The sequence below is a fragment of the Sphingomonas cavernae genome (assembly GCF_003590775.1).
Lineage (GTDB): Bacteria > Pseudomonadota > Alphaproteobacteria > Sphingomonadales > Sphingomonadaceae > Sphingobium_A > Sphingobium_A cavernae.
The window spans coordinates 1-454299 of the sequence record NZ_QYUM01000002.1 but is presented as its reverse complement, the minus strand read 5'-3'; the positions used below and the strand labels follow the sequence as shown (position 1 = coordinate 454299).

The window sequence follows — 454299 nt, the reverse complement described above, 5'->3', positions numbered from 1 at the left end:
CATCGCGTCGTCGGCGGCCGCGTCGAGCGACATGCCGTCCTGCGCCTTCTGCAACGCCTGGGTGAAGTCGATGTCGCGCGCCTTGTAATTTGGCGTCGCGGCGTTCGCGATGTTGGAGGCGAGCAGGGTGAGGCGCTGGCTGCGCAGCCGAAGCGCGTCGCCATGCACACCGAAAATATCCTGCGTCGTCGTCATTGGCGGCCCCCCGCTTAATCTGCCGCTCGCCCTGCCGTTATGAGTGGCAGGACCAGCCGCGCCTAACGGTCGCAAGTGCCGTGCCAGAAATGGTAAACACGCGCATTTTCGCGGGGCTGGCTGGGGCGGCAAGGGCCTTGCGGCAGGGTATTGCCGGGGGCGGCAAATTTTTGCCGGTCATTGCCGGCAAGGGGTGGATATGGCGATTTTCGAAAGGCTTGCGCTCTATTTCGACCCTCTCGCCTTCCTTCTCGTTATAGGCGGTTCGCTGCTGCTCGCGGTGTTTCGTGCGCAAAAAAAAGATATCGCACGCGCCTTCGCGGCGTTGGGTCCGCTGCTGCGCGCCAATCCCGCGGCGGACAGCGACGCCGCGATGCGCGCGGTCCGCGCGATGGAGCGCATCGCCGAGACGCGCAGCATCAGTTGCGCCGACCGGGTACAGACCGCCGAGCGTTTCCTGACCGCCGCGGCGCGTCGGCTCGCCGACGCATCCAGCGCCGAGGAATTCACGCGCTGGGCGGCGGAGGAGATCGAGGATCGCGAGCGCCGCCATCGCGGCGCGATCGATTTCTGGAATGCCGTCGCTGACAGCGCCCCCGGCATGGGCATGGTCGGCACGATCATCGGCCTCGTCGGGATGTTTGCCGCGATGAACGACGCAGATCGCATCGGACCTGCGATGGCGCTGGCGATGCTGACCACGCTTTACGGCATCATGCTCTCCTATCTCGTCGCGGGTCCGATCGCGCGTCGGCTTGAGCGGCTGTCCGCGCTGGAGTGCGACTGGCAGCGCCGCGCGCTCGATCATCTCGGACATCTCGCGCGGAATGAGCTCGATGAACCCGTGAGGGGGCGCGCACCACGCCGCGCCCGCGCCGCATGATGCGGGCGTCGGACCAGACGCGCTGGCTGCTCAGCTTCGCCGACCTCATCCTGCTGCTGCTCGCCTTCTTCGTCCTGCTCCACGCGCAGAGCATCAACCCGGATGCGGTGGTGGAGAGCATCGGCGATGCCTTTTCGGCCGAAGCGCGCCCGGCGACGGTCGAACGTCGCCTCGTCGCCGACGAAATCTTCAATCCAGGTGAAGCGGTGCTCCGCCCCGAGGCGCGCGCCACCTTCGTTCGCTTCGCGCGCGACTGGGCAAGGCGGCGCGGCACCGTGTCGATCACCAGCATCGGCCGCGCGGGTGACTCCGCGCGCTTCGACGGCTGGGAGCTCGCCGCTGCACGCGCCGCCGCGCTCGGCCGCCTGATCCGCGATGCCGGCATGGATCCGCGCGCGATCGAGATCGTGATGCCCCCCAGCCGCGGGCGAGAGGGGCTTGGCGGGCAGCGGCTCGTGCTGCGTTTCACGCCGGCGCGCTAGCTCTCTTTGGTGCGTCCAAATCCGCTCATCCTGAGGAGAGGCTGAGCTTGGCGAAGCCTCGTCTCGAAGGCTGGCGCGATGTCCTTCGAGACGCCGTTTCGCCAAGCTCAACGGCTCCTCAGGATGAGCGGAGCAGGAGGCCTCTCCATTTGGCGCGGTCCTTGCTTCGCGTGGTTTCGAAAAGGGCCACGCATGATGACGACGACGGTTTTCCGACACCTGTTGCTGACCACGGCGCTTGCCGCGACTTCGGCCGGGCACGCGCAGGCGTTCCAGAACATCGATCAGCTCGAGACCGTGCTCGTTTCCGCGCTCGGCGCGGGCGTTGGCGAGCCCGGCGGGCCCACGGCGCCGATCGATCGGCGGCTGAAGCTCGCGCAATGCCCGCAGGCGCCCGTTTTCGACGCACCCGTGCTGGGCGCGGTCGCGGTGCGCTGCGCTTCTCTGGGCTGGCGGATCCGCGTGCCGCTGTCGCGCAGCCTGACCGTCACAGCGGTTCGCGAGGAAACCGTGATCCGCAAGGGCGATCCCGTCGAGCTGATCGCCGGCGGCCGTTTCTTCGAAGTGAGCACGCAGGCGGTTGCCGAGCAGGACGGCGCGCCGGGTGCGCGCATCCGCGTGCGATCGACGCCGAAGGCCGCTCCCGTCTTCGCCGAGGTCGTGCGTGCGGGACTTGTGCGCATTCCCGATTAAAGTAATTCCGTTAATTGCCGTTAAGAGCTTCAAGAGGGCGAAAGCCCGCTGAAAAGCGAAGGATATGACGATGATCAAAGGCGTCGGGCTTGGCCCCACAAGCAGGATCGAACCGGTCCGGACCAAGGCTGCCGAACAGGGTGGCACAGCCGCCGCTGGTGTCGAGACCAAGCCGGGTGCGCGCGAGGCTGCAGGAACCGCGGTGTCGCAAATGCTTGCCGACGGACCGCCCGTCGACAGCGATCGTGTGGCTGAACTGCGCGCGAAGATCGCCGATGGCAGTTACACGCTAGATCCGCGCGCGATCGCCGAAAAGATGATCGCGCTCGACCTCGGCCCCAAGGGCGACGCGTGACCGCCGAACTCGAAGATATGGTCGACGGGATCGAGCGGCTGATTTCGGCGCTAGACGGCCGCGATCCGCAGGCGATCGAACTCGCGAACACCGCGCTGACGCTCGCCGTCGGTCGGCTGCGCGGGCTGGGCGGCTGGCGCGACGACAGCGCCGAACTCGCCATGCTGGATCACGCGCTCGGGCTCGCCGAGGCGGCGCGCGTACGCGTCAACCTGCTCGGCGACATGGCGGAGCGCAAGCTCGACCTGCTCCAGCAGGCGCGCGCCGAGGCGCAGAATGCCGCGGTTTATGGCCGCAAGGGTCGTCGTAGCAGCACGGCACGCTAAGCGTCCTCTATGTCGCTCCAGCGCAAGCTGGGGCCCAAGCAATGTTCGTGCAACACTCCATAGTCTGGGCCATCGCCTTCGGTATCGTCTGGGCCCCAGCTTTCGCTGGGGCGACGGCTAAATGAAATTGCCGGTGGACGCGAGCAGCGCATCCACCCCAAATGGCACGTTAATTGCTGAACACCTCGCGTACCACGTGGAGGTGTCATGTTTCCGACAGTTGCCCCAGTCGCCGAAATCGCCCGGATTTTCCGGAAATGAATCCGGTGAACCTGAAGATCTGGGGCGACGCCGGGCGCGGTGCCATCTTCCCGCTCGCGACATTGCTGATCGTCGGCCTGATGGTCGTCCCGATCCCGGCCGTCATCCTCGACATCGGCTTCATCACCAATATCGTGATCTCGCTTGCGGTGCTGATGGTGGCGTTGAATGCCGCCAAGCCGCTCGATTTTTCGGCCTTTCCGACGGTGTTGCTGTTTGCCACGCTGCTCCGCCTCTCGCTCAATGTCGCTTCGACGCGTGTCGTGCTCGTCAGCGGGCATGAGGGGCCGGATGCAGCAGGCCACGTCATCGAGGCATTCGGCAGCTTCCTGATCGGCGGCGATTATGCCGTCGGCATCTTCGTCTTCGCGATCCTGATGATCATCAACCTGGTCGTGATCACCAAGGGCGCGGGCCGCGTTTCCGAGGTTTCGGCGCGCTTCACGCTCGATGCGCTGCCCGGCAAGCAGATGGCGATCGACGCCGATTTGAACGCCGGCCTGCTCACCCCCGACGAAGCCAAGGCGCGCCGTCAGGAAGTCGCGACCGAGGCCGATTTCTACGGCTCGATGGACGGTGCCTCCAAGTTCGTGAAGGGCGACGCCGTTGCCGGCGTTCTCATTCTCGTCATCAACATCCTCGGCGGGCTCGTGCTCGGCGTGGTCAGCCATGGTCTTTCGGTTGGCCAGGCTGCCGAAACCTATATTTTGCTCGCGATCGGTGACGCGCTGGTGGCGCAGGTGCCAGCACTTCTGCTCTCGATCGCGGCCGCCGCGATCGTCACGCGCGTTTCCTCGCCTTTCGACCTGTCGGGGCAGATCACCAGCCAGTTCGGTGACCGCCGGGCATGGGTGCCCGTCGCCGCGATCCTCGCGTTGCTCGGCGTTGTGCCCGGAATGCCGCATTTCATGATGCTCTCGGCAGCGGCGATCTGCGGCTTCATCGCATGGCGATTGAAGGGCAAGGCCGAGTCCGGGGGAGAGGCGGTGCAGGTCCAGGAAATGCTCGCCAGTCCGCAGCCCGCCGCGATCGAATGGGACGAGGTCAGCGACGTCGCGCCGCTCGGGCTCGAAATCGGCTATGGCCTCGTCAGTCTGGTCGATGAACGCAAGGGCGCGCCGCTGATGGGGCGGATCACGGGCATCCGCAGGCAGCTTTCGCGCGAACTGGGCTTCGTCGTGCCGCTGGTCCGCGTGCGCGACAATCTTTCGCTCGCACCCAACAGCTACCGTATCACGGTGGCGGGCGCGGTGATGGGCGAGGACGAGATCTGGCCCGAGGATCTGCTCGCGCTCGACGGCGGCGACGTCGAATTCCATGTCGATGGCCGCCCGGTCAAGGACCCGACCTTCGGGCTCGACGCGCTCTGGATCGGCGCCGAGCAGCGCAACGATGCGATCGTCGCGGGCTACACCGTGGTTGATCCCGCGACGGTCATCGCCACGCATCTCAACCAGCTTGTGCTCAGCCACGCCGCCGACCTGTTCGGGCTCGACGAGGCCGAAAAGCTGCTCGCCGCGCTCAAGGAAAGCGCGCCGCAGCTCGTCGGCGGGCTCACGCCGCAGCCTCTTTCGCTCGCCGACATATCGGCTCTGTGCCGGTCGCTCCTCTCCGAGGGTGTTTCGCTCAAGGACTTCCGGCGCATCGCCGAGGCAATGGTCGACGCCATGCGCGAGAATCCCGACATGGCGATGCTCGAGGAGAATGTCCGCAGTCGCATCGGCCCGATCATCATACAGGGCATCGTGCCCATCAAGATGCCGCTGCCCGTCATCACGCTCGACGCGGAGCTTGAGGGGCTGCTCGCGCAGGCGATCCGTTCGGGGCCGAACGCCTCGCATCCCTTCGATCCTGCGTTGTCGACGCGGATCATCGAATCGGTCACCCAGGCGGCGGCGCCGCTGGTGGGAGCGGCGCGCTCGTTCGCGATCGTCACCTCGCCGCTCGCCCGGCGCGCGCTGTCGCGGCTGCTGCGTTCGCATTTGCCCGACACGCCGGTGATCTCCTTCCTCGAAATTCCCGACGGCAAGCCCGTCGAGGTCGTCGCGGTCATCGGCCGCGATGCGCGTCCCGTCGCAATCGGCGAGGCGGTTCAATGATGCTTGTGCATCCAATGGAGGCGCTCCATGTCGTCCGCTAGCCTTGCGGTTTCTTCTCCCGTCTACGGGCGCAGGCCCGCGCAGAAGGATGCGCAGGCGCTGATCCGCGCGCATATGCCGCTGGTCCGCAAGATCGCATGGCACGTCCATGGCCGTGTCGCCTCGGCGATCGACGTCGAGGATCTCGCGCAGATCGGCATGGTCGCGCTGGTCGAGGCCGCCAATGCCTTCGAGGATCGCGGCTATGCCTTTGCGACCTACGCCTCGATGCGCATCCGCGGCGCGATGATCGACAAGCTGCGTTCGCAGGCCAGCATCTGCCGGTCGGCGATGGGCCGTAGGCGCGAACTCGCGGCTGTCCGTGCCAGGCTGGAGAACCAGCTTGGCCGCCGGGCCGACGAGGCGGAGATGGCGCAGGCCATGGGCCTCGACGCCGGCGCCTATCGCGCGGTGGTCGACGGTTCCGAAGCGACGATCCATGAATCGTTGGACGATATCTATTCGGACCATGCGATGTGGTTCGCGGATGTCGAGGAACGCGCCGACGATGCGCTCGAGCGCGAGGCGCTGCGCGATGCGATCGAGCAGGGCATCAAGGACTTGCCCGAACGTGAGGCGATGATCCTCCAGCTCTATTTCGTCGAGGAACTGAACCTTGAAGAGATCGCGCAGGTGCTCGGCGTGTCAGGCGCGCGCGTCTGCCAGATCAAGAAGGCCGCGCTCGACAAGCTGCGCGGCCACCTCGCCGACTGGAGCTGAGCGGGGCAAAGGATTTCGGATAAATCCGCTCACCCTGAGGAGCCGTTGAGCTTGTCGAAACGGCGTCTCGAAGGGCGCTCGGAACCGGTCCTTCGAGACGAGGCTTCGCCAGGCTCAGCCTCTCCTCAGGATGAGCGGACTAATTGGAACATCGTCGGGTCGAAGAGCCGTGGGCGGCAAAGAAAAAGGCCCCGCCAACCGGCGGGGCCTTTTTGCGTCGGGACAAATGAAAACCCCCGGCGCCATGTGGGGTAGGCGCCGGGGGTAGGGTGCTGCGCGGGAGGGACCATTCTCCCGCGAAGCTATCGGGTTGCGCTTAGCGCAGCAGGCTCATCACGTTCTGCGACGACTGGTTCGCCTGGGCGAGCATCGCGGTCGCGGCCTGCGAGAGGATCTGCGACTTGGCGAGGTTCGTGGTTTCGACCGAGAAGTCGGTGTCTTCGATCCGCGAACGCGAGTCTTCCAGGTTGGTCGAACGGCTGGTCAGGTTGTTGACCGTCGCGTCGAGGCGGTTCTGCACCGCACCCAGCGTTGCGCGGGCCGTCGTCACCGTGTCGATCGCGGCGTCGATCGCGGTCATCGCCGCATCTGCGTCACCGGTCGAGCCGATATCTTCGGCGTCAACCGCCAGCGTCGTGGCGGTGAGATCCGCCAGCGTGATGTCGAGCGTCTCGCCGGCCTTGGTGCCGGTCTGGATCGCAACGGTGGTGTTCGTGCCGTCGGCCAGCGCGACGCCGTTGAAGGTCGTGCGGTTCGCGACGTCGTCGATCTGGGCGATCAGCTCGGCGAACTCGGCCTGGAGGTTGTCCTTGTCGCCGTCGCTCAGCGTGCCGTTGGCCGACTGGACCGACAGTTCCTTCATGCGGTGGAGCATGTTGGAGACTTCGCCCATCGCGCCTTCCGCGGTCTGCGCCAGCGAGATGCCGTCATTGGCGTTGCGGATCGCGGCGCCGATGCCCTTGAGTTCGGCGGTCATGCGCGATGCGACTGCGAGGCCGGCGGCGTCGTCCTTGGCGGAGTTGATGCGCTTGCCGGTCGACAGGCGCTCCATCGCCGTGCTGAGGTTCTTGTCGGCGACACGCGAGCTGTTGTGGGCACGCAGTGCAGCGCTGTTGCTGTTGATGACAGTCATTGGATAATTCCTTTCCCGCTTCTTCTAAACCCGGCGGCCAGCGGAGAAGCGTGGCAGCCACGTGTCGATTAACGGCGCTGCCCGAATCTCTTTAAGCCGATAAAATTTCGTCGGCTTTCCGACGGCCCATGCGTCGGCTTTCCGTCAGCAGGACTCCCGCGGGGACGCGCGCGATCCTTTGAATGCGTGGCTTTCCATCTGGCATGGTTATTGCAGCGTTACGCCTGGAAGATGGTCGGGGGACCATCGCGTTCGGGGGTATTTGTTCATGGCCATCGCGATAAGCGACCGCGCCGCAGAAGCAAGTCCGACGCTCGCTGCCTGGATGACGGCGGCGGGGCTGCCCTGTGCTGTGGCCGCAATCAACTTCCCCGATCGCAAGCAGGGCCCACGCGTCCTCCACGCCAGCGAGATAGCCAAGGCGACAGTACAGGACGTGCTGATCGAATTCGAGGACGGCGCGCCCGTCTTCACCCCTTCCGCCAACGGGCACCCGGCACGGCTGCGCTTCGGCTTTGCCGACATGGTGTTCGGCCACGCGCTCGCGACCGAACTCGTCCGCCCGGCATATCGCCCCGCGACGGGCGAACCCGAATCCGCCCGCTTCCTCGAACTCGCCGCGCGCGTTGCCGCAAGCGACGCGACCGTCCTCGTGCTCGGGGAAACGGGCACGGGCAAGGAAGGGCTGTCGCGCTTCATCCACGCACGTTCGCGGCGCGCCGACGCGCCCTTCGTTGCCGTCAACTGCGCGGCGCTGCCCGACACCATGTTGGAAGCGATGCTCTTCGGTCACCAGAAGGGCGCCTTCACGGGCGCAGCAGGCGCGAATGACGGTCTGTTCCGCGCGGCCGATGGCGGCACATTGTTGCTCGACGAGATCGCCGAGCTGCCGCTCAACCTTCAGGCCAAACTGCTCCGCGTCCTTCAGGAAGGCGAGGTGCTCCCCGTCGGTGCGACGCAGACCGTGCCCGTCAATGTCCGCGTCATCGCCGCCGCCAACCGCGATCTTACGGTAGAGGTGGCCGAGGGCCGTTTCCGCCCTGATCTCTACTGGCGCCTCAACGTCGTTCCAATGGCGCTCAAGCCGCTTCATGCGCGCCGCCTCGACATCCGCGCGATCACGGCCGCGCTGTTTGTCCGCCATGCGCCGCGGGACAAGGCCTTTCCCTGGCCCACCGCCGCTGCGCTCGACCGGCTGATGGCGCATGGCTGGCCGGGCAATGTCCGCGAGCTCGAAAACGTCATCCAGCGCGCGATCCTGCTGCATGACGGCGAGCGGATCGAGGCGGGCGACCTTTCGATCGAGCGCTCGCCCTTTGGCGGGAGCGTGCCGACGCTCGTACCCGCCGCCGAGGAGCCCGCACTGCCAGCGGCCGGCCAGATGGTCGATATCACGCGCAGGATCCAGCAGCGCGCCGTCCGCGAGGCGCTGGACGCAACCGGCGGCCATCGCGGCCGCGCCGCCGAAAGACTCGGCATCAGTGAACGCACCCTTCGCTACCGCCTCGCTGAAATGCGGGCGGTGGCCTGACGTGGAGACGATGGAATGACCAAGGTGGATGCAGCCAGCGTGCTCGCCATGCGAAACGCGATCGTCCAGCAGAACGCCTCGCTGCAAAAGGCCGCGGGGCTTGCGCCCGGCGGTGCGGCCAAGAGCGATTTCGCAGGCGCGCTCAAGGGCGCGCTCAATGAGGTCAACGAGCTCCAGGCCAAATCCTCGGCTGCGACCGACGCCTATGAGCGCGGCGACACCGCGGACATTGCGAGTGTGATGCTCGCGCGCGAAAAGGCGTCGCTTGGCTTTCAAGCGACGCTTCAGGTCCGCAACAAGCTGCTGTCCGCGTACAAGGACATCATGAGCATGCCGGTCTGACATGAGCGAGCTCATCCCCATGCCCGAAACCGGCACCGTCCCCGCTCGCTCGATGGCCGCCCCGCGCGGTACGGGCGGCAGCCCCTTTGGCCCCGTGCTCACGCGCCTGCGCGAGTTCACCGCGCAGCCCGCGGTGCAGAAGGCGATGCCGGGCATCATCATCGCAGCCGTGATCGGCCTTGCCGCGCTCGTCTGGATGGCGATCGCGCAGCCGCCGCAGCGCGATCTGTTCAGCGGGCTTGCCGACACCGAGAAGGCCGCAGTCGTCGAGGCGCTCAAATCTTCGGGCATCGCGTACGATATCGACAACGCCACCGGCGCGCTCACCGTGTCGGAAGGCGATTATCATCAGGCCAAGATGCTGCTCGCATCGCAGGGGTTGCCCAAGAGCGCGCCCGATGGCGATGCGATGATCTCTTCGCTGCCCATGGGCGCGAGCCGCGCGGTCGAGGATCAGCGGCTGCGTGCGGCGCGCGAGGTCGATCTTGCGCGCACGATTGAAGCGATCGATGCGGTGCAGACCGCGCGTATCCATCTGGCGGTCGAGCAGCCCAGCGTGTTCCTGCGCGATCGCGCACAGCCCGCCGCTTCGGTCATGCTTCAGTTGAAGCCCGGCCGTGCGCTCGCCGAAGGCCAAGTCCGCGCGATCACGCATCTCGTCGGTTCGTCGGTGCCCGGCCTTGCGCCCGAGGGTGTTGCGGTGATCGACCAGAATGGCCGACTGCTCTCCAAGGCCGGCGGCGATCCGGCGTCGGAAGCCTCGGATCGCCAGATCGACATCCAGCAGCGCATCGAGGGGCGCTATGTTGAGGCGCTGACGACGCTGCTGACGCCGCTCGTCGGCGCGGGCAACTTCACGACCGAAGTTCATGCCGATGTCGATTTCGCCGAGGTGCAGGCGACGCGCGAAAGTTTCCCTCGCGAAATCGCAGCCGTCCGCGAGGAGCGCGGGAGTTGGACCAAGGAAGGCGCGCCCGAAGGCGCATCGGGTATTCCCGGTGCGCTTGCCAACACACCGCCGCCCGCATCGCAGGTCCAGGCCGCGCCCGGCGGCGCGATCGCGGCGCCCGTTGCCGCAGGTGTCGCACCCGCGCCGGGACCCGATCGCACCACCGAGAATTACAACCGCACCTTCGAGCTGGGGCGTGAGATTTCGGTCACCAAGCAGCCGGTCGGAAACGTCCGTCGCCTCTCCATCGCGGTGGCGCTCAAGAATCCCGAAGGCGCCAAGCCACGCTCGAAAACCGAGGTCGCCGCAATAGAGCAGCTCGTGAAGGGCGCTGTCGGTTTCGATCAGGCGCGCGGCGACCAGATCGCGATCAATGCGCGGAGCTTTGCACCCGTCGAGCTCCCGACGCCGAGCTGGTACGAGGCGAGCTGGGTCGGGACGACAGCGCGTAACCTCACCGCGCTGCTGGTTGCTGCGCTGCTCATCTTCGGGCTTGGCCGTCCTCTGCTCAAGCGGCGCGCCGAAGCCGCCGCCGAGCGCGCAAAGCTGGCCGAGGTCAACAAGCAGGCGATCAAGGGCGAGCTCGCATCCGCTCTGGCCACGCACGCGGCGGGCGATCCCTCGGCGCAGGTGACGCTCGACATGATCGAGGCCGCGCCCGGCTACGCCGCCCGCGCCGAACTGATCCGAAGCTTTGTCCGTCAGGATCCGGCGCGTGCAGCGCTTGTGGTGCGCGACCTTATTCGCGCCGACATGCCGCAGGCGGAGACACGCAATGCCTGAAGAAACGATGATCGAAACAGCCGAGATCCAGGGTTCGGAGGCTGCCGCCATCCTGTTGATGCTGCTCGACGAGGCAGAGGCCGCCGAGGTGCTCGGCAGGCTCGAGCCCGAAGAGGTCAAGCAGCTTGGCGGCGCGATGTTCGGCGTCGCTGACGTGACCGAGGGGCAGGTCAACGGTGTGCTCGACCAGTTCGTTCGCCGTGCGCGCGAGCGGACGACGATTGGCTTTGGCGCCGATCAGCAAATCCGCTCGATGATGGAACGCGCGCTTGGGCCCGACCGCGCCGACAAGGTGCTTGCGCGGATCACACCGCCGCAGCGCTCTGCGACGCTTGACGCGCTCAAATGGATGGACGCCTCGACGATCGCGGCGCTGGTCGAGAACGAGCATCCACAGATTGCAGCGCTCGCGATCGCGCATCTCGATCCCACGGTGGCGGCCGAAGTCTTGCAACTCCTGGACGAGGAAAGACAGGCCGATGTCGTCTACCGCGTCGCGACGCTGCGTCCCGTTACAGCAGAAGCGCTCGAGGAACTCGAGCGCATCCTGCTCCGCCAGGTGACCACCCCGGGGCAGGGCGTCACCACGCGCCGCGGCGGCACGAGCGAAGCGGCAAAGGTGCTCAACAACACCAAATCCGGGGCGGATCAGCGCATCATCCGCACGCTCACCAAGGTGGACAAGACGCTGGCGCGCGCGATCGAGGACGAGATGTTCGTCTTCGACAATCTGATGGGGGTCGAGGAGAAGAGCCTCGGCACGCTGCTCCGCTCCATCGAAAGCGAAACGCTGGTGCTCGCGCTCAAGGGAGCCGACGAAAAGCTGCGCGCGAAGATGCTCGGATGCATGTCGAGCCGCGCGGCGCAGACGATTCAGGACGAGATCGCCGATCGCGGACCGACGCGCCTGACCGAGGTGCAGGAAGCGCAGCGCGAGGTGCTGACTGTCGCCCGCCGCCTCGCCGAAGCCGGCACGATCATGCTCGCCGGAAAGGGCGACGACTATGTCTGACATCACCTCGGATCTGTGGGATTCGGTCGAACGTCGCGGCACCGGCTTTTCTCCGGCTGAGTTCGCACCATCAGTTCAGCCGCGCTTCGTGCCCTGGCACGACAAATATGCCGAACCCGCCGCCGCGCCCAATGCGCCTGCACAGGCCGAGGAAACGGGTCTGGTCGATACCGTGCAGCTCCAGGCCGACGCGTTCAGCGAAGGTTTCAACGAGGGGCGGCGCACGGTCGAGATGGAGGTCGCGGCCGAGCGTCAGGCGATCGCGCGCCTCGTCGAGACGCTGGAGCAATATCGCCCCGAGCCGCCGCAGATGCTCGCCGAGATGCTCGCTGAAACGGTCGACCGGCTTGTGCGTCAGATTGTCGGAGAGGTCGTGATCGACCGCGCCATGCTCGAGATGCGCGTCGACCATGTCGCGGGCATCATCGCCGAGGCCGCCGCGCCCGCGCGTATGCGATTGCACCCCGATGATCTCGAGCGATTGGGCAATGTCCGGCTCGAACTCGACCTGGTCGCCGATCCCGCGCTCATGCCCGGCAGCGTCATCGTAGAGACTGCAAGCGGATGGATCGAGGACGGCCCCGAAGTCGGCATTGAGAAACTGCGTCAGGCGCTCGAAAGGATGAGTGTGCCCCAATGACCGGCGCGCTTGCCCTCCAGGCCAGACGGCTGCTCGACGGGATCGACGTCGCCTCGCTCGGTCCGCGTCGCGTAGGCCGGCTCGTCGCGTTCGACGGGTTGATGCTCGAGGCAACGGGATTCGGCCAGCCGATCGGCTCGGCAGCGCGGATCATCGACGCCGATGGTGAGCCCGTACGTGCCGAGGTCGTCGGCTTTCGCGGTGACCGCGCGTTGCTGATGGCGCTCGACAGCGATCGTTCGCACGTTTGCGGTGCGCGCGTTGAGCCCGACGGGCTGGGCGGATCGGCGCAGGTGGGCGAGGCATTGCTTGGCCGGGTGATCGATGCCTTTGGTGATCCGCTCGACGGGCAGGGTCCGATCGGGGCGACGCACCGCTGGCCGCTTGGCGGAAAGCTCGGCAATCCGCTCAATCGCGCGCGCGTCACTGAGCCCTTCGACATGGGCGTGCGCAGCATCAACGCGCTGCTGACCGCGGGCGTCGGGCAGCGGATTGCGTTGATCGCTGGCTCTGGCGTCGGCAAGTCGGTGCTGATGGGGCAGATGATCGTGGGTGCCGAGGCCGATGTGGTCGTGGTCGGGCTGGTCGGAGAACGCAGCCGCGAGGTCACCGATTTTCTGGAGACCAAGCTTTCGGGCGCGATCAGGCAGAAGAGCGTGGTCGTAGCAGTGCCCGCCGATCATCCGCCGGTGCTGCGACTGCGCGCCGCAATGCGCGCGACCGCGATCGCCGAATATTTCCGCGCTCAGGGCCTCAGGGTACTGCTGATGATCGACAGCCTGACGCGCGTCGCGCATGCGCAGCGCGAAATCGGCCTGTCGCTGGGCGAACCGCCGACGATGAAGGGGTATCCGCCGTCAGCGCTGGCGCTGATCCCGCGGCTCGTCGAGCGTGCCGGCGTCGATGCGCGCACCGGGGGCTCGATCACCTCGGTCTACACCGTGCTCGCCGATGGCGACGATCTCGACGATCCGATCGTCGACACCGCGCGCGCCATTGTTGACGGGCATTTCGTGCTGTCGCGCTCGCTCGCCGAGCAGGGGGTCTTTCCCGCGCTCGACATTGGACGGTCGCTCAGCCGCGTCATGGCGGACATCGTGACCGACGAACACCGGGCCGCGGCGTCAGCGTTTCGCCGGCTGTGGTCGGTTTTTGAGGAGAATCGCGATCTCGTGCTGATGGGCGCGTACAAGGAAGGCAGCGATCCCGCGATCGACGAGGCAATCATGCGCCGCCGCGAGATTCTCGACTTCCTTAAGCAGGGTCAGAAGGAGCGCGTCGACTTCATCACCGCCGAGGCCGATCTGGTTGAAGGGTTCGCGCCATGAAGCAGGTCGTCAAACGTCGCGCGCGCATCGCACGCGTCCGCCGGGCTCAGCACCTTCAGGCCTCAGCGCATGCGCAGATGGCGGAAAACCGCGTGATGACGCTGGAAAGCCAGGCGGGGCACCTGATCCGCCTTGCCAGCGACCTCGATGCAACGCCGGGCGACGCTACCGGGGCGGCGCTCGCCAATGCGGGTGAACTGGCCCAGCGGTTGCGCGCTGCGCGCGACGGGCTGACCGACGCGATCGTTGGCGCCCGGGCGACCGCGCTGGAGCGTGCGGCGCGGCGGATGGAAGCGCGGATAAAGCAGGAAAGCGCCGAAAGGCTCGATCAGCGCGCTCGCACAGCGCTCGCGGAATATCTTGAACGCAAGGGCAATGTCCCGGTGCGGCGTCGTCCGCGCCTCGACGGGGGAGACGCATGATGTTGGCTGCCGGCGGATTGAATCTGGAAGCGGGGCTGACGCTCCGGTCGGGAATCGTGACGGGGCAAGATGCTGCGTCCGATACCGGCTTCACCCGGATTCTCGCGGCGCTCGATGCGGGGGCGGTTGCAATCGCTGCGCCACTCGATCCCGCCGTGCTCATGCCCGCGCCTGCGGAGTTGATTGTGGCACCAGAGGGGGGTTCAACGAACAACCCACCGATGGGCGCCGATGAGGTCGAGGATGCGACCCATGAGGCCGACAAGTCGGCCGACGCTGCCACGGTAGCGCCCTTCGTTGCACCGCCGATTCCGATTGGCGTTTCGAACGCCCGCCCGATCGTCGTCGATCAAACATTCGTCGCGCCGCGCAGCGACGCTGTGTGCGAGAAGATCACGACCGGCGCGCTCGCGGCCGCGATCCTGACCGATGCTGCGGCAGATACCGTCGCCGCTGACAAGCCTCCCGCACATCCGGACGCGCTTGTCGCTGCGCTCGCAAAATTGGAGGCTACGGCGCCGCGCTTCACGCTGCCGATCACGCCACAGCCGGTTGTTGAAGGCAAGGCCAGCCCGCCGGTTGCCATTCCAGTCGATAGCGCACAGACCATGGTGTCGGCCGCGGATCCGCTGGTGGTCGCAGCGCAACCTGACGCCCCGGCTGCGCCCGTATTGAGCACCGTCACGGCACCCGTTGCCGCCGATCCAACACGCCTCGGCGAGGCAGCGCCCGATACGGCGCGTCAGCTTGGCGAGCAGGCGGTTTCGGTGCGCCTCGACGTCGCCAATGAGGCCGAGATGATCGACCGGCTGGCGCGCGACCTCGCCCAGCTCTCGGGCGCCGAGGGGCGGTTGAAGTTCCAGCTCAATCCCGAACATCTGGGGTCGCTCCATGTCGAGGTCGAGCAGCGCGCCGAAGGCGTCTTGCTGCGTTTCGGTACCGAAACGGAAGGCGCGCGCCAGGTGATCGCCGATGCGCAGCACCGGCTCGTCAACGAGGCGCGTGCGCAGGGCATGCGGATCGCCGAAACGCATGTCGACCTCAGCAGCCAGAACCAGCAGGGCTCAGCCCGCGACAATCGCGCGCAACAGCCCGTCGTCATCACTCGGGGCGAGACCGCCGACGCCAGCATGGAGGCCGGTCCGGCCCGCCGCGCCGGTGCCGAGCGCTTCGCCTGAAAGGAAGCAGGACCATGAGCAAGGATAACGCCGCGGCGGCCCCCGGGAAGAAGGGCGGAATGAAGAAGCCGCTGATTATCGCCCTTGGCGCGATCATACTCGTCGGCGGAGGTGCGGGTGGTGCGATCTACGCCTCGCAGAGCGGTCTGATCGGCGGAGCCAAGCCAGACGATCCGTACGCCGACAAGCCGAAGCTCGTCATCCGCGCCGATGGCGGCCGTGAGGCGACCTATTTCGAGATCGAGAAGAGCTTTACCTCGAACCTCGCGGACGCCGACGGTTTCATGCAGCTCTCGCTGGGCGTCGCGACCTATTATGACAGCCGCGTGCTCGACAATATCAAGCGCCACGAGGTGCCGATCCGATCGGCGGTGCTGATGACGCTCGCGGATCAGTCGGTCGACGTGATCGCCACGCCCGAGGGCAAGAAGCAGCTTCAAAAAGCATTGAAGGACACGGTCAACCGCGTCCTGCAGGAAAAGGAAGGTTTTGGCGGGGTCGACGACGTCTATTTCACGAGCTTCGTCATCCAATGAGCAAGGCAAGAAAACCCGCCGCCGAAGCGGCCGTGATCGATGTGCCCGAGGTCGGGGGGGAAGCGACGACGTCGCACGCCTTCGGCGCGAGCGATGATCGTTCGACCGCGTGGCTGGGCGGGCTCGAGCGGATCGGCGAGCGGCTGGCGCGGCGCATCCGCACGCTGGTCGAGCCGCTGACTCAGAGCCGCACCCAGGTGACGGCCGCACCCGTCGAGATGCGCAATTTCGAGGAATGGCAAGCGACACTCCCCGACTTTCTTAGCGTCAGCCTCTACCGGCTGCGCCCGCTCAAAGGGACGATGCTCGTCATCCTCGAGCCCGATTTCGTCGCGCGTGCCGTCGATATTTTCTATGGTGGTTCGGGCGATCTCCGTCCCGGCCGCGCGCGCGAGTTCACCCAGTCCGAGGAGCGGTTGATCGCGCGTTTCGCCGATGGCGTCATCGAACGGCTGGGCGAGGCATGGACCGAGGTCGCGAACCTCGCGCCGACGCTCGCCTCGCGCGAGACCAATATCGGCTACGCCAACATCTTCCGCCCCGGCGAGAGCGTCGCGGTGCAGCGCTTCGTGCTGACGCCGGTGCAGGGCAAGCCCACGACGATCAGCATCGTCTATCCCGTCGCGGCGCTCAGGATGGTCGATTCGCAGCTCACCGCGCGCGTCCATGACGATGCGGGTCCCGCCGACGAGGTGTGGCGCATGCGCATGGCCTATGCGCTGCAGCAGGTGCGTCTGCCCGTCCGTTCCGTTCTCGCGCGCCCCGAACTCACGCTTGCCGAGGTACTCGAGATGAAACCCGGCGACATCATTCCCGTGGTGCTCCCGCCACGCGTTCCCCTCATCGTAGCGCGCAAGCGTCTGGCGATGGGCACCATCGGCGAAAAGGACGGCCATGCCGCGCTGATGATCGACCATATCGAGAAAGGTGCATTTGAATGAGCGACATGACCGAAGCCCCCGTGCAGGTTGAAGGCCAGATCGGGCCGACCAGCGCCAATTTCCGCCTGCTGGCCGATGTGCCGCTGCGCCTTTCGGTCGAAGTGGGAAGCACCTCGCTTCCCCTCGCTGAACTGCTCGAGCTCGCCGAAGGCAGCGTCGTGGAACTCAATCGTCAGTCCAACGAACTGCTCGACATCATGGTCAACGGCACGCTGATCGCCAAGGGCGAGGTCGTGCAAGTCAATGGCCGTTTCGGCATCCGCGTCGTCGATGTCGTCGCGCGCGATGCACGCATGGCGGGGATCGAGCGCCGCACATGATGACCGCCTATATTTTGCGCTTGCTCATCCTGCTCCCGCTCGTCGCTGGGCTCGCCTATGGCGCGCTGTGGTTGTGGCGCCGTGTCGGTCCCGACATGGCGATCGGCAAACGCGAAAAGCTGGTGAAGCTCGTCGACGTGCTGCCGATGGGCGCGACGGGGCGGCTCGCGGTCGTGGAATTCGCCGACCGTCACCTGCTCATCTCGGTCGCGCGCGGCCGGATCGAACTGCTCGCAGACAGCAAGGCGCCGGAGCCGACGGATGCGGGTTGAGGCATGCCCCACACCGTTCGCCCTGAGCTTGTCGAAGGGCCTTCCTTTTTTCAGCAGCGGCGCAGACGAAAGGCAGGGCTTCGACAGGCTCAGCCCGAACGGATTTAGGCATCTCCGCATCGGCGCCCTGACGCTGGCCGCGTTGGCGGCTCTCTTCTTTGCCGCGCCCGCCTTCGCGCAACCCGGTGCGCTCGACCGCGCGGTAACGACCATCGCGGGCGACGGACGCCCGCTGTCGCTGTCGCTCCAGATCCTCGTCCTGATGAGCCTGTTGACGGTGCTGCCGTCGCTCATCCTGATGATGACGAGCTTCACGCGCATTATCATCGTGCTGTCGATCCTGCGGCAGGCCCTGGGACTCCAGCAGACCCCGCCCAATCAGGTTCTCGTCGGGCTCGCGCTGTTTCTCTCGATTTTCGTGATGCGTCCCGCGATCGACCAGATCAACGCGACCGCCTACACCCCCTATGGCGACGGCCAGATCAGCATCGAGGAAGCGGTCAAGCGCTCTGGAACGGTGCTCCACGGTTTCATGATCAAGCAGACGCGCGAGACCGATCTGAAGCTGTTTGCCGACCTTGCCGAGGCACCCAAATTCGCGACGCCGGCCGACGTGCCTTTCACGATCCTGCTTCCGGCCTTCGTCACGAGTGAACTCAAGACGGCGTTCCAGATCGGCTTTCTGATCTTCCTGCCCTTCCTCATCATAGACCTTGTCGTTGCAAGCACGCTGATGGCGCTCGGCATGATGATGCTTTCACCGACGATCATCTCGATGCCCTTCAAGCTTCTGCTGTTCGTGCTCGTCGATGGCTGGGCGCTGACCATGGGCTCGCTCGCCGGCTCGTTCGCGGGGGGATAGGCATGCGCGCACCCCCATCCCTCAACGTCATTCCCGCGAAAGCGGGAATCCATGAACACCGGCTTTTCCGAACCATTCTGCGTTCCTGGATTCCCGCTTTCGCGGGAATGACGGGGAAGGGACATGCCGAAAGACGCGCCCATGGCCGACGCTGACTATTTCATCGGTGTCGCGCAACAGGCGCTCTGGGTCCTTGCGCTTGCGAGCGCGCCGATCCTGATCCCCGCGCTCGTGGCGGGTCTGATTCTCGGCATGATCCAGGCTGCGACCTCGATCAACGAGGCGACGCTAAGCTTCGTGCCCAAGCTGATCATCGTTGCCGTCGCGCTTGCGATTTTCGGCGGGTCTATCCTGTTGCTGCTCGCCGATTTCACGCGCGAGATCTTCGCGCGCATCCCGGATCTCGTGCGCTGATGCCTCAGGGGTTCGCGGGTCTCGAGGCGCAGCTCTGGGTCTGGCTTGTCGCGATGATCCGCCCGGGCGCGGCGTTCCTTGTCGCCCCCGTCTTTGGCGCGCCCTATGTGCCTATCCAGCTTCGCATGGTCGTCTCGCTCGCGCTCGGCATGGCCGCGCTCCAGGCCAATCCGGTGATCCTTCCCGAGGGTGGGCTGGTGACGATCGCGGGTTTCATGCTCGTGCTGGGGGAGGTGCTTGTGGGTCTAGCGCTCGGCTTCGCGGTCCAGATCGGCTTTGCCGCCGCGATGCTCGCGGGCGAAACGATCGGCAACGTCATGGGACTGGGCTTTGCGGGCATGGTCGATCCCGCGAGCGGCCAGTCCTCGCCCGCGATCGGCCAGTTCCTGTCGCTGCTCACCACCTTCCTCTTTCTCGCGATCGGCGGGCATCTGATGCTCGCGACGATCATCGTCGAAAGCTATCGCGCGTTGCCACCGGGCGACGCCTTTATGTCGGCCGAGAGCATCAACGGACTGGTGCTGTTCGGCGGCGAGCTGTTCGCGGCGGGGCTCGCGGTGGCGCTGCCGGTGGGTTTCGCGCTCGTGATCGTCCAGCTCGTCATGGCGATGCTTGCGCGCTCGGCGCCCTCGCTCAATCTGTTCGCGGTCGGTCTGCCCGCTGCATTGCTGGCCGGGCTGGTGCTGATGGCGATGGCGGTACCCGTGATGGGCGAGGCGATCACGCTGTCGCTCCAGAACGGGCTTGCGATGGCGCGGCAGATGGCCGGGCGCTGACCGATGGCCGAAACCCCCGACAACGACCAGAAGACCGAAGATCCGACGCCAAAACGCCGCAAGGACGCGGCGGAGAAGGGTGACGTCCTTCAGTCGCGTGAACTCGGTACCGCACTCGTCATCTGGGCGGGAGCGGCGTGGATCGTGCTCGCGGGGCCCTGGATCATGGAGGCGCTTGGCGAGATGCTCGCTGCCTCGCTGCGCTTCGACCATGGCGATGTCCGCAATTTCGATCCCTGGTCGCGCTTCGTCGAGCTGATCGCGATCGTGCTGCTGCCGCTGGGCGCATTGATGGGGATTGCTTTCCTCGCGACGATCGTTGCGCCCGCGCTTCTCGGCTCGCTGGGCTTTCGCGCGAGCGCCTTCGGCTTCAAGGGGGAAAAGCTCAACCCCATAAGCGGCATCAAGCGGATCTTCGGAATCAACGGCCTGATCGAGCTCATCAAGTCGCTCGCCAAGGTCATCCTGCTCGGCTGGGCGGGGTGGTGGCTGATCACCAGCTATGCGGGGCAAATGGTGGCGCTGGGTAGCCAGGATGTTCGTGCCGCGATCGGCGATCTTGGCGGCACCTTCATCATCGCTGTAGTGGTGATGGCGGGCATGCTCGCGTTGATCGCGCTGGTCGACGTGCCCGCGCAGGTCTTTCAGCGGATGCAGCGCCTGCGCATGACCAAGCAGGAGGTCAAGGACGAGCACAAGCAGACTGAGGGTTCGCCCGAACTCAAGGCCGCGATCCGCCGCAAGCAGCATGAGGTGCTGCGCGGATCGGCGCGCAAGGCGGTGGCCGAGGCAACGGTAGTACTCACAAATCCTACGCATTTCGCGGTCGCGCTGCGCTATCGCCCGGGCTATGATGCGGCGCCCGTGGTGGTCGCGCGCGGGCGTGGCGCAACGGCCGCGGCGATCCGCGAACTGGCGGGTGAAAGCAAGATTCCCGTCCTGTCGTACCCGCAACTGACGCGCGCCATCTATTATACGGTTCAGACCGGACATACCGTCCGCGAGGATCTTTATATTGCGGTTGCCACCGTTCTTGCCTTTGTCTTCAATCTCGACGCCGCGATGGCGCAAGGCATCGTGCAACCCGATGTCGACGTGCCGGAAAACGCGCGTTTCGACGAAAACGGACGCGCGCAGACTTAAGCGCGAGCGGTACGCGCCGTTTCTCCTGATCGGGCCGATGCCCGTTGGGAGAAGCTATGGCTGAACGACCGCGTTCCGCGCGATTGAGTGAGATTTGCGCGCCGTGGCTCGTCCCCGGCCTCGCGCTGTCGGCTGCAAGCGCCGTGCCGCTGTCGTCTCCGACCGGGACCGTCAGCGACGGACGCGCGCGCACCACCGCCAAGGCGAGCGTGGAGATACGCGAGGCCGCGCGCATCACCGTTCCGCGGCCGGGAGACGGGCGGGCGGACGAACGTCGCGATATGCCCGCAATGATACAGCGACCCTGTCGGCCGGGCGATGCGCCCGAAGCTACGGCCTGCACACTCCATATTATCGACTTGCCCTGACTTAAGCGAAAGCGGGCGCTGCCGTTATTCCTGATGAGCAACAGGATAGCGCCATGGTCACCTCAATCACTTCAAGCATGGGTCTCGGTGCAGGTTTCGACACCGCGCAGTTGATCGAGGACCTGGCGACCGCGCAACGCGAGCCGCAGGAAAACCGGATCAAGGCGCGTGAAACCGCCAATGCGGCGCAGATCTCGACGATCGGCAACCTCGCGGGCGCGATCGACAGCTTTGCGAGTTCGCTCAAGACACTGATCAATGGCGGATCGTTGTTCACCCAACCGACGACGTCGGACGCCAGCATCGTCGGCGTGACGGCGAAGCCCGGCTATTCGCTCGAGGGGCTGTCGGCGCAGATCGAAGTCGTCCAGGTCGCCACTGCGCAGTCGCTCGCCTCGGCGCATGTGACGGATGCCGCAGCCCCGGTGGGGCAGGGCACGCTGACGCTGACCACCGGCAAGGGCAGCTTCAACGTCAAGATCGATTCGACCAATGACAGTCTCAACGGGCTGGCGGCCGCGATCAATGGGGCCAAGGCGGGCGTGATCGCATCGGTGGTCAAGGATAGTCTGGGTTCGCGGCTGGTCATTCGCGGCGGCAATGGCGCGGCCAATGCCTTCACGCTGGTGCCGCAATCAGGCGCCGATCCTGCACTGTCAGCCTATAGCTGGGACGGCGCGGCGGGCGGGATGACGCGCGCGCAGCAGGCGCGCGACGCGATCGTGAAGCTCGACGGGGTCGAGATCCGGCGCGACACCAACAGCTTTTCCGATGTGCTCGATGGCGTGAAGATCGACCTCAAAAAGGCGGCAGCCGGCCAGATCGTCACGATCGGCACCGAGCGTCCCGTCGGCGATCTGCGTCAGGCCGTGCTCGATTTCGCCGCCGCCTATAACGAGCTCGAGACGATGCTCGACGACGCCAGCGCTGGCGGTCTTGAAGGCGCCGCGGCAGGGCCGCTGCGCGGCAGCTCGGCCGTGCGCGACATGCGCCGCCAGCTTGCCGCCATCATTTCTACCGATCTGCGGAGCGGCGACGCCCCGACGACGCTTGCGGAGATCGGCGTGGTCACGCTGCGCGACGGATCACTGAAGGTTGATACGACAGCGCTCGACGCCGCGCTGCTCGCGCATCCCGATGCGATCGAACAGTTTTTCAATCCGTCCACGGCATCGGGAAGCACTGACAAGGGGCTCGGTGGCGTACTTCAGGACGTGCGCGACAAGCTGCGCGACAGCGATGGCGGCCTGGCCTCAGCGGCAGACCGTCTGAAGGCCGAAGCCCGGGATATCCGGGAAGATCGGGAGACCATGGAAATGCGCGCCGACGCCTATCGCGAGCGCCTGGTTCGCAATTTCACGGCAATGGACACGCGCGTCGCCTCCTACAAGGCGACGCAGTCCTATCTGGAGCAGCAGATCAAGATGTGGACCAACGGCAACGACTGAGCGCCGGACGGTACAGAGGAAGGACCAGAGGATGTTTCGAGCGGCTGCACGGCCAAGCGGCGCTTCAGCGCAATATGGACAGATCGACCTCAATGCGCGGATCGCGAGCGCCTCGCCGCACGGGCTGGTCTCGATCCTGTTCGAGGAGCTGCAACGCGCGATGGGGATGATGCGCAAGAGCGTGCATCCACATCGCCGTTCGGAGGCGCTGTCGCGTGCGCTGTCCATTCTTCAATCGCTCAACGATACGCTGAATTTCGACGCAGGCGGCCAGATCGCCGAAAGCCTCTCGGCGATCTATGGCGAGGCGCGCCGGCTCCTGCTCAAGGGATCGCGCGAACAGGACGTTGCGGCCGTAGCCGAAGCCGAGGCGATCATTGCCGAGATCGCGCAGTCGTGGACCGCGATGGGCGAGGGTGCCGCGGTCAGCTCGTGACGCGGCTGACGCCGTATTTCTGCATCTTCTCGATGAGCGTCGTACGCTGGAGCGAAAGCAGTCGCGCGGCGTCGGCGACCACACCACGCGACGCCTGGAGCGCCTCGACGATGTGGCGATATTCGAATTCGGCGACCAGCGACTTGAGGTCGACGGGGCGACCCGGGGCGATCACCGCGGGTGCGAGCGGCAATTCGCCCTGCACCAATGCGGGCTCCGCCACTGGCTCGTCGACTTTCGCCTTTTCGCGGTCCACCACGCGCCGGCGCGGTTGGCCGCGGGTCAGCAGCATGTCGACCTCCTCGGCCGAAAGCTCCTTGCCTGGAAAGACGATTGACGCGCGTTCGACGAAATTGCGGAGCTCGCGAACGTTGCCGGGCCAGCGATAGGCCTGGAGCCGCATCATCGCGGCGTGCGACAGCGTGAGTGGCCTTCGCCGCTCGGTCGAAAGCGCGACGAAGTGCGCGATCAGCGGCGCGATGTCCTCGGGACGTTCGTTCAGTGCAGGCAGGTGGATCGGAAAGACTGCGAGCCGGTAGAACAGATCCTCGCGAAAACTGTCATTGTCGATCGCGGCCTCGATATTGCGATGCGTGGCCGAGATGATGCGCGTATCGATCGGGATCGGCGTACGGCCGCCGATGCGCGTGATCGCGCGTTCCTCGATCACACGAAGCAGCTTGACCTGCATGTTCGCCGGCATGTCGCCGATCTCGTCGAGGAAAAGCGATCCTCCATTGGCGTCCTCGAAGCGCCCGCGCATCTGCGTCACCGCGCCAGTGAACGATCCGCGCTCATGCCCGAACAGTTCGGATTCCAGCAGCTCGCTCGGGATCGCGCCGCAATTGACCGCGACCAGGTCGCCCGCGGTGCGGCGACTTTCGACATGGATTGCGCGCGCCACCATTTCCTTGCCGCTGCCCGATGGGCCGGTGATCAGGACCGAGGCATTGGTTGGTGCGACCTGACGGACGAGTTCACGGATCGAATGAATGGCGTCGCTGGCGCCAATCAGAAGCGTATCGACCGATCCCCCCACGCCCTGTTGGGGTTGCCAAGCGACCGTCATCGACGACCGATGTCAGATTGGACGATATTTTCCGGATAATGTCCGGACACGCAATGCCGACCCATACTCCGCCCCCCAGCGTTCCTGCTATCGATAGCCGCAGGATTTGAAGCGCGAAATTCCAATCGCTACCGTTTTGACAGGTTTATCGATTCATTTCGTCAGTGTTTCGTTAACCTTTTCGGATCGCGGCGGGCGATTTGCGTAAGTGGCCGATGACAATTCGTTAACGCTCATATCAACGACGGCAGAAATCGGTGCCGATGTGGGAATGACCCACTTTTTTGCGGCGCTACGGTATGCGAAGCGTCAGACCCCGCTCCAGCGGCCGAGCAAGCCTGACAAGGCGCTATGACCCTCAGGGGTGACCGCCAATATGGTGCGGCGGGCATCGATCGCATCGCGTGTCCTGACCGCAAAGCCGTCGCGGACGAGGATTGCGATCCATCGCAGCGCCGTGGACGTTGGGGTGTTTGAGGCGATGCACGCGTCGTTGACATAGACGGTACGCCCTTCGGCGTCGGCGACATACAGGTCTAGCAGGATGTTGAGCGCTGGCTCATCAAAATAGCTGGCGGGCAGATATTTACGCTGGATCTCGCGCATCCGGATCGCGGTCTTCGCGACGCGCAGGAGTTGATCCGCGTCGGGCCCTACCTCCATGTCATCGTTGTCAGGCGGGATCGGCGGCTGCGCCCCCGCTTCGATCCGGCGCAAGATCGTCAGCATCTCATCCAGCGTTGATTCGAGCGGCATGGTCGAACGCGAGTCCTTGAATTGCACTACAATATTCCCAGCCCGGCAATCGAACCGTGTGACCAATATCGTCCCGACGCGACGGTTTCAAATCTCGAAACCGATATATGCGACAAATTGATCCTCGACACCCTCACCACTGCCGCCGGCCCGACCGCGCACGTCGTTTCGAAACGGTTACGGTCGCGGCGCTGCGTAGGAGCTGCCACGTTGTCAAAAGGTTACCAGGGAAGGTGAATCGACGGTTGCCTGCGGAGCGACGGGCAAAAGGCCGGCGATCCGGCCGGGTCAGGAAGAACCGGCCCCGGCGTTCACAGCCACGGTCGCGGCAGCATCAGCAGCGCACCGAGCGTCGCCGGTATCCAAAGCGCGATCGCGCCGTGCCGCCACCGCGACATCAGCAGCACCAGTGTGATGCCTGCAAGCGAGAGCAGGCCGATCCAGGCAACAGGACCTTGATAAGGGCCAAGGCGCAGGATTGCGAGGCATGCGGACAGGGCCATCAAAGCGATGTCAGCCTCGCGATCAACGCCGCCAACCTGTTTGGCAAGCGGCACGTCACCACCTGCCCGTTCCAGAATAGCTGCTATTTCGGCGCATCGCGAACGGTGATGGGGTCGCTGCGCTACAACTGGTAGCAGGTTGCCATGGGCGCCCGTTCCCACTGGATTTGGAAACGGGCGCCCAGTCCCCTAATTTGCCGTACGTTCGATCAACGTCTTGAGCGCCAGCAAGTCGCGATTGATCCATTTGATGTCGGCCGCGAACTTCTCGTCATCCATTCCCGGCTGCCGGAACAGCGTGAGCATGACCTCCGCGCCATCATCATTCTGAATGACGCGAAGCGGAATATGGACGGTGCTGCCACCCCCGACATCGACCCAATGATCCATGACGCCATGCGCATTGTGCGGCGTGAACCGGATGCGAATGGGGCCCTCGGGGCCGTCCGCCAGCCATTGGTCGCCCTCTTCATGCAGCTCGGAATCGGACAGACCTGACGCCCATTCAGGGAAAAATTCGGGCCGGTAGATGCGCTCGTAAAGCGCGCGCCAGTCGCAGGCGATCGACACGCTGTAGGTCCGTGCTGGCAGCATCACCTTCTCCACCCGCTGTTCGCGCGAACTTGCGCCGAATGCCGATACTAGAAGCGCATCGATAGCTCCAGTCCGTAGGTGCGGGGTTCACCGACGGCCGCGGCATTGCGGCTCATGTTTTTATCCTCCCCTGCGGCCGAACAGTCAGGTTGACCCCGACCCTTCGATCCTGCGCGAGGCACGCTATGGCAGGACGCGCGAACGGCAGTGACTGGGGTGGCAAGCCAAAAAGTCCACGCAGGAGACGGTCAAGGGCCATCGGATAAACGGCCCACGGTTTTGGATGCAGTCGAAAACGATCCTAAAATGAGGGGCGAGCGTGGGACAATTCGCTTGTCGCTGTGAGGAAGCCTTAGGCCATGCGTATCCTGTCTGAGCCCAAACGGTCTCGCGGCGCCACGATCATTGCCGCTATTTCCGCGGTCAGTTTTGTCGGGATGGCGGGCGTCTGGAGCGCTGGCGTATCGATGAACAGATTTGCGCGCGACAACCAGTCGCGCCTTATCGCGAACCTGATCACGCGCAGCGTGCACGGGAATATCGAGCAACTTCGCCTCTCAAGCTCGAAGAGAGAGCTTCCTGAAAAGATTCAGAGCATTGAGACGCCTCAGGCGCTTGAATGGCTCGACCGCGAAATTGGTGCCGTTCACGCGGAGGACTATGATCAGCGCTCGGTCGGGATCATCGGGCCCAAGGGCGCTATCTATACTTTCGAGCCTTTCGGACGTCATTCGCTCGATGGACTCAACCAGCTTGAAGCCCAGACGGAGCTGGTTGTCGGGCTTCTGCGCAGCGGCACGGCCCATGATCTCGTCGAACACGATGCAAGCTATCCTGAGATCGAAGCGAAATATGACGATACGAACGGACGCAAGCTTTCACGATGGGACATCCATATCGTGGAGGTCAATCGATCACCGGCGATTGTGGGAGCGGCCCGAATAGGCGATGCGGGCACAGGAAATATTCTCGTCACCGTCACGCCAATCAGCCCCTTTCGCATCGAAATGATCGGGCGCACTTTGATGCTGGAGGATCTCAAGGGTATCGACGTCCTGTCTCCGACACCCGGTGGCTATGCCGAATTTGTCATCCACGCGGATGACGGCAAGCCGATCAGCAAGCTCGTCTGGCGGCCCCAGACGCCGGGCAACGCGTTGCTTTACGGCATATTGCCGGCAATGTTCGCGATGGTTGTCATATTCATCGCCCTCTTCGCGATTGCCGTGCGGCGGCTCCATGTTCTGAACGAGCATGCCGTCAAGAACAGTCGTAAGGCGCTCTATCTGGCGAATTTCGATCCCTTGTCGGGGCTCGCGAACCGGCGCAATTTTGGCGAGTATCTCGACAAGCTCGTAGGCCGCCGCCCATGCCAGATCGCATTCGTCGATCTCGATGATTTCAAGCTGATAAACGACACCATGGGGCACTCTGCCGGTGACGAGATCGTCAAGACTATCGCCGATCGCCTGACCGCGACCTTTTCCGGCGACGACTATCGTGTAGCCCGATTGGGCGGCGACGAATTCGCGATCGTCGACAGCTCGCCCGAGCGCGATGCCGATCGCTTCGGAGAGAGGATCATGCAACTGATCTGCGAGAAGGTGCAGGTCGACAAAATCGCGCTATCAATGAGCCTCTCGGCTGGGATCGCGCAGTCCCCCGAGTTCGGTACCACGGTGTCCGAACTGATGCGCAACGCAGACATCGCGCTTTATGCGGCAAAGGCCGAAGGCAAGGGGGCCTATGCAATCTATTCTCACAAGCTGGGGCATTTGGTGGAGCAACGGAGAGAGCGCGAGGAGCTGCTCGCTGGCGCCATCGAAAACGGTGCGTTCGAGCTGCATTACCAACCCATTGTTTGCCTCGCCACCGATCTGCCGACCAGCATTGAGGCGCTGGTCAGGCTGAAGCGCAACCCCAATCTCACGCCCGACGTTTTCATTCCCATAGTCGAGAATATGGGCCTTATGCCGCGGCTCGGCGAATGGATTATCAAGGCTGCCTTCGAGGACTCGCTGAAATGGCCCGGCGTGCACACATCGATAAATCTGTCGCCATTACAAATTCAAAGCGCGGATCTGCTGGGCATTGTTGATGGCTACAAAGCCGAGTTCGACATTGACCCGGCAACGATCATCTTCGAGATAACCGAAGGCGTTCTGCTGGATAAAACCCAGCATGTTCGCAGCGTGCTCGATGGCCTCAAGGGCCGCGGGTACAAGCTCGCGCTGGATGACTTCGGAACCGGCTATTCATCGCTGAGCTATCTTGGCGATATGAACATCGATCGCCTGAAGCTCGACCAGAGCTTTGTGCGGGGAGGGCGGATCAGGGAAGCCCGAAACGCGACTCTGGTAAAGGCCGTGATCGACATCGGGCGCAATCTGGGTATCGAAGTGGTCGCCGAAGGCGTCGAAGACCTCGCTGAAGTCGAGGCGCTTCGACTCTGGGGCTGCAGTCACGTCCAGGGCTATCTCCTCTCGAAGGCCGTTCCCGCAACCGCTGCGGTCAAGCGCCTTCGCGACCTCATGGACAAGGCGCGGAACTCCGAACTGCCTCGCGATCGTACGCGTAAGCTAACGGTCATCTGAAACGTCATCCGATGCAGCAAGTACTCCCTATAGGTCTGTTTCAGCTATCCTGGCCCTGCGGCGGAAAGGCGGCTTCTGCGCAGCAGGCGACACGATCGTCTACAATAGCCTTGTGAACCACGCGATGACCAAAGCGCACGCACCCGATGCGGATCAAGAGTCTGGCCTTGATCAGATTCTTTCGTTCTTGAGACGTTACGGTCTCGACATGCGCCCGGAACACTATGAGCTTGGCTATCGCGTGGTCGTGGATCGCGATCCCTTCATCATTGCCGCGGTCCAGCGCGCGATCGAAACGGGGCACCCGGTTGCTCCTGCCGATATCAGAGCCGCAATGCAGCATGCGGGAGGGGTGGTGCAGCGCGCCCAGGAATTGACCGTCGAGGTCGATCGCAATGCCGCGTCGCTGCAGGACATCATCAAGCGAAGCCAGTCCGCGGCGCGAGAATATAGCGACGCGCTGCAAGGGAGTGTGCACGATCTGGCCGCGGCTGCCCGTGGCGAATCCATTTCGAACCTGGTCGACATCGCGGGCACCATGTTGGCGCGCGCTACCCAGGCGGAAGCCGAGCTGGCCGAAGCGCGGTCGGAAGTCGACGGATTACGCGAACATCTGGCCGAGGCGCGCAATGTCGCGCGTCAGGATCCGCTGACCCGACTGCCCAATCGCCGTGCATTCGAGGAGCGGTGCCTGGCCGAATTGAGCGCGGGCAACAGCCTCACCATCGCAATTTGCGATATCGACCGGTTCAAATATATCAACGATACGCATGGCCACAACATAGGCGACCGCGTCTTGCAATTCGTGGCGCGCTGTCTGGAAAAATCGTGCGAGGGCCACTTCGTAGCACGCATGGGCGGTGAGGAATTTGTGATCCTGATGTCGGCTACCAATATGATGACAGCCCATCGCATCATCGACGCGGCCCGCCGGGACGTGAATGCGCACGATCTCAAGATCCGCGAAAGCGGCGTGTATATCGGTGCAATTTCATTCTCCGCGGGGCTGGCGATCGGCGTGAAGGACGAGCCTCATCCCAACATTTTGAAACGCGCGGACGAAAACCTGTACCAGGCAAAGAATTCGGGGCGAAACAAGGTCGTGTTCTAAAGCGTCAGCAGATATGCAATTGGCGAAGCGCGTGCCATTTGGCATGGTGCGACCACGGACTGGACGGCGGCGGCAAAAAACGCCGTGAATACATCCACATAGGCTCCGCCAACGACATCATGTCTGCGGCGGGCTTGCACCCGCTCCCGGAGCCCGGCTGCCAATTCGTTGCGAGTAGCTATGCAATTCAATCATTTTGACATCGACGTTTTCCTTCGCGATTTTTGGCAAAAGAAACCGCTGCTGATCAGGAACCCCTGGAAGTCCTGGCACAATCCGCTCGACCCCGATGAGCTCGCAGGTCTCGCCTGCGAAAGCGAAGTCGAATCGCGTCTGGTCACGCAAGTGCGCGAGACATGGCAGCTCGAGCACGGCCCCTTCGCCGAAGCGCGTTTTGGTCAGCTTGGCAACAAGGCCTGGACGCTGCTGGTACAGGCCGTCGATCACCATGTGCCAGATGTCGCCGCACTCATCGAACCGTTTCGCTTCGTGCCGAACTGGCGCATCGACGATGTGATGGTGAGCTATGCCACCGATCAAGGCGGCGTGGGCCCGCATTTTGACCAGTATGACGTGTTTCTCGTTCAAGGCCTGGGCCAACGCCGCTGGCAGGTTGGCGCGCATTGCGATCAGGCGACGGTGTTGTTGCCCAACGAGGATTTGCGCCTGTTGGCAAAGTTTGAAGCCACCGACGAATGGGTGCTCGATCCCGGCGACATACTCTACGTGCCGCCGGGCGTTGCGCATAACGGCGTCGCGGTTGGCGACAACTGCATGACCTATTCGATCGGCTTCCGCGCACCGTCGCGTGGCGAGCTGATCGCGGATTGGTGTGATGACCTCGTTGCGGACATGCAGGATGATGATCGGTACACCGATCCGGATTTGCGGATGCAAGACAATCCGGGCGAAATTTCCGCGACGGCCATCACGCAACTGCATGCGATGATCACCAAGAAAATGCTCGACCGCGACGCGTTTGCGCGCTGGTTCGGGCAATATAACAGCACGCCCAAATATCCCGACGCGGATTGGCGGCCCGAAGAGCCAATTCAGATCGAGGCAGTGTGCGAATTCATCGCCGGCAATCTGCCACTGTGCCGCAATCCGGCCAGCCGCTTTTCGTTTATCCGCCAGCACGCAAATGCGGTGCTGTTGTTCGTCGACGGTCAGTGCTTCGAGTGCCGCGGGGAAACCATCGCCTTCGCTGAACAACTATGTTCGCGAGATCGCATCGAGATCGGGTTGAAGCTTGGAAAATCGGATTTTGCGGTGGCCCTGATCGCGACGCTCTTCAATCAGGGCAGCGTGGCTTTCGTGTCTGAGGATTGAGAGCGATGGCGCGCCTGATCCTGTTCAACAAACCCTATGGCGTGCTGCCGCAATTCACCGATCGCGGCACCACATCACCTCGCCCGACGCTGTCGGATTTCATCGACGTGCCAGGCGTCTACCCGGCGGGGCGGCTCGACCTCGACAGCGAGGGCCTGCTCCTTCTCACCGACGACGGCAGGCTGCAGGCGCGGATTGCTGATCCAAGGTTCAAAATGGCGAAGACCTATCTGGTGCAGGTCGAGGGCGACGTGGCCGAGGCAGGCCTCGTGTCGTTGCGGCAAGGCGTCCGTCTGAAAGACGGTTTGACCCGGCCGGCCGAGGTCGAACGCATCTCCGCTCCCGACCTGTGGCTCCGCGATCCACCGATCCGTTTTCGCAAGACCGTCCCCGACTGCTGGATCAGGCTGACCATCCGGGAAGGACGAAACCGGCAGGTGCGCAGGATGACCGCGGCCATCGGCCATCCGACGCTGAGGCTTGTGCGATGGAGCATCGGCGACTGGACGGTGGAAGGCATGCAGCCCGGAGAATGGCGAGCCACTCTGGCGGGACCTTCAAGCTAGCCCGCGCATTCGCAATTCGTTCCAACGAGCTCGTGTCGCTAAGGGAGTAAAGCCCTAAATCATTTGTTCCGCCCTTCGCCAGGCAAAGGGCTGAGAATCGCGTTTATGGGGGCTGACCCCAGGTGATCGTCCCAATCGCTGTCTGATGTAACAAAGTGTTTCTGTGTGCGTTCACGCACTGGATAGTTGGCGGGCCGTCATTATCTCCATGAGTAGATGGCCTTGCCGGTGGCCTTTCCGGTCATACATCACCAGACGCTCCATGAACTGACACGCGCTCCACTCTGCAATGACTGCTCCCACAATCCTGCTCGTAGAAGACGATCCCGCGCTGCGCACCCTGACGGCACGCGCGTTGCAGCAAAACGGATACCAGGTTCGGCCCGCTGCTTCAGCGCCGGAAATGTGGACCGCGCTCGACATCGGCGCGGTGGACCTCGTGCTGCTCGACATCATGCTGCCGGGAACCAATGGTCTCGATCTGTGCCGCCAGCTTCGCCAGCTCAGCGACGTGCCGATCATCTTCATAAGCGCCAAGGGCAGCGAGACCGACCGGGTGGTCGGTCTGGAGCTGGGCGCCGACGATTATCTGGCCAAGCCGTTCAGCACCCGCGAACTGATCGCGCGCGTACGGGCGGTGTTGCGCCGGGGGCGGCTCGATCGTCAGCATGGCGAGGGTGGCCAAGGCGTGGCCCGCTTCGCCGGCTGGACCGTCAACTTTCCGCGCCGCGAACTGCTTTCACCGACGGGCGGGGTCGTCGACCTGACTGGCGCCGAATTCGATCTGCTGTCGAGCTTCCTGGAGAACGCGCAGCGCGTGATCGCGCGCGAACGACTGATCGAGCTTTCGCGCACGCGGCTTGGCGATGCATCGGATCGCAGTGTTGACGTGCTGGTCAGCCGATTGCGGCGCAAGCTGTCGCACAAGGATTCGAGCGCGCCGATCGTGACCGTACGTGGCGTGGGGTATATGTTCAGCGCGGAAGTTTCGCGCCAGTGACCGAAGCCATGCGGCCGTCCATCGGGCTTTTGGGCAGGGTTTTCGCCATCCTGTTGCTGACGATCGCGATCGAGTTCGCCGTCAGCACGTTGCTGTACGAGCGCGCGGGGCAGTTGCGCGTGCGCGAGGACGAGGCACATCGCGTTGCCGAGCATCTGGCGGTGGCAAGCCGGCTCATGAACGCGAATCCTGCTGATGAGCGACCGGAGCTGGCCGCTCGACTGTCGAGTGAGACCTTCATCGTCAAATGGCACCCGACCAGGGTGCCGCCCGTGCCGATGGCGGCGGCGCTCGAAGAGATGCGCGCGCAGATCGTTGGCTGGGAACCGGCGCTGGCGCATGCGAAGTTGCGGCTGCATCTGAAGGAGCCGGGGCGTAATGGCAAGGTGATGGGGCAGTTGTCGCTCGACGACGGAAGCTGGCTCGAATTCAAGTCGACGCAGCTCGTTGGTCCTTCGGCGTTACGGATCAATCGCTTCCTGCTGGCCCTGATTCCAGCGGTCGCGCTGATCCTGATCGGCGGATTGCTGATACGACGCGTCCTGGCTCCGATGCGGATGCTGGCGCGCGCGGCTGCGCGCATCGGCGAGGGAGAGCGCGTCGTACTACCCGAAATGGGCGTGTCGGAAATCCGGCGTGTGGTCCGCGCGTTCAACGAAATGCAGACGCGCATCCATCAACTCATCAACGATCGCACCGAAGCACTCGCTTCGGTTGGTCACGATCTGCGCACGCCGCTTGCTCGCATGCAATTGCGTACCGAGGCGATCAGCGATGCTTCGGTGCGTCGCGCGATCGAGAAGGATGTTGGCGAGATGGAGGCGATGGTTGCCTCACTCCTCGCATATTACGGCGGTGACAGTGATCCCGAAAAGCCGGTTCAGACCGATATCGCGGTACTCGCGGCAACGATCGTCGACGACGCCTCGGATATGGGCGATCCGGCGAGCTATGCCGGGCCCGACCATTTCGAAGTCGTCGTGCGCCCGCTCGCGTTGAAACGGGCCTTGTCCAATCTCGTGGAGAACGCGATCAAATATGCGGACGGAGCGCAGGTGAGTCTGCGATCCGAAAACGGGAGGGTCGTGCTGTGCGTCGAGGACAACGGGCCCGGGATACCCGAAAGCGAACTTGAGCATGTGCTCGAGCCGTTTGTCCGGCTCGATCTGGCGCGGAGCCGTGACACCCACGGGCTGGGCCTCGGAATCCCGATCGCGCATCGGGTTGCACGCCGCGAGGGCGGGATGCTCCGGCTGTCCAACCGGCCAACGGGCGGATTGCGTGCGGAAATAGATCTGCCCCGGCGCTGAGCCGCCGGAAACACTTCCTTACAGCGCGAAACATTTCCTTACGTGCTTGCTGCGTCGCAGCAAAGTTCGACGGCTAACCTTGCCTCGCGCCGCCTCCTCGGCGCCAGTCAAGGAGTATCCCGGTGAACGAACTGATCGGTCGCGTCTTCTCTTTCGAGAAACAGGTATTTCCCAACCAAAGTACGCTCTACGCGCGTCTCGCCAGCGATGGCCAACGTCCCAAAGCGCTGATGATCTCATGTGCGGACTCGCGCATCGTACCCGAACACATCATGCAGGCTGAGCCCGGCGATCTGTTCGTGTGCCGAAATGCGGGCAATATCGTGCCCCCTTTCGCTACGCAGAATGGCGGCGTGTCCTCGACCGTCGAATATGCGGTGGCGGCCCTCGGGGTGCGCGACATCATCGTGTGCGGGCATTCGGATTGCGGTGCGATGAAAGCGCTGGCGATCAATCAGGATCTGGGCGGCATGCCCAATGTCGCCGCCTGGCTGCGCCATTCGCACGCCGCGCACAAGGTCGTCGTCGAGAGCTATCCGCAGATGGACGATGCCCAGCGTATCCGCACGGTCTCGCTCGAGAATGTGGTCATCCAGCTTGCGCATCTTCGCACGCATCCCTCGGTCGCAGCCGGAATCGCACGCGGCGAGATCGCGCTGCATGGCTGGTTCGTCGACATTCATGCGGGCTGCGTGCTCGGCCTGGACGGCAAAACGGGGCGCTTCGTGCCGCTGCGCGAGGGCGAACCCTTGCCCGTCGCCTTGCCGCACGAGACGCGCCGCGCCGCGGATTTCGTCGAGGCGGCGGAATGACGGGCGCGCTGACCAAAACCTTCTCGCGCGATTTGACGGCGTCGATCGTCGTCTTTCTCGTCGCCATGCCGCTGTGCATGGGGATCGCGATCGCTTCGGGCGTGCCGCCCGAAAAAGGCCTGATCACGGGGATTATCGGGGGTATCGTCGTCGGGGCACTGGCCGGGTCGCCGCTTCAGGTGAGCGGACCCGCGGCGGGTCTCGCCGTCCTCGTCTTCGAAATCGTGCGCGATCAGGGGCTTTCGGCACTCGGCCCAATCCTTGTGCTTGCCGGGCTGATCCAGGTCGCAGCCGGCGTATTTCGGCTGGGCGGCTGGTTTCGCGCGATCTCGCCCGCGGTCGTCCACGGGATGCTTGCGGGCATCGGCCTCCTGATCGTGCTCGGCCAGTTCCATGTGCTCTTCGACGCGAAGCCGCTGCCCGGCGGGATCGACAACCTCATTGCCATGCCCGCCCGAATTCTCGGGCTTGCACCAGGCGGGGACGGTGGCGCGCTGGCGGCTTTCGCGATCGGCATCCTCACGATCGCGGCGATGCTCGGCTGGGAGCGACTGCGTCCGGATCGCCTGCGCCTTGTGCCTGGAGCGCTCATCGGCGTCGTCGTCGCCACCGCCGTTGCCTATGGCCTGGGGCTCGATGTCATCCGGGTGAGCGTGCCGGAATCGATTGTCGGCGCGATTGCGCTGCCAGATGCAAGCATGTTGCAGCGTCTTGCTGAGCCCTCGCTGATCGGGACCGCTATTGCCATTGCGTTCATCGCAAGTGCTGAGACGCTGCTCTCGGCCGCGGCGGTCGACCGGATGCACAATGGCGTGCGGACCAACTACAACAAGGAGTTGCGCGCGCAGGGCGTGGGTAATCTTCTCTGCGGCGTTGCGGGCGCCCTCCCGATGACGGGAGTGATCGTGCGCAGCTCGGCCAATGTGCAGGCGGGCGGTGCTACGCGGATGTCCACGATCCTGCATGGCGTCTGGATCCTTGGTTTCGTAGCGTTGTTGCCCTGGTTGTTGCGTGAAATCCCGATGGCAGCGCTCGCAGGGGTGCTCGTTGTAACCGGCGCCAAGCTTGTGAGTCTGGATCACGTAAAGCATCTGTTCGATCGCTATGGCCCGCTTCCCGCGCTGATCTGGGCGGGGACCTTTCTGATGGTCGTCACGACCGATCTGCTCACCGGCGTGCTTGTGGGCCTTGCGCTCTCGTTGCTCGAACTTGCGCCGCACGTCCGCAGGCTCCGGCTACGCACCGATCAGCGGCAGGAGGGCGAAACGCGCGAGATCGTGCTGGATGGCGCAGCGACCTTCGTTGCGCTGCCCAAGTTGACGGCACTGCTGGACGATATCCCGGCGGTGGGCCGGCTGCGACTGAATGTCGAACGGCTGAGGCATATCGACCATACCTGCGCCGAGATGCTTGACGAATGGATCAGGCGTCGGCGCGATGCGGGGCTTGCCGTCGAGCTGGAAGGAGCGAGAGGGCGGCTCGAGCGGCTGGTGACTGCGGCATGACGGCCGTTGCGCGCGCGGCCGCCGCCACCCCGCTGGCGCCTACCGCCGGGTGGATAGCGTGCGGAGACGGGGAGGATACGCTCCTGACCCTTCCGGCTCGTATCCACGGGATTGCGGCGCATGCGGTTCTCGACAGTGGCGCCACGCGCGCGGTGCTCGATGCCGGATTTGCCGCACGCCATGGATTGTCGGGGGTGCGCGAGCACCGTGTCACGGCGCTCACGGGTGAGATTCCGGCCAGTCTGACCCAGCCACTGGATATCCAGGTTGGTGGGATGGGCTTGCCCGAGACGCCCGCGCTGATTCTGGATTTACGGCCGATTGCCCGCGCCACGCGGGCTCCGATCGATCTGGTGCTGGGGCACGAATTCTTTCTTCGCAGCGCAATCGACATCGATCCCGATCGCGGCGCGCTGCGGTTCCTCGACAATGGCAGCGAAAACATAAAACACTGGCTGCCGGTGGTGCAGATGTCCGACGGGCATTTCTGCACCACCATTGCATTGAAGGATGGGTTGCAGACCGATGCGATAATCGATCTGGGCTCGCTAGCGCCGCTCTACATCAGCCCGGATCTTGCCATAGAGTATGATCTGTTCAAAGGCATCAGGCGTGGATCTAACGCGAGCACCGGGGTGGAAGGCGTTGCGATAAGCCAGCTCGGCCGGTTGCCAAAATTGCAGTTGGCCGATGCAGTGTTTCATGACGTCCCCTTTGCGGTTCCGCCGGTCTGGTGCTTCGCTGCGCCCGTTGTGCTGGGGCTCCCGCTGCTGATGCGCTTTCGCTGCTACCTCGATTTCGGGCGCCGACGAATGCAAATGATACCTGCGAGCGGGCTGGAAAGGCCGTTCGGGCGCGATCGATCGGGATTGAGCGTGATCCACGTGGGCGAGCAGCTTCGGGTGGTTCACGTGGCCAGAGACAGCCCGGCGGCAAGAGCTGGCCTCAACGTCGGTGACGGCATCATCGCGATCAATGATGAAACCATCAATTTGAGCAGCGCCAACCGTCGCAATCTCGGCAAGCAACCCCCGGGGACACGGTACGTCCTTTCGATACTGGGCAAGGGCGATCGAGAACTCGTTCTCGAGGAGTATTATTGAGTTTGTCGAGGTTTAGGATCGCAACGACAGAAGCGGCAAACACGCGCGCGCCTAGATGATCGCGGTCGGCGCATCCGAGAAAGTGCTTCGTGGGAACTTTTCGGCTATGCGTGGGGAACTTTCAGCAGCCCCCAACAAAAAGTACCATAAATCAATATGGTGACCCCTACGGCCACCCGGTTTCCGTAGCAAGACATTGATTTTACGTCAATATTTTCTTCAGACCGGGCCGCCGTACCATTAGAAGTGCCATCTGTTTACTAGGATCATTTGGGCAGGATTGACATTGCGCGACCAATAGGCCGACTTATTGGCGGCCGACCGCAACATCGGTGTTCCCGGGTTCCCGGGAGCACCGATGTTATAGCTCATTGGAGATGGCAATCTGAGCCTGCGACATGCAGGTTCGTTCGATTCCCGTAGGTGGGTCACCAGTCAATGGATTTATTGCCTTGATTTTGTATCATAAATTTCCAACTTCAGGAAGTTACGACCACATTTGTTTCCACATTTGTCGTGGGCTTTGATGCGCTTTCTTCGGTCGTTCCGGGAGGACTCGCATTCCGCCTCCGAGCTTCGTCGCTGGCGCGCTGCTCCGCGATCCGGCTTATGACATCCGTGCTCCCAAACTGCGACAAGGGTGACATCGTCCGCTTCACCCCGCGACTATGCCGACAGCCGCGCCACCAATCTGATCGATCCGAAATTCTTCTATGTTGGCGTATCGCGCACGAAGCTATCGGTCGCAGTCTACACCAATGACCGCGCAAAGCTGGTCGCCGCCATCGGCGAGCGTGCGGGCCAGGTGCGGACCGCAATGGCACAGGCAGCCGTGCCAATGCCCAGCGCCGGCAAGGCGATGGGCGCCGGGTTGGCATAACCACGACCGCCGCGGCGCAAATCAGGGCTCGATGAAAATCCCATGGCAGGTCAGGCGGAACAACGATGAGACGCCAGCACAGCCCTATCTGGGCCCTCCTTCAATGAATAATCAATTTAGCGAACGATCGTGGCCTTCCAAAGACTGCCTTCCGGGGCAAATTCGAACCGAAGGAAAAAGCTATCGAGTTCAAATTTCATCCATCGATGAACATAACCGATCAAGGCGTCTGGCTTACCTCCTCCACTCTTCACCGGAGGCCTCAGCAGTTCTGTGGCTAACTGTTCATTCCACCCAGAGGCTTCATACGGGCCGATCAGTCCCTTATAGGGCTGATACCCCTCGTGGCTCGTCGCATAAAAATGAACATGATTAACGACACCGGCCCTTACGCCGATTTCGACACCACTCAGCAGAAACTTATAAAATACTGTGTGTCCTTGCGGATCATTGTACTCCACCGGTGTTTCAGAGATGGACGGCGTTTCTTCGCAGCTTCTCAAGAAGGACTTGAACTCAAAAGATTCCTCTCGTTTGGAGAGTATCTTGAGCATATCCGGCCAGCTTATCATCAATCAATTATCCAAAGCGCTTGGTTTCTGGATTTAATTTTGGCGACTGTGTCATCAACCAACCGCTTCCGGCTATGGCAGTGTGTCTGGAACAGGATATCCTTCACAAACATAGACATCATCGACGCTACACTCCGGGTATACCCATTTCTTCCAATTTTCCTTCAGCCATTTTGCCGAAATCGATCGTCTTATCTCAGATTCTTTCGGAAGAATAACGGATATTAGCCCACCCTTGTATCCCGACGAAACTATGAGCCCCATACCCGTGTCGCACTCCAATGGATCAAACACCATGAAGTCGACGATATCTTCATAGGGCCACTTTGCTGGAAAACGAATTACAGAGCCCCTAACAATTACATCTGATTCAAATTTTATAAGCCGCATCCATTCTGATTGAGTCATAGAAAAATCCCAGTTTTATGTCATGCTTTCCAGATATATCTTTTTTATCTTCATAAATTGATCCATCTATATTCATTTCACCTTGATGGTTGCCTCTTTTGTCCAAAATCTCATAGCGACCATGCTGACTATCAACCGCATAATAATTGCCAGTTTTTGGATCACGATAGATGTCTCGGCCGTTTATACGGGACAGCTTGCTATCCTTCATCCATCCGTTACCCGTCGCCACGTCGGCCAGTTTCGTGCGAACCGTTGCTACGCGCTCGCCGGGAGATAAGCCCACCAAACTCTTCTCAAACTCGCCGGCCGAAGTAGGCTTGTTTGGTAGATCGACCTTGTCCTTGTGCCCTGGCAGGAGGATGGAGGCGGCGGAGCTGGCGCCGCCTGTGGTGATGGCCTTGACGATGTCGAGCACGAGCGGGCCGGCGGCCTCGCCCTGTTGCGCGCGGCCCTCGAACTGCTGGTCGGCATTGCCTGTCGCCTTACCCTGCGCGGCCGTCTCGCCACCCCGGACGTACTGGTCGACCATTGCCTTCTTGTCGCGCACATAGTCGGCAGCGAACGCGGCCGGGTCGGTAAGTGCCTGCTTGCCCTTGTCGATGAACGCCCCCGCGACACCCTCGACCACATCGTCGGCATTGGAGAACACCGCGCCGTCGGTCATCTTGTTGATCGGATAGGCGGCCGCGTTGCCGAGCAGCTCGGCCTGGGTCTTGATGTCGCCAAGCAGCGCATCGCCCGTGCCGACAACCACCCCCGAGGCCTCGGGCGCGTTCTGCTTGAACGCCGATCCCGCCTCCTTGACCAGCTTGCCCATCGCGCGCGCCAACAGGTCGGCGTCGGTGGGATTGCCGTCGACAACGATCGCCCCCTCGGGCGCGCCATTGGCGACCGCATTGCGCTCGGACGCTGCGCCAAGTGCCCTCACCAGCGCCTTGTCGGCGTCGCTCAACGGCTTGCCTGCAAGCCCGTCGAGCGTGTTGCCGTTGAGGATCAGCGCGATTGACCGGTCGCCTTCGGGCGTGTCCGGTATCCCAGAATTCGGGAACGCTGCGCGATAGGCGGCCACCTTCTCCGCATTGGCCGCCTCGATGATCGCAGCGACCTGGTCCGGATCGGCATTCGGACCGAGCGCCAGCACGGCTTGTGTCGTCTTCTCGTCGATCGCATCTTGTGCCTGGCGCGCGGCCGGAACCTTCAGCGCATTGCCGATCGCGAGCAGATCGTCCGCGAGCGCCGAGCGCGTGGCGTCGTTGCCGTCAAAGTCCTTCGCTAGGTCCTTGGCGCTTTTCAGGATCGCGCTGTTGGCGACATCGCCCTTCCCCAGCGCGGCCAGTTCGCGCGCCGCCGGTTCGCTCGCATAGACGGTGAAGGCGCTCTGCGTGTCCTTCGTCACCACCTGCGACTGCGCCACGTCGCGATTGATCTCGGTGAGCGGCGTGCCGCCCGCCGGATCGCCGACCGTGACAGTGCCCTGGCCGACCGTGCCGCGCGTCTCCTGGGCGAAGGTCGAGCTTGCATAGCTGCCGTCGACCACCGGACTGTTCGCGCCGGGGAGCCCGGCCTTGAACGGATCGTTGACACTGGCCGACACGCCGACCGACACGTCGCGCGACCTCGCGCTGTCGGCGATGTCGCTGACCTGAAGCGCGCCCATCTCAAGGCTCAGCCGACCCGTATCATTGCCCGCCTCGTCGACCGCGGCGATCACGCCGCCGATGATGTTGGTCGTGCCAGAGACATCGGCTTTCAGATCGCCGCCGCGCGCGATCAGCGCCGATTGATCCCGGACCACCGCCGAGTCCGCGCTGCTCTTCGACGCCGAAACGCTCGCGCCAAACCCGGCGGGCCCAGTGACCGGAGTTCCGGCCTGTCCGCCCAGCGCGGCATCAACCTTGCCGAGGCTGCCTACGCCAAGCTTTTTGGCCAGCCCCGCACCATTGGTGCTTGGGCCAGTGATTGACGCGCCAAAACTCGATGTATTGCCGTGACTGCTCGCGGTGTCCTCCACACTCTCGACGGTGAGATCGCCGCCCACATCAGCGACCACATCGTGACCCTCGGCGACCGCGCCCTTAAGCGTGGTATCACCGTGCGAGCGGATGGTGAGGGTGTTGTCCGCGGTGACATGCGTATTGACCTGCTCAACCGAGGCGGACGTGCTGCTGCCCCTCGAGCTCGAGAAGAACGCGTTGGGGGCCGCCGTGATCCCGCCCGCGCCGACCCCGACCGTCGCGCCGATGCCGGCGCCCGAACTCTTGTTCTTGGAGCTGCTCTCGAAGCTGTTCTCGGCCGATTGCAGCAGGATCTCGTTCGCATCGAGCAGCATGTCGTCGGTCGCGGTGATATCCGAGCCGGTGACCGTTAGGGTCCCCGCGGACGCGCCCGACCCCGCGGGCGCTCCAGCGGCGGACCCGTTGGCAACAATGTTCACCTCGCGCGCCGCGACCGTCGAGCCTGAGACAAGCTCTGCATGGCTCTCACTCGTCGATTTGCTCTTCGAGAAGCCGAGATTGGCAGAGATGCCCGCGGCGTTGGTGACCGCGCCCAGCACGCTGTCGACCGTGCGCAGCGTCTCGGAGACCGCGGTCACGCCGGTCTGCGCCGCACCGCCCGCGGCGCGATCATCAATCCGTCCGGGCAGCCCCGTCACGCTCTTCACCGCACCCGAGACATTCTCATAGGGCTTGATCGACAGTCCGAACGAGGATGACGTGTTCAAGGACGTGGTATCCACGGTATCGGTGGCATGCTCGATGATCACATTCTCGCCGCCCAACGTGACGCCGCCCTCGGGCGCGACCACGTCGCTGCCGGTCACCCGCACCGTCCCCCGGGGGGCCGCGAGCGTGACGTCGCCGGTCGCCGAGCCGATCAGCGATCCGACATGGTTTGTGCTGTCGGCGGTCTCGTCCTGGCGCGTCCTGGCAACCCCCGCGAACAGTCCGCCGCCGCTCATGCTGACCCCCGACTGCTTGACCTTGACGCTCGAGGCCTGGTGATCATGCTCGGCGAGCGCGCCGATGGTGACATCGCCCTGGTCGCTCGCGACCCGCACATCGTCCGTGCCCACCACATTGCCGCTGAGCACGCGCACGCCGTCGCGGCCGTGCAGGGCGACGGTGTCTCCCGACAGGGTGGATGCGACCACCGTCTCGTCGCTTGCCTCGTAATGCGTCGTGGTCTTCTTCGAGGAGAGCAGTCCCGAAGTCTTCCTGAGCGTGTCGACCGTGACCGATGCCTTGTCGGTCACGCCCTCGAGCGCGATGCTGCCCGCGTCGGCGTTGAGCGCGCCCCGGGCATCGATCTCGGCGCCCTTGACCGAGAATGCCCCCGGCGTTGTAAAGCTGGCATCGCCGCCGACGGTGATGGTGGACAGGCGGTTGGTTGTGCTCGACGCGCTCTCGCTGAAGCGCGTCTTGCCGTCGCGCCCTTCGCGTGTGCTGCTCGCGCTGTCGATGGCGGAGGCTATGCTGATGCCGTCCTCACCCCGGGCGGCCAGATTGCCGCCGACATCGATATCGGTGCCGGTGACGGCAAGCCTGCGGCCAGCGGACATCGACAAATCGCCGGTCGTCGTCACATGCCCCGCGATGCTGGTGACACTGGTCTCGGTCGCGCTGCCGTAATGCCTGCGGTCGTCGCGCCAGGCGGTCGCGGTGCGTGTCGTCTGGGTCGCGTTCTCGAGCCTCAGGTCGCGGTCCGCCGACAGCGTGAGATTGCCGCCGGTGATCGTGCCGCCGCGATTGACGAGATCGTTGGTCGCATGGACGCTGCCAACGCCGCCCAGCTCGAGGCGCCCGGTATTGAGGATGTCGCCGCCGGTGATGTCGCTTGCTTGCGTAGCGCGGATGAACCCTGAATTGACGAGCGCGTCGGGCGCGCGCAGCGCGACATTGGTGCCAGAGATCACCGCGCCGCCCGAGGTCAGGTCGCGCGTGCCGACGCTCGCCAGATAGAGCCTGGGCGCCAGCAGTTTTTGCGGACCCGATGGCGTCTGGACGGTCACCTCGACCAGCAGCACGATATCGCTGGTCAAGGTCGCCATCTGCTCCGCGCTCAGGCCGATACCGGGCGCGAGGTTGAACCTCCTGGCGTAGAGCACGCCATTGTCCATCAGCGCGCGGTACTGCTCTTCATTATTGGCATAGCCGGCGAGCCGCCCGATGCCGGCCTGGGCGACGAGCTGGTCGGTGATGAGCTTCTGCTCGTAGAGCGCGTCGCCCAGCCGCTTCTGCGTGCGCCTGGGATCATAGCCGAGCGCGTTGAGGAAATAGTCGCTCGACAGGAAGCTGCCATAATTGGTGAAGCGGGGATCGGTCTCGACCAGATAGGAGGCCTGTGGATCGGCGAAACGGAACAGACCCGACAGATCGAGGAACAGCACCGGCGCGCCGCCAATGATCTCGGCCTTGAGCCCGGCGAGCGTGCCCGGGCCCGTGACCGCGCCTGCCAGCGCGAACTGGCCGCCGGTGACGGTGAGCGCGGCGCCCGAAAGATCGACGCCCGCGACCCCGGTCACCGTATCGGTCGCCAGACCGCCCGAGACGGTGCCTGCATCTCCACCCGCAACCGCTTGCGCGCCGGCGCCTGTCCCGACCGCGCCCGTCGCCGCGCCCGAGACGCTGCGCGCATAGCCATTGGCATCGCCGCCGCTGCCCGTCACGACATTGGCGATGGTGGGGGCGGTGATCGACACCGTGCCGCCCGCCGAGACCACGCCCGGGGCGACCACGATGGTCTCGGTGGTGGTGACGGGGCCGTCTTCGAACGAGCTCGTGTCGCACGCCCCTGAACCGCCGAGGCCACAGGACTTGACCTCGCCCTTGATCGTGGTCACCGAGGTGCGCGTACCCGTGAGTGCCTCGTTGGTGAAGCCACCGGCCGCGCCGCTCGCCTGCGTGCTCGCAATCGAACCGCCGTTGAACACGAAATTGCCGCCCGCGGCGATTGTCGAGTAGCGGTTGGCAAGGCTGTTGCCGACAGCCACGATATCGCCGCCTGCAATGATCCGCGCCTCGCCGCTATCCTCGATGAGCGCGGTCTCGGTGATGTCGGCGACGCCACGCACGCCCATCAAGGTCGAGCCCGGCGCGACATCGATCTTGCTCCTGTCGACGGGCACGCGCACGTCTTCCTGGGTGACCGTGCCGAATGCAAAGCGGGTGCGCTCGTTGACGATGGTGTCGGCGGCGAGACTGATCGAACCCTGCGCCTCGATCGTCGAAGAGCCGTTGGTGAGCGATGCAGCGCGCGCACCGCTGGCGCCGCCGATGCTGATATCGCCAAGGCTGTAGAGGAGCGCGCGGTCGAGATTGGCGATCGTGCCATCGGATCTGAGATCGAGCAGGTCGCCGCGCGCCGCGATCACCGCCTGCGCGCCGCTGTTGAGGATGCCGCTCCTGCCCGTGACCGAGACCGTGTCGCCGAAGATCGCCGCGCGGTTCTCGATACGATCGGCGGCGAGCGTCACCTCGCCGCCGTTGATCAGCCCGAGATTGACGATGGCATTGCCCGCGGCGAGATCGACGACACCGCCCTCGATCGCGCCGGTGGCGGCGTTGGTGAGATCGCCGCCCGCGCTGATGCTGACCCCGCGCCCGCCCTCGAGCCGGCCCTGATTGAGGGCGTTTCCGCCGATGTCGAGGCTGAGCGTGCCCGCAGCCGACAGGCTCTCGCCTTCGCCAAGGCTCCAGTCTCCGCCAAGCGCAAAGCCGAGATCGCCGCCCGAGACCAGCTTGCCCAGCCGCGCGGTGCCGACATCGAGGTGCAGGCTGGTTCCCGCCGCGATCGTGCCGGCATCTGCTCCAGCACCGTTGTCGAGGTCGGTGGCGACGATCGACAGCGCATGGGCAGCACCAAGGCTGCCGCGATTGGTCAGCGTCTCGCCAAGCGTGAGCCTGCCGTCGCGCGCGGCCCAGAGCGTGCCTGAGGCGGCGTTGGTGAGGGTTTGCGCGTCGATGGTCAGGTCGCTGCCCGACGCGATCGTGCCGCTGTTGGCGATGCCGAAGGCGGTGAGCGCAACCGTGCCCGCAGCCCCCAGCTCGCCTTGATTGGCGAGCGTCTCGGTCACGAGTGCAAGTCCATCGACGCCCGCTGCGATCTTGCCGTTATTGGCGATCGTCTGGCCGGCCTCGATCGAAAGCGCGTCGCCTTCGATCGCGCCGTTATTGGCGATGCGCACCGCGGCCAGCAGATCGAGCGTGCGGCCCGAGAGGCTGCCGCCATTGGAGATCTGGCCGGCGTCGATGCTCAGCGCGTCGGCAAACAGCGCGCCCTGATTGTCGAGGATCTGCGTGGCGAGGGTGAAGGCGCCCGAAGACGCGATCGTCCCGCCTGCCGCATTGGTCAGCCCGAGCGTCGCGCTGAGGTCAAGCCCGGAACCAGCGGGCGCACTGGCGCCCGCGCGCGACACTATCGTGCCCGCGCCATTGTCGAGAATGCCCGAGACGGTGACGTCAAGGCCCGCGAGACTGTCGATCGTCCCTGCATCATTGAACAGCCTGGCGGCGGTGAGCGCGAGAGCGCCATTGGACAGCAGCGCGCCGCTGCGATTGTCGAAATCCTCGATCAGGCCGAGCGTGCCACCGCCCAGCGTCTCGATGCGCCCCCCCGCATTGACCAGGGACCCCGCCGCAAGATCGAGCGCGCCATTGCTCGCAAGCACGCCGGCGCTGTTGTCGAGAGTACCCGCAGGCACACCCATACCCATGGGTGCACCTGCGGGCACTTCAGCAAGGTTGAGAGCAAACACCCCAGTGCCAGCCGAGCCGATTGTCCCCCGTGCATTGACGAGGCTGGCCGCGGCGATGGTGAGGCTGTCAGCGCGGATGTCGCCGCCGCTATTGTCGATCGTGCCGGTGAAGGCGAATGTCGCTGTGCCCGGGGTTTCGATCGTGCCGCCCGCATTGATCAGCGAACCGCCCACAAGATCGAGGCTCGCGCCCTGGAGCACGCCCCCCGACAGATCGATCGCCGGCGCCTTGAGGCTGATCGCGCCGGGGGACGCGATCAGCCCGCCGCTTCCGGTACGCAGCGAACCGGAAGCAGCATTCAGGGACATCGAGGACGCATCGAGCACGCCGCCCCCCAGCACGATATCGCCCGCGGTCGCGGTCGCGGCCAGATGGCCGCCCGCGGTCAGCCGGCCGCCGGGCGCGAGGCTGATAGAGGCGGCGGACAGGGTTGCGGTGCCGGAAGAGCCCAACACGTCCACCGCCTCTATCGCCCCTTGCGCGGTAAGGCTGAGGCTGATCCCCTCATGCGCCACCGCCAAAAGACTGCCGCCCATAAGGCTCGCGACATCGAGCGTCATGTCGCCCGCGCTTTCGATCCGGCCCGAAGCGTTCGAGACGGCGCCGGCGCGCAGTGTCAGCGCGTCGCCGCTCGCCAGAAGGCCGGTGTCGTTGCTCAGGGCATGTGCGATGGCGACGTGCGCGGCGCCCGCCGCGGTGATTTCTCCACCGGCATTGATGAGCCGCTCGGCGGCCAGCGCCAGCGATCCGTTGGTGCCGATGACGCCGGCGCTGTTGTCGAGGAGCCCCGCGGCCGCGATATCGAGCCGCCCGGTCCCGCCGTGGAGGATCGCGCCGCCCAGATTGAGGATCTCGGCGGCATGGAGCGTGAAACTGGCGCCCGCGGCGTAGATCTCGCCCCCCGAATAGTCGACGCTGCCGCTGCTGGTCAGCACAAAGTCCTGAGTGCCCGTCTGCCTCAACCTGGCGCGTCTGAGCGACAATGTGCCGGCGTTCAGTGCAAAGGCGTCGGCCTGGAGCAGCCCGCCGTCGAGCACGAAGCGGTCGGCGGCGATCGCAGCAAGGGCATCGGTCCGGAGGCTCGCCTCGCTCGCATCGATCGTGCCCGTCGCCGCCAGCGACAGGTTGCCCGACGAAGCCGCCAGCGTGTCGGGACCCGCCAGGCGGAGGTCGCCTGCGGTCGCTACAATGTCGAGCGTGCCGAGCGCCGTGGTCGTCGCATTGGACAGATCGACGCTCGCGCCCGTGATCTTGACCGCGCCATTGCCGCCGATGACGCCACCGGCACCGTTTATGACGGCCCCTCCTGAGCTTGTCGAAGGGCCGGTAGCGGCGAGCGTGAGTGTATCGGTCCCGGTGGCAAGGATCGAACCCGAATTGACAATATCGCTCGCGCGCAGGTCAAGTGCTGCGGCGGCCTCGATCGTCCCGGCATTGGTGAGTTGCGCCGCCGCGAGCGACAGTCCGTTGCCGCTCGCGATGAGGCCCGTGCTGGACACCGAGCCCGACACCGTAAAGCGCGCATCGCCCGCCGCGCTGATGTCACCGGCATTGGCAAGCCCGCTTGCGGTGACAGCGAGCGCGCCATTGCCCGCGATCTTGGCACCAACGGTGTTGGCGAGGCTGTCCGCGTCAACCGTCAGCGCGCCGCTGCCGGCATGCGCGATGGTGCCCGCGTTGCTCAGCGTTCCCGCCGACAGGTCGAACGCGGCACTGTCGACGACGATCTCGCCGCGGTTGTCGATCGTTCGCGTTACCGCGAGTACTGATGCGCCATCAGCGCCAAACGCGGCCAGCAGTCCGTCATTGACGAGCTCGCCCGTCGCCACCGCGAACGTGGCGCCCTTGATGCTGCCCGCAGCGCCGATGACCAGCGTGTCCGCATCGAGCGCGAGTGCCCCCGCGGTCTCGACGACACCGCCCTCCACCGAGACCGATGCGCCGCTCAAACTTAGTCCCGAACTGCCCGCGATCCGCGCGCCGCCTGCAACGCTCAGCGTATCCACCGCAGCGACGCCGAGCGGTCCGGCCGCGGTCAATTGGCCATCGGCGCCGCTCAGCAGCAAGGATCCCGCGCGCAGGCCGAGCGCTCCGTTGGATCCTATAACCGTATCGGCGGCGCTGACCGCGCCGCTTGTGTCGATCTCAAAGCCATCAGAACCAAGGGCGAGGATCGCGCCGCCGATGCTTGCCACTCCGGCAGCCGCGATCCTCGCCGCACCGTGCGACTGGATCACGCTGTCCCGAAGGCTGATCCAGTCACCCGACAGGTCGAGCGTCGCGCGCGCATCGACCGTGCCTCCAATGTTCTCAAAACGCCCGAAACGCAGCCCCACATTGCCACCCGACAGGATTCCGCGGTTGACGAGCGTCGCAGCGTCCGCCTCGAGCGCGCCTGCCGCGACCACCCGGCCCGCCGCGGCGATATCGAGCGCATCGACCGCAGCCAGACGTACATCGCTGCCCTGGACCAGCCCGGCAAGCGCGATCTCGCGACCCGAGATCCCGACCGCGCCGGTGGCGAGCGCCTGGCCCGACAGCATCATGCTGTCGGTCGCGCGGATCGCCAGATTGCCCGTGCGCGTCAGCGTGCCGTCGCGCGCGAGCCCGGCCGCAAGCGCGCCAGCATGGTCGATCGTGCCCGCGCTCACCGCAAGATTGCTCCCGCTCGCGATGATGCCGTCGCCGGTGAGAGCACCGCGCACTGCAAGCCCCAGCGGTCCGTCGGCATAGGCGGCCCCCGTGACCTCGGCCTCTTGCGCCTTGATGTCGATCGTGCCCCCGCTCGTGATCCGGCCCGACAGCGTCAGCTTGCCGTTCACATCGAGGCTGAAGCCGCGCTCGAGCGACGCCAGATCGCCCGCGACATTGACCCCGAGCCCCGCCTCGGTGCCGATCAACTGGATCGCACCCGCGTACATGCCGCCGAGCGCCGCCACATCGAGCGCGAAGCACGGCGCTGGCTGGGCTGGCGTTCCAGGCGCGGTCACGATGATGCTACCATCCGCCGTCGCCAGCTCGGCGGCGCCCGCGGCGACATGGATCGCATCCGCCCAGACGCCCGCATTGACCGCAATCGCGCGCGCGAACAGGTCGAGCCGCGCGCCCGAGGCATCAAGGCCCTGGCCGCCAATGTCGATCGCCCCGTCCGCGATGCTGAAGCCGCCCAGGCCACCCGCGCCATCCATCCGGGGACGCCCCGCTGCCAGGGTGACGACCGGAGAATTCAGGAATCCGCAACCAGACAGCTAATCCCGTATGGATTGGCGATCACCAGCTGCGCCGGCGCACCTGCTATCTCGATATATCCGGCAAGGCTGGATGGATTGGCGCCGACAACCTCGTTCAGGATCAGCGTGGCGGGGCCGGTGGCCTTGAGGCTCTTGTTGCCGTCGATCCAGCCACCCAGCCGGGTCTGTGTGATCTTGTCGCTGTTGTTGAGGATGAGGTTGCGGTCGTCGACGTTGAAGTCCGTATAGCGATTGTGGCTCACCCCCCTGGCCGAGGGCGTCGCGATCCTCACGATCGGCGTGCCATTGCCCGCGACATCCATCCGCGGCGCATTGGGACCGGCCTCGGGTACAATGCGCACAGCGGCCCCGTGGGGCGGGGCCGATTGAGCGGATTGCTGTGCACTGACGGGCACCGCAACGAGCGCCAGCGCCAAAGCGCTGCGGCTTACCGGCGACAGGGCGAGCGTCGCTCCACGCCGTGCCTCAGCCGCCCGATCCACTCTGCCTGCAAGCACACGCCACCTCGATCCGCCCATCGGTGCGACCGGGATGGCCGAATGCCACCAAACCGCCGCAATGCGCCAAAAGTCGCTATCACAGGGTGCGGCGAACCCAGCGTAAACAATGGTAATTTCGAGCTGCACGCGCTTGCGCCGGCAGTCGTCGACCACCAGAAAGACCCGCAGTCCTCTCCGAAACCGGAGTGCTTTTCAACGCAATACAGGGGAACGGGGCCGCCGTCCCAGACGGACCCGGTCTTCTTGTGTTGCTTCAATTGTATCGAGGTGCGCCCGTCCGCTCAGCTCTTGCCATGGGGTGGGGGGCGGCCGCTTGGCGACCCAATGCGCCATCATGACAGCGTCGGAACCGGGCCGGACCATGCATCGGGCGGTGGCTGCTTCAGTATTTTGACGACCATCGCGTAGCTGATCCCATGCGCCGCGGCCATGGCGGCATAGGTCTCACCCGCCCGGCGTCGGGCGTGGACGTCGGCGAGCACCGCATCGGGAACATGTTGCGCTTGCCGCCCCGGCGGACGACGCGGCGCCACCGCCTCGCCGCGCGCAGCCGCACGGTGATGGCGTACCACCGCGCTCACCGTCGCCTCGCTCACCCCCAGCGCGCGCGCGATCTCACGATAGCTCTCGCCGGTGTTGGCGCGCGCCACCATCTCACCTTCGAGTGGGCCGATGCGTTTACGGCGCGGGCGCGCCTCGGCCGCGCGACGCTTGCCGCGACCGTACAGCCTGGCCGGATAGCTCCGCACCGCGTCCGCGTCTTCGGGTATCAGCACGAACGCCTGACAGCCCGTGCAACGCAACTGGCGCCGGTCATGATCATCGGCTCTGCGCCTGCGTCCAAAGCCATGATGGACCAGCGTGCCCACCTCCCCGCAGGCCGGACAGCCAAGCGCGTCAAGCGGTGGTGCGATGCCAAGGCGGACCCTGGCCTCCCACTGCCCCGAAGGGTCGAGTTCAAGCAGCCACGCCCTGAAGCGCATGGTCCAGCGTCTGACAAGCTGGATATCCGCACCCAGCTCATCGGCGGCCTGGGCATAGGGCTTTTGCTGCGACAGCAGCCCGATAAAACCGGCGAGCAGATCCTTGCGCGCGAGCCCGGCCAACGGCGTGCCCGTGCCGCGCTTGAAATATCTACGGCACGCAGAGCAGCGAAAGCCCGGCATTCCGTCAGCCATGACGCGCGCCCGATGGATGACGCGCGTACGCGCATGGCCGCAATGCGGGCAGGCCGGCGGCGTCTCGTCATCCGACAATATCGCCTCGACCAAAGGCAGAAGGAAGCCAGTCAGGCCCAGGTCCTCGGTGTCAGGAATCGGCCGCCCGCAGCGCACGCGCGGGATCATCGGATCGAAGGTGCGGCGGGGGGACAATGGATCTGTCATCGCGTCATCATGGTGCGTGGTGATCGGCGCGATGCATAGTCGTGATCAGGAGCACATCGAGATCAAAATCAATAGGCCCATTTTTCTGTCGCGATGCTCCAAGGGGCCGGTCCGCGGGCGCACCTCAACCTATTCCGGCTTGTGGCGCGACCCCAGGAGCCGGACGAGGTTGCACTAGCACGGTCCGGGCGAACTCGATGTAAACAATAGCCAACCAGGCATGTAGGCGCCTGGCGAGACACGGTCAGGCCCAGGCAGGTCCGGTATTCCACCTGAGCACTGTCATCATACAGGATAACGCGCTGTCCTTTCAGCTGGCCCCGTTCTTTGGGGGCGCCAGGCATTTTGATATCCGAGATAGCGCAAAGGTGGCTGCGATGCTGCGCATCGAGCCCGCAAATTTGAGACACACCCTACGCACGCGTGCATGTCCGTTATCCGCCACTTTCCGAGGGTGCGATCCGCGTGCGCATCTGCCGTCGCGTTCAAAAATGACGCAATTGCGCGACGCCTCAAGGCTGCGCTGCGCTGTCGCGGGACAGCGTCACCCTGACATCGCGGCTCCTCACATTCCGATGCCCGGCCCCCGGCTCCTGCCCCACCCGATCATATCGGCAAGGCTTTGGCCGAGGCTGCGCTCAGGGATGTTGGAGAGCCCGAGCTGGTGTCGGCGCCCGCGCAGCAGCGATTCGAGTTGCGGATCGCGCTCGAGGCTTTTGGCCATTTCCGCCATGGTCTGGGTGACCCTGCTCGCGGCGCGCTCCTCATAACGCCCAAGCAGCCGCTGGCGCTTCTGGTCGAGCACCTGCCAGCGATTGATGAACATATCGGCGCGCAGCCTGGGATCGGTGCGCAGCTCGGCTTCGAGCTGCATCGCGCGGATCGCCCTTTGGGTTTGTCCCCCCGCAGCGTCGCGGATCAGCCCCCGGTCCGCGGCAAAGGCCGCCTCCAGGTCGTGCGCACCGTGGGGAGCGAGCCTGTCGATCTCAGCGCGGCTCGCCTGAAGCTCAGCGCGCTGCTCGGGCGATGCCGGATCGCCGACGCTCTGTGCGAACAGGATCGCCGAGACGATCCGGCCATGCCGCGCGACCGTGCGGTGGGGGTCGGGCCCTGGCGCGAGCGCACCGCGCTTCGGCTGCGGCGCGGGCGCGCGCTGTCGTGCCCGAAGATTGTCCACCATCTGACGCGCCCTATGAGGCGCCGTGCGGACAAGTTCAGCGATCCGCGCGGCGATGCCACGGCGTTCGGCAAAGGCGCGCACAGGATCGGTGCGATCATAGTCGCCCGCCATGTCCTTGGAGCGCTCGCGCGACAGCGTGCGCAAGAGCGCTCGCTCATCGGTAAAATCGTCACGGCCATAGTGAAGTTCAACGCCGTCGCGGTGCCGCGACAGTGCGACATAGCTCGCATGGCGATCGAGCCCAGGGGTGGCGAGCACATGCACCCGGTCCACCGTCAACCCTTGAGCCTTGTGGATGGTCGCGGCATAGCCATGGTCGAGATCGGCATAATCCTTGATGTCGAAGGCGACACTGCGCCCATCGTCGAGCAGCACGCTCATCCGCAGCGCATCGACGCGCGCGATCCGGCCGAGCGACCCGTTTTTGACCCCCAGGCTGCGTTCGTTCCTCAGGAACATGATCCGGTCGCCGCGCGCGAACGAACGCTCGCCGCGTGCCGTCTCGATTTCGACCTCATCGCGCAGCTGACGTGCCGCGCGCAGCCGCGCGCGCGCCGCCTCGTTGAGCAGGCGCACCTCGTCATTGGTGTGGGTGAGGATGATCCGGCTCGCCTGCGGCCGGGCGCTGCGCTCCCTGTCCCAGCACTCGATCAGCCTGGCGCGCGCTGTCTCGCGCGTGGCTGCGGCATGAACGGCCCCGTGCTCGCGATAGGCATCAAGGGCTTCGCCGACACGCCCGGTCGCCAATGCACGCGTCGCGTCGCGCTGCCAGCCCTGGTGCTGGCGGCGAATCTCGGTGATCTCGACCCCGCCTTGGGCGGAATGGATCGCGCGAAACGCCGCCCCCGCCTCGATCGCCTGGAGCTGCTGCGGGTCGCCCACCAGCACCAGTTTCGCGCCGCGCTTTTCGACCTCACTGATCACCCGTTCCATCTGGCGTGCGCCGATCATTCCCGCCTCGTCGATCACGAGCACGTCGCGCGGAGTGAGCAGATCGCGATCCTGCCGCCATTGATGTTCCAGGCTCGCGATCGTGCGCGCGGGGATAGCCGAGCCGCTTTCGAGATTCTCGGCGGCGATCCCCGACAATGCTGCCCCGCGGACGCGGTAGCCCGCGAACTCCCATGCTTCGCGCGCGACGCCCAGCATCGTCGACTTGCCGGTGCCCGCATAGCCGATCACCAGCGACAGATCGGCGCCTTCTGTGATATGGATGAGGGCGCGACGCTGCTCGGCACCGAGCGACACGCCGCGCGTCCCGGCTGACGCTTCGCCCCTTTCGACGTCCGATGCCGGGACGCGATGGCGCATGCGTGCGGCGAGGGTCTGCGCGGCCTGCTCGAGGCTGTGTTCGGTTGCGATCATCGCGCGCGAGGTGAACCGGTCCTCGCCGCGGCCGTCCTTGCCCAGGGCGACGAGATCGGGCGCGCCGCGCACCGCGTGCATGCACTGGTCGAACTGGTCCTTGCCGTCGCTATGTCGGTGGATGAACACCGCAAGGTCGCGTTTGGTGAAGGTCGCTTGTGTGTGCGTGATCGCATCGAGCGCGATGCCCGGATCGGCGATGATACGCATCCCGTTGCGGCGCGCGATCGCGCAATGCTCTTCGAGCCGCTCGCTTGTCCGCCCTTGCGCGACCATGCGCAAGGCCGCCGGCCCGATCTTGTGCTGGGGCTCAAGGTCGATCCCCTGGGCTTCGAGCGAGCGATGATCTACCGCCGCATCGATATCGAGTTCGGCTAGGCGACGATTGACATGGCTCGCCCAGGCTTCGCGCCAGTGCTGCAGCAGCTCTGCCCGGTTCCAGTCGCGCACCTTGGCGCCGAAGCCGTTCTCGTCTACCGAACGCATGGTCAGCATCACATGCGCGTGCGGCTTCGCCAGCCCGTCGGCACCGACATCCCAATGCACGTTGAGGTCGGCGATCATGCCGCGGTCGACGAACTCGGCAGCCACAAAATCGCGCGCGAGCACGATGCCCTGTTCCTCGGTCATCTCGCGTGGAATCGCGAACTCGATCTCGCGCGCCAGTTGCGCGTCGATACGCTTCTCGGCCGCCTCGACCGCGTTCCAGAGCGTGTCGCGATCCGCAAATGCGTCGGGCGCACCACCCGGCAGCAGTATTTCGCTGTGGACGACGCCCGCCTTGTTGGAGAAGTCGTGGGTGCGCTCGAGCCGCTGGTCGTGGATGCGCGACGCCGATCGATAGGCCGCGCACGCTACCGCGCTGCGCCCGGTCGCGCGCGAAATCACCTTGGCCGAGAAATGGTAGATCGCCATCGCGACCATACCAACTACACCTGAAAGCGCACGTCGGCACGACGTATAAGCGCGCCCTCAAAAGATTTCATCTTTCTCGCGACCGCGTAATCTCAGGAGATTTCACGATATTTACGCTGATCGAGCGCGTGAATTAGGGTGGGTGCATCCACAACACGCAACGGATTTGGCTATGCGGCGGCCACGCGATTTCGACTCAGAACTCAAGGCACTGGCCGACAAGACGCGCGCGCTGAAGGAGCGCCGCGTACGTGAGCTGGGTGCGTTGGTGATGGCGTGCGGTGCTGACGTGCTCGACATCGATCTGCTGGCGGGCGCCCTGCTCGATGCCGCCAACTGCGACGACATGATCAGGCGCGAGGAGTGGCGTCGCAGCGGCGCCGGCTTCTTTCAACGCACGCGCGGCAATGCGCGCGGCGCTCGTCGCGGGCCACAGGGCAGCGAAGCGGGCACAGGCGATGCGATATCGCCTGCAGGCCGGACGGGCGCGGCGTGACGTTCGCGATTGGCAAGTGAAGCGCCGCGAGCGCACGCGCCGCCTCATCGAGCTCGGCGGTCTCGTCGTGAAGGCCGGGCTCGTCGATCTCACCGACGACGATCGCACCGTCCTTTACGGCGCTTTTCTCGGCATGGCCGCGCGGCTGCGCGGCGACGATCGCGCGCAGGCGCTGCTGCTGTGGCGCAGGCGCGGCAAACGCGCGTTCGAAAACGAGGCGCCAGCGCCGCGCGAGCCGTGACCGCGACGTCGAGTATTGCCGACTACAGTATATCCTCCAGCGCATGGCATAGCCGCAGCAGCGCCTTGGCTATGTGACGCTCGACATCCGCGATACTCAGGTCGAGCCGATGCGCGATGCGGTCGTAGCCGAGATTCTCGAAGCGGTGCATCATGAAGACCTCACGCGTTTGTGGCGGAAGGCTGACAATGGCATCTTCGATGCGCCGCACCCTCTCGCTTTCGGGATCGCGCACAAGGCGGGGCAGGGGCCAGCGATCGATGCTCTGCAGGCGCGCAATGCGCGCACGCATCCTGACGAGGGACGTAAGCATGGGCTATCTCCCGCATCTGGGTTCGCGTGCATGGAGGGGGGCATCGCGCGAGGCGCGGTAGAGCGTGATGCCGGCCTCGATCCTGTCGAGGATGAAGCAATCGCGCTCGGCGCGCGCGGCCCCAATATCGGCAGTGCACAGCACATTGAGATCGACTGCGCAGCGGTTGCCCATTTCGCGCTGGACGATGTTGCGTGCGCGCTGCCAGCAGCGCTCATCGGTGTGGAGCGGATGGTCGACGATTGCCCAGAACTCATAGTCGGAGAATTCGAGCGTATGTCGGTCCTCGTACCAGCTCCGTCTGGCATAGGGACCGATCAGGATGATGCGGCCGATACGCCCGGGCTCGGGCGCAAGCACCTGTTCGGGATCGAAGCAGCCGCGCAGGATACGCGTGATGCGTTCGATCTCCTTCTGCTTGCGCCGGATGAGATGGCCCACGCGCGCCATCACGACTTCGCGCGCATAGATGTCGTTGGATGTTTCGAATGTCATGGTTTTGCCTTGCACGCCGGCAGCTGCACTCAGCGGTGCGGTTGGTGCAAGCGGTGCCCACTGCTTTTGCAGCGGCCGTCCGGCCATGACGGGCGGACGTGTTTATGCCTGGCAGGGTGATCCTCGGAACGGCTGCCAGCATTTCCGTTCCGTGCCAAGAATATGCCTCAGAATGGCGCAGCAGGCAATCGGGGGCACCGATGGGCCGTCGACCGTCGGTCGCTTGCAGATACCGAGGAGGCTCAAGCTGACATTCACAGCTCCCGGGCGTTTCCACTCGTTAACGCTATCCGTTTTCATGGGAGGCGTGAGTTGTTGAACTCCATCCGCAGCATCTGACGATCCTCAAGATTGCGCCAGGCGTCCGCGCTTGGCAGACTCCTCTGCACTATGACGAAATCCGGAAGCATGGAGCAGAAGCTCGTTGAGATCGTTCACTTCTGCCGCGAGAAGGCAAAGGAGTTACGCGCAACCGATCCGAACGACATTCCGATGCGGACCCGAATGGCACACTTTGCTCACATCCAGGACAGATCGGGGGAAACCTATGTCCAAGTGGGTATGGACGCTCGCCTGCGGATCCAAGAATGGTGCTTCGAATATCTCAAACGCCGCGGGTGGACCCACCTTATCAGCGTGTCGCACTGCGCGGAGCGAATCGAGGAGGCAATCGCCTTCCGATTCTTCAAGACCTGCCGTCCGGTCGATACTGGGACGATATCCAAAATGGTCAATGGGCTCGACAAGTCGATCCAAAATGACGTGAGGCCGCACCGTTATCTTTGGCCTTGCCACATTTGCTATGGTGACAGCCCATCCGAATTTTTGATTGGCACTGTTCGATTTCGGCCGACGATCAATTGCCGCGACGAGATCGACACTGCGATCGCATCTTGGGGATCGGAACTCGACAAGAGTTTTCGTACGCGCATCGAGGAGCACTATTCCTCCTTCGGCTGGATCGCAGACGTGACGGTCGAAACGTCTGATAAGGCGGCCGCCAAGCGGATGTCGCTTCTTGCAGTCCAGATCGCTCTCACAGCTATTAAGCTCCTTCTCTCTCACGGCGGGACGGAGAGCCGGATTCGAATGTCGGAGCAGCAGAACTACCTGTTGGAGCGCGCGGAACTGCACTTCATCCGAGACGAGCCTCATCTGACTTGGCACCAGACTGCGGGTCAGGCCCCGTTCGCTAAGTCATGGTGGGAGGACCTTAACCGAGGCGACAACGCCGAAAGGCTGCGCGCGCTCGACCGGGTTGTGCGCGCCGTGATTCAGCCCACTGAGCAGACATTCCTGAAGTTGAAATATCTGAACGCTCTACGATGGTTTAATGACGCCTCGATCGACACGCATGCCGCCTCAAGGATCACAAAATTCGTGACGGTCCTCGAAACGCTAACCGGCTGCAACGAACGCGACGACCTTGCAGAGGCTGTTGGCGAGCGCGTGGCGTATTTTCTGGGCGGCTGGCCAGAAGAGGGGATGCCCGAGGAGGTTAAGGCAAAGGTAAAGCGCATCTACGCGGTGCGCTCGGAACTAGTGCACGGCGTGCGCGATCCCATAGACCTCGAACTCGGACGCATCGCCACCAGCGTCGCCCATCTTGCGCACATGACGCTGGTCGCGTTCCTTGATCTCTTGATATTCATCGGCATCGACCGGAACGATTACGACCATGCGAAGCTTCGCAGGGACTTCGCCGTTATAAAGAACAACGACCAGCGGATGCGTGCTGCAGGGGCGGTCTGCCGCCCCCCGACGAATGGCGGGTTTCGATTGAGCTAACAATCCCACGACGTCAATTGCACGCGCTGCGACCCCTACGGTTTGGCTTGATCGCCCCGCGATAATCGTTCTACCAAGGCACTCTCCAGCTTGGCGCAACACTGATACAGCTTTCGGATCTGTTCCCGCCTTGCGTCAAACATACCCTCGTGCGCCATGTCCAGATCATGGACGAGAGCTTGGAGACGGCCGAACCATCGTCCGCTTGCCTCGTCCACCTGTGTCGCTGCTTCGAGAAACATATTTTCGAATGCCCCGAAACCGAGAACCGAGAAATGGCGGGCGGCCGTCTTATCCTCCAGCAGCATGAGATCCCCAATGGCGGCCTGCCAGTCCCTGTAAATATAAGCCTCCTTGATCCCAAAGATCACTGCTGCCTCACCGGCCGTTGCCTTTACGAGCGCCTTGGGGATATCAACGCTTGCTTTCTGCCGGACGATAGCAGCGCAGCGTTCGGCAAGTTCGACCTGATCGGCATCCGTCAAATCTCGGGCACCCAACACGCCCTTTCCCGCTAGATATTCCGCGCGTTCACCATCAACGAGATTGGCCGCGACGCTTTTTACCGCCTCGTCCATAGAGTGCACGCGCCACAGGCCAAGCAGCTCTTCGAGCCGTTGAAGCTCGACATGCGTTCCATCCGCCAGAGCGCCCTCGAGTTCGGCGATTGCCTGCATCTCGCTTGACGCAGAAGCTTGGTCCGGATCGAGATAGCTTCGCTCCCGCCGGATGGCGCGGATCCAGCCAAGAAGGGCAGCAATTCTGTAGAGCGTGCTGATGCGCTTATATTCAAGGAACGGGATGTTCGGTGCATCTGAGCGAAGATACCGAGACTGCTTCTTTTCGACGATTTCATGCAGTCGGTGCTTCAAGCTCGTGACCGCATCTTTTAATGGATCGGCATAGAGACGCACCAAATCTTTGTGTGCCCGCTTGTCCGCCTCCTTCTTGTCAGCAACCTCGTCCGCTCTCTTTCTGCTGGCGAGATAGATTGCCATGACAATGTCGCGGGCGACTAAACCAACCAAAACTCCAGAAAGTGCAATGAAAGCGGCAACAATATGCGGTGAGGCAAGCACTGTTCCATGGGAGACTGTACTATCGATGGATGCGTTCAAGTTGTTAATCGTCGAATTCATGCCGCCCCCAAGATTATGTCTTTTGTTTCGATGAAGCATGCCGGCAACATTTCTGCAAGCACGGCAACGATGCCGTCGCACCGGCATCGTGGAAGAATTTGAGCCAGTATCTCGCTGTGATGATAGGGGCGGTGCTCAGGGAGGCTTCTGCAACCTGACCGCAGCGGGAGTATCGTCCGTCTCACGTGAGCGATCGGCGGTCGTGCTGAGCCATAGACGACCGAGACGCAATCTGGTGACTGGAATTGAATACAGCGCTGGCAGTGCGCTGGTGGCCCTAAACGGACTTCTCCAACTCAGCCATGCGTTCGGAGCAAATCTGGTGAATGACTTGGCCGAGCGCTTCGACGCGTTCGCCAAGCCAAGCTAGCTCTTCTTCGCTTATACGATAGTGCTTCGAATAACGCGCTTTAACGTACGCCTCTTTGAGCTTCTGAAACATTGCGCGTTCCTGGCGCGCGGTCTCTGGCCAAATATCGAGGAGTCGGCGGTCGAGCCGTTCGGCCTGCGAGCGGAGGAACGCGATGTTATGGTTATAGGGCGTGTAGAAGGTCATGGTGAGCAGCAGCGTGTGATAAAGCTGCTCAGCCGCCTGATGCAGCTGGAATGCTGCATTCTTGTAGAAGCCGTCTTCAAGAGCATGCTTGAAGCTTCGGAAGAAGGCGAGTGCACTCGGCATGCCCTCGTCGAAATACTCCTTAGCCGCCACCAACGCCTGTTCTGGCGTTTTGGGCTTGGGGTGGTGCAACTCGCTCTCATCGGCCTCGTAAAGCGCGATGCCTTCCTTCGCGACCTCCATGAAGAACACACGGCCATGCGCGAGCCCGTCATTCACCTCGCGGAGCGAATGGACAATGAAGTTGACCGGGGTCTTGAGCGATTTCTCGATCGTGTAGGCGCGTATCAGCCGTTCCTCGGCCTTGGCCCAGTATGCTGCCCTGTCCGCTAGCTCCTTCTGGCTGACGATGACGAGCAGGTCATAATCGGACTTGTACTGATTGGCTGAAAGCGGCGCATCGACCCAGTCGTTTCGCGCATAGGAGCCGAACAGAATGATCTTGAGGATGCGCCCCGCCTTGCGCTTGCCGGTCGCATGCTCGGTCGCTTCGCGAAACTCCTCGAACAGGATTTCCACGACGCGCTCAAGCTCGCGCTGCTTTGCTGGAGGAAGGTGATCGATCCCGGTCCGCATCAACAGGATTCTTCCGGCAATCCCCGGCACTTGGCAAGGGCAATCACAGGAACCTGCCTGAGGGTTCTCGGATCGGCGGGCAACGGAAGCCCAGCCCGGTCCCGCAAAAGCGCTGCACCGCACCCCCCGGGGTCCCCATTGCGCTTGCGCAATGGGGTGGGCTCGCTGGGCCGGAACGGAGTGGAGGAGCCGCGCGCAGCGCGGCTTGCGGTGCGGCGCTGCGGGACCAGGATGTGCGACGCCCGCCGAGCCGTTGCAGAGTACGGCGAATCGCCGTTGTGGACGTTGCGCCTGCCCTGAATTGCCGATCCTGCGATCGGAAATGGCCCCACGGACAATGTGGGTCGCCGCAGTCGAAATTTTTTTCTCGACGCATTTGAACGACAGGGGACGCCATTGGACGACAGCGAACGACATTCGCGGCAGGCACTGTTTTTGGCACTCTTGCGCCTTTTCAAGAGCTTTGTCTCAATATGCCGCAGGGGAGCACGACAACGCACGTAGCTCAAAAGGATGTCATGATGACCGACGCCCCTGACCGTATCCTTCGTCTCAATACCGTGCTTGACCGCACCGGCCTGTCGCGATCCACGCTCTACCGCAAGATCCAGTGCGGGAGCTTTCCCAGACAGATCGCGATCAGCACGCGCTGCGCGGGCTGGCGCGAGTCCGCAGTCAACGAATGGATGAAGAACCCGATGTTCTACCAGGTCGATGATCGCAGCCATGTTTGACTTGCTGCATCGTTCAACTTGCGCTTGAAGAATATCGTCCGCTTTTTCCAAAGGGGACGCCCGGCTCTCGCCCGCTCCAACGACCCGGGGCCCGGGCGAGGGCCGGGCGATACGCTCCGGCACATTCATCAGCTCTGCACCTTCGGAAATTTCCCTTCGATTATCGTCGCTCCGCCGCGCAGGAAATCGAGGTGATCCGACCAGTGTTGCATCATGCGGACGCGCTCGTCCCAATATTCGCCGCGCGCATAGGCGCGGCGCACCGCATTGTTGTCACAGTGCGCCAACTGGCGCTCGATCGCGTCGGAATGCCAAAGCCCCATCTCGTTGAGCAGCGTCGCCGCCATCGCGCGAAAGCCGTGCCCTGTCATTTCGTCCTGCGCATAGCCCATGCGCCTGAGCGCCGCGTTGATCGTGTTCTCCGACATGGGGCGCTCGATCGAGCGCAGTGAAGGGAACAGGAAGCGGCTGTAATCCGCATCATGCTCGATCGATCCGATGACCGCGAGTGCCTGAGAGGAAAGGGGGATGCTATGGGGACGCCGCATCTTGGTCTTGTGCGCGGGGACAGTCCAGATCGCCTTGTCCAGGTCGAAATCGGTCCATTCGGCAAACCGCAGTTCCCCCGGCCGCACGAAGACATGGGCGAGCAACTGCAGCGCGGCCCTCGTGTTGGCGTAGCCCTCGAACCCCTCGATTGCCCTGAGCAGCGCGCCCACCTTCCCCGGCTGCGTGATCGACGGTCGATGAACAGGCTTGGGCGCGATCAGCGCGCCACGCAGATCGGCGGCGACGTCACGTTCGGCGCGCGCGGTGGCGATCGCATAGCGGAATATCTGCGAGCAGGTACTACGCAGCCGCTTGGCGGTCTCGTACCGCTCCTTGCCCTCCATCTTGCGGAGCATGATCAGCAGCTCCTGTGCCGAGATCGAGGCGATGGGGCGCTTGCCGATCGATGTGTTGATGTACTCAAGCAGCCAGCGCAGCTTCTTCATTGTCGCGGCTGAACGACCTTCGCGCTCGACCTTGCCCAGCCATTCATCGGCAACCGCCTTGAAGCTGTTGGAGGCAGCGACTGAAGCGGCAATGCGCTCGAGCTTGATTCGTTCGGCCGGATCGTCGCCGCGCGCCAGCACCTTGCGAGCCGCGTCGCACTGCTCGCGCGCCTCGGCGAGACCGGTATCGGGCCAGACTCCGAAGGCCAAGGTCTTCTGCTTTCCGAAATGGCGATAGTTCATCCGCCAATAGCGCCCACCCGAGGGCGTCACCAACAGATAGAGGCCATCACGATCGGTGAGCTTGTAGGGCTTGTCGCGCCCCTTCGCCGCCCTGATCGCGACGACTGATAATCCTGACCTGGGCCTAGTCGTGGAAACCATGATGGTATCTCCGATCGGATGATCGGCGCGCTGCCATCAAAAATACCATCATCATGCTGGTATGTGGTGGTATCTGGTCAGTCCGATCGGAACGATCATACCACATAAAAGGCGCGGAAAACAGCCGCTTATGACATGTCATGGCACCCTCTGGGAGAGGGTGGTGGTGACCCCTACGGGAATCGAACCCGTGTTTCAGCCGTGAGAGGGCCGCGTCCTGACCGCTAGACGAAGGGGCCTGTACGCCGACCTTGGGCGGCGCGAAGGCGGCTCATCTATGGCGTACGCGCGACGGCGTCAAGGGGGCGGGCGGGGATTCACACGATCAGTTCCCTGCAGCGCCGGTCGCGCGGTGGTGATGCGCGGATTACCTTTGCACTTCGGTAACCATTCACCGCGTAAAACGCGGCTGATCGAGGATTTACCAATGCGCCGTTCACGGATCCGCCGCAACTCACAAGCGTCCGGCAGCAAGCGAAAGCTGCTGGGCTGGCTTGTGCTGTTGTCGCTGCTGTTCGGCCTGGTAGAGTTCGGCCAGCCGTTCGATCTGGCGCTGCGCAACCTGCGGGACAAGGCGCGCGCTCAACCCACGAGCGGAAAGGTCGTGGTTGTCGGCATCGACGACAAGGCGCTTGCGCAGGTCGGACCATGGCAATGGAATCGGCGCGAGCTGGCGTCGTTGACCGAAGGGCTCTTCGCGGCCGGAGCCGATCGCGTGTTTTTCGACCTCTACTTCAAACCGATGGAGCGTGGGGGGGACCGCAAATTCGTGGAAGCCGTCGCGCGGCATCCCGGACGAGTCTTCGTCGCGAGCGGACTGGACAACTATTCCAGACCCGGCCAGTCGGTGCCCATCCTGCCGATGCCCGAAATAGCCGGGAAAGCGGAAACGGTCAGCGTGATGCGGTGGATCCACTACTGGAACGGCGCGACAACCGTATCCTATCGGAGGCAATTCGGCAGTCACGATGTCCGTTCGATGGAAGCCGCAATTGCTGGTGTGGATGGCAATCGCGGTGAAGAGTTTCCCATCGACTATTCCTATCGCATTTCCTCTGTCCCCTATATCAGCGCCGCCGATATTCTGTCGGGGAAGGTTCAGGCCAACGCGCTCAAGGGCAAGGCCGTTATCGTTGGCGTGAACTCGGCATTGCTGGAGGACATCTTTGTCGCGCCTGGGCAAGGGCGTGTGGCGGGCGTCTTCGTTATCGCCATTGGCGCCGAGACTCTGCTGAAGCAACCGCCCATAGGACTGGGCTGGATACCACCGTGGTTGTTCGCGGTCGGTACAACGGCCTGGTTCGTCTTTGGAAGGCGACGGCGGATCGCGACGGCAATTGGCGCGGCGGGCATTGCCGCGCTTCTGGCCTTTCCGCTTCTGCTCGAGCATTTCAGCATCTTCGTCGATGTCGCGCCCGCGCTGTTCCTCGCGATCGTGACGATGATCATCGTCGGCTGGCAGCGCTTCGGTGCGGCGAAGCAAAGTCAGGGTGCGATAAATCCGGTTTCGGGTCTCAAGACCGTGAATGCGCTGCTCCGCGAAGGGCTGTCGGATCCGAATATTCTGGTCGCGGTACGCTTGCGGCGTTTTGCCGATATCGTGAGCACGCTGCCCCCCGATGGTGAGCGCGACCTGCTGGGCCAGATCGTGTCGCGCCTCGCAATGGGCGCGGGCCAGGCGCAACTGCTGCACGGCGATGACGGCAATTTCTTCTGGCTGATGCCCGAAGCCGAACTGGCTTCGGTGGTCGATCGATTCAAGGCGCTGCAACTCATCTTCCGCAATCCGATCCGCGTTTCGGAGAAGAGCTTCGATGTGGAAGTGTTCTTCGGCGTCGATCGCGAAATCCATATGCCGCTTTCGCATCGGCTGGCGAGCGCGCTCGCGGCGGCGCACGCGGCAAGCGAGGAAGGGGGATGCTGGAAGATCCACGATCCGTCCGCCACGGGCGCGCGCGAATGGGCATTGTCGCTGCTCGGTGAGCTCGACCAGGCGATAGACGCCGGCCATATCTGGGTTGCCTATCAGCCCAAGATGGAACTGGCGACGGGCGCGATCGTGGGCGCCGAGGCGCTCGTGCGCTGGACGCACGCGACGCGCGGGCCGATCGATCCTGCGGAGTTTGTCGAGATGGCCGAACGCCACGGCCGGATCGACCGGCTGACCGCCTTCGTGCTCAACGACGCCGCGCGCGCCGCGGCCGCGGCGGTCGCATATGATCCGGGCTTTGCGATCTCGGTCAACATATCGCCGCAATTGCTCGCGACCCGCGAGGTGGTCGACATGGTCCGGCGCGTATTGCGCAAGCACCGGCTGCCCGCATCGGCGCTGGTGCTCGAGATCACCGAGACCGCGGCGATGGTCGAAGGGCAGACCGCGCTCAAGCTGCTCGAGGAACTGCGTGCAATGGGCGTCGAATTGTCGATCGACGACTATGGCACGGGCATGTCGACGCTCGCCTATCTGCGCCGCATTCCCGCCAACGAACTCAAGGTCGACAAGCGATTCGCTGCGTCGCTCCTCTCCAGTCCCGAAGATCAGGCGGTGATGCGCTCGACGATAGAGCTGGCGCACACGCTGGGCATGCATGTCGTGGCCGAGGGCGTCGAGACCGCCGAAACGCTCCAGATGCTCCGCGCCATGGGGTGCGAGATCGGCCAGGGCTACCATATCGGCCGCCCGATGGAGTGGCTCAGCTTCATGGATATCTTCAGTCCCAGGCCCAGTCGCGCTGCCGATGGTTAATATCTTGTAAACCATTTCTATTTGTCATAATGTGCCCCTGGCCGCGCGTGCGGCTGAACCCATTTCAGGGGGCCAAGATGAAGAAGATCTATCCTCGCGAGCGCCGTCAGCCGGTCGGCTCGCCGCGTCAGCAGCAATCCGCGCGCTGGTCATTCTGGGAATGGCTGATGGGCGGCGGCGACGACGGCATGGGCCGCGGCTGAGCCGTTCCAGCTTACTGAATCGACTTTGAAAAGCCCCGGTTTCGGGGCTTTTCTCTTTTCCGCTACACGTCGTCGGATGCAGCGGGGGTAGGACCGTCCCGGCGCGCTTATGTTCACAGTTTTCCCTTGAATCGTGAAATAAAGTTGCGCGTGCGAGCATGTCAGAGCCCGCGGATCGAGGGCGCGCGGTGCACGCCCATGGACGCGGCGGATGGCGGGTCGGGAGCGTGGCCGGATTCGGACGCCGACGCCGGATCGGGCCAGATCGCCGGACCACCCAGCAGCGCATCGGCTTCGGCGACCTGCGCACGGTAGAGCATCCGGCTCTCATGCGGCAGGCGGATGCCGACCTTCTGCGCGCGATATGCCGAGAGCGCGGCGATCGCGAGATAGTCGTTCTGCTCGACACGCCAGCCGATGATCCTGCCGCGGCGGATCACGGGCACGCATGGCGGATCGTGGTAATGCTCGATCGCGGTGTCTCGCAGCGCCTCCAGCCCCAGCGCGATCGCCTGATCCCAGGCCGCGGCGAAACCCTCCGCGCCCCGTCGCCCGCGAAGCGCATAGGCGCCGCGCGGCGTCCGCCCCACGCTCCGCGCCGCCGTCGCTACGACCCCCGAACGCGACATGGCGGAGATGAAGGCGATCTGCACATCGGCCGACCACCCGCGCGCATGGCGACGCGCGAGGGGGACGGGGGTGAAGAGGAGGAGGTTTTCATCGTCTGGTTCGGTCATGGTAGTCAGTGTAACCGATTTGGTTATGAATAGGACAGAGGCGTTATGTCTGGCCGACGCCAATGCCGGTCGTTCAAAATAAAGTTATGTTGCTAGCCGGCTACAATGCCTGGTCTTTAAATAGAAAAGAACAATCTCAGAATTAAGGGTGCGCGGTTACGCAGATAGCGATGGAACTTTCATGATGAATTGGCCGTTTTTGATGCATGTATAGGCCTCTAGCCCGAATTGGGACGGGATTGGCCGTGGGAGCGGCCCTAATGGCCGTGAGTCCGCTATTTGCCGCACAGGACGCTCCCCCACCGGTTTCGCAAACCGAGCCCGCATCACCCGCCAGCAAGAACCCGCTCGCGCCATTCGCTTTCGCGTTAGTAGAGCCGACTGCTCCCTCGCCCTGGCAATTTGAAACCACTCCGCAACACGGTATCCGAGCGCTTCGGCCGGTGACGACGCGCAAGAGTGCCGAATTCTATTACCGTATCCCCCTATCCGAGGGGGTCACCTTGAAGCCCGGAATCTCGCATTTCCGGGAACCGCGCGACATATTCGGCACAACGTCGGGTCGGACGGTCATCGGTCTGGCGGCTAGCGTCAGGTTCCGTCACTAGTGACGAAAATCAGACGTTGAGCCCTCTGCTTCGTGCCTGCTCGCAGGATGGCGACAGAGAGCCGGCCACGCTCCCGCTTGCAGCAGCGGGTTTATCATGACCGATGATTTCGAATACCAACATCATTTGAAACCGGAGCTTCAGGAGCGCGCCATTGCGTGACGGGAAAGGGCGCGCGATCAATCTGCGATAGAGCGCGCGCGACTGTCGTCTGCCGCCTGAGCCTCGCGCCGTGCTGCATCGGCGTGCGCCTTTTCAGCGCTCGCGACACGGTCGGTGCGGATCTGCTCGGCGTTCATTCTTGTCATCGCGCGCGCGATCCGCGCTTCCTCGATGGCGGTCGATGGTGGCGCTCGGTTGCAGCCCGCAAAGGCCGCAAGGCAAACAAGCAGGGCTCCCGCGCGGCGCACCTTAGTCACTTTGCGCCGCCAGGAGCGGCCCTTTCGCATAGCTCCTTGAGATGGTGGCCGATCGTGGGGCCGCGCAGATGGGCCTCGACGGCTTCATGATGTTCGCGGATCAACTGCTGGCGAATGTCCTGAACACTTGCGCACGAGCCGGATCGCGCCAACTGATAGGCTCGCTCGATGGTTTTGGGTCGATGCATGTCGTCACCTCATCACAGGCGGAATGGATGTCGAGACGGCGGCCACCGGCCGCCGTCTCTTCTTGCTTCGCTTGCTTGTCGACGAAGAGTTAGCGGCAGCGGACATTGCTGCGCTCGATCTCGCGACCGACAAGGGCTCCGCCCGCGGCGCCGACGACGGTGCCGAGCGTCTTGCTGTCGCCGCGCACGATCGTATTGCCGATCAGGCCGCCCGCAGCGCCACCGATGATGAGGCCGGTGGTCCCGTCCGAACGGCGGCAATAATAACGCCCGTTCTGGCCGCGATAGACGCGATCGTCATAGGCGAGCGTGCGGGTCTGGTAATAGTTGCCGCTGCGATAATAGCGGTCGGCGTCATAGCTATTTCTGCCGGGCTCGTAGCGATCCCAGTCGTAATTGGTATACCGGTGCCAGCCGCGCGCGTTGCGATTGGCCTCGCGCAGGTTGCGGTCGTAATCGCGCCGCGCCTCGCGGGCTTCGCGCGGATTGTCGGCGTCGCGCATGTCCTCGGCATATTCCCTTTCGGCCCAGCTCACGTCCTTGCGAAATTCCTTTTCGGTGTGATTGGCCCGCGCCAGCGCGGGCGCAGCGGGAATGGCGACGGCCAGCACAGTGGCGGCCAAAATCATCTTCCTCATTCTTTTTACTCCTGATCCTTAATAGGATCACGTGAAGAACGCTGGCTAGTAAAATAAAGTTGCGTTTAATAAAAATAAAGTTTCGTTCAAGAAACATACAGAATAATGTGTGAATTTCACATAGTTTTCGTTTCCATGACTATTATCGTAAATTTTGAAAAATATGCAAATTACGGAACGATTTGTGCTATGCTCGCCAAGCGATCACCGACGGTGCCGATTCGAAGGCCGCGTGATCTCGCCGCTATCTCTGCCGGGTATGGCTTTCGCTCCGCGAGCCTCCGGTCCCGAGGGTCCAGTCATGGATATCCGAACGCCCGTTCATCCCGAAGCCGCGAACAGCCTGATGCTGGCCGTGATCGCGTCCTCCAACGCGCCTATCCTGCTTCTCGATGGCGATCTGACCGTCATTGCGGCCAGCACATCGTTCTTGCGTGCATTTCAGATCGAGCCGGCCAGCGTGCCAGGCCGTCCGCTGGCGGGGTTGGGAGCGGGCGAATGGGACGTGCCCCAGCTCGGGTCGCTGCTCAGAGCCACCGTCTCGGGGCATGCCGAAATCGACGCCTATGAGATGGACCTCCGGCGCGCGGGTCAGGAGGTTCGCCATCTGGTGCTCAGCGCCCAGAAGCTTGACTATTTCGACGCGGACACGGTGCGGCTGCTTCTGACCATATCCGATGTCACCGACGCGCGCCTCCGCGAGAAGCTCAAGGACGACTTGTTGCGGGAAAAGGCGATCCTGCTTCAGGAGCTCCAGCACCGCGTCGCCAACAGTCTTCAGATCATCGCCAGCGTGCTGATGCAAAGCGCGCGCAGGGTGAAGTCAGAGGAGACGCGTGGCCACCTTCACGACGCGCACAACCGGGTCATGTCGGTCGCCGCGGTTCAACGGCAACTCGCGACTTCCAGGCTGGGCGATGTGCACCTGCGCGCCTATTTCACCGAATTGTGCGAGAGCATAGGAGCGTCGATGATCCGGGACCACAATCAGCTTTCGCTGGAGGTGAGCGCTGACGAAAGCGTCACGGGCGCGGATGTCTCGGTGAGCCTTGGTCTGGTCGTCACCGAGCTGGTGATCAACGCCTTAAAACACGCTTTTCCGGGGCATCGTCACGGCAAGATCAGCGTCGACTACCAGTCTTGCGGAGCCGAATGGACGCTATCGGTCAGCGACGATGGCATCGGGATGCCTGTGGATCCCGGGAGCGGCAGGCCCGGACTGGGCACGAGCATCGTCGAGGCTATCGCGAAGCAACTGGACGCCCGCGTCCGGATCGCCGATGCAAATCCGGGAACCGCGGTCTCGATCGTCCACGCACGGGCGCCCCGCGAATTTGATGCCCGAAATGCGGCGTAGCTGTGCTATACTGCGATATCACCCGATTTCAGCCGCAAGCCTTCCCGTGACAGAGAGACCAGGTGCTCCCGCTTGCCAGACGGGAGCATCTCAATGGCTCTAAACATCAAGCCTGTGCCGCGGAAACGCGATGGGGCTGGCGATCAGGGCACGTTCGCTACGCTGATGGCATTCGCCTGGACGAGACGAGACTATGGCGTGCTCGGCGGTCGGTTTCGTCGCACCAGGGCGCGGCGCGGAGCGGTAGCCAGCCTTCTGCGCGATTCTCAGAAGCGCGCGATCAGGCAGCGCGAACTTGAGCACGCCATCGATCGTTGGGACAATGAAGGCGGTGCCGATGATCAAAGTCGAAGTCTTGGGGCGTACGCTTCCAAACCTTTCTTGCCGGCGCGCCCGCAATTTTTCAACGAGATCGGCGTGGGCAGGATAAGGATTGGCGTAGCTGAATTCGACTGCATCGGCGCGCTGCCGCCTCACGATCATCCGCACATATATCTGAATATGACGGGCGAGGGCGTCGTTCCATGTCCCTATTGCGCGACGACGTTCATTCTCGACGAAAATTTGCAACAGAATGAAACCGAGCCCGCGGGCTGTTTCGTTGACGCCGGGTCTGCTGCGCCGAAGAAGCGGACGAACGGGAAAGGCCCGTGACGCTCCACAGCCTGTTCGGCCGACATGTTGCCGATCTAAAGACCAGTCATTGGGACCGGGGCCGTTTCGTCAGCCGCTGCACCATATGTGGTTCGGAAATGATCAAGCTGCCTGGCATAGCCTGGCGAGTCAGCAATGACCGCGCCTGACGGAGCCTGAGATCGCGCGCAGGATCGGCGTGCCTGGCCCCGTCCTGCGCCGGGGAAGGCTTCGGATCCTCTCCCCGGAGGGGCGAGGATGCTACGCCGCCGCTTTCCTTCTTTCCGCCAGCTCCTGATTGAGCATTTCCGCGAGCAGGAACGCCAGTTCGAGCGACTGGCTCGCGTTGAGGCGGGGGTCGCAGTGGGTGTGGTAGCGGTCGGCGAGGCTCTGTTCGGTTACGTCGACCGCGCCGCCCGTGCATTCGGTGACGTTCTGGCCGGTCATTTCGGCGTGGATGCCGCCCGCGAAGCTGCCCTCCGCCCTGTGCACCGCGAAGAAGCCGCGGACTTCGGCGAGGATGCGCTCGAAGGGGCGCGTCTTGTAGCCGTTCTGCGCCTTGATGACGTTGCCGTGCATTGGGTCGCAGCTCCAGACCACAGGATGGCCTTCGCGCAGCACCGCGCGGACGAGTTTAGGCAGGCCCGCCTCGATCTTATCGTGGCCGTAGCGCGTGATGAGCGTGATGCGGCCGGGCTCGCGCGCGGGATTGAGCGTGTCGAGCAGGCGGAGGAGCGCGTCGGGCTCGAGGCTGGGGCCGCACTTCATGCCGATCGGGTTGCCGATACCGCGCAGGAACTCGACATGCGACGAGCCCTCGAAACGCGTGCGATCGCCGATCCAGAGCATGTGCGCGCTGGTGTCGTACCAGTCGCCGGTCAGGCTGTCCTGCCGCGTCAGCGCCTGCTCATAGGGGAGCAGCAGCGCCTCATGGCTGGTGTAGAACTGCGTGCCCGAAAGCTGGGGAACGGTATCGGGGTTGATCCCGCACGCCGCCATGAAGTCGAGCGCCTCGCCGATGCGGTCGGCGGTTTCGGCGTACTTCTTGGCCCAGGGGCTGCGGCCCATGAAATCGTGGGTCCAGCGGTGGACCTGATGGAGATTGGCATAGCCGCCGCTCGCGAAGGCGCGGAGCAGGTTGAGCGTCGCGGCCGACTGGCTGTACGCTTTTACCATGCGCTGCGGATCGGGAATGCGGCCCGCTTCATCGAAGACGATGTCGTTGATGATGTCGCCGCGGTAGCTGGGCAGCGAGACGCCGCCGATATCCTCCATGTCCGCCGAACGGGGCTTGGCGAACTGGCCCGCCATGCGGCCGACCTTCACGGTCGGGAGCTTGGAGGCATAGGTGAGGACGACCGCCATCTGGAGGATGACGCGGAAGGTGTCGCGGATGTTGTTGGGGTGGAATTCCGCGAAGGACTCGGCGCAATCGCCGCCCTGGAGCAGAAAGGCCTTGCCCTCCGACACGCGCGCGAGATCGGCCTTGAGGTTGCGCGCCTCGCCCGCAAACACCAGCGGCGGATAGGAGCCGAGCGTGGTGGTCGCCTCGGCAAGCGCCGCGGCGTCGGGATAGGTCGGCAACTGCCGTGCCTCGTGCTTCGTCCAGCTATCGGGGGCCCATTTCGCGGCCATTTTCGTTCGTCCAACAGGTTGTGAGAGGGAATTTCCTTGCGGGAGAGCAGGGCCAAAAGCAATGGCTAATGGCTTTCGTGCGGACAAGCTGGGGTTTTTAGGGATGGAACGAGAGGGAGTACCCCGGCGAAGGCCGGGGTCCAGTCCTGGGCGGACGACTCTGGACCCCGGCCCCTTCGACTGCCTGCAAGGCAGGCGCTCAGGACATGCTTCGCCGGGGTACTCGGTGGATCAGGCGCCGGGGACGCCGAGTTCCTTAGCTGCAGCGAGCAGGCGATCCCTTTCGGCAGGCGCATTGCCGAAGGTCTTGAGCGCGGTGTCGAGCGCGACCTTTGCCTGCGCGGTTTCGCCCAGCACCATCCGGCTGCGCATCAGGCGAATCCAGCCATCGGCGTCGCGCGGATTCTGCGCAAGGCGCGCGGCAAGCCCATCGACCATGCCGCGGACCATCGCCTCCTGCTGTCCGGGCGGGAGCTTGGTGGCGGCGGACATCTGCTCGCGGCTGGGGCCGGGAATGGCGGCGGTCGCGACCTCGGGCGTGCCGGGTGTGGCGGGGGCAGATGTAACAGCGGCGAGGCGCGCCTTGACGTCGATCTTCTCGCGCTCGGCGACCTGTTCGATCGTGCGTTTAAGGTCGGCCTCCCACGGGGCGCCCGCGGGGGTGGCCTTCAAGAGCGCGAACCAGTCCTCGATCGCGCCCTTGTGGTCGCCATTCAGATCCTTGTTGACCGCCAGGAAATAGCGCGCACGCGGATCCTGCGCATTCTTCGCGATCGCGGTCTCGAACGCCTTGACGGCGTCCGCGGGCATCGGCTTGTCGGGGCCGGCCATGACGAGCGCCTCTCCGAGCGCCGACCACAGCTCGCCGTTGTTCGGGCTCAAGGCGACGGCCCTGCGATAGGCGGTCGCCGCCTCGGCATAGCGGTTCGTCTCGAAGAAGGACCAGCCGAGCATCTGCCAGCCCTCGACGTCGTCGGGCTTGTCCTTCAGCCGCGCCTCAAGCTGCGCGATCGCCTGTTCGGCTGTGGTGGCGGGTGCGGCGGGGGTTGCGGTTTCGGCGGGCGAATCGAGCAGGCCGGTCGAACGTGCGACCGCGAATCCGATAGCGACCGCGGCGATGATCGCAGCCAAAATCAGCGCGATACGACCGATATTTGTACCGTTTTCTCTGGAACTGCCCGCTCCGGCCATGAATATACCCCCGATTTTCGTCAAAAACTGTGGCGCGGGACTCTAGCGCACCGCGCTCAGGATGATAGAGTGAACACGGGTTCGCACCTGTTGGATACGCAAACGAAAAGACATACGTAGCGTGTCCGTTTGAAGGGGGATGGGGCAAGCTCGTGAGCGACGGTTTTCGCATCGCGATCATCGGTTCCGGGCCGGCCGGGCTGAGCGCCGCAGCACGCGCTGCGGAGCTGGGGCTGAGTCATGTGCTGCTCGAAAAGACCGATCATCTCTCCGACACGATCTACAAATACCAGAAAGGCAAGCACGTCATGGCCACGCCGAGCCAGCTCGTGCTGCGCTCGGACATGGATTTCGAGGCGGGCAAGCGCGAGAAAGTGCTCGGCACCTGGGACGAGCAGGCCGCGGGGCGCAAGGTCAATGTGAAGCTCAATGCCGAGGTGAAGGCGATCACGGGCGCTGCAGGCGCGTTCGTGCTGACGACGACCAGGGGCGAGACGATCAACGCCGAGACGGTGATCCTCGCGATCGGGACGCAGGGCAATCCCAATCTCGTGCGCTGCCCGGTGGGCGAGGGCGCGGTGGTCCAGTATCAACTCGACGATCCCGGCGAATATATCGACGAGCATATCGTCGTGATCGGCGCGGGCGATGCGGGGATCGAGAATGCGCTGGGGCTCGCGGCCGACCCTGAGCAGCGCAACACGGTCTCGATCGTCAACCGCTCGGCCGAATTCTCAACCGCCAAGGACGCCAATATCAAGGCGCTGCTCGCCGCTGAGGCGGCGGGGCGCGTCACGATCCTGCGCGAGACGACGTCCTCGGCGATCGACAAGGGCTGGATCACCTTCGACACGCGCGACGGCGAATTGAAGGCGCGCTGCGACCGTGTGATCGCGCGCATGGGCTCGGCGCCGCCGCGCGGCTTCGTCGAGGGCTGCTGCGCGAGCTTCGAGGAAAAGGACGGCAAGAAGGCGATCGCGGCGGGGACGGGTGTGCAGTTCTCGAGCGCGGACCGGGTCTCCTATCCCAAGCTGTCGCCGACCTTCGAATCGACGGTGCCCGGCATCTTCGTGATCGGCGCGCTGGCGGGCTATCCGCTCATCAAGCACTGCATGAACCAGGGCTATGACGTCGTCGAGTTCATCAACGGCAATACCGCGCTGAAGCCGGCAGACGAGCCGATCCTCGAGGCAAAATTCGCGGGATTGCCGGGACGCAAGAGCGTCAATGAGTGGCTCGAATTCCTGCGCTCGAATGTCGGCATATTGAACGGCGTCTCGCCGCTGCAGATGCGCGAGTTCATGCTCGATTCGGAAGTGCGCTTCTCCCGCGCAGGGGAGATGATCTTCGAGCGGCTTGAGACAGGATCGTCGTTGTTTGCGATCGCGAGCGGATCGGTGCTGGTTCAGGTCGACAAGGACGATCCGTCGATCACGGTGCCGATCGAAACGGGATCGATTTTCGGCGAGGTCGGGCTGATTTCAGGGCGGCGGCGCGGCGCGACGATCCGCGCGGGCGAGGATGCGATCCTTGTCGAGATATCGCGCTCGGCCGCGCTCAAGCTGCAGAGCCAGGTGCCCGCGGCCAAGGCGGCGATCACGCGCATCTCGACCGAGCGACAATTGCTCCAGATGCTCGGATCGGGGCTGAAGTCCGAGGATCTTCAGGATGTTCTGGACGGCGCCGAGATCCTGACGGTGAAGGCGGGGCAGCCGATCATTACCGAGGGCGAGGAGGGGAACGACATCTATGTCATCCGCTCGGGCTCGATGGTGGTGGAGAAGACCGTGGGCGGAAAGCCCGTCTTCCTCTCCTATCTGCCCGCGGGTTCCTATGTCGGCGAGATGACGCTGATCGCGGGCGGCAGACGCACCGCGACCGTCCGCGCCGCGATCAAGTCCGAGGTGATCAGGCTGCAGGGCGCGGCGTTCGCCAAGTTGCTCGATGCCAATCCGCGGCTGAAGCAGAACACGCAGCAGCTCATGGCGAGCCGGCAGGACGTCAACGCCTTTATCGAGGCAAAGAAGGACAGCTTCTCGGGCGTCGTCGACATGTATTCCAATGTCGCCAATTTCCTTGTCGATCAAGGCATCGGCGAGGCGACCGACGTGCTGCTGATCGACGAAAATCTGTGCGTCGGCTGCGACAATTGCGAAAAGGCGTGCGCCGACAGCCATGACGGGCTGTCGCGGCTCGATCGCGAGGCGGGGCGGACCTATGCGCACCTTCACGTGCCGACATCGTGCCGTCACTGCGAGCACCCGCACTGCATGGCCGATTGCCCACCCAACGCGATCCACCGCGGTCCTGACGGAGAGGTGTTCATCGACGAGACCTGCATCGGCTGCGGTAACTGCCAGCGGAACTGCCCTTACGGCGTGATCCGCATGGACAGCGTGCCGCCCAAAAAGCCGTCGCTGCTGTCGTGGCTGTTCCTGGGACTTGGGCCGGGACCGGGCGAGCCGAGCAAAAAATGGTCCTATGCGCATTCGGAGCCCGGCGTCGAAAAGCCCAAAAAGGCGATCAAGTGCGACATGTGCGCGGGGATTGAGGGCGGTCCGGCGTGCGTGCGCGCATGCCCCACCGGCGCCGCAATTCGGGTCGCGCCCGAGGATTTCCTGACCGTTGCGCGGCTCGAGCGGGAGGAGAGCTGATGGAGAAAGGCCGCGCACACACCCGCTCATCCCGAGTAGCCATTGAGCGTGGCGAAATGGCGTATCGAGGGACGCACAATCCGTGCTTCGATACGGGCCCTCGACAAGCTCGGTCCCTACTCAGCATGAGCGGGTTTGAGGTGGCGGTCGGCAGTCATCTGGAGGCTCCATGATGGCCACGCGCGCCGCAACCCCAGGCCGCGTGAAGGGCGAGGTGCTGCACGACGGCTTCCTGCGCCACAAGCATTTCAAATGGCTCAAGATCTCCGGCGCGCTCTCGCTGATCGTGATCGTCGGCTATTTCCTTATCGACGTCACCCCGCGCCATAATGGCGGGAGCTGGTACGGCTATGTCCTCGGCACGATCGGTGCGCTGCAGATCCTGTGGCTGACGCTGCTGGGCCTGCGCAAGCGCGCGATGACGCGCGGGCGCTGGTCATTGAAGGCGTGGACCTCGGCGCATGTCTATCTGGGATTGAGCCTGATCGTCATTGCGACGCTGCACACGGGTTTCCAGTTCGGCTGGAACGTCCATACGCTCGCCTATACGCTGATGATGCTGGTGATCCTGTCGGGTATCTTCGGGATCGTCGCCTATGCCAATATTCCAACCGCGCTCAGCAACAATCGCGAGGAGATGACGCAGCCGCAGATGATCGATTCGCTGCGTTCGATCGACCGGCAGTTGCACGACGCCGCGCAGCCGCTCGACCAGCATCTCGCCGCGCTGGTGCAATCCTCATTGGAGCAGGATCCGTTCGGCTGCGGGCTGATCGAGCGGCTTTCGGGGCGCTACCCCGACTGTGCGACGCGCGCGGCGCAGGCCGCGATACGGCGCGAGACCGCGTACAAGCCCAATCTGGGCGAGGACCCGCTCGAGAAGGTCGATGCGCTGCTCGTCCGCAAGGAGGCGATCCTTGCGCGGGTGCGGCGGCATTTGCGGCTGAAGGCGTTGCTCGAGGTGTGGCTCTACGTCCATGTGCCGATGACTTTTGCGCTGATCGCGGCGCTTTCCGCGCACATCATCTCCGTCTTTTTCTACTGGTGAGGGACATGCGTGTTTTTCTCTCTTCCCTCGTCATCCCCGCTTTCGCGGGGATGACGCGTGAGGTGATCCGGGCCGAACGATGAGTTTCCTGATCCGCCAGATTTCGCGCACCGCGGACGGCCGGGAGATCATCCGGCCGCAGGAGATCGACCGCACGATGATCAGCATCGGGCGGTTGGCCGAAAACGACATCCATCTGCAGGACCTCGCGGTTGCACCGCGGCATGCGCAGATCGAGCGGCTCGACCAGCGACGGATCATCGTCAAGTCGGTGAGCGGTCTCGATTTCGATGTCGATGGCCGCCCGGTCCAAGAGGTCGAGATCGACAGCGCGAAGGGCGCCGAGCTGCGCTTTGGCGGGCACCGGCTGACGATCGGGCATGAGGGCGCCAACGTCACCATCGCGGTCGAGCGCGTGGAAGCGCTGTCTGACGCGTCGGAATACAAGGATGAGGCCAGGGTTTTTTCGCTGCGCGGGCTGCTGCCGGGCAAGCGGCTGAGCGCCTGGGGCTTTGCGGCGCTGATCCTGCTCTGCTTCCTCGCCTTTCCGATCTGGAGCTGGGCGACCTATAGCGAGGTCAAGACACGCCCCGTCGGCTTCCATGCCGACCAGAGCTGGTCGAGCGGCAAGCTGTCGCTCGCGCACAAGAGCCTCGAGAACAACTGCCAAGCCTGTCACGTAAAGCCCTTCGAGGCGGTGCGCGATACGTCCTGCACTTCATGCCATACGCAGGTGCACGACCATGCCGATCCGAAGCGGCTGGCGGAGGCAAAGGCGACGCCCGGGCTGGGCGGCCGCGTGCAACTGATGTTCGCAAGCGCGTTCAACGTGCCGCAGGGACGCTGCGTCGAATGCCATACCGAGCATGAGGGCGCGGGCAAGATGCAGCCCACCGCACAGCAATTCTGTTCGGATTGCCATGCCGATCTGAAGACGCGACTGACCGATACCAGGCTGCTCGACGCAGGGGATTTCGGGACTGCGCACCCTGAGTTCCGCCCCGCGGTGATCGTGCGGCCGGGCGGCGCGCATCCAGTGACTCAGCGCATCTCGTTCGACAAGAAGCCGATCGAGGACAATGGCCTGAAATTCCCGCACGAGCTGCACCTGTCCAAAGCGGGCGGGGTGGCGCGGATGGCGCAGACGCTCTCGGGCGACAAGGGCTATGGCAACGCGCTCGCGTGCAAGGATTGCCACCGCCCAGACAGCAGCGGCACGCGTTTTCAGCCCGTCGACATGGAGCAGGATTGCAGCGGCTGTCACAGCCTTGCCTTCGACGAGATCGGCGGAACCGTCCGCACGCTGAGACACGGCGATCCTGCGCAAGTGATGGCCGATATCCGCGCCTTCTACCGTGGCACCGGCCCCGCGCGCCCCGCAAATCTCGGCGGCATGGCGCGCCGGCGGCCGGGCCTCTATGCCGAGGGGCAGGTCTATAGCGCCTATTTTGGCGCAGTCGGGGCGCGGCCGGGGCAGGCCGAGTCCGCGATCCGCGCGGTCTTCTCGCCGGGCGGTGCGTGCTTCGATTGCCACCGGATCGACCCGCCGGGCGCGGGCGGAACCTGGCGCGTCCAGCCGGTCAGCCAGAATGCGCGCTATTTCCGCAAGGGCTGGTTCGACCATGACGCGCACAAGACCGAAGACTGCGAGAGTTGCCACGCCGCGCCGACATCGAAGGCCGCGACCGACCTGCTGATCCCCGATCTGGCCTCCTGCCGGACCTGCCATGTCGGGGAGGCCGGGGCGTCGCTTCAGACCGTGGCGAAGCCGGTGCCCTCCGGCTGTGCGCTGTGTCACAGCTACCATATGGATGACGGCGCACCATGGTCGACGCGGCAGCGAGTCGCGGATAACAAGGGTGGCACCAATGCCGCGAAACCAACGGGCGCGCGCTAAGAGCCTTTCCCGGCAATGCGGAATCGCATTGCCGGACAAGAAAGGCTCTCGATTCAAATATCTGGAGCACTTCCTGACCGAAAAAACCGGTTCCCACTTTTTCGGGAAGTGCTCTAGTGACGGCAGGGTGAGGGGAAGCCTATGCTGATAGGGCAGATCACCGACATCCATCTGGGGTTCGATCCCGACAATCCGGCCGAGTTCAATCGCAAACGGCTGGACGTGGTGTTGCGTCATCTGTGCGAGCCGCACAACCGGCCCGACCTGCTGCTCGTAACGGGCGATCTGGTCGATCGTGGGGATGCCGAAAGCTACCGGCGGCTGCGAAATGCGCTCAGCGCGTGCCCCTTTCCGGTCTGGCCGTGCCTTGGCAATCACGACATGCGCGCGAATTTCATCGCGCAGTTCCCCGATATACCCGTGGCCGAAGGTTTCGTGCAGTATGAGATCGATACCGGCCCGCTCCGCTTCCTGATCCTCGACACGCTGGAGGAAGGGCGTCACGGCGGCAGCTTCTGCGAGACGCGCGCGGCGTGGCTGGCGGCGCGGCTGACCGAGAAGACCGACATATCGACGGTGATCGTCATGCACCACCCGCCCGTTGAGGTCGGCATAGACTGGATGAACACGCATCCCGAGGAAGAGTGGGTGCTACGCTTCGCCAGGACCATCGCGGGCAAGCCGCAGGTGAAAGGTGTGATCTGTGGTCACCTCCACCGGCCGATCGTCGCTGCGTGGAACGGCACGACGGTGACGATCTGTCCTTCGACCGCGCCGCAGGTGGCGCTCGATCTCGCGCCGATCGACCCTGACAAGCCCGACAATCGGCCGATGATTGTCGCGGATCCGCCCGCCTATGCGCTCCACCGCTGGAATGGGCGCGAACTGGTCAGCCATTTCGACACCGCCGACGAACATGTGATGCTCGCCAAATATGATGCGTCAATGCAGCCGTTGGTACGGGCACTGATGGCAGAGCGGCCAGACTGAACGGATCAATTGTCCGCGTGAGTCCGCCGTCCCGCCCTTCAAACATCAGTCCATTTCATTTTCAACCGCGTTGCTGGCGGACTGAATATCGTCGCCGGCGCCCGAAACGGTGTTGCACGCCGCGATCGTAAGCGCGCCCAGCAGTGCGAGCGCAAAGGCAAAGTTCTTCATTGCGACCTCCTTCAGTTGTTGCAGGGATTCAACGAAGTTCGGATCACATGTTTCCGCAGATGCAATCGACCTGCCGCGACGATCGTGAGGCCGGACGCAAAGCGGTGATGGCTGCCATGCGTTGCAGGATGGCGGAGAATTTACGCAACAATTTGTATTAAAAGATAAATACTCAGAAAGGGTCTAGCAATTCGATCCGCGCGTCGGGAGGCAAGGGATCAGTTGAGACTTTTCGATGATTTGCCGGTCAGAGGCGCGCCGCTCGTCCCATTGCGCGCGCGTCAGGCAATAGCGCCGTTTGGCAAGGCGGCTGCCGAGCACGGGTTCGGACCGGCAGATTATCTCGCCCGGGTCACTTTTCGGCCTGGCATCGGTCTCGGCCGCCACCCCGGTCGGCGGAGAGCCGACCAGCGCGATCACAACGGCCAGATGGCAGCCATATCTCATCACGGTTCCCTAGATGCGACGTCGGACATATTCCGTCGTGGCAGGCTTTCTAGGCAAGGGCTTTTCGATAAACAGCAGCAGCGGACGTTTAGCGGGTGGGCGACGATTCCAAGTCTCGCGCCGCCATCAGCGCGGGAATCCAGTCTTCCATCGTGACCTCGTCGCGCACTTTGTACGGAATTCCGCGGCGGTTCAGGAACAGCTTCTCCATCTCGCTGCGCGTGAAGGGGCGGCTGCCGAGGCGACCGAAGACCGCGATCTGGCCGCCCGTCTCGTCAACCGCGCGGTCGCGGTCAAGGCCCTTGGAGAGCGCGAGAGCGGGGCTGGGCGTCCGCGCCCAGGCGATCAGCTCGGGCACGGGCGCTGGGGAGAAGCCGTAGAAATTGGGCTGGCTGTCGGGCGAGGTGAGCTGGATGACCTTGAGACCGTTCCGTCCGTCGGCGACATAGGCGAAGAGCGAGGCGTTGGTCGTGCCGACGATCACGTCCTCGGCATCGTTCATCGCGCCGCCGAAGCTTTCCTTTCGGTAGATCTTCGGCGCCTCGGGATTGGTGATGTTGACGATGACGAGCCCATCCTGCTTGGCCGCGACATAGGCATAGGTGCGCGCGAGATAGAGGCGGCGTGCATTGGCGAGCGCGATCGTGCCCGCGGGAACGGGAACGGGATTGCCGAGCCGGGTGACATCGAACAGCTTAACGCCCTCGGCATCGGTGACCCAGAGATAGCGGAACTGGATCGCGGAGGCGCGTGCGTCGGTGAGCGGGAGCGTCGTGACGTAGCGCGGCTTCAGCGGATCGTTAAGGTCGACGACGACGAGCCCGGCGGTTGCGGCGATATAGGCGTAATGGCCCGCGAGCGTGATGTGGCGCGCGCCCGCAAGCACATCGTTCTCGTTCCAGGTGGCTGCACGCTTCAGGAAGTTGTTGCGGAATTCGCCGTCGGCGAGCGTGTTGATGTCGACGAGGATCAGGCCTTCCACGCTGTCGGTGACGACGGCGTAGTTGTAGATCGGGTGGAAGGGCTGTTCCTCGTTCATCTCGCGCATTTCGGGGGTGTTGCGCAGCGGGCTGATCGGCTGGTTGGTCGCGATCGCCATGCAGGTGGCGTTGGGGCTCTTCACCTGCATGTCCTGCCCGAGCGGCGAGAAGGGCGCAGTCACGATGCGTTCGGAGAAGCCCTTGTTGCCGATCGAGGCGACGTCATAGACGCGGAAGCCGCCGCGCCCCTCGGCGACGAACATATATTCGCCGCGGAGCTGCAGGCAGCCGACCGCGCCCGCGGTGCCCTGCGTCACATTGCGGAATTCCTCAAGCGCCTGGGTCTCGCCCGAGCCGCGCTTGTCGAAGGTCTTGCCGCGGGTCCAGTTGATCAGTTCGCGCTTGTTCTGGTCGACATGCAGTTTCCAGTAATCGGGATAGGCATAGCGCTGGAGATAGGAACCGATCACCGCCTGCGGTTCGTCCCATTCGGTGACGCGGACGGCCTCGAAGCCGTTCTCCAACCCAGTCCATGCATGGAGGCCGACGAAGTTCACGAAATTGGTGCCGAGCAGCAGGAGTTGCGACATGATCGCATTGTTGTCGTTGGCGGCGCTCAGATGGCAGTCGCTGCAGGTCTTCGTCTCGGTCTTGCGCACGGTGTGCGGGAAGTGCGGCGCGAAGGCCTGGGACGAGAAGCCGATCGACGAAATGGGCGGCTGCTGCACATAGATGCGCTCGCGGTTGATGTTGGTCGAGGAGAGCACGAGCGCGGAGGTCGAGCGGACCGGCGCGACGATATTGCCCTTGGTGGTCTGGTGGCGGCCCAATTGGAACATCTCGTCGCGCGCCACTTGCGGATTGTAGGTCGCAAAATTGCGGCTCTCTATGCCGTCGTACTTGTGGCTCTTGGTCTTCCAGTTGGCCTCGATCGGCAGGTGGCAGCCGCCGCACGATGTCGTCCATGAAAGGTGGCAGGTAAAGCATGCCATATTGTCGTCAGTATGCGCGCGCTCCGATTTGGGCACGCCGGGGCCGAAGCCGTATTCGCCGGTCTCGGTGCCGGTCCGGCCCATCAGCTTGGCGCGCGCGGCCTTGGCGTTGAAATGCGGATTATTGCGGTCGACGCTGTCCTTGACCAGCGACAAGCGCCATTCGAGCTTGGGATCGACGATCGAACGCTGGATGAGCACGCGGTTGCCGCTCGCGTCAAAATACCATTCGAAGCGGCGCTGCCCGTCGGCATTGCGCAACAGTGCGAGGTTGTTGCCCTGCGGACGCGCGGCAGGGCCCGAGGTCAGCAGGGTGGGGTACGCGTCCGCGGTGCCGTGGCAGTCCTTGCAGCCGATCTCGACCGCGTTGGCCACCTCGCCATAGATCAGGCCGTTGCCGTGATTGTCCTGCGCAAAATGGCAGTCGGCGCACTGCATCCCCTTTTCGGCATGGATGTCCATCATATGGACCGCCTTGCCCTTCTGTTCACCGGGCTCGACGAACTCGGCGGCGTCCTTCTTGCGGAATTTCTCGGGATCGTCGGACGAGACGATCTTGCCGTCGGCGTCGAGCAGATTCCCCTCGCGATCGCGCTTGTAGATCGCGCGGAAGTTCCAGCCATGGCCGTGATAGTCGGCGAACTGCGTGTCCTTGGCCTTCGGATTCACATCGTCATAGACGCGGCGGAGGAAGTCGAGATCGGCCCATTTGCCCTTGGGCGAGGCCGCCTCGGGGTTGCGTTCGAGCACCTTGTGGACCTCGGCGGCGGTCGGATATTTCTGCTTTTCGGGCCACATCAATGGCGCGTCGGACTCATAGTCCCACATGGTGTAGCCGAGATACGAATTCAGGAAGATGTTGGGCTGGTGCATGTGGCAGTTCATGCACTGCGCGGTGGGTATCTGCCGCGTGAAGACGTGCTGTAGCGGGTGGCCCTTTTCCTTCGTACCCCGGCGAACGCCGGGGTCCAGGTGGTCGGGCGCCGGCGCGCGTGATTCCTGGGCTCCGGCCTTCGCCGGAGCACGAAGAGCACCATGCCCGTCGTCATGTTCCTCCGGTTCGAGCTTGTTCGCGATCGTCGGATCGACGGTGATGCTCTGCCCGTCGCGGCCGTGTTTCGCGTAGATCAGGCTGTGCCGCGGTTCGCGGTCGTTCGCATAGATGACGTGGCATGAGGCGCAGCCCGAATGGCGATAGTCGCCGGGCTGATCGTTGGTCCCCATGAACCAGGTGAAGGGATCGTTGAGCCGCGTCTTGTGGATGTTGAGGATCGGAATCGCGACGCGCAGGCCCGTGGCGGGGCCGCGGTTCGACTGCTTCAGGTCGGGTCGGCCGGGCTCCTCGAGACGCTGAATGATGCCGCCGGTGTTGGGCAGGCCGATCTCCGGGAACTGCGTGTTGATGTTGCGCCCCCCGCGCTCGAAGACGCGGAAGATGTCGCCCGGCGGAACGACGTGCCAGGTGGGGAGTGGATAGAGCTCGGCGAGCGCGCCGCGCTTCTTTTGCTCGGGAGTGACCGTGCCGTGCGGCTCGCCCGGCGAGACGATCTTCGCGGGCTGGCCGTCGCGCGTATAGGCCTCGCCAAAAGCGTAGTTCTTGTAGGGGATGATGCCGTTGTTGTAGGCCGCACCACCCCAGAGCATGGCGCCCGAAGCCATAAGCGAGCGTTCGGATGCTTCGATCACCTCCATATGGCACGCGCCGCAGCTTTCACGCGCGACGCGGTAGTCGGAGGGGTTGACGAAGCGGATGAACTCGGGCGCCTCGCGATTGAGCAGCGTGTAGCTCGTCTTGGGATTGGCCGAGCTGGGCCAGCGCCAGCTCTTGGGGTAGCGCGGCAGCACATGCGCTTTGTCGCGCGCGGCGACATAGGCTGGCGCATTGTGCGGCAGTTCGGAATTGCCGCGCACGGCGGGATCGCCGCCGTGACAATCGGTGCAGCCCAGTTGTACCGCGGGCGCGGTATGCATTGTCGGCGCATCCGACGCCGTGTGGCAGGTGAGGCAGCCCTCGGATTTGCGCGCGGCTTCGGCGGGTTCCTGCGTCTGTGGCGCGGGTGCGGTAAAGGCATAGATGCGCTTGACCGCCTTTTCCTTTTCCGCGGCGATCGACACGGTCGAGGGGATGAGGAGGAGAAGGATTAGCAGCAGTTGTACCCCGGCGAAGGCCGGGGTCCAGAGTCGCTTGCTCGGGACTGGACCCCGGCCTTCGCCGGGGTACTCGGAGTGGGGGGCGAGCAGGGTGCGCATCAGAAAGCCAGAATCGCGTTGAAGAGAACGGAGTAATAGCGGTCGTCACGCCGCGCATTGGTGAAGAGATCGCGGAAGCCCTTGCCGGGATCGAGCACCGCCCCCGACAGGCGCAGCACGATGTTCTGCGTCGCCTTGGGGCGCCAGATCGCGGCCGCCGAAAGGTCCCAGCCGATATCGTTGGGGATCGAGCCTTCGTTCCTGAGCGCCTGCAGCACCTCGGTCTTGTGGAACCAGAGATGGTTGACGTTGCCCGACAGGCGAAATTCGGGAGTTAGGTCGAAATCCGCGCCCGCACCCACAAGCATAGTGCCCGGATTGTTGAAGTTGGACTGTCCCTGTTCCTTGGACGAGCGCAGCGAATTGAGGATGCCGTTGCGCCCCTGGATGCTGATGACGCGCCCGCCGCCTGCAAAGGGGATGGTCTGGCGGATCCAGTAGCTTGTGTCGGCGCCCGCGAATATCGGGTTTTCGAAGATCGCGTCGAAACCGCGCTCGGTGTTGTCGTAAGGATCGCCGTCGCCGCTCGCGAACAGGCCTGAGACGCGGAAGCGCGCCCAGTTGACGTCATAGCTCGCCTCGGCGGCGGCGAAATAGGCGCGGACCTCCGCCTGTTTGCCGGTGAAGATGCTGTTCCGGTCCTCGCCCAGCGCCGCATAGAGCGAATGGGTGAGGTTTATGCGCCCGATGCGGCCGTCGCCCGAATAGCCGATATAGCCGATGTCGTAGTCGCGCCCGCGCAGGTCGCCGAGCAGCGCGGGGCGAACGGGAAAGCCGTTGTCGTCGATCTCTATATCATCTGCCTCGCGGTTGATGTTGAGCGTCGCCGAAAGCTGGCTGGTGAAGCCGGGAAAGGGGAAGTCCTGCCGGAAGACGTTGGCGAACAGCGTCCAGTCGTCGCGCGGGCTCTGCGTGACGTCGTTGAGTCCCGAATTTGTGTCCTTTTCCAGCCGCCAGATCGCGCCCAGATTGAACTGGAAGCGGTTATTGTCGCGATTGCCGAACAGGCGGATGCCGAGCTGGTTGTCCTGAAAAAGGAAACCGCGGAAATCCATGTTGAAGGGCTGGATGCCGACGCGGATCGAACGGAAGTCATAGCGGTCCGAAGTGTTCGCGAGGTGATAGTCGATAAACGCTTCCTGCACGCCGAGAAAGTCGTCGGTGCGGTGCGTCGGCTTCGAGGGCTCGACGAACAGCACGCGGCGTTCGGGAACGTCGACATGATTGACCTGATAGGCGAGCGTCAGCCGATATTCGACATCGGGCGGCTTGTACGCGGTCGAACCCTTGATCAGCGCCGCGCCGACGATGAAGGTCTGCGCGAGCACGAGGCTGTTGGTGCGCCCGAAGACGTCGTTGCTGCCCGGACGGTCGGTGGTCTGGACGCCCACGGGGATCGGGAAGCTGCGCGGTTCGACCACGGTGTCCGATACCGCGTTCAATGCGAAGAACCAGTCGTCCTCCTTGATGGGCAGCCACTTCACCTTTTCGCGGTTGATCGGGCGGTCGCCCTTCAGCGTGTTCTGGTGATAGGGATCGAACCAGCGTTCCTTCACCAGCCCCAGCGATTCGATGAGCCTCCAGCGATCGGGGATCGGGAAACTGTCGGCGGGGAACGCCTCGGGCGGCGGCGGGCGGACCGCACCCGGATTTTCCTGCGTGACCTTGTCGGGCAGCGTCGGAGGCTGGCCCGGACGCTTGCGGCCCTCGATGAGCGCGTCATCGGCCTCGATCTCGGGTTCGGCGGGTGCGGTTTGCTGGCCCTGTGCCGGCGGAGTTTCCTGCTCGCCCGCGAAGCTGGCAGCCAGCCGCGTCTCGATAAGGTCCGCGCTCAGTCCTTCGGTTTCCACGACGGCGGCATTGCCCGACATGGTGGCCAGCAGCGGAATGAAGGAGGCGGCGACGGGCATCTCTACAGATCCCCACCTGTCATTCCCGCGAAAGCGGGAATCCAGAGGAAGCTGGTGCCAGTCTCAGAAATCGTCTGGATCCCCGCTTTCGCGGGGATGACAGCGAGCGGGAGGTAGGGGTACATCCTCACAGCCCCTGACAGACATTCTGCTGGGCGGTGTCCAGAAAGGGCGCGAAGGGGCAGCTTATGTAACGCAGCCGCACATTCTGGCTGCCGACCGCGACGGTAATCTGGTCGGAGCGGATAGCGGGCGCGGCATTGCCGATGCCGCCGACGCGCAGGCCCGCATTGTGCAGGCCGAGGAAGCTGATCATGTCGTCCTGATCGATGCCGTCGCCCGAAACGCCGATGCCGCCGACGAGCTGGCTGCCGCGATAGATCGGCACCGAGCCGGGGAAGATCTGGATGCCGTTCTGCAGCCGATTCTGGCCCGCGACCACGTCGGGCGTCGCGGTGCAGCGTTGTGGCGTGTCCGTTCCGGCGCCAAGGATGAAGCCGACATGCTGGAGGATGTTGTCCTTGACCAGTGCCGACTGGAGCCCCGTCGAGAAGGGATTGAAGCTGGCAATGGGACGCGAGAAGGGGCCATTGGGGCGGCCGACCTCGCCATCGGGGAAGTAGGGGCGTGAGACATTGCCGATGGCGCGATCGGCAAAGGCGAAGCGTCCGCTAAGGGCGTTGGGATCGCCAAAGAAGGTCCGTGCGTTGCTGACAAAGCCTTGCACGTCGGTGCTGGGATTGCCGAGCAGTTGCGCACCCGCTTGCGCGTTCGAGAAGAACATCCCCGTCCGCGCCTTTTGCAACGAGACGTCGGTGCCGAAGATCGGCGCGTCCGGCGAGCGGACGATGCCCAGCACCGCGCCGTGCGTGTCGACGAGCGAGATCGTCACCTGTGCGCGGCTGTCGAGCGGCTGGCGGATCTGAGCGCGGGCGCGAGACATGACCGCAAAGGCTTCCTCGAGGATCGCGCGCGCCTCGGTTGCGCTGAGAGGGGCGGATACGGTGCCCGCATCGGTGCCTGCGCGGATCGGATAGCGGTTTGCACCCGCGCCGTTGGTGAGGATGAAGGCGTCGGTGTTCGAGAACTCCGCTGCGGTCGCGCGGCGAATGCCCGAAGCTTCGGTGCCGTAAGCGGTGCCCGCGAGCACGCCGCCCGCCGCATTGTAATAGCCGTTGACGCTGGTGAGCGCGCCCTGTGCGCCGTTGATAGCGGCGAAGCCGGGAGCGGTGGCGGGATTGCTCTTCAGACCCGCGGGTGTCGCGTCGGCATAGCGCAGCGAGGTCCCGTCGACGGTGATGCGGTTGGCGCGGATCGTATCGGGCGCGGCGAAAGTGGCCGTGCCGGCAACCGCGATGAATTCCTCGTCATCGCTGTCGGTGTCGAGGATATTGGGATCGAAGCTGTAGACGCCGTCGGCCATCACGCCGATGCCGCCCACCACCACGCCGTTCTTGTAGAGCGGAATGCCGCCCGCATCCGCGGAAAGGCCGAGCGGCGAGCGCTTGGGGCCGATCAGCGCCGACGCGCCGCCGCCCGCCATGAAGCGCGCCGATAGATCGGAGCAGGGGAGCTGGCTGAACTGCACGCCAAACAATGGGCCCGATTCCAGCCCCACCGTGCTCGGTGCGGGCGGGAAATGCTCCTGCACGATCTGGCTGGCGGCGCGCGTGGTGAAGGCGTTGCCGCCCGACGAGAGATAGGCTCCCGTGATTGCCTTCGCGATTGCACCCGCTACTGCGCCGGGGACATTCACGCCCTGAAGATCGAAGCTGCTGCCATCGGCTGGCCTGGGCACGGCAAGATTGGGGTTGGCGCCGTTCATCACGAAAACGCCGAGGACGTTGCCGACGCGGTCGACGACCGCGATGCTTGCGGGTTTGCTGCGGGCCTGCGCTTCGGCGACGGCCTGCGCGATGATCTGCTGCACCTCGGCGGAGGTCAGCGCCTCCTGCGCGGGTGCGGTGTAGAGGCCGCCGGGCGAGGGGGTAGGGGTGGGCGTTGGCGTGGGGGTAGGCGTGCTGCCGCCATCGCTCCCGCCGCAGGAACTCAGGATCAGGGCCGCGCCCACGAGCAGGGCCGGGAAACGGCTACGCATCACTTCAACGTCCTGATCGTCCGGACCGCGCTGCCCAGCGACCGGCGAAATTCGATCGGCTTGTAGGCGTTGGGATCCTTGACCGCGGCATAGGCGGCGTTGATGTCGGGACGGATCGCGCCTGCTGCGCCGTTCGATACCGCGCCCGAATTGACCAGCGCGTTGAGCAGCGTGTCGACTGCCATCACCGCCTGCACGCTGCCTTCATAATCGGTGTAGCGCGGGTTGATCGCTTCGCCCGCGATCGTCTCGATAATCTGGAAGGTCTGCGCGCGGCCGAAGCCTGCCCCCGAAAAGGCATCGGCAAGCGCATTGGCGCTTGCGCGCAGCTTGCCCGCGGCGGCGACGGCCGCGCCGCGGTTCTGCGCGAGCGCGGCATGGAAGGCACGGCTGTCGGCGTCGAAGCGTTGTGCGAGCCCGGGTGCAGCGACGCGCGCGGCGGCGGAGAGCATGATCATGTTCTCGTCGTTGAAGGCGGGCATGCCCTCGGGGATCGGCCGCGCGGGATTGCGCACGCCCGTCTTCACCGCAGCCTCGCCGTCATATATGCGGCGGTGACAGGTGTGGCAGTCGAAGAAGTAGAATTCGGGAAACACGCCTTCCTGACCAAGGCCGGGATTGGCATAGAGGCCGAGCGCGCGATCAAGCGCCATCGCCTGACCGACCGCCCAGAAGCGGACATTGTTGCTGCGTCCCTTGCGCTGGGCATAATCCGCATCCTCGTCATGATGCTGCTGCAGCGTCGAGAAAAGATCGAGTTCGAACGAGATGCGCGGATGGCCTGCGGCCATGATGCGGTGATTGACGAACTGGCCCTCGTCGGCGCTGCCGAAATGGCAGTCGAGGCAGACCGAGGCGCGCGCACGCGGATTTTCGAGCGGAACCATGCCCAGCGAGACGTTCCGCCTGTGGCTAGCCCCGACCGAGTAATGCGCGGCGATCCATCCCGACGCCCCGCCATGGCAACTTTCGCAGCCGACGCCGTCGCCCGTCTGGAAGCGCGGACCCCGCTGGCTCGCGGGTGCCGAGTGGCAGCCAAGGCACATCGGCGCGGAGGTTGCCGCACCGATGCCGAGGCGCGAGGCGATCTGCTGGCTGCGGGCATTGGACAGGATGCTGAAGGCGCGGCTGTGCGCGCCGCCGGGGGTGGACGGTTCCTGCCAGCGCATCAGTTCGTCCTGACGGACGATCTTGCCGTCGGCTTCCTGACGGCCGTGGCAGGTCGACCCGCTGCACGAGGCAACGCCGAGATGGACGCCCTTTGCGGGGGCTTGCGCGTCGGCGGGCGGGGTGGAGGGAGACAGGCCTATGCCGAGCGCGACCAAGGCCATCGCCGCGATGACCGCGAGCAATGCAAAACCCAGCATGCGATCGGCAATCGTGCCCCCAGCACCCATCCGCAACGTGTCCCCGTTTCCGGCCCCTGAAGCCGGCTTTATCTCATTATGCGGTGCGACCCATTTTCGGACAGTCTATGTCCGTTTGCCGGTTTATTGGCAAGCGGTTAGCGGCAAGAAAAGCACCATCGGCCGGGCGTTTTCATTTTGTAAACTCCGTATGTTGTGGCCTATTCCTCCACGCCTGAGCGATCGAAACCGGGGAAGGCTCGAAATGTCTCTGTCGGGAGATCTGATCCGCGGCGCGGCGTGGCTGTTGCTCATCGCCGCGGCGCTGATGCCGACGATAACGGCAATGCGGATCGCGCTTCTCGCGGCGGGCATCGCATGGTTGCTTCACGCGCTCTTCGTGACGGCAAGCCTCGTCGAGACCGTCGGGGCAGCGCTGCTGATCTTGGTGACGGGATCCATGCTCGCTCGCCTCGTCGCCGCCGAATATCGCGTGTCCTTCAGCCCGGAGGAACAGGATCTGCTCAAGGCGATGTTCCCCCGGCTTCGACGCACGTCCGCACGCCACCTGCTCGATCAGGGCTATTGGCTTTCCGCGCGTGCGGGCGACGCTCTGACCCGTGCTGGCGAGCCGCTCACGCATCTCTATTACCTGGCAAGCGGCTGGGCGAGAATCCTGAGCGACGGCAAGGCGATCGCCGAATGCCCGCCCGGAACCTTCATCGGCGAAATGACCGTTCTGACGGGTGAGCCCGCGACGGTGTCGGTCGAGCTCGGCGCGCCGTCGCGGCTCTGGTGCATCCCTGCGGGAACGCTGCGGCGCTATCTCGACGAGCACCCCGATGTGCGCAGCGCATTCGAGACGGCGTTCCGCCAGGCGCTTGCCGACAAGCTGGTCGCATCCAACCAGCGCGCAGCCGCCGCGAATTAGAGCAGACTCCGATCCGATTGCATCGGCTCGGCTGCTCTAGTCTTTTGATTAAACGCGTTTTCCGAGTCAGCAGGTGATTCCACCTGCTTCGAAAACGCTCTAACCGTCCACCTCAGGTCCGGCGGATGACGAGATTGCGGATCTCGGTCATGTCCTCCATCGCGAACCGGATGCCTTCGCGGCCGAGCCCCGAATCCTTGACGCCGCCATAAGGCATGTTGTCGACGCGATAGCTGGGCACATCGTTGATGACGACGCCGCCAACGTCGAGACGGTCCCAGGCGTCGAACATCTGGAACAGATCGCGCGTGAAGACGCCCGCCTGAAGCCCGAACTTGCTGTCGTTGACGATGTCGAGCGCGGCGTTGAAATCGTCGAACCTGATCAGGAACGCGACGGGCCCGAAAGCTTCCTCGATATTGAGCTTGGTGTTCCGATCGACATTTTCGAGCAGCGTCGCTTCAAGCATCGCGCCTTCACGTTTGCCGCCGCAGAGCAGCTTCGCGCCGGCAGCCACTGCTTCCTGGATCCAGCCGTCGAGCCGCTTCGCCTCGCCTTCGGAGATCATCGGGCCGATGAAGACATTGCGGTCTTTGGGATCGCCCGCGACCAGCGTTTTCATCTTCGCGACGAGCATGTCGCGGAAGCGGTCATAGACATCTGCGTGAATCAGGATGCGCTGGACTCCGATGCAGCTCTGGCCCGACTGGTAGAAGGCGCCGAAGATGACGCGTTCGAGCGCGTCGTCGAGGTTCGCGTCCCTATCGACGATCACCGCAGCATTGCCGCCCAGTTCGAGCACGACCTTCTTCTTGCCCGCCTTGGCCTTCAGATCCCAACCAACGCCGGGTGAGCCGGTGAAACTGAGCAGCTTGAGCCGATCATCCTCGGTGAAGAGATCGGCGCCTTCGCGGTGCGCGGGGAGGATCGAGAAGGCACCCTTGGGCAGGTCGGTCTCGGCGAGCACCTCGCCCATGATTATTGCGCCCAGCGGCGTGCGGCTGGCAGGCTTCATCACGAAGGGGCAGCCGACCGCGATCGCGGGCGCGATCTTGTGAGCAGCGAGGTTGAGGGGGAAGTTGAAGGGCGAAATGAACGAGCAGGGGCCGATCGGCACGCGCTTCCATATGCCCTGATAGCCTTTTGCACGCGGGGATATGTCGAGCGGCTGGACCTCGCCCGTCATGCGCACCGATTCCTCGGCGGCGATCCGGAAGGTGTCGATCAGTCGGCTGACCTCGCCCTCCGAATCCTTGATCGGCTTGCCCGCCTCGACGCAGAGCGCATAGGCCAACTCATCGAACCGTTCCTTGAAGCGATCGACGCAGTGCTGGAGGACTGCCTGCCGCTCATAGCTCGCCATGCGCGCCATTGGCTCGGCCGCCTCGACCGCACCCTGGATGCCCGCGTCGATCGTCTTCGCATCCGCCTGCGCGCAACGGAACGCAACCTCGCCAGTAAACTTGTCGGTGACCTCGAGATCGGTGTTGAGCTGCTCTGCCTTGTTGTTGAGGTAGAGGGGGTAGACGGGTTTGAGTTGGGTCATTGTCTTCTCCTCAACCCCTCCCTTGGAAGGGAGGGGCTTATAATTTGGCGCTCAGTTCCTTGATCTCGTTGTTGAGTATCCGGTCATTGTCCGAATAATCGACGGGGCAGTCGATCAGGTGGACGCCGGGCGTGTCGAGGCACTCCCTGATCAGCCTGGGCAGATGCTCGGCGCTTTCGACGCGGTGGCCGTGCGCGCCGTACGCCTCGGCGTATTTCACGAAATCGGGATTGCCATAGGTCAGGCCGAAGTCCTTGAAGCCCATATTGGCCTGTTTCCAGCGGATCATGCCATAGCTGCCATCATTCAGGATCAGTACGGTGATGTTGAGCCCCAGACGGACCGCGGTCTCCATCTCCTGACTGTTCATCATGAAACCGCCATCGCCGCAGATCGCCATGACCTTGCGGTCGGGATAGACCATCGCCGACGCCATCGCCGAAGGCAGGCCCGCGCCCATCGTCGCGAGCGCATTGTCGAGCAACACCGTGTTCTGCTTGCTCGCGGCATAGTTGCGCGCGAACCAGATCTTGTAGACGCCATTGTCGAGCGCGATGATCCCGTCGGCGGGCATAGCCTCGCGGATCTTGCGGACCAGATAGGGCGGGAAGATCGGGAAGCGCTCGTCCTTTTCGAGCCCGGCGGTGTGCGCGACTTCGGCCTTGCGCGCCGCGAGCATCTTTTCGCAGCCCCAGCCCTGCGGGACGATATCCTCCTTCATCTGCCAGATGGCGTTGGCGATGTCGCCGATCACCTCCACCTGCGGGAAATAGACGGGGTCGACCTCGGCGGTGCGCGTCGAGATGTGGATCACCTTGGTGCCGCCGTTCTTCATGAAGAAGGGCGGCTTCTCGATCACATCATGGCCGATATTGATGATCAGGTCCGACGCCTCGATGGCCTTGTGGACGAAATCGCCGGCCGAGAGCGCCGCGCAGCCGAGGAATTTGGGGTGGGTCTCGTCGATCACGCCCTTGCCGAGCTGGGTGGTGAGGAAGGGGATGCCCGTCTTTTCGACGAACTGAAGCAGCATCCGGCCGGTCATCTTGCGGTTGGCGCCCGCGCCGATGACGAGCACTGGCGCCTTGGCCTGCTCGATCAGCTTTACCGCGGCGCGCACCGCCTTTTCCTCGGCCGAGGGGCGACGTGCGAGGCTGGGGGTGAGGGGGCGGCTGTCGGTCTTTTCTTCGGCGACGTCCTCGGGGAATTCGAGATGCGTCGCGCCGGGCTTCTCTTCCTCGGCAAGGCGGAACGCCTCGCGAATGCGACTTGGAATATTGTCGGCGCTGGCGAGCTGGTGCGTGTATTTGGTGATCGGACCCATCATCGCGACGACGTCGAGGATCTGGAAGCGGCCCTGCTTGGATTTCTTGATCGGCTTCTGGCCCGTCACCAGCAGCATCGGCATCCCGCCGAGCGTGCCATAGGCGGCGGCGGTCACGAGGTTGGTGGCGCCCGGGCCGAGCGTTGCGAGGCAGACGCCGGTCTTGCCCGTGTGGCGGCCATAGGTCGCGGCCATGAAGCCCGCGCCCTGCTCGTGCCGCGTGAGGATCAGTTTCACCTTGTCCGACCGCGAGAGGCTGTCGAGAAAGTCGAGATTCTCCTCGCCGGGCACGCCGAAGACATATTCGACGCCTTCTTCCTCGAGGCACTGGATGAACAGATCGGACGCCTTGGTCATGCCGCTTTCTCCCCCGTCGCGGTCCAGCGATATTGCATTCAGCACCGCGATCCTGCGATGTCAGGCGACGCCGCCGTGACGCCGGATTTCATCGCCGGAAGAAGGGTCTAACGCGCTTCGCCGAAAGAGTCACACACCGAAAAGGCAAGCAGATGCGATGTGCCGCCAAGCGGTTCTGATGATGGCGAAGGTGCGTTCAGCCGGCGCTCTTTTCCGACATGAGCATCTCGATTGCCTCGCGAGACGTGCGTCCGCTCATGCCCGAGAGCACGGCGCTCACCGCCTTCAGGTCTTCATCCACCCCGCCTTCCCATTCGCGCTTCGAGAGCTCGCCGAGCATCGACTGCGCGCGCGCGATGTCATCTTCCGATGCAGTCGCGCGTTCGTCTTCGACGAGTGCGCCCGCGCGCTCCAGCAACGTCACCGCCTCCCTGAGGAGACGGTCGTCCGCCAGCACCGCTGCCAGCAACTGGTGCTGCACGCGTTCGAACCGCTCGATCCAGCCGCGGCCGGCATCTGTGGTAGCAAGAAGGTCGTCGCGTACGGTCCGCAGCGCCGACACTTCGCGTTCGCGCGCCAGGAACTTCAGGCCGATCAATTCGATCGCGCAGACACATTGCTGCGCCAGCGTCAGCATCCCGGCCTTCGCGTCGCGCTTGATCAGGGTCGGATCGGCGGGGTGAAACGATTCCCGCACGTCTGGCGTCGAGGGTCCCGTTTCAAAGGTATAGCCGTAAGTCTTGTGCAACTTCGGGTTGGCGATGTGCCTGCTATAGGCGTAGTCGCCCGCCGTGCCCGTTGTAGGATAGAGCCCGATGCTCGACTGGCTCTTGTAGACCCGGCCTCGCACGGCCTTGATCGAATCGACAATTCGCTGGCCCACAGTTTTGAAGCGCTGCAGGTCGCGAGGGGCCATATATTCCTGGTACCCCGCCTGGCTGATCGGCGCGCATGTGCCCGTCGGCAAGGTGGTGAATCGCTTTGTCGGATCGGTGGTCTGGGTCGGCGCGTGGCCCCAGGGATAGAGGATGAGTTCGGAGAACGAATGCACGTCTGCGAAGCAGCAGATGCGGTGTTCGTCCAGCAGGACCTTGACGTTCCGCGTTTCGGGTTCGCTGAACGCCGACGGCCCGCAAAAGACCTCGCTGCAGGGCGAGCACGATGTCTGCCCCTGCGTCACGCCCCACACCAGATCGTAATTGCGGTTGAGGTCGACCCCGTCGCACACCGTGTTGGGGTTGTCGCGCCGGTTCTTTCGCCAGAGGTCGTCGACCGTCATGACGTGCTCGCGGCCGTCCGGGTTCAGGCATGGCAGCAGCCACAGGTCCTGCGCCTCCAGAATGATCTTCACGTCGTTCGCGGTGAACCTGCGCCCGCCATAGACGATGTCAGTGCCGTTCGCATGGCTCAGAAGCAGGTCGATCGCGAGCTCGATGATCGCGTCGGGATTCATGAGTTCGCGCGCATGGGTGCCGCCGACCAGCAGAACACCCCGGCGTTCGCCACCGCCACCGGCACGCATACGAAGCGCGGAGATCGGCCGACCAAGGACCGACGCATTCGGCAGCGGGATCCTCGTGAAATATTGCGGGAACCAGGCCGAGAGAATGCTGATCGCGGACTCGATCTGCGCCGCCGTGCGGTACATCACGGTTTCTCCTGACGGGTGATGCCCTTGGTCTGGGTCTCCAGCCAGGACTCAGCGGACTTGTCGTCCATGATCAGCGACGGATCGATCGGCTGGACGGGGTGGGCATGTGTCAACCGCACCTCGCAACCCTCGCCGAGAAGGCGCGCCAGCTCGTCGGCGGTAACGAGAACGCGCACCGCGCCCTCCGCATCAGGCATCCGGTCGATGTCGAGCCTCGCAACCGCGTCGCGCGCTGTTTCCATGTCCTTTGCGTGGACCGTGGCTTCGAAGCGCATCTGCGGGTGGCTCGGAGGGTCTTCTTGCATATCGGCCTCCTCCGCGGCTTTGTACGCGCCTTCACGGACCGGCGCGAGCGGTAGGAATAACCAGTGAAAAAATGCCATCGCGGCTGAGACCAGGAGTTGCTTCGACGCTCGTCAGAACGTGATCGTTCGGTCCGAAGCGGCGGGCCCCTAATATCCCAGCGTCAGATCGACCTGATTCTCGAGAGGCTGGCCGCTGCGATAGCGCTGCAGATTGGCGAGGAATCGTTCGGCCGAGCGCTTGAACATCAGCGACTGCGCGCGGCCGGAGAGGTGCATGCTGATATGCGCGGTTTCGACGCCCCATAGCGGGTGGCCCGGCGGGAGCGGTTCGGGGGTGGTAACGTCCAGAAAGGCGCCGCCGATCCGTTTCGCCGAAAGCGCTTCGATCAACGCGTTCTGGTCCACGACGGTGCCGCGCGCGATATTGACGAGCACCGCGTCGGACTTCATCGCCGCGAGTTCGGCCGCGCCGATCATGCGTTCAGTTTCGGCGGTTGCGGGCACGGCGAGAATAACCCAGTCGAATTCACCGAGGCGATCGCGCCACTGGTCGGGCGTCAGCGTGTTGGGACCCGGCGTGCGGCGGACGATGGTGACTTCGACCGCAAAAGCCTTCAGCCGCTCCTCCACCAGCTTGCCGATCGCGCCATAGCCGAGCAGCAGCGCCTTCGATCCATAGAGCTCGACCTTGCCGGGCGAATCGATCAGCCATTCGTGGCGCATCTGCGCGCGGACGACGTCGCGATAGCCTTTGGCGATGGTCAGCATGCCCATCAGTACATATTCGGCGATGGTGATCGCGTTAATGCCGGCGCCGTTGGTGAAAGTCACGCCGCGCTCGCCCAGCAGGTCCAGCGGCATGCCGTCGACGCCGGCATAGATCGAGTTGAGCCATTTCATACTGGTTGCGCGCGTGATCGCCTCGGCCACGTCCTTCTTGTCATACATGTCGAACCAGCCGATCTCGGCCCTGGGCGCCAGCGCGAAGGCGTCGTCCTTCGTCATGAACCAGTGCGGTTCAACATCGTCGGGCAGGTGGGGCTCGATCAGCGGGCGGATGAGACCCGCGATGACTGCGTTGATCCTGGGCATGGCACCTCACAGCAGTTCCTCCCCAAGCTTGTCTTGGGGAGGGGGACCGGACGAAGTCCGGTGGAGGGGCAACGCTCGGAGCCAACCCCTCCACCATGCTTCGCATGGTCCCCCTCCCCGAGACAAGCTCGGGGAGGAACTAGGCGGCGTGGACGAATTGGTTGACGTGGACGGTGTGGGTTGATTCAAGGCTGCCTTTTGGAGGCAGGTTTGAGCCGGGGCGATCTGAGCGAAGCAGAATGGCGCGTTCTGAAGGGTCTGCTGCCGATCGAGCCAGAGAACCGAGGGCGCGGCCGCAGGCCTGAGCAGAATCTCTCGATAGTCAACGGCATACTCTGGCGGCTGCGCTGTGGGACTGCTTGGCGCGATGTCCCGCCAAAATACGGCAATTGGAACACGATCTACCGGCGGTTCCGTCGTTGGAGCGAGGCCGGGGTCTGGGAGGCCGTGTCGGTGACGCTTGCCGAGATCATGGCCGACACCGGACACTACAGCATCGACAGCACCACCCTTCGCGCCCATGTCTCGGCAGCGGGCGGAAAAGGGGGACTTGTCGACGCGCTCTTGGCCGCTCGCGGGGCGGGTTCACCAGTAAGCTTCACTGTCTGGCTGATGCCCGAGGACGCCCCGTCGCCTTCCACCTGACTGGTGGTGAAGCCGCCGACTGCACGGCCTATGACACGCTGATCCGCCTGCCGGACCGCGCTCCGGCGGCTCTGCTGGCCGACAAAGGCTACGACACCAACGCCATTCGCGCCGATCTCGCGAGCCGCAGCATACAGGCTGTCATCCCGGCGCGCTCCAATCGCCGAGAAAGGATCGAGCACGATCGGCAGCTCTACAGGCAGCGAAACGGCATTGAGCGAATGTTCGGCAAGCTGAAAATCAATCGTGCCGTCGCCACCCGCTACGATCAAACGCCCTCAAGTTTCCTCGGCATGGTCCATCTCGCTGCCATCCGGCTTTGGATCAAATTCGTCCACGCCGCCTAGTCGAGAGTTACCGCCCAGTCCCAGCCGAGCGGATCGCCGTCCATTACCTCGACGCCCTTGGCGATCAGCGCATCGCGGATCGCATCGGACGCGGCGAAGTTCTTGTTGGCGCGCGCTTCTGTTCGGAGTGAAAGCTGTTCCGCGATCTCGGTCTCTGTGATCTGGGCGTCGGCGGGGTGCACGCGTAGGTCAGCGCGGTCGAGCGCAAGCAGATTGAGGCCGAGAACCTTATCCATCGCTGCAACTGCTGTAAGTCTTTCATTTGGATCGACTTTGAGCGTCAATACCTCCTCAAGCACCGTTAGGGCAACTGGAGTGTTGAGGTCGTCTGAAATCGCCGAGTCAAAACGCTCAATGTGCGGCTGCAACTTGGCGCTTGGCTCCCATCCCGAAGATTCGCCGCCAAAAAGCGATGCAAAGGCTGATCCCGGCTCTATTCCCGCCTGAGCCTTAAGGCGATCTCGGGCGATAAATAGCCGCTTCAGCCGCGTCAGCGCCGCCGCCAGATTTTCGAGCGAGAATTCCAGCTCGCTGCGGTAATGCGCCTGGAGGCACATCAGGCGAAAGGCGAGGGGGTGGAAGCCCCGGTCGACGAGTACCTGCAATCGCAGGAATTCGCCAGACGACTTGGACATCTTGCTGCCGCGGTCGATCAGGAAGTTGTTGTGCATCCATATGCGCGCGCCGCTGTCGGCGTTGCAGCTATGCGCCTGGTTCTGCGCAATCTCGTTGGGGTGGTGGATCTCGCGGTGGTCGATGCCGCCGGTGTGAATGTCGAAGGGGTGACCCAGCAGCGCCTCCGACATCACCGAGCATTCGAGGTGCCAGCCGGGCGCGCCGCGGCCCCATGGGCTGTCCCATTCCATCTGGCGCGTCTCGCCAGTCGGGGTCTTGCGCCAGATCGCGAAGTCTTGCGGCTGGCGTTTGCCCTCGACTGCCTCGATGCGGCCTTCGCCCTCATCGTTCACGCTTCGTGCAAGGCGGCCATAATCGGGCACCGTCGCAGTGTCGAAATAGAGGCCGCCGTCGAGCTCGTAGCAATGCTTGTCCGCGATCTCTTTCGCGAATTCGATCATCGCGGGCACATATTCGGTCGCGATCGACCATTTGGCGGGCTGGCGGATGTTGAGCCGGTCGATGTCGGCCCAATAGGCCTGGGTGTAGAATTTGGCGATGTCCCAGGCGGACTTGCCCGCCGCAGCCGCGGCCTTTTCCATCTTGTCCGCGCCCTCGTCGGCATCGGAGGTCAGGTGCCCGACATCGGTGATGTTGATGATGTGCGTGAGCTTGTAGCCCTTATGGCTCAGGGCGCGGCCCAGCGTGTCGGCGAAGACATAGGCGCGCATATTGCCGATATGCTGGAAGTTGTAGACCGTTGGTCCGCACGTATAGAGCCGCGCCTCGCCGGGATGGATCGGCGCGAAGGGCTCGGCCGAACGGGTGAGACTGTTGTAGAGGACGAGCGGCGCTTCTGTGGTCATGGGCCAGCCCAATCCCCTCAAAAACGCCGTGCGTCAACTCACTGCTGCGGTGGCGCCGCGCACTGTTCGATCGACGGATCGCATCCGGGAAGCCAAAGGTCATCGTTGCCCGCGCCGGTGACGGGCTCGTCGATCAGCGGTTCGAAGCCGAAGGGTTCGAACTCCTTCAACTCGATCAGCGTCAGCGGGAAGAGCTGCTGCAGCGCCTCGTCCGCGCTTTCAGGATCGACGGGGGACTCGAAGACTTCGCGGCTGAGCAGCGCGTCGGGTACGACGAAGCCCGAGCATATGGGGTTGGCGATCAGGCAGCCGTTGATCGTCGACCGGCGGTCGATGCCAGTGACGGCAAGGCCGGTCTGGCCGTTGATGTTGACCAGATCGATCATGTCGGCGCCCGCGACGAAATCACCCGCACCATCGCTTTGCTGACCGTTGATCACGATCCGCGTTGCGGCGCTCCCGGTCGTGATGTCGATTCCGCCCGTGCCCACGGTAAAGCCGCGTCGATCCGCGAAATCGTCGCTCGCGCCCGAATTCTGGACATAGAAGCCACCCAGCACGTTCACCTCGATCCGGTTGGCGCTGAGATAGCCATCGTCGCTGACGGCGCCGTCGTTGCGGCCGAGCCGGTCGTCGATCGCGTCGGTCGTGCTCGCCGCGCCGACATCCGCGATCGCCTGAAGCGATGCGGCGATGATGTCGTCGGAAGTGAGTTGGAGCACGCCGCCAAGCCCGTTTGACGCATCGCGAAGGTTGATCATGCCCGTCGCCGCATCGATCTCGAGCGCATCGGTGGCGTTGATCTCAAAGCGGTTGGTGGTGGTGAGGCCGGTAAGCTGGACGGCGCCGTTGACGCGCAGCTTGCCCGGCGTGATGATGCGGAGCGCACCCGACCCCAGATTGCCGCTCGTGCCGCCCGCGCGGCCGGTGAGGGTGAAGGCCCCGACGATGACATCGGGCGCGCGTGACGAGCCGACGGAAGTGGGCGAGAGCGTCGCCACGCGTGGCGCGGTGACGCCGATCGAATCCCCGAAGATCCTACCGATTTCGATCGCCGACAGGCTGTAACCGGCGCTGGTGTCCGCGCCGCCGATATGGGTCTGCCGGGCCGCGCTGCTGTTGGTAAGGCTGACCGTGGCGGTCCTTCCGATCACGCCGAGCTGCCCGCCCGCGCCGATGCCGATATCGTTCGAGCTGACGGTGACGCTATTGGCCGCGACGATGCCCGTGAAATCGGTGCGTCCCTGCGCCGTTGCGGTGAAGTTTCCTCCGGCATCGGCGCCGCCGACCGCGAGGTTCGTTCCTGCGCCAAGTGCAATGCTGCCCGACGCGCGCGTGACGATCGCGTTCAGCGCGCCGCCTGCGTTGAAAGACAGGTTGCCTGCGCTTGCCTGACCATCCGCAACGGTGAGGTCACCAAGCGCGGAGAGCGAGAGCGACGTTCCCGTCACGCGGATCGCGCCGGGCGAGGTAATGTCCGTGCTGACGACCACCGCGCCGCCCGACTGGATCGTGATCCCGTTCGCGGCGCCCAGCGTCGCGAAGCTCGTGCCGCCGCCGGCATTGACGGTGAGCGCGCCGCCTGCGTCGATATCGGTGCCGTTGACCGCGCCGGTGGCGTTCAGCGTCACGTCGCCCGATGCCGCCAGCGCGCCAAGGGCAACGGTGCCGCCGCTCAGAGCAATATTAGCCGGATTGCCCAGCCCGGGCTGGCCCGCTGCCCCGAGACGGACGGTGCCGCTGGTCGTTGTGAATGCGATGTCGCTGCCATCGCCGACGAGCGCGTTCGCGACGTCGATGCCGCTACCCGCATCAAGCCGCGCGTCGCCACCGCGCACGGCGAACTGATTGGCGATCGCGATCGATCCCGCGACGGTCAGGCCATCGGGGCGCGTGACGGCGCCATCGGCGTCGATCTGCCGGAGCAGTCCGCCCGTGTCGATCGTGCCGAGCGACAGATTGCCGCCCGCGAACAGCCCCAGATCGCCCGCAGCCGCGATCGATCCTTGCGGTGCGACGATGTTTCCGCCTGCATAGACGTTGACGATGTCGTCGCCCGATAGCGTAAAGCCGCCGCTGCCGGTGAGGTCGCCGTTGAGAACGGCGACGAACAGCCGATCGGTTGCGTTGATCGCGGCAGGGCCGTTGAAAGCGATGCCGTCACGTGCGCGGATGACGATGTCGCCTCCGGCGATATTGCCCGCCAGAGAAATCCGGTTCGGCACGTCGACGCTGCCGCTTTCAGGGCCGATGCGCACGATGTTGCTCGCGCCCAGCGCGCCGAGGCAGATATTGCCCGCCACGCAATCGGCGCGGAGCTGGCCGCCGTCATTGTCGGCCGGCGAGCCGGTGGCCGGCACGCCGAGGAGACTGGCGTAGAAGTTCTTCGAACTGATCGCGTTGGCGTCCGCCTGGATCGCGCCCGCTGTGAGGGTTACCGCGCGGTCGGGCGCGCCGATCGTGCCGTCGACGATGATCGCCGCGACATTGCCCGGAACGGTTGGCGTCACTGCGATCGCGCCCGCGTTGAAGTCGAGCAACGCGGGTTCGTCGAGCGGGCCCGACACGCCATAGCCGGATTCGGGAAGCGGATTGGCAGCCGCACGCACCAGGGCGCCCGCGCGGACGAGGATGTCGTCGCCCGAGCGGAAGGTGATGCGGTTGTCCGAAATCACGTTCGCGCCGCTTGCAACGACGATGTCGCCGCCCGCCTGCGCCGAGATGTGCCCGGTGGCGGAGATATTGCCGGTGAGTGTCAGATTCGCGGGCACAAATCCGTTCGAGCCATAGCCCGCAAGCAGATCGATCACGCCGTTGGTGGGCGCGCCGCCAAAGGGCGGGGACACGACTGCGGTAACGCCGGCATTGCCCAGCGAGAGGTTTCCGCCGGCATATGCGGAGATCCGGTTGAGCGCGAAAAGGTTGCCCGCGGAAATATTGCCATTTGCGCTGATCAGGATCGACGATGTGCTGCGCAGCACGCTTCCGGCATCGGCGTTGAAGTTGCCTGGGGTCGAGAAGCGGAGCGACGCAGCGCTGATGGAGTCGACAGGTGTTGCCGGTTGGCCGCTATGCGTGATCGAAATATCGCCTCGCGCGGTCGTCAGCAGCGTCCCGCCCACCGACAGGCGGCCATTGCCGGAAAAGCTGAAGGCCACCGAGCCGTCGGTGTCGATGCTGGCGCCGTTGGTGACGGTCAGCGCGCCACCCGAAGACGTCACGGAAACCCCCGAACCCGCGGAAACGATCCCGTTGTTGGAAATGTCGAGGCTGGCGAGGTTGATCGATCCGCTGGCGGAACTGGGCGCGTTGGCGATTTCGACGCGGCCCGCGAAGCCCTGGCCACTCGCGGCCCCTCCGGCAAGACCGCCATTGCCGCCTGACCCGAGCACCACATCGCCCACGTTACGCGGTGTGACGGGGGCGACGCCGTTGTCCGCGTTGGCGAACCTGGCGATTCCACCAAAACCGTCGCCGCCGTTGCCCGCTGCGACCCCGTTTCCACCGACCCCGCCATTGCCGCCGGTTCCGACGGCATCGACCGTCATCGCGCTCGGGCTCAGGGATAGGTCGGCGTTATTGGCCGTAAAGCTCGCATTGCCGGCGCGCGCAGTGCCGCCGTTGCCGCCTGTCCCGCCAGAATTACCCGGGTCGCTGCCGTCGCCGCCATTGCCGCCCGCGCCGCCGGTCGCGGCAGCGCTGACGGTCCAGGCAGGCGGTGCGATCGCGTCGACGATACCGCCGTCGATGGTGACCAGCGCGGTCCCGCCAAATGCATCGCCCCCGGCGCCGCCGATGCCGCCGGTTGTTCCGAAAGCGCCCAGAGCGCCGTCGGCGGCGATCCCCTCCGCCGATATCTGCATCACCCCGGCCGCTCGCAAACGTGCGCCGTTCAGGACATCGAAACTGACGGTGCCGCCCGTGCCGTTGCCGCCGTCGCCGCCGGCTGCTCCGGGGCCTGAAGCGGTGTTGCCGTAATTGGCGGCGCCGCCGACGCCGTTGGCCGTGAAGCGGAACTCGGGCGCAACCGAACTCACCAGATCCGAAGCTGTGAAAAAGGCTTGGCTGCTATCGACGCGGACGCGCGTGTCTCCGCCGGTGCCGCTGCCGCCGTCGCCGCCGCGCCCGTCGAAACTGAAGCCGCCCGCGCCGCCCGCGCCGTTCGACAGGACGTCGACGGTGGCGACCGCGAGCGTGCCGAAACTGTGGTCAAGATTGGCGCCGCCGCCATTGGTGCTGATGCCGCCATAACCGTCGCCGCCTGCGCCGCCGATCTGGGCGAAACCGCCATCGCCGCCAAAGCCGCTTGCGTCGATGACCAGCGAACCGAGTGTGAGCCCGGCGGCGAGATCAAGAAACGCGCCGCCGCCGAATCCGTCGCCGCCATCGGCGCCCTGGCCCGCGCCATAGCCGAATTCACCGCCTCTGCCGCCGCGGCCGCGTGCCCAGATTTCGGCGTTATCGGCGATCAGAAAACCGAAATTGGTGAACGAGAAACGCGCCGTTCCGCCAAGGCCGACGCCGCCATTGGCCGGCGTTCCCGCGACAAGGGTCGATCCGCCATTGCCGCCATTGCCGTCCGCGTCGATCCGGATCGCTCCCATCGGCATCGTGATGTCAGTGGGCCGTAACTGCCCACCGGACACGATCAATTCTGCGATGCCGCCAACGCCCGCGCCGCCCACCGCTCCGGCGCCCTCAAAGGAAGAACCGCCGCGACCGCCGGAAGCGCTTGCGGCGATAGTCACCGAGTCGGTGATCACGGCGCCGCCGGTGATCGAAAGGCGCGCCGTCCCTCCGAGCGCCGCGCCGCCGGCCGAAGCCGTGTTCGCATCGGAAAAGGCGCCAAATCCGCCGATACCTTCTGCCTCCAGGTCGATGGAACCGGTACGTAGCGTGCCGCCGATGCTGTTGACGCGCGCTATTCCGCCGGTGCCGGTTCCGGCGACGCCTCCGCCGCCGGGAGGCGCCATTTCGTGGTCGCCGCCGTTACCATTGGCCGATGCCCGAAGAGAGGCCGCGGTGAACGTGCCGCCGCTCTGTACGATTTCGGCCAGGCCGCCCGTTCCCGCGCCCGTGCCAAACATGATCGCACTGCCGCGGGCGTCGGCGCTGAGGGTCAGGTCGCCGAGATTGACCGAACCGCCGGTTACAGCCACCCGCGCCGTGCCGCCGATAGCGTCATTGTCGGTGGGGCCGGTAAATGCATCGGCTTCAACAAATGTCGACAGGCCGACGCTGGCGCTGCCCGCGTCGATCAGGAATTCGGCAGTCCCAGCGGTGATGGAACTGCTTCCGCCGAGACCGAAGACGCTCGCGTCGATCTCGAGATCGTTCGCCACGCTGAAAGCACCCGTGCTGGCTCCATCGCTGCCAACCGCGACGCGCGCGATACCGCCCAGCCCGGCATTGTTGCCGACAACGCTCAACCCGCCCGCAATCGTCATCAGGGCGTTGGCGGTGACAATGGCGTTGCGGTCGGCCAGCAGCGTGACGTTGCCGGTCGAGACGGCGGTGCCGCTGCTGTTGGCGACAAGGCTCACGTCGCGTGAGGCGCGTGCGGTCAGATCTGATGAAAGATCGATGCCGCCGCTCATGACGATGTCGGACGCAAAGCCGCCGTTGTCGGCGGTGGGTGAGGACCCGTCGGGAAGGTCGTAGCCCGCATAGAGCTCAACCGTGCCGTTGATGATGCCCGCGCCGGCTGCGCCATAGCCCAGATCGCCGCCGACCAGCATCGTAATCGCACTGTTCTTGGGCACCGCCATCAACGTGACGGTGTGGGTATCGCCGCCACCCAGCGAGCCTGGTCCTGTGGTTGTGCCCGTATGGACGATGCCGTTGGCATCGGTTGTGCCAGTTGTGATGTCGATCGCGAACAGGCCGCCTGCCATGTTGATCGTCGTCTGCTCGGCTGCAACATAGGTGGCGGTTCCGTTGACGTTGACGTTCCCACCCTGCACGACGCGCGGCGCAATCATCGCGACATAGCTGTTCTCGTTGAGCGCGTTGATTGTCGCGCCCGATGCAATGGTGACGGCCGACGTGCCGATGATCGTGGCGGGATCGAAACCGAAGTTATAGTTGTTGTCGTTGGCGTCGAGGAAATCGGCGTCGGCGACATCGAGCGTGGAGAGCAGCAGGCTGCCGACATCGAAGGTGGCGTTGGCGCCGATCGCGATGCCGCCGGGGCTGTAGAACCAGACATTGCCGCCGGTCGTTATCGGGCCGGAACCGAACTGGATTTCGCTGACGACGCGGCCGTTGAGCGCGATTGCGCGGCCGGCGTCGGGACCAGTCGGCAGGATGCGGTTGAGGATCGTGAAATCGCCCGAACCCCTGAAATAGGCACCATCGGTGGGAACCGCGGGTCTCGCTGCCGCCTGGAACTCGATCGGCCCCGGACCCGGGGTTGGAGTGGGTGCCCAGTCGATCACCGCGCGCGAAGCGGTCACCTGAATGTCGGTTCGGCCCGCCGTTGCGGTGGTGACGTTGGCGCCGGTCTGGTTGATCACAGTGCCGTTGAAGGCCTGCGCATGTGCCTGGGGCGCGCGTGCAAGAGCAACGAGCGCAAGCCCAATGGCGCAGCTTGCGAGCAGCGGGTGTTCGAGGCGGCGGGTGTGTGGCCGGGTGGTGGTTTGGGGCTGGAGCATGGCGTTACCCTTCGGGGTGTTCTGGATGCGCATCAGCGGTTCCACGGCAGGAATTTGACGGTAAGCGAGATTAGCAGGCGCGGATCGGGCTTTTCGATCTGAAGCCCTGTGCGTCTGAGCGGAACGCCCACGGTTGCGTCCAGCCGGGCGTGGTTGCCCCACGCTGCGCGCAGACCGCCCCCCGCCGAATAGAGCCGGGTGCGGCCGATGACGGGGAGGGTGAAATCCTCGTTCCAGACCTTGGCCGCATCGAAAAAGAGATAGGGCTGGAGCGCAATACTGCCTGCACCCCGCGCGAGGATACTGCCATAGCGGAGCTCGGCCTGCACGCCGATGCCGCTGTCGCCGATGATCGAACCCGGATCATAGCCGCGGCCGACGGTGTAGTTGCCCGCGGAGAATTCCTCATAGCTCAATAGCGGATCGGGCGCCCATTGTGCGCTCGGCGACAGGCTGATCGCCAGCAACGGCGTGGGGCGGAATTCGGCATAGCCCGATGCGCGCGCGACAAAGGCCGTCGTGTCGGCGTCGATCCTGCTGAGCGGCGTGTTGGGGAAGGTGCAGTTGACGAAGTTGGCGCCGCACGGCTTGCTGGCGCCGAAAATGTCGAGCCCCTGGCGCAGCTCGATCGAAGCTCCGGTGCGCCAGCGCGGTTCGGCGGTGGAATAACCGCGCGTGCTCGCCAGGCTGGCCGGATCGATCGTGTCGTAATCGAGTCGCAGAAAGGCGACGCGCAGCTTGTCCTCGCTGATCGACGTCGGCGGATCGCTGCGGAACTCGACCTGCTGGTCGACATAATCGAGGCCGCCCGCGACGAAGAGATTGGCGCTCTGGCCGCGAAGGATCGGGTAGCTGAGCGCGAGGTTGGCGACCAGCGTCTCGGACTTCAGCTCGAGCCCGCCGCCAATGTCGGGGTCCGTCCATGCATAGGTGAAGTCGCCCGAAAGCGTCAGTCCGTCGCTGCCAAGGCGGAAGGCATGGCCTGCCTGGAGTACGAGTTGCTCCTCGAAATCGGCGGTGGAAAAGACGCTGAAGGTCGTCTGGTCGCCAAGTCCCGTCAGCCCGTTGAACTGGACGCGTGCCACGCCGCCGAAACGGCCGACGTCTTTTGATCCGTAATTCTGGATATTGGCGTCGAGTTCGATGGGCGTGTGGAGCACCGCGACCTCGCCAATCACCTCGCCCGGGACGGTGCCCGCAGGCCGCAGCGTCAGGCGCACATCATAGCCCGGCAGGTCGCGCGCGAGCAGCAGATAGCGCTCGGCGTCGTGAATGTTGAATACGTCCTGTTCGCGTATCTTTTCGAGATAGCCCGCGATCTGTCGTTCCGACCGCCCCGCGTCACCGCGCACCTGAATGCCGACGAGCCTGGCCATCAGAACGTCGAACTGGACGACGCCGTCCTCGATCTTCTGCGGAGGCACCTGAACCGCGGCGAGGTAGCCCATGCGGCGCAGGATCGTCGCTGCCTCGTCGCGGATCTCGCAGACCGTGGCGATCGGCACCGATTGGCCCTGATGCCGTGCCCATGCGGCGCGCAGCGCCTCGGGCGGAACAGCGGCCAGTTTGTTGAAGCGCACTTCGGAGATGGTAACGCGGATATCGGCGAAGCGCGGATCAGCGAGCGGGCAGGGTGCGCGCTCGATCCCGCCCTCGACGCTGAGCCGGGCGCCCGTCCGCGCTTCCGGCGTCAGCACACGCTCGCGCTGGATTTCCTCGCGGGTCGGCGCGATCTGCGCCTGGAGGGTGGCGGGCAGCGCGGTGCTTGCGAAAAGCAGAATCGAAAAAGCACTACCCGAACGCGTAAACCGCATGGCAAATCCCCAATCGCCGCGTACCGGCGCGGCGCCCTCCAAATATGTGTCACGCGCTCCGACGGGGAGCGTTTACCCAAGAGGAGGGGATAGCCTGTCCGGCCCGCGCCCCACCCGAAGCCCCGGCGTCCCTCGAGGCATGATTTGCCTGCGGTTGAGTGCAGGTCGTCGATGATCCAAGGAGTTAGCTGCCAACCGCCCGAGAGGCAAGGCTGGTCGCCCTCTCAAGCGGAATTTTCGCCTTGATTCTCACTGATCTGGCTAGATCTCCTCAGAGTGCGCCACCTTGCGCTTCGAGCGCGGCGACGAGCAGATCATATTGCGCGCTGCACCCCTTTGCGAGCAGCGCCGAGGCGGTGTTGGCCGGGTCCTGCACGTCGCCCGCAAAGCGCGCAAAGGCGATCTTTACCGGCGTTGCCTGAGCGGCGCGGGTCAGCGTGTAGCGCGTGCCTTCGGCCACGGGCATGTCCGCGGGCCAGCCCGCTTCCTGCGTGCCGCTGCGGAACGTGACCCTGGTCGACTTGCCGCTGGCGTCATTGGTCAGCGTCAGGACGGCATCGCCTTCCTTGTCCGAGCGCCAGAGCCGCAGCCCCGCGGTCTCGGCGACGCACATGGTCGTGCTGCGGCCGGTATCAACGTCCCAAAGGTTGCTGGGCCGCGCCGTCCGATCGGTGCCGCGCACCGCCCCCGTGCGTGCCCGGCGTTTGTTCTGCGTCGAAACGAGCCGGCTGAAGCTGGTGTTGGACTGCGCGCCCGCCGACGCTTCGGCGCTGTAGGTGCCCGGGCCGCGCAGCGTGCGCGTGCCCTTGCTGTCGAGCACGGTGAGAGAATCGCCCGCGACCAGCGTGATTTTGGCATTGGCGGGCAGCGTCTTGCCCGCGGGATAGCTGCGCGCCGAAGGACCGCCCGCGCGCACCACCAGCGTATCGGCGAGCGCGACGCCGCCAAGTCCCGTGAGGCAGGCGATCGCGATCGCGCCGCGCATCAGGATCCGGTCAGTCGAGAACATAGCTTCCTCCAGATTCCATATTTTTCAAACGATACACCAGATTGACCAGCGCCGCATCGCCACCCTTTGCATTTGCGAGGCTTTCCAGCTCCTGCACCGCCATCTTGTCACCATCTGCTACACGATTCATGAGCGCCTTGAAGTGATCGCGGTCACTGGCGTCCAGATCGGGCACGGGCTGGTAGATTTCGACGGGTGTCGAGCGACCACGCAGCACGACGCGCCCCATCGGCCGCCACCAGTCGAGCCCCGAGCGGTCGACCGCCGCTCGGCTGGCCATCACGCCCGATCCAAGCTGCTTGTTGGCCGCTTCAAGCCGCGAGGCGGTGTTCATGCTGTCGCCGAGCGCGGTATATTGAATGCGGCCCTCGCCGCCGAAATTGCCGACGATCGCCTCGCCGAAATGCAGTCCGACGCGCGTCTGGCCGATCGGGGGCACGCCTTCGGGCACGCTCGCCCGAAATTCCTCGCCCGCCTGCCACATCGCATAGGCCGCTCGTGCTGCGCGCTCGCCATCGTCGGGCCGCGCGATCGGCGCGCCCCAGAAGGCGACGACCGCGTCACCGACGAACTTGTCAATCGTTCCGCCATATTCGAGGACGACGTCGCTCATCATGTCGAGATAGCGGTTGAGCAGCTTTGCCACCATTTCCGGCTGGATCGCGTGGCTGAGCTTGGTGAAGCCTTCGAGATCGGTGAACACGACGAAGATCTCACGCTTCTCGCCATGGAGCGCGAGACGATCGGGATCGGCGAGGATCTGGTTGGCGATATCGCGCGGCAGATACTTGCCCAGCGCCGACTGCGCGAAGCGCCGCTGTTCCGATCCCACCGCGCGCGCCGCGGTGCCGATCGCCGCGAAAGCGATGACCCAGCCGACCATCCACCCGAAAGCGGGCAGATACTGCGTATCCGTGCCGTCGGCCTGAAGCCAGATCGGATAGCCGATGAAGAAGCCGAGCTGAATCGCGAGAAAGAAGCTGACGCGCCACCACGCGCCGCCGAGAAGACTGGAGAGCGCGCCCGCGACGACGACCATGATCGCGATCCCCCAGGTCCCCCAGCGCGGCAGCGCTTCGAGCCAGGCGTCGTCGAGCAGTTGCGCCAGCATATGCGCGTGCACTTCCAGCCCCCACATGCTCTTGCCGGTAAAGGGACGGAGCGGCGTCTCGAACTCGTCGACGTCGATGATCGTGCCGCCAAGCAGCACATATTTGCCGCGGACCTGATCGGCGAAGGCGGCCGCGGTGGCGTCGTCGGCAAAAAGCTGGATGGGAAAGGCGTCGAAGACCGCCCGATCCTGCTCGGCGGGAATGCGAAAGCGGATAGAACGATCGTAATCCGCAAAGCGCGATTTGCCGTCGGTCATCGCTACCGACAGCAGGGGGGGCAGGCCCGGCACGCGCTGCGGCCAGCTCCGCACGACGTTGTCGCTGTCGACCTGGAAACGGATGCTCGCAGGCTTCACGCGCGTGCCCGCAAGCCGCTTCTGGAATTCGTCCAGAAACTGCTGCTGGTTGAACTGGATGTCCTCGACATTGGTCGCAGCCGAGGCATAAGCGAGGAAGGTGGGGGTCTGCATCGCCCGAAAGGTCGCGAGCAGTGCCTCGTCTTCATCCTGTGGCTGGTCGATCAGGATATCAATGCCGATCGCCTTCGCGCCCATCGTGTCGAGATTGGCGAGTGCGCGCGCGAGCGTTGCGCGATCGAGCGGGGAGCGCTTGCGCGTTTCTATCAGCGTGTCGTCATTGTAGACGACCATGACGATGCGCGGATCGGGATCCACCATTTCCGCGGTTTGGGACAGCCGGAGGTCGTAGAGCGCACGTTCGGCCTGCGCGGCGAGCGGCAAGTGCCAACTGAAGCGCGCGATCAGCAGTGCGGCGAACAGGAACAGGATCGTCGCGGCGAGCCGGCCGGGGCCGAGCTGGCGAAACAACCGCACGAGCTTGCGCCTGACGCTCTTCGGCCGGCGCTCGCTGCCGTCGATGACGATATCTTCCCCCACGGGCCCGCGGCTAGCGTGTAACGAGCAGTTGCTGCGCGCCGTCGCCGACGATCGCGAAACCCGCCCAGTAATAGGGGTGCGAGGTCGCCGCCTCGTCCATCAGCCGCACCTCCGCCTTGCGCATCGCCTCGGCCACGCTGTCGGTGGCGCTCGACTGGAAAAGGCCAGCGATCAGACGTTCGGTCGCGTCGAAATCGTCGGGCGCGGGCCAATGGCTTGCGACCACCGAGCGCCCGCCCGCGCCGATGAAGGCGCGCACCAGACCGTCGAGCGCCGAGCCGCCGCCCGTGGTGAGCCCCGCCTCGCGCGTTGCCGCACGGCTCGCCTGGCCCGCAGTGTCGCAGGCGGACAGGATGACGAGATCGGCGTCGAGCTTGAGATCATAGATTTCGCGGAAGCTGAGCAGACCGTCCGACCCCTGATCGCCGAACGAGGTGAGCAGCGCCGGTCGGGCAGGGCATTCGGGGCGTGGCGCGGTAACGAGGCCGTGCGTGGCGAAATGGAGGATGCGGAAATCGGCAAGATCGCCGCGCGCCTGGATCGCTGTATCGGTGAAGGCTGATCCGGTGACGATATCCGCGCTGCCTCCGCCGATTTGCGATGCTGCGGTGCGCAGCTCGGAGGCCGCGATCGGCTTGTTCCATTCGCTGAGCGGCCAGGTGCAGTCGAGTCCGCCGGGTCCACCCGGCCCGCGCGCCGCCGATGCCTGAAGCACCGCGCCGGGGATCGGATTATTCTGGCCGAAGCCGAGATATTGCCGCGATGCCCTGGACGCGGGCGTCTGACGCGCATCGCGGAAATTGCGCGCGGAGACGGCAGTGCTGACCGCGTGCTTGCGGCCGAGCCACTCGATGCCGCGAAAATCGAATGCATCGGCTTCGGGATCGGCGGCGCGCCGCAGATAGGTGTCGACTCCCGCCGCGTCGGCGACGAGCAGATTGGCGGGCAGTTGCAGCATCGCGCCGTCGGGTTCGAAGATGAGGTGCTGCGCGTTGACGAGCCGGTTCTCCACGGGCGCGAACAGATCGGTATAGAGTGAGTGCGCCAGCTTGACGTCGAAGGGATAAGTGACGCGCTGCCCGCCTTCCTCGATCGAGATGGTGTCGCGCAGTCCCGCGACCTTGGCTTCGAGCGTCGTTGCGGAGATCGGGACGCGGAAACCCGTCGCGCCGTCGGCGTCCGCATAAATCGCATAGACCTGCCGACCCACGACAACGAGCTTGTAATAGCCCTCTCCGGGTCTGAGTGCAGCGCGCAATTCGGCAAGCGTCATCGCGTCGGTGGACAGCGCCCGATATTGCGGAAAAGCGGAGAGCTGCGCCTGCGTGGCTGCCTGCTGAGCGGCCAGTGCCGCGACCTCTGTCTGCCGCGCGGCGATGAGCTGACGTACCGACGCGTCCGGACTCTCCACGCGCTGTAGCCGCGCAAGCTCCATCCGTCCCCGTTCGATATCGCGGGAAAGCGTGATCGACTGGCGAAAGAGGCGCGAGGATTCGTTGCCGCTGTCGCGCAGTTCACGCGCCAGGATTGCCTGCGTGTCAGCAACGCCCGGGCGGACCAGTGTCTGGCTGGCGAGGAACATGTCCTCGACCAGTTCGGGCCGGCTCGGCGCGAGATCGGCGAGAAGCGCGAAATAGGGTGCGAGCTGGTTGGCAAGGCCGGTCGCTGCCTCGCGATTGTCGGTCGCGCTCTTCACCACGTCGCGGTAGAGCGCCAGCGCCTCGTCGCGCTTGCCGCGGCGCGCGAGGAAGGCGGCCATGCGCGCGCGCGCACCGTTCATCGCCTGGGTCTCGGGATAGCTCGTGGACAGCAGTGTCAGCGCATCGCGCAGCACCGCCTCGGCCTGACTGTAATTCCCCTGATCCTCATGGCTGAGCGCGATCTCCGCCATGATCTGCGAACGCAGCCGCGCGATCGAGGTCACACGGCCGTCGCGTATCGCGTTTGCTTGCGCAAGCCCGCGCTCGAGCTGCGCGCGCCCTTCGGTGGGCTTGCCGCCAAGGCGCAGGATCGTGCCGTCGAGATGAAGCGCCTGCGCGTCGAGGATCGCGGCGCGTTCTTCGGGGGTCAGACTTGTGCTCTGCGTCGCGCCGAGGCCCGGGCCTGTGCGAAGTCCGCTGTTGATCTCGGCGGCGATCTGTTCGCCAAGCTCGATCGTGCCATTGTTGGCCTGGACTATCTCGCCCGTCGCCACAACGGGGCGTGCGAGCACCGCCTTGGCGTCGTCGAGTTTGCGCTGGTTGATGAGGTGGAGCGCCTCGAAGTTGCGGCGCAACCGGGTTTGCACGGGATCGAGTGTGGCGATGCGGTCGGCCTGTTTGAACAGTGCGTCGGCCTCGGCGAATTCGCCGAGATTGGAACGCTGCAGTGCCCGATTGACCAAATACTCGTTGAGGCGTTCCTCACGGCTGGCCGAGTCCTTTGCTTCCACGACCGCGTCCTCGGCGGCCAGACGTTGCTGGAGCGTATCGAAAAATTCGGCGGCCTCGGCATAGTCGCCCGAATTGTTGCGGCGATACCCCTCGGCCAGCGTCTGCGCGGGGTCTAGCGTACCCGCCTGGACGCGCGCAAAGGCCGCGGGGTCGGCAACCCCGGTGGTCGCGACAGCGATCTCGCCGGGGACGATGCGGTCCGCCACAACGGTGCGCAGGCCAAGCTGGAGCGCACTGTCATAGCCCGCGAGCCCCTGTGCGAACCACGTGATCTTGCCATCATTGTAGCGATAGATGCGATAGCCGACATTGGCCGCGGCGAGCGTGCATTCGGTGACGCCAACCGTGCCGAGCCCCTCGATGGTCCCCGAGGATTCGGCGCCGCAAGTCACCTGTTCGCTGCGCGCTGCTGCGAGCCGCGCCAACGCGCCGTCGCGAAAGCCGTAGAGCTGGCCGATCGGGCGCGCGGCGTCGCGGCACACGATCGTCCAGGCGCGGTCGAACATTCCCGCGATCGCCTTGTCGGCGCTGTTGTTCTGCGCACGGCACAACACGCCGCCGCCGCTGCCCAGCCGAAAGCTGTCCTGAAGGCTGGGCCGCGCTGATTGCGCCGCACCTGTAGAGGGCCCGAGCATGAGCGCGAGCGAAAGCGTTGATGCGTAGAAAAACCCGGCGCGCAATTGTCCCTCCATCCGGCTGCCTCGCCGGCGCCCCCGTGCGCCGTTACTGCCTGCAACCATCGAACTGCGACCGCTCGATATCGAATCGAATGCACGATACAACAGCCGCACGCAAAGTCTAAGCCGTTTGGCATCAACGGCTTGTGCGGAAGAGCACAGCAGGCACATTAAATTTTTGAGGAGGTGGAGGCCGGAGCCGGAATCGAACCGGCGTGCAAGGATTTGCAGTCCTGATTTGAAGGTTCGGACGCAAATTCCTCGAACGATTCGATGGAAGTGAATTCGCTTTAGGTTGGTTGCGCGCTCGCGACGGCGCGCCCTGCCATCCGCCCGAAAAAGGTGCAGTCGGCAAGGCTCAGTCCCGAGCTGTAGCCATGCCCCCAGCGCGGCAGACCCGAGGTTGTCCGCCCCGCTGCATAAAGGCCGGGAATCGGCTCGCCGGCGCGGTCGAGCACCTCGCCCGATGGCCGTGTGTTCAACCCTCCGAGCGTGAAGAAGGAGAAGAAACTCGTCCGGATATTGAGCTCGAGCGCCGCGAAAGGTGCTTCGTTCAGCGGCTTCAGCCATTCGAGCGCCTTTCTGTAGATCGGGTCCTGGCCCTCGGCGGCATAGCGATTGAAGGTGTGGACGGTGTGCGCGAGTGTGCCTTCGGGCATCGCGAGTTCGCGTTCGACCTCTTCCCAGGTCTCACCCACCGCGGCGATCTCGATCCGCGCGAGATCGAGCGGACGTTCGAAGATCGCGTTGTCGACGAGCAGGAAGACGCGGTCGCCCGGCTGATCGAGCATCGTCCGGCTGACGCGGCCGTGATAGCAATCCTCGTTGATGAAGCGCTGGCCGCGCTCGTTGACGAAGATGCCCTTCACCAGGCTTTCAGGGATGATCCACGGGCAGGTCGTGAAGAACTCGTCCATATGGATCGCGTCGCCGCCCGCGCCCATGCCCATCAATATGCCCGAACCATTGTCGTTCTCGCCGATCGGGTCATTGAGGCGCATAGTCTGTGGGGTGTAGCGCCGGAGCATGTCCTGGTTCATGCAGAAACCGCCAGTGGCGAGCACGACGCCCCTTTGTGCGCGGACGAAGCGCGGCTGATTGTCGATCCGGACGACCACGCCCGTTACCCGGCCAGCGGCATCGGCGATCAGCGACAGCGCACGTGCGTCGGTCTGGATGTCGACGCCCAGCGCCCTGACGCGTGCTTCGAGGATGTCGACGAGCTTGCGCCCGCCACCCCAGCCCATGAACTGGATAGTGTGCCCACGCGCCGCGGGTCTGGCTGTTTCGGAGAAAGGCCAGGCGGCCTCGCTCCCTGACCAGATCAATGTGTCGTCCTCGGCGGGCTCGATGATCTTGCCGGGGAGGAAGGTGCCTTTGTAGGGCACGCCCTGATCCCTGAGCCATTGATAATGGTTGAGACTTTCACGCGCATAGAGCGCGACCTTGACGGCATCGGCATCGGGGCCGCCCGCCATCATCAGATAGGCCTCAAGCGCCTCGGTGCTGTCCTCGAATCCCGCGGCGCGCTGCGCATCGGTGCCGCCGCCGCCGCCCAGATAGATCTCGCCCCCCGAAAGCGCCGAGGCGCCGCCGCTCCCCGATCCCGACTCGAACAGCGTGACGCGCGCGCCCGCCCCGGCCGCCTCGATCGCGGCGCACGCGCCCGCGGCGCCGAAGCCGATGATTGCCACGTCGGTCTCGCCGTCCCAGCGCTCGACTTGATCGTGGCGGAAGGGGCGAGCCGTCGTGAAATCAGTCATGCCACTTCGCGCGCCTTGAGCATGTCGAGTGCGACGTCGACGATCATGTCTTCCTGCCCGCCGACCATCTTGCGGCGGCCGAGTTCGACGAGGATCTCGCGCGTGTCGAGGCCGTAATCGGCGGCGGCCTTTTCGGCGTGGCGCAGGAAGCTCGAATAGACACCCGCATAGCCGAGCGCGAGCGTCTCGCGGTCGACGCGGACGGGGCGGTCCTGCAGCGGACGCACCAGATCCTCGGCGGCGTCCATCAGCTTCATCACGTCGCAGCCATGGTTCCAGCCCTTGCGGTCGGCGGCGGCGATGAAGACTTCGAGCGGGGCGTTGCCCGCGCCCGCACCCATGCCCGCGAGCGACGCGTCGATACGAATGCCGCCCTCCTGCACCGCGACGATCGAATTGGCGACGCCCAGTGAGAGATTATGGTGCGCATGCATCCCGCGCTGCGTCTCGGGCTTGAGCACGCGGTCATAAGCCCGGAAGCGTTCGCGCACGCCATCCATGTCGAGCGCGCCGCCGCTATCGGTGACGTACACGCACTGCGCGCCATAGCCTTCCATGAGCATAGCCTGCTGAGCCAGCGCTTCAGGTTCGATCATGTGGCTCATCATCAGGAAGCCTGCGACGTCCATGCCGAGATCGCGTGCGATACCGATATGCTGCTTGGAGACGTCGGCCTCGGTGCAGTGTGTCGCGACGCGCACCGAGCGGACGCCCAGATCATAGGCGCGGCGAAGCTCCTCGACGGTGCCGACGCCGGGCAGGATCAGCGTGGTGAGCACCGATTTTTCGAGCACGTCGGCGACGGCCTCGATCCATTCCCAATCGGTGTGCGCGCCAAAGCCATAGTTGAAGCTCGCGCCCGAAAGGCCGTCGCCATGCGCTACCTCGATCGCGTCAACGCCCGCTTCGTCCAATGCCTTGGCGATGCTGCGGACATGGTCGATGCCGTACATGTGACAGATGGCGTGCATGCCATCGCGCAAGGTCACGTCCTGGATATAGAGCTTGGTCGTGGTGGGGTCGAAATGGCTCATTTCACGGACTCCAGCGCGCGCGCGGCAATGCCCGCGGCGAGCAGCTCGCCGGTCGCCTTGGCGGCGGCGGTCATGATGTCGAGATTGCCCGAATAGCTGGGGAGGTAATCGCCCGCGCCCTCGACCTCGAGGAAGATCGAGGTCTTGATGCCGGTGAACTCGCCTTGCCCCGGGATCTTCAGCTTGTTGTTGTCGCCATAGCGCTCGAACTGCACCTTCTGCTTCAGCCGGTAGCCGGGCACATATTTCTGGACGTCGGCGACCATCGCCTCGACCGAGGCCTCGATCGCGGCTTCGTCGGCGGTCTCCGACAGCGTGAACACGGTGTCACGCATGATCATCGGCGGTTCTGCGGGGTTCAAAATGATGATCGCCTTGCCGCGCGTGGCGCCGCCGACCTTCTCGATCGCATTGGCCGTGGTGCGTGTGAACTCGTCGATATTGGCGCGCGTGCCGGGGCCCGCCGAGCGCGACGAGACCGACGCGACGATCTCGGCATAATGCACCTTCGCCACCCGGCTGACCGCCGCAACCATCGGGATCGTCGCCTGGCCGCCACAACTCACCATGTTGACGTTGGGCGCGTCGAGATGCGCCTCCATGTTGACCGAAGGCACGGTGAAGGGGCCGATCGCCGCGGGGGTGAGGTCGACCACCTGCTTGCCATCGGCGCGCAGTGCCGCGTCATGGACCTTGTGCGCATAGGCCGAGGTCGCGTCGAACACGATGCCGATCTCGGGATAGACGTCCATCGCCTTCAGGCCCTCGATGCCCTCATGCGTCGTCGCCACGCCGCGTTCGCGCGCCATCGCGAGGCCTTCCGAGTTGGGATCGATGCCGACTACGGCGACGAGTTCCATGTTCTGCGGATATTTGATCATCTTGATCATCAGGTCGGTGCCGATATTGCCCGAGCCGATGATCGCGGCCTTCACCTTCGCCACTGTCTCATTCTCCTAGACGAACCGGGCGGTGCAGCGCCCGATTCCGTGCAATTCCATTTCGAAAACATCGCCGGCAACGGCCGGCTCCAGCGAGACGAGCGATCCCGACAGGATAATATCGCCCGCGTCCAAGGTCACGCCGTAGCTGCCCAGCGTGTTCGCGAGCCACGCGACCGCGGCGAGCGGCGAACCCTGCACCGCCGCGCCATAGCCTTCGGACAAGGGCGCGCCGTTCTTCGTCACCGTCACCTTGAGGCCGGGCAGGTCATGATCGCGCGGATCGGCGCGCGCATCGCCGATCACGAAGACACCGCACGAGGCGTTGTCAGCCACGGTGTCAACGATTCCGATCTTCCAGTCGGTGATGCGGCTGTCGACGATCTCGAAACAGGGCGCGATCGCCTGTGTGGCGGCAAGCACATCGGCCTCGGTGACGCCGGGGCCCTTGAGCGGTGATTTGAGAATGAAGGCGATCTCGGCCTCGGCGCGCGGCTGGATCAGGCCATAGCTGTCGATGCCGATCTCCTCGCCCACGACATGCATCGCATCGGTCAGGAAACCGAAATCGGGCTGGTGAACGCCCAGCATGTCCTGCACCGCCTTTGAGGTGACGCCGATCTTCTTGCCGACGACGCGCTCGCCCTCCGCCCTGCGGCGTGCGAGGAAGTCGAGCGAGATCTGATACGCGTCGTCGATCGTGAGCGCGGGATTGCGCACGATCAGCGGGGCGAGCGTGTTGCGGCCCCGAAGCGCATCGAACAGTTCGGAACCATAGGCGGCGATGTCAGCCACGGAGGAACTCCAGCGTGTAGCGGTTGAACTCGTCAGCGCGCTCGACCTGCACCCAGTGCCCAACCTTGTTGAAGATGGTGAAGCGCGCATCGTCGCACGCATCGAGGAAGCGCTGCGCACCCGAGGCGGGGAGGAATTCGTCATTATGGCCCCAGAAGCCGACGATCGGCATCTTCAGCTCACCCAGCCGCGATGCAAGATTGGGGGTGCGCATACGCGCGAGCACATCCTTGGGCTGAACGCGCGCGACCTCGAAACGCTCGGCGACCAGCGCGTCGGTCACATGCTTGGGATCATAGACGAGGTTGGTGACGAGCCGGCGCTGATCCTCGATCGTGAATTCGGGGCTCCCGAAATCGCTGATCATCTTCTTCATGCCGGGCATCGCGAAATAGACGTCAAGTTCCTCGATACAGCCCGGCGACATCAGCACCAGCCGGTCGATATATTCGGGATGGTCGAGCGCCATCTGCATCGCGACGCCGCCCCCGAGTGAGTTGCCGACCAGCGTCGCCTTTTCGACGCCATGCGCGTTCAGCGCCTCGTAGAGCGTGTCGGTGAAGAGCTGGAGCGTATAATCGATGCCCTCGGGCTTGGACGATGCGCCGTAGCCGATCAGATCGGGCAGGAGGACGCGAAAGCCCGCATCCACGAACGCCGCAATGTTGAGCCTGAAGTTGGAGACGCCCGAGGCGCCAGGGCCGCTGCCGTGTATGAAGACCAGCGGGAAACCTTCGCCCGCCTCGGCGATCGCGATGTCGTAGCCGCCCGAAACATTGTGGACGGTGCGCCTGATCTCGTTGGTCATTGTCTCTCCTCGGTCTGGGCGGTCGACATCGATCAAAGGAACATGAAGCTCGGCGGCTCGCCGATCAGCCCCCCGGTCAGATCCGGCGCGAAATTGTTAGGATCGTTCGCGACATGCGCGCGCGCCGCGTGCAGGTCGAGCCAGGGCTGAACCACAGGGCTCGAATTATAGATTGCACGTCCGCCGAGCAACGGCATCAGCGTGTCCGCAAGGTCGGCGCAGCGCCGCACGACCGTGGCCGACTGGAAGCGGTAGAGCGTGCGCTTGTCCATCGGGATATCCTCGCCCGCCTCGGCCAGCGCGATCATCGCGTCGAAATTGCGTGCCAGTACGGTCTCCATCTCGTCGATCTCGGCCCAGGCCCTGGCGATCGCGTTCTGAAGCAGCGGATCCGCCTTGGAGGCTTTGCCCGTGTTGGTCGAAATGCGCGTCTTCATGATATCGACGGCGCCCCTGGCCGCCGCGCGCGCGCCCCCCAAAGCGGCGGTTGAGACCAGCCGCACGAAAAGCTGCGCCCAAGGGAGGCGATAGAGTGGTGCGTCATTTTCGGCCTGGCCCGGATTCTGGCACATGAAGCCATCGACCGCGCGATGCGTGCGATAATCGGGAACGAAGGCGCGGTCGACGACGATGTCCTGGCTGCCCGTCCCCTGAAGCCCGAAGACATGCCACGCGTCCTCGATTGCATAGTCCTTGCGGGGCAGAAGGAAGGTGCGCATGTCGGGCGCATCGCCTTCCTTGGCCGGCGGCACGACTGCGCCGAGCAGCACCCAGCCGCAATGCTCGGAGCCGCTCGAAAAGCCCCAGCGTCCCGAGAGGTAAAAGCCGCCATCGGCGTGCTCTACCTTGCCCACCGGCTGATAGGAGGAGGAGACGAGCATCGTGTCGTCTTCTGCCCAGACCTCCTGCTGTGCCTGATCATGAAACAGCGCGAGTTCATAGGGGTGGCCGCCGACCACGCCATAGACCCAACCTGTCGACATGCAGCCCTCTGCGAGCAGCTTCTGCACCTCGAAGAACACATTGGGGTGCATCTCGTAGCCGCCCCAGCGCCTGGGCTGGAGGATGCGGAAGAATCCGGCGTCCTGCATCTCGGCGATCGTCTCATCGGGAATGCGGCGCTTCGCGGTCGTCTCGGTCGCGCGCGCCCTGAGCGTCGGAATCATCGCACGCGCACGCTCGATCAGTTCCGCTGCGCTGGGAATCGCTGTCTGCCCGGGCTTGTCGAGGGCGGTTGCCATAGTCTCTCCTTGCGATCCTTGTACGCCTGTCGCGGCAAACAAGGGATATCATCTGCTATATTCGTATTGAAAACTATAATTCACTACGCAAGCTGTCAATCCGATTCGTCCCGGCGAAAAACTGCGGAGCAGGGCCGCGGCATGACGCGGGCGCAAATTCGGTTGCGGATCATGGACTAGTGTCTTGCGTAACGAATGTGCTTATATAATACGCAAAATGCGGTCTATGACGCGATATCGAATCGAATATCCGATCAAGGATATCAATCGGCCCCGAAAAGGCGCGGGCAAGCGAGGATGGTGCAAATGGGCGATCAGAAGGTTGCGGTGGTGACGGGCGCGAGCCGGGGCGCAGGCGCGGGGATAGCGCGCGCGCTCGGCGAAAAGGGCTATGCAGTCTATGTGACGGGCCGGACGGTGGAGGAGGGGAACGCACCGCTTCCCGGCACCGTCGGCGCGACCGCTGCGGCAGTGACCGCCGCGGGCGGCCGTGGGGTCGCGATCGCTGTGGACCATGGTGACGACGCACAGGTGGCGGCGCTGTTTGACCGCGTTCGCCGCGACGAAGGCCGGCTCGACATCCTCGTCAACAACGCCGCGTCGATCCACGATGCGCTCATTACCCCCGGCGGCTTCTGGGAGCGTCCGCTCGGACTCGTTGACATTCTCGATATCGGGCTGCGCTCGAGCTATGTCGCGAGCTTCTACGCCACGCCGTTGATGATCGAGACGGGGGGTGGCCTGATCGCTTTCACCTCATCCTTCGGTTCCGTCTGCTACATGCACGGCCCCGCTTATGGCGCGCAGAAGGCGGGTGTCGACAAATTCGCCGCCGACATGGGTGTCGACCTCAAGGACCACGATGTCGCCACGGTCGCGATCTGGATGGGGCCGCTCGCCACCGAGCGCACCGCGCGCGCGCTGGGCGAACGCCCCGACCAGTATGAAGACTTCATGGCCAATGCCGAGACGCCTGAATTTACCGGCCGGCTGATCGCCGCGGTCCATGCCGATCCCGAGCGCATGGCGCTGTCGGGCAGCACCCAGATCGGCGCCGAGCTCGCCGGTCGCTATGGAATCACCGAAGCGGGTGGGCGCGAGCCGCCTTCCTATCGCGCGATGCTGGGCGAGCCCCGCGTCGTGCACCCCGCAATTGTGCGGTAAATTCCGTTCCTAATAACACTATGCGTATCCATTTAGCAGATACAATGCGTATTATGCTTGATAGAAGTGCGTACGGCTATTAACTTGCGTATCATCAGGCGTCGCGAGACGTGCATCTGGGGATGAATTAAATGGCGATACGATCGCTTGCCTATGTGATCATCGACAGCGCCGACGTCGAAGGCTGGCGCAGCTATGGCGAAAATGTGCTTGGCATGCAGGCCTTTGATCATGGCGATGGCATCCGCCTGCGCATGGACGATCGGCCATTTCGTGTTCAGATCCTCAAAGGCGCTGAGGAAAAGTTTCACGCCGCCGGGCTGGTCTATGCTGACAAGCCCGATTTCGACGCCGGAATCGCGCGGTTGCGCGCTGCGGGTGTCGCGCTCGAACTTGCCAGCGTCGATGAAGCGAAGGAGCGCCATGTCCGCGAATTCGTCCGCTGCACCGACCCGTCGGGCAACCGGCTTGAACTCGGCTGGGGCAATATCGTCGACGGAAAGCCCTTCGTGTCGCCTCAGGGCGTCCCCGGCTTCATCACCGGAGAGATGGGCCTCGGTCACATCGTTTTTCCCGCAATGAAGCTTGCAGAGACACGCGCTTTCTATGTCGACCTGCTTGGCTTCGGCGACAGCGATGAGATGCGCGCCTATTTTCAGGGCGGCGGGCCCGACGATCCGGGTGTCGGCTTCCATTTCCTCCACTGCGACAATCCGCGCCATCACAGCGTTGCGCTCGGCGAATTCCCTGCGCCTTCCGGGCTCATTCACATGATGGTTGAGGTGCCAGGTCTCGACGATGTCGGCCGCGCGCTCGACCGGGCGATGGCCGCGGGCGTCCATATCTCGTCGAGCCTCGGCAAGCATATGAACGACAAGATGACGAGCTTCTACATGCGCACCCCGTCGGGCTTCGACGTCGAATATGGCTGTGGCGGCATTCAGCCCGACTGGAAAACCTTCACGCCGACGATCAGTCTGAAAGAGGATGAATGGGGTCATCACTGGAATTTCGGAGCCTGAGGAGAGGATAATGCCCAGCCACGAACAAATGGTCAGCGCGGTCGAGCGTTACGTCGAGGCGTTCGAGAAAAGCGATCCCGAGATGGTCGTCAGCCTCTACGCCCCCGATGCGACGGTAGAGGATCCGATCGGAACTCCGATCCACCGCGGGCACGACGCGATCCGCGAATTCTATACGCGCTCGATGACGATGGGGCCGAAGCTCGAACTAGATGGCCCCGTCCGCACGGGCGGCGGCTATGCGGCCTTTCCTTTCTCGGTCGTGCTCGACTATGGCGGGCAGAAGAAGATCGAGGTGATCGATACGTTCAAATTCGATGAGGAGGGCAAGGTGACCGAGATGCGCGCTTTCTGGAGTCCCGCAAACATGCACGGCTTCGAGGGGCAATGAGCATGCGCGAAGCTGCCATCGTCTCGACCGCACGCACCGGCGTTGGCAAGGCCTATCGCGGCGCCTTTAACGACACCGAGGCGCCCGTACTCGGCGCGCATGTCGTCAACGCCGCGATCGAACGCGCCGGGATCGATCCCGCGCGCGTCGACGATGTCTATTTCGGCGCTGGCAATCAATGGGGCACGCAGAGCTACAATCCGGCGCGGCTGACGGTTCAGGGCTCAATACTTCCCGACAGCACCGGCGGCATCTCGCTCGACCGCAAATGCTCGTCGGGGCTCAACGCCATCGCGCTCGCCGCGCGCGGCATCATGTGCAACGAGATCGATATTGCGGTCGCCGGCGGGATGGAGAGCATCTCGCTCACCATCAACAAGCATGCGCCCGCCTATCGCAACCGCTCCGAATTCGTGAAGGCCGCCGAGCCGCACGCCTATATGGCGATGATCGAGACCGCCGAGATCGTTGCGGATCGCTACGGTGTCAGCCGCGAGGCGCAGGACGAATTTTCAGCGATCAGCCAGCAGCGCGCGGGTGCGGCGCAGGCCGCTGGCAGGTTCACGCAAGAGATCGTCCCGATCACGGTGAGCAAAGCGCTGTTCGACAAGGAGGGCAACGAAACCGGCAAGGAAGAGGTAACGCTCGACCGCGACGAGGGCGTGCGCGGCAATACCACGGTCGAGGCGCTTGCGGGGCTGAAGCCGGTCTTCAGGGACGGGCTCGTTATCAAGGAAGGCCGCCATATCACCGCAGGCAACGCCAGCCAGCTTTCGGACGGCGCCTCGGCGCAGGTGGTGATGGACCTCGCCACTGCCGAGAAGGAGGGGCTGCCGATCCTGGGGATCTATCGCGGCTTCCAGGTCGCGGGCTGCAAGGCCGAGGAGATGGGCATCGGCCCGGTCTTTGCGATCCCCAAGCTGCTCGAACGCACGGGCCTCAAGATCGACGATATCGGTCTCTGGGAAATCAACGAGGCTTTCGCCAGTCAGGCGCTCTACTGCCGCGACAAGCTCGGAATCGATCCCGACAAGCTGAACGTCAATGGCGGCGCGATCGCGCTGGGCCACCCCTTCGGCATGACAGGCTCGCGCCTCGTCGGCCACGCGCTGATCGAGGGCAAACGCCGCGGCGTGCGCTATGTCGTGGTCTCGATGTGCGTGGCAGGCGGTATGGGCGCGGCCGGCCTGTTCGAGATCGTCTGAGGAACAATCCATGAAGGATTTCGAGGGCAAGGTCGCGCTCGTCACGGGCGGTGGCAGCGGGATCGGCCGCGCGACCGCGCTGGCCTTTGCGCGTGAGGGCGCTCGCGTGGCGATCGCGGATCTCAATGGCGAGAGCGCCGAAGCCGTCGCGATCGAGGCGAGGGCGCACGGCGTCGAAGCCTGGTCTTCGGCGCTCGACGTCACCGATCAGTCCGCGGTCGATGCCTTTGTCGATGCGATTGCCGCCAAATGGGGCGGTATCGACTGCGCATTGAACAATGCGGGCGTTTCGCTCGAGGAAATGACCACGCCATGGGGTGATCTCTGTCGCTATGATCGCACCGTCGCGGTCAACCAGCGCGGCGTACTGTTCTCGATGGTTGCCGAACTGCGCCACATGACGGCGGCGGGGCAGGGCGCGATCGTTAACACCGCCTCGGTCGCGGGAATGGCCGGCGTGGGAGGAGCGGGTTACTGCGCGAGCAAGCACGCCGTCATCGGCCTCACCCGCTCAGCCGCGATGCATTACGCGCCGCAAGGCATCCGCGTGAACGCGGTCTGCCCCGGCGCGATCTCGACGCCGATGATCGCTCCCACGCTCGCCGACGAACAGGGTGCGCAGTTCCTTGCGCAAATGCATCCGCTCGGCCGGCTCGGCGAGGCGGACGAGGTAGCCGAGGCGGTGCTCTTTCTGTGCTCGGACAAAGCGAGCTTCATCACGGGCCATCCGCTCGCGGTCGACGGCGGCTTTCTCGCGCGCTAGAGCCCGGTCAGTTGAGGCGGAAGCGCGCAGCGCTTCCGCCGAGAGCGTGAATCAGGCTCTATTCAAATGGTAAGCGGCGTCAGTCGTTGACGCGCATGATGTCGCGCGCCGCGATCCAGCCGAAGGTCATAGCGGGACCAAGCGTCGCGCCTGCGCCGGGATAGGTCCGCCCCATCGCCGCCGCCGAGACATTGCCCACTGCATAGAGACCCGCGATCGGCTTTCCGTCCTCAGCCAGCACGCGCGCCTTCTCGTCGGTCTGCAGGCCGCCATTGGTGCCAAGGTCGCACGGATAGATCGCGATCGCGTAGAAGGGGCCGCGCTCGATCGGCGCCAGCGTCGGATTGGGTGTCACTGACGCGTCGCCATAGTGCCTGTCATAGGCGGATTGTCCGCGTCCGAAATCGGGATCCTCCCCGCGGATCGCGGCCTCGTTAAAGCGTGCGACGGTGGCCGCGAATGCGTTGGGTTCGACGCCCATCTGCGCGGCCAGCCCTTCGATCGTGTCGGCTTTCTTCAGGATCTTGCGCATCGGTTCGGGGATCCGCGAATCCGCCGATGGCTTGCCCGCCATCATCGGCCCCAGCATATATTTGCTGCGATAACGCGCATCGAACACGAACCAGGACGGCACTGTTGGCGCTTCGGCGTTGTTGCATCGGTGCATCTCGCCGCCTGCGACATGATAGGATGCCGCCTCGTTCATGTAGCGCTTGCCCGCCTGATTGACGATGATTGAGGAGGGGAGCGCGCGTTCGACGAACATGATCCGCGCGCGGTCCTCCCCTTCGAGCATGAAACCCGGACCCCACCAGGCCGAATCCATGAGACCGGTCGCCGCGCCCGCGGCCATGCCCGCCTTCAGGCCGTCGCCGGTGTTGCTTGGCACACCAGCGCTCCAGTCGGCCGAGGCGGGTTTCGGCGAATATTTCGTTCGGAGCGCCGCGTCATGATCGAAGCCGCCGCTGGCCAGGATCACACCCTTGCGAGCGTGGATCTCGATGCGCTTGCCGTTGCGTTCGACAGTCGCGCCGGTGACTCCACCCTTACCGTTCAGCAGCGAAGTCATCGGGGCATCCAGCCAGATTGGCACGCCTTTTTTGTCGAGCGAAAGCTTCAGCCGTCCGACCAGAGCATTGCCGCCCGTCAGCCGGCGCGAGCGCTTGGTTTTGAAGCGCCAGGGCAAGTCGCACATATATTTGAGCATCAGCTTGAAGAGCAGCGGCTTTGCCCCCGGACTCATGGTCAGGAGCAGCTTCGCCTCCTCCATAGTCCAGGTGAAACGGCCGAAGGTCAGTGTCAGCGTGTGCGGCGGTTCCATCCGCCAGAAATCCTCGCCCAGGCTGTCCGCCATCAGGGGGATCGGATCGTGCGTCCGCCACCCGTTACGCGCGCCAGCGACGTCCATATGATAGTCGGCATAAGCATAGGCGGTGTAGCGCAGCTCGGATCGCTCCTCCATATAGCTGAGCATGCGGTGCGCATTGTCGACATAGGCTTCGAGCTTCACCTCGGGTACATCGTCGCCGATCAGCGCCTTGATATAGTCCAGGGCTTCCTGCGGATCGTCGGCATGGCCTTGAGCGCGCGCATCGGCGCTGTTGGGTATCCAGATGCCGCCACCTGACGTTGCCGAGGTGCCGCCGAACTTCGCAGCCTTTTCAACAACAAGCACGTTGGCGCCCGCATCGGCGGCGGTGAACGCGGCGGTCAGCGCGCCGGCGCCCGAACCCACGACAAGAACATCGACTTCATGAATCGCTTCCACGACGGCTCCAATCCCGCTTTCCCGACATTTTGCCAGTGTCTTCACCGGTCTTGCATGTGAAATGCGTTTTGAAAAGGCCTAAGTCGGTACGCAAAGTATCATTTTAATATCCTGATGCCGAAATCGTTGACACTGCGGCGACGATGCGGTCTGTGGACTGTCATTTCGCGCAGTCACGACGCATCGTGGCAGCGCCTTGGGTTAATCCGGGAGAAAAGCGCGTTGCGAACCGAGAGTAAGGGCGAGCGTCGGACACGTGGCAAGGCGCAGGGCGCCGGCCGCGAAGACGGCCTGTACCGGACCGACGAGGTCGATGAGCAGATCATCGCCGCGCTTCGCAAGAACGGCCGCGTCGCCAACCGCGATCTCGCGCGTGATATGGGGGTCAATGAAGCGACCGTCCGCACGCGGTTGCGTCGGCTCGAGGACGCCAACATGCTCCGCGTCGTAGCGATGCGCGATCTGGCGGCGATGGGCTTCGAGTATCTCGCGCCCGTGGGCGTGCAGGTGAAGGGGCGCTCAGTCGCCGATGTTGGCGCGGATATCGCGAAAATCGAACGCGTGATCACCGTCAACGTCGCGATCGGCACGCACGACCTGGAGGTCCAGGTCGTCGCCGAAAGCCTTGATGAGATGCAGCATCTGCTCACCAGCGTCATTGCCAAGATCGAGGGCGTCGAGCGGCTGTTCCCGAGCCTGGCGCTCAGGGTGTTCAAATATAATCCGGAATGGGCCCCGCTATGACGACGCGCATCAGCCTCGATGATCTCGACCACAGGATCATCGATCGTCTCGGCCATGACGCCCGCGTCTCCAACCGCGAGATCGGCCGCGAGTTCGACCTGACCGAGGGCACGATCCGCTCGCGTCTCAAGCGCCTGCTCGACAACAAGGTGATCCGCGTCGCCGCGGTCACCAACGCCAATCGCCTGCGCAACCCTATCCTCGCCTATCTGTGGATCGAGGCGGACAGCGCCGCCGATATCGAGCGGGTTGCCGCCAGTCTCGCCGAGCTGCCCGAGATCGGCTTCGTCGCGACCACGCTCGGCCGCGCAGACGTGCTCGCGATGACGCTGGTGGAGAATGGCAACGAGTTGACCGATTTCCTCCATCAGACCGTGGATAAGATTCCGGGCATACGGCGCGTGCGCTACAGCCTCGGCCAGAACTTCATCAAACACGACTATCGCTGGTGCTCGCTGGTCGATTGACCCGCGGGTTCAGTCCGCGACCCACGCCGCTTTGATTCCGTCCTCGGCGAGCGTGCCGTCGACGATCGCGCGCGGTTCCGAGCGGGTGTAGCAGATGCGCCATCCATCGGGCGTGCGGCGATAGCGATCCTGATAGAAATTGGCGAGCAGCCGAAAGGTCCGTCCGCGCGGATCATAGCTCGCATAGCCCAGGTTCCAGCGCGCGCTCGCCTCATCACCCCGCACGTCTATCTCGGCATTGTGCGCCTGGTGCACATCGGTGATCGGTGTCGACACGGCCATCTGGGTAAAGACGTCGATGAGGCCGTCGAGATCGAATTCACCGATCGGCGGGAAATCGATCACGGCGTCGGGCGTGAAGCAGGCGCGGATCGCGTCGACATCCTTGGCGTCGCACGCATTCAGATAGCGCGCCTTCAGGCGGCGGATATCGCTTTCGGCCTCGAGCCGGGAGATGCGGGATTCAAGGTCAGCCATCGATGCGGATTACCTTTGTTTCGGGAATGGGGTGGTCGGTGGCGCCGGTCCAACGCAGCAGCATCGTGCCGCGGTCATGCCCCGCGGTGTCGATCCAGTTGCCGTAGCCGGGGTCGTGGTCCGCGATGATGAGTGTCAGAGTGCCATCGTCGTTCAACCGCGCGCTGTGTCCGTTCACATGGATGCGGTGGTAGCGATAGTCGAGCGACTCCATCCAGTAATTGTCGAGTTGGAAGTTCCAGAAGGTGCATTCGGGCACGCGCGTCTCGATGCGGAGCGCCTCCCCCGGTGCGAGCTGCCACCAGCCATGCAGGTAGAAGATCGTTGGATCGCCCCCGGCACGGAAGAAGCGGCTCTGATCGACCGTCGCGAGTGCATTGAACTGCCCGGCGCGAAAATCCTCGGCCCAGTGTACGAAGGTCCGGGCCGTCCCATCGACGAAGGCCGTCACACGCTCCAGCGCCGCCTCGAGCCGCTCACCCGTCAGAGGGGTGGGGTGGGAGGGGCCGTCGATCGCCTCGATCTCGACGCTTGCCGGCACTTCATTTGCACGGTCGAGGAACGTCTGACGCACGATCACCATCGAGCTGTCGTCAGCCAGCCGCAGCCAGTTGCCCTCAGCCTCGTCCTTGCTCACGACGATCTCGAACGATCCGTCGGTGCCAACCTCCATGTCCGCCGAGTCCAGCTCGCCTGTGGAGGCCATGGTTCCGTCGATGGCGTAGCGATTGGCCTTGGTGCCGAAGCTCAGGATCGGGACGGTCCCCCGCTTGCCCGTGATGCGATAGCGACGTCCCGGAGAAACGGTGGCATTCATGTAGATATTGTCGGGATTGTCAGCCCCGATCTTCGCGGTTTCGTGCGATGCCGCGTAGAAGCCCGGAAAATCCGGATCGGCATGCTCCAGATGCATTTCGAGCCCGATACGCAACAGCCGCGTGAGATAGCGGAAGCCCTCGGCGCGATCGAGCGGCGTGGCGGCAGCCTCGGGTTCCAGCACGACCTCGCCCGCGGCTTCGAGCCGTCGGCAGAAATCGCGCCACATCTCGCGCGTGAACATGGAGTTTTCGGTCATCGTCAGGGCGCCATATACTGGCCGCCATTGACGTCGAGCGTCGCGCCGGTGACCACTTTCGCATAATCGGAGAGGAAGAAGAGCACGCTCTTCGCGCATTCCTCCTCGGGCGGGATGATGCCGAGCGGGATGCGCCCGGTGATCTCGTTCACCACGGCTTCGCGGTCGGCGCCATTCGCCACCTGACCATGGATATAGTCATAGACGGGCTTGCCGCCGATCCAGCCCATCCGGGTCGCGTTGACGCGGATGTTGAAGCGCCCGAAGTCCTTCGCCATGTGCTTGGTCATGGTGGCGAGCGCGCCCTTGCCCGTGGCGTAGCCGCCTTCGCCGGGGAAGGGGTTGACCTGCGACATCGTGGCGACATTGACCACCGCGCCGCCGCCTTGCGCTTTCATCGCAGGCAACACCGCCTGAGTCATGCGGAGCGCGCCGAGGCAGTTGATGTCGAACACCTTCGCCCAGTCCTCGGGATCAGCCTCGTCCACGGTCACCCAGGCGCCATGGATATAGGCGGTGTTGACCAGCCCATCGATGCGTCCGAACGCGTCGACGGTAGCCTTGGCGAGCGCCGCGCACTGCCCGGCATTGCCGATATCGGTTGAAACCGCGACCGCTTCGCCGCCGCCGCTGCGGATCTCCTCCGCCACCGTGTTGATGAAATCCTCGTTGCGTGCGCCGAGCGCGACCTTTGCGCCTTCGGCCGCCGCGATCCGCGCGAGCGCCTGCCCCATGCCGGGGCCGACCCCGCTGACGATCACGACCTTGTCCTTAAGCAGCATCCGCCATTTCCTCTCCTGCGAGTATCTCTTTGAGTTTGGGGTCGAGCGCGTTGCCGACCTCGGGGCAATGCGTGCCCGACGGGCCGTACATCGCCGCCACGCAGCGGTTGCACGCGGTGCAGCCCGATTTGCTGCTTTCTCCGCTCCGCCATTTGGCGATGAGGCAGGGGTCGTGGATCAGCGCGCGCGCCATCACGATCGCGTCGAATCCCTCGGCCATTGCCTGCCACGCCCCGCCCAATGACTGAACGCCGCCAAGATAGGCGAGCTTCATCGGGCTTCCTGCGAGCGCCGCCTTCAGCCGGAGCGCATGCTCCATCAGATAGTTCTCGCGGAAAGGCGGCAGCTTGGGCACGCTCATCTTGAGGACCGCGAACTGGAGTTTCGCGAGCAGTCCGCCCTGCATCGCAGCGAGATCGTCATAGGGCAGCGGGCTGCCGAACATCGCCCAGGTGCTCTCGATATTGCGCCCCGCCGACAGTACGAGCATGTCCGCGCCCGCCGCTTCGAGCGCGCGCGCGGTCACGATCGCATCGTCCACTGTAGCGCCTTTCGGGACGCCGTCGGTCAGGTTAATCTTGGCGAGGATCGCGAGCCGGCCGCCCGTCGCTTTTTTGACTGCCGCGAGCACTTCAGCAGGGAAACGCAGCCTGTTTTCCGCTGATCCGCCATAGCCGTCCTTGCGGAAGTTGGAGAGCGGCGAGATGAACTGGTTGAGCAGATAGCCGTGCCCCATATGGATCTCGAGCGCGTCGAACCCGGCCTGCTCGGCAAGCTCCGCCGCACGCGCGAATTCGCTCGTCACCATTTCCATGTCGGCGCGTGTCATCTCGCGCTGGAAGAAACGGCCCTTGAGCACGCCCATCTTGTCGATCCCACCGCTCGCGGACATCGCACGCGGGGTCGAGAGATCGTCGATCTGGCAGAAGCTGCCGCCATGCGTGATCTGTGCGGAGACTTTTACGCCCTCGGCATGGATCGCGTCGGTGACGGCGCGGTAATGCGGCACACTTTCGGCGCTCATCATCCCCTGTCCGGGGAGCGTGCGGCCGTCGGGTGAGACCGCGATATAGGCGAGCGTCGTCATTCCCACGCCGCCGCGCGCATAAGCGCTGTGGAACTCCATGAGCGCGCGCGTCGGGAAGGTATCCTTGTTCATCATCTCGTTCGCGCCCGAACGGATGAAGCGGTTGCGCAGTGTGATTGGCCCGATCTCGACGGGGCCGAATGGATCGGCGGTCACGGCGCTGGTTCCGGCGTGAAATCGCTGGGCGGGTCTTTCACCCAGAAATCGGTCTCGACGCGTTTCGCAATGCGCCAGCCTTGTGCGGTGCGCACCAGCTCGTCGGCATAGGTGCAGCCGAGCAGGAACAGGTGATCGCCCTCGGGCCGCGCAAGCTGCATCGGATTGAACAGCATTGTCCGCGCAGTCGCCGTGTCGCCGTCAATCCTGATGAGTGGAAGCCCGATCAGATGCTGGGTGATGGGGAAGGGCGCCAGGGCGCGCCCCAGCCAGGGCTTGATCTCCGCCCAACGCCCCTCGGCCCCGCCCGTAGCGCGATAGTCGATCTCGGCATCGGGCGTGAACACGTCGTCCAGCGCGTCATAATCCCTGGCATCGATCGCAAAGACATAGGCGGCGAGCAGTTGCTGGATCTCGACGATATCGGCGGCGCTCATGCGGCGACTCCGTTTCCAAGCATCGACACGATGCGCGCCTTCATCGGCGCGACCCAGTCGCGCTTCAGCTCTGCGCTCAGCAGTCCCGCGGCATCGAGCTCGTCGCAGAGGTGCATCTGGTGCGCGATGTCGAACAGGTCCATCTGGTAAGAGAACTTGCCCCCGCCGCCATAGGTAATCAGTGAGACGCCGCGCGTTTCGTAATGGTTGCCGTCCGCGCGCTTTCCGGGCCCGCGATTGACCCATTCGCTGATGATCCGGTCGCCCTTGATCGCCCAGCCCAGGATCGGAAAGCTCCATCCCTGCCAACCCGAGCCAACGTCCATGTCGCGGCCATAATGCGTTCGGCGGATCGCCTCGCGGCCCTCGGCGCGGACGAACATCGCGCCGCCATAGGGACATTCATAGACGCAATCCTCATGATAGAACTCGTCCGCGATCCATGCCCAGCTTCCGCGCTTCTCCGCCTCCACAAAGGCATCGCGCAGTCCTGTGATCGCGGCTTCGACTTCCTCTGTCGGGTAGCTCATCGCCGCATCCTCTCAAATGCACTCAGTCGAAATTGGCCTGTCCGCCGTCCAGCGGGATTGTCGCTCCCGTCAGATAGGCGAGATCCGGCCCACAAAGCGCCGCGACTGCATTGCCGATATCAATCTCGCAATCGCCGACGCGGCGCAGCGGAATTGTGCGGAAAAAGGCCTCGGCCTCTTCCGGATTATTCTCCATCCACATGGCAAGCCCCGGCGACTTTGCGTGCGGCGCGATGGTCAGCACGCGGATATTGTCGGGTCCCCATTCGGCAGCGGCGGCGCGGGTGAGCGCGCGCGTCGCCTGCTTGACCGCGGCATAGGCGCCATAGTTCGCCATATCCCAGCGCAATGCCGCCGAGCTGGCAAGATTGATGATCGTCCCGCCGCCGCGCTGGTGGAGATAGGGGTGGCATGCCTTCATGAAACGAAAGCTCGCCAGCGGCCCCGAGGCGAAGCCCGCCTCAAAGGCCTCATCCTCGACGCCAAGCAAGGGGCCGAGCGGCACCTCCTGCGCATTGTTGACGAGGATGTCGATCCCGCCGAACAGCCGCGCCACCGCGTCGACCGTGGCGTGGATCGCTGCACCATCCTTCACGTCACACGCGAAGGACGCGGCATCGCCGCCCATTTCTGCCGCCACCGCGTCAAGCTTGGCGAGCGTCCGCCCGACCAGCGCAACCTTCGCCCCGCGCCTGGCGAGCGCGACCGCGATGCCGCGCCCGACGCCCTGTCCGGCGCCGGTAACGATCGCGACCTTGCCCGCCAGTTCGCTCACTTGCTCAAGACCTCGGGCGCGCCCGGCAGCATCGGCTGGTAATAGCCCGCCGACCAGCCGCCATCGACCGCGATCTCCGCGCCCGTGATGTAGCTCGCATCATCCGAGGCGACGAACAGGCTTGCGCGCGCAATCTCCTCGGGCTCGCCGATCCGCTGGAGCGGCACGCGCTCATAGCCGACATTGAGCGCATCGCCCGAAAGCCCAGCGGGATTGCCCATCTGCGTGTTCACCCCGCCCGGATGGACGGTGCAGACGCGCACGCCGCGCGGGCCAAGTTCATAGGCAAGCGACTTGGAAAGCCCGCGCACCGCCCATTTGCTCGCGGTATAGGCGGTGAGCCCGTTGCAACCGCGCAGCCCGTCGACCGACGAGATGTTGATGATGACGCCGCGGCCGCTCTTTGTCATTTCGGGCGCCGCATGCTTGGCACCGAGTATCACGCCGAGCACGTTGATCCCGAGCACGCGTTCGACATCGGCCGCCTCGATCGCCTCGATCGGACTGAAATGGACGACCGCGGCATTGTTGACGAGGATGTCGATCTTGCCGAATTTCGCGACGGCCGCGGCAACCACCGCCGCCCAGCCTTCTTCCGAGCGCACGTCGAGCGAATGGAACAGCGCGTTGTCCGCGCCGAGATCGGCAGCGACCGCCTTGCCCTTGTCCTCGAGAATGTCGCACACCACGACCTTCGCGCCCTCGGCCGCGAAGAGCCGCGCGGTCGCTTCGCCCATACCCTGCGCCGCGCCCGTGACGATCGCGACCTTGCCATCCAGTCTGGCCAATTGCTTCTCCCTTGCTTCTATCTTGTGGCCGCGCTCAGGCGACTTTCTGCTCGAACGGCGCCGACAGCGTCCCGCGCGTTACGTGCGTGCCGTTGACGCGCGCCTGGAATTCCGCCGCGCGCGCGCGGGCATTGTAGAACTGCCGATACCAGATGCGGAGCTTGCCGACGGGGCCGTCGCCCTGCACCGCCATCGGGTTGATGCACGGCTTCTTGTTGGACCAGATCTCGAAATCCTGCGCGAAGGCCGCGCACGCCGCCGCCTGATAGGCGCGCGCCATCGCAACGTCCTCATCCGTCGGCTCGGCATTGGCGACCTTTACCAGCAGCGCGTGCCACACCTTCACCACGCCGTCGTCGACGGGTGTGTGCGCGATCATGATGATCGAGGGAAACTGCCCCGACATGCGCGATTGCAGAATGCCGGGCCCGGTATACCAGGTATCGGTTTCGAGCGGTGCGTCACCTTGGAGCGTGCGGTGCCCCGCGCGCAGCCGCTGGACGACGCGGTGGCCGTCGAAATCATTCTCGAAAACGTCGACCTTTTCGTTGCCGTGGACGGGCTCGAAATGCGCGCGATCGGCCATGTTGTCGAGGATCTCGACCGGGTGGCTGTTGAGTTCGCCCAGTCGGTCCAGGTCCCACTTCACCCAATGCGGCTGCTCATACTCCTCGAAGGCGGGCAGGTCATATTCGGGCTCGAGGCCTTCGGGATCATGCCACATCCATATGCACCCCGCGCGTTCGATCACGGGCCAGGTCTCTATCTTCGCGGCGGCAGGGATCTTCTGCGGCGAATAGGGGATCTGGTTGCACTTGCCGTCGGGGCCGAAGCGCCAGCCATGATAGGGGCAGCGGATCGACTCGCCCTGCACATGTTCATTGTCGCGGATCACGAAGCTGGTCTCGTTCTTCGCCAGATGCGCGCCCATGTGCGGGCAATAGGCATCGACCAGATAAACCTGACCCGATTCGCCCCGGTAAAGTACCCTGTCTCGACCGAAATAGCGGACGGGAAGCGGCTTGGTGCCCTCGAGTTCGGCGGCGGCGGCAATCATGAACCAGCCGCGGGGGAAGGTCTGGTCGCCCAGCCCGTATTCTGCGGTTGTCGCCATCGTGGAAACCTCTCTTATGCGTATTGGAACTACGTTTTGCGTTTTATATTGCGTTATTGTCACCGCATTTCGTGGTAGCATCCCACAAATGATAGCGGCATACAAGGCGCATCAATCAAGGAGGATGCGAATGGGTGAGGATCGGCTTTTTCCCGAAGGCGCGGCGCTGATATTCGGCGCGACGGGGGGCATCGGCGCGGTGGTTGCCGCGGAATTTGCGCGCGCGGGCAGTGACGTCGCGATCGCGTACCGCTCGAAGCAGGCGCGCGCCGAGGCGCTCCGCGAGGACATCGAATCGCTCGGCCGAACCGCGAGCCTCCATCACTGCGACGTCACCGACGAAGCTGCTCTTGCCGCCGCCATCGCCGATGCTGTCGCGACGCATGGCCGCGTCCACACGCTCGTCTGGGGGGCAGGGCCGCTCGTCGACCAGGTCCATCTCGCCGACACCACCGCCGAACAATGGCGACGCGCACTCGATGTCGAGGTCCACGGCTTCTTCAATGCGGCGCGCGCGGTGATCCCGCACATGCGCAAGACGGGTGGCGGTTCGCTCGTCCATCTGGGTTCGGCGGGCGATCTGCGCTGGCCCGACAAGGACGGCCTCTCGGTCGCGCCCAAGGCCGCCAACGAAGCGCTGGTGAAGGGTTTTGCGCGCGAGGAGGGCAAATATGGTATCCGCGCCAACACCGTGCTCGTCGGCGTGATCGAGGCCGGCATGTTCCTCGAACTCTCCAAGCAGGGCGTGTTCGACGAGGCGTGGACCACCGAGGTCCACAAGAACCTGGCGCTCAAGCGCTGGGGTCAGCCCGAAGAAATTGGCCATGCCGCTGTCTTCCTCGCCTCGTCGAAAGCCGCCTATGTCACCGGTCAGCAGATCGCGGTGGCGGGCGGGTACGGGATCTGATCGATCTCGAACGCTGCCCTGAGGCCCCTGGCCGCGGTACCGACCGCGACATCGGCCTGGGGCAGCATCCCGAGCATGCTCGCAAAGCCGTGGATCATGCCGGGGAAATGCTCGGCCACGACGGGCACGCCGGCAGCTTTAAGCCGTTCCGCATAGGCGAGCCCTTCGTCGCGCAACGGATCGAACCCCGCGGTGATGACCGTGGCGGCGGGAAGTCCGGCGAGACTTTCCGCGCGCAGCGGCGCCGCAAGCGCGGGTGCGTCGGCCGGGCTGTCCAGATATTGCGCCCAGAACCACTGCATCATCTCGCTCGACAGCATATATCCGCTCGCATTTTCGACCCAGGACGATCGCGCGAAATCGCTGTCGAGCACCGGGTAGAGCAGCAACTGGTGCGCGATCGCGGGGCCACCCTGATCGCGTATCGAAAGGCAGAGCGCTGCGGCCAGATTGCCCCCCGCGCTGTCGCCGCCCACGGCCAGCCGCGCCGGATCGATCCCGAGCGATCCCGCTTCGGCGACGATCGTGTCGAGCGCCGCGCGGAGCGTATCGAGCGCCACCGGATAGCGGTGCTCGGGCGACAGCGGATAGTCGAGCGAGAGCACCGCGACTTCGGTCGCAGAGGCGAGCGCGCGGCACAGCGGATCATGCGTATCGAGCGTCCCGAACACCCAGCCGCCGCCATGCATGAAGACGAGCAGCGGCAGTATCTCGCCGGGCCTCGGATGATAGAGCCGCGCGGCCATCGAGCCGATCGTCAGATCGCGCACCTCGGCCACCTCGGCGCGCACGAAGGGCGCGGGCTGCTGGTCGGCGAGGCGGAACGCCGCCGGGTCGAAGGGGGGCTTCATGTGTGGCACGTCGGCGAGCATCTGGAGCAGTGGTGCGAGCGCGGGATCGATGGGCATTGGCAAACTCCTTGCTGTTATGGGATGAGAACCCGATTGAAGGCGGGCGAAAAGTGAACGCGACCGGAAAACTGGAAGACTTTTCGCGGCTGCTGACCGCGCTTTATGGCGGGCTGCTGGCCGAGCCGCCGTGGGAGGATTTCCTGCGTTCGCTCGCCAACTGGCTGGGCGGCACCTATGCGACGCTGATCCTGACCGCGCCGGGGACGAGCAAGCCGGGCACGATCGTGACGCCGGGCGCTGATCCGCAGACCGCCGAGGACTATGCCGAGAGCTTCTTCACCAGCGATCCCTTCAAGGGCCTGCCCGAAGGGCGCGTGACATCCTTCACTGAATTCCTCCAGGGGGACACGCGCGGAAGCGCCTTCTGGCGCGATTTTCTCGAGGCCGCTGGCGGCGACCAGATCCTTGGCGTCGACCTGCATTTTGACAGCGGCTTCGAAGCGCGGCTGCGTGTGACGCGCGATGCCAGTCGCGCCGATTTCGGCAGTGCCGAAAAGGACGCGCTGCAGTCGGTCGTCCCGCATCTGCGCGACGCGCTCCGCCTCTTCGAGCGACTCCAGGCCTGGGGCACCGAGCACGGCGTCTATCGCGGCATGGTCGAGCAGATGGGCGTCGCCGCGATCATCCTCGATCACGAGGGCAAGGTGATGCGCACCAATGCGGTTGCCGAGCGACTGCTCGCCGAGAAGGATGGCGTTGAACGCGCGGGCGAACGGTTGCGGCTCGCCAGCATCGTCGAGCACCGCGGGCTCGAAAAGCTGCTGCGATCGCTCAAGGCCGATACCGATCCCGCGTCGCTCCCCGCGCACCGCTTTCGCATCGAGCGCCCTTCGGGTCGGCGCGATCTGGGCGCGGTCGCAAAGCCCGTCACCGCGCCCGCCTTCATGCGCAGCGGCGCGGGCGCCGCGCTTGCGCTCTTCGTCAGCGATCCGGGGCAGGACGCGCGCCCCGATCCCGAGGCGATCCGCGATCTCTTCCAGTTGACCCGCATGGAGGCGATGCTTGCCGCCGCGCTCGCTGGCGGGGCTTCGCTCGTCGATGCAGCGGACAAACTGGGGATCGCGCACAACACCGCACGCTCGCACCTCCGCTCGATCTTCGCCAAGACGGGCGCACGCCGCCAGTCGCAACTCGTCCACCTGCTCCACGCCGGAATGCCCGAACTCGGCGGCCCGTCGATCTAGGACGTTTTTCGCGAAGGTTGGTTCGTTCGCGGAGTACCCCGGCGCAGGCCGGGGTCCAGGATTCGCAAGCACCGCGGCCGGCCACCCTGGACCCCGGCCTGCGCCGGGGTACTCCTTTGACGATGCCCCTCCATTCAGGGGTGTCGCGGAGTCCCGGCACCCGCCTAGCTTTGCTGCAATGGAATGCCGCGGCGAAGCGGCATCGCTTGCAACCCAATGCAGTGGAGGTGTCTGGTGGATATGGCAGTTGGCCGCGTACCCGATCGTGACGTGCTGGTCGAACGCGCACGGGCCGAGACGGGGCTTTCCGATTTCGGCGATACCTGGTTCTTTGCCAATATCGATGCGCTCATCCCCGCGCTCAATACCGAGGCGCGGTTGAGCGAAGCGGGCGTTCACAGCGCGAGCGCGATGATCGTCAACGGCCTTATCAACCGCCTGCGGCATGTCGAGCTGGTGAAGCGGAATCCGGAGATTCTTGACGAGGAGATCGAGGTCGCCGCGGTCGTTGTCGGGCTGCCGCGCACGGGGAGCACGATGCTCCACCGCATGCTCGCCTCGGCCCCCGGCATGACCGGCACACGCTGGTTCGAGACACAGAATTATGCGCCCCTGCGGGGCGAGGCGCGGGGCGAGACGCATCTGCGCCGCGCCGTCGCACAGGGCTTCCTCGACTATATGATCGAGCACATCCCCGACCTGATGTCGATCCACCCGATGAGCCTCGACCAGCCCGATGAGGAACTGATCATTCTCGGCCAGCTCTATTCGAGCACCATGATCGAGGGCACCTATTACGTCCCGAGCTTCGCGCACTGGCTGACCGCGAACGACCGCTTCCAGTGCTACCGCGACCTCAAGCAGATCCTCCAGTCGCTCCAGTGGCAGGACAGGTCGCGCGAGGGCGCCAGGTGGGTGCTCAAGACCCCTGGTCATCTCATGGCGCTCGACGCGGTCATGGAGGTCTTCCCCGGCGCCAAGATCGTGATGACGCACCGCGATCCCGTGGCCACGGTCCCCAGCTATTGCAGCATGGAGCACAGCCTCTACCAGATGGTTTCCGACAGCGTGGACCGGGCAAGCGTCGCGGAGTTCTGGGTCGATCGCCTTGCAGATCTGATGGCGCGTTTCATGCTGGTGCGCGAGCGCGTCGAGGGACGCAATTTCGTCGACGTCCGCTACGCCGATCTGCTCTCCGATCCAATCGGCGAGGGAACGCGCGTGCTCGAGGCGGCAGGCGTCACCGTCACGCCCGAGGTCCGGGCGGGCATGGCCGAGTGGATCGAGGCCAACAAGCGCGAGGACCGCGCGCCGCACAAATACACGCTCGAGGATTTCGGGCTCGACAAGGCCGAGGTCGACCGCCGCTTCGCCGGCTACCGCGCCGCATTTGTCGAGGGGCGCTGAGCCATGGCGGACACCGACGCGCTCTGCGCCATCGTTCAGATCAAGCAGCTCAAGGCGCGCTATTTCCGCGCGATCGACACAAAGGACTGGGGCCTGCTGCGCGATCAGCTCACCGATGACGTCGTCGCGGATTTTCGCGATTCCGCCGGATCGCAGGACGAGAGCCTGCTCAACCACGGCGCCGATGCCTTCATTGCTTCGGTCCAGGCGACGCTTGCGGGCGTCACCACCGTCCATCACGGCCACACGCCCGAGATCACGCTGACCGGCGCACGGGAAGCCAGGGCAATCTGGGCGATGGACGACCGGCTGTGGGTCGCCGAGGGGAGCAATCTCCCCTTTCGCTGGCTGCACGGCTTTGGCCACTATCACGACTGCTACCGCAAGGCGCGGGGGCGCTGGCTCATCGCCTCCACCCGCCTGAGCAGGATCCGCGTCGAGACCGGCTGACCCCTCATTCGGGCATCGGCGGATAGCTGGCGAGATAGCCCGCATCGACGATATGCGCCTGGCCGTTGATCCCGCCCGAGCGCGGGCTCGCGAGGAACAGTGCAACCTCGGCGATATGCTGCGGCAGCAGCATCCCGCCATAATCGGGGGTCTGCAGCGCGTCGGCGGGCTGGATCGGCGGCAGCTCGGTGACGCCCAGAATCGCGGTCGCGACGGGTCCCGGGCAGATCGCGTTGATACGAAGTCCGCGCGCGGCAAAGCCCTGCGACGCTGACCGCACCAGCCCGATCACGCCATGCTTGGCGGCGCTATAGGCCGCGGCGACGCTCAAGCCGATCACGCCCGAGGTCGATGCGGTCACCACCGCCGCGCCACCGCGGTTGAGCGCGGGCAAAACTACCTGGACGCCCAGATAAGCGCCTTTCAGATTGATCGCGACCATCTTGTCAAAGGTCGCGCCGTCATGTTCCTCAAGCGGCATCTGCGCATAGGCGCCGGCATTGAGGAACGCCGCGTCGAGCCCGCCGAACCCGTCGACCGCGGCGGCGACCATCGCCGCGTTATCTGCCTCGCTTGAGACATCGACTGCAATCGCGTTGGCGCGTCCGCCCTTGTCGCGAATCTGCCCGGCGATTTTCTCGGCGCCATCGCGGTTCATGTCGGCGACGACAACCGCCGCGCCTTCCTCTGCGAAGCGCAGCGCCGCTGCCGCACCGATCCCCGAAGCGCCGCCCGTCACCAGCGCAATCTTGCCCTCATACATGCCCATCCGGCCCGTCTCCTCGTGATTATGCACAAAGGACTAGCACCCGCCCGCCCGCACGAATTGGTCCAAACGGACGAGGATGGAACAGGTCGGCCGAACCTATGCTGCGCAGCAATTGAACGGCTGAGAGGACCGAAGAGCATGAAATTCTCGATCATCTACGAAGCGCAGATGGTGGACACCTCGCGCGAAAACGAGGCGCGCACCTTCCACGAGACCATCGAGCAATCTTTGCTCGCCGAGGAAATGGGCTTCGACAATGTCTGGGCGGTCGAGCACACTGCGCTTACCCAGTATGCGCACATGTCCGCCCCCGAGACCTTCCTCGCCTTCCTTGCGGGCAAGACCACCAGGCTGGGCATCGGCCATGGCGTCGTCTGCCTGCCGCCCGCGATGAACCATCCGGTCAAAGTGGCCGAACGCATTGCGACGCTCGATATCCTCTCCAACGGCCGCGTGCATTTCGGCATGGGCAAGGGCGGTACGCAGCAGGAAGCCGGCACTTTCGGCTATGATCTCGCCGCCCTCCAGCCGATGATCGACGAGAGCATGTACCTGATCCCCAAGATCATGGTGCAGGACGAGATCGAGCATGATGGGGAGTACATCCAGATCCCGCGCCGCCCGATCCATCCCAAGCCCTATCAGGACCCGCATCCGCCGCTCTATATGGCCTGCACGCGCAGCGACGCACTGATCACCGCCGGCGGGCGCGGTATCGGCGCGCTCGTCCTCGGCTTTGCCGGCCCCGAGGACATCGCCAAGAAAAACGCGATCTATCGCGAAGCCTTCGCCAACCGCAAAGCCGAGGATCAGGTGGGCTTCCGCCCGACCGAGCATCTTGCCGCACTCTGTCCCGCGCTCGTTCTCGATGATCGCGAAAAGGCGCGCCGTATCGGCTTGCGCGGCCAGCGCTTTTTCGTCGAGTCGCTTGCTTATTGGTATCAGGGGGGCCCGAAGCCGACGGTCGAGGATCTCTCGGGCGATGAGCAGGCTGCGGTGCTTCAGGCCGAAAAGGAGGCGGTGGTCGCCTATCTTTCCGAGGAAAAGATCACGATCGGCACCGAGCATACCGGCGGCTATGAAGAGGTGCAGGACGCCTATGGCCGGCCCGAGGATTGCATCCGCTACGTTCAGCGCCTGTTCGACGCGGGCGCTGACGAGATCCTCTTCCTCTTCCAGATGGGCGCGGTGCCCCATGAGGTGATCATGGAGACCATCCGCAACATCGGCGAGAAGGTCATACCCCATTTCCGCGAGCAACAGGCGCTCGCGGCCGAATAGCTCCCTCGTGGCCCGCCCGGCATATCCGGGCGGGCCTTTTTTATGAAGGAGCGTCCAGAGATGCGCGCAATCGCAATCGATGGTTTTGGTGGTCCCGAGGTGTTGCGTCCCGCCGATCTGCCCAGGCCCGTGCCCGGACCCGGCGAGGTCCTGGTCAAAGTGGCTTATGCCGGGGTCAACCCCGCCGACTGGAAGGCGCGCGAAGGCAGGCTCGCGGGATTTTTCGACTATCGCTTTCCCTTCGTTCCCGGATTCGATCTTTCGGGTACTGTCGAGGCGGTGGGGTCAGGCGTCAGTGATCTCGCGCCGGGGATGAAGGTTTTCGGCATGTCCAATCAGGGGCAGGGGGCAAATGGCTCCTATGCCGAATATTGCCTTGCCGATCCGGCGCTGCTCGCGCCGCTTCCGGCTTCGCTTGATCTGGTGGAAGCGTCCGGCCTCGGCGTTTCGGGGACCACCGCCTATGGCGGTCTGGTCGATGTCGGCGTCCTGCAGCCGGGACAGTGCGTGCTCATAAACGGCGGCGCAGGCGGCGTCGGCAGCCTCGCCATCCAGATCGCAGCCGCGCTCGGCGCGCGTGTCGCCGCCACGTGCAGCGCGCGCAATGCCGAGTATGTCGCGAGCCTCGGCGCCGAGCGCCAGATTGATTATGCGAACCAGGATGTTACCGCCGCGGTGCGGGACTGGGTAGAGGCAGGGGTTGATCTCGTCCTCGACGCCGTTGGTCTCGGCACGCTGCTTCCCAATGCAACCGCGCTGGTGAAACCGGGCGGCAGCTTCGTCGAAATCGAGACGCTCGTCTCGCGCGCAAGCGAGAGCGAGATCGCTGCCGCGGCGGCTCAAGGCGTTCGGATCACGTCGAACATGGTCGGCATTTCCCGCCTTTCCGAGCATCTGGCAGGCCTCGCCCGACTGTTCGAAGAAGGCCGCATCCGCCCGGCGGTGACGACGGTCATGCCCCTGAGCGAGGCGGCTGAGGCACATCGCCGGGTCGAAGCGGGTCATGTCCGCGGCAAGATCGTCCTCCAGATCGCCGATGACGCGTGAAGCGATGATCCAGGTCATCGACGAGATCGTCGCAAGGCCTGGCGCGGCGAAGGCGCTGCTCGACGATTATCTCGCGCGCTACGCACCCGGGGCACGCGATCGCGGCATGGTGCTCGAACAGATCCTCGTCAGCCCGCCGATGTGGCTCGACGATCAGTCCAACACGCTCACCATCCGCTGGTCGCTTCGCGACACCGCGGCCTGGTGGCGGATGCGCGCCGTCGGCGGCAATGATCCCGATGTCGCGGCGTGGTGGGCGGAGGTCGACGCACGTGCTGTCTCCCGCCGCCGCAGCTTTGCCGCCGAACCCGCCGATATCGGGGCGCTCTGCGATGTATAAGCTGACCCGGCTCGTCACCTTCGCCGACGCCACCCATGGCGATGCGGTGGCCGAAGGGCTGCGCGCGCTCGCTGTCGGGCACGGCGCGTACCGCGCGCTGGTCGCGCCGACGCTCCCCGGCAGCCACAATGGCGGCGACCTGATCGCACATGTCCAGTTCGACACCGAACCGGCCCGCGACGCCTTCGAGGCTGCGACAGCGCGGCTGCTCGCCGGCCCCGCCACCGCTTCGGTCGAGAGCGTTGCCTATATCGGGGCGCCCGACCTCGACCTTATGAACGGCGTTTACCGCGTGCTCCTGCTGAGTGTGGACAAGGGCGCCGATCCCGCGGCAGTCGCGCGCTTCGAGGCCGAGACTCGGATGATGCCGCATTACATCGCAGCGATCCGGAACTGGCAGCTCAGCCGCACCGACGCCGCCTCGGGCTCACGCGCGTGGACGCATGTCTGGGAACAGGAATATGCCGATGCGGCCGGCCTGCTCGGTCCCTATATGCTGCATCCCTATCACTGGGCGCATGTCGACCGCTGGTTCGACCCCGAATGCCCCGATCGCATCGTCGACGCGCGCCTCTGCCACAGCTTCTGCACGATCGACGCATTGGCATAACCTGTTCGCGAGCGGGTGGCGCAGGAAGTCGTCAGGTGGTCCACGGCGTTCTGGCCGGGTCGCAAAGCCACAGCGCCGTGGACCATGGCACGGTTAACATGGCTGACGAATCAAAACCGTGACGTGGATCACAGGAGGTGCATTTTACATTCAGGCCCATTGCCCGGCGCGCGCGCGGCTCTATCATCGTCGCAAAAGCGCATAGCGTGGGCATTGCCCAGCTCGCATGAGGATATGCGCAGTGGAGGGACAGGCAGGGTGACGGCAGCGGAACGGCTACACACGCAGACCATCTATCTGGTCGAGGCATTGAAGCGCGCGCTGAAGGAACGCGGGCTCACCTACGCCGATGTCGCGACAGCGCTCGGCGTCAGCCACGCCAGCATCAAGCGCACCTTCGCGCAAAGGAGCTTCACGCTCGCGCGCATCGATGAGATCTGCGAGCTGATCGGCATCAACTTTCTCGAGCTGGCGCGGCTGGCTGAGGAGGGGCACCCCGCCAGGCCAGATACGCTGTCCGACGCGCAGGAACAGGCGCTGGTCGAGGAACCGCTCGCGCTTTTCTGCTTTCACCTCGTGCTCGGCGGCTGGACCGTCGAGCGGATCGAGGCCGATTACGGTATCGACCAGTCCTTTCTCGTTCCCGCGTTGATGAAGCTGGAGCGCATCGGTCTTATCCGGCTATTACCCGGCAACGCCATCCGGCTGATGACCGCGCGCAGCATCAACTGGCGCAAGGGAGGCCCGATGCGCCGCTTCTTCGACCAGCGCGTAAAGGAAGAATTCCTTCAACGCGATTTCTCGGGTCCGGGCTCGGTCTGGCAGTTCGAGATCGGCGAGCTGTCGGACGCCGCGCGCGCGCTGCTCGAGCGTCGTCTGCACAGCCTGTTCCGCGAAGTCCGCGACCTGATCGCGCGCGACGCGACGCTCCCGCCATCGGTCAAGACTAATGTCGGGTTGCTGATCGCCTCGACCCCGATCCCGCTCCCGCTCGTGGCGCGCGATGTGGGGCAGGGTTCGCTGGGCACCGAAAGTCGCAGAAAGCGCGCCTTCAAGGCGTGAATTGCGCAACTTTCCGCCAAGTGGCTCGGCGAAGGCGCGCCGTTGCATGATAATCGCCCCATCGCCGGCCGAGGGACCGGCACGGGAGAGAGGATCAGATCATGCAGGCTGTTGCAATGGAGCCGCCCGCGCTTGACGGCGGCGTACCTTTTTTGGGCCATCTGACGAGTTTTTTCAAAGACCCCGTCAAGCTGCTGCGCGATGGGTATAACACGCGCGGACCGATCTATTCCTTCCGCATGGGCGGGCGGAAGATGGTCGTCATGCTCGGGCCCGACAACAACCGCTTCGTCTTTCAGGAAACCGACAAGCTGCTGTCGATCCGCGAGTCGATGCCCTTTTTCCACAAGATGTTCTCCCCCGATTTCTACTCCTTCGCCGAGATGGAGGAATATCTGCGCCAGCGCGCGGTGATCATGCCCCGCTTCAAGGCATCGGCGATGAAGCAGTACGTCCCCGTGATGGCGGAGGAAGTGACCGCGCTCTGCCACAGGCTGGGAGATTCGGGCGAATTCGACCTGATCCCCACGCTTGGGCCGGTCGTCATGGACATCGCCGCGCACAGTTTCATGGGACGCGATTTCAAGCAGAAGCTGGGTCACGAGTTTTTCGATCTGTTCCGCGACTTTTCGGGCGGGATGGAGTTCGTGCTGCCGCTCTGGCTGCCGACGAAGAAGATGCGCCGCAGCCAGGCCGCCAAGAAGAAGCTCCACCGTATCCTCCAGGCGTGGATCGACCAGCGCCGCGCCAACCCCGTCGAACCTGCGGATTTCTTCCAGGACATGGTCGCCTCCACTTATCCCGATGGCCGGCCGATCCCCGACGAGCTCATCATCAACCTTATCCTGCTGCTCGTCTGGGCCGGGCATGAGACCACCGCCGGGCAGGTGAGCTGGGCGATGATCGATATCCTCCAGAACCCCGGCTATCGCGATGTGCTGCGCGACGAGATCGGCAGCCTGATCGGCTCGGCCTCGGGCGCCGATCTGAGCTGGGAACAGGCGATTGCGATGCAGAAGATGGACCTCGCGCTGCGCGAGACCGAGCGGCTGCATCCCGTGGCCTTCACGATGATTCGCAAGGCCGCCGCCGATTTCGAGCGTGACGGCTATCAGGTCCGCAAGGGCGACTGGATCCTGCTTGCGCCCTCGGTGAGCCACCGGATGAGCGAGGTGTTCGAGCGTCCCGACGACTATGATCCGACGCGCTTCGACACCGATCGTGCCGATGCAAAGGTGGAGTCGAACAGCCTGATCGGCTTTGGTGGTGGTATGCACCGCTGCGCGGGCGTTAATTTTGCGCGCATGGAAATGAAGGTGCTCGTGGCGATTCTGCTCCAGCGCTACGACATGGAATTGATCGACGAGCCCCGCCCGATCGCGGGGGCCGGAACCTATTGGCCCGAACAGCCCTGCCGCGTTCGCTACAAGCGCCGCGTCATTCCCGACCGTGCGCCCGCCGATATCGGCGCGCTCGCAGCGGCCGCGGGCTGCCCCGCGCATGGGGAGGCAGCGAACTGATGGCACGCGTTACCTATGTCCAGCCCGACGGCAGCGAGCGGACCTGTACCAATTTCGAAGGCATGGCGGTGATGCACCTCGCGGTCGGTAACCTTGTCGACGGCATTGATGCGCTCTGTGGCGGCGTGCGTCAGTGCGGCACCTGCCACGTCTATGTTGATGAGAACTGGGCGGACCGCGTCGGTCCGCCGGGCGCCGAGGAGGGCGAGATGCTCGAGGCGCTGGCCGATTATATCGAGGTCCGGCCGACCAGCCGGCTGAGTTGTCAGATTCACATCACCGAGGAGCTCGACGGACTGCGAGTCCACGTGCCCAAGGATCAGCCCGGCATCTGAGCCGGTCAGGAAGGGGCGGTTGACCCGGCCGCCCCTTCCATTTTTCAAACGCTTGTGCATTTGCGCAACACGTGCGGACAATCTCGCATGGTGCGTATTGTTTTCTTCGAAAAAATGCGCATGATGTCACTAAATCGACGTTAGTGATGCGGAACACGCCGGCAACCGGCGGTTCCTTGGGGAGGAACCATATGCATTCGAAAGTCCGTTTCCGTGCAACCCTGGCAAGCTTCGCGCTGATCGCGCCCTGGCTCGCCGCCACCGCGCATGCGCAGGAAGCCGCGGAGGCAGCGCCCGAGGGCCTTGGCGACATCATCGTCACCGCGCAAAAGCGCGCCGAAAGCCTGCAGGATACGCCGCTTGCCGTCAGCGCCGTCGATGCCGAGATGATCCGGGAGCGCGGCATCACCAGCGTCGCCGATATCGGCAGCATCGCGCCCAATCTCGTCATCAGCGAAACCCCATCGGCGACCGCCAATCCCTCGATCGCGATCCGCGGCATCGTCGACAATGATCCGATCCTGACCGCCGACCCTGCGGTCGGGCTCTATGTCGACGGCGTGATCGTCGGCCGCTCGGCGGGTGCGTTGTTCGACATGATGGATCTTGAGCGTATCGAGGTGCTGCGCGGGCCGCAGGGCACGCTCTACGGACGCAACACCACGGGTGGCGCGGTCAACATGATTTCCGCCAAGCCATCGGACGATTTCGGTGGCAGTGTCCAGATGGGCTATGGCCGGTTCGACGAGTTCATGGCGAAGGCCGTGCTCGACACGGGCGAGCTCCTGGATTCGGGCGTTGCGTTGAAGTTCGGCTATTATCACAGCCAGCGCGACGGCACCGTCGACAACGTCTTCCAGCCGTCGGACAAGCGCGATCCAGGTGCGCGCAATGTCGATGCGCTGCGCGCGGCGCTGCGTTTCGACAAGGGCACGGGCTTCACGCTCGATTATTCCTATGATTTCAGCGATCGCCATGGCCGCGCCAATGCCTTCCAGCTCCGCGCGATGCGTTCCGACATCCTTGCATATCTCAATTTCTCGCCTGCGTTCGGCGGCACCGCGCCGCTCGTATCGTCGGAACGTCTCTCGCAGATCCGCCTGGACCGTGATGGCGACGTTCGTGACAAGGTGCAGGGCCACACATTGACGATGAATATCGAGATCGGTGACGCGACGTTGCGCTCGATCACCGGCTATCGCGAGTGGGACAACAGGATCGTGAGTTCGGACATCGACGGCAATGGCGGCCTGGTCGGCTTTCTCGTCAGTCCCGCGATTCTCGCACCGCCCAACCCGTTCATCCCGCTCGGCATCGGACCGGTCGATCTGTTCCACACCAGCAACGAGCGGCACCAGAACCAGATCTCGCAGGAACTCAACCTGATCGGCTCGATCGGCGACGAGTTCGACTATGTCGTCGGCGCCTATTATTTCCGTGAGGAAGCGACCGAGGACAACCCTCAGGGCTTCACGCTTGTCCTGCCTTCTCCCGTGCCGATCCCGATCGCGCCGGGCATCTCGCTCAACAGCTTCGGCGTCAACGTCGATACGCGGCTCACCTATCGCCATACCTCGCGCTCGATGGCGGCGTTCACCCAGCTCACCTGGAAGCCCGCCGCGCTCGACAACCGGCTCAGCATCACGGGTGGCCTGCGCTATACCGAGGACAAGAAGCATCTCACGCAGTCGTCGCCAATACCGCCGGCGCCCCGCGATCTCAGCAAGAAGTTCAATCGTTTGAACTGGCTCGCCAACATCGCCTATGACTGGAACGACGACATCATGACCTATGTCCGTGCCAGCACGGGCTACAAGGCGGGTGGCTTCAACGCACGCGCGGCCGACAATAACGGCTTTGATCCCGAGGACCTGACCTCCTACGAGATCGGGTTTAAGAGCGACCTCTTCGATCGACGGGTGCGCGTCAACCTTGCCGCCTTCCATTCGATCTATGACGATCTTCAGGTGCAGCAGTTCCTGGCCGGAACGGGCGGCGCTGCGAGCACGACGGTCAACGCCGCCAAGGCCACCTATACCGGTATCGAGGCCGAGCTTCAGGTGCTGATCACAACGGGCCTCACCGCCAACGCGTCGATCGGCTATACCGACCGCAAGTACAAGACGTTTATATTCGTCGATCCAATCAGCGGCTTGCCAATCGACATTTCGGACGTCGCGAAGTTCCAGTATTCGGCGGCAACTACCGCCAATGTGGGCGCGCAATATGAGACCGCGCTCGGCGATATCGGCAAGCTCACCGCGCGCGCCGACTGGAGCTACCGCAGCAAGATCTACTGGCACCCGATCAACCCATTCAACGAGGAAATTGCCGACGGCGGCGTCGGGCTGCTGAGCGGGCGGCTGACGCTTTCCGAGATACCGCTTGGCGGATCGGAAGCTTCGGTTTCGCTCTGGGGCAAGAATCTGACGGGCGAGGACTATCTGCTGTCGGGCATCGACTTCGGATCGCTCGGCTTTGCGGGCGTGATGTATGGCGATCCGCGCAGCTATGGTGTCGAGCTGGCGATCAAGTTCTGATTGCGACTGCCGGCGCGCGCCGGGGCTCACTCAATTGATTGTCATTCCCGCGAAAGCGGGAATCCATGAACGCTGATCCATCCGGAAGGTTTTGTGTTCCTGGATTCCCGCTTTCGCGGGAATGACAGTAAAGCCTTTATTCGCCGCGCCTGAGCAGCTTGAAGAAGTCGTAGGACGGATCGGAGGGGCCCGGCCTTCCGATCTTCGCGCCTGCGAGGAACGGGTGGTCGAGGTCGATGATCGAGGGTTCATGGACATTGGCCCAGTCTGCGACGATCGCGCGGTGGAGGAATTTCCATTTGCCCTCACGCCGCTCGTACTTGTCGAAATAGCGCCCGCCCACGAGCACGTCGATCGGCCCGTCGGGCATTCGCGCGCGGTGGAGCGCGAGCAGATAGACCTCGCCCTCGGCACGGTCGCCGTCGATCGCCAGATTGATCGTCGTCACATTGTGATGGAGAATCTCCATATTGGCCTGGATCTCGGGGAGCCTGTCGATGAACTCCATCGCGGGCCCGGAGAACATCGCGCCGTGCTCGTCGATCGCGTCCTCATGATAGAGGCTGCGCATCCTTTTGTGGTCGTGCCGATCGGCTGCGTTGCAATAGGCGGTGATGAGCTGGCGGATCTCCTCGCGGTCGAGCAGCTCCTGGAGCCTCGGGTCGAGCGTCATTGATGTCTCCACAAAATAAGGGGGCGGAACGGCCTTGGCCGCCCACCCCCTCAAGGTTTCAGAGAGGAGCAGTGCGCGTCAGAAGCGCATGCCCAGGGTCACACCATAGGTGCGGGGATCCGGGAAATAGCCGACGGTGAGGCCACCGAAGCTTGGCCCGAAATCGATGAAGTTCTGCGGCGCCTTTTCCTTGGTCAAATTGCGCACCCACAGCGACAGCTCGGCGTTGACATTGCCGATCGGGAGATCGGCGAAGGTGCCGCGCAGGTTGACGATAGTCCGTCCGGGCGAGCGCGTGTTGCGTGCGTTCTGGTCCGACGGATTGTCGACGCGCAGTGCATAGGGGAAGGTGTAGTAGGACGAGACGAAGTTGAGATCGCCGATCAGGTTGAACCGACCCCAGTCGCCCTCGACCACGCGCCAGTCCACGCCCGCCGACGCGGTGTATTTGGGCGCGTGTGGGAAGGCACGATTGTCCGACACATCGGGGCCGCCCGGAACCTCGACGAACTTCTTGTACTTGGTGTCGAGCAGCGCGAACGAGGTGTTGACGGTCAGCCAGTCGACGGGTCGCGCAATCGCCTCAAGCTCGAGGCCGCGAATGCGCGCGCCCGCCGCGTTGCGGACGATCGACGCCGCCGAGCCGGTGCCGAGGAACACCGCGAGCTGCATGTCCTTGTGCTCGTCCCAGAAGGCCGCCGCGTTGAGCTGCAGCGTGTTGTCGAGCAGCCTCGTTTTCACGCCGACTTCGTAGCTGTCGACCTTTTCGGGGCGATAGGGTTCGCACAGTTCGGGCGCACCCGACGGGCAATCGGGCGTCGGCAAGACCACGACATTGGTCTCGCCATTGAAGCCGCCCGATTTGAAGCCCTTGGCGTAGCGCGCATAGAGATCGACGTTGCCACCGGGCTCGTAGCGCACGGTGAAGGACGGGCTCAGATCATTGTACGTCGCATCGGGCACGCCGCCATAGGGGACGTCGATCAGCGTGATCTGGGGCTGGCCCGCCGCGGTGAACTGCAGCAGGCGCATGACATCCTTCTTCTCATGATTGTAGCGCAGGCCGCCGACCAGCGTGAGCGAGTCGGTGACCGAGAAATCGACCTGCCCATAGGCGGCATAGGCCTCGGTGTGCGAACCATAGTTGGAGACGAAGGTCTGCGCGCCGCCGAAGAAGTTCTGAGGGTTGTCGGTCTCGGCCTTGTCCTTGAAATAATAGGCGCCGACCACGTATTTCAGCCGATCGTCAAGCGTTGTGCCCGATAGCTGGAGCTCCTGGCTGAACGCGTGATACCGGCTGTCGCGCGCGGTCATCGCGACGGGAAGCGGCGAACCATCAAGGTCGATGCTGTCCGACCAGCGGAGCTTGCGGTACGCGGTGATCGACTTGAGCGTGGCGTCGCCCAGTTCGAGCGTCGCGGTCAACGCATGGCCCCACGTCTTCGACTTTTCGTAGAGCGGGTCGGCGTCGATGCTGCCGCTCGATTGCCGTTCGGTCCGGTCGTAGAGGTTGAGCGGGAAGAACTGGCCGACAAAGGGATAGCTCGGCGAATTCGGGTCGAAGATGTCGCGCGGATCGCCGTTACGGTTGACGTGATAGAGCTGCGCGAAATCGGGGCGCTGATTGTAGCGCGTATAGTCGAACATATAGTCGAAGGTCAGGGTGTCGCTCGGCTCGGCGCGCACCTGGATCATGCCGCTCTTGCCGTCGATATCGTTGGTCTCGTCGACCGAATTGGGCCGCGCGAGAAACGCCTGCGGATAGGGGTTGGGGCCGATATCGATGAAGCCGTCGCGCTTCTGGATCTGGCCCGAGAGCTTCACCGAGAAGATGCCGAACTTCGGGAGGTCGACGACGCCCTTGAGCTTCCAGTAATCGAAGTTGCCATAGGTCGCCTCGACCGATCCGCCCAGCTCGCCGCTTGGCTTTTTGGTGATGAGGTTCACCGCGCCTGCAAGCGTGTTGCGTCCATAGAGCGTGCCCTGCGGCCCGCGCAGCACCTCGACGCGCTCGAGATCGGCGACGTCGAAGATCGAGCCCTGCGCCTTGGCGATGTAAACACCGTCGAGATAGAGGCCGACCGCGGGCTCCCAGGTGATCGCGGGGTTGATCGTCACCGAGCCGCGGATCGAGATCTGCGAGATCGTCTTGTTCGAAGGCGCGCGCTCGATCTTGACGTTCGGGGCGACAGAGCCGAGCCGGTCGATCGAGCTGATGTCGCGCGATTTCAAATAGGCTTCGTCGACCGCGGAGATCGCGATCGGCACGTCCTGCACGTTCTCGGCGCGCTTCTGCGCGGTAACGACGATATCGCTGATGCCGCCGGTATCTTCCTGGGGCGCAGCCGTCTCTTCGGCAGCCGGCGCCGCATCCTGTGCGAAGGCGGGCGGAGCGCCGAGCGCTGCAATCAACGCGAACAGACTCGCCGTCGAATATTGGACCCGATTCCTCATTGTAGTCAGTACCTCCCGATTGAAATTCGATGGTTACGCAGGCTCGGCGCCGGTCAGGGCGAGCGCGTGATCGTGCCGGCCTCGACCGAAGAAGCGGTCGAGCGCATCGGTATCGGCGCGCGCGAAGGCGGCCTTGTCCTGCGGCAATAGTGCGTCGACGGCGGCCGTGGCGCGCACCGCTGCGGAGCGTTCGGCGATGTTGTCGAACCAGCGCCGCAAATTGGGGAGCGTCCGCCAGCCGTGCCCGTTGGCCAGCAGCGGAAAAATCGCATCGCCCGTGCGCACGCCGGGCCAGGTCGCGATATCGGCAAGGCCGTAGCTATCGCCCGACAACCACGCGCTCTCACCAAGCCGACGATCGAGCAGGCCGAGCACGCGCGCGGTTTCGCTCTCATGACGACGCAGCGCATAGATTTCGGACGGCGCGTAGCGAAAGAAGTGGACATACTGGCCAAATGCAGGGCCGACGGTCGACGCCTGGAACAGCAGCCATTGCAGCGCAGTTGATCGCGCCCGGCCGTCGCGCGGCAGCAAAAGGCCCGTCTTGTCCGCGAGATAGAGCAGCGCTGCGCCACTCTCGAAAACCGCGAAGGCGCCGTCGCCATCATTGTCGACGATTACCGGCACCTTGGCATTGGGGTTCATTGCGAGGAACGCGGGATCGTGCTGCGCGCCAGCGAAGACGTCGACGTGGTGGACCCGGTAATCGAGCCCGCATTCCTCGAGCATGAGGGCGAGCTTCAGCACATTGGGGCTGGTCATGCCGTACAGGTCGATCACCGCGCCAGGCTTCCGAGGATATGGAAGGTGATCGCGGGGTTGGGCTCGTTGAACACGCGTTCGTAAATGCGCGTATAGGCCGATCGCCTGAGCTTCCATGCGCCGTCGACGAGCGCATAGTCGTCGACATAGGTCGCCGCGCCGATAGTCGTCAGATTGTCGTCGCGAAGGCTCATCGCATAATCGACCAGCCGCCAGCGCCCGCTCGCGGTGCCGTCACCGTGCACGTCGATGATCGGATGCTGCACGGCGTGGCAACCGACGAAGTCGGGGTGGAACGCCGCCTTGATCGCTGCGAGGAATTCGGCTCGGCCCCTGGCTTGAAGCCGGTAGCTTCCACCCTGATAGTCGGCGCTGAAATCTTCGGTCAGGATCGTTTCAAGCAGTGCGAGATCGCACCGATCGATCGCCTCGCAATAGAGATATTTGACGCGCTTGATCCGTTCGATCGCTTCGAGGTCCAGGCTCATGTCCCGGCCTTTCGCGCCCGGTGCATTGCCTCCGCGCGAACTTTCAGCGCGTGTGCCGTGTCGTCGAATGCGCGCTTCACCCAGGGGCCCGCGAAGCGCATCACATGGATGCCGTTGTCGCCGAGGAAGGCGTCGGTCGAATGATAGGCGCAGGCCTCGTCGCCCAGCGGTTCGATGATCTGGTCGCGTCGCGCGGGATAGGGCCAGGCTTCATTGTAGGGCAGTTCCCAGGAAATCAGCCGCTCAGGCTCGAACGCGCAGACATATTCGCAATTGGGGAAGGTGACGTCGGGCTCGATATAGCTTTTGAGCGTCATGCTGACGGGCGCGCCCATCTCGAGCGTCGATTCCGCGGCGATGCAGAAGGGGTTCCATTCGCCATAGCGCGGCAGATCGGTCAGAATTTCCCAGACGATCGCGGCAGGCGCGGCAATCTCGACGCGTTCCGACACAACGATCGCGTTAGGATCGCTGCGCGTGCGGGATTCTTCGATATCGCGCATGGTATCTCCTGCATTGCTGACGCATCTCGTCGAACTCATGTCCATATGCGTTCTATTTGCGTATTATCCTTGTCGCCATGACGCTCGATCGTCAAGTGGGAATTACGCATTTGCTCACTATGTAAGTATCTATGTCACGCTTTGCGTATCACACAATGCGCTTCACATCGAACTGGCTGGTCGGAAGGCAGTCGATCCGGTCGAAATCGATGAAGCGGGCGCAACTTTCGGCCATGAGCCGCTGATTCTCCGCGAGCTTCGCGGAATCACCGACCGCGTCGAAATAGACCGCTTCGTCGCCAAGCGCGGCGTAAGGGAAGCATTCCTCGACCATCGCCGCATAATCGGGCGCGCCATAGGTCAGCGGTCGCACGATCAGGTTCTGGACATATTCGAAGTTGGCCTGGGTATCGACCGCGACGGCTGTATGATGCCGCTGCCAGGTATCGCGCCATGCCTCCCAGGTGAGGCGCGGCGGGCGGCCAAGGAACACGATCTGCGAAAAGCCCTCGGTGCGTCGGCCCGTAACGGGCGGATGGAGCGTGTTGGGCAGAACCGTCGATTCGGACGCCAGCCACGCGGCATAGCGCGGGGCAGCTCCACCTATGATCGCGTCTACCGGCGCGCGCGCCGGATCGTTCGCGCTTGGCGACCAAAGCTGGATCACCGCATCCATTTGCGGCTGGGTGGAAGCCATGCGCGGCGAGGTGCCGCGCTCCACCTCAGCGTCCTGCAAATTCAATCGAAGGCCGAAAACATGCGCCGCGAGTGCGTCTGTCACCTCTCCGAGCAGCCGCGCGTTGAAGCGCGCGCGATTTTCGCTGGCATCGCGCCACAGCGCATAGATGATCTTTTCCATATGCTCCCCGTCAGGTGCCGAAATCGATGACGGTTACCGGATCGCTTCCGTCCCACGCGCGGGCGGCCGCGATACCTGTCTCGAAACCTTCGCGGATCGGCGGCGTGGCCTCGATCAGCTCGAGCAACATGGCGGGGTTTTCGGGCGCTTCGAGATAGGCGACGCGCGTCGCGCCGCTGCCATCTTCGGCGCGGAACACGGGTGCGAACCCGCCCGCGATCGCGGCTTCGGTCGCCGAAGCGACATCGGCGACGAGCCACGCAATATGGTGCATGCCCGTGCGGACCCGGCCCGCCGCATCATGGTAAGGTGAAGGTCCGGCGCCATGGGGCGCGATGAGTTCGATCTGAATCTCGCCCTGATATGCGAGGCCGACGTCGATCCGTACCGATGTCGCCGAGCCGCGATAATCGCCATCCATGCGGACGTTGCGATAGACCGTCCAAGGTCCCACGCCTGCGAGTTCGCACCACTGTGCGATTGCGCCATCGAGATCCTCTGTAAGCCAGGCGATCTGCCGGATCGGTCCATGGCCCGCGATGCGAGCCGGCGTCACGCGCCTTGCTCCGCCGTGGCCAGCCATGGGTCGGGCAGCCCCGGATCGGTGCTGCGGATGACATGTTTCAGCAGATGCTTGAGAAGCGCGGTTTCATTCTCGTCGAACGCACCCAGCGCGTCCTCTTCGGCTGCCTTGGCGGCCGCGGTCAGTTCGACCAGCGTCTTGCGGCCCTGTTCGGTCAGCCACAGCCGGCCTCCGTCGGGGTCGGCCGAAAGGATGCCGCGCGCCGCAAGCGAGCGAACACGCTCGGGGGTTGCATGCGCGCCGGTATAGCCGATCACCGCCTCGATCTCGGCTATGGAGCGTCCGTCACCAATGCCGAGCACGCTCAGGATGAAATGGTCCCACGCATCCAGCCCGTGCGCGCCGAGGCTTGCTTGCATTCGCGCATAGAGCTGGAAATGGGCGCGACCGAGCAGATAGCCGAGAAAGTCTTCTCCGAAGCTGCCGGCGGGCTGCTCGATTGCCCCGCCCGCCGAGAGCGCCTGCGCCTTGCGCGCCGCGAGCGCATAACGCCCGCCGTGGAAAATGAGAGGCGGGCGCTCATAGCGATCGAAGCGCGTTACTTCGCCCACGAAGATAATATGATCGCCACCTTCATATTGATAGGCGGTGCGGCACTCGAAACGCGCCGAGCAGCCCGTGAGCAGCGGTACGCCGCCTTCGCCGCGTTCGATCGGCACGTCGGCGAACTTGTCGGTGCCGCTTTTGGCGAAGCGGTTGGACAGCGGATCCTGATCGGCGGCAAGGATGTGCACCGCGAAATGCGCGGCCTCGCGAAACGCCGCCATGCTCTGCGAGCTGCGCGCGAGACTCCACAGGATCATCGGCGGATCGAGCGAGACCGAGTTGAAGCTGCTCGCGGTCAGGCCAACGTCGCGACCTTCTGCATCGGTCGCGGTCACGATCGTGACGCCCGTGGCGAATGAGCCGAGCGCATCGCGGAACGCGCGGGAATCGGGATTGGCGGTCATGGCCTTGTCATCGCTCCTCTGCCGTCGACGCGTAGAGCGCGCCTTTGCCCGGAGCCTGTCACGCCGTCCGGGGCGCCGCATCGCTCAATTGGACTAGATTGCCGTGCGGCCGGTTGAGGGCCGGATTGTCATCGCGCGGAGCAGAGCGCCACACCCATTTGGTGGCTCGGCGGTCAGCCGAGAACGGCGACGCTTCTCAGGATCAGCCGAACGAGATCGGCTTGGCGGCTGACGCCGGTCTTGCTCAGGATGGTCTTGCAATAGCTGCGCACCGTGTTCTCAGTGAGATCGAGCTTCTCGGCGGCTTCGGCAAGACTCAGCCCCGCGGCGAGCAGCGCGGCCAGGTGCGCCTCTGAAGGGGTGAGGTCGAAGATCTGGCTTACCAGCCGTTCGAGCGGCTGGCCTGTCTCCAGCCCCGAGACGTAGATGACCACTGCGGGTTCGGCATCGCTGCCGTAGCGCGTCGACGTTTCGATCGTCCGCACGAGCACGCCCAGATGCCGGTCGCTATCGGATTCAGCGCGCAGCGCCTCGGTGAAACTGTCCCCCGAGCGCCGCGCCTCGATCGCACGGGCTACGAGTTGCTGGAGCAAGGCGTTGCTCGATTTGCTCGCAAGCACCAGCCGGTCATCCGCGGTACGGATCGCGCGGCTTGACAGCATGAGCTGGCGGCCGGCGGTGTTGGTGCGGATGACGCGGCCCGCGCTGTCGAGAATGAAGGTGCATAGCGTCAACCTGTCGAGCGTATCAGTCATCACCTGAAGCTCGGTCTCGTCGCGACGAATGCGCGAGAAGAGCGTCAGCGCCTGCTCGAGATGCGGACGGAGCGTGAGCAGCACGGCCTTGTCATCTTCGGTAAAATCCCCTTCCTCGGGCCCGTTGGTCAGACCGACATTGCCCTCCCAGCCGCCGGGCTCGGAGATATACATGCCGAGTTCGTGCTCGATGCCATAGGGCTTCATGATCTCGAGGTAGAAGCGGTTCTTCTCGAGCTCCTCGCGGGGCATGGCCGCGCTCAACGTAAGAATGTCGCCGGGACGGACGAGCCTGTTGCGCAGCGGGTCGAGATGGCCGAGCTCGGCATGGACCTCGTTGATCGCGCGCGCCTGATTTTCGTCGATCGTCGGCGGTCGACCCCAGATGACGAGCGGTGGCATGCCCTGACGGCTGAGGCGCAACACGATCGCCGCGCTCTTGCAGCGCATCCGGCGCGTCAGCGCTTCGAGGAAGCTTTGCCAGGGCGTCGGCTCGAGTGGCCCCCTGTAGATCAGCGAGACCAGCTCGTCCGCCGGCGCCAGGGGTTTGTCGATTGCCATGCCTTCTAGCCCTTGATCCTCTTTCCCCGCCGTGTTTCTGATCCTGATGCGCCGACGGAGGCACCTTGGCCAGTCATCCGCACTGGCTTGCCATCCCCGAATAGGGGTTGTGAATAGGCAATGGCGATACCACGCAGGCACGTAAAGCAGGAGCCAGGGTTCGCACGTCGACGCCCGGTGCGATATTCAGGAGATGATTGGCCCGTGGCCGAGAACAAGCACACCATCCCGCACATGGTTTTCGCGTCGGCCAGGCGCTTCGCCGACATCGAGGCGATCCGCGGCGAGGATGGCGACACCATCCTCTACCGCGATCTAGAGCCACGCGTGCGCGAGGCCGCTGCGGCCTTTCTTTCCAGCGGGATCGAAGCCGGCGACCGGGTCGCGATCTGGGCACCCAACTCGGTCGAGTGGATCATTGCTGCGCTCGGTGCGCAGACCGCCGGCGCGGCGATCGTGCCGCTCAACACGCGGCTCAAGGGGCGCGAGGCGGGCTATATCCTGCGCACCAGCGGCGCGCGGATGCTGCTGACCGTCTCGGAGTTTCTGGGGGCGGCCTATCCCGAAATGCTGCGCGGCGAGGATTTGCCAGACCTGCAGCAAATTGTTCTGCTGGGCGGCGAGGGAGGCGGTGTCGGCTGGGGCGAATTTCTGAAGCGCGGCGCCGCGATTCCGCCATCCGCAATCGATGCGCGGCTCGATGCGCTGGGTGAGGACGATGTCTGCGATATCCTCTTCACTTCGGGGACGACGGGCAACCCCAAGGGGGCGGTGACGACGCACCGCCAGAACATCTGGGTCTATCAGCGCTATTCGGAGACTTATGGGCTGCGACCGGCGGATCGCTTCCTGATTATCAACCCCTTCTTTCACAGCTTCGGCTACAAGGCGGGCTGGCTCGCTGCCTTTCTGACAGGCTGCACCGTGCTGCCGCACGCAGTTTTCGGCGCGGAGGATGTGCTGGCGCGGATCGAACGCGAGAAGGTGAGTGTGCTGCCGGGGCCGCCGACCATCTATCAGAGCCTGCTCGCCGCAAACTATCGTGCACACGACCTGTCGTCACTGCGGCTTGCGATCACCGGCGCAGCATCGGTGCCAGTCTCGCTCGTCGAGGAGATGCGGACCGAACTTGGTATCGAAACCGTGCTCACCGCCTATGGCCTTACCGAGACCTGCGGCGTCGTCACCATGTGCCGCAAGGAGGACGGCGTCGAGACGATCGCCAGCACCGCGGGGCGCCCGCTCGACGGGATCGAGATACGGATCGTCGATGACGGCGGCACTACGTTGCCGCCGGGCGAGGCGGGCGAGCTTCTCGTCCGCGGAGCCGGCGTGATGCAGGGCTATTTCAACGACCCTGCGGCCACGGCCGAGGCGATCGACGGCGATGGCTGGCTGCGCACCGGCGACATCGCGGTGCAGGACGCGCGCGGCTATATCCGCATCACCGATCGCGCCAAGGACATCTTCATCGTTGGCGGCTTCAACGCCTACCCCGCCGAGATCGAGAATATCCTCGCGCAACACCCCGCGATCGCGCAGTCGGCGGTGATCGGCGTGCCCGACGAAAGATTGGGCGAGGTGCCCAAGGCCTTCGTCGTGCTCCGCCCCGGCGCGCAAGCAACGCCCGAGGCGATCACCGCCTGGGCGCGCGAGAACATGGCCAATTACAAGGTGCCGCGGAGCGTCGAGATCCGTGACGCGCTTCCGCTCAATGCCGCGGGCAAGGTGCAGAAGTTCCTGTTGCGCGGGTAAATGGCCTTCACTTGCTCCCACGTCATCCCCGCGAAAGCTGGGATCTGCCAACCAGATGGCGCCCGATCTTGTGGGAGATGCCAGCTTTCACTGGCATGACGAGGGCGGATGGGTAGCTACTGCGCCGGATAGAAGCGGCTGATCGTATCCACCGCGCAGGCGGGTTTTTCGACGCCCTCGATCTCGACGGTCACGCGCACCACGGCCTGGACGCCGCCCTTGGCTTCCTCGGCTTTCACCAGTTCGCCCTTGCCCCTGATCCGGCTGCCCGAGCGGACGGGGTTGAGGAAGCGGAGGTTGTCGGTGCCGATATTGATCCCCATCGAGACGCCGCGCACCTCGACCAGCTCGGGGAGGAAGCGGTTGACGAGGCTCATCGTCAGATAGCCGTGCGCGATCGTGCCGCCGAAGGGGCCATCCTTCGCACGTTCGGGATCGACATGGATCCACTGGTGGTCGTCGGTCGCTTGCGCGAACAGGTCGATGCGATCCTGCTCGATCGCGACCCATTCGGTCGGGCCGAAGCTCTCACCCACCGCATCGAGCAGCGCGGCGGGGGTCTCGAAGATGCGCGCGCTCATGCCTGCTGGCTCGATACGGCGAGCACTTCGCCCGTCATGTAGGAGGAGAGGTCGCTGGCGAGGAAGAGCATGACGTTCGCTACCTCCCAGGGCTCGGCATAGCGGCCAAAGGCTTCCTTCTCGGTCAGCTCCTCGAGCAGCCCCGGCGGGGTTACCTTGGACAGCGAGGCGTGCATCGCGAGGCTCGGCGAAACCGCGTTGATGCGCACGCCCTGTTCGGCGGCTTCGAGCGCCGAGCAGCGCGTGAACGCCATCACGCCTGCCTTGGCGGCGGCATAGTGCGCCTGCAGCTTCTGCGCGCGCCAGCCGAGCACCGAGGCGTTGTTGACGATCGCGCCCGTCTGACGCGCGTACATATGCGGCAGCATCGCGCGCGTCATGCGGAAGACGCTGGTCAAGGTCACGTCGAGCACCTTGTTCCACTGATCGTCGGTCATCTCGACCACGGGCGCGGCGCCGCCAAGGCCCGCATTGTTGATGAGCACGTCGACATGCCCCATCGCGCCGATCGCGCCTGCGACGAGCGCCTGCACCTGCGCTTCATCGGTGACGTCGCAGACGAGCGTGCCGGGGCGTGCGAAGCCGAGGCCCTCGATCCGGTCGGCGGTCTCGCCCAGCCGGCGCTCGTGCATATCGGAAAGGAAGAGCGTCGCGCCTTCCTCTGCCGCGCGCTGCGCGACCGCGCCGCCGATGCCGCTGCCTGCGGCGGCGGTGATGAGGATGGTCTTGCCTTTGAGCAGGCCGGTGGGGGTGGGGTAGTCGGGGGCGGGTCTCGCCACGTCTGTCTCCTATTTCAGATCGCCGCGCGGCTCGCGCGGAAGGCCGAGCGCGCGCTCGGCGATGATGTTGCGCTGGATCTCGTTGGTGCCGCCGTAGATCGTGTCGGCGCGGCTGTAGAGGAACAGGTTGGGGAGGACGGGGAAGGCATATTCGCTGCCCTCGACGGTCTCTCCCGATACCCCGAGCACGTCCATCGCGAGCTCGCCGAGATCGCGCCGCCAGGTTGCCCACTGGATCTTGTAGGTGAGCGCCGAGGGGTTGAGCGTGCCGCCCTCCGCATCGGTCAGCATGCGCAGCGCGCCATAGCGCATCAGTTTCAATCCGATCTCGGCTTTCGCGATGCGCTGGCGGATCAGCGGGTTCTTCGCCTCGCCATTGGCGCGCGCCGCGGCGATCACCGCGTCGAGTTCGTTGCGGAATCCCATTTGCTGCGCGAGCGTCGAGACGCCGCGTTCGAAGCCGAGCAGCCCCATCGCGACCTTCCAGCCATCACCGGGCTCGCCGAGGATGTTGGCGGCCGCGGTGCGCGCGCCATCGAAAAAGGTCTCGTTGAACTCGGCCTCGCCCGTGATCTGGTGGATCGGGCGGACGGTGACGCCGCTCTGGTCGACGGGGACGAGCAGGAAGGACAGGCCCTTTGGCCCCTTCGATCCTTCTTCGGTGCGCGCGATGACGAAGATCCAGTCGGAGAATTGCGCGAGGCTGGTCCAGACCTTCTGCCCCTCGATCACCCAGTCGTCGCCGTCGCGCCAGGCCTTGGTGCGGACATTGGCGAGGTCGGAACCCGCATTGGGTTCGGAATAGCCTTGGCACCAGATCTCCTCGCCCTTCGCGATTTTGGGCAGGAGGCGCGCCTTCTGCGCCTCGGTGCCGAAGGCAAGGATGGTGGGGCCGGCAAGCTCGATGCCGATATGGTTGAGCCGGGGCGGGGCGCCCCAGCGCGCATATTCCTCGGCGAAGATCACCTGTTGAGCGAGCGTGGCGTCACGTCCGCCATAGGCCTTGGGCCAGCCGACGCAGCTCCAGCCCGCCTCGCCGAGCCGTTTTTCCCAGTCACGCCGGCGTTCGGGCATTTCGGTCAGGCTGGTCCGCCCGCGCACATCGGCGAAGGGGCCTTCCAGCTCGGCCTTGAGCCATGAAGCGGCTTCGGCGCGGAAAGCTTCTTCCTCAGGAGAAAATCCGAGTTTCATGCGGCCTGATCCAGTCCGGCGAGTTGTGCGACCTGCTCGCGGTGCCAGTCGGGGGTGCCGAGCAGGCTCGCATTGCTGCGCGCGCGCTTGAAATAGAGGTGCGCGTCGTGCTCCCAGGTGAAGCCGATGCCGCCATGAAGCTGGATCATCTCGCCCGCGCAGTGGCTGTAGGTATCGCAGGCAAAGGCCTTGGCGGCATGGACCGCGAAGGCGGATTCGTCCGATCCCTCGTCGATCGCGCACGCCGCCCAGTAGACCGCCGAGCGCGCCTGTTCGATCGCGACCATCATGTCGGCGAGGCGGTGCTTGACCGCCTGGAAGCTGCCGATCGCGCGGCCGAATTGGACGCGTTCCTGCGTATAGGCGACCGTGCGGTCCAGGCAGGCCTGCGCGCCGCCGAGCGCGTCGGCGGCAAGGACGAGCCAGCCGGTGGTGAAGGCGGCGCTGACCGCGGCGCGCGGATCGGCGAGCGCCTCGGCGGCGACGCCGTCGAAGTGGAGCCGCGCATAGGGGCGTGTCTGGTCCATGCTGGTGAGCGGCGTGACGCCGAGCCCGGGGGCGCCGCGATCGACGATCGCGACGCCGTTGCTGGCCGCGACGACGAACAGGTCGGCAGTACCGCCGTGCGGGACGTGAAGCGCCGCGCCGGTGAGTGTGCCGTCGCTGAGCGTCGCGCCGGGCGTGCCGTCGGCGCTGGCAACCGCGAAGCTCGCGATCCGTTCGCCCGAAGCCAGGCGGGGGAGAAGGCGCGCCTTCTGCTCTTCGCTTCCGCCCGCCAGAATCGCAGGCGCGGCGAGACCGAGGCTGGCGAGGAAGGGCAGCGCGGCGGTGTTGCGCCCCGCCTCTTCGGCAAGAATCGCGAGCTCAACCATGCCGAGCCCGACGCCGCCGCAATTCTCGGGGATCGCGACGCCGGCAAGCCCGAGTTCGCCGGTGAAGGCCTGCCACAGCGCGCTGTCGACACCTGTCTCGGCCATCGCGGCGCGCGTGCGCTCGCTCGTCGCGTTCTCCGCGAAGAATGCCTTCGCCGTTTCGGCGATCATCACCTGTTCGTCGGTGAAGGCGAAGTGCATATCAAAGCCCACCGCTGGTTGTTTCATACTCTCCGCTCATCCCGAGGAGGGACTGAGCGAAGGCGAAGGCCCGTCTCGAAGGATCAGGTACGGTGCGTCCTTCGAGACGCCGCTTCGCCAGGCTCAGCGGCTCCTCAGGAGGAGCGGATGTGGCGGAAAAATGCATGGCTCAGGTGCCCCAGACCTTGCGCGGTGCGGCGCGGACCGCGAGCAACTCGTCGACCGCCGCGCCGACATCGGCAGGCGCCCATTTGGCCTGCTTGTCGACCGTGGGCCCGAGCTTCCAGCCATCCTCGATCGTGATGCGGCCGCCCTCCAATTCGAAGACGCAGCCGGTGACGTGCTTCGACTGCTCGGAGCCCAGCCAGACGACGGTCGGCGCGATATTGTCGGGATCCTGCGCGTCGAAGCCATTGTCGACCGCGGCCATCTTGTCGGCAAAGGCCTGCTCGGTCATCCGCGTGCGCGCGGCGGGGGCGAGTGCGTTCGAGGTGATGCCATAGCGGCCGAGTTCGGCGGCCTGCACCAGCGTGAGCGCAGCGATGCCGCCCTTGGCCGTCGAATAGGCCGCCTGCGCGATCGAACCCTGCAGACCCGCGCCGCTGGTGGTGTTGATGATGCGCGCGTCGACGGGCTTGCCCGCCTTTTGGCTAGCGCGCCAGTAATCGACCGCGTGGCGGCTGACGCAGAAATGGCCGCGCAGATGGACGTGCATCGTCGCGTCCCATTCCTCGGGCGTCGCCGAGACGAACATGCGGTCGCGCACAATGCCCGCATTGTTGACGACGACATGGAGGTCGCCGAACGCTTCCACGGCGGCGTCGACGATGCGCTTGGCGGCATCCCAGTCGGTGATGTCCTCATAATTGGCGATCGCGTTGCCGCCCGCGGCCTTGATCTCGGCGACGACATTGTCCGCCGCCGAAGTATCGCGGCCCTCGCCCGAAAGGCTGGTGCCGATATCGTTGACGACGACATTGGCGCCTTCGGCTGCGAAGGCGAGCGCATAGGAGCGCCCGAGCCCGCGCGCCGCGCCGGTGATGATGACGGTCCTTCCGTCGCAGATACCCATTCTGTTCAACCCTTCAACAATGTCCGTTTGTGTCGAGCGCAGTCGAGACACGCCCGCGCGGTGCCTGACGTCCCTCGACTTCGCTCGGGACGAACGGCGTGTTCATGACAGTCTTTCGATGATGGTGACGTTGGCCTGGCCGCCGCCTTCGCACATGGTCTGAAGGCCGTAGCGGCCGCCGGTGCGCTCGAGCGCGCCGAGCAGCGTGGTCATGAGACGCGCGCCGGTGGCGCCGATGGGGTGGCCGAGCGCGATCGCGCCGCCCTGCACATTGACCTTTTCGTGCGGGATGCCGAGTTCCTGCATCCACGCCATCGGTACTGAGGCGAAGGCCTCGTTGCATTCGAACAGGTCGATGTCGTCGACCGACATGCCCGCCTTTTCGAGCGCGTACTTCGTCGCGGCGATCGGGCCGGTGAGCATCCAGATCGGATTGTCGGCGCGGACCGAGAGGTGGTGGATGCGCGCGCGGGGCTTGAGGCCGTGCGCCTTCACCGCGGCTTCGCTCGCGATCAGCAGTGCTGCCGCGCCGTCGCAATTCTGGCTGGCAATGCCCGCGGTGATAACGCCGCCTTCATTGACGGTCTTGAGCGTCGCCAGACCCTCGGGCGTCGTCGCGGGGCGAACGGTTTCGTCCTGCTCAAGCCCTTTGAAGGGCGCGATTTCGTTCCTGAACCAGCCATTGTCGATCGCGGCCTGCGCGCGGCGGTGCGACTCGGTGGCGAACGTTTCCATCGCCTCGCGGCTGATCTGCCATTTGTTGGCGATCATCTCGGCCGACTTGATCTGGTTGATCTCCTCGGTGCCGTAGCGCGCGTCCCAGCCCTTGGCTCCGATAAAAGGGCTATCGAAGCCATAGGGCTGGCCCGCGAACATCGCCGCGGAGATCGGAATGGCGTTCATCGCCTGGCTGCCGCCCGCGACGACGAGGTCCTGCGTGCCGCTCATCACGCCCTGTGCGGCGAAGTGGATCGCCTGCTGCGAGGAGCCGCATTGCCGGTCGATGGTGACGCCGGGGACGTGCTCGGGCAGGCCCGCGACGAGCCATGCGGTGCGGCCGATGTCGCCCGCCTGCGGGCCGATCGTGTCGCAGCAACCCCAGACGACGTCGTCGACGAGATTGGCGTCGATGCCTGTGCGCTCAATGAGCACCTTCAGCGGGTGCGCGGCGAGATCGGCGGGGTGGACGTGCGCGAGGCTGCCCTTCTTGCGCCCGATGGGGGTGCGGACCGCGTCGATGATATAGGCTTCGGGCATTGAGGTTCCTCAGGCGAAAGTGTGGCCGGGGCCGATCGGGAGGCTGCCGCCGATCACGGCGGCGTCGATGCGGCGAAGGTGGAAGGCGCGGTCGCCCCAGCCGCCGGAAAGCGCCCAGCAGCGCTTCATCCAGAAATGGAGGTCGACCTCATAGGTATAGCCCATCGCGCCATGGACCTGGATCGCGGTCTCGCCCATCGCCCAGGCGGCGTCGGTGGCGGCGATCTTGGCGTGGCTGACATGGACCGCGGCGTGCGCGGAGCCCTCGCCGAGCGCGACTGCGGCGCGCTGGAGCACGGGCTTGGCGAACTCGATCTTCACCACCGCCGTTGCGAGGTGATGTTTCACCGCCTGAAAGCTGCCGATCGGCTGGCCGAACTGGTTGCGGTTCTTCGCATATTCGGTGCTGAGCGCGAGCATGGCATCGGCGATGCCGACGAGCTGCGCGGCGCTGATCAGCGCGGCGTGATCGAGGAGTGCATCGGCCGATCCGACCGCGACGCCCTCGGCCGCGACGGGCGCGAAGATGCGGCGGAGCGGGTCGACGCTGTCGAGCGGTTTACCCTCGGAGTACCCCGGCGAAGGCCGGGGTCCAGCGCCCAACGACTCCTGGACCCCGGCCTTCGCCGGGGTTCGCTGTGCGAGCATCAGGGCTTCATCTTTTACCGAAAGCAGGTGCGTTGCCGCATCGAGATCGGCGACCCAGGGATTGAGCGGATGCTGGAGCGCGACCTTCGCTTCGCCCGAAGCGATCGCGCCGAGCAGCGCGTCCTGCCCGCCCGCCTTGGCGAGCAGCGGGGCGGCGATCAGCGCGGTGTCGGCGATCGGTTCGGCGACGCCCGCGCGGCCGAGTTCGGCAGCGATGAGCACGCCGTCGAGCAGCGACAGGCCGAGCCCGCCCGCGGCCTCGGGGACGAGCAGGCCGGGCAGGCCCATTTCGACGAGCCCCTGCCAGATGGCGGCGGAGCGGCGGCCTTCGCTGACGTCGAGTTCGCGCAGAACCTCGGGCGTATGGACGCCCGCCAGATAATCGCGCACGCCCTGTGTAAGCGTCGCCTGATCTTCGGAAACCGTGAAGTCCATGGCCGCTTACCTCGGCAGGCCGAGCAGGCGCTCGGCGATGATGTTGCGCTGGATCTCGTTCGATCCGGCGTAGATCGGGCCCGAGAGCGAGAAGATATAACCCTCGAGCCACGCGTTGAGCTGGCCGCCATCGAAGTGCCGCAGCTCGGCCGAAGCGCCCAAGAGCTGCATCGCGGTGCGATGCGCGGCGCGGTCGAGTTCGGACCAGAAGATCTTGTTGAGGCTCGCTTCGGCGCCGATATGGCCCCCGGCCATGATCTTCGAGGCCACGGCATAGGTGTTGTAGGCATAGGCCTGCGCGTCCATCCACGCCTGCATCACCTGTTCGCGCGCGGCGGGCGCGGCCTTGGCCTCATGCTGGCGAAAGAGCGCGACGAGGCGCGCGGCGGCGGCCTGAAAGCGCGCGGGCGAACGCAGCATCAGCCCGCGCTCGAAGCCCGCGGTCGCCATCGCGACATTCCAGCCTTCGCCTTCGCCCGCGATGCGGTTCTCGACGGGCACGCGGACCTCGTCGAAGAACAGTTCGGCAAAGCCCGGATCGCCGTGGAGCTGGCGGATCGGACGACGCGTCACGCCGGGAGCGTTCAGATCGAACAGGATGAAGCTTAGCCCCTTGTGGCGCTTCGATTCTGCATCGGTGCGGAACAGGCCGAAGCCCCAGTCGGCGAAGCTCGCGCGGCTCGACCAGGTCTTCTGGCCCGAGATCACGTAATGATCGCCGTCACGGATCGCCTTCGACGTGATCGCGGCCATGTCCGATCCCGCATTGGGTTCGGACCATGCCTGCGCCCAGATCACCTCGCCCTTGGCCATGGGCGTGAGGAAGCGCGCCTTCTGCTCCTCGGTGCCGAACTCCATGATCGTGGGACCGAGCAGGAAGATGCCGTTCTGGTTGGCGCGCAAGGGGGCGCCGGCGCGGTAATATTCCTCTTCGAAGATCAGCCACTGGATGAGGTCGAGCCCGCGCCCGCCATAGGCCTCGGGCCAGGTGACCATGCCCCAGTTGCCGCTGGCGAGCTTGCGCTCCCATTCGACATGCTGGTGATAGCCCTCTTCGCGCTCGAGCGTGACGAGCGGTTCCTTGGGGACATTGGCCTTCATCCACGCGCGCACCTCGGCGCGGAAGGCCTGTTGTTCGGGGGTATAGGCGAGATTCATCAGAATTTGGCCGCCTTGCCCGTTTCGACAAAGGCGTCGCGGGCCTTCTGGCTGTCTTCGTGCATGTACATTTCGAGGGTGAATCCCTGTTCGAAGCGATAGCCGTGATCGACATCGCGCGGCTCGAGGCCGTTCAGCGCCTCCTTGGCGAGGACGAGCGCCTTGCGCGACTTGCCTGCGATCACGCCCGCAAAGGCGCGTGCTTCCTCGGCCAGCGCCTCGCGCGCCACGACCTTTTCGACCGCGCCGAGCCGGTACGCTTCCTCGGCGGGAATATTGCCCCCGGTGAAGAAGGCGGCGCGGACCTTGTGGAGCGGCAGCATCCGCGAGAGGTGCGAAGCGCCGCCCATCGCGCCGCGATCGACCTCGGGCAGCGAGAAATAGGCGTCATCGGCGGCGATGATCGTGTCCGACGCGCCGCAAATGCCGATGCCGCCGCCGATCACGAATTTGTGGACCGCGGTGACGACGGGCACCTCGCATTCGCGCACCGCCTTGAAGGTCAGGAAATTGCCGCGGTTGAGCAGCGTGATGCGCTCGGGATGCGCCTGCATCTCCTTGATGTCGACGCCCCCGCAAAAGCCGCGGCCTTCGGCGCGGATGAGGACGACGTTGACCTCGGGGTTGGATCCCGCCGCGCGGATGATCGCGGGCAGGCTGTTCCAGGTTTCGCTGTCGAACGCGTTGACCGGCGGAACGTCGAAGACGATCTCGGCGATGCGGTCCTTGATTTCGGTATGGATCGGCATGGTTCAGGCCACCGTTTGCGGAGAAGAGGAGAGGGCGGCGAGGCGCGCGCGCGCGTCGCGCTCGATGCCGGAAACGAGATCGGCGCAGCTCGGCAGATCGTCGAGCCGGCCGGCGACGAGCCCCGTCGCCATCAGCCCGTGATCGGGATCGCCCTCGACCACCGCCTTCTGGATGAGCATCGGCGCGGAGGCCGCCATCATCGCCTGCGGCAGCGTGAGCCCGCCATGGCTGGTCATGCCCCTGGCGGCCTTGAACAGTTCGCCGAACGAGGCGCCCGTCTGGCGCTTCATCTGCAGCCCGCTCTCGATCGCGCGGCGCCAGATGCCGAGCCCGGTCGAGCGCTCGATCTTGTTGAGCAGCGCGTTCTTGATCATGCGCTGCGGCAGGCCGTCGACCTTGGTCGAGACGAGGATGTCGTCGGTGCCCGCCTTCACATAGCGCGCCTTCGTAATGTCGGGGATCGGGCTTTCGCGCGTCATCAGGAAGCGCGTGCCCATCGCGATGCCGACCGCGCCAAACGCCAGCGCCGCCGCAAGCCCGCGCCCGTCGCCGAAACCGCCCGCGGCGATCACGGGCACCTTCACGCTGTCGAGCACCTGCGGGAGCAGGATCGTCGATGCGACCGAGCCGGTATGTCCGCCGCCTTCGCCGCCCTGCACGGTCACCATGTCGACGCCCAATTGCACCATCTTCTGCGCATGCTTGACCGCGCCGACGGTGGGGATGCAGAGGATGCCTGCATCCTTGAATCGGCCGATCATCTTCGCGTCGGGCCCGCGCCCGAAGCTCACCGCGCGCACCTGATCGCGGTGCTTCAGGATGATCTCGACGATCTCCGCCGCGCCGGGCTGGAACATGTGGAAATTGACGCCGAAGGGCTGCTTCGTCCCCTGCTTGACGCGCAGGGTCGCGGCCTCCAGCTCGGCGGGCTGCATCACCGCGCCCGCGAGGAAGCCGAAGGCGCCCGCCTCGCTCGACGCGATCACCAGCCCCGGTGTCGCGATCCAGCCCATCGCGGTCTGGATCACGGGCAGGCGGCAGCCGAGCCGTTCGGTCAGCAATGTCTTGAGCGGATCGGCCATCAGCTCTTTTCCGCATCCTTCTTGTTGGCTTCGGCCATCGACTTGCCCGTGAGGCCCGCCAGGCTGTTGCCCGTCACCAGATCGTTCTGCGCGTGCGCGAAGTGGTGCATGTGGAAGACCGCATCCATCGCGGTGCGCTTGCCGCGCAATTCCTCGACATGATTGATCGCCTGCTTGGTGAGCGAGAGGCCGAGACGCGGCATTTCGGCGAGCTTTTCGGCGACCTTGCGCGTCTCGCCTTCCAGCTCGTCGCGCGAGACGACGCGGTTGACCATGCCCAGCTCATGGGCGCGCTTGACGGGCATGCGCTCGCCCAGCAGCAGGAATTCCTTGGCGATGCGCGGCGGCAGCTCGAAGGCGTGCGCGAAATATTCGACGCCGGGAATGCCCATGCGGACGACGGGATCCTGGAAGAAGGCGTCGTCCGAGGCGACGATGAGATCGCACACCCAGGCGAGCATCAGCCCGCCCGCAATGCACGCGCCCTGCACCATCGCGACCGTGGGCTTGGGCATTTCGCGCCAGCGGCGGCACATGCCGAGATAGACTTCCTGCTCGCGCGTGTAGAGGAATTCGGCGGCGGGCTTGTTGGTGTGATCAGGCCAGAGCAGCTTGCGCTCGAAAGTCTTGTTCACGTCGCGCCCCGGCGTGCCGATATCGTGGCCCGCGGAGAAATGCTTGCCCGAGCCTGCGAGCACGATCGCCTTGACCTCGTCGTCATCGATGGCGCGGCGGAACGCGTCGTCGAGCGCATAGGTCATCTGGCTGTTCTGCGCGTTGTTGAAGGTCGGCCGGTTCATCGTGACCCAGGCGACGCCATTTTCGACGCGGTAGAGGACGGGCTCGTCGGTTTCGTAGACGATATCGGCCATGGATCAGCTCCTTTTGCCCGCGGGATTGTCCTTGAGCACGCTTGCCCGGAGGTTGTACGGATCGAACCGGGCGATGATCGCGAGCTGCTCAGGCGTCGGCGCGGGTGTTTCCTTGATGTCAGGCGCAGCCTCGAGCGCGAAGCCCGTCGCCTCCTGCACCTGATCGAAGCTCACGCCGGGATGGAGCATGATGACGCGGATCGCGTTGTCCGCGCCGCCGAAATCCATCACGCAGAGATCCGTGACGATCAGCCGCAGGTCGACGAAATCGAACCGCGCGCCGGGGATGCGCCGCGCGGGATTATAGCCCACGCTCGACACCATATCGACCTCGCCCTCGACGAAGACGCGCTTCGAGTGCGCGGGAATGAACATCGAGTTGATGTGGTAGATCGAGTTGCCCGGAAAGCCGCGCGCGCCGAGCATCTGCACCTTGGGCTGGTCATAGGTGCCGCCCAAATACGAGATGTTCATCTGGCCGAAACGGTCGATCTGGCTGGGCGAGACCATCGCATGGCGCTTGCCCGGCCACACCGCTGCGTCGAAATAGCGCGAGAAGGGGAGGTAGCCCGCGGGCTTGCGGTCGTCATAGCCGCGCGGGCCCAATGGCACGGGATCCTCGACCAGCCAGGCTTCGCCATCGGTCATCATCAGTTCGGGGGTGTGCGTCACCTTGGCAAGTGAGGCGGCGAGCCGCGGCGCGGTGCCGATGCCCGTGGCGACGAGTTCGCCATTGCCGCGCCACGCCTCGGAAGCGGCGACGATAAGCTGTTCGCAGAGCGTGAATTCGGGTGCGGTGGTCATGTGGTCATCCGCCTCAGAAAATGGGAAGGGGGAGGCTGGAGACGGCGTCCTTGCCGCCGACGCGCTCGATATAGCCCGCTTCGTCGGCACCGATCGTGTCGGCGAGATAGGCGTCCCAGCCGCCTTCGGCGCGGGCGCTGTCGGCATAGGCTTTGAGGTGCTTCATGTCCCAGCCATAGGACGGGGGCATCGAGGTCGGGTGCGCGCCCAGCGGCGCTTCGATCACGCCATGGATGAAGCAGCGCTCGACGATATTGAAGCGCGCATCCTCGGGATAGCTGTGATCCATGCGCTCGACCACTTCCTCGGCCGAGACGAAGGTCTTGTCCGCGGCGCGCGCGAACCATTCGTCATAATAGGTGTCGGGACCGAGCGCCTGGATATTGCCGAGCTTGTCGGCGCGGTGGACATGGAGCAGCGCCGCATCGAGGCGAAGCGCGGGCATCGCCAACAGCACCTCGCCATCCTCGTAAGGCGACTGCACCGTCTTGAAGCCGCCATGCGTCATCACATCGGTGCCGAGCCCGACATGCGTGGGGAGGAAGGGCAGGCGGAACGCCGCGGCCTTCAGGCCCCATTGCAGCATCCCTTCGTCGAGCTCGAGGATGTCGAGCGTACCCGCCTCACGGCTTTTACGGAAATAAGGCTCGAGCGGGATCGCATCCATCGAGACGAAGCCGAAGATCACCTTTTTAACCTTGCCCGCCGCGCAGAGCATGCCGACATCGGGGCCGCCATAGGCGACGATCGTCAGGTCCTTCAGATCCGAGCGCAGGATCGCGCGGATCAGCGCCATCGGCTTGCGGCGCGGGCCCCAGCCGGCGATACCGATCGTCATTCCGCTTTTCAGCGAGCCGACGAAATCCTCGATGCTCATTTGCTTGTTCAATCGTCTCTCCGGCGCGTGATGGCGCGTCGCCGGAATTTCGGCGCGCGCACGATGTCCGGATATCGCTAGGCCCGGGGCCAGATCGTCCGCTACCACCATATGGAGAGAGACAAATTGGGCGCGCCGGTGAACTACAGCGTCGCGCGTTAAATGGGGCTCGGTGCTCCTGCGAAAGCAGGAGCCCAGATGTCCGGCCATATCGACGTTTTCGGCATGGGCTCCGGGTCAAGCCCGGAGCACTGATATGGATTGGATTGAGCGCAATATGCTCTAGTCGGGCGGGAGACGGAGACGGGAATGGCCGAACAGAAGCGCATCGCGCTTGTCACAGGGGGAAGCCGGGGCATTGGCAGGGCGATCGCCGAACGATTGCTCGGTGATGGCATGCGGGTGGTAATCTGCGGCCGCACCTCGCCCGATGATCTCCCCCGCCATGGCGACAGCATTTCCGAGTTCGAAAGCTGTGACGTCCGCTCGGTCGATGAGGTGAGTGCGATGGTCGATCGCATTGCCGAGCGCCATGGCCGTCTCGACCTCGTCGTCAACAATGCGGGCGGCTCGCCCGAAGCCGACGCCGCCACAGCCTCGCCGCGGCTTTCGGAAAAGGTGATTGCGCTCAACCTGCTCGCGCCCCTGCATGTTTCGCAGGCCGCGAACCGCATCATGCAGGCACAGGAAACGGGCGGGAGCATCATCAACATTGCGAGCGTCTCTGGCGTCCGTCCTTCGCCCGGCACCGCGGTCTATGGCGCGGCCAAGGCGGGGTTGCTCAGCCTCACCCAGTCGCTCGCGATGGAATGGGGGCCCAAGGTCCGCGTCAATGCGGTGATCGTCGGGCTCGTCGCGACCGAGGCGGCGGCTGATCATTATGGCGGCGCAGAGGGCATGGAACGGATCGGTGCGATGCTGCCACTCGGCCGCATGGCGAGGGGCAGCGATGTCGCGGCCGCAGTCGCCTTTCTCGGCTCGGCGGACGCGGCCTATGTCAGCGGCGCGCAGATCGCGGTGCACGGGGGCGGCGAACGGCCGCTGTTCCTCAATCTCGCACGTGGAGAATAAAAAAGGGGAGGGGGAATGCGGTATCTCGCGCTGAGTCTGGTGGTGCTGGCGTCGTCCGTTGCGGCGCAGGACCGGACCGTGCTACCTCCGCCCGAGCAGCCCTTTTCGGGCACGATCGGCGAAACCTACCGGGACTCGAAGCCGGCGATACCGAAGCCGGTGCGCGCGCCGGCGGGTGCTCCCAATGTCCTCCTGATCCTTACCGACGATGTCGGCTTCGCCGCGGCAAGCACCTTTGGCGGGCCGGTCCCGACGCCGCATCTCGACCGGCTCGCCGCGCGCGGGCTGATCTATAACCGCTTCCACACGACCGCGATGTGCTCGCCGACGCGCGCCTCGCTGCTCACCGGGCGCAACCATCATGCGGTCTCCACGGGGCTCATCACCGATCTCGCGACGGGCTTTCCCGGCTATTGGGCGACGATCCCGCGCTCGGCGGCGACGGTCGCCGAAGTGCTGCGGCAGAATGGCTGGAACACCGGCTTTTTCGGCAAGCATCACAATGTGCCGGCGGCTCAGGCTTCGGCCGCGGGGCCGTTCGACCTCTGGCCGACGGGGCTTGGCTTCGAATATTTCTATGGCTTTGTCGGTGGCGACACCAATCAGTGGCGGCCCAAGCTTTACCGCGGCACAACGCCCGTCGCGCAGCGCCACCATCCCGAGACCACGCTCGACGGCGATCTGTCGGCCGACTTGATCCACTGGATCCACAACCAGAAGGCGGCCGCGCCCGACAAACCCTTCTTCGCCTATCTCGCGCCGGGGAGCGCGCATGCGCCGCATCAGGCGCCGGCGGAATGGATTGCGAAGTTCAAGGGAAAGTTCGACGGCGGCTGGGACCGCTTGCGCGAAGAGAGCTTCGCGCGGCAAAAGACGCTTGGCATCATCCCCGCCGACACGGTGCTCACCCCGCGCCCCGATGTGCTTCCCGCATGGGACAGCCTGTCCGCCGACGAGCGCCGCGTCCACGCGCGGATGATGGAGGTGTTCGCGGGCATGCTCGCCTATCAGGACGCCGAAATCGGCCGCGTGCTCGACGAGCTCGATCGCATGGGGCAGGCGGAGAACACGCTCGTCCTGTTCATCGAGGGTGACAATGGCGCGAGCGGTGAGGGCGGGCCGACGGGCGAAAGCAACGAGATCGGCAAGCTCGCCAATGGCGTAGCAGAAGATACGGGCTGGCTCCTCAAGACCATGCCCGACATGGGCGGACCCGAAAGCTATCAGCTCTTTTCGGCGGGCTGGGCATGGGCGACCAACGCGCCCTTCCAGTGGACCAAGCAGGTCGCCTCGCACCTGGGCGGCACGCGCAACGGTCTGGTCGTGTCTTGGCCGAAGCGAATTGAGGCAAGGGGAATCCGCAGCCAGTTCACGCACGTCACCGACATCATGCCGACGATCCTCGAGGCGACGGGCGTGCCGATGCCGGTGCGGGTCGACGGCGTCGATCAGCAGCGCGTCGATGGCGTGAGCATGGTCTATAGCTTCGCCGAGGCGAAGGCGCCCGAACGCCACCGCACGCAATATTTCGAGTTGCTGGGCAATCGCGGCATCTACGCCGATGGCTGGTTCGCCAACACCACGCCCAGGCGCGCGCCATGGGATCCGCGGCCCGTTCAGGGGCTCCCCACCGATTATGCGTGGGAGCTCTACGACCTGAACCGCGACTTCAGCCAGTCACGCAACCTGGCGGCCGCCAATCCCGCAAAGCTTGCCGAACTCCAGTCGCTGTGGATGCGAGAGGCCAAGGCCAACAACGTCTTTCCGCTCGACGATCGCTTCGGCGTCGCGCGCGTGATGGCGGGTGGTCTGCCCGCGATGCGTCCCAGCACGGTCTTCTGGGGAAGCGGCATCAGCGTCGCGCAGGCGGCGGCACCGTCGATCAACATTCGCTCGTTCAGCATCATTGCCGATGTCGTCGTGCCCAAGGGCGGCGGCGAGGGGGTAGTTCTCGCTAGCGGCAGCCGATTCGGCGGCTGGAGCTTTTTTCTGGATCGTGGGCGGCCGGTCGCGGTCCATGCCTTTTCGCAGCAACCACAGCACCAGTTCCGCATCGCCGCGAAGGAAAAGCTTGCTCCCGGTCCGGCACAGCTCCGTTTCGATTTCGATTATGCGCGCGGCCCGGGACAGGGCGGGGCGCTCAAGATCAGCGCCAATGGCCGCCCGCTCGCTGCGGGCAAGGTTGACCGCACGATCCTCATTGCGGCGGGTCTCGGTGAGACCTTCGACATCGGCTGCGACACGGGGGCGCCCGTTGCCGACTATCGGGGCACGGGCGACTTCACCGGCGAGATATCGAAAGTTGAGGTCCGGCTTCGCTGAGCAGCGGTCTATCTCGCCGTTGCTGGTGCGACCGCGGCGCGCGTCAGCAGGTGAAGCAGCTCCCGGAAGCTTTCGAGCTCTTTCGGATCAGCGGCATCATAGCTGCGGTTGGAACCGAGCTGCTTGCCGTTGCAGACATAAAAGAGCGAGCTTGATCCTACTGCGTTGACCACGTGCATCGGCGGGATCGGGCGGAAGTCGCCCGCGGCGATGCCCTCATTCACCACCATCTCGACGTCGCGAAGCAATATATTTGAGAATTGCGTCGGATTGCCGCGGCGCGGCGTCACGTCGGCGACGAGCCGTTGGATGATGCGCGCTGCCGAGGGACGCGCGACGAGGAAGTCGAGCCAGCCGTCGAGCAGCCCGAGCAGCCTGTCGATCGGCTTGTCGTTCGCGGCGATGCCTTTGAGCGCCTGCTGGTGCATGCACGCGAAGATGTCTTCCTCGACCGCGTCGTAAAGCTCCTGCTTGTTCGCGAAATAATAGATGATCGACGGCCGCCTGATGCCGACCGCGGCTGCGACGTCCTCGAGCCGTGCGGTCGCGAAGCCGACTTCGGCGAAAACCGTCTCTGCGGCCTCGAGGATCGCCTGACGCGTTGCTTCGCCGCGCGCATGCCTGACCGGTTTCATGTTCAACTCTCGACCCTTCATTTCACCCCCGCCGACGCCCCGGCGAAGCCGCGCCCTTGTGGAGCAATAAAATCCGGCTTGCAATCTACCTACATGACGGTAGAAAATCTACCTACATGAAGGTAGAATCGCAAGGGCGGCAAACGCTCGCCTTAAGTTCATGGAGGGGAAGACGATGACAATTCACAAGGTTTCCAAGCCGTTGACGTGCCTGCTGCTGTGCAGCTCGGCGATGAGCTTCGCGCATCCTGCGCTGGCGCAGACGGGTGAAACCACGCTCGACGATGCCACGGGACTCGAGGAAATCGTCGTCACCGCGCAGAAGCGCGAGGAATCGCTTCAGGACACGCCTATCTCGATCGCGGCCTTCACCGCCGACGATCTGGAAAACAAGGGCATCAGCGGTCTGGTCGATCTGCGCGCCAATGTTCCCAATCTTCAGCTTACCCCGCATCCCAACAGCGCAGCGACCACGCAGATCTTCATGCGCGGCGTCGGCCTGAGTGACGACCAGATCACGCAGGATGGCGGTGTCGCGGTCTATATGGACGGCGTCTATGTCGCGCGCAGCCAGGGTCAGGCGCTCGAAGTGGCCGAACTCGAGCGTGTCGAGGTGCTGCGCGGGCCGCAGGGCACGCTCTACGGGCGCAACGCCACGGGCGGCGCGATCAACTTCATCACGAAAAAGCCCGAGCTCGGCGAGTTTCGCTTCAAGGGCCAGTTTACGCTCGGCAACTATGACAATCGTCGCGTCAAGGCGTCGGTCAACGTCGCCTTGGGCGAAACGCTGGCAGCGCGCTTCTCCTACATGGTGGCTAAGCAGGACGGCTTCATCGACAACCCGGGCACGATCGTGGAGCGCTGGGGCGACAAGGACCGTCAGGCGATGCGCGCCGATGTGCTGTGGCAGCCCTCCGACGCCTTCAACCTGCGCTATTCCTATGACCGTTCGGAGATCGAGGACACGCCGATCTATGTCGCGCTCTCGCCACTCCACCCACGGACGATCCCACGCCCCGATGCGGGCAGCCCGCTGGTCCGCGACGTCGTGCCCAATGACGTGACTTCGCAGGGGCACAGCTTGATCGCCGAATGGAATGCCAGCGATTCCATCCTGCTCCGCTCGATCACGGGCTATCGCAAGCTCGATAACTTCCAGAACCAGGATTATCTGACGGGCGCGGTCGGACCGTTCCCGCTCCAGAAGAACAGCAGCCGCGCGAAGCAGGACCAGTGGAGCCAGGAACTCCAGCTCATCGGCGACGCGCTTGACCGGCAGCTCGAATATGTCGTCGGCGGCTATTGGTTCTCCGAAGAGGGCGACAATTTCAGCAACAGCTTCAGCCCGCCGACGCGCACGCGCAGTTTCACGACCACCACGATCAAGAACGAAAGCTGGGCCGTCTTCGGCCAGGCAACCTACAGCCCCGAAGCGCTGGACCGCCGCCTCCACGTGACGATCGGCGCCCGCCAGAGCTGGGATCAACGCGAAGCGACGCTCGCCCGCCAGACCCAGGTCAATAACGGGCCGATCGTGCCCGTGCCGGGCATCGGCGACGGCAACCGCAAGTTCAAGGATTTCAGTCCCAGTTTCGTCCTCGCCTATGACGTCGCCGAAAATGCGAACGTCTATGGCAAGGTGGTGAAGGGCTATAAGTCGGGCGGTTACAACACCCGCGCCAGCTCGATCGCGCGCTTCAATCAGGGCTTCGATTCGGAAACGCTCTGGTCTTACGAACTCGGCATGAAGAGCCAGTGGCTCGACAATACCGTGCGATTCAACGCCGCGGCGTTCGTCTCGAAGTACGAGGACATCCAGATCAACGTGCAGTCCGATCCGACCAATATCCGGATCACCGACGTGCTCAACGCGGGCAAGGCGACAGTAAAGGGCGTAGAAGTTGATGTGACGCTTGCGCCCGTCCGTTCGGTGCGGCTCGGCATCAACTATGGGTATCTCGACGCGCAGTATGACGAGGTCATCGACGCGGCGGGCAATGACGTTTCGGCCAATTACCGCTTCACCAACGCGCCGAAGCACACGCTTGCGCTCGACTTCAACTATGATCTGCCCGAACTGCCGATCGGTCAGGTTTCGGCAAACGTCAACTACACGATGCAGAGCGACAAGTTCACCAGCTCCACGATCACGGGCGGCAAATATATCATCGGCGATTATGGCCTGCTCAATGCGCGGCTCAATCTGGCGGAGATCCCCGGCGTCGACGGCGTGCGCCTTGGCCTGTGGGGGCGCAACCTCACCAATACCGACTATTACATCATGCAGTTCAACATCGGCCGACCGGGCGCGCTGTTCGGCGAACCGCGAACCTATGGCGTCGACCTGAGCTTCGATTTCTGAGCGGAGGGCTTGCGATGAAAAGGGCATGCATCGCGCTTGGCGTTCTCGCGCTCTCATTGCCCGGCGCCGCAAGCGCCGGGCAGGGGGGCAGGGATTATCATGCGGGCATGCCCGACGTCGCGCGCACGCAGAAGGATTTTGCGGGTGGCGCGGACGAGTTCCGTTTCGTCGTCATCGGCGACCGGACAGGCAAGCACCGGCCGGGCGTGTTCGAGCACGCGATGGACAAGGTCGAGCGGCTGCGCCCCGATTTCGTCATCAACATCGGCGATCTCATCGAGGGCAATACCGAGGACCGGCAACAGCTTGATACCGAGTGGGCCGACGTCAATGCCGCTATCAATCGGCTGAGCGTCCCCTTCTTCTATGTGCCGGGCAATCACGACCTGACCAACGAGGTGCAGCGCACCGACTGGCGCAAGCGGCTGGGGGGCGACTATTACAGCTTCACCTACAAGAACGCGCTGTTCCTTGTGCTCAACACCGAGGATCCGCCGCAGCCCAAGATCGCGCGGATGAAGCTGTTCCAGGAATATGGCGGCGAAGCGATGAAGGCCGTGTTCACCGCGCTCCAGGGCGACCCGGCCGAGGCGGAGGCGCTGTTCGCGAAGGACCCCAGGCTAGCCGAACTGGCGGCGAAGATCCGCGGCTCGGAGAATGTCGCGTTCAGCGCCGATCAGGTAAAGATGGTGCGCGAGGCGCTGGCGAAGAATCCAAAGGCGCGCTGGATTTTCGTGCTGATGCACCGCCCCGCATGGAAGATCGACTCTCCTGCCTTTCGCGAGATCGAAGCAATGCTCAAGGGCCGCCCACATACCGTGCTTGCGGGGCACTATCACAAATACGCTTATGAGGCGCGGGACGGGCGTGATTATATCCAGCTCGGCACCACGGGCGGGGTGCCCGGCGGGGCGGCCGACGACCCGTCCGTGGTCGATCACCTCATGTGGGTTTCGATGAGCAAGGATGCGCCGCGGATTACCAATCTCCGTCTCGATGGATTTTTCGACAAACAGGGCCCGGCAAAGGCCAAAGCGAAGGAATGACCCGAATGACCCTGACGCCCGCGCTTGGCACGCCCGCAACCGCCGTGATCGTGACGGGAGGGGCGTCAGGCATCGGCCTCGCTTCCGCGCGCGCGATCGCAGCGGTCGGGCGTGCAGTTGCTCTCTTTGACATCAACGCCTCTCTGGCCGAAGCCGAAGCCGCGCGCATCGCAGACGAATTCGGCGTAGCGGCGGCGGGTGTCGGCATCGACCTGCGCGATCTCGACGGATTCGCGCCGGCGATCGATGCGAGCCGGGATGCGCTCGGTCCGATTGGCGGGCTCGTCCATGCTGCCGGCATCGTCGACACGGGTTCGCTCGCAGGGATCACCGTGGAAAGCTGGGACGCGGGGATCAACACCCACCTGCGCGCACTCGCCTTTCTGGTGCAGCAGCTCTACGGCGATTTCGCGGCGAATCCGGGTTCGGCGGTGGTCGCGATCGCTTCGATCAACGCCACGCTCGGCAATGCGGTCAACCCCGTCTACAGCGCGGCCAAGGGTGGCATGCTCTCGCTCGTTCGGTCGCTTGCCGACCGGCTTGCGCAGGACGGGATCCGGATCAACTCGGTTTCGCCGGGGCAGATCCTGACCCCCATGACCAAGCCCGCGATCGACCATCTCCCCGATGGCTTTTTCGAGAAACGCATATTGCTCGGACGCATTGGCGAGCCCGAGGAAATCGGCCGTGTCGTGCGCTTTCTGCTCTCGAGCGAAGCCAGCTACATCACAGCGGCAGAACTCGTCGTCGACGGCGGCAACATCTCGTCGCAGCGCGGCTGAAGCTGAATTTTTGAAGGGGAAGGCGATGCGACAGCACATGCACCATCGATCGAGCGTCGCGTTGGCAGCGCTTCTGACAATGCCCATGCTGCACGGCTGCGCGACGGTTGCGGAGCGCCCCGCCGTCAGCGCGCAGGCGAACGCGGTCGTTCCGTTTCAGGCCGCGAAAGCCGGACGCGTCGGCGAGAGTGCGGACGTCGTGATATCCTGGTCGGCGCCTGGCGCGACGTCAGTGACCATATTCGCGGGCACCGATCCGGACTCGATCGAGCGGGTGTCTCCTGTCGCGCGCGGCGGCAGCGATGGCAGCGCAACAGTGACCGGCCTTGCGCCCGGCAAGCGCTGGTTCTTTGCACTCGTCCCCGATCGCGGCGCGCCGCTCGTCATCGCGGATCGCGCGTTGCACCTGGCGACGATGCCCAATCTGCGCGACATCGGCGGCTACCGGACCAGCGACGGCCGCTGGGTGCGCATGGGCATGCTCTACCGCTCGGATCAGCTCGACCGGCTGAGTGATGCCGATTTTGCGACTTTCTCGAACCTTGGCGTCGGGCTCATCGCCGACCTCAGGACCGCGACGGAACGCACGCGCGAGCCCGACCGCGTGCCCGCGGGCACCGAGCATCTCGTGCTCGACGTGGCTGCGGGGAGCAAGGGCGGCCTTGGGGGCGACATGCGCCAGGCGATGCAGATGATCGCGACGGGCAAGGGCGCCGAGATGCTGACCGAGGCCAATCGCGAGTTCGTGAGCCTCGACAGCGCGCGCTCGGCCTACGCCACGTTGCTTGACCGCATCGCGGCACCCAGCGCACCGCCGACGCTCTACCACTGCACCGCGGGCAAGGACCGTACAGGCTGGGCAACGGCGGTGATCCTGACGATGCTCGGCGTGCCACGCGAGACGGTGATCGCGGATTATCTCGCGAGCAACATCTATCTCCACCGCAAGAATGAAGCCGCGCTCGTTGCCATCGCGAAATCACCCACGCCGATCAGCCGCGAAAATCTCGAACCCGTGATGACGGTGCGCGCGGCCTATATCGAGGCTGCCTTTGCCGAGGTCGAACGACGCTACGGCTCGTTCGATCGCTATGTGAGCGAAGGGCTGGGCATTGACCCCGCCACGGTCGAGAGATTGCGCCATCGCTATCTGACAGGTCAATCCGACTGAGGGCGGACAACGCTCCGCCGTTTATTCTTCCTGAGAAACAGTCTGATCTTGGTCGCGCTCTTGTTGATGTGCGGGCTATCCGCAAGGATGAGCGTGCGGCAGAGCTGATCGGCTCATCAACTGCGTAGGCAGTGCCGCGATATGACTACGAAAATCGTAGCATGTGGGGAGGAAGTTCAATGCCGGTCGGCTGACCGGCGCGATGCTTGATCCCGATCACTGGTGAGCAGGAGGGATGATGAATCGCGCTCGATTGACCGTGCTGATGAACAGCGCCGCAGTTTTGGCCTTTGCCGCGCCCGCATTTGCGCAGGACGCCGCTTCCGACAATTCCGGTATCGGCAATGAAGAGATAGTGGTCACGGCGCAGCGCCGTGAGGAGCGACTGGTCGATGTGCCGATCTCGGTCTCAGCCATGGGAAGCGAGGCGCTCGACCGCGGCGGCGTTACCAATGTCTCCAACATCGGCACCTATGTCCCCAACATCCAGATCAACCAGACCGTGGGCAATACCTTCGGGCCGTTGATCTCGATCCGCGGTCTTGCGCCATCGTCCGACACCAGCCTCGGACGCGATCAGCCCGTTGGCCTCTACATCGACGGCGTGCCGATCGCGAAGTCGACGGGGGCTGCCTTCGACACCGTCGACCTCGAACGCGTCGAAGTGCTGCGCGGTCCGCAGGGGACGCTTTACGGCAAGAACACGATCGGCGGGGCGGTCAACCTCATTACGCGCAAGCCGTCGGGCGAGTTCGGCGGGCAGTTGACGCTCGGCGCGGGCGAGGACGATCTCTACACGCAACGTATCTGGGTCGACCTCCCCACCATGGGCAGCGAGGATGATGCCCTCGGCACGCTCAAGGCGAAGTTCGCCTATTCGGGGCGACAGTTCGACGGGGCCTACAAGAATACCGGCCCGTCGCTCGATTTCGGGCGGCAGCGGTTGAATGCGGGGCGTGTGGATCTGCTCTGGGAGCCGACCGACAGACTTTCTATCGCCTATGGCTTCGATATCAGCGACAGCAAGGGCAGCGGCGCGATGCTCGCGATCAGCGCGCCGGGAAGCATCGCGCCGGGCACGCCGCTCTATCGGCTCATCGCACCCTATATCCATCCAGAACGGCCCAAGAGCATTTCGGCGGACAACAACATACGCAGCGACTTCAAGGTTTCGGGACACGCCGTGACTGTCGAATATGATGCCGGATCGGGCGTTCTCGGCGATGTCACACTCAAATCGATCTCGGCATGGCGCAAGCTCAGGACGCGCAGCGACAGCGATTTCGACGGCACGCCAAACGACCTTATCCGCTTCACGCTCAACAATGATTACCAGCAGTTTTCCGAGGAATTTCAGGTCATCGGCAGTGGCGATGGCATCAAATATACGCTCGGCGCCTTCTACATGCGCGACAGCTACAGCGTGTACAATCCGCGCTGGAATTTCCAGTTCGGTGGCAACCGGTTCGATCTGAGCGAGCGCGGCGCGAATAACTATTCGATCGCGGGCTATGGTCAGTTCACCTGGACGCCGCCCATCCTCGACGAGCGGTTCGATATCGCGCTCGGTCTGCGCTGGACCAAAGACACCAAGGATGTGTGGGAGCGCTTCATCTCCTACGCCACCTATGCCGCCAACCCGAGCAACCCAAATTCGGGCGTCTTTGAGCGCGGCCCGGGGGGCGTGCCGATCACGGTCAGCGGCGGCCCGCCCATCAATGCGCTGCCCGGGCGGATACCGGGACCCGACGATCTGATCCCGCTCCAGAACAAGAAATCCTGGTCGCAGCTCAGCCCCGAACTCAACCTGAGCTACAAGCTGGACGACGACTGGAACCTCTACGGGCGCGTTGCGACGGGGTTCAAGAGCGGCGGCTTCAACGACACCGCGTCGAACAACGCGGCGTTCGACACGCCCTATGACCCCGAAAAGCTGCTCTCCTTCGAGATCGGCACCAAGGGATCCTTCTTCGATCGCAGACTGAATCTGAGCGCTGCGGTCTATCACAGCATCTACAAGGATTTTCAGGCGGGCGTGTTCGTACCCGCGGTGATCACCACCAACATCATCAACGCCGGCGAGGCGCAGTTCACGGGCTTCGAGATCGAGGGGCAGGTGCGCCCGATCGACAGCCTCAGCGTCAATTTCGGCTATGGCTATCTCGACGCGCGCTATGAGGAGTTCATTTTGCCCTCGGGCGTCGACGTGACCGACACCTACAAGATCCCGCTCGCGCCCAAGCACAACTATCTGGTCGGTATCGAGCATCGGCTCGATCTTGGCGGACCCGAGCTTGTCTCCAGCCTCAACTATTCGTGGCGCAGCGAGCAATGGGGCACGATCACCCCCGACGTGCTCAGCAAGCGCAAAGCATACGGCCTCCTAGACGGGCGCCTGACGGTGGCGGGGATCACGCTCGCGGGTGATACCGAAATGGAATTGTCGGTCTGGGGCAGGAACCTGACCGACGAGAAATACTGGGTCAGCGGGATCAACCTGAGCGTCTTCACTGTGCGCCAATGGGGCGATCCGCGCAGCTTCGGGGTTGAGGCGAGGATCAAATTCTAGACGTCGGGCCGGTTGGGGCTAGGAGACGCAACCATGGCGACGGGTCTGTCGCGCGCAGGGTTTGCCGCGCTTGTGGCGACGACGCTGGCGACCGTGATCGGCAATACCGGGCTGATTTCGGTGATGCCCGCTATCGGCCGCGAGATCGGGATATCCGATTTTCTCATCGCCAGCGTCTTCTCGCTCTCGGCGCTGATGTGGGCGATCAGTTCACCCTGGTGGGCCGCGCTGTCGGATCGGCGCGGCCGTAAGCCCTTCATCCTGCTCGGACTCGCGGGTTTCGTCTTCTCGATGATCGGGTGCGGACTGGTCGTGCTTGCGGGGCTGGAAGGGCTGGCCGCGCCGTTCGTGATATTCCTGGCCTTTCTGCTGATCCGTTCGAGCTATGGCATGTTCGGATCGGCTTCTGCGACCGCGAGCCAGGCCTATGTCGCCGAGCGGACCACGGGCGAGCACCGCGTCCGCGCGATCGCGGCGCTGGGTGGCGCGCTGAGCCTGGGGACGATCCTCGGCCCTGCGCTCGCGCCCTTTCTCATCCTGCCGCCCGCGGGGCTGGCCGGGCCGATGTTCATCTTTGCACTGGGCGGCGTGGCGATCATCGCGGCGGTGGCGGCTGTGCTCCCCGCCGACACGCGCGCAGCGCAGGCTGTGGCGCATGACGCACCGGGCATGACGGGCCGCGAGATCTGGCACCATGGCGCGGTCAGGCCGTTTCTGGTTTACGGCTTCATCGTCAGCTCCGCGCAGGCGGCCAACACCTACACGCTCGGTTTCCTTGTCATCGACCGGCTGGGGCTTCCGCCGATCGAGGCGCAGGGCGCGATCGGCATGGCGATGGTCGCGGGTGCGGTCGCGGGGCTCGTCGCGCAATGGGGGTTTGTGGGCATGGCGGGGATGATGCCGCGCGCACTGCTCCGCTGGGGCGCTGCACTGGCGCTGATCGGCAACGTGTTGATCGTGGCGCTGCCCGGATATGCCGCGCTCGTCGCAGCGTTCGCGCTCGTCAATCTCGGTTACGGGCTCGCCCGGCCGGGCTTTACAGCAGGCGCGTCGCTGGCGGCGCCCGATGCGGGACAGGGTGCGGTGGCGGGTGCGATTTCGTCGATCGCGGGCGCTGCGATCGTCGTGCCACCCGTGCTGGCCGTCGCGATGTACCAATTGTTTCCCGCTGCGCCCTTCATTGTGCTCGCAGGACTGATGGCGGCGTCGCTGATCTATGCGCTGGTAACGCCGGCATTGGCGGAAACCGGCGCGCGCAAGCCCGCGATCGTTTCCTGTGAGCGATAGTTTGTCCGCGCTGGTTGCCTTGTGGTCGCGTCATGCCGCGCGGTAATTATCGGGTACGCAGAACAGCCGGCAGCCACGTCCGATCGACGGGTACACGCGCCGCCCACCAAGTACGGGAGAGAGTAATGGACCGCTATCTTGTCATATCGTCGGACGGTCATGTCGGGCTGCCCCCCGAGCGCTACCGCGACTATCTGGAGGCGAAGCACCACGCCGAGTTCGACGAGCGCGTCCAGCGCGAGATCAAGATGCGCGAGGAGCATGAGAAACTGTTCCTGCTCGACGATTTCAACACCAAATGGCGCGCGCGCGTCGGGGACGGGCTGGAGGGCGCGTGGGATCCGGTGATCCGCAACCGCGTGCTCGACCAGGACGGCGTCGCTGCCGAGGTGCTGTTCCCGGACGGCATCACCGAGCGCAACGCGCCGCCCTTCGGTGCTGATGTCGGCTTGCGCCCTTTCGGTGTCGATCCCGAGCTGCAATGGGCCGGCGCGCGCGCACACAACCGCTGGCTCGCCGATTTCTGCAGCGAGGATCCGGTGCGCCGCATCGGGCTTGCGGTCATTCCTGCGCTCTACGACGTCGAGGCGAATCTGAAGGAAATCCGCTGGGCGCGCGAGGCGGGATTGAAGGGCGTATTCCTGCCCGCGATCATGGACGGCTATGCCATGTACAACCACCGGAAATATTATCCGATGTGGGATCTGCTCCAGGAACTGAACATGCCGGTGCATTTCCATTCGGGTGGCGCCCCGGCCTATGACACCAGCCAGCCCGGCTGGATCGGCACTTATCTCTCCGAATATGCCTTCTGGCTGACGCGGCCGATGTGGACGATGATCTTCGGCGGCGTGTTCGAGCTCTATCCGCGGCTCAACGTCGCCTTCACCGAGGCCGGCGGCGAGTTCTGGTTCCCGTGGATGATCGAGCTCATGGATATCCGCGCCTCGGTCAAGCACACCAGCGGCAAGCTGGGCGACTACAACTCCAACCTGACGATGAAGCCGAGCGAATATTTCGCGCGCAATATCTGGGTCGGTTGCTCGGCGCTTCCCGACGAGGAGACCACCGAAGCCTATTACAAGATCGGGATCGACCGGATCATGTGGGGTACCGACTATCCGCATCCCGAGGGCACCTGGCCCTCGACGCTCGAAAAGATGAGCCTGAGTCTGGGCGGCCTGCCAGAGGCCGACATCCAGAAGATGCTCGCGGGCAATGCGCTCCAGGTCTACGACGTCGATCAGGACGCACTGTGGAAGCTCGCCGCGAAGATCGGTCCGCAAAAGGCGCAGTTCGAAAAACGTGCCGCCTGAGCGTGAGCGTCTGTCCGATTTGTCCCGTATCGTGAACAATCGGGGCAATTCGGGGTTCCCCTCAGCTCCCGGGCCGACTAGCCTCCCCGCCAACGCCGCGTTCGAAACGGCGATGTGGGGAGCGAAGCTGGTGACGTGGCGCGGGATCGAAGAGTTTCTGGCGGTCGTCGAGACCGGAAGCTTCACCGCGGGCGCCGAGGCGCTGGGCGTTTCCAAATCCTATGTCAGCAAGATGGTGAGCGAGCTTGAGGTTCGCGTCGGTGCGCAATTGCTGGTGCGCACGACGCGGCGACTGTCGCTGACCGCGGCGGGCGATCTCTTTCATCAACGCTGTCTCGAGATGAGGGCATCGCTCGTCGATATCGAGCGGCAAATGGCACAGTTTCAGGAGCGCCCCGTCGGTCGGATACGCGTGGGCCTCAGTGACATATTCGGCGTCACCTTCATGTCGTCGATCGTCGCCGAATTCAGCGCGCGTCATAGCGAAATCTCGGTGGAGGTCGTCGCGTATCTGCGCGAGGCGGAGCTGGTGCAGGAGCAGTTCGACGTCGTCATCCGTTACGGCCGGCTGAACGACTCCAGCCTGAAGGCGCGGCTCTTCGGCTATCTGTCATACTGCCTGTGCGCGTCGCCCGACTATGTTGCGCAGCATGGCTGGCCTCAGTCGCCTGCCGATCTGGCCGGACATGGCTGCCTCGCCGACCTTGGCGGCTATTTCCACTTCAACGACGAGGATGCGGCCGGCGCGCGCGTCAAGGTTTCAGGCAACTGGAAGAGCAACAGCGGCGCCGCGCTTGCCTCGGCGGCACGGCATGGCCTCGGCATCGCGCAGATCCCGATCAGCGTGATCCGCGACGACCTTCACGAAGGACGGCTCGTCGCGCTCGACCAGGAATGGGCCTATTACGACAAGGAAGTCTGGGCGGTGTTCTCGCCCGGGCTGATGCCCGCTGCGACGCGCGCCTTCATCGATCACCTCGCGGCGAGTTTCGAGCACCGCAAGCTGCGCCCGTGGATGGAGCCGCAGATGTCAGCGCTCGACGCGCATGTCCGAGGTACGCGTTAGACCATTGTCCATGATGGCGGACAGTGCGTCCCCGCAAGGGGCCTTCCCCGCGAGGGTTGGGCGGTTATTCTGACGCACATCGCCACGGCGACGTCCGGACCGGCACAACAGCCGGCCGGCAACGGGAGAGTAAGGTAATGCTGCAACGGTTCCCGATGGGCATCCCCTTCGGCTGGTTCTTTGTCAGCTATGGCGACGAGATCGCGGTCGGTGAGGTCAAGCCGCTCCGCTATTTCGGCCGCGACCTCGTGATCTTTCGCGGAGAGTCGGGAACGGTCGGGCTGCTCGACGCCTATTGTCCGCATCTGGGTGCGCATATGGGGCATGGCGGGACGGTCGACGGCGATCGGCTGCGTTGTCCGTTTCATAGCTGGGCCTACCGCCCTGACGGCTTCTGCGTCGACATTCCCTATGCCAAGGCGATCCCGCCGATCACCAAGCGTGAGCCGATCGCGCGGCCTTATCCTGTGGTCGAGAAGAACGGCGTGATCTGGGCCTGGTATCACCCCGACCGGGTCGCGCCGACCTTTGACGTGATCGAGCATGCGCCCTTCACCGATGCGGGCTGGAGCCAACCCGTGCGCCGCTTCTGGGCGTTCGCGAGCAATCCGCAGGAGATCGCCGAGAATGGCGTCGACCTCGCGCATTTCGAATATGTCCACAAGATGGAGGCGGTGCCCGAGGGGCAGACCAGCTATGACGGCCATATCCGCCGCAGCGACGCACAGGGCGAGCGTACCGTGACGCTGCCCGACGGCACGACGAAGATCATCCCGTCGAGCGTCCAGACGATCCAGAACGGCGCAGGGCAGAAGTTCACCCAACTCACGGGCGTGGTGACGCTCTCGCTGATGGTGCTTGCGACGCCCGTCGAGGCCGATCAGGTCGAGCTTCGCTTTTGCTTCACCTTCCCCGAGACGCCCGAAGGTTCACCCGAACATCAGGCCGCGCTGATGGCTATCGAATATACGTGCGGGCAGAGCGGCGTCGAAGGCGATATTCCGATCTGGCACAACAAGATCCACCGCGCACGACCGCTGCTGTGCGACGGCGACGGCCCCATCCTGCGCTTCCGGCGCTATTTCGAGCAATTCTACACAGAGGGCGACACGCCGCGGCAGATGGCCGCCGTCTAGCTCTGGATCAAAGACAGCAACAGGCGACGCGCGGGCGGCGGGCCCGCGCGATCGGGACGATTTTGCCCGCGTGAAGGAGAGGCTTTGATGGTCAAGCTACGCTATGTCGAGGGTCCGAGCGCGCATGCACGGTCGGCGGGACTCAACAATACCGTGCGCACGGTGCGCGCTCTCTACGAGACGGATCCCGAAATCGCGCGCGCCATGCTGCCGCGCCCGCTCGCGGCCTCGGCGCGGCCCGAAATTTTCCTCCAGTTTGCGCATGTAGCGATGCACGTCACCCCTGAAACCACGGTGGAGATCGGCGCGCTGACGCTCGGCGTGATGTGCGACTATGAGGGCACGCCCGGGGGCTATGTCTTCCACATGGCGATGGAGGGTGAGTCCGTGGTCACCTCGGGTCGGGAGCGCTTTGGCGAGCCAAAGAAGATCGCCGAGACGAGCTTCGAGAAGAATGGCGATCATGTTCGCGCCACCTGCACGCGCCATGGCATCACCTATTTCGAGGTCGAGGGCACGCTGGGCGCCGATCAGGGCAAGCCCGAACCCTTCGAGGAATATTTCTACTGCTACAAGGGGTTGCCCTCGATCTCCACGCCGGGCGAATTCGATGGCGACGTGTATCTGACGCGGCTTAACTGGAAGCGGAACTACAACCTCAAGCGCAGCTTCGACGGCGCGATCCGCTTCCATGAATCGGCCTATGACCCGCTCGTCGATGTGCCGATCCGGCGGATGCTGAGTCTCGACTATGTCGAGGGCGCGACCAACACCAGCGGACAGCTCCTGCGCACCGTTCCGGGCGAATGGATCGCGCCATTCTGGGTGCAGCGCAATGATGCTCCCGGTAATCCGGGCATTGAAATTGCGCTTGCGGACGCAAAGGCGGCCTGATGCGCGACTTCACGGACCGCGTAGCCGTTATCACCGGCGGCGCCAGTGGCGTCGGGCGCGCGCTCGGCGAGCAGTTGGCGCGCGCCGGCGCGAAAGTGGTGCTCGCCGATATCGATCAGGCGCGCCTCGATGCGACCGCGGCCGAGATCGGGACCGAAACCGGCGCCGATGTAACGGGCGTCAAGGTCGACGTGACCAAGGCCGAGTCGGTTGCCGCGCTCGCCGATACCGTCTGGGCGCGGCACGGTGCGATCCACCTGCTTTTCAACAACGCGGGGGTGGGGCTGGGCGAGGCCCAAAAGGCGCTCTGGTCGCTCCCCGCCAATGACTGGCACTGGGGTTTCGACGTCAACGTGTTCGGCGTGGTTTATGGCATCCAGGCCTTTGTTCCGCGCATGCTTGCCTCCGGCGAGGAGGGGGTGGTGATCAACACGTCCTCATCCAATGGCGGACTGCGCTCGCTGCCCAATACGCCGATCTATGCCGCGTCCAAGGCGGCGGTCACAAGCATCAGCGAGGTGCTCTACCAGCAGCTCCTGCGCGAGGGCGAACGTGTCCGGGCAGCGGTGCTGTTTCCGGGACCCCACGTGGTCAATACCTCGATCCTCGCCTCCAAGCGCAATCGTCCCGCTGACTATGGCGACGATGACGGCAACAAGCCCGCCTATGAGACGATGGAGGACCTCGTCCGGACGACGGGGCTCAAAATGGCGCTGACCGAGCCCGACGAAGTTGCGGCTTTCGCGCTCGAGGGCATTCGTGCGGGACGGTTCTGGCTGATCCCCGAGAGCGACGATAACGACCACAAGCTGAGTGAACGCATGTCGGGATTGCTCGCAAGGGTCAATCCGGTATCGGCCTGGTAGACAAAGACAAATAACTGAAGGATCTCGCGAATATGGCAAGCAATGCGGTGCGGGATCTGAATGCCGCCGAGACCGGGGGCGCCTATCGCTGGTATGTGGTGGGCGTCCTCTCGCTCGCCTATTGCTTCAGCGCGATCGACGCGCGCGTGCTGACGCTGCTCGTCATCCCGATCAAGCAGGATCTGGGCCTCAGCGATTTCCAGATCAGCCTGCTTCAGGGCTTTGCCTTCGCGTTGCTTTACAGCGTGGCGGCGATTCCCATCGGCCGGTTCGTCGATACCAGCCGCAACCGCACGCGGATCATAGTCTATGGCGTCCTGTTCTGGTCGCTGATGACGATGCTGTGCGGCGCGGCGCGCAGCTTCGGCCAGCTCTTCATCGCGCGGATAGGAGTCGGCGTAGGCGAGGCGACGCTGAGCCCGACCGCCTATTCGCTGATCAGCGATTATTTCGATTCGCGGCGCCGGGCGCTTGCGATCAGCCTCTATGCGATAGGCTATCCGATTGGTGGCGGGCTTGCGCTGATCATCGGTGGGGTTCTGCTCCAGCATTTCACGGGAATGGGCGGCGCGACGTTGCCGCTGATCGGGACGCTGGCGCCGTGGCAAATGGTGTTTGTCGTCGTAGGGATTCCTGGCGTCATCATCGCGGGGCTGCTGAAGACCGTGCGCGAGCCGGAAAGGCGTGAGCTCGCCAAGGGCTATCAAAGCCATGACCTTCCGTTGTCCGAAACCTTCGCCTGGCTGCGGACGCATTGGCGGCTTTATGCAATGCTCATCGGTTCAATATCGCTGATTGGCATGCTCGCGATTGGCGTATCCCTCTGGTATCCCACCTTCCTTATCCGCACTTACGGCATGTCGATCACCGAAGTCGGTCTCTATTATGGTGTGCTCATGCTGGTCTGCGGGACGATCGGGACGATCGGTGGCGGCTGGCTCTCCGGGCGGCTGATGCGCAGCGGCCGCGCCGACGCCAATATGCGGATCGTGCTCGGCACCACGCTGCTCAAGGCGTTTCCGCTGATCATCGGCCCACTCATGCCCAACGCGGCGCTCGCGCTTGGCTTCATGGCGGTCGGAACCCTGATCGGGCAGGCGGCGCAGGGCGTGATGATTGCCGCTATCCAGGATGTCACGCCCAACCAGTTCCGCGGGCAGGTGATGGCGCTGACGCTGCTCGCGGTCAATCTGGTGGGGCTGGGGCTGGGAGCGAGCTTCATCGCGGCAATCACCGATTTCGGCTTCGGCGACGAAAGCGCGTTGCGCTACTCCATCGCGGTTGCGGGCGCTGTGCTGCTGCCGCTGATCGTCCTGCTCATCCTGTCGGGTTTGTCGACATATCGCGCCGCTCTGATACGTGTCGCAGAAGCACGCAGCGGGGTAGATTGACGAGCCAACGCCGGGTTCATTGCAGGACGGGGACCAGGCTTGGCGAAGGGAGGGCTCGCGCTTCGCCCTATCCACCCCAGGCAAGTCCCGCCGCCTCAATGCAATTGGCGCGCACTTTACGCTCACCTCGACACCATGGGCAAATTGCAGCAAGGCCGGCGTGAAGGGGGATGGTATGACGTTAGTACTGACATTGTTGTTGCTCGCGCAGCCCACACAGCCTCCGACGGAAGAAGTCACCGTCGAGAGCGTAAAGGCCGAGTTCTGCGGCGCTGTAACGAGACAGTCCGAGGCCAATAGGGCGAAGTGGCCGATGAAGCAGGGGAAATACACCACCTGGGTCGGTTTCGAAGTCTCGTGCGCGGATCGCACTATCACTACCGTGGATACCTACGACGCAGATGTGTCCAGTTTGAAGGTGGGCTGGCGGGAATTGCTGCAGGCCCAATGGGAGAAGAGGATGTGTGATCCCGAGGATTGGCCCACGATGAAAGAACTTGATTGGACGCTGGTCCGTAGCGTGACGTTTCGCAGCGGGGAAAACGTTCAGTTCAGGACGCAGTGCGAAAACCTTCCGCCTCGTGATGGCCCGGCTCAGTAATACCAAATGGGTGAACTAAGCTTGCGATTTTTCGAACAAGGATCATGCCGAAATCCGGTGAGATGGGATCGCTAGTGGCGGCGTAGCTGTTTCAGAGACGGTTTCGTCGAAACGCCCGGACGATGCCGGAGCAGATTGCCCGGCGGGGGCAATCTGAAGATTTGCGATGAATTCCAAAAGCTTGGAATGTGGAGGCCCGAGCCGGAATCGAACCGGCGTGCAAGGATTTGCAGTCCTCTGCGTAACCACTCCGCCATCGGGCCGAGGCGGGCTGCTCTGCGCGGAGCCGGCCGCGCTGTCAACCGTGCACCGCTACATTTTGTTACTTACTTGCGCTTGGCGAGGCGCGCGGCAACGGATAGAAGCGCGTGTCACCCCATTTAGTGTATTGCATGACTAAGACAGTTGTGCGATCTGGAAGCCGTCATGACCGAAACGAATTTTGAATCGATGCGCCGAGCCATGGTCTCCAACCAGCTCCGCACCTGGGCTGTCAGCGATCCGCGGGTCGTGTCTGCGATGGGCACCGTCGCGCGTGAGGCCTTTGTGCCGACGGATCGAGCCGCACTCGCCTATGTCGATACGCTGATGCCTGTCTCCGAAGGCCGTGCGCTCAATACGCCGGCCACGACCGGGCGGCTGCTGACGACGCTTGGCGTGCACGCCGGGGAAAAGGTGCTCGTGATCGGCGCGGCCACTGGCTATTCGGCCGCGCTGCTGGGTCAGCTTGGCGCCGCGGTGGTCGCGCTCGAGGAGGATCAGGCGCTCGTGGACGCAGCGAGCAAGGCGCTTGCCGGCCATGCGCATGTTGCGGTGGTCAAGGGCCCGCTTGCTCAGGGCTGGAGCCAGGGCGCGCCTTATGACGCGATCCTGATCGATGGCGCGGTGGAACATGTGCCCGACGCGATCAAGGCGCAGCTCAAGGATGGCGGGCGACTGGCCGGCGGCATCGTCGAGCGCGGCGTTACGCGGCTCGCTTCGGGCCGCAAGGCCGGGAACGCGCTGGCACTGACCGATTTCGTGGACGCGGAAACCGCGATCCTTCCGGGTTTTGCGAGCCCCAAGGGCTTTGTATTCTAGTTTGTCGAGGGGTGACGAGATTGCGTAGCATCAAATCCCGAACGCTTGCCGGAGCGGCGATCGCGCTGGCCCTGTTGTCAGGCCCGGCGTCGGCGGAAACGCTGCGCGAGGCGCTCGTCAAAGCCTATCGGACAAATCCGACGATGACGGGCGATCGCGCCCGGCAGCGCGCCGAGGACGAAAACGTGCCGCTGGCGCGCGCCGAGGGGTTGCCGAGCGCGAGTCTGCAGGGCGACTATACCGAGGTGCTGATCAAGCCCTCCAACAGCTTCAATTCGCCGACGCGCAGTGCGCAGGGCACCGCCCAGCTTCAGGTGCCGATCTATCGCGGCGGCGGCGTGAAGAACGCGATACGCGCTGCGGACAGGCGGGTCGAGGCGGGGCGCGCATTCCTGCGGGGAACCGAATCGAGCGTCTTCAGCGGCGTCGTCGGTGCCTATATGGACGTGATGCGCGATGAGGCGGTCGCCCAGCTCAACCAGGCCAATGTCGGCGTGCTCGAGGTCAACCTTCAGGCGACGCAGGACCGGTTCGAGGTCGGCGATCTGACGCGCACGGACATCGCGCAGTCCGAGGCACGGCTCTCCGACGCGCGCTCGCGTCTGGAGGTGGCGCAAGCCAATCTGATCAGAAGCAAGGAGCGCTATATCCAGTTCGTGGGTACCGCGCCCGGCACGCTCGAGCCGCCGCCGCCGCTTCCCAATCTGCCAACGACACCCGAGACAGCGGTCGATGTGGCGCTGACCAACAACCCTGACCTGCTCGCCGCCGCCAAGCAGCGCGATGCAGCGCGCTATGACGTGCGCGTCGCCCGCGCCTCGCGCCTTCCGCGCGTCACCGCGGTTTCCGGGGGCAGCTACGAGAATTATCTCGGCACGCTTGGCAGCGATGTTCCCGGTGTTCCGATCCAGCAGAATACAACGTCGGCCTCGGTGGGCGTTCAGGCGACCATCCCGATCTATCAGGGCGGCGCGCCTCCGGCGCAGGTGCGCCAGGCGCAGGCGCGCGAAAGCCAGGCGATCGAGCAGCAGATCGAGGTGGAGCGCGACGTGATCGCGCAAACGCGCGCTTCCTTTGCGAGCTGGCGGGCAGCGCTCGATGTGATCACGAGCGCACAGTCGGCGGTGTCGGCAAACACGCTTTCGCTGGAGGGCGTGCGCGCCGAGAACAGCGTCGGTACGCGCACTATCCTCGATATCCTCAACGCCGAGCAGGAATTGCTCAATTCGCAGGTGTTGCTCGTGACCGCGCGCCGCGACGCCTATGTGGCGGGCTTCACCTTGCTCGCGGCGATGGGCCAGGCCGAATCGCAGGATCTTGGGCTCGACGGCGGACCGCTCTATGATCCGACGGTCAACTACAAGGAAGCGCGGCGCAACATCGGCGACTGGGACAGCGCGCCGACACCGGCGCCTGTTGCGACGCGGACCGTTGACACGCCCGCCCAAAACTCGTCAGTTACGGCCCTGCCGAAGAACTGAGGCCGTGCGTATGGGAGATATTGCCAACGAACCGTCGATGGAGGAGATTCTCTCCTCGATCAAACGGATCATCGCTGAGGAAGGCGAGGGGGCGGTCGCTGCGCGCACGCGCGCGACGACGCGCAAGGCCAAGGCGCTGCCCGATCCCGAACCCGAGGAGGAGGTGCTCGAACTGACCGAGGCGGTCGCCGAGCCCGAACCCGCAGCAAAACCCGCTGCGCCCGCGGCCGAAACCTCGATCAGGGCCACCGCGCTGGTGTCCGAGAATGCAGCGCTCGCCAGCCGCGAGAAGCTCGCTTCGCTTTCGGCGCTGATCGTCAAGCCCGAGGCGGGAGACAATACGCTCGAAGGGCTGGTGCGCGAAATGCTGCGGCCGATGCTCAAGGAATGGCTCGACACCAATTTGCCCGAGCTGGTCGAGCGCGTCGTCTCCAAGGAAGTCGCGCGAATCATCGATCGCGGGCTTTGAGGCCCATCGCGCAACGCGCTACAATATTGCGTCTTTAGCTTCTTTTCGTGCGCCCATCGGCGTGCTAGCCCTGCCGTCCATGAAAAAGCTCCTGCTCGCGAGCCTGGGTGCGCTCGCCATCGCCCAGACACCCACCGCCGTCCTTGCCCGCCCCATGACCCCCGAAGATCTGGCGACAATGCGCCGGATCGCGGCACCGACGGTTTCGCCCGACGGCAGATGGGTGGCCTACCAGCTCAGCGAAACCGATCTGGGCGCGAACAAACGCCGTAACGATTTGTGGCTGCTCGATCTGACGAAGAAGAACGCGGCGCCGGTCAGGATCGCCTCGGCGCCCGACAAGAGCGAGCATGATCCCAAATTCTCGGCTGACGGCAAGTTTCTCTATTTCCTGAGCAACGCCTCGGAAACCGACCAGCTCTGGCGCGTGGCATTGCCTTCGGGGACGCCCGAGCAGGTGACCAGCCTCTCGACGGACGTCGCGGGCTTCGCGCTGTCGCCCGCCAACGACAAGCTCGCGGTCTGGGCCGATCGCAATGTCGCCTGCGTCGATTTCGAATGCTCGAACGTCCGCATCGGCAAGCCAGATGGCAGCGGGCGGGCCTATGATTCGATCTTCGTCCGTCACTGGGATTCGTGGGAGGTGCCGGGCGAGCATTCGCGCGTCTATGTGCTCAATCTCGCGAACGGCAAGGCGACCGGCGGCACGTCGGTGATGGGCAAGCTTGTCGGCGATAGCCCGTCCAAGCCCTATGGCGGCGGCGAGGAAGTGGCGTGGAGCGCGGATGGCAAGAGCATCTTCTTCGCGCTGCGCATCGCCGACCAGGGCGAGCCCAATTCGACCAATCTCGACATCTATCAGTCGCCCGCCGATGGCAGCGGCGAGCCCGTCAATCTGACCGCCGCCAATCCGGCGACCGACACCTTCCCGGCGGTTTCGCCCGACGGCAAGTGGCTCGCCTATGCCGCGATGAAGCGGCCCACTTATGAGGCCGACAAATACACGGTGATGCTGCGCGACCTGACCAGTGGTGAGACGCGCGCGCTGACCGATAACTGGGACCGTTCGGTCGGCTCGATCGCCTGGGCCAAGGACGGAAAGAGCCTGATCGTGACCGCGCAGGACACGCTCGACGATCCCGTGTTCAGCGTCGACGTCGCTACGGCCAAGGTCACGCGGCTGACCAAAGAGGGCACCGCGGGCAATGTGAACACGCTCGCCGATGGTTCGATCGTTTACACGCTCAATTCGATTGCTGCGCCCGACGATCTTTATCACCAGAAGGGGAGCAAGCCGGTCAGGCTGACCGCAGTCAATGCCGACAAGCTCAAGGATCTCGACCCCGTCTCCGCCGAGCGCTTCAGTTTCGCGGGCGCGGGTGGCGACACCGTCTGGGGGCAGATCGTCAAGCCTGCGGGCGTGAAGGCGAAGCTCCCCGTCGCGCTGCTCGTCCATGGCGGCCCGCAGAGCTCGTTCGGCAACGGCTGGTCTTACCGCTGGAACCCGCGGCTTTTCTCCGCACCCGGCTATGCCGCGGTCACGATCGATTTCCACGGATCAACAGGTTACGGGCAGTATTTCACGGACAGCATCAACAAGGATTGGGGCGGCAAGCCGCTTCAGGACCTGAAGCTCGGCCTCGCGGCCGCGAGCGCGAAGGATGCCGGGATCGATACCGCCAACGCCTGCGCGCTCGGCGGATCCTATGGCGGCTATATGATGAACTGGATCGCGGGCAACTGGCCCGATGGCTTCAAGTGCCTCGTCACCCATGCCGGCGTGTTCGATCTGCGCGCGATGGCGTTCGAGACCGAAGAGCTGTGGTTCGACGAATGGGATCACGGCGGTCCCTGGTGGAAGCGCACCGAGCCCGAGAAGTGGAACCCGGTCAATCACGTCACCAAGTGGAAGACCCCCACGCTCGTGATCCATGGCGAGAAGGACTTCCGCATTCCCTATAGCCAGTCGCTGGGCGTCTTCACGGCTCTCCAGAGGCAGGGGATTGATTCGCGGCTGCTCGTGTTTCCGGACGAGAATCATTGGATCCTGAAGCCCAAGAATTCGATCCAGTGGTACACCGAGGTGCACGCCTGGCTGGGCAAGTGGACGAAGGGCGAGTGATCTGAGTACCCCGGCGAAGGCCGGGGTCCAGAGTCTGACCCGCCGAGGTCTGCCACGTCTGGACCCCGGCCTTCGCCGGGGTACTCCGAGTTAGTGATCTAGCCGGGTTCCCAAGGCCGGCAAATCTCGGCTACAGGCCGGGCACCATGACAGAACTCGCAAAGACCTTCGATCCCGCCGCTATCGAAGCGCGCTGGTACGCGCACTGGGAAAATAATGGCCTGTTTCGCCCCGAACGGAGCGAGGCGGAGCCCTACACCATTGTCATCCCGCCGCCCAATGTAACGGGCAGCCTGCATATCGGCCATGCGCTCGACAACACGTTGCAGGACATCCTGATCCGCCACGCGCGGCTGCAGGGGAAGGACGCGCTTTGGGTGGTCGGCACCGACCATGCGGGCATCGCGACGCAGATGGTGGTCGAGCGGCAGATGAACGCGCGCGGTGAGAAGCGGACCGACTATTCGCGCGAAGCCTTCATCGACAAGGTCTGGGAATGGAAGGCCGAGAGCGGCGGCACGATCACTGGCCAGCTCCGCCGCCTTGGAGCGAGCTGCGACTGGGCGAATGAACGCTTCACGATGGATGAGGGCTTTTCGAAGGCCGTGCTCAAGGTGTTCGTCGATCTCTACAACCAGAAGCTGCTCTATCGCGACAAGCGGCTGGTGAACTGGGATCCGGGCCTCAAGACCGCGATCTCGGACCTCGAGGTCGAGACCAAAGAGATCAACGGCAAGTTCTGGCACCTGCGCTACCCGCTCGAGGAGGGCAGCGGCTTCATATCGGTCGCCACCACGCGCCCCGAAACGATGCTCGCCGACATGGCGGTTGCGGTGAATCCTGAGGATGATCGCTACAAGGCGCTGATCGGCAAGAATGTGCGTCTGCCCATCACTGGCCGCCTCGTGCCCATCGTCGCCGACGAGCATGCCGATCCCGAGCTCGGCTCGGGCGCGGTCAAGATCACGCCGGGCCACGACTTCAACGACTTTGAGGTCGGCAAGCGCGCGGGTTTCAAGCCCGCCGACATGCTCAACATGCTTGACGCCGAGGCCAACGTCATCCAGACCGCCGACGGCCTGATCCCCGACGAATTGCTGGGGCTCGAACGCTTCGAGGCGCGCAAGCGCGTCGTCGCTATGCTCGAAGAGCAGAATGTTCTTGAAAAGGTCGAGGACCGCGTCATCCAGACGCCCTATGGCGATCGCTCGGGCGCGGTGATCGAGCCCTGGCTGACCGATCAATGGTATGTCGACGCCGAAACGCTCGCGAAGCCGGCGCTGGAGGCGGTCCGCTCGGGCGCGATCAGAGTCGTGCCCAAGAGCTGGGAGAAGACCTATTATAACTGGCTGGAGAATATCCAGCCGTGGTGCGTCTCGCGCCAGCTTTGGTGGGGCCACCAGATCCCGGCCTGGTATGACGAGGACGGCAATTGCTACGTCGCCGAGGACGAGGGTGCTGCGCAGGCGCTCGCCGGCAACAAGAAGCTGACGCGCGACCAGGACGTGCTCGACACCTGGTTCTCTTCGGCGCTCTGGCCCTTCGGCACGCTGGGCTGGCCGGAGAACACGACCAAGCTCCAGCGTCATTACCCCAATGACGTGCTGATCTCGGGCTTCGACATCCTGTTCTTCTGGGATGCGCGGATGATCATGCAGGGTTTGCACTTCATGCAAGAAGTGCCATTCAAAACGCTGTATCTCCACGGACTTGTCCGCGCGGCGGATGGCTCCAAAATGTCCAAGTCCAAGGGCAACACCGTCGATCCGCTGGGGCTGATCGACCAGTATGGCGCCGATGCGCTGCGCTTCACGCTCGCCGCGATGGAGAGCCAGGGCCGCGACATCAAGATGGATGAGAAGCGCGTCGAGGGCTATCGCAACTTCGCGACCAAGCTCTGGAACGCATCGCGCTTCTGTCAGGCCAATGGCATCGGCGCGTCCAGGGCGCTGCGCGCGCCCGATACCACGCTCGTGGTCAATCGCTGGATCGTCGCCGAAACGATCGAGACGGTGCAGAAGCTCGACCTAGCTTTTGCTGATCTGCGCTACGACGAGGCGGCCAACACGATCTACCAGTTCACCTGGAGCCGCTTCTGCGACTGGTATCTGGAACTGATCAAGGCCGAACTCACCAGCGCTCAGGCTGAGCCTGTCGAAGCCGGTGCCGACACCCTTCGACAAGCTCAGGGTGAGCGCGCGGAGGAAACCAGGGCCGTCGCGGGCTGGGTGCTCGACCAGATCCTTGTCATGCTCCACCCCTTCATGCCCTTCATCACCGAAGAGCTGTGGCATGCGATGGGGACACGCGAACACGACATCATCGTCGCGCAATGGCCGCACGCCGACACCCACGCGCTCGATACCGAGGCGGCGGCGGAGATCGACTGGCTGATCCGCCTCGTCTCCGAAATCCGCACCGCGCGCGCCGAACTCAACGTGCCGCCGGGCGCGAAGCTCGCGCTCCACATTCGTGACGCGTCGGTGCCCACCACCGAACGACTGGGGCGACAAGCGACCGCTCTCAGCCGGCTTGCGCGCATCGAGAGCGTCAGCTTCGAGGCGGCCTCTGCGGGCGGTGCGGCGCAGGTCGTTGTCGACGAAGCGACCTATGTGCTCCCGCTCGAAGGCGTGATCGACCTCGCCGCCGAGCGCGCGCGGCTGTCCAAGGGAATCGAGGCCGCGGCGAAGGAGCGTGACTCGCTTGCCGGGCGTCTCAACAACCCCAGCTTCGTCGAACGCGCAAAGCCCGAGGCGGTCGAAAAGGCGCGCGCGGACCATGCCGAGAAATCGGCCGAGGCGCAGCGGCTTCAGGCGGCGCTGCAACGGCTGGGTTAGCGTATCGACTCTATACCGCTCATCCTGAGGAGCCGTTGAGCGAAGTCGAAACGGCATCTCGAAGGATCTTTGAAGGCGGCCCTTCGAGACGAGGCTTCGACAAGCTCAGCCTCTCCTCAGGGCGAGCGGTTCCGGATTGGAAAGATTGCCATGGCCAACGCGTCGACCCGCGCTACCGGAACCCAGGACCTGCTATCGGGATCGATCAGCCGCACGCTGCTGCTCTTCGCGCTGCCGACGCTCGGCTCCAACATTCTCCAGTCGCTCAACGGCTCGGTGAATGCGATCTGGGTCGGGCGCTTCCTCGGCGAGGATGCGATCGCGGCGACCGCGAATGCCAACATGATCATGTTCCTGATGTTCGCGGCGGTCTTCGGCTTCGGAATGGCCGCGACGATCCTTGTCGGTCAGAGCTTCGGACGGCGCGACATTGACGGCGCGCGGCGCGCGATGGGCAGCGCCATCGGTATGTTCCTGCTGCTGTCGATCGTCATCGCGATTCTGGGCTGGACTTTCTCGCCTCAGATACTGCGCCTGCTGGCGACGCCCGGTGAGGCATTCGCGCTTGCCGAGGATTATCTGCGGATCATCTTCGTCTCGATGCCCTCGTCCTTCGTCATGGTCCTGCTGATGATGGGGCTGCGTGGCTCCGGGGATTCGATGACCCCGCTCTGGTTCATGGGGCTGAGCGTGGTGCTCGATATCGTGCTCAATCCCGTGCTGATCCTCGGCCTCGGTCCCGCGCCCGCGATGGGCATCGCCGGATCCGCCGCTGCGACCGCGATCGCCGGCTATGTCAGCGTCATTGCGCTTATTGCCTATATGTACGCCCGCGATCTGCCCTTGCGCCTGAGGGGGCACGAACTCGGCTATCTCAAGCCCGATCCCGCGCTGTTGCGTCCCATCCTGCTCAAGGGCTTTCCGATGGGCCTGCAGATGATCGTGATCTCGACCGCTTCGCTGGCGATGGTCGGGCTGGTCAATCGCGAGGGGCTGATTGCGGCGGCGGCTTATGGCGTCACCCAGCAGCTCTGGACCTATGTCCAGATGCCCGCAATGGCCATCGGCGCAGCGGTCAGCGCTATGGCCGCGCAGAATATCGGCGCGGGACGCTGGGACCGTGTCGGCAAGATCACCGCCTCCGGCCTCTGGTACAATGTGCTGATGACGGGCGCGCTGGCGTTGTTGCTCACGCTCGTCGACCGGCCCGCGCTCGCACTGTTCCTCGGCAGCGACAGCCCCGCGATCCCGGTCGCGGCGCATATCCACCTGCTTGGCGGATGGAGCTTCGTGTTCTTCGGCGCGACGCTCGTCCTGTTCGGCACGATGCGCGCCAACGGCGCTGTGATTGCGCCGCTCGTGATCTTGTTCGTCGTGATGTACCCCGTGCGGCTGGGCTTCATCTATCTCGCCTATCCCGCGATCGGCGCGGATGCACTGTGGCTCAGCTTCACGCTTGGCTCGATCGTGTCGGCGGGACTTGCCATCCTTGCCTATCGCAGCGGCGGATGGCGCAAGACGCAGATGATGGCGCCCCCCGATCCCGAGGAATGCCGCGAGGCGATCAACGCCGAAAGCGAACCCGCGGGCCGCCTCACGCCGACGGGGTAGGGGACGGAAGAGCGTTGGACCAAGCCTGTCTGCTTTGTCGTGGAAAGCTGACGTTTGCCTTGCCCATGCTTCCATGTCAGATAGCTCGGCGAACGGGGGGCAAAATGGGCGATTTAAATCTCCGTAACATCACGTTGATGGCACTGATCATAAGTTGCTTCATGCAGATCGGTGCCCAGCTATTTGCGCTCTCGGTCGTGGTGAGCACGATTACGGAAGCTCCGCCGCGTTCCTTTGCGATCTTGGAAGGGGACTATCGGTACGACAGCGGCCCCTTTTGGGGGACTGTTCCGCCCATAACCGGGCTTCTGTTTATCGTTGCGCTGACCGCGAATTGGAAGACCCCGCGCCGAACGCCTTTGATCGCATCATTCGCGCTGTTTTTGATAGCGGGGCTGGTTGCGGGCCTACTCCTTGAACCAGAGTTCGCAACCATCACCGCCAATGGCTACAGCGACAAGATTGATCCAGCGCTACAAAGCCGAGCTGCGAGTTGGGTCGCCTATGACTGGGCGGTATGGGCCTTTAGCCTGGCTTCCGGCATCGCTCTGTTGCTGGCGCTCGCGCGCTCGATTTCCTCGAAACCCGAATAGAGCGGCCTAAAAAACGACGGGCTGCGTCCGAATGTCCGGAATGGGTGGTGGGTTCAACGGGTCAGCGCAACACACTCCTCGAACTTTTCAGCCGGCGTCTTAAAGAGCAATGTCTTTCTCGGTCTTTCGTTGAGCTGACGCGCCACGGCGCTCAGCTTGGCCTGGCTGAAGATGGATAGATCCGTACCCTTGGGCAGATACTGACGCAGCAGGCGGTTGGTGTTTTCGTTGGTGCCGCGCTGCCATGGGCTTCTCGGATCGCAAAAATACACGTCGACGTCGGTGGCCAGGGTGAAGCGCTGATGGTCGGCAAGCTCCTTGCCACGGTCCCAGGTCAATGATTGATATAGCTCGCGCGGTAATTTGCGTGCCTGTTTGATCAAGGCCGAGACGACACTGCCGGTGTCTTTATTCGCAACCTTGACCAGGATCACATAGCGCGACTGGCGCTCGACGAGCGTGGCGATGTAGCTATTGCGTGATCCAGCAAGCAGATCGCCTTCCCAATGTCCGGGCACGGCGCGATCTTCGACCGACGCCGGCCGGTCACTGATCGATATGGCGTTCTTTACCTGGCCAAGCCCGTCCCGTTTCAGACTGGCATGGCGCGAACGGCGGATCGTGCGTTTGGCCCTGAGATACTCAAGAAGCTCCTTCTTCAGGACACCACGGGCTTGAATGAACAGGCTTTTGTAGATCGTTTCGTGTGACACCCGATGCTGCTCTTCGTCCGGAAACCTGCGTTTGAGCCAGCCTGCGATCTGCTCTGGCGACCACTTGCGGCACAGTTTGGCTGATACTGTTCGGCGCAGGGAGGCATGGCAAGCCAGCTTGCATGGCTTCGGGCGTCGCGCACGATCCCATGCCGCCTGATCCGATGCCACGGCCCGGTAGCATTCCGTGCCCCCGTTGCGGCCGACCTCCCGGCTGATGGTCGAGGGCGCTCGACCAAGCCGGATAGCAATGGTGCGCAGCGACAAGCCTACTCCGAGCCCTCTGGAAATCTCCTCGCGCTCGCTCAGTCGCAACGCCTGGCTGGGGCGTTTTCGTTCCGGTGGACGGATGCCGCCGGATGGCGACAGCACCGAGAAGATCGACGAAGACTCCCGCTCGAACCGCCGTCCGATCGAACTCATCGACTCACCGCGCCGCCAGCGATCCCAGATTTCGGCCCGCTGTTCCGCCGAGTAGTAAATTCGCCGTCGCTGCTTCATCGCTCCACTCCATCTCGTTAAAAACTGAAGTGTTGCGACCACCCGTTGAACCCACCGTCGAAACTCACCGAAAAACTTCTGTCCTACACAGCCTCGCTCTGTCGCGCTCCGCGCACCAATCGGGTCTTTGAACATGTGCAGATGATGGGCGAGGCGTTGATCGAAAAAATCCGGTCAATGCGGGCGCATGGATAGAAGGAATTTTCTCACACGGCTGACCTTACTGAACTTTGCAGCGTCTGGTCGCGGATCGGGGCGAAGTTTGCGAAGCTAAGGCGCGCGCCGATCGCCTTCCGCCGGCGCCGCAACCTCGATGATTCCCGCCGCAATAGTGGCATTCACCGGGGTTTTCGCGAGCACCTCGCCGTCGATCGAGATGGCGAGCGGCGGTTTGGTCGCGATATGCAGCTTCTGGCCGGTAAAGGTTTCGACGGTTTCCTTGCGCGCCTCAAGCCGAAAGAAGCTCGCAAACCAGTTCCAGAGCAGGTGGCTTTTTACATGACCCGTCACCGCCTGAACGACAATCTCGCCGCTGTCGGGACTGGCCTCGTCGACCAGTTCGGTGCCGCCATGGTGCCCGCCGTTCGCGATGCGAACCTCTACCACCCTTAACCGCTTCGCATCCTCACCTTCGCCGATGATCAGCGTGAAGGGCTTGAAGTGGAAGAACTGCCAACTCGCCCAGATCAGATAGCCAACCCGCCCCAGCCAAGCCTTCAGTCCGTGCGGCACGGTTTCGGCGATCATCGGCGAAATGCCGATCGCCGCGCAGTTCGCGAAATAGTCGCCGTCGATCTTGCCAAGGTCGATGCGGCGATAATGGCCCTGGCGGATCACGTCCATCGCGCCTTCAAGATCGAGCGGGATTCCCAATGTGCGTGCAAAGCTGTTGGCGGTGCCCAGCGGCAGCACCCCCAGCGCTGCACCATGGCCGACGAGATGATCGACGAGTCCGCTGATCGTGCCGTCGCCACCGCCGAGGATCAGCAGGTCGGGATCCTCGTCGAGCGCACGCTTGACGGTCGCGTCGAGCATCGTGGGCTTGCGCACCGCATAAGCCTTGACCGGGAAATCGAGCGTGTTTGAAAGCGCGCGTGCGCGCTTGAAGAGCTTGCGACCCTTGCGCGACTTGGCGTTGACGATCAGGGCCGCGGATCGGATGGTGCGCATCGCGCGCATGAGGCGCGCATTTTACGCCGGGCGCAAGCAACTTGCACCGACTCGCGCGATGGTTGAAAGCGTGCGCATGACTGCATCCTTTCCCGCGCTTCGCCTCCGCCGTCCTCGCGCCAGCGCGTGGAGCCGTGCGCTCCATGCCGAGAACGTGCTCACACCTGCCGATCTGATCTGGCCGCTCTTCGTGTGCGAAGGACAGCGGCAGGAGGAACCGATCGCCAGCCTGCCGGGCGTCTCGCGCTGGTCGGTCGACCTGATGGTCGAGCGAGCAAGGGAAGCGCGCGACCTCGGCATCCCGTGCCTCGCGCTTTTCCCCAACACGCCGCGCGAACTGCGCAGCGAGGATGGCGCCGAAGCGCTCAATCCCGACAATCTGATGTGCCGGGCGACGCGCGCGATCAAGGATGCGGTGCCAGAGGTCGGGATCCTGACCGACGTCGCGCTCGATCCCTATACCGCGCATGGCCATGACGGGCTCGTCGACGCGGCGGGCTATGTGCTCAACGACGAGACCACCGAGATACTGGTCAGGCAGGCGCTCAACCAGGCGCGCGCGGGCGCGGACATCATCGCGCCGTCGGACATGATGGATGGCCGCGTCGGCGCGATCCGCGAGGCGCTGGAGGGCGAGCGCTTCGTCAACGTCCAGATCATGGCTTACTCGGCCAAATATGCCTCGGCGTTTTACGGGCCATTCCGCGACGCGGTCGGTTCGCGCGGGCTGTTGAAGGGCGACAAGAAGACCTATCAGATGGACCCCGCCAATGCCGAAGAGGCGTTGCGCGAGGTCGAGGCCGATCTGATGGAAGGTGCGGACAGCGTCATGGTGAAGCCGGGGCTGCCCTATCTCGACATCATCCGCCGCGTGAAGGACACGTTCCAGGTGCCCGTCTTCGCCTATCAGGTGTCGGGCGAGTATGCGATGATCGAGACCGCGGTAGCCGCGGGCGCCGCCGATCGCGATGCGATGGTGATCGAGACGCTGATGGCGTTCAAGCGTGCGGGCTGTTCGGGCGTACTCACCTATCACGCAGCGCATGCCGCGCGGCTGCTCAATGGCTGAGACGGTTGCCGAGACGGGGCGGCTGAGGCTTCGGACATGGGACGAGGCCGATATCGACCCGTTCATGGCGCATCTCAACACGCCCGCGGTGATGCGCTGGCTCGGCGGGGTGCAGGCGCGAGCGGATTATGAGGCAGTCTATCAGCGCGTTGCCGCGTCGCAGGCCGAGCACGGCCACTGCTTCTGGATCGTCGAGCGCAAGCAGGATGGCGCGCTGCTCGGTTTTTGCGGTCTGAAACGTTTCAATTCGGAAGGCAGCGACCTGACGGGCAGCTTCGAGATTGGCTGGCGGCTGCGCGAGGACGCGTGGGGGCAGGGCTATGCGCGCGAAGCCGCAAGCGCTTCGCTCGACCATGCCTTTGATACGCTTGAGGCACCCTATGTCGTGGCGCTCACGGTGCAGGGCAATACGGGCTCATGGGGACTTATGGAGCGGTTGGGCATGGAGCGCCGCTCGGACCTCGACTTCGTCGATCCGCGCTTCGGGCCCGAGCTCAATCCGACGGTTATCTACAGAATCGGGAGAGACCAATGGAAGGCGTGACGATAGTTCCGTTCAACGGGAAGACTCCCCGGATCGACCCTTCCGCCTTCGTCGCCCCCGGCGTCCGCCTGATCGGCGATATCGAGATCGGGCCCGAGGCGAGCATCTGGTACAATTGCGTGCTGCGCGGCGACGTCAACTACATCCGCATCGGCGCGCGCTCGAATATCCAGGACGGCACCGTCATCCACTGCGATTCGGGTCGCACCGGCACCGGCGGCTATCCGACGATCATCGGCGAGGATGCGCTCGTCGGTCATATGGCCATGTTGCACGGCACGACCGTGAAGGATCGCGGTTTTGTCGGCTTGGGAGCGATTGCGATGGACGGGACCGTCATCGAATCCGGCGGGATGCTGGCCGCAGGAGGAATGCTGACGCCGCACAAGACGATCGGTCCCAACGAAATGTGGGGAGGGCGCCCCGCCAGGCTGATGCGGACGCTGACCGAGGAACAGGTTGCGGGAAATCTGATGGGTGTGGCGGGCTATATGATGCTCGCCAAAGCGCACAAGGCCGAGATCACGGGTTGCTGAGCGCTGCCTGAAGCGCGGTCAGTCGCGCGATCTGGCGATCGTTGAGCGCTTCCACCTCGCCGCGCGCGACGAACGCTTCTTCGACACCACCGATGCTGGCATCCTGTGTCGCCCTGTCGGCAAGCGAGACATAGAGCGAATCGAGTTCGGAGAGCGCCGCCGCCGTGGGTGCGCGGGCGCCGTCGAGTGCAGAGAGTTGCTGCTGTGCTGCGACCCATGATTCGGCCTCTGGCGCCGCTCCCTTTGCGGCCGCGACGGCGCGTTCGGTCGTCCCGAGAATCTTCGAAAAGGCCGATTCTCCTTCACGGGCCTGTTGTAGCAAACGCTCGAGATTCGCCTTGAGCGTCGAATCCGCGGGCGTGGGCGTGATTGGCGCTGTCGGCTCTTCAGCGTCGCTCCGCTGCTCGATTGCGCGCGGTGCGAGCGAAGGGAAATTCCCGGTCTCGGTGGCGCAGCCTGCAAGGAGGAGCGAGGGGAGGAACGTTGCGGTGAGGGCTTTTTTCATGTCCGTTACCTAAACGCGCAAGAAAATGGCTGCAACGGACTTGCGCTCTCTGCGCTTGCCCCGTAAGAGCCCCTCCACACCGCGCGCCCGTAGCTCAGCTGGATAGAGCATCAGACTACGAATCTGAGGGTCGGACGTTCGAATCGTTCCGGGCGCGCCAATTTTTCCTTCATGATGAAGATGAGAAGCGCCTTCTGGCGTTTGGCAGATCGAAAAGCAGATCGATCCCGAAAATTAATGAAAATCACGTGATTTAGGCAGGATGCGCACATTACGCGGATGGCTGTGACCGCGCGGGATCTGGGGATGCGTCACTTCATCGGCATGCGCCAGTTCGGGATGGACGGGCGGACCTTCGGACAGGCCATCGAGCATCGCTGTGCGATCGAGGATGCGGGTCGCCATCAGGTGGATCACACCCTCCTTGCTGCGCTGGACCTCGCCCTCGACGAGCATCAGCCGCGCCGACATCACTGCGCGGCGATAACGCTCGAACTGCCGGGCCCAGAGCAGGACGTTGGTGATCCCGGTTTCGTCCTCGAGAGTGATGAAGATCGCATTGCCCTTGCCCGGGCGCTGGCGGATCAGGACGATACCCGCGGTGCGCACGAGCGAGCCATTGCGCGCCGCCGTGGTGTCGGCGCAGCTCAGTATGCCCTCGTGCGCGAAATCGCTGCGCAGAAAGGCCATGGGATGCCCTTTCAATGACAGGCGCGTCATCTGGTAGTCGGTGAGGACATGCTCAACGAGGGGCATTGCGGGCAGATTCGCGTCGGGTTCCTCGGCAAGCTCGGGGGAGGCGGACGCTGCAAACAGAGGCAGGACGCCCTGCGGTGTGCGCCGCGCTTCCCATAGCGCATCGCGCCTTCCGAGCCCGATCGAACTGCACGCGTCTGCGTCGGCAAGAAGGCGCAGCGCGCGCGAAGGGAGGCCAGCGCGCTGCGCGAGCTGTTCGACCTGCGTATATCCTACGCCCCGCGCCTCGGTTAGCGCGTTCGCCCAATCCTCGCGAAACCCCTCGATCTGGCGAAAGCCCAGCCTGAGCACGAGCTCGCCGTCATTGCGACGCTCAAGGCTGTTATCCCAGCCGCTCGCATTGATATCGACACCACGCACTTCGACACCATGTTCGCGCGCATCGCGGACGAGCTGCGCGGGTGCGTAAAAGCCCATGGGCTGGGAATTGAGCAGCGCGCAGGTGAACACTGCGGGGTGCCAGCATTTGATCCATGAGGAGACGTAGACGAGCTTGGCGAAGGACTGGGCATGGCTTTCGGGAAAGCCATAGCTGCCAAAACCCTCGATCTGCTTGAAGCAGCGCGCCGCAAAATCGGGTTCGTAGCCGCGCGCAACCATGCCCCCGATCATCTTGTCGCGATATTCGTAGATCGTCCCGACATTGCGGAATGTCGCCATGGCGCGGCGCAGGCCATTGGCTTGGTCGGGGGTGAAGTTCGCGGCGACGATCGCGAGCTTCATCGCCTGTTCCTGGAAGAGCGGTACGCCGAAGGTCTTGCCCAGCACCTGCTCCAGTTCATCGACAGGGTAGGGTGGTCTGGGAGAAGGCAGGGTCGCAGGCTCTTCCTTATTGCGTCGCCTGAGATAGGGATGGACCATATCACCCTCGATCGGCCCCGGGCGCACGATCGCGACCTGGATAACGAGATCGTAGAATTCACGCGGCCGCAGCCGCGGCAACATGTTGATCTGCGCACGGCTCTCGACCTGGAAAACGCCGATGCTGTCGCCCTTGCACAGCATGTCGTAAACCTCGGGATCTTCCCTGGGCAGGCTGTCGAGCGTGTAGTCACCCAGAGCGTGATCGCGCAGCAGGTCGAAGCTCTTGCGGATACAGGTGAGCATGCCGAGCGCGAGCACATCGACCTTCATCAGCCCCAGCGCGTCGATATCGTCCTTGTCCCATTCGATGAAGGTGCGATCCTCCATCGCTGCATTGTGGACAGGCACCATCTCGTCGAGCCTGTGCTCGGTCAACACGAAGCCGCCCACATGCTGCGACAGGTGGCGCGGAAATTCGAGGAGCTGCGCGACGATCGCCTTCAGCCGCGCGACCTCGGGATTGGAAAGGTCAAGTCCCGCCTCGGCGAAGCGCGCATCGGGCACTTCGCTCGCATAGCTGCCCCAGCTTGTATTCGCGAGCCGCGCGGTCACGTCTTCGGACAGCCCCAGCGCCTTGCCGACCTCGCGCACCGTGCTGCGCGATCGGTAATGGATCACGGTCGCGGCGATCCCCGCGCGTTTGCGACCATAGCGGCGATAGACATATTGCATCACCTCTTCGCGCCGCTCGTGCTCGAAATCGACATCGATATCGGGCGGTTCGCCACGCTCCTCGGAGAGGAAGCGCGTGAAGAGCAGGTTGTTCTCGATCGGATCGATCGCGGTGATTTCGAGCAGATAACAGACCAGCGAATTGGCCGCAGAGCCGCGCCCCTGGCACAGAATGGGCGGTTCCCGCGTCCGCGCAAACTGGACGATGTCGTGCACCGTCAGGAAATAATAGGCATAGTTGCGTTTGCGGATGAGGGTGAATTCCTCATCGAGCACCTTCTTCCATTTCGTCGGAAGTCCTTGCGGATGGCGTTTGTGCGCCGCCTCGATCACCAGATGCTCGAGCCAGCCTTGCGGACTCCAGCCTTCGGGCACAGGCTCGTGCGGATATTCATAGCGCAGGTCGTCGAGCGTGAAGCTGATGCGCGCGATCAATGCCGTGGTCTCGGCCAGCGCTTGTGGGCAGTCGCGAAACAGCCGCGCCATTTCTTCAGGGGCCTTGAGATGGCGTTCGGCATTGGCGGCCAGCAGTTGGCCCGCAGCACGGATTTCCACGCCCTCGCGGATAGAGGTGACGATATCGTGGAGCGGGCGTTGTGCGGCGCTGGCATAGAGTGCGTCGTTGGTCGCAATCAGCGGGATGCCAGTGCGCTCGGCCAGCCGCATCTGTTTCGACAATATGCGATGATCGCGCCCTTGCCGGAGCATGGTCGCGCCAAGCCAGACAGATCCGGGGCGTTCGCGCGCAAGCCGGCGCAGCATAAATTCATGAGACTCATTGGCCATCGCGATCAGCAGCAAATCTTCGCAATGCCCCAGCAGATCGTCAAAACCGAGGATGCAATCGCCCTTTTCGGCGCGGCGGTTGCCCAGTGTCAGTAGCCGCGTCAGCCGCCCCCAGCCATGGCGCGTCGCGGGATAGGCGATAATGTCCGGGGTGCCATCGGCAAAGACCAGCCGCGCGCCGACGATCAGCCTGAAATTGGCCGCTGCCATGTTTTCTCGCCGCGCCTCGGGTGTTTTGCCTAGCGATACCCAGGCGCGCACCACGCCCGCCACGGTATTGCGATCGGCAATTCCGATTCCTGCCATGCCGAGATCGATCGCGCGCGCCACCATGTCAGCGGGATGCGAAGCACCGCGCAGGAAGGAGTAATTGGTCGCGGCGACCAGCTCGGCGAAGCGCACGCTCATGCGAACAGCCCGTGCATGTACCAGCCGGGATCGGGTTTTTCTTCGTACAACCCGTGGCGAAAGATCCAGAAACGGCGGCCGCGTGCGTCCTCGACACGGTAATAGTCGCGCGTCAGGCCGGGTTTGTCGGTGGCGCCATCGCGTCTGCGCCACCATTCGACGGCGATCCGTTCGGGCCCTTCGAAACGGCGGACCTCATGCAGCGCGCGGCGCCAGCGGAAACGGTGTGGCGGACCATCGGGCACTTCGGCGATCACCTCGATAGGTTGGGGCGGATCGAACAGATGAAGCGGGCGCAATGGTGGCTCGCCGGGCGCCGAAACGGGCCAGGCTGCGGCGGGTGTGCCGGCTTCCACCGCAGGCAATGCAAGCTGTGCCTGCTCGGGGATATGGGTGTCGCGTGGCAAGAGGCGTCGAACACGGCCACGCCCCAGCCGGGTGCTTAGCTGATCGATCAACGCGGTAACCTGCGCTTCATTGGCAGCGCCCCCTTCCAGCTTGAGCTGGGTTGCCGCCAGTGGTTCAATCACGGGCACGGCCAGTCGGATCAGATCGAAGCCGAAGCCCGGATCGATCGGATCGCGCAAGCTATCGATCCTTTCGCGCAAGAGCCGCATCACGCGCTTTGGAGTGCGGGTCGGTTGACCTGTTTCCACGCTCAGCATGCGCGCCAGCCCGTCACTGCGGAAGAACACCGCCTCGAAACGCCGCCCGCCACATTTACGTTCTTCGAGTTGCCGCGCCGCTTCGGCCACGAGTTCGCCGAGCACGGTCAGCGCATATTCGGTGCGTGCGACCGGCTCGGCAAAACGGCGTTCGGCCAGGATCTGTGGCGGCGCCCGGCGCGGCGCGATCGGCCTGTCGGCGTCGCCAAGGAGATGGCGCAGCGCATCGACCGCGTCGCCCCCGAAGCGCGCGGCAATCCCTGCCAGTGGCCGCGCGGCGAGATCGCCGATGCTCTTAAGCCCCGCACGCACCAGCCCCTGCGTGGCTTCGGATTCCAGCCCCAGCGCTGCCACGGGCAGTCGCCGGATTGCAGCCGCTTCGTCGGGTGCTGGCAATGACTGGTGACGCGCGAGTGCGTGCGCGGCGGCAGGCGTAGCCGCGACGGCATGGCGCAATGTCATCCCCAGCGCCGTGCAGCGCATCTCGATATCCGCGGCGAGCGCGCCTTCGTTGCCAAAGAGATGCGTGCATCCTGCGATGTCGAGAATCAGCCCGTCGGGCGGATCTATTGCCACCATCGGCGTATAACGCGCGCAGCCATCAGCTATGCGTTCGAGCCAGTCCTGATCGGCATGGTCGTCGCGTTCGAAGACGAGGAGATCGGGCACACGCGCCCGCGCATCGGCGAGCGCGATCCCCGGCGCCAGCCCCAGCGCCTGCGCGCGACGATCCACTGCGAAAAGCCGAAGCGCGCCCTTGACCTTCTCGACAAAGGCAAACGGCGCGTCGGCCAGAACATCAGGCGATGTGGCGCAATTCCGGGGCGGACGGCGCCTCAACCGATCCGTGGGAAGAAAGGGGAACCACAGCGCCAGATAGCGCCGGTTCACGAAAGACACATTTGTCACGGTCCCACTCCACGCGCCAGCGCATGCCCGATGGGCCTGAGCGACGGCGCAACAATTCGATTTCGAACAGCGCCGGTCCCGGCGCGTTGGCTTCGAGCGCGACGGATTGTGCGGCGCTCACAGCCCAGCGCGTATCGGCAGCACTGGGCACTGGGGTGGCGTCGATCCGGAGCATGATCACCGTCACTCCCGATTGCTCGGCAGCCAGCGCCAGCCGCCGGCTCGCGGTGAGCTCGAGCGCGGGACTTTTTCCCCAACATTCGACGATCACTGCACCCAGACCAGCACAGCGTGCCGCGTCAGCCGCTCCGCGCAGCAGCGCGCAGACGTCCGGGGCCAGCGCAAACAGGAACGCATCCGGGTTGCCGCCAAGCTCGACGAGCCCGGGCGCAAATAAGCGCCCGCAGCGCCGCTCCGCCTCATCGGTTCTGAGCCAGAGGGTCGATGCACCGTCATGCCGCGCACGCAGGGCGAGCATCGTAGCAAATCCCGAAGCGCTTGCCGCATTGTCGCACTCATATGCGAACAATTCATGGAGTCGCCCAAGCGCAAGCCCACCGCCAAGCGCGATGTCGAGCGCACCATGGCCGGTTGCAAAACGCTGGCTTTGCAGGGTGTGTTCCATCCCGGCAATTCCAGCAACGCGCCGACGCAATGTGGCGAGGGGATTGGACGACTCTTTCATAAATGTTCCCGTTATGTTCTTAGTGCGCTTTTGAGAGGTCGCCTGTCAAGGTGGGAAGGTGTGTAGTGAAGGGAACTGCGTGCCGGTTCGTTTATTGCGATATTTTTCGTCATTTCGATCGCATGTGAGGCGACTTTTGGCGAAAAAGTAACATGCCCCATGAAAAAATGCGCAGTACCGTACAGTTGTGCGCTGGCACATTGCGGAGTGTCCCACGCTCCAGTAGTTACGGGAGCATAACGTCACTGCCAAAAAAAAGCAGGGCCGGGCCGCGCAAATTTCAGGGAGTTTTTGCATGAACCGGTACACTCGTATTTCACTCATATGCGGCACAGCGTTCACGGGAATCTGGATAGCCTTTGGCCCTGGCGTTGCGCAGAAGACGACAACCACACCTCCGATTGCGCGCTATGTGATGAATGTCAGCACGACCACCGGCATGGCGGGCATGTCGGGCGGCGCCACGAGCGCGATCAGCATGATGATGGGCGGCGGTGGCGCCAGCCGCGAAACGCATACCGTCGAGCTGCGGCTGGGCTCGCGCAATGCTGCCACGCCCGGCGCGCCCAAGGCCGACCATTTTCCGCCTGAAACCGCAAAAATGGGCAAGATGCTGCCGCTGGTAACGCCAACGCCCGGCACATCCGAGCCGCCGCAGTCGTTTGAGCGGCCCAAGGGACGGCTGCTGCTCTATTGGGGGTGTGGCGCCAAGGCGGGCCCGGGGCAGCCGGTCGTCATAGACTTTGCCAAGGTGGCCGCGGGGCAGATGCCGCCCAACCTGTTTTCGACGCGTGTTCCCGTGGATCAGGGGCCCAATGTGTCGAACAGCAAGACCTTCGGCTGGTGGCCGAGCGGCAAGGGCGGGCAGCAGCCGGGGAGGGGCTCAACGATCGTCGGTGAGCACCGCGTCGCGGGCAATTACACGCCTGAGATCAAGTTCAATCTGGCGCAGGATTACATGCCCGGAATCACCGGACGCGCGAGCGAGCAACCGGGCGGGGCGACCAACATAAGCTGGAACGCGGTGACGGGTGCCACTGGCTATTACGCCTGGGCCTTCGGTGCGAAAACCGATGGTGGCAACACCGGTGATTTTGTCTGGTGGACATCCTCCACAATGCGCGAATTCGGTGGCGGTCTGTGGGACTGGCTGCCTCCGGAGACGGTCCGCCGGCTCATCGGCGAGAAGGTCGTGATGCCGCCGACGCAGACGACCTGCACCATCCCGGCGGAGGTGAAGGCAGCCGCTCCCGGCTTCCTGATGTCGAGCCTGTACGCCTATGGCCCCGAGGCGAACTTCGCCTACCCGCCGCGTCCGGCCAACCCGGCGACCCCATGGAAACCCGAATGGACCACACGCGTCCGCTTCCGCTCGAACACGATGTGGATGATCGGCGGCCCTGACATGGGCGACATGTCGGCCGCTGACGACACGCAGGAGGCGCAGCCGAAGAAGAAGTGCAAGAAGAAGGGCGGACTGGGTGGTCTTGGGGGCATGCTCGGCGGCGCGCTCGGCGTCGACACCGGCTGCTGAGCCGGGCCGGGCACCCGCGCGAACAGGCTCGATGAGGCGGACTGAACTGGCGATCGCGTCGCTGGCGGGTCTGTCGTTCTTTGCTTTCGGCGTCGGGATCTCGCTCGGGATCCCGACGCTGTTCATCGTTGGCGGCATGACCGCCGCCTTCGCTGCAGTGCTATGGGTGGTGCGCGACGACCGCTGACCGCGCGCGCTTGGCGGCCAGCGCGTCGAAGATCATCGCACCCGCCATGAAAACCGCTCCGGTGCACGCCATGCAGAGCAGATACCCGCCCACGCCCGGAAACTGGGCCACATAATCCTTGCCGCGTTCCATCGCGCCCACCGCCAGCGCATAGATGATGAGGCAGGCTTCAAATCGGGTCTTGATAACGAAGAGGCGCTTGATCCGGATCCACATGCCAACAGTTAAGCAAGGGGCGCGCCAGTCGCTGAATCCCGCGCAAATTTCTTAACGTCTATGGTTAGCTGTAAGTTAAGCCGACAGCGTTCAAACCAATTCCTCCAGACCGAGCGCCTCCAGCAGCGCGCGCCGTGCCGCGCGCACCTGCGTGACAAGCGTGGGGGCGTTGATCGCGCTCGCGTCGATCGTCTCGGGCCAGTGCGCCGCGACGACCGCCTCGATCGCAGCAAGCCGTGTTGCATCCACGAGGAAGCGCGGATCGACCGAAGTGGGATCGCAGACCACGCGTAACCGAAGGCAGGCCGGCCCGCCGCCATTGGCCATCGACTGACGGACATCGACGGGTTCGAGCCGGCGGATCGGGCCGTTGCCGGCGACATGCTCCTGAAGCCAGTTCCATACGGACGGCGTGTCGCGCGCCTCAGTAGGCAGGATGAGCGCCATGCCGCCGCCGGGGAGCGTCACCAACTGCGCGTTGAAGAGATAGGAGGTGATCGCGTCGGCCAGGCTGACGCGCGATGCGGGCACCTCGACGATCTCTGCCTCGGGCATCAGGCGGCGCAGATCGGCGTAGAAGGCCTCCTTGTCCGCAAACGCGTTTTCATGCGTGAAGAGCACGCGTTCATTGGCAACCGCGACGACATCGTTGTGGAAGGCGCCCGCGGCGATCGCCTCTTCCGACTGCTGGACGAAAAGCGTGCGTTCCATGTCGAGCCAGTGGCGACGCGCGACGGCCTTCGACGCCTCGATATGCTGGCGCGCCGGGTAGGGGCCACCGCTCCTGCCATAGACGAACACCTCGACGCCGGGCGTGTCATGGCTTGCGCAGAGCCGCATATGATTGGCCGCGCCTTCATCGCCAAAGGGCGCTGGAACGGGGCCATGGACCGCGAATGCGGTGCCTGCGAAAGCCAGGCGAAGCTGCGCGAGCGTGCCGGGCCATTCATGACTGCGGTGCGGCATCGTCACAAGATTGGCGACGGTCAGGTGGCACTTGCCGTCGGTTGTGTCGGGCGCTGGCGATACTGTCGCGGCGTTGGCGGCCCACATCGAAGATGCAGAGAAGGAACAGGCGCGGACATGCGGCTCGGCAGTGTCGAAATCGGTGCTGAGGCTGTCGAGCCAGCCGGTATTGGGGCGGTCCTGCGGCAGAAGGATGCCCTGTGTCAGGCCAAGCGCGATATTGGCGCGCATCTTGGCGAGCCCCTGAAGCGCCGCGGCGCGGGGCTGCGAGACATGGCCTGCGTTGCGCGCAGAGGCGAGATTGCCCAGACTGAGCCCTGCATAATTGTGGCTCGGCCCGATGATGCCGTCGAAATTGATTTCCTTGAGCGACATTCAGAACTCCGTTTGACGCGACGTTACCAGCGCGCGACGTGCGCTATGGTGTCGCCGACATCGACACCAAGCACTGCAGCGCCATGGGCGTCGATCGCGACGCCGCCCCCTTCGTGGCGTTCGATAAAGGCATAGGTCGCTTTGTAATCGGCGAGGCGACCGTGCGCGGCGAGCACCTTTTCGCCGCCTTCGACACCGATCGCGACGATTTCCGAATCCTCGGCTTCCTGGATCGAGCGGACTGCATCGGTGCGCGCGGTCATCGTCGGGCCGCCGTCGAAGATGTCGATATAGTTCTCGAATCCGAAACCCTCATTTTCGAGCATGCGCATTGCCGCGCGGCCGCTGGGGTGGGGGATGCCGATCACTGCGCGTGCGCTTTCGGGCAGCATCGCTGTGTAGATCGGGTGCTTGGGCATCAGGTCGGCGATGAACTGGTTGCCGTGGACCGCATTGAACTGGTCTGCGTCCTGGAAGTTCATTCCGAAGAAGCGGCCAGCAAGCCCGTCCCAGAAGGGCGAGCCGCCGGCCTCGTCGATGACGCCGCGCAGCTCCGCCAGGATGCGATCGGCAAAGCGCGCGCGATGCTCGCGGATGAACAGATAGCGGCTGCGCGCGATGAGCAACCCGAGCCCGCCTGCGCGTTCGCCGGGGTGGAGGAACAGCCCGCCGACCTCGCTCGCGCCTTCCAGATCGGTCGAGAGCGTCAGCATGTCGGCGCGAAAAGTGCGCTTCAGTTCCTCGCTGTGCTGCGTGAGTGTGCCGATGCGATAGGAATAGAAGGGCCAGCGCTGGCCCACCTGCGAAAAGAGCTGGCAGGTGCCGCGCACCTCGCCCGTCTCGGCATTTTCGAGCACGAGCACGAACAGATCGTCGCTGAGCGCCTCATCGTCGCGCGTGAGGGCTTTTGCCGATCGTTCCAGCTTGGCCGCGAGCGATTTCTTGTCGGGCGGCAGGTTGGTGAATCCGCCGCCCGTCAGTTTGGCCATCTCGTAGAGATGTTGCAGGTCGCGTTCCTGCGCGGCCCTCATCCGGAAACTCAAATTTTTCCCCTCTCAGCAATTCTCATTATGGTGAGCGCGGACAGCGCCGCCCGTTCGGGCAGAGAGTCCGCGATCAGATATTCGTCGGCTGAATGGATCGCGCCGCCGCGCACTCCCATGGTGTCGACCACCGGGACGCCGCATGCAGCGATATTATTGCCGTCACAGACCCCACCCGTCGCCTTCCAGCCTATGTCGAGGCCGAGGTCTGAGCCCGCTTGTTTGACGAGGCCGAAAAGCCGCTCCGCCTTGACGTCAAGGGGCTTGGGAGGGCGACCGAAACCGCCATGCAGATGGATATGGACTTCGTGCTCGGCCGCGATGTCTGCGATGAGGCGATCGAGCAGCACGCGCGCACGGAGTTCGTCATCGGGGGTTGCCGGCCGAAAATTGACACGCAACACGGCATGATCTGGCACGACGTTGTTCGGCCCGCCGCCGTCTATCCTGGCCGGATTGATTGCGAGCCCGGGGCCCATGGCCCTTTTGAGCCGTAGCGCGAGGTCGGCAGCGGCTACGACGGCGTTTCGCCCTTCTTCGGGATTGCGGCCAGCATGTGCGCTCCGCCCGGTAATGATTGCAGAGAAATTGCCGCTGCCAGCGCGCGCGCCAGCCAGCGTTCCATCTGGAAGCGCTGCAGGTTCATATGTCAGCGCGGCGACTTTGCCCTGCGCAGCGCGCGCGATGAGTGCGGCGGACGAAGCGGAGCCGGTTTCCTCGTCGGAATTAAGCACGACCTCATAGCCCAAACGTGATGCAACGGGAGATGCCTCAATTGCCCGCAGTGCCGCTAGCATGATCGCGATGCCGCCCTTCATATCTGCCACGCCCGGACCATTGAGGACCCCGGGCTCAAGCCAGCGCAGCGACTGGAACGAATGGTCGATGGGAAAGACCGTGTCCATGTGCCCCGTGAAGAGCATCTGGACCGGCGCCTCGGGACGAACCGTCAGGTGAACATGGTTTCCATGGACGATCGTACCGACGCTGCCGTCGGCTGCGATGCTCTCCACCGGCTGGGGTTCCACCAGCGCGACATCGCCGGGAAGCTGCGCGAAACCGTCGGCCAGAAGGCCCGCCATCTCCCGGAGTCCCTCAAGGTTGCGCGTGCCGCTGTTTATCGCTGCCCAGCGCTCGACCTGCGCAAGCATTGGGGCATCCCTTGCTGCCTCGATCGCGGCGCGTTCGGCATCGGATAGCGTGGTCATCCGCTGCTTCTAGAGCCTGATCGGTTGAGGTGGAAGCACTTCGTGCTTCCGCCGATGCCGTGAATCAGGCTCTATTCAAACGGTTGAGACCTTGATTCACGCTTCAGGTTGATTCAACCTGAAACGTGAATCAAGGTCTGGTGAGGGAACTGTGCGGGGTGAACCCCCGCGATCAGAAATCGTAGACCAGCGAAACCCGGCTCAGCCGATCGGTGGTCTGCCTGCCTTGCGGCGGCGCGCTTTCATACTGCACATTGTAGCTGAGCCGCGCCGACAGCGGACCGTAGACCTTGGCGTTGAGCGCACTGGTGCCATTGATCGTGCTGTTGAGCGAATCGACATAGATCGCGGCATCCTGATTGAAGGTGAGCGACGGCGCGATCTTCCATTCGACGCTGATCGAGCCGCGCCCCGCCGCCGATGACTCCGCGCCGCCATCGACGAATTCGGTGAATCGATAGGCAGGGCCGGCTTCGAGCTCGACGCTCAGCGGCTTTCCGTTGGGCGTGCGATAGCCGATTCCTGCGGAAATTGCGTAGCGGCTGTCATAACCGAGAAAGCGGTCATGCTCGTACTGGCCGAGGCCATAGACATAGGTTTGCGGGCTGAATCGATAGTTGGGGGCGTACGAGACGAGGTAGCGCTCGCGCGTGGCCTGGCCATCATTTTCCTGATAGTCCGCCTGAGCGATGAAGGCGTGACGCCAGACGGGGTCGTCGCGCGTGAGCTTCACGCCCGTGCTGACGCCGAAATATTCGGAATTGCCTGTCGCATAATAGCCACCAAGTTCGCCCTTGCCTTTCCAGGGCACCGCGGGCGACGCGGTCTTCTCTGCCAGCTTTTCCGCAGATTCGTTGGGCTCGACTCGGGCTTCGTCCGGCCGCGCAGCAATCTTGCGGTCGGTTCGCCACACGCCGATGCGTACGCGAATCTCGGCGGCGGCGTCGGGCCAGGTCATTTCGGCATATTTGGCGATGGTCATGATCTCGGCCTCGTCGCCACCCGCGATTGCTGCGTCCAGCATCGTCCGGGCGGAATCGGGCATCGCCAATGCCGGCGGTGCCAACGCTGTCATGGTTGCGAAGGCGAAAAAGGAGGCTGCAAGAACGCGCATATTTCCAACATCATGAAGGGGGGTGATGATCGGATCCCCATTTTTCCGCCATTGGGCGACCTTGGCAAGCCGTTGATGCAGAAAAGTCTCGTTTGTCGCAGGTCATGGATACAAAATGAGGCTCGCGCATTTTTGCGCTCGAATGAAACAAGAGTGTCATTGAATGTGTCGACGTGCATTGATCGTTGAGGACGAAATCCTGGTTGCTCTCGATATCGAGAGCGCGCTCGAGGCGCAGGGGATCGAGGTCGTCGCAATCGCTGCCGACAGCCGTACCGCGATGCGTTACGCCGATCGGGTCGATCTGGCGCTGGTCGACATCAACCTGCGCGATGGCCAGACGGGCCCCGCAATTGGGCGTGCATTGGCCAAGGATCACGGTGTCTCGGTGGTTTTCGTCACCGCCAATCCGGCCTTGCTGGGAGAAGGCGTGGAAGGCGTTGCGGGCGTCATGACCAAGCCCTTTTCGGAGCGCTGTATCGGCGCCACCGTGGACTATTTGACGAGGCGCGGGACGGGCGCTGCGACCGAACCGCCGAGCGAACTGCGGCTTTTCGGCTAGATTCCGCGCGATCAGCGTCGCGCGAGCGATTCCACCGGGATACGGATGCGCGCGCTGAGACCTTCGTCGGTCCAGTCCTTGTCGATCGTCCCGTGCAATTGCGCCCCTATGCTCAGCGCGATGAGCCGTGATCCGAAACCCGTGAATTCGGGGACGTGATCGATCTTGGGTCCCCCGCTTTCGCGCCAAAGGATCACGCAATCGCCGCCCTCATTGACGATCTCGACCGTCACGCGGCCCCTCGCCACGGAGAGCGCGCCATATTTTGAGGCGTTGGTAGCAAGTTCGTGGAAAAGAAGTGCGAGCGGTGTCGCTGATCGATCGTCGATTGGGGGATCAGCACCTGTGACGTCGAGGCGCGGCTGATCGTCATCGCCATAAGGACTGAAGAGTTCGACGAGCAGGCCTTGAAGCCGGGCGTGCTTCACCTCCTGGTTCGACGCGCTTCCATTCGGGCGGACGAAATCATGAGCGCGCCCGAGCGCGAGTACGCGCGTACGGAGATCTTCGGCAAGATCCCGCATTTCGGGACGGGTCCTCGCCGACAGATTGATGAGCCCCGCGATGACCGCGAAGATGTTCTTGATGCGGTGGCTAAGCTCGTGCGCGACGAGTTCGCGCTGCTCGGCCGCCAGCCGCGTGTCATGGATGTCGGTGCATGTGCCGAACCAGCGCATGATGTGGCCGTCGGCGTCGCGCATCGGCAGCGCTCGACCCAGCGCCCAGCGGTATTCGCCACTGTGATGGCGCATTCGATACTCGATTTCGTATGTTTCGCCTGTGGCGAGCGATCGGCGCCAGGCCGCCCAGGCCAGAGGCTGATCCTCGGGGTGAAAGACCCGGTCCCACTCATGGCCGTCGGTCTCTCCCTCATCTACACCCGTATATTCGTACCAGCGCGCGTTGAAATAATCATTGTGCCCATCGGGCAGCGCCGACCAGATCATTTGCGGCATCGTATCGGCAAGGATGCGGAATTTGTGCTCGCTCTCGGCGAGAAGACGGTCATGCGCCTCAACCAGCCGGAGCTGCCGTCTGGCCTCGAGCAACGCCATGACCTGCGCGGCGAGCACATTCAGCCCCTGTTGCTGGAGCGGCGTCAGCCCGGCACGGGGCACCATATCGATAACGCAAAGCGAACCCAGCGGCACGCCTTCACGCGAGACGAGCGGCGCGCCCGCGTAAAAGCGAATGCCCGGCGAGCCGGCGACAAGCGGATTGTCGACAAAGCGCGGATCCTGCCGTGCGTCGGGGACGATCATCGGGGCGTCGCCGAGCATCGCATGCGCACAGAAGGAGTGTTCGCGCGGGGTTTCGCAAATGTCGATGCCGCGGGCGGCCTTGTACCATTGTCGATCGCGCCCGACGAAGGCGATGAGCGCGATCGGCGCCTCGCAAAGCTCGCCTGCGAACGTGACGATCGCGTCGAAGCGATCCTCCGGCTGGACGTCGAGGACGCCGTAATCCGCGAGTATCTGCGCACGCTGTTCTTCGTCGAAGGTCACGATTTCCTGCCTCCCGGATCAGACATCGCACAGGGTGGGGACGACGGCAACGCATCCATGCGGGATGAGCGTCTAGACCTTGATCGTTTCAGGTTGAATCATCCTGAAACGTGAATCAAGGTCTCAACCGTCAGAATAGAGCCTGATTCACGGCATCGGCGGAAGCACGAAGTGCTTCCTCCTCAACCGATCAGGCTCTAGGCGGCGTGGACGAATTGGTTGACGTGGACGGTGTGGGTTGATTCAAGGCTGCCTTTTGGAGGCAGGTTTGAGCCGGGGCGATCTGAGCGAAGCAGAATGGCGCGTTCTGAAGGGTCTGCTGCCGATCGAGCCAGAGAACCGAGGGCGCGGCCGCAGGCCTGAGCAGAATCTCTCGATAGTCAACGGCATACTCTGGCGGCTGCGCTGTGGGACTGCTTGGCGCGATGTCCCGCCAAAATACGGCAATTGGAACACGATCTACCGGCGGTTCCGTCGTTGGAGCGAGGCCGGGGTCTGGGAGGCCGTGTCGGTGACGCTTGCCGAGATCATGGCCGACACCGGACACTACAGCATCGACAGCACCACCCTTCGCGCCCATGTCTCGGCAGCGGGCGGAAAAGGGGGACTTGTCGACGCGCTCTTGGCCGCTCGCGGGGCGGGTTCACCAGTAAGCTTCACTGTCTGGCTGATGCCCGAGGACGCCCCGTCGCCTTCCACCTGACTGGTGGTGAAGCCGCCGACTGCACGGCCTATGACACGCTGATCCGCCTGCCGGACCGCGCTCCGGCGGCTCTGCTGGCCGACAAAGGCTACGACACCAACGCCATTCGCGCCGATCTCGCGAGCCGCAGCATACAGGCTGTCATCCCGGCGCGCTCCAATCGCCGAGAAAGGATCGAGCACGATCGGCAGCTCTACAGGCAGCGAAACGGCATTGAGCGAATGTTCGGCAAGCTGAAAATCAATCGTGCCGTCGCCACCCGCTACGATCAAACGCCCTCAAGTTTCCTCGGCATGGTCCATCTCGCTGCCATCCGGCTTTGGATCAAATTCGTCCACGCCGCCTAGGCGATCGATTCCAGCCAAGGTGCGAATTCGGCGATGACGTCTTCATAGAGCTTGCGCTTGAAGGGCACGATCATCGCGGGGAGTTCCGATGGTTCGGCCCATTTCCACGCCCGAAATTCGGGATGATCGGTATCGATTTTAACATCGTCGTCCGTACCCGTGAAACGCGCGAGGAACCAGTGTTGGCGCTGACCCCGGTAGCGCCCCTTCCAGACCTTTCCGATCAGATCGGACGGAAGATCGTAGAACAGCTCATGGCGGGCGCGGGCGACGATCCGGACCAGCGACGGGTCGATACCAGTCTCCTCACCGATCTCCCTCAGCGCAGCGGTTTCCGCGTCCTCGCCATCATCAATGCCCCCTTGCGGCATCTGCCAGGCATCGAGCGTCGAATCGATCCGTTGACCGACGAACACCTTGCCCGCCTGGTTGACGAGCATAACCCCTGCACAGGGTCGATAGGGCAGTTGGCTGCTATCGCTCATTCCGCTGCCGCCTGCTCCATCACGCGTCCGGCCTCAGCTTCGGAAACGAGATCCTTCAGCGCCCGCAGCGCGCCCGCAATGTCGCCGACCGAAGATGGTATCCCCCTGGCGAGGTTGATAAAGCCGTGAATGTTGCCCTTGGCCTCGCGGAAGACGACGGGAACACCCGCTGCGATCAACGCGCCCGCATAAGCCCGACCTTGGTCGCGGAGCGGATCAAGGCCGGCGGTCAGCACCAGGGCGGGCGGCAGGCCCGCCACATCGCCGAGTAGCGGCGAGGCGCGAACATGCTCGGGATCCGCAGCATAGTTGTTGCCGAACCACTCAATGGCGTCGTGGGTCAGCAATCGTCCTTCGGCGAACTTGTCGTAGCTGTCATAGGGTTTGGAGAAATCGGTGGCCGGGTAGATCGGAAACTGTGCGATCACCGGCACTGCGGCGGGCGCGTCGCGCAGCGCCATGGCGGTGATGATCGACAGGTTGCCGCCCGCACTGTCGCCCGCCAGGATCAGGCCAGTGACCGCGCGGCCCAGCGCTGCGGGGCTGGTCGCCACCCAGCGCGCCGCCGCTTCGCAATCATCGGGCGCAGCGGGCCAGGGGTGCTCGGGCGCCAAACGATAGTCGATCGAGACAACCGGCAGGTCGAGCGCGCGCGCTGCCTCGGCGCAGAAGGGGGCGTGCGTCTCCAGATCGCCAATCACCCAGCCGCCGCCATGGAAAAATACGAGAATGGGCCCCAGCGCGCGCGTTTCCCGTGCGTCGAACAGCCGTGCCGGGATCATGCCCGCAGGCCCGTCGATCGAAAGATCGCGGATCACCGCGAGTTCGCCCACGGGAGCATCGGCGACATCGCGCATGGCGCGCATCGCCTGCCTTGCCTCGGGTGGCGGAAGCTGGTGCATTTTGGGGCCGGGCAGGGCGTTCAGGAAGGTCAGAAACGCTTCGGTGTCGGGACGGGTATAGAAGTCGGTCACATGACTCTCCTGCGGAGCATTGGCTCTTGTGGGCCCGATGCCTAATTAGGAGCTGTGCTGCACGTCGTCCATCACCCCGATTACATGACCCCGGCGCCTGCGGGATCGCGCTTTCCGTGGGATAAATACGGGCTCGTCATGGAGGCGCTCGCGGTGAGCGGCGCGGCTTATCGCGTCCATCGACCGCAACCGATGCCGCGCCTTCATATAGAGGCCGTGCATTGTCCCGACTATGTAGCCGAGGTGGTCGAACTGCGCGTGCCGCCGGAGAAAGCGCGACGGATCGGCTTCCCCGTGAGCGAGCGTGTAGCCCTGCGCGCGCAACTGACACCGGGCGGTACATGGCTGGCTGCGAAGCTTGCGCTCACTCATGGCTATGCAGCGAACGCCGCGGGCGGAAGCCATCATGCGTTATACGATACAGGCGCTGGCTATTGCGTGTTCAACGACCTCGCAGTCGCGGCACAACGGCTGATCGGGGAGGGCGACGCACGTCGCATCCTGATCGTGGACTGCGACGTCCATCAAGGCGATGGCACCGCCGTGCTTTTGGCCACGGCCCCGGAGATCGCCACGTTCTCGATTCATGCAGAGAAGAATTTCCCGGCACGCAAGGCGCGTTCCACACTCGATGTGGGACTGCCGGACGGGACGGATGATGCCGCCTATATGGCAGCGCTGGAATATCATCTGCCCGCACTTGTCGACAGCTTCGGGCCTGATCTGATCCTCTATCAGGCGGGTGTCGACCCGCATGTCGACGACCGGCTCGGGCGGCTTTCACTCACGGATTTCGGGCTTGAAGCGCGCGATCGCTTCGTCGGAGGCGAGGCGGCGCGGCGCGGCATCCCGATCGCGAGCGCGCTCGGCGGGGGATATGGCGAAGACCGCATGGCGATCGCGCGACGGCATATGGCGGCGATGCTCTCGGTAGCGGCGGGCTATGCCGGCGGATGATGCGTTTTCTGCTTTGCCGCGGAGCCATTACGCGCCTAGCATGGTTATGGAGAGATACAGGAAGGACGATCGCTAATGGCATCTGCCGTCCACGAGGTAACCCCGGAAGAGGCATCCTCACACCCTGAACCCGAGGCTGTGGTCGTCCGCTTTGCCGGCGACAGCGGCGACGGAATGCAATTGACCGGCGGGCAGTTCACCTTGTCGACCGCGCTTGCCGGAAACGACCTGGCGACGTTCCCCGATTTCCCGGCAGAGATCCGTGCCCCGCAGGGGACGACCTTTGGTGTATCGGCCTTCCAGATCAATTTCGGATCAACCTCGATCGAGACCGCAGGCGACGCACCCGATGTGCTGATCGCGATGAATCCCGCAGCGCTCAAGATGAGCGTGGGGGTACTGAAGCCCGGCGGGCTGATCATCGCCGACGAGGGGGAGTTCTCCGCGCGAAACCTCGCCAAGGCGGGCTACGACGCCAATCCGCTCGAGGATGGTTCGCTTGCCAAATGGCAGCTCGTCCATTTCAATATCTCTCAACTCACACTCGATGCGGTGAAGCCCCTCGGCCTCGGCAACAAGGAAGCGCTGCGCTGCAAGAACATGTGGACGCTGGGGCTTGCGCTCTGGATGTTCGATCGTGACCGCAAGCCGATCGTCGATTGGCTCAATGCCAAGTTCGCCAAGGCGCCCGAGCTGGCCGAGGCGAATATCGCCGCGCTCAATGCGGGTCATGCTTACGGCGAAACCGCTGAAATCGGCGGGCCGATGAAGCAGCATCATATCGCGGCCGCGCCGGTTGAACCCGGCCTCTACCGGACGGTGACGGGCGCGGAATCGATTTCACTTGGGCTGGTGGCGGGCGCGCAGCTCGCGAGCCTGTCGATGTTCTTCGGCGGATATCCGATCACGCCGGCATCCGCGATCCTGCACCACCTTTCGCGGCTCAAGGAATATGGCGTCACGACCTTTCAGGCCGAGGACGAGATCGCCGCGATCGCGAGCGCCATTGGCGCATCCTATGCGGGCTCGCTCGGCGTCACTTCGTCATCGGGGCCGGGCATCGCGCTCAAGACCGAGGCGATAGGGCTTGCGATCATGACCGAGCTGCCGCTGGTGATCGTCAACTCGCAACGCGGCGGGCCCTCGACGGGGCTGCCGACCAAGACCGAGCAGTCGGACCTGTATCAGGCCGTCTATGGCCGTAATGGCGACGCGCCGATGCCCGTGATCGCCGCGTGCTCACCCGCCGACGCGTTCGACTGCGCCATTGAGGCAGTACGGTTGGCGGTGCAGTTCATGACGCCGGTGATGCTCCTTACGGACGGCTATATCGCCAATGCAGCCGAGCCCTGGAAGGTGCCCGACATGGCGGGTTATAAGCCCTTCCCTGTGGAATTTCTGAAAGAAGCGCCGGCGGATGGCTTCAAGCCCTATGCCCGCGACGACAAGCTCAAGCGGCCCTGGGTCAAGCCGGGCACCGATGGGCTGACGCACCGCATCGGAGGAATCGAGAAGGCGGTCGACACCGGCCATATCGACTATGCCCCCGCCAACCATCAGGCGATGACCGAAATCCGCCGCGACAAGGTGCTGGGTATCGCCAACCATGTTCCCGAACAGGAGGTTACGCTGGGCGAGGCCGAGGGCAAGCTCGTGATCGTCGGCTGGGGATCGACCTTCGGTCCAATCCATCAGGCGGTGCGCCGCCAGCGGGCCAAGGGCAAGGATGTGGCGCATATCCATATCCGCCATATCTGGCCGCTCCCAAGAAATCTTGGTGGATTACTAGGCGGTTACGAGAAGATCTTGGTGCCTGAAATGAATACCGGTCAACTCAAGACGGTGCTGCGCGACCAGTATCTGGTCGATGCACAGCCGCTCAACAAGATCAGCGGCCAGCCCTTCCGCATCGCGGAGATCGAAGCAGCGATCGAGGAGGCGCTCGCATGAACGAAATGACCAAGATCGGCACCGCCAAGGACTGGGAGAGCGACCAGGAAGTACGCTGGTGCCCCGGCTGCGGCGATTATGCGATATTGAAGGCGGTGCAGCGTACGATGCCCGAGCTTGGCGTTCGGCCGGAGGACACCGTGTTCATATCGGGCATCGGGTGTTCCTCGCGTTTCCCCTATTATATGGAAACCTACGGCTTCCATACGATTCACGGCCGCGCGCCGGCGATCGCGACCGGCGTCAAGCTCGCCAATCCCGATCTCGATGTGTGGATCATCACCGGAGACGGCGACGCGCTGTCGATCGGCGGAAACCACACGATGCATTTGCTGCGTCGCAATCTCGACTGCCAGATCCTGCTGTTCAACAACGAGATCTACGGGCTGACAAAGGGGCAATATTCGCCGACCTCGCGGATCGGAACGCGGAGCCCATCGACACCCTTCGGGTCGGTTGACCGACCGGCGAGCCCCTGTGCCTTCGCGCTGGGATCAGGTGCACGCTTTGTGGCGCGCGGGATCGATGTGAACAAGAAGCTGCCCGAGGTTCTCAAGGCAGCACACGCGCACAAAGGGGCCGCGTTCATCGAGATTTTCCAGAACTGCATCGTCTACAACGACGATGTGTTTGCGCCGTTCACCGACAAGGCGAATGCGGCCGAAGGACAGCTTTGGCTCGAGCACGGCCAACCGATGCTGTTCGCGGGCGGCAGCAAGGGGCTGCGGCTCAATCTCGACCACCTGCACCTTGAAATTGTCGACGTCGTCGACGGCGACTGGCAGAGCGTGGGTGTACAGATCCATGACATCGCCAATCGTTCGGTCGCGCATATGCTCGTCGAATTGCCCTTCGGGGCATTTCCGATGGCGCTTGGTGTGCTCTACGAAGATCCCCGCCCGAGCTTCGAGCAGGCCGTGATCGCGCAGAATCGACAGATAGCCGAAGGCAAGATCCCCGACCTCCAGAAGCTGGTCGCCAAGGGGCAGACCTGGCAGGTGGAAAAGCAGCCGCGCGTCGAATAAGCGCGCGCCACCATTGCGCAAAGCTTCCGCTTGCGTAAGGATCGCCTCCGATGAACGTGCAACTGCCTGAAGGTCGGCATCAATTCGCCCGGGCCGCGGGCGCCAAGGCGCTCGGCAGCGGCTGGCTGGCGAGCGTGTATGCGCGCGGCTTTCACCATCTGCTCGATCGGATCGATGCCGGGCTCGACGAAGGCGCGATCGAGGCGAGGTTGCCCGACGGATCGCGGCGCGTGCTGGGCGGCAGGGGCGCCGGGCCGACCGCCGAGGTGGATCTGCGAAGCTGGACTGCGCTGTTAAGGCTCGCGCGCTCGGGATCGGTCGGCTGGTATGACGCCTGGGTGCGGGGCGAATGGCGCAGCTCGGATCCTGTGCCGCTATTCGACCTGTTCATGCGCAACCGGGCGGGGCTCGGCAATTCCGGACGGGCCAGCGGTGTATTCCGCGCGCTCGTCAAGCTGCAGCATTGGCTCCGGCGCAACAGCCGTGCGGGCGCGCGGCGCAATATCGAGTTCCACTACGACCTCGGCAATGATTTCTACGCGCTCTGGCTCGATGCGAGCATGACCTATTCCAGCGCGCTCTTTGCCGAACCGATCGCGGCAGTGGAGTCGCTCGAAAAGGCGCAGGCGCGCAAGATCGAGACCTTGTTGGGTCGGCTGGGGCTCAAGCGTGGTGACAGCCTGATCGAAATCGGATCGGGCTGGGGCGGGCTTGCCGAGGCCGCGGCGCGCGATCACGGCGCATCGGTCACGGGCATCACGCTGTCGCCCAGTCAGAAGCTTTATGCCGAGCAGCGCTTGGCCGCGGCGGGGCTGGACGGCCGCGTGCGCTTCGAACTCGTCGATTACCGCGATGCGACGGGGCAATATGATGCGCTCGCCAGTGTCGAGATGGTCGAGGCGGTCGGCCAGGAATATTGGGAGGATTATCTAGCGGCGATCCACCGGTTGCTCAAGCCGGGCGGGCGCGCTGCCATCCAGTATATCCTCATCGCCGACGACATTTTTGAAGGCTATGCGGCGAGCGCCGATTTCATCCAAACCTACATCTTTCCGGGCGGCATGCTGCTTTCAGAAAGTCGTTTTCGCGCGATTGCCGAGCGATTGGGGCTCGAATGGCGCGACCGCGAAAGTTTCGGACTCGATTATGCCGAGACGCTCCGGCGCTGGCGCCAAAACTTCGACGCGGCGGTGACCGACGGGAGGCTGCCGAGTGAGTTCGACGAGCACTTCGTCAATCTGTGGCGCTATTACCTGATGTATTGCGAGGGCGGCTTTCGCGGGCAGGGGATCGACGTGGCGCAAGTCACGCTTGTAAAGCCAAGGTAAGAACAGGGGAAACAGTTTGAAACTGAAGGGAATATTCACGTGGGCAATGCCCGCGATTCTGCTCGCGGGCTGCGCGGCGGCACCCGTTACGGTCACGGCTGACAATGCCGACCAGTTGCGCGATGCAGGTGCCGAGATCCTGTTCTGGAGCCAAGCCCAGCGCGACGCCAATTTTCCACGGATGGAAAAACTGTTCCCCGGCCATGTCGCCAGGGCAGCGGCAAGGCCGTACCCGCTGGGCAAGGGCAAGCCCTTCGATCTTGGCGTCGGCGATCCTATTGGCGCGCACATGACAGCGCACAATGTCGCGGGCCTGCTGGTACTTCAGGACAGCAAGATAAGGCTTGAACGCTATGCGCGCGGCTATTCCGCGCAGGGGCGCTACACGTCATTTTCTGTCGCCAAATCGCTGACCTCGACGCTGGTCGGCGCGGCGATCACCGACGGTTACATCAAGTCGGTCGACGATCCGTTGACGCGCTACATCCCCGAACTTGCCGGCAGCGCCTATGAAGGCGTGAGCGTGAAGCAGTTGCTCACCATGACCTCGGGGGTCCGATGGAATGAGGACTACACGGATCCGGCGTCGGACGTCGCGTCGATGTACAGGGATCCGCCGCAGCCCGGCGTCGACCAGACCATCGCCTATCTGAAGAAACTGCCGCGCGAAGCCGAGCCGGGCTCCAAATGGGTCTACAAGACGGGCGAGACGAACCTGATCGGCGTGCTTGTGACCAAGGCGACGGGCAAGACCCTAGCGGAATATGCCGGGGAGAAGATCTGGGAACCCTTCAGCATGGAACGCGACCTGTTCTGGATGGTCGATGCGGGCGGGCAGGATATTGGCGGATGCTGCCTATCGGCGAGCCTGCACGACTATGCGCGGATCGGACAGTTCGTGCTCAATGACGGCGTGATCAACGGCAAGCGCATCGTGCCCGAAGGCTGGTTCGCCGCCGCTACAAGCACGCAGGCGCAAACCGGACGTCCAGGCACGGGCTATGGCTATCAGTGGTGGACCAATGCCGACGGCACCTTTCAGGCGCAGGGCATTTTCGGTCAGATGATCTATATCGATCGGGCGCGCAGGCTGGTGATCGTGCTGTCGGGCGCATGGCCCAAGGCCACCGATCAGCAATTAGGCGCAGAACGCATGGCATTTGTGAAACGGATCAGTGCCGCGCTTGATGCGGCGCCGCAATAGCCCGAGCCAGCCTCAGCCCATCGGGGGCTGGGGCATCCGATAGCGCGAGACAACCAGGTCCAGCACGGCCTGGTTGAGCAGCCGCGCAAAGGCGCAGCCGACCATCGATCCGTTGTTCCAGACCACCTCGGCCTGAAGCCCGCTCAGTCCAGGCAGCGTCAGCCAGCACAGCATGCCGGGCTTGATCCCCGTCACAGCCTGGCACGCGAATCCCGCAAGCGACAGGTCGGTCACCACGACCGAAAAGCCGCTTGAGCCCGACGGCCTGAGCGTTGCCGGGATGGCGACCGATGCGCGCGGCGCGCAACGATCCTCCTGCGCCACGATCTGATAGCGGGACGTCGTTTCCGTCGATGAGGTCATCGTGAACTTCCTTGCTTAACGGAAAGCCCCGATCATCCTCCTCATTCCTTGGAATCCGATTGAAGGATTTAGTTAACGCGTTCGCGGTGTCCGGTTTCGAAGCCCTCTGCCGCGAGTGCGGCGATCCGCGCGGCGACGATCTCGGGCCCTTTCAAGGTCGAAGGATCCTCGCCGGGAAATGCCTTTGCGCGCATCTTGGTCGCGGTGGCGCCCGGATCGAGGATCGCGGTGCGCACCGCCGAGATATTCTTCACTTCTTCGCCATAGGCGAGGACCAGCGCTTCAAACGCGGCCTTCGACGCACCATACGCACCCCAATAGGCGCGGGGGGTCTCAGCGACGCTGGACGTCAGCGCGACAACCCGGCCTGCCGCGCTCTTGCGCAGCATCGGATCGAAGGCGGTAATGAGCGCCTGCTGCGCGAGCACATTGGTCGCGAGCAGCGTGTTGAATTCCTTGGCGTCGATCGTGGTGACGGGGGAGAGCGTGCCGAGCATCGCGGCATTGAGCACAAGGATATCCAGCGCGTCCCAACGGCCTGAGATCGCCGCCGCAAGCCGGGCGATGCTGTCGCCCTCGATCAGGTCGAGCGGCGCGATCGTCGCCTGACCGCCCGCCTGATGGATCTGCTCCTCGACTTCCTCGAGCCCGCCTGCCGTGCGCGCGGTCAGGATGACGTGCGCCCCGGCCGCACCAAGCGCCGCCGCCGTCGCCGCACCGATCCCGCGGCTCGCGCCCGTCACCAGGGCGAGTTTTCCTTCCAATGATGCAGTCATTGTTGTCAGTTTACCCGTTCGGCAAGGAGCTGAAACTGATCCTCGACAGCCAGATCGTCATGATCGGTCAGCGTCGTCGGATAGTCGCCAGTGAAGCAGGCGTCGCAATATTGTGGGCGGATGTCCTGACGGCGTTCCTCGCCCAACGCCTTGTAGAGCCCGTCGATCGAAACGAACGCAAGGCTGTCGGCATGGATGAACTCGCGCATCTCCTCGACCTGCATTCGTGCGGCGAGAAGCTTCGCGCGCTCTGGCGTGTCGACGCCGTAGAAGCAGCTATGCCGTGTTGGCGGGCTTGCGATGCGCATATGCACCTCGGCGGCTCCCGCCTCGCGCATCATCTGCACGATCTTGAGGCTGGTGGTGCCGCGCACGATCGAATCGTCGATCAGCACGACGCGCTTGCCCGCGATAAGCGCGCGGTTGGCGTTGTGCTTGAGCTTCACACCGAGGTGACGAACCTTGTCCCCCGGCTGGATGAAGGTGCGGCCGACATAGTGCGAGCGGATGATGCCGAGCTCGAAGGGAATGCCCGATTCCTGCGCATACCCGATCGCGGCAGGAACGCCCGAGTCAGGCACCGGAATGACGAGATCGACCTCGACAGGGGCTTCGATCGCGAGCTGCGCGCCGATGGCCTTGCGGACCGAATAGACCGACGATCCGTCGACGATCGAATCGGGACGCGAGAAATAGACATGCTCGAAGATGCACGGGCGCTTGGCGACATTGTCGAAGGGGTGGATCGACTGGGTCTGGCCCTCGCGGACGATGACGATCTCGCCCGGCTCGATGCTGCGGATGAATTCGGCGCCGACAACGTCGAGCGCCACGGTTTCTGAAGCGAAGATGATCGCGTCGTCGAGCTTGCCCATCACCAGCGGTCGGATGCCCAGCGGATCGCGGCAGGCGATCATGCCCTCCGGGGTCATGCAGATCAGCGCATAGGCGCCCTCGACCTGCTTCAGCGCGTCGATGAACTTGTCGAGCAGCGTCCGGTAGGCGGAGGTCGCGACGAGATGGATGATCGTCTCGGTGTCCGAGGTCGATTGAAAGATCGAGCCACGGCGCACGAGATCGCGGCGCAGCTTCATCGCGTTGGAGATGTTGCCGTTGTGCGCGATCGCAAAGCCGCCCGATGCGAGATCAGCGAAGAGCGGCTGGACGTTGCGGAGCGCGGTTTCGCCCGTAGTCGAGTAGCGGACATGGCCACAGGCGACCATGCCTGGAAGTCCACGGATGACCTCATCGCGGTCGAAATTGCCCGCGACATGGCCCATTGCGCGGTGCGTATGGAAATGATCGCCATCGAAGCTGGTGATGCCGGCAGCCTCCTGGCCGCGGTGCTGCAGCGCGTGGAGACCCAGCGCCACCAAAGCAGAGGCGGTATCGGCACCAGTAATGCCGAAAATTCCGCACTCTTCGCGCAGCTTGTCGTCGTCAAACGGATGTGTGGTGAGCATGTGATTCGCCTGTCGCTCGGGAGCGTTCGGGGCGCATATAGGGTCAGTCATCGCCTTTGTCGCCCTTTTGTAACAAAATTACCGGGAGCCCTCGCAGGCCTCATGCGTTTGAACGTGTCAGGAGAGATAGCATGGCGCGCAAGGATGGACCACCGATCAGCGAGGATATGCTGTTCGAGGCGCTACTCAAACAGGGCTGTTCTGCCGAAAAGGCAGCGCGGATCGCGCATGCGCATGAGCCGCTGCCGGATCGGGACGAGAATGTGCCGGGCATGTCTGGTATCATTGCGTGCAGAGCGGCGGCCAAGGAAGACATGGTCGATGCATTGCGCAAGGGTTGAGGCGCAAGGGTTGAGGCGGGAGCCATGTGCGGGCTATGCGCTTTGACATGGCAGATTTTCGCGAAACCGGCACCGTCCTGAACCCCAAATATGACGCAAATGGGCTGATCACCGCGGTCGTCACCGCTGCGGATGACGGCACCGTGTTGATGCTCGCGCACATGAATGACGAGGCCCTTGCAAAGACTATCGAAACGGGGATCGCGCATTTCTGGTCGCGCAGCCGCCAGTCGCTGTGGATGAAGGGCGAGACATCAGGCAATGTGCTGCGCGTGAAGGAGATGCGCGTCGACTGCGACCAGGACGCGATCTGGGTGATCGCGGCGGCGGCAGGACCCGCATGCCATACTGGCGAGCGGAGCTGCTTCTATCGACGGGTCGCCGACGACGGGCTTGAGCGCGTCGAGTAAGCGCGCTTGCGTCGCTGGCCATTTGAGGCGGCGGAGAATGGATAGAGAACGTAGTTTGGAAATCTATTTGCACCGCCAAATTCCCTTGTCGGCGGCGATGAAGGCGTCCGTGCAATCAGTGACGAAAGAATCCGTCATTCTTTCGGCGCCGCTCGAGCCAAATATCAACCATAAGAGCACCGTGTTTGGCGGCAGCGCCTCTGCTCTTGGAATCCTGGCTGCCTGGTCGATCCTTCACCTGCGGCTCGTGGATGAGGGATATCATTGCGAAGTCGTCATTCAGTCCAATCAAATGGAATATGACCACCCTATCAGCGGGGCGTTTACCGCGACGTCATCTCTGTCCGACGCTTCGGTTTGGCCGAAATTCCTGAAAATTCTGACGCGGAAAAAACGCGCACGCATCGAAGTCCAGTCGATATTGACCTTTGAAGGCGCCACCGTCGGCAAATTAGAAGGGAAGTTTGTAGCCTTTCTTCGAGATGGATCGTAGTCGGAGGAAGCTCTGACAACGGCCTGGATACGCTGCAAGCGCCATGTCCTTTGAGGGAATTTACGCGTGATCGGCGGTTGACGGAAGAACGGAGATCCCGGTTTTCGATGGGATGACGGGGCGGTCCTGGCCAATCCGATATTGGGACTGCTCGATGGCAACCACTCACCGCGCCTATTGACGTTAACGTGAACGTCAAATAGGCTTCGCTTCATGGCTTATAAATCGACTCATGCAACGCTGGATATGCCGGACGTTCGCGACCGCCATATCTACAGCATTTCCGATCTTTCCGAAGAGTTCGGCGTCACGGCGCGGGCGCTTCGTTTCTATGAGGACGAGGGGCTGATCGCGCCGATGCGGCGCGGTATGACGCGCATCTATACCAAGCGCGATCGTGCGCGGCTGGCCTGGATCCTGCGCGCCAAGCGCGTGGGCTTCAGCCTCGGCGAAATCCGCGAGATGATCGACCTCTACGATGTGGGTGACGGCCGTCACGTGCAGCGGCGTGTCACGATCGAGAAATGCAACGATCGTATAGAGCTGCTCAAGCAGCAGCGCGTCGATATCGATGCGCAGATCGACGAGTTGACGCGCTTCGTCGCCATGGTCGAGCAGGCGGAGGCCCATGCCGACGCCGAACCAGCAGCGAAGGCCGCCAAGGCCTGAATGGCCGACATTATTTCCGGACCGGAGACACAGAATGCCCATCTATAACGCGCCCGTGCGCGATACCCGTTTCATTCTCGACGAGGTGATCGGGCTCGACCGCTATTCCAACCTGCCGGGTTTCGAGAATGCGACGCCCGACACCGTTGAGGCGGTGTTGAGCGAGGGCGGCAAGTTCGTGTCCGAGGTGCTGTTCCCGCTCAACCAGTCGGGCGATCACGAAGGTTGCACGCGCCACGCCGACGGTTCGGTGACGACGCCCAAGGGGTTCAAGCAAGCCTATGACCAGTTCATCGAGGCAGGATGGACCACGCTTTCGGCGCCCGAGGAATTCGGCGGGCAGAACCTGCCGCACGTGATCTCCACCGCGTTCGAGGAATATCTGATCAGCGCGAACATGGCCTTCGCCATGTATCAGGGGCTGACGATGGGCGCGGTCGCCGCGATCCTTGCCAAGGGCTCGCAAGAGCAAAAGGAAAAATACGCGCCCAGGATGATCGCGGGCACATGGGGCGGGACGATGAACCTGACCGAGCCCCATGCGGGCACCGATCTGGGCATGATCCGCACCAAGGCAGAGCCGCAGGCCGACGGCAGCTACAAGGTGACGGGCACCAAGATCTTCATCTCATCGGGCGAGCATGACCTGACCGAGAACATCATCCACCTCGTCCTGGCCAAGACGCCCACCGCGCCCGACAATGTGAAGGGCATCTCGCTGTTCATCGTGCCCAAATTCCTCGTCAATGACGACGGGAGCCTCGGCGAGCGCAACGCCGTCACCTGCGGTTCGATCGAGGAGAAGATGGGCATCCACGGCAATTCGACCTGCGTCATGAACTATGACGGCGCGACCGGCTGGATGGTCGGCGAGGAGAACAAGGGCCTTGCCGCGATGTTCATCATGATGAATGCGGCGCGGCTTGGCGTTGGCCTCCAGGGACTGTCGCAGGGCGAGATCGCGTTCCAGAACGCAGTCCAGTACGCCAAGGATCGGCGGCAGGGCAGGGCGCTGACCGGCCCCGCGGACCCCGATCAGAAGGCGGATACGCTGTTCGTCCACCCCGATGTCCGCCGCATGCTGATGGAGAGCAAGGCGCTGACCGAGGGGCTGCGCGCGCTATGCCTCTGGGGTGCGTTGCAGGTGGATCTGGTCCACAAGGCACAGACCGAGGAAGAGCGGCAGATGGCCGACGACCTGATCTCGCTGCTGACCCCGGTCATCAAGGGCTATGGCACCGACAAGGGCTATGAGATCGCGACCAACAGCCAGCAAGTCTATGGCGGCCATGGCTATATTCGCGAATGGGGCATGGAACAGTATGTTCGCGATGCCCGCATCTCGATGATCTATGAGGGCACCAACGGCGTGCAGGCGATGGATCTCGTCGGCCGCAAGCTCGCATTGAACGGTGGCCGCGCGGTACAGGCTTTCTTTGCGCTCGTTGGCCAGGAGATCGCTGTCGCCAAAGACAACGACAAGCTCAGTGATTTCGCGGAAAGGCTCGAAAAGGCCAATGGCGAACTGCAAGCCGCGACGATGTGGCTGATGCAGAATGCGATGGCCAATCCCAATAACGCGGGCGCCGCCGCCGTTCCCTATATGAACATCATGGGGATCGTCGCGCTGGGTCTGATGTGGCTGCGGATGGCGACCGCCGCCGCTGCCGCGCTCGATGCGGGCACTGGCGACGCCAAATTCTACGAGGCCAAGCTGATCACCGCGCGCTTTTTTGCGGAACGGATCATGCCCGATGCGGGCGCGCTCCGCCGCAAGATCGAGGGTGGTGCTGAGTCGCTGATGGCGCTTGAACCCGAGCTGTTCGCCGCCTAACCCCTTACCCCTGACGACAGGGGAGGCGGGATGACCGGACTTGAACCCGGCCAGCTATGGGTGATGCGGATCCACGCCGCGATCGTTGGTGCGGTGGTGCTGACGGTAGCGGCGGGCGCGAACGCAGTGCTGGCGGTGGCGCTTCCTGTGCCGATGGGAGCGATCGTCGCTCCCGTCGCGCTGCTTCTGGTTTATCCGGTGCTGTTCGGCCCTACGCGGCGTTTCGCCGCCTGGCGCTACGGCGCCGATGATCAGGAACTGCGCATCCGGCATGGCGTAGTCATTCAGGTGCAGACCGTCGTGCCCTTCGGCCGCGTACAGCATATCGACGTATCGCAAGGCCCGATCGAGCGCGCCTTCGGGGTCGCGCGGCTGGTACTGCATACCGCTGGAACCGCAAATAGTCAGGTCGTGTTGCCGGGGCTGTCGCGGGCCACTGCAGAGACGCTGCGTGACGAGATTCGGGTGCATATTCGGCAGGATCTGATGTGAACGAGGCTACGGTCGCCGATCGGCGTCTTCATCCGCTGTCGATCGGCCTTCGCTATCTGAAGAACCTGCCCTCCACGCTGCTCGGCTTGCCCGCGCTCGTCACCTTTCTGAACGATCAGGGCATCGAGTATTTTTTCGTGATGGTCATGGTCTTTGGCGTGGCCGTGCTGCTCATCAACTGGATCGTCTGGAGCCGCTTCCAATATGGCGTGGGCGCGCACGAGATTGTAATCGAAAGCGGCGTGATCAGCCGCAATCGCCGCAGCATCCCGTTCGAGCGCATTCAGGATGTCGACATTGAACGCGGGCCGCTCGAGCGACTGCTCGGGCTTGCCAAGGTGCGGATCGAGACGGGTGGGGCGGGCGGCGACGAAGGCCTGCTGGACAGCCTGAGCCTTGCCGAGGCCGATCGGTTGCGCGCCGCACTGCGTGCGGGCAGGGCGCGCGACCAGGGCGCTCCCGGCCAACCGGACGAAACGGCGACTGCGCCGGTACTGTTCGCGATGGCGGTTCCGCGCGTGCTGCTTTCGGGGCTGTTCAACTTTTCGCTGCTCTATCTGGCGGGCGTGTTCGCGTTGCTTCAGACCTTTGAACAATTCCTGCCCTTTCGCCTCGAAGATTGGGGGCAGTGGATCGGCTTTGCCGAGGATCGGCTGGACGGGCGCTTCACCCCCGCAACGATCGCGGCGGTGCTGCTGCTTGCGCTGCTGCTTGGCGTGGTGACCGGCGTCGCGCGGACGCTGGCGCGAGACTATGGCTTTCGATTGGCCGAGGAGCCCGCAGGACTGCGACGCGATCGCGGGCTTTTCACGCGCACCGAGATCGTCATTCCCAAAAGGCGCATCCAGCTCGCGCTGATCCGGCGTGGCGCAATGAAACGTTTGTTTGGCCTTGGCGAGTTGCTGTTCCAGACGCTCAGCGCCGATCGTGAAGGTGGTGGCAAACAAAGCGTCGCGCCGCTTGCGTATGAGGCGGAGATGCTGCCGATCCTGGACGCTGCGAACCGGATGCGACTGCCCGACAAAGCCGTGCTCCTGCAGGTTTCGCGCAGCCATGTGCTCAAGGCGATCGCAAGCCACACGCTCGTGCCACTGCTCGTCATCGCGGCTGCGGCCGTCATGTTCCCCGCTGCGGTGCTCGGTCTGGCGCTCGTGCCGCTGCTGATTCTCGCGGCGATAGTCGAGCGTCGCGCTCACCGCTTCGCGCTGGTTGACGACACGCTCTATGTCCAGCGCGGCTGGTGGGATCAAAAGCTCTGGATCGTGCCGATAAGGCAAGCGCACACCCTGACGCTGCTGCGCTCTCCCATTCAGCGCCTGCTGGGGCTGTCGACGTTGCTTGTCGATACCGCGGGAGCCTCATCGCTCAGCGATCCGCGGATCGTCGATCTGAGCAGCGAAACTGCGACGCGACTGGCGGACGCTCTGGCTGAAAAGCTGCGTCGCCCTGCCGCCTGAGTTCAGCGCGTCGGCTCGGTCTTGTCTTCGGATGGTGCGGCGCCGATTGCGGCGGCAGGCACGGAGGTTTCGTTGGCCGGCGCTGGTGCTTGTGCGACCTTTTGGCCAGACGCTATGGGCTGCAGCGTGACCTGAACGCGCGCCTTCATGCATTCGCCGGCATCGGCGCGCTTGAACTCTGCGCAATTCCAGAGCGGCTTCGCGAATTGTTCGCTGCGATTGCGGAGATAGCTGAACGACATGCCGCGCAACAGCGAATCGGGCACCGGGAAGCGTCCCGGCGTCATCGCCGCATTGGTCCAGCCCATCACCTTGCAATAGTTGCGGCTGCCGCACAGCGTCAGCGCGACCGCGGCAAAGGCATCGGAAGACGATTTGCGATCGAGCAGGACGATGAAGCTGTCCCCGTCGCTGACGACGTGCTTGTTGGCCTTCGCGATTGTGGCCGGATCGAAGCGCTGGAGGAACATAGTTTCCGCGTTGTCGCGCTCCGGGAACGGCAGACCCGCGAGCGCAACGTCGACGATTTCGGGCGGCAGGCCCGAGCGGTGCGTGTCGGAAAGGCGCGCGAGCTGCATGATCGCGGGCTCTCCACCGGCGAGCCCGCCGCGAAAGGCCGCAGGGGTGCCCCACCAGCCGGTCCAGCGGAAAAACAGGTGGGTGTCGACCGCGGCGATCTTGTCGAGGCTCGCGCTCCAGTAAGGCACGACCCAGTTGGTATGATAATGCGTGGCGAGGCCCACTGGCTTGTAGACGCTTCCCGACAGCGCGTCCGTCGCGATCTTGCGCGCGCGGCCCCATGCCTCGGGCGACGGTGAACGCGCCATCGCGCCATCGCAGGTGAAGGTGAACTGGCAGCCCGTCGCGCGCTCCGCCCCCTGGTAGACGACGCCGCACACCGTCTTTGGAAAGGCAGGATGGCGCAGCCGGTTCACGACCACCTGGGCTACGGCTCGTTGGCCCTTGGCATCGTCGCCCGCCTCATAATAGCCGGCCGAGGCGAGGCAATCGATCGCGCGCGCGCGATCGGCGTCGGACCCCGAATAGCGAAATGGCCGTGCGGCCGGGTTGGGCGCCGTCGAGAAAGGAACCTTCGCGTTGATCGCGACGGCCTCTTCGGGAGGGAGTTCGCGCAACTGCAAGGGTTCAACGGGCGGCGGGGCGGGAACATTCGCGGGGATTGGCGCAGGCACATCGGCCGGCGTCGCTGGATACTCCGAACGCATCCCGGTAACCAGCCAACCCGCCGTGACGATGCCGACCGCGAAGGTGGCAGCCAGCGTTGCGGCCAGCAGCCGACGCGCCGGCGAAACCTCCTCATGGGCGTCGGTGACCGAACCGTCGTCGCCGGGGAGGGCGAATTGCGGCAGGGCGGGCTGGTTATCCGTCGCTTCAGCTCTCCGGCAGAAAATCGGGAACCGAGAGATAGCGCTCTCCGGTATCATAGTTGAAGCCGAGAATACGGCTATTAGCCGGAAGTTCCTTCAGCTTCTGCGCAATTGCGGCGAGTGTTGCACCAGATGAGATACCCACCAGCATGCCTTCCTCGCGCGCGGCGCGGCGCGCCATTTCCTTGGCCTCGGCGGGATCGACCTGAATCACGCCGTCGATCGCCTGGGTGTGAAGGTTCGCGGGGATAAAGCCCGCGCCGATTCCCTGGATCGGGTGCGGGCCGGGCTGGCCACCCGAAATGACGGGCGAAAGCGTGGGTTCGACCGCATAGACCTTTAGGTTCGGCCAAGCCTTTTTCAGCACCTCGGCGCAGCCCGTGATGTGGCCGCCAGTGCCGACGCCGGTGATGAGCGCGTCGAGCGGGCTGTCCTTGAAATCGGCGAGAATTTCCTGAGCAGTTGTCTTCACATGCACGTCGATGTTCGCAGGGTTTTCGAACTGTTGCGGCATCCACGAGTTGGGCGTTGCGGCGATCAGCTCGGTCGCGCGCTCGATCGCGCCCTTCATGCCCTTTTCCTTGGGCGTCAGGTCGAAGGTTGCGCCATAGGCGAGCATCAGCCGGCGGCGTTCCAATGACATGCTTTCGGGCATGACGAGGATCAGCTTGTAGCCCTTGACCGCCGCGACCATCGCGAGGCCGACGCCAGTATTGCCCGAGGTTGGCTCGATGATGACGCCACCGGGCTTGAGGTCCCCCGAGGCTTCGGCCGCCTCGATCATCGACAGTGCGATGCGATCCTTGATCGACCCGCCCGGATTGGCGCGCTCGGACTTGATCCAGACCTCGGCGCCATTGAACAGGCGGCTTACGCGGACATGCGGGGTGTTGCCGATGGTCTCCAGGATTGATCCGGCTTTCATGTCGCTTTCTCCTTAAGTGGGATGTCTTCGATCATCTTTGGCGGGTCAAAGGTCCGCGCGGCGCGCAGTTCGGGGAACCAGCGCGCCCAGAGACCCGCCACCAATATGGCACCGATTCCGCCCGCGGCAACCGCGGCGGTGGGGCCGATCACCGCGGCGAGGAAACCCGCGCGCGCTTCGCCGAGCTCGTTCGAGCCCGAAATGAACAAGGTTGACACCGCGCCGACGCGCCCGCGCATCGCGTCGGGCGTGTAGAGCTGGATCAGCGACTGGCGGACATAGACCGAAAGCATGTCGGCACCACCCAGCAACACGAGCATCGCGAGCGACAGCGGCAGGCTGCGCGACACGCCGAACACCGCGGTCGCAGCACCGAAGATCGCGACGCCGACGAGCAGCTTGATCCCGACATTTTCGCGCAAGGGGCGCCAGGCGAACCACAGCGCCATCGCGACCGCACCGACCGCGGGCGCCGCGCGAAGCTGTCCCAGCCCGTCGGCGCCGACGTGGAGAATGTCGCGCGCATAAATGGGCAGCACCGCGGTGACGCCCGCGAGCAGCACCGCGAACAGATCGAGCGAGATCGCGCCAAGGACGAGGCGGTTCTGGCGGACGTAGCGCAACCCGTCCTTCATCTGTTCCCAAGGGTGCGCGGGGCCGGTGATCGCGCTGCGCGCGACGGGGCGGATCAGCATCAGCGCGAAGAACGCGAACACGAAAAGTCCCGCGCTGAACGCATAGGGGATGACGGGATCTGCGTCGTAGAGGATGCCGCCGATTGCCGGGCCAAGCACCGATCCCGTCTGCCAAGCGATCGAGCTCAGCGCGATCGCGGTGGGCAACGCTGCGATGGGCACGAGATTGGGCGCAAGCGCCTGGAGCGCGGGGCTGGCAAAGGCGCGCGCGACGCCGAGCAGCGCGGCTACCGCGAACAGCGCGGGCAGCGTGATCTCTCCCGTCCAGGTGAGCAGTCCGAGTGCGATCGCGCATCCTGCTTCGAGCGCGATCGAGCCGCGCGCGATCCATCGCCGATCCACCCTGTCAGCGATCCAACCGACGACGAGCGTCAGCAGGAGCAGCGGCAGAAATTGGGCAAGGCCGATCAGTCCGAGCTGGAATGCCGCTTCCTTGGGCGTCATGCCCAGATCGGTCCGCGCAATGTCGTAAACCTGCCAGCCGATCACGATGACCATCGCCATCTGCGCGAGCGTGGATGTGAGCCGCGCCGCGAAGTAACAGGTGAAGTCACGAAACGCGAAAGGATGCGGCGGCTTTTCCATCGCGCTCTCTATGCCTGCAATGCGCGGCAGTTCAAGCGCAGCAAAACTATGCGTTGGAAAACCGGTCATGTCGTTCGTCGAAAACGGGCTGGTCTGCGCTTGCAGCGGGTGCAAGCATCCGCGCCATTCGAGTCGCAATCCCGTTTCTTTCAAGGAGTTGGCCGGTGAAGCTTTCCCGTCTTGCAATCGCCGTTTCCGCGGTTTCTCTGACGTTGGCGGGGTGTTCGATGGTGCCCGAGGCCAACAACACCACCGCGACCGAGGCTGTGGACGCGAGCGAATGGGGCAAGTTCGTCGGCCAGTATCTGGAGGGCTATTTCAAGCTCAATCCGAGCTTCGCGGTCTATCAGGGACGGCACGAATATGACGGAAAGCTGCCCGACTGGAGCGCGGCGGGTCTCAAGGCACAGGCGGACTATCTGAAAAAGACGATCGCCGACGCCAGGGCGTTCGACGCGTCCACACTGTCGAAGGAGCAGCAGTTCGAGCGCGACTATCTGATCGCGGCGGCCGAGGGCGAACTGTTCTGGCTCGAGGACGCCGATCAGCCGCACCGAAACCCGGATTTCTACATCAGTGGCCTCGATCCCAATGTCTATATCGCGCGCCCCTATGCCGATGCGACGACGCGGATGAAGGCGTTTATCGCCTTCGCGAAGCAGGTCCCCGCGGCTGCCATCAATATCCGCGCCAACCTGAAAACGCCGATGCCGCTGAGCTTCATAGATTTTGGCAAGGCGGGCTTTCAGGGACTGGCCGATTATTATGTCGGAGACGCCAAAGCCGCCTTTGCCGAGGTGAAGGACGAGGCGCTGCAGAAGGAGTTCGACGCGGCGGCGGGCGCTGCGTCTGAGGCGATGAAGGATCTCGCGGTGTGGATCGAGAGCGGACGTGCGACCGCGACGCAGGATTTCGCGCTCGGACCCGACAAGTTCGCGCGGATGGTCCTGAAGACCGAGGGTGTGGGCGTGCCGATTGCGGAACTCGAAAAGGTGGGCTGGGCAGATCTGCGTCGCAATCAGGCTGCGCTAAAGGAGGCGTGCGGCACATTCGCGCCAGGTGCGACGATCCAGGCGTGCATGGCAAAGATGAACGCCCACAAGCCTGAAGGCGGTCCGGTTGCGGGCGCGCGCAAGCAGTTGCCGAACCTGAAGCAGTTTCTGATCGACAAGGATCTTGTCTCGATACCCGGCACCGAAGAGGCGCAGGTTGAGGAGTCACCGCCCTACAACCGGCAGAATTCGGCCTATATCGACATCCCTGGCCCGTATGAGAAAGGCTTGCCCTCGGTCTATTACATCTCGCCGCCCGATCCGGCATGGACCAAGGAAGTGCAGAACGCCTACATCCCGGGCGAGCGCGACCTGTTCTTCACCTCGGTGCATGAGGTGTGGCCGGGGCATTTCCTTAACTTCCTCCACGCCAATCGCGCCAAGTCGCTCTTCGGCAAGGTGTTCGTGGGCTATGCCTTTGCCGAGGGCTGGGCGCATTACTCCGAAGAAATGATGTGGGACGCTGGGCTGGGCGACGGCGATGCCCAAACGCATGTCGGCCAGCTCTCAAACGCGCTGCTACGCAACTGCCGCTATCTCTCGGCGATCGGGCTTCATGCCAAGGGCATGACGCAGGATCAGTCGCGCCAGCTTTTCCTCACCGAATGCTATCAGGACGAGGGCAATGCGCGGCAGCAGGCGGCGCGGGGCACCTATGATCCCGCCTATCTCAACTACACCATGGGCAAGCTGATGATCCGCAAGCTGCGGGACGACTGGGTTGCTGACAAGGGCGGGCGCAAGGCGTGGAAGGCGTTCCACGACGCATTCCTCGCGCATGGCGGGCCGCCGATCCCGCTGGTCCGCAAGGCAATGCTGGGCGGCGAGGCGCAGGCGGTGTTCTGATAAGGACTCAGCCCGCCCTGAGCTTGCGCGCGCGGGCGAGCAGGAAGATCAGGATCGGCCAGACCAACGTGAAGGCGACGTCGCTGAGCGTGTTGGGCCAGCGCCATGACCCGTGATTGATACGGTCAAGGCACTCATTGAGCGCCTCGAACAGCGTGACCATAAGCAGCGGAATGGGCGAGCGGAAGGGCTTGCGCAGAAGCACAGCGGTGGCGACGAAAACCAGCATGCCCAGATGGGTATGCAGGATCGGGTCGCTGAGACTGGTCCAGGCGGCGACCTGCGCCTTGAGCTCTGCGTACGCGGATACAAATTGCATGCGCCGCGATATGGCGTGGCGCGGCCACTCTGGCTAGGGCTATTCGTTGGGACGGCCCTGTACGCCGGTCACGCGGCGGGAACGCCGTCACCCAGTTGCATCATCTGGCCATCGGTGATGATGACGCGATCGCCCAGCTTCGCCTGCGCGAACAGCAGTGCGGCAAATTCGGTCGGCACGCCGATGCAGCCATGCGTCGCCGATCCCCATTTCACGTCGGCGCCGTGGATGGCCACACCATCATTGGTGAGGCGCATCATGTATGGCATCGGCGCGTCATAGAGGTTGGACACATGGTCCTTGTTCTTCTGCGTGATCGGGAAGGTGCCGAGCGGGCTCTGCTTGTTGTCGGCGCCGTAGAGAATGACGGCGACGCCGATCTCATAGCCGGCGCGGAAAACCGACAACGTCTGCGCGGTGAGGTCGACGGTGATCAGGAGTTCGCCCGGCGGCACGCCGTCGTCTTTCCAGACATAGTCGCCGTGCTTCAGTGGTCCGTCGAGCTGTAGGACGCCCTTGACCTCATAGCCGCGCGCGGATTGCATCGGGGCAGCGGGGCGCTTTGTCTCGCCCGCGGGCGCCGGCGCAGTCTGGACCGGTGCCATAGGCATTTGCGGTGCGGACGGCGTCCGCGCGGACAGGCCCGTGAAGAGCAGCGCCCCGACAATGGGCGTGCCCGCCAAAAGCAGCTTTGTCCCGATTCCTGTGATTGCCGCTCTGCGCTTGCCCGTCACCGCCCAGCCCCTTGATTGATTTACGCTTTCTTAATCACAAGTGGCGGGCGGGGCCAGCCAGTGATTTCGAGCGTGCCGGGCTGGGACGGTGCAAATGGTAAATATTAACGAGCGTACCACCGCGTATTCCGGGGCTCAGAGGTGGCGCGTTTCCGCGGGCTCGCTCATCCAGTCATTGTCGCGTCCATTCGCGACGCGCACAGGGGCTGCGATCAGCTCGGCCGGGCTGACGTCATTGAGCGTCGCGAGCTGGATCGAGACATAGTCGCCGCCAATCTCCTCGACATAGCCTCGGCCGAAGGGGCGAACGCCGCAAATGGCACAGAAGAGGTGATGTCCGCTCATCGTGCCGAACTGGTAGTCGCTGAGCGCCTCCTCGCCTGCGAGCAGCCGGAAGGCTTCGGGCTTGATGATAACGCCCCAATTGCGCGTCTTGGTGCAGATCGAGCAGTTGCACTTGCCCGTTCCCGCGGCGAGATCGAGGTCAGCCTCGTAGCGTATGGCGCCGCAGTGGCAGCTTCCATGATAGGTCTTGAGCATCGCTGTCTTCCTTCCCGGTGGATATTTCGCTCAGGGTATAGAAGCCTGCTGCTGCCAGCCTGTTGTCAGCATAGTGGCAACAGCACGCAGCTCACGCGATTGAGACGAAGCTGTCCATCACGCGCTTGCGGCCCGATAGCTCGAAGTCGATCTCGAGCTTGTTTCCCTCGATCTCGGCGATTTCGCCATAGCCGAACTTCTGGTGGAAGACGCGCGTACCAACAGACAGGTCGCTGCGGCCCTTGTTGCCCAGGCTGACCGCGCTTGCGCGTGCTTCCATCACACGCTGGGGCGTGGCCGAGTAGCCACCCGTGGTCGCCGCGCGCTGCCAGCCGGGGCCGCGCCCTGTGCCGCGCCCGACATTGGAGAAGGGATCGGCACGTTCGGACCAGTTGGCGCGCCACAGGCTCTCGCCGCCCGCCATGCTGCTTTCGGAATCGATATGTTCGTCGGGCAGTTCGCCCACGAAGCGCGAAGGGATCGAACTGGTCCATTGGCCATAGATGCGGCGGTTGGCGGCGTGGAGGATCACGCATTTGCGGCGCGCACGCGTGATCGCGACATAGGCGAGGCGACGTTCCTCCTCGAGGCTGGCATTGCCGCCTTCGTCGAGCGCGCGCTGCGAGGGAAAGATACCTTCCTCCCAGCCCGCGAGGAATACGGTGTCGAATTCGAGCCCCTTGGCCGCGTGGATCGTCATGATCGTGACCTTGGCGTCATCGACCGCCGCGTCATTGTCCATGACAAGGCTGACATGTTCGAGGAACGCTCCCAGCGTCTCATATTCTTCCATGGCGCGGACGAGTTCGTTGAGGTTTTCGAGCCGGCCCGATGCGTCGGTCGACTTTTCGGCCTGCCACATCGCGGTATAGCCCGATTCATCGAGCACCTGCCGCGCGAGTTCGGCATGGGGAAGGTCGTTGGCCATGTCGCGCCAGCGCGCGATATCGCCGATAAAGCTGCCCAGCGCTCGGCGCGCCTGCGGCGTGAGTTCGTCGCTGTCGAGAATGCGCGAGGCGGCGAGGGCGAGCGGAATCTGCTCGATGCGCGCGAGCTGGTGGATCTTGGCGATGGCCTTGTCGCCCAATCCGCGCTTGGGGACGTTGACGATCCGCTCAAAGGCAAGATCGTCGGCGGGCTGGAAGATCAGTCGCAGATAGGCGAGCGCGTCGCGGATTTCCTGCCGCTCGTAAAATCGGAAACCGCCGATAATGCGATAGGGAAGGCCGATCGCGATGAAGCGATCCTCAAACTCGCGCGTCTGGTGCTGCGCGCGCACGAGGATCGCGGTGTCGTTCAATGATCCGCCGCGACGCTGGTGCGCCTCGATCTCGTCGCCGACGCGGCGCGCTTCCTCAGGGCCGTCCCAGACGCCCAACACCTGTACCTTGTCGCCTTCGCCCGCGTCGGTGAACAGCGTCTTGCCCAGTCGCCCTGCATTATTGGCGATGACGCCCGAGGCCGCGGCGAGGATGTGCGGGGTCGAGCGGTAATTTTGTTCCAACCGGATGACAGCAGCGCCCGGGAAGTCTCTCTCAAACTTCAGGATATTCTCGACCTGTGCGCCGCGCCATGAATAGATCGACTGATCGTCGTCGCCGACGCAGCAGATGTTCTTGTGGCGCTGCGCGAGCAGGCGGAGCCAGAGATACTGGACCGAGTTGGTGTCCTGATACTCATCGACCAGAATATATTTGAAGCGCTGCTGATAGTGTTCGAGCACATCGCGGTCGCGCTTCAATATTGTCAGCATGTGGAGCAGAAGGTCGCCGAAATCGCAGGCGTTGAGCGCGCGCAGCCGTGCCTGATAGGCGGCGTAGAGTTCCTTGCCGCGGCCATTGGCGAAGAGCTCGCTCTCGCCTGCGTCAAGATCCTGCGGCGTGAGCCCCTTGTTCTTCCAGTTGTCGATGAAGCCGCCAAGCTGCCGCGCGGGCCAGCGCTTCTCATCGAGGTCGGCCGCCTGGATGAGCTGCTTCATCAGACGGAGCTGATCGTCGGTGTCGAGGATGGTGAAGTTGCTCTGCAGCCCGACGAGTTCGGCATGGCGGCGCAGCATCTTCGCGCCGATCGCGTGGAAGGTGCCGAGCCACGGCATGCCCTCCACGGCCTCGCCGACGAGCCGGCCGACGCGTTCCTTCATCTCTCGCGCCGCCTTATTGGTGAAGGTGACCGCAAGAATCTCCGATGGCCAGGCCTTGCGCGTATAGATCAGGTGCGCGAGCCGCGCGGTGAGGGCGGCCGTTTTGCCGGTTCCCGCGCCCGCTAGCACCAGCACCGGCCCTTCGGTCGTCAGCACCGCCTCGCGCTGGGGCGCATTGAGCCCTTGGATATAGGGTGGTTCTGGAGCGGGTGACGCGGGAAGACTCATGTGCGAACAGTTAGGGAACAGCGCGCGCGAGGGCAATGCTCCTTCAGTGCGCCAGGGTACGGATGAAACGCGCGACGATTTTCCCGTCATTGCGATAGCGGCGTGTGGGCTGGCAGTTATAGGCGTGGAAATCGCCCGCTGGCAAGATCCTCTCCACCTCGTCCCAGAGGATGGTGAGCGCACCCTCAAGGACGTAGACGGTCTCGGTCCAGGCGGCGTCATGGATCACCGGATGATAGGTTTCGCCGGGCGCCAACGACCAGCGCCAGACCTCCACCTCTGCGGCGGCGGGGAAGCTGGAGAGCAGCGTTCCCTGACTTTCGGGCGTCTCGCCTGCCCATGCGACCACTTCGATCCGCGCAGGATCGGGGCGCTGCGGCGCCTGGACCAGATCGGAAAAGCGCACCCCAAGCGCCTCGGCAAGGCGGTCGAGCGTGGCGAGGCTGACGTTGGCGTCGCCTGTCTCGATGTTGACGATCATGCGGCGGCTGACGTCCGAGGCAGAAGCGAGCGCCTCCTGGCTCATGCCGCGCTGCTGGCGCAGCGCGCGCACATTGCCCGCGACATGCTCCAGAACCTTGGGACGGTCTTGACTGTGCAATATAGTGCTCATATGGCTTTGCGCACTATGCTGCACAATTTCTCCCGGAGCAAGTCATGAGCCGCGTCAGCGCGCTGACGCAGAGCGCCGCCTGGCCGATACTGCTCGTGCTTGTCGCGATGGTCTCGATCCAGACGGGCGCGACGATCGCCAAGAGCATGTTTCCGATCGTCGGTGCGCCGGGCGCGACCGCGCTGCGCCTGCTCTTCGCGGCCATAATCCTGGCGGTGGTGATGCGACCCTGGCGGTCGCGGCCGGAAAAGGGCGGCTGGCGCCCGATCCTGCTCTATGGCGCGGCGCTGGGCGGCATGAATCTGCTCTATTACATGGCGCTGCAGACCCTGCCGCTGGGCATCGCGGTGGCGCTGGAGTTCACCGGTCCGCTGGCTGTGGCGATGCTCGGATCGCGGCGACCGCTCGATTTCCTGTGGGTTGGGCTTGCGGTTGTCGGGTTGTTGCTTTTGCTGCCCGTGGGCGCGACCAGCCAGGGCGTCGATCCGGTGGGTGCGGCATTCGCGCTGGCGGCGGGCGGCTGCTGGGCGCTCTATATCGTCTTCGGGCAGAAGGCGGGCGGCGATCATGGCACGCAGTCGGTCGCGTGGGGCACGATGATCGCGGCTGCGCTCGTCGTCCCCGTCGGCGTGCTCGATGCGGGCGCGGCGCTGCTGACGCCCGCGGTGATCCCGATGGCGATCGGCGTGGCGGTGCTTTCGACCGCGCTTCCCTACACGCTCGAAATGATGGCGCTGACGCGGCTGCCCTCGCGCGTTTTCGGTACGCTGATGAGCGTCGAGCCCGCGATCGGCGCGCTGTCGGGGCTGGCGATCCTGGGCGAGCGGCTGACGGTGATGCAGTGGGCGGCGATCGCGGCCGTGGTGGCGGCGTCGTTGGGTGCTGCGATGACGATCGCGCCCGCAGCCACGACGCCCACGCCTGATTGACAGCGAAGCACAGCGTCCATAGATCGCCACCCGACGCCGCCTCTTTCGGGTTTCCGGCTGCGTCCGCATCGAACGAGCCCGCAATATGAGGTTCGTTCGATGGCATGGATCATCCTTGCAATTGCGGTTGTCACTGAAATCATCTGGGCGTTGAGCTTGAAATGGGCGCAGGTGCAGCAGACGCTTGCCGCCGCGACGGTGCCGATCGCGCTGTCTTTTCTGAACATGTGGCTCCTCTCGCTCGCGATGAAGGGCATCTCGGCGGGGACGGCCTATGCGGTCTGGACCGGGCTGGGCGCGGTAGGCGTGATCATCGGCGGCATCGTCCTGTTCGGCGAGCGCGTCTCCGCGGTGCAGGTCGGATTCATGGCGATGATCGTGCTGGGCGTTGTCGGAACCAAGGTTTTCGCGCAGGGATGACGCGCAAACGGTAATGGCGAGGGGATTCGGCACGATGGCGACGACGATGAACGCGGTTGCGGAGCGGCCTTCCAATCGCCGCATCCTGATCGCCAGCCTCGTCGGCACCTCGGTCGAATTCTACGATTTCTATATCTACGCGACCGCCGCGGCGCTTGTGTTCGGGCCGCTGTTCTTTCCTTCGGAATCGGCATCGGCGCAATTGCTCGCGGCCTATGCCAGCCTTGGCGTCGCCTTCATCGCGCGGCCGTTGGGCGCGAGTGTCTTCGGGCATTTCGGCGACCGGATCGGACGCAAGTCGACGCTCGTCGCCTCGCTGCTGCTGATGGGCGGATCGACGCTGCTGATCGCGTTTCTGCCGACCTATGCGCAGATCGGATGGGTGGCGCCGCTGTTGCTGTGCATCCTGCGCTTCGGACAGGGATTCGGGCTGGGCGGCGAATGGGGCGGGGCGGCGCTGCTGGCGGTCGAGAACGCACCCCAAGGCTGGCGCGGGCGCTACGGCATGGTACCGCAACTGGGCGCGCCGGTGGGATTCATCGCGGCGAACGGTCTGTTCCTGATCCTGGGCATGACGCTGACCGCCGAGGAATTCATGGACTGGGGTTGGCGCATTCCCTTTCTGGGCAGCATCCTGCTCGTCGGCGTTGGGCTGTGGGTGCGGCTGAAACTGACCGAGACACCCGCCTTTGCCGAGGCGCTGGAGGAAGCACCGCCAGCGGCGGTGCCATTTGCCGAGATGTTGCGCGACCATTGGCGGGCGACACTGGGCGGCACCTGCGGTGCGATTGTGTGCTTTGCCGTCTATTATCTCGCGACGGCATTTGCGCTGGGTTATGCGACCACGACGCTGGGGATTGATCGCCAGCTTTTCCTCGGGCTCCAGATTCTTTCGATCTTCTTCATGGCGGGCAGCATCGCGGCGTCGGGCTGGCTGTCCGACCGCTATAACGCGCGGACGGTGCTGCTCTGGGGCAGCGTTGCCGCGATCATCGCGGGGCTGGTGCTGCCGATGACGCTGCAATCGGGATCGCTGACCCTGATCTTCATCGGGATGAGCTTCGCGCTGGTGGTGATGGGGCTGGTCTATGGGCCGCTTGGCGCGTGGCTGCCCGGGCTCTTCCCCGCGCGCGTGCGCTACACCGGCGTGTCGATGACCTTCAACGTCGCGGGTATTCTCGGTGGCGCGCTGACCCCGGTGGCGGCGCAGTGGCTGGCGGAGGGACGGGGACTGTTCTGGGTGGGCGTCTATCTTGCGGCGGCTTCGAGCGTCAGCCTTGTGGCGCTGCTCTCGATGCGCGACCGCGGCTGAGCCAGCCGAAGGGGCGCCCGTCGATCGCGGCGAGCCCGAGCCCGATCAGCGCCATGCCGGCATAATGCTTGGGCTCGAGCGTTTCGCCGAGCAGGAAGGTGCCGAGCATGATGGCGGGGATCGGGATGACGAAGGTGACGAGCAGCGCGTTGGTTGCGCCGGCCTTCTCGATCAGCCGGAAATAGAGGATATAGGCAAAGGCGGTCGATATCAGTGCAAGGCAAGCCATCGCAGCGATTGACTGAAACAGCGGCGCAGGCAGGCGCCAGGGCGCGTCGAAGATCACGGCGAGCGGGAGCATCAGCGCCGCCGCCGCGATGAGCTGGCCTGCCGCCACTTCGACGGGTGCGACCCCCATCGCCTTGAAGCGCCGGCCATAGACGCCAGCCAGGGCGTAGGAGAGTGCGGCGGTAACGCAGGCGAGCTGCGCGAGCAGATTGCCGCCAAGCCCGGCGAGCGCATCGGCGCCCATCATTATCGCGACACCCGCAATCCCTGACAGCACACCAATGATCTTGCCGGGCGTCGCCTTTTCGTCGGCGGTGAACGCATGCGCCACCACCACGCCCCAGAGCGGGGTGGTGGCGTTGAGGATCGAGGCGAGTCCTATCGGGATGTGCGTCTGCCCCCAGGCCACGAGCACGAAGGGGATTGCGATATTGAGCGCACCGAGTCCGAGGAATGCGAGCCAGAGGCTCAGCGAAGTCGGCAGGCGACGTCCGGTGATGCGGAGGACGACGAGGAGCGCCGCGGAGGACAACGTGGCGCGTAGCAGCACCAGTGTCAGCGGCGGAAAGCTGCGCAGCGAAATCTCGATGAAGAAGAAGGAGCCGCCCCACACGATTGAGAGCACGCCGAATACCAGCCATTCGCGGGGCCCCATGCGCTGCTGGATCGTCGTGGTCATAACAGCCTCCTTAGAACCGATAGGCGTCGGTGACCCATTAATTCTGCCGAGCCGATCATAAGGGAGCCGCGTCGAACCGCGTCCCGGCGCTTGTGCTCAAAGCGCGCGGAGGAGGACGAGCTTCGCCTTGCCGTAGGTGCGCTCGGTTTCGGGTATGAGGCCGGGAACGTCGACCGCCTCATCGCGTGCGGTTTCGATGCTGACGAGGCAGCCGGGGTTGAAGGCCTTGCGCTCGGAGAGCGAGGCAAGCGCCTGCTGGCCCAGCCCGGTGCCATATGGCGGATCGAGCAGGATCAGATCGAACGGGCCACCCGCCGCGAACAGCGCGGATTGCGCGCGGATCTCGGCGCGCGCCGCAACGCCCAGCCCATCCACATTGGCCTTGAGCGCGGCGATCGCTGCGCGGTCATTTTCGAAAAAGGTGCAATGGGCGGCGCCGCGCGACAGCGCTTCGAGCCCGAGCGCGCCCGTGCCCGCGAAGAGATCGGCGACGCGCAATCCCTCGAAGCTGCCCAGACGGCTGGTGAGCATCGAGAAGAGCGCTTCGCGTGCGCGATCGCTGGTCGGGCGCGTTGCCTGGCCCGCGGGCGCTTTCAGAGCGCGCCCACGCCATTCACCCGCGATGATCCTCATCCCAGCGTGTTCCGGAAGGTGATGACGTCATGACGCCGGATCTCATCGACTGCACCGGTAGGCAGATCGCCGAGCTCGAAGGGGCCGTAGCTCGTCCGGATCAGGCGCGAGACCTTGAGGCCCAGATATTCGAGCACGCGGCGGACCTCGCGGTTCTTGCCTTCGGTCAGCTTCATCTCGATCCAGGTGTTCGCGCCCGTGCGGCGCTCCAGATTGGCGTCGATCGAGCCATAGCGAATGCCGTCGATCTCGATGCCTTCGATCAGGTCCTCAAGCTGTGCCTGCGTCACATCACCATAGGCGCGCGCGCGGTAGGTACGCACCACGCCCGTCTTCGGCAGTTCGAGCTGGCGCTTCAACTCGCCGTCATTGGTGAGCAGCAGCAGGCCCTCTGTGTTGAGGTCGAGCCGGCCGACGGGCATGACCCGTGCCATGTCCCGCGGCAGGCGGTCGTAGATCGTGGGGCGGCCCTTGGGATCGCGCTCCGTGGTGAGCACCCCCGACGGCTTGTGAAAGCGAAAGAGCTTGGCGGGTGGCGCCTGCTTGACGGGGTTGCCGTCAACGGTGATGCCGTGGAGCGAGGTCAGGATCGTTGCGGGCGTATTGAGCACCTCTCCGTTCAACGCGATGCGCCCTTCGGCGATCATGCGTTCGATCTCGCGGCGCGAGGCGATGCCCGCGCGCGCCAGCAGCTTCGCGATGCGCTGGCCCTCGGGCCGGTCTTCGCTGCGCTTTTTCAGGGGCGGGGCCAAATTTCGTCTCCAGACGTGAAAATTAGTTCGTGCGCGCGCAATCGCGAGCCATTATGCGCTCCCACCGGGCGCGGGAGAGGACAAGCGCAATATATGCTGTTTGGCAGGAAGCAAAGGCTGATCAACCGGCTTCTCATCGTCGAGGATGAGCCGCTGGTGGCGTTCGACACCGAGCATGTGCTGACCGAAGCTGGTTATCATGTCGTCGGCACGGTCGATCGCTATCGCGACGCCGTGGCCGTGCTCGATGCCGGAGAGGTCGACCTGATCCTTAGCGATGTCCGGTTGACGGGTGAGCGCGACGGCGCCGATCTGGCGCGCGAGGCGCTGCGCCGCCAGGTGCGGCTGCTGTTCGTGACCGCGAGCTGCCCCGTCGACGCGCCGTTGATGTCGATCGGGTGCCTGGGCAAACCCTTTGCGCACAAGGAACTGCTGGCGGCGATCGATGCGATTGAAGCGAGCCTTGGCGGCAAGCGGCCCAGGAAGCTGCCGCGGGGGCTGACGCTGTACGCGGTTTGAACAGGCTCGATTTGATTTCGGAGGACAGGCCAATGGTGAAACCGATTATCAATCTCGACGAATTGGCGTTCGACGATGTGGAGGAGAATGGCCGTTTCACATCGAGCCGCGCCACGATCAGCGACCTAATCGGCGCACGCGACCTGGGCTACAACCTGACCGTGCTCCCCCCCGGCAAGGTGCAATGCCCCTTCCACTCGCATCATGGCGAGGAAGAGATGTTCTTCATCCTCGAGGGTGAAGGCGAACTGCGCTTCGGCGACCAGCACTACCCGATCCGCCAGCATGACGTGATCGCGTGCCCGCCGGGTGGGCCGGAGGTGGCGCACCAGATCATCAACACGGGCACGATCACGATGCGTTATCTGGCGATTTCGACGCTCGTCGAGGTCGAGGCGTGCGAATATCCGGATTCGGGGAAGGTGTCGGTCGTAGCGGGCAAGCGCGGCGATCGCGGACTTCGCAAGATGTTTCGCGCCGAGGCAGACGTTGACTATTACGACCGCGAAGAGGGCTGATCGGAAGGTTCGGGGACTATCACGTGAAATCCCTGTTCCGCGTCCCGATTGGCCAAAGGTCAGTAAGGTCAGGCCCGCAGGAAGAATCACCTCGATCAGTGCAGCGGCATTGATCGACCCGTTCGATCGATGCCTGGCTTGCGTCTACACCTGGTCAAAGAGCCTATCAGTGGACCTGCATGATAGATCGGCGATGTGTAGGACAGCAGTTTTTGGCGGCTTTCGACCCAATTTCAGACATGCCTTGAGCCCTCTCTCGCTTTCGCGGGAGAGGGTTGGGTGAGGGTCTTCTTCTTTCCTGCTCAAGCGTTGTGGAGCGCGCGGGCGATAGTTTCGAGAACGCCTTCGAAAGTTTCGATACCTCGCTGTTCCAGAATCGAAGCAAGCGATAACCCTGTTCTTCGAGATATGCTGTACGCGGGGCGTCGGCCTCCACGCTGCGCTGTCCGCCATCGAGTTCCACGATCAATCCCGCCTCGACGCACAGGAAATCAACGACGAACGGGCCAATGGTGGCCTGGCGACGAAACTTGAAACCCTCGAGCCGGCGATCGCGCACCGCATGCCACACGCGGCGCTCGACATCGGTCATGTCGCGCCTCAGGCGTGCAGCGTGTGGACTGATCTGGCGTCGGACCGGATGCATGTACCGCAAGGTAGAAGAAAGAAGACCCTCACCCAACCCTCTCCCGCGAAGGCGGGAGAGGGCTCAAGGCAATGGCCGCACAGCCCCATTACGGACGTCGCCCGCTATCGACCGGTCAGTGCCTAATTCGCCGCCAGCCGCGCCTCGACCGTGTCATGGAAATGGCGGATGCCCGTTTCGAGCGTACCAAGCGTCAGCCGGTCGATCGCGCCCGATTGAAGGCCGTTCTGGCCGAGCGCGGCGGCGCGGTAATCCTCGCCCGCGAAGACGCCTTCGTCGAGCAGCTTCCAGCTTCGCTGCCAGTGGTCGAGCGCTTTTTCGGTCCTGGGCGGCTCGGGAATGAGCATGAAATCCTCGACGAGCACGCGGTCGACGGCTTGCGGCATCAGGACCATGATGTTCACATAATCGGGGCTGAGGATCATGATCGTCGCCGGGAAGAGCTGATAGGCGAAGGTGATCGATGCGCGCAGCGCCTTCCAATCGTTGAGGTCTAGCGCCGCGACCGCGGATTCGCGGCCTACCGCGGAGCGCTGGTGCGGGCCGATCGTATCGCCGCTGGTAACGCCGTCCTGGAAGAAGGGGCCGATCGTGTCGGCGTGGAGCCGCAGGACGTGATAGCTTTCGAGAAAGGCGTCCATGACGAGCTTCCAGTTGGCTGCGACGTCGTGCGTCCGCCGCGCGAACATGTGCTGCTGCCCAAGTGCAAACGCGTCGAAATCGTGCGTCAGCGTCTCGGCCTCGGTGAAGCTGGCGCCTTCGTCGAACGAGAACCAGATAAGCCCGCCTGCCTCGAAAGTCGGCAGGCGTTTCAGGCCGTATTCGCTTTTGTCGAAGCCGGGAAAGCTGTCCGGGCGGGGCAGGCCGACAAGGCTGCCGTCGAGCTTGTAGGTCCAGGCGTGATAGGGGCAGACTATGCGCGAGGCGCAAACCGGTTCTTCACCTTCGACAAGCCGCGTGCCGCGATGGCGGCAGACATTGAGAAAGACATGCGCCACGCCCTTTGAATCGCGCGCGATAAGCAGCGGTTTACCGAAGCCGTCATGCGGCACGGCCATATTGGGTTCTGGCAGCAGCGCCGAGGGGGCGATCACCTGCGGCGCGCGGCGAAAGATGCGTTCATGCTCAAGAGTGAAACGCGCGGGGTCGGTATAGGCCGAGGCCTCGACATAGGTGATCGCGTCGCTCTGGCGCGCGCAGCCATGCGCAATCGCATCTGCCAGCGCGAGCTGGCCCGGAGTGGGCGTGATGGCGTTCATATTCCTCATCCCTGGCCGCTCATGCTGAGTAGCTGTTGAGCCCTTCGACTGCCTGCCAAGGCAGGCGCTCAGGACATGCCTGTCGAAGCAGCGTATCGAAGCATCGCGCACGGGCCCTTCGATACGAGTCCTCGACTTCGCTCGGTCTCTACTCAGGACGAACGGAGATTTCTTGTTCGTTCTGCCACTAGGCATATCGCAATTATCCGCTAGTTTCTCCCCAAATTTCGCGGGTTGGGGAGTATGCATGGCGGACGCTACGGAAAGCTTGGGATGGCGGGCGAGCCTTCCCGAAGGTTTGCGCCCCTATACCGAAACGGCGCCGATCGCGGCGTTCTTCCTCGGCGTTTCCTCGGGCTTCCCGTTCGCAATGATCGGCGCGACGCTGACGACTCGGCTCGCGCAGGACGGGATCGACAAGAAGGCGGTGACGGCCTTCACGCTCGCCTTCCTTGCCTACAACCTCAAGTGGCTCTGGGCCTGGGTCGTCGACGGCGTTCGCATCCCAGTGCTCGGCCGGCTCGGCCAGCGCGTGTCGTGGCTGATCCTTGCCGGGTTGTTCGTCATGGCAGCGGTTGCCAACCTGGCGCTGGTCGATCCGCAGACAAGCCTGCTCCAGACCGCCTATGCCGCGATCCTCGTCGGTGTGGCAGGCGCGACCTTCGACATCGTGATCGACGGCTACCGCATCGAACTGCTCAAGCCCAACCAGCTCGGCGCGGGTTCCGGCATGTCGCAATATGGCTGGCGGATCGGATCGGCGGGCGCGGGCGCGGTCGCGCTGGTGATCGCGGCGCGCATGGGCTGGGAAGCCGCCTATCTGGTGTGCGCTTCGCTGGCGCTGCCCGCGATGCTCACCGGCCTGATCATGGGCGAACCCGAACGCCACCGAGAGGCGGCGCAGCGCAAGGGCATTGCCGAACTCGGGAACACGATCGCCGGGCCATTCCTGGAATTCTTCAAGCGACAGGGTGCGCTGCTCGTCCTGCTCTTCATCCTGCTCCACAAGATCGGCGATACGCTCGCCAATCTGACCTTCCGGCTGTTGTTCAACGATCTTGGCTTCACCAATGACGAGATCGCTTTCTACGATGTGGGTCTGGGATTCATCGCCTATCTCGTCGGCATCTTCGTCGGCGGTTTCCTCTATGCCCAGCTTGGCATGAAGCGGTCGGTGCTGCTGAGCCTGATCCTGATGGCGGTCTCCAATTTCAGCTTCGCGCTGCTTGCAGCGGCGGGGCACAGCAATGAGGGCATGGCGGCGGCGATCGGGTTCGAGAATTTCGCGAGCGGGATCGGCGGCGTCACGGTGGTCGCCTATTTCTCGGCGCTCACCGATCTGCGCTTCACCGCGTCGCAATATGCGCTGATCTCGGCGGCGGCGAGCATCGTCGGGCGCTTCCTGACGGGCACCACCGCGGGCGCGCTGATCGAGACGACGGGCTATGTGAACTTCTACTTGCTGACCACGCTCGCGGCGGTGCCCGGGATCGTGCTGTTCTGGCTGATGATGCGCGCCGGGCTGATCGATGCCTCGATCGGCAGCGCGGGTAAAGTCGGCGAGGGCGACGCGCGCACCGATGGCGAAATGCGTAAAGCGCCAAGCTGACACCGGCGGGTTGGTTGCAATCTCGCATGCGGGGCGGACCGGATAACGCCCACCCGATCCTTCGCCGCCTTGCCGGCGCTTTGCTTGCCGCCATGCCGCCGGCCCCATAAGCTCGGCGAGCGGGCAAAGAGGATGAGGCAAGGATGGCGTCAGGCAAACCACGCGTGGCGGTTGTAACTGGTGCGAGCTCGGGGATCGGGAAGGAAGTGGCGAAGGCGCTCGCATGCCGGGGGTGGCGGGTCATCGGCACCGGGCGAGACCCTGCGCGCATCGCTGCGGCTGAGGCGGAGATCCGGGCATTATCGTCTGGCCAATCCGTCGACATGCTGCGTGCGGACCTGTCGCTGCTGACCGAGGCAGAGCGCGCCGCGCGCGATATTGCTGCGCTCACCGATCGCATCGATGTGCTGGTCAACAATGCGGGAGGCATGGCGAGCGCGCTCGCGATGACAGCCGAAGGCTATGAGGCGAATTTCGCGGGCAACCACCTTGGCCCGTTCCTGCTGACCCGGCGGCTTCTGCCGTTGCTTCGCGCGGCGGCCGCGAACGCCCCACAGGGTGCCGTACGCATCCTCAATACCGCATCTGACGCCAGCGAGATGATCCCCGCGATCAACCTGGACGACATGCAGAATCTCGCCAGCTTCAACCCGGGGCTCGCTTATTGCACCGGCAAGCTCGCCAATGTGCTTTTCGCAAGGGCGCTGGCGAAGCGGCTGGCGGATGATGGCATCGTCGCCCACGCGGTGCATCCGGGTGCGGTCGATTCCAATTTCTTCTCCTATGCGCCAGCGGACACGCAGGCGCGCGTGCGCGACCTGCCAAAATTCTCGGAGAAAGAAGGCGCAGACACGCTGGTCTGGCTCGCCACGTCCGACGAAGGCGGGCAGAGCAACGGCGGCTATTGGTATCAGCGCAAACCACGCGCGCCCAACCCGATCGTCGATGACGACGCGGTGATCGAGCGGTTCTGGGACGAGAGCGAGCGGCTCGTCTTTCGCTCGGGCGCGAATGGCTGACAGGACAAGGTGACGCCGGGAAAGAGGAGTTGGCATGGGTTATCTGCAGGAGTTGCGCGCGCAGTGGCGTCCCCTGGTCGCGGCGTTGATCGGGCTCGGCTGTGGCTTCTCGATGACCAACTACGTCACGAGCATCATGGCCCCGCATTTTCTGCGGGAATTCGGGTGGTCGAAGTCCGAGTTCGCGCTGATCGGCAGCCTGGGCCTGGTCAGCGTCGCCTTCTTTCCTTTCGTGGGGCGGCTGACCGACATGATCGGCGTGCGTCGCACCGCGTTGATCGGCGTCATAGTGGCGCCGCTTGCCTTTCTCGGGCTCAGCCAGATGACCGGGGATATCCGGGTCTATATCGCCTTGTTCCTGTTTCAGGCGGTGCTTTGCATCACCACGACGACAACGGTCTATAGCAGGACGGTCGTCCAGTATGTGACGCGCGCGCGCGGCCTTGCGCTCGCGATCGTTGCGTCGGGACCCGCGATAACCGGTGCGGTCGGCGGCCCTATTCTCAACAACTTCGTCGAAGCGCACGGCTGGCGCGCGGGCTATCTGGCGCTGGTGGCGTTCTCCGCCGTGGCGGGGACGGTGGCACTGCTGATGCTGCCGCCCGAACGCAAGGATTCCGGAGAGGTCCCGCCGCGCGCGAAAACCGCGAAAGAGGATTATGCGACGATCTTCCGTATGCGCGCCTTCTGGGTGCTGCTGGGTGCGATGCTGCTCTGCAATCTTCCGCAAGTGATCGCGCTCACCCAGCTCAATCTGGTGCTGCTCGATAACGGCGTCACCGCGAAGGGCGTGTCGATCATGATCTCGACGTTCGCGACCGGCGTGCTTGTCGGGCGCTTTGCGAGTGGCCTCGCGCTCGATCGTTTTCCGGCCTATCTCGTTGCAGGGATCGGCATGGGATTCACCGCAATCGGGTTATTCCTGCTGGCATCGCGCTTCGACGACCCCAATGTCCTGATGCTTTCGGTGCTGCTCATTGGCCTGTCCTTCGGCGCCGAGGGCGACGTCGTCGGCTATCTCGTCGTGCGTAATTTCGGTGTGAGCGTTTTCAGCAGCGTCATGGGCATGATGACCGCGGCCATGGCGATATCCGCTTCGATCGGGGCGGCGCTGCTCAGCCTCACGCTCAAGCTCACCGACAGCTTTGAGGTGTTTCTGCTAAGCAGCGGAACGGCAGTCTTCCTCGGCAGCCTGCTGTTCCTGCTGCTGCCGCGCGATCCGGCTCCGGTAACGGCGGCGGTGGCCGAAGCACGATCCTGACTGTCGTCAAACGTCACCCGCGGTGCTTGCGAACAGCGCCAGCGGCTTGCCGAGATCAGCGAAGGCCTGACCGACCGCCTGCGCGGTGGTGAGGACGCCCAGGCAATCGGCTGTGCCCATCAGGTCGCCCAGCAGGGTGTGGGCGCGGCGGGGTTGATCAGCGGCCTGCTCGACGGTCTTGAGCAGCGTTGCCTCGTCAGGGGTCATGCGAAGACAGCAGCATGGCGCCACCTTGACTATTTGCTGCGAAGCGCGCGCGATCTCTGCCATCATCGCACGGATGAGCACGAGCGGGCGCCGATAGCTCATGCCGAAATGCGCGAAGACCGCGTGTGCGGCGTGCGCGTCGTCCAGCCCCGCAACCGCCATGCGTCGGATCGCAAAGAGCAACAGCCGTGCCGTGCGCAGATCGGGAATGGACGGAGCATCGGCGTAATTGAGATCGGCGGACCGGGCCATGAGACATCCTCTCTGCGCGTTGTCCGTGAAATTTGCCTGTTAGATATTGCAAGTCAATATCAATAATTGAGTCGTACGTGGAATTATTCGTTGCCGCGTCGACCATGTGTTGCGAAAGCGCGCCGCGCTGCGCTTTGCAAAGCGTGTGGCACATCCCAGATTGGCACGAGGGTGGGCGCGGTGCCTGCCCCCGCGCATTTTTCCGGATCCATAGCTTTGCCGACCTATCGCCTCGACATTCGCATGCAGCATTCTGACCCCGACGACTCCATCTCGCTCGACGCGGTGGACGATATCCGCGCGGCGGAGGCCGCCAGGACCGCGATCGCTCAGGCCTTTGGACGGCCGCACGAACTGGTAATGCTCGACGCGCAGCGGGGGCGTTTCACCATCGGCGCCGGGCTGTGGTCGCGCACCGGGCACTATCATCTGTGGGTGAGCGAGGACGTGGCGGGGCTTCCGCGGCTTTAGCGCCCCGCGCGCTAAATGTGCATCATCATCCGCTCATCCTGAGGAGCCGTTGAGCCCTTCGACGCCGCCTGCGGCGTCGCTCAGGATAAACTTCGCCTTTGGCGAAGCCGAAACGGCGTCTCGAAGGACGTACTGTGCCAAGGTCCTTCGAGACAGGGCTTCGCCAGGCTCAGCCCTTCCTCAGGATGAGCGGTGCCGATATAATGCAGGTCGCTTTAGCGTTCGCGTTGCTTATTCTAGCGGCTGGTTGTTGAGGCGGAGCACTTCGCCCGCGAGGTAGAGCGAGCCCAGGATCAGCACGGTCGAAGGCTGCGCGGGATCGAGCGTGCCGCCAAGCTTTGCCAGAGCGTCCTCGACATCATGCGCTGCATGGCCTTCGGCACCGATCTGTGACGCCATCGCGGCGAGATCAGCGGTGGAGTGATGGCCGTGATCGGGCACGGGCACCGCGTGAAGCGACGCCGCGAGACCCTTGAAATGTGACAACAGGCCCATCGGGTCCTTGTTTTCCAGCATGCCGAGGATGAGATGGAGTGGTCGGCCGGCTAGCCGATCGCGGAAATAGGTCGCGATCATCTCGCCCGCAGCCGGGTTGTGGCCGCCATCGAGCCAGAGTTCGGCATTGCCGGGAAGCGATTCGGTGAGCGGACCTTCCTCCAGATGCTGGAGCCGTGCGGGCCATTGCGCCCAGCCGGTTGCGGCCTTGAATGCGGTTTCGGGAATATGCACCGCGTTCTGATGGCGCAGCATCGCGAAGGCGAGCGCGGCGTTCATCACCTGGTGGTCGCCCGCGAGTCTCGGGCGGGGGGCGTCGAACTTGCCCTTGTCGTCGCGGTAATGGAGCCGGCCGTTGTAGAGGGTCGCCTCCCACGTCGTGCCCTTGGCAAGGACGGGCGCTCCTGCGGCGGCGGCCACTTCAGCGATTCGTTGGTTCAGCGCGGGCGCATAGACCATCGTAACAAGTGGTACGAAGCGCTTGGCAATACCCGCTTTTTCTCCTGCAATCTCGACCTCGGTTTCGCCCAGAAATGCCTGATGGTCGATGCCGAGCTGGGCGATGCCGCAGATCGCGGGATTGGTGATGATGTTGGTGGCGTCCAGCCGGCCGCCGAGACCGACCTCGATGATGCACGCCTCCGCATCATGCCGCGTGAACGCCAAAAACGCGGCGGCGGTGGTCGCCTCGAAGAAGCTGGGATGGATGTCCTCCGAGCAATCGAGCACTTCGGCGAGCAACGGCGCGAGCTCGGCGTCGTCGATCAGCTTGCCCGCGACGCGGATACGCTCGTTGAAGCGCACGAGATGCGGCGACGAATAGACATGCGCGCGCATCCCCGCCGCCTCGATCGCAGCGCGCAGGAAAGCGCAGGTCGAACCCTTGCCGTTGGTGCCGGCGACGTGGAAGACGGGCGGTAGCTTGTCCTGAGGATTGCCGAGACGCGCGAGCAGTTCCGAGATGCGTTCCAGCCCGAGCACGTCGCGACCGGGGGAGAGCATCGTCAATCGGTCGAGCTGGCGCTGGACCGCGGGATCGTTGGAACGGGCGGAATCGGGCATTCGGGCAAGCCTCAGGATCAGATGCGATCGTCACCCTGAACTTGTTTCAGGGTCCATGAACACACACAGCGAAGAACCTGCCCCGCCTGTTTTCATGGATGCTGAATCAAGTTCAGCATGACGGAGGGGGTTTGTCGATGCCGTCAGGCGGCCGCCTTTTCCTCGCAGAGATAGCCAATGAGCTGACCGAGCGTCTCGCGCAGGTTCTTCCGCTCGACGACCATGTCGAGCATGCCGTGATCGAGCAGATATTCGGCGCGCTGGAAGCCTTCGGGCAGCTTTTCGCGGATCGTGTTCTCGATCACACGCTGGCCGGCGAAGCCGATGAGCGCACCGGGCTCGGAGATCTGGACGTCGCCGAGCATCGCATAGGAGGCGGTGACGCCGCCCGTCGTCGGGTCGGTGAGCACGACGATATAGGGGAGTCCGGCTTCCTTGAGCTCCGCGATGGCGACGGTCGTCTTGGGCATCTGCATCAGCGAGAGGATACCCTCCTGCATGCGTGCGCCGCCCGCCGCGGTGAAGATGACGTAAGGCGCACGCTCCGCAATCGCCTTGCGGGCTCCTTCGACAAAGGCCGCGCCTACGCCGAGGCCCATCGAACCGCCCATGAAGGCGAAGTCCTGAACGCCGACCACCGCCTTGCGGCCGAGAATCCGGCCCGAGGCATTGATCAGGGCGTCCTGCTCGCCCGTCGAAGCGCGCGCAGCCTTGATGCGATCGGTATATTTCTTGGAATCGCGGAACCTGAGCGGATCGTCGGCGACCTGGGGGGTGGGCAGCGTGGTCCAGCTTGCCTCGTCGAAGATCTGTACGAAACGCGCCTTGGGGCCGATGCGTCCGTGATGGCCGCATTTGGGGCAGACCGAGAGATTTTCCTCATATTCCTTGATGAAGATCATCTGCGAACAACCAGGGCATTTGTGCCAGAGCGTATCCTGCGTCTCGCGCTTGGCGATGAAAGGGAGCGAGTTGCGAACGCGGTCGAGCCAGCTCATGCGGCCATTTCCTTTCGTGCGGCCGCGATCGCGCTGCTGAGCGATGCGACATAGGTTTTGACGGAGCCGGCGGCGTTGGCGCCATGCTCGGCGACGAGCTCGACGATTGCGGAGCCGACGACGACGCCGTCGGCGACACGTGCGATCGCAGCGGCCTGTTCGGGCGTGCGAACGCCGAAACCGACCGCGACGGGAAGATCAGTGCCGGCCTTGAGTTTTGCTACTGCCGCCTCGATCGAGCCCTGCGCGGCCTGCTGAAGCCCGGTGATGCCCGCGACCGAGACATAATAGAGGAAGCCGCCAGCGCCATCGAGCACGGCGGGCAACCGCGCGGCATCGGTGGTGGGGGTGGCGAGGCGGATGGGGTGGATGCCTGCTTCGCGAAGCGCGGGGCCGAGCGCGTCATCCTCCTCGCTGGGGATATCGACGCAAATCACGCCGTCGACGCCGGCCTCTTTGGCTGCATTGGCGAACCATTCGGGGCCGCGGCGGACCATCGGATTGGCATAGCCCATCAGCACGAGTGGGGTTTCGGGGTGCCGTGCACGAAAGCCCTTGGCGATGCCGAGAATGTCCGCGGTCGTCGTGCCCGCACCAAGCGCGCGCAGATTGGCGCGCTGGATTGCCGGGCCGTCAGCCATCGGATCGGTGAAGGGCATGCCGAGCTCGATCACATCGGCGCCGCCTTCGACGAGCGCGTCGAGCACCGCCGCGGTGTCCGCGGGCGTCGGATCGCCGCCGGTGACGAAGGTAACGAGCGCGGCGCGGTTTTCGGATGCGGCGCGGGCATAGGCGTTGGCGAGACGATCGTTCACAGCTTCACCCCCAGCGCGTCGGCGACCGTGAAGATGTCCTTGTCGCCGCGACCCGAGAGGTTGACGATCACGATCTTGTCCCTGTCCATTCCTGGGACGATGCGTTCAGCCGCGGCGAGCGCGTGCGCGGATTCGAGCGCGGGAATGATACCTTCGAGCTTGCAGAGCCGCTGGAAGCTCGCGAGCGCCTCGGCATCGGTCACGGGCTCGTAGCGGACGCGGCCAATGTCGTGGAGCCAGGCATGTTCGGGGCCGATGCCGGGATAGTCGAGACCCGCCGAGATCGAATGCGCCTCGGTAATCTGGCCGTCCTCGTCCTGGAGCAGATAGGTGCGGTTGCCGTGAAGCACGCCGGGAGAACCACCCGCGAGGCTGGCGGCGTGTTTCGCGGTATCGAGCCCTTCGCCTGCGGCCTCGACGCCGACGATCTCGATCTCCGGATCATCGAGAAAGGGGTGGAACAGTCCGATCGCATTGGATCCGCCGCCGACGGGCGCGATCAGCATGTCGGGAAGCCGGCCCTCGGCCTCGAGAATCTGTTCGCGCGCCTCATTGCCGATGACGGTCTGAAAGTCGCGGACGAGTTCGGGATAGGGGTGCGGGCCTGCGACGGTGCCGATGATGTAGAAGGTGTCGTGGACGTTCGCGACCCAGTCGCGCAGCGCCTCGTTCATCGCATCCTTGAGCGTTTTTGCACCCGATTCAACCGCCCGGACTTCGGCGCCGAGCAGCTTCATCCGGAAGACGTTGGGCTGCTGACGGGCGACGTCGACCGCGCCCATGAAGATCGTGCAGGGCAGGCCGAACAGCGCCGCAACGGTGGCGGTGGCGACGCCGTGCTGGCCAGCGCCCGTCTCCGCGATGATCCGCGTCTTGCCCATGCGTCTGGCGAGCAGGATCTGGCCGATGCAGTTGTTGATCTTGTGCGCGCCGGTGTGGTTGAGCTCCTCGCGCTTCAGATAGACCTTTGCGCCACCCAGTTCCTCGGTCAGCCGCTCGGCGAAATAGAGCGGGCTCGGACGGCCGACATATTGCTTCAGCAGATAGTCGAATTCAGCCTTGAATGCGGGATCCTGCTTCGCGGCGCGGTATTCGCGGTCGAGATCGAGGATCAGCGGCATCAGCGTCTCGGCGACATAGCGGCCGCCGAACTGCCCGAAATGCCCACGCTCGTCGGGCTGGGTGCGAAGCGAGTTGATGATGGTCATAGCTGGGCCGTCGCTTTAAGGAATGCGGCGATCTTGTCCACATCCTTGATACCCGGCGCGCTTTCGACACCGGACGACACATCTACCAGCGCCGCGCCGGTGATGCCAACCGCTTCGCCGACATTGGCGGCATCGAGCCCGCCCGACAGCGCCCAGGCAAGGGGGTGAGAGAAGCCCTGGAGCAGCCGCCAGTCGAAGCGCAACCCCATGCCGCCGGGGAGATCTGCACCCTCGGGCGTCTTGGCGTCATAGAGCAGCCGATCTGCGGCGCCACGGTAACTGCCCGCGCCCGCGAGATCGAGACTGGTGCGAACGTGAAGCGCTTTCCACACCTCCTTGCCGGAGCGTGCCTTGACGGCAGCGGCACGTTCGGGCGCCTCCTTGCCATGCAACTGGATCACATCGAGCCCGCCGGCGGCGATCGCGGCGTCGAGCAGCGCGTCGTCGGGGTCGACAAATACGCCCGCCTTGAGCACATGCGCGGGCACGCGCTGCGCGAGCGCGGCGGCCTGACCGAACTGCACATGACGCGGGCTCTTCGGAAAGAAGACCAGTCCGATATGGCTCGCGCCCCCCGCGACCGCGGCGTCTAGCGTTTCGGGCGTCGAAAGGCCGCAGATCTTGGCGGTGATTCGGGGCATCGGGGTTCCTTAGCCTCCCTCTCCCCTTCAGGGGAGAGGGTTGGGGAGAGGGGGAGTTCTGCAGCGCGTTGATACTAGTGGGCCGACTCTCCCGTCGTGCCCCTCTCCCAACCCTCTCCCCGCACGCGGGGAGAGGGCTTTACAGCGTCGCCGCGATGTCGCGTGCGGCCTGATCGGGGTCTTCGGCCTGCGTGATGGGACGGCCGATGACGAGGATCGAGGCGCCCGCGTCGAGCGCGCCGCGCGGGGTCATCAGCCGCTTCTGGTCGCCCGTGGCGGCGCCCGCGGGGCGCACGCCGGGCACGACGAAGAAGCCGTCGGGCCATGTCTTGCGCGCGGCCGCGACCTCGTGACCCGAGCAGACGACGCCGTCGAGCCCCGATTTCTTCGCAAGCTCCGTCAACCGCACGACCTGCTCGTGCGTATCCTCCTTGAGTCCGATCGAGGTCAGGTCGTTTCCGTCGAGGCTGGTGAGCATTGTGACAGCCACGACTTTGGTGCCGTTGGCGGCAGCGGCCTTGGCATCCTCCATCATCGCCCGTCCGCCCGCGGCGTGAACCGTCAGGATCGCGGGTTCAAGCTGGCGCAATGCCTGGATTGCCTTGGCGACGGTGTTGGGGATGTCATGGAACTTCAGGTCGAGGAAGATCGGCAGGTCGAGCGACGCCATCTCCTTGATCCCAGCACGACCATTGGCAGAGAAGAATTCGAGGCCAAGCTTGATTCCGCCAACATGGTTTCGGACCTTGGTGGCGAGCGCCTTGGCGCGATCAAGATCGGGCGTGTCGAGCGCGACATAGACGGGGCCGCTCATGAGACACCCGGCGGGACTGCGGTGGGCGCATAGGGCGGCGGTGTCTCGGATCCGGCAGCGGGAGCGGCGGGCGTTGTCGTATAGCCACGCACATCGGCGAGCGCGCGCTCGGTCGAATCGAGCTTGCGCTTCAAGCTCCAGCGCGTTGCGCGGTGGAGAATAAGCGTGGGCAGAAGACCCAGAAGGAACGCACCGAAGAGCAGAACGGGCAGCTTGGAATCGACCTGGATATCGCCCCACAGATTGATCGTGACAGCGGTCCAGTTGCCGACCGCGAAGATCACTGCGGTGACGGCGAGAATCACCCAGAAGATCGTTCTCAGGAATTGCATGCCGTGACCCTGTTTTGTTGCGTGACTACAACACTAAGCCGTTTGGGCGGTGCTTGCCAAGGGATCGGTCCCAATCTCCTGCCGCAGATCCCTAAAGAGTTCGGGGATAGTCGTCAGGCGAGGCTCCTCTTCGTCGAGAATCGCAACGAAGGCGGCGTGTTTGATCGCGGCGACGGCGCCTGCGCCGAGCGATTTGCCGGTCGGCAGGCTGGACACAAGAATGTCGATCAGCCGGTCCGCGCCGTGCAGACGCCCCCAGAGATAGTCGTTTTCACGGTATGCGCGGCTGAAAAAGGCGCCGAAGCTGTTGAACTGGATGCCCTTGAGCGTGGCTTCCGCACCACCGGCACGGATCGTGGCGGCATCGTCAGGCGAAATCCGGTCGACCTTTACCGGATCGAACTCGTCGAGTCCCTCGCCCTGGAGCAGCGGCAGCGTGGCGATGTCGTAATAGGGAAAGCCCAGATAGGTCAGCAGCATCACGCGGCGTTCGGCCTTGGGAAGTTGGGCCAGCGCCTCGGCGATGCGCTCGTCGGTTATCTGGTCGATCGCGCGCAGGTTGCGCGCGGCGCCGAGCGCATCCATTGCGGCCTGCGGTGCTTCGGATGTGGCGGTTGCGGCCTCGCGGACCGCCAGGCCGTAGAAGTCGAGTATTTCGCGATCGAGATAGAGCGCGAGGCATTCATAGGTCACCTTGCTCATCGCATCGAGTGCGACCAGCGGCGCATCCACTGCCTCGGACAATTCCGACAGACGCCGCGCGAGGAAGCGCAGGCGACGAATTCGAAAGCCCAGATCGTGCGCGCGGAAAAAGTCTATGACGGGCTCGGTCGCGCCGTTGCCGCGGCCGGTCACGCGATCGAGACTGCCTGCGCGTGCGGCACCCCAGATCGCGCGTCGCGCCTCTTCGCGTGCATGGCTGCCGCTGTGCGTCGAAAGCGCGAAGAGCATCGCGGCGACCTCCTCGATCACCCCCGACAGCTTGAGGTGACCATAGGCCGGATAGGCATGTCCCGCCGAGCGCGCTGCTTTGTCCTGTGCTTTGGCGCGCCACCCGGCGAGCCGCGCGGCGGTGGGGCGATCGAGAAAGAGCGTGATGCCGAACAGCGATTCGATCGATTCCTCGACCTCTGGCCTTAGCGCCTCGACGATCGTGCGCATCCGCCGGATACGCGAGGAACGGCTCTCAATCGCTTCGAGATTGTCGCGAATGGGTTGCGTGCGCGGCAGATCCGACAGAGCACCGAAGATCGTACCGAAGAAGCCGGGAAGCGAACTTTCACCGTTGCCGGTGCGTCGGAGCTGGATGCTGCGCACGCCCGGCTTGGGATCGATATAGACAAAACGGCGATCCACTTCGCGCCGCGCGGGGCGATTTCGGAGCGCGCCGATCGCGGGCGCGAAGGGCGCGTTGGCCAGCACCGAACCGTCGATGAGTGCGGTGTTTTCGACGACGCCCGCAGCGCTTTGCCGGGGCAGCGCGCGTGCAAGAAAGGCGTCGCGACCGGGCCAGGCATGCTCGCGATCGGCAAGCACCCCATCGAGCTCGCCGACGGTAAAGGGCGGGAACGCCCCCGGAAAGCTGGCGGTGGCGCGTGCCGCGAAGACGAGCTCGGCAACATCGCCGATTCCCGGAACGCCCTGCGCGCGCGTGGAGAAGCCGAGCACGAGCCTGTGCTCGGTCTCGACCACCTCGGCAGGACTGTTGAGCTTCAGCCGCTCGGGATGGCCGTGGAAGTCGGTGACCGTGACGAACAGGTCGAGGGGCTGCCCCTCAGGCAGCAGGACGGGACCGGTCTCGCTCTTGCCCATCGCCTCGAAGGCGTCGAGCAGCAGACCCGTGAAGCCCTTGCCGCCAAAGGGCGGCTCGAACCAGCGCGCGCGGATGAAACTGGACAGTTTGGCGCGTACTTCCTCGCGCGTTCCGGGCTCTACGGTGCGCTCCACGGTTTCGCTCTTGCCCGCCGCGACCCAGACCAGCGGCTGCGCCCAGAATTTCGAGAAACGCGAAAGCGGACGCGCATCAGGATCGAGCAGCCGGTCCACATCGGCGCAATCGAGCCAGAGATCGGTCAGCGGGTCGAGTGACTGGCCGGTTGCGAGCGCGTGCGCAAGGAAGATGCCGTTGATCCCGCCCGCCGACGCGCCCGCGATGATATCCGCGAGCACTCGCATCCGGGTTCCCGTCTCGGTTTCGATCGCCTGAAGCATCTGGTGATAGACGCCCTGACTGCCCGCAGCGGGGGCGTCGCCGTCGTGAAAATGCCGGCTGGCCCGCGTAAGCCGCCAGATTTCCTTTGTGATTCCATGCATGTAGACCGCAAGGCTGATACCGCCATAACAGATCAGCGCCAGCCGCAATTCTTTTTCCCGCATGGCGCGAGACTGGCAGCGGGGAGGTGGATTGTCGAGCCGCGAACAATCGATAAAATAGTTTGTCAGCCGGTAACTGACCTTCACGACGGAGCAGAGCGATGCCCGAAATGCCGTCGACCCGCGATCGCATACTCGTCGAGGTGACAATCGCTGCGCCCGCAGACGCGGTATGGGAGGCAATCCGCGATCCCGCCAAAATCCACAACTGGTTCGGCTGGGACGCCGACACGCTCAGCGACGAAATCGACTTCATCTTCGCCAGGCATGTCAGGCCTGAAGAAACCGCGCGCATCCTGCATTTCAAAGGGATGCCCGACCGCTTCGAGGTGGAGGCGCGGGGTGATACCAGCCTGCTGCGAATCGTGCGCGCCACAGCCGCCGAGGCCGGGGAGGAAAATGTCTATGACGACATCGTCGAGGGCTGGATCAGCTTCGTTCAGCAACTGCGTCTGGCGCTGGAACAGCACAACCTGGGAACGCGGCGGACGATCTACCTCGAGGGGGCGGCGAAGCCCGGCGGCAGCGCGCCCATCGCCGCGCTAGGCCTGACCGAACACAGCCGCGCGCCGGCGGGCAATACTGTGCGTGCCAAGCTGGCGAGCGGCGACAAGGTTGACGGGATTGCCTGGCACCGCACGCCTTTCCAGTGCGGTGTGACAGTGCCGCAATGGGGCGACGGGTTGCTCATCGTGACCGACAAACCGACGACCGAGACGTCACCCGACGGTCGCGGGATGGTGATCCTTACCACCTACGGCCTTTCCGACGCGGCGTTTGGCGAACTGGAGGCGCGCTGGAAGCTCTGGTGGGACGCGCATTTCATGAAGGCGGCCGAACCATCGTGCTCCTGAACCAATTGCGTTTCCAGGCGTTGCGCGATTGTAAACTGTTCGCACCGCGCTGCCGGCGACTTGAGCCCGTCATATCCCGGTTGCAGGCAATGTGTTCGCAGTCGTAACAATCGGGAGGATGACGATGGATATTGCGCGCGAACTTCTCAACCAGAGCGATAATATCGATATGGGCGCGCTGGCGAGCCGTTTTGGCCTGTCCGAAGAACAGGCGGACGTTGCGGTATCGGCGCTGCTCCCGGCTGTCCTCGGCGGCGTGAAGAAGACCGAGCAGGCAGGGGGGCTCGATCAGTTGAGTTCGCTCGCCGGCCAGATCGGAGCGCCCGCGCTTGATGCCGATGGCGGCAACGCGGTGCTCGGCCAGATCTTCGGATCCAAGGAGGTCAGCCGCGCAGTGGCGACCAATGCCTCAGCGCAAACCGGGATCAGCGATGTCGTCCTCAAGGCGATGCTGCCCGTCGTGGCCGGCCTCGTCGCGCAGCAGGTGGCCAAGCGGATGGGCGGCGGCATGCTCGGCGGACTGGCGGGCGGCGTGCTTGGGTCGCTGCTGGGCGGCGGCGCGGCGCAGGCATCGGCTGCGAGTGCCGATGGCGGGCTGGGTGGTTTGCTCGGCGGGCTGTTGGGCGGCGCCGGTGGCGCGGGCGCGCAGGCAGGCGGGCTTGGCGGCCTCGCCTCGATGCTTGATGCTGACGGCGACGGCAATCCGCTCGACGACATTCTGGGCCAGGTCACCGGCCAGAAACAATAGCCGGATCAGGCGCGCCCGAGGCGTGCCCAGACCGGCAAGTGATCCGAGGCGTGCCGCGCGGTGGCGCTGAGATGTGTGCCCGCCTCGGAAATCCTGAACTGGTCGGAGACCATGATCCGGTCGAGCGTCGCGATCGGGCGTCGCGCGTGGAAGCTCTTGCCGCAATGCGCGAAGCTGAAATGGTGCGCGAAATCGTGGAGACAGCCGTTCATCCGGCTCCATTCGTTGAGATCGCCCATCAGCACGGTCGGCAACTTCCGTTCGCACGCCCCCAGATGCGCGATTACGGCATGCGCCTGACGCCGTCGCCACAGGCCTGACAGATCCAGGTGCATGCCCACGACGCGCATGGCGCGGCCGTCCAGTCGAATCTCCGCCATCACAGCACCACGGGGCTCTAACGAGGGCAGGTGAATCACTTCACGGTGAAGAATTTCGGCGCGCTTGCGCACCAGGATCGCGTTGCCATGCCAGCCCATGCTGTGCGCACGAACGTCGAAGGGTACCGCCTTATAATCGCTATGCTCGTCGAGCATGTGAGGCGGAATTACGCCTGCGCGTGTGCCGAAGCGCCGATCCGCCTCCTGAAGCGCGATGATATCGGCATCGACTTCGCGGAGCACTTCGAGCGTGCGTTCGGGACGACGACGGCGGTCGGTGCCGATGGCCTTGCGGATATTGTAGCTGGCGACGACCGTCATCGCGTCTCCCGTTTGGGGTTGATTGTCTCTAACGCGTTATGGTGTGGCTTCTCTCCGTGGCAATGCTAATTGTCGCGCCATGGCGAAACTCCAGAAGCGTTATGTATGCCAGGCCTGCGGCTCGGTTGCGTCGAAATGGCAGGGCCAGTGCGCCGACTGCGGCGAATGGAACACGCTGGTGGAGGAAGCCAGTGCGGTGGTGACCCCCTTTGCCGCGAAGCATAACCTCCAGTCGGGCGGCCGGGCCTTCGAACTGGTCAGGCTCGATGCCGATGTGAAGCTTCCCGATCGCGCCGCGACGGGAATCAAGGAACTCGATCGGGCGCTCGGCGGCGGCTTCGTCGAGGGGTCGGCGACGCTGATCGGCGGCGATCCAGGGATCGGCAAGTCGACCTTGCTGCTCCAGGCCGCGGCGAAGCTCGCAGGCGATGGCGTGGGTGTTGCCTATGTTTCTGGCGAGGAAGCTGCGGATCAGGTGCGGTTGCGTGCACGACGGCTGGGACTGGGGCAAGCGCCCGTCCAACTCGCCGCGGCGACCTCGGTGCGCGATATCCTGACGACGCTGGGGCAGGGCGCTCCGCCCGCATTGCTCGTGATCGATTCGATCCAGACGATGCACAGCGACCTGATCGAAGGGGCACCCGGCACGGTGAGTCAGGTGCGAGCGTCGGCACAGGAGCTGATCCGCTTCGCCAAGGAGCGCGGTACCGCGCTCGTGCTCGTGGGGCATGTGACAAAGGACGGCTCGATCGCGGGACCGCGCGTGCTCGAACATATGGTCGACACCGTGCTCAGCTTCGAGGGCGAACGCAGCCATCAATATCGTATCCTGCGTGCGATCAAGAACCGCTTTGGCGGCACCGACGAGATCGGCGTATTCGCGATGGAACAGGAAGGGTTGACTGAAATATCAAATCCTTCTGCGCTATTCCTGACACATCGTGACGAGACGGTGACGGGCTCGACGGTGTTTCCTGCGCTCGAGGGCACGCGGCCCGTGCTCGTCGAGATCCAGGCGCTGACGGTGCGGCTGGCGAGCGGTGCGACGCCGCGGCGCGCGGTAGTCGGCTGGGATTCGGGACGGCTCGCGATGATTCTTGCGGTACTCGAAGCGCGTTGCGGGCTGAGCTTTTCGACATGCGAGGTCTATCTGAACGTCGCCGGGGGTTATCGGCTTTCGGACCCCGCCGCTGATCTGGCGGTGGCGGCCGCGCTCATTTCGGCGCTGAGCGAGCAGCCGGTGCCCGCCGACGCCGTGGCCTTTGGCGAGGTAGCGCTTTCGGGCGAGATCCGGCCTGTCGCGCACGGCGCGCTGCGCCTCAAGGAATCGGCGAAACTGGGCTTTACGCGCGCGCTGGTGCCAGCATCGGTGACGCATGAGAAAGGTGGCCTGTCGCTTTCGGGATTTCGCACGCTGCGTCAATTCGTTGACCACATGCTCAGGCGCGATTAGCGGGACCTGATGTCTGCCTTTACCGCGCTCGATATCGTCGTCCTGCTGCTCGTCGGTGGCGCTGCCGTCCTGGGCTTCCTGAGGGGCTTCACCACCGAGGTGCTCTCGTTGTTCGCGTGGGTTGCGGCGATCTTCGCGCTCAAATTCCTGCACGCTCCTGCGACGGCGCTGTTGACAGGTTGGGTGGGCGGCACGGGCGGCGCAACGGTGCTTGGCTTTGCACTCGTCTTCGGTCTCACCTTCCTTGCCGGGAGACTGGCGGCACGCGCGATCGGCCAGCGGACGCGCCAATCGGTGCTGGGCGGGTTCGACCGGCTGCTGGGTGTTGGCTTCGGGGCGCTCAAGGGGCTGATCATCGCGACTGTGCTCTATCTGGCGGCCTCGCTGATCTATGACGTGGTCTACGGAGCGCGCGCCGAACGGCCCGACTGGATGCGCGAATCACGCACGTTCCCGCTGCTCCATGCCTCGGGCCGCGCGCTGGTGGATTTCGTCGAATATCAGCGGGGGGACGACAAGGCTGACGAGGGCGCCGAAAACGCTATAAGCGGAGAATGAACGCGCCGCTCTACAACAGCACGATCCTGAGGCTTGCCGCGTCGATCCCGCACCACCAAAGGCTCGCGAACCCACAGGCGAGCGTCGAGAAGCGGTCGCCGGTATGCGGCAGCCGCGTGACCGTTGACGTCGTGCTCGACGAGGCGGGACGCATCGCGGAAATCGGGCAGGAAGTGCGCGCGTGCGCGCTGGGGCAGGCCTCAGCGTCGCTGATGGCGGCCGAAGCGATCGGGCGCGATGCCGATGAGCTGGCCGCAGCGCGAGACGCGCTCACTGCTTTTCTCGCCGGGGAGCGCCCGGATCCCGGCGATTGGCCCGGGCTCGACATTTTCCTGCCAGCGCTGCCGCACACCGCGCGTCACGCATCGATCAGGCTGGCATTTGAGGCGGTTGCGGAAGCGGTGCGGCTGGCCGGGGAGAAGGCGCAGTGATCGAAGAGGCCGAGGGCGCCCGATTTCTGCTGACCGAGGGGGTGGTGCTGTTAGGCGCTGCGCTCGCCTCGGTCATGCTTTTTCGCCGGTTGGGGCTGGGCGCGGTGCTCGGCTATCTGGTTGCGGGCGTTATCATCGGACCGCATGTCCTGGGTCTGGTCGGGGGCGGCGAATCCAAGCTGGATATTGCCGAGATCGGTATCGTGCTGCTGCTTTTTCTCGTCGGGCTGGAGCTCAATCTGGCGCGGCTCTGGCGGCTAAGGCGCGAGATATTCGGGCTCGGACTCGCGCAGGTCGTGCTGTGCGGACTCGCGATCACCGCGATGATCTTTGTCGTGACCGGCTTCACGTCGGGTGCCGCGCTCGCGCTCGGCCTGCCGCTGGCGCTGTCCTCGACCGCGCAGGTTCTGCCCTCGCTCAAATCCTCGGGACGGATCAACACCGCATTCGGCGAGCGCGCATTCTCGATCCTCCTGTTTCAGGACCTGTCGATCATCCCGCTGATCACAATCATTGCCGCGCTTTCACGCGCACCGGCCGATCCGAGCGTCCCGCCGGGCTGGCTGCTCGCGGTTTACACGGTCGGCGCGATCGCGGGACTTGTACTGGCAGGGCGCTTCATCCTCAGTCCGCTGCTCAAGCTTGTCGGACGGCTGGGCGAACGCGAACTGTTCGTCGTCGTCGGGTTGTTCACGGTGCTGGCGAGCGCGGCGTTGATGGAGGCGCTGCATCTGTCGACCGCGCTCGGCGCGTTCATCGCGGGTGTGATGCTCGCCGATTCGCCCTATCGGCACGAAATCGAGGCTGACGTCGAGCCGTTCCGCTCGATCCTGCTCGGCCTGTTCTTCCTTGCGGTCGGCATGGTGCTCGACGTGCAGGCGGTGCTTGCAAATCCGCTATTCGTGGTGGGCATGGCGGCGGCGCTGGTGGTGCTCAAGACGGGCGTGATCTTCGCGATCGCGCGCGCCTTCGGGTTCGAGACGCGGCAGGCATTCAGCCTCGGGCTTCTGTTGAGTCAGGGCGGCGAGTTCGGCTTCGTGCTTTTTACGCAGGCACAGGACGCGCTGCTGATCGAACCTGAAGCCGCGAGCCTGTTCAGCGCGGTCGTCACGCTTTCGATGGCAACCACGCCCTTCCTGCTCGCGATCGCGCGGCGCTTTGAACGTGGCAAGGAGCAGGCAAGCATCGATGGACTGGAAGGCCCCGAGGCAGCCGAGCAGGCGCGCGCGCTGGTGATCGGCTATGGGCGATTCGGGCAGACGGTCGCGCAGATGCTGATGGCGCGCAACGTCTCGGTCACGCTGATCGACCGAAAGCCCAGCCAGATCGAGCTGTCGAGCACCTTCGGGCTCAAGGTCTATTATGGCGATGGGCGCCGGATAGATCTGCTGCGCCGTGCGGGAGCGGAGCAGGCCAAGATCATCATCTTCTGCATCGATGACCGCTCGCTCGATGGCGCGCACTTGCGGACAATCGTCCAGGCCTTTCCTCACGCGCGCTTCCTGATGCGCGCCTATGACCGGCGTCAGCTCATCGAATATTCCAAGGTTAATGTCGCGGGCACGGTGCGCGAGGTCTACGAATCGGCGGTGATGATGGGGATCCACGCGCTCGAGGAACTGGCGGTGCCCGCCGACGAGATCGCTGAGGTCGAGCGCGAATATCGCCGTCGCGACATCGCCCGCATGGAAAAGCAGGCCGAAGCGGGAGACCTTTATGCGGCCAAGGAAATGATGTTCCGGCCGGGAAGTCCGATGAATCGCGGGGAGTGCGGCTGATGTTGCTTGTTCTGATCGGCCTTTCGGGCGCTCTGGCGGTGGCCGCAGGGGCTTTCGCGGCGCACGGCGCATCGGAGCAGGCTGCCGAGTGGCTGAAGACCGGCGCTTCTTACCAGTTAATCCACGCGGTTGCGGCGCTTGCCATCGTCGAGCGCATCGGCGCGAAAGGCCCCGCGATCCTCTTTATCGCCGGAGGCGCGATCTTCGCGCTAACGCTCTATCTGATGGCTTTTGGCGCGCCGCGCTGGTTCGGCGCGATCACGCCGATCGGCGGGACGCTGATGATTCTTGGCTGGCTATGGCTGGCCTGGATCGCGTTTCGCTGCTGATTTAGAGTCTCGTGCGAAACCTGATTCATATTTGCGCTCCGGGCTTGACCCGGAGCCTATGAAATTACTGCAAGGCCGGACGGATGGGCTCCTGCTTTCGCAGGAGCACTGATCCCGATCTAACGGGTTATGCCCGTTCTTCGCGGTTGAGGAAGGCGGCGACGTCGGCGAGCGCGACCGATTTGTCGACGAAGGATTCGCCAATCCCGCGCGCGAGGATGAAGGACAGGGTGCCGCCCGCCATCTTCTTGTCGTGGAGCATGTGTGCAACGAGCGCCTCTCCGCTCGCGCTCACGCCCGCAGCCTTCAGGCCATCGGGCAGTCCCGATGCCGCGAGATGCGCCGACGCGCGTTCTGCATCTTGCGCCGAACAAAGCCCGCGTTCGGCCGAGAAGCGGAAGGCGAGCGCCATGCCGGCCGCGACCGCTTCGCCGTGAAGCAGGCGGTCCGAAAAGCCCGTGTCCGCCTCCAGCGCATGGCCGAAGGTGTGACCGAGGTTAAGCAGCGCGCGCAGATCGGCGGTTTCGCGTTCATCGGCCGCCACGATCCCCGCTTTGGCGGCGACGCTCGTTGCAATCGCGTGCGCGCGCGCGACGCCATCTCCGGCGAGCAGCGCGGCGCCATTGGCTTCGCACCATTCGAAGAAGGCGAAATCGTTGATCAGGCCGTATTTGACGACCTCGGCATAGCCGGCGCGCTGCTCGCGCGCTGGCAGCGTATTGAGCACGCTGGGGTCAATCAGCACGAAGCCGGGTTGATGGAAAGCGCCGATCAGGTTCTTGCCCGCGCGGCTGTTGATCGCGGTCTTGCCGCCCACCGAACTGTCGACCTGAGCAAGCAGGGTCGTAGGCACCTGGACGAAGCCGCATCCGCGTTTGAGAATCGCTGCCGCGAAGCCGACGAGATCACCAATCACGCCCCCGCCAAGCGCGAGCACATAATCGCCGCGCTCGACCTCCAGATCGAGCAGCCTGTCGGTCAGCGCCTCGAGCTCAGCCCAGCTCTTGGTTGCTTCGCCGGGATCGAGCGTGATGACGTGCTGCTCAGTGCCGGACAGCGCCGCCTGCAGCCGGGGAAGCTGGGCGCGCGCCACGTTGGCATCGGTGACTATGACGGCGCGTCCGCGCTTGAGCCATGGCGCGAGCAGCGTCCCGGCGCGGTCGAGAGCGCCGTCCTCGATATGAACGTCATAACTGCGCGAACCGAGCGCAACGGGCACGATGGTCACTGGATAAGGGCCCTTTCGCGCAAGGCATTGAGGATTCGGTCTACGGTGATGTCGTGCGGCGATGGCTGGCTGCGGACATGAATCGGTGCGAGCGCGTAGATCGGATTGCGTATCGCGGCGAGCTCGGCGAGGACGACTTCCGGATCCTTGTCGCGCAGGAGCGGGCGCGTGTCGCGGCGCCCGACACGCTGCGCGAGCACGGGAATGTCAGCGTCGAGCCAAATGGCGAGCGCGCGCTCGAGAATCAGCGTCCGCGTCTCCTCCTGCATGAATGCGCCCCCGCCGGTCGCGATGACCTTGGGCGAGCCATCGATCAGGCGCGCGATGACGCGGCGTTCACCGTCGCGGAAATGCGCTTCGCCATAACGTTCGAAAATCTCGCTTATCGTGAGGTCTGCGGCCGTTTCGATTTCCTGATCGGCATCGACGAAGGGAATATCGAGGCGGCTGGCGAGCCGTTTGCCCACGGTCGACTTGCCCACGCCCATCAGCCCGACCAGCACGATCGGTGGCATGGGGTTCGACAGGATGCGGACGGGCTCGGCGTGCATGGCGGCGGGGCTATACACAAGCCATGGCCATGGGGCAAAAGCACACGAAATATCGCTACGCTCTTGCCGCCCGGAACTTGCCACAGCATAGGAAAGCCATGTCGCGTCTCATCCGGAACCTGATCATCCTGCTCGTCATCATCGGTGGCGCGCTCTATTTCCTCTCCACGCTCGCCAGCGAAAAACCGCAGACGCGCGTCGAAAAGCCGGTAGCGAATGAGACTCTGGGACAATAAGGTTTCGCGCATAGCGCTCGCACTGGCGGGCGCCGGGTTGCTCGCGGCGATTCCCGCGATCGGCCAGGAAGCACCCGAATCGCTACTGCCTGAAGGCTTTGGCGATCCGGTCACCGCGCCTCCGCCCCCGCCGCCCAGCCAACGGCCCGCGGATACCGCTCGCCCTTCGGAACCGCTCACTGTGCCGGTGTCTCCGCTCGTCGAAGCCGAGGAGGGCGAGGAGGACGACGAGGAAGCATTGATCGGCTTTGCGATGCCTTCGGCGCCGGTGCGTCCGCTGGGCAGTGTGGGGCCCTTGCACGATGTCGATGGCGGACTGGGGCAGGGCGCCTTTGGTGCGGCCGACGGCGCTGCGCTGTCGCAGATGATGCGCCGTCTGGATGCACCCCTGCCTTCGCGCTGGGCGTCGATTCTGCTCCGTCGCACGCTGCTGTCGAACGTCCCAGCGCCGAGCGGCGTTTCGGCACCCGACTGGATCGCCGAGCGTGCATGGCTGCTGCTCAGAATGGGTGAAGCCGATTCGGCCCGGCTGCTCGTCCAGAGCGCCGATGTCAGCCAATATTCGCCCAAGCTTTTTCAAGTGGCAATGCAGACCTCGCTCGCGCTTGGCGATCCCGCCGGGCTGTGCCCGCTGGTCGAGCCGGCTTCGGCCACCAGCCGTGAAACCGGCTGGATACTGGCGCGCGCAATGTGCGCAGCCTTGTCCGGTGAACCGGGCACTGCGAGCGCGGCGATCGAGGATGCGCGCCGTACGCGGCTTGGCGGGAGGCGTTCGATCGACCTGCTGCTCGCCGAGAAGGTCGTGGGCGCAGGGGTTGATGGCCGGCGCTCGGTGACGATCGAATGGGATGGGGTCGAGCAGCTTACGACGTGGCGATACGGCCTTGCGACCGCGACCAATGTCGAAATACCCGCACGTCTTTTCCAGACCGCGGGGCGGCAGGTTGCGGGCTGGCGCGCGCGCGCGTCTATGCTGCCGGACGGCGACCGGATCGCGACCGGACGCCGTGCGGCGGTGTTGGGCGTGTTGTCGGGCGCAGCGCTGGTCGACCTCTATGGCGCGGTGCTCGACCGGATGGATCCTGCCGACAGCGCAGGGACGCCACCGCTTGCCTTGCGCGAAGCCTATGCAGGCGAGGATGTCGACGCGCGGCTTGCGGCGCTGCGCGACATCTGGGGCGATAGCGACGACGGTGTCGAACGCTACGCCAACCTCATCCTCACCGCGCGCGCGGCGGCACGCGTGCCGGTCGATCCCGACTATGTCGCGGATACCCCGAGCCTGATCGGAGCAATGTTCACCGCGGGCTTCGATCGCGGTGCATCGCGTTGGTCGAGCGCGGTTGAGGACGCCGAGGAGGGAGATGCCTGGGCGCTGCTCGCGGTCGGGTCGCCGCGGCCCGGTGTTACCGTGAGCGCGGCGCGCGCGGAAAGCTATGCGACGAGCGTGGATTCGCTCAAGGGGCAGTTCCTTGTGGCGGGACTTGCGGGCCTAGGCCGGTTGAGCGGCGAAGAGGCTTCAGCGCTTGCGGGCGAACTCGAATTCGACCTGGCGCGGGGCAGCAAATGGAGTACCCTGCTCGAGCGCGCGGTCGAGGCCCGGCAGCCGGGCACGGTGGTGCTGCTCGCGGCGCTGGGCATGCAGACGGTCGACTGGCGTTATGTGCCCCCCGCGCATCTCTATCGGATTGTCTCGGCGCTGCGCCGCGTCGGTCTCGAACCCGAGGCGCGGATGATCGCCGCAGAAGCGTTGACGCGGGTATAGCCGTGTCAGCCGGGCAGGATTCGGCGCTGATCGACCGCTTCCTGGAAATGCTGGCGGCCGAGACGGGGGCGGCACGCAACACGCTGCTCGCTTATGGTACGGATTTGCGCGGGGCATCGGCGTTTCTGCGCGACGGACTCGGCGATGCCGATGCGGCGGCGCTGGGGCGGCTCGCCGGGAACTGGATGTCGCTGGCGCAATCCACCGCGGCGCGCAAGGCGGCCGCGCTCCGGCGGTTCTACGGCTTTCTGGTTGATGAGGGGTTACGCAGCGACGATCCGTCGGGCGCATTGCCGCGACCCGCGACACAGCGGCCGCTACCCAAGGTGCTGACGCACGGCGATGTCGAGCGCATCTTCGCCGAAATCGACGCCGCGCTCGCGTGCGCCCATCCGGCACAGCTCGATTATCGCCTGGCCGCGCTGATCGAGCTTCTCTACGGATCGGGGCTTCGCGCGACCGAGCTGGTTTCGCTGCCGCGAAAGGCGATTACGCCCGACAGGCCGTTCCTGATCCTCCGAGGCAAGGGCGACCGCGAGCGGCTTGTGCCTATTTCCGACCGCGCCAGACGGGCGGTGGCGGATTGGGCGGCGTTCGTGCCCACCGATTCCCGATGGCTGTTCCCATCGGGCAAGTCCCATCTCAGCCGAATCAGGCTTTATCAACTCATCCGGGCGCTCGGCGCACGCGCGGGCATTCCGCCCGAACGAATAAGCCCGCACGTGCTGCGACATGCCTTTGCCACGCATCTTCTGGAAGGCGGCGCCGATCTGCGCGCGTTGCAGGCCATGCTAGGCCACGCCGATATCGCGACCACGCAGATCTACACGCATGTCGACAGCAGGAGGCTCGTCGAGCTGGTCAACAGCCGTCATCCGCTCGCCGATCGAGCCTGATCGCTTGCGCCGCAAGCGTGAATCAGGCTCGTTTCAAATGTCGGGACCTTGATTCACGTGCCGGGCCGACAGGGCCGAAACGATCAAGGTCCAAGGCACGCGTTGACGACGGCGAGACACGCGCTTAACCCGCGTGCCGATGGTTAGCTTTCTCGACTTTGAAAAACCGATCGCCGAGCTCGAATCGCGCATTGCCGATCTGCGGGAAACCGCACAGACAGGCGCAGTCGATATTGAGGGCGACGTTGCGCGGCTTCAGGCGAAAGCCGACAAGCTGCTTCACGAGACATATGCCAGGCTGACGCCGTGGCAGAAGACGCAGGTCGCACGTCACCCCGAGCGGCCGCATTTCAAGCATTATGTTGCGGGACTGTTTGAAGATTTCATGCCGCTCGCGGGCGACCGCGCCTTTGCCGACGATCAGGCGATCATCGGCGGGTTGGGTCGGCTGGGTGGCCGGCGCGTCATGGTGATCGGCCACGAGAAGGGTGACGACACGGCCAGCCGGCTCAAGCACAATTTCGGCATGGGCAAGCCCGAGGGCTATCGCAAGGCGATCCGCCTGATGGAGCTTGCCGACCGTTTCGGTATCCCTGTCGTCACGCTGGTCGACACGTCGGGCGCGTTCCCCGGCGTGCAAGCCGAGGAGCGCGGCCAGGCAGAAGCCATCGCGCGATCGACTGAAAAGTGCCTCGAACTGGGCGTGCCGATGGTCGCTGCGGTCGTCGGTGAAGGCGGGTCGGGGGGCGCGGTGGCGCTGGCGGCCGCCAATCGTGTGCTGATGTTCGAGCATGCGGTCTATGCGGTCATCTCGCCCGAGGGCTGTGCTTCCATCCTGTGGCGCACCGCCGAAAAGGCGAGCGATGCCGCCGACGCGATGCGCGTTACGGCGGCGGATCTTCACCGGCTTGGCGTCATCGACCGGATCGTGCCCGAACCCGTAGGGGGCGCGCACCGCGACCCCGCCGCCGCGATTGCGGCGCTGGGAGGCGCAATCGGAGAGGAACTCGATTCGCTTAAGGCGCTTTCGCGCGACGACGTTCGCCGCGCGCGCCGTGAGAAATTTCTGGCGATCGGCACGATCTGAAACAACAAGTTACGGAACCGTCTCGATTTCCGGCCGTTGAGTCGTGAAAGAGGGAAGCCTTTGAACAAGGAGGTTGCGTGACGACGAGGATGTTTCAGGCGGCAGCGCTTCTGGCCTGCGCGAGCCTTGCGTTGCCAGGCACAGCACAGCAGCCGCAATCCATTTCAGCGCGTGACAAGCAGCAAGGCGCGCAGGCGCACCCGGAATTGTTGCAGGAGTTTGGTGGCGCCTATTCGGGCAGCCCGGTGCCCTATGTGACGCGCGTGGGTCAGAAGATCGCGGTGCAATCGGGGCTGTCGAACAGCCAGAGCGATTTCACGATCACGCTGCTCAACTCGCCGGTCAACAACGCATTCGCGATCCCCGGTGGCTATGTCTACGTCACGCGGCAGTTGATGGCGCTGATGAACGACGAGGCCGAGCTCGCTTCAGTGCTGGGCCACGAAGTTGGACACGTCGCCGCGAGGCATTCAGCCAAGCGTCAGAGCGCTGCGACGCGCAACACGATCCTCGGCGTATTGGGCCAGGTGCTGGTCGGTGCGGTGGCGGGCAGTTCGGGTCTGGGCCAGTTGCTACAACAGGGTGTGGGACAAGCCGCGCAACTCGCGACGCTGAGCTTCTCGCGAAGCCAGGAATATGAGGCCGACGACCTCGGCATCCAGTATCTGGTGCGCGCGGGCTATGATCCTGCGGCGTCCTCTTCCATGCTTGCGTCGCTTGCGGCTCAAACTGCGCTTGAATCGCGCCAGCGCGGTGGGGCGGCGAGGACGCTTCCCGAATGGGCGAGCACCCATCCCGATCCGGCAAGCCGCGTGACGCGCGCGCTCAATCAGGCACGCAAGACAGGCGCCACGGGCGGGGCTCGCAATCGCGACGCCTTTCTGACCGCGCTCAACGGAGTGTTGTATGATGATGATCCGCGGCAGGGCATCGTAGACGGCAACAGCTTTCGGCATCCCGATCTGAAGCTGATGTTCACCGTGCCGCAGGGCTATTCCATGGCCAACGGGACGACGGCTGTTTCCGTCAGCGGTTCGAATGGCCAGGCGCAGTTTTCAGGCGGCGCGCTTAATGGAAGCCTCGACTCTTATATTGATTCGGTGTTTCGCGGGCTGGGCGGTCAAAGCGGCAATATCGGCTATGGGCAGATCCAGCGGACCCAGGTCAACGGCCTCGACGCGGCCTATGCGATCGCGCGAGCGAACACCCAGTCGGGCGAGGTCGCGGTGACAGTGTTCGCCTATCAGTTTGACCCACGCACCGCCTATCACTTTGTTGCAATCACACCGGTCAGCAACCCCGGGATATTCAACACCATGTACCGGAGCGTGCGGAGGCTGAACGCGGCTGAAGCGAGTGCGATCAAGCCGCGGCGCGTGCAGGTGGTGACGGTACAGGCGGGGCAGACGCCCCAGACCTTTGCCGCGCGTATGGCGTATCCCGACTATCGCCTCGAACGATTCATGATACTCAACGCGCTGCAGGCTAATTCGCGGCTTAATCCCGGTCAGCGGGTCAAGATTGTTACTTATTGATCAGGCAAATGGAAAGCGGGCGGAGACTTGGTCTCCGCCCGCCAGTATTCCAATCGTCGTCGAAACAACGAGATAGGAAATTAAGAGGTGATCATCGCGGCCGATGCGTTATTCATCGTGGTGCCGATCTGCTCACCCAGCGTGTTGAACGCGGTGACACCAGCAACTGCGATGAGGGCGGCGATCAGGCCATATTCGATGGCAGTCGCGGCCTTGTTGTCGCGGAGCATCTTCTTGAAGAATTTCATAACCGGTCTCCTTGGTTCCAACTTCACTTTCCCGGTCGACCCGGGATTTACTGGATCGACACTGCTGGTTTACGGAATGAAACTTGCCAAAGCGTAAACGGAGCAAGTAATATTGCGGCACCGAAATGCGGCGCGCAGCTACATCACCGATGCGGCGGTATTGGAGACGAAATTCCAGATCTCGTTGGTCCGTGATGCCACACCATTGAGCGCGCCGATCATCGCAATCACGATCAACGACACGATAAGACCATATTCGACCGCCGTGGCCGCCCCGCTATCCGCGGTTAGACTGGCGAATTTCTCCAGAATTCGCTTCATCTCGATATTCCTGTTCCCTGGAATATCGGGTTATGCGGCTTTAGCCGTTAACAAATTGCTAGTTTCTCGAAGGGGCCCCGCATGGATTTTCTGTTTGTAACCGCAGCGGCGCTTGTCGATCGTGATGGCAGGGTGCTGGTGCAGCAACGCAGTCGCCATCGCAGCATGGCCGGGCTGTGGGAATTTCCCGGGGGCAAGGTCGAACCCGATGAAACCCCCGAACATGCGCTGATTCGAGAGTTGCGCGAGGAACTGGGGATCGAAACCGAGGCAGCGTGCCTTGCCCCGGCGGGCTTTGCGAGCGAAGCGCTGGGCGACCGGCACCTGATCCTTTTGCTCTATGTCTGTCGCAAGTGGAAGGGGATCCCTGCCGCGCTCGACTCCGACGGGATAAAATGGGTCAGACCGGTCGAACTTCATGCGCTCGACATGCCGCCTGCGGACAAACCGCTGATCGGCTTGCTCGAAGCGCTGGTTTGAACGCTCACCCGCCGGGCTTGAGGATCGCAGCGAGCGACGTGGTGGCGCTGCCGCGCCGCGCGGCCTTGGGCTGGTCGGGCGACGGGCTCCAGCCGGTCAGGCAGACAATCTCGAAATGCTCGGAGATTTTGCCGTCGGCATCTGCGCCCTTCGCGAAAGCCTGCGTAGCCGCTGCAAGCCACCGCCGCGTGATCGGTGAGCGTTCGCCCCGCAACAAATTGGTCGCCGCCATCCCCCTCAGATCGGTGAAAAGTCTGAACACGTCGCGATAGCGCACGGTCAGTCGCGCCGTATCGGCAACAGGAAGCGCAAATCCTGCGCGCGAGAGAAGATCTCCCGCCGCGCGTACGTCTATCTGCGGATGGGTGCGCGCGTGGACAGCGTCGCCCACGTCCATGTCGGCCGCGAGCATAGCCGCCTTGAGCGCCGGCAGACTGCCACTACCTACAAGCGCACCGAGATAGAGCCCGTCAGGCATAAGCGCGCGGCGTGCGAGCGTCAGCGCGCCGGGGACGTCGTTGACGCTTTCAAGCCCGCCCGCCTGCACGATGAGGTCGAAGCTGGAGTCTGCGAAGGGCAGGCGATCCTCGTCGCATTGCACACCGCCAAGCGCGTCCGCGAACGCGCGACCGGGGTCGGCAGAGACTACCTCGATGCCGCGCGCTCTTAGCGCCTTGCCCAGCGCGCCGTCACAGGCCCCCAGATCGAGCGCGCGGGTGAAGCTGCGCTTGACGCTGTCGAGTCGGTCAAGAATCTCCTCGATCATGTGCGCCCGCAAAAAATCATGCGCGGCAAAGTGGGAGGCGGCTCGGTCGCGGCGCAGACGACGCAGCGCACGGTCGAAGATTTCGGGCGGTTGCACGAGGCGGCTTGTGCATTGCCGCGACGCGTTGGACAAGAGCGCCATGAGGGTGGGGCTGCTCCTTTGGCGATCGGTGGCCGATTTTGCGCTTCCACCGCGCTGCCCAGGCTGCGGAGTCGTGGTTGAGGGCGATCTTCGCTTCTGCCTCGATTGCTGGGGCGGGTTGGAATTTCTGACGGGCAGCGGTTGCGCGGGTTGCGGAGCACCCGTCGCGGATGCGTGGCAGGAAGGCCTGCTTTGTGGTCGCTGTCTGGCGGAGCCGCCTGCGCATGACGGGGTGCGCGCTGCCGTTGCCTATGGCGAAACCGCACGGCGTATCGTCCTGAAACTCAAATACGGATCGCGGCCGGCGATGGCGGAAATGATTGCGAGCCTGTTGCAGCGACATCTGGAGTCCGAGGGCCACGATCTGCTGATTCCGGTACCGCTCCATCGCTGGCGGCTCTGGTGGCGCGGCTATAATCAGTCGGCGCTGATCGCGCGCGCTCTGGCGCGGAGAACGGGCGTGCGCTTGTCGACGGACACGCTGTTACGCAAGCGAGCGACGCCGGTGCTGCGGGGGCTCGGCGCCCGCGCGCGCGCCAAGGCGGTGCGCGGAGCCTTTGCGGTTCCGTCGCGCGAACGCGGTTGCCTGGCGGGTAAGACCATATGGCTGGTAGATGACGTCCATACGAGCGGCGCGACTGCCAACGCCTGTGCCGCTGTGCTCAAGCGCGCGGGCGCGGCGCGCGTGATCGTGCTGTGCTGGGCGCGCGTGCTCAATGAGGAATATTGACTTTGCCGCGCGTCGAACTCACCTCGGGGAAGAAGGAAAGCATCGACGAATGGCGAAGATCGAGATCTATACAAAATTGCTCTGCGGCTATTGCACGCGCGCGAAGGCGCTGCTGGCATCGAAGGGCGCGGAGTTCGAGGAATATGACATCAGCATGGGCGGCCCCCAGCGCGCGGAAATGATCCAGCGCGCCCACGGACGCACGACCGTGCCGCAGATTTTCATTGACGGCCGCCATGTCGGCGGCTCCGACGATCTAGCCGCGCTTGAGGCCGCCGGCAAGCTCGATCCGCTGCTTCAAGGCTGAACGGAGAGCCCTGATGCGCGTCGCAGTTCTGCAGATGACCAGCGGGGTCGACCCCGTACGCAACGCCGCGACAATCGTCGCGGCGATCAGGGACGCGCGCGCGGGCGGCGCAGATATGCTGTTCACCCCCGAAATGTCGGGATTGCTCGACCGCGACCGCGAGCGCGCCGCCGCCAACCTCAGCGATACCGATTCGGACGTGGTGCTTGCCGCCGTCCGCGCGGCTGCGGCCGCGACGGGGCTGTGGGTGCATATCGGATCGCTGGCGCTGAAGGGCGAGCGCGACGACGGGCGACTTGTCAATCGCGGGCTCGTTATCGACGGCAGCGGGGCCGTGCGTACGCATTACGACAAGATGCATCTGTTCGATGTCGATCTGCCGACCGGCGAAAGCTGGCGTGAATCGGCCGCCTATGCTCCCGGTGAGCGTGCAGTCGTTGTGGAAACGCCCTGGGCCGCGATAGGCTTATCCGTGTGCTACGACTTGCGCTTTTCAGAGCTCTATCGCCGGCTTTCGGATGCCGGCGCGAAAATCCTGACGGTGCCGGCTGCCTTCACCGTGCCGACGGGACGCGCCCACTGGCATACCCTCTTGCGCGCGCGCGCGATCGAATCGGCATGCTTCGTCATCGCCGCGGCGCAATCGGGCCTGCATCAGGACGGGCGCGAGACCTATGGCCATTCGCTCGTCATCGACCCGTGGGGCGAGATACTGCTCGATATGGGGGAAGGCGCGGGGCTCGGCTTTGCCGATATCGACTTTACGCGACTCGACGATGTGCGTGCGCGTATCCCCGTGCTGGCGCACCGACGGCCGATCCCTTCGCCCGAAACGTTCGGATGATCGTCTTTGACCTGCATTGCGCATCCTCGGGCCATGTTTTCGAGGCATGGTTCGGCTCAAGCGCGGATTATGAAGCACAGCGCGCGCGCAAGCTGATCGCCTGTCCGATGTGTGGGGACGTGGATGTCAGCAAGGCGATCATGGCGCCCAATGTCGCGCCCAAGGGCAATCGGGGCGGCGGCGAAACTGTGCAACTGGCTGCACCTGCGCCTGACCAGATGAAGATGGCGCTTGAAGCGCTTGCCCGCGCGCAACAGTCGGCACTTCAGAATTCGGAGTGGGTGGGCACGGATTTCACCGACCAGGCGCGCGCGATGCACTTGGGCGAAACCGAGCAACGGACGATCCACGGCCAGGCCACCGTCGAACAGGCCCGCGCGCTGGTCGACGAAGGTGTCGAGGTCGCCGCGCTGCCGTTTCCCGTTGTTCCGCCCCAAGCACGCAATTGACCCGGCGTGGCTGTCGCCCTAACCAGCTTGGCGGAGCGCCCGTAGCTCAGCAGGATAGAGCATCAGATTCCTAATCTGTTCTTGAAATCCGCTCTCAGCCGCAGAATTCTGCGACTTTCAGGCCCGCTTTTTCCGCGATTGTGACCGTGATTGTGACGCGAGCAGATCTGCAACCCGGTCAAAGGCAGTTGTCGTCGTCTCGGGTTGGATGTGGGCGTAGCGCTGCGTAACCGCCACGCTGCTGTGATCTAGGGCCTCACATATGTCGGCGAGATCCGCGCCATTTTGCCGAGCCCAGCTCGCGAAGGTGTGGCGCAAATCGTGAAACCGGAAATCGCGCAGGTCGGCCGATTTGACGGCGCCCTGCCATCGCCGCTTGTAATTCGTCGCGTCGAATACTGGCCCTTTGCGCAGGTTGGGCGGCGTCCGCGCCAGAGCTGCCCGCAGCACGGGCGCGATCGACACGCTGTGCGGCTTGTCGCCCTTCACGCGTGGCAACGTGATCGTGCAGCTCGACAGGTCGACCTGATGCCATTGCATGCCGAGGATATTTGCGCGGCGAAGCCCAGTCGTGACGGCGCATAATATGATCGTCCGCATCGCTGGATGCGCACCGCTCATGAGCTGCTCGAATTCAGTGGCTGCTGCAAAGCGGACACGAAACGGCGCTTCCTTGGACTTTAGCCGCGTCCAGGCGATCGTCGGCATCGGCTTTCCGTGCACGTCGCGAGCCCAATTCATTGCGGCTTGAATATGGGCGAAATCGCGGTTCACCGTCTGCGGTGCAACCGGCCTGATAAAGCCGGTCTTGGTGATCATGCGATGACGCCACGCCTTCGGCCGATCCCGCACCAATTCCTCGGTGGCCTCGATCGTGCCGCCGCGGCGAGCCGCGCGATAGTCGAGCAGCTTAGCGTTCGTCACGTCTGAAATAGGCAGGCTCGGGCCTAGAAATTGTGAGAGCATTTCGAAGTGAAAGAAAATGTCGCTGGCGCTTGAAAGGTGCTGTGCATGTTCAGTCCAGAACGTGCCGAGTACCTCTCGCAATCGCCATGCCTGATCGGCGGTTGGGCGACCGCGCTCAAGCTGATATTTTTCCGCTTCGGCTAAGAGCGCCGCGCGCTCCTTCGTCTCGCCCGTACTTCCTCGAAATCGCTTACCGTCGATCGAGAATGTGTACCACCAATAGGGGGAGCCTTCTCGCTGGTAGATTGGCATGTGCGTGCATTCTCAATGTATCGGGTTAGATCGTCGAAACTGTAGCGGACCGCGCTGCGGATCAAGACATAGTGGATCTTTCCGTCCTGCCGTTCCTTGCGCAGCGTTCGAGGCGAGATCTTCAACCACCTTGCTGCCTCAACTTCGGTGAACAGCGAATTCGCGCTTTGTGCCCAGCTCATCCCTGCCACCCTCGCGCGCGGGCATAGTCGAGCAGCTCGGCCGAGGTGTCGAAGCGCTTGCGGCCGACGACATAGCCGGTGCCGCTGGCGCTATCGATCTGGCCCTGATTGAAGACGACGAAGCCGCGGCGGCGCAGGAAGGCGGCCGCCTGCTCGATCGGATCGGTGGCGCGTCTGTGCTGATCTGCGATCGCTGCCATGATCAGGCGGGCGGTTTTGGCGCGCTGGTTGGTGGATGCGCTGCGCGCGGTGCGCTCGGTGAGGCCACGGCGGGCGATGGCGTAGCGCAGGGCTTCGGGGTCATACCCCGCGGGCATCGGCAGGACGTCGCCCACCTTGATCATGTTCCTCATGCTGCTTGTCTTTCAAAGGCTTCGCGGATGCGGCTGACAGCCGTTTCGAAGTGCTCGGCGTTGTGCTCGATCCCGGTGAAGATGCGGCCTGCCTTGATGGCGGCGACGCCCGTGCTGCCGGTTCCCATGAAGGGATCGCAGATCGTGGCGCCTGCGACGTTGGTCAGGATCTTGTCCATCACGCGATCGGGTTTGACCGTGCCATGGTTGAACCGCTTGGAGGGCGCGACGGGCGCCTCGACGAATCGGCGCTTGTCCGCATATTCGCCGCGGGGATGGTGCCCCTTTGTCCAGGCGTGAAAATAGAATTCGGTGTCGTAAAGGTAGTGCTTGTTGCAGACGGGCATGGGGTTGGACTTGCGCCATCCCGCCATCACGAAGCGCTGAAAACTGCCTTTCAGATGCGCCGATACCTCGGGGATCTGATCATTGTGGCAGAACACCACCACCGAGCCGCAGAGCAGCGGATTGATGATGCGGATATCGAACCCCTTATGCATGTCCTGCTCGATCACGAGCCGGGTTGCCTGCCGCTTCTTGCGCATATTGCCCGCGCCGACCGCCTTGTATTTGAAAGGCGGGTCGAGCACGTCGGCATCCTGCCAGCCCAGCGCGGCGCGGATCTGGTAAGCGTCGCCGAGAAAGAGGCGGTGCGGGCCGATCTGAACGGTTGCGATCATGCCGCGATCCTCGCCAGATATCCTTCAAGGTCTGATTGGCGGCGGGCCAGATCGAGCGGCGCCACCGTGACCGCAAAGCGGCTCGCGCTGGATCCGTCGAAGCTGTCCACTCCTGCGGCTTCGCAAAGCCGGATGCGCTTAGCGGTATTGACGCGGCCGACATGGCAAATAGCGCCACGGCGACGGGCGAGATTCGCCCATTGTCCCATTGTGGCAATTTTCCATGCGGTATCACCGCCGATGAAGATACCGACCCGCGGGCCGATAAGCCGCCGCAGATGAGCGGGCTCCATGCCGTTTTGGACCGCAATCAGGAACGTCCGATCGCGAAGGGCTTTGCGACGCCGCAAGCGCCGCAGCCATGCCTTCGAGAATTCTAGGCTCGCGAGTCCGCCCATCACGATATCGGGCAGGACGATGAAGTCAGCCTCGGCCCCGAGCTGGCGCACCGCGCGTTCGAACGCTTCGACGTCGAACGGTTCCGACCGCTGGAATGACGTCCATGCGCCGTTGTCGAGGGCATAGGGAAAGCCTTCGGTGCGAAGGACGCCACGGGCGGAAACCATGAGCCGCCACCCCGCTTGACGAAGTGCAGCTAAATTCCGCCGCGTGCCCGTGCGTGCTGCGTAAGCGATCACGCCCGAGGCCCTTCGAACAGATCCGCGACGACAGCAGGCGCGCTCGGGGAAAGCAGCTCTTCGATAAAATCGTGGAGCGTGGTGATATCGTCGAACCATGCGACGTCGTCGCAGATCCTCCCATTGGCGCATGCTTTCTGGATCGCGATCAGGCCGTTGCGGTAGCGCGTGATCTCAGCCGCGGGCGAGGCCGGTTCGGGGGCGTGGAGGAACAGGTTGCGGAACTTGCCCGGACCCTTCGCGTTCCTGATCGCTTCCCGGATGCCTTCGACTGCGGCTTCGGACGACGGGTCGTACCCGATCCAAACGGCCTTGGGCGGCTGTTCGGCGGCGACGATTTTGTCTGCCACGCTCAGCGCAAGGGTGCGCTGGCGCGCCGTCGCCTGTGCGAGCGGTGCCGAGTAGATCCCGGCAGTGATGTGACCGGCGATCGCTTCGACGCGCGGATCGGGGGCGGCTTCGGGTTCGGTGCTCATTCTGCCGCCTCCTTCACGGGGATGCTGATCGCGGCATCGAGCGCACGGATCGCATCGGCGAAAGGCAGGTCGATCGACGAAGCAAGGGCGATGAGACGATCGGCGGCGCGCAGGATTGTCCAAGGCTTTGCCGCGCCAGCGTCGCCGCGCATATGGGCGTAGCTGTTGAAGCCGAAGCCCGCCGCGACGGCTTCGAGGCAGCGACCGTGGTTGATCAAGAATCCGAGCGCTTCCAAGTTCGCCCGCAGGCGCTTGGCGATCGTTTTCGTTTGCCCGATATTCCGGGTGCGTGGCGGTTCGATGCTCATGTCAGCGGCTCCGGTTGCCCGTCAGGTGGGCGATGAAGATGAAGGTGGCGGCGACGATCGCGGCGAGGGCGACGATGGTCTTGACGGCGATGTGATCGCGCTTGGTGTTGCGGTTCATCGTGGGGGCTCAGAACGGAATTTCGTTGTCGAAATTCATCGCCTCGCGGGCGACGACGACAACGTCAGCAGCGGTCAGCACAGTCATACCGGCGATCGCTTCTTGCTCCGTTTTGTACGGGCGGAACCAATCCGAGATCTTCCCGCGTTGGTTCGGCAGCTCGACGGTGAAGAGCAGTCCGGGCTTGCCCTTGTGATGATCGAGCTGGACCGCGACGTTGCAGCCCTCGATATCGGGAAAATGACGGCCGTCAGTCATGCGGCGTTCCTTTCGTTGGTGTGGAAATTGTCGTTGGTTGCGCGGCGGCGCCGGGCTTCGATCGTGACGGCGACGCAAAATTCGATGCCGAAGGCCCGCGGCTCGGCATGCCAGCGCATCGCCTCCAGAAAGGCGCGGCGGCGGCGTTCGCGGGGCGTCAGGCCGCCAGAATTCGCGAGGCGGTCATAGCGCTGCAGCTCGCGGTCGATCGCGCCCAACTTGTCATCGGCAGTGACGTCGGGTGCCTTCGGACGAACATGCGTCGTGTAATAGGTCCAGTCGGCAGCGATCGCCGCCCATGCGGCACCGTCCTTGGTCGCGAGCGAGGCCGCTTCGCCGCCCTTCGCCTTTTCGGCCGCGAACGCGCGGCGACGATCGCGCAACTCGAGCCGGGCGATGATGGCGATGGCGCGCCACCGATCGGCATGAACCGGGCGCATCATTCGATCCCCAGCGAGGCTTTGTAAGTTTCGAGCAGCGCCTCGGCTTCCATCCGGTTGTTCGGATCGAGCTGCCGCAGCTTGAGAATCGTGCCGATCGTCTTGGTGTCGTAGCCGTTGGCTTTCGCCTCATTGAGCACGTCCTTGCGATCGTCCTGCATTCCCCGGATTTCTTCATCCATCCGCTCAAGTCGCTCGATGAACAGGCGCAGTTGCTGAGCGGCGGATTCCGGGTTCGCCTTGATCGGATCGGGGACATGGCGCTTTTTCTTGCCACGGCTGTTCGCCGGGGCCGGAGGCGGTGCCGGACGCAGCACGTGCCGGATGCCGCCCATCCCATCTGACACCGTGGCCATGCGCAGGGGGGCGTTCATACCAGCGCCACCGCGACGATCACGAGCGCGATTGCGCCGAGCATTTCGCCAGCTTCGGCCAGTGCCTTGCGGCGCGCGCGGCGGCTGCTCTGGATGCGGGCGGTATGAACGCCTGGGCGGGCGCCGCGAATGTTGCCGTCGCGGAGGCGCGAGGCGTGCGCGAATTCATCTAGGCCGGTCTGCATGACGGTCCCTTTCGGTTTCAGCGGTGGGTGGGCGCAGGCTCGAAACACCAGCAAAAGACGGACTTGCCGGTGCGCGAATTGATGGGTTTCGAGCCCGCGAACTTGCGTTCTTTCGACGTTTTCAGCAGCTTCTTGAGATCGTTCATGCGCGGCAGCGACAGGCGGTTGTCGCCGCATTTCTGCTCGAACTGGACTAGGTTGATGGCGATCATCTTGTCGGGATCGCGGCTGTGGTTGATCGGGTTGTCGCTGTCGGCCGCGATCTGGCTGTTGAGCCAGTCGAAGCGCTCCCAGAACAGGATGACGTCGGGGTGATCCTTGTTGATGGTCCGCTGCCGCTCGACCAGCATGTCATCCATGAAATCCTGCACGGCTGCGGCGTCGCGATCGTTGATGTTGGTGACGATCAGCCGCATCGCATCGAACATCGCGGCGAGCTGGGCGTGGTTCTTGACCAGACGGCCATTGCGCACGTCCTTGAGCCCGGCCATGCGCTGCTCGTGCTGCGCGAAGGCGGCGCGATATGCCTTCATCACGTCGGCCTCGCGGCGTAGGGCGTGGATGATGAAGCCCGAAACGTCATCAGTCGCGGTGGCTTCGAGCTTCTCGGCCGCCGCCTTGGTCTGGGGGCTCCATCCCGCCTTGTCGAAATGGATGGCCATGATGCGTTCGTGCATCGCGGCCGAGGCTTCGACGGGCGCGTTCTGGGCAATGACTATCGAGGCGCGGAAGGGCGGTTCGAAAGTTTCCATGCCGCCGTTGGCGACACCGCGTGCACGAACCGAGCGGCCGTTATAGGCGGTTTTCAGCTCGTCCCATTCAAAGCGGCGGCTATGCGGCACCTCTTGCGTGCGATCGCCTTCGAGCAGGACGACGGGGAGGTTGGCGACCTTGCCGAGATTGCGCGCGATCGCCGCGGCCGTCGCCTTTGCCGGGTCGAACCCTTCGTACGCATCGCGGCCGAGCAGGCGCCAGAGGAACTCCAGCAGCGTGGTTTTGCCGGTGCCGGGATCGCCGGTCATTTCCAGAAAGGCGAGGCTCTTCTGCTCGCGCCGGATCTGCTCGGCGAAAAGCGAGCCGAAGAAGAAGGCGAGGGCGACCAGCCCCTTGGGGCCGTATGCGGTTATGACCCAGCCCGCCCAGCGCAGATCGAGCTTTTCGGCGTCATAGTTGATCGCAAGGACGCGCTCGGCGCTGCGCAGTTTCAGCGCCGTCTTGCCGAAATCGAAATAATCCTCGGCGTTGGGCTGATAGACGCGGCCGTCCTTCACCCCGATATCGCCGAGCACATAGGCGCCGTGGTCGATGCTGTAGCCAGTGAACTGGATTGCCTCGACGGTTTTGATCCCGACAAGCTGGCGTTGCATGATGCGATCGAGCTGGCCCGTGCTGCCCGTCCAGATCGCGCCGGGGGCGATCGATATCAGGCGCTTCTTGAACTCGGCGCCCGCGGCGATCGACGCACCAGTGAAGGTCGACTTGATGCTCTTTTGCTTGCCGGGGAAATCGACGCGGAAATAATATGCGCTGTCGTCGATCGCTTCGTCATGCTGCCAGTAGAGGGCGTGGAAGGTGCAATTGGCGATTTCATGGATCTCGCACGCGTCGCGCGCCGCCATGTCCCATTTCGCCTCGTAGGTCAGTTCCTTGAGCGCCTTGTCCTCGCCCATTTCCATGACGCGCTCTTCGATCCGCGCGAGGCTGTATTCTGCCCAGAGCTGCTTGGATCGGAAGGTGAAGGGAAAGGTGGCATAGCGATCGCGGCTGTAGAGCAGGAACGCCTTTTCCGGCGCCGTCGCGGCGATCGTGACGTCGCCGTTCCAGAGGTATTCCTCGATCTTTTCGGGCGTCAGCTCCTTGCGAATGAACAGGTCGTTCCAGTCGCGCTTATGACCCTCGCCATCGGGGCGCACCTGAGCAGCGCCGCATTCCCAGCCATCGCCCCGCGCGCGCTCGACAAAGTCGCGGGTGAACTCGACGCCTGCGCGGCCGACGTCATAGGCGAAGATCAGCTTGGGGCGCCGGGCGCCTGGACCGCGGGCGGCGATGATCGCGTGGATCTGCTTGAGAAACTCCGCGGGATAGTTGTTCGACGACATGGTGGACGCGGCCGCGAGCCCTGCGCCCTGATTGAGTCCGATCGTGTCGAAGATGCCTTCGGCAAACCAGATCTGCGCGGCGTCTGCATATTGCTCAAGCGACAGGTGCGGCAGCGTCCAGACGTGCCCGGCATAGGTGCCCTCATAGGAGAAGCGGGCCTTCATCTTGCCGAAGCGCTGGGGCTGATCGATCAGGCGTTCCCACCAGACGCCGCAGGCGAGCTGGAAGCGCACGGTGGCGCTGCCCATGCCCGTCTTAGAATCCTTGTAATATTCCTCGGTGTAGTGGCCGCGCAGCTTTTGCAGGTCGAAGCCGCGGCCGTGCGCGAGATAGGCGTCGGCGGCGGCATGCGGCGCGCGCTCGCTGCGCGGGTAGCGTTTCGACCAATCCTCGAAAATGTCGGGATAGCGCGTCTTGATCTCGATTTCGGTTCCGCAGCGATCGAGGCGGCCGCAGCGGAGCACCCAAGGCGCCTCGGCACGCGCATACATTTCGCGCTTCTTGCAGTCGGGGCAGCGACCCTTGCGCAGATAGGTGCCCTTGGGCTCGAAGCTGAAATCGCGCTTCAACCGGGGCAGGACTTCGTTGAGCAAATCGGCGTGCATCGGGATCTTTCAGGCAAGGCGGGGCCGATCCCGGCAGCGGTGCAGCCGGGTGGCATTTCAGATTGGAAGGGGTCGGATGCGGCGGGCGCCGCGCGGCTTAGCCCGCTTCGATCCTCACGGTGTCATTGGCCGCGGGCGGAAGCTGGACCGGTTCGTTATTGTCGTTGGCGGGCGTTCCCTTGGCGCGGGGCGGCGCGATCGGGAGCTTGACCTCGGGGTTGGGCAGAGCCGAGGGGCGCAGCGTGCGGATGGCTTCCATGCCGACCACAAACACATGGCCGCAGGCGATGTTCTGGCAGATATACGTCGCCTCGCGATATGTCGGGCTCAGGCGCGTGCTGGTGCGGCCGTGCGACCGCCCATCGCAGTGTGGACAATGCATCATCGGGGCGCGCTGGCGCGAAACGCGCGCCGGTTGTTCGCTAAAGCTACTCTCACTCATTTCGACCCTCCCGGTTGTGAACCCCTGCCAGCGGCCAAGCGGCTGAGCTGGCGCATCGAATTTTTGAAGGCGTTGACCGCCTCTTCCCCCTCGGCCTCGGCACGCGCGATCTGAGCGGGCGTAGCGCCCGGCATAGCCGCCGCGATCAATGCCGCCACGAACTGGCCTCCTTCGAGCGAGGCGAGCGCCGCTGATTGCGCCAGCGCGTTCCGATCAGCGGATGCGTCGGCAAAGACGCGATCGAAAATCTGCGCATAGGTGTCGAGGATGGGCGAACCTTCGCCGCCTGCCTCGGCATAGGCCGTGTCGAGAGCAACCGCCTGCGCGAGCGTGGGCGTGGTGTCGGTGTCGGGATCGGCCCATTGATAGACGGTACGCTCGCTGCGATCGGCGACCTTTGCGGCGACGTCGTAGCCGATGCGACCGGCAATACGCGCGATCGCCTGGGCGAAGCTGACGGGAGGGCGGGCCTTGGTCATGCGCCGCGATCCGTGCTGGTCAGCGGCTGCAGATCATCAGCCTTGCCGGGCCGGTCTATCCAGAAATCATCGGTGAATCCGTAGGAAGAAGGCGTGGTCGGCCATTCCTCGGATACCGTCACGTTGATGCCCGGCTTGCCGCGTTGATGGTTGAGGCCGACAACCCAGAGACGAGCCCCGCTCCATTCCGGCCAACGCTCAAGGAAATCTGCGGTCAGCTCGACTTCCTCGCCAATTCGCGGTTGCCAATCGAGCTGCGGCCGTGGGCTGCTCGATCGCGCCCACATCGCGGCGCGATGCACGATTGGATGAAAGGGCAATTGCTTCGGATCTTCGCTGATCGGCGCATATGCCCAGAAGCGACCAGTCCAGTAGGCCAAGGCAGTTTGGCCCTTTCCGCCGCGCACTTGCGCAACGTAATTGCGCTGATCGCCGATCGGCATCTGGTGCATTGGTCGCCATTCGCGCTCTGGCACCGCCACCCCAGAGCCGCAGCCGCATAGGATCGTGGCACGGGCCTCGATATCGCTTGCGTCGTGGACCTCGCCGCACGTGCAGGAAAGCCGATCTCCGATCCAACGCCGAGCACCCGCGCTGTTCGGGCTCGAAACAAGCCCCTCTGCCTCCATGCGTTCGACGTAGCGAGCCGCCTCATTGTAGCCGATCCGCAAATGCCGTTGCACGAAGCTGCAGGATGGCTTCCGGTGATCCTCGACCACCGCCAGTGCTTCGGTGTAGCGATCGCCGCCGAGCTGCAAAATCCCGCTCCGATCGCAAGCGACGACCGGAGCGGGCTTCCCTATGGTGCGCCCGAAGGGAAGGGGGAGATCAGTCATTATCGCCACCACGAAGTTCGGCCCGCGCGACAGCGTCACTGTCCTTGATGCCAAGGGCAACCGCTATCCGGTGCGACAGGCCACGCTTGCAGCGGCGCTGCCCGCGGAGGATCGTGTAAACTAGGGCTTCTGGGAAATTGTGCTGATTAGCCCAATTGCGCACGGAAATGCCTGCGCGATCAAGGCGGTCTTTAGCCGCAGCCAGACGCGCCGGGTCGATGCCGGAGCACGGTTGATCAGAATTCTGAACATCGCCACTCGGGCCAGACTCGATTTTCATGCTCAATGCGCCATAATCTGCATAATTATGCACAACGTATGTCCAGAATTCTAAACTGCGTCAAGGGGGAGCGTACAGAATTATGAACATCGCAACCGAGATCGGAGCGCGGCTTCGACAGGAACGCGAAAAACGCGGCATCAGCCAAGCGGATTTCGGCAAGATTGGTGGCGTCAGCAGGGGGTCTCAAATTGCTTATGAAAATGACCAGACGTCGCCGACCGTCACTTACCTCGCGGCGCTCGATGCGGGCGGCATAGACGTTTGGTTTGTCCTGACGGGGCAGAGCGCTGCGCCCGCGAATCTAAGTGAAGAGGTGGTCGCCATGCTCAGGCAATATGACAGCCTGGACGAAATCGATCGCGCGGCCGTGCGGCGCATCGTTGAGGCGCTGCAGCTTCGCGGATCGCCGCACGAGAATGTCGCCGAGGAATCGGTTCGCCGCTCGGGTTAATGGGATGCCGACGCTTGGGGGTGCCAATAATTCTGTCTATTGAAGCAATACCTTAACTCGGGGGATTCGATGACGATGGGATTGACGCTGGCGTTGCTGGCGATGGTAGGGTTTTGCTTCGGGGTTGTGTTTCTGGTGCGGCCGATCCCAGCGGTCTCCCGCAAGCGGGCCGGATACGTGCTGCTCGGATCGTTCGTCGTCTTCGTAGCCGGGGCCATCATCGACGGACCTAGCGCGACGACGAAGGGCAACGCGGCAGCGCCAAAGGGCGATCTCGGCGTTGAAACCAAGGCGCTTTGGACCAAGTTTCTGGGCAGCGTGAAAGCGTGCGATGCGCGCTCGACCGCGCTGGCCAAAACGTCAGAGGGAAATCCCGATATCGTGACGCTTTACGGTCTCGCCGATCAGGCCGCCACCGCATGCTCAGGCGCCGCCTTTGACGTCGGCCAGTTGGAGGTTCCGCCATCGGCATCCGGCGACGCGCGCAAGGCGTTCGCGGATAGGATCGTGGCACGGGCCTCGATATCGCTTGCGTCGTGGACCTCGCCGCACGTGCAGGAAAGCCGATCTCCGATCCAACGCCGAGCACCCGCGATGTTCGGGCTCGAAACAAGCCCCTCTGCCTCCATGCGTTCGACGTAGCGAGCCGCCTCATTGTAGCCGATCCGCAAATGCCGCTGCACGAAGCTGCAGGATGGCTTCCGGTGATCCTCGACCACCGCCAGTGCTTCGGTGTAGCGATCGTCGCCGAGCTGCAAAATCCCGCTCCGATCGCAAGCGACGACCGGAGCGGGCTTCCCTATGGTGCGCCCGAAGGGAAGGGGGAGATCAGTCATTATCGCCACCACGAAGTTCGGCCCGCGCGACAGCGTCACTGTCCTTGATGCCAAGGGCAACCGCTATCCGGTGCGACAGGCCACGCTTGCAGCGGCGCTGCCCGCGGAGGATCGTGTAAACTAGGGCTTCTGGGAAATTGTGCTGATTAGGCGGCGTGGACGAATTGGTTGACGTGGACGGTGTGGGTTGATTCAAGGCTGCCTTTTGGAGGCAGGTTTGAGCCGGGGCGATCTGAGCGAAGCAGAATGGCGCGTTCTGAAGGGTCTGCTGCCGATCGAGCCAGAGAACCGAGGGCGCGGCCGCAGGCCTGAGCAGAATCTCTCGATAGTCAACGGCATACTCTGGCGGCTGCGCTGTGGGACTGCTTGGCGCGATGTCCCGCCAAAATACGGCAATTGGAACACGATCTACCGGCGGTTCCGTCGTTGGAGCGAGGCCGGGGTCTGGGAGGCCGTGTCGGTGACGCTTGCCGAGATCATGGCCGACACCGGACACTACAGCATCGACAGCACCACCCTTCGCGCCCATGTCTCGGCAGCGGGCGGAAAAGGGGGACTTGTCGACGCGCTCTTGGCCGCTCGCGGGGCGGGTTCACCAGTAAGCTTCACTGTCTGGCTGATGCCCGAGGACGCCCCGTCGCCTTCCACCTGACTGGTGGTGAAGCCGCCGACTGCACGGCCTATGACACGCTGATCCGCCTGCCGGACCGCGCTCCGGCGGCTCTGCTGGCCGACAAAGGCTACGACACCAACGCCATTCGCGCCGATCTCGCGAGCCGCAGCATACAGGCTGTCATCCCGGCGCGCTCCAATCGCCGAGAAAGGATCGAGCACGATCGGCAGCTCTACAGGCAGCGAAACGGCATTGAGCGAATGTTCGGCAAGCTGAAAATCAATCGTGCCGTCGCCACCCGCTACGATCAAACGCCCTCAAGTTTCCTCGGCATGGTCCATCTCGCTGCCATCCGGCTTTGGATCAAATTCGTCCACGCCGCCTAGCCCAATCGCGCACGGAAATGCCTGCGCGATCAAGGCGGTCTTTAGCCGCAGCCAGACGCGCCGGGTCGATGCCGGAGCACGGTTGATCAGAATTCTGAACATCGCCACTCGGGCCAGACTCGATTTTCATGCTCAATGCGCCATAATCTGCATAATTATGCACAATGAATGTGCGAAAAACTTCGCACCGTCAAGTATGATGGGAAAAAATATGCATCTTGCGGGTGGGGCAGGGTCAAGAATTCGCACAGAGCGGGAGCGTCTGGGCCTGACACAGGAGGAATTTGGCAAGCTGGCGGACGTCAGCAGGCGAACGCAGGCGGCCTATGAGGCGGACCAGAATTCGCCGACGATCGTCTATCTCGAAGCGATCAGCCGATCAGGCGCCGACGTCTGGTATGTTCTGACGGGTAACCACGCGCCGCAGGCGGTCGATATGGAAGCCGAGGATATTCGCGCTCTCGATATTTGGCGAAATATTGCACCCGATGAGCGGAACGCAGCGCTAAAAATGCTCATGGGGTTGCGGGATATTCGCCTGGACAACGGTTTCTACGCCGCACCTCGCGCATCGGCTAGGTAATCATCCGATTTTCCGATTTGGGCATTGAACGCGCACCCCGTTTTGCCATCGGCCAACCTTCGCGCTCAACGAATGGTGTTGGACTTTCATTCGATTGGACATAGTTAGGCAAACTCGGAGGATGAAGCGTATCATGTCGGCATTGGTCCCCCTGCACTTTGAAAGCGCCGACGTCCGCATGATCCTGCGCGACGGCGAACCGTGGTGGGTGCTCAACGATGTCTGCGCGATTTTGGAGATCGCGAACCCGCGAAATGCTGCGCAGCGGCTCGATGACTACCAAAAGGGTGTCCATAGTATGGACACCCTTGGTGGCCGACAGGAAATCGCGATCACGAACGAGCCCGGCATTTACGCTTTGACGCTCAGCAGCCGAAAGGCGGTGGCCAAGAGCTTCGCCAAATGGCTGTTCACCGAAGTCCTGCCCTCGATCCGCAAATTTGGTATGTACCCGCCGCCGCTCATTGACCAGATCGACCACGAGGATTGGCAGGATGGCATGCGCTTGCGGCTCGGCGAGCGCTTTCGCGAAGAGCGTTTGCGCTGGGAAGCGCTGACGGGGCATGGCTTCGAGCATGTGCCGGGTTTCAGTAAGTCGATCATTCGGACGATCGAGCAGACCGATTCAGGCGCCCGGAAGGGAAATCGCGTCGAGATGATGGCGCTGGCGGGTATGGATGTTCTGTACGTCCTTACCGGGCAGCGCACCGTTTCGCCGACCGAAAGGCGCGTGATCGACTATATCCGCCAGTCGGGTGATCCGCGCAGCCTCGCGCTGCTGGCGATCGCGCAGGCAGCATAGGAGTGCCCGCCTAGCCCAAAGTTAGATCGCCCGCTAAGCGGCCGTTTCCAGTTGCAATTGGCTGGTCAGGCCGCGCTTGCTCATTTCATGCGTGACCTCGGTGATCAGCCAGTCGGTGCCGTCGATATCGGCCTTGAAGCCCTGCACCTTCGCCTTGCGCTCGGGATATAGATCCGCGCGGCCATAGGCGAGGGTCAGGGTCATTTTCGCCGTGGCGCGCTGAATGCGGCCGCGCTCGGCCTGCGCGGCGCGGCGTGCCTCGGCCTCGCTGGGATAAACGCGCTTGAGCGCCTTGGCGTTATCATCGCCGCCCACGGTGACCTTGTTGCGCTTCGCGCCCTTGGCATCGCGCCATTTGGCGGTGACGCCCGTATATTCGTCGCGCTTTTCGATATCGTAGCTGTGCTTGTCACCGTCGCGGCGGCGGATCGTCAGCCGCGGGATCGACGCGCCGCTGGCCGTCGTCCCCTTGCCGATCTGCGCGAAGATCAGCTTTCCGTCCTTCACGGTCGCGACGGCGTCATGTTCCTTGCCGAGTCGCTTGAGCAGGGCGATATCGCTTTCGCGGCTCTGTGTCAGTATCTTGAGCACCTTGCCGCCGAGCGCCTGGTCGATATGCGCCTTGAGCCCGTTTCGCCCAGCGACATCGCGGATGATCTGGCCGAGCGACTTGCCGCGCCAGCTCTGATCGCGGCGCCCGCGGATCTTGCTGGTGAAGTCGGCCGATCGGGCGCGGATGGTGACCGCGTCGGGCGGGCCGCTGTGCCCAATCGCGTCGACCTTGAAGCTGCCCTTGTCGATCAGCCCCACCGACACATTGTCGCCGCGTTCCCAGCCCAACTCGAGCCGCAGCACCGCGCCCGGCGAGGGCAGGGCCAGCTTGCCGTCCGTATCGCTCAGCACAATATCGAGCTGATCGGCCTCATCCCCGCGCTTTTCCTGCAGGCGCAATGAGACAAGCCGAGGGTCAATGAGCGGCGACAGATCCTTGCCGTCGAGCGTGATGCGCGCGCGCGGGACGTTACTGGCCTGATCGCTCATAGCGGCTGTGTTACCGCCTGAGCGTCGGCCGCGTCGTCGACGCGCAACAGATCGAGCCCGAAGTCAATCTTGAGCGGCGTTCCATTGGGCGCGAAATAGCTGTGTCGTTCGTCGAGCCCCTCGATCACATAGTTGCCGAACACGGTCCCGGCGCCGTCGACCAGCGGCCACGCCTCGCCCTGATCGCCCATTTCGCGCAGGGAATCGAGTGACGCGCGGCCGTCCTGCAGCTCTGCCGCCGTGGTCCCCGAAAGTGCAATCGTCTCGGTGCCCGGTCCGGTGAACTGATTGGCTGCGCGCGCGCCGACGCGCTCGATCTGGGCATGGCTCCAGCTCGTGCGCCGCTGCAGCTCCTGATAGACCAGCGAGGGGATCTCGAAAACGAACATGCCGAGGCTCATCATCATGGGGCATTTCTCCTTTGGTCGCGATCACGAACGCCGAACCAAAACCACTTCGACTGCGATCGCTCCGGTCCCTCAATCGTCGTCGTAGGCGGACAGGGCATTGGCGCGCCGGTCGCGCTCAATCTGGTCGATCGCTTCGCGCACCGCTTTGGCGATCGCGTCTGCGTTCGATCCATCGGCCTTGATACTGATGGTGTAGCTGGGGCCAGCGGCAGCTTGCATAGCGCCCGCCGATGCGCCCGCGCCCTGTGCCAGCCCGACTGCTGCGATCGCGGGCGTGGCGGCGCCCAGCGCCATCGCGGCGGTCATCTGGCCAGCAACGGCGCTGATACGCCGGATCGGATCGGACTGGCCCGCCGAAATGCCATCGGCGAGCCCTTCCATCACGAAGCCGCCGAGCCCCATGAAAACGCGCGACGGCGAATGGATGCCGAGCTTCTGCTTGAACCAGTTCGCGGCCGAGCTGGCCGCGTTGACGATCGTCGATTTCAGCGCGCCGAGCATGTTGGTGATGCCGTTGATCAGCCCCTGAATGAGATTGCGGCCGATCGTCGCGAAATCGAGGCTGCGCAGCCACGCGATCGCGGGGTTCATGACCATCATGAGCAAGCCGAGCGGCGTGAAGCGCAGGAAGGCGCTGATCAGGAACTGGATGCCCTCGGAGAACAGATCCTTGAGCGTCTGCCACGCGCGCCCGAACCAATCCCAGATCGCTCCCCAATTGTCGTAGATCAGCCACGCAGCCGCCGCGACCGCAGCCACCGCCGCGAGTATCAGCAGCAGCGGCGCGAGGGCGATGCCGAGCGGGGCCGCCGCCGCGGTGAGCGCCGCGAAGGCGATGCCGAGACCGCCGACTATGATGAGAAGGGCCGATCCGACGCCAAGAAACAATCCAAGGCCCTTTGCAAGCAGAGGATGTTCCTGCGCCCATCCGCGGAACTCCTTAGCGAGATCGCGGAGCCAAAGCGCCAGTTCCTTCACGGTCGGCAACAGCGCCGTCCCCAGCTCGATGTTGAGCGCGTTCAGGGCATTACCCGCGATGCCGGTAATGCCTTCGGTCGCTTCCATGCGGGCGATAAACTCTTTCGTCATCGAGCCCGCATAGGCGCCCTGATCGCCAATCAGTTTGAAATTGGCCTGCAGGCGATCGAGGTTCACGAGAAGGGGTGCGATCGCGGCAACGGATTCCGATCCGAACAGGGTCGTCAGCAAGCCCGCTTGAGCTTCCTTCGGCAGCTTGGCGATCCTCTGCATCACGTTCATGATCGTCGCGCCAGCGTCGGCTTGCATGTCCTTAGCGACCTGATTCGCCTCCAGACCGAGAGATTTTAGGGCACCTTGTTGCCCTTTGGTGGCGGCGGTGCCTTTGGTAAGGGCAAGCATTGTGTTTTTGATGCCGGTGGCCGCGATCTCGGATTCGATGCCTACCGCATTGAGCAATTGGCCCATTGCAGCGATCTGCGGCGCGGTGGCGCCAGCTACCTTACCGAGCGGACCGATGCGCGTGACAATTTCGGAAACCGCATCCGCCTTGCCGCCGTAGGCATTGGTGAGCGCGTTGATGCGATCCGCCAACCCCACGATATCACCCTGCCCGATGTCGAACGCTGTTCGCCATTTCGCCATCATGGCGCCGGCCTCGTCAGCAGACACGCCGAAGGCCACACCCATCTTTGCGGCATCTTCGGTGAATTTGACGATCTCGTTGCGCTGGACACCAGCGGCACCGGCAGCAGCCGCAATTTGCGCCAGCCCCTCCGACGCGATCGGGATTCTCGTGCTCAGGTCGAGAATGTCGTCGCTCATTTTCTCGAATGAGCCGGGCGGCGCGAAATCGACCACCTTGCGAACGTCGGCCATCGCCGATTCGAATGTCATCGCATCCTTGACCGCACCCAGCACGGGAGCGCCCGCAGCAACGCCGGTTGCAATCATGCCCGCGCCGCTGGCAGCGAGCTTGCCGCTCAGGTCGCGCATTTCGTCGGACTGACGCCGCGCCTTGGCCACCTGATCGAGCTTGGCCTTCTGCTCGGCGAGCGCCTTGTTGGCCTCGCGCGTGCGCAGCGCAAGGCGATCCTCGTGCTGGCCCAGCTCGGCAACGTCGATCCCCGCGGAATTGAGCCGCGTGGACAGCGTCTGCAACTCGCGCCCGGTTTCCTCGTGCCGATCGGTGAGCCGCGCGACGTTGCGCTCGGCTGCGGCATAGGCGGCCGCCATCCTCTTCGTCGGCTGCTCGATGGCGTCCAGCTCACGCTTCAAATCGGCCAGGCGCGCGCGCGCCTTGGTCACTTCCTCGGTGTCGAGTCCGAGCTTGGTCTCTGCGCGCTTGAAGCTGTCGATATCGCGCTGCGCGGCCGTCAGCGCCTTCAGCTCTGCGCGCGTTTCGGACATGGCCTTGCGCGCGCCGCCTGAAGCGTTGGTGATGTTCTTCAAGGGGCCGGTCAGGCGATCGAGCCCCTCGAAAATCACGCTCAGTTTCAGGTCGCGGTCGGCCATGGCGGCTATTTCCTCTTTGTCTCGGTGGGCTTGGAGCGCTCGGCCGCCTTGGTGCGCCAGAGCATCAGGTCAGACAGGGGCATTTCGTCCATGGCCTGCGGTGGCCAGTGAAACACCACCGCCACGTCGGCCATCGCATCCTCTACTGATCGGGGGCATCCGTGAGCCGCCACTTCTGCAACAAAAAACGTCCGACAATGCCCCCCATGGCGAGCAGATCGGCGGGGTCGAGCGCGCTGACTTCCTGCGGCGTCAGCGTCGGGATGGTGATACGGGGCAGGATCTTCGACAGCGCGTCGACGTTGAGCTGGCCCAGCTCGACCAGCGAGAGGCCGCGTAGCTCGCCCGACTGCGGTTTGCGGATCTGGACCTTGTCGATCGTGGTGTCGCCGCGCTGAATCGGTTCGTCGAGTGTAACGCTGCGGAGCTTCGAATTTTCGTCGGACATTGTCGGCTTTCCTTGAAGCGAAAAGGGACGGCCCCGAGGGGGCGGGGCCGTCAGGGGGGAGAGGGGTTAGATGCCGAAGAGGTTGCGCGCCGAGGACAGGCGATCGACCCCGTTGACGATCTCGACCATGTTGAGCAGGTCGAATTCCTGAACGACGGAGCCGTTGACGCTGAGCTTGTAGTAGGCGAGCGCGGTCGTGACGGAGAATTCGGTATCCTCGCCGACCTTGGCCTCGCCCATGTCGATTTCCTCGTGACGGCCGCGCGCCACGATCTCGACGGTGTCATAGGCGCCGGTATCGTCGCGCTGATAGGCGCCGACGAAACGGAGCTGGATGCCGTCGAGCGTCGGCTCACCCCACTGCGCCATGACCTCGCGCATGAAGCCGCCGCAGGTCCATTCCATGGTGAGCGCTTCCATGCCCAGATCGACTTTGACCGGCGCCCTCATCCCACCGCCGCGCCATTCCTCCATTTTCCGCGTCAGAACGGGCGGCGTGACGCTCGCGATCTGGCCCAGATAGTTGTTGCCATTGTTGAACAGCATCATGTCCTTGAGTTTGCTGGGGATGCCCATGCGAAGTGCTCCTTGATCGAGGGAAGAGGGGGCGGCGCGACGGCCGCCCGATTGGATCAGGCGCCGAGATCAGCGGCGAAGTCGGCCAGATAGCGATCGGTGATGCGCTGGTTGAGCGTCAGGCCTTCGAGCGGCGGGACGAGCGTGTAATCGTAGTCGATCACGACCTTGCCGGTTTTGAGCTGATCCGTGGTGTTGACGCTGGCGTCGTACCAGCACTGACCGTCGATGATCAGGCCCGCCGCCTTCATCGCGCGGAACTTGGCATTGATCGTTTCGACGATGTCGCGGATCAGCGAGGGGCGCAGCGGCTTGTCGATTGCCCAGAGCAGGCCCTCGGCGATCGTGTCCATAAGCACCTGAGCCGTGCGGGTGGCGCTTTCGAAGGCGAACAGGGGTTCGTCGGACGTCGTGCGGTTGCCCCAGAAACGGCGGCCATTCGCGTTGACGATCGTCGTGATGTCCGCGTCGTTGAGCAGGCCCGCATCATTGGCGCTGCTCTGCAGATCCCAATGCACGTCATGGGTAAGGCCGGTGACGCCGTTGACGGGGAAATTGGAGATCGTCTTGTGAAAGCCGACCTCCTGATCGATCCGCGCGCGCAGGCCCAGCGCACGCGCAACGGCAAAGCTGGTATCCGCGGCGCTGGTATCGACGTTCCACGCGAGGAAATCGGGCCAGATCAGCATAAGCTCACGTGCCGAGAAGCTGGCGCGGTAGAGCACCGCGTCCTCGACGCTGTCGCAATCCCAGCAGCTTGCATAGGCAAAGGCGCGCAGCTTCTGGGCGACGCTCACCAGTGCCGTTGTCACAGCCTGCGTATCGAGGCCGGGGCAACCGATGATCCGCGGCTTGACGCCGATCTGGGCTTCGGCCGCCAGTAGCGCCTGCATGCCGGTCTTTTGCCCTTCAACGGTGCCGCCGATAACAGCGGTGTTGGTCGCAGCCTCATCGGCGCCCGGCGTAACGCGGACGACGACGACGACGGGCTGCGCCTGGTCGTAGATCGCCTGCAATGCCTTGCGCAGCGTTCCCGTCGCGCCCGCCTTTTCGATCGCGTCGGCGAGATTGGTGACCCGCACGGGCTTGTTGAGCGGGAAAGTGACGGCGTCGGCGGCGGGACCGGTGGCGACGATGCCGATGATTGCGGTGGCAACCGTGCTGAGCGTGCGGACGCCCTCGTTGATTTCGATGATCTTGATGCCGTGCTGGATTGGCATTTCAGGGCTCCTTACTGAGTGGTGCGCAGGGGGACGGTGAGACGGGCAAAGCTGTTGGGCGCGGGTGAATCGGTGCGGATGCCTTCGATCGTGACGGTGAAGGCGCCGGGCGTGTCGCCGCGCTCAATCGCAACGCGCTTGAGGCGCAGGCGCTTTTCCCAGCGGGACAGGGCAACGGCGATTGCGGCGTAGAGGCGGATGCGGCCAGATCCGGCCATGGGCTGATCGAGCAGCTCGAACAGCAGCGATCCGTAGTCCCGGCGCGCCACGCGCGTGCCGATCGGCGTGGACAGGATATCCGCAATCGACTGGCGCAGATGATCGAGCCCTTCAAGCGGCCTGCCGGTGGTGGCGTCCATGCCGCGCATCAGTGTGCGATCGCCCAGGCGAGAATGATGGCGAGCCCCCAAGGCAGCAGGACGGCGCAGCCAAGGGGCAGGGTGATCAGGAGCCACCACGGCCCGCCGAGCAGGACGCAAACCAGCGCAATGGTGGCCCAGATGAGCAACGACCAGATCATGGGGGTGTCGTCGAGCATCACTCGGGCACCGCCGTCTTGGCGCCGCCAGCGGCCACGCCGCCATGCTTGTGCGATTTCAGGCTGATCCCACCGCCGACAACGTCTTCGCTGGCCTCGGCCTTTCCGTTGATCGTAACATCGCCTTCGATCGTGACGTCGCCCGTGATGGTGAGCCCGCCCGGCGCGGTGATTTCGGCCGTCGCGCCATCGGGCAGGATTGCGGAAAGCGCATGCGCCTCGGGATCGTAAGAGATGATCGCGCCGTCCTTGAAGCGGATCAGCTCAGTCAGGCTGTCGCCGGGGGCGGGATTGTCGTCGGAATAGACGCCGAGCAACGCGACAGCCGATTCCATGTCGCCTTCCGGACTGATCAACAGCACCTGTTCCCCGACGCTGGGCGGCGACCAGATCGCGGTTTCGCCCGCGCGCGGCGCGAACCATGGCACCCAATCGGTGGTCAGCTCATCGTCCAGATCGACGGTGCAGCGCGCGCCCGCCAAATCCACCTCGGCAATAGTGCCGAGGCGGATCAGGTCGCCCATGGGGCGGTCTTCGGATTGCGCGCGGTTCATGGCGCCGGAGCATGGCCAAGGTGCCTGAGCCGTGCGCGGGTGCGTTGCTGTGCAATCGACTCTACATCAACGCGCTATAGCGTCATTCCCGATCGTTGGCGGCGATCGGCGCCAGATCCGCGATGTTGGTTATGATCAGCTCGCCCACGGGCTTGCTCTTCATCCCGATCGAATCGGGTGGTCTGGACTTCGATCAAATGGAAGCCCGCGAAAACGCGGCGGATTTCCGGGTGGTCATTGATCGACAGCACGAACCGTCCGCGAATCGTGGCGAGCTGGGCAGCCATGGTCTCGAAGTCCGCGCGATCGAAGACGCCAGCGCCATAGTCGCGCTCGCAGCCGAAATAGGGCGGATCGAGATAGAACAGCGTGCCGGGGCGATCATAGCGCGCGATCAGCTCGGCATAGGGCAGGCATTCGATAATGACGCCCGCAAGCCGCTCGTGCAGATCCGCAAGCATGGGCTCGAGTTGACTGACGTTGAAGCGCCCCGCGCTCCGCGGATCGACGCCGAAATGGCGGCCGCTAACTTTCCCGCCGAAGGCCGTGCGCTGCAGGTAGAGGAAGCGCGCGGCCCGGTTAAGATCGGTCATCCGCGTGCGCTGGGGGTCGATGCTGGCGAGGCGCTCGAATTCGGCGCGGCCCGTGATCCTGAAACGCAGATGATCGACGAAATAGCCGTAGTGCTCCTGCAGGATCAGGAACAGCGTGGTCACGTCCAGGCTGATATCGTTGATGACCTCGGCCTTGGGGCGCATGCGGCGGCGCAGGAAGATGCCGCCCATGCCGATGAAGGGCTCGACATAGGTGTCATGGGGGATGGCGTCGATCAGGGCAGTCAGGCGCTTTGCGAGCGCGCGCTTGCCGCCGATATAGGGTGCGACGGGACGAACCGGCTGAACCGGGGACATTTTTGGGCTGGACTTCATTTGCAAGACTCTGTTGAACGCCCCGCTCCGGTGCGCTCGGAAGGGGGGAACTGAACACGATTCCGGATCGTGCGACGTGCGAGAGCCCAATCTCGCGGCTCAAGGTGTGACAGCACCTTGGCCCCCCTCGGAAACCCGAGGGAGATTCGTCAGCCAGCCTTGCGCTTGCGCTCGGGCTTGGGCGGATTGGTGACCACGCCCGCGGCGATCTTCACGGCGACTCCGCGCGCCACTTCCTGCACGCGCTCGGCTGTTGCCTTGCGGTCGAAATAGCCCTCCGCGTCGAGGCAGGCGTTCACGGTGCGCTTGTGGCTGATCGTGCCGTCGCTGAAAGTGACGGTGACCGAGCGGGTTTCGGGATCATAGGCGCTCATACGGGTTTTCATGGCGATTCCTTTCAGGCGGCCGCGGTTGCGGGCCAGTTGTCATTTGCGGCAACGTCGAGCGCGGCGAGCTGCGCGGCCGAGCTGGTCGCGATCATGGCTTCGAGCACGTCGGACGCCTCGCGGATCGCGTCGATGGCAGACCAATCAAGCGGAACGCCTTCGCGAATGGCGTTCATCTGGCGCCAGACGGGTGCGATTAGGTCAATGCGCCGGGCCGCTTCACGTTTTACCCGATCGACGGCGCGCGCGCGGCGTTCGTCGAGCGTCGGCTCGGCAAGGGGAACCGCCACCGGGTGACCGTCCGCATGGGGCTTGATGATCGCGCCATTGGCCTGCGCCTCGAACAGCGCGTCATATTCCGCGTCGGTGACAGGGACGGCGTCGCTCGGGACGATCGCATGGATGGCAGTGTCGAAGAAGCCGCCACTGCCGGGGCTGAAATATCGGGACATGTGCGCGCTCCTCAATAGCCGATTGCGATGTAGTGCGTGGTGTTGTGGGTGTTGTCGGCGCTCCAGACGGTCATCGCAGCGGGCGCGATGCTGGTGACATCGGCAGTGTTGTCCTGTTGATCGACGCCGCCGCTGGAAACGCCGCTCACGGTCGCCGCGAAGGCACCATTGGGGAACTGGATAGGGAAAGTGACCGATGTCGATGTGTTGGCCAGCGCGGTAAAGCGGCCCCACTGAATGATCAGACCCGAGGGCAGCACCTGATATCCATTCTGGGCAAGGCTCCGGCTTGCATATTGCGACGCAAGAACGAAGGCCGACGCGTGCAGGCCATCGAGCATGTCGGCGTCCATGCCGGAGCCGGGGCCGTCGTTGTCGGGCCGCCAGAACTGGCTGGCATGCAGGCCGTCGAGCATATCGGCGTCCATGCCAGAACCCGCGCCATCATTCCCGGCCGTCCAGACGAGGGATCCCCCAGCGGTCAGGGATCCGGTGAACGACACGCCGCCCGTGGTGTTGTTGAGCGTGACGAACGCGGTCGAGCCGTCATGTTTGAGAATGTGCAGAAAACTCGTGCCGGCATAGAGCACCTTCTCGGCAGGAGTGCCGCCCGCAAGCGCGGCGCCACCCACGAAAAACCCGCCAGCGTTCAAGATGCCGTTCACGTCGAGCTTGTAGCTCGGACCTATGCCGATGCCGACATTCCCACCGCTGCCTTGCAATACAAGATCAGCGGCCACCCCACCGGCTATAACATCAATGGAGCCTTTGTACGTTCCTTGGTTATAGTAACCCAGCCGCATACGGTACAGGCCATTATCGCTTGCCTCGCCGATCATTATTTGCTGCGCGTCGCCTACGCCAGTCGGGGTAGAAAACGGAATAAATGCAGCATTGCCCCCTTTGACGTGCAGCCTGTGCGATGGCGTAACCCCGATACCGAGGTTTCCCGCGAATTTCGTATCGCCGTTGGTGTTGACCTCAAACAATGATGCGCCGCCGTTAACGCTCAGGCACCAGCTATTGCCGCCCGCACCGCCGATACCGGCGCTCATATCCCAAAATCCGACGCCCGCTTTGCGCAGACGGGCTATGGGCCACGCAGCATTTGAGACTTCAAAATGAGTGGTCGGCGCGGCTCCAATGCCGAAATTGTTGTTGACCTGAACGGCGCCGCCGCCAACCTCATTGGCGATAATTATGTTTGTCGCATTGTGCTGGATGAAGCCAAAACGCGTGCTCTCGGCCGCATTGTAGAACGAGATATAAGGCCCTGCACCGAGAAGGCGCAGACCGTCATCGGTGGTTGCGGTAAATCGCGTTGCGCGCAAGGCACCCGTGAATATCGCGCCGGTCAGCAGTGCGAATTCCGAAGCGTGACGGCCGTCGACGGTGTCCGCATCCATGCCCGATCCTGAGCCGTCATTGCTCGGCCCCCAAGGGACATAGCCCAAACGCGCTGGGATGTTCGTGTAATAGGCGCCCTGCTGCCCGTCGAGCAGATCCGCGTCGAGCCCATTGCCCGCGCCTTCATCCTTGAGCGCTGCCGACTTGATCCCGATCGCCGCGCGCAGCGCAATCGCGCTGGCCGCAGTGAGCAGGGTTTTCATGAAGGCCGAGGGCGCGCCCGCGCCCAAGCGATCGTCGAGCCATCGCGTGACTGCGTAGCGCAGCGCCTTGGCCGTCACGACGCGGCGATCATCGGTGCCCGTGTCGGCTTCGTCATCGGTCGCCAGCTCGACAACGCCCATGATCTCGGTGGTTGCGGGCGGCAGCAGGAAATTCGCGTCGCCGAAGGTGATCAGATCTGCGTCGATATCTTCAAAGCGGATATCGATCGCGAGCAGCAGCATTGACTGCGCCGATTTCTCGATGATCGGCGCGGCCTGGCTATAGACGCCGAACAGCGTGCCATCGGCGAGATAGAGCGCAAAGCTGCGCACGGCATAGGTCTGGTTGCTTTCGTCGCGGACGATCAGGTGAATCGTGTCGTCGTCCACCACATCGCCCGAGAGCGCCGCAATGCGCTTGAATTCGTCGGGCAGCACCGTCGTCGTCTTGGACGCAGCAAAGGCGGTCGGCGAGACGCCGCACTGTGCGATCGTCACGGGCGCAGTGCCGGTATTCTGGGCATTGACGATCGCGGCGCGCCCGGCGTCGGTAATGATGATCGTGATGGCGCTCATGGGCGGTGTCTCCGGGGGCTGGGGTCGGGGTGGTTCATGCGGCGGGGGCGTTGGCAGTCAGCCGCACGAACACCGCGGGGCGAGCAACGCCGATCAAACCGACGCTCCCTTCGGCCTGCAGGCCCTGCGTAAAGGTGAAGTGCGATCGCACGGGCTTGGTGCGGTGGACTTCCGCGATAACGGCATCGACGAAAGCGGCGCTGACCGGAACGCCTCCCTGTCCGTTGAGCGTCAGGATCAGCTCAAAGGTGTGGGGATCTCCGGGTTCGTCAAGCTGCCACCATTCGCGCAGCGCCACCGATCCGCCGAAGCTTTCGACGACGTCGCGCACAGAGCGGGCGGTTCCCTTTCGGCGCTGGATCGGGATAGCCTGTCGCACGCGCTCGCGCTTGACGCCCTCGGGCCAGTCGCTCGACCAGCTATCGAGCGACAGATACCAGGCGAGCCAAGGCAGCAGATTGACCGGGCATCGATCTGGGCTGAACAGGTCGCGGATCGGGACGGGCACGCCCGAAACGCGGGCAACGGCCGCTTCAAGCGCGCGCTCCAGCGGCGTGGCATTCGGCGGCAGCAGGCTCATTCGCCAACGCCCACATGGACGACGTTGATCGCCGTGCACCAGCTCGCCTGTGTGCGATCGAGCACGATATCGGCCGCAGGGCTGGTGAGCGTGACATTCTGGACGCCTTCGCTGTGGAGAGCAGCATAGATCCCCGAGCGCGTCACATCGCGGCCGAGGCGATGACTGCCCTCGATATAGGCATCGAGCCTGCGCAGCGCTTCATCGAGCACGACGCTGCCGTCAGGCCCGGCAAAGGTGCGCAGCTCGGCTGCGACCGCATAGTTGACGATCGCCGCGCTCTGGACGGTCACATAATCGGTGAGCGGACGAACGCTTTCGTCGGACACGCGCGCCTCGACCGCATCGAGCAATTCGGGCGAAGCCGCGCCGTCGCCATCGCGCGACAGGACGGTGATGATGACGTGACCGGGCGTCGGGCTGGTCGCGCTCGCATCGAGCGCGTCGGGGTGCGCGTTGAGCGCGTGCGAGATATAGGCGCCTTCCGGCCCCGCGACCGAATAACCTTCGGGGGCGAGCACCATGCGGCGCCGGAAATCGGCGTCCGATTCCATCGTTGGCGGAATGCCAAGCTCGGGATTGCCGGGATCGAGCTGGAGCCGCGCTATGCCGAGCAGTGCCGCCAGATGATCAAGATCCGTGCCGATCGCATAGGCGGGCATGACGGCGCGCGCGGCCTCGTTGACGCGCTGGCGATCCATCATCACGAAAAGCGCGGCAACCTGCAGCACCTTCACCGCAGGGTCGCTTTCAACAGTGGCGTCGAAATCGGGCAGGACTTCGAGCAGCGCGGCGAGCATCGCCGCGAATGTCGCCTCATAGGACAGCTCTTCGATCACCTTGGGCGCGGGGAGGCGCGACAGATCGACAGCGGTGAAGGTTTGCGCGGTTTCGGCCATGGCGGCCATGTCGCCGCCGCATTCGCGCGCGGGCCAGCGCGCGTTGCTGTGCAGTTGACTCTACATCAACAGCCCTGCCATCTGTAATCTATAGTTGACAGTGTCGTTCAGCGTAATCTATAGATTACTCATGATCGAAATTCGCCAGACAGAGACCTACGCCAAATGGTTCCGCAAACTGCGCGATCGAACGGCGCGCGCGCGGATCGATATTCGCATTCGTCGCGTCTCGCTCGGCAATTTCGGCGATGTGAAGCCGGTGGGCGAAGGCGTGAGCGAGCTGCGCGTGGACTACGGGCCGGGTTACCGGGTCTATTTCGTCCAGCGCGGCGAGGTGGTGGTGATCCTGCTGTGCGGTGGCGACAAAGCCAGTCAGGAAGGCGATATCGTCAAGGCGAAGGCTCTGGCGGCAGATTTGGAGGAATGATGAACATGGCCGAGAAAATCACGGCTTGGGATGCGGCCGAGCATCTGGACGACGAAGAGGCGGTGGCGGCCTATCTTGCGGCCGCCTTCGAGGATGGTGACCCGGCGCTGATTGCGGCGGCGATCGGCGACGTCGCCAAGGCCAGCGGCATGGCAAAGATCGCAGAAGAGGCGGGCGTGACGCGCGAAGCGCTCTACAAATCGCTGAGCCCGCGCGGCAATCCGCGCCTGGGCACGCTGCTGCCGGTGCTGAAGGCGCTGGGAATGCGGATCGATATTCAGCCGACACGCCACGCGTAACGGTCTATCATTCGCCCAGATGACGCAGAATTGCGTCCATGAGGCGCGCGCGATCGGCTTCGGTCAGGCCGAGCAGCTCGCGCCGGGGATAGTCGACCTCGGGCGCGCCGGGCTGCTTTGACACACGATCGCGCAGACCGCGCTGGTGAACGGCCGCTACGCGCGCGGCCGCGCCTTCGAAACCGACGCTGATCTCGCTGGCCGACGATTCGGCGCGAAGGTATTTCGGCCGCCGCAGCTTGGCGAACATGGCGCGCGCCTTCACGCGGCGCTGGATGCGCCCTTTCTGCGCGCGGAGCGGTTCGCGTTGGGGCTTGCGAGGCTCAAAGGCCGAGCCGTCCGGGTTGCGCTGCGATGCGATGCGCTCGGCCTGTGCGTGGCGAAGATCGACGGAGAGCCGCCGTCCAAGACGCGCGCGATCAGAATCCGACAGCCGCGCGGTGAGCCCGGCAATCCAGTTTTCGATTTCCGCCAGATCTTCGCTCATGGGATCGGCGGCGGGCCGTCAGGAAACAATGCCTCGGCGATCAGCTCGTCTTTCAGGAACAGTTTCCAGAGGCGCACGTCGCCCGACACGCTTTCGAAGGGGCTGTCATAGACCGGCTCTTCGGGATGATCGACCTCATAGCTGCCGTTGGGCAGGAGCTTGACCGTCACGGTTTCGTCCAGCTCGAGCCGGATCTCGATATCCGCCTTATCGTTCGCCAGAATGTCGGCATCGAACGCGAAGCTGTCGCCGCCCTGCAGCGCCTTCGCGAAGAGCTGGGGCTGGTGGCGCGATAGCCAGATCAGAACGGGCAGGGTGAGCTTGTCGGGCGAACCGCCGAAATCCTCGATCAACAGCGTGAGCGTGTAGCGATAGGCGAAGCCCAGCTTGTTCGCGCCGGTTGAGCGGACCGCGCCGCGCGTGATGAAAATGTGTAGCTTTTCGGGGCTGCGCTTGATCTCGGGGATTGCAGTGGTCAGGAACTTGCGCAGGCTGTCGGGCTTATACATCGGCGATGCTTTCGGATCAGGGCGCAGCACGCGGCGCGCAGGCGCCCGGCTGTTCCCATTCAATCAGGCGCACGAGCTGACCGTAGACCGCCGCATAGGCGCGGCCGAGCCGGATCGCCGCGGCGCGCACGGGCGCGGGCATGGTCGCTTCGGCATCGACCGGAAATCCCTCGGGCTTTTCAGGGCAGATCAGCAGATCCGCGGGCGGCGTATCCTTGACGGGCACCGCGACGACGGCAGGCGCTGGCGGCGTCTCAACGCGGTGGGCGCAGCCCTGCAGCGCGATTGAAAGCATCAAACCAGCCACCGTCAACGCGGTCATCATTTGCGATTTTGCCATCAGCTTTCTCCATGAGGATCTGGGCGTCACGCGCCGCCTGGGCATTGCTGCTCGCCCGCGCGATATCCGCCTGTGTCTTGGTCTCGCGCTCGCGGTTCACCTCGCTCAGCACGCGCGCGCTTTCGGACCGGGTTTCACGTTCGAAGGCGGCGAGGCGCTCGACAGCCTTGCGGCAGGCCTTACCGCGATCGCTCTTTGCGACGCCCTCGGGCTGAAATCCGCTGCCCGCGGCCGCGCAGATGCCATCGGCGGTGCTGGCTATCCGATCGCGGTCCATGCGGAACGTCTCGCCGCGCACGAACAGGAAGGCGGCTGCGGCGGCCACCGCGAGCAGCGTCAGCCAGTGCCGATTCCCGCTGATCCAGCCCAGAGCCTTGGCGATGCCGAACATCAGGCCAGCCTCACGGACTTGAGCCATGCGGCGACGTCGAAGCTCGGGCACGCTTTTTTGACGCCCGGCCAGTCGCGGTGCCCGCGCACGATGATACCGGGATAGCGCTCGCGATACTCACGCACGAGGCGGGCGAGCGTGGCGCGCTGGGCGGCGGTGCGGGTGTCCTTGGCGTTCATTTTCGCATCGACGCCGCCGACATAGCAGATGCCGATGTTGCCGGTGTTGGCGCCGCCCGTATGCGCGCCGCGCTGATCATCGCTGAGCGTGCGCACGGCGGTCCCGTCCAGCTCGACGACGTGGTGATAGCTGGTCTGCCCGAATTTTTCCTGATCCCATTTCGAGATCGTCGCGGCTTTCACGTCGCGGCCTTCAGGTGTCGCGGCACAGTGGATGGTCAGAGAATGGATCTTTTCCGGGTCCATGTAGGCGGGCGTCGTCATGCCGAAGGGCCTTTCCGCTTGAGGAAGTAATCCTTGATTGCGTCGGGGAGCTGCGCGGCGGTGTCGCCCGCGGCCTTGACGAAGCGCGGCGCGACCTCGAATGCCACCATGCCGATGACGAATCCCATGGCCTGACTGACGAATTCGTGCCAGCCCAGCCACACGCCGAGCGCGCGGGTGACGAAATAGGATACGCAGATCCCGACCACCCATTGAACGATGCGCTGGCGCCAGCTCAGGCCCGGCTTCCATGCCTGCGCGACGGCCGAGCCCATGGCGGCAGGCCCGATCGCGGCGATCACTGCGCCCGCAAGGTTGATGCCCGCATCGATCAATTCCTGAACGGTCATTCGGTGTCCTTTTCCTCAGTCCCAGAGCTGGACGAGCTGCAGCTTGTCGGGTGCGGGCGCGATGGAGGGGATGGTTACGGGGTGCCCATGGGGCAGAATTGGCCCAAGCTCGGCGATGCCGGGGTTTGCTTCGAACACGAGCGCGATCGCGCTGGAGCCGAGCCCGGCCTCGCGCCAGATCAGCCCGTCGAGCGTGTCGCCCTGCCGTGCGTGGACCGTCGTCGCCATCAGATCGATTCCACGAGCGTGCGCGGCTTGCCGAGAATGTCGCGGATGGCGCCCAGCCCGTCGCGCCGCAGCTTGCCGGGGGCTGGATCGAGATCCTCGCCCTTGCGCTCGCCCGAGCCCGTCGCGTCATAGTCGGCATATTCCTCGACCAGCTCGGCGCGGGCGTAGCAATAGACGGCGCGCGTCCATGCGCGGAGCAGGCGGCTTTCGCCGTCGAGATCGGGCGAGGGAACCGCCTCAAGGCTGGCATGGCCTGCGAAGATCTGATCACCCTGCCAATCGAGCAGGTCGTTCATCACGGTTGCCATCGCGTTGCGCACCGCGTCGCGAAGCCTTTCCGTCGTGATCGTGTCGTCCAGGCGCCGCGCCGCGCGCATCGCCGTCAGGTCTATGGCCGGAAACCAGCCATCGGCTTCAACAAGGATCGGCTCGGGCGCGGGCGCGTCGGGATCGGCGGGCGGGGAAACGATGGAGATGAGGCCGGACATGCGCTTACTCGATCAGCCGAAGCAGGAGCGGACCCAGCGCGCACCCTCGACGATCAAGATCACGATCAGATAGATGAGAGCGCCGGGCCAGAGCGCGGCAAGCAGGAACGCAAGCGGAAGCAGGATCGACTGACCGTGCGCGGTCGGCTCGCGCAGCGCGGCGGAAATGGCCCAGAGCAGCACGAGCAGAGCAACAACGGCATAGACGCCAAGAGCAATTAACATGGGTTCGCCTCCTTTGTGCTCGCCCTCGGCAAACGGGGGGTGGGGAAGGATGAGCCGGATGGAGTAGGGAACTCACCGACTATCCAACCGCCCCCCGAGCGCCGGGGGGCGAGCTATTGACCGGCCTTGCCGGTGTTATCCTTGGCGGGCTTGCCGCCTTTGCCTTTTGCGGCCTCAGCAGCACGTTCGGCCTCAGCAGCACGTTCGGCCTCAGCAGCACGTTCGGCCTCAGCAGCACGTTCGGCCTCGGCGGCACGCTCAGCCTCGGCGGCGCGCTCAGCATCGGCGGCACGCTCAGCCTCGGCGGCGCGCTCAGCATCGGCCGCACGCTCAGCCTCAGCGACACGCTCAGCCTCAGCCGCCTTTTCGTTCGCTTTCTCGATGCGCTTGATGCGATCCTTGACCCCGATGCGGTCATACAGCTCCTGCGCGCGGCGCAGGGCTGCGAGAGCGCTTTCGTGGGCAGGGCTGGGCGCTGTGCCCGCCGCATCCGCAAGGCGCGCGGTTTCGAGGCCGATCGCCTTGAACAGTTTGGCGCGAACTTCATCGGGCATGTCGTCATCGCCCGTGAGAAGTTCGACCGTTTCGAGCACGTCGATCGAGAATTCGCGCCCATCGAGCAGATGGCGCAGCGCCACTTCCGAGATTTCCTCGACGATCAGCGTGGCCGTCTGGCGCTCAAATTGGGCGGGCAGGGGGAGCTTGTGGCGCTGGACATATTCGACCAGGCGCAGCGCCAGATCGAAATCCTCGGTGTCGATCGCCCAGATCATGATGGTGGGGATGACGGGATCGGCCACGCCATTGCCGGTGGCCTCGCCCGCCGCAAGGATGCCCTCGATCCACGGGAGATAGTCGGGGATCATATCGCGCTTGGCGACAATTTTGCGCTCGCGCGACTGGATTTCCTTGAGGCGGCGGCGATCGTGCGTCAGGCGCATCCCGATCTGCGCCGCCGCCGAGGCCGCATGGGCATCGGCGACGGGCAGCACCGCTCCATCATCGGGAGCGGACGCGACGATAAGGGCAGCGGCTATGCGGTCCCGGTTGCGGCGAGCAAGGCTCATGTGCGTGTCCTGTCAGATGGAGAGATCGGGAGGGATCAGGCGGGCTTCTTGCCCATGACGACGTTTTCAACGAGCGCGCTGCGGCCGTAGTCCTCGACGACATAGTCTTCGTTGACCGACTCGTAGTTTTCGATCTGATCGAGCGCCGGTTCATCCTTGATCTGACGACGGCGGGTCTCTTCCTGCCAGTAGATCGACAGGTTATCGAGGCTGGTGACCATCAGCGCGTCTTCGGGGAAGAAGGGTACGATCACTGCACGCTTGCCCGCGAGCTGCTTGGGAAGCGTCAGGATGCGATGTGCGGCCTCGCGCTCGGTCGCGGTGTCGCCGGCGGCCTGCAGCAGATTGAGATACTTGTCCTTGACCAGCTTCCAGCCAACGATGACCACCAGATCGGTGTCGCTGCGGTGCCATGGATCGATCAGATCGAGCGCATCGAAGGCGAGCGCGTCGAGATTGGCATAGTCGGCCTTGGCGGTGGCGGTGTTGGTGCCGTCCGGATCGACGACCTCGACACCGGCAGCGACGTAGATCGCCTTGAGGGCGCCCGCCGTCAGCTCGCCGTCGTTGAGCACGCGCGTCGGCGCATGCGTGCGGATCTTGTGGAGCCAGCCTTCGTTCACGTCCTGCAGCAGCGGATTGGCGACGCGATCGGTCTGCGCAGCAGCCGACGTGCCGTTGAAGCCGATCATGATGCGATCGCGGCCCTGCTGTTTTAGGATAGCGTCACGGAGCAGCGTCTGGAATTCCGGCTTGTGGCGCCACGCGTCGAGCTTGGTGTATTTGATCGCGTGATCGAAGTTGGTCTGGCGGCAGCAATAGCCGCCGTCGTCCGTGGTGTCGGTCGGATCGGTGGGCGTGCGACGATTGCCCGCGGCGGTGTTGGTGCGACCAGCAAGCGGGCGCGTGACGCTCACGCCGACCTTGTCGCCGGTCTGCGCGGGCACGGGAACGAGGTTGATTTCAGTCAGGAAGTCGCTGGAGTCCTGAATCTTCTCTTCAAGCGTCTGTTCGACCGATGGCGCGACGCTGAATTTGACGGATGCGTCGGCAACGCCATTCAGCAGCGCGATCTGGCTGACATAGGCGGTGAAGAGAACGCGGGTTTCGTTACGCATGGGCGTGGGCTCCTGGGCGAAAAATGGACGGGGCGGGCGGACGTGTCGGGATCAGCAGTCGGTGAGCGGAGCGCCATTGCCGCCCGATGCGGGCTGGCGCTTGAAATCTTTCGTCTCGGTGGTTTCGAGCTTGGTGCGCAGCTCGGCGAGACTCGCGCCGATCTGCGCGACCGCGGCGTCATTTGTCGCCGCATAGGCAGTGATCGCCGCGCTGACGGTCTCGCCGATAGCGACAGCGAATTTCGCCATGTCATTGTCGTTCGCGGGCGGCGGCGGCGGGGGCGTTTCGGGCTGCTTCGTCTCGTTGTTGGCCGCGAATTTCGCGGTGAACGCGTCGAGCGCGCCCTTGAGCGAGGCCGCCCAACCCGGTTCATTGCCGCCCGGCGCTGCGGTCAGCAGCTCGATCGTGGTTTCTTCGGCGTTGGTGAAAATGTTGGGTCGCGACATGGCCGCAAATTTGAGCGGCTCGGTGCCCAGCGAGGCGGGCTTGTCGGTCACCGCGAGCCCGACCAGATACGCCTTGCCGCTGCCGGTGAAGTTCGGATGGATCTCGCACGAGTGGAACAGCTTCTGGCCAGCCTTGTTGATCGCGATGAGCTGATCGTTGGCGTCGATCTGGGCGAAGAGGCCGAGGCGCTTTTCCTCCTTGCCGTTGATCTTGAGCGTGACTTCCTCGGTTTTCAGCGCGAGCACTGAGCCATAGGCGTTGAAGGGCTTGTCGGGGCTGTAGCCCGCAATGTGCTCGCAATTGATGCGCGCGGTGTAGGTCGCGGGATCGTAGGACGCGGCCATTTCTTCGAGCCACTGGCGGCTGATTTCGCGACCGTCGACGGTGGCGCCTTCGACAGCGACGCAGAAGAATTTCGTTTTGGCCATGGTTGATCCCTCGATTTCGGTTCGGTGCCGGGCGCGGCGAAGGCCCGAACAGGGACCGAGAGGGGGGAAAGTCTCAAGCGTGCGTTGATGTAGAGTCGATTGCACATCAAGGCGTTGGCGCGTGGGCGGGGGCGCGGTGACTAGGCTCCGCGGCGATGTCGATCCTCGCAGATCCTGTGCCCGCCATTCCCTTCGATGCGCGCCGTCTGGCGCGCAGCTACTATTGGCGTGGCTATCCGGTAACGCAGATCGCCGAAGAGCTGGGGCTCAATCAGAAAACCGTGCAGAGCTGGAAGCAGCGCGATCGCTGGGACGACGCGCCGATGATCGCCAAGATCGAGGATCATCTCGAATGGCGGCTCAATACGCTGATCCTCAAAGAGAAGAAGACGGGCGCCGATTTCAAGGAAATCGATCTGCTCGTGCGCCAGATCGAGCGACTGGCGCGCGTTCGCCGCTATCAGGCGCCGGGCGGGCATGAAGGCGACCTCAACGAAAAGGTCGCCAACCGGAACGCCGGGCCGAAGAAGAAGGCGAAGCGCAATCACTTCACCGCCGAGCAGGCGGCCGAGCTGCGCCGCATCTTCGAAAGCCAGCTCTTCGACTATCAGGAAACGTGGTGGAACGCGCTGAGCTTCCGTACGCGCATGATCCTCAAATCGCGCCAGATCGGCGCGACCTATTATTTCGCCTTCGAAGCGCTGATCGACGCGATCGAGACCGGACGCAATCAGATCTTCCTTTCCGCGTCGAAGGCGCAGGCGCATGTCTTCCGCAGCTATATCGTCGGCTTCGCAAAGCTCGTCGGCGTCGATCTGGTGGGCGATCCGATCGCGATCACGTCCGAGCTGGTCGGTGAGAACGAGCCCGCGGCCAATCTCATCTTCCTCGGCACGAACTCGAAAACGGCGCAGAGTTATAGCGGCAATTTCTACTTCGACGAATTCTTCTGGGTTCACGGCTTCGAGGTGCTGAACAAGGTCGCCTCGGGCATGGCGACGCACAAAAAATGGCGCAAAACATACTTCTCGACGCCATCGACCGTTGCGCACCAAGCCTATCCCTATTGGACCGGTTCGCGAAAGAACAAGGGGCGCAAAAAGGCCGAGCAGATTGACATCGATGTCTCGCACGAAGCGCTCAAGCACGGGATGCTTTGCGCCGATCGGACATGGCGGCACATTGTCACGGTCGAGGATGCCGAGGCGGGCGGTTGCGACCTGTTCGACATCGAAGAGCTGCGCGATGAGTATGCGCCCGACGAATTCGCTAACCTCTTCCTGTGCCAGTTCGTCGACGACAGCCTGTCGGCCTTCAAGTTCAACGATCTGACGGCCTGCGGCTGCGATAGCCTTATCGACTGGACCGATTTCAACATCGATGCCGCGCGGCCGTTCGGCAACCAGCGCGTCTGGGCGGGCTATGATCCGCAGGGAAGCGCCGAGGGCGACAACGCCGCGTTGGTCATCATGGCACCGCCGAGCGAACCGGGCGGGCAATTCCGGCTGCTCGAAAAGCATCAGCTCCGCGGGCTCGATTATCAGCAGCAGGCCGAATTCATCGTCGCGATGCTGAGCCGCTATAATTGCGCCTATCTGGGCGTCGATGCGACGGGCGTGGGCTCCGCGGTTTATCAGTTGCTTGCCAAGGGTCCGCTGGCCTCGATCGTCGCACGGATCGACTATTCGCTCGATTTCAAGGCCCAGATGGTCATGAAGGCGCAGAACGTGATCCGCCGCGCCCGCATCGCGTGGGACATGGGCGCGACCGACGTCATGTCGAGCTTTCTGTCGATCAAGAAGACGATCACGGACAGCGGCCGCAACGTCACTTTCAAGGCCGGGCGGTCCGAAGCCGACGGCCACGCGGATCTCGCCTGGGCGATCATGCACGTGCTCATCAACGAACCGCTCGACGGCAAGGAACGCCCGAAAGCCACAATGGAGATTTTCTGATGGATCGATCGCTTGGCGGCGTCGCGAACGACAACCCGGCCATTCAGGCTTTCACCTTCGGAGATCCCGAGCCGGTGCTCAACCGGCGCGAGCTGCTCGACATGGTCGAGTGCTACCATAACGGGCGCTGGTATGAGCCGCCGATTTCGCTGAACGGACTCGCGCGGGCATTCCGCGTTTCGCCGCATCACAGCTCGGCGATCATGCTCAAGGTCAATCTGGCGGCCGCGTCGTTCATCCCGAGCAAGCTGGTGAGCCGTCAGGCGTTTAAGGCCGCGGTCATCGATCTGCTCATCTTCGGGAACTGCTATTTCGAGACCCGGACCAATCTGCTCGGCGATCCCCTGCGCCTCGACCATTCGCTCGCGAAATATACGCGCCGCGGCGTCAAGCCCGGCCATTTCTGGTTTGTGCCGGGCTATCGCCAAGAGACCGAATTCAAGCCCGGCAGTGTCAGCCAGATCCTGCAGCCCGATATCAATCAGGAAATCTATGGCCTGCCCGAATATCTGAGCGCGCTGCAGTCGGCCCTGCTGAACGAAGACGCGACGCTGTTCCGCCGCCGCTATTACATCAACGGGAGCCATGCCGGGTTCATCCTGCACGCTAAGGGCGATTTCGCTGAGGGCGCGGCCGAGGGCATCAAGGAAGCGCTGAAGAATGCGAAGGGGCCGGGCAATTTCCGCAATATGTTCATCCATTCGCCCAACGGCGCGAAGGAAAACGGGCTCGAGTTGATCAGGATCGCCGAGGTGGCGGCCAAGGACGAATTCCTCGGTATAAAAAATACGACGCGCGACGACGTGCTGGCGGCGCACCGCGTGCCGCCCCAGCTCTTGGGGATCATCCCGGCCAACGCGGGCGGGTTCGGCGATCCGGCGAAGGCGACCGATCAGTTCTTCGAACTCGAAATCGAGCCGATCCAGGCGACAATGCTGCAGCTCAACGAGCTGCTCGGCCTTGATGCGATCGCGTTCAAGGAACGGCAGCGCGCGGCGGCCTAGCCCCGCGCCCGCCGTACCAATCGCTTCCATTCTTCATCCGTTGTCGGGCCGAGCGCTGGCCCGCTATCGGGCGGCTGCGCCGTTGCCTTGAGCAGCGGCCATTTCGCACCGCAACGGCTGCATTTGAGCCGGTTCATCATATGGTCGAGGTGCATATTCCAGCCCTTGGCCCTGCAGAGATCGAAGAGCGGCTGCGCGTCGACGATGCGCGTGTGGCCGCATTTGCTGTTCGTGCATCGCACGCTGAGCCCATAGCCGCTGCGCGCGATGGTGCCGACGTCGAGCGCCCGCGCGAATCGTAGCCTTTCCTGCTCGCCCGTCATCGTGCGCGTCCACCGCACCCGCGTTCGTCGATTCGATCCATGGGGAATAATGGAACATAAAGTGAACATAACGGCAAGGCGCGATGCGGCAGGCCGATGCCGACGCGATCGAGCCGACAAGGCGAGGGCCGGGCGCCTGTGCACCACCGTTGCCACCCCGCAGCGCGCGCTTTTCCCCCCGCCTCGCCCGCGGGCTTTTTATGTCGCTATTGATGCATCCCCGCCGCGCCTCGGAAACCGGGCTAGGAAGCGCGATAGATAGAGCTGACGACGCTCAGCCCATTGATGCGGATTGATGCAGCTACGGCCCCCGAAATCGCCCTGTGAAGATCGAGCGAAAAAGACGGTCGTAACCCCGCCCAAAGGGGGAGGGGTCGGGAAAAACATAATCTCCGTAACCCGTGCGATCCTCTGCCAGAAAAACCGCAGAAATCCGCCATTAATCGGGTTAGGGTTCAAACATAATCTGAGCTGATCTCGGTTGGCCAAAAACATAATCCCATTGAAAACACAGGATAACATTCAACAGGAAAATCATGATCATCAGACATAATCAGGTCATGGTCAGGTTATGGTTTTGGTTATGCCGCAAACCCGCAGATTTCCGCCGATGTTATGTTTATTATGTTTTTCCCGACACCCCCCAATCTACTAGGCGGCGTGGACGAATTGGTTGACGTGGACGGTGTGGGTTGATTCAAGGCTGCCTTTTGGAGGCAGGTTTGAGCCGGGGCGATCTGAGCGAAGCAGAATGGCGCGTTCTGAAGGGTCTGCTGCCGATCGAGCCAGAGAACCGAGGGCGCGGCCGCAGGCCTGAGCAGAATCTCTCGATAGTCAACGGCATACTCTGGCGGCTGCGCTGTGGGACTGCTTGGCGCGATGTCCCGCCAAAATACGGCAATTGGAACACGATCTACCGGCGGTTCCGTCGTTGGAGCGAGGCCGGGGTCTGGGAGGCCGTGTCGGTGACGCTTGCCGAGATCATGGCCGACACCGGACACTACAGCATCGACAGCACCACCCTTCGCGCCCATGTCTCGGCAGCGGGCGGAAAAGGGGGACTTGTCGACGCGCTCTTGGCCGCTCGCGGGGCGGGTTCACCAGTAAGCTTCACTGTCTGGCTGATGCCCGAGGACGCCCCGTCGCCTTCCACCTGACTGGTGGTGAAGCCGCCGACTGCACGGCCTATGACACGCTGATCCGCCTGCCGGACCGCGCTCCGGCGGCTCTGCTGGCCGACAAAGGCTACGACACCAACGCCATTCGCGCCGATCTCGCGAGCCGCAGCATACAGGCTGTCATCCCGGCGCGCTCCAATCGCCGAGAAAGGATCGAGCACGATCGGCAGCTCTACAGGCAGCGAAACGGCATTGAGCGAATGTTCGGCAAGCTGAAAATCAATCGTGCCGTCGCCACCCGCTACGATCAAACGCCCTCAAGTTTCCTCGGCATGGTCCATCTCGCTGCCATCCGGCTTTGGATCAAATTCGTCCACGCCGCCTAATCCAAGGGTCGCGCACGCATATAGAATGCGCGGCGAGAAATGCTAATCATCGCCCGCGTTTCACGGATTTGTCCTTGTTGATGGTGGATGATCGCGCGGGGCTCGCGTCGGCTGTGTCCGCCAGTGTGACACGATTGTGCCCGAATGTGCCGGGGAGTGCCGCTTTGTTCCGGTCTGGTTGACGGGGGCTATGCGACCTCTTATCGCTGCACCGCAGGAATTCAGCGAATTCTAGGTTAGCGCCCGTAGCTCAGCAGGATAGAGCATCAGATTCCTAATCTGGGGGCCACAGGTTCGAATCCTGTCGGGCGCACCAAGTAAACCACGGAAAACCAACACCTTAAGAGCCCGGCGCTAACTCCGCCGGGTTTTTTCATGTTCTATTTGACGGTACACGGTGAATTACGTGGAGTTACGCGGAGTTACGCGGAGTTACGCGGAGTTACGTCAACGCACATCGACGCACGCGGGGTTACGGTTTTTTCTCGACGGTACATGAAAAGAACATGAAATCGGGCGAATCGTCCCCCGGCTAGGCGCTTTCCAGCGCCGCGATCCGACCGCGCAAATGCTGAATTTCGAGAACAAGCATCGGGACAAGCTTGCTCGGGTCGACCCCCCAATAGGCTATTTCGGTTGCCGGGTCTGGAGCGGGCGGCGCGTCTGGGGCATCCGGTTCGGCGGGCGGCTCCGTTCGCGGAACGGTGCCGTCATTGTTGATCTGCTTGTCATCGCCCGCCGTGACCGCGCCGGGCTCATTGGCGTTCCCCTTTGTCCGCATCGGGTCGCGATCATTCCGGACGTTAACGTTCGTATTTCCCAAAAGCGGCGACGATGTTCCAGATTACGCCGTAGATATTGATAGCCGTGCCAATGGCCCAGGCCCCGAACGAGTGGTACCCCTCCAGCCCGATACGGAAATAGCTGACGATGTTCACCAATACGCCGCCGAAGGCCAGCACCGGGATGGCGATCGCCATGGCTATGCGGTAGGGCTTTTCCCTATACCTGACACCGAAAACGTACACGCAAAGCGCGTAGACCACGAACGCTGCCGCCGCTGGAGCCGGCGGAGCCTTGCTCAGCCCTGCCTCGCCTCCCTGAATCCGGATGAAGCTGACGGCCAAATAGATGAGCCCGAGCAGGGCGTAAAGGAACTGCAGTTTCAACAGGGTGCGTAGCGTCACGGCGCGCCAAACTCCTGACTTAGCATCGCATGACCATCCCGCGGCTACTTGCGTTCATCCGCGCTGGCGTCGCGTGCGGCGCGATACTCCGAATCCGGTGCCCAGTTCGGCCAGGTCGTCGCGTTGGCGAGGTCGCTGCCGAGCGTGTAGATGATCTGCAAATCACGCGCCATGCCAGTAAACGGCCAGTCGGCATGCCATTCGTCTGACGGCTGGTGATAACTGTCGCGAAAATAAGCAGAACTCCATGCCTTGGTCGCTGCAACACCGCCGTCGATGCGGTCGCTGCCCGAATTGAACCAGAACGCCGGCACACCACGCTGGGCGAATGGAAACTGGTCGCCGCGGAAGAAGAAGCCTGCTTCGGGCATGATGTCAGGTGAGTAACGCACGTCCCACTTCGCTGCGAGGGCGCTCAACTGGTCGAGCAGATCGGATTTGGCGTCGCCAAGGACGCTGAAGTCGCGCGTCGGACCAAATGGTTGAAGCGAGTCGACATTGATCACCGCGACCGTCTGGGCCAGCGGATAAAGTGGCTTGGACGCATAATATTCCGCGCCCAGCAGGTTTTTCTCCTCCGCGGTGGTGTAGAGAAACACCAGCGAGCGTGCGGGCTTCTGCTTTGCCTGGGCGAAAGCGCGGCCCAGTTCGAGCAAGGCCGCTGTGCCAGTCGCATTGTCGAGCGCACCGTTGTAGATGCGGTCGCCCTTGGCGTCGGGCTCGCCGACGCCCAAATGGTCCCAGTGCGCGCTGTAGATCACCGTCTCGTTCGGGCGCTGGCTACCTTCGAGGCGGCCGACGATGTTGTGCGTGGTGATGACCTTGGCATCGACGGTGTAGTCGGCGCTGAGGTTCGCCCTGAGATCGATTGGCTTGAAGTCGCGCGTTTGCGCCTGCTTCTTCACTGCATCGAAATCCAGACCGGCCTGCCTGAACAGAGCCACCGCGAGGTCGCGCTGAATCCAGCCTTCCAGCGGCACATGCGCCGATTTGGGGTCGTCGCGCACCATGTCGTACAGGTCGTGGGTGTAGGAATTCTTCACCGTCTCCCAGCCGTACGCGGCCGGCGCATCCTCATGGACGATCAGCAGGCCTGCGGCACCCAAGCGAGCGGCTTCCTCATACTTGTAAGTCCAGCGGCCGTAGTAGGTCGCGGCCTTGCCGCCGAAATCGCCTTGACCGGTTTCGAAATCGGGATCGTTGATCAGGACCACCAGAATCTTGCCCTTGACGTTCAGGCCCTTGAAGTCGTCCCAGTTGCGCCCCGGCGCCTTCACGCCATAACCGGCGAACACCAGCGGGGCGTCCTTGACGGTGACGTGCGTGTCGCCGTTCAGCGCGGGGCGCAGCGCGATCTGTTGACCCTGCGTCAACGCCTGCGACTTGCCGCCGATATTGAGCGACACGGTGGGCGTGCCGGTGATCTCCGCGCGCAACAATGGGACCGCCTGCGTCCAGAGGCGCTTGCCGTCCTTGAGATCGCCGCCAGGCTGCAGGCCGTCGGCCTGAAGCCGCGCAGAGATATGCTCGATAGTCTTGATTTCGCCGGGCGTTCCGGGACCGCGACCTTCGAACGCTTCTGACGAGAGGGTTCTTACCTCTTCTGACAAGCGCCTGGGATCGAATGTCGGCGCTTGGGTATGGGGGGACGCCTTGTCCTGCGGCGCGTTGCAGGCCGTGACGCCCACGCATACGATCAGGAATAGTGACCATAGGACGCGCCTGCATGCATTGAAATCGTGCGTAATGCACGACATGCGCGTGCTGCTCGCGCGTTTGACGCGTGGAATCTTCGTGCGACTGTTGAAGTTCAGATGTCCCATATACCCTCCACATGGCGGTGCGCGGGCTTATCGGCTGTAGTGAGAAACGCATCGTTACAAGGCGGTCCGCGTCGTTCACGGACATCGTCTTTCGGGATAGTGAGCCAAAAGACTATTGTGCTGACGGATCAAATCCTATCGGGAAAAACCCTGAGCAAAGGCACGTCCGCTGCCGCGAGCGGCGCACTTTTACCCGTCGCAGGGCTAAGCGGCACTGCGATGCGGCGTAAGCCAGTAGCCGGCAACAAACAGCGGCCCTATAGTAGTTCTAACGGCGAGACGTACTCGTTATGTTTATCCAGGGTGGGGCACCAACCCTTGCAAGTGATGGTGGCTGATTTTTGGCCGCTTCTCGCTTCACCCGGCAGAAGAATCAGGCACTGGGCGACGAATTGGCAGCAGGAAGATTTCCAGTTGTCAGGTGGATAAACCCTCCGCCAAGGTAGCTCAGTCACCGAAAAGTACGGGGGAAGATCACCATGTCGCGTTGGCTCGCTGCCACATTGCTGCTTGCTGCTTCGCAGATCGCCGGCCCGGCTGCGGCTGGCGAGCGCTCCTTCGAGGCAGCGCTGAGCGACTTTCGCAAGCTTCACCGCACCGAAATGCGGCGTTCCGGCATTGCCGGAAGCAGCTTCTACGTCGTGCGCGACGGTCGCACCGTCGTCGCCGATCATCTGGGCGAGCAGGACGTCAATGCGCACGTCCCCGTCGATGCCCAAACCATCTATCACTGGGCATCCATCACCAAGACCATGACCGGGATTGCGATCATGCAACTGCGTGATCGCGGACTGTTGACGCTCGATGATCCCATCATCCGCTACGTCCCCGAACTCGCCACGGTGCATAACCCATTCGGCGACGCGAGCGCGATCACGCTGCGCCATTTGATGAGCCACAGCGCCGGGTTTGGGGGTCCCACATGGCCCTGGCGGGATCACGACTGGCAGCCATTCGAACCCAAGGTCTGGACCCAACTCGCGGCGATGCTTCCCTATACCGAGGTCCAGTTCCGGCCCGGGACGCGTTTCAGCTATTCCAATCCCGGCATCGTCTATCTGGGGCAAGTGATCGAGCGGCTTTCGGGTGAGGATTTCGAAGTCTTTATCGACAAGAACATCTTGAAGCCGCTAAGCATGCACGCCAGCTATTTCGATCGCACGCCGCCGCATCTCCTGCGCTACCGGTCGCACAGCTATTACATCCGCGAAGCCAAACGTGTCGCGGCGCCATTCGACGTCGATACCGGCGTGACCGTGTCGAACGGCGGGCTCAACGCGCCGTTGCCCGACATGGCGAAATATCTGGCCTTCCTGCTTGGCGATACGACGCGACAATCCGCGTACGACCTTGTCCTGAAGCGATCCTCGCTCGAGGAGATGTGGCGGCCGCAAATCGCGGCGGGCGAAGACTTCACGCAAGGTCGCATGACCGAGACGACGCAAAGCGGGCTTTCCTTCTTCATCGACCAGGGCCAGACGGTACGCATCATCGGGCACAACGGCGATCAGAACGGCTTCCGTGCCTATCTCAGCCTGTGTCCGGACCAGCGCGTCGGCAGCCTGCTCGCGTTCAACACGGAAACGCGCGCCGTTGAGAACAGCGCCGCCAACCGCTCGACCGCCGAATCGCGTATCGCGTTGGCCACCGATCGTTTATGCGAGGCGTTGGCGAAGCCACCGGCGGCGGATGTTAAAGCAAACGACTGAGCGTCTTCCGCTCGGGATTCAGCCGCCGAAGTAATGAGTCGGCAGGCCGCGGATTCCGCAGTCAACCTCGAAGAGCGCGCCGTCATGGGGGCCCTCGGTCAGCCCCGTGGCAGCCGAGGTGACGAACATGCGGTCGAGATCAGCGCCGGCGAAGGTTATGTTGGTGACCTGACGGGCGGGCAGGGCGATCGAACGGCCGAGTGCGCCGTCGGGCGTGAAGCGGCTGATGCGTCCGCCGCCCCAATGCGCTACCCAGAGATGGCCTTCCGCGTCCACGGTCATGCCGTCGGGACATCCATCGGCTTCAGCGAAATGGATGAAGGGCTGGCGATCGACGATCGCACCGTCCTTGCTGCGTGCAAAGCGGTAGATGACGCGGCGGCCGGTATCAGCGTGGTAGAGCCAGCGCCCGCAATCGGAGAAGGCGGGGCCGTTGGGCACGCGGTAGCCGCTGTCCAGGCGTGTCCAGCGGCGGTCAGGATCGAAGCGATAGAGCGAGCCGCTGTCCTGTTCCTCGGCCATGTCCATCGTACCGCACCAGATGCAGCCATGAGCATCCGCTTTGCCGTCGTTCATGCGATTGCCGGGAAATTCCGGCTCGGGATCGCCGATCGGGCGGATGGCGAACGGGGCGAGATCGATTTCAGCGAACCCGCTCTTGAAGCCGCCGATGAAGCCGCCGCCGATGCGTTCGACCACCCAGCCGAGCGGCTCGGACATTGGCCAGCGCGTGACCGCGCCGGTGGAGAGTTCCAGCCGGTTCAGCGCCGGGCCAAGGATGTCCACCCAGTAGACCGCATTGTCACGCTCCGACCACAGGGCGCCTTCGCCCAACTGGTCGCGCACGTCACGCGCGACAATCGTCCATTCGGCCATGATGCTCCCGCCTTGTTCGCCGCCCGCGATCAATGATTGTCGCGCGGCAGGCCCTGGGTCTGCGCGATGCGCTGGTATTTCTCCGATCCTTCGAGGATCGCGCCGCTGTCCATTTGCCCGACAATCGAACGCTGGATCTCCTGCCACGGCGTTTGCGACGCAGGATAGGCATAGCCGCCCGCCGCTTCCAGCGCGCTGCGACGATCGGCCAGCTCCTCCGCGGCGATCAGCACGTCGACCGTGCCCTTGTTGAGGTCGACGCGGACGCGGTCGCCCGTCCGGAGCAGCGCGAGGCCGCCATTCGCCGCGGCCTCGGGGCTCGCGTTCAGGATCGAAGGGCTCCCGCTGGTGCCCGACTGACGGCCGTCGCCAACACAGGGGAGCGCACCGATGCCTTCGGTGATCAGATAGGCGGGCGGGCGCATGTTGACGACTTCCGCCGCACCCGGATAGCCGATCGGCCCGGCGCCGCGCATGAACAACAGGGTTTCAGGCGTGATGCCGAGCGCCGGGTCGTCGATGCGATGGTGATAGTCCTCGGGCCCGTCGAAAACGACAACCGGCCCTTCAAAGGCATTGGGATCGTCGGGATTGGAGAGGTAGCGCGTGCGGAAAGCTTCGTCGATCACGCTGGTCTTCATGATCGCGGCGTCGAACAAATTGCCCGAAAGGACGAGGAAGCCGGCCTCCTCCCTGAGCGGCTGATCGAAACGGCGAATCACGCGTTCGTCCTCGATTGTGGCATCGCGGCAATTCTCGCCCATCGTCTGCCCATTGACCGTCATTGCCTGCTCGCGGATCAGGCCCTGGCCCATCAACTGGGCGACCACGGCGGGGACGCCGCCGGCACGATAGTAATCCTCGCCGAGATACTCGCCGGCGGGTTGCAGGTTGACCAGCAGCGGCACCTTGTGCCCCTTGGTCTCCCAGTCCTTGAGCGGCAGTTCGACCCCGATATGGCGCGCGATCGCGGCGAGGTGGATCGGCGCGTTGGTCGAGCCGCCGATCGCGGAGTTGACGACGATCGCGTTGTGGAAGGCGTCAAGCGTCAGGATGTCGGACGGCTTGAGGTCCTCGGCCACCATCTCGACGATGCGCTTGCCGGTCAGATAGGCGACTTCCTGCCGGTCGCGATAGGGAGCCGGAATCGCCGCCGAGCCGGGCAACATCATGCCCAGCGCTTCGGCCAGGCTGTTCATCGTCGTCGCCGTACCCATGGTGTTGCAATAGCCCGTCGACGGCGCCGACGAGGCGACTAGCTTGATGAAGCCGGCATCGTCGATCTCCCCGGCGGCGAGCATCTGCCGGCCCTTCCAGACGATCGTACCCGAACCGGTCCACTCGCCCTTGTGCCAACCGTTGAGCATCGGGCCCACCGACAGCGCGATCGCCGGAATGTTCACGGTGGCCGCTGCCATCAGGCAGGCAGGCGTCGTCTTGTCGCAGCCGGTCGTCAGCACCACGCCGTCGATCGGATAGCCGTAGAGCGCCTCGACGAGACCGAGATAGGCGAGGTTGCGATCAAGCCCCGCGGTCGGACGTTTGCCGGTTTCCTGGATCGGATGGACCGGGAATTCCAGCGCGATGCCGCCCGCCTCGCGAATGCCCTCGCGGATGCGTTCGGCGAGCACGAGATGATGACGGTTGCACGGCGAAAGATCGCTGCCCGTCTGGGCGATGCCGATGATCGGCTTGCCCGAGCGCAATTCCTCCAGGCTGAGGCCGAAGTTCAGGTACCGCTCCAGATAAAGCGCGGTCATGTCGATATTGTCGGGGTTGTCGAACCAGGCGCGTGAACGGAGCCGGGGCGTGGAAGTGTCGGTCATTGGGTATCCGTTCAACGGGTCGTGGACAGGCGGTAGATCATCACGTGCCGGTAAGGCTTGCCGGGGTCCACGCGCGCGGAGAGAAAGCTTGGCTGGTTCGGGGCGTCGGGGAATTTCTGCGGCTCGAGCGCGATACCGTCGCCCATGCGGTAGACATGTCCCTGCTTGCCAATGAGCGTGCCGTCGAGAAAGTTGCCGGCATAGAACTGAACGCCCGGCTCAGTGCTGAGCACCTCGAGCACGCGGCCCGATTGCGGATCCTCCAGCTTGGCGACGAGTTCGGGCGCCTTCGTGAGCCCCTTGTCGAGCGCGAAATTGTGATCGTAGCCGCGGCCGAAACGGATCTGCTGATCGCGGCCATCACGGATGCCGTCGGCGACGCGACGGGGGGTGCGGAAATCGAACACCGTGCCTTGCACAGGGCGTAGCTCGCCCGTCGGGATCAGCCTTTCATCGACCGGTGTGTAGGCCTTGGCGGGGATCGTCAGCAGATGGCCGGTGGCGCCGTCAGCCGATCCTTCGCCGGCCAGGTTGAAGATCGCATGGTTGGTCATGTTGACGACCGTTGGCTTGTCGGTCTTCGCGTCGAAGGCGATGGTCAGTGCGCCGGCTTCGTCGAGCGAATAGGTGACGGTGGCGTCGAGCTTGCCGGGATAGTCCGAATCGCCGTCGGGGCTGCTGTAGGACAGCACCAGCGTCGCGGTCGGACCGCTCTTCGCTGACACGACTTTCCACGCGACCTTGTCGAAGCCCTTGCCGCCGCCATGCAGCGAATTGGTCTTGTCGTTGAGCGGCAACTGGTAGGACCGACCTTCGATGGTGAAGCGGCCTCCGGCGATGCGATTGGCGTAACGGCCGACCGTCACGCCGAAATAATTGGGATGGTCGACATAGGCGGCGAGGTCGTCATAGCCGAGCACGACATCGGCGGTCTTGCCGGCCCGATCCGGGGCGACGAGCGATTGCAGCGTCGCGCCGTAGGTGAGGATCGTCGCCGACACGCCGTGACTGTTGCTGAGCGTGATCGCCTCGATCGCGGTGCCATCCTTGAGTGTGCCCGCGGGCACGCGGTTGGCCTCGGTGGCGAGCGCTGCGGGGCCCGCCATCAGTGCAGTCGCCAGACAGCCCAGCGCCGCACTCGTCCTGACCAGCCTTCGCATTTCTATCCCTCCCGGTTATGGGCGCCCATTGACGCAATCTTGCTCTGCATATAGTCCGACAAAATAAACAAGCGCAAGCCGTGTCGGCAATGATCGCGGACGGGGCATAAATCTGGAGAAGGGTGGCATGGCTTCACCGATATCGACGTCCGCAACACCGGCCGCAGGGCCGGGAATGGAAGGCACGAGCTACCGCTCGGCGCTCACCCTGCTCGCGAGCCTCTTTTTCATGTGGGGCTTCATCACCGTCATCAACAACACGCTGCTGCCGCATCTGCGCAGCGTATTTGACCTCAGCTATACCCAGACAACACTAATCGAATCGGTCTGGTTCATCGCGTATTTCGTTGCCTCGATTCCCTCGGCCAAGCTGATCGAGCGCATCGGTTATCAGAAATCCCTGGTGGTGGGCCTGCTGGTCATGGCGGCCGGCTCGCTGGGCATGATGCTCGCGGCCAGCATCCCGTCCTATGGCGTCACACTTGTCATGCTGTTCGTGATCGCGAGCGGCATCACCTTGCTGCAGGTCGCCGCCAATCCTTATGTCGCGGTGGTCGGCAAGCCCGAAACCGCCTCTTCACGCCTCAATCTGGTGCAGGCGATGAATTCTGCGGGGACGATGCTGGCTCCCTTGTTCGGCGCCTACCTCATTCTCGGCCGATCCAAGGGCGGCACGGCCGAGACGGGCGTGATACTGACGCAGGCCGAGCGGCTCGCCGACGCACAGTCGGTGATCCTGCCTTACGGTCTGGTTGCCGTCGTGCTTCTCGTGCTCGCCGTCGTCATCGCGCGCTTTCCGCTGCCCAGCATGGGGGCCGCGACGATGCGCATGGCCAAGGAGGAACGCAAAAAGCATTCGCTGTGGGCGCACCGCAATCTGGTGTTCGGCGTTCCGGCGATCTTCATCTATCTGATCGCCGAAATCGGCGTCGCCAATCTATTCGTCAACTTCGTCAGCCAGCCCGACATCGCGAATCTGACTCATGAGCAGGCGGGCCGCTATCTGACGTTTCTCTGGGGCGGCATGATGGTGGGGCGATTCATTGGTTCGGCAATCATGCAGCGAATCGATGCCGCCAAGGTGCTCGCCGTCTTTTCGATCGGCGCGTTCATCGTCATGATAATCACGGTGTTTGCGCATGGCCCGGTCGCGATGTGGTCGCTCATCCTTGTCGGACTGTTCCACTCGATCATGTTCCCGACCATCTTCACGCTGGGCATCAAGGGGCTTGGTCCGTTGACCGAGGAGGGCTCTGGGCTGCTGATCATGGCGATCGCGGGCGGCGCGCTGGTCGTCGTCCAGGGCTGGCTGGCGGATATTTATGGCCTGCAGACCTCGTTCCTGCTGACCGCCGTCTGCGAACTCTACATTCTGTTCTATGCGCTATGGGGTTCGCGTCCGACACACGCCCTGCCTGACCAGCATGTCGATTGAGATGCGTCGATTCGCCCGGGTGAGCAGCTAAAAAAGGCCCCGCTTCCGTCATGGAGGCGGGGCCTTTTCCTGCAGCGCTGGCTGCGTCGTCAGCTTTGAATCGAACTGCGCGTATCCTCGAGCGCGAGGTCTATCAGCACACGCATCGCTTCGCTCGCGGCCTCGCCGTCGCTGGCGGCGATCGCATCGTAGACGCGGGCATGATCGGGGATCGGGTTGCGCGGGAGCGCTCGTGCGCGCTGCTTGAACTGGGTGGTCCAGTTGACCGCAGCTCCGATGCTTGCAGTAAGCGCCATCAGCGCGTCATTGTGCGTCGCGCGCAGTATCGCGTTGTGAAAGTCGCGATCGGCCGCGCGGCCTGCCTCGGTGGCGAGCGTATGGCGCCGCATCGCCGCCAGCGCCTCCTTCATCATCTTGATGTCCGACTTATCGCGCCGTTCGGCGGCCAGACGCGCGGCGGCGGGTTCAACGATGGAGCGCAGTTCGAACAGGTTGCGGATGAATTCGATGTCGGGTTCGCCCGCAAAGGCCCAGGCGAGCACATCGGGATCCAGCAGGTTCCAGCGGTTGCGCGGCAGGACCCGCGTGCCGGCCTTGGGGCGGCTTTCGACGAGGCCCTTGGCGGTGAGCACCTGCACCGCCTCGCGATAGGCGCTGCGCGAAATTTCTAGCTCCTCGGCAAAGGCGACCTCGCCCGAAAGCGTATCGCCGGGCGCATATTCGCCCGACAGGATCGCCGTGCCCAGCTTGTGCGCGACCGCGCCATGCAAGCGTCTGCCCGGCCCCCGCGTCTTGGCCGGCGCCTGTGCCTGGCCGCCGCCTTCCTCTGCTTCGCCCCCCACTTTGGTCTTCTCCATGATTTTCCCTCTACGCAGACAATTACCAGCGGCGACGAGATCGCGAAACGGTAAACATTGCCATCCCCGCAACGCTGTAATATGTCGGAGTAATAAGGAGACGTAAATGACTGCTGACGCCAGCTTGATCGACCGTGTGAAGCATGATGGCTTTCGTTCTGTAACCGCAGAGACGGGGCAACCTGATGGCGCGGAATTCCCGGTCCATGGCCCCGCAGATGTGGCGGTCGCCTGCGCCGCGGCCGAGGCGGCCTTCGACGCGTACCGCGCCACCGATCGCGAGAGCCGTGCCGCCTTCCTTGAGCGAATCGCCGAGGAGATTCTGGCGATCGGCGACGACCTGGTCGTTGCAGCCATGCGCGAATCTGGCCTGCCGCGCGCCCGTCTGGAGGGCGAGCGCGGCCGCACCATCGGCCAGTTGCGCATGTTCGCCAGTGTTGTGCGGAGCGGCGCGTGGCTTGGCTTGCGCGTCGATCCGGCAATGCCCGATCGCCAGCCGCTGCCTCGCCCCGACCTGCGTCTCAGGATGATTCCGCTGGGCCCCGTCGCGGTGTTCGGAGCGTCCAACTTCCCGCTCGCCTTCTCGACCGCGGGCGGCGACACTGCATCGGCGCTCGCCGCAGGCTGCCCAGTGGTGGTGAAGGGGCATCCTGCGCACCCCCAGACCGGCGCACTGGTGGCCGACGCCATCGCCCGCGCGGTGGTGGCCTGCGGGCTGCCCGAAGGTGTGTTTTCGCATCTCGTCGGTCCGGGCAACGATCTTGGCGCCGCACTGGTGCAGGATCCGCGCATCGCGGCGGTCGGCTTCACGGGATCGCGTGGCGGCGGTCTTGCGCTGCTGGCGCTGACCCAGGCTCGTCCGGTGCCGATCCCCGTCTATGCCGAAATGTCGAGCATCAACCCTGTGCTGCTTCTGCCCGAGGCGCTGAAGACGCGCGGGGCAGCGCTGGGCGCCGCCTTTGCCGGCTCGTTGACCATGGGTGCGGGGCAGTTCTGCACCAATCCCGGCCTCGTCCTCACCATAGAGAGCGAGGGGCTGGACGATTTCGTCGCGGCGGCGACGGAGGCGGTGAGCGGGGCCGATTCGCAGGTCATGCTGACCACCGGTATCCATGCTGCATATGAAAAGGGCGCCGCGGCGCTGGGCGGTAGCGCTGACGTCGAGACGCTGGCGCGCGGCGGCGAAGGCAATGGCTGCACGCGGGGTCAGGCAATGCTGTTCCAGACCACGGCCGAGGCCTTTCTGGCCGACAAGGCGCTGGGCCATGAAGTGTTCGGCGCCTCGTCGATCATCGTTCGTTGCCGCGACGAGGCCGAACTGCGCACCGTGCTCGGTGGCCTTGAAGGACAGCTCACCGCGACGCTGCACATGGACGATGCCGATGCGGAGCTTGCCGGCCGCTTGTTGCCCGTGCTCGAGCGCAAGGTCGGCCGCATTCTCGCCAATGGCTGGCCGACGGGTGTCGAAGTCTGTCATGCGATGGTGCATGGCGGGCCGTTCCCCGCGACATCGGATGCGCGCACCGCCTCGGTGGGCAGCCTCGCGATCGATCGCTTCCTGCGGCCGGTTTCGTACCAGAACCTTTCACCAGCACTGCTCCCGGCGGAACTGCGCGATGACGCGCGCGGCGACGGTGTGCCGCGCCTCGTCGATGGGGTGCTTATCGTCAACTGATCGAACGAGCGGGTCGGCATCGATCAGATGCCGGCCCGCAGTGGCAATATGACGGCGCCCGCAATGGCGGCGCCTTGAAGGGAGAGTTTTCATGGCATTGCGTCTGCTGCAACATCGCAGCGCTGATGGTGCGCGCTCGGTGATTGCCGCGCGTGGCGATACCGCCGCCTTTGTTCCGGGCGTGACGAGCATCCGCGAGCTTGCGCTGCGCGCCATCGCCGAGGGCAAGGGGCTTGCCGATGTGGTGGCCGAATGCGGTTCGGGCGCGGCCGTGGACCTTGGCGAAGAACTTACCGCCGGTCGTCTGATCTCGCCGATCGATCACGAGGATCCGGCGCATGTGCTGCTCAGCGGCACCGGCCTCACGCATCTTGGTTCCGCCGAGGGGCGTGACAAGATGCACCGTGAGGCAGCGGCGTCAGACGCCAAGACCGATTCGATGCGAATGTTCCTTGAAGGGCTCGAGGGCGGCAAACCTTCGCACGGCGAGACCGGCCAGCAGCCCGAATGGTTCTACAAGGGCGACGGGTCGCAACTGGTCGCCCCGGGCGCCGCGCTCACCATGCCTGCTTTCGCGCAGGACGGCGGCGAGGAGCCCGAACTGGCGGGCATCTACATCATCGGTCCCGATGGCACGCCCTTCCGCCTTGGCCTGTGCCTTGCCAACGAATTCAGCGACCATGTGACCGAGCGTCACAACTATCTGTGGCTCGCCCATTCCAAGCTGCGCCAGGCAGCGCTCGGTCCCGAACTGCTGGTGGGCGACCTTCCAGAGCATGTAAAGGGCGCAAGCCGCATCCTGCGGGACGGCAAGACATTGTGGGAAAAGCCCTTTCTTTCGGGCGAAGCGAACATGTCGCACAGCTTCGCCAATCTCGAGGCGCACCATTTCAAATATGATCTGTTCCGCCGCCCCGGCGACGTTCATGTCCATTTCTACGGCACGGCGACGCTGTCGTTCTCCGATGGTGTGCGGACCGAGGAAGGCGATGTGTTCGAGATCGAGGCCGCGCCGTTCACACTGCCGCTGCGCAATCCGCTGGCGCGCGCCGACAAGGCGATCGTGACCGTCAAGGCGCTCTGATCATGGACCCGATCCGCATCGCCGTCGTCGGCATGGGCAAGATCGCGCGCGACCAGCATTTGCCTGCGATCGCCGGCAATGCCGCCTTCAGCCTCGCCGCGACGGTCAGTCCGCGCGATCCGGGCGTTCCCGGCACTCCGCATCATCGCAGCCTCGAGACGCTGCTGGATGAGGGGCCGGCGGTGGACGCGGTTGCGCTCTGCACGCCGCCGCAGGTTCGTTACGACCTCGCCGCCATGGCGCTCAAACGCGGCATCCATGTCTTTCTCGAAAAGCCGCCGGGTGCGACACTGGCCGAAGTGGCAGCGCTCAGCGCGCGCGCCGACAAGGTGGGGGCGACGCTGTTCGCGGGCTGGCATTCGCGCTTCGCGTCCGGGGTCGCCCCCGCACGCGCCTGGCTGGCCGAACGCAGGATCGAGAGCGTTTCGGTCATCTGGCGCGAGGATGTCCGCGTCTGGCATCCCGGCCAGGCGTGGATCTGGGAGCCCGGCGGGCTCGGTGTGTTCGATCCGGGCATCAATGCGCTGTCGATCATCACCCATATCCTGCCGCGTCCCTTCTTCCTGAAATCGGCGACACTCGTCCTTCCCGCCAATCGCGCTGCGCCCATCGCTGCCGATATGGAGTTTCGCGATACGGCCGGCGCACCGATCATCATGGACCTCGATTGGCGGCAGACCGGACCGCAGAGCTGGGACATCATCGTCGAGACCGATGCGGGGACGCTGAAGCTCTCCAATGGCGGCGCGGTGCTCTCGATCCCCAGCGGCACGGAGCATAACGAGGATCATGAGTATCCCGGTCTTTATGGCCGTTTTTCCACATTGATCCGCGGTGGCCGCAGCGATGTCGACACCGATCCGCTGCGCCTGGTGGCCGACGCCTTCCTGCGCGGACGGCGCGAGATCACCGACGCGTTCCACGATTAAGATTGAGGGAGAGGAAATGATTGGAACCCTGCGCCGCGCTGCGGCAGCGTTTCTGCTGTCCGCGGCAGCCATCACCACGACGACGGCCGCGCACGCGCAAAGCCGCGTGCGCGCCGTGATGCGCCAGCGTCCTGGCCGCGCCATCCGGTTCGCGGAATTCAAACTGTTCGGCCGCGATTGAGGCGTCGTGCCGAGGGGGCGCTTCGGCATCACGGGCGCGATGATTGACAGACTGCTCACTGCACAACCCGAAGCATCGTTCCGGCGGGAGCGAGGGGCGGGATGGGCCATTTCGGTGCCTGGCCGCACGACGAGCGGGGACGTGTTCAAAGCGCAGATGCCGGACGAAGTTGACGAGACCCGAAAAACGAAACTATGAGTTACCGTGTTTCATAACTCGTGGCGGTTCCCGTACGTCTCGCGCTGCGCGACGTGAGCATCGGCCAGAGATGGGGAGAATCACGCTTGCCGAAATATCGCCTCGTCATGCTCGCCGCGATGGCATCCCTCGTGAACTGCACTGGCGTGCAGGGTGATCGGTCGGCGCCGTCGACAAATGCGGCACAAATCACCGGCACGGCCGAGAACTGGGCCAGCCACGGCGGCGGCAGTGACGAAGCAGGCTATAGCCGGCTCGATCAGATCAGGGTCGAAAATGCGGAGGCGCTTGGCCTTGCCAACTGGCTTGACCTCGACGGCGAGGCCACGCTCGAGGCCACGCCGCTCGCGGTAGACGGCGTCCTGTATTTCACGGGAAGCTACTCGTCGGTGTATGCGGTCGACGCTGCGACGGGCACGCTGCGCTGGAAATATGATCCGCAGATCTGGAAAGTGAATCCCGCGAAGATGGGGATGAACTTCGGCGTGAACCGGGGCGTCGCCTATGCCGACGGGCGTGTTTTCGTGGGCGTGCTCGACGGGCGGCTCGTCGCGCTCGACGCGGCGACGGGCAAGGAGCAGTGGAGCGTCGACACGCTCCCACCGCGGACCTTGCACACGATCACCGGGGCGCCGCGGACCTTCAATGGCAAGGTCATCATCGGCAACGCAGGCGCCGACGCCAATCAGCGCGGCTATGTCACAGCCTATGACCAAGTGACGGGCAGGCAACTATGGCGCTTCTATACGGTGCCGGGATCGCCCGAGGCCAATGCCGGCGACCCGGCCATGGAAATGGCGGCAAAGACATGGGGCGGCGAGTTCTGGAAGCAGGGCCTGGGCGGCACCGTGTGGAACGGCATCACCTTCGATCCCGAGCTGAACCGGATATATCTCGGGACGGGCAATGGCGGGCCCTATAACCCCAAGCTGCGCAGCCCCGGTGGCGGCGACAACCTGTTCCTTGCCTCGATCGTCGCGCTGGACGCGGATAGCGGGAAGTATATCTGGCATTATCAGGTCAATCCCGGCGAGGCGTGGGATTACAAGGCCACGGCGAACATGATCCTCGCCACGCTTCCAATCGACGGCGCCCCGCGCAAAGTGCTGATGCAGGCACCCACCAACGGCTTTTTCTATGTCATCGACCGCGAAACGGGCAAGCTGATCTCGGCGGAGAAGACGGGCAAGGTCACCTGGGCGGAACGGATCGACCTCAAGACAGGACGCCCCGTCGAGGCCGCCAATATCCGTTACGAGACGGGCGAGTCGATCCTGTATCCGAGCATGCTCGGCACGCATAACTGGCAGGACATGTCGTACAACCCCAAGACCGGGTTGGTGTATATTCCCTATATGAAGCTGGGCGCGCGCTATTCGACCAGCGTCAAGCCAGGGGAGTTGGCCTTTGGTGGTATGACCGTACAGGCGTGGAAGCAGGACCCCGATGACGGCACCGGCGCTCTGCTCGCCTGGGATCCGGTGAAACAGGAGCAGCGCTGGAAAGTCCCGATCGAAACGCTCTGGAATGGCGGCACGCTGACGACGGCGGGCGGGCTGGTCTTTCAGGGGACCGCCGACGGCTATTTTTCCGCCTATGACGCGAAGACCGGAAAACGCGTGTGGCGGTTCAACGCCGGGCTCGGGATCATTGCCGCGCCGATCAGCTACGTGGCGGGCGGCAAACAATATGTCTCGGTACTCGTCGGCTATGGCGGAACGACGGCGGCGCTTTCCCACATTCTCGATGTTGGCTGGAAATATGGTGCGCAGCCGCGCCGGCTGCTGACGTTTGCGATCGGTGGCACGGGCAAGCTGCCGCCTTCGCCCGGCCGCGACATGACCGTACGTCCGCTCGACGATCCTTCGATCACGCTCGATGAGAAAAGCGTCGCCAAGGGGCAGGGGCTGTCGATCATGTGCATGGCGTGTCACGGCGCGAACATGCACAGCGCCGGCACGCCCGGACCCGATCTTAGGGAATCGGCGATCGCGATGTCCGAAGATGATCTTTGGACCGTCCTTCATGACGGGGCGATGATCGAACGCGGGATGCCGGCATTTCCGCAACTGACGCGTGGACAGGTCCACAATCTCTGGTCCTATATTCGTGCCACCGCGCGTGAGGCCAACGGAACCCGCAAGACATCGGAGGTCCAAGGCGCGTCGCGGTTTTGAACGGGAGGGCACGCGATCGACCGCACCATTTCACCACCATAATCAACGAGGAGAGTATAACTATGTTTCGCAAGCTGATCATCGCAAGCGCATTCGCTGTTTCAATGACTGCGGGCCTCGCTGCGCCTGTGGCTGTCGCGCAGGCGGCGTCCGCGGCGTATAGCGCGGCCGAGACCGATATCGGCACGCTGCTCGATAATCCGGAAACGAAAGCCATTCTCGAAAAGCACGTACCGGGCATGACGACAAATCCGCAGATCGACATGGCGCGGCCGATGACACTGAAACAGGTGCAGACCTACGAGCCCGAGAAGTTCAGTGATGAGGTTCTGGCGAAGATCGACGCCGATCTGGCCAAGCTGCCCGCCAAGAAGTGACGTTCACCCGGCCTTCGCACGATCCGCGAAGGCCGGGCCCATATGGGGAGGTTTCGATGGCAACCGTTCGTTTCCGCGTGAACGGGAAGGCGCGATCGGTCGACGCTGATCCGTCCACGCCCTTGCTCTGGGTGCTGCGCGATCATCTGCAGCTTACGGGCACCAAATATGGTTGCGGCATAGCCCAATGCGGCGCTTGCACGGTCCATCTGAACGGCGGCGCCGTGCCATCCTGCCAGGTGCGCCTGGAGGATCTGAGCGGCGCCGATGTGGTGACGATAGAGGGGCTGTCGAAGCAGGGCGATCACTTCCTGCAGAAGCTGTGGGTCGAACTCAATGTGCCGCAATGCGGCTATTGCCAGGCAGGCATGCTGATGGCGGCGGCCGACCTGCTGAAGAAGAATGCCAGGCCCAGCGACGCGGACATTGACGGTGCGCTTTCGAACATCTGCCGCTGCGGCACCTATCCGCGCGTCCGCATGGCAATCCACCGCGCCGTGGCAGAGCAGAGCTGAGGAGGCGGTCATGAACGATCTCTCGATGGACCGGCGCAGCTTCCTCGTCTCGGCGACGGTGTTCGCGGGTGGCATGGCGCTCGGCGCAGCACGCGCAGCCGGGCAGCCGGGCCGGAGCGGTCCGTGGGGTGCTGACGCACCCGCCGGCATCGAACTGTCGCCCTGGATTGAGATCGCGCCGGACGATGTGGTGACAGTGCGCGTGCCTACCCCTGAAATCGGCAATGGCGCGATGACGCAAGTGGCGATGAACGTGACCGAGGAGCTCGGATGCGACTGGTCCAAGGTACGGGCCGAGTTCGCATCCATTCATCGGGATTTCGTCGAAGGCGGAAGCTATACCTCCGGATTTCTGCCGTTCTTCAGCGGCCATGGCACAGATCCGGTGCGCATGAAGCAGGCGCTTCAACTGGGCGCGAGCGCGCGCGAACGGTTGAAGGCGGCCGCCGCGGCGCGCTGGAAAGTGCCAGTCGACGAGATTGAGACGCGCCCGAGTCTTCTGGTTCACCAGCCGACGGGCCGCAAGCTGCGCTTTGGCGAGGTGGCAGCGGAGGCAGGGCGGATAAAGCTTGCCGCCGAGCCGGCGCTCAAATCACAGTCTGAATGGACTTTTCTGGGCAAGGCGTCTCCCGGAAAGCTCAATCTGCCCGAGATGGTCAAAGGCGAGACTGTCTATGGGATAGACGTGCAACTCCCCGGCATGGTCTACGCGGCGTTGATGCAGGCACCGGCCCAAGGCGGCCGTTTGAAGAGCCACCAGCCCGAAGCGGTGCTGCGCATGCCCGGCGTCCGTGCGGTCGTCGTCGTCGATCCCGCGAAGACGAAGGGCGCGCCGGTCAAGCCAAAGGCGACCTTCGGGCTTCAGGGAACTGCGGCCCAGAGCGGCGTGGCCGTGATCGCCGACCATTACTGGCAGGCGAAAATGGCGCTCGACGCGCTTCCCGTTGAATGGGATGCGGGCCCCGGTGCGCAGTGGACCTCGACCGAGGCGATCAATGAGGCGCGTAGGGCGATTCTTGCCAAGGCGGCTGGCAAGTCGATCCGAAAGGCGGGCGATGTCGATGCGGTCTCTGGCGGCAAGGTTGTCGAGGGACTCTACGCGACGCCGCTATGCGAGAATGCGACGCTGGAACCGCTCAATGGCACGGCGCTGGTGACCGGGGACGCCGTGGAGGCTTGGCTGCCTTCGCAGGATCAGGGCCAGGCTTTCTGGGTCGTCGTCGACGAAACCGGCATCGCCCCCGAAAAGGTGAAGGTCCATCAGACCTATGTCGGCGGCGGGTTTGGCCGACGCACGCTGTCCGACGATGCGCGCATGGTGCTGGCGGTTGCGAAGGAATATCCGGGCAAGCCGGTCAAGGTGATCTGGTCGCGCGAGGAGACGATGCGTCAAGGGCGCTACCGCAACCCCGTCATGACCCGGTTCAAGGCGATCCTCGACGAGCAGACCGGGCTGCCCAAGGCGGTGAGTGCGGAAGCGAACGCGACCGGGATGGCGCTGCCGATGGGCTATGCCGACATGCCCTATTTCACCAGCGGCATCATTCCCAATGTGCGTCTGGCGACCAGTGACCTGCCGCTCAACATATTGACGGGCGCCTATCGTGCGCCCTGCTACAACTCGCACGCCTTCATCACCGAAACCTTCATCGACGAATGCGCGATCGCGGCGGGCATCGACCCGCTCGAATACCGGCTGCGGCTGCTCGGCAAGTGGGACAAGTCATGGTCCGATTGCCTCAAGATAGCCGCCGAAAAAGCGGGCTGGGGCAAACCGCTCACCAAGGGTGAAGGGCGAGGCATCGCGATCTCCAACTGGCCGAAAGGTGCCTTGCGAAATGAGGGCACGACGATGTGCATGGTCGCCCACGTCGCGGTGAGCGAGGAGGGCACCATTTCGGTGAAGCAGGTCGATGTTGCGTTCGACTGCGGCCGCGTGGCCAATCAGGACGCCGTCCGCGCGCAGATCGAGGGTGGCGTCATCTTTGGGCTCAATACGGCGCTGAACGAGGAGGTGACGGTGAAGGACGGCGCGATCGTCGAAGGCAATTTCGACGAATATCCCATCCTGCGCCTCGCCGACGCACCGCGGCTGATCAATGTCCATTTTGACGCGCTGTCGAACAACGACCGTTTCGAGATGATCGGAGAGGCACCGATGGGGCCGATCGGTCCGGCGGTCGGCAACGCGATCTTTCAGGCGACGGGCAAGCGTCTACGGACCACGCCCTTCCGCAAGCATGACCTGTCGCGGACAGCCGCCGACATCGCGAGCGAAACCGGTGTGGTGGTGACATCCCTTTCCCGCTGAAGCGCGACCCATGTTGTGAGGTGCATATGCGTAAACGCCATTTCCTGACTTCCGCGTTTCTCCTTGGTAGCGTGATGCTGGTGCTGGGCCAGACTTCTGCGGCAGCGCCCGCCGACGGTGCCGGCATGGCGCTGTTCAAGCAGCGCTGCCAGAATTGCCATTCGCTCAAGCCGGGAGCCCCTGCGCCACTGGGACCAAATCTGGCCGGCGTCGTGGGTCGCCGCGCGGGCAGCACGGATTTCCGATACTCGCCCGCGCTGAAAAGCTCTGGGCTCGTGTGGAACCCGGCAAATCTTGACCGATATCTTGCCAGTCCGACGAAAGCAGTCCCCGGAACACGGATGGTTATATCGGTTCCGGACGCGAAGCAGCGTGGGGAACTGATCCGCTACCTTGGCGATACGGCACAGTAGTTCAACGGAATCCGAGGCGCGGGGTGTCGCGGTCGGACAAGCTTAGTGCCCCTTGCCAAAGTCGATTGCGACATGGGGAACATCCCCTTCGATCGCACCGTGCGCAGTTCGATAACGGGTTACGGTGACACCGGTATCGCGACCGATATCGAGGGTTTCGCCCAGCCCCGCGGGCAGGATGAAGGTCTTCGCGATCTCGCCGGTGGCAAAAATCTGGTCGCCGCTGGCGATCTCGACATGCGCGCCTTTGCGAATGCCTTTCGACGTGAAGGTCATGCGCAGCTTGCCTGACCCGGCGGGGAGCCGCCGTTTCGCGGCGATCTTTACGATATCGTCGGGGTTCGTCGATCGCGCATAGGCGAACATAGGGCGGCCCTTGTCGAGAAACAGGCTCCAGCCCGCAAAATGGCTGCCAAGAGCCACCACGACGCCAGAACCATCGGGCTTGTCGAGCCGAACATCGGCCTCAAGCGTGAAGGATCGTCCCGCGAAATTGGGTTCCCTGATCGCAAGAACACTGACGTCCTTGCCCCAATATTCATACCGGCTGCGTCCCGGGACCATATGCCCCGCGCCTCTGGCGGGACCGAAGCGATGATCGAGTGGAAGCACATTGTTCTTCCGCGCGACATCCTGCCACAACGCGATCATCTGCTTCATGCGCTCGGGATGTGCCGCTGACACTTCGTTCGCCTGCGAGAAGTCGTTGCTGAGGTTGTAGAGCGTCCATTGCGTCTGGGGGCGCACGCCGCCTGGTGGGACGGCTTCCCAAGGCTTGCGCCCGTCGTCGAAGCTGGCAAACCAGCCATCGTGATACAGGCCGACCTTGCCTCCGATCTCGAAATATTGCGTGCGCGGCTTATCCGGCTCGCAGGACTTCAGGCTAGAAACCAGGCTTTCGCCGTCGAAGGGTTTCTGCTTCACGCCGTAAACCGTGTCGGGCGCGGTGATGCCTGCCGCCTCGAGCAGTGTTGGCGCGATGTCGACGACATGGCCGAACCGGGCGCAGACGGTGTCAGGCCGCGCGACATGGCCCTTCCACGAAACGATCATGCCATTGCGGATCGCGCCCAGCATCGACGCATATTGCTTGGTCCAGCGCAGCGGCGTGTTCATCGCCAATGCCCAGCCGGCGGGGTAGGTGGGGTAGGTGTCGGGACCGCCTAGCTTGTCGATATTGGCGGCGAGCCACGCATCGTCCTCTTCCAGGCCGTTGATGTTGCCAAGCTCGTTGAGGGTGCCCCTGGGGCCAACCTCGGTGGCGGCGCCATTGTCGCCCTGAATGATCGCGACCAGCGTGTTGTCCAGTTCGCCCATCCGCGCGAGCTCGTCCATGATACGACCGAGTTGCTCGTCCTGATAGGCAAGCATCCCCGCGGCGACCTCCATCGTCCGCACCGCGAATGCCTTTTGCTGCGATGTGAGCGAGTCCCACGCAGGGATGCCGTCAGGGCGCGTGGTTAGCTGCGTGCCCGGCGGGATGATCCCTTGCGCCAGTTGCCGCTGGTGAGTTTCCTCGCGCACTGCATCCCAACCCTGATCGAACTTGCCCTTGAAGCGATCGATATATTCGCGGGGCGCCTGATGCGGCGCGTGCATGGAGCCCGGGGCAAAATAGATGAAGAAGGGCTTGTCAGGCGCGGCGGCCTTTTGATTGTGGATCCAGCCGATGGCGTCTTCGGCAAGGCGGCGATCCAGCAGCGCGGCGAGCTCCGTCTGGTCGGGCAAGCGAGAGGTGCCGCGATAGAGGCGTGGATTCCATTGGTCAGTATCGCCGCCGACGAAGCCGTAGAAATATTCGAAGCCCAGCCCGGTTGGCCACTGATCGAACGGGCCTGCGGCCGATTCCTCACCGTTGGGTATGTTGTGATGTTTGCCAAACATCGCGGTGTTGTAGCCATTAAGGCGGAGCGTCTGCGCGACGGTGGCGGCGGACGATGGAATGTGCGCGGTGTAGCCGGGAAAGCCAGTGGGCAGGTCGGCCAGATAGCCGGTACCGACATTGTGATGGTTGCGCCCGGTGAGCAGTGCCGCGCGGGTGGGCGAGCAGATTCCGGTGGTATGAAAGCGGTTGTAGCGCTGGCCTGAGGCTGCAAGGCGATCCATGTTCGGGGTCGGAACCGGGCCGCCGAAGCTGGTCGACATGGCGAATCCCACATCGTCGCTCATGAACAGGAAGATATTTGGCGCACCCTGCGGCGCACGCACCGCCTGAAGCGGGGTTGGCCTGGAGTCCAGGACATTATCCTTGATGACTCCGTCGAAAGGCGGCGGAGAAACGGGTAATGCCGTGCGCGCCGTCTGCGCATGGCCCTGCGCGCCGATGACGAGCGCTGCCGCCGCAGCCGTATGCGCGAGCGTCCGTTTCATTGCCGCATCTCCTTGATCAACCGGGTTTCTAAGAGTTCTCCACCTGTCCGCTGGCGCGTGCCCCCGCGCGCGTCAATAAAATTAATCCTTAAGCCTTAAAATGATCGTGGCAGTGATGGTCGTAGAGAGGGATGCTGGATTGCGCACGTCTCCAACGCTAGGCACGATGCGGATGAAAAACGCTTACAAAAAGCCAGCCAAGGCGCTGATCGAAGCCGCCGAGCGGTTGATCGCAACGCAGGGACTGGGCGTCCCGCTGCGCGAAATCGGACAGGCTGCGGGTTCGGCCAACAAGGTGGCGGTCCAGTATCATTTCGGGGACCGGCAGCGCCTGATCGAGGCGGTGTTCGAGTATCGGCTTCCGCAACTCGAAACGCGGCGCGCGATTCTTCTAGCCGAAACCGAGGCCAGAGGATGTGTCCAAGAACCGGCCGCGTTGCTTGAGGCGTTGCTTCGTCCGATCAGCGAGGTGCTTGATGCGAGCGGTCGGCGCAGATTTGCAGGGTTCCTCTACCAGCTTACTGCGAATGCGCGATCGGCGCGCGCTGCCTTTGACGAGATCGCCCCGGCTGCGCAAAATATTGTGGAGCGCTTGCGGCAATCCCTGCCTGGCATGACACCGGCGACATTTAACCGACGGCTGGGCAGCGCTTCGCTGGTATTTCTGGATACGCTCGTTCGTTTCGAGGACGAGGAGGCGCCCGGCGGCGCGGGCACCGAAGAAGCGCTTGCCTTGGCGCGGGCAGTGCTGACGGGGCCGGTCATCGAGTAGCGTGCCGTTTTAGCCGCCGCGCGCGACCTGGAATCCGGCGAAGGATTGCGAGACGGGCATCAATTCGATGCGGTTGACGTTTAGGTGCGCGGGTTGGGTTGCGACCCAATGCAGCGTTTCCGCGATATCTTCGGCGGTCATCGGGTCGGCGCCGCCATAGAGTATGTCGGACGCGGCCTGATCGCCGCCTGTGCGCACCACCGTGAATTCAGTTTCGACCATACCCGGCTCGATCGAAGTGACGCGTACGCCAGTGCCGTGAAGGTCGGAGCGAAGCCCGAGCGAAAATTGCGAGACGAATGCCTTGGTGCCGCCATAGGCGTTTCCGCCGCGATAGGGGTAGGTGGCGGCGGTCGAACTGATGTTGAGGATCGCGCCCTTGCGCTCGATCAAGATGGGCAACAGCCGGTGCGTGATCGTGATGAGGCCGGTGATGTTGGTGTCGATCATCTGGCGCCACTGGGCGAGGTCGGCGTCTTGCGCCGGCCCCGTCCCGAGTGCGAGTCCGGCATTGTTGATCAGGACATCGATGTCACGAAAGCCATCGGGCAGCGCGGCAACGGCATTGTCGATCGCGGCAGCGTCGCGCATGTCGAAAGCGCTGGCATGCACCTTGTCAGCGCCAAGCTCTGCCACGAGCGCTTCGAGCCGCTCCTGCCGCCGACCCGTCGCCACCACTTTCCAGCCATTACGCGTGAAACGTCGCGCAGCGGCCGCGCCGATTCCCGCCGTAGCGCCCGTGATGAGGACGGTTCCGCTCATATCTGTTCCTTTCGTCAGCCGGTTCGTCGCCGATAAAGTCGTCGGGGCCGCCGGATGCAAGGAAAAGATCGCAGGCCAACCATGGCCCGCGCCGAAGTGTTGGGAACGGCGCGGGCCATGCCCGGCAGATCGCCCTAGCGTACGCTAGAGGCCGATCTGCAGGGAGGCGCGGAAGGCAACCGCGGCGCGACCCTGTTGCTCCTCCGCGTTGAACTCGCCGCCAAGCCGGAAGCCCGCATTGCCGCCGATCAGACGCAGTGCGCCGATCCAGCCGCTTTCACGTTCTTCCGCAAGCAGCGCGAATTCCTGTCCGCCCGCAAAATGCGCGGTTGTGGCGCCAAGTGCTCCGCCGATGAGCTGCCGGCGTCCGCCCTCAATTTCGGCACGGAACCAGCCTGAGTCGACCGCCTTGCCGCCAAAGTCGTAGGCGAGTGCCAGTGTGCCAGAGGCTGCGAACTCGTCGCTGGTACGGTCGTCAACGATCAGGTTGAAGCCGGTGCCGCCGCCGGTTTCGGTGTAGCCGTCTTCCTTGAGGCGGTAATAGTCGAGCGAGCCGGTGGGACGCAGGCTCAGCCGCCCGAGTTTGATCTCATAGGACGCGCCGCCCGAGGCCGAATAGAGCATGCCGTTCCACTCGCCCGCCGCGGCGCGCGAGACGGCCGAGGCCCCGTCGCCCGCCTTGAAGAAGCGGCTGCCGGACAGGTCGACATAGGCTGCGGATGCGCGAGCGTGGGCACGCAGTGCGCCCCATTGTCCGCGCCAGTAGGCGGCCGCTTCATACTGCCCCGACAGAACCTCATTGGCGGTTTCGCCGTCGGCGTCCTTGCCATTGAGATAGGCGAGCGAGAACCCGAAATTGCCGACGCTCTCGGTGACGATCTCCGCGCCGCCCGATATGCCCCAGCCGGTAACGTCATAGGCGGCGGTGTCGCCGAGATTCTTGCTCGTGCCCCAGGCGACCTGCTGGATCCAGAAACGCCATCCGTCTTCGGCCTTGAACGGCCCTTTGGGATCGGCAAGGAGCCGCGCGGTTGCGCGCGAGCCCTGCGTCACCGTCTCGAAAATGCCGCCGGCATGTTCGGGCAGCATCTGGCGGAGCTGGCCGCGGAAGTTGTCGCCATCGGCGATCGTCAGAAAGGTGTCGCCCAGCGGCTTGTCGGCCCGGAGCGCGGCATAGATCGCGTCGTAGGCCGCCGTTTCCGAACGGTTGAGCCCGAGCTCGGTCGCGTTCTTGCGGCGCACGTTGAGCGAGATCTGGCCGGCGTTGGTGTCGGCGCTCAGCGTGCTCGCGAATATATAGGGCAGGACGGTGTCGGCGCTGGTGAGATTGGCGGCGCCGGTCAGGCTGCCAGCGCGGACGATCACGTACTGGCCTTCGGCTGCGCCCAGGCTCGACATGCGGACCAGCACCTTTGAACCCTGTGCGAAGCTGGCGTTGCCTATGACCTGATAGGTGGTGTGTGCCCCGGTGGCTCCGTCGATATTGACGCCGATCGCTCCGGTGGCGCCAACGTTGAGCGATGCAATCGCGGCCGCTCCGGTGCCTGTAAGATTGAGCGAGCCACTTGCGACGTTCACCGCCAGCCCGTTCGCCCCCGAAAGCGTTCCCGTGAAGCTCGCGGTGCCCGAAATCGACAACGCGTCCGCGCCGCCACCGAAATCGATACTGCCGGCCTGGCTGGCGGTCCCTGCAAGCGTCACGGTGTCGGCGTCCGCGCCGAACACGACATTGCCGGCATAGGTCGAATCGCCCGCAAGATTCAGCCGGTTGGCGCCCGCGCCGAAGCGTGTCGTGCCTGTAACCGAGCCATCGGCGATATCGAGGACGTCTGCGCCCGAGCCAAACAATATGTTACCGGTGATGGTAGGACCGGCGCCGGTGACGACGGTCTGGCGCACGGTGGCGCCAGCGGTGTTGGTGCTCAGGTCGATCGCAATGGCCTTGCCCGAATCTGCGGCGGGGCCGGCCACGGTGATGGCGCCCGTATTCTCGATGAGCGCGAGCGTGCCCGAACGATCGACGATCGCGACCGCGGTGCCATCCGCACCCGTCCGTGTCGCACGGACGAGGCCGCTGTTGGTGATCTTGCCGACATTGGCGCCTGCATCGATCGCGACGGCTGCAACATTCGATGTCGCGACGCTGCCACCTGCGGCTTCGACGCGCCCGGACACCGCGATCGTCGCGACGCTGGCTTCATTGCCGATACGCAGCGCGGTGGCGTTGGCGCCGGTCGAGGTGGCGATGATCGACCCTTCGACGGTCATCCCGCCCGCGATGTTCACCGCGCCGCCAAGCCCCCCGATCACCATGCCGTTTGCAGCGACATCCTTGTACGTGCCCGCACCGCTGATCGCGCCCTTCATAACGATGCCGTGCCCGCTGGCATTGCCCGCAACCGCACCTATGGCGATGTCCTCGGTTGTCGAGCCAATCAGTACCGCGGGGGCTGCGCCGATCGAGGATATCGCGGCGGCGCCTTCGCTTGCATCAGGAATGCCATCCTTGTCTTCATCGGCGTCCTTGGGATCCTTGTCCGCCGGAGCAACGTCGAAGAGGATGCCGCCGGTCACATTTCCGGCAATGCGGAGCGCGGGTCCGCCCTGCAGAAGGTCGTCCGTGTCGAGTTTGGAGGTGTCGGACGGCGGTGCGCTTGTGCGATACCCCGTCGAAGTGATGCCACTCTGGATGACAAGCTTGCCACCGATATCGCCGTCCAGCGCGGCGCCCACGGACTCGGCGCCACGCACCGAGATCGCGCCCCTCAGCGTAACATCGCCCGAAACGTCGCCTGCGCGGATGCCATAGCTGCGATCGCCAGTGACTGAAATTGCTCCGCTGTTATTGAGCGATCCGGCGAGCGCGCTGTCGATTGCGATACCCGCGGAATCGTTGCCTTCAACCGTGATTTCTCCGCTGCTGGTGATGCTGCCGGTAAAGGTGCCTCCAGGCGCAATGCGTATGCCGAAGCGACGCGCTCCCTGCGCCAGCGGCCCGTCGTTGTCCCCGTCCTTGTCGGCATCGGCGGGCGTGTAGCTCTCGTCGATGATGATCTTGCCGGAGTTGGTGATCGAACCGGAAACGCCGGGCGTCGCGAGAATGCCGGTCGCATCGTTGGCGTCGGTAATCTGGATCGTGCCTTCGTTCTTGACGGTGTTGTTGCTGTCGAGCGTGATCGCGACCCCCGATACGGGCTTCACCGCCCCGTTGGACGCCACGCGAACATCGTCGCGCGCGCCATTGGCCGCGATGGACGTCCTGTATGGCGTTGTCACCGAAGTGCTGACGACGGTTTCGGCGAAGAGCTGGCCGGTCGTCGAGAGCAACGCGACGGGCGTGAGACAGGTTGCAGCAAGCAGGCTACGCATTGGCGGTAATGTCCTTGAGGGCGGGAAGGGGATGCAGGTGCGCATCAGCGATGCGACGGCGGGAAGCTCCGTTTCGAGCACGCAAGGACGCGTGGGCGAACCCGGCTGGCGGGCACACCCTGGCGACCGCGCATGCGCGGTTCTGTTGTCAATTTCCCCTGTTGGACGGGTTCATGTCAGAAGGCAGGAGGGAAGGAAAATGCCGATACCGGATAAGTGTTATTCAGCGGCAATAAGCAACGGCTCGTCGCACGCCTCCCTCGCGCATTCCCGGGAGATAATGTTGATCAGCCAATGTGTTGCAGGATCGCTCTGGCTACGTGTATGCCACATGAGCCAATAGTCGAAGCCGCCCATTTCGGGAGGCGCCGGGATCAGGCGCAGCCCCGTGCTCACCGCCGGGTTCTGCGCAATGCTTGCCGGCAGGGTTAGCACCATGTCGGTTTCGTTGAGCAGGCTCTGCGCACCGGCGAAATAGGGTGTCGTAGCTACTGTGCGCCGCGCCAGCCCCCGTCTGGCAAGCGCGATCGAGACCGGATCGTCGGTCGGTTCGCTGACACTCACGCTGACATGTGGCCAGGCGAGGATATCGTCGAGTGTAGGAACGCCACGCTGAAGCGCCAGCGGATGGTCATGCCTGACGAGACAAACAAAATCCTCGCGGCGCAAATGCCGTTCATGGACGAGCGTGCGATCGGGTTCGGTGCAACTGAGCACAAGATCGACTTCGCCCGCGGCAAGCCGTGCGACGACATCCCCTGTATTCTGTCGGATATCGAGCGAGACGCCTGGGGCTGCCGCCATGATCGCCGGCAGCGCCGTGCGAAGCACCGAAAGCACGCCATAGTCGGTCGCGCAGATCTGGAAGCGGCGTTCAAGCGTTGCGAGGTCGATGTGCGGCGGGCGGACGAGCCGCTGGGCTTCGTGCAGCCATTGCTGAACCGGTGCAACCAACTCCTCGGCGCGGCGCGTAAGCAGCATGCCGCCGCGTGTGCGCACAAGCAGCGGATCGCCCAGCAAATGGCGCAGTTCCGCGAGTGACCGGCTCATCGCCGGCTGACTCATATTGAGCCTCTGCGCGGCGCTGGTGACACTTCGGGTGTGCAGCAGCATCGCCAGATTTCTCAGAAGATTCAAATCGAAGCGCATGTCGCTTTCTTGTCGGGCAAGGGCGCGACATTCCCAGCGACCACCTGAACGCAGGATAAACAGACCCAGAAAGTGGCAAACTAGCCCGAGCGCTGTGACCCATTTGCAACATACGCGTCGATAAGCGTTCGCGCCGATTGGACCAGCGTGCTTGCAGGGCCCTGACTGCCGAAGACATGATATGTGCTGTAGGCACCCTCGACGAGCATCAGCAGTCCGTCCGCCAGTGCTTCCGGATCGTGCGCGGGCAGCCGTCGGGTCATGTCGAGCAGGCGTGCACGCACCTCGACCTTGCAGGTCTCAGCCTTGGTGCGCCCGGGATAGCCGGGCTCGGGAAACTCGACCGCGGTGTTCGCCATAGGGCAGCCACGGAAGTCGGGTTGCCGTATCTGATCAGCATAGTGGCCGATAAAGGCGTCGAGCTGGGCACGCGGATCATCGCCCGCCGCGGCAATCGCGGCGTCGATCTGTGCCCATGCGTCCTCTGCATATTTGTCGAGGCACGCGGTGACGAGTTCGTCCTTCGAGGCAAAGCTGCGATAGAGACTCGGCTTGGTGACCCCCGCCTGGCTGACGATCTCGTCGACGCCCACGGCACGGATACCGCGTTGGTAAAAAAGTTCCTGCGCGGTCTCGAATACCCGCTGTGCCGCGTTTTTCCGCGGTTCCAGCGCATCCCCTTTACACCCTGATAGCTTTTCTTTGGCCTTCATGTGCGGTTCATCCAAAAGTTTCGACTTGACGAAATGTTACTGAACGGTACGTAACATATCAGGACGTACCAGTCAGTAACATTATTGTCACCCGATTCGGTTTCGTCAACGGCATAGCAAAACAGGGAGTTTTCCGATGGCATATCGTGCCTTCGACGAAGGACTTTTCGCGCCCGTCGCAGATGCGCCCGTTGCGGACGCACAGCTCGGCGCCGCCGATCCGGTCCAGAACCATCTGCCTTTCTCCGCGCTGGAACTGAGCGTGATCGCGCTGTCCAGGGGAGAAACGGTGGCCAGCCTTGAGCCGCCCTCGCGGATTGGCGCCTTTATCGCGGCGCTGTTCGCGATCAGGCGCGCAAACCCGCTCGCCGATCCCCGGCTCGAGGCGCTCAGGCGCTTCGCAATCCTTGCGCGGACCGCGGGCGACCGGCTCGCCGACATGGAGGTCAACGCATTCCTGCGCGCTGGCTTCAACCGCGCGCAGGCCGCGTGGTTGAGAAGCAACGCGCGCGCAGCATTTTTCGCCCACTGAACGGGCACGAGAGGGATCATCATGTACCAGTTCTTTCCGAAGCCTGTGGACCAGGCTGAGCGTAACATCGACCCCCAACCCGAGACCGGTCCGCTCGCGCGCAGGCTTTCACGACGGGCAAAGGGGGGCATCGCTGCCGTGTCGCTGGGTGTGCTCGCGCTTGTGGGCATCAAGGGGTTTGGTGGCCAGGAGGCCAAGGCCGACGCTCCGCCGATTCCGACGGTAACGGTGAGCGCACCGCTCCAGCGCAGCATCGTCGAATGGGACGATTATGTCGGGCGCTTCGAGGCGAGCCAGTCTGTCGAGATCCGGCCACGCGTCTCGGGGCAGCTCCAGGCCATCCATTTCAGGGACGGTGACATCGTCCAGAAGGGCCAACTGCTTTTCACCATCGACCAGCGTCCGTTCCTCGCTTCACTCAACGAGGCGCGGGCGCGTGCCGCGAGCGCGCAGACCCAGCTCGCGCTGGCACGCAGCGAACTGGCGCGCGCGTCGCGGCTCGTCGATGACGATGCGGTGTCGCAGGAGGAAGTCGATACGCTCCGCGCCGCGGCGCGTTCGGCCGAGGCAGGCGTGGCGGCCGCCAACGCGGTGATCCGCCAGCGCGCGCTCGACGTGGAGTTCACGCAGGTGCGGGCACCGGTGACGGGGCGCATTTCCGATCGCCGCGTCGACATCGGCAATCTCGTCTCGGCGAACGAGTCGATGCTGACGACGGTGCTCGCGCTTGACCCGATCTATTTCAGTTTCGACGGATCGGAGGCGCTCTACCTCAAGTCGCTGCGCGAGAAGCAGGCGGGCAAGGCGCCCGACCAGCAGGCGGAGATCCGCCTGCAGGACGAGGCGGGCTATAGCTGGAAGGGTAGGGTGGACTTCACCGACAATGCCATCAATCCCGGTTCGGGCACGATGCGCGGGCGTGCGGTCGTCTCCAACCCCGATTATTTCCTGGCGCCCGGCATGTTCGGCAACATGCGGTTGTCCGCCGCAGGCACGCGCGATGCACTGCTGATCCCCGACGCCGCGGTTCAGACCGATCAGACGCGCAAGGTCGTCTATGTCGTCGGCAAGGACGGCAGCGTCGCGGTCCGGCCCGTCGAGATCGGCCCGCTGGTCAACGGCCTGCGCAGTGTCCGCTCGGGTCTCGGCGCGAACGACAAGGTCGTCATCTCCGGCGTCCAGTTCGCGCAGCCAGGCAGCAAGGTTGCCACGCGTCCCGGCAAGGTCGTGCCGCCCGCACAGGCGGGGCCTGCGGCGTCCTTCTCGGCACCAGCAGCGTCGCAAGCGACGCTCGCCACGCGCTGATTTCAAACCCGTCCGCCGCCCCGTTCCCTTGCGGGGCGGCGGGAAAGAGAGAGAACCGATATGCGCCTGAGCCATATCTTCATCGCGCGCCCCATCTTCGCGGGCGTCATCGCGGTCATCATCACCATTGTCGGCGCGATCGCCTTTTTCGGGCTGCCCGTGTCGCAATATCCCGACGTCGTTCCGCCCACGATCACCGTGAGCACGAGCTATCCGGGCGCCTCGGCTGAAACGGTCGCAGACACGGTCGCTGCGCCACTCGAGCAAGAGATCAACGGCGTCGACGACATGCTCTATATATCGAGCCAGTCGACGGGCGACGGCAGGTTGACCGTCACGGTTACCTTCAAGCTCGGCACCGATCTCGATCAGGCGCAGGTGCTTGTCCAGAACCGCGTCGCGCTGGCCGAGGCAAGGCTTCCCGAGGAAGTCCGGCGGCTGGGCGTCGTGGTGCGCAAGACGTCGCCGTCCTGGCTGATGGCGGTCAACGTCTATTCGCCCGACAACTCGCTCGATCGCGCCTATGTCTCCAACTATGTGCTTTCGCAGGTCCGCGACCGGCTGACACGCGTCGACGGCATCGGCGACGTGCAGCTCTTCGGCGCGCGCGATTATGCGATGCGCGTGTGGATCGATCCCGGCCGCGCCTCGGCGCTCGGCATGACGGGGGGCGAGATCGTCGCGGCGCTGCGCGCGCAGAACGTGCAGGTCGCCGCCGGTTCGGTCGGCCAGCCGCCCTATGACACGGGCGCTGCCTATCAGCTCAATGTCGAGACGCAGGGCCGCTTCAAGGATCCGCGCGAATTCGGCAACATCGTCATCAAGACGGGCGCAGAAGGCCAGATCACGCGCTTGACGGACGTCGCACGCGTCGAGTTGGGCGCCGAGGACTATGGCGTGAACGCCTATCTCTCGGGCCAGGACTCACTCGTGCTCGGCATCACCCAGCGGCCCGGCACCAACGCGCTTGCCGCTGCGGACGGCATTCTCGATGAGATGGAGGCCGCCTCGCAGAAATTCCCGAAGGGCATGGCCTATCGGGTGATCTGGAACCCGACCGAATTCATCAGCAAGTCGATCGACGCAGTGCAGGAAACGCTGCTCGAGGCGGTCGTGCTCGTCGTCATCGTTATCCTCATCTTCCTCCAGAGCTGGCGCGCGGCGGTTATCCCCGTGATTGCGATCCCGGTATCGCTGATCGGCACCTTCGCGGTGCTCGCGGGCCTCGGCTATTCGCTCAACTCGTTGTCGCTCTTCGGGCTGGTGCTCGCGATTGGCATCGTCGTCGACGACGCCATCGTCGTGGTCGAGAATGTCGAACGTAATCTCGAGCACGGGCTATCTCCCCGCGAAGCGGCGCACCGTTCGATGGACGAGGTCTCGATGGCGCTGATCGCGATCGTGCTCGTGCTGTGCGCGGTGTTCATCCCCACATTGTTCATTACGGGCATATCGGGTCAGTTCTACCGCCAGTTCGCGGTGACGATCTCGACCGCCACGATCATCTCGCTTATCCTTTCGCTGACGCTGTCGCCGGCGCTCGCCGCACGGCTTTTAAAGCCCAAGGCGACCGAGGCGCCGGCAAGCGGATGGCGGCGCATGGCCTTTATCGGCGCGCAGCGTTTCAACACCGGCTTTGACAGGCTGAGCGTCTGGTATGGCGATATCACGCGCCGGCTCGTCCATCAGCCAAAGAAGATGCTTGTCACCTATGCGGGCCTGATCGCAGCGACCATCGGCCTGTTCTGGGTGACGCCCGCGGGCTTCATCCCGGCGCAGGACCAGGGCTACGTCCTGGCTGCCTTCCAGCTTCCCGCGGGCACATCGATCGAACGTACCGATGCGGTGCTCAAGAAGGGAGTGAAGAAACTGCTCGAAGTCGATGGCGTGCAGGATGCGGTGATGTTCTCGGGCTTCGATGGCGCGTCGGGAACACAGGCATCCAATGCGGCGGCTGCCTACATCACCTTCAAGCCGTTCGAGGAACGTGCCGGCACCGGGCGCACCGAAGCCGCGATCACGGCCGACATGCGCGCCGCCGTCGCGGACCTCGACGACTCCATGGTGTTCGTCATTCCGCCGCCGGTGATCCAGGGGCTGGGTGCGGCGGGTGGCTATCGCATGATGGTCCAGGATCGCACGGGGCAGGGCGCACGCGCGCTTGAACAGGCCGCGGGCGGCCTGATCGGCAAGGCCAACCAGACCCTCGGCCTCGCCAATGTCTATACGCTCTACAATACGGCTACGCCGCGCGTGTACGCAGATATCGACCGTGCCAAGGCGGACATGCTGGGCGTGCCGCCGGAGCGCGTGTTCGAGGCGCTGCAGGTCTATCTCGGCTCGGCCTATGTCAACGACTTCAACCTGCTCGGCCGCACCTACCGCGTGACTGCGCAGGCGGAGGCCGCATGGCGCGACGATCCGGCGGACATTCCGCAGCTCAAGACGCGCTCCAACTCGGGGCAGATGGTGCCGATCGGTGCAGTTGCGACCTTCGAGGACAAGACCGGACCCTACCGCGTCACCCGCTACAATCTCTTCCCCGCGGTCGAGATCGATGGCGAGGTCGCCAAGGGCTATTCGTCGGGCCAGTCGATCGTCGCGATGGAGAAGATCGCCGAAGAGCTGCCTGCCGGTTTCGGTGGCGAGTGGACCGACATCGCCTTTCAGCAAAAGGCGGCGGGCAACACCGCGGCGATCGTCTTCGCGATGGCGGTGGTGTTCGTCTTCCTCGTGCTGGCGGCGCAGTTCGAAAGCCTGATCCTGCCGCTTGCGATCATCCTGATCGTGCCGATGACGCTGCTGGCCGCGATGGCGGGCGTCAATTTGCGCGGATTGGACAACAACATCCTTACCCAGATCGGTCTGGTCGTGCTGATCGGCCTCGCGGCGAAGAACGCGATCCTGATCGTCGAGTTCGCCAAGCAGGCGGAGGAGAGGGGGGCAGGCATCGTCGACGCTGCGGTCGAAGCCGCGCGGGCACGGCTCCGGCCGATCCTGATGACCAGCTTTGCTTTCATTCTGGGCGTAGTTCCGCTGGTGTTCGCATCGGGGCCGGGCGCGGAGCTTCGTCAGGCGCTGGGTACCGCGGTGTTCTACGGCATGATCGGCGTCACCTTCTTCGGCCTCGTCTTCACGCCCACCTTCTACGTCGCCAGCCGGAGCCTCGCCGAGCGCTTCGCCCGGCGGCGGTCGCAGCAGCCAGAAGCGCTGCAGCCAGCAGAATAAGGAGACAAGCAATGTCCCGCATTCGTTCAATCGCACTCGGTTTCGCCAGCATGCTGACGCTTGCCGCCTGCACCGTGGGCCCCGATTTTCGGGCGCCAGCGACGCCTTCCACTTCGGCAGGTGCGTTCATCGGATCGGCCAGCCCGGTGGTGAACACCGCCGAGCCCGACGCCAACTGGTGGCGCCTCTACAACGATCCCGTACTCGACAGCCTGATCGCGGACGCCTTTGCGGCGAACACCGATCTGCGCATCGCCACCGCCAATCTTGCGCGCGCCCGTGCGGTGCTGCGTGAGACCCGCGCCGGTCGTCTCCCCCAGACGACGATCGGCGCGGGCGCCAGCTATGGCCGCATACCGTCGGAGCAGCGCGCGCCCGGCGCGCAGCGCGAGGACTGGAGCTTCGACGCCGGGCTCGATATCTCCTATGAAGTCGACCTCTTCGGCCGCGTGACGCGCTCGATCGAGGCGGCCAATGCCGATGCGGATGCCGTCGCGGCGACGCACGATGTGGTCCGTGTGGCGGTCGCCGCGGAAACCGCGCGCGCCTATGCCGATGCTGCGTCAGCGGCCGAACGGCTCGCGGTTGCGGAGCGCACGGTCCAGCTTATCGACCAGACCCTCAACCTGACTACCAAACGCTACGAAGCAGGGCGTGGAACCCGGCTCGACGTTGCTCGCGTCACATCCCTCCGCGATCAGCAACGCGCCGCACTCCCTCCGCTTCGAGCCGAGCGCGACGGGGCATTGTTCCGCCTCGCCACGCTCACCGGTCGCGCGCCCGCCGAGCTCCCCACCCAGGCGGGCGCGCGCCGGACCACCTTGCGCCTTGACCAGCCGATCCCGGTAGGCGACGGCCGCGCGCTGCTGGCAAGACGGCCCGACATCCGCGAGGCAGAACGCCGGCTCGCGGCGGAAACTGCGCGTATCGGGGTTGCGACTGCCGACCTCTATCCGCGGATCAGCTTCGGCGGTTCGATCGGATCGACGGGTTCGTCTATCGGCGACATGTTCGGCGGCGGGCCACTGCGCTGGGTACTGGGTTCACTTTTGAGCTGGTCGTTCCCCAATCAGGAGGCCAATCGCGCGCGGATCGAGCAGGCCGAGGCGACGACGCAGGCAGCGCTCGCCAGCTTCGACGGCACGGTGCTGCGCGCGCTGCAGGAAACCGAAACCGCGCTGTCGCTCTACGCCAACGAACTCGATCGTCGCACTGCGCTGACCTCTGCGCGCGAACAGGCCGAAACCGCGGCGCGGATCGAGCGCGCGCGACTGCGTGAAGGCAAGACCGACTCGCTCGCAGTGCTCGATGCCGAACGGACGCTGGCGGGGGCGGAGGCGGACCTTGCGCTTTCCGATGCGCGCGTGGCGACCGCGCAGGTCGATCTCTTCCGCGCACTGGGTGGAGGCTGGCAGACGGGCGAAAGTTGACGGCACTGTAAACTTATTTTCGCAACGCTTACACCGGGGCCATGCCGCAATGCGGCATGGCCCCTTGCATTTCCTGCAATCGCGCGATTGTGCGAAATAAAAGCGTCATGTGACAGTCTCCAAAGCGTCATCTGACTCGCACAACGCCGTCATCAACCGCCTCTAGGGACCGCACCGGAGGGCGGGAAGAAGGGGGCTTTGATTCGGCCATTCTCCGCCAGCTCATTCCTGAAACCGGATAGCCGGAGCAAATATATCATGGCCTCGATCAAACGGATTAGCTCGATCTTCCTCGCGGGTTGCGCGCTGAGCACGCTGGCAGCATGCGGTGCGGACGACATCGCGTCGCCGGGTGACGGCAGCATCATAGTGACGCCCACTCCGACGCCGACGCCCACCCCCACGCCGACACCGACTCCCACGCCGACTCCGCCGGCGGCGAGCTGCCCGACGGGGACGACCGATCAGGGCGTCATCGCCAACCGTCGCAACTGCCAGATCACCGGCCGTATCAGCACCAATTTCCAGATCGCCAATCTGCCCGGCACGATCTACTCGCTCGCCGGCCGCGTCGATGTCGGCACTGACGTCGGTGGCGATGGTCTCGCAGCGGGCGGGCAGTCCGCTACGCTGACGATCGATCCGGGCGTCGTCATCTTCGCCTCGTCGGGCAACGACTTCCTCGTCGTCAACCGCGGCTCGCGCCTGAATGCCGTCGGCACCGCGACGCAGCCGATCATCTTCACCGCGCGCGCCAACGTCGTCGGCACCGCCACCGATGACACGCAGGGCCAGTGGGGCGGCGTCGTACTGCTCGGTCGCGCACCGATCAACGCTTGCAGCCAGGCGGTCCCGGGCGGCAGCGTCGGCTGCCAGAACCAGATCGAAGGCACCACCAACGCGCTCTATGGCGGCGCGGCGCCCGCCGACAACAGCGGCCAGCTCCGCTATGTCCAGATCCGCTATTCGGGCTTCGAAATCGCGCCGGGTAACGAGCTCCAGGGCCTGACCACGGGCGGCGTCGGCTCGGCTACCACGATCGATCACGTCCAGATCCACAACAGCTCGGACGACGGTGTCGAGTTCTTCGGCGGCCGCCAGAACGTGAAGCATCTGATCGTGACTGGCGCCGACGATGACGGGATCGACACCGACAATGGTTACAAGGGCTTCCTCCAGTTCGTGATCGCGGTGCAGCGCGCCGGCGGCACGAGCGGCGACACGATGATCGAAGCGCAAACCACCGGAAACGACGACGCAACCCCGCGTGATAACGTGCGCCTGGCCAACTTCACCTTCGTCCACCGCCAGACCGGCGCTGCGACGGGATCCAACGCGGTCCTGCTGCGTGGCGGCACCGACTATTCGTTCTTCAACGGTGTGATCACCAGCCCACGCTTCTGCCTCGATTTCGACGACGCAGCGACGACGCAGGCGACCAACGCTGCGCTCGACGAGGCTGGCCCGCCGGTGTTCCAATCGGTGGTGATGCAGTGCACCGCCGGCGCCTTCCGCACCGACGGCAACGAGGCCGCCGTGGCCGCAGCCTTTAACGCGGGTACCAACAACAACTCGGCCTTCACCGCATCGCTCGCCAATGTGTTCGTCAACGGCGCCAACGAAACCGCGGTGACGGCATTCAACGCGGCCACGATCGACGCGTTCTTCACGACGACGACCTATATCGGCGCCGTCCGCGACGCGAACGATACCTGGTACCGCGGCTGGACCTGCGACTCCGCGACAGCGAACTTCGGCAGCAACTCGGCCTGCACCGCGCTGCCCGCCGCCTGAAGCTGACGAAAACGAGCTCGGGACGGCGGCCAACAAGCTGCCGTCCCGGCATCTTATATATGATCCGGGGATACTTCATGAAGAAGCCGCTGACTCTTGGGAGCCTGCTCCTCATCACCACCGCGCTGATCGCGCCTGCCGCGATCGCGCAGACCACCCCGGCCCAAAGCGATGCGGCTGCGGCCCAGGACGAGCCTCAGGAAGAGACCGTCGAGGTCTCCACACCCGGCGGCGACATGGTCGAAGACATTGTCGTCACCGGCCGCTACATCCCCGAACCGGTGCGCGCGACACCCGAGGTCATCTCGGTGCTTTCGACCGCCGACATCGAGCGTACGGGTGAAGGCGATATTGCCGGCGCGCTTCAGCGCGTCACCGGCCTCAGCGTCGTCGGCAACGGCTTCGTCTATGTCCGCGGACTTGGCGACCGCTATTCGCTGGCGCTTCTCAACGGCTCTCCGCTGCCTTCGCCGGAACCGCTCAAGCGCGTCGTCCCGCTCGACATCTTCCCGTCGAGCCTGGTCGCGAGCGCGCTCGTCCAGAAAAGCTATTCGGCCAACTATCCGGGCGAATTCGGCGGTGGCGTCATCAACCTGACCACCAAGGCGATCCCCGACGAGCCCTTTTTCAAAATGGGTGTCGGCATCAGCGGCGACACGGAAACGACGGGTCAGCTCGGTTACACCTATTATGGCAGCGATACCGACTGGTCGGGCTATGACGATGGCGCACGCGATGTCCCCGGTCCGCTCCAGGCTGCGTTCGACAGCGGCAATCTGATCACCGAAGGCGCCAACTTCACCGCGCGCGACATGCAGGATATCACCGCGAGCCTGACCAACGCGCCGACGACGGTGCTGCAACGCAATTCTCAAATTCCCGCCAATTTTTCGACCGATATTTCGGGCGGAAAGAGCTGGGATTTCGGCGACGATGGCCAGTTGGGCCTGATCGCCAGCGCGTCGTTCAGCAATAGCTGGCGCACGCGTGACGCGATCCAGCAGACCTCGAGCGACCCCAATCTCGAAGGCTCACTGTCGCGAGACTTCCGCGCGGTGATCACCGACAACCGCATTGTGCTAAACGGCCTGCTCGGCCTTGGCGCGGAATGGGGCGATCAAAAGGTCCGATGGACCAACGTCTACATCCACGACACGATCAAGCAGGGCAAGCTTTCGCGTGGTTTCGACCTGCTGAGCCTCGACGAAGACACCCCGGTCATCATCCAGAACACCGGCTGGTTCGAGCGGCAATTGTTCGACACGCAGTTCGTCGGCGAGTTCAAGTTCGACGACCTTTCCGTCGATGTGCGCGGCACCTATGCCAATACCAAACGTGAATCGCCTTATGAGCGCAGCTTCAGCTACGCCTATGACTCCAGCGTCGATGATTTCGTCAACAACCTGACCTCGCCGGGCCAAAGCGCGCGTATCGCGTTCAGCGACCTGAACGAGGACGTTTATGCCGGGGGCCTGGACCTTTCGTACAAGCTGCCGACATCGATGCCGATCACGCTGAGTGCGGGCTATGCTTACACGAAGACCGAGCGCGATTCGGTACGCCGCGAGTTCCGTTTCGTGCCCGCGGGCGCCCCGCTGGGCCCCGTGGCGCAGGAACGGCCCGACTATCTGCTCTCGGACTTCAACATCTACACGCACAACATCCAGTTGACCGAAACCTCGGGTCAGTCGGGTGCCGCGGCGTATAGTGCGGATCTCGAGGTTCAGGCCGGCTATGCGCAGTTCGAGGCCGAGCTGGTTCCCTCTGTCCGCTTCTCGGCGGGCGTGCGCTACGAGGACGGCAAGCAGAGCGTGACGCCGACCGACCTGTTCGGCACGGGCGCGGGAAGTCCGCCGACGCGCATCAACAACGATTACTGGCTGCCGGGGGCGACGCTGACCTGGAACTTCGCCGAAGACATGCAGTTCCGTCTTGCTTCCTCAAAGACGATCGCGCGGCCGCAGTTCCGCGAACTCGCCCTTCAGGTCTATCAGGATCCCGAGAGCGACCGCCAGTATTTCGGCAACCCCTTCCTGCAGGACAGCACGCTCATCAACGCCGAGGCGCGTTATGAATGGTACTTCGACCAAGGGCAGCGCGTGACGATCGCGGGCTTCTACAAGAAGATCAACGATCCGATCGAGGCCTATGGCTTCCTGGCGGGTGGCGACACCTTGCAGACCAGCTTCATCAACGTGCCCGAGGCCCAGCTTTACGGCGCCGAGATCGAGATCCAGAAATATGTCGCGCTCGACAATCTGTCCGACATGGACTTCTTCGCGTCGCGTCGTCTCGTGCTGATCGGCAACTACACCTACACCGATTCCAAGATCAAATTCAGCGATACGGACACGGTGATCGACTCGTTCGGCAACGTCATACCCGCGGCCAATTTCTTCGCTCCGGGCCGCTCGCGTCCGCTGACCGGCCAGTCGGACCACCTCGCCAATATTCAGGTCGGTATGGAGAGCACCGACGGGCTTTCCCAGCAGACGCTGATGCTTACCTATGCCAGCAAGCGGGTCACCAATCGCGGCCCGATCCAGGGGCTCGGCGTTCAGCCCGATATCGTCGAGAAGCCTGGCATCCGCCTCGATTTCGTGATGCGCGAGGGCGTCGAGTTCCTCGGCAAGGAATTTGAGCTCAAGTTCGAGGCGCGGAACATAACGGGCCAGAGATACGAGGAATATCAGCAGGCGGGCGACAACCGCGTCGACATCAACAGCTATGATGTGGGCACCAGCCTGTCGCTGGGCGTTGAGATGAAGTTCTGAGGGAACAGGGGGGCGGATCAAGCCGTCTCCCAAAAAAATCCGTCATGCCAGCGGAGGCTGGCATCTGCCAACCAGATCGCGCGCTATTCGGTGGCAGATCAGCATCGGGTTGAACATGCCCCGCATGTTCAAGGATCGTCCGGGGGACGATCCGACCCGATGCTCTTTCGCTGGGATGACGGCTTGGCCTGGTCTGATCTCACCGCGGCCAGGGCCTTTCCCGAAACCATTTGGTAATGATGTACTTGGTGCCTTGCCGCACCTTCATCCCATGACGGATCGTCGCCGGATTTGGCGAGCCGTCGGGGCGTAGATTGCTCCAGCACAGCAGCTTGCCGGTTTCGGGCTGCACGATCTTGTCGATCGCTTTGAAGCGCGTCGCGCCGCCCGCATCGGGTTCGTTCAGATAGAGCATCGCAGTCCAGGTCCGCTGGCCTGACACCGCGCAATATTTCATGAAATCCTCTCCGCGCGGTTCGAAATAATCGGTGTGCGCCTTGAATTCCTGCCCCACGGCATAGCGTTGGCCCTGGATCGGCTCCCCGAACTGCGGGTCGATCGCCAGAAGATCGCAGAGCATCGCATCGAGTGCGATGACCGCCGAATCGTTCCAGTCGAGATCGCAGGTTTCGCTCGTTCTGTAGGTCGCGTCGCCATTATGGTCCGAAAGCGTGGAGGGGCGTCTGCGTTCGTCAATGCGCGCCATGATATGCGCACAGCGATCATGGTCAAGAAAACCCTTGCGGATGAACAGGTTGAGTTTCGGAGTGGGCACGCGCTGCACCCGTGGCTGTGCTGCAAGATGATCGGCTGACGAATTGCCGACGCCGTTATGGATGGTGGTCGCCATGCCCGATCATAAGCCGAGGCACCGCGTCGATTTCAAGTGGGCAGGCCGGAAATCCGGACGAATTACGGAGTAGAACCGTAGAAGCAGTTGCTCAATGTCACATTGTGGCAATATGACCGTCATGGACAGGTAACAATGCCGCACTAGCGCAGCCGTCTCGTCCGGGGAGCAGCAATTGCGTCTTAGTCTTGATGGCAGAGCCAAGCGGCTGTTGCGGCGCCTGCCGCGCTACAGCGCGTACAGCGTTGCAGAACTCGTGCTCCTCGCGGTGCTCGCGGCGCTTTGCGCACGGCTGGTGTGGACGATCGTTACCCCCGTGAATCCACTCGGCACCTGGCGATTGCAGGATCGAGCGGCGGGCGCGGTGGCCAATCGCGTCGAGCTTTTCCGCAGTTTCGATCCCTTCTTCCGGCTGCAGGATTCGGGGACGGCGGTCGTGACCTCGCTTCAACTGACGCTTTTCGGTACACGCCTTGATGAGGTGTCGGGGCGCGGATCGGCGATCATTGCCGGCCCTGACGGCGTGCAGACCAGCTTTGCAGTGGGCGACGAGATTCTGCCCGGCGTGATCCTGAAATCGGTGGCGTTCGACAGCGTCAGCATCGATCGCGGCGGTGCGATCGAGCAGCTCTATATCGACCAATCTGTCGCAGCCCCGCAGGCGGCCGAGATCGCGCCCGGCGTTGCGACCGACTCCACGCTCGACGCCTCTGGCGGTGCACCCGTCAGCGTCGATCAGATCCGCCAGGGCATCCAGTTCCTGCCGCGCACCGAAGGCGGCCGTATCACCGGCCTCGTCGTCCGTTCGGGCGGCGATGGAACCGCATTCCGTTCGGCGGGTTTCCGCGACGGCGACATCCTGGTCGCCATCAACGGGCAGCCCATCGGATCGCCCGACGACGCGACGCGGCTTTCGGCGGCGGCGCGGCCCGGCTCCACCCTTTCGGTCACCGTCGAACGCGGCGCCGAAGTCATTCCCATTGCCATTGCGATAGCGAGATAATGAAAAAATTCCTGACCGGTGCCGCCACGGCCCTTGCGCTGATCGTGGCCCAGCCACTGGCCGCACAACACACGCTGAATGTCCGCGATGCCGATATCCGCGCGTTCATTCAGGACGCGGCGCGTGTCACCGGACGCACGTTCATTATCGACCAGCGGGTGCAGGGGAAGGTGTCGGTGGTGACCGACCGGCCGCTCTCGCGTTCCGAATATTTCGAGGTGTTCCTCTCCACGCTACGCGCCAATGGTCTCGTCGCAGTACCGACCGCGGGTGGGGCGTTTCGCGTCCAGCCCGCCGACACCGCGGCCTCGCAGCCCGGACGCGTCGGCACTCGCGGCGGTGCGCAGAATGCCTTCGTCACCGAAGTCTTCCGGTTGAAATCGATCGATGCGACTTCGGCAGTCGAGACCTTACGTCCGCTCGTCAGCAAGGAGGGCTCGGTCACCGCCAACCGCAGCGGCAATTCGATCGTCGTGGCGGACTTTGCCGACAATGTCCGGCGTATCCGCCAGCTCGTGAACCAGATCGACAGGGACAGCGCGTCAACCACGGTCGTGCCGCTGAAGAATGCGGGCGCGCGCGAGATCGCTGCTTCGCTGCAGCAACTTGTCGGCGCTGGGGTGGCGGGAGCCGAGGGCGCGCCGGGCCGCGGACCCGCAGCCACCATCGTGCCTATCGACAGCAGCAACTCGATCGCGCTCAGGGGCGATCCTTCGACCGTTGCGCGACTGGTCGAGATCGCACGTGACCTCGACGTACGAGCGGCGAGCGGCACCGAAATCCGAGTCGTCTGGCTCGAACATGCCGATGCAGCGCTGTTGCTTCCCGTGCTTCAACAGCTCATCGGGCAACAGCCGACCATGCCCACGCCGGCCGCGGCGTCGGGCGGTGGCGGCAACGGGAATGGCAACGGCAACGCCATGGCCATCCCCGTGTCGATGCCGGTGTCGACGGGGGTCAATCCGCTGGGCACTCCCGGCAGGGGGGCGGCGATCGTGACCCGGTATGAAGGCGCCAATGCGATCATCATATCCGCGCCCGCTGACGTGCAGCGCCAATTGGGCGAAGTGGTCCGCCAGCTCGACACGCGCCGCGAACAGGTGCTGGTCGAGGCGATCATCGTCGAGATGTCAGACATCGCGGCAAAACAGCTAGGCGTCCAGTTCCTGTTCGGGGGCAAGCCGGGCAGCAATCTGCCCTTCGGAATTACCAACTATTCCAACGTCGCGCCGCGCATCGGCGTCTTGGGCGCCGCGGTCGCAGAGCGCGAGCTTAAAAAGAATGACGACGACACCGACGACGACGATTCGGGGCTCAGCGACCTCGAACAGGCGGCGTTGCAGGAGGTGCTCAGTGCGAGCGGCGGCATTGCCGGCATTGCTACCAAGATCGGAGAGGACGGCATTTTCGGCGCCATCATCAACGCGGTGAAATCCGACAACAAGTCCAACATCCTGTCGACACCCTGGCTCTACACGCTCGACAACAAGGAAGCGAAGATCCTCGTGGGGCAGGAAATTCCGGTGTCGACGGGCGAAGCGCTCAGCGACAATTTCGACAACGCGTTCCGCACGATCCAGCGCCAGAATGTGGGCATCCAGCTCGAAGTGAAACCCCAGATCAACTCGGGCGGCGCGATCAAGCTGTTCCTGCGTCAGGAAGTCAGCTCGATCGCAGGTCCCGTTTCGGATGATTTCAACGAGCTGATCCTCAACAAGCGCGAGATCGAGACGACGATCACCGTCGACGATGGCGAGATCGTGGCGTTGGGCGGCCTGCTCGATGACAATGAACGCCGTACCATCGAGAAAATTCCGTTTCTGGGCGACCTCCCCGGAATCGGCGCGCTGTTCCGTGCCAAGGCACGCCAGCGCAGCAAGACCAACCTGATGATCTTCATCCGTCCGACGATCGTCCGCAGCGCCTCTGAGGCGCGCGCGATCACCGAGCAGCGTTATGGCTATGCGCGGCGCGAGCAGCTTCTCGCACGGCCTGATCGTGAGCCCACGCTCGACGAACTGGTGCGCGACTATCTCAACATGTCGCCGCCGATTCCCGTCGAGCAGAGGCAGCCAGCGTCCGTGCCTGCATTGCCTGCACCAGCGGCTGCCGAACCCGAACCCGCTCCGGGCGAGATCCGTCAGCGCAGCTCGACTCAGACGATCAGGCCCGTTGAAGTCCCAGTCAGTGAGGCGCCACAATGAAGATTCGTCGCGGAGAGACGACTGCCGAGCCTGCGGCCGAAACGCTCCCGCCCGAAGGGGCGCACAGCCCCGTCCTGATCGTCAACATACCCTATGGCTTCGCCCGCAAGTTCGGCGTGGTATTGAAGGAGAAGGACGAGCAGGGCCGTTTCGGCATCGCCATGCGTGAGGGTGCTGATCCGCGTGCGTTGCTTGAGGTTCGACGCTGGCTGGGCCAGCCATTTGCCGTCGAGTTCGTCACGCCGTCGGCGTTCGACACGCTGCTGTCCGAACGTTACGCACTGGGTGGTGAGGCGGCGGCCATGGCGGCGGGTTCGCTGGGACTGGGCGACGATCTCGACCTTCTCGCGACCGATTTGCCCACCGCGGACGACCTGCTCGACACGGCCGACGACGCGCCCGCGATCCGGCTGATCAATGGCATCATCGCCGATGCCGCGCGGCAGGGCGTGTCCGACATCCATATCGAGCCCTATGAAACCGGGCTGATCGTCCGCATGCGCATCGACGGCGTATTGCGCGAAACGCTGCGCATGCCGCCGCACGTCGCGCCCGTCGTCGTCAGCCGCATCAAGGTCATGGCGCGGCTCGACATCGCCGAGCGGCGGGTGCCACAGGACGGGCGCATCGGACTGACCTTGGGCGGCAAGCTGCTCGACGTCCGCGTCTCGACGTTGCCCAGCCGCGCCGGCGAGCGCGTGGTGCTACGCATTCTCGACAAGGAAAATGCCGGGATCACGCTCGACGTGCTTGGCATGTCCGAAGAAACCAACGCGTTGCTGCGCGAAGCACTGGCCGAGCCCAATGGTATTATTCTCGTCACCGGGCCGACCGGTTCGGGCAAGACGACCACGCTCTATGCCGGCTTGCGCCTGCTCAACGACGGCACGCGCAATATCTTGACCGTCGAGGATCCTGTCGAATATGCGATCGAGGGTGTCGGGCAGACGCAGGTCAACGCCAAGGTCGGGCTGACCTTCGCCGCGGGGCTGCGCGCAATCCTTCGTCAGGATCCCGATGTCGTCATGGTCGGCGAAATCCGCGACCGCGAGACCGCCGAGATCGCGGTGCAGGCGTCGCTCACCGGCCACCTCGTGCTGTCGACGGTCCACACCAACGACGCGGTCGGCGCGATCACGCGTATGCGTGACATGCGGATCGAGCCCTTCCTGCTTGCCTCGACATTGCGCGCCGTGATTGCGCAGCGCCTCGTTCGGCGGCTTTGCCCCGATTGCCGCCGTCCTGTGCAGGCGTCGGGATCGGTCAGCTCGCTGCTCGGCTTCGATCCGGGCACGGTGATCTACGAGCCCGTCGGCTGCGACAATTGCAACCACACCGGCTTCAAGGGCCGGATCGGCGTGTTCGAGGCGATCCGCATCGACGAGACCATCCGCCGCCTCATCAACGACGGCGGCGACGAGGCGATCATCGCGCGCCACGCCTTTCTCAATCACCCCAATCTCGGATCGGCCGCGCGCAAGCTCGTGCGCGAGGGGCTGACCACGCCCGAGGAGGCGGTCCGGATATCGCGTCGCGAAGCGGTCGATGCCTGACTGGGACTATCTGGCGCTCGACACCAGCGGGCGCGAGCGGCGGGGGACCGTCGCCGCGCCGAGCGTCGAGGACGCGCGTGCGCGGCTCGACCAGCGGCGCTTCTACGTCGTGCGGATCGAGCCCGGGACCGGGCAGGCGCAGCAAGCGCCGTCGCTGCTCTCGGGCAGGGCCTTTGCGCGCAAGAAGCTGAGCCCCAAGCAGCTTACGCTCTTCACGCGCCAGCTCGCGACTCTCGTTCAGGTGACGCCGCTCGAGGAATCGCTGCGCACGATTTCGCGCCAGAGCGAGCAGGTGCATGTCCGCACGATCCTCCAGACGGTGCATGCCGCGGTGGTCGAGGGACGGCGGCTGTCCGAGGCGATGGCACGCGAACCCAAAAGCTTCCCGCCGCTCTACCGTGCGATGGTTTCGGCGGGTGAAAGCTCCGGCACGCTCGATACGATCCTCGAGCGGCTTGCCGACCTGCTCGAGCGGCAGGCACAGGTGCGTGGCAAGGTGTTGAGCGCAATGGCCTATCCCGTCGTGCTCGCGATCGTCGCGGTGTTCGTCGTGATCGCGCTCATGGTGTTCGTCGTGCCCAAGGTGGTCGAGCAGTTCGACACGGTGGGGCAGGCGCTTCCGCTGCTGACCCGCATCGTCATCGGGATTTCCGATTTTCTGGTCAACTGGTGGTGGCTGTTGCTGGCGTTGATCGCTTTGCTTGGCGTTGTCGCATGGCGCGCGCTCAGCGATCCCGCGATCCGGCTGCGCTTCGATCGCTCGCTGCTGCGCATTCCGCTGATCGGCCGCTTGATCCGCGACCTCCACGCGGCGCGCATGTCGCGCACGCTGGCGACGATGGTGGCGAGCCGCCTGCCACTGCTGGAGGGGCTCGCGCTCACCACGCCGACGATCCACAACCGCGCGCTGCGTACCGCGTCCGAAGACATTGTCGAGGCGATCCGCGGTGGCGGCAGCCTGTCTGTCGCGCTCAAGCGCGCCAATGTTTTTCCGCCGCTGCTCGTTTACCTCGCCGCCAGCGGTGAAGCCGCGGGCAAGCTCGATCTGACGCTCGAACGCGCCGCAGATTATCTAGAGCGCGAATTCGACGGTTTCACCACGGCGGCGCTGTCGCTGCTCGAACCGCTGATCATTGTCGTGATGGGTGGTATCGTGGCGCTTATCGTATTGTCGATCCTGCTTCCCATCCTCCAGCTCCAATCGCTTGCCGGTATTTGAGGTTCCAAATGATTACAGACATTTTCATCCAAGAAACGCCTGAAAAGGCGCCCGAGGGGGCAAGGCGCGGACGCAAGCGCGAACACGGCTTCACGCTGGTCGAGCTCATGGTGGTGATCGTGATCATCGGCCTGCTCACCACCATCGTCGTCATCAACGTATTGCCGAGCCAGGACAAGGCGATGGGCAAGAAGGCCGAGGCCGACATCGCGCTGCTCGAACAGGCGATCGAGATGTACCGGCTCGACAACCTGACCTATCCGACCGCATCGGACGGTCTGCGCGCGCTCGTCCAGCCACCGGCGTCGCTGGCGCAGCCCGATCGCTATCGTCGCGGCGGCTACGTCAAGCGCTTGCCCGACGATCCCTGGGGACGTCCGTATCTCTATACGGTTCCCGGACGAAACGGCACGTTCGACGTCTTTTCTCTGGGTGCCGACGGCGCCGAGGGCGGCGAGGGAGAGAATGCGGATCTCGGCAACTGGCGATAAGGCCGAACACGGCTTCAGGCTTGTGAGGCGTTCCGCCGAACACGGCTTCACGCCCGTGAGACGTTCCGCCGAACACGGCTTCACGCTGGTCGAACTGATGATCGTGCTCGCGATCGTCGGTCTGATGTCGGCTGTCGTGATCCTGACCATGCCCGATCCACGCGGCCGCCTGATGGATGAGGCCGAGCGTTTCGCTGCGCGTGTTCAGGTGGCGCGCGACGGCGCTGTGATTGACGGGCGCGAGATGAGCCTGACCGTCGATCCCCTGGGTTACGGCTTTCAGGAACGGCGCCGCGGCGAATGGCGACCGATGCAGCAACGCGCACTCGCGCGCGCAGACTGGCCGCAGGGCACGCGCGTCACGATCGGTCGCGATTCGCGCAAGACGATCATCTTCGACACCACGGGGCTGGCGAGCGAGCCAGCGACGGTAACCTTGCGTCGCGAGGGCGAGGAGATCGCAATCGCGATCGGGCAGGACGGAACGATCAATGTCGGATCGTAAAGGCTTCGTGCCGGTTGTCGCCGAACACGGCTTCGGGCCCGCGAGGCGTTCCGCCGAACATGGTTTCATGGCCCCAAGGCGTTCCGCCGAACACGGCTTCACGCTGATAGAGATGATTGTTGCATTGGCGGTGTTCAGCCTTGCGGCACTTGCGCTGTTGCGGCTTGAGGGTGCGACGCTTTCGAGCACCGCTGACCTCGACCAGAAACTCATCGCGCAGATCGTCGCGCGGAATGTTGCGGTGGAAACGCTCACTGACCCGATGGCGCCCGCGCTCGGCGAGACGAGTGGCGAGGAGGCAAATGCCGGCCACCGCTGGCGCTGGCAGCGGCGCACCACGCGTCCCGGCGACCAGCGGATCGTCCGCATCGATATCGCGGTGCTGGATATGGCCGGGCGGAACCAGGCCGGTCTCACGATAGTGAGGCAGGTGAAATGAGGCGTTCCGCCGAACACGGCTTCATGGTCCCAAAGCGTTCCGCCGAACACGGCTTCACGCCCGTGAGGCGTTCCGCCGAACACGGCTTCGGGCTCGTGAGGCGTTCCGCCGAACACGGCTTCACGCTTGTCGAACTGATGGTTTCGCTGCTTATCTTCGGCATATTGTCGGCAGCGGGCGTGGCGTTGCTGACCTTCAGCGTGCGGGCGCAGGACGCCGCGAAGGAGCGTCTGGCCGATATGGCCGAGATACGCCGGTTTGGCGCGGTCCTGACCGGCGATCTCGCCCAGGCAGCTCCGCGTATGCCGCGCGATGCACGTGGCGATCGCACTCCAGCCTTTCAGGCATCCCCGCCGGGCACCGAGGCGCCCTTGCTGACTTTCGTCCGCTCGGGCTGGAGCAACGGTGCGGGCGCGGCACGCGCCTCGCTGCAGCGCGTCGAATACCGGTTCGAGAACGGCAATCTGCTTCGCATCGGCTATGCGATGCTTGATGGCGGTGAAGAACTGCCCGCGGCCGTGATCTTCAGCGATGTCGAGGCGGTGCGCGTGCGCTTTCGTGTCGACAACGAATGGCGCGATGCATGGGACGCAACGCAGCCAGAGGCGATGCCCGATGCCGTTGAACTGGTGGTGAAGCCCGTCGATGGAGCCGAGATCCGTCAACTTTTCCTCGTGGGCTCGAGCTACTGATGCCGCGTCGGGGCGAGGAGGGTGCGGCGCTGCTGAGCGTTTTGCTGCTGGTGGCGGTCATGGCGGTTCTGGCGGCGGCCGCGCTCGAAAAGCTGCGCCTTTCAACGCATCTGGCGGCCAATGGTGCGGCAATGGATCAGGCGCGCGCGTTCAGCCATGCCGCCGAAACGCTGGCGTTGATGCGGATTACCGATCTTGTCGAGCGCGATGCCGCCAAGACGACGCTTGCGGGCGGCTGGAATGGGCAGCGCACCAACCTGCCCATTCCCGGAGGGATCGCCGAGGCGCGGGTGCGCGATGGCGGCAATTGTTTCAACCTCAACAGCGTCTCGCGTGGGCAGTCCGCAACCGAACTCGCCGCCAGCCCCACGGGCATCGGGCAGTTCGTCGCGCTGATGGAGGCGATCGAGATACGGCCCGATGTTGCCCGCCGCGTTGCGGCTTCGCTCGCCGACTGGGTCGACAGCGACGATGTGCCAGGTAGCGATGGCGCCGAGGATGCCTATTATCAGGGGCTCGCCAGCCCGTATCTCGCGGCCAATACGCGGCTATATGACGTCAGCGAGCTGCGCGCGGTGGCCGGGGTTACGCCCGAGCTTTATGCGCGGCTGCGGCCTTGGGTGTGCGCGCTGCCCAACAGCGAGCTTTCGCCCATCAATGTGAACACGCTGCTCCCCGAACAGGCACCGTTGTTCGCGATGCTGATACCCGGACAGCTCAACGTTCAGACCGCACGCAAAATGCTCGCCGAAAGGCCCGCCGATGGCTATGGCAGCCTCGTGGATTTCTGGAGGCGACCGGCGCTCCAGGCGCTTACCCCGGGGCAGGAAGTGCAAAGTCAGACCAAACTCACGACGCGCTGGTTCGCGCTCGACATCACGATCGAGTTGGGCAGCGCAGAATTGCAGGAGACTGCCCTGATTGATGGTGCGTTGAAGCCGGCGCGACTGGTGAGCCGGCAATGGGGCGATCCTTCATGAGCGAAGATCGCTTCCTGATCCTGCGATTCTTGCCCGATGCCGATGCGCCGGTCCACTGGTTGCGCGTGGCTGATGGCGCGATCGTCGAACAAGGCGATGATCTTGTCGCGATTCGGCCCGCTGACGACAAGCAACTCGCCGAGGAGCGCGTCATCGCGATTGCGCCCGCCGCAGACGTCACGGTCAACTGGGCCGAACTGCCGGGTCTGGCCGATGCGCAAGCACGCGCGGCGGCGCGGCTCCTCGCATCGGAGAACAGCATCTCGCCGCTCGATTCGCTGCACGTCGCGGTGGGTGAGGAGCGTGAAGGCGGCGACCGTCTCGTCGTCACCGTCGATCATGCGCGTATCGCCCACTGGCTCGGCGCGGCGCAGGCATCGGGTTTCGATCCCGATGCGCTGGTGCCCGCGTCGCTGTTACTTTCGCGGCCCGAAAATGGCTTCGTAAAGGCCGACATATTGGGCGAAACGATCGTCGCGGGGCCAGGCAGCGTCTTCGCCGACGACGAAGCGCTGACTTCGCTGATCGTGGGTGATGCGCCGATTGAAACGCTGTCCAATGGGGCTGCCCGATCCGAATGGATCGCTGCGCTTTCGGCGCTGCCGATCAATTTGCGTCAGGCAAACTACGCCCGCAGGCGCCGCTGGGCGCTCGATTGGGGACTGATCCGACGGCTGGCCGCGATCGGCATCGGGATCGTCGGAGTGCTGCTCGCGATCAACGTCGCGCTCATTCTCAAATATCACTACGCGGCCGATGCGCTCGAGCTGCGGACAACAAACCTCGCACGTACCGTCGTTCCCGATGCGACGAGCGACGAGGGTGCTATCCAGGCGCTCGATGACCGGCTTGCCGGTTATCGCGGCGGTGGCGCGGGTTTCTCGGCGACAACGGCTGCGATTTTCTCGGCAGTGCGCGCGGTGCCCAATGTCGAGCTGACCAGCTTTGATTTCGGCATTGATGGAACGCTGCGGATCGGCATCGCCGCCGCGACGCCCGGCGACATCCCGGCGTTCCAGGCCCAACTCGAGCGCTATGGCTTCGATGGCACGGCGAGCGCACCGCAACAGGCGGCAGGGCGCCAGATCGTGGAGATGACGGTGAAGCTGCCATGACCGAGAAGTTCAAGGCCTGGTGGACGCTGCGCACGACGCGCGAGCAGCGGATGTTGCTCGTGATGTTCGCGCTGATGGGCGTCGTCCTTGCGTGGATGCTGATCCTCTGGGTGGGCAATGGCGTGTCGTCGGCGCGAGAACACCATGGTCTGGCGGTGGTCGACCATGCGCGGGTCGCGGCCAAGGTGGAGGCGTTGCGCGACTATCAGAAGCGCGCGCCGCCGCCGCTGCCGGCGCAGATCGATACGGTGGTGGGGCAGGCGGCCGCCGAGATTGGCTTCGTGCTGACCCGCGGCGAACCGGAAGGACGCGACCGCGTGACGATTGCCATTGGTTCCGCGCGCCCCAACGCCTTTTTTGGATGGCTGACCGATCTCGAGCGGCGCGGCATCGTGCCCGAAAAGCTCGTTGCGCGCGCCAATAGCGACCGGACGCTGAGCATCGAGGCGACGTTGAGGGGCCGCGGGCAATGAAGCGCATCCGGATGCCGTTGGGACGAGGCCTTTATTTTCTGTGCGCGTTCCTGATCGCGTTGATCGCGCTGCTGCCGTTGAGACTCGCACTCGACTGGTTCACGCTCGATGAGCAGGGGCTTTCAGCGCGCAAGGCCGAAGGCAGCGTCTGGCTGGGCCGGCTTACCGAAGCCCGGTTCGGCGATGCGCCACTGGGCGATCTGGGGGCACGGCTTTCTCCGATCCAGCTTCTGGTCGGCCGCGCGCGCGTCGATCTTGAAGGCACCGACGAAAGCGCTCCACCGATGAAGGGAGCGTTCGGCGTGAGCCGCAACACCATCGGGATCGACGATATGACCGCGGCGATTCCCGTGGCCGCAGTGTTCGCGCCGCTTCCTGTCGACACGCTCGATCTGTCCGACGTCAGCGTGCGCTTCAAGGATGGCCAGTGCGACCATGCCGAAGGTCGGGTTCGCGCGACTGTCGCCGGCGACATTGCTGGAATCAACCTCGGTCAGGGGCTGGGCGGCAATGCGCGCTGCGACGGCGGGGCGCTGCTGCTGCCTCTCCAGGGCCAATCGGGAATGGAGCGGCTGGCGATCAAACTGTTCGAGGACGGGCGCTATGAGTTCGACCTTGCGGTGCGGACCGCCGACCCTGCACTGGGGCCCAAGCTTCTGCTTTCGGGATTCCGCCAGACGCAGGACGGATATGTATTTTCGCTGCAGGGCCGTTTCTGATAGACGTCGCTTGACGCTGGAGGAGCGCGCACTTATGAGCGCGCGGCCCGAGCGGCACATATGGCGATCGTAGCTCAGTTGGTTAGAGCACTGGTTTGTGGTACCAGGGGTCGGGGGTTCAAGTCCCCTCGGTCGCCCCATTTTCTCCCCGCAGCACTTCGGACTCGCAATCAGAGTTTGATAATATTATTACGGTCACCGGTAATTTAATTTTCAGGTGAGCGGCAATGGACTCGGTGTGGGAATATCCCGATTTTGACGATCATGAGGGCATTCACCTCTTTCGGGACCCGGCTTCGGGCCTGACCGCGGTCGTTGCAGTCCACAGCACGCATCTTGGTCCGGGCATGGGCGGCGTGCGCTACTGGTCCTATACCGACAAGAGCAAGGCGATCACCGATGCTCTGCGCCTGTCGCGCGGCATGAGCTTCAAGAACGCGATGGCTGACCTGCCGCTCGGCGGCGGCAAGGGCGTGATTCTGGCGGGCCCGGGCGCTGAAAAAACCCCTGAATTGCTGGCTGCATTCGGGCGCGCGGTCGAATCGCTCGGCGGCAAATATGTGACGGCGGAGGATGTGGGTATCACCGACGTCGACATGGTTCAGATCTCCGCGAGCACGCGCCACGTTTCGGGCCTGCCCGTCGAACATGGCAATGCTGGAGGCGATCCGGGGCCGTTCACTGCGCTCGGCGTCTTCCTGGGCGTCAAGGCCGCGGCCGAGCGTGGCCTCGGCAAAACCGACATGGCCGGCGTCCATGTAGCGATCCAGGGCGTGGGCAGCGTCGGCGGCGGTCTGGCCCGCCTGCTCGCCAAAGAGGGCGCGAAACTGACGCTTGCCGACGTGAACGCAGACCGCGCGAAAGCCCTGGCCGACGAACTCGGCGCCACGGCCACCGCGGCGGACGAGATTCTCGGAATCGAGGCCGATATCATCAGCCCCAATGCGCTTGGCGCGATCCTGACCGAGGCGTCGATCGCGGCGCTGCGGACCACGATCATTGCAGGCGGCGCTAACAACCAGCTCGCGACGCATGCAGACGGCGAGCGCCTCAAGGCGCGCGGTATCCTCTATGCGCCCGATTACGTCATCAATGCGGGCGGCATCATCAATGTGGGCCTCGAATATCTGGGGCATGGCGACCGCGCTGAGGTCGAGGAGCGCATTCATCGTATCCCCGATCGCCTTCGCCAGGTTTGGGACGAGAGCGAGGCAACGGGCGACCCGGCCTCTGACGTCGCAGACCGGATCGCGAAAAGGCTGATCGGGCGCGGCTGACCCTCTTTCCTTTGGGGAACGAAAGTGGCACAAGGCCGCGCGAAAGCTGCGCGGGTCGCATCGCTGCACCAATTTTTTGAGGTTTCATCGCTTCACCGATGCACGGTTACGCCAATCCGGCACGTTTCCTGAAAGTCGCACGACCGCTGACCGCCTGGTTTGGCTGGGGCGGAGCGCTGCTCATCGCCGTCGGCATGATTGCGGGACTGTTCCTGACGCCCCCCGACTATCTGCAGGGTGAGAGCGTCCGCATCATGTACGTTCATGTGCCCGCCGCGTGGCTGGGCATGGGCGGCTGGACCGGTATCGCGATCGCCAGCCTGATGCAGCTCGTATGGCGGCATCCTCTGAGCGGCGTGGCGGCGCGCGCGATCGCCGTGCCGGGTGCGTTGTTTACCGCGTTATGCCTGATCACAGGGTCGATCTGGGGACGTCCCACCTGGGGTACCTGGTGGGAATGGGACGGGCGCATGACCTCCATGCTCGTACTCCTCTTCCTCTATTTCGGCTATGTCGCGCTCGCCAATGCGAGCGAGGAAAAGGGCAGCGTCAGCCGCGTGACCGCGATCTTCGGACTGGTCGGTGCGATCAACATTCCCATCATCAACCGTTCGGTGGTCTGGTGGAATTCGCTCCACCAGGGGCCGAGCATCACGCTCAAGGGCTCGACCATCGACAGCTCGATTCTGTGGCCGCTCGGCCTGACGACACTCGGTTTTTCGCTGCTGTTCGGCGCGATCGTCCTCATGCGGATGCGTGCGAGCCTTGCCGAGATCCGCGTCGAGGCAAGACTGAAGCGGATGGCGGAAGCATGAATCACTGGCCGTTTATCGTCGCCGCCTACGCGCTGACCATCGCCGGCACGCTTGGCGTAACCGGCTGGGCATGGGCGTCCATGCGCCGGGCCGAGAGACTGGCCGATCAATTGAGGCGCGACAGGTGAAGGCAAAGCATCAGCGCCTGACGCTCGGCATTATCGCGCTTATTGCGATCATCGGCGCCGGGTTGCTCGCCATGTCCGCGCTCAAGGATCAGGCGGCTTATTTCTACTCGCCGAGCGACGCCAAAAAGGCGGGCGTGCCGACGGGGCAGGCGATCCGGCTGGGCGGCATGGTGACGGGCGGCTCTATCGTGCACGAGCCTGACGGCGTGACCATCCGTTTCGTCGTCCACGACAACAGCGAGAGTGTGCCCGTGCGGTTCAAGGGGATCGTGCCCGATCTCTTCAAGGAAAATTCGGGCGTCGTGGCTGAAGGAAGCTTCGCAGCCGACGGCACCTTCGTCGCCGACAATATCCTCGCCAAGCATGACGAGCGCTACATGCCGCCCCAACTCGAAGGCGAAATGCACAAGACTGGCAAGGTAGAATGATCGCTACCACCTACCCCGTCACCCTGAACTTGTCTCAGGGTCAATCTTGCAGCCGCGCTGTTGTTCGGGTGTGTGCATGGATGCTGAAACAAGTTCAGCATGACGCTGTGGGTGATTCCGATCTCGCTGGGATCTTCCGGCAATGATCGCCGAAGCCGGTCTGGCCGCCTTGTGGCTCGCCTTCGCACTCGCCGCCTTGCAACTTGCGCTTGGCGTGATCGGGCTTTGGGGGCGCGACACGCTGCTCCAGGCCGTCCGGCCCGTGGCGGCGGTGCAGGGGCTGCTGACGGTCACCGCCTTCGCTCTGCTGATCTGGCTGTTTCTCAGGTCGGACATGTCGGTGGCGCTGGTTGCGGCCAACAGTCATTCGGCAAAACCCTGGCTCTACAAGTTCGCAGGCACCTGGGGAAACCATGAGGGCTCGATGCTGCTCTGGGTCACGATCCTCGCGCTTGCCGGCGCGCTCGTGGCGCTGTTCGAGCGGCGGCTGAACGAACGGACGCTGATGGCGACGCTGGCCGCGCAGGCGTTCATCGGGCTTGGTTTCTATGCGTTTCTGCTCTTCGCCTCCAATCCCTTTGCGCGGCTGATTCCTGCGGCGCAGGAGGGGCAGGGGCTTAACCCGCTGCTGCAGGATCCGGGCCTCGCCTTCCATCCGCCGACGCTCTATTTCGGCTATGTCGGTATATCGATTGCCTTTTCCTTCGCGGTTGGCGCGCTTGTAACCCGCGATGTCGGTCCCGATTTCGCGCGCGCGATGCGGCCCTGGGTGCTGATAAGCTGGGTATTCCTGACGCTCGGTATCACCGCGGGCAGCTATTGGGCCTATTATGAGCTGGGCTGGGGCGGCTGGTGGTTCTGGGACCCCGTGGAAAACGCCTCGCTCATGCCCTGGCTCGCCGCGACCGCGCTGCTGCATTCGGTGACCGTGCTCGCAACGCGCGACGGGCTGCGCGCCTGGACCGTGATGCTCGCGGTCGTCGCCTTCTCTATGTCGATGGTAGGGACCTTTCTTGTCCGCTCGGGCATTTTGACCAGCGTCCACGCCTTTGCGGTGGATCCGACGCGCGGCAGCTTCATTCTCGCGCTGCTCGTTATCTATATCGGCGGCGCGCTCGCGCTCTATGCCTTGCGCGTCGGAACGGTGCGCGAAGGATCGCAGTTCGATCTTGTCAGCCGCGAAGGCGCGCTCGTCGCCAACAACCTGCTGCTCTCGGCGATTCTTGGCGTCGTGCTTGTAGGGACGCTCTACCCGCTCGCCGCTGAGGCGGTGTCCGGCGACAAGCTTTCGGTCGGGCCGCCCTATTTCAACACCGCGGCGGGGCCGATTGCGCTGCTGCTTGTTACGATGATGGCAGCAGGACCGCTGCTGCGCTGGCGTCGCGACGACGCAAAGGCGCTGCTCCACCGTATCGCGGGGCCGATCCTGATCAGCGCCGTCGCGCTGCTCGCGCTGGTGGTGCTTGCGCCGGGAACCGGAATCTTTCCGCTGCTCGGGCTCATGCTCGCGGGCGGCGTTGCTGCGGCGAGTGTCGCGCCGTTGTGGAAGCGCAACCTGCGTCGCACCCCGCTCTTCACCTGGGGCATGGTGATCGCGCATTTCGGGATTGCGGTTTGTCTGGCGGGCATGGCTTGCGAAAGCGCCTTCACCAAGGAAACGCTCGTCGCTGCGCGTGTAGGCGAAACGCAGAGCGTTGGTCCCTTCACGGTGCGGCTCGACAGCGTAGAGCCCGTCGCGGGCCCCAACTGGACTGCGCTCGAGGCAACGCTCACTGCGCGGCGCGGTGACGGCAAAACCTTCATCCTGAAACCGCAAGCGCGCATGTTCCCGTCGCCGCCGACCGAAACGAGCGAGGCGGCGATCGCGACGCGGCTCGACGGCCAGCTCTACACCGTGCTCGGCAAGGAAGACACGCAGGGTCGCTGGCAGCTCCGGCTGTGGTGGAAGCCTTGGGTAACGCTGATCTGGCTTGGTGGCGGATTGATCGCGCTTGGCGGTTTGCTTTCGTTGATCGGTCGTGCGCGTCGCGAGCGCAAGGCCTATGATCGCAAGGCATATGCGTGAGGATATGAGGACATGAAGCGTACCATTTTATGGGTGCCGCTGGCCCTTTTCGGCCTCTTCTTCGGCATCGTTGCCTATGGCCTGATCAATCCGGCCGACCGGACGATCGAATCAAAGATGATCGGCAAGCCGCTGCCGCAATTCGCACTGCCCGCCGCCTATGATGGCCGACCCGCGCTCGCCAGCGCCGATTTCGGCAAAGGTGAACCGCGGCTGCTCAACGTCTTCGCGAGCTGGTGTCTGCCGTGCATCGCGGAAGCACCCGTGCTTGAGGGCATGGCGAAGCAGGGCGTGCCGATCGACGCCATTGCGATCAGGGACAAGCCCGAGGACGTCGCCGCCTTTCTCAGGCGCAACGGCAATCCTTATCAGCGCATTGGATCGGACGTGAAAAGCTCGGTCCAGCTCGCCATGGGCTCCTCGGGCGTGCCCGAAACCTTCGTGATCGATGGCAAGGGCGTGATTCGCTACCAGCATGTCGGCGATATCCGGCCCGAGCATGTGCCGACGATCCTCGAAGAGTTGCGGAAAGCGCGGTGAGAGCGCTTCTCGCCCTTTTGCTGATGACCGCGTCCGTGGCGGCGTGGGCGGATTCGACCATGCCCGCCGCCGAACTCGCCGATACACAGCTTCGCGATCCGAAGCAGGAGGCAAAGGCCGTCGCCCTCATGGAGACGCTGCGTTGCGTCGTGTGTCAGGGGCAGTCGATCGCCGACAGCGATGCGGAGATTGCCGGAGACATGCGTGCGATGGTGCGCGAGCGCATCCAGAAGGGTGAGAGCCCCGAGCAGATCCGTGCCTGGATGGTCGAGCGCTATGGCGAGTGGGTGAGCTACAAGCCCGGATTTTCGGCAGGCACCGCGCCGCTCTGGATCGCGCCGCTGCTGTTGCTGGCCGGCGGAATCTGGCTCGCGCGCGGGCGGCTCCGTACGAGAAAGAAGAACTGATGGGCTGGATCATCGTCGTGGCGCTGGCGCTCGCCATCTGGCTGCTGCTCTGGCGCTTCGGCCGCGTGCCGCGCTTGAGCTATGAGCTGATCGGCGCGGCGCTGCTGCTGGGGCTCGCGGGCTATGCATGGCAGGGTCACCCCGGCCAGATCGGCAGCCCCGTCCAGGCGCGCGCGGATACCGCCAATATCGACCCCAAGCTGATCGAGCAGCGCAAGGCGATGATGGGCCAGTTCGGCACTGAGGCCCAGTGGCTCGACACCGCGGACACCTATGGCCGGTTAGGCTCGACGCGGGCGGCGGTCACGGTGATGCGCGGCGCGGTTCACGCCTATCCGAAGAGCGCTGATCTCTGGGTCGGTCTCGGCAATGCGCTGGTTGCGCATGGCGACGGAATGATTTCGCCTGCCGCCCAATATGCCTTCCAGAAGGCGGCGCAGCTTTCACCCGAGCATCCGGGCCCGCCCTTCTTCATGGGTCTTGCGCTGGCGCAGTCGGGTCAACTCGACAAAGCCGAAACGCTGTGGTCCGAATTGCTTGCGCAGACGCCCGCCGACGCGCCGTGGCGTGCCGATCTTGAAGCCAAGCTCGGCATGCTCAGGGCGCAGATGGGCGTGGTTTCCCCGACGTTGGCTCAGCCCCAGGGCGAATAGGGCAGGTCAAGCGCTTCGGCGACGGCCTGATGCCGGATCTTGCCGTCGGACACGTTGAGCCCGGCGGCCAGATGCGGGTCAGCCTTCATCGCGGCTTCCGCGCCCATATTTGCCAGCTTCAGCGCAAAGGGCAGCGTCGCGTTGTTGAGCGCAAAGGCTGAAGTGCGCGCGACCGCGCCGGGCATGTTCGCGACGCAATAGTGGATCACGCCCTCAACCTCGAATACCGGGTTGGCGTGGGTGGTGGCGTGCGACGTCTCGAAGCAGCCGCCCTGATCGATCGCGATGTCGACGATCACCGAGCCGCGCTTCATCGTCTTGAGCATGTCGCGCGTGACGAGCTTGGGTGCAGCGGCGCCGGGCACGAGAACCGCACCGATGACAAGGTGGGCATTCTTCACTGCCGCGGCGATCGCGGACTTGGAGGCGTAGGCCGTTTTGATCTGGCTGCCGAAGAACATGTCGAGCTCGGCGAGGCGTTCGTTGGAGATGTCGTAGATCGTGACATCGGCGCGCTGGCCGACCGCCATCTGCGCGGCGTTGACGCCGGCGACGCCGCCGCCAAGGATCGCGACACGCGCAGGCGCAACGCCCGGAACGCCGCCGAGGAGCACGCCGCGGCCGCCCTGTTCCTTTTCGAGATAATGCGCGCCGACCTGGATCGACATGCGGCCTGCCACTTCGGACATGGGCTTCAACAGCGGCAGCGAGCCGGTGCGTGAGGTGACGGTCTCATAGGCGATGCAGGTCGCGCCCGACTTCATCAATCCTTCTGCCTGCGGCTTGTCCGCGGCGAGGTGGAGATAGGTGAAGAGCAGATGTCGCGGCTCGAGCAGCGCGATCTCCTGCGGCTGCGGCTCCTTGACCTTCACGATCATGTCGGCGGCCGCGAACACCTCGGCAGCAGTACCGAGGATCTTTGCACCTGCCTCGACATAATCGGCATCGTCGAAATCAATGCCGCTGCCTGCCTGTGTCTCGACGAAAACCTCATGCCCTGCGGCCGTTAGTTCGGCGACCGACGGCGGGGTCAGGCCGACCCGATATTCGTGATTCTTGATTTCCTTGGGAACGCCGACTTTCATGATCCGTCTCCTGAAACGCTTGCTTTCGCGCAGAATATCTCCAGATCGGCTGGAAGTGTTTGCAAAATTATCCTTCACGCGCGCGTGAATTGAGAAAATTTTGCGATTCAGGGGATGTTATTCGAAAATGATCAGGCTGGATGCAACTGACCGCAAGATCCTTGAGATACTGGCGCATGATTCGGGCAGCACCAGCGAAAGACTGGGCGCGCGCATCGGGCTTTCGCCATCGGCCGCGCATCGCCGGGTGAAGCTGCTCGAGGAAAACGGCATGATCCTCGGCTATCGCGCCCGGCTATCGCCTGCGGCGCGGGGCAATCCCTCGACCGTCTTCGTGTCGGTCACGCTGGTGGATCAGCGTCAGGTCACGCTCGCCGCCTTCGAGGACGCGCTGCTGAGGACATCGGTCATTCGCGAAGCGCACCTCATGAGTGGCGAATCGGATTATCTGCTCAAAGTGCTGATTCGTGCGGAGGACAGCTATGAACGCGTGCACCGCGAAGTTCTCGCGACGTTGCCGGGCGTGCAGCGATTGGTGACGCAATTCACGATCCGCACGCTCGCCGTCGACGAGTGATGAAGCCGCAGTTGATAGTGCAGATGCGAAATGCTAGGGCCCGCGACGCCCTTTGTCCGGCGAAGAGAGACGGCTTTTTTATGGCCTTTGTCAGTATGACGCGAGCTAACTGAACGCTCGATGAGCACCACAGCAACGGCAGCGGAGGCGCACGCCTCGCAGGCCCAAAGCGACCAGCCTCTTGCGAAGCTGGCCGTGGCGGCCATCGGCATCGTGTTCGGCGATATCGGCACGAGTCCCATTTACGCGTTTCGCGAAACCTTTGCGGGGCACCACCCGCTGACGCCCGATGTCCTGCACATCTATGGCGTGCTGAGCCTGATCTTCTGGTCGATGATGATCGTGGTGACGATCAAATATGTCTCGATCATCATGCGCGCCGACAACAAGGGAGAGGGCGGTAGCCTTGCCCTGCTCGCGCTGATCAACCGCCAGTCCGAAGGCAAGCGCTGGAGCGCGCCGATCGTGATGCTCGGCGTGTTCGCAACTGCGCTGTTCTACGGCGACAGCATGATCACGCCCGCAATGTCGGTCTTGTCTGCCGCCGAGGGGCTTGTGACGGTCGATTCCCATTTTGGTCCCTGGGTCTTGCCGATCGCGGTGGCCATTCTCATCGGGCTGTTCTCCATCCAGGGGCACGGCACGGCCAAGGTCGGTCAACTCTTCGGGCCGATCATGATGGTCTATTTCGTCGTGCTTGCGGTGCTCGGAGTGATGCAGATCGTCCATTCGCCCTCGATCCTGATCGCGCTAAATCCGTGGTATGCGGTCCAGTTCTTCATGACCGACGGCACGCTGGCATTCCTGGCGCTGGGTTCGGTGGTGCTCGCGGTCACGGGCGCCGAGGCGCTGTACGCCGACATGGGGCATTTCGGGCGCAATCCCATCCGCGTCTCGTGGCTCTTTTTCGTACTGCCGGGGCTGATGCTCAATTATCTGGGGCAGGGGGCGATGATCCTTTCACTCGATCCCGCCGGGGCTGCGGAGGCGATCAAGAACCCGTTCTTCCTGCTTGCGCCCGAGCCGGTGCGACTGCCGCTCGTCATCCTCGCGCTGCTCGCGACGGTGATCGCCAGCCAGGCCGTCATATCGGGCGCCTTTTCTCTCACCCAGCAGGCGATCCAGCTCGGCTTCATCCCGCGCCTGCGCATCCAGCACACCAGCGCCAGCGCGGCCGGGCAGATCTATATCCCCGTGATCAACTGGGCGTTGATGGTGATGGTGATCCTGCTCGTGCTGTTCTTTGGTTCGTCGAGCAATCTGGCGGCGGCTTACGGCATCGCGGTGACGGGGGCGATGTTCATCGACACCTGCCTGCTCGCGGTCGTGCTGTTCAGCCTGTGGCGCTGGAACAAGGCGATCGCTGTGGTTGTGCTCGCCGTCTTCTTCATCGTCGACACCGCCTATTTCGCAGCCAACCTGACCAAGGTGCCCGATGGCGGCTGGTTCCCGCTGCTCGTCGGCCTGTTCGCCTTCACGCTGCTCACGACCTGGGCAAAGGGGCGCAAGCTGATGATGGACCGGATGCGCGAAGCGGCGATGCCGATCGCGGTGTTCGTCAACTCGGCCGCGAACTCGGCGACGCGCGTGCCCGGCACGGCGGTATTCATGACCTCTACCGCCGACGGCGTACCCCATGCGCTGCTCCACAATCTGAAGCACAACAAGGTGCTGCACGAGCGCGTCATCCTGTTGACCGTGAAGATCGAGGACGTGCCCTATGTCGCGATGGAGCAGCGTTGCGGGCTGAAGGACCTCGGTCACGGCTTCCACCGCCTCGTCATCCGCTACGGCTTCATGCAGGAGCCTGACGTTCCCGAGGCGCTCAGGTTGACCACGGGCTGCGGGCCCGAGTTCAAGATGATGGACACCAGCTTCTTCCTCGCGCGGCAGACGCTGCTGCCCTCGGCCCGGCCCGGCATGGCGCTGTGGCGTGAAAGGCTGTTCGCCTGGATGATGCGCAACGCCGAAAGCGCGATGGACTTCTTCAAGCTGCCGACGAATCGCGTCGTCGAACTCGGCAGCCAGGTCGAGATATAGGCGCCCCGATCATCGTCTCCGCGTTGTTCGGCGACGCGGATTTTGCATGGCTCGATGGGCTGCGGCGCGCGCATTACCCGGCGGAGCACAACCGCGTGCCCGCGCACCTGACACTGTTCCAGCACCTGCCGCCTGCTATCGAGCCCGAACTTCGCGATCAGCTTTCGGCTGCGACGCGCGGCATGCCGTCGCCGGCCGCACGCGTCACGGGCGTGATGCGGCTCGACCGGGGCGTCGCACTGCGCGTGGGCAGCCCCGCGCTCGACGAGATTCGCGCGCAGCTTGCCGAACATTTTCATGGGCTCTTGATCGTGCAGGATCAGGCGGGCTGGCGGCCGCATATCACGATCCAGAACAAGGTCGAGCCAAGTGCGGCGAGGGCGCTCGCGGATACTCTGGAGCAGGCGTTCAGGCCGCGTCCGCTCGCAATCGCGGGGCTCGCCGCGTGGCGTTATCGCGGTGGGCTATGGGAGCCGCTATCGCGACATCGCTTTGGATAGCAATGGCCTGTTGACCACCCCGACGGCGCTGACTATAGCGCCCGTCCGCGCACCAAGCGCGAGGCCCATGGGGCGGAGTAGCTCAGCTGGTTAGAGCAGCGGAATCATAATCCGCGTGTCGGGGGTTCAAGTCCCTCCTCCGCTACCACCTTTCTCGCATATCGAAGGCACGCCACCTGTCGTGAAGGGCAAGGGCAGCGCCAAGGGCAAAAAAATGCCCCGGTCCTTGCGGACCAGGGCAGCATCTGCGCGGCTTGCCGCGTCAGAACTTGAAGCCGGCGGCGAGGCCGTAGCGACGCGGTTCCAGCGTGAACACGTTGGTGAACAGACCCGATGACTGGTCGGTGACGTACTGGCCGGTGATCGCGTTGTTCTTAGTAAGGTTCTGAACGAAGGCGCGGACGAACCAGCGATTGTCCTCTCCGTTCAACTGAACCTGCGCGTTGATCACCTCATAGCCCGGCATGCGATCGATATTGCCGTTGAAGATGCTCGCATAGCTTTCGCCGGTGTAGGTCATGTCGATGCGCGGGACGAGCGACATGCCGTTCTCGAAATCGAGCGTGTACTGCAGGCCGGCGGAGAATTTGAAGTTTGGCGCCTGCGGCAGCTCGTTGCCCTTGATGTTGACCTCTACACCGCTGCCAAGGACCTGGAAGGGCAGAGCGCCCGTCGGTACACCGAACAGCGCTCGCAGTGCAGCGGGTGGGTTGGCGGCCGTCGCTGCCAGAGCGCTACAGATCGAGAAGGCGCCCGTGGTGTTGGTGCCCGGCACCTGCACCGGGGCACGCAGGCCGAGACCGGTATTGACGGCCGCGACATAGGTGTTCACGCCGACGACGTTGCCTGCGGTGGTTGGGACCACGGCGCAGTTCGACGCGTTCTGGATGTCCTTGATGATCACCGCGTCCGAGCGGCCGCCAGAGGCGTCGCGCGGATTGCCGAGGAACTTGTCGTTCGACACCTTGCTATGCAGATAGCTGAAGCCGAGATTGGCGATGAGCGCCCGCACGGGGCTGACGATCGCCTCGGCCTCGAGACCGTAAATCTCGGCGCTGACATTGTCATTGACCGAGGTGCGCGCGACGATGCGGCTGAGCTGAAGATCCTTGTACTTGTAGTAGAAGCCTGTGAGATTCAGGCGCAGCGTGCCGTCGAGGAAGGTGTTCTTCGAACCGATCTCGAACGAGTCGACGCTTTCGGGACCGAAGGTGACCGGCACCGCGAAGATCGGCGACAGCGGCGGGTTGACGCCGCCCGATTTGTAGCCGCGTGAATAGGACGCATAGAGCAGGTTGTCGTCGGTGATCTTGAAGTCGAGCACCGCGCGTCCGGTGAACTTGTCGAAGCTGACGCGGTTCTCGGCATATTCCTGCAGGCCAGGGGTGTTGGCATCGAAATCCAGCAACGCGTAGTTGAGCGCGTCGGAGAAGCTGTCGGAGCCGAAGGGAACCGCCGGAAACTGGCTCCGCGAATCGGTGAGCAGCGTCGTGCGCGCCCTGACGAATTTTTTGTCGTTGTTGTAGCGCAGGCCAAGGGTCAGCTTGAGGCGGTCGTTGAACTCGGCATAGGCTTCGCCGAAAATGCCGTAGGATTTCAGGCGGAAAAGAGCAGATTCGTTGCGAAAGAAGGGCGTGCCGAAAAAGGCGGCGCCCCCGGTGTTCGCCGCGCCGAGAATGCCCGTGCCATAGTCGAGGCCGAAGGCGTTGACGTAGTAGCTGTTGTCCTTGGTCTCGCTGTCCAGATAGTTCGCGCCGAGCAGGAAGTTGAACATGCCGTCGAACTGGCTGTCGATATGGCCCTCGATCGCATATTGGCGCGTCGTGAGTTTTGACCGATCGAAATCGAGGCTTTGGCCGAAACAGCCGATCGCGTTGCCACCATAGACGCCCACGCCGTTGGGATCCGCGTCGGACTGGCAGACGCCGCCCGCGGGCCCGTTGGGGATCAGCGCCCGGCGGACCGGGTCGAGGAACGCGAAGGGCGACCCGATACCGGTGCGGCCAAGCGCATTGAGCTGGAGAAGGCCGGGATTGTTCGCGAGCGGCGCCTCCACCGCAAGGTTGTAGTCGGTGCGCGAGTCGACCGTATTGTGCGTGTAACCGCCGGTCATGGTCAGCGAGAGCGTGTCGCCGAGCTGCTGCTGCAACCGGCCCATGATGTGATACTCTTCGGCGAAATAGGTCGGCGCAAAATCGATATTCACGTTGCGAAGACCATCGGGCTTGGCGAAGTTCGCATAGACGTCGGGGCCGTAGATGCTCCCCAGACCGAAGCGTCCCAGCGCGCCGCCGGAAGCGGCCGATGCGACGCGGAGAAACTCGGTGGAGGAGAGCAGCGCCGCGAGCGTCGAGTTGCCGTTTGTCGTCTCGTTCTCGAGCTTATCGGGCGAACAGCCCAGAATGCCGGTCGGGTCGCGATTACAAAGCTGGTTCTGAATGCGCGACCGATCGTCCTTTTCGCGGAAATAATAGCCGATCAGGTCGAGCGTCGTCGAGGACGAGGGCTCCCAGCGTACCGAGCCGCGGATCGCGTAGAGGTCGCGGCCATCAATGCGGCTGTTGTCGTAGAAGTTCTTCGTATAGCCGTCGCGGTTCAGATAATAGCCCGCCAGCCGGACGCCGAATGTGTCGCCGATCGGCAAGTTCACCATGCCGTTGATCTTGTACGACTCGAAATTGCCGTATTCGAAGCTGCCCGATGCCTGGAATTCGGTCAGGTCGGGCTTGGCGGTGATGAAGTTGACCACGCCGGACGTTGCGTTGCGCCCGAACAGCGTCCCCTGCGGACCGCGCAGGACCTCAACGCGTTCAAGATCGAAATATTCGGTCTCAAAAAGTCGGGTCGACAGCAGCGGCATGTCGTTGACGTGGATCGCGGTCGCCTGGTCGCAAGTGATGCCGACACACAGGTCGCCGATGCCGCGGATTGTGAAGCTCGACGAGGTGAAGTTGGTCTTGGTGAAGGTGACGTTGGGCAGAGAGAGCTGGAGATCAGTCGCATTTTCGATTTGCTGCGACTCAAGCGCCTCGGCGGAGAAGGCGGACACCGCGATGGGAACATCCTGAAGCCGTTCGGCTTGGCGCTGCGCGGTAACGACGATGTCGGCAATGCCCTGGCTTTCAGTCGGGGCGCTTGTGTCCTGCGCCAGCGCGGGATTTGCGATCACCAGCGCCAACGCGGACGCCGCAAGCAATTCGAGCTTCGTCATGGTTTTTCCCCTCTCTGTTGGCCCGTCTTGGTGGGCCAGCCGCTTGGTGCGGTTTTCCGCACGAATGTTGCATAAATATTTTCGCCGTCAACCGCGGATAACTTTGGATTCAGGCGCGTTTGGGTGCTGGTGCAGCAATGAATCGGTTGCAAATAAAGACGAGACTTGAATATGGCCAAGCTACCGTAGCGTCATTTTTTCGCTGCAGCGCCAAAATGTCAGGTGCAGGTGCAGGATCATTGGGGCGATTTGGCCTCCTGCGTTCCGCGTGCTAGCGGCGATACGGTAACCCAAGGGGAGTTTCATGACCGATTCCGCGTCACCCGCAGATGGCGACCTTGTCCGTTCGCCCGCGAAGGTCGAGGTGCCCGAGCATGTTGAGCAAGCGATCCGTACGCTGATCCGCTGGGCCGGGGACGATCCGTCGCGTGAAGGGCTGCTCGACACGCCCAAGCGCGTCGCGCGTGCATGGCGGGAATATTGCCAGGGTTATGGCGAGGATCCGTCGCTGCATCTGTCGCGTACCTTCGAGGAGGTGGGCGGTTATGACGAGGTGGTGCTGCTGAAGGACATCCCTTTCCAGTCGCATTGCGAGCATCACATGGCGCCGATCATCGGCACGGCGTCGATCGCTTATCTGCCCAGGGACCGCGTCGTCGGAATCTCCAAGCTCGCGCGTGTGCTCCACGGTTTCGCGCGCCGGCTGCAGGTGCAGGAGCGCCTGACCGCGGAGGTTGCCGACTGCATCTGGGAAAACCTCCAGCCGCACGGCGTCGCGGTCGTCATCGAGGCGACCCATGCCTGTATGACCGCGCGCGGCGTCCGCACGCCAGGCGTTGGTATGACGACCAGCCGGATGATGGGCGTTTTTCGCGACGACGAGCGCAGCCGCAAGGAAGTCCTCAGCCTGATGGGTTATTGATCTCGCTGGCGCCGCACGCGCTATTGAAGATCCAGCGCTGGCCTTGGCGGGCGCTCGGCGATTGTCAGGTGCGGCAGGAAGACCTGCACCAGCCAGCCGATCGATACCGCATATAATATCGTGCCAAGCCCCACGGTGCCGCCGAGCAGCCATCCGATCGCAAGCACCAGCAACTCGATTCCTGTACGCACGAGACGGATCGACCATCCCGAGCGCCGCACGAAACCCGTCATCAGGCCGTCGCGTGGCCCAGGGCCGAGCCCTGCGCCGATATAGGCGCCACCGGCAAGGCCGCTAAGCACGATCCCGAGCGCCAGAAGCGCCGCACGCACGGGCAATGTCTCGGCTGTGGGAAGAAGGTAAAGGCTGGCGTCGACGGCGAGGCCGATCACGACGATATTGCTTATCGTACCAATGCCGGGGCGCTGGCGCAGCGGCAGCCAGAGCAGCAGCACGAATGCGCCCACGACGTTGACGACGGTGCCGAAGCTCCAGCCTGTACGCATCGCGATGCCTTGATGAAATACGTCCCAAGGGTCGAGCCCCAGATTGGCGCGCAGCATGAGCGCCATTGAGAAGCCATATAGGATGAGGCCAGCGTAAAGCTGGATAAGGCGACGGGTCATCATTACTTGCCACTGGCTCAAATTGGCATTGTTATAAATATCCACTTGTCCGATAATGGCCGTATGTTGGTTCGAAGCATCGGAATCGCATCGTTGGTGCGGCAACTCGGCGCGTGGCGCGGCGCGGGCAGGGGGAGCTCGGGATACCGGCAATTGGCGGATGCCTTGCGCCTGTTGATTCTCGACGGCCGTCTGCCACTCGGCATCCGCATCCCCGGAGAACGCGATCTCGCCGCGGCGCTCGATGTCAGCCGGACGATGGTAAGCGCTGCCTTCGCGATCCTGCGTGACGAAGGCTATCTGGTGAGCGTCCAGGGTTCGGGCAGCCGAACCAGCGTCCCGACCGGCGCGGCGGGACGGCCTCCAGCGGTTCCTGACTATGCGTCAGGCGATGTCATCGACCTTGCTGTCGCGGCGCTGCCCGCGGGCGCGGGCGTGCACCGCGCCTATGCCGGCGCGCTGGCCGGGTTGCCGGCGCATCTGCCGGGGCATGGCTATGAGCCCGTTGGCCTTGACGTGCTGCGCGAAGCGGTTGCCGCGCGATATACGGCACGGGCCTGCCCGACCGAGCCCGGGCAGATCATGGTAACGCATGGGGCGCAGCACGGCCTCGCGCTGATATTGCGGTTGCTCGCGGGGCCCGGCGATCGCGTGGTGATCGACCATCCGACCTATCCTCATGCGATAGACGCGATCCAGCGCGTGTCGTGCAGGGCCGTGCCCGTCGGGCTGCCTGCACAGGGCTGGGATATCGAGGCAATGGTTGCGGCATTCCGTCAGGCGAGCCCGCGTCTCGCCTATCTGCTGCCCGATTTCCACAATCCCACCGGGCGCTGCATGGACGCCGCGCCGCGCGCCGAACTCGTTGCGGCGGCGGCGCGAACGCAGACGGTGCTCGTGATTGACGAGACGCTGGCAGATCTATGGCTCGACACGCCGTCGCCCGCGCCCGTCGCGACGCATGACAGCGGCGACTGGGTGATAACGCTCGGATCAACGGGCAAAAGCTATTGGGGCGGGCTTCGTATCGGATGGATTCGCGCGAGCGCGCGGACCATTGCGGCGCTTGGACGCGTCCGCGCTTCGCTCGATCTGGGAACGCCCGTTCTCGAGCAAATAGCCGCCGCGACACTGCTAACCGAGGGCGACGCCGATCTCGCTGAGCGCCGTGCCGAGCTGAGATTGCGCCGCGCAAAGCTGCAGGATCTGCTTGGCGCACATCTGCCCGATTGGCGCATACAACTGGCTCCGGGCGGGCTTTCGCTCTGGGCCGAAATGCCCGCACGCGTCAGCACCGCGCTCGCGGCGGTTGCGGAGGGGCATGGGGTGCGCGTGACGGCCGGACCGCGCTTTGGCGTTGATGGGTCGTTCGAGCGTTTCGTTCGGATACCCTATACCCAGCCCGAGGCGATGCTGGAAAAGGGCATCGCAAGGCTGGCCGCGGCCTATCGCGGCGTCACCGAACCGCGCCATCGCAGCACGGTCATCGGGCTCTCAAAGGAAACGAGCGCCGTGTTCTAAGTGGAGCCGTCATGTGCGCCGGCGCACAGCGGGCGCGTCAGAATTCGTGCATCAGCAATACATGCTGAAACAGATCATCCCGCTTTTCGCTTCCTTCTCGACGCTCGGCGTTACGCTGTTTCTCTACGTCAGCGGGATCTGAAACCAGACGCGCAAAAAGAAACCGCCCGTGCTCTGTCGAGCGCGGGCGGTTCGCTTTTCGTTGGCGTTGCGAAGGCCGATCAGCCCTGCGCTTCTTCCTCGGTGACCTCGATGGTCTCGACGACGATTTCGCCGGGCTCGGCGTTGGGATCGAAGTCCTCGGTGAAGCCAGCCTCGTCCTTTTCGAACATGGCCGCCATCACGTCGACGCCCTGCGCCTGAAGCTCGGCTTCCTCGGGCGAACGCGCAACGTTCACCTTGACGGTCACCACGACTTCGGGGTGCAGCGCAACCTTAACGGTTTCGACGCCGATCGCCTTGATCGGACGGTCGAGGACGACCATCGACTTGGTGACCTTGGCTCCCTCGGCTTCCAGAGCCTCGACGATGTCGCGGACCGAAACCGAACCATAAAGCTGGCCGGCGTTCGAAGCCTGACGGATGAGCGTGACGCTCTTGCCGTCGACGTCCTTCGAAGCGACTTCGGCATCGCCGCGGCGGGCGGCGTTGTCGGACTCGATCTGGGCGCGGTTGGCTTCGAAGACCTTGCGGTTCGCTTCGTTGGCGCGGAGCGCCTTCTTGCGGGGCAGCAGGAAATTGCGGGCAAAGCCGTCCTTGACGGTGACGACGTCACCGATGTGGCCGAGCTTCTCAACGCGTTCGAGCAGAATCACTTGCATGTGCCTGCGCTCCTTACTTCACGATATAGGGCAGAAGGCCGAGATGGCGGGCGCGCTTGATCGCCTTGGCCAGCTCGCGCTGCTTCTTTGCGGAAACCGCGGTGATGCGGCTCGGGACGATCTTGCCACGCTCGGACACGAAGCCCTGGAGCAGACGAACGTCCTTATAATCGATCTTCGGCGCATCCTTGGCGGCGAAGGGGCAGCTCTTGCGGCGGCGGAAAAATGGGCGTGCCATGGTTCAGAGCTCCTTATTCGCTGTCTGCGTCACGACGGGGACGGTCTTCGCGGCCGCCTTCACGGCCACCCTCGCGCCCACTTTCACGGTCGCCACGACCACGACGGCCATCGCGCTCACCCTTGCGCATCATGACCGAGGGGCCCTGCTCATGCGCGTCGACCTTGACGGTCATGTAGCGGATCACGTCTTCGTTGATCGCGGTCTGGCGCTCGAGCTCGGCGACCACGCCTGCAGGGGCGTCGATGTCGAGCAGCACATAGTGCGCCTTGCGGTTCTTCGCGATCTTGTACGCGAGCGAACGGAGACCCCAGGTCTCGGTCTTCACGACCTTGCCGTTATTCTCTTCGATGATCTTGGTGGCGGTTTCCGCCAGCGCGTCAACCTGGGCTTGTGCCAGATCCTGACGCGCGAGAAACACGTGCTCATACAGAGCCATGCGCGCTGTTCCTTGTCCTTGGCCGATCGCTGACGCCGCCCCATGCGGACGCCCCTCCGGCTGTCTTCTCAAAACAAACCGGGGGCGGAGAGACTGGCTCTCCACCCCGGTTGCAGCGGCCCATGGCGGAAATCGGTGCGAAAGGCAAGACCCGCGCTATAAATAGACGCGGTTGCGGCCGTCCTTTTTGGCGCGATAGAGCGCACGGTCGGCGCGGTGGAGCAGGTCGCTGCCGTCACCGCCGGGCTCGAGCACCGCCACGCCGGCGGAAAAACTGACCTTACCAATCAGCTTTTCGGTGTCCTTGGCGGTCAGGTTGCGCGATGCGAGATCGGCGCGCGCCTTGTCCACTATGTCGCGCGCTTCCTCGACGGTGCGGCCCTTCAACAGGATCACGAACTCCTCGCCGCCATGGCGTGCGACATGGCAATTGCCATTCGACACCTTGCTCAGCAGGTTGGCGACATATTTGAGAACGCGATCGCCCGTCGCATGACCGTGGGTATCGTTGATCTTCTTGAAATGATCGATGTCGCAAAAGGCGACAGCAAGTGGCTGTTTGCTCTGGCCGCAGCTTTCGATCGTGCGCTTCAGGGTTTTTTCAAACGCGCGGCGATTGGCAAGGCCGGTCAGCGCGTCGCTTTCGGCGAGCTTTTCGGCGGCCGCAAGCCGCGCCTGCATATCGCCCATCTGGCGGACCGCCGTGCGAAGCTGTTTTTCAGCCTCGGCGGTCTTCTGAATCATGGACTGGGTGAGTTCGGTCAACGCCGTCACCGTCGACGACATGTCGGTACTACCCGCCATACCGTTCATTTCAGACTTCAACGCTGTCCCGTAAGCTTTTGCGTGAGCTCGTGTTTGTTCGACAAGTTGGCTGCCATCGGCGATATGGTTGCGCGCTTCGCCGATCATGTCGGTCAGTTTTTCGGCCGAGAGCTTGGCGCGGTGCTGCTCGAGCAGAACCGCCGCAGTGCCTGCGCTCAATCCCCCTTCGGTTTCGATCGAGCGATCGACGGCCCAGCCGAGGGCACTGTGCGGCGCGACAAAATACTCCCAGGCAAGCGCATAGTGGTCGGGCGTCGGTTCAAGTCCGTTACGTTCGAGAAACGCGCCGATCCGCTCATAGTCGGTCGAACGCCGATCGCCTCCCGGACGCGGCGTGGTTGGTGATGGAGATGCCGCTACGGGTTCGGCTTCATCCTCTTCGCTCTTTCGGCCCAGCAACTTGCCCACCAGCGAAGACAGTGGCGACGCATCGGGGCGCAACACCTTTGCTTCCGTACGAAAGCGCCGGTCGGCGTTGCTCGCGCGTGGCGCGGGCTTGTCAGTGAGGGATTCAGGATCGCTGCTCATGGCCATAAGAACGGCATGCACCGCGAGTGGTTTAGGTCCCGTTACTCATGGCGAAGCGCGTCGATCGGATTGAGCGAAGCTGCGCGCCGCGCCGGAAAGTAACCGAAGATAACCCCGATCGCTGCAGAGAAGACAACGGCGAGCAGGTTGATCTGCCAGTCAAAGATGAAGGGCACCTGCATCAGGGGTGCGATTGCGATCGACGCAATGAGCGCGAGGAACATGCCGATCAGGCCGCCGAGACATGAGAGCACGACCGCCTCGACGAGGAACTGGAGCAACACCTCGTTTGCGACGGCACCGATGGCAAGGCGAATGCCGATTTCGCGCGTCCGCTCGGTGACCGACACCAGCATGATGTTCATGATGCCGATTCCGCCGACGAGCAGCGATATCGCGGCGACAGCGCCGACAATCTGGGTCAGGATGGTCGTGGTACCCGTCAAGGTGTCGGAGATCTGCTTGGTGTCGAACACGTTGAAATTGTCGGCGTCACCAGGCTTTATCCGCCGCCGTTCGCGCATCAGATCCTCAAGCGAGGCCTGAACCGTGGCCGTCTCATAGGCGTCATCCACGGCCACCATGATCAGTCCGATGTCGCGATTGCCCGTGAAACGGCGCTGGACGAATTTGATCGGCATCACGACCACATCGTCCTGATCCTGTCCAAAACCGCCCTGACCGCGCGTCGCGAGCAAGCCGATCACCTGGCAGCTCACGCCCTTGATCCGGAAGCGCTTGCCGACGGGGTCTTCCTGCCTGAACAGGTTGCGCCTGAGCGTTCCGCCGATGATGCAAACGGGCTTACCCGCTTCCTCTTCCTCGGGCATGAACAGCCGCCCCGATTCCAGCGCCCATTGCTGCGCTTCAAAATAGGATGCGGTGGTGCCGTTGACCGTCGTGTTCCAGTTGTTGCCCTCATAGATCGCCTGGCCCGAGCTCTGGGCCTGTGGAGCGACCGCGCGGACGCCTGTGATCTGCTGCGCGATCGCTGTAACGTCCTCGGGTTTGAAGTCGGGCGGGCGTGGTCCGCCGCCTCCGCGACCGAAACCCTGGCCAGGGCGGAGCTGGAGAATATTTGCGCCAAGGCTGGAGATCTGCTCGCGCACTGCGGCGGTGGCGCCGTTGCCGAGCGTTGTCATCGTGATGACCGCGGCCACGCCGATGATAATGCCAAGCGTCGTCAGGAACGAGCGCAGCTTGTGGCGCATGATAGCGCGGAAGGCGAGGGTGACCGTGGTACCTAGCATGATGTGTAGTCCCGTAGCCCATCGTCATGCCGAACTCGTTTCAGCATCCATAGGGACACGCTGGAGCGAATGGAGAGATCGTATGGACCCTGAAACAAGTTCAGGGTGACGGGCAGGGGGGCAGGCCAGGCGCTCACGACCGCGCTCCCTTTTCGATCGATTCGACGAGGCCGTCCTTGAAGTGGACGATGGTGCGCGCAAAGGCGGCCATGTCTGCCTCGTGCGTCACCATCAGCACGGTGATGCCGCTGTTGCGGTTGAGATCGGTCAACAGTTCCATAATCTCTATTGACCGTTCGCTGTCGAGATTGCCAGTCGGTTCGTCGGCGAGCAGCACGTCCGGGTTGGTGACGATCGCGCGCGCGATCGCCACGCGCTGCTGCTGGCCGCCCGAAAGCTCGGCGGGGGTGTGATCCCACCAGGGTTTGAGCCCGACCTTGTCGAGCGCGGCGAGCCCCGATGCGTGGCGCGTCTGCCGATCTTCGCCGCGATAGAGAAGTGGCAGCTCCACATTCTCGAGCGCCGTCGTGCGCGACAGCAGGTTGAATCCCTGGAAGACGAAGCCAAGATATTTGCGGCGGAGCAGCGCGCGCTGGTCGCGGTCGAGCCGCTCGACATGATGGCCGTGGAAGCGAAATTCGCCGCTTGTGGGCACGTCGAGGCAGCCGAGGATGTTCATCGTCGTCGACTTTCCCGAGCCCGAGGGCCCCATGACCGCGACGAAATCCCCGCGCTCGATCTCCAAATCAACGCCTTTCAGCGCCTGGAAGGCCGTGGGGCCGCTGCCATAGGTCTTGGTGACTCCGCGCAGCCGGATGATCGGATCATTCGCCATCGGCCGCCGCCGCTTGCGCTCGTCGTTCTTCGCGGCGCTTGCGGAATTCTTCTCGCTGCTCGGGCGTGAGGCTGTCGAGGAATGCGCGTCGCTGTTCGGGTGTCATGTCGCGGAGCCGCGGGCGTTCGCTCGTGGGGCCCACGCTGTTGCCCGCAGCGGCGGACGCCGCGGAGACCTTCGCCGCGGCCTGCGGAGCGATTGCGGGCGCCGCCGATGTCGCGTTGCTCGCGGGCGTCGCTGGGCGTGCAGGCGCGGTCGCGTTGCCGGGCTGCTGGCTGTCGCGTGAGCGCTGGCGGCTGACGCCGTTCCCGTTGGCGCGATCGGCCTCGGGCGCTTGCTGACCCTCTGCGAGTTGGCCGGTAATGACCTTCATGCCTTCCTTCAGCTCGCCGCCGGTGATGACGGTGCGCGAACCATCGCTGTCGCCGATGACGACGTTGACGGCCTTGGGCTTTCCGTCCGCGCCGACGACATAGACGGTTTGTCGGCTGCCGGGGCCGAAGCTGACCGATTGCGTCGCGCGGTTGCCGAAGCGGCGGGGGCCGGGGACGATCTGGCTGGTAATTCCGCCGCGCTGGTTGCCGCTTCCCGCCTGCTGAGGATTGAAACGGAGCGCGGAATTGGGGACCAGCAGCACGTCTTGCAACTGCTTTGTGACGATGTCCGCGGTCGCGGTCATGCCCGGGCGCAGCGTTTCGTCGGCATTCTGGACCGATAGCACTGCGGTATAGGCGACGACCGTGCCGGAACTCGATGATGAGGACGTGGAAGACGATGAAGACGACGAACTGCTGGCTGCGTTGGAACCGACATTCACGCGCGTGATCTGTGCCGGGAAATTGCGTCCCGGAAAGGCATCGACGGTGAAGGTCGCCGCTTGGCCGTTCTGGACCTGGCCGACATCGGCTTCGTCGACCGAAACTTCGACCTCCATCTGCTTGAGGTCTTCAGCGATGGTGAACAGCACGGGCGCATTGAATGACGCGGCGACGGTCTGTCCGGGTTCGATGGCGCGCGAGAGCACGACCCCGGTTACGGGCGACACGATCTGCGCGATATCCAGGTTGGTCTGCGCCGTCGAAAGCTGCGACTGGGCGACGCCGACCTGCGCCCTTGCCGAACGCAGCGATGCGACTGCCTGCCGGTAGTTCGCGCGCGCGCTGTCCATCTCGGTCTTCGATGGCACCTTGCCGCCTGAAATCCGGTAGACTTCCTCCTGACGGTCAAGCGTTGCCTTGGCGAGCGCGAGGCTCGCTTCCTGTTGCGCCGCCCCGGCCTGCGCGGAGGCGACCTGCGAACGATTCTGCGCCACATTGTCGATCAGTCGTCGGGTATCGAGCTCGGCGAGCCTTTGTCCCTTCACCACACGGTCGTTCACATCGACGAAGACCTGCGTGATCTTGCCCGACTGTTCCGAACCGACATCGACCTGGTTGATGGGCTTGAGATTGCCCGTTGCAGATACGGTAACCGTCAGGTCGCCGCGACGCACCTCGCGGGTCGTGTAGTTGGGCGTGGCATCGCCCGCAAAGCAGCGTGACAACAGGAAAAGGATCGCGAGCAGCGTGACGCCGATGACACCGCGGATCACCCATTTGCGCCATGGCGCCTCGGGCTTTGCGCCGAGGAAGTCGCCGAGTTCGCTCTGCGGCACCGATACCGAATCGTTCATTGGGTCATTCCATCCATGGTCTGCCAGCCGCCGCCGAGCGCGCGATAGAGTTGCACGATCGACAGCGCCGTATCGGCCTGTATCGCGGCATAGCTTTCGCGTGCGATGAGCAGTGATTGCTCGGTCTGGAGCAGCGTCTGGAAATCGGTGAGCCCCGCGCGATACTGGCTGCGCGCAAGGATCGCGGAGTTGTTGGCCGCATCGAGCGCGATCGCGAGCTGTTCAGCGCGCGCGCGGGAGGAGTCGAGCGCGACCAGCGCATTCTCGACATCTTCGAGGCCGGTGAGGACGCTCTGGCGATAGGCCGCGAACGCGCCTTCAGCGGCCGCCTGCTGCGATCGGACCTGCGAGCGCCGGCGGCCGCCGTCGAAGATTGTCTGGCTGAGGCCCGAGAACAGTCCGCCGGTGATCGTATCCGCGAGGCCGCCCAGCGAAAAAGCGCTCGTGCCAATGTTGCCGGTGATTCGCAGCGCGGGGTAAAGTTCAGCCTCGGCAACGCCGATGCGAGCGGTAGCGGCCGCCAGCGTGCGTTCTGCGCCGCGAATGTCGGGGCGCTGGCGCAGCGTATCTGCGGGAACGCCGGTGGCGATGTCGGTGGGCGCGATAGGGATCGGTTCGCTCTTTTCGAGCGCCTGCGTGGCAGCGCCTGGCGCCTGGCCGGTCAGGACCGCGATGCGGTTGAGCGCACCCGAAAAGCTCGTCTCGATCCGCGGAATCGATGCAGCGGTTCGCGCGAGCTGCGCACGTGCCTGCTCCTCGTCGAGCGATGAGACGAGGCCGGCCTGAACGCGCCACCGGGCGATGTCGTAGTTCTCGCGATCGTTGGTCAGCGTTTCGCGTGCGATGCGGATCTGTTCCTGCGCCAGACGGAGCTGGACATAGTTGGTCACAACCTCCGAAACGATCGCAACGCGAACGGCGGCAAGATCGTATTCGGCCCCCTCGGCATCGGCGCGTGCCGCTTCGATCCCGCGACTGATGCCGCCGAACAGGTCGATCTCCCACGCCGCGTCGCCACCGATCGAAAAGCTGCTGCGATCGGCGGAGCTGTTGCTGAAATTGCGCCCCGCTCCGGCGGAGCCATCGACGCTGGGCAACTGACCCGCGCGTGCCTGAACGAGCGATTCGCGTGCCTGCTTCAGCCGCGCTGTACTTTGCGCCAGATCGAGATTTTCTGTCATCGCGCGATCGATCAGCGCATTGAGCGCGGGATCGTTGAACCGCTTCCACCAGATCGAGAGAACCAGCGGCGACAAACGCTCCCCGCCGCCGCGCGTATAGGTGTCAGGAACGCCAAGATCGATCGCCGGCGTAGGGCGATAGTCGGGGCCGACCGCGCAGGCTGCGGTCAACGCCGCGAGGCTCAGGGTAAGGAAAGGTCTGATACGCACCCTTGCATTAACTCCCCGCCACTGATGAACCTCAAATTAAATCTGGGCCGCTTGCGCTACGCCCATTGGCTATCTAGTCCCTGCCGCAACCGGTTTTCAGCGCCAATCGAAATTGTGTCGCGATTTGTAACAGGAGCGAAAAGGATCATGCGTGCTTTCATTTTTCCCGGCCAGGGCAGCCAGGCCGTCGGGATGGGCAGGGCATTAGCGGATGCGAGCGTTATCGCGCGCGAGGTGTTCCAGGAAGTGGACGACGCGCTTGGACAGAACCTCTTCAAGCTGATGACCGATGGTCCCGAAGACCAGCTCACCCTCACCGAGAATGCCCAGCCCGCGATCATGGCGAATGCGATTGCGACCCTGCGCGTACTCGAGAAGGAAGGCGGTGTCCGCCTTGCCGACAAGGCATCATTCGTCGCCGGGCACAGCCTTGGCGAATATAGCGCGTTGTGCGCAGCCGATGCGTTTGACCTGGCGACAACGGCAAAGCTGCTCAAGCTGCGCGGTCAGGCGATGCAGGCTGCGGTGCCTGTCGGCGTGGGTGCGATGGCCGCACTTTTGGGCGCCGATATCGAAAAGGCGCAGGCGCTGGCCGATGCGGCGGCGGAAGGTGAGGTCTGTACCGTCGCCAATGACAACGATCCGGGCCAGGTCGTGATCTCGGGGCACAAGGGCGCAATCGAGCGTGCGATCGCGCTGGTCAAGGATCACGGGATCAAGCGCGGCGTACTGCTGCCCGTTTCTGCGCCTTTCCATTGCCCGCTGATGCAACCCGCTGCCGATGCGATGGCAGAGGCGCTGGGCAAGGCTGCGCTGCGGGCGCCGCTGGTGCCGGTCTATGCCAATGTCACCGCCGCCCCCGTCGCCGATCCCGACACGATCCGCACGTTGCTCGTCGAGCAGGTGACGGGGCGCGTGCGCTGGCACGAGTCGGTCATCGCAATGGAGGCGGCTGGCGTGGCGCATTTCGTCGAGTTCGGCGGCAAGGTGCTCGGGCCGATGGTGAAGCGCAGCGCTACCGGTGAAGTGGAAGCGACAAGCGTGATAACGATGGATGATATCGAGGCGCTGTTGAAGACGCTGTAATTGAATGCGCGCGGAGGCGCGGAGGCGCGGAGGGGGAGCGGATGAAGGACATCGAGGAGATCAGCGGAGACGTGCTCCATGTGGCGCTTCGGCTGCACCGCGAACTTGGGCCCGGCCTGCTTGAATCCGTTTATGAGACCGTCTTAGCGGCTAAGCTGGTGGAGATGGGCTATCTTGTTTCGCGTCAGAAGCCCATCGATATAGAATTTGAAGGCTTGCGCTTCGACGCGGCGTTTCGGGTCGACTTACTGGTCGACGAGCGGTTGCTTGTGGAAATCAAATCGGTTGATCAGTTGCATGCTTCGCATGCGAAACAGTTGCTGACCTATTTGAGGCTGACGAAACAGCCCGTAGGGCTGCTTATCAATTTCGGCGGCGCAACGTTGAAGGAAGGTGTTCGGCGGCTGGTCAACGGCTACAAGCCCTCCGCGTCTCCGCGCCTCCGCGCGAACCAAATATAGGGAAGAAGAAATGTTCGATTTGACAGGGATGAGCGCGTTGGTGACCGGCGCTTCGGGGGGCATTGGTTCGGCGGTGGCGAGGGCCTTGGCGGCGCAGGGGGCGCGTCTTGCTATCTCGGGATCGAATGTCGAAAAGCTGGAGGCATTTCGAGCCGAACTGGGTGATGATCATGTGGCGCTGCCATGCAACCTGTCCGATGGGGCCGCGGTTGATGCGCTTGTTCCGCAGGCAGTCGAGGCGCTGGGCCAGCTCGACATCCTCGTCAACAATGCGGGTGTCACGCGTGACAATCTGGCCATGCGCATGAAGGACGAGGAATGGGATCAGGTGATCCGCGTCAATCTCGAGGCCGCATTCCGGCTCTGCCGCGCCGCCGCCAAGCCGATGATGAAGGCGCGTTTCGGGCGCATCATCTCGATCACGTCGGTCGTCGGCGCGACGGGCAATCCTGGTCAGGCCAACTATGCCGCCTCCAAGGCGGGGCTGGTGGGGATGTCCAAAGCGCTGGCGCAGGAGCTTGCCAGCAGGGGCATCACCGTCAATTGCGTTGCGCCCGGCTTCATCCGCTCGGCGATGACAGATGTGCTGCCAGACGCGCAGAAGGAAGCGCTGACCGCGCGAATCCCCGCCGGCAAGCTGGGCGAGGGCGATGACATCGGCGCCGCGGTCGTCTATCTCGCAAGCCGAGAAGCGACTTATGTCACGGGCCAGACTCTGCATGTAAACGGCGGAATGGCGATGATTTGAGCGAGCGGGCGCGTGGCGGGGCTTGCAAGGTTTCCGCCGCCCGACTAGTGCAGCCCATGAACAACCGTTAAGAGAAGGAGCTCTACATGAGCGAGACTGCCGACCGCGTAAAGAAGATCGTCGTCGAACATCTCGGCGTCGAGGCCGAGAAGGTCACCGAAGACGCGAGCTTCATCGATGATCTGGGCGCGGACAGCCTCGACATCGTTGAGCTGGTTATGGCGTTCGAGGAAGAGTTCGGCGTCGAAATTCCCGACGATGCTGCGGAAAAGATCTCGACGGTGAAGGACGCAATCTCCTTCATCGACGCCAACAAGGGCTGATAAGGCCTCTTCTTAAGAGCCGAAACAGTTTTGAGCGGCTCCCCGACCCGGGACTAGAGGGCCGGGGAGCCGTTTTGTTTCTGAGCAACTGCATTGTTGATATATCGCGAGGGGCGGGCAATGGCCTGCGCGCGATCGCCTTGATGGAGTGAATTTATGCGCCGCGTAGTGGTAACCGGACTGGGACTCGTCACACCGCTTGGAGCGGACGTCGAAACCGCCTGGAAAAACATCATCGCGTCGAAATCGGGCGCGGGCACGATCACGCGCTTCGATGCGACCGATTACCAGTGCCGTATCGCGTGCGAAGTGAAGCCCGCCGACCATGAATATGGTTTCGATGCGGGAAAGCGCGTCGATCACAAGGTGCAGCGCCAGGTCGATCCCTTCATCGTCTATGGCATCGATGCGGCCGGACAGGCGCTCGAGGATGCGGGCCTCACCGACATGAGCGAGGAAGAGCGTTTTCGCGCGGGCTGCTCGATCGGCTCGGGCATCGGTGGTCTGCCGGGGATCGAGGCCGAATCGATCGTGCTCTATGAAAAGGGTCCGCGCCGCGTTTCGCCGCATTTCGTCCACGGCCGCCTGATCAATCTCATCTCGGGTCAGGTCAGCATCAAATACGGGCTGATGGGCCCCAATCATGCGGTTGTCACTGCCTGTTCGACGGGCGCGCACTCGATCGGCGATGCCGCGCGCATGATCGCGATGGACGATGCCGACGTCATGCTCGCGGGCGGTGCCGAAAGCACGATCTGCCCGATCGGCATCGCCGGCTTCGCACAGGCTCGCGCGCTTTCGACCAACTTCAATGACACGCCCGAAAAGGCATCGCGCCCCTATGACGTCGATCGCGACGGTTTCGTGATGGGCGAGGGCGCGGGCGTTGTCGTGCTTGAAGAATATGAGCGCGCCAAGAAGCGTGGTGCCAAGATCTATGGCGAAGTGATCGGTTATGGGCTGTCGGGCGACGCCTATCACGTGACCGCACCGCACCCCGAGGGTTCGGGCGCGTTCCGTTCGATGGAAATGGCGATGAAGAAGTCGGGGCTCGCGCTCAGCGACATCGACTATATCAACGCGCACGGCACATCGACTCCGTTGGGCGACGAGCTTGAGCTGGGTGCAGTCCGCCGTCTGTTTGGCAATGCGATCGGCGATCTTTCGATGAGCTCGACCAAATCGGCTATCGGTCACCTTCTCGGTGGCGCCGGCGCGGTCGAATCGATCTTCTGTCTGCTCGCGATGCGCGATCAGATCGCCCCGCCGACGCTCAACCTCGACAACCCGTCCGAAGGCTGCAACGGCGTCGACCTCGTGCCGCACGTCGCCAAGGAGCGTCCGATCAAGGCCGTGCTCAACAACAGCTTCGGCTTCGGCGGCACTAATGCCAGCCTGGTGATGCGGGCGCTCTGATTCCATGCGCAAGCTCGGCTGCTTCGGCTTCATCGTTGCGGCCGCGCTTGCGATCGGGGCATTCACCCTGTTCCGTTGGTATGGTCCGGGACCGGCGGAAAGGGAAATCACCGTCCTGATCAAGGACGGGTCGTCGCTGACCTCGGCTGCGCGTCAGCTCGAGGAGGCGGGGGCGATCGGCTCCGCTGGCAGTTTCCTGACCTTTGCGAAGTTTCTCGGAGACGACGCGCCGATCCATTCGGGCGAATACCGGATCCCCGCGGGTCTCAGCGCATCCGAAATTCTCGAGATGCTGCAGAGCGGCAGGACGCTTCAGCGTTTCGTGACGGTTCCCGAGGGCATGCCGTCGATACTCGTGCATGAAAAGCTGATGAAGGAACCTCTGCTTACGGGCACCGTCGCGGTGCCGCGTGAGGGCTCGGTTCTGCCCGACAGCTACAGCTTCGAACGCGGTGAGCGCCGCGCGGCGGTGGTCAAGCGCATGCAGGCTGCGATGGACAAGACGCTTGCCGAGCTTTGGGCGAAGCGCAAGCCGGGCATCGCGGTTTCGACGCCGGCGCAGGCGGTGACGCTTGCCTCGATCGTAGAGAAGGAAACCGGCGTGCCGTCCGAACGGCGCACAGTGGCGTCAGTCTATACCAACCGCCTGAAACAGGGCATGAAATTGCAGGCCGATCCCACAACGATCTATCCGGTGACCAAGGGCAAGCCACTGGGGCGCCGCATCCTGCGTTCAGAGCTGACGGCCGTAAACGGCTACAATACCTATGCGATCGTGGGCTTGCCGGTCGGGCCCATCGCCAATCCGGGACGAGAATCGATCGCCGCGGTGCTCGATCCGGCGCAGACCAACTATCTATACTTCGTCGCGGACGGGAAGGGCGGGCACGTGTTCGCCGAGACTCTTGGCCAGCACAACGCCAATGTGCAGAAATGGTATGCAATCCGCCGCGAACGCGGGGAAATGTAGCGGCTGAGCGTCAGGGTGTGACGATCGCGAAGCCGGGGTCGGGGGCCTGCAATGCAGCCTGCAGCGCAGTGATAGCGGCCTTGTCGCCGGTGACCTTCAGCCCCGCGCTTTCGAGCTGTGCGACCGGCGTCTTCTGGAAGAACAGGCCAAGGAACAGCGCGCGCGGTCCCGTCAGCGTCGCGGTCGGGCTAGCCTCTGCCTGATCCATTTCGGGCACGAGCACCGCATTGCGGACGCTTATCAGCGCGCGCTCCTTGCGGTCGGTGAAGACAAGATTCAGCGTCATCGCGCGATCGCCGATCACGGCAGGGTTCAGCCGGGTTGCGATCGCATCCAACAGCATTGGCGTCGGCGTTGCGCGAAGCAGGTCGAGACCCTGCAGTCGGCTGGGCGCATCGGGTTTTCCGCGCAGTTCGAGTGCCCCCATCAGATACATGTTGCGCCAGATCGCAGATTCCGCCTGGTAGCCCAGTTGTTCATAGGCGTCCGCGAGCAGAGCGCGCGCGTCGCCATTGGCGGGTTCCGCCGATACGAGGTGATTGAGCAATTCGCCCGCCCAGCGATAATCGCCAGCCCGGATAGCAGCCCTGCCAAGCGTGAGCACCTGCGCCTGCCCGCCGATCGCCGCGACATAGCGCTTCCCGACTTCGACGGGCGGAAGCGGATCGAGATGCGCAGGAACGCCGTCATACCAGCCCATATAGCGATGATAGACCGCTTTCGAATTGTGGCTGTACGTCCCGTAATAGCCGCGATTGAACCATTGCCGGGCGATGACGGGTGGGGGTGTGATCGTTTCCGCGATTTCTTCGGCGGTGAGCCCTGCATTCATCAGGCGCACGCTCTGGTCGTGCAGGAATTTGTAGTTGTCGCGCTGAAGTGTCAGATATTGCTTTACCTCGTTCTGGCCGAAGCGTGGCCAGCCATGGCTCGCGGCGACAACATCGCTCCGATCGCCGTAAAGCCGGACCGCCTGGGTCAGATAGCCCGCCCACTTCAACGCATCGCGGACCAGCGCACCACGCGGCGTCTGGATATTATGCAGCGTCGGCACTGCGATCTCGCCAATGATCAAGGCCTTTTGCGCCGGGAGATACAGGTTGAATTCCGAAGGCGCTTCGGATTCGGGCACCATCTGAAATTCGAACGTCACGCCGTCGATCGTGCGCGTGTCGCCCGTCGCCTTGACCAGATCGGTGGGAGCGAGGAGGGTGATCCCTCCCGCCGAGGTGCCCGGCCCAATGCCCGAACCCATCTGGCCGCGTTCGCCCGGCGTGAGCGCCGAACCGAACTGATAGGTCGCGCGCCGCCCCATTGCATTGCCCGCAATGACATTCTCGGCGATCGCCTCCTCGATCAGCCGGTCGGGCGCGACGATCGCGACTTTGCCCGCTGTGACGTCGGCTTCGTCGACGACACCACGCACCCCGCCAAAATGGTCGCCATGGCTGTGGGTGTAGATGACGGCGGTCACCGGGCGATTGCCGAGATTGGCGTTGACGAGATCAAGCGCCGCGCGTGCGGTCTCCTGCCCGAGCAATGGGTCGATCAGGATCCATCCGGTTCGGCCCTTGATCACGGTCATGTTGGAAATATCGAAGCCGCGGACCTGCCAGACGCCCTCGGTCAGCTTGTAGAGACCGTGCGCCTTGAGCAGCTTCATCTGGCGCCACAGGCTCGCGTTGACCGTGTCGGGCGCGTCACCCTTCACCCAGTCATAGCGGCTGAGATCCCATGCCACGCCACCGTCGGCCGCGCGGATAACCGGGTCGGTTCGCGTGGCGACAAAACCGCGGGTACTGAACGTCTCGTCACGTCGGTCGCCCATGTCGAGCCCGTCGATGATTTGCCGGTTTGCTGCCTTGGTTGAAGCGCTCGCTGGTTTGGACGACACGTCCTGCGCCAGCACGGCGGTGCCGGCCCCGCCCAGCAGCAGTGCGATGCAGATCTTCTTCATCGCTAGCCCCTACCGCAGCCAGCCGCGCCTGGTGGACATGCCGGAGAACCACACGAGCGCGATCGCGATCAGGACGATAAGCGCGGGGAAGAGCAGCGCATTGGCGCCGACGATCTCGTGCGCCCTGGCGATGCCGAAAGACCAGCCGAACTGGCAGATCACGGCGATCATCGAGATGATGAAGAGCATCCGCGCCCAGTTGCGGCGCATCAGAAGCGCCATCGCGCCCAACGCGCCGCCGAACACCGCTATCGCATAGGCCGCGGTTACCCACGGTGGCATTGTGGCATAGAGCTGGCGTTGCCCCTCGGGCAGCGCGGCGAGATCGGCCTGCGTCATGGTGACGTCGCTGACATAGGCGGCGACGCCCATCAGTTCCCAAAGCAGCGCCAGCACCGCGACGACCCAGAACCAGGTCGGTACCTTGACTTGCACAGCATCAGCCATTTGAGCCCCCCTCTCTCATTGTCGTGGCGGAGGGTGCGCTCAAATCGGGCGAATGACAATCTGCCTATAGTTCAGAGTTTGAGACCAGCCAGTTCGTCGAGGCCGGCGGCGATATTGAGGTTCTGGACTGCTGCGCCCGCAGCGCCCTTGCCCAGATTGTCGAGGATCGCGATGAGCCGCGCCTGACCCGTAGCCTCGTTGCCGTAAACGTACAGGTCGAGTCGATCGGTATCAGCCGTCTGTTCAAGCGTCAGCAGCGAGGTATCGTCGGTTGCTTTGACCGTGACGAGCTTGCTGCCGTCATAGGCGGCCGCGAGCGCGTCGTGGATCTGGGTCAGGCTGGGCGCGGACGCCATGGCGCGGAGCTGGAGCGGCACCTCGACGATCATGCCGCGGTAGGTGCGTACCACTGCCGGCGCGAAAATCGGGGGATGCGACAGGCCGCCATGCGTCTGCATCTCGGGCACGTGCTTGTGCGCGAGGTCCAGGCCATAGATGCGGAAGGCAGTATCGGTGGCGTCGGGCGCTTCGGCATCCTCGAATGCCGCGATCATCGACTTTCCGCCGCCCGAATAGCCCGAGGTCGCGTTGAGCGTGAGTGGCCAGTCCGCGGGGATCAGGCCTTCGCGTACGAGCGGACGGACCAGCGCCAGAAAGCCCGTCGGATAACAGCCGGGATTAGAGATGCGTGTCGCGCCCGAAAGCCGTTGGCGCTGATCGGGCTCGAGCTCGGCGAAACCATAGGTCCAGCCCGTAGCGACGCGGTGTGCGGTCGAGGCGTCGATCACCTTGACCGCGGGGTTTTCGATCAGCGCGACCGCTTCGCGCGCGGCGTCGTCGGGAAGGCACAATATGACGATATCTGCGCCATTGAGCGCGTCCCGTCGTGCGTTCGCGTCCTTGCGCAACGCATCTGGCAATGTCGCGACCGAAAGATCGCCACGGCCTTCCAGCCGCTCGCGGATTTCGAGCCCTGTGGTGCCGACAGCGCCGTCAATGAAGACCTTGACGCTCATGGCCGGCGCACCGTCATGGCGGCGGCATCATCGGCAGGCAGCCGGGCGAGCAGATCGGCAAGCGGCTCGATGCTGACCGCGCCGGCACGGCCGTTGGCGTGGATGATCCGTTCGGCGTCGAGCATAATTGCAACATGTCCCGGGAAGAAGGCGAGGTCGCCGCGCTGGAGCGGGGACCCCGCGGCAAGGGGTTGGCCGAGGCTTTCAGCCTGCTGATCGCTGTCGCGCGGTGTTGCCACGCCCGCAAAGGAAAGTGTGATCTGGACAAGCGCCGAACAATCGATGCCATGTTCGCTCCGGCCACCCATCAAATAGGGGGCGCCGAGGAGCTTTTCCGCCTGATCGACGGGGTCGAGCCGCGTATTAGCCTCGACGAGTTCGGCACGATCGATGGCGCCCTCGTCGGTGAGCAGCCAGCCGTCACCGACACTGCCGTCGACGATCGCACCCATAGACAATGTGCCAATCGCCTTTGCGTCTGCGGCCGGTGCATCGCGCAGCGTCGCGCTACGCGCGCTGACGCGCCACATACCCGGTCGCGCTATGCCGAGCGCCTCTTCACGGACATAGCCGATATAGTGATCGTGCGCCGAATAGCCCCACGCCCAGCCGCCGCTGAGGTCGATCACTTCAAAGGCCTCGCCGTGGAGAAGTTCCGAGACCAGTTCGGCATCGTCATTCGCCTTCGCGCGCACTGCCGCGGTCGCGACGACGCAGCGGCGCTCCATCGGACGGGCATAATGCGGGGCGAACAGCGTACCCGCGAGCGCGATGTCGGCAATGTCGCCGCGCACCGCGTTGACGCGGCGATCGAGGACGACCGAAGGGCCGGTCAGCCCGAAATGCTTACGCGCGCCGGCGCTGCCGGGTGTCCGTGTCGTGCCCTCTGCGGGCGATGAGTCCACCGAAGCCTTCAAGAAAATCTGCCCCTTCACGCGTCTGTGCGACGAAGATATTGCGGCGGTCCGCATCGTCGCGCTGGCGGCGCAGATAGCCGAGCGCACCCAGCTTGTTCAAGGCGCGTGTTACAACGGGCTTTGACACGTTGAGAACCTGGGCGAGTCCACGGACGGTGTGAGGGCCTGGCTTGAGATAGACGACAAGGAGCAGTGCCATTTGCCGGTTGGTGAGATCCGGTTCACCCGACCGCACATAGTCGGTCAGCGTTTCCATCCATCCGTTCAACGCCCTGTTCACTGCCATGCCACCTCTGACGCCGTTTTTCCGCCATTCGGAACGGCTACGTCATGGCATAACGCGCTATTGCCCCTGCGGTTTCCCGCTTTGGGGTTATTTTATCTCCGTTACGGGTTTTGCGGCATTTTCGCGCGCGCTGGCGAGAAGGCCATCGAGCGTGGCGCGATCGTACACGGCGCCCGCACGCACCACGGCGCGGATGTCGCGCGTTGCCGCGATATCGGCGAGGGGATTGGCGCCGAGCAACAGGATATCCGCGGCCTTGCCCGGGGCGATCGCGCCGTAGCGCGCTTGCTTGCCGAGGAATTTGGGTCCGTTGATCACCGAGGTGTGCAGCGCTTCCGTTGGCGTAAGTCCCGATTCGACGAAGCGGGCGAGCTCGTCGTGCAATCCCTGGCCGGGATAATTGAACGAGTTGAGATAGCCCGCATCGGTGCCCGCAAGGATGGAGATGCCCGCGTCGCGCATCAGCGGGAGCAGCGTAGCGCTCAGCTCATATTTGCGGTGGCGGCGCTCTATCGCGGCTGCATCGGCCTTGGCGGCGCGCTCGACACGCCAGTTATAGGTTTCGCGCAAGCCCGGGCCAATCAGCGAAAGCGCGGCATCCTTGCTGTGATCCTCACGGTCTAGATAAGCGAGGATGCGCCCCATGTTCTGCGTCGGCGTCACATAGAGGCCCAGGCTGCCCAGCTTGCGGAACTCCTTGCGCGCCAGTGCTGGATCGAAAGTGTCGACCAGCTTGTCCGACGCCTGGGCATAAGTAAGCTTCTTTTCGGCATAGTCTTTCGAGATTTGCACTTCCTCGGTTGATCCCGCTTTGATGAGATAGTCGCCATGTTCGACGGAGGAGAGGCCGCCGGCGACCGCCTGCTCGACGGTGAGCGCATAGGGAATATGCGCCGACGTCTTGAGCCCGCGCGCTTTGGCGGCCTTCAGTGCGTAGAGGAAGATTTCGGGGCGCAGCGTGTTGTCGGTGATCTTGACGAAATCGACGCGCATGGCCTGCAGCCGGTCGAGCGCGGCGTCGACCTCGGCCGGACTGTCGACCTCGATCGTGCCCTTCCAGAGCGGTTTGGGCCCTTCGAGCTTGGGACCCGAAGTGTAGATATTGGGACCGACCAGTTCGCCTGCCGCCACCTGCGCGCGCCAGCGCAAGACGGCGTTGCTGATGTCGGCGGCGCAATCGCGCACGCTGGTGATCCCGTAAGCGAGGTAAAGCGGCAGCAGCGCCTTGTTTTCCTCGATCAGCGCTTCGCCACCGCCGAAATGGACATGCATGTCCCAAAGGCCGGGCATGACATATTGTCCGGCGGCGTCGATGGTCCGCGACGGCTGATAACGGCGATCGATCACCTTTTCGCTGTCGACTGCGATGATGTCGCCGCCGCGCACGGCAATAGCGTGCCCTTCGATCAGTTTGCCCGCAGCGACATCGACGATGGTCGCGCCGCGAATGACGAGATCGGCATTTTCGCGCGCGGACGCACCATTGATCGCTCCGGCGACCAGCAGAACAGCGGCAATCCATTTCTTGAGCATTGAGATCATCCGAATCGGGATTTGAGGACGGCCCAGGCCGCGCGAAGCCCGAGTGCGTCGCCGCCCTTCGGACGGCCGGGTTTGGCGGCGGGGCGCCAGGCGAAGGTATCGAAATGCGCCCAAGGCGTGTCCTTGGGCACGAATTTCTCGAGGAAGAGCGCGGCGGTTACCGATCCGGCAAAGCCGCCATCGGGGGAGTTGTTGAGGTCGGCGATGTCCGATTTGAGCATTTCACCATAACCCTGCCAGAGCGGCAGTCGCCAGAGCGGGTCGTCCTCCGCGGTCCCGCCGCCCAGCAGGTCTTCGGCCAGCGCGTCGTCATTGGCGAACATCGCCGGGAGATCGGGACCGAGCGCGACGCGCGCCGCCCCCGTCAGCGTTGCGAAGTCGATGATGAGCTCGGGCTCGTCCTCGACCGCCTTCGCAAGTGCATCGGCAAGGATCAGCCTGCCTTCGGCGTCGGTATTGGTGATCTCGACGGTCAGACCCTTGCGGCTTTTCAGCACGTCGCCCGGACGCATGGCATTGCCCGCGATCGCGTTTTCAACAGCGGGGATTAGCATGTGGAGCCGGATGGGCAGACGGTGCTCCATAATGAGCCTGGCCAACGCCAGCGCGTGCGCTGCACCGCCCATGTCCTTCTTCATCAGCCGCATGCCTGCGCCGGGCTTGATGTCGAGCCCGCCGCTGTCGAAGCAGACGCCCTTGCCTATGATCGCCACGCGCGGATGCTTGGGATTGCCCCAGACCAGCTCGATCAGGCGCGGCGCGTGCTTCTTGTCGGCCGCCATGCCGACGGCGTGGATCATCGGATAGCCGGCTTCGAGCTCGTGCCCCTTGGTGACGGTCAGCGCGGCGTCGTGCTTCTTCGCCAGTTTTTCGGCTTTGGCCTCGAGCTCGCCGGGCCCGAGATCGAGCGCGGGCGTGTTGACGAGATCACGCACCAGCGCAGTGGCCTCGGCGAGCCTGACGGTTTCGGCGATCTTCGCGATCTCTCCGGTCAGCAGCACGCGCGGGCCCTGCGCCTTGTCGGCCTTCCTATACTTCTCGAAGCGGTATTGCGCCGTGAGCCAGCCGAACGTCGCGGGGCCGGGCTCGGCGCCCTCGACTCTGTATGTGCCTTCAGGCAGCGTTTCCGCCAGCCTGGCGAGACACCAGCTCGACAGCTTGTCGACATCGGCGACGACGCTGACCACCGACCAGTCATCGGCATTGTCGCCGGGCAGAATGGCACTGGCGAACGCGGTTGGTGTCAGCTTCTGCGCAGTGATGGCGGTGCGGTGACGCACTGGCTGGGTTTTCAGCCAGGCGTCATAGCCATCGGCATCGACGAGATGGATGGCACGGGCTGGCTGGCCCTTGTCGGGCTGGAGGAGGGCGGAGAGGTCGGTCATCGGCAGCCCCGGAACGGTGCAATGGTCATTCCAGCGGGATAGGCGCTGGAGCGTGATCAGGGCAAGGGGAGCGGGAGCGTCGGTTGCTATGAACACCCTTTGCCCTCTCCCGGAATATCGGGAGAGGGCGGGCAGAGGCCGATTACTGGGACGCGAGCAACGTGGGGGCGGTTTGCAGGCTCGCGATCGCCTGATCGCGCTGGGCCGCGACATGCGCCAGGGTGTCGGCCTTGCAACGCCGCACCTCGCGCTTCCCTTCGGGGTCGACGCTCGAGGCGGTGCCGCATGCGGCCGAGACGGCAACACGGATCCGACGGTCGAGCGCGTCGCGCCCCTTTTCGGTGCCAAGATCAAGGTCGGCATAGCGCACGACGCGCGTGTTCGTGCCATCAGCCGGGGACTGGGCGGTTGCCGGCGCAACATACAGCGCTCCGGCAAGCGCGGTGAGCGCAAGCATCGTCTTCATCACTGTCTCCTGGGGATTCTGGTCAATTCGCGCCGGTGGCGCTGACGCCTTAATACCTGTTCCGGCGAGTCGAGACGAACAACGATGTTGCGCACCCGTTCTGCAAAAGTGCAGAATAGGCCATGCTCGACTGGAACGACCTTCGCTATTTTCTCGCGGTTGCGCGGACAGGCAGCACGCTTGCGGCGGGGCGTGCGCTGCGCGTGAGCCAGACCACAGCGGCCAGGCGCGTCGCCGCGCTGGAGCAGACGGTCGGCTTGCCGCTCTTCGAGCGCCGACAGACCGGTTATTTTCTGACCCCCGCGGGCGAAGCCCTGGTCGAGCGGGCAGAGGCCGTCGAGGCGGCCGCGAACGCCTTTACCGATTCGGCTGGCTCACAGGGACGCGAAGTCACTGGAACGGTGCGCCTGACCGCGCAGGAAATCCACGCGGTTACAGTGCTCGCGCCGATACTGCGCGATCTGCACGAGGCGAATCCGGCGATCCGGATCGAGCTTGATACGTCAGATGCGATGCTCGATCTTGCCGCAGGCGCTGCCGATGTTGCGTTGCGCAGCGTCGAGCGGCCGGAGGGGGGCGGTCTTGTCGGTCGACGGATTACCATCGACGACTGGGCCATTTATTGCAGCCGCGACTATGCGGCCGCGCATGGCAGGCCGCGGCGGCGAAGGGAACTGGCCGGCCACCCCTTTATCGGCGGGGGTGGAGCGGGCGTCTGGAAGATTTATCGCGCCTGGCTTGAGGAAAACGGCCTTGTAGACGCAATTGCGATGCATCACGATTCGCCGACCGGCCTGCTTTCGGCGGTTCGCTCGGGCATTGGCCTCGCGGTGCTCCCCTGCTTTGTCGCCGATACCGACCCCGATCTTGTCCGATGCCTTCCGCCGACGCATGGCAAGGAACGCGGCATTTGGCTGCTCACACACGAAAGGGTGCGCCACACGCCGCGCGTGCGTGTAGTCATCGACTTTCTTGCCGAACGTCTTGCAGGGCTGGCGCAGGCGCAGCAACGGGGTGTCATCATGCCGCCAGGCGCCGAGTAAGGCGCGGACCACCAGATCCAGCATCAGCTTGGGGCGCAGAGCAATTCGCGCTATACTCGGCAGGCGCCGGCAATGTCGGCCGGTCGCGGCTGGAGAGGCGACATGGCCGCATTCAAGCGGCTTCCCATTGGGGCGATTATCGGTGCCGGGCTGCTATTGCTTGCGCCAATCGCGCCCGCCCGTCCGGATGAAGCCAACACGCCACCGGTTGCCCCGGGAGCCGCAGAGATGCTCGAACCAGCGTCGAGCATCATCGATATGGGAATCAACGACACCGACCGGATGACGGTGGCGATCCATATCGCAGAGCGGGGTCCTTATGCCTTCATACTCGATACCGCGGCGACGCGCACCGTGATCTCACGCGAGCTGGCGAACACGCTTGCGCTCAAGCCTGCGGGAAACGTGCGGCTCATCACGCTGACCGGCGGTGGCAATGCCTCGATGGTCCATATCCAGGGTCTGCGATTCAGGCCCGGCAAGACGCATGACATACAGGCGCTTGCGTTGGGCGGTACGCACATCGGCGCACACGGCATCCTGGGCATAGATACCTTGCAAAATCAGCGCGTTGTGCTGGACTTTCGCGCACGCACGCTTGCCGTCAGCGAGGCGAAGCGCGGCCAATCGGTTCGGCCCGGTCCCGACGAAATCGTTGTGACCGCACGCCGCAAGCTGGGCCAATTGATCCTCGCGGATTCGACGATCGACGGTGAGAAGATTGACGTCATCGTCGATACGGGCACGCAGATTAGCCTGGGCAACGAAGCCTTGCGTCGCCGCCTGCTGAAGTCGGGCAGCCGTTATGCCGTGACCCCCATATCGCTGATCGGCGTGACCGGCGATGTACTCAATGCGGACTATACACGGGTCGACCAGCTCCGCATCGGGCGCGTGGCGCTGCACGGCATGCCGATCGCCTTTGGTGATGCCTATGCGTTTCGCAAGCTCAAGCTACGCAAGCCCGCGCTGTTGCTCGGGATGGATGCGCTGCGGATGTTCACGCGCGTGACTGTCGATTTCCCCAATCGCAGAGCCAGCTTCGTGCTGCCGGAGGAAGCGGCCAGCGCGCCGCCCCGTATCGGACGCTGAGTTAGGAGGCGACGGGGGCGCCGAACAGATCATGCTCGTCGGCGTCCTCGATCTCGACGTGCACGATGTTGCCGGGTACGAGCCCTTCGGCGTCACGGAGATGGACCTGACCGTCGATCTCGGGCGCATCGGCCTTCGACCGGCCCGAGGCGCCGCCTTCCTCGTCGACCTCGTCGATGATGACGTCGAGCGTGCGGCCGACCTTTGCGGCGAGCTTATCGGCGGAGATGCGCGCGGTCAGTTCCATCAGCCGAGCGTAGCGCTCTTCCTTGACCTCTTCGGGAACGGGGTCGGGAAGATCGTTGGCGGCGGCACCCTGCACGGGCTCGAAGCGGAAGGCGCCGACGCGGTCGAGCCGCGCTTCCTCAAGCCAGTCCATCAGATATTGGAAATCCTTCTCGGTCTCGCCGGGGAAGCCCACGACGAAGGTCGAGCGGATCGCAATGTCCGGCGCGATCTCGCGCCAGTTCTTGATGCGCTGGAGCACCTTGGCTTCGTTGGCGGGGCGCTTCATCGCCTTCAGAACATTGGGTGCCGCGTGCTGGAAGGGGATATCGAGATAGGGGAGCACGAGCCCCTCGGCCATCAGCGGGATTACGTGATCGACATGAGGATAGGGGTAGACATAGTGCAGCCGCACCCATGCGCCGAGCTTGCCGAGCTCGCGCGACAGATCGGTCATGTGGGCGCGCACCTCGCGGCCGTGGAATTCGCGCGGCTGGTGCTTGATGTCGACGCCGTAGGCCGAGGTGTCCTGGCTGATGACGAGCAGTTCCCTGGTGCCCGCGGCGATCAGTTTCTCGGCCTCGCGCAAAATCGCGTCGGGACGGCGGCTGACAAGGTCACCGCGCAGCGACGGGATGATGCAGAAGCTGCAACGGTGGTTGCAACCCTCGGAAATCTTCAGATAACTGTAGTGGCGCGGCGTGAGTTTGAGGCCGCTTTCCGGCACGAGATTGAGGAAGGCGTTGGGCGGCATCGGTGCCGCGTCGTAAACCGCGCCGACCACATCCTCATATTGATGCGCACCGGTGATCGCGAGCACATCGGGGAAGCGGTTGCGGATCGCCTCGGCCTCATTGCCCATACAACCGGTCACGATGACACGGCCATTCTCCGCGATCGCCTCGCCGATCGCCTCGAGGCTTTCTTCCTTCGCGCTGTCCAGAAAGCCGCAGGTGTTGACCAGCACGACGTCGGCGCCCGCATAGTCGGGGGACATTGCATAGCCATCCGAGCGGAGCTTGGTCAGGATGCGTTCGCTGTCGACGAGGTTCTTCGGACAGCCGAGCGAAACCATGCCGATCTTGGGCGGAGTGGGGAGTTCAATTGCCATGGGTGCGGGCGCACATAGGGATTTTGCGCGCAAATGTCATCAGGGCGCTGCAAATGCTTCATTCTGCCCCCGTTCCGATGTAGCTTCGCACCACAAAAGAGGAGGGGCATATGTGGGATTTCAACTGGATCGCGATCGTTCTCGCCGCGCTGTCGGGATTTCTGGTGGGCGGAATCTGGTATGGGCCGCTTTTCCTGAAGCCCTGGCTGGTAGCCGAGGGAAAGACGATGGAGGATGCCAAGACGCATGCGCCGACGGTCTTCGGATTGTCGTTCCTTCTGAACCTTTTCTCGGCCTTCGTCCTGGCGCATGTGTTCAGAACCTATGGCGACCCGGGCCTGGGGCTTTCGGTGATGATCGCGGTCGGGCTGGCGCTCGGCTTCGTGGTGCCGGCTTACGGCGTCAACTATCTCTTCGCGGGGCGTCGATTGGCGCTGTTCCTCATCGACGGCGGCTACTGGATCGTCGTCTATGCGCTGATGGGCGCGGTCTTCGGACTGTTCGCGGGCTAGGCGCTGGCAGTGTCGCCGGGGATGATCTCGACGATCATGTCGCCGGCCTGCAGCGCGGCAGCCTCGGGCTCCCAGAAGCCGATCGGCTGATTGGCGCGGTAGAGCCGGACCGCGAGGCCCGTCTCGACGGCTGACAAGGGCTTGCCGATCTCGGCGGGGGCGACGATGCGTTCGGCGAGCTTCACGCGGCCGTGCGTGCCGGCAAGATCGGCAAGATAGTCGGCAAGATGTGGACCGTGCGTCGAGCCAGCGAGCAGCAGGCCTGAAAAGCTGACCGGATTGATGACCGTGGTGGCGCCCGCTTGCCGCGCCAGAACCTCATTGTCCTCCGCGCGAACGAGCACGCTGATTGGCACGGTCGCCGCAAGGTGCCGCACGGTGAGCACGATCAGGATCGAGGTGTCGTCGCGCCCTGCGGAGACGATCACCGAACGCGCGCGACCGATCTTGACGTTCTCAAGTGTCTTGTCACGTGTCGCATCCGCCTCGATTACTGAGCAGCCGACCGCCTCGGCGCGTTCGAGCGCTGCGGGCGACGTGTCGATCACCACGATCTCCTGGGGCTGCGTACCGCGCGCGACAAGCTCGTCGACTGCCTCCGACCCGCTGATGCCGAATCCGCAGACGACGATGTGATCGTGCAGGTTTCTCTGGATCACTCTCATGCGCCACCTGTCCCATGTTCGCTTGAAGACAAAGTTGTAGGCCGTGCCAAGGAAGATCAGCACGACGAAGATCCGAATCGGCGTAACGATCAGCGCGTCGAACAGCCGCGCGCGTTCGGTAACGGGGGCAATGTCGCCATAGCCCGTCGTCGTGATCGAGATCGCGGTGAAATAGACGACGTCGGTGAAGCTGATCTCGCCGTCATAATTGTCGCGCAGACCCTCGCGGTCGAACCAGTGGACACTGACCGCGATCGCGAGCAGGCCGAGAACGAAAAGCACACGCCATCCGATCGACAGCCACACGGGCATTTGGGAACGCCGCTGGAGCGTCTCGTACCGCAGATCGCGGGCGGATTTTCGCCAAGGCATCCGCGGCTTACCCTGTCATCGCCATGCCGCGAGACTAGCAGCATCGCGCGTTTGCGCCAGTGGGATCAGGAATAGACGGCTTCGAGCGCTGCGAGCGAGGGATCGTGCGTCAGATCGAGCTGAAGCGGGGTGACGGTGATATAACCGTCGGCCACGGCTTCGACGTCGGTAGTGTGGCCGGCCGTTTGGACGCTGCCGCCCAGCCCGAACCAGTAATAGGGAAAACCGCGCGGATCGGTTCCCTCCACGATCTTCATGCGCCCGTAGTCACGAAAGCCCTGCCGGACGATTTTCACGCCCTTGACGACCTCTGCCGCAATGGGCGGGAAGTTGATGTTGATGAGTGTGCGATGGGGCATTTCCCAGTCGAGCAGGGGAGCCAGCACCTTTTCGCCCCAGCTTTCCGCCGCGTCGAAAGGCACCTGCTCACCCGTGCCGTCGCGTGCATAAACCTGGCTCAGCGCGACCGAGCGCAGGCCGGCGAGCGCGCCTTCCATCGCGGCCGAAACGGTCCCCGAATAGGTCACGTCCTCGGCAAGATTCGCGCCGCGATTGACGCCCGAGAGGACGAGGTCGGGCTTGGGACCTTCGATGATCTGCCCCAGCGCCATCAGCACCGCATCAGTCGGCGTGCCGCTTACGGAGAAGCGGCGCTCGTCGTGACGGCGGATGCGCAAGGGACGGGTGAGGGTGAGCGAATGGCCTGCCCCCGATTGCTCCTCCATTGGCGCGACGATCCAGATGTCGTCGGAAAGCGTACGCGCGATCTTTTCCAGCACCTTGAGCCCGGTTGCGTTGATGCCGTCGTCATTGGTGAGGAGAATACGCATCAGGCGGGTCTCAGCTCGGTGACGCCGCCCATATACGGGACGAGGATTTCGGGAATGCGAACCGAACCATCGGCCTGCTGATAATTTTCGAGCACCGCGACCAGCGTGCGCCCGACCGCGAGGCCCGAACCGTTCAAGGTGTGGACGAAGCGCGTGCCCTTGGTCTCGCCCGCTGGGCGGTAGCGCGCGGCCATGCGTCGCGCCTGGAAATCGCCGCAGTTGGAGATGCTGCTGATCTCGCGATAGGTGTTCTGGCCTGGCAGCCAGACTTCAAGATCGTAGGTCTTGCGCGCGCTGAAACCCATGTCGCCGCTGCAGAGCAGCATCTTGCGATAGGGGAGGCCGAGCGCGCGGAGCACGCCTTCGGCCGCAGCGCACATGTGTTCATGTTCGGCGTCCGACTGCTCGGGCGTGGTGACGGCGACGAGTTCGACCTTCTCGAACTGGTGCTGGCGGATCAGGCCGCGCGTATCGCGACCAGCGGCGCCCGCCTCGAGGCGGAAGCAGGGCGTGAGTGCAGTGACTCGGATCGGCAGCGTTTCTTCGTCGAGGATCGATTCGCGGACAAGGTTGGTGAGGCTGACCTCGGCGGTGGGGATGAGCCAGCGTCCGTCGAGCGTACCGAACTGATCGTCGCGGAATTTAGGAAGCTGGCCGGTGCCAAACATCGCCTCGTCGCGCACGAGCAGCGGCGGCGCGATCTCGGCAAAACCCTCGCGCGCCTGATGATCGAGCATGAACTGACCGAGGGCGCGGTTGAGGCGGGCAACGCCGCCGCGCAAGACCGCGAAGCGCGCGCCCGAGATTTTGGCTGCGCTTTCAAAGTCGAGCCCGAGCGCAGGCGCGAAATCGGCATGCTCCTTTGGTTCAAAGTCGAATTCGCGGGGCTCGCCCCAGCGTGCGACCTCGACATTGGCCGCCTCGTCCTCGCCTTCGGGAACTTCGCTCGCAGGAAGGTTGGGAATCGCGGCGAGCAGGCCGTCGAGTTCGTCTCCCAGCGCACGTTCTTCGGTTTCAAGCGCGGGAAGGCGTTCCTTCAACACAGCCACCTCGGCCATCAGCGCCTGCGCTTCGTCTTCCTTCTTCTGCGCCTTGGCTGCGCCGATCGCCTTCGATGCCTCGTTTCGGCGCGCCTGCGCGGTCTGCGCCTCGGTCGTCAGCGCACGGCGCTTTTCGTCGAGCGCGAGCAGTTGGGCCGCGTGCGACGCGATCCCGCGGCGGGCAAGGGCGGCGTCGAAAGCTTTGGGATCGTCCCGGATCAGGCGGATATCGTGCATGTCGCGGCTATGGCGGGCGGCGGCGCGCCATGCAAGAGCGCAACCGCGAAGGCTTCCGTGCGTTCGGTGTCTGGCTTCACTTGCCAGTTCAGCGAAAAGGAGAGCGGATATGCGGATCGCGCATGATGGCCTTGTCGTCGTCGCCGATGGCAACAAAATGATGCTGTTCAAGAACAAGGGCAGCCCGACGGACCTGAACCTCGAACTCGTAAAGCTGCGCGAGCAGGACAACCCGCCCAATCGCGAACAGAAATCGGATGCGCCCGGGCGCGCCTTCTCCAGCGTGGGTCAGGGCCGCAGCGCATATGAGGAGGCCGATTTTCACGCGATCGAGGAAGCGCGCTTCGCCGTGGAGACCGCGGACATGCTGCGGAAGGGTGCGCTCGGCAACGAATTCGACTCGCTCTGGGTCGTGGCGCCTCCGTCCACGCTGGGCGCGCTGCGCAAGCACTATCACAAGGAGGTCGAGAGCCGGCTCAAGGGCGAGATCGCGAAGAACCTGACCGGGCATCCCGTGCCCGAGATCGAGAAGATCCTGATCGAGGCCTGAGCCGAACGTAAAGGAAGGGCGCCGCCCCGGGTCGCATGGGACGGCGCCCCTCAATGGGCCGAGTGTTGGATCAGCCGGCCGTTTTCATGCTCCTGCGACGCATCGCGAGTATCGCGGCGCCTGCGCCGAAGAGGAGGATTGCTGGCGGTGCCGGAACCTCGGTTCCGCTGGATGTGCCGTGCGAGGAACTGCCGTTGGAGCTGCTGCTCGTCGAGGAGCTCGTGCTCGACGAAGTGCTCGAACTCGAGCTGGTTGAGGAACTCGTGCTCGATGAGGTCGAGACGTTGCCACTGCTCGACGTAGACGTGGAAACGTTCCCCGACGACGAAGTGCTGGTCGACGATCCGCCAGTCGAAGTGCTGGTCGACGATCCTCCGCTGGACGTGCTTGTGCTTGATCCGCCCGATCCGCCGGACGACGTGCTCGTGCTGGAGCCGCCCGAACCGCCCGAAGACGTGCTGGTTGATCCGCCCGAGCTGGTCGACGACACGACGATGCTGCCTCCGCTGCTGCTGCCGCCGAAGAATCCGCCTCCGAAGAACCCGCCGCCCCCAAAGCCGCTGCTGCCGCCGATTACTACGGGCGTGCCACCGCTGCCGCCCTGAATGGCGTTGCCCGTCGGCATCGGAATCGGCACCGCGGCAGTCTGGATCTGCGGCGGAGCCGCTGCGAGTTCCGTTGTTGTCGCGCGCATGACGCGCTGAACGGGCTTTTTGGCGTAACGCGGAGCGCGGGTTACCGGCTTCACAGCCGCCCTTTTGACGCTTTTGACGCTCTTGACCACCGCCGGTCGAGGTTTCTCCGCGACATGTACGGCGCCACCACCGATGATCGCCCCGCCGCAAGCGCAGGCACACAGTTTCGCCAAAGCCATCCGTACCGACATGTCGTTCTCTTTTTCTGCCCCAGCCGGGTCAACCGTCCGAACGGATCGGACAGGCGCCAGGCCCATGCCGTTGGTAGAAGCGCCGGTGCGGCGCAGAACAAGGTGATTAACCTTCTTTTCGACAGGCGCGGGGGCCACGAGGCAAGCTCATGGGAAGCAGTTATGGTTACTGTCCCGTTTGAGGGCAGTTCTGACCTTGAAGATTAACAAATTATGCAACGACCATGGTTAACTGTGCACTGTCCCTGGGGCCGGATGTGCAGCCGATTCGGCGGCCAGTGAGCCGCCAGCATTCATCAAACTGCAACATCATGTCGGCTATGGGCAGCGCAGGTTTGCGCCGTGCGGCGGATCTCGGGGGATATACTGATACCGCAAGACGATTCTGCGGCTTGTATGTCTGGGCGCGAGGCGTCTATAGGCGCGGCCGGGGAGATGCGCTTGCGCGGGCAAAAGCCCGGTAAGCCTGTCAGTAAAGTTACGGAGACGGGTAAATGGCGACAGCGTTAACCAAGAATGAGGCGCAAGCCGATCCGGCTCTCCGCGCCCCGACGCTGGATACCGATTATCGACCCTCGGCGGACGAGCCGTTCATGAACGAGCGCCAGCTCGAATATTTCCGGGCGAAGCTGTTAGCCTGGAAGGAGAATATCCTTCGCGAGTCGCGCGACACGCTCAATCAGCTTCAGAATGACTCGCTTCGCGAACCCGACGTGACAGACCGTGCGTCGAGCGAAACCGACTGGTCGATCGAACTCAGGACACGCGATCGGCAGCGCAAACTGATCTCCAAGATAGATGCCGCACTGCGCCGAATCGCCGAGGGCGAATATGGCTATTGCGAGGTGACGGGCGAACCGATCTCGCTTGCGCGGCTCGAGGCGCGCCCCATCGCAACAATGACCGTCGAGGCGCAGGAGCGCCACGAACGCCAGGAAAAAATCTCGCGCGACGAATAGCTTGAAAGAGCACCGATCGAAACAGGCTAGCGCCTTGAGGCATCACGCCTTTTAACGCTTTTCACACCAATGCCCGGTTAAACCGGCGGTACGCGGCGCAGCGTCCGGCTGCGGCGAGATCTGGGGTTTAAAAGACGTGGAGCATGTCGCCAAATTCAACGCCGCCGGCTTGGCGTCGCAGGGGCGTGAAGTCGTGCGCGACAGCCTGTTTCTGGCAGGAATCGTGCATTGTAGCGGTGGCGAGGAACACAAGGTGCGTGTCCGCAACCTTTCGGCAGGCGGGATGATGGCCGAATGTCACGCTGCATTTGCCAAGGGCGATGCGGTCGAGGTGATACTGCGCGGCGTCGGTCGGGTCACGGGTAAGGTGGCATGGAAGACTGAGGACCGTATCGGCGTGGCCTTCGACATGGAGATCGAGCCTGCGGCCGCGCGCCGACCCGTTGGCAGGGGCGCCGCCGCTCCCGATCATGCGAAACCCGCGGGGGATGGACGCCGGCCCGGGTTGCGGACCGGCTGATCCGCGACGCCGGGCGCAGCGCGGCTGCCCGATCGCCTAAATTGCGGCGAGTTCTTCCTTTATCTTGAGCTTTTGCTTCTTGAGTTGCGCCAATATGCCTGAGTCAGGAGAAGGACGGCGACTCTCTTCGGCGATCCGGTGCTCAAGACCGGCGTGCTTTGCTTCCAATGCCGAAAAATGTGCCTGTTCCATCCTTCTGTCTCCTTCTGGCTGGATGTTGCGACACGGGGATTGAAACATGGATTGGCCCCGCTGTCTTCCCCTGATTCGCGGCAATCGGCGGGACGCATCCGGCTTGCGACGATTCGTTGACCAGTAGCGTGGGAACGGCGAGTGTGGCGTAGAACTGCCGGTTCGCACGTGGGAGAGAATGGATGGGCATCGATGACGTCAGGGCAAGGCTGGAGTTGCTCCGGATCGAGCACCGTGACCTCGACAGCGCCATCGGCTCGCTTGCGGACGTCTCTGCTGCCGACCAGCTCCAGCTTGCGCGGCTCAAGAAGCGCAAACTGCGCCTGCGCGACGAGATCGCGGTACTGGAGGACCAGCTTATTCCCGACATTATCGCCTGAACTGATTCAGCCTGAAACGTGCATCAAGGTTTCAAGCATCGGCCGATTTCACGCTTCGACGGAAACACGCGTTGCTCCACCGCAATGATGCGACTCTAGCGCCAATTCGGGACAGGATTGCCATCGTCCGATAACTAACCAGTTTTCCGCGTTCCGTCTGGCCGCCGATTATGTCAGACTCGGCGCATGGAAACGCAAAAGGCAGAATCACGTCTGACACCTCGGCTCGTAGACGCCTTGTACGTCGAGGCGATGCTGCTTGCCGATGAGGCGCGCGCATATTTTGACGAGCACGGCAAGGATGACCGGGAGCAGCTAGCGCCTATGCTGCGCGTCGGATTTTCCTGTGAATCGCTGAAAGTCACTACGCGGTTGATGCATGTCATCGCCTGGCTGCTGACGCGGCGCGCAGTCGAGTCCGGCGAACTGAACGAAACGCAGGGGCGCCATCCCTCGCGTCGACTGGGCCATGCCGTGGAAAGCGACACGACGCTCGTTTCGCAACTGCCTGAAGATGCTCAAGCCCTGATCGTCTCAAGCATCGATCTCTATGACCGCGTCAAGCGGATCGACAGCGGTATGGAGCCGACCGAAAGTCCAGCGCACAGTCTGATGCGACGCTTGCGGGCATCGCTCTGACGCTGAGGATCTATCGGGTTTTTTGTGCGAGTTCGGCCTTGGCGGCCTGATACTCGGCGGCCATCCGATCAACGCGCTCCGCCACGGTTTCGACCCCCTGGACAGCGCCTATGCCCTGACCCGAGCCCCAGATGTCGCGCCATGCCTTCTTGTTCTGATTGTCGCCCGAGCCGAAATTCATCGTCGAGAGATCTCCCTCGGGCAGGTTATCGGGATCGAGCCCGGCGGCGGTTATAGAGCCGCGCAGATAGTTGCCGTGGACACCGGTAAACAGGCTCGAATAAACGATGTCGGCCGCGCGGCCTTCGACGATGCCCTGTTTGTAGGCTGGATCGGCGTTGGCTTCGACCGTCGCGATGAAGGGCGAGCCGATATAGGCAAGATCTGCACCCATTGCCTGCGCGGCAAGGATCGAACGGCCGCTGGCAATCGCACCTGACAGCGCAACCGGGCCATCGAACCATTGGCGGATTTCCTGCACCAGCGCGAACGGCGACAAGCGCCCCGCATGGCCGCCCGCACCTGCGGCTACCGGGATCAGCCCATCGGCGCCCTTCTCGATTGCCTTTCGCGCGAAGCGATCGTCGATAACGTCGTGGAACGTGATTCCGCCCCAGCCATGCACCGCTTGATTAAGGTCTTCGCGCGCGCCGAGCGAGGTGATCACGATCGGCACCTGCCATTTTGCGCAGGTGACGAGATCCTGTTCGAGCCGGTCATTGGATCTGTGAACGATCTGGTTGACCGCAAAGGGCGCGGCCGGACAATCGGGATTGTCGCGGTTCCAGGCAGCAAGCTCCTCGGTGATCCGGTGCAGCCATTCATCGAGCAGCGATTGTGGACGCGCGTTGAGCGCGGGGAACGAGCCGACGATTCCTGCCTTGCACTGCGCGATCACAAGATCGGGGCCGGAAACGATGAACATCGGCGAGGCCATCACGGGCAGCCGCAGGCGATCAAAGAGCGGAGAAGGCAGGGTCATATGCGTTTCATACCGCAACCAAAAGGCCTGTCCAGCGGCAGCGCGCCGCCGCTACGGCACGGGACAAGGATGAGACGCGCGCGGACGCAGGGCGATACCGAATCGCCTGCAGGCGGCCGCCGTGCGGCCGGTCGAGGTCAGGTCTCGGGCGTTGCTGGTGCGATCAGGCTTTCATGGACAAAGCCGATGAACCGGTCCCCGTCGCCTTCATAGCTGGAGGCATAGGGCGCCGCGATCTTCTGCGCCTGGATTTCGGCGAGGGGCAGTCCGGCATCGATCCCCGCCTGCACTTTTTTCGCGACGTCGCGCAGCATCGCGCCATAGGCGGCGAGCACGGAGCGATCGGCAATCGGACCGTGCGCTGGTACGATCTGGGTTTCTGCGTCGGTCATCGCAAGCACCTTGTCCACCGCCGCGATCACGCCTTGCACACTGCCGCCGCTCCCGGTGTCGATGAAGGGGAACATGCCATTGAAGAAAATGTCGCCCATATGCACAGCATTGGCGTTCCTGAAGAACACGACGGCATCCCCGTCGGTATGGGCGTGCGGGATGTGGATCACGTCAACGGTTTCGCCGTTGATCCGAAGCGTGAGGGCCGCGTCGAAGGTGATCGACGGAAGCGCGACGGGCGGAGCGGGCGGTATTCTAGCATTATAGGCCTTCAGGACCTGCTCGGTGGCCATTCGCGCGCGGACGTTCTCGTGCGCCACAAGGCTGGCGCCGGCTCGACCGAAATAGGCATTCCCGCCGCTATGATCGACATGCCAATGCGTGTTGATCACATACCGAACCGGCGCCGGTGACAGGGCCTTGGCCGCCGCCTGAATCGCGTTGGCGGTGTTGGGATATTGATCGTCGACGAGCAGCACGCCATCCGGCCCTGCCGAAGCGAGGACATTGCCGACATCACCTACCAACACATGAGCGCCCGCGCGCATCGCTTCGAAAACCGGAGGTGAAGCCGGTGCCGTTGCCTGTGCGGCAGCTACGGAAGTGGTGGCATGAAGCACGATGAGCGTGGCGATCCGGACGATCACGGGCATGTCTCCTCATTGAGCATGTCCGGAATCGTAGCGGCGTGGCGCGATATCAGCCACAATTCTAGCTGCACGCTTTCGTGTAGCGCAGACAGGGACGATCGCTGTCTATCGCGTCGACAGGCCCCGGCGCAGTCGTCGCGCACCTGCTATGCTGGCACTGGCACGCGCCAGGTAGCGATTTGCCATATCGAGATGGACGCTGCGCGCAGCAGGGTGCGTCGCGCATGCGGCGGCGATCCGCTCCTCGCGTTCGCGGCGCAGAAAATAGTCACTGTCGTCCGACGGTACCATTAGCGTTCCCCCGGTTGGCAGTCATTGCGATAGCGCAATCGTCGTTTCAGGACGCTGACATTCGTCAATCGGCACACGCCGAACTGCCAAGCCCGGATGGTTCTGATAGGAAAGGGTGGTGGACGCACTAGGGCTCGAACCTAGGACCCGCTGATTAAGAGTCAGCTGCTCTACCAACTGAGCTATGCGTCCACACTGGCCTTGAGAACCGGCCGCCCGATGGGCTGCGCGATCAAGAGGTGAGCCCCCTAGCAGCGGATTCGCGGCCTTGCAAACCCTATTTAATCAAAATTCGACCGGCGCTGCGAACTGCGTTCGATCGACATCATGATGCCGATGCAGATCATCACCGTCATCATTGCCGAACCGCCGAACGAAAAGAGCGGCAATGGGATGCCAACGACCGGGGCAAGGCCCATCACCATCATCAGGTTGATCGCCACATAGAAGAAGATCGTCGTCGCGAGCGCCGCTGCGGTGAGGCGCGCGAAGCGCGACTGCGCGCGCTGTCCGACGCGAAGCCCCCAGCGCACGAGCATGATGAACGCGACGATGATGAACAGGCCGCCCATCAGCCCCCATTCTTCAGCCATCGTCGCGAAGACGAAGTCGGTATGTCCCTCGGGCAAATAGTCGAGATGGCTCTGGCTGCCGTTGAGAAACCCTTTGCCGAAGATGCCGCCCGATCCGATCGCAATCTTGGACTGGCTGATGTGATATCCCGCGCCCAACGGATCGCTTTCGGGGTCGAGGAAGATCAGGACGCGATTCTGCTGATATTCGTGAAGCATCGAAAAGGCGATCGGGACCGCGGCGGCCAGCGCGAGCCCGCCGCCGATGAAGATCCACAGCGGAAGTCCGGCGAGGAACATGACGGTGAGCCCGCCGGCGGCGATCATCAGCGACGTGCCGAGATCGGGCTGAATCATCACCAGCACCAGGGGCACGCCGATCGCAAGCGCGGGCGGCCACATCGCCGACCAGCTCCGGATCTGGCCGACTGGAAGCAGATCGTAATAGCGTGCGAGCGCAAGCACGATCGCGAGTTTCATCATCTCGGACGGCTGGATCCTGATGAATCCGAGGTCGAGCCAGCGCTGGCTGCCGCCGCCGACAAAGCCGAGCATCTCGACGAGGATCAGCAGTATCAGCACGCCTATGTAGAGCGGGAAGGCGGCCGCCTTCCAGGCGCGTTCGGGCACGCGCGCGAGCACGAGCGCCATGACGAAGAACATGCAGAAGCGAAGCCCCTGCGAAAACGCCCAGGGCTTGAGATGCCCGCCCGCGGCCGAATAAAGCACGATCAGACCGAAGCCGGTTATGCCGAGGACCAGCAGCAACAGCTTCCAGGGCAACCGCGCGAGCGGGGCCGGGACGAGTGAATTGCCGGTCATTCTGCTTCCTCGGCAGGCGCGGCGGTACTGGCGGGACGCGACGCCGCAGCATTGCTCGCGTTGGACGCGTTGGCGACCACCGCCTCGGCCTGTGCCGTGGCGATCGCGGGATTGGCGGCGGCTTCGCGCGCGGCCTTGTAGCGCGTCGCATCGGCGGCCATGCGCGTCGCGATGTCTCCGCCCCATTCCTTCTCAAAGGCTTCGAGCTTGGCCATCGCCTTGGCAGGATCGAACAGATACAGCAGCGTATCGCTCGCCACGGGCGCTGCCGCGCCGGAACCCGACATGCCGTGTTCTATAACGACGGCCGTGGCGTAGCGCGGATTGTCGACCGGTGCGAAGCCCACAAACAGTCCGTGATCGCGAAACTTCCAGGGAATACCGAGGCCGCGGCGTGCGCCGCCCTTGAAGTTGCGCACCTGCGCGGTCCCCGTCTTCCCGCCCATGCGTATCCCTTCGAGCGGCAGGCGGCTCCGTCCGGCAGTGCCGGCACCGTTGACCACCTCGTCCATCCCCGAGCGGATATTGGCGACGTACTCGGGCGAATAGGGAAGTGGCGGCGCGGGCTTTCCGCTACCGCCCGCCATCAGCCGCGGCACGAGCATGCGTCCTGAAGCGACGCGCGACGCCATCACAGCGAGCTGGAGCGGACTCACCTGAAGATAGCCTTGCCCGATCGAGGTGTTGAGCGTGTCCGACACGCTCCAGTTCTGCTTGTATCGCCGCTGCTTCCAGGCAGGATCGGGCACCGTCCCATATTTCTGCGAGGGCATGGGAAGCGTATATTCGGCGCCAAGTCCCAGAGCGCGCGCCGCTTCTGCGATCCCGTCGATCCCGGCGCGGCGTCCCATGGTGTAGAAATAGGTATTGCAGCTCTTCGCGATGGCGCGGTGCAGGTTCATCGCGCCATGACGGCCAAGGCAGGCAAAGCGGCGATTGCCGAGTTGGTAGCCGCCGCCGCAATGAACGATTTCCTCCGGATCGATGCCCGCCTGCTGAAGCGCCAGCGCGGTGATCGGCTTGAAGGTCGATCCGGGAGGGTAAAGGCCCTGCATTGTCTTGTTCATCAGCGGAACGCGCTCATCCTCTGACAGCATGCCCCATTCGGCATGGCTGATGCCGTCCGAGAAACTGTTGGGATCGTAACAGGGCATCGAGGCCATCGCGAGAATGTCGCCATTTGTGCAGTCGATGACGACACACGCGCCTGATTGGGTGCCGATGCGTCGGGCGGCAAACGCCTGAAGTCCGGCATCGATCGTCAGCTTGACCGGGTGTCCGGGAACATCAGGGCGTGTTGCAAGTTCGCGCACCAGCTTGCCGCGCGCGGTAACCTCGGTACGCTTGGCGCCGGGCTGGCCGCGCATGCGCTCGTCGAGCATTTTCTCGACGCAGTCCTTGCCCACCTTGAAACCGGGGGTGATGAGCAGCGGGTCCTTCGACTTCTCATAATCCTTGGCAGACGCCGCGCCCACATAACCGACAAGATGACCAACTGCGGCACCATCCGGATAGAAACGCGAATATCCGCGCGCTGGGGCTGCGCCAGGCAGGTCGGGCAGGCGTACGCTGATCGCGGCATATTGATCATAGGTCAGCCCGGCGGCGACCTGCACCGGCTGGAAGCCTGCTGCCTTTTCGAGGTCTTCCAATATGCGTTCGCGCTGGTCCTGATCGATCGAGAGCAGATTGCCGAGCGCATTCACCACCCGCTCGGGATCAGTGACGCGATCGGGAATCAGATCGACACGAAAATCGGTGCGGTTGATCGCAATCGGCCGGCCATAGCGGTCGACGATCCAGCCGCGGCGCGGCGGGACCAGCGTCAGGTTGACGCGATTGCTTTCTGACATCAGCGCATAGCGCTCATTTTCGGCAATCGAAAGCCAGCCCATGCGCGTAGCCAGCAGCACGCCGATTCCCGCCTGCGCGCCGCCGAGGAAAAGCGTGCGTCGGGTAAAGGACAGCGATTGTTGGGCCTCAGACAGGATCGGGCGCTGGCGGCGTTTCATCAGCCTCGCTTCATCACGATAGACGCCAGCGATCAAGCAGCGCGCAGAAGCGCGCGACCGCTGGGAAAATCAGAACCGACAAAATCATTTGCGGCACGATCTGCAGCACCGTTCCATTGCCTCCGGTGGCGTTGGCGGTCACCAGCCCGCCGATGAGGCACAGGATAGTCGCGGCCGCCGCAATGAGCCAGTCCTGCCAATAATCACGCCACACCATGCGCCGATCGGCCAGGTCGATGCCCAGCAGCGCGAGCGTCCACAGCAGCATCCCGCTGCCGATTGGCTGACCGCTGAAAAGATCGTCGACCAGACCCAGTGGAAGCCCGATCCAGACCGGCCAGAGTTCGGGACGCAGCAGTCGCCAGGCGAGCAACATCAGAAACCCGAAAGGCGGGAGCAAGGGTGTGGTTGCGATAATCGGCAGGATGACGGTGGCCGATCCGAGCATTGTGCTGATCACCGGCAGCGTCGTGCCACGCAGCCGCGCTATTCTCTCCTCGCCGTCCGAGCGGATGCGCGGGCTCATTCCGTGCCTTCCTCCGGTGGAGCGACCGGGGCGTTGGCGACGATGGGCACGAATACGGGAAGGACGACGGCATAGTCGAGTTTGGCGGGGTTCGCGAGCGGGCGCGCCATCGCGCCGTCGCCCGAGGCGGTGATTGCGATCGCCACCGGAATCTTCGGAGGATAGACACCGCCGGTGCCTGAGGTGATGAACACATCTCCGGGTTTGAAGACGTTGCCCGTGGCAGTGAGCGCGCGGATGTCGATCGAGCCATCGCCATTGCCGGTTGCGATTGCGGGCAGTCCGTCGGTCACACGAATGACGGGAACGACATTGCCGGTGTCGGTGATGAGCTGCACGCGTGCGGTGCCACGCCCGATTTCTATTACGCGGCCGACAAGCCCGTCGGGGCCGCGCACGGGTTGGCCGGTGGTAACGCCATGAACGCTCCCGGCGTTCAACATTGCGAAACGCCGCGAACTCGATGCCGAGGAACTCGTCAGGCGCGCCGCGACGATCGCCGAGGAGTCCGCCTCGGCAATGCCGAGCAACCGCTTCAGACGACGGTTTTCATATTCCGTCGCGCGCGCCTCGATCAGCTTGCGGCGCGCGATCGTGAGCTCCTCGCGCAGCGCGGCGTTCTTCGATCCGGCGTCGAAATATTCCAGCACTGCGGTGCCGCTCGCCCCTGTCGCGCGCACGCTCGAGCGCAGTGCGCTCGACACCGGGCTGGTGACGTCGCTGATCAACGCCCGGATCGCATTATGGCCCGCGGGGTCGACCCAGGCGGTGACGATCAGCAACAGGCCGAGCAATGCGCCGAGCACTGCGACGACATAGCCCGCGAACAGGCCATATTGGGCACGGCGCGAAAAGCCGGGGCGCCGATTTTTGGGCGGCGCCATACGCGCTTACGCCCCGATCAGGCGGTGAGCAGCACGCCGCGGAAGATAGGATCTTCCAGCGCGCGGCCCGTCCCCAAGGCGACGCAGGTCAGCGGATCGTCGGCAACCGTGACCGGCAGCCCAGTCTCGTCGCGCAGCACTTCGTCGAGCCCATGCAGCAAGGCGCCGCCGCCGGTGAGCACGATGCCCTGATCGACGATGTCAGCGGCCAGTTCGGGCGCGGTATTTTCAAGCGCGATGCGAACGCCCTCGACGATCGTGCCGACGGGCTCCGAAAGTGCCTCGGCGATCTGGCCCTGGTTGATCGTAATCTCCTTGGGCACGCCGTTGACGAGGTCGCGGCCCTTGATGTGGATCGTCTTGCCGACGCCGTCGAGCGGCATCTTGGCGACGCCAACCTCCTGCTTGATGCGTTCGGCGGTGGCTTCGCCGATCAGCAGATTGTGGTTGCGGCGGACATAGGAGACGATCGATTCGTCCATCTTGTCGCCACCCACGCGCACCGAAGTGGTATAGGCAAGGCCGCGCAGCGAGAGCACCGCAACCTCGGTCGTGCCGCCGCCGATATCGACGACCATCGAACCGATCGGCTCGGTCACGGGCATGTCGGCGCCGATCGCGGCCGCCATTGGCTCCTCGATCAGCCACACCTGCGACGCGCCCGCATTCGATGCGGCGTCACGGATTGCGCGGCGTTCGACCGAGGTCGAACCCGAGGGGACGCAGATCACGATTTCGGGGAAGCGCCAGGGCCGGCTCTTGCCACCATGCACCTTGTGGATGAAGTGCTTGATCATCTGTTCTGCGACATCGATGTCGGCGATCACGCCGTCACGCAAGGGACGGATCGCCTCGATGCTGCCAGGCGTCTTGCCCATCATCAGCTTGGCGTCGTCGCCGACTGCCTTGACCTTCTTGACGCCATTGATCGTCTCGATCGCGACCACCGAGGGTTCGTTGAGAACGATGCCGCGCCCGCGCAGATACACGACGGTGTTGGCGGTCCCCAGATCGATTGCCATGTCGTGGGACATGAACTTCAAGAATTTCATGTGGCGCGATAAGAACATGTATTGCCCGTCCAGACTGTTCAGTGTGGCGCGCGACCGAAGCCGGGCCGGTATAAGGGTCCGCTGCGGCGCCTTCAGATGTCTGCAAGCACCAATTTTTTTGTCAACGCCGGGTCGCGGGATGCCGTCGCTTGGGCTAGACGAAGCCCCATGTCAATACGCCGCCTCCCCGAGCATCTTGTCAACAGAATTGCCGCAGGCGAAGTCGTTGAAAGGCCGGCAAGCGCGCTGAAAGAACTTGTCGAGAACGCAATCGACGCAGGCGCGACGCGAATCGCGATCAAACTGGCGGGCGGCGGGATCGATCTCATCGAGGTCAGCGACGATGGATGCGGCATGGATCGCGACGAAATGGGCCTCGCGCTCGAACGTCATGCCACGTCGAAGCTGCCCGATGACGCGCTCGAAGCGGTTTCGACGCTTGGCTTCCGCGGTGAGGCGCTTCCTTCGATCGCGAGCGTCGCGCGATTCACGCTGGAAAGCCGCGTGCGGGGTGCGGATGGGTGGCAGCGTGTCGTCGACAATGGTCGCCTTGAGAGCGAAGGGCCGGCAGCGCTGCCGCCGGGCACGCGGATCCGCGTCGAGCGGTTGTTCGAGAAGGTGCCCGCACGCCGGAAATTCCTGCGCTCGGGCCGCGCCGAATATGCCGCCTGCGTCGATGTCGTCCGCAGGCTTGCGATGGCCCGGCCCGACATCTCCTTTTCGCTAGAGCATGAAGGGCGGCGCGCGCTGGGCGTCCAGGGCGGCGAAACTGGCCCCGATCGCGTCGCAGCGCTGACCGATCGCGCGCTGGCCGAAAACAGCGTCGGCATCGATTTCGAACGTGAGGGCGTAAGGCTTGGCGGGGTGGCGGGACTGCCCACGTTCAACCGCGGCGTCGCCGATCACCAGTATCTGTTCGTCAACGGCCGGCCGGTCAAGGACCGGTTGCTCGCGGGCGCGGTGCGCGGCGCCTATGCCGATGTGCTCGCGCGCGACCGGCACCCGGTGGTCGCGCTGTTCCTTGAGGTTCCGTCCGATGCGGTCGATGTCAACGTCCATCCCGCGAAAACGGAGGTGCGCTTCCGCGATCCCGCACTGATCCGTGGCATGATCGTGAGCGGGCTCAGGCGCGCGCTCGACGAGGCGGGGCACCGAAGCGTGCAGCGCGCCGATCCTGTCGCGCTTGGCAATTGGCAAAGCGAGCCATTGGCAACCGCCGCCGAGCTTGCGCTTGGCGCGCTCGCAGACACGGGCGGGAGCGATATGCCGATGCCCGCCTCTCGGCAGTCTACGGTGTGGGATCGGAAGCCGGGCTTCACCATGCCCCCGCCGATGGCGCGCGCCGAACCCGCCTGGGCGCCGCCGCCGGAGACGGTCAGCTATCCGCTGGGCGTCGCACGCGGGCAGGTGGCCAAGACATATATCGTCGCCGAGGCGCAGGACGGGCTCGTCATCGTCGATCAGCATGCCGCGCATGAAAGGCTGGTGCTCGAGCGGATGCGCCGCGCGATGGATGGGGGCGGCGTCGCGCGTCAGGCGCTTCTGCTTCCCGAGGTGGTCGAGCTCGACGAAAGCGCGTGCGACAGACTGGAGACGCGTACCGCCGAACTGGTCGAGTTCGGGCTTGAACTCGAACGCTTTGGTCCCGCGGCGATGCTCGTCCGCGCCACCCCCGCGATGCTCGGCAATGGCGACGTCAAGGCGCTCGTCACCGATCTCGCCGACGAGCTTGCCGCCTATGATGAGACGCTGTCGCTCAAGGAACGGCTCGATCATGTGGCGGCGACGATGGCGTGTCACGGCTCGGTGCGCGCGGGACGCGTGCTGTCGGTCGCCGAGATGAACGCGCTGCTGCGCGAAATGGAGATCACCCCGCATTCGGGCCAGTGCAACCACGGCCGCCCGACCTGGGTCAAGCTGGCGCACGGCGATATCGAGAAGCTGTTCGGGCGGAAGTGAGTGTGCGAGCCTTCTCCCCTCCCTTCAAGGGAGGGGCCGGGGGTGGGTGGCGAGCGGAGCGAGCTATCTTCAGCGCCAATGTTTTGATCGCCTGGCGGCGATGCCCACCCCCTAACCCCTCCCTTGAAGGGAGGGGGAAAAGACAAAAGCGGGGCCATGGCGATATCGAGAAGTTATTGGGCGGAAGTGAGTGTCGCCAACGATCCATTGCAGATGGTCAGCGTGTGCGGCATTCAAACGGGGTATGACTAAAGCTGTTATCGGCCTTCTTTTGACACTCCTCAGTTGCTCTTCCTGTGGTGGCGAGCACGACAAGGGAACACCGCGGAAGGTCAGCATCGGAGTTACCGGCTCGCCCGAGTGCCTGGGTGGCGTCGTCGCCCGCTTGACAGAGCACGACATAGCCTTGGCCCGACATCCCGCTTGGTCCAACGGCGTTGGCACGATGGAAGTTGGTCCGATAGAAGCCCGACAATTTGAGAATGTCGCTGCAATGATCAAATCGTCGGGTTGCGCCAAAAACGTGAAGAGACGAGCTTGCGCCACTCCTTATTCAGACGTGAATGTCTGCTAACCAATGTCTGCTAACCATGGTGTTTTTTCGTGCCTCCACTCTGCTGAGGCTGGCGCACGGCGATAGCGAGAAGCTGCGCCGTCGAACGTGATCGGCGTTATACGAACGCGCCGATGAGGAGCAGCAGAGCGCCGAGCGCCATGAGCCCGAGCCCGGGAAGATCGGCCTTGATGCTCAGCCGCGATCCGCGTCCGCTCGGCTCCAGCGTGTCGGGACGTTTCGTAGCCGTCTGTGATCGGGCTTCGCTAAGGCGACCGCGCTTCATGGTTCGCGTCGCCGCAAGCACCATGCCGCCGAACACCAACAACATGCCGATCCAGATCAGAGCCATGTTAGGGTAACTGCGTGCGCAGGCCATTGTTCCGTGGCGCGCATTTGAGCCATGCCGCAGCGCGCGATGATTGCGATCCACGCTGTCGCGGCGGATAACGCGGATGTCGGCCGCTCAGGGGGTGAAGAGCAGCCTGTCCCAATTGTCGCGAACCGCCCGGCGGCCCGCGAGCGCCTCCTCGTCACCGTTGATCGCTTCGATCGCGGCTGCGGCCTGTTGCGCAAAGCCGCGCCAGTCGCGATCGACGGTGTGCTGCGTCGGAGCAAAATTGTTACGCTCGTAAAAAGCCTGCTCGCATATCGCGCGGGCAACACGCTCGACGGAGGAAACACTACAACGCATGGGCGCGGCATATCGGGCGTTAGTTTGATATGCAACGACGTTGGTCTAAGCGACAGCGTCGCTCGTCGAATTTTCTATACACTGGTGTAAGTTATTGCGAACGTGATGATTTCGCTTGCGATGCGAGAAGAGCGGGCGCAGCCTGTATGCGTCGCACAACGGACGATGAAGCCATGGCCGATTGTAGCACCGCTCGCCGCTTGAGGGTCACAGGGCGCGTTCAGGGCGTGGGTTATCGCGACTGGGCGACCGGCGCGGCGCGATCGCTGGGACTTTCTGGCTGGGTGCGCAACCGCAGCGACGGCAGCGTCGAGGCGCTGGCCTCCGGATCGCAGGAGGCTGTTGAGGCATTCATTGTCGCTTGCCATCAGGGGCCGGCGTTGGCGCGCGTCACCGACGTCGCGGTGCAGGACGCCGAGGCGCCCGCAGAGAGGGGCTTCGTGTTCTTGCCGACGGTGTAGCGCCGCCGCGTTGGGCGGCGCCGGACCGGATCATGCAGCGGACGCCGCGCTTGCCCCGCTCGCCGAAGCGGCTTCGGTGCCTAGCACGTTCGCCGCGCTCAGCACCGCGCGAACGCTTGCGGTCGCCACGTCAGCATCGACGCCCACGCCAAAGACCGTCTTTCCTTCAGCCGTGCGGCATTCAACATAGGCAGCAGCCTGCGCGTCCGAGCCATGACCGATGGCGTGCTCGCTATAGTCGGCGACCTCAAGGTCGATGCCGCATTCGTCGCGCAACGCTGCGAGCACTGAGGAGATCAGGCCGTTGCCGCGCCCGCTGATCGAGCGTTCCTCGCCCTCAAGCCGGATCTTGCCCACGAACATGCGATTGGCGCCGCCAATCCCGCCGGGAGCGTGGGTTTCCTGATAATCGATCAGGCCGAAGGGGTGCTCGCCGTCGAGCGCATAGGCCTTGGCGAAGGCGCCCCAGATGTCGGCGGCGTTGAGTTCGCGGCTCGTCTCGTCGGCCAGCGCCTGAACGTGGCGGCTGAAATCGGCCTGCATCCGCTTGGGCAGCTTCAGCCCCTTGTCCTGTTCGAGAACCCAGGCGACGCCGCCCTTGCCGCTCTGCGAGTTGACGCGGATCACCGCCTCGTAGCTGCGGCCCAGGTCGGCGGGGTCGATCGGCAGATAGGGAACCTCCCAATATTCGTCGTTGCGCGCTTCCTGCGCAACGAAACCCTTCTTGATCGCGTCCTGATGGCTGCCCGAAAAGGCTGTGAACACCAGGTCGCCCGCATAGGGGTGACGCGGATGGACGGGGATGTTGTTGCAATATTCGACGGTGCGGATCACCTCGTCGATATCCGAGAAGTCGAGGCGCGGGTCGACGCCCTGCGTGTAGAGGTTCAGCCCGACCGTCACGAGATCGCAATTGCCCGTGCGTTCGCCATTGCCGAACAGGCAACCCTCGACACGGTCGCCGCCCGCCATCAGGCCCAGTTCGGCGGCAGCCACGCCCGTGCCGCGGTCGTTATGCGGGTGGAGCGAAATGACGACCGATGAGCGATTGCGGATATTGCGGCAGAACCATTCGATCTGGTCGGCGTAGATATTGGGCGTCGCCGCCTCGACCGTCGCGGGCAGGTTGAGGATCAGCGGACGCTCGGGCGTCGGCTGGAGTATGTCCATCACCGCCTCGCAGACCTCGACCGAGAAATCGAGTTCGGCGGTCGAAAAGGTTTCTGGGCTGTATTCGAAATGCCATTGCGTGTCGGGCTGCTTCGCGGCTTCGTCGCGCAGCACCTTGGCGCCGGCCACCGCGATCGCCTTGATCTCGGGGCGCTCCATGTTGAACACGATCCGTCGCCATGCGGGCGAGACGGCGTTGTAGAGATGGACGATCGCCTGTTTCGCGCCCTTCAGGCTTTCGAAGCTCTTTTCGATCAGATCCTGACGCGATTGGGTGAGCACCTGGATGATCACGTCGTCGGGAACGCGGCCCTGCTGGACGAGGCCCGCGATGAAGTCGAACTCGGTCGCCCCCGCCGACGGGAAGCCGACCTCGATCTCCTTGACCCCGACTTTGCACAGCAGCTCGAAGAAGCGCGTCTTCTTCTCGCTGTCCATCGGATCGATCAGCGCCTGGTTTCCGTCGCGCATATCGGTTGACAGCCAGCGCGGTGCCTTGGTGATGGTGCGGCTTGGCCACTCACGGTCGGCTATATCGACCTGCGGGAAGGGGCGGTATTTTACGGACGGATCGCGCAGCATGAGTTTTCTCTTCGGCTTCACAGCGACACGTGTCCGCGCCTGCTGCTCGTTTCGCTCTGGTTTATTATAGCCCTTAGGCGGTGCCGCGGCTCTGAAAAGAGCCAAGCGGAAGCGTCGCGCCTAAGGGCGCGTAAGTCGAAGAAGGAGAAGGGCGCGGTGCGCGTTCATGGTTAAGGCCATGGCGGGAAACGCCGTGCCTGTCCAGCAAAAACCCCTATCGCTTTCGCAACAGGGGCTTTTGACGCACGATTATTTCTGAAAGGCGACGGCGATGTCGAGCTTCACCTGGTCCGAGACCATGGGGATGCCGTAGCCGATGCCGAAATCGCTGCGCTTGATCGTGGTTTCGGCCTCGAATCCGACATTTTCCTTGCCGCCCATCTGCGCGGGGGCCTTGCCCGCGCCGTAGAATTCAGCGTCGAGCGTGACGGGCTTGGTGACGCCGTTGAGCGTCAGGTTGCCCGTGATCTTGGCATCGTCGCCGTCGACAGTGACGCCGGTCGACACGAACCTGGCATCCGCGGGATTGGCGCCGAAGAAGTCGGCCGGCTTTCCGCCCTCGGCGGGCTTGAGCAGATGCTTGGTGAGCCCGGCGCTGGCGGTGGTCACCTTGGCGACGGGAATGGTGACGTCGACCTTGGCTGCGGAAGGGTTTTTGGGGTCGAGCACGAGCGTCCCTGTCACGTCACCGAAAATACCGAAATAGGGCGTGAAGCCGAGATGATCGACTTCCCAGCGGACCAGCGTGTGCGGTGCGTCTACCGTGTAGGTGCCCCCGGTGACCGCGGCAGGATTCTTGGCGCCGGGGAGTTGCGATGATTGCTGGGCGATGACCGGGAGGGCGACGACGGCGACGACTGCGACTCCGAGGGCGATGAGCTTGCGACGCATTGGAGGTCTCCTGTTGAGGGGCAGCGCGCAAGGTGGTGTCGAGGGACGCTTCTGTCAAACCTCGATCGCGTCCAGAATTCCATCATAGATCAGCGTCATGTCGGCCTCGTCGATGCAATAGGGCGGCATCACGTAGAGCGTGTTGCCGAGCGGTCGCAGCAGCAGGCCGCATTCGCGGAAGAAAGCGATGAGACGCGGCGCAAGGTCGGAGAGATAGCCCGCATCATCGGCAACAATATCGACCGCGGCGATCGTGCCAAGCTGGCGCTGGCTGGTGAGGCGAGGATGGGCTGCAAGGCGTGCGAGCTGTTGCTCCTGCATTGTGGCCAGGCTGGCGATGCGTTCAGCAACGGGCTCCTCGCGCCAGATGGCAAGATTGGCGTTGGCCGCGGCGCAGGCGATCGGGTTCGCGGTGTAGCTGCTCGAATGATAGAACGTCTTCGCGCGATCGGTGGAATAATGCGCTTCGAAGATTGCGTCAGTCGCAAGCGTGACGGCCAGCGGAATCGCGCCGCCGGTCAGCCCTTTGGAGAGACACATGATATCGGGTGCGATGCCCGCCTGATCGCAGGCAAAGCGCGTGCCGGTGCGGCCCCAGCCCGTCATGACCTCGTCGGCGATGAAGAGCACGCCGTGACGCGCGCAAATGCCGCGCATTTCGGCGAGCGTCTCAGCCGAATAGATGAGCATGCCGCCCGCGCCGAGGATCAGCGGCTCGACGATGAAGGCGGCGGGCTTTTCGCGGCAGGCGGCTTCGAGGGCGTCGAGCGTTTGCTGTTCGCGGCCCTCGGCGGGGAAGGGAATGGCGCCGACGTCGAACAGCAGCGGCTCATAAGGCTTATTGAACACGCCGCGCGCGCCGACCGACATCGCGCCGATCGTGTCGCCATGATAGCTGTGCTCCATCACGAGAATGCGGTGGCGCGGGCGCCCTATATTGGACCAATAGCCGAGCGCCATCTTGAGCGCGACCTCGACGCTGGTCGAGCCGCTGTCCGAAAAGAACACGCGCGTGAGCGGTTCGGGGGTGATGTCGACGAGTTCACGCGCAAGGCTTTCGGCGGGTTCGTGCGTCCAGCCCGCGAAGATGAGCTGGTCGAGCCGTTCGGTCTGTTCCCGGATCGCGGCCATGATGCGCGGATGGCAATGGCCGTGTGTCACCACCCACCAGGACGAGATCGCGTCAATCCAGCGCCGGCCGTCAGCGTCGTAGATTGCTGCGCCTTGAGCACGCTCGATCAGCGGAATGGGTTCGCCGAGACCGTGCTGGGTGAAGGGATGCCAGACGGGGGAAAGGCTCATGTGAAGTCGCCCGTCTTGAAATGCGCGGCGAAGGCGGCGGCGAGCGTTTTCGGGGTCAGTGGATCGAGGTGGGGGAGGCGGCCCAGGCGCCGGATTCCCGTGATTTCAGGGATGATCGCCTCGCTGTCGGGCATGGCGTCGCCGATGAAGGCCAGGCCGTGAATTGGAACGTTACGATTGCGCAACGCTTCGATCGTCATCAGGCTGTGGTTGATCGTGCCGAGCGCGGTACGCGCGCAGACGATCACGGGCAACTGCCAGCGCGCGAAGATATCGGCGAACAGCGTGGTGCGCGTGACAGGAACGAGCGCGCCGCCGGCCGCTTCGATGATGAGCGGGCCGTCGCAATCGGGTGGTGCAAGCGCGACAGGGTCGATCGTCACACCGTCGATTTCGGCGGCGAGATGCGGGGAGGCGGGTGTTGCGAGGCGCCATGCTTCGGGGATCGGCGTGACTCCCGTCAGCCGCGCCACGGTCTCGCTGTCGGTTCCGCCTTCGAGGCCCGCCTGAATGGGCTTCCAGTAGCTTGCGCCAAGCGCCTGGACGAGCGCGGCGGAGAAGATGGTCTTGCCGACATCGGTGTCGGTGGCGGTGATGACGAAGCGCTGGCTCATGCCGGAATGCGCGCGATCGCCCCCTCCATCGCGTCGACGAGCGCGTCGATATCGGCAGCGGTGACGTTGAGCGTGATTGATACGCGCAGTCGCGCGGTGCCCGCGGGCACGGTCGGCGGACGGATGCCGCGGACGTCGAACCCTGCTGACTGAAGCTCCGATGCGATCGCCATCGTGCGGCCATTGTCCCCGATAATTACGGGGATGATCTGCGAACCCGTGGGCGCGACGCCGAGCCGGTCGTGCAATCGGGCGCCCGCATGCTCGACGAGCGCATCGAGTGCGGCACGACGCTGGGGCTGCGCGGCGACCACCTCGATCGCGCGGCGAACCATATGCGCGACGAAGGGTGAGGATGCGGTCGAGAAGATGAAGGGGCGGGCGCGGTTGACGAGGAAGTCGACAAGCACGCGCGGCGCACAGAGCAGCGCGCCCTCGCAACCCAGCGCTTTGCCGCAGGTGTGCAGTGCGATGACGTTTTCTTGCCGTGCGAGCGATGCCGAAAGGCCGCGGCCTTCGGGGCCGAAAACGCCCGTTGCGTGCGCTTCGTCCACGATGAGCACCGCCTCGTTTCGCTCGGCCACTTCGGCCAGCGCCGCAAGGGGCGCGCGATCGCCGTCCATCGAATAGAGGCTTTCGACCGCGATCCACGGGCGACCGAGGCCGCCGCGCGCGCGCCAGTTCCGGATCGCGGTTTCGAAGGCGTCGGCATTGTTGTGCGCGACGGCGACACGCTCTGCACGGCCGAGCTTCATCCCGTCATGTGCGCTCGCATGAATGAGTTCGTCATGGACGACGAGGTCACCGCGCTGGGGCAGCGTCGCAAAGAGTGCGGCATTGGCAGTGAAGCCCGTCGCAAAGAACAGCGCGGCCTCGCTGCCATAATGGCGCGCAGCCTCGCTTTCGAGCGCCTCATGCTCCTCGTGATTGCCGCGCAGCAGGCGGGAACCGCCCGATCCCGCGGGCAGGCCACGCTCAATGCCGTCGAACAGGGCTGCGCGCAACTCGGGCGAGTTGGCGAGAGCCAGATAATCGTTCGAGACGAAATCGAGTCCCTGACGCGGTCGGAGCACGCGAAGCCGATCGTCGGCGGCGAGCGCATCGAGTTGGCGGGCGTGGGTTTCAAACAGGCGAGTCTCGGAGGTCATCGCCCGCCCCTTAGCGTCATGCTGAACTTGATTCAGCATCCATGAACACCGGCGGCGCAGATTCTGCACGCGCCGTGTTCATGGACCCTGAAACAAGTTCAGGGTGACGGCCTGTTGGGGCCGTCAATTCTTGTCCTTGTCCACCAGCTTGTTGGCTCCGATCCAGGGCATCATCGCGCGCAATTCCGCGCCGACCTTCTCGATCGGATGCGCTGCGGCCAGCTTGCGCGCGGCCTTGAGCTCGGGCTGGCCGGCGCGGTTGTCGAGCACGAAATTCTTGACGAAGCGGCCCGACTGGATGTCGGCGAGAACGCGCTTCATCTCGGCCTTGGTTTCGTCGGTGATGATGCGCGGGCCGGTGGTGATGTCGCCATATTCGGCGGTGTTCGAGATCGAGTAGCGCATGTTGGCGATGCCGCCTTCATAGAGCAGGTCGACGATCAGCTTGGTCTCGTGAAGGCACTCGAAATAGGCCATTTCAGGGGCATAGCCTGCCTCGACCAGCGTCTCGAAGCCTGCCTGGATCAGGTGGGTCACGCCGCCGCAGAGCACGGCCTGCTCGCCGAACAGGTCGGTTTCGCATTCCTCGCGGAAATTGGTCTCGATGATGCCCGAACGGCCGCCGCCGACCGCCGACGCATAGGCGAGCGCAAGGTCGTGCGCATTGCCGCTCGAATCCTGATGGACTGCCATCAGGCAGGGGACGCCGCCGCCCTTCACATATTCGGAGCGGACCGTGTGGCCCGGGCCCTTGGGCGCGACCATGATGACGTCGAGATCGGCGCGCGGCTCGATCAGGCCGAAATGGACGTTGAGGCCGTGCGCAAACGCTAGCGTGGCGCCCTGCTTCAGATTGGCGTGGAGATCGTCATTGTAGAGTGCTGCCTGATGCTCGTCGGGCGCGAGGACCATGACGGCGTCCGCCCATTTCGCAGCTTCGGCGTTGGAAAGCACCTTGAAGCCTGCGCCTTCGGCCTTCTTCGCGGTGGCCGAGCCGGTACGGAGCGCGATCGCGACTTCCGCCACGCCCGAATCGCGAAGGTTCTGGGCGTGGGCGTGGCCCTGGCTGCCATAGCCGACGATGGCGATCTTCTTGCCCTTGATCAGACCCAGGTCGGCGTCGCGATCGTAGTAAACGCGCATAATTTCAGTCCTTTGTCTTGCGTCCCTCGACTTCGCTCGGGACAAACGGTTTGAAGTTTCAGCCAACCCCGCTCGTGTCGAGCGAAGTCGAGACATGTGGTTCAGGCGGCGTCCTTGCCGCGGGAAATGGCGACGATTCCCGTGCGGGCGACCTCGACGAGGCCGACCTCGCGCATCAGCGAGACGAAGGTATCGATCTTGTCCGACCCGCCCGTCACTTCGAAGACGAAGCTTGTCGTGGTCGCATCGACGACACGCGCACGGTAGACATCAGCGAGGCGCAGCGCCTCGATCCGGTGATCGCCGGCGCCGGCGACCTTCACCAGCGCAAGCTCGCGCTCGACATGCGGCCCCAGCGCGGTCAGATCGACCACCTTGTGCACGGGCACCAGCCGCTCGAGCTGCGCGATGATCTGTTCCATCATCGGCGCCGAGGCCGAAGTGACGATCGTGATGCGGCTGATCAGATCGTCCTCACTGATATCGGTCACCGTGAGGCTTTCGATATTATAGCCGCGCGCGGTGAAGAGCCCGGCGATGCGCGCGAGGACGCCTGCTTCGTTGTCGACGATGACGGCAAGCGTGTGCCGTTCCTGCTGTTCCTGCTTGATATGCATTGTTTCCCCCAGCGCCTCAGACCAGCGCTTTGGCTTCGTCGTCCATTTCGCCCGAAACCTGGTCGGACTGCAGGATCATCTCGGTATGCGCGGCGCCCGACGGGATCATCGGGAAGCAGTTGGCGAGCTTTGCCACGCGGCAATCAACGATTACCGGCCCCGGCGCGTCGAGCATCGCCTGGATTCCCGCTTCGAGCTCACCGGGCTTGTCGATGCGGATGCCCGTCCAGTTGTACGCCTCAGCCAGTTTCACGAAATCGGGCAGCGCGTCGGAATAGCTTTCCGAATAGCGGCTCGAATAGGTGAGTTCCTGCCACTGGCGCACCATCCCCATATATTCGTTGTTGAGGATGAAGATCTTGACGGGCAGGCGGTACTGGGTGGCGGTGCCCAGCTCCTGGATGTTCATCTGGATCGAGGCTTCGCCCGCGATGTCGATGACAAGCGCGTTGGGATTGCCCATCTGCGCGCCGATCGCCGCAGGTAGCCCGTAACCCATCGTGCCGAGACCGCCCGAGGTCAGCCACTTGTTCGGATGCTCGAAATGGAAATGCTGCGCCGCCCACATCTGGTGCTGGCCGACCTCGGTGGTGATGATCGGATTGCGCTTGTGCGTCGCTTCCCAGAGTTTGCGGATCGCCTCCTGCGGCATGATCTCCTTGGTCGACGCGGGATATTCGAGGCACTTCTTCGCGCGCCATTCGGTAATCTGCGCCCACCAGCCGGACAGATCGTTCTTCTGGTGGCCGCGCGCCTTCCAGACGCGGACCATATCCTCCATTGCGCGGCCGACATCGGCGAGGATCGGCAGGTCGACATGGACGGTCTTGTTCATCGAAGACCGGTCGATATCGACATGAACTTTGCGCGCGTTGGGCGCGAACGCGTCGAGCCGGCCGGTGACGCGGTCGTCGAAGCGGCTGCCCAGCGCAATGATGAGGTCGGCCTTGTTCATCGCCAGATTGGCTTCGTAGGTCCCGTGCATGCCCAGCATGCCGAGCCACTGGTCCGACGAGGCCGGAAATGCGCCGAGCCCCATCAGCGTGGAGGTGACCGGCGCGCCGGTGATTCGCGCGAGCTCGCGCAGAATCTGGCTGGCCGCGGGACCCGCGTTGATGACGCCGCCGCCGGTGTAGAAGACCGGACGTTCTGCTGCTGCGAGCATTTCGACCGCCGATTCGATCAGCGACTGATCGGCCTTGATCTGCGGGCGATAGGTCTTGTGCTGGATCGCGCCGGGCTTTTTGTATTTCGCGGTCGCGACCTGGACGTCCTTGGGAATGTCGACGACCACCGGCCCCGGCCGTCCCGAGGTCGCGATATGGAACGCCTCATGGACGGTATCGCCGAGCTTCGCCGGATCCTTGATCAGATAGTTATGCTTCGAGCAGTGGCGCGTGATGCCAACGGTGTCGGCCTCCTGAAAGGCGTCGCTGCCGATCAGCGCGGTCGGAACCTGACCGGTGATGACGATCATCGGAATCGAATCCATCAGCGCATCGGTGATGCCGGTGACCGCATTGGTCGCGCCGGGGCCGGAGGTGACGAGGACGACGCCGGGCTTGCCGGTCGAGCGGGCATAGCCCTCGGCCGCGTGCGTCGCCGCCTGTTCGTGGCGGACGAGGATGTGCTTGATCCGCGTCTGCTTGAAGATCGCGTCGTAGATCGGAAGCACGGCCCCACCCGGATAGCCGAATACGACCTCGACCCCGAGATCGCTCAGGGCCTCGACCAGTATGTCCGCTCCGGACTTTTCCGCCGTCATCATGTCCTCCAACCAATAAATACGCGCCCGGCTGCCGCGGTGCAGCAAAGGCAAGGCGGGCTGAGCTACGGGCAATAAACTAAACTGTCAACACCTGTGTGTGTAATTTAATTGCAATTTGACCGGTCATAGAGTCATCAAGTTTCTCATTCGCGACAGTCCATTCCGCGGGGGGCTGGTGCGAAAACCAGGTATATTGCCGTTTGCCGTACTGGCGCGTCGCGATTGTGCCGCGTTCAAGCATGGCTTCGCGGCTGATCTCTCCCTCGAGCCATGCAGATATCTCGGGAACGCCGATGGCGCGCATGACGGGGAGCGCGGGATCGAGCTGGCGCATGCGCAAGGCCTCGACCTCGGCGACCGCGCCCTGATCGATCATCATCCGGAAGCGCCGCTCGATCCGTTCGAACAGCCAGTCGCGCGGGGGCAACAGGATCAGCGGAACGAGTTCGATGCGATCGGCGATGCCGCCAATGCGTTCGCGCTGCCACGCGGCGAGGGGGCGTCCGGTTGAGCGCACAACCTCGAGCGCACGCGCGACGCGCGTGGTGTCGGCGGGCGCGAGCCTTGCCGCGGCTTCGGGATCTTCCCGCGTGAGCGCAGCGTGGGCGTCGGCCACGCGAAGCGCGCGCACCGCCGCGCGCACGTCGGCGTCGATTTCCGGAACGGGTGCGATACCGTCTAGCAGGGTGCGGAGGTAAAGCCCGGTCCCGCCGACCAGGATGGGAACTGCGCCGGTATCGGCTGCCGCAGCGATCTCGCGGCGCGCATCCTCGGCCCAGCGCGCCGCCGAACAGGCTTCGGCACCGTCGATATAGCCGAACAGGTGGTGTGGCACGCCGGCCATTTCATCGGCATCGGGCCGCGCTGAAAGAACCCGCAGATCGCGGTAGACCTGCGCGGAATCGGCGTTGATGACGACGCACGGAAGGCGTTGGCCGAGATTTACCGCCAAAGCCGACTTGCCGCTGGCGGTCGGCCCCGCAATAAGCACCAGCTTCTGACGCCGGGGAATCTGAGTCTTGTTCATCGCCACCTTGATAGCAGCGGATCGCCTGAGCCAGGCCGATATCTTTCGTGCGCAGGAAGCGCTTCGGGCGGCGGGGATGGATTCACGCGAATTCGCCTGGATCGATGAGGAAAAGGCGGCGGACCTGTCCTTTGACGGTGACGCCGTCATCGCCAGATCGACGCTCGAGGGCCTGCTGGCTGGTGTGGACGTGATCGTGCAGGCGGCAGCGGGCCGCGAGAAGAAACTGCTTATCTCCGACATGGATTCGACGATGATCACGATCGAGTGCATCGACGAGCTTGCAGATTATGCGGGAATCAAGGCCGAGATCTCCGATGTGACCGAACGCGCGATGCGCGGCGAGCTGGATTTCGAGGCGGCGCTCGATGCGCGTGTCGCGTTGCTCAAGGGGCTGCCCGTGACGACGCTCGATGTCTGTTACCGGGAGCGCGTGAAGCTGATGCCGGGCGCAACGACGCTGGTGCGGACGATGCGCGCGCGCGGCGCATATACGATCCTCGTTTCGGGCGGGTTCACGCATTTCGCCGATCCGGTCGCGGCCGATATCGGGTTCGATCGCGCGGTTTCGAATGTGCTGGGTCTCGGCGCCGATGCGCTCGACGGAACGGTGGCGCGCCCGGTGATCGGCGCGGAGGCCAAGCGCGCGACGCTGCTGGCGGAGATGGGGCGGCTCGGGCTGTCGCGCGCGGAGACGCTGGCGGTGGGCGACGGCGCCAACGATATCCCGATGATCGAGGCGGCGGGGCTGGGGGTCGCCTATCACGCGAAGGAAAAGGCCGCCGCGGCCGCCGATGCGCGGATCGTCCATGGCGATCTGACGACGCTGCTTTACGCGCAGGGCGTCTCGCGCGCCGATTGGGTCAATTGACCGCGGCCTGCGACGTCAGGGTTTCACTGTGAGGCAGGGTTGCCCGGCAGTCTTGATGGCGTCGCACTGGCGCTCGGCATCGGCCTTACTCGCAAAGGGCCCCGCCTGCAGGCGCGTGACCGCGCCGGCCTTCACATAAAAGGATTGTACCGCTCCAAGCCCCTTCACCTTGGGCTGGAGCCCGTTCCAGAGCGTCTTTGCGCGCGTGGCGTCGCTGAAGGCGCCGAGCTGGACGCGCCAGGCGCCCGAAGCGGGGGCGGCGACGCGCGGAGCGGCTTTGGGTTCAGGTGCGGTGGCCTTGACAGGCGCAACCGCCTTGGCGACGACCGGCGCGGGCTTCGCGGCTGCGCCCGGAACCGGATAGGGCGCGCCAACCGGCTTGGTCGTCGCTGCAGCCTGTGAGGGCGGAAGATTTGTGGTCACGGGCGCCGGCACTGCGGGCCTTGCGCGGTTGGACTCTATCTGTCGCGCGAGCACGACCGCCTGCTGCCGCTGATCGAGCGGCATGAACTGATCCATCTGCGCGATCGCCTTTGAGGCCTGAGGCAGTCCCGCAGCCGAGGCGCGCGTGACCAGCGCATAGGCGCGGGTCCAGTCCTTTGCGACGAGATCGCCGTTGAACAGCGCGGTGCCAAGGATGTATTCGGCGCGCGGTTCTCCCCGCGCGACTGATTTTTCTAGCCAGGGCAGCGCTTCGGCGCGCCGCCCGTTCTGGAACAGCGCCAGCCCGTAATTGTCCTCGGCCTCTTCATGACCCTGCAGGGCGGCGCGCCGATACCACTGTTCGGCCTGAACCAGATCGGCGCGGACGCCGCGGCCGAGCTTATAGGCAGTCGCAAGATTGAACTGCGCGTCGGCATCCCCTTCGATCGCAAGCGGACGCCATTGATTGACCGCTTCGGCGAAATCACCCCTCAGCCAGGCGTCGATGCCTTGCTCGACGTCGGCGATGGCAGGAATCGAAGCTGCCAAAGCCGCGACTGCAAAGCCCGCCCCCAGGAGCCGCGCGAACGCCTTCATCGGATGTCCCCCCTGCTGCACGCCGAACCCGGCCGGGCGTAAACAGACTTTCTTAACCGGCTCTTAGCAAAAAATTATCCAAG

The 454299-nt window shown here is 64.1% G+C and carries 438 protein-coding genes, 8 tRNA genes and 4 pseudogenes (1 of these 450 only partly in view); 218 read left to right on the top strand and 232 right to left on the bottom strand.

Annotated elements, in window-relative coordinates; genetic code table 11:
- Window positions 1-195, bottom strand: the 5' portion of a protein-coding gene (gene flgB, locus D3876_RS02445; RefSeq protein WP_119759514.1) for a flagellar basal body rod protein FlgB. It extends 159 nt beyond the left edge of the window; 195 of the gene's 354 nt are visible here — the first part of the coding sequence; its start codon is at window positions 193-195; its stop codon lies beyond the left edge, outside the window.
- Between the two features lie 199 nt (window positions 196-394).
- On the opposite strand from flgB, the gene D3876_RS02440 reads away from it, so the two are divergent.
- From D3876_RS02440 to D3876_RS02410, 7 genes are all read left to right on the top strand, one after another.
- A complete protein-coding gene (locus tag D3876_RS02440; protein ID WP_119759513.1) occupies window positions 395-1078 on the top strand; it encodes a motility protein A in 684 nt (227 codons plus the stop codon).
- Complete coding sequence (locus D3876_RS02435) at window positions 1075-1560, top strand: flagellar motor protein MotB (protein WP_119759512.1); 486 nt, start codon at window positions 1075-1077, stop codon at window positions 1558-1560. Before D3876_RS02440 ends, D3876_RS02435 begins: the two co-directional genes overlap by 4 nt.
- Window positions 1561-1755: 195 nt before the next feature.
- Window positions 1756-2253 carry a flagella basal body P-ring formation protein FlgA gene (locus D3876_RS02430; protein WP_119760932.1) on the top strand — a complete coding sequence of 166 codons (498 nt, stop codon included), beginning with the start codon at window positions 1756-1758 and terminating at the stop codon, window positions 2251-2253.
- Between the two features lie 64 nt (window positions 2254-2317).
- A complete protein-coding gene (gene flgM / locus D3876_RS02425) occupies window positions 2318-2608 on the top strand; it encodes a flagellar biosynthesis anti-sigma factor FlgM (protein WP_238475207.1) in 291 nt (96 codons plus the stop codon).
- Complete coding sequence (locus D3876_RS02420; RefSeq protein WP_119759511.1) at window positions 2605-2934, top strand: hypothetical protein; 330 nt, start codon at window positions 2605-2607, stop codon at window positions 2932-2934. The genes flgM and D3876_RS02420 overlap by 4 nt, the downstream gene beginning before the upstream one ends.
- Before the next feature lie 257 nt (window positions 2935-3191).
- Entirely contained in the window at window positions 3192-5294 is a 2103-nt protein-coding gene (gene flhA / locus D3876_RS02415) for a flagellar biosynthesis protein FlhA (RefSeq protein WP_119759510.1), read from the top strand.
- Between the two features lie 27 nt (window positions 5295-5321).
- Window positions 5322-6053, top strand: coding sequence for a sigma-70 family RNA polymerase sigma factor (locus tag D3876_RS02410; protein WP_119759509.1), 732 nt, complete (start codon window positions 5322-5324; stop codon window positions 6051-6053).
- A gap of 316 nt (window positions 6054-6369) precedes the next feature.
- Here D3876_RS02410 and D3876_RS02405 read toward each other — a convergent pair whose 3' ends face one another.
- Window positions 6370-7185 carry a flagellin N-terminal helical domain-containing protein gene (locus tag D3876_RS02405; RefSeq protein WP_119759508.1) on the bottom strand — a complete coding sequence of 272 codons (816 nt, stop codon included), beginning with the start codon at window positions 7183-7185 and terminating at the stop codon, window positions 6370-6372.
- Window positions 7186-7453: 268 nt separating this feature from the next.
- Between D3876_RS02405 and D3876_RS02400 the strand changes: the two genes are divergently transcribed.
- The 19 genes from D3876_RS02400 to D3876_RS02310 all read left to right on the top strand — a co-directional run bounded on the left by D3876_RS02400 (window position 7454) and on the right by D3876_RS02310 (window position 22886).
- On the top strand, window positions 7454-8716 hold the full coding sequence (locus D3876_RS02400; RefSeq protein ID WP_119759507.1) for a sigma-54 interaction domain-containing protein: 1263 nt from the start codon (window positions 7454-7456) through the stop codon (window positions 8714-8716).
- A 15-nt stretch (window positions 8717-8731) separates the two neighbouring features.
- Window positions 8732-9058, top strand: a complete 327-nt coding sequence (fliE, locus tag D3876_RS02395; protein WP_119759506.1) for a flagellar hook-basal body complex protein FliE — start codon at window positions 8732-8734, stop codon at window positions 9056-9058.
- A gap of 1 nt (window position 9059) precedes the next feature.
- Window positions 9060-10790 (top strand): flagellar basal-body MS-ring/collar protein FliF, encoded by a 1731-nt coding sequence (gene fliF / locus D3876_RS02390; protein ID WP_119759505.1) that lies wholly within the window; start codon window positions 9060-9062, stop codon window positions 10788-10790.
- The gene (gene fliG / locus D3876_RS02385; protein WP_119759504.1) at window positions 10783-11802 is read left to right on the top strand and encodes a flagellar motor switch protein FliG; all 1020 of its coding nucleotides are present in this window, start codon (window positions 10783-10785) and stop codon (window positions 11800-11802) included. Before fliF ends, fliG begins: the two co-directional genes overlap by 8 nt.
- On the top strand, window positions 11795-12442 hold the full coding sequence (locus D3876_RS02380; protein ID WP_119759503.1) for a FliH/SctL family protein: 648 nt from the start codon (window positions 11795-11797) through the stop codon (window positions 12440-12442). The genes fliG and D3876_RS02380 overlap by 8 nt, the downstream gene beginning before the upstream one ends.
- Window positions 12439-13770, top strand: coding sequence for a FliI/YscN family ATPase (locus tag D3876_RS02375; RefSeq protein ID WP_119759502.1), 1332 nt, complete (start codon window positions 12439-12441; stop codon window positions 13768-13770). The genes D3876_RS02380 and D3876_RS02375 overlap by 4 nt, the downstream gene beginning before the upstream one ends.
- Window positions 13767-14192 (top strand): hypothetical protein, encoded by a 426-nt coding sequence (locus tag D3876_RS02370; protein ID WP_119759501.1) that lies wholly within the window; start codon window positions 13767-13769, stop codon window positions 14190-14192. The genes D3876_RS02375 and D3876_RS02370 overlap by 4 nt, the downstream gene beginning before the upstream one ends.
- On the top strand, window positions 14189-15370 hold the full coding sequence (locus D3876_RS02365; protein WP_119759500.1) for a flagellar hook-length control protein FliK: 1182 nt from the start codon (window positions 14189-14191) through the stop codon (window positions 15368-15370). The genes D3876_RS02370 and D3876_RS02365 overlap by 4 nt, the downstream gene beginning before the upstream one ends.
- Window positions 15371-15384: 14 nt before the next feature.
- Entirely contained in the window at window positions 15385-15906 is a 522-nt protein-coding gene (locus D3876_RS02360) for a flagellar basal body-associated FliL family protein (protein ID WP_119759499.1), read from the top strand.
- Window positions 15903-16847: a flagellar motor switch protein FliM gene (locus D3876_RS02355; RefSeq protein WP_119759498.1), complete on the top strand. Its 945-nt coding sequence runs from the start codon at window positions 15903-15905 to the stop codon at window positions 16845-16847. Before D3876_RS02360 ends, D3876_RS02355 begins: the two co-directional genes overlap by 4 nt.
- Window positions 16844-17167, top strand: coding sequence for a flagellar motor switch protein FliN (fliN, locus tag D3876_RS02350; protein WP_119759497.1), 324 nt, complete (start codon window positions 16844-16846; stop codon window positions 17165-17167). Before D3876_RS02355 ends, fliN begins: the two co-directional genes overlap by 4 nt.
- Entirely contained in the window at window positions 17164-17439 is a 276-nt protein-coding gene (locus D3876_RS02345; RefSeq protein ID WP_119759496.1) for a flagellar biosynthetic protein FliO, read from the top strand. The genes fliN and D3876_RS02345 overlap by 4 nt, the downstream gene beginning before the upstream one ends.
- A gap of 118 nt (window positions 17440-17557) precedes the next feature.
- Window positions 17558-18301: a flagellar type III secretion system pore protein FliP gene (gene fliP / locus D3876_RS02340; protein ID WP_420801945.1), complete on the top strand. Its 744-nt coding sequence runs from the start codon at window positions 17558-17560 to the stop codon at window positions 18299-18301.
- A 141-nt stretch (window positions 18302-18442) separates the two neighbouring features.
- Complete coding sequence (gene fliQ, locus D3876_RS02335; protein WP_119760925.1) at window positions 18443-18715, top strand: flagellar biosynthesis protein FliQ; 273 nt, start codon at window positions 18443-18445, stop codon at window positions 18713-18715.
- Window positions 18712-19491 (top strand): flagellar biosynthetic protein FliR, encoded by a 780-nt coding sequence (fliR, locus tag D3876_RS02330; RefSeq protein WP_119759495.1) that lies wholly within the window; start codon window positions 18712-18714, stop codon window positions 19489-19491. The genes fliQ and fliR overlap by 4 nt, the downstream gene beginning before the upstream one ends.
- 3 nt (window positions 19492-19494) lie before the next feature.
- Window positions 19495-20634, top strand: coding sequence for an EscU/YscU/HrcU family type III secretion system export apparatus switch protein (locus D3876_RS02325; protein WP_119759494.1), 1140 nt, complete (start codon window positions 19495-19497; stop codon window positions 20632-20634).
- A 56-nt stretch (window positions 20635-20690) separates the two neighbouring features.
- Complete coding sequence (locus tag D3876_RS02320; protein ID WP_147417563.1) at window positions 20691-21002, top strand: hypothetical protein; 312 nt, start codon at window positions 20691-20693, stop codon at window positions 21000-21002.
- 53 nt (window positions 21003-21055) lie between these two features.
- Entirely contained in the window at window positions 21056-22450 is a 1395-nt protein-coding gene (gene fliD / locus D3876_RS02315) for a flagellar filament capping protein FliD (RefSeq protein WP_238475206.1), read from the top strand.
- Between the two features lie 31 nt (window positions 22451-22481).
- Window positions 22482-22886 (top strand): flagellar export chaperone FliS, encoded by a 405-nt coding sequence (locus tag D3876_RS02310; RefSeq protein WP_119759491.1) that lies wholly within the window; start codon window positions 22482-22484, stop codon window positions 22884-22886.
- On the opposite strand, the gene D3876_RS02305 is transcribed toward D3876_RS02310, so the two are convergent.
- The 4 genes from D3876_RS02305 to D3876_RS02290 form a co-directional block, all read right to left on the bottom strand.
- Complete coding sequence (locus tag D3876_RS02305) at window positions 22876-23955, bottom strand: sigma-54 interaction domain-containing protein (protein WP_119759490.1); 1080 nt, start codon at window positions 23953-23955, stop codon at window positions 22876-22878. The genes D3876_RS02310 and D3876_RS02305 overlap by 11 nt on opposite strands.
- Window positions 23956-24264: 309 nt before the next feature.
- Window positions 24265-24738, bottom strand: a complete 474-nt coding sequence (locus D3876_RS02300) for a helix-turn-helix domain-containing protein (RefSeq protein ID WP_119759489.1) — start codon at window positions 24736-24738, stop codon at window positions 24265-24267.
- A 284-nt stretch (window positions 24739-25022) separates the two neighbouring features.
- Window positions 25023-25268 carry a hypothetical protein gene (locus D3876_RS02295; RefSeq protein WP_119759488.1) on the bottom strand — a complete coding sequence of 82 codons (246 nt, stop codon included), beginning with the start codon at window positions 25266-25268 and terminating at the stop codon, window positions 25023-25025.
- Between the two features lie 135 nt (window positions 25269-25403).
- Entirely contained in the window at window positions 25404-25808 is a 405-nt protein-coding gene (locus tag D3876_RS02290; protein ID WP_119760923.1) for a polyketide cyclase, read from the bottom strand.
- Between the two features lie 359 nt (window positions 25809-26167).
- On the opposite strand from D3876_RS02290, the gene D3876_RS02285 reads away from it, so the two are divergent.
- The 10 genes from D3876_RS02285 (at window position 26168) to D3876_RS02240 (ending at window position 38021) form a co-directional block, all read left to right on the top strand.
- Window positions 26168-28402: a putative bifunctional diguanylate cyclase/phosphodiesterase gene (locus tag D3876_RS02285; RefSeq protein WP_119759487.1), complete on the top strand. Its 2235-nt coding sequence runs from the start codon at window positions 26168-26170 to the stop codon at window positions 28400-28402.
- A 124-nt stretch (window positions 28403-28526) separates the two neighbouring features.
- Window positions 28527-29513, top strand: a complete 987-nt coding sequence (locus tag D3876_RS02280) for a GGDEF domain-containing protein (protein ID WP_119759486.1) — start codon at window positions 28527-28529, stop codon at window positions 29511-29513.
- Between the two features lie 180 nt (window positions 29514-29693).
- Window positions 29694-30845 (top strand): cupin domain-containing protein, encoded by a 1152-nt coding sequence (locus tag D3876_RS02275; RefSeq protein WP_119759485.1) that lies wholly within the window; start codon window positions 29694-29696, stop codon window positions 30843-30845.
- 5 nt (window positions 30846-30850) lie between these two features.
- Entirely contained in the window at window positions 30851-31411 is a 561-nt protein-coding gene (locus D3876_RS02270; RefSeq protein ID WP_119759484.1) for a pseudouridine synthase, read from the top strand.
- 289 nt (window positions 31412-31700) lie between these two features.
- Window positions 31701-32411: a response regulator transcription factor gene (locus D3876_RS02265; RefSeq protein WP_119759483.1), complete on the top strand. Its 711-nt coding sequence runs from the start codon at window positions 31701-31703 to the stop codon at window positions 32409-32411.
- Window positions 32412-32419: 8 nt separating this feature from the next.
- On the top strand, window positions 32420-33721 hold the full coding sequence (locus tag D3876_RS02260; RefSeq protein WP_182911837.1) for an ATP-binding protein: 1302 nt from the start codon (window positions 32420-32422) through the stop codon (window positions 33719-33721).
- Window positions 33722-33843: 122 nt separating this feature from the next.
- Entirely contained in the window at window positions 33844-34533 is a 690-nt protein-coding gene (locus tag D3876_RS02255; RefSeq protein WP_119759481.1) for a carbonic anhydrase, read from the top strand.
- Window positions 34530-36038: a SulP family inorganic anion transporter gene (locus tag D3876_RS02250; protein WP_119759480.1), complete on the top strand. Its 1509-nt coding sequence runs from the start codon at window positions 34530-34532 to the stop codon at window positions 36036-36038. Before D3876_RS02255 ends, D3876_RS02250 begins: the two co-directional genes overlap by 4 nt.
- Window positions 36035-37141: an aspartyl protease family protein gene (locus tag D3876_RS02245; RefSeq protein ID WP_182911836.1), complete on the top strand. Its 1107-nt coding sequence runs from the start codon at window positions 36035-36037 to the stop codon at window positions 37139-37141. The genes D3876_RS02250 and D3876_RS02245 overlap by 4 nt, the downstream gene beginning before the upstream one ends.
- Before the next feature lie 640 nt (window positions 37142-37781).
- On the top strand, window positions 37782-38021 hold the full coding sequence (locus tag D3876_RS02240; RefSeq protein ID WP_119759478.1) for a hypothetical protein: 240 nt from the start codon (window positions 37782-37784) through the stop codon (window positions 38019-38021).
- A gap of 116 nt (window positions 38022-38137) precedes the next feature.
- Here the strand turns inward: D3876_RS02240 and D3876_RS02235 are convergent, their stop codons facing one another.
- The 6 genes from D3876_RS02235 to traA form a co-directional block, all read right to left on the bottom strand.
- Window positions 38138-38593, bottom strand: a complete 456-nt coding sequence (locus D3876_RS02235; protein ID WP_147417561.1) for a hypothetical protein — start codon at window positions 38591-38593, stop codon at window positions 38138-38140.
- A 72-nt stretch (window positions 38594-38665) separates the two neighbouring features.
- The gene (gene imm45 / locus D3876_RS21180; protein WP_119759476.1) at window positions 38666-38983 is read right to left on the bottom strand and encodes an Imm45 family immunity protein; all 318 of its coding nucleotides are present in this window, start codon (window positions 38981-38983) and stop codon (window positions 38666-38668) included.
- Entirely contained in the window at window positions 38964-48947 is a 9984-nt protein-coding gene (locus D3876_RS02225) for a hemagglutinin repeat-containing protein (RefSeq protein WP_119759475.1), read from the bottom strand. The genes imm45 and D3876_RS02225 overlap by 20 nt, the downstream gene beginning before the upstream one ends.
- A gap of 38 nt (window positions 48948-48985) precedes the next feature.
- Window positions 48986-49492 carry a filamentous hemagglutinin N-terminal domain-containing protein gene (locus D3876_RS02220; protein ID WP_182911835.1) on the bottom strand — a complete coding sequence of 169 codons (507 nt, stop codon included), beginning with the start codon at window positions 49490-49492 and terminating at the stop codon, window positions 48986-48988.
- A 350-nt stretch (window positions 49493-49842) separates the two neighbouring features.
- A complete protein-coding gene (locus D3876_RS02215; RefSeq protein WP_119759473.1) occupies window positions 49843-50895 on the bottom strand; it encodes a DUF746 domain-containing protein in 1053 nt (350 codons plus the stop codon).
- Window positions 50896-51460: 565 nt separating this feature from the next.
- Entirely contained in the window at window positions 51461-54355 is a 2895-nt protein-coding gene (gene traA / locus D3876_RS02210) for a Ti-type conjugative transfer relaxase TraA (RefSeq protein ID WP_119760921.1), read from the bottom strand.
- Window positions 54356-54527: 172 nt separating this feature from the next.
- Here traA and traD point away from each other — a divergent pair, with 172 nt between their 5' ends.
- Together traD and D3876_RS02200 are read left to right on the top strand one after the other, a co-directional pair.
- Window positions 54528-54851 (top strand): conjugal transfer protein TraD, encoded by a 324-nt coding sequence (traD, locus tag D3876_RS02205; RefSeq protein WP_119759472.1) that lies wholly within the window; start codon window positions 54528-54530, stop codon window positions 54849-54851.
- Window positions 54814-55092, top strand: a complete 279-nt coding sequence (locus D3876_RS02200) for a conjugal transfer protein TraD (RefSeq protein ID WP_119759471.1) — start codon at window positions 54814-54816, stop codon at window positions 55090-55092. Before traD ends, D3876_RS02200 begins: the two co-directional genes overlap by 38 nt.
- Window positions 55093-55114: 22 nt before the next feature.
- Here D3876_RS02200 and D3876_RS02195 read toward each other — a convergent pair whose 3' ends face one another.
- Together D3876_RS02195 and D3876_RS02190 are read right to left on the bottom strand one after the other, a co-directional pair.
- On the bottom strand, window positions 55115-55405 hold the full coding sequence (locus D3876_RS02195) for a sigma factor-like helix-turn-helix DNA-binding protein (protein WP_119759470.1): 291 nt from the start codon (window positions 55403-55405) through the stop codon (window positions 55115-55117).
- 3 nt (window positions 55406-55408) lie between these two features.
- Entirely contained in the window at window positions 55409-55900 is a 492-nt protein-coding gene (locus tag D3876_RS02190) for a hypothetical protein (protein WP_238475205.1), read from the bottom strand.
- Between the two features lie 408 nt (window positions 55901-56308).
- On the opposite strand from D3876_RS02190, the gene D3876_RS02185 reads away from it, so the two are divergent.
- Complete coding sequence (locus D3876_RS02185; RefSeq protein WP_119759469.1) at window positions 56309-57688, top strand: HEPN domain-containing protein; 1380 nt, start codon at window positions 56309-56311, stop codon at window positions 57686-57688.
- Between the two features lie 35 nt (window positions 57689-57723).
- Here the strand turns inward: D3876_RS02185 and D3876_RS02180 are convergent, their stop codons facing one another.
- Window positions 57724-58827: a hypothetical protein gene (locus D3876_RS02180; RefSeq protein ID WP_147417559.1), complete on the bottom strand. Its 1104-nt coding sequence runs from the start codon at window positions 58825-58827 to the stop codon at window positions 57724-57726.
- 277 nt (window positions 58828-59104) lie between these two features.
- Entirely contained in the window at window positions 59105-60436 is a 1332-nt protein-coding gene (locus D3876_RS02175) for a nucleotidyltransferase and HEPN domain-containing protein (RefSeq protein ID WP_338014301.1), read from the bottom strand.
- A 101-nt stretch (window positions 60437-60537) separates the two neighbouring features.
- Here D3876_RS02175 and D3876_RS02170 point away from each other — a divergent pair, with 101 nt between their 5' ends.
- Window positions 60538-60753 carry a helix-turn-helix transcriptional regulator gene (locus D3876_RS02170; protein ID WP_119759466.1) on the top strand — a complete coding sequence of 72 codons (216 nt, stop codon included), beginning with the start codon at window positions 60538-60540 and terminating at the stop codon, window positions 60751-60753.
- Between the two features lie 128 nt (window positions 60754-60881).
- Here D3876_RS02170 and D3876_RS02165 read toward each other — a convergent pair whose 3' ends face one another.
- Window positions 60882-62132 carry a tyrosine-type recombinase/integrase gene (locus D3876_RS02165; RefSeq protein ID WP_119759465.1) on the bottom strand — a complete coding sequence of 417 codons (1251 nt, stop codon included), beginning with the start codon at window positions 62130-62132 and terminating at the stop codon, window positions 60882-60884.
- Between the two features lie 164 nt (window positions 62133-62296).
- A tRNA-Glu gene (locus D3876_RS02160) sits at window positions 62297-62371 on the bottom strand.
- A gap of 188 nt (window positions 62372-62559) precedes the next feature.
- On the opposite strand from D3876_RS02160, the gene D3876_RS02155 reads away from it, so the two are divergent.
- Together D3876_RS02155 and D3876_RS20995 are read left to right on the top strand one after the other, a co-directional pair.
- Window positions 62560-64878, top strand: coding sequence for an EAL domain-containing protein (locus D3876_RS02155; RefSeq protein ID WP_182911833.1), 2319 nt, complete (start codon window positions 62560-62562; stop codon window positions 64876-64878).
- A 77-nt stretch (window positions 64879-64955) separates the two neighbouring features.
- Window positions 64956-65081 carry a hypothetical protein gene (locus tag D3876_RS20995; protein ID WP_274378921.1) on the top strand — a complete coding sequence of 42 codons (126 nt, stop codon included), beginning with the start codon at window positions 64956-64958 and terminating at the stop codon, window positions 65079-65081.
- Between the two features lie 161 nt (window positions 65082-65242).
- Here the strand turns inward: D3876_RS20995 and D3876_RS02150 are convergent, their stop codons facing one another.
- The 3 genes from D3876_RS02150 to D3876_RS02135 form a co-directional block, all read right to left on the bottom strand.
- Window positions 65243-65818, bottom strand: a complete 576-nt coding sequence (locus tag D3876_RS02150) for a hypothetical protein (protein WP_119759463.1) — start codon at window positions 65816-65818, stop codon at window positions 65243-65245.
- A gap of 787 nt (window positions 65819-66605) precedes the next feature.
- Complete coding sequence (locus tag D3876_RS02145; protein ID WP_119759462.1) at window positions 66606-66845, bottom strand: hypothetical protein; 240 nt, start codon at window positions 66843-66845, stop codon at window positions 66606-66608.
- A gap of 277 nt (window positions 66846-67122) precedes the next feature.
- On the bottom strand, window positions 67123-67671 hold the full coding sequence (locus tag D3876_RS02135; RefSeq protein ID WP_119759460.1) for a glycine zipper 2TM domain-containing protein: 549 nt from the start codon (window positions 67669-67671) through the stop codon (window positions 67123-67125).
- Window positions 67672-67972: 301 nt separating this feature from the next.
- Between D3876_RS02135 and D3876_RS02130 the strand changes: the two genes are divergently transcribed.
- A complete protein-coding gene (locus D3876_RS02130; RefSeq protein ID WP_119759459.1) occupies window positions 67973-69028 on the top strand; it encodes a sensor histidine kinase in 1056 nt (351 codons plus the stop codon).
- 93 nt (window positions 69029-69121) lie between these two features.
- A complete protein-coding gene (locus tag D3876_RS02125; RefSeq protein ID WP_220475405.1) occupies window positions 69122-69682 on the top strand; it encodes a zinc-finger domain-containing protein in 561 nt (186 codons plus the stop codon).
- A gap of 240 nt (window positions 69683-69922) precedes the next feature.
- Here D3876_RS02125 and D3876_RS02120 read toward each other — a convergent pair whose 3' ends face one another.
- Both D3876_RS02120 and D3876_RS02115 read right to left on the bottom strand, forming a co-directional pair.
- On the bottom strand, window positions 69923-71296 hold the full coding sequence (locus D3876_RS02120; protein ID WP_119759458.1) for a class II 3-deoxy-7-phosphoheptulonate synthase: 1374 nt from the start codon (window positions 71294-71296) through the stop codon (window positions 69923-69925).
- 231 nt (window positions 71297-71527) lie between these two features.
- A complete protein-coding gene (locus D3876_RS02115) occupies window positions 71528-72487 on the bottom strand; it encodes a tetratricopeptide repeat protein (protein WP_238475204.1) in 960 nt (319 codons plus the stop codon).
- A gap of 152 nt (window positions 72488-72639) precedes the next feature.
- Between D3876_RS02115 and D3876_RS02110 the strand changes: the two genes are divergently transcribed.
- The 4 genes from D3876_RS02110 (at window position 72640) to D3876_RS02095 (ending at window position 79076) form a co-directional block, all read left to right on the top strand.
- A complete protein-coding gene (locus D3876_RS02110; protein WP_119759457.1) occupies window positions 72640-75141 on the top strand; it encodes a cyclic nucleotide-binding domain-containing protein in 2502 nt (833 codons plus the stop codon).
- 172 nt (window positions 75142-75313) lie between these two features.
- The gene (locus D3876_RS02105) at window positions 75314-76189 is read left to right on the top strand and encodes a hypothetical protein (protein ID WP_119760914.1); all 876 of its coding nucleotides are present in this window, start codon (window positions 75314-75316) and stop codon (window positions 76187-76189) included.
- A gap of 79 nt (window positions 76190-76268) precedes the next feature.
- The gene (locus D3876_RS02100) at window positions 76269-78086 is read left to right on the top strand and encodes a cytochrome c3 family protein (RefSeq protein WP_119759456.1); all 1818 of its coding nucleotides are present in this window, start codon (window positions 76269-76271) and stop codon (window positions 78084-78086) included.
- Window positions 78087-78227: 141 nt separating this feature from the next.
- Window positions 78228-79076, top strand: a complete 849-nt coding sequence (locus D3876_RS02095) for a phosphodiesterase (protein ID WP_119759455.1) — start codon at window positions 78228-78230, stop codon at window positions 79074-79076.
- A 45-nt stretch (window positions 79077-79121) separates the two neighbouring features.
- Here D3876_RS02095 and D3876_RS02090 read toward each other — a convergent pair whose 3' ends face one another.
- From D3876_RS02090 to D3876_RS02065, 6 genes are all read right to left on the bottom strand, one after another.
- Entirely contained in the window at window positions 79122-79247 is a 126-nt protein-coding gene (locus D3876_RS02090) for an entericidin EcnA/B family protein (RefSeq protein WP_119759454.1), read from the bottom strand.
- A 183-nt stretch (window positions 79248-79430) separates the two neighbouring features.
- Window positions 79431-79694 carry a hypothetical protein gene (locus D3876_RS02085; RefSeq protein WP_119759453.1) on the bottom strand — a complete coding sequence of 88 codons (264 nt, stop codon included), beginning with the start codon at window positions 79692-79694 and terminating at the stop codon, window positions 79431-79433.
- A gap of 88 nt (window positions 79695-79782) precedes the next feature.
- Window positions 79783-83916, bottom strand: a complete 4134-nt coding sequence (locus D3876_RS02080; RefSeq protein ID WP_119759452.1) for a multiheme c-type cytochrome — start codon at window positions 83914-83916, stop codon at window positions 79783-79785.
- Entirely contained in the window at window positions 83916-85826 is a 1911-nt protein-coding gene (locus D3876_RS02075; protein ID WP_119759451.1) for a hypothetical protein, read from the bottom strand. The genes D3876_RS02080 and D3876_RS02075 overlap by 1 nt, the downstream gene beginning before the upstream one ends.
- 127 nt (window positions 85827-85953) lie before the next feature.
- Entirely contained in the window at window positions 85954-87924 is a 1971-nt protein-coding gene (locus D3876_RS02070) for a heme-binding protein (RefSeq protein WP_119759450.1), read from the bottom strand.
- A complete protein-coding gene (locus tag D3876_RS02065) occupies window positions 87924-89321 on the bottom strand; it encodes a multiheme c-type cytochrome (protein ID WP_119759449.1) in 1398 nt (465 codons plus the stop codon). Before D3876_RS02065 ends, D3876_RS02070 begins: the two co-directional genes overlap by 1 nt.
- A 214-nt stretch (window positions 89322-89535) precedes the next feature.
- Between D3876_RS02065 and D3876_RS02060 the strand changes: the two genes are divergently transcribed.
- On the top strand, window positions 89536-90201 hold the full coding sequence (locus D3876_RS02060; RefSeq protein WP_182911832.1) for a Crp/Fnr family transcriptional regulator: 666 nt from the start codon (window positions 89536-89538) through the stop codon (window positions 90199-90201).
- Between the two features lie 112 nt (window positions 90202-90313).
- Here D3876_RS02060 and D3876_RS02055 read toward each other — a convergent pair whose 3' ends face one another.
- The 5 genes from D3876_RS02055 to D3876_RS02035 form a co-directional block, all read right to left on the bottom strand.
- A complete protein-coding gene (locus D3876_RS02055; RefSeq protein WP_119759448.1) occupies window positions 90314-91747 on the bottom strand; it encodes an aldehyde dehydrogenase family protein in 1434 nt (477 codons plus the stop codon).
- A gap of 37 nt (window positions 91748-91784) precedes the next feature.
- Entirely contained in the window at window positions 91785-93428 is a 1644-nt protein-coding gene (locus D3876_RS02050) for an acetolactate synthase large subunit (RefSeq protein WP_119760910.1), read from the bottom strand.
- 196 nt (window positions 93429-93624) lie between these two features.
- Window positions 93625-95076, bottom strand: a complete 1452-nt coding sequence (locus tag D3876_RS02045; protein ID WP_119759447.1) for a M14 family zinc carboxypeptidase — start codon at window positions 95074-95076, stop codon at window positions 93625-93627.
- Window positions 95076-95384 (bottom strand): hypothetical protein, encoded by a 309-nt coding sequence (locus D3876_RS02040; RefSeq protein ID WP_147417558.1) that lies wholly within the window; start codon window positions 95382-95384, stop codon window positions 95076-95078. The genes D3876_RS02045 and D3876_RS02040 overlap by 1 nt, the downstream gene beginning before the upstream one ends.
- A 147-nt stretch (window positions 95385-95531) precedes the next feature.
- On the bottom strand, window positions 95532-96476 hold the full coding sequence (locus tag D3876_RS02035; protein WP_119759445.1) for a D-2-hydroxyacid dehydrogenase: 945 nt from the start codon (window positions 96474-96476) through the stop codon (window positions 95532-95534).
- A 180-nt stretch (window positions 96477-96656) separates the two neighbouring features.
- Between D3876_RS02035 and D3876_RS20710 the strand changes: the two are divergent.
- Both D3876_RS20710 and D3876_RS02030 read left to right on the top strand, forming a co-directional pair.
- Window positions 96657-96866, top strand: a pseudogene (locus D3876_RS20710) (transposase); the annotation flags it as partial.
- Window positions 96836-97468, top strand: a complete 633-nt coding sequence (locus tag D3876_RS02030) for an IS5 family transposase (RefSeq protein WP_338014295.1) — start codon at window positions 96836-96838, stop codon at window positions 97466-97468. The pseudogene D3876_RS20710 and the gene D3876_RS02030, both read left to right, overlap by 31 nt.
- Here the strand turns inward: D3876_RS02030 and cysS are convergent.
- From cysS to D3876_RS01970, 13 genes are all read right to left on the bottom strand, one after another.
- Window positions 97465-98949: a cysteine--tRNA ligase gene (gene cysS, locus D3876_RS02025; RefSeq protein ID WP_119759444.1), complete on the bottom strand. Its 1485-nt coding sequence runs from the start codon at window positions 98947-98949 to the stop codon at window positions 97465-97467. The two genes, D3876_RS02030 and cysS, sit on opposite strands and share 4 nt — an antisense overlap.
- A gap of 38 nt (window positions 98950-98987) precedes the next feature.
- On the bottom strand, window positions 98988-105635 hold the full coding sequence (locus D3876_RS20990) for a hypothetical protein (protein WP_147417557.1): 6648 nt from the start codon (window positions 105633-105635) through the stop codon (window positions 98988-98990).
- Window positions 105635-107416 carry a ShlB/FhaC/HecB family hemolysin secretion/activation protein gene (locus tag D3876_RS02015; protein WP_119759442.1) on the bottom strand — a complete coding sequence of 594 codons (1782 nt, stop codon included), beginning with the start codon at window positions 107414-107416 and terminating at the stop codon, window positions 105635-105637. Before D3876_RS02015 ends, D3876_RS20990 begins: the two co-directional genes overlap by 1 nt.
- A gap of 271 nt (window positions 107417-107687) precedes the next feature.
- On the bottom strand, window positions 107688-108425 hold the full coding sequence (locus D3876_RS02010; RefSeq protein WP_119759441.1) for a hypothetical protein: 738 nt from the start codon (window positions 108423-108425) through the stop codon (window positions 107688-107690).
- The gene (locus D3876_RS02005; RefSeq protein WP_238475203.1) at window positions 108412-110433 is read right to left on the bottom strand and encodes a CHASE2 domain-containing protein; all 2022 of its coding nucleotides are present in this window, start codon (window positions 110431-110433) and stop codon (window positions 108412-108414) included. The genes D3876_RS02010 and D3876_RS02005 overlap by 14 nt, the downstream gene beginning before the upstream one ends.
- 10 nt (window positions 110434-110443) lie before the next feature.
- On the bottom strand, window positions 110444-113545 hold the full coding sequence (locus tag D3876_RS02000; protein ID WP_238475202.1) for a CHAT domain-containing protein: 3102 nt from the start codon (window positions 113543-113545) through the stop codon (window positions 110444-110446).
- A 184-nt stretch (window positions 113546-113729) separates the two neighbouring features.
- Window positions 113730-113877, bottom strand: a tRNA-Ser gene (locus D3876_RS20340).
- Window positions 113833-115305, bottom strand: a complete 1473-nt coding sequence (locus D3876_RS01995; RefSeq protein ID WP_119759440.1) for an FAD-dependent oxidoreductase — start codon at window positions 115303-115305, stop codon at window positions 113833-113835. Before D3876_RS01995 ends, D3876_RS20340 begins: the two co-directional genes overlap by 45 nt.
- Window positions 115302-116339, bottom strand: a complete 1038-nt coding sequence (gene dmpG, locus D3876_RS01990) for a 4-hydroxy-2-oxovalerate aldolase (RefSeq protein ID WP_119759439.1) — start codon at window positions 116337-116339, stop codon at window positions 115302-115304. The genes D3876_RS01995 and dmpG overlap by 4 nt, the downstream gene beginning before the upstream one ends.
- Complete coding sequence (locus D3876_RS01985) at window positions 116336-117283, bottom strand: acetaldehyde dehydrogenase (acetylating) (RefSeq protein ID WP_119759438.1); 948 nt, start codon at window positions 117281-117283, stop codon at window positions 116336-116338. The genes dmpG and D3876_RS01985 overlap by 4 nt, the downstream gene beginning before the upstream one ends.
- Window positions 117284-117295: 12 nt before the next feature.
- A complete protein-coding gene (locus D3876_RS01980) occupies window positions 117296-118075 on the bottom strand; it encodes a fumarylacetoacetate hydrolase family protein (RefSeq protein WP_238475201.1) in 780 nt (259 codons plus the stop codon).
- Complete coding sequence (locus D3876_RS01975; protein ID WP_119759437.1) at window positions 118068-118883, bottom strand: alpha/beta fold hydrolase; 816 nt, start codon at window positions 118881-118883, stop codon at window positions 118068-118070. The genes D3876_RS01980 and D3876_RS01975 overlap by 8 nt, the downstream gene beginning before the upstream one ends.
- A 32-nt stretch (window positions 118884-118915) precedes the next feature.
- Window positions 118916-120124: an acyl-CoA dehydrogenase family protein gene (locus tag D3876_RS01970; RefSeq protein ID WP_119759436.1), complete on the bottom strand. Its 1209-nt coding sequence runs from the start codon at window positions 120122-120124 to the stop codon at window positions 118916-118918.
- A 306-nt stretch (window positions 120125-120430) separates the two neighbouring features.
- Here D3876_RS01970 and D3876_RS01965 point away from each other — a divergent pair, with 306 nt between their 5' ends.
- From D3876_RS01965 to D3876_RS01945, 5 genes are all read left to right on the top strand, one after another.
- Window positions 120431-121288, top strand: coding sequence for an SDR family NAD(P)-dependent oxidoreductase (locus tag D3876_RS01965; RefSeq protein ID WP_119760903.1), 858 nt, complete (start codon window positions 120431-120433; stop codon window positions 121286-121288).
- 131 nt (window positions 121289-121419) lie between these two features.
- A complete protein-coding gene (locus tag D3876_RS01960; protein WP_119759435.1) occupies window positions 121420-122310 on the top strand; it encodes a VOC family protein in 891 nt (296 codons plus the stop codon).
- Between the two features lie 10 nt (window positions 122311-122320).
- Window positions 122321-122701 (top strand): nuclear transport factor 2 family protein, encoded by a 381-nt coding sequence (locus D3876_RS01955; RefSeq protein WP_119759434.1) that lies wholly within the window; start codon window positions 122321-122323, stop codon window positions 122699-122701.
- 2 nt (window positions 122702-122703) lie between these two features.
- Window positions 122704-123906: an acetyl-CoA C-acyltransferase gene (locus D3876_RS01950; protein ID WP_119759433.1), complete on the top strand. Its 1203-nt coding sequence runs from the start codon at window positions 122704-122706 to the stop codon at window positions 123904-123906.
- Window positions 123907-123916: 10 nt separating this feature from the next.
- Window positions 123917-124669 carry an SDR family NAD(P)-dependent oxidoreductase gene (locus tag D3876_RS01945; protein WP_119759432.1) on the top strand — a complete coding sequence of 251 codons (753 nt, stop codon included), beginning with the start codon at window positions 123917-123919 and terminating at the stop codon, window positions 124667-124669.
- A gap of 79 nt (window positions 124670-124748) precedes the next feature.
- Here D3876_RS01945 and D3876_RS01940 read toward each other — a convergent pair whose 3' ends face one another.
- Window positions 124749-126437, bottom strand: a complete 1689-nt coding sequence (locus tag D3876_RS01940) for an FAD-dependent oxidoreductase (protein ID WP_119759431.1) — start codon at window positions 126435-126437, stop codon at window positions 124749-124751.
- Window positions 126438-126659: 222 nt separating this feature from the next.
- Here D3876_RS01940 and D3876_RS01935 point away from each other — a divergent pair, with 222 nt between their 5' ends.
- Both D3876_RS01935 and D3876_RS01930 read left to right on the top strand, forming a co-directional pair.
- The gene (locus tag D3876_RS01935; protein ID WP_238475200.1) at window positions 126660-127181 is read left to right on the top strand and encodes an Lrp/AsnC family transcriptional regulator; all 522 of its coding nucleotides are present in this window, start codon (window positions 126660-126662) and stop codon (window positions 127179-127181) included.
- Window positions 127178-127648, top strand: coding sequence for an Lrp/AsnC family transcriptional regulator (locus tag D3876_RS01930; protein ID WP_119759429.1), 471 nt, complete (start codon window positions 127178-127180; stop codon window positions 127646-127648). Before D3876_RS01935 ends, D3876_RS01930 begins: the two co-directional genes overlap by 4 nt.
- Window positions 127649-127657: 9 nt before the next feature.
- On the opposite strand, the gene D3876_RS01925 is transcribed toward D3876_RS01930, so the two are convergent.
- Genes D3876_RS01925 through D3876_RS01885 form a run of 9 tightly spaced genes read right to left on the bottom strand, consistent with a single transcriptional unit; the run spans window position 127658 to window position 134869 of the window.
- Window positions 127658-128125 (bottom strand): nuclear transport factor 2 family protein, encoded by a 468-nt coding sequence (locus D3876_RS01925; protein ID WP_119759428.1) that lies wholly within the window; start codon window positions 128123-128125, stop codon window positions 127658-127660.
- Window positions 128118-129200 carry a DUF1214 domain-containing protein gene (locus D3876_RS01920; protein ID WP_119759427.1) on the bottom strand — a complete coding sequence of 361 codons (1083 nt, stop codon included), beginning with the start codon at window positions 129198-129200 and terminating at the stop codon, window positions 128118-128120. The genes D3876_RS01925 and D3876_RS01920 overlap by 8 nt, the downstream gene beginning before the upstream one ends.
- A 2-nt stretch (window positions 129201-129202) precedes the next feature.
- Window positions 129203-129982, bottom strand: a complete 780-nt coding sequence (locus tag D3876_RS01915; RefSeq protein ID WP_119759426.1) for an SDR family oxidoreductase — start codon at window positions 129980-129982, stop codon at window positions 129203-129205.
- A complete protein-coding gene (locus D3876_RS01910) occupies window positions 129972-131225 on the bottom strand; it encodes an NADH:flavin oxidoreductase (RefSeq protein ID WP_119759425.1) in 1254 nt (417 codons plus the stop codon). Before D3876_RS01910 ends, D3876_RS01915 begins: the two co-directional genes overlap by 11 nt.
- On the bottom strand, window positions 131222-131662 hold the full coding sequence (locus D3876_RS01905; protein ID WP_119759424.1) for a nuclear transport factor 2 family protein: 441 nt from the start codon (window positions 131660-131662) through the stop codon (window positions 131222-131224). Before D3876_RS01905 ends, D3876_RS01910 begins: the two co-directional genes overlap by 4 nt.
- Window positions 131659-132192: a nuclear transport factor 2 family protein gene (locus tag D3876_RS01900; protein ID WP_119759423.1), complete on the bottom strand. Its 534-nt coding sequence runs from the start codon at window positions 132190-132192 to the stop codon at window positions 131659-131661. The genes D3876_RS01905 and D3876_RS01900 overlap by 4 nt, the downstream gene beginning before the upstream one ends.
- Window positions 132193-132214: 22 nt before the next feature.
- The gene (locus tag D3876_RS01895) at window positions 132215-132967 is read right to left on the bottom strand and encodes an SDR family NAD(P)-dependent oxidoreductase (RefSeq protein ID WP_119759422.1); all 753 of its coding nucleotides are present in this window, start codon (window positions 132965-132967) and stop codon (window positions 132215-132217) included.
- Window positions 132964-133755: an SDR family NAD(P)-dependent oxidoreductase gene (locus D3876_RS01890; protein ID WP_119759421.1), complete on the bottom strand. Its 792-nt coding sequence runs from the start codon at window positions 133753-133755 to the stop codon at window positions 132964-132966. The genes D3876_RS01895 and D3876_RS01890 overlap by 4 nt, the downstream gene beginning before the upstream one ends.
- A gap of 34 nt (window positions 133756-133789) precedes the next feature.
- Window positions 133790-134869 (bottom strand): 3-ketosteroid-9-alpha-monooxygenase, oxygenase component, encoded by a 1080-nt coding sequence (locus tag D3876_RS01885; protein ID WP_119759420.1) that lies wholly within the window; start codon window positions 134867-134869, stop codon window positions 133790-133792.
- Between the two features lie 130 nt (window positions 134870-134999).
- Between D3876_RS01885 and D3876_RS01880 the strand changes: the two genes are divergently transcribed.
- Window positions 135000-135776: an SDR family NAD(P)-dependent oxidoreductase gene (locus tag D3876_RS01880; protein WP_119759419.1), complete on the top strand. Its 777-nt coding sequence runs from the start codon at window positions 135000-135002 to the stop codon at window positions 135774-135776.
- Here D3876_RS01880 and D3876_RS01875 read toward each other — a convergent pair.
- Entirely contained in the window at window positions 135740-136684 is a 945-nt protein-coding gene (locus D3876_RS01875; RefSeq protein ID WP_119759418.1) for an alpha/beta hydrolase, read from the bottom strand. The two genes, D3876_RS01880 and D3876_RS01875, sit on opposite strands and share 37 nt — an antisense overlap.
- A gap of 53 nt (window positions 136685-136737) precedes the next feature.
- Here D3876_RS01875 and D3876_RS01870 point away from each other — a divergent pair, with 53 nt between their 5' ends.
- The 3 genes from D3876_RS01870 to D3876_RS01860 all read left to right on the top strand — a co-directional run bounded on the left by D3876_RS01870 (window position 136738) and on the right by D3876_RS01860 (window position 139728).
- Window positions 136738-137871 carry a helix-turn-helix transcriptional regulator gene (locus D3876_RS01870; RefSeq protein WP_119759417.1) on the top strand — a complete coding sequence of 378 codons (1134 nt, stop codon included), beginning with the start codon at window positions 136738-136740 and terminating at the stop codon, window positions 137869-137871.
- Between the two features lie 240 nt (window positions 137872-138111).
- On the top strand, window positions 138112-139278 hold the full coding sequence (locus tag D3876_RS01865) for a sulfotransferase family protein (protein WP_119759416.1): 1167 nt from the start codon (window positions 138112-138114) through the stop codon (window positions 139276-139278).
- Between the two features lie 3 nt (window positions 139279-139281).
- Entirely contained in the window at window positions 139282-139728 is a 447-nt protein-coding gene (locus tag D3876_RS01860) for a nuclear transport factor 2 family protein (protein WP_119759415.1), read from the top strand.
- 4 nt (window positions 139729-139732) lie between these two features.
- Here the strand turns inward: D3876_RS01860 and D3876_RS01855 are convergent, their stop codons facing one another.
- Window positions 139733-140497 carry an SDR family NAD(P)-dependent oxidoreductase gene (locus tag D3876_RS01855; protein ID WP_238475199.1) on the bottom strand — a complete coding sequence of 255 codons (765 nt, stop codon included), beginning with the start codon at window positions 140495-140497 and terminating at the stop codon, window positions 139733-139735.
- Window positions 140498-140635: 138 nt separating this feature from the next.
- Here D3876_RS01855 and D3876_RS01850 point away from each other — a divergent pair, with 138 nt between their 5' ends.
- The 8 genes from D3876_RS01850 (at window position 140636) to D3876_RS01815 (ending at window position 149232) form a co-directional block, all read left to right on the top strand.
- Window positions 140636-141778: an LLM class flavin-dependent oxidoreductase gene (locus tag D3876_RS01850; protein WP_119759414.1), complete on the top strand. Its 1143-nt coding sequence runs from the start codon at window positions 140636-140638 to the stop codon at window positions 141776-141778.
- A gap of 60 nt (window positions 141779-141838) precedes the next feature.
- Window positions 141839-142825 carry an NADP-dependent oxidoreductase gene (locus tag D3876_RS01845; protein ID WP_119760899.1) on the top strand — a complete coding sequence of 329 codons (987 nt, stop codon included), beginning with the start codon at window positions 141839-141841 and terminating at the stop codon, window positions 142823-142825.
- On the top strand, window positions 142815-143165 hold the full coding sequence (locus tag D3876_RS01840) for a hypothetical protein (RefSeq protein WP_119759413.1): 351 nt from the start codon (window positions 142815-142817) through the stop codon (window positions 143163-143165). The genes D3876_RS01845 and D3876_RS01840 overlap by 11 nt, the downstream gene beginning before the upstream one ends.
- Window positions 143158-143775 (top strand): Dabb family protein, encoded by a 618-nt coding sequence (locus D3876_RS01835; RefSeq protein WP_119759412.1) that lies wholly within the window; start codon window positions 143158-143160, stop codon window positions 143773-143775. Before D3876_RS01840 ends, D3876_RS01835 begins: the two co-directional genes overlap by 8 nt.
- A gap of 258 nt (window positions 143776-144033) precedes the next feature.
- Window positions 144034-144837 carry a helix-turn-helix domain-containing protein gene (locus tag D3876_RS01830; protein WP_182911831.1) on the top strand — a complete coding sequence of 268 codons (804 nt, stop codon included), beginning with the start codon at window positions 144034-144036 and terminating at the stop codon, window positions 144835-144837.
- Between the two features lie 101 nt (window positions 144838-144938).
- Window positions 144939-146357, top strand: a complete 1419-nt coding sequence (locus D3876_RS01825; RefSeq protein ID WP_119759410.1) for a cytochrome P450 — start codon at window positions 144939-144941, stop codon at window positions 146355-146357.
- Window positions 146357-146692 (top strand): 2Fe-2S iron-sulfur cluster-binding protein, encoded by a 336-nt coding sequence (locus D3876_RS01820; RefSeq protein WP_119759409.1) that lies wholly within the window; start codon window positions 146357-146359, stop codon window positions 146690-146692. The genes D3876_RS01825 and D3876_RS01820 overlap by 1 nt, the downstream gene beginning before the upstream one ends.
- A gap of 191 nt (window positions 146693-146883) precedes the next feature.
- A complete protein-coding gene (locus tag D3876_RS01815; protein WP_119759408.1) occupies window positions 146884-149232 on the top strand; it encodes a TonB-dependent receptor in 2349 nt (782 codons plus the stop codon).
- A gap of 136 nt (window positions 149233-149368) precedes the next feature.
- On the opposite strand, the gene D3876_RS01810 is transcribed toward D3876_RS01815, so the two are convergent.
- The 9 genes from D3876_RS01810 to D3876_RS01770 form a co-directional block, all read right to left on the bottom strand.
- Entirely contained in the window at window positions 149369-149905 is a 537-nt protein-coding gene (locus D3876_RS01810; protein WP_119759407.1) for a nuclear transport factor 2 family protein, read from the bottom strand.
- Between the two features lie 78 nt (window positions 149906-149983).
- Window positions 149984-152359, bottom strand: coding sequence for a TonB-dependent receptor (locus tag D3876_RS01805; protein WP_119759406.1), 2376 nt, complete (start codon window positions 152357-152359; stop codon window positions 149984-149986).
- Window positions 152360-152392: 33 nt separating this feature from the next.
- Window positions 152393-153139 (bottom strand): glutathione S-transferase family protein, encoded by a 747-nt coding sequence (locus D3876_RS01800; protein WP_119759405.1) that lies wholly within the window; start codon window positions 153137-153139, stop codon window positions 152393-152395.
- Window positions 153136-153609 (bottom strand): nuclear transport factor 2 family protein, encoded by a 474-nt coding sequence (locus tag D3876_RS01795; protein WP_119759404.1) that lies wholly within the window; start codon window positions 153607-153609, stop codon window positions 153136-153138. The genes D3876_RS01800 and D3876_RS01795 overlap by 4 nt, the downstream gene beginning before the upstream one ends.
- A complete protein-coding gene (locus D3876_RS01790; RefSeq protein ID WP_119759403.1) occupies window positions 153606-154112 on the bottom strand; it encodes an SRPBCC domain-containing protein in 507 nt (168 codons plus the stop codon). The genes D3876_RS01795 and D3876_RS01790 overlap by 4 nt, the downstream gene beginning before the upstream one ends.
- Window positions 154113-154260: 148 nt before the next feature.
- Entirely contained in the window at window positions 154261-154971 is a 711-nt protein-coding gene (locus D3876_RS01785; RefSeq protein WP_119759402.1) for an EthD domain-containing protein, read from the bottom strand.
- A 10-nt stretch (window positions 154972-154981) separates the two neighbouring features.
- Window positions 154982-155527, bottom strand: coding sequence for a VOC family protein (locus D3876_RS01780; protein ID WP_238475198.1), 546 nt, complete (start codon window positions 155525-155527; stop codon window positions 154982-154984).
- The gene (locus D3876_RS01775; protein ID WP_119759400.1) at window positions 155524-156504 is read right to left on the bottom strand and encodes a flavin reductase; all 981 of its coding nucleotides are present in this window, start codon (window positions 156502-156504) and stop codon (window positions 155524-155526) included. The genes D3876_RS01780 and D3876_RS01775 overlap by 4 nt, the downstream gene beginning before the upstream one ends.
- 173 nt (window positions 156505-156677) lie before the next feature.
- Window positions 156678-157820: a helix-turn-helix transcriptional regulator gene (locus D3876_RS01770; protein ID WP_119759399.1), complete on the bottom strand. Its 1143-nt coding sequence runs from the start codon at window positions 157818-157820 to the stop codon at window positions 156678-156680.
- Window positions 157821-158024: 204 nt separating this feature from the next.
- Here D3876_RS01770 and D3876_RS01765 point away from each other — a divergent pair, with 204 nt between their 5' ends.
- On the top strand, window positions 158025-159575 hold the full coding sequence (locus D3876_RS01765) for a FadD3 family acyl-CoA ligase (protein WP_338014300.1): 1551 nt from the start codon (window positions 158025-158027) through the stop codon (window positions 159573-159575).
- 116 nt (window positions 159576-159691) lie between these two features.
- Here D3876_RS01765 and D3876_RS01760 read toward each other — a convergent pair whose 3' ends face one another.
- The 13 genes from D3876_RS01760 to D3876_RS01695 form a co-directional block, all read right to left on the bottom strand.
- Window positions 159692-160156 carry a MaoC family dehydratase gene (locus D3876_RS01760; protein ID WP_119759397.1) on the bottom strand — a complete coding sequence of 155 codons (465 nt, stop codon included), beginning with the start codon at window positions 160154-160156 and terminating at the stop codon, window positions 159692-159694.
- Window positions 160153-160935, bottom strand: coding sequence for an SDR family oxidoreductase (locus D3876_RS01755; RefSeq protein ID WP_119759396.1), 783 nt, complete (start codon window positions 160933-160935; stop codon window positions 160153-160155). Before D3876_RS01755 ends, D3876_RS01760 begins: the two co-directional genes overlap by 4 nt.
- 9 nt (window positions 160936-160944) lie before the next feature.
- Window positions 160945-162126, bottom strand: a complete 1182-nt coding sequence (locus D3876_RS01750; protein WP_119759395.1) for an acyl-CoA dehydrogenase family protein — start codon at window positions 162124-162126, stop codon at window positions 160945-160947.
- A complete protein-coding gene (locus D3876_RS01745; protein ID WP_238475197.1) occupies window positions 162123-163226 on the bottom strand; it encodes an acyl-CoA dehydrogenase family protein in 1104 nt (367 codons plus the stop codon). The genes D3876_RS01750 and D3876_RS01745 overlap by 4 nt, the downstream gene beginning before the upstream one ends.
- 142 nt (window positions 163227-163368) lie before the next feature.
- On the bottom strand, window positions 163369-164271 hold the full coding sequence (locus D3876_RS01740) for an SDR family oxidoreductase (protein WP_119759393.1): 903 nt from the start codon (window positions 164269-164271) through the stop codon (window positions 163369-163371).
- Window positions 164272-164373: 102 nt separating this feature from the next.
- The gene (locus D3876_RS01730) at window positions 164374-165528 is read right to left on the bottom strand and encodes an acetyl-CoA C-acetyltransferase (protein WP_119759392.1); all 1155 of its coding nucleotides are present in this window, start codon (window positions 165526-165528) and stop codon (window positions 164374-164376) included.
- A gap of 9 nt (window positions 165529-165537) precedes the next feature.
- Window positions 165538-166611, bottom strand: a complete 1074-nt coding sequence (locus D3876_RS01725; RefSeq protein WP_119759391.1) for an acyl-CoA dehydrogenase family protein — start codon at window positions 166609-166611, stop codon at window positions 165538-165540.
- A 6-nt stretch (window positions 166612-166617) separates the two neighbouring features.
- On the bottom strand, window positions 166618-167769 hold the full coding sequence (locus D3876_RS01720) for an acyl-CoA dehydrogenase family protein (protein WP_119759390.1): 1152 nt from the start codon (window positions 167767-167769) through the stop codon (window positions 166618-166620).
- Window positions 167769-168518, bottom strand: a complete 750-nt coding sequence (locus D3876_RS01715) for an enoyl-CoA hydratase family protein (protein ID WP_119759389.1) — start codon at window positions 168516-168518, stop codon at window positions 167769-167771. Before D3876_RS01715 ends, D3876_RS01720 begins: the two co-directional genes overlap by 1 nt.
- Before the next feature lie 3 nt (window positions 168519-168521).
- On the bottom strand, window positions 168522-169601 hold the full coding sequence (locus D3876_RS01710) for an NAD(P)H-dependent flavin oxidoreductase (protein WP_119759388.1): 1080 nt from the start codon (window positions 169599-169601) through the stop codon (window positions 168522-168524).
- Window positions 169601-170473, bottom strand: coding sequence for an enoyl-CoA hydratase (locus tag D3876_RS01705; protein WP_119759387.1), 873 nt, complete (start codon window positions 170471-170473; stop codon window positions 169601-169603). The genes D3876_RS01710 and D3876_RS01705 overlap by 1 nt, the downstream gene beginning before the upstream one ends.
- Before the next feature lie 3 nt (window positions 170474-170476).
- Window positions 170477-171277 (bottom strand): CoA-transferase subunit beta, encoded by an 801-nt coding sequence (locus D3876_RS01700; RefSeq protein ID WP_119759386.1) that lies wholly within the window; start codon window positions 171275-171277, stop codon window positions 170477-170479.
- Window positions 171278-171290: 13 nt separating this feature from the next.
- Complete coding sequence (locus tag D3876_RS01695; RefSeq protein ID WP_119759385.1) at window positions 171291-172166, bottom strand: CoA transferase subunit A; 876 nt, start codon at window positions 172164-172166, stop codon at window positions 171291-171293.
- A 297-nt stretch (window positions 172167-172463) separates the two neighbouring features.
- Here D3876_RS01695 and D3876_RS01690 point away from each other — a divergent pair, with 297 nt between their 5' ends.
- Window positions 172464-173225 carry an SDR family oxidoreductase gene (locus D3876_RS01690; protein ID WP_119759384.1) on the top strand — a complete coding sequence of 254 codons (762 nt, stop codon included), beginning with the start codon at window positions 172464-172466 and terminating at the stop codon, window positions 173223-173225.
- Between the two features lie 15 nt (window positions 173226-173240).
- On the top strand, window positions 173241-175547 hold the full coding sequence (locus tag D3876_RS01685; protein WP_119759383.1) for an arylsulfatase: 2307 nt from the start codon (window positions 173241-173243) through the stop codon (window positions 175545-175547).
- A gap of 8 nt (window positions 175548-175555) precedes the next feature.
- Here the strand turns inward: D3876_RS01685 and D3876_RS01680 are convergent, their stop codons facing one another.
- Complete coding sequence (locus D3876_RS01680) at window positions 175556-176182, bottom strand: TetR/AcrR family transcriptional regulator (protein ID WP_119759382.1); 627 nt, start codon at window positions 176180-176182, stop codon at window positions 175556-175558.
- Window positions 176183-176357: 175 nt separating this feature from the next.
- On the opposite strand from D3876_RS01680, the gene D3876_RS01675 reads away from it, so the two are divergent.
- The 13 genes from D3876_RS01675 (at window position 176358) to D3876_RS01615 (ending at window position 192669) form a co-directional block, all read left to right on the top strand.
- Entirely contained in the window at window positions 176358-178544 is a 2187-nt protein-coding gene (locus D3876_RS01675; protein WP_119760898.1) for a TonB-dependent receptor, read from the top strand.
- A 14-nt stretch (window positions 178545-178558) separates the two neighbouring features.
- Window positions 178559-179590 carry a metallophosphoesterase family protein gene (locus tag D3876_RS01670; protein ID WP_119759381.1) on the top strand — a complete coding sequence of 344 codons (1032 nt, stop codon included), beginning with the start codon at window positions 178559-178561 and terminating at the stop codon, window positions 179588-179590.
- A gap of 5 nt (window positions 179591-179595) precedes the next feature.
- Window positions 179596-180372 (top strand): SDR family NAD(P)-dependent oxidoreductase, encoded by a 777-nt coding sequence (locus D3876_RS01665; protein WP_119759380.1) that lies wholly within the window; start codon window positions 179596-179598, stop codon window positions 180370-180372.
- Between the two features lie 37 nt (window positions 180373-180409).
- A complete protein-coding gene (locus D3876_RS01660) occupies window positions 180410-181543 on the top strand; it encodes a tyrosine-protein phosphatase (protein ID WP_238475196.1) in 1134 nt (377 codons plus the stop codon).
- Between the two features lie 238 nt (window positions 181544-181781).
- A complete protein-coding gene (locus D3876_RS01655; protein WP_238475195.1) occupies window positions 181782-184112 on the top strand; it encodes a TonB-dependent receptor in 2331 nt (776 codons plus the stop codon).
- Between the two features lie 33 nt (window positions 184113-184145).
- A complete protein-coding gene (locus D3876_RS01650) occupies window positions 184146-185399 on the top strand; it encodes an MFS transporter (protein ID WP_119759379.1) in 1254 nt (417 codons plus the stop codon).
- A gap of 125 nt (window positions 185400-185524) precedes the next feature.
- Entirely contained in the window at window positions 185525-186715 is a 1191-nt protein-coding gene (locus tag D3876_RS01645) for an amidohydrolase family protein (protein ID WP_119759378.1), read from the top strand.
- Between the two features lie 130 nt (window positions 186716-186845).
- Window positions 186846-187781 (top strand): LysR family transcriptional regulator, encoded by a 936-nt coding sequence (locus D3876_RS01640; protein ID WP_119760894.1) that lies wholly within the window; start codon window positions 186846-186848, stop codon window positions 187779-187781.
- A gap of 137 nt (window positions 187782-187918) precedes the next feature.
- Window positions 187919-188917 (top strand): Rieske 2Fe-2S domain-containing protein, encoded by a 999-nt coding sequence (locus D3876_RS01635; protein ID WP_119759377.1) that lies wholly within the window; start codon window positions 187919-187921, stop codon window positions 188915-188917.
- Window positions 188918-189004: 87 nt separating this feature from the next.
- Window positions 189005-189811, top strand: a complete 807-nt coding sequence (locus D3876_RS01630) for an acetoacetate decarboxylase family protein (RefSeq protein ID WP_119759376.1) — start codon at window positions 189005-189007, stop codon at window positions 189809-189811.
- A complete protein-coding gene (locus D3876_RS01625) occupies window positions 189811-190677 on the top strand; it encodes an SDR family NAD(P)-dependent oxidoreductase (protein ID WP_119759375.1) in 867 nt (288 codons plus the stop codon). The genes D3876_RS01630 and D3876_RS01625 overlap by 1 nt, the downstream gene beginning before the upstream one ends.
- A 32-nt stretch (window positions 190678-190709) precedes the next feature.
- The gene (locus D3876_RS01620; RefSeq protein ID WP_119759374.1) at window positions 190710-192068 is read left to right on the top strand and encodes an MFS transporter; all 1359 of its coding nucleotides are present in this window, start codon (window positions 190710-190712) and stop codon (window positions 192066-192068) included.
- Between the two features lie 175 nt (window positions 192069-192243).
- Window positions 192244-192669, top strand: a complete 426-nt coding sequence (locus D3876_RS01615; protein WP_119759373.1) for a hypothetical protein — start codon at window positions 192244-192246, stop codon at window positions 192667-192669.
- 189 nt (window positions 192670-192858) lie between these two features.
- On the opposite strand, the gene D3876_RS01610 is transcribed toward D3876_RS01615, so the two are convergent.
- Window positions 192859-192932, bottom strand: a tRNA-Cys gene (locus D3876_RS01610).
- Between the two features lie 163 nt (window positions 192933-193095).
- Here D3876_RS01610 and D3876_RS01605 point away from each other — a divergent pair.
- From D3876_RS01605 to D3876_RS01575, 7 genes are all read left to right on the top strand, one after another.
- Complete coding sequence (locus D3876_RS01605) at window positions 193096-193749, top strand: protein-L-isoaspartate O-methyltransferase family protein (protein WP_119760893.1); 654 nt, start codon at window positions 193096-193098, stop codon at window positions 193747-193749.
- Between the two features lie 20 nt (window positions 193750-193769).
- Window positions 193770-195230 carry a TolC family outer membrane protein gene (locus D3876_RS01600; RefSeq protein ID WP_238475194.1) on the top strand — a complete coding sequence of 487 codons (1461 nt, stop codon included), beginning with the start codon at window positions 193770-193772 and terminating at the stop codon, window positions 195228-195230.
- Window positions 195231-195240: 10 nt separating this feature from the next.
- On the top strand, window positions 195241-195699 hold the full coding sequence (locus D3876_RS01595) for a DUF2497 domain-containing protein (protein WP_119759372.1): 459 nt from the start codon (window positions 195241-195243) through the stop codon (window positions 195697-195699).
- 79 nt (window positions 195700-195778) lie between these two features.
- Window positions 195779-197821 carry a S9 family peptidase gene (locus D3876_RS01590; protein ID WP_119759371.1) on the top strand — a complete coding sequence of 681 codons (2043 nt, stop codon included), beginning with the start codon at window positions 195779-195781 and terminating at the stop codon, window positions 197819-197821.
- A 146-nt stretch (window positions 197822-197967) separates the two neighbouring features.
- On the top strand, window positions 197968-200658 hold the full coding sequence (locus tag D3876_RS01585; RefSeq protein ID WP_119759370.1) for a valine--tRNA ligase: 2691 nt from the start codon (window positions 197968-197970) through the stop codon (window positions 200656-200658).
- A gap of 150 nt (window positions 200659-200808) precedes the next feature.
- Entirely contained in the window at window positions 200809-202269 is a 1461-nt protein-coding gene (locus D3876_RS01580; protein ID WP_119759369.1) for an MATE family efflux transporter, read from the top strand.
- 104 nt (window positions 202270-202373) lie between these two features.
- A complete protein-coding gene (locus tag D3876_RS01575) occupies window positions 202374-202862 on the top strand; it encodes a hypothetical protein (RefSeq protein WP_147417556.1) in 489 nt (162 codons plus the stop codon).
- A gap of 53 nt (window positions 202863-202915) precedes the next feature.
- On the opposite strand, the gene D3876_RS01570 is transcribed toward D3876_RS01575, so the two are convergent.
- Window positions 202916-204076, bottom strand: coding sequence for an IS30 family transposase (locus D3876_RS01570; RefSeq protein WP_119759367.1), 1161 nt, complete (start codon window positions 204074-204076; stop codon window positions 202916-202918).
- Window positions 204077-204346: 270 nt separating this feature from the next.
- Complete coding sequence (locus tag D3876_RS01565) at window positions 204347-205255, bottom strand: diacylglycerol/lipid kinase family protein (RefSeq protein WP_476661959.1); 909 nt, start codon at window positions 205253-205255, stop codon at window positions 204347-204349.
- 67 nt (window positions 205256-205322) lie between these two features.
- On the opposite strand from D3876_RS01565, the gene hemB reads away from it, so the two are divergent.
- Genes hemB through D3876_RS01550 form a run of 3 tightly spaced genes read left to right on the top strand, consistent with a single transcriptional unit; the run spans window position 205323 to window position 207395 of the window.
- Window positions 205323-206315 carry a porphobilinogen synthase gene (gene hemB, locus D3876_RS01560; RefSeq protein ID WP_119760890.1) on the top strand — a complete coding sequence of 331 codons (993 nt, stop codon included), beginning with the start codon at window positions 205323-205325 and terminating at the stop codon, window positions 206313-206315.
- Window positions 206308-206859 (top strand): GNAT family N-acetyltransferase, encoded by a 552-nt coding sequence (locus tag D3876_RS01555; RefSeq protein ID WP_119759366.1) that lies wholly within the window; start codon window positions 206308-206310, stop codon window positions 206857-206859. The genes hemB and D3876_RS01555 overlap by 8 nt, the downstream gene beginning before the upstream one ends.
- The gene (locus D3876_RS01550) at window positions 206847-207395 is read left to right on the top strand and encodes a gamma carbonic anhydrase family protein (protein WP_119759365.1); all 549 of its coding nucleotides are present in this window, start codon (window positions 206847-206849) and stop codon (window positions 207393-207395) included. Before D3876_RS01555 ends, D3876_RS01550 begins: the two co-directional genes overlap by 13 nt.
- On the opposite strand, the gene D3876_RS01545 is transcribed toward D3876_RS01550, so the two are convergent.
- The gene (locus D3876_RS01545; protein WP_119759364.1) at window positions 207382-207900 is read right to left on the bottom strand and encodes a hypothetical protein; all 519 of its coding nucleotides are present in this window, start codon (window positions 207898-207900) and stop codon (window positions 207382-207384) included. The genes D3876_RS01550 and D3876_RS01545 overlap by 14 nt on opposite strands.
- Window positions 207901-207983: 83 nt before the next feature.
- On the opposite strand from D3876_RS01545, the gene D3876_RS01540 reads away from it, so the two are divergent.
- A tRNA-Arg gene (locus tag D3876_RS01540) sits at window positions 207984-208060 on the top strand.
- A gap of 74 nt (window positions 208061-208134) precedes the next feature.
- Here D3876_RS01540 and D3876_RS01535 read toward each other — a convergent pair.
- Genes D3876_RS01535 through D3876_RS01525 form a run of 3 tightly spaced genes read right to left on the bottom strand, consistent with a single transcriptional unit; the run spans window position 208135 to window position 213438 of the window.
- Window positions 208135-211386, bottom strand: a complete 3252-nt coding sequence (locus D3876_RS01535) for an error-prone DNA polymerase (protein ID WP_119759363.1) — start codon at window positions 211384-211386, stop codon at window positions 208135-208137.
- Window positions 211383-212951, bottom strand: a complete 1569-nt coding sequence (locus D3876_RS01530; RefSeq protein ID WP_420801944.1) for a Y-family DNA polymerase — start codon at window positions 212949-212951, stop codon at window positions 211383-211385. Before D3876_RS01530 ends, D3876_RS01535 begins: the two co-directional genes overlap by 4 nt.
- Window positions 212851-213438, bottom strand: a complete 588-nt coding sequence (locus D3876_RS01525; protein ID WP_238475192.1) for an ImuA family protein — start codon at window positions 213436-213438, stop codon at window positions 212851-212853. The genes D3876_RS01530 and D3876_RS01525 overlap by 101 nt, the downstream gene beginning before the upstream one ends.
- Before the next feature lie 502 nt (window positions 213439-213940).
- Here D3876_RS01525 and D3876_RS01520 point away from each other — a divergent pair.
- Together D3876_RS01520 and D3876_RS20335 are read left to right on the top strand one after the other, a co-directional pair.
- The gene (locus D3876_RS01520; RefSeq protein WP_238475191.1) at window positions 213941-215179 is read left to right on the top strand and encodes a hypothetical protein; all 1239 of its coding nucleotides are present in this window, start codon (window positions 213941-213943) and stop codon (window positions 215177-215179) included.
- A 31-nt stretch (window positions 215180-215210) separates the two neighbouring features.
- Entirely contained in the window at window positions 215211-215366 is a 156-nt protein-coding gene (locus D3876_RS20335; RefSeq protein ID WP_182911830.1) for a hypothetical protein, read from the top strand.
- Here the strand turns inward: D3876_RS20335 and D3876_RS01515 are convergent.
- From D3876_RS01515 to D3876_RS01495, 5 genes are all read right to left on the bottom strand, one after another.
- Window positions 215340-215582 carry a hypothetical protein gene (locus tag D3876_RS01515; RefSeq protein ID WP_119759360.1) on the bottom strand — a complete coding sequence of 81 codons (243 nt, stop codon included), beginning with the start codon at window positions 215580-215582 and terminating at the stop codon, window positions 215340-215342. The genes D3876_RS20335 and D3876_RS01515 overlap by 27 nt on opposite strands.
- Before the next feature lie 90 nt (window positions 215583-215672).
- A complete protein-coding gene (locus tag D3876_RS01510; protein WP_119759359.1) occupies window positions 215673-216923 on the bottom strand; it encodes an N-succinylarginine dihydrolase in 1251 nt (416 codons plus the stop codon).
- A 23-nt stretch (window positions 216924-216946) separates the two neighbouring features.
- Window positions 216947-217966, bottom strand: coding sequence for an arginine N-succinyltransferase (locus tag D3876_RS01505; protein WP_119759358.1), 1020 nt, complete (start codon window positions 217964-217966; stop codon window positions 216947-216949).
- On the bottom strand, window positions 217963-219174 hold the full coding sequence (locus tag D3876_RS01500) for a hydrolase (RefSeq protein ID WP_119759357.1): 1212 nt from the start codon (window positions 219172-219174) through the stop codon (window positions 217963-217965). The genes D3876_RS01505 and D3876_RS01500 overlap by 4 nt, the downstream gene beginning before the upstream one ends.
- Before the next feature lie 172 nt (window positions 219175-219346).
- Window positions 219347-220219: a DUF481 domain-containing protein gene (locus tag D3876_RS01495; protein ID WP_182911829.1), complete on the bottom strand. Its 873-nt coding sequence runs from the start codon at window positions 220217-220219 to the stop codon at window positions 219347-219349.
- A gap of 232 nt (window positions 220220-220451) precedes the next feature.
- Here D3876_RS01495 and D3876_RS01490 point away from each other — a divergent pair, with 232 nt between their 5' ends.
- Window positions 220452-220850, top strand: a complete 399-nt coding sequence (locus D3876_RS01490) for a response regulator (RefSeq protein WP_119759355.1) — start codon at window positions 220452-220454, stop codon at window positions 220848-220850.
- Between the two features lie 11 nt (window positions 220851-220861).
- On the opposite strand, the gene D3876_RS01485 is transcribed toward D3876_RS01490, so the two are convergent.
- Window positions 220862-222355 (bottom strand): sensor histidine kinase, encoded by a 1494-nt coding sequence (locus tag D3876_RS01485; RefSeq protein WP_420801928.1) that lies wholly within the window; start codon window positions 222353-222355, stop codon window positions 220862-220864.
- Window positions 222356-222593: 238 nt separating this feature from the next.
- Here D3876_RS01485 and D3876_RS20700 point away from each other — a divergent pair.
- Window positions 222594-222803: pseudogene (locus D3876_RS20700) on the top strand (transposase); the annotation flags it as partial.
- A complete protein-coding gene (locus tag D3876_RS01480) occupies window positions 222773-223405 on the top strand; it encodes an IS5 family transposase (RefSeq protein ID WP_338014295.1) in 633 nt (210 codons plus the stop codon). The pseudogene D3876_RS20700 and the gene D3876_RS01480, both read left to right, overlap by 31 nt.
- Here the strand turns inward: D3876_RS01480 and D3876_RS01475 are convergent.
- Together D3876_RS01475 and D3876_RS01470 are read right to left on the bottom strand one after the other, a co-directional pair.
- Window positions 223402-223890 (bottom strand): RNA pyrophosphohydrolase, encoded by a 489-nt coding sequence (locus D3876_RS01475; protein WP_119759353.1) that lies wholly within the window; start codon window positions 223888-223890, stop codon window positions 223402-223404. The genes D3876_RS01480 and D3876_RS01475 overlap by 4 nt on opposite strands.
- Window positions 223887-224864 (bottom strand): alpha/beta hydrolase, encoded by a 978-nt coding sequence (locus tag D3876_RS01470; protein WP_238475190.1) that lies wholly within the window; start codon window positions 224862-224864, stop codon window positions 223887-223889. The genes D3876_RS01475 and D3876_RS01470 overlap by 4 nt, the downstream gene beginning before the upstream one ends.
- Before the next feature lie 54 nt (window positions 224865-224918).
- Here D3876_RS01470 and D3876_RS01465 point away from each other — a divergent pair, with 54 nt between their 5' ends.
- The 5 genes from D3876_RS01465 to D3876_RS01445 all read left to right on the top strand — a co-directional run bounded on the left by D3876_RS01465 (window position 224919) and on the right by D3876_RS01445 (window position 231328).
- Window positions 224919-225821: a histone deacetylase family protein gene (locus D3876_RS01465; protein WP_119759352.1), complete on the top strand. Its 903-nt coding sequence runs from the start codon at window positions 224919-224921 to the stop codon at window positions 225819-225821.
- A gap of 75 nt (window positions 225822-225896) precedes the next feature.
- Window positions 225897-227771, top strand: coding sequence for a 2-oxoacid:acceptor oxidoreductase subunit alpha (locus D3876_RS01460; protein ID WP_119759351.1), 1875 nt, complete (start codon window positions 225897-225899; stop codon window positions 227769-227771).
- Window positions 227768-228796, top strand: coding sequence for a 2-oxoacid:ferredoxin oxidoreductase subunit beta (locus D3876_RS01455; RefSeq protein WP_119759350.1), 1029 nt, complete (start codon window positions 227768-227770; stop codon window positions 228794-228796). The genes D3876_RS01460 and D3876_RS01455 overlap by 4 nt, the downstream gene beginning before the upstream one ends.
- Window positions 228797-228846: 50 nt before the next feature.
- The gene (locus D3876_RS01450; protein ID WP_119759349.1) at window positions 228847-230124 is read left to right on the top strand and encodes an SAM-dependent methyltransferase; all 1278 of its coding nucleotides are present in this window, start codon (window positions 228847-228849) and stop codon (window positions 230122-230124) included.
- 46 nt (window positions 230125-230170) lie between these two features.
- Window positions 230171-231328, top strand: coding sequence for a serine hydrolase domain-containing protein (locus tag D3876_RS01445; RefSeq protein WP_119759348.1), 1158 nt, complete (start codon window positions 230171-230173; stop codon window positions 231326-231328).
- 12 nt (window positions 231329-231340) lie between these two features.
- Here the strand turns inward: D3876_RS01445 and D3876_RS01440 are convergent, their stop codons facing one another.
- The 3 genes from D3876_RS01440 to purF form a co-directional block, all read right to left on the bottom strand.
- Window positions 231341-231691 carry a PilZ domain-containing protein gene (locus tag D3876_RS01440; protein WP_119759347.1) on the bottom strand — a complete coding sequence of 117 codons (351 nt, stop codon included), beginning with the start codon at window positions 231689-231691 and terminating at the stop codon, window positions 231341-231343.
- Window positions 231692-231759: 68 nt separating this feature from the next.
- Window positions 231760-232467 (bottom strand): SDR family NAD(P)-dependent oxidoreductase, encoded by a 708-nt coding sequence (locus D3876_RS01435; protein WP_119759346.1) that lies wholly within the window; start codon window positions 232465-232467, stop codon window positions 231760-231762.
- A 5-nt stretch (window positions 232468-232472) separates the two neighbouring features.
- A complete protein-coding gene (gene purF, locus D3876_RS01430) occupies window positions 232473-233930 on the bottom strand; it encodes an amidophosphoribosyltransferase (protein WP_119759345.1) in 1458 nt (485 codons plus the stop codon).
- 131 nt (window positions 233931-234061) lie between these two features.
- On the opposite strand from purF, the gene D3876_RS01425 reads away from it, so the two are divergent.
- The 7 genes from D3876_RS01425 (at window position 234062) to D3876_RS01395 (ending at window position 239626) form a co-directional block, all read left to right on the top strand.
- Complete coding sequence (locus D3876_RS01425; protein ID WP_119759344.1) at window positions 234062-234271, top strand: hypothetical protein; 210 nt, start codon at window positions 234062-234064, stop codon at window positions 234269-234271.
- A gap of 47 nt (window positions 234272-234318) precedes the next feature.
- The gene (hisI, locus tag D3876_RS01420; protein ID WP_119760885.1) at window positions 234319-234681 is read left to right on the top strand and encodes a phosphoribosyl-AMP cyclohydrolase; all 363 of its coding nucleotides are present in this window, start codon (window positions 234319-234321) and stop codon (window positions 234679-234681) included.
- Between the two features lie 37 nt (window positions 234682-234718).
- Complete coding sequence (locus D3876_RS01415) at window positions 234719-235174, top strand: YiiD C-terminal domain-containing protein (RefSeq protein WP_119759343.1); 456 nt, start codon at window positions 234719-234721, stop codon at window positions 235172-235174.
- A 213-nt stretch (window positions 235175-235387) separates the two neighbouring features.
- Window positions 235388-235843: a MerR family transcriptional regulator gene (locus D3876_RS01410; RefSeq protein WP_119759342.1), complete on the top strand. Its 456-nt coding sequence runs from the start codon at window positions 235388-235390 to the stop codon at window positions 235841-235843.
- A gap of 34 nt (window positions 235844-235877) precedes the next feature.
- Window positions 235878-237677 (top strand): acyl-CoA dehydrogenase C-terminal domain-containing protein, encoded by a 1800-nt coding sequence (locus D3876_RS01405; RefSeq protein ID WP_119759341.1) that lies wholly within the window; start codon window positions 235878-235880, stop codon window positions 237675-237677.
- A 30-nt stretch (window positions 237678-237707) separates the two neighbouring features.
- Complete coding sequence (locus tag D3876_RS01400) at window positions 237708-238169, top strand: PH domain-containing protein (protein WP_119759340.1); 462 nt, start codon at window positions 237708-237710, stop codon at window positions 238167-238169.
- Complete coding sequence (locus D3876_RS01395) at window positions 238166-239626, top strand: PH domain-containing protein (RefSeq protein WP_119759339.1); 1461 nt, start codon at window positions 238166-238168, stop codon at window positions 239624-239626. The genes D3876_RS01400 and D3876_RS01395 overlap by 4 nt, the downstream gene beginning before the upstream one ends.
- 2 nt (window positions 239627-239628) lie before the next feature.
- Here the strand turns inward: D3876_RS01395 and D3876_RS01390 are convergent, their stop codons facing one another.
- From D3876_RS01390 to D3876_RS01380, 3 genes are read right to left on the bottom strand one after another with little or no spacing between them, the layout of a single operon-like run.
- Entirely contained in the window at window positions 239629-241071 is a 1443-nt protein-coding gene (locus D3876_RS01390; RefSeq protein ID WP_238475189.1) for a cell wall hydrolase, read from the bottom strand.
- Window positions 241019-241939 carry a cysteine synthase A gene (gene cysK, locus D3876_RS01385; protein WP_119759338.1) on the bottom strand — a complete coding sequence of 307 codons (921 nt, stop codon included), beginning with the start codon at window positions 241937-241939 and terminating at the stop codon, window positions 241019-241021. Before cysK ends, D3876_RS01390 begins: the two co-directional genes overlap by 53 nt.
- Window positions 241936-243219, bottom strand: coding sequence for an MFS transporter (locus tag D3876_RS01380; protein WP_119760882.1), 1284 nt, complete (start codon window positions 243217-243219; stop codon window positions 241936-241938). The genes cysK and D3876_RS01380 overlap by 4 nt, the downstream gene beginning before the upstream one ends.
- 227 nt (window positions 243220-243446) lie before the next feature.
- Here D3876_RS01380 and D3876_RS01375 point away from each other — a divergent pair, with 227 nt between their 5' ends.
- Entirely contained in the window at window positions 243447-245117 is a 1671-nt protein-coding gene (locus D3876_RS01375; RefSeq protein ID WP_119759337.1) for a DUF885 domain-containing protein, read from the top strand.
- Window positions 245118-245124: 7 nt separating this feature from the next.
- On the opposite strand, the gene D3876_RS01370 is transcribed toward D3876_RS01375, so the two are convergent.
- From D3876_RS01370 to D3876_RS01350, 5 genes are all read right to left on the bottom strand, one after another.
- A complete protein-coding gene (locus D3876_RS01370; RefSeq protein WP_119759336.1) occupies window positions 245125-245436 on the bottom strand; it encodes a hypothetical protein in 312 nt (103 codons plus the stop codon).
- Window positions 245437-245504: 68 nt separating this feature from the next.
- Entirely contained in the window at window positions 245505-246170 is a 666-nt protein-coding gene (locus tag D3876_RS01365) for a L,D-transpeptidase family protein (RefSeq protein WP_238475188.1), read from the bottom strand.
- A gap of 135 nt (window positions 246171-246305) precedes the next feature.
- Entirely contained in the window at window positions 246306-246710 is a 405-nt protein-coding gene (locus D3876_RS01360; RefSeq protein WP_119759335.1) for a GFA family protein, read from the bottom strand.
- Between the two features lie 91 nt (window positions 246711-246801).
- Window positions 246802-249078, bottom strand: a complete 2277-nt coding sequence (locus tag D3876_RS01355; protein ID WP_119759334.1) for an ATP-dependent helicase — start codon at window positions 249076-249078, stop codon at window positions 246802-246804.
- A 43-nt stretch (window positions 249079-249121) separates the two neighbouring features.
- Window positions 249122-249679 carry a helix-turn-helix domain-containing protein gene (locus D3876_RS01350; protein WP_238475187.1) on the bottom strand — a complete coding sequence of 186 codons (558 nt, stop codon included), beginning with the start codon at window positions 249677-249679 and terminating at the stop codon, window positions 249122-249124.
- Window positions 249680-249735: 56 nt separating this feature from the next.
- Here D3876_RS01350 and rhtA point away from each other — a divergent pair, with 56 nt between their 5' ends.
- The 3 genes from rhtA to D3876_RS01335 all read left to right on the top strand — a co-directional run bounded on the left by rhtA (window position 249736) and on the right by D3876_RS01335 (window position 252352).
- On the top strand, window positions 249736-250620 hold the full coding sequence (gene rhtA / locus D3876_RS01345; protein ID WP_119759332.1) for a threonine/homoserine exporter RhtA: 885 nt from the start codon (window positions 249736-249738) through the stop codon (window positions 250618-250620).
- Between the two features lie 99 nt (window positions 250621-250719).
- Window positions 250720-251040: a DMT family transporter gene (locus D3876_RS01340; protein WP_119759331.1), complete on the top strand. Its 321-nt coding sequence runs from the start codon at window positions 250720-250722 to the stop codon at window positions 251038-251040.
- A 13-nt stretch (window positions 251041-251053) separates the two neighbouring features.
- Window positions 251054-252352 carry an MFS transporter gene (locus tag D3876_RS01335; RefSeq protein WP_338014299.1) on the top strand — a complete coding sequence of 433 codons (1299 nt, stop codon included), beginning with the start codon at window positions 251054-251056 and terminating at the stop codon, window positions 252350-252352.
- Here D3876_RS01335 and D3876_RS01330 read toward each other — a convergent pair.
- From D3876_RS01330 to D3876_RS01320, 3 genes are all read right to left on the bottom strand, one after another.
- Complete coding sequence (locus D3876_RS01330; RefSeq protein WP_238475186.1) at window positions 252312-253259, bottom strand: DMT family transporter; 948 nt, start codon at window positions 253257-253259, stop codon at window positions 252312-252314. The two genes, D3876_RS01335 and D3876_RS01330, sit on opposite strands and share 41 nt — an antisense overlap.
- A gap of 96 nt (window positions 253260-253355) precedes the next feature.
- The gene (gene rsmD, locus D3876_RS01325) at window positions 253356-253892 is read right to left on the bottom strand and encodes a 16S rRNA (guanine(966)-N(2))-methyltransferase RsmD (protein WP_119759330.1); all 537 of its coding nucleotides are present in this window, start codon (window positions 253890-253892) and stop codon (window positions 253356-253358) included.
- Window positions 253889-254644, bottom strand: a complete 756-nt coding sequence (locus D3876_RS01320) for a pseudouridine synthase (protein ID WP_238475185.1) — start codon at window positions 254642-254644, stop codon at window positions 253889-253891. The genes rsmD and D3876_RS01320 overlap by 4 nt, the downstream gene beginning before the upstream one ends.
- A gap of 93 nt (window positions 254645-254737) precedes the next feature.
- Between D3876_RS01320 and D3876_RS01315 the strand changes: the two genes are divergently transcribed.
- Window positions 254738-255163, top strand: coding sequence for a response regulator (locus D3876_RS01315; protein WP_119759329.1), 426 nt, complete (start codon window positions 254738-254740; stop codon window positions 255161-255163).
- Window positions 255164-255195: 32 nt separating this feature from the next.
- The gene (locus tag D3876_RS01310; protein WP_220475403.1) at window positions 255196-255681 is read left to right on the top strand and encodes a cupin domain-containing protein; all 486 of its coding nucleotides are present in this window, start codon (window positions 255196-255198) and stop codon (window positions 255679-255681) included.
- Window positions 255682-255847: 166 nt separating this feature from the next.
- Here the strand turns inward: D3876_RS01310 and D3876_RS01305 are convergent, their stop codons facing one another.
- Complete coding sequence (locus tag D3876_RS01305) at window positions 255848-256273, bottom strand: endonuclease domain-containing protein (protein WP_238475184.1); 426 nt, start codon at window positions 256271-256273, stop codon at window positions 255848-255850.
- A 176-nt stretch (window positions 256274-256449) separates the two neighbouring features.
- Window positions 256450-257586: an aromatic ring-hydroxylating oxygenase subunit alpha gene (locus D3876_RS01300; RefSeq protein ID WP_119759328.1), complete on the bottom strand. Its 1137-nt coding sequence runs from the start codon at window positions 257584-257586 to the stop codon at window positions 256450-256452.
- A 247-nt stretch (window positions 257587-257833) separates the two neighbouring features.
- Here D3876_RS01300 and D3876_RS01295 point away from each other — a divergent pair, with 247 nt between their 5' ends.
- The 3 genes from D3876_RS01295 to D3876_RS01285 all read left to right on the top strand — a co-directional run bounded on the left by D3876_RS01295 (window position 257834) and on the right by D3876_RS01285 (window position 261475).
- Entirely contained in the window at window positions 257834-259195 is a 1362-nt protein-coding gene (locus D3876_RS01295; RefSeq protein WP_119759327.1) for an AmpG family muropeptide MFS transporter, read from the top strand.
- A gap of 143 nt (window positions 259196-259338) precedes the next feature.
- Window positions 259339-260214 carry an SDR family NAD(P)-dependent oxidoreductase gene (locus D3876_RS01290; protein WP_119759326.1) on the top strand — a complete coding sequence of 292 codons (876 nt, stop codon included), beginning with the start codon at window positions 259339-259341 and terminating at the stop codon, window positions 260212-260214.
- A 34-nt stretch (window positions 260215-260248) separates the two neighbouring features.
- Window positions 260249-261475 carry an MFS transporter gene (locus D3876_RS01285; RefSeq protein ID WP_119759325.1) on the top strand — a complete coding sequence of 409 codons (1227 nt, stop codon included), beginning with the start codon at window positions 260249-260251 and terminating at the stop codon, window positions 261473-261475.
- 6 nt (window positions 261476-261481) lie between these two features.
- Here D3876_RS01285 and D3876_RS01280 read toward each other — a convergent pair whose 3' ends face one another.
- Window positions 261482-261934, bottom strand: coding sequence for a DUF6628 family protein (locus D3876_RS01280; RefSeq protein WP_238475183.1), 453 nt, complete (start codon window positions 261932-261934; stop codon window positions 261482-261484).
- A 216-nt stretch (window positions 261935-262150) separates the two neighbouring features.
- Between D3876_RS01280 and D3876_RS01275 the strand changes: the two genes are divergently transcribed.
- Window positions 262151-262405 carry a hypothetical protein gene (locus D3876_RS01275; RefSeq protein WP_119759324.1) on the top strand — a complete coding sequence of 85 codons (255 nt, stop codon included), beginning with the start codon at window positions 262151-262153 and terminating at the stop codon, window positions 262403-262405.
- Window positions 262406-262636: 231 nt separating this feature from the next.
- On the opposite strand, the gene D3876_RS01270 is transcribed toward D3876_RS01275, so the two are convergent.
- From D3876_RS01270 to D3876_RS01235, 8 genes are all read right to left on the bottom strand, one after another.
- A complete protein-coding gene (locus D3876_RS01270; protein WP_119759323.1) occupies window positions 262637-263962 on the bottom strand; it encodes a bifunctional folylpolyglutamate synthase/dihydrofolate synthase in 1326 nt (441 codons plus the stop codon).
- Between the two features lie 143 nt (window positions 263963-264105).
- Window positions 264106-264960, bottom strand: a complete 855-nt coding sequence (gene accD, locus D3876_RS01265) for an acetyl-CoA carboxylase, carboxyltransferase subunit beta (RefSeq protein WP_119759322.1) — start codon at window positions 264958-264960, stop codon at window positions 264106-264108.
- A complete protein-coding gene (trpA, locus tag D3876_RS01260) occupies window positions 264957-265775 on the bottom strand; it encodes a tryptophan synthase subunit alpha (protein WP_119759321.1) in 819 nt (272 codons plus the stop codon). The genes accD and trpA overlap by 4 nt, the downstream gene beginning before the upstream one ends.
- On the bottom strand, window positions 265772-266983 hold the full coding sequence (gene trpB / locus D3876_RS01255; protein WP_119759320.1) for a tryptophan synthase subunit beta: 1212 nt from the start codon (window positions 266981-266983) through the stop codon (window positions 265772-265774). Before trpB ends, trpA begins: the two co-directional genes overlap by 4 nt.
- Window positions 266980-267624 carry a phosphoribosylanthranilate isomerase gene (locus D3876_RS01250; RefSeq protein WP_119759319.1) on the bottom strand — a complete coding sequence of 215 codons (645 nt, stop codon included), beginning with the start codon at window positions 267622-267624 and terminating at the stop codon, window positions 266980-266982. The genes trpB and D3876_RS01250 overlap by 4 nt, the downstream gene beginning before the upstream one ends.
- 139 nt (window positions 267625-267763) lie before the next feature.
- Window positions 267764-268438 (bottom strand): orotidine-5'-phosphate decarboxylase, encoded by a 675-nt coding sequence (gene pyrF / locus D3876_RS01245; protein WP_119759318.1) that lies wholly within the window; start codon window positions 268436-268438, stop codon window positions 267764-267766.
- Complete coding sequence (locus tag D3876_RS01240; RefSeq protein ID WP_119759317.1) at window positions 268435-268770, bottom strand: DUF1049 domain-containing protein; 336 nt, start codon at window positions 268768-268770, stop codon at window positions 268435-268437. Before D3876_RS01240 ends, pyrF begins: the two co-directional genes overlap by 4 nt.
- A 33-nt stretch (window positions 268771-268803) precedes the next feature.
- The gene (locus tag D3876_RS01235; protein ID WP_119759316.1) at window positions 268804-271146 is read right to left on the bottom strand and encodes a patatin-like protein; all 2343 of its coding nucleotides are present in this window, start codon (window positions 271144-271146) and stop codon (window positions 268804-268806) included.
- Between the two features lie 98 nt (window positions 271147-271244).
- Between D3876_RS01235 and D3876_RS01230 the strand changes: the two genes are divergently transcribed.
- Window positions 271245-271997, top strand: a complete 753-nt coding sequence (locus D3876_RS01230; RefSeq protein ID WP_119759315.1) for an SRPBCC family protein — start codon at window positions 271245-271247, stop codon at window positions 271995-271997.
- 124 nt (window positions 271998-272121) lie between these two features.
- A complete protein-coding gene (locus D3876_RS20985; RefSeq protein ID WP_119760872.1) occupies window positions 272122-272745 on the top strand; it encodes a DUF937 domain-containing protein in 624 nt (207 codons plus the stop codon).
- A gap of 5 nt (window positions 272746-272750) precedes the next feature.
- On the opposite strand, the gene D3876_RS01220 is transcribed toward D3876_RS20985, so the two are convergent.
- Entirely contained in the window at window positions 272751-273446 is a 696-nt protein-coding gene (locus D3876_RS01220; protein ID WP_119759314.1) for an endonuclease/exonuclease/phosphatase family protein, read from the bottom strand.
- Window positions 273447-273525: 79 nt separating this feature from the next.
- Here D3876_RS01220 and radA point away from each other — a divergent pair, with 79 nt between their 5' ends.
- The 5 genes from radA to D3876_RS01195 are packed head-to-tail and all read left to right on the top strand — an operon-like array spanning window position 273526 to window position 277995.
- Window positions 273526-274899: a DNA repair protein RadA gene (gene radA, locus D3876_RS01215; RefSeq protein WP_119759313.1), complete on the top strand. Its 1374-nt coding sequence runs from the start codon at window positions 273526-273528 to the stop codon at window positions 274897-274899.
- Between the two features lie 9 nt (window positions 274900-274908).
- On the top strand, window positions 274909-275457 hold the full coding sequence (locus D3876_RS01210) for a CvpA family protein (protein WP_119759312.1): 549 nt from the start codon (window positions 274909-274911) through the stop codon (window positions 275455-275457).
- Entirely contained in the window at window positions 275454-275888 is a 435-nt protein-coding gene (locus tag D3876_RS01205; protein ID WP_119759311.1) for an iron-sulfur cluster assembly scaffold protein, read from the top strand. Before D3876_RS01210 ends, D3876_RS01205 begins: the two co-directional genes overlap by 4 nt.
- Window positions 275888-277666, top strand: a complete 1779-nt coding sequence (locus D3876_RS01200) for a cation:proton antiporter domain-containing protein (RefSeq protein WP_420801943.1) — start codon at window positions 275888-275890, stop codon at window positions 277664-277666. Before D3876_RS01205 ends, D3876_RS01200 begins: the two co-directional genes overlap by 1 nt.
- Window positions 277666-277995 (top strand): DUF423 domain-containing protein, encoded by a 330-nt coding sequence (locus tag D3876_RS01195; RefSeq protein WP_119760869.1) that lies wholly within the window; start codon window positions 277666-277668, stop codon window positions 277993-277995. The genes D3876_RS01200 and D3876_RS01195 overlap by 1 nt, the downstream gene beginning before the upstream one ends.
- A gap of 127 nt (window positions 277996-278122) precedes the next feature.
- On the opposite strand, the gene aroB is transcribed toward D3876_RS01195, so the two are convergent.
- Both aroB and D3876_RS01185 read right to left on the bottom strand, forming a co-directional pair.
- A complete protein-coding gene (gene aroB, locus D3876_RS01190) occupies window positions 278123-279223 on the bottom strand; it encodes a 3-dehydroquinate synthase (protein WP_119759310.1) in 1101 nt (366 codons plus the stop codon).
- The gene (locus tag D3876_RS01185) at window positions 279220-279774 is read right to left on the bottom strand and encodes a shikimate kinase (RefSeq protein ID WP_119759309.1); all 555 of its coding nucleotides are present in this window, start codon (window positions 279772-279774) and stop codon (window positions 279220-279222) included. Before D3876_RS01185 ends, aroB begins: the two co-directional genes overlap by 4 nt.
- Before the next feature lie 98 nt (window positions 279775-279872).
- Between D3876_RS01185 and D3876_RS20330 the strand changes: the two genes are divergently transcribed.
- The 5 genes from D3876_RS20330 (at window position 279873) to D3876_RS01165 (ending at window position 285293) form a co-directional block, all read left to right on the top strand.
- Window positions 279873-280010: a hypothetical protein gene (locus D3876_RS20330; protein WP_182911828.1), complete on the top strand. Its 138-nt coding sequence runs from the start codon at window positions 279873-279875 to the stop codon at window positions 280008-280010.
- On the top strand, window positions 279991-281775 hold the full coding sequence (locus D3876_RS01180) for a hypothetical protein (RefSeq protein ID WP_238475181.1): 1785 nt from the start codon (window positions 279991-279993) through the stop codon (window positions 281773-281775). Before D3876_RS20330 ends, D3876_RS01180 begins: the two co-directional genes overlap by 20 nt.
- Window positions 281776-281777: 2 nt before the next feature.
- Window positions 281778-282671, top strand: a complete 894-nt coding sequence (locus D3876_RS01175; protein WP_274378918.1) for a tyrosine-type recombinase/integrase — start codon at window positions 281778-281780, stop codon at window positions 282669-282671.
- 139 nt (window positions 282672-282810) lie between these two features.
- Window positions 282811-283758: an acetyl-CoA carboxylase carboxyltransferase subunit alpha gene (locus tag D3876_RS01170; RefSeq protein WP_119759308.1), complete on the top strand. Its 948-nt coding sequence runs from the start codon at window positions 282811-282813 to the stop codon at window positions 283756-283758.
- An 89-nt stretch (window positions 283759-283847) separates the two neighbouring features.
- On the top strand, window positions 283848-285293 hold the full coding sequence (locus tag D3876_RS01165) for a M48 family metalloprotease (protein ID WP_119759307.1): 1446 nt from the start codon (window positions 283848-283850) through the stop codon (window positions 285291-285293).
- Between the two features lie 80 nt (window positions 285294-285373).
- Here D3876_RS01165 and D3876_RS01160 read toward each other — a convergent pair whose 3' ends face one another.
- The gene (locus D3876_RS01160; RefSeq protein WP_119759306.1) at window positions 285374-285541 is read right to left on the bottom strand and encodes a Flp family type IVb pilin; all 168 of its coding nucleotides are present in this window, start codon (window positions 285539-285541) and stop codon (window positions 285374-285376) included.
- A 138-nt stretch (window positions 285542-285679) separates the two neighbouring features.
- Window positions 285680-285862, bottom strand: coding sequence for a Flp family type IVb pilin (locus D3876_RS01155; RefSeq protein WP_119759305.1), 183 nt, complete (start codon window positions 285860-285862; stop codon window positions 285680-285682).
- An 81-nt stretch (window positions 285863-285943) separates the two neighbouring features.
- Between D3876_RS01155 and D3876_RS01150 the strand changes: the two genes are divergently transcribed.
- Window positions 285944-286342 (top strand): (deoxy)nucleoside triphosphate pyrophosphohydrolase, encoded by a 399-nt coding sequence (locus D3876_RS01150; RefSeq protein WP_119759304.1) that lies wholly within the window; start codon window positions 285944-285946, stop codon window positions 286340-286342.
- A 4-nt stretch (window positions 286343-286346) separates the two neighbouring features.
- Here the strand turns inward: D3876_RS01150 and D3876_RS01145 are convergent, their stop codons facing one another.
- Complete coding sequence (locus D3876_RS01145; protein ID WP_119759303.1) at window positions 286347-287249, bottom strand: class I SAM-dependent methyltransferase; 903 nt, start codon at window positions 287247-287249, stop codon at window positions 286347-286349.
- Between D3876_RS01145 and D3876_RS01140 the strand changes: the two genes are divergently transcribed.
- From D3876_RS01140 to D3876_RS01125, 4 genes are read left to right on the top strand one after another with little or no spacing between them, the layout of a single operon-like run.
- Window positions 287248-287979, top strand: a complete 732-nt coding sequence (locus D3876_RS01140; RefSeq protein WP_119759302.1) for a ComF family protein — start codon at window positions 287248-287250, stop codon at window positions 287977-287979. The two genes, D3876_RS01145 and D3876_RS01140, sit on opposite strands and share 2 nt — an antisense overlap.
- Window positions 287980-288028: 49 nt before the next feature.
- On the top strand, window positions 288029-288286 hold the full coding sequence (gene grxC / locus D3876_RS01135) for a glutaredoxin 3 (protein WP_119759301.1): 258 nt from the start codon (window positions 288029-288031) through the stop codon (window positions 288284-288286).
- A 13-nt stretch (window positions 288287-288299) separates the two neighbouring features.
- Window positions 288300-289130 (top strand): carbon-nitrogen hydrolase family protein, encoded by an 831-nt coding sequence (locus D3876_RS01130; RefSeq protein ID WP_119759300.1) that lies wholly within the window; start codon window positions 288300-288302, stop codon window positions 289128-289130.
- Complete coding sequence (locus tag D3876_RS01125) at window positions 289127-289579, top strand: DUF1178 family protein (RefSeq protein WP_119759299.1); 453 nt, start codon at window positions 289127-289129, stop codon at window positions 289577-289579. The genes D3876_RS01130 and D3876_RS01125 overlap by 4 nt, the downstream gene beginning before the upstream one ends.
- A 117-nt stretch (window positions 289580-289696) precedes the next feature.
- On the opposite strand, the gene D3876_RS01120 is transcribed toward D3876_RS01125, so the two are convergent.
- The 16 genes from D3876_RS01120 to D3876_RS01045 all read right to left on the bottom strand — a co-directional run bounded on the left by D3876_RS01120 (window position 289697) and on the right by D3876_RS01045 (window position 299551).
- Entirely contained in the window at window positions 289697-290626 is a 930-nt protein-coding gene (locus D3876_RS01120; RefSeq protein WP_182911827.1) for a tyrosine-type recombinase/integrase, read from the bottom strand.
- Window positions 290627-290685: 59 nt separating this feature from the next.
- Window positions 290686-290979: a helix-turn-helix domain-containing protein gene (locus tag D3876_RS21175; protein ID WP_119759297.1), complete on the bottom strand. Its 294-nt coding sequence runs from the start codon at window positions 290977-290979 to the stop codon at window positions 290686-290688.
- Window positions 290976-291332, bottom strand: coding sequence for a hypothetical protein (locus D3876_RS01110; RefSeq protein ID WP_119759296.1), 357 nt, complete (start codon window positions 291330-291332; stop codon window positions 290976-290978). Before D3876_RS01110 ends, D3876_RS21175 begins: the two co-directional genes overlap by 4 nt.
- Window positions 291329-292012 carry a DNA methyltransferase gene (locus D3876_RS01105; protein WP_119759295.1) on the bottom strand — a complete coding sequence of 228 codons (684 nt, stop codon included), beginning with the start codon at window positions 292010-292012 and terminating at the stop codon, window positions 291329-291331. The genes D3876_RS01110 and D3876_RS01105 overlap by 4 nt, the downstream gene beginning before the upstream one ends.
- Window positions 292009-292650: a hypothetical protein gene (locus D3876_RS01100; RefSeq protein ID WP_147417555.1), complete on the bottom strand. Its 642-nt coding sequence runs from the start codon at window positions 292648-292650 to the stop codon at window positions 292009-292011. Before D3876_RS01100 ends, D3876_RS01105 begins: the two co-directional genes overlap by 4 nt.
- Entirely contained in the window at window positions 292647-293126 is a 480-nt protein-coding gene (locus D3876_RS01095) for a hypothetical protein (RefSeq protein ID WP_119759293.1), read from the bottom strand. The genes D3876_RS01100 and D3876_RS01095 overlap by 4 nt, the downstream gene beginning before the upstream one ends.
- Complete coding sequence (locus D3876_RS01090) at window positions 293123-293434, bottom strand: glyoxalase superfamily protein (RefSeq protein WP_119759292.1); 312 nt, start codon at window positions 293432-293434, stop codon at window positions 293123-293125. The genes D3876_RS01095 and D3876_RS01090 overlap by 4 nt, the downstream gene beginning before the upstream one ends.
- Before the next feature lie 127 nt (window positions 293435-293561).
- Window positions 293562-293810 carry a hypothetical protein gene (locus D3876_RS01085; RefSeq protein ID WP_119759291.1) on the bottom strand — a complete coding sequence of 83 codons (249 nt, stop codon included), beginning with the start codon at window positions 293808-293810 and terminating at the stop codon, window positions 293562-293564.
- Window positions 293807-294250 carry a hypothetical protein gene (locus D3876_RS01080; protein ID WP_147417554.1) on the bottom strand — a complete coding sequence of 148 codons (444 nt, stop codon included), beginning with the start codon at window positions 294248-294250 and terminating at the stop codon, window positions 293807-293809. The genes D3876_RS01085 and D3876_RS01080 overlap by 4 nt, the downstream gene beginning before the upstream one ends.
- A complete protein-coding gene (locus tag D3876_RS20685; RefSeq protein WP_420801927.1) occupies window positions 294250-294624 on the bottom strand; it encodes a DUF2312 domain-containing protein in 375 nt (124 codons plus the stop codon). Before D3876_RS20685 ends, D3876_RS01080 begins: the two co-directional genes overlap by 1 nt.
- The gene (locus D3876_RS01070; protein WP_119759289.1) at window positions 294621-294809 is read right to left on the bottom strand and encodes a hypothetical protein; all 189 of its coding nucleotides are present in this window, start codon (window positions 294807-294809) and stop codon (window positions 294621-294623) included. Before D3876_RS01070 ends, D3876_RS20685 begins: the two co-directional genes overlap by 4 nt.
- A 17-nt stretch (window positions 294810-294826) precedes the next feature.
- Window positions 294827-297514, bottom strand: coding sequence for a toprim domain-containing protein (locus D3876_RS01065; RefSeq protein ID WP_119759288.1), 2688 nt, complete (start codon window positions 297512-297514; stop codon window positions 294827-294829).
- Between the two features lie 97 nt (window positions 297515-297611).
- Window positions 297612-297956, bottom strand: coding sequence for an Ogr/Delta-like zinc finger protein (locus D3876_RS01060; protein WP_220475402.1), 345 nt, complete (start codon window positions 297954-297956; stop codon window positions 297612-297614).
- Window positions 297953-298435, bottom strand: a complete 483-nt coding sequence (locus D3876_RS01055) for a hypothetical protein (RefSeq protein WP_119759286.1) — start codon at window positions 298433-298435, stop codon at window positions 297953-297955. Before D3876_RS01055 ends, D3876_RS01060 begins: the two co-directional genes overlap by 4 nt.
- The gene (locus D3876_RS01050; RefSeq protein WP_220475401.1) at window positions 298432-299193 is read right to left on the bottom strand and encodes a DNA translocase FtsK; all 762 of its coding nucleotides are present in this window, start codon (window positions 299191-299193) and stop codon (window positions 298432-298434) included. Before D3876_RS01050 ends, D3876_RS01055 begins: the two co-directional genes overlap by 4 nt.
- A 70-nt stretch (window positions 299194-299263) precedes the next feature.
- The gene (locus D3876_RS01045; RefSeq protein WP_119759284.1) at window positions 299264-299551 is read right to left on the bottom strand and encodes a helix-turn-helix domain-containing protein; all 288 of its coding nucleotides are present in this window, start codon (window positions 299549-299551) and stop codon (window positions 299264-299266) included.
- Between the two features lie 82 nt (window positions 299552-299633).
- Here D3876_RS01045 and D3876_RS01040 point away from each other — a divergent pair, with 82 nt between their 5' ends.
- Complete coding sequence (locus D3876_RS01040) at window positions 299634-300005, top strand: helix-turn-helix domain-containing protein (protein ID WP_119759283.1); 372 nt, start codon at window positions 299634-299636, stop codon at window positions 300003-300005.
- A gap of 404 nt (window positions 300006-300409) precedes the next feature.
- Here the strand turns inward: D3876_RS01040 and D3876_RS21300 are convergent, their stop codons facing one another.
- Window positions 300410-300724 carry a DNA translocase FtsK gene (locus D3876_RS21300; RefSeq protein WP_476661960.1) on the bottom strand — a complete coding sequence of 105 codons (315 nt, stop codon included), beginning with the start codon at window positions 300722-300724 and terminating at the stop codon, window positions 300410-300412.
- On the opposite strand from D3876_RS21300, the gene D3876_RS20675 reads away from it, so the two are divergent.
- The gene (locus tag D3876_RS20675) at window positions 300710-300889 is read left to right on the top strand and encodes a hypothetical protein (RefSeq protein ID WP_238475179.1); all 180 of its coding nucleotides are present in this window, start codon (window positions 300710-300712) and stop codon (window positions 300887-300889) included. The two genes, D3876_RS21300 and D3876_RS20675, sit on opposite strands and share 15 nt — an antisense overlap.
- On the opposite strand, the gene D3876_RS21165 is transcribed toward D3876_RS20675, so the two are convergent.
- On the bottom strand, window positions 300834-301037 hold the full coding sequence (locus D3876_RS21165; RefSeq protein ID WP_119759281.1) for a helix-turn-helix domain-containing protein: 204 nt from the start codon (window positions 301035-301037) through the stop codon (window positions 300834-300836). The two genes, D3876_RS20675 and D3876_RS21165, sit on opposite strands and share 56 nt — an antisense overlap.
- Between D3876_RS21165 and D3876_RS20670 the strand changes: the two are divergent.
- The 4 genes and pseudogenes from D3876_RS20670 to D3876_RS01015 form a co-directional block, all read left to right on the top strand.
- Window positions 301029-301238, top strand: a pseudogene (locus D3876_RS20670) (transposase); the annotation flags it as partial. The gene D3876_RS21165 and the pseudogene D3876_RS20670 overlap by 9 nt on opposite strands.
- Complete coding sequence (locus D3876_RS01025) at window positions 301208-301840, top strand: IS5 family transposase (protein WP_338014295.1); 633 nt, start codon at window positions 301208-301210, stop codon at window positions 301838-301840. The pseudogene D3876_RS20670 and the gene D3876_RS01025, both read left to right, overlap by 31 nt.
- An 82-nt stretch (window positions 301841-301922) precedes the next feature.
- Entirely contained in the window at window positions 301923-302423 is a 501-nt protein-coding gene (locus D3876_RS01020) for a helix-turn-helix domain-containing protein (protein ID WP_147417553.1), read from the top strand.
- Between the two features lie 133 nt (window positions 302424-302556).
- Window positions 302557-303225 carry a BRO-N domain-containing protein gene (locus D3876_RS01015; RefSeq protein ID WP_182911826.1) on the top strand — a complete coding sequence of 223 codons (669 nt, stop codon included), beginning with the start codon at window positions 302557-302559 and terminating at the stop codon, window positions 303223-303225.
- Between the two features lie 33 nt (window positions 303226-303258).
- On the opposite strand, the gene D3876_RS01010 is transcribed toward D3876_RS01015, so the two are convergent.
- The 16 genes from D3876_RS01010 to D3876_RS00940 all read right to left on the bottom strand — a co-directional run bounded on the left by D3876_RS01010 (window position 303259) and on the right by D3876_RS00940 (window position 315946).
- On the bottom strand, window positions 303259-304266 hold the full coding sequence (locus tag D3876_RS01010; protein WP_119759278.1) for a contractile injection system protein, VgrG/Pvc8 family: 1008 nt from the start codon (window positions 304264-304266) through the stop codon (window positions 303259-303261).
- Window positions 304263-304673, bottom strand: a complete 411-nt coding sequence (locus D3876_RS01005; protein ID WP_119759277.1) for a phage tail protein — start codon at window positions 304671-304673, stop codon at window positions 304263-304265. Before D3876_RS01005 ends, D3876_RS01010 begins: the two co-directional genes overlap by 4 nt.
- A 72-nt stretch (window positions 304674-304745) precedes the next feature.
- Entirely contained in the window at window positions 304746-307169 is a 2424-nt protein-coding gene (locus tag D3876_RS01000; RefSeq protein WP_119759276.1) for a phage tail tape measure protein, read from the bottom strand.
- 5 nt (window positions 307170-307174) lie between these two features.
- Window positions 307175-307303, bottom strand: a complete 129-nt coding sequence (locus D3876_RS00995; RefSeq protein ID WP_119759275.1) for a GpE family phage tail protein — start codon at window positions 307301-307303, stop codon at window positions 307175-307177.
- 8 nt (window positions 307304-307311) lie between these two features.
- Window positions 307312-307617 carry a phage tail assembly protein gene (locus tag D3876_RS00990; RefSeq protein ID WP_119759274.1) on the bottom strand — a complete coding sequence of 102 codons (306 nt, stop codon included), beginning with the start codon at window positions 307615-307617 and terminating at the stop codon, window positions 307312-307314.
- Between the two features lie 66 nt (window positions 307618-307683).
- Window positions 307684-308193 carry a phage major tail tube protein gene (locus D3876_RS00985; protein WP_119759273.1) on the bottom strand — a complete coding sequence of 170 codons (510 nt, stop codon included), beginning with the start codon at window positions 308191-308193 and terminating at the stop codon, window positions 307684-307686.
- A 56-nt stretch (window positions 308194-308249) separates the two neighbouring features.
- The gene (locus D3876_RS00980) at window positions 308250-309413 is read right to left on the bottom strand and encodes a phage tail sheath protein (protein WP_119759272.1); all 1164 of its coding nucleotides are present in this window, start codon (window positions 309411-309413) and stop codon (window positions 308250-308252) included.
- Between the two features lie 11 nt (window positions 309414-309424).
- Window positions 309425-309772, bottom strand: coding sequence for a GPW/gp25 family protein (locus D3876_RS00975; RefSeq protein ID WP_338014297.1), 348 nt, complete (start codon window positions 309770-309772; stop codon window positions 309425-309427).
- A gap of 8 nt (window positions 309773-309780) precedes the next feature.
- Window positions 309781-309951 carry a hypothetical protein gene (locus tag D3876_RS20325; RefSeq protein ID WP_182911825.1) on the bottom strand — a complete coding sequence of 57 codons (171 nt, stop codon included), beginning with the start codon at window positions 309949-309951 and terminating at the stop codon, window positions 309781-309783.
- Complete coding sequence (locus tag D3876_RS00970) at window positions 309951-310505, bottom strand: phage baseplate assembly protein V (RefSeq protein ID WP_119759270.1); 555 nt, start codon at window positions 310503-310505, stop codon at window positions 309951-309953. The genes D3876_RS20325 and D3876_RS00970 overlap by 1 nt, the downstream gene beginning before the upstream one ends.
- A 74-nt stretch (window positions 310506-310579) precedes the next feature.
- Entirely contained in the window at window positions 310580-311434 is an 855-nt protein-coding gene (locus D3876_RS00965; protein ID WP_119759269.1) for a DNA adenine methylase, read from the bottom strand.
- Window positions 311435-311583: 149 nt separating this feature from the next.
- Window positions 311584-311820 carry a hypothetical protein gene (locus D3876_RS00960; protein WP_119759268.1) on the bottom strand — a complete coding sequence of 79 codons (237 nt, stop codon included), beginning with the start codon at window positions 311818-311820 and terminating at the stop codon, window positions 311584-311586.
- A gap of 11 nt (window positions 311821-311831) precedes the next feature.
- Complete coding sequence (locus D3876_RS00955; RefSeq protein ID WP_119759267.1) at window positions 311832-312272, bottom strand: hypothetical protein; 441 nt, start codon at window positions 312270-312272, stop codon at window positions 311832-311834.
- Window positions 312273-312283: 11 nt separating this feature from the next.
- The gene (locus D3876_RS00950) at window positions 312284-314458 is read right to left on the bottom strand and encodes a gp53-like domain-containing protein (protein WP_119759266.1); all 2175 of its coding nucleotides are present in this window, start codon (window positions 314456-314458) and stop codon (window positions 312284-312286) included.
- A 34-nt stretch (window positions 314459-314492) separates the two neighbouring features.
- Window positions 314493-315038 carry a phage tail protein I gene (locus tag D3876_RS00945; protein ID WP_119759265.1) on the bottom strand — a complete coding sequence of 182 codons (546 nt, stop codon included), beginning with the start codon at window positions 315036-315038 and terminating at the stop codon, window positions 314493-314495.
- Window positions 315035-315946, bottom strand: a complete 912-nt coding sequence (locus tag D3876_RS00940) for a baseplate assembly protein (RefSeq protein WP_338014296.1) — start codon at window positions 315944-315946, stop codon at window positions 315035-315037. Before D3876_RS00940 ends, D3876_RS00945 begins: the two co-directional genes overlap by 4 nt.
- Before the next feature lie 121 nt (window positions 315947-316067).
- On the opposite strand from D3876_RS00940, the gene D3876_RS00935 reads away from it, so the two are divergent.
- Both D3876_RS00935 and D3876_RS00930 read left to right on the top strand, forming a co-directional pair.
- Window positions 316068-316364: a type II toxin-antitoxin system RelE/ParE family toxin gene (locus D3876_RS00935; RefSeq protein WP_119759264.1), complete on the top strand. Its 297-nt coding sequence runs from the start codon at window positions 316068-316070 to the stop codon at window positions 316362-316364.
- A 5-nt stretch (window positions 316365-316369) separates the two neighbouring features.
- The gene (locus D3876_RS00930; RefSeq protein ID WP_119760861.1) at window positions 316370-316663 is read left to right on the top strand and encodes an addiction module antidote protein; all 294 of its coding nucleotides are present in this window, start codon (window positions 316370-316372) and stop codon (window positions 316661-316663) included.
- A 7-nt stretch (window positions 316664-316670) separates the two neighbouring features.
- Here D3876_RS00930 and D3876_RS00925 read toward each other — a convergent pair whose 3' ends face one another.
- The 12 genes from D3876_RS00925 to D3876_RS00870 form a co-directional block, all read right to left on the bottom strand.
- Window positions 316671-317150, bottom strand: coding sequence for a phage virion morphogenesis protein (locus D3876_RS00925; protein ID WP_119759263.1), 480 nt, complete (start codon window positions 317148-317150; stop codon window positions 316671-316673).
- Entirely contained in the window at window positions 317147-317659 is a 513-nt protein-coding gene (locus D3876_RS00920) for a phage tail protein (protein ID WP_119759262.1), read from the bottom strand. Before D3876_RS00920 ends, D3876_RS00925 begins: the two co-directional genes overlap by 4 nt.
- Window positions 317660-317675: 16 nt before the next feature.
- Window positions 317676-317954, bottom strand: coding sequence for a hypothetical protein (locus tag D3876_RS00915; RefSeq protein WP_238475178.1), 279 nt, complete (start codon window positions 317952-317954; stop codon window positions 317676-317678).
- Window positions 317914-318390, bottom strand: a complete 477-nt coding sequence (locus D3876_RS00910; RefSeq protein WP_119759261.1) for a hypothetical protein — start codon at window positions 318388-318390, stop codon at window positions 317914-317916. The genes D3876_RS00915 and D3876_RS00910 overlap by 41 nt, the downstream gene beginning before the upstream one ends.
- Window positions 318390-318833, bottom strand: a complete 444-nt coding sequence (locus D3876_RS00905; RefSeq protein ID WP_119759260.1) for an N-acetylmuramoyl-L-alanine amidase — start codon at window positions 318831-318833, stop codon at window positions 318390-318392. Before D3876_RS00905 ends, D3876_RS00910 begins: the two co-directional genes overlap by 1 nt.
- Window positions 318830-319183 (bottom strand): hypothetical protein, encoded by a 354-nt coding sequence (locus D3876_RS00900; protein ID WP_119759259.1) that lies wholly within the window; start codon window positions 319181-319183, stop codon window positions 318830-318832. The genes D3876_RS00905 and D3876_RS00900 overlap by 4 nt, the downstream gene beginning before the upstream one ends.
- A gap of 15 nt (window positions 319184-319198) precedes the next feature.
- Window positions 319199-319411: a tail protein X gene (locus D3876_RS00895; protein WP_119759258.1), complete on the bottom strand. Its 213-nt coding sequence runs from the start codon at window positions 319409-319411 to the stop codon at window positions 319199-319201.
- A complete protein-coding gene (locus D3876_RS00890) occupies window positions 319411-319899 on the bottom strand; it encodes a head completion/stabilization protein (RefSeq protein WP_119759257.1) in 489 nt (162 codons plus the stop codon). The genes D3876_RS00895 and D3876_RS00890 overlap by 1 nt, the downstream gene beginning before the upstream one ends.
- Before the next feature lie 12 nt (window positions 319900-319911).
- Window positions 319912-320124, bottom strand: coding sequence for a hypothetical protein (locus D3876_RS00885; RefSeq protein WP_119759256.1), 213 nt, complete (start codon window positions 320122-320124; stop codon window positions 319912-319914).
- A 113-nt stretch (window positions 320125-320237) separates the two neighbouring features.
- The gene (gene gpM / locus D3876_RS00880; RefSeq protein ID WP_119759255.1) at window positions 320238-321191 is read right to left on the bottom strand and encodes a phage terminase small subunit; all 954 of its coding nucleotides are present in this window, start codon (window positions 321189-321191) and stop codon (window positions 320238-320240) included.
- Between the two features lie 35 nt (window positions 321192-321226).
- Window positions 321227-322309 carry a phage major capsid protein, P2 family gene (locus tag D3876_RS00875; protein WP_119759254.1) on the bottom strand — a complete coding sequence of 361 codons (1083 nt, stop codon included), beginning with the start codon at window positions 322307-322309 and terminating at the stop codon, window positions 321227-321229.
- Between the two features lie 51 nt (window positions 322310-322360).
- Window positions 322361-323185 carry a GPO family capsid scaffolding protein gene (locus tag D3876_RS00870; protein ID WP_119759253.1) on the bottom strand — a complete coding sequence of 275 codons (825 nt, stop codon included), beginning with the start codon at window positions 323183-323185 and terminating at the stop codon, window positions 322361-322363.
- A 155-nt stretch (window positions 323186-323340) separates the two neighbouring features.
- Here D3876_RS00870 and D3876_RS00865 point away from each other — a divergent pair, with 155 nt between their 5' ends.
- A complete protein-coding gene (locus tag D3876_RS00865; RefSeq protein ID WP_119759252.1) occupies window positions 323341-325140 on the top strand; it encodes a terminase large subunit domain-containing protein in 1800 nt (599 codons plus the stop codon).
- The gene (locus tag D3876_RS00860) at window positions 325140-326144 is read left to right on the top strand and encodes a phage portal protein (protein ID WP_119759251.1); all 1005 of its coding nucleotides are present in this window, start codon (window positions 325140-325142) and stop codon (window positions 326142-326144) included. Before D3876_RS00865 ends, D3876_RS00860 begins: the two co-directional genes overlap by 1 nt.
- On the opposite strand, the gene D3876_RS00855 is transcribed toward D3876_RS00860, so the two are convergent.
- The gene (locus tag D3876_RS00855) at window positions 326141-326467 is read right to left on the bottom strand and encodes a hypothetical protein (RefSeq protein ID WP_119759250.1); all 327 of its coding nucleotides are present in this window, start codon (window positions 326465-326467) and stop codon (window positions 326141-326143) included. The genes D3876_RS00860 and D3876_RS00855 overlap by 4 nt on opposite strands.
- A 692-nt stretch (window positions 326468-327159) precedes the next feature.
- Here D3876_RS00855 and D3876_RS20665 point away from each other — a divergent pair.
- The 3 genes and pseudogenes from D3876_RS20665 to D3876_RS00845 form a co-directional block, all read left to right on the top strand.
- Window positions 327160-327369: pseudogene (locus D3876_RS20665) on the top strand (transposase); the annotation flags it as partial.
- On the top strand, window positions 327339-327971 hold the full coding sequence (locus D3876_RS00850; protein WP_338014295.1) for an IS5 family transposase: 633 nt from the start codon (window positions 327339-327341) through the stop codon (window positions 327969-327971). The pseudogene D3876_RS20665 and the gene D3876_RS00850, both read left to right, overlap by 31 nt.
- A 239-nt stretch (window positions 327972-328210) precedes the next feature.
- Window positions 328211-328287 (top strand) — tRNA-Arg (locus D3876_RS00845).
- 216 nt (window positions 328288-328503) lie between these two features.
- Here D3876_RS00845 and D3876_RS00840 read toward each other — a convergent pair.
- Genes D3876_RS00840 through D3876_RS00830 form a run of 3 tightly spaced genes read right to left on the bottom strand, consistent with a single transcriptional unit; the run spans window position 328504 to window position 330594 of the window.
- The gene (locus D3876_RS00840) at window positions 328504-328752 is read right to left on the bottom strand and encodes a hypothetical protein (RefSeq protein WP_119759249.1); all 249 of its coding nucleotides are present in this window, start codon (window positions 328750-328752) and stop codon (window positions 328504-328506) included.
- A gap of 22 nt (window positions 328753-328774) precedes the next feature.
- On the bottom strand, window positions 328775-329158 hold the full coding sequence (locus tag D3876_RS00835) for a hypothetical protein (RefSeq protein ID WP_119759248.1): 384 nt from the start codon (window positions 329156-329158) through the stop codon (window positions 328775-328777).
- Between the two features lie 44 nt (window positions 329159-329202).
- Window positions 329203-330594 carry a M28 family metallopeptidase gene (locus D3876_RS00830; RefSeq protein ID WP_238475176.1) on the bottom strand — a complete coding sequence of 464 codons (1392 nt, stop codon included), beginning with the start codon at window positions 330592-330594 and terminating at the stop codon, window positions 329203-329205.
- Between the two features lie 866 nt (window positions 330595-331460).
- Between D3876_RS00830 and D3876_RS00825 the strand changes: the two genes are divergently transcribed.
- Complete coding sequence (locus D3876_RS00825; RefSeq protein WP_119759247.1) at window positions 331461-332690, top strand: serine hydrolase domain-containing protein; 1230 nt, start codon at window positions 331461-331463, stop codon at window positions 332688-332690.
- Window positions 332691-332708: 18 nt separating this feature from the next.
- On the opposite strand, the gene D3876_RS00820 is transcribed toward D3876_RS00825, so the two are convergent.
- The 3 genes from D3876_RS00820 to D3876_RS00810 are packed head-to-tail and all read right to left on the bottom strand — an operon-like array spanning window position 332709 to window position 336498.
- Window positions 332709-333566, bottom strand: coding sequence for an SMP-30/gluconolactonase/LRE family protein (locus D3876_RS00820; RefSeq protein ID WP_119760855.1), 858 nt, complete (start codon window positions 333564-333566; stop codon window positions 332709-332711).
- Window positions 333567-333595: 29 nt separating this feature from the next.
- The gene (locus D3876_RS00815; RefSeq protein WP_119759246.1) at window positions 333596-335392 is read right to left on the bottom strand and encodes an IlvD/Edd family dehydratase; all 1797 of its coding nucleotides are present in this window, start codon (window positions 335390-335392) and stop codon (window positions 333596-333598) included.
- 11 nt (window positions 335393-335403) lie between these two features.
- Window positions 335404-336498, bottom strand: a complete 1095-nt coding sequence (locus D3876_RS00810; protein WP_238475280.1) for an aldose epimerase family protein — start codon at window positions 336496-336498, stop codon at window positions 335404-335406.
- Between the two features lie 181 nt (window positions 336499-336679).
- Here D3876_RS00810 and D3876_RS00805 point away from each other — a divergent pair, with 181 nt between their 5' ends.
- Window positions 336680-337987: a sugar MFS transporter gene (locus D3876_RS00805; protein WP_119759244.1), complete on the top strand. Its 1308-nt coding sequence runs from the start codon at window positions 336680-336682 to the stop codon at window positions 337985-337987.
- An 89-nt stretch (window positions 337988-338076) separates the two neighbouring features.
- On the opposite strand, the gene D3876_RS00800 is transcribed toward D3876_RS00805, so the two are convergent.
- A complete protein-coding gene (locus D3876_RS00800; RefSeq protein ID WP_119759243.1) occupies window positions 338077-338844 on the bottom strand; it encodes a FadR/GntR family transcriptional regulator in 768 nt (255 codons plus the stop codon).
- 106 nt (window positions 338845-338950) lie between these two features.
- Between D3876_RS00800 and D3876_RS00795 the strand changes: the two genes are divergently transcribed.
- The 9 genes from D3876_RS00795 to D3876_RS00760 all read left to right on the top strand — a co-directional run bounded on the left by D3876_RS00795 (window position 338951) and on the right by D3876_RS00760 (window position 348704).
- Window positions 338951-340519 (top strand): aldehyde dehydrogenase (NADP(+)), encoded by a 1569-nt coding sequence (locus D3876_RS00795; protein ID WP_119759242.1) that lies wholly within the window; start codon window positions 338951-338953, stop codon window positions 340517-340519.
- Between the two features lie 91 nt (window positions 340520-340610).
- A complete protein-coding gene (araD1, locus tag D3876_RS00790) occupies window positions 340611-341603 on the top strand; it encodes an AraD1 family protein (RefSeq protein WP_119759241.1) in 993 nt (330 codons plus the stop codon).
- Between the two features lie 2 nt (window positions 341604-341605).
- Complete coding sequence (locus tag D3876_RS00785; RefSeq protein WP_119759240.1) at window positions 341606-342532, top strand: Gfo/Idh/MocA family protein; 927 nt, start codon at window positions 341606-341608, stop codon at window positions 342530-342532.
- Between the two features lie 16 nt (window positions 342533-342548).
- Window positions 342549-342713: a hypothetical protein gene (locus D3876_RS20320; protein WP_182911824.1), complete on the top strand. Its 165-nt coding sequence runs from the start codon at window positions 342549-342551 to the stop codon at window positions 342711-342713.
- A 284-nt stretch (window positions 342714-342997) separates the two neighbouring features.
- The gene (locus D3876_RS00780) at window positions 342998-345088 is read left to right on the top strand and encodes a PQQ-dependent dehydrogenase, methanol/ethanol family (protein WP_238475175.1); all 2091 of its coding nucleotides are present in this window, start codon (window positions 342998-343000) and stop codon (window positions 345086-345088) included.
- Between the two features lie 62 nt (window positions 345089-345150).
- Complete coding sequence (locus D3876_RS00775; RefSeq protein ID WP_119759239.1) at window positions 345151-345465, top strand: hypothetical protein; 315 nt, start codon at window positions 345151-345153, stop codon at window positions 345463-345465.
- Window positions 345466-345521: 56 nt separating this feature from the next.
- A complete protein-coding gene (locus D3876_RS00770) occupies window positions 345522-345980 on the top strand; it encodes a (2Fe-2S)-binding protein (RefSeq protein ID WP_119759238.1) in 459 nt (152 codons plus the stop codon).
- A 10-nt stretch (window positions 345981-345990) separates the two neighbouring features.
- Window positions 345991-348291: a xanthine dehydrogenase family protein molybdopterin-binding subunit gene (locus D3876_RS00765; RefSeq protein ID WP_182911823.1), complete on the top strand. Its 2301-nt coding sequence runs from the start codon at window positions 345991-345993 to the stop codon at window positions 348289-348291.
- A gap of 26 nt (window positions 348292-348317) precedes the next feature.
- Window positions 348318-348704 carry a c-type cytochrome gene (locus D3876_RS00760; RefSeq protein ID WP_119759236.1) on the top strand — a complete coding sequence of 129 codons (387 nt, stop codon included), beginning with the start codon at window positions 348318-348320 and terminating at the stop codon, window positions 348702-348704.
- A 42-nt stretch (window positions 348705-348746) separates the two neighbouring features.
- Here the strand turns inward: D3876_RS00760 and D3876_RS00755 are convergent, their stop codons facing one another.
- Window positions 348747-351074, bottom strand: a complete 2328-nt coding sequence (locus D3876_RS00755; RefSeq protein ID WP_119759235.1) for an arylsulfatase — start codon at window positions 351072-351074, stop codon at window positions 348747-348749.
- A 172-nt stretch (window positions 351075-351246) separates the two neighbouring features.
- Between D3876_RS00755 and D3876_RS00750 the strand changes: the two genes are divergently transcribed.
- Complete coding sequence (locus D3876_RS00750; RefSeq protein WP_182911822.1) at window positions 351247-351846, top strand: TetR family transcriptional regulator; 600 nt, start codon at window positions 351247-351249, stop codon at window positions 351844-351846.
- A 9-nt stretch (window positions 351847-351855) separates the two neighbouring features.
- Here the strand turns inward: D3876_RS00750 and D3876_RS00745 are convergent, their stop codons facing one another.
- The 4 genes from D3876_RS00745 to D3876_RS00730 form a co-directional block, all read right to left on the bottom strand.
- On the bottom strand, window positions 351856-352608 hold the full coding sequence (locus D3876_RS00745) for an SDR family NAD(P)-dependent oxidoreductase (RefSeq protein WP_119759233.1): 753 nt from the start codon (window positions 352606-352608) through the stop codon (window positions 351856-351858).
- A gap of 144 nt (window positions 352609-352752) precedes the next feature.
- Window positions 352753-355977, bottom strand: coding sequence for an autotransporter outer membrane beta-barrel domain-containing protein (locus D3876_RS00740; RefSeq protein WP_119759232.1), 3225 nt, complete (start codon window positions 355975-355977; stop codon window positions 352753-352755).
- A gap of 219 nt (window positions 355978-356196) precedes the next feature.
- Window positions 356197-357126 carry a LysR family transcriptional regulator gene (locus tag D3876_RS00735; protein WP_119759231.1) on the bottom strand — a complete coding sequence of 310 codons (930 nt, stop codon included), beginning with the start codon at window positions 357124-357126 and terminating at the stop codon, window positions 356197-356199.
- Window positions 357127-357206: 80 nt separating this feature from the next.
- Window positions 357207-357839, bottom strand: a complete 633-nt coding sequence (locus tag D3876_RS00730; protein WP_119759230.1) for a TetR/AcrR family transcriptional regulator — start codon at window positions 357837-357839, stop codon at window positions 357207-357209.
- Window positions 357840-357975: 136 nt separating this feature from the next.
- Between D3876_RS00730 and D3876_RS00725 the strand changes: the two genes are divergently transcribed.
- From D3876_RS00725 to D3876_RS00700, 6 genes are all read left to right on the top strand, one after another.
- Window positions 357976-358371 (top strand): hypothetical protein, encoded by a 396-nt coding sequence (locus D3876_RS00725; RefSeq protein WP_119759229.1) that lies wholly within the window; start codon window positions 357976-357978, stop codon window positions 358369-358371.
- Window positions 358372-358392: 21 nt separating this feature from the next.
- Window positions 358393-359676, top strand: coding sequence for an efflux RND transporter periplasmic adaptor subunit (locus D3876_RS00720; RefSeq protein WP_119759228.1), 1284 nt, complete (start codon window positions 358393-358395; stop codon window positions 359674-359676).
- A gap of 60 nt (window positions 359677-359736) precedes the next feature.
- Window positions 359737-362904 (top strand): efflux RND transporter permease subunit, encoded by a 3168-nt coding sequence (locus D3876_RS00715; protein ID WP_119759227.1) that lies wholly within the window; start codon window positions 359737-359739, stop codon window positions 362902-362904.
- Between the two features lie 11 nt (window positions 362905-362915).
- Window positions 362916-364334 (top strand): efflux transporter outer membrane subunit, encoded by a 1419-nt coding sequence (locus D3876_RS00710; protein WP_119759226.1) that lies wholly within the window; start codon window positions 362916-362918, stop codon window positions 364332-364334.
- A 258-nt stretch (window positions 364335-364592) separates the two neighbouring features.
- Window positions 364593-366128 carry a hypothetical protein gene (locus tag D3876_RS00705; RefSeq protein WP_119759225.1) on the top strand — a complete coding sequence of 512 codons (1536 nt, stop codon included), beginning with the start codon at window positions 364593-364595 and terminating at the stop codon, window positions 366126-366128.
- 77 nt (window positions 366129-366205) lie between these two features.
- Complete coding sequence (locus tag D3876_RS00700; RefSeq protein ID WP_119759224.1) at window positions 366206-368902, top strand: TonB-dependent receptor domain-containing protein; 2697 nt, start codon at window positions 366206-366208, stop codon at window positions 368900-368902.
- Window positions 368903-369101: 199 nt separating this feature from the next.
- On the opposite strand, the gene D3876_RS00695 is transcribed toward D3876_RS00700, so the two are convergent.
- On the bottom strand, window positions 369102-369752 hold the full coding sequence (locus D3876_RS00695) for a prolyl hydroxylase family protein (RefSeq protein WP_119759223.1): 651 nt from the start codon (window positions 369750-369752) through the stop codon (window positions 369102-369104).
- 175 nt (window positions 369753-369927) lie between these two features.
- On the opposite strand from D3876_RS00695, the gene D3876_RS00690 reads away from it, so the two are divergent.
- From D3876_RS00690 to D3876_RS00590, 21 genes are all read left to right on the top strand, one after another.
- A complete protein-coding gene (locus tag D3876_RS00690; protein ID WP_119759222.1) occupies window positions 369928-370755 on the top strand; it encodes a type II secretion system protein N in 828 nt (275 codons plus the stop codon).
- The gene (gene gspD, locus D3876_RS00685; protein WP_119759221.1) at window positions 370755-372959 is read left to right on the top strand and encodes a type II secretion system secretin GspD; all 2205 of its coding nucleotides are present in this window, start codon (window positions 370755-370757) and stop codon (window positions 372957-372959) included. Before D3876_RS00690 ends, gspD begins: the two co-directional genes overlap by 1 nt.
- Window positions 372956-374512: a type II secretion system ATPase GspE gene (gspE, locus tag D3876_RS00680; RefSeq protein WP_119759220.1), complete on the top strand. Its 1557-nt coding sequence runs from the start codon at window positions 372956-372958 to the stop codon at window positions 374510-374512. The genes gspD and gspE overlap by 4 nt, the downstream gene beginning before the upstream one ends.
- Window positions 374505-375731: a type II secretion system inner membrane protein GspF gene (gene gspF, locus D3876_RS00675; protein WP_119759219.1), complete on the top strand. Its 1227-nt coding sequence runs from the start codon at window positions 374505-374507 to the stop codon at window positions 375729-375731. The genes gspE and gspF overlap by 8 nt, the downstream gene beginning before the upstream one ends.
- An 8-nt stretch (window positions 375732-375739) precedes the next feature.
- Entirely contained in the window at window positions 375740-376222 is a 483-nt protein-coding gene (gene gspG / locus D3876_RS00670) for a type II secretion system major pseudopilin GspG (RefSeq protein WP_119759218.1), read from the top strand.
- A 55-nt stretch (window positions 376223-376277) separates the two neighbouring features.
- Window positions 376278-376727 carry a type II secretion system minor pseudopilin GspH gene (gspH, locus tag D3876_RS00665; RefSeq protein WP_238475174.1) on the top strand — a complete coding sequence of 150 codons (450 nt, stop codon included), beginning with the start codon at window positions 376278-376280 and terminating at the stop codon, window positions 376725-376727.
- Window positions 376714-377166, top strand: coding sequence for a type II secretion system minor pseudopilin GspI (gene gspI / locus D3876_RS00660; protein ID WP_119759216.1), 453 nt, complete (start codon window positions 376714-376716; stop codon window positions 377164-377166). The genes gspH and gspI overlap by 14 nt, the downstream gene beginning before the upstream one ends.
- Window positions 377163-377858: a type II secretion system minor pseudopilin GspJ gene (gspJ, locus tag D3876_RS00655; RefSeq protein WP_119759215.1), complete on the top strand. Its 696-nt coding sequence runs from the start codon at window positions 377163-377165 to the stop codon at window positions 377856-377858. The genes gspI and gspJ overlap by 4 nt, the downstream gene beginning before the upstream one ends.
- Window positions 377858-378838 carry a type II secretion system minor pseudopilin GspK gene (gene gspK, locus D3876_RS00650; protein ID WP_119759214.1) on the top strand — a complete coding sequence of 327 codons (981 nt, stop codon included), beginning with the start codon at window positions 377858-377860 and terminating at the stop codon, window positions 378836-378838. The genes gspJ and gspK overlap by 1 nt, the downstream gene beginning before the upstream one ends.
- A complete protein-coding gene (gene gspL / locus D3876_RS00645) occupies window positions 378835-379953 on the top strand; it encodes a type II secretion system protein GspL (RefSeq protein ID WP_182911821.1) in 1119 nt (372 codons plus the stop codon). Before gspK ends, gspL begins: the two co-directional genes overlap by 4 nt.
- The gene (gene gspM / locus D3876_RS00640; protein ID WP_119759212.1) at window positions 379950-380426 is read left to right on the top strand and encodes a type II secretion system protein GspM; all 477 of its coding nucleotides are present in this window, start codon (window positions 379950-379952) and stop codon (window positions 380424-380426) included. Before gspL ends, gspM begins: the two co-directional genes overlap by 4 nt.
- Window positions 380423-381145 carry a type II secretion system protein N gene (locus tag D3876_RS00635; RefSeq protein ID WP_119759211.1) on the top strand — a complete coding sequence of 241 codons (723 nt, stop codon included), beginning with the start codon at window positions 380423-380425 and terminating at the stop codon, window positions 381143-381145. Before gspM ends, D3876_RS00635 begins: the two co-directional genes overlap by 4 nt.
- A gap of 63 nt (window positions 381146-381208) precedes the next feature.
- Window positions 381209-381285 (top strand) — tRNA-His (locus tag D3876_RS00630).
- Window positions 381286-381372: 87 nt separating this feature from the next.
- Window positions 381373-382422 carry a Glu/Leu/Phe/Val family dehydrogenase gene (locus D3876_RS00625; RefSeq protein WP_119759210.1) on the top strand — a complete coding sequence of 350 codons (1050 nt, stop codon included), beginning with the start codon at window positions 381373-381375 and terminating at the stop codon, window positions 382420-382422.
- 98 nt (window positions 382423-382520) lie between these two features.
- Window positions 382521-383237, top strand: coding sequence for a heme ABC transporter permease CcmC (gene ccmC / locus D3876_RS00620; RefSeq protein ID WP_119759209.1), 717 nt, complete (start codon window positions 382521-382523; stop codon window positions 383235-383237).
- Complete coding sequence (gene ccmD, locus D3876_RS00615; protein ID WP_119759208.1) at window positions 383234-383365, top strand: heme exporter protein CcmD; 132 nt, start codon at window positions 383234-383236, stop codon at window positions 383363-383365. Before ccmC ends, ccmD begins: the two co-directional genes overlap by 4 nt.
- Window positions 383362-383793 (top strand): cytochrome c maturation protein CcmE, encoded by a 432-nt coding sequence (gene ccmE, locus D3876_RS00610; RefSeq protein WP_119759207.1) that lies wholly within the window; start codon window positions 383362-383364, stop codon window positions 383791-383793. Before ccmD ends, ccmE begins: the two co-directional genes overlap by 4 nt.
- Window positions 383794-383935: 142 nt before the next feature.
- Complete coding sequence (locus D3876_RS00605; RefSeq protein WP_119759206.1) at window positions 383936-385858, top strand: heme lyase CcmF/NrfE family subunit; 1923 nt, start codon at window positions 383936-383938, stop codon at window positions 385856-385858.
- Between the two features lie 12 nt (window positions 385859-385870).
- Window positions 385871-386398, top strand: coding sequence for a DsbE family thiol:disulfide interchange protein (locus D3876_RS00600; RefSeq protein ID WP_119759205.1), 528 nt, complete (start codon window positions 385871-385873; stop codon window positions 386396-386398).
- 59 nt (window positions 386399-386457) lie between these two features.
- Entirely contained in the window at window positions 386458-386805 is a 348-nt protein-coding gene (locus D3876_RS00595; protein WP_238475173.1) for a cytochrome c-type biogenesis protein, read from the top strand.
- Entirely contained in the window at window positions 386805-387458 is a 654-nt protein-coding gene (locus D3876_RS00590; RefSeq protein ID WP_119759204.1) for a tetratricopeptide repeat protein, read from the top strand. Before D3876_RS00595 ends, D3876_RS00590 begins: the two co-directional genes overlap by 1 nt.
- Here D3876_RS00590 and ald read toward each other — a convergent pair.
- A complete protein-coding gene (ald, locus tag D3876_RS00585) occupies window positions 387440-388543 on the bottom strand; it encodes an alanine dehydrogenase (RefSeq protein ID WP_119759203.1) in 1104 nt (367 codons plus the stop codon). The genes D3876_RS00590 and ald overlap by 19 nt on opposite strands.
- A gap of 127 nt (window positions 388544-388670) precedes the next feature.
- Here ald and D3876_RS00580 point away from each other — a divergent pair, with 127 nt between their 5' ends.
- The 4 genes from D3876_RS00580 to D3876_RS00565 all read left to right on the top strand — a co-directional run bounded on the left by D3876_RS00580 (window position 388671) and on the right by D3876_RS00565 (window position 391808).
- Window positions 388671-389120: an Lrp/AsnC family transcriptional regulator gene (locus D3876_RS00580; RefSeq protein ID WP_119759202.1), complete on the top strand. Its 450-nt coding sequence runs from the start codon at window positions 388671-388673 to the stop codon at window positions 389118-389120.
- A 120-nt stretch (window positions 389121-389240) separates the two neighbouring features.
- Window positions 389241-391160 carry a potassium transporter Kup gene (locus tag D3876_RS00575; protein ID WP_119759201.1) on the top strand — a complete coding sequence of 640 codons (1920 nt, stop codon included), beginning with the start codon at window positions 389241-389243 and terminating at the stop codon, window positions 391158-391160.
- 23 nt (window positions 391161-391183) lie between these two features.
- Window positions 391184-391660: a 2'-5' RNA ligase family protein gene (locus tag D3876_RS00570; protein WP_338014293.1), complete on the top strand. Its 477-nt coding sequence runs from the start codon at window positions 391184-391186 to the stop codon at window positions 391658-391660.
- Window positions 391661-391731: 71 nt separating this feature from the next.
- Window positions 391732-391808: transfer RNA gene (locus D3876_RS00565), tRNA-Met, on the top strand.
- 114 nt (window positions 391809-391922) lie between these two features.
- Here the strand turns inward: D3876_RS00565 and D3876_RS00560 are convergent.
- Window positions 391923-394871, bottom strand: a complete 2949-nt coding sequence (locus D3876_RS00560) for a TonB-dependent receptor (protein WP_119759199.1) — start codon at window positions 394869-394871, stop codon at window positions 391923-391925.
- Between the two features lie 304 nt (window positions 394872-395175).
- Here D3876_RS00560 and folE point away from each other — a divergent pair, with 304 nt between their 5' ends.
- Entirely contained in the window at window positions 395176-395793 is a 618-nt protein-coding gene (gene folE / locus D3876_RS00555) for a GTP cyclohydrolase I FolE (protein WP_119759198.1), read from the top strand.
- Window positions 395794-395813: 20 nt separating this feature from the next.
- Here folE and yczE read toward each other — a convergent pair whose 3' ends face one another.
- Window positions 395814-396419 carry a membrane protein YczE gene (yczE, locus tag D3876_RS00550; protein WP_238475172.1) on the bottom strand — a complete coding sequence of 202 codons (606 nt, stop codon included), beginning with the start codon at window positions 396417-396419 and terminating at the stop codon, window positions 395814-395816.
- Between the two features lie 63 nt (window positions 396420-396482).
- Here yczE and yczR point away from each other — a divergent pair, with 63 nt between their 5' ends.
- Both yczR and D3876_RS20980 read left to right on the top strand, forming a co-directional pair.
- Window positions 396483-397940 (top strand): MocR-like transcription factor YczR, encoded by a 1458-nt coding sequence (yczR, locus tag D3876_RS00545; RefSeq protein ID WP_119759196.1) that lies wholly within the window; start codon window positions 396483-396485, stop codon window positions 397938-397940.
- Window positions 397941-397953: 13 nt separating this feature from the next.
- On the top strand, window positions 397954-398082 hold the full coding sequence (locus D3876_RS20980; RefSeq protein WP_274378915.1) for a hypothetical protein: 129 nt from the start codon (window positions 397954-397956) through the stop codon (window positions 398080-398082).
- 79 nt (window positions 398083-398161) lie between these two features.
- Here D3876_RS20980 and rplI read toward each other — a convergent pair whose 3' ends face one another.
- The 8 genes from rplI to D3876_RS00505 all read right to left on the bottom strand — a co-directional run bounded on the left by rplI (window position 398162) and on the right by D3876_RS00505 (window position 405939).
- A complete protein-coding gene (gene rplI, locus D3876_RS00540) occupies window positions 398162-398761 on the bottom strand; it encodes a 50S ribosomal protein L9 (RefSeq protein WP_119759195.1) in 600 nt (199 codons plus the stop codon).
- Between the two features lie 13 nt (window positions 398762-398774).
- Window positions 398775-398999 (bottom strand): 30S ribosomal protein S18, encoded by a 225-nt coding sequence (rpsR, locus tag D3876_RS00535; protein WP_119759194.1) that lies wholly within the window; start codon window positions 398997-398999, stop codon window positions 398775-398777.
- 13 nt (window positions 399000-399012) lie between these two features.
- Window positions 399013-399438, bottom strand: coding sequence for a 30S ribosomal protein S6 (gene rpsF, locus D3876_RS00530; protein WP_119759193.1), 426 nt, complete (start codon window positions 399436-399438; stop codon window positions 399013-399015).
- 156 nt (window positions 399439-399594) lie between these two features.
- Window positions 399595-400791 carry a GGDEF domain-containing protein gene (locus D3876_RS00525; RefSeq protein WP_182911820.1) on the bottom strand — a complete coding sequence of 399 codons (1197 nt, stop codon included), beginning with the start codon at window positions 400789-400791 and terminating at the stop codon, window positions 399595-399597.
- Window positions 400792-400832: 41 nt separating this feature from the next.
- Window positions 400833-402041 carry an ABC transporter permease gene (locus D3876_RS00520; protein ID WP_119759191.1) on the bottom strand — a complete coding sequence of 403 codons (1209 nt, stop codon included), beginning with the start codon at window positions 402039-402041 and terminating at the stop codon, window positions 400833-400835.
- 133 nt (window positions 402042-402174) lie between these two features.
- Complete coding sequence (locus D3876_RS00515; protein WP_119759190.1) at window positions 402175-402876, bottom strand: ABC transporter ATP-binding protein; 702 nt, start codon at window positions 402874-402876, stop codon at window positions 402175-402177.
- Entirely contained in the window at window positions 402866-404548 is a 1683-nt protein-coding gene (locus D3876_RS00510) for an efflux RND transporter periplasmic adaptor subunit (RefSeq protein ID WP_119759189.1), read from the bottom strand. Before D3876_RS00510 ends, D3876_RS00515 begins: the two co-directional genes overlap by 11 nt.
- Window positions 404545-405939 (bottom strand): efflux transporter outer membrane subunit, encoded by a 1395-nt coding sequence (locus D3876_RS00505; RefSeq protein ID WP_119759188.1) that lies wholly within the window; start codon window positions 405937-405939, stop codon window positions 404545-404547. The genes D3876_RS00510 and D3876_RS00505 overlap by 4 nt, the downstream gene beginning before the upstream one ends.
- Window positions 405940-406086: 147 nt before the next feature.
- Here D3876_RS00505 and fabD point away from each other — a divergent pair, with 147 nt between their 5' ends.
- From fabD to mltG, 6 genes are all read left to right on the top strand, one after another.
- Entirely contained in the window at window positions 406087-407025 is a 939-nt protein-coding gene (fabD, locus tag D3876_RS00500) for an ACP S-malonyltransferase (RefSeq protein WP_119759187.1), read from the top strand.
- A 41-nt stretch (window positions 407026-407066) separates the two neighbouring features.
- Window positions 407067-407486, top strand: a complete 420-nt coding sequence (locus D3876_RS00495) for a GxxExxY protein (RefSeq protein WP_119759186.1) — start codon at window positions 407067-407069, stop codon at window positions 407484-407486.
- Between the two features lie 10 nt (window positions 407487-407496).
- Complete coding sequence (gene fabG / locus D3876_RS00490) at window positions 407497-408234, top strand: 3-oxoacyl-[acyl-carrier-protein] reductase (RefSeq protein ID WP_119759185.1); 738 nt, start codon at window positions 407497-407499, stop codon at window positions 408232-408234.
- A gap of 86 nt (window positions 408235-408320) precedes the next feature.
- Window positions 408321-408557, top strand: coding sequence for an acyl carrier protein (locus tag D3876_RS00485; RefSeq protein WP_119759184.1), 237 nt, complete (start codon window positions 408321-408323; stop codon window positions 408555-408557).
- Window positions 408558-408713: 156 nt separating this feature from the next.
- A complete protein-coding gene (gene fabF / locus D3876_RS00480) occupies window positions 408714-409973 on the top strand; it encodes a beta-ketoacyl-ACP synthase II (protein ID WP_119759183.1) in 1260 nt (419 codons plus the stop codon).
- Between the two features lie 4 nt (window positions 409974-409977).
- Window positions 409978-410943 carry an endolytic transglycosylase MltG gene (gene mltG / locus D3876_RS00475; RefSeq protein ID WP_119759182.1) on the top strand — a complete coding sequence of 322 codons (966 nt, stop codon included), beginning with the start codon at window positions 409978-409980 and terminating at the stop codon, window positions 410941-410943.
- A 10-nt stretch (window positions 410944-410953) separates the two neighbouring features.
- On the opposite strand, the gene D3876_RS00470 is transcribed toward mltG, so the two are convergent.
- From D3876_RS00470 to D3876_RS00435, 8 genes are all read right to left on the bottom strand, one after another.
- The gene (locus tag D3876_RS00470; protein WP_119759181.1) at window positions 410954-412900 is read right to left on the bottom strand and encodes an alkyl/aryl-sulfatase; all 1947 of its coding nucleotides are present in this window, start codon (window positions 412898-412900) and stop codon (window positions 410954-410956) included.
- Window positions 412901-412909: 9 nt separating this feature from the next.
- Window positions 412910-413347, bottom strand: coding sequence for a hypothetical protein (locus D3876_RS00465; protein ID WP_119759180.1), 438 nt, complete (start codon window positions 413345-413347; stop codon window positions 412910-412912).
- A 71-nt stretch (window positions 413348-413418) separates the two neighbouring features.
- Window positions 413419-414363 (bottom strand): N-acetyl-gamma-glutamyl-phosphate reductase, encoded by a 945-nt coding sequence (gene argC / locus D3876_RS00460; protein ID WP_119759179.1) that lies wholly within the window; start codon window positions 414361-414363, stop codon window positions 413419-413421.
- The gene (locus D3876_RS00455) at window positions 414360-415268 is read right to left on the bottom strand and encodes a C40 family peptidase (protein ID WP_182911925.1); all 909 of its coding nucleotides are present in this window, start codon (window positions 415266-415268) and stop codon (window positions 414360-414362) included. Before D3876_RS00455 ends, argC begins: the two co-directional genes overlap by 4 nt.
- Complete coding sequence (locus D3876_RS00450; protein ID WP_119759177.1) at window positions 415210-415536, bottom strand: MarR family transcriptional regulator; 327 nt, start codon at window positions 415534-415536, stop codon at window positions 415210-415212. The genes D3876_RS00455 and D3876_RS00450 overlap by 59 nt, the downstream gene beginning before the upstream one ends.
- 117 nt (window positions 415537-415653) lie before the next feature.
- On the bottom strand, window positions 415654-417099 hold the full coding sequence (locus D3876_RS00445) for an amidohydrolase family protein (RefSeq protein WP_238475171.1): 1446 nt from the start codon (window positions 417097-417099) through the stop codon (window positions 415654-415656).
- A gap of 5 nt (window positions 417100-417104) precedes the next feature.
- Window positions 417105-418493, bottom strand: coding sequence for a leucyl aminopeptidase family protein (locus tag D3876_RS00440; RefSeq protein ID WP_119759175.1), 1389 nt, complete (start codon window positions 418491-418493; stop codon window positions 417105-417107).
- A 142-nt stretch (window positions 418494-418635) separates the two neighbouring features.
- A complete protein-coding gene (locus D3876_RS00435) occupies window positions 418636-418959 on the bottom strand; it encodes a UrcA family protein (protein WP_119759174.1) in 324 nt (107 codons plus the stop codon).
- A 122-nt stretch (window positions 418960-419081) separates the two neighbouring features.
- On the opposite strand from D3876_RS00435, the gene D3876_RS00430 reads away from it, so the two are divergent.
- The gene (locus D3876_RS00430; RefSeq protein WP_119759173.1) at window positions 419082-420002 is read left to right on the top strand and encodes a LysR family transcriptional regulator; all 921 of its coding nucleotides are present in this window, start codon (window positions 419082-419084) and stop codon (window positions 420000-420002) included.
- A 102-nt stretch (window positions 420003-420104) separates the two neighbouring features.
- Window positions 420105-421094, top strand: a complete 990-nt coding sequence (locus D3876_RS00425; RefSeq protein ID WP_182911819.1) for an aspartyl protease family protein — start codon at window positions 420105-420107, stop codon at window positions 421092-421094.
- A 1-nt stretch (window position 421095) separates the two neighbouring features.
- Here the strand turns inward: D3876_RS00425 and rimO are convergent, their stop codons facing one another.
- A complete protein-coding gene (gene rimO, locus D3876_RS00420; protein WP_119759171.1) occupies window positions 421096-422430 on the bottom strand; it encodes a 30S ribosomal protein S12 methylthiotransferase RimO in 1335 nt (444 codons plus the stop codon).
- Window positions 422431-422540: 110 nt separating this feature from the next.
- Between rimO and D3876_RS00415 the strand changes: the two genes are divergently transcribed.
- Window positions 422541-422942, top strand: a complete 402-nt coding sequence (locus D3876_RS00415) for a DUF1761 domain-containing protein (RefSeq protein ID WP_119759170.1) — start codon at window positions 422541-422543, stop codon at window positions 422940-422942.
- On the opposite strand, the gene D3876_RS00410 is transcribed toward D3876_RS00415, so the two are convergent.
- From D3876_RS00410 to serS, 3 genes are all read right to left on the bottom strand, one after another.
- Complete coding sequence (locus D3876_RS00410; protein ID WP_238475170.1) at window positions 422939-423919, bottom strand: potassium channel family protein; 981 nt, start codon at window positions 423917-423919, stop codon at window positions 422939-422941. The genes D3876_RS00415 and D3876_RS00410 overlap by 4 nt on opposite strands.
- Window positions 423920-424044: 125 nt before the next feature.
- The gene (gene surE / locus D3876_RS00405) at window positions 424045-424809 is read right to left on the bottom strand and encodes a 5'/3'-nucleotidase SurE (RefSeq protein ID WP_119759168.1); all 765 of its coding nucleotides are present in this window, start codon (window positions 424807-424809) and stop codon (window positions 424045-424047) included.
- Window positions 424809-426086: a serine--tRNA ligase gene (serS, locus tag D3876_RS00400; protein ID WP_119759167.1), complete on the bottom strand. Its 1278-nt coding sequence runs from the start codon at window positions 426084-426086 to the stop codon at window positions 424809-424811. The genes surE and serS overlap by 1 nt, the downstream gene beginning before the upstream one ends.
- A gap of 109 nt (window positions 426087-426195) precedes the next feature.
- Here serS and D3876_RS00395 point away from each other — a divergent pair, with 109 nt between their 5' ends.
- From D3876_RS00395 to D3876_RS00380, 4 genes are all read left to right on the top strand, one after another.
- Window positions 426196-426636, top strand: coding sequence for a host attachment family protein (locus D3876_RS00395; protein WP_119759166.1), 441 nt, complete (start codon window positions 426196-426198; stop codon window positions 426634-426636).
- A gap of 86 nt (window positions 426637-426722) precedes the next feature.
- Window positions 426723-427241: a hypothetical protein gene (locus D3876_RS00390; protein ID WP_182911818.1), complete on the top strand. Its 519-nt coding sequence runs from the start codon at window positions 426723-426725 to the stop codon at window positions 427239-427241.
- A 775-nt stretch (window positions 427242-428016) separates the two neighbouring features.
- On the top strand, window positions 428017-428481 hold the full coding sequence (gene dksA, locus D3876_RS00385) for an RNA polymerase-binding protein DksA (RefSeq protein WP_119759165.1): 465 nt from the start codon (window positions 428017-428019) through the stop codon (window positions 428479-428481).
- A gap of 136 nt (window positions 428482-428617) precedes the next feature.
- Entirely contained in the window at window positions 428618-429001 is a 384-nt protein-coding gene (locus tag D3876_RS00380; RefSeq protein WP_119759164.1) for a PilZ domain-containing protein, read from the top strand.
- A 36-nt stretch (window positions 429002-429037) separates the two neighbouring features.
- On the opposite strand, the gene D3876_RS00375 is transcribed toward D3876_RS00380, so the two are convergent.
- On the bottom strand, window positions 429038-429193 hold the full coding sequence (locus D3876_RS00375) for a DUF465 domain-containing protein (RefSeq protein ID WP_119759163.1): 156 nt from the start codon (window positions 429191-429193) through the stop codon (window positions 429038-429040).
- A gap of 182 nt (window positions 429194-429375) precedes the next feature.
- On the opposite strand from D3876_RS00375, the gene D3876_RS00370 reads away from it, so the two are divergent.
- Both D3876_RS00370 and D3876_RS00365 read left to right on the top strand, forming a co-directional pair.
- Window positions 429376-429573: a YdcH family protein gene (locus D3876_RS00370; protein ID WP_119759162.1), complete on the top strand. Its 198-nt coding sequence runs from the start codon at window positions 429376-429378 to the stop codon at window positions 429571-429573.
- 186 nt (window positions 429574-429759) lie between these two features.
- Window positions 429760-430212, top strand: a complete 453-nt coding sequence (locus tag D3876_RS00365; RefSeq protein WP_119759161.1) for a DUF1465 family protein — start codon at window positions 429760-429762, stop codon at window positions 430210-430212.
- A gap of 10 nt (window positions 430213-430222) precedes the next feature.
- Here the strand turns inward: D3876_RS00365 and D3876_RS00360 are convergent, their stop codons facing one another.
- The 8 genes from D3876_RS00360 to D3876_RS00320 all read right to left on the bottom strand — a co-directional run bounded on the left by D3876_RS00360 (window position 430223) and on the right by D3876_RS00320 (window position 438396).
- Window positions 430223-431194 (bottom strand): NAD(P)H-dependent flavin oxidoreductase, encoded by a 972-nt coding sequence (locus D3876_RS00360; protein ID WP_119759160.1) that lies wholly within the window; start codon window positions 431192-431194, stop codon window positions 430223-430225.
- A gap of 137 nt (window positions 431195-431331) precedes the next feature.
- Window positions 431332-432240: an MBL fold metallo-hydrolase gene (locus D3876_RS00355; RefSeq protein WP_119759159.1), complete on the bottom strand. Its 909-nt coding sequence runs from the start codon at window positions 432238-432240 to the stop codon at window positions 431332-431334.
- Window positions 432241-432644: 404 nt separating this feature from the next.
- A tRNA-Lys gene (locus D3876_RS00345) sits at window positions 432645-432720 on the bottom strand.
- A gap of 89 nt (window positions 432721-432809) precedes the next feature.
- Window positions 432810-433922, bottom strand: a complete 1113-nt coding sequence (gene rodA / locus D3876_RS00340) for a rod shape-determining protein RodA (protein WP_119759157.1) — start codon at window positions 433920-433922, stop codon at window positions 432810-432812.
- Window positions 433919-435934 carry a penicillin-binding protein 2 gene (gene mrdA, locus D3876_RS00335; RefSeq protein ID WP_119760850.1) on the bottom strand — a complete coding sequence of 672 codons (2016 nt, stop codon included), beginning with the start codon at window positions 435932-435934 and terminating at the stop codon, window positions 433919-433921. Before mrdA ends, rodA begins: the two co-directional genes overlap by 4 nt.
- Before the next feature lie 13 nt (window positions 435935-435947).
- The gene (locus tag D3876_RS00330; RefSeq protein WP_119759156.1) at window positions 435948-436460 is read right to left on the bottom strand and encodes a rod shape-determining protein MreD; all 513 of its coding nucleotides are present in this window, start codon (window positions 436458-436460) and stop codon (window positions 435948-435950) included.
- Window positions 436457-437344 carry a rod shape-determining protein MreC gene (locus D3876_RS00325; protein ID WP_119759155.1) on the bottom strand — a complete coding sequence of 296 codons (888 nt, stop codon included), beginning with the start codon at window positions 437342-437344 and terminating at the stop codon, window positions 436457-436459. Before D3876_RS00325 ends, D3876_RS00330 begins: the two co-directional genes overlap by 4 nt.
- Before the next feature lie 17 nt (window positions 437345-437361).
- Window positions 437362-438396, bottom strand: a complete 1035-nt coding sequence (locus D3876_RS00320; RefSeq protein ID WP_182911817.1) for a rod shape-determining protein — start codon at window positions 438394-438396, stop codon at window positions 437362-437364.
- Window positions 438397-438564: 168 nt separating this feature from the next.
- On the opposite strand from D3876_RS00320, the gene mutL reads away from it, so the two are divergent.
- Complete coding sequence (gene mutL / locus D3876_RS00315) at window positions 438565-440355, top strand: DNA mismatch repair endonuclease MutL (protein WP_119759153.1); 1791 nt, start codon at window positions 438565-438567, stop codon at window positions 440353-440355.
- 671 nt (window positions 440356-441026) lie between these two features.
- On the opposite strand, the gene D3876_RS00310 is transcribed toward mutL, so the two are convergent.
- Together D3876_RS00310 and D3876_RS00305 are read right to left on the bottom strand one after the other, a co-directional pair.
- Complete coding sequence (locus D3876_RS00310; RefSeq protein ID WP_119759152.1) at window positions 441027-441260, bottom strand: hypothetical protein; 234 nt, start codon at window positions 441258-441260, stop codon at window positions 441027-441029.
- Between the two features lie 114 nt (window positions 441261-441374).
- Complete coding sequence (locus D3876_RS00305) at window positions 441375-441602, bottom strand: hypothetical protein (protein WP_119759151.1); 228 nt, start codon at window positions 441600-441602, stop codon at window positions 441375-441377.
- A gap of 146 nt (window positions 441603-441748) precedes the next feature.
- Here D3876_RS00305 and D3876_RS00300 point away from each other — a divergent pair, with 146 nt between their 5' ends.
- Complete coding sequence (locus tag D3876_RS00300) at window positions 441749-442063, top strand: acylphosphatase (RefSeq protein ID WP_238475169.1); 315 nt, start codon at window positions 441749-441751, stop codon at window positions 442061-442063.
- A 30-nt stretch (window positions 442064-442093) separates the two neighbouring features.
- Here D3876_RS00300 and leuA read toward each other — a convergent pair whose 3' ends face one another.
- From leuA to miaA, 9 genes are all read right to left on the bottom strand, one after another.
- Window positions 442094-443815 (bottom strand): 2-isopropylmalate synthase, encoded by a 1722-nt coding sequence (gene leuA / locus D3876_RS00295; RefSeq protein ID WP_119759150.1) that lies wholly within the window; start codon window positions 443813-443815, stop codon window positions 442094-442096.
- Window positions 443816-444064: 249 nt separating this feature from the next.
- Window positions 444065-444706, bottom strand: a complete 642-nt coding sequence (locus tag D3876_RS00290) for a YceI family protein (RefSeq protein WP_119759149.1) — start codon at window positions 444704-444706, stop codon at window positions 444065-444067.
- 54 nt (window positions 444707-444760) lie between these two features.
- Window positions 444761-446008 carry an adenosylmethionine--8-amino-7-oxononanoate transaminase gene (locus tag D3876_RS00285; protein ID WP_119759148.1) on the bottom strand — a complete coding sequence of 416 codons (1248 nt, stop codon included), beginning with the start codon at window positions 446006-446008 and terminating at the stop codon, window positions 444761-444763.
- Window positions 446005-446622: a dethiobiotin synthase gene (bioD, locus tag D3876_RS00280; protein WP_119759147.1), complete on the bottom strand. Its 618-nt coding sequence runs from the start codon at window positions 446620-446622 to the stop codon at window positions 446005-446007. Before bioD ends, D3876_RS00285 begins: the two co-directional genes overlap by 4 nt.
- The gene (locus D3876_RS00275) at window positions 446619-447770 is read right to left on the bottom strand and encodes an 8-amino-7-oxononanoate synthase (protein ID WP_119759146.1); all 1152 of its coding nucleotides are present in this window, start codon (window positions 447768-447770) and stop codon (window positions 446619-446621) included. Before D3876_RS00275 ends, bioD begins: the two co-directional genes overlap by 4 nt.
- 123 nt (window positions 447771-447893) lie before the next feature.
- Window positions 447894-448913 carry a ketol-acid reductoisomerase gene (ilvC, locus tag D3876_RS00270; protein WP_119759145.1) on the bottom strand — a complete coding sequence of 340 codons (1020 nt, stop codon included), beginning with the start codon at window positions 448911-448913 and terminating at the stop codon, window positions 447894-447896.
- Window positions 448914-449014: 101 nt separating this feature from the next.
- Window positions 449015-449530, bottom strand: coding sequence for an acetolactate synthase small subunit (ilvN, locus tag D3876_RS00265; protein ID WP_119759144.1), 516 nt, complete (start codon window positions 449528-449530; stop codon window positions 449015-449017).
- A gap of 16 nt (window positions 449531-449546) precedes the next feature.
- Window positions 449547-451295, bottom strand: coding sequence for an acetolactate synthase 3 large subunit (locus D3876_RS00260; protein ID WP_182911816.1), 1749 nt, complete (start codon window positions 451293-451295; stop codon window positions 449547-449549).
- A gap of 79 nt (window positions 451296-451374) precedes the next feature.
- Window positions 451375-452325 carry a tRNA (adenosine(37)-N6)-dimethylallyltransferase MiaA gene (miaA, locus tag D3876_RS00255; RefSeq protein ID WP_119759142.1) on the bottom strand — a complete coding sequence of 317 codons (951 nt, stop codon included), beginning with the start codon at window positions 452323-452325 and terminating at the stop codon, window positions 451375-451377.
- Between miaA and serB the strand changes: the two genes are divergently transcribed.
- Entirely contained in the window at window positions 452318-453196 is an 879-nt protein-coding gene (gene serB, locus D3876_RS00250) for a phosphoserine phosphatase SerB (protein WP_119759141.1), read from the top strand. The genes miaA and serB overlap by 8 nt on opposite strands.
- A gap of 15 nt (window positions 453197-453211) precedes the next feature.
- On the opposite strand, the gene D3876_RS00245 is transcribed toward serB, so the two are convergent.
- Window positions 453212-454216 carry an SPOR domain-containing protein gene (locus D3876_RS00245; RefSeq protein ID WP_119759140.1) on the bottom strand — a complete coding sequence of 335 codons (1005 nt, stop codon included), beginning with the start codon at window positions 454214-454216 and terminating at the stop codon, window positions 453212-453214.
- Window positions 454217-454299 lie beyond the last annotated feature (83 nt).

Bases quoted from the DNA above. Each gene is read 5' to 3' on its own strand.
- D3876_RS00770 (WP_119759238.1), top strand. From the start codon at position 345,522: ATGGCAACCGTTCGTTTCCGCGTGAACGGGAAGGCGCGATCGGTCGAC.
- flgM (WP_238475207.1), top strand. From the start codon at position 2,318: ATGACGATGATCAAAGGCGTCGGGCTTGGCCCCACAAGCAGGATCGAA.
- D3876_RS01005 (WP_119759277.1), bottom strand. From the start codon at position 304,673: ATGATGATGAGCCTCGGCATGTTCGTTTTCGAGATCCCCTCGCTGGTC.
- D3876_RS00370 (WP_119759162.1), top strand. From the start codon at position 429,376: ATGGGCATCGATGACGTCAGGGCAAGGCTGGAGTTGCTCCGGATCGAG.
- D3876_RS01675 (WP_119760898.1), top strand. From the start codon at position 176,358: ATGACAATTCACAAGGTTTCCAAGCCGTTGACGTGCCTGCTGCTGTGC.
- D3876_RS02175 (WP_338014301.1), bottom strand. From the start codon at position 60,436: ATGTCGTTCGCTGTCGTCCAATGGCGTCCCCTGTCGTTCAAATGCGTC.
- D3876_RS01400 (WP_119759340.1), top strand. From the start codon at position 237,708: ATGACCGGACTTGAACCCGGCCAGCTATGGGTGATGCGGATCCACGCC.
- D3876_RS00365 (WP_119759161.1), top strand. From the start codon at position 429,760: ATGGAAACGCAAAAGGCAGAATCACGTCTGACACCTCGGCTCGTAGAC.
- fliE (WP_119759506.1), top strand. From the start codon at position 8,732: ATGACCAAGGTGGATGCAGCCAGCGTGCTCGCCATGCGAAACGCGATC.
- D3876_RS02070 (WP_119759450.1), bottom strand. From the start codon at position 87,924: ATGCGTAGCCGTTTCCCGGCCCTGCTCGTGGGCGCGGCCCTGATCCTG.
- D3876_RS01250 (WP_119759319.1), bottom strand. From the start codon at position 267,624: ATGCCCCGAATCACCGCCAAGATCTGCGGCCTTTCGACGCCCGAAACG.
- D3876_RS00980 (WP_119759272.1), bottom strand. From the start codon at position 309,413: ATGCCAATCCAGCACGGCATCAAGATCATCGAAATCAACGAGGGCGTC.
- D3876_RS02100 (WP_119759456.1), top strand. From the start codon at position 76,269: ATGAGTTTCCTGATCCGCCAGATTTCGCGCACCGCGGACGGCCGGGAG.
- D3876_RS01615 (WP_119759373.1), top strand. From the start codon at position 192,244: ATGACGTTAGTACTGACATTGTTGTTGCTCGCGCAGCCCACACAGCCT.
- D3876_RS00290 (WP_119759149.1), bottom strand. From the start codon at position 444,706: ATGCGTCGCAAGCTCATCGCCCTCGGAGTCGCAGTCGTCGCCGTCGTC.
- D3876_RS02400 (WP_119759507.1), top strand. From the start codon at position 7,454: ATGGCCATCGCGATAAGCGACCGCGCCGCAGAAGCAAGTCCGACGCTC.
- D3876_RS00495 (WP_119759186.1), top strand. From the start codon at position 407,067: ATGAAGGACATCGAGGAGATCAGCGGAGACGTGCTCCATGTGGCGCTT.
- D3876_RS02165 (WP_119759465.1), bottom strand. From the start codon at position 62,132: ATGGTTTCCACGACTAGGCCCAGGTCAGGATTATCAGTCGTCGCGATC.
- D3876_RS01015 (WP_182911826.1), top strand. From the start codon at position 302,557: ATGTCGGCATTGGTCCCCCTGCACTTTGAAAGCGCCGACGTCCGCATG.
- D3876_RS01390 (WP_238475189.1), bottom strand. From the start codon at position 241,071: ATGATACCGGAGAGCGCTATCTCTCGGTTCCCGATTTTCTGCCGGAGA.
- D3876_RS01550 (WP_119759365.1), top strand. From the start codon at position 206,847: ATGGAAGGCGTGACGATAGTTCCGTTCAACGGGAAGACTCCCCGGATC.
- D3876_RS00755 (WP_119759235.1), bottom strand. From the start codon at position 351,074: ATGAAACGGACGCTCGCGCATACGGCTGCGGCGGCAGCGCTCGTCATC.
- D3876_RS00410 (WP_238475170.1), bottom strand. From the start codon at position 423,919: ATGCCCGTGTGGCTGTCGATCGGATGGCGTGTGCTTTTCGTTCTCGGC.
- D3876_RS01295 (WP_119759327.1), top strand. From the start codon at position 257,834: ATGGCGGACGCTACGGAAAGCTTGGGATGGCGGGCGAGCCTTCCCGAA.
- fliG (WP_119759504.1), top strand. From the start codon at position 10,783: ATGCCTGAAGAAACGATGATCGAAACAGCCGAGATCCAGGGTTCGGAG.
- D3876_RS01905 (WP_119759424.1), bottom strand. From the start codon at position 131,662: ATGAGCGCCGCCGATATCGTCGAGATCCAGCAACTGCTCGCCGCCTAT.
- D3876_RS00600 (WP_119759205.1), top strand. From the start codon at position 385,871: ATGAAGCGTACCATTTTATGGGTGCCGCTGGCCCTTTTCGGCCTCTTC.
- D3876_RS01045 (WP_119759284.1), bottom strand. From the start codon at position 299,551: ATGAAAATCGAGTCTGGCCCGAGTGGCGATGTTCAGAATTCTGATCAA.
- D3876_RS00595 (WP_238475173.1), top strand. From the start codon at position 386,458: ATGCCCGCCGCCGAACTCGCCGATACACAGCTTCGCGATCCGAAGCAG.
- D3876_RS00390 (WP_182911818.1), top strand. From the start codon at position 426,723: ATGCTCCTGCGACGCATCGCGAGTATCGCGGCGCCTGCGCCGAAGAGG.
- D3876_RS01750 (WP_119759395.1), bottom strand. From the start codon at position 162,126: ATGAAACTCGGATTTTCTCCTGAGGAAGAAGCTTTCCGCGCCGAAGCC.
- D3876_RS02060 (WP_182911832.1), top strand. From the start codon at position 89,536: ATGTCTCTGTCGGGAGATCTGATCCGCGGCGCGGCGTGGCTGTTGCTC.
- D3876_RS01900 (WP_119759423.1), bottom strand. From the start codon at position 132,192: ATGAGCTACCCGACAGAGGAAGTCGAAGCCGCGATCACAGGACTGCGC.
- D3876_RS00485 (WP_119759184.1), top strand. From the start codon at position 408,321: ATGAGCGAGACTGCCGACCGCGTAAAGAAGATCGTCGTCGAACATCTC.
- D3876_RS01565 (WP_476661959.1), bottom strand. From the start codon at position 205,255: ATGCGCGCGATGCGCACCATCCGATCCGCGGCCCTGATCGTCAACGCC.
- D3876_RS01920 (WP_119759427.1), bottom strand. From the start codon at position 129,200: ATGACCGAAAACTCCATGTTCACGCGCGAGATGTGGCGCGATTTCTGC.
- D3876_RS01545 (WP_119759364.1), bottom strand. From the start codon at position 207,900: ATGAAAAAAGCCCTCACCGCAACGTTCCTCCCCTCGCTCCTCCTTGCA.
- D3876_RS01410 (WP_119759342.1), top strand. From the start codon at position 235,388: ATGGCTTATAAATCGACTCATGCAACGCTGGATATGCCGGACGTTCGC.
- D3876_RS01745 (WP_238475197.1), bottom strand. From the start codon at position 163,226: ATGAAACAACCAGCGGTGGGCTTTGATATGCACTTCGCCTTCACCGAC.
- D3876_RS01795 (WP_119759404.1), bottom strand. From the start codon at position 153,609: ATGAGCCTGGACCTCGAAGCGATCGAACGGATCAAGCGCGTCAAATAT.
- D3876_RS00635 (WP_119759211.1), top strand. From the start codon at position 380,423: ATGAAGCGCATCCGGATGCCGTTGGGACGAGGCCTTTATTTTCTGTGC.
- D3876_RS01500 (WP_119759357.1), bottom strand. From the start codon at position 219,174: ATGACCACGCTATCCGATGCCGAACGCGCCGCGATCGAGGCAGCAAGG.
- D3876_RS00525 (WP_182911820.1), bottom strand. From the start codon at position 400,791: ATGAGCAGCGATCCTGAATCCCTCACTGACAAGCCCGCGCCACGCGCG.
- D3876_RS00910 (WP_119759261.1), bottom strand. From the start codon at position 318,390: ATGTTCGGCATCGCCAAGGCTCTGGGCTGGATCAGCGGGAATCGGCAC.
- D3876_RS02040 (WP_147417558.1), bottom strand. From the start codon at position 95,384: ATGCAAGAAGACCCTCCGAGCCACCCGCAGATGCGCTTCGAAGCCACG.
- D3876_RS01105 (WP_119759295.1), bottom strand. From the start codon at position 292,012: ATGATCGCAACCGTTCAGATCGGCCCGCACCGCCTCTTTCTCGGCGAC.
- D3876_RS02285 (WP_119759487.1), top strand. From the start codon at position 26,168: ATGCGTATCCTGTCTGAGCCCAAACGGTCTCGCGGCGCCACGATCATT.
- D3876_RS01170 (WP_119759308.1), top strand. From the start codon at position 282,811: ATGGTTAGCTTTCTCGACTTTGAAAAACCGATCGCCGAGCTCGAATCG.
- D3876_RS01650 (WP_119759379.1), top strand. From the start codon at position 184,146: ATGGCGACGGGTCTGTCGCGCGCAGGGTTTGCCGCGCTTGTGGCGACG.
- ilvC (WP_119759145.1), bottom strand. From the start codon at position 448,913: ATGCGCGTTTACTACGATCGCGACGCCGACCTGGGTCTGATCAAGGGC.
- gspM (WP_119759212.1), top strand. From the start codon at position 379,950: ATGACCGAGAAGTTCAAGGCCTGGTGGACGCTGCGCACGACGCGCGAG.
- dksA (WP_119759165.1), top strand. From the start codon at position 428,017: ATGGCGACAGCGTTAACCAAGAATGAGGCGCAAGCCGATCCGGCTCTC.
- D3876_RS01555 (WP_119759366.1), top strand. From the start codon at position 206,308: ATGGCTGAGACGGTTGCCGAGACGGGGCGGCTGAGGCTTCGGACATGG.
- D3876_RS00920 (WP_119759262.1), bottom strand. From the start codon at position 317,659: ATGTATAAGCCCGACAGCCTGCGCAAGTTCCTGACCACTGCAATCCCC.
- ccmC (WP_119759209.1), top strand. From the start codon at position 382,521: ATGCACGGTTACGCCAATCCGGCACGTTTCCTGAAAGTCGCACGACCG.
- D3876_RS01645 (WP_119759378.1), top strand. From the start codon at position 185,525: ATGGACCGCTATCTTGTCATATCGTCGGACGGTCATGTCGGGCTGCCC.
- D3876_RS00300 (WP_238475169.1), top strand. From the start codon at position 441,749: ATGCGTCGCACAACGGACGATGAAGCCATGGCCGATTGTAGCACCGCT.
- D3876_RS02050 (WP_119760910.1), bottom strand. From the start codon at position 93,428: ATGACCAAGGCGTCCGATCTGTTCATCCAGTGCCTCGAGGAAGAAGGC.
- D3876_RS02430 (WP_119760932.1), top strand. From the start codon at position 1,756: ATGACGACGACGGTTTTCCGACACCTGTTGCTGACCACGGCGCTTGCC.
- D3876_RS02325 (WP_119759494.1), top strand. From the start codon at position 19,495: ATGGCCGAAACCCCCGACAACGACCAGAAGACCGAAGATCCGACGCCA.
- D3876_RS01110 (WP_119759296.1), bottom strand. From the start codon at position 291,332: ATGAGGAACATGATCAAGGTGGGCGACGTCCTGCCGATGCCCGCGGGG.
- D3876_RS02345 (WP_119759496.1), top strand. From the start codon at position 17,164: ATGATGACCGCCTATATTTTGCGCTTGCTCATCCTGCTCCCGCTCGTC.
- D3876_RS01080 (WP_147417554.1), bottom strand. From the start codon at position 294,250: ATGCGCCCGGTTCATGCCGATCGGTGGCGCGCCATCGCCATCATCGCC.
- D3876_RS00720 (WP_119759228.1), top strand. From the start codon at position 358,393: ATGTACCAGTTCTTTCCGAAGCCTGTGGACCAGGCTGAGCGTAACATC.
- D3876_RS00915 (WP_238475178.1), bottom strand. From the start codon at position 317,954: ATGCTTTCAATCGCGCTGCAGGGCTGCGCCCACCGCGTTGAGACGCCG.
- fliQ (WP_119760925.1), top strand. From the start codon at position 18,443: ATGGCCGACGCTGACTATTTCATCGGTGTCGCGCAACAGGCGCTCTGG.
- D3876_RS02215 (WP_119759473.1), bottom strand. From the start codon at position 50,895: ATGACAGATCCATTGTCCCCCCGCCGCACCTTCGATCCGATGATCCCG.
- D3876_RS01740 (WP_119759393.1), bottom strand. From the start codon at position 164,271: ATGGGTATCTGCGACGGAAGGACCGTCATCATCACCGGCGCGGCGCGC.
- D3876_RS00710 (WP_119759226.1), top strand. From the start codon at position 362,916: ATGTCCCGCATTCGTTCAATCGCACTCGGTTTCGCCAGCATGCTGACG.
- D3876_RS02310 (WP_119759491.1), top strand. From the start codon at position 22,482: ATGTTTCGAGCGGCTGCACGGCCAAGCGGCGCTTCAGCGCAATATGGA.
- D3876_RS01270 (WP_119759323.1), bottom strand. From the start codon at position 263,962: ATGCCCGATTCCGCCCGTTCCAACGATCCCGCGGTCCAGCGCCAGCTC.
- D3876_RS00590 (WP_119759204.1), top strand. From the start codon at position 386,805: ATGGGCTGGATCATCGTCGTGGCGCTGGCGCTCGCCATCTGGCTGCTG.
- D3876_RS02180 (WP_147417559.1), bottom strand. From the start codon at position 58,827: ATGAATTCGACGATTAACAACTTGAACGCATCCATCGATAGTACAGTC.
- fabF (WP_119759183.1), top strand. From the start codon at position 408,714: ATGCGCCGCGTAGTGGTAACCGGACTGGGACTCGTCACACCGCTTGGA.
- D3876_RS00515 (WP_119759190.1), bottom strand. From the start codon at position 402,876: ATGGCGAATGATCCGATCATCCGGCTGCGCGGAGTCACCAAGACCTAT.
- D3876_RS01785 (WP_119759402.1), bottom strand. From the start codon at position 154,971: ATGGAAAAGATCATCTATGCGCTGTGGCGCGATGCCAGCGAAAATCGC.
- mrdA (WP_119760850.1), bottom strand. From the start codon at position 435,934: ATGAAACGCCGCCAGCGCCCGATCCTGTCTGAGGCCCAACAATCGCTG.
- D3876_RS01725 (WP_119759391.1), bottom strand. From the start codon at position 166,611: ATGGACTTCACGGTTTCCGAAGATCAGGCGACGCTTACACAGGGCGTG.
- D3876_RS01235 (WP_119759316.1), bottom strand. From the start codon at position 271,146: ATGCGGGAAAAAGAATTGCGGCTGGCGCTGATCTGTTATGGCGGTATC.
- D3876_RS00795 (WP_119759242.1), top strand. From the start codon at position 338,951: ATGACTGCTGACGCCAGCTTGATCGACCGTGTGAAGCATGATGGCTTT.
- D3876_RS00715 (WP_119759227.1), top strand. From the start codon at position 359,737: ATGCGCCTGAGCCATATCTTCATCGCGCGCCCCATCTTCGCGGGCGTC.
- D3876_RS01095 (WP_119759293.1), bottom strand. From the start codon at position 293,126: ATGAGCACCGAACCCGAAGCCGCCCCCGATCCGCGCGTCGAAGCGATC.
- D3876_RS00575 (WP_119759201.1), top strand. From the start codon at position 389,241: ATGAGCACCACAGCAACGGCAGCGGAGGCGCACGCCTCGCAGGCCCAA.
- D3876_RS01280 (WP_238475183.1), bottom strand. From the start codon at position 261,934: ATGGCCCGGTCCGCCGATCTCAATTACGCCGATGCTCCGTCCATTCCC.
- D3876_RS02130 (WP_119759459.1), top strand. From the start codon at position 67,973: ATGGATATCCGAACGCCCGTTCATCCCGAAGCCGCGAACAGCCTGATG.
- D3876_RS00985 (WP_119759273.1), bottom strand. From the start codon at position 308,193: ATGGGCATCCCCAGCAAACTCAAGGACATGATGCTGTTCAACAATGGC.
- D3876_RS01065 (WP_119759288.1), bottom strand. From the start codon at position 297,514: ATGCACGCCGATTTGCTCAACGAAGTCCTGCCCCGGTTGAAGCGCGAT.
- D3876_RS01335 (WP_338014299.1), top strand. From the start codon at position 251,054: ATGGCGAGGGGATTCGGCACGATGGCGACGACGATGAACGCGGTTGCG.
- D3876_RS01710 (WP_119759388.1), bottom strand. From the start codon at position 169,601: ATGGCCGATCCGCTCAAGACATTGCTGACCGAACGGCTCGGCTGCCGC.
- D3876_RS01790 (WP_119759403.1), bottom strand. From the start codon at position 154,112: ATGCGCGATATCGAAGAATCCCGCACGCGCAGCGATCCTAACGCGATC.
- D3876_RS01070 (WP_119759289.1), bottom strand. From the start codon at position 294,809: ATGCAGACCGGCCTAGATGAATTCGCGCACGCCTCGCGCCTCCGCGAC.
- D3876_RS02105 (WP_119760914.1), top strand. From the start codon at position 75,314: ATGGCCACGCGCGCCGCAACCCCAGGCCGCGTGAAGGGCGAGGTGCTG.
- D3876_RS01240 (WP_119759317.1), bottom strand. From the start codon at position 268,770: ATGCAATTCCTGAGAACGATCTTCTGGGTGATTCTCGCCGTCACCGCA.
- D3876_RS20990 (WP_147417557.1), bottom strand. From the start codon at position 105,635: ATGCGCATCCAGAACACCCCGAAGGGTAACGCCATGCTCCAGCCCCAA.
- D3876_RS01815 (WP_119759408.1), top strand. From the start codon at position 146,884: ATGCATTCGAAAGTCCGTTTCCGTGCAACCCTGGCAAGCTTCGCGCTG.
- D3876_RS00950 (WP_119759266.1), bottom strand. From the start codon at position 314,458: ATGAGCGCCATCACGATCATCATTACCGACGCCGGGCGCGCCGCGATC.
- accD (WP_119759322.1), bottom strand. From the start codon at position 264,960: ATGAGCTGGCTCGACCGCGTTCGCAACTCGCTCCCTTTCATCGCCAAG.
- D3876_RS00825 (WP_119759247.1), top strand. From the start codon at position 331,461: ATGTCGCGTTGGCTCGCTGCCACATTGCTGCTTGCTGCTTCGCAGATC.
- D3876_RS00810 (WP_238475280.1), bottom strand. From the start codon at position 336,498: ATGGCGGGCCCCGCAGCGCTCGCCACCGAGGCCAACCGCGTGCCCGCG.
- D3876_RS01515 (WP_119759360.1), bottom strand. From the start codon at position 215,582: ATGTGGATCCGGATCAAGCGCCTCTTCGTTATCAAGACCCGATTTGAA.
- D3876_RS00955 (WP_119759267.1), bottom strand. From the start codon at position 312,272: ATGTCCCGATATTTCAGCCCCGGCAGTGGCGGCTTCTTCGACACTGCC.
- D3876_RS02090 (WP_119759454.1), bottom strand. From the start codon at position 79,247: ATGAAGAACTTTGCCTTTGCGCTCGCACTGCTGGGCGCGCTTACGATC.
- D3876_RS02290 (WP_119760923.1), bottom strand. From the start codon at position 25,808: ATGCTGCCAGCACGGACCTACAGCGTGTCGATCGCCTGCGACTGGCGC.
- D3876_RS01185 (WP_119759309.1), bottom strand. From the start codon at position 279,774: ATGCACGCCGAGCCCGTCCGCATCCTGTCGAACCCCATGCCACCGATC.
- fliD (WP_238475206.1), top strand. From the start codon at position 21,056: ATGGTCACCTCAATCACTTCAAGCATGGGTCTCGGTGCAGGTTTCGAC.
- flhA (WP_119759510.1), top strand. From the start codon at position 3,192: ATGAATCCGGTGAACCTGAAGATCTGGGGCGACGCCGGGCGCGGTGCC.
- D3876_RS01055 (WP_119759286.1), bottom strand. From the start codon at position 298,435: ATGACCAAGGCCCGCCCTCCCGTCAGCTTCGCCCAGGCGATCGCGCGT.
- cysS (WP_119759444.1), bottom strand. From the start codon at position 98,949: ATGACCACAGAAGCGCCGCTCGTCCTCTACAACAGTCTCACCCGTTCG.
- D3876_RS02055 (WP_119759448.1), bottom strand. From the start codon at position 91,747: ATGACCCAACTCAAACCCGTCTACCCCCTCTACCTCAACAACAAGGCA.
- D3876_RS02405 (WP_119759508.1), bottom strand. From the start codon at position 7,185: ATGACTGTCATCAACAGCAACAGCGCTGCACTGCGTGCCCACAACAGC.
- D3876_RS00355 (WP_119759159.1), bottom strand. From the start codon at position 432,240: ATGCCCGTGATCGTCCGGATCGCCACGCTCATCGTGCTTCATGCCACC.
- D3876_RS00990 (WP_119759274.1), bottom strand. From the start codon at position 307,617: ATGTCCGACGAAAATTCGAAGCTCCGCAGCGTTACACTCGACGAACCG.
- D3876_RS00510 (WP_119759189.1), bottom strand. From the start codon at position 404,548: ATGAACGATTCGGTATCGGTGCCGCAGAGCGAACTCGGCGACTTCCTC.
- fliF (WP_119759505.1), top strand. From the start codon at position 9,060: ATGAGCGAGCTCATCCCCATGCCCGAAACCGGCACCGTCCCCGCTCGC.
- miaA (WP_119759142.1), bottom strand. From the start codon at position 452,325: ATGAACAAGACTCAGATTCCCCGGCGTCAGAAGCTGGTGCTTATTGCG.
- D3876_RS02380 (WP_119759503.1), top strand. From the start codon at position 11,795: ATGTCTGACATCACCTCGGATCTGTGGGATTCGGTCGAACGTCGCGGC.
- D3876_RS02115 (WP_238475204.1), bottom strand. From the start codon at position 72,487: ATGGCCGGAGCGGGCAGTTCCAGAGAAAACGGTACAAATATCGGTCGT.
- D3876_RS01875 (WP_119759418.1), bottom strand. From the start codon at position 136,684: ATGCCCATCGATCCCGCGCTCGCACCACTGCTCCAGATGCTCGCCGAC.
- D3876_RS01375 (WP_119759337.1), top strand. From the start codon at position 243,447: ATGGTGCCCGAGGCCAACAACACCACCGCGACCGAGGCTGTGGACGCG.
- D3876_RS01770 (WP_119759399.1), bottom strand. From the start codon at position 157,820: ATGGCAATCGACAAACCCCTGGCGCCGGCGGACGAGCTGGTCTCGCTG.
- D3876_RS01620 (WP_119759374.1), top strand. From the start codon at position 190,710: ATGGCAAGCAATGCGGTGCGGGATCTGAATGCCGCCGAGACCGGGGGC.
- hisI (WP_119760885.1), top strand. From the start codon at position 234,319: ATGGCAGATTTTCGCGAAACCGGCACCGTCCTGAACCCCAAATATGAC.
- D3876_RS02185 (WP_119759469.1), top strand. From the start codon at position 56,309: ATGGAGCAGAAGCTCGTTGAGATCGTTCACTTCTGCCGCGAGAAGGCA.
- D3876_RS02375 (WP_119759502.1), top strand. From the start codon at position 12,439: ATGACCGGCGCGCTTGCCCTCCAGGCCAGACGGCTGCTCGACGGGATC.
- D3876_RS01330 (WP_238475186.1), bottom strand. From the start codon at position 253,259: ATGACCACGACGATCCAGCAGCGCATGGGGCCCCGCGAATGGCTGGTA.
- D3876_RS01915 (WP_119759426.1), bottom strand. From the start codon at position 129,982: ATGCTGCTTAAGGACAAGGTCGTGATCGTCAGCGGGGTCGGCCCCGGC.
- D3876_RS01930 (WP_119759429.1), top strand. From the start codon at position 127,178: ATGACGACGCGCATCAGCCTCGATGATCTCGACCACAGGATCATCGAT.
- D3876_RS01685 (WP_119759383.1), top strand. From the start codon at position 173,241: ATGCGGTATCTCGCGCTGAGTCTGGTGGTGCTGGCGTCGTCCGTTGCG.
- D3876_RS02435 (WP_119759512.1), top strand. From the start codon at position 1,075: ATGATGCGGGCGTCGGACCAGACGCGCTGGCTGCTCAGCTTCGCCGAC.
- D3876_RS00320 (WP_182911817.1), bottom strand. From the start codon at position 438,396: ATGAAATTCTTGAAGTTCATGTCCCACGACATGGCAATCGATCTGGGG.
- D3876_RS00900 (WP_119759259.1), bottom strand. From the start codon at position 319,183: ATGACCGTTCAGGAATTGATCGATGCGGGCATCAACCTTGCGGGCGCA.
- D3876_RS00800 (WP_119759243.1), bottom strand. From the start codon at position 338,844: ATGGAGAAGACCAAAGTGGGGGGCGAAGCAGAGGAAGGCGGCGGCCAG.
- mltG (WP_119759182.1), top strand. From the start codon at position 409,978: ATGCGCAAGCTCGGCTGCTTCGGCTTCATCGTTGCGGCCGCGCTTGCG.
- D3876_RS01155 (WP_119759305.1), bottom strand. From the start codon at position 285,862: ATGAAGCGAATTCTGGAGAAATTCGCCAGTCTAACCGCGGATAGCGGG.
- trpB (WP_119759320.1), bottom strand. From the start codon at position 266,983: ATGACCATCATCAACTCGCTTCGCACCCAGCCCGACGAGCGTGGGCAT.
- D3876_RS01635 (WP_119759377.1), top strand. From the start codon at position 187,919: ATGCTGCAACGGTTCCCGATGGGCATCCCCTTCGGCTGGTTCTTTGTC.
- D3876_RS01380 (WP_119760882.1), bottom strand. From the start codon at position 243,219: ATGGAAAAGCCGCCGCATCCTTTCGCGTTTCGTGACTTCACCTGTTAC.
- D3876_RS01160 (WP_119759306.1), bottom strand. From the start codon at position 285,541: ATGAAATTCTTCAAGAAGATGCTCCGCGACAACAAGGCCGCGACTGCC.
- D3876_RS01165 (WP_119759307.1), top strand. From the start codon at position 283,848: ATGTTTCAGGCGGCAGCGCTTCTGGCCTGCGCGAGCCTTGCGTTGCCA.
- D3876_RS00425 (WP_182911819.1), top strand. From the start codon at position 420,105: ATGGCCGCATTCAAGCGGCTTCCCATTGGGGCGATTATCGGTGCCGGG.
- D3876_RS01835 (WP_119759412.1), top strand. From the start codon at position 143,158: ATGTATAAGCTGACCCGGCTCGTCACCTTCGCCGACGCCACCCATGGC.
- D3876_RS01195 (WP_119760869.1), top strand. From the start codon at position 277,666: ATGTTGCTTGTTCTGATCGGCCTTTCGGGCGCTCTGGCGGTGGCCGCA.
- gpM (WP_119759255.1), bottom strand. From the start codon at position 321,191: ATGAGCCTTGCTCGCCGCAACCGGGACCGCATAGCCGCTGCCCTTATC.
- D3876_RS00310 (WP_119759152.1), bottom strand. From the start codon at position 441,260: ATGGCTCTGATCTGGATCGGCATGTTGTTGGTGTTCGGCGGCATGGTG.
- D3876_RS01220 (WP_119759314.1), bottom strand. From the start codon at position 273,446: ATGACGGTCGTCGCCAGCTACAATATCCGCAAGGCCATCGGCACCGAC.
- D3876_RS02280 (WP_119759486.1), top strand. From the start codon at position 28,527: ATGACCAAAGCGCACGCACCCGATGCGGATCAAGAGTCTGGCCTTGAT.
- rsmD (WP_119759330.1), bottom strand. From the start codon at position 253,892: ATGAGGATCATCGCGGGTGAATGGCGTGGGCGCGCTCTGAAAGCGCCC.
- D3876_RS02440 (WP_119759513.1), top strand. From the start codon at position 395: ATGGCGATTTTCGAAAGGCTTGCGCTCTATTTCGACCCTCTCGCCTTC.
- D3876_RS01925 (WP_119759428.1), bottom strand. From the start codon at position 128,125: ATGGCTGACCTTGAATCCCGCATCTCCCGGCTCGAGGCCGAAAGCGAT.
- D3876_RS01720 (WP_119759390.1), bottom strand. From the start codon at position 167,769: ATGAATCTCGCCTATACCCCCGAACAACAGGCCTTCCGCGCCGAGGTG.
- D3876_RS01760 (WP_119759397.1), bottom strand. From the start codon at position 160,156: ATGAGCGCGCGCATCTTCGAGACCCCCGCCGCGCTGCTCGATGCGGTG.
- fabG (WP_119759185.1), top strand. From the start codon at position 407,497: ATGTTCGATTTGACAGGGATGAGCGCGTTGGTGACCGGCGCTTCGGGG.
- D3876_RS00285 (WP_119759148.1), bottom strand. From the start codon at position 446,008: ATGAGCCTTTCCCCCGTCTGGCATCCCTTCACCCAGCACGGTCTCGGC.
- rpsR (WP_119759194.1), bottom strand. From the start codon at position 398,999: ATGGCACGCCCATTTTTCCGCCGCCGCAAGAGCTGCCCCTTCGCCGCC.
- D3876_RS00260 (WP_182911816.1), bottom strand. From the start codon at position 451,295: ATGACGGCGGAAAAGTCCGGAGCGGACATACTGGTCGAGGCCCTGAGC.
- D3876_RS00765 (WP_182911823.1), top strand. From the start codon at position 345,991: ATGAACGATCTCTCGATGGACCGGCGCAGCTTCCTCGTCTCGGCGACG.
- folE (WP_119759198.1), top strand. From the start codon at position 395,176: ATGACCGATTCCGCGTCACCCGCAGATGGCGACCTTGTCCGTTCGCCC.
- gspJ (WP_119759215.1), top strand. From the start codon at position 377,163: ATGAGGCGTTCCGCCGAACACGGCTTCATGGTCCCAAAGCGTTCCGCC.
- D3876_RS02190 (WP_238475205.1), bottom strand. From the start codon at position 55,900: ATGACATTCGAAACATCCAACGACATCTATGCGCGCGAAGTCGTGATG.
- gspE (WP_119759220.1), top strand. From the start codon at position 372,956: ATGAAGATTCGTCGCGGAGAGACGACTGCCGAGCCTGCGGCCGAAACG.
- D3876_RS00360 (WP_119759160.1), bottom strand. From the start codon at position 431,194: ATGACCCTGCCTTCTCCGCTCTTTGATCGCCTGCGGCTGCCCGTGATG.
- D3876_RS02250 (WP_119759480.1), top strand. From the start codon at position 34,530: ATGACGGGCGCGCTGACCAAAACCTTCTCGCGCGATTTGACGGCGTCG.
- D3876_RS01580 (WP_119759369.1), top strand. From the start codon at position 200,809: ATGGCCAACGCGTCGACCCGCGCTACCGGAACCCAGGACCTGCTATCG.
- D3876_RS02095 (WP_119759455.1), top strand. From the start codon at position 78,228: ATGCTGATAGGGCAGATCACCGACATCCATCTGGGGTTCGATCCCGAC.
- D3876_RS01455 (WP_119759350.1), top strand. From the start codon at position 227,768: ATGAACGAAATGACCAAGATCGGCACCGCCAAGGACTGGGAGAGCGAC.
- D3876_RS02150 (WP_119759463.1), bottom strand. From the start codon at position 65,818: ATGACCGAACCAGACGATGAAAACCTCCTCCTCTTCACCCCCGTCCCC.
- D3876_RS00925 (WP_119759263.1), bottom strand. From the start codon at position 317,150: ATGAGCGAAGATCTGGCGGAAATCGAAAACTGGATTGCCGGGCTCACC.
- D3876_RS02010 (WP_119759441.1), bottom strand. From the start codon at position 108,425: ATGTTCTCGACTGACCGGATCCTGATGCGCGGCGCGATCGCGATCGCC.
- D3876_RS00970 (WP_119759270.1), bottom strand. From the start codon at position 310,505: ATGAACCGCGCGCAATCCGAAGACCGCCCCATGGGCGACCTGATCCGC.
- D3876_RS01605 (WP_119760893.1), top strand. From the start codon at position 193,096: ATGACCGAAACGAATTTTGAATCGATGCGCCGAGCCATGGTCTCCAAC.
- D3876_RS00945 (WP_119759265.1), bottom strand. From the start codon at position 315,038: ATGAGCCTGCTGCCGCCGAATGCCACGCCGCTGGAGCGCGCGCTTGAA.
- D3876_RS00930 (WP_119760861.1), top strand. From the start codon at position 316,370: ATGGCCGAGAAAATCACGGCTTGGGATGCGGCCGAGCATCTGGACGAC.
- D3876_RS02245 (WP_182911836.1), top strand. From the start codon at position 36,035: ATGACGGCCGTTGCGCGCGCGGCCGCCGCCACCCCGCTGGCGCCTACC.
- D3876_RS00860 (WP_119759251.1), top strand. From the start codon at position 325,140: ATGGATCGATCGCTTGGCGGCGTCGCGAACGACAACCCGGCCATTCAG.
- D3876_RS01140 (WP_119759302.1), top strand. From the start codon at position 287,248: ATGAGGGTGGGGCTGCTCCTTTGGCGATCGGTGGCCGATTTTGCGCTT.
- D3876_RS00975 (WP_338014297.1), bottom strand. From the start codon at position 309,772: ATGGACGCCACCACCGGCAGGCCGCTTGAAGGGCTCGATCATCTGCGC.
- D3876_RS02410 (WP_119759509.1), top strand. From the start codon at position 5,322: ATGTCGTCCGCTAGCCTTGCGGTTTCTTCTCCCGTCTACGGGCGCAGG.
- D3876_RS00895 (WP_119759258.1), bottom strand. From the start codon at position 319,411: ATGGCGACGACGGTCCACGCACGGCAGGGCGACACGCTCGACGGGCTG.
- D3876_RS00430 (WP_119759173.1), top strand. From the start codon at position 419,082: ATGCTCGACTGGAACGACCTTCGCTATTTTCTCGCGGTTGCGCGGACA.
- D3876_RS02275 (WP_119759485.1), top strand. From the start codon at position 29,694: ATGCAATTCAATCATTTTGACATCGACGTTTTCCTTCGCGATTTTTGG.
- D3876_RS02085 (WP_119759453.1), bottom strand. From the start codon at position 79,694: ATGAGATATGGCTGCCATCTGGCCGTTGTGATCGCGCTGGTCGGCTCT.
- D3876_RS01945 (WP_119759432.1), top strand. From the start codon at position 123,917: ATGAAGGATTTCGAGGGCAAGGTCGCGCTCGTCACGGGCGGTGGCAGC.
- gspD (WP_119759221.1), top strand. From the start codon at position 370,755: ATGAAAAAATTCCTGACCGGTGCCGCCACGGCCCTTGCGCTGATCGTG.
- D3876_RS02370 (WP_119759501.1), top strand. From the start codon at position 13,767: ATGAAGCAGGTCGTCAAACGTCGCGCGCGCATCGCACGCGTCCGCCGG.
- D3876_RS01970 (WP_119759436.1), bottom strand. From the start codon at position 120,124: ATGGCAACCGCCCTCGACAAGCCCGGGCAGACAGCGATTCCCAGCGCA.
- D3876_RS01700 (WP_119759386.1), bottom strand. From the start codon at position 171,277: ATGACCACCGCACCCGAATTCACGCTCTGCGAACAGCTTATCGTCGCC.
- rplI (WP_119759195.1), bottom strand. From the start codon at position 398,761: ATGCAAGTGATTCTGCTCGAACGCGTTGAGAAGCTCGGCCACATCGGT.
- D3876_RS01840 (WP_119759413.1), top strand. From the start codon at position 142,815: ATGACGCGTGAAGCGATGATCCAGGTCATCGACGAGATCGTCGCAAGG.
- D3876_RS01340 (WP_119759331.1), top strand. From the start codon at position 250,720: ATGGCATGGATCATCCTTGCAATTGCGGTTGTCACTGAAATCATCTGG.
- D3876_RS00735 (WP_119759231.1), bottom strand. From the start codon at position 357,126: ATGCGCTTCGATTTGAATCTTCTGAGAAATCTGGCGATGCTGCTGCAC.
- D3876_RS00705 (WP_119759225.1), top strand. From the start codon at position 364,593: ATGGCCTCGATCAAACGGATTAGCTCGATCTTCCTCGCGGGTTGCGCG.
- D3876_RS02120 (WP_119759458.1), bottom strand. From the start codon at position 71,296: ATGGCCGCGAAATGGGCCCCCGATAGCTGGACGAAGCACGAGGCACGG.
- D3876_RS01010 (WP_119759278.1), bottom strand. From the start codon at position 304,266: ATGAGCGATCAGGCCAGTAACGTCCCGCGCGCGCGCATCACGCTCGAC.
- D3876_RS00520 (WP_119759191.1), bottom strand. From the start codon at position 402,041: ATGCTAGGTACCACGGTCACCCTCGCCTTCCGCGCTATCATGCGCCAC.
- D3876_RS01125 (WP_119759299.1), top strand. From the start codon at position 289,127: ATGATCGTCTTTGACCTGCATTGCGCATCCTCGGGCCATGTTTTCGAG.
- argC (WP_119759179.1), bottom strand. From the start codon at position 414,363: ATGAGCGTCAAGGTCTTCATTGACGGCGCTGTCGGCACCACAGGGCTC.
- D3876_RS00865 (WP_119759252.1), top strand. From the start codon at position 323,341: ATGTCGATCCTCGCAGATCCTGTGCCCGCCATTCCCTTCGATGCGCGC.
- D3876_RS01730 (WP_119759392.1), bottom strand. From the start codon at position 165,528: ATGCCCGAAGCCTATATCATCGACGCGGTCCGCACCCCCATCGGGCGC.
- cysK (WP_119759338.1), bottom strand. From the start codon at position 241,939: ATGAAAGCCGGATCAATCCTGGAGACCATCGGCAACACCCCGCATGTC.
- D3876_RS01495 (WP_182911829.1), bottom strand. From the start codon at position 220,219: ATGCCCGATTCCGCCCGGACGATGCTGGACGCAGCAATCGCGGGTGGC.
- D3876_RS00625 (WP_119759210.1), top strand. From the start codon at position 381,373: ATGGACTCGGTGTGGGAATATCCCGATTTTGACGATCATGAGGGCATT.
- D3876_RS01510 (WP_119759359.1), bottom strand. From the start codon at position 216,923: ATGTCGCTCAAGGAAATCAATTTCGACGGCATCATCGGGCCGAGCCAC.
- D3876_RS01855 (WP_238475199.1), bottom strand. From the start codon at position 140,497: ATGGGCATGTATGAGGGCAAGATTGCGCTGGTGACGGGCGGCGCTTCG.
- D3876_RS01310 (WP_220475403.1), top strand. From the start codon at position 255,196: ATGGTGAAACCGATTATCAATCTCGACGAATTGGCGTTCGACGATGTG.
- D3876_RS01880 (WP_119759419.1), top strand. From the start codon at position 135,000: ATGGGTGAGGATCGGCTTTTTCCCGAAGGCGCGGCGCTGATATTCGGC.
- D3876_RS00470 (WP_119759181.1), bottom strand. From the start codon at position 412,900: ATGAAGAAGATCTGCATCGCACTGCTGCTGGGCGGGGCCGGCACCGCC.
- D3876_RS00605 (WP_119759206.1), top strand. From the start codon at position 383,936: ATGATCGCCGAAGCCGGTCTGGCCGCCTTGTGGCTCGCCTTCGCACTC.
- D3876_RS00445 (WP_238475171.1), bottom strand. From the start codon at position 417,099: ATGCTCAAGAAATGGATTGCCGCTGTTCTGCTGGTCGCCGGAGCGATC.
- D3876_RS20320 (WP_182911824.1), top strand. From the start codon at position 342,549: ATGATTGGAACCCTGCGCCGCGCTGCGGCAGCGTTTCTGCTGTCCGCG.
- D3876_RS01965 (WP_119760903.1), top strand. From the start codon at position 120,431: ATGGGCGATCAGAAGGTTGCGGTGGTGACGGGCGCGAGCCGGGGCGCA.
- D3876_RS01370 (WP_119759336.1), bottom strand. From the start codon at position 245,436: ATGCAATTTGTATCCGCGTACGCAGAGCTCAAGGCGCAGGTCGCCGCC.
- D3876_RS01060 (WP_220475402.1), bottom strand. From the start codon at position 297,956: ATGAGTGAGAGTAGCTTTAGCGAACAACCGGCGCGCGTTTCGCGCCAG.
- D3876_RS20995 (WP_274378921.1), top strand. From the start codon at position 64,956: ATGAAGAAGATCTATCCTCGCGAGCGCCGTCAGCCGGTCGGCTCGCCG.
- pyrF (WP_119759318.1), bottom strand. From the start codon at position 268,438: ATGAGCGGCCCCGTCTATGTCGCGCTCGACACGCCCGATCTTGATCGC.
- D3876_RS02080 (WP_119759452.1), bottom strand. From the start codon at position 83,916: ATGCGCACCCTGCTCGCCCCCCACTCCGAGTACCCCGGCGAAGGCCGG.
- D3876_RS01130 (WP_119759300.1), top strand. From the start codon at position 288,300: ATGCGCGTCGCAGTTCTGCAGATGACCAGCGGGGTCGACCCCGTACGC.
- D3876_RS01315 (WP_119759329.1), top strand. From the start codon at position 254,738: ATGCTGTTTGGCAGGAAGCAAAGGCTGATCAACCGGCTTCTCATCGTC.
- D3876_RS01570 (WP_119759367.1), bottom strand. From the start codon at position 204,076: ATGAAGCAGCGACGGCGAATTTACTACTCGGCGGAACAGCGGGCCGAA.
- D3876_RS00760 (WP_119759236.1), top strand. From the start codon at position 348,318: ATGCGTAAACGCCATTTCCTGACTTCCGCGTTTCTCCTTGGTAGCGTG.
- D3876_RS02320 (WP_147417563.1), top strand. From the start codon at position 20,691: ATGGCTGAACGACCGCGTTCCGCGCGATTGAGTGAGATTTGCGCGCCG.
- D3876_RS01705 (WP_119759387.1), bottom strand. From the start codon at position 170,473: ATGGCCGATATCGTCTACGAAACCGACGAGCCCGTCCTCTACCGCGTC.
- D3876_RS01960 (WP_119759435.1), top strand. From the start codon at position 121,420: ATGGCGATACGATCGCTTGCCTATGTGATCATCGACAGCGCCGACGTC.
- D3876_RS00440 (WP_119759175.1), bottom strand. From the start codon at position 418,493: ATGACCGACCTCTCCGCCCTCCTCCAGCCCGACAAGGGCCAGCCAGCC.
- hemB (WP_119760890.1), top strand. From the start codon at position 205,323: ATGACTGCATCCTTTCCCGCGCTTCGCCTCCGCCGTCCTCGCGCCAGC.
- gspF (WP_119759219.1), top strand. From the start codon at position 374,505: ATGCCTGACTGGGACTATCTGGCGCTCGACACCAGCGGGCGCGAGCGG.
- D3876_RS02065 (WP_119759449.1), bottom strand. From the start codon at position 89,321: ATGGGTGCTGGGGGCACGATTGCCGATCGCATGCTGGGTTTTGCATTG.
- D3876_RS01090 (WP_119759292.1), bottom strand. From the start codon at position 293,434: ATGAGCATCGAACCGCCACGCACCCGGAATATCGGGCAAACGAAAACG.
- fabD (WP_119759187.1), top strand. From the start codon at position 406,087: ATGCGTGCTTTCATTTTTCCCGGCCAGGGCAGCCAGGCCGTCGGGATG.
- dmpG (WP_119759439.1), bottom strand. From the start codon at position 116,339: ATGAGCCATTTCGACCCCACCACGACCAAGCTCTATATCCAGGACGTG.
- D3876_RS01300 (WP_119759328.1), bottom strand. From the start codon at position 257,586: ATGAACGCCATCACGCCCACTCCGGGCCAGCTCGCGCTGGCAGATGCG.
- D3876_RS00305 (WP_119759151.1), bottom strand. From the start codon at position 441,602: ATGCGTTGTAGTGTTTCCTCCGTCGAGCGTGTTGCCCGCGCGATATGC.
- D3876_RS00885 (WP_119759256.1), bottom strand. From the start codon at position 320,124: ATGTTAATTGCTCTTGGCGTCTATGCCGTTGTTGCTCTGCTCGTGCTG.
- D3876_RS02035 (WP_119759445.1), bottom strand. From the start codon at position 96,476: ATGCCCAGGATCAACGCAGTCATCGCGGGTCTCATCCGCCCGCTGATC.
- D3876_RS01230 (WP_119759315.1), top strand. From the start codon at position 271,245: ATGCCCGAAATGCCGTCGACCCGCGATCGCATACTCGTCGAGGTGACA.
- D3876_RS01405 (WP_119759341.1), top strand. From the start codon at position 235,878: ATGCCCATCTATAACGCGCCCGTGCGCGATACCCGTTTCATTCTCGAC.
- D3876_RS01950 (WP_119759433.1), top strand. From the start codon at position 122,704: ATGCGCGAAGCTGCCATCGTCTCGACCGCACGCACCGGCGTTGGCAAG.
- D3876_RS01145 (WP_119759303.1), bottom strand. From the start codon at position 287,249: ATGGCGCTCTTGTCCAACGCGTCGCGGCAATGCACAAGCCGCCTCGTG.
- D3876_RS02045 (WP_119759447.1), bottom strand. From the start codon at position 95,076: ATGTACCGCACGGCGGCGCAGATCGAGTCCGCGATCAGCATTCTCTCG.
- D3876_RS01860 (WP_119759415.1), top strand. From the start codon at position 139,282: ATGGCGGACACCGACGCGCTCTGCGCCATCGTTCAGATCAAGCAGCTC.
- D3876_RS00995 (WP_119759275.1), bottom strand. From the start codon at position 307,303: ATGGCCGACGTGGCGGTGGTGTTTCACTGGCCACCGCAGGCCATGGAC.
- D3876_RS00940 (WP_338014296.1), bottom strand. From the start codon at position 315,946: ATGGCCGCCATGGCCGAAACCGCGCAAACCTTCACCGCTGTCGATCTG.
- D3876_RS01305 (WP_238475184.1), bottom strand. From the start codon at position 256,273: ATGACCGATGTCGAGCGCCGCGTGTGGCATGCGGTGCGCGATCGCCGG.
- D3876_RS01845 (WP_119760899.1), top strand. From the start codon at position 141,839: ATGCGCGCAATCGCAATCGATGGTTTTGGTGGTCCCGAGGTGTTGCGT.
- D3876_RS02260 (WP_182911837.1), top strand. From the start codon at position 32,420: ATGCGGCCGTCCATCGGGCTTTTGGGCAGGGTTTTCGCCATCCTGTTG.
- D3876_RS01775 (WP_119759400.1), bottom strand. From the start codon at position 156,504: ATGACCGCCAATCCCGATTCCCGCGCGTTCCGCGATGCGCTCGGCTCA.
- D3876_RS02270 (WP_119759484.1), top strand. From the start codon at position 30,851: ATGGCGCGCCTGATCCTGTTCAACAAACCCTATGGCGTGCTGCCGCAA.
- D3876_RS00890 (WP_119759257.1), bottom strand. From the start codon at position 319,899: ATGTCCGGCCTCATCTCCATCGTTTCCCCGCCCGCCGATCCCGACGCG.
- D3876_RS01825 (WP_119759410.1), top strand. From the start codon at position 144,939: ATGCAGGCTGTTGCAATGGAGCCGCCCGCGCTTGACGGCGGCGTACCT.
- D3876_RS02360 (WP_119759499.1), top strand. From the start codon at position 15,385: ATGAGCAAGGATAACGCCGCGGCGGCCCCCGGGAAGAAGGGCGGAATG.
- ald (WP_119759203.1), bottom strand. From the start codon at position 388,543: ATGAAAGTCGGCGTTCCCAAGGAAATCAAGAATCACGAATATCGGGTC.
- D3876_RS00815 (WP_119759246.1), bottom strand. From the start codon at position 335,392: ATGACCGACACTTCCACGCCCCGGCTCCGTTCACGCGCCTGGTTCGAC.
- ccmD (WP_119759208.1), top strand. From the start codon at position 383,234: ATGAATCACTGGCCGTTTATCGTCGCCGCCTACGCGCTGACCATCGCC.
- bioD (WP_119759147.1), bottom strand. From the start codon at position 446,622: ATGAGCCAGCGCTTCGTCATCACCGCCACCGACACCGATGTCGGCAAG.
- D3876_RS00450 (WP_119759177.1), bottom strand. From the start codon at position 415,536: ATGGAAACGCTGACCGACTATGTGCGGTCGGGTGAACCGGATCTCACC.
- D3876_RS01525 (WP_238475192.1), bottom strand. From the start codon at position 213,438: ATGCTCGCCCTGCGTGCGCGGCATGACGGTGCATCGACCCTCTGGCTC.
- D3876_RS00750 (WP_182911822.1), top strand. From the start codon at position 351,247: ATGAAAAACGCTTACAAAAAGCCAGCCAAGGCGCTGATCGAAGCCGCC.
- D3876_RS00805 (WP_119759244.1), top strand. From the start codon at position 336,680: ATGGCTTCACCGATATCGACGTCCGCAACACCGGCCGCAGGGCCGGGA.
- fliN (WP_119759497.1), top strand. From the start codon at position 16,844: ATGAGCGACATGACCGAAGCCCCCGTGCAGGTTGAAGGCCAGATCGGG.
- D3876_RS01490 (WP_119759355.1), top strand. From the start codon at position 220,452: ATGTGTCGACGTGCATTGATCGTTGAGGACGAAATCCTGGTTGCTCTC.
- D3876_RS01535 (WP_119759363.1), bottom strand. From the start codon at position 211,386: ATGAGCGTGCGCTTCGCCGAGCTGGTCGCCGCGACCAATTACTCCTTC.
- D3876_RS00395 (WP_119759166.1), top strand. From the start codon at position 426,196: ATGCGGATCGCGCATGATGGCCTTGTCGTCGTCGCCGATGGCAACAAA.
- D3876_RS01975 (WP_119759437.1), bottom strand. From the start codon at position 118,883: ATGACCAACGAGATCAGGCGCACCGTCCACAATGTTTCGGGCGGCTAC.
- D3876_RS01085 (WP_119759291.1), bottom strand. From the start codon at position 293,810: ATGACTGACGGCCGTCATTTTCCCGATATCGAGGGCTGCAACGTCGCG.
- D3876_RS00775 (WP_119759239.1), top strand. From the start codon at position 345,151: ATGTTTCGCAAGCTGATCATCGCAAGCGCATTCGCTGTTTCAATGACT.
- D3876_RS02365 (WP_119759500.1), top strand. From the start codon at position 14,189: ATGATGTTGGCTGCCGGCGGATTGAATCTGGAAGCGGGGCTGACGCTC.
- D3876_RS01520 (WP_238475191.1), top strand. From the start codon at position 213,941: ATGAACCGGTACACTCGTATTTCACTCATATGCGGCACAGCGTTCACG.
- D3876_RS02265 (WP_119759483.1), top strand. From the start codon at position 31,701: ATGACTGCTCCCACAATCCTGCTCGTAGAAGACGATCCCGCGCTGCGC.
- D3876_RS00875 (WP_119759254.1), bottom strand. From the start codon at position 322,309: ATGCGTAACGAAACCCGCGTTCTCTTCACCGCCTATGTCAGCCAGATC.
- yczE (WP_238475172.1), bottom strand. From the start codon at position 396,419: ATGACCCGTCGCCTTATCCAGCTTTACGCTGGCCTCATCCTATATGGC.
- D3876_RS01885 (WP_119759420.1), bottom strand. From the start codon at position 134,869: ATGGCGACAACCGCAGAATACGGGCTGGGCGACCAGACCTTCCCCCGC.
- D3876_RS00415 (WP_119759170.1), top strand. From the start codon at position 422,541: ATGTGGGATTTCAACTGGATCGCGATCGTTCTCGCCGCGCTGTCGGGA.
- D3876_RS00245 (WP_119759140.1), bottom strand. From the start codon at position 454,216: ATGAAGGCGTTCGCGCGGCTCCTGGGGGCGGGCTTTGCAGTCGCGGCT.
- D3876_RS01595 (WP_119759372.1), top strand. From the start codon at position 195,241: ATGGGAGATATTGCCAACGAACCGTCGATGGAGGAGATTCTCTCCTCG.
- D3876_RS01865 (WP_119759416.1), top strand. From the start codon at position 138,112: ATGGCAGTTGGCCGCGTACCCGATCGTGACGTGCTGGTCGAACGCGCA.
- araD1 (WP_119759241.1), top strand. From the start codon at position 340,611: ATGGCATTGCGTCTGCTGCAACATCGCAGCGCTGATGGTGCGCGCTCG.
- D3876_RS20325 (WP_182911825.1), bottom strand. From the start codon at position 309,951: ATGCTCGACGACACCCCCATGATCTGGTCGTTGCTCATCTGGGCCACC.
- D3876_RS01445 (WP_119759348.1), top strand. From the start codon at position 230,171: ATGCCCGCGATTCTGCTCGCGGGCTGCGCGGCGGCACCCGTTACGGTC.
- D3876_RS01660 (WP_238475196.1), top strand. From the start codon at position 180,410: ATGCACCATCGATCGAGCGTCGCGTTGGCAGCGCTTCTGACAATGCCC.
- D3876_RS01955 (WP_119759434.1), top strand. From the start codon at position 122,321: ATGCCCAGCCACGAACAAATGGTCAGCGCGGTCGAGCGTTACGTCGAG.
- D3876_RS01850 (WP_119759414.1), top strand. From the start codon at position 140,636: ATGAAATTCTCGATCATCTACGAAGCGCAGATGGTGGACACCTCGCGC.
- D3876_RS01435 (WP_119759346.1), bottom strand. From the start codon at position 232,467: ATGACTGCATCATTGGAAGGAAAACTCGCCCTGGTGACGGGCGCGAGC.
- gspK (WP_119759214.1), top strand. From the start codon at position 377,858: ATGCCGCGTCGGGGCGAGGAGGGTGCGGCGCTGCTGAGCGTTTTGCTG.
- grxC (WP_119759301.1), top strand. From the start codon at position 288,029: ATGGCGAAGATCGAGATCTATACAAAATTGCTCTGCGGCTATTGCACG.
- D3876_RS02155 (WP_182911833.1), top strand. From the start codon at position 62,560: ATGCGCCGTTCACGGATCCGCCGCAACTCACAAGCGTCCGGCAGCAAG.
- D3876_RS01715 (WP_119759389.1), bottom strand. From the start codon at position 168,518: ATGCCGATCCATACCGAAATCAAGGACCGCATCGCCGAGATCGTCTTC.
- D3876_RS00275 (WP_119759146.1), bottom strand. From the start codon at position 447,770: ATGACCTCCGAGACTCGCCTGTTTGAAACCCACGCCCGCCAACTCGAT.
- D3876_RS01355 (WP_119759334.1), bottom strand. From the start codon at position 249,078: ATGAGTCTTCCCGCGTCACCCGCTCCAGAACCACCCTATATCCAAGGG.
- D3876_RS02125 (WP_220475405.1), top strand. From the start codon at position 69,122: ATGGCTCTAAACATCAAGCCTGTGCCGCGGAAACGCGATGGGGCTGGC.
- D3876_RS02305 (WP_119759490.1), bottom strand. From the start codon at position 23,955: ATGACGGTCGCTTGGCAACCCCAACAGGGCGTGGGGGGATCGGTCGAT.
- D3876_RS01150 (WP_119759304.1), top strand. From the start codon at position 285,944: ATGGATTTTCTGTTTGTAACCGCAGCGGCGCTTGTCGATCGTGATGGC.
- gspL (WP_182911821.1), top strand. From the start codon at position 378,835: ATGAGCGAAGATCGCTTCCTGATCCTGCGATTCTTGCCCGATGCCGAT.
- D3876_RS02170 (WP_119759466.1), top strand. From the start codon at position 60,538: ATGATGACCGACGCCCCTGACCGTATCCTTCGTCTCAATACCGTGCTT.
- imm45 (WP_119759476.1), bottom strand. From the start codon at position 38,983: ATGCGGCTTATAAAATTTGAATCAGATGTAATTGTTAGGGGCTCTGTA.
- D3876_RS01425 (WP_119759344.1), top strand. From the start codon at position 234,062: ATGGCGCGCAAGGATGGACCACCGATCAGCGAGGATATGCTGTTCGAG.
- D3876_RS01450 (WP_119759349.1), top strand. From the start codon at position 228,847: ATGAACGTGCAACTGCCTGAAGGTCGGCATCAATTCGCCCGGGCCGCG.
- D3876_RS00840 (WP_119759249.1), bottom strand. From the start codon at position 328,752: ATGCGGACAAAGGGGAACGCCAATGAGCCCGGCGCGGTCACGGCGGGC.
- D3876_RS01360 (WP_119759335.1), bottom strand. From the start codon at position 246,710: ATGCTCAAGACCTATCATGGAAGCTGCCACTGCGGCGCCATACGCTAC.
- D3876_RS00960 (WP_119759268.1), bottom strand. From the start codon at position 311,820: ATGAAAACCCGTATGAGCGCCTATGATCCCGAAACCCGCTCGGTCACC.
- D3876_RS20685 (WP_420801927.1), bottom strand. From the start codon at position 294,624: ATGAACGCCCCCCTGCGCATGGCCACGGTGTCAGATGGGATGGGCGGC.
- D3876_RS01995 (WP_119759440.1), bottom strand. From the start codon at position 115,305: ATGACTGATTTCACGACGGCTCGCCCCTTCCGCCACGATCAAGTCGAG.
- radA (WP_119759313.1), top strand. From the start codon at position 273,526: ATGGCGAAACTCCAGAAGCGTTATGTATGCCAGGCCTGCGGCTCGGTT.
- D3876_RS01460 (WP_119759351.1), top strand. From the start codon at position 225,897: ATGGCATCTGCCGTCCACGAGGTAACCCCGGAAGAGGCATCCTCACAC.
- D3876_RS01805 (WP_119759406.1), bottom strand. From the start codon at position 152,359: ATGAGGAATCGGGTCCAATATTCGACGGCGAGTCTGTTCGCGTTGATT.
- D3876_RS01205 (WP_119759311.1), top strand. From the start codon at position 275,454: ATGAACGCGCCGCTCTACAACAGCACGATCCTGAGGCTTGCCGCGTCG.
- D3876_RS02355 (WP_119759498.1), top strand. From the start codon at position 15,903: ATGAGCAAGGCAAGAAAACCCGCCGCCGAAGCGGCCGTGATCGATGTG.
- D3876_RS00820 (WP_119760855.1), bottom strand. From the start codon at position 333,566: ATGGCCGAATGGACGATTGTCGCGCGTGACGTGCGCGACCAGTTGGGC.
- mutL (WP_119759153.1), top strand. From the start codon at position 438,565: ATGTCAATACGCCGCCTCCCCGAGCATCTTGTCAACAGAATTGCCGCA.
- D3876_RS01625 (WP_119759375.1), top strand. From the start codon at position 189,811: ATGCGCGACTTCACGGACCGCGTAGCCGTTATCACCGGCGGCGCCAGT.
- D3876_RS00560 (WP_119759199.1), bottom strand. From the start codon at position 394,871: ATGACGAAGCTCGAATTGCTTGCGGCGTCCGCGTTGGCGCTGGTGATC.
- D3876_RS00580 (WP_119759202.1), top strand. From the start codon at position 388,671: ATGATCAGGCTGGATGCAACTGACCGCAAGATCCTTGAGATACTGGCG.
- surE (WP_119759168.1), bottom strand. From the start codon at position 424,809: ATGCGTATTCTCCTCACCAATGACGACGGCATCAACGCAACCGGGCTC.
- D3876_RS02225 (WP_119759475.1), bottom strand. From the start codon at position 48,947: ATGGATGGCGCGGGTGGCCTGGGCGGCTTCAGCATCGCGGACGGGGCG.
- D3876_RS20330 (WP_182911828.1), top strand. From the start codon at position 279,873: ATGTCGCGTCTCATCCGGAACCTGATCATCCTGCTCGTCATCATCGGT.
- D3876_RS00375 (WP_119759163.1), bottom strand. From the start codon at position 429,193: ATGGAACAGGCACATTTTTCGGCATTGGAAGCAAAGCACGCCGGTCTT.
- D3876_RS00905 (WP_119759260.1), bottom strand. From the start codon at position 318,833: ATGACGACGCCCGCCTACATGGACCCGGAAAAGATCCATTCTCTGACC.
- traA (WP_119760921.1), bottom strand. From the start codon at position 54,355: ATGGCGATCTACCATTTCTCGGCCAAGGTGATTTCGCGCGCGACCGGG.
- gspI (WP_119759216.1), top strand. From the start codon at position 376,714: ATGTCGGATCGTAAAGGCTTCGTGCCGGTTGTCGCCGAACACGGCTTC.
- D3876_RS02235 (WP_147417561.1), bottom strand. From the start codon at position 38,593: ATGATAAGCTGGCCGGATATGCTCAAGATACTCTCCAAACGAGAGGAA.
- purF (WP_119759345.1), bottom strand. From the start codon at position 233,930: ATGCTCACCACACATCCGTTTGACGACGACAAGCTGCGCGAAGAGTGC.
- D3876_RS00965 (WP_119759269.1), bottom strand. From the start codon at position 311,434: ATGAAGTCCAGCCCAAAAATGTCCCCGGTTCAGCCGGTTCGTCCCGTC.
- rpsF (WP_119759193.1), bottom strand. From the start codon at position 399,438: ATGGCTCTGTATGAGCACGTGTTTCTCGCGCGTCAGGATCTGGCACAA.
- D3876_RS01440 (WP_119759347.1), bottom strand. From the start codon at position 231,691: ATGACCTCATCGACGGAAACGACGTCCCGCTATCAGATCGTGGCGCAG.
- leuA (WP_119759150.1), bottom strand. From the start codon at position 443,815: ATGCTGCGCGATCCGTCCGTAAAATACCGCCCCTTCCCGCAGGTCGAT.
- D3876_RS00325 (WP_119759155.1), bottom strand. From the start codon at position 437,344: ATGGCGCCGCCCAAAAATCGGCGCCCCGGCTTTTCGCGCCGTGCCCAA.
- D3876_RS01690 (WP_119759384.1), top strand. From the start codon at position 172,464: ATGGCCGAACAGAAGCGCATCGCGCTTGTCACAGGGGGAAGCCGGGGC.
- D3876_RS00695 (WP_119759223.1), bottom strand. From the start codon at position 369,752: ATGGCGACCACCATCCATAACGGCGTCGGCAATTCGTCAGCCGATCAT.
- D3876_RS02195 (WP_119759470.1), bottom strand. From the start codon at position 55,405: ATGCTTACGTCCCTCGTCAGGATGCGTGCGCGCATTGCGCGCCTGCAG.
- D3876_RS02015 (WP_119759442.1), bottom strand. From the start codon at position 107,416: ATGCGGTTTACGCGTTCGGGTAGTGCTTTTTCGATTCTGCTTTTCGCA.
- D3876_RS02135 (WP_119759460.1), bottom strand. From the start codon at position 67,671: ATGAGGAAGATGATTTTGGCCGCCACTGTGCTGGCCGTCGCCATTCCC.
- D3876_RS20335 (WP_182911830.1), top strand. From the start codon at position 215,211: ATGAGGCGGACTGAACTGGCGATCGCGTCGCTGGCGGGTCTGTCGTTC.
- D3876_RS00935 (WP_119759264.1), top strand. From the start codon at position 316,068: ATGATCGAAATTCGCCAGACAGAGACCTACGCCAAATGGTTCCGCAAA.
- rhtA (WP_119759332.1), top strand. From the start codon at position 249,736: ATGAGCCGCGTCAGCGCGCTGACGCAGAGCGCCGCCTGGCCGATACTG.
- D3876_RS00730 (WP_119759230.1), bottom strand. From the start codon at position 357,839: ATGAAGGCCAAAGAAAAGCTATCAGGGTGTAAAGGGGATGCGCTGGAA.
- traD (WP_119759472.1), top strand. From the start codon at position 54,528: ATGCGGCGGCCACGCGATTTCGACTCAGAACTCAAGGCACTGGCCGAC.
- D3876_RS00435 (WP_119759174.1), bottom strand. From the start codon at position 418,959: ATGAAGACGATGCTTGCGCTCACCGCGCTTGCCGGAGCGCTGTATGTT.
- D3876_RS00740 (WP_119759232.1), bottom strand. From the start codon at position 355,977: ATGCGTAGCCTGCTTGCTGCAACCTGTCTCACGCCCGTCGCGTTGCTC.
- D3876_RS01680 (WP_119759382.1), bottom strand. From the start codon at position 176,182: ATGAAACCGGTCAGGCATGCGCGCGGCGAAGCAACGCGTCAGGCGATC.
- D3876_RS00745 (WP_119759233.1), bottom strand. From the start codon at position 352,608: ATGAGCGGAACCGTCCTCATCACGGGCGCTACGGCGGGAATCGGCGCG.
- D3876_RS01290 (WP_119759326.1), top strand. From the start codon at position 259,339: ATGGCGTCAGGCAAACCACGCGTGGCGGTTGTAACTGGTGCGAGCTCG.
- D3876_RS01630 (WP_119759376.1), top strand. From the start codon at position 189,005: ATGGTCAAGCTACGCTATGTCGAGGGTCCGAGCGCGCATGCACGGTCG.
- D3876_RS01585 (WP_119759370.1), top strand. From the start codon at position 197,968: ATGACAGAACTCGCAAAGACCTTCGATCCCGCCGCTATCGAAGCGCGC.
- D3876_RS01810 (WP_119759407.1), bottom strand. From the start codon at position 149,905: ATGACGCTCGACCCGAGGCTCCAGGAGCTGCTCGACCGCGAGGAGATC.
- D3876_RS00870 (WP_119759253.1), bottom strand. From the start codon at position 323,185: ATGGCCAAAACGAAATTCTTCTGCGTCGCTGTCGAAGGCGCCACCGTC.
- D3876_RS01820 (WP_119759409.1), top strand. From the start codon at position 146,357: ATGGCACGCGTTACCTATGTCCAGCCCGACGGCAGCGAGCGGACCTGT.
- D3876_RS00725 (WP_119759229.1), top strand. From the start codon at position 357,976: ATGGCATATCGTGCCTTCGACGAAGGACTTTTCGCGCCCGTCGCAGAT.
- D3876_RS00785 (WP_119759240.1), top strand. From the start codon at position 341,606: ATGGACCCGATCCGCATCGCCGTCGTCGGCATGGGCAAGATCGCGCGC.
- D3876_RS01285 (WP_119759325.1), top strand. From the start codon at position 260,249: ATGGGTTATCTGCAGGAGTTGCGCGCGCAGTGGCGTCCCCTGGTCGCG.
- rodA (WP_119759157.1), bottom strand. From the start codon at position 433,922: ATGACCGGCAATTCACTCGTCCCGGCCCCGCTCGCGCGGTTGCCCTGG.
- D3876_RS02075 (WP_119759451.1), bottom strand. From the start codon at position 85,826: ATGCCCGTCGCCGCCTCCTTCATTCCGCTGCTGGCCACCATGTCGGGC.
- D3876_RS20985 (WP_119760872.1), top strand. From the start codon at position 272,122: ATGGATATTGCGCGCGAACTTCTCAACCAGAGCGATAATATCGATATG.
- D3876_RS01665 (WP_119759380.1), top strand. From the start codon at position 179,596: ATGACCCTGACGCCCGCGCTTGGCACGCCCGCAACCGCCGTGATCGTG.
- D3876_RS01590 (WP_119759371.1), top strand. From the start codon at position 195,779: ATGAAAAAGCTCCTGCTCGCGAGCCTGGGTGCGCTCGCCATCGCCCAG.
- D3876_RS01415 (WP_119759343.1), top strand. From the start codon at position 234,719: ATGGATAGAGAACGTAGTTTGGAAATCTATTTGCACCGCCAAATTCCC.
- D3876_RS01180 (WP_238475181.1), top strand. From the start codon at position 279,991: ATGAGACTCTGGGACAATAAGGTTTCGCGCATAGCGCTCGCACTGGCG.
- rimO (WP_119759171.1), bottom strand. From the start codon at position 422,430: ATGGCAATTGAACTCCCCACTCCGCCCAAGATCGGCATGGTTTCGCTC.
- yczR (WP_119759196.1), top strand. From the start codon at position 396,483: ATGTTGGTTCGAAGCATCGGAATCGCATCGTTGGTGCGGCAACTCGGC.
- D3876_RS00465 (WP_119759180.1), bottom strand. From the start codon at position 413,347: ATGGCTGATGCTGTGCAAGTCAAGGTACCGACCTGGTTCTGGGTCGTC.
- ilvN (WP_119759144.1), bottom strand. From the start codon at position 449,530: ATGCATATCAAGCAGGAACAGCAGGAACGGCACACGCTTGCCGTCATC.
- D3876_RS00330 (WP_119759156.1), bottom strand. From the start codon at position 436,460: ATGAGCCCGCGCATCCGCTCGGACGGCGAGGAGAGAATAGCGCGGCTG.
- D3876_RS01040 (WP_119759283.1), top strand. From the start codon at position 299,634: ATGAACATCGCAACCGAGATCGGAGCGCGGCTTCGACAGGAACGCGAA.
- D3876_RS00855 (WP_119759250.1), bottom strand. From the start codon at position 326,467: ATGACGGGCGAGCAGGAAAGGCTACGATTCGCGCGGGCGCTCGACGTC.
- D3876_RS01575 (WP_147417556.1), top strand. From the start codon at position 202,374: ATGGGCGATTTAAATCTCCGTAACATCACGTTGATGGCACTGATCATA.
- D3876_RS00700 (WP_119759224.1), top strand. From the start codon at position 366,206: ATGAAGAAGCCGCTGACTCTTGGGAGCCTGCTCCTCATCACCACCGCG.
- serS (WP_119759167.1), bottom strand. From the start codon at position 426,086: ATGCACGATATCCGCCTGATCCGGGACGATCCCAAAGCTTTCGACGCC.
- D3876_RS01655 (WP_238475195.1), top strand. From the start codon at position 181,782: ATGAATCGCGCTCGATTGACCGTGCTGATGAACAGCGCCGCAGTTTTG.
- D3876_RS02200 (WP_119759471.1), top strand. From the start codon at position 54,814: ATGCGATATCGCCTGCAGGCCGGACGGGCGCGGCGTGACGTTCGCGAT.
- D3876_RS01670 (WP_119759381.1), top strand. From the start codon at position 178,559: ATGAAAAGGGCATGCATCGCGCTTGGCGTTCTCGCGCTCTCATTGCCC.
- gspG (WP_119759218.1), top strand. From the start codon at position 375,740: ATGATTACAGACATTTTCATCCAAGAAACGCCTGAAAAGGCGCCCGAG.
- D3876_RS01210 (WP_119759312.1), top strand. From the start codon at position 274,909: ATGTCTGCCTTTACCGCGCTCGATATCGTCGTCCTGCTGCTCGTCGGT.
- D3876_RS01475 (WP_119759353.1), bottom strand. From the start codon at position 223,890: ATGAGCGATAGCAGCCAACTGCCCTATCGACCCTGTGCAGGGGTTATG.
- D3876_RS21175 (WP_119759297.1), bottom strand. From the start codon at position 290,979: ATGAGCTGGGCACAAAGCGCGAATTCGCTGTTCACCGAAGTTGAGGCA.
- D3876_RS01000 (WP_119759276.1), bottom strand. From the start codon at position 307,169: ATGGCCGACCGCGACCTGAAACTGAGCGTGATTTTCGAGGGGCTCGAT.